We start from the raw sequence: 456,878 nt of genomic DNA, 5'->3' as shown, positions 1-456,878 counted from the left end.
ACCGTGTCGCGTGTGTGGCGGGCGTTCGGATTGGCTCCGCACAAACAGGATTCGTGGAAGCTGTCGAGAGATCCCTTGTTCACCGAGAAGGTCCGCGATGTCGTCGGGCTCTATATGAACCCACCCGAACGTGCCCTGGTGCTTTGCGTTGACGAGAAGACCCAGATCCAAGCTCTCGATCGCACCCAGCCGATCTTTCCCATGCTCCCGGGCACCCCGCAACGGGCCAGCCACGACTATGTGCGCAACGGCACCTCCAGTCTGTACGCGGCGTTGGACATCGCGTCGGGAAAAGTGATCGGTTCGCTTCACTCACGGCATCGGGCAACAGAATTCATCGGGTTTCTCCGCAAGATCGACGCCGAGGTGCCCGACGAGCTCGACGTCCACCTGGTCATGGACAACGCCTCTACCCACAAGACGCCCGCGGTCAAACGATGGCTGACCTCGCACCCACGATTCGTTGTCCACTTCACCCCGACGAGCTCATCCTGGATGAACCTCGTCGAACGCTGGTTCGCCGAACTGACCACCAAGAAGCTCCAACGCTCCCCCCACCGCACCGTGAGAGCGCTCAACGCCGACATCAGAGCATGGATCGAGACCTGGAACGACAACCCCCGCCCCTACGTGTGGGTCAAGACCGCTGACCAGATCCTCGACTCCATCGCCCACTACTGCACATGAATTAATGACTCAGAACACTAGCTGCCTACGCCGAGGCGGCTCGTATGTCGCAGCCCGAACTGGTGGCTGCGTTGCGAGATCTGCTCGGCGCGCGGCTGGTCGCCTACCTGGGTCGGGTGAGCGAGACCCGGGCGGTGCGGCAATGGGCTGACGGCACCCGCACCATCGCCAACCCCGAGGACGTCGAACGGCTCCGGATCGCCTACCGCGCCGCCCGCCTGATCACCGAACGCGACACCCCCGCCGTCGCACAAGCCTGGTTCCAGGGCCTCAACCCGGTCCTCGACGACCGGGCGCCGGCATTGCTGTTGCGCGACGGCGAGCTCGCCGACGTCGGACCGCAAGTACTCGCCGCCGCCCGCCAATTCGCCGCGGTGGGATGAACCAACCACAGCCTTCGACGATCAGCACCCCGCACGGCCCGATCACCACCAGCATCCGGACTGCCACGCCCATATATCGAGTCGGATACGCGCCCAGCCCGTGGGAGTGGACACCATGGGAGTACGCCACCGACGACCGCTTCGCCGGCCGCTGGGACGACCCCGACGGGGGTGTGGCGCACCTTGTACTGCGCCGACACTCCCCTGGCCTGCTACCTCGAAGTCCTCGCCTTCGCCCGACCCAGCCCACAACTGATCGCCGAGCTCGACGACATCGTCGTCGACGAGGAAGACGAGCAGGACTACCCCGCGCTGCCGCCCGGCCACGTTCCGCGATCGTGGTGCGATCTACGGATGATCGGTCACGGCACCCTGACCGGACGGTTCGCGGTGCCCGCCGACCCGGACAGCCTCGCCACCCTCCGGACGGTGTTTCGGCCGCTCGCGATCCGCTACGGGCTCGATGACCTCGACACCGCCGCGTTGCGGGACGGCCGGCCCCGCGGGCTCACCCAGGCCATCTCCCGCTGGATTTACGCCCTCACCGACCACGGCCATGCAGCGGTCGACGGGATCGAGTTCGACTCCCGACACGGCGACCAGCTGCGCATGTGGGCGCTCTATGAACGCGCCGCCGACCCCGACATCAGCCCCACTCCGGCGTTCTCGACCACTCCCCCATTGACGCCGCGGATCCACAACTGGCCCGCGCCCTGACCCTCTTCGGACTCGAGTGGACTCCACATAACCGGCCTGAAACAGGCTGTGCCGCATCGTCGAACGAGCATGAGGATAGCTCGACCAACCGTGGTGGTCCTACGATCGTCTTCAAGTTCGGGATAGCGAACCTGCACCGCTACGCCGCCCACACCGGTGGACGCCGATTCCCAACCTCGTCTCAGCCGGGATGCCGGCCCGGCAGTTGCGCCAGTTCACGATCGTCGGCTCCCTGGTCGACCAACCTTGTCCGGGTCCGCTCCAACCACGCACGGGCCCACTCCGGGTCGGCCGCGGTCAGCATCCGATACTGTTCTGCCCATATGCGGCGCAGATAGTCGGGCGCGCCGGGCGAGTGCAGCCGATACGACGCCGCTTCGGCGATCGCCACCGCAACCCAGCTCAGAAACTCCTCTGGATCGCTGGACTGCCGGTCGAACATCACCGTGCCGCGTTCGCGGATGATCAAGTGCCACACACCGTCCGAGTCACGCACGCACGAGGGCGTCGCGTCGTCGGGGATGTGACCCAGGCGAGGCACATCGGACGGCTCCGCCGACATCGTCGCCGCGAGATCGGCTATCCGGCTGCGCATCTCGGGGTCGAGCTGGTCGTCGGCGCCCGACGTCATCCGGGGAAGACGCTCTCGAGCACACCCGAACACAGCAACCACTGGGTGTTGACGAAACCGCTTGTCTCGTTGAAACATCCGCGATGGTCCTCGATCAACCCGGGATCGAGGAGCTGCTGGTCGATCTGATATTGAATGCCGCCGCCCGGCTGACCGAAGCCCTTGGCGATACGTCCGATCCACACCTTCACCGGGCGCATGACCACGTACACGTGATAGTTGCAGAACTGAGGGTTGTCTTTGTCGACGAGGTTCTCCGGCGGAAGCGCCCGCCTCTTGTAGTGCGTGCCCGCGGGGGCCAGGAAGCGACCATTGGCGGGACCATAGCGATCTATCCGCTTGTTCGGGTTGAGGGTGGTCACCGACTTCTTGGCGGACCCGTCGGGGTTCAGCGTGTATCCGTCGTGGTCCGGATAGTCCCACTTGTCCCCTTTCCGATACGTCTGCAGGAACTCGCTCGGACTCAGACCCGCGAGCCGGTCGTAACCCCTCAACTGCGGACCCACCGGGGCATCGGTCGCCAGAATCTTCGGACCGAACAGTTCGTCGTTGTACAACAACTGTGCGGAACATCCACCCGCCTCCGGCCCGCCCAGCGATCCGAAGTCCAACGATCTCAGGGGATTCGGTGCGGCCGCCGCGACCCCTCCCCCGGACACCGCCAGCGCAAGACTGAAGAAGATGGCGAGCAGAGCATGGCGACGTTTCATGGCCGCGCCTTTCGATGGGTACGTCCGGAGGTCACGCAGTGCGGAAACTAACCGATCGACGACACGATGGGGCCTGAACTGCAAAGGTCCGACTCAGATTCGACCGGACGTCCCAAAGGGCTACCGCCGACGGTGTTCCGACGGCGGGATGCCGTAGCGCTTCTTGTACGCGGCCGCCAGCCGACTGGGGCTCGAAAAGCCCCATCGCGCAGCAACTTCGGCCACCGTGTCGGTGTTGTCCGGTTCGGTGAGGTCGTGGTGAGCCCGGTCGAGTCGGATGTCCCGCAGCGTCTGGGTCGGACTCGCACCGACGTGTTCGGCGAAGCCCTCCTGCAGTCGTCGGAGGCTCGAGCCGCTCAGTTCGGCCATGTCCGCCAGACGCCAGTCGCGTCCCGGATCGTCGTGCAACGCGTCGAGCACGCGCTTGACCATCCGCGGGCGCAGACCGGTACCCGCCTCTTCCGGAGAGACAGCGAGGAGGAACGCGCTGCTGATCGCGCTCGCCAGCTGCGGTCCGACCAGCGGGTTCGACAGGAGGTCGGCGGGTTCGCGCACCTGAGCCGACAATGCACGCACGAGCCCGAACCATGCCTGTTGGTCGGGTCCGGCGAGATCCAGCTGATCCGGCAGCCGCAACTGTGAACGCAGCGCCGACGCCCGGACCCGGTCGGCCTCACGTTCGAGGTACTCGGCGTCGAACTTCACCCCGACCACGACGCAGTCCGCCGACCACCGGGTGATCGTCGACGGGCGGTCCGCGGTGAAGACCGTGGCCGTCCCCTCCTCGGACGTCGTCTGCACCGATCCGGCGCGCGAGTCCAGGACGCCGCGGACCGGGATGTTGATCTCGTAGGCGCCCGGATAGTCGCAGGAGATGGAGACATCGGTCCCCCAGTTGAGCTTGCCGATCGTGACCGGTCCCAGCTCGACGGTCTGCAGGTTCAGATTCAGCTGATCCGGCGACGACAGCGCGGTCAGCTCATGCGGGAAGTACACCTCTTCGACGGCACGATGCGCCGTCTCCCAGTCACTGGTGGATGTGGTGCTCCGCATGGATGTCTTCCTCGTACTCCGGTCACGCAAGGGTCCCGCGTCTCGATTCAACCCGGTGACCGGTCACACTCGCCACCCTCCTCAGAGACTGCGATCACATCGTCGCGCGATCGGTGCCGCCGGCGCGCGAACCGTATCGACCGCCGGTCCGGCGGTCCCTAGTGTCACCTCGCACCGGGTCGCCGACAGCCTGCCGGCGCAGACCCCCGGCCTCGAGACGAACACAGCGGAGGAACCCATGACCAGCACCATGTCGTGGATCGACGACATCACGATGACCGAGCTCGAACGCAACCCCTACCCCGTCTACGAGCGTCTCCGCGTCGAGGCACCGCTCGCGTACATCCCGATCCTGGGCTCCTATGTAGCCACGACCGCGGACATCTGCCGGACGATTGCCACCAGCCCCGACTTCGAGGCGGTCATCACCAAGGCGGGCGGGCGGACCTTCGGACACCCGGCGGTGATCGGGGTCAACGGGGCGATCCATGAGGACCTGCGGTCCATGGTCGACCCGGCCCTGCAGCCCCAGGAGGTCGACCGGTGGATCGACGACCTCGTCCGGCCCATCGCCCGCCGATACCTGAGCGACTTCGAGGATGTGGGGCGCGCCGAGCTCGTTGCCCAGTACTGCGAACCCGTCAGCGTCCGCGCGCTCGGCGACCTGCTCGGCCTCCAGTCGGTGAGTTCCGACAAGTTGCGTGAATGGTTCCACAAACTGTCGGTGTCGTTCACCAATGCGGGAGTCGACGAGAACGGCGAGTTCACCAACCCGGACGGCTTCGCCGAGGCCGACGCCGCGAAGCTGGAGATCCAGTCGATCGTCGATCCGCTGATCGACAACTGGATCGAGAATCCCGACGACAGCGCGATCTCGCACTGGCTGCACGACGGGATGCCCGACGGGCAGACCCGCGACCGCGACTACATCTATCCGACGCTGTACGTCTACCTCCTCGGAGCGATGCAGGAGCCGGGTCACGCCATGGCGTCGACACTCGTCGGTCTGTTCAGTCGCCCGGATCAGTTCGAGCAAGTCGTCGACGAGCCGGGTCTCATCCCGCGCGCGATCTCCGAGGGCATGCGGTGGACGTCGCCGATCTGGTCGGCGACCGCCCGGATCAGCACGACGGACACCGAGGTCGCCGGCGTCGACCTGCCGGCGGGCTCGGTGGTCCTGATGTCGTACGGATCGGCCAACCACGACCACTCGGTCTACGAGGCGCCGTCGGAGTACGACATCACGCGACCGCCCCTGCCTCACCTGGCATTCGGTGCCGGCAACCACGCGTGTGCCGGCATCTACTTCGCCAACCACGTGTGCCGAATCGGACTCGAGGAGCTGTTCGAGTCGATCCCGAACCTCGAGCGCGACGACAGCAGCGACGTCGAGTTCTGGGGTTGGGGTTTCCGTGGCCCGACGTCGTTGCATACGGTCTGGGAGGTGTGACGATGTCCGACCCGACGACCCGGTCCGACCCGACGACCTTCCGCATCGACACGCCTACGACCTCGGTGACCTGCGGATCCGGGCAGCGGGTTCTCGATGCCCTGCTACGTCAGGGTGTGTGGATTCCCAACTCCTGCAACCAGGGAACCTGCGGTACCTGCAAGGTACGCGTCACCGGCGGAATGGTGGACGCGCCGCCGACCCCCGACACCGTGCTGTCCGACGGCGAGCGGGACCAGGGATACGTGCTGTCGTGTCAGTCGACGCCCACCACCGACATCGTCGTCGAACCACCCGCGGACGAGTCCGGCGCGCACCACCACGCGTTGCGCGATCTCGCCGGAACCGTCAGCTCCCTCACCACGGTCGCCGACGACACGGTCTCCGTGACGGTGTCGCTCGACGACCCGTTCGAGTTCACCGCGGGCCAGTACGTCGAGTTGTCGATCCCGGGCACGGACCAGACACGTCCGTACTCGATGGCCAACCCGCCCAGCGAATCCCGCACCCTCGAGTTCCACATCCGCCGGCAACCCGACGGTCTGGCCACCGACGGGTGGATCTTCGATTCGCTGACCGTCGGATCGTCGGTGTCGATGACGGGGCCCTGGGGTGACTTCTGTCATCGAGAGGACGAGCCGGGAGTCGGACTCATCCTGCTCGCCGGGGGTACGGGCCTCGCGCCGCTGAAGGCGATCGCAAGAGCCGCGCTGGAAACCGACCCCGATCGCGAGATCCACGTCTACCACGGCGTCCGCACCGAGGCCGAACTGTACGACGTCGACTTCTGGCGCACACTCGCAACCGACCACCCGAACATCCGGTACACGCCCTGCCTCAGTCGCCAACAGTGGTGCGGCCGCACCGGTTACGTCGGCGACGCGATGATGACGGACTTCGACTCCTGCCGCAGTTACGCCGCGTATCTCTGCGGCCCGCCCGCGATGGTCGAGGCGGGGGTCCGGGCACTCAAGCGGCGACGGATGCCCCCGCGCCGGATCAGTCGGGAGAAGTACACGCCCGCAGCGAGTCTCGTGACGCTCTGAGGCGGCCCGGCAGTCGCGTCGGTCCCAGTGGCCGAGGACCGGCTCAGGCCACGTCCTGCACGTCGGCGGCCGACGCGCCGGTGATGATGTCGAGGACACGGGGGTACTCGGGCGCGTTCGAGGTGACCACCGAACCGTGGTTGCCGCCTGGGATCAGTACGGCCTCCGCGTCGCCGCCGGCCTTCACGACGGCGGCGGCGTACCGCTGTGAGTTCGCCGGGGAGACCATTCGGTCGGCGGTGCCGTGGACGGCGACCACCGGGGTGTCGGGATCGATGTTCTGGATGGGATCGACCATCGTGTACCGCTGCGGAACCTGCGCCGGGGTGCCGCCGAGGGCGGTCACGATGCGGTCGTCGCCGTGCGTTGCGGCGTAGGTCATGTCGAGCGGACCGGCGAGGGAGACGACGCGCGTCGGGCGGAACAATGGTCGGGCACCGACCTCGTCGTCCTCCAGCTTGTGCCGGGTGCCGCCCCAGACCGCGAGTTGCGCTCCGGCACTGTGCCCGACGACCAGCTCGTCGTCGGTGTCGATCTGCGGGAACTGCCGGTCCACCACGACGACGTGGTCCAGGGCGCTCGCGACGTCCCGGAACGTCGTCGGCCAACCACCGCCCGATCCGACGCGGCGGTATTCGATGTTGTACACGGCCATGCCCCGATCAGCGAGGTCTCGTGCCAGCGGCTCGAAGACGTCGGCGCCGAGGGCGCTCTGCCAGGCACCGCCGTGGATGAGGACCACGAGCGGGATCGTATCGACCCGTTGCTCACCCGCGGGCAGGTACAGTTCGGCCCAATTCTGTTCCGAGTCACCATCGTCCGGCGTCGGGTAGTCGAACCGGTGGACGGTCACCTCGTCGAGGTACTCGACCGGGGCGGCTGTGGCACTGCTGCTGGGGGTCGGGGTCGGCATGGTTCCCGTGGAGCACGCGGACAGTCCCAGCACGCCGGCGACGACGACCCCCAGTGTTGATGCGGACGCGACGCGACGAGGCCGTCACCGCACCCTCAGGGGTACGGGCGTGATCGACGCGCCGCTACGCAGGGTCGCCGGCAGCGGTCCGAACCCGGGCCACAGATCCACCGGCACCGTGACCGTCGCGCCCGCGGGCAGCGAGATCGACGTCGGGCTGACCGCGATGCGATCGGTGAAGGTGTCGCTGCGTTCGACCTCCAGTCGGAGCCGCTGTGCCCGTCCTTCGGATCGAACGGTCACTCCCGACGGAGAGGTGGCCCCCACCGTGACCGCCGAGCCCGGGCCGAACGCCAACTGCGTGGTCTCGGTCGACAGTGATCGCTGCGAATTCTCGGTCGCGACTTCGAACTCCGCGGTCGACGGTGCCGACGAGGTCACCCGCATCCCGTGCCGGGCCGGATCGGCGTCGATGACCGCGACCGCACCCGCGGGCACCTCGAGATCACCCATCGCGACCACGCCGCCCGCGCTGAGCACGGTGGCGTCGATGTCCGCGGTCCGACCCGCTTCCACCCCGTCCACGACGATCCGGAACTTCCGGTTCGCGGGCACCGTGAACGTGGCGGAGTTGTCGTTGTTGAACAAGATCTTCTTGTCGACACCCGGGATCGCACGACCGGCGGGATCGGTGACCGGCACGTCCCAGTCGACGTCGCCGACAGCGCGTGCACCGCCGTTGTTGTCCGACACCATCACGACCGTCTCGTCGTTACGCAGCTCCGGATCCTGATGACGTGCCAGGATCGGTGCCAGCGGAACAAGCATCATCTTGTTGGCCGGCGACCCCTGGAACAACAGTGTCGGCTCGGACGGGTTGGTGGCCGTCGAGTAGTACCAGCTGTTGGCAGCCGGGTCGGCGACGATCATCTTCTCCACGCCGGGGAAGTTGTTGTCGTAGACGACGATGCCGCGCTTGCCCTGGCCCAGATCGCGGATGGCGATCGGGTTGATGGCGTGCCCGGCGCTCTGCTCCTCATCGGTGTAGATCGCCAGGACGTAGTTGTCGTTGCGCGCCCACGCCGACCGGAGTTGCGACAGCGCCCGGGTGACCGACACCTGGGACTGGACGAGGTCGGTGGGCGGGAAGCCCTGGGTGATGAACATCCGCGCGATGAGTTCGTCCAGCGGCGCCGACCGGCCGATGCTGTAGACCGGTTGTCACGGCAGCGCCAGTGGGAACGGGTTCAGACGTTTGGTGGCATACAGTGCGGCGAGCGCGGCCATTCCGAAGCAGTGCCCGCCCGCCATCGACTCGTTGAATTCCTGCTGCAGCAGTTCGGCGACCGTGGTCGGCGAACACACACCGACCACGATGCGTGCGCAGACCTCGTCGCCGAAGACCGCCCGCATACCCTCGACGCTCAGGCCGCGGGTGTGCAGAGCGTCGTTCGGCCCCCAGTTCTCGAAGGAGGAACCGTCCCGTTTGACCTGGAAGTCGGCCTGCGCGACGAGCTTTCCGGCGTTGGGGTTCACCACGGGCGCCGCCTGCGACGGACCGGGGGCGACGATCGACAAACCTGCGGCCACCGCCAGCACAAGTGCTGTCACCGAGAGACGCATCAGCCATCGACTACCGCGCGTGCCTGTGAGCATCGCTAAACACTAGCGGACAATTCAGACACAACCCGAGTAGCCGGTGAATTCACCGGATCGATTTCTGAATAAGTCCCAAAATGTTTGTTGCGGCAGTTCGGCCCGCAATTCCGACCGAACTGCCGCAACGTGATTGCGGGTTGTTTCGGATTCGCCTACTTGACGCCCGAGAACACGTACTGCAGTACGGCCAGTGCCAGTTCGTTGTCCTGGATCGCCTGCCACAGGATGTTGTCCACCATGTTCGTCTCCGTTTCGATGTTCGCGTGAGGGGTCGGGTCCGGCACCGAGCAGGAAACCGTGGGTCGCCCCGCCCCGGCGCTGTCGATCCTACGTCGACTGCCGGGCGAGAGTTCGCCGGGCGATCCGCGCGACCGCCTCGTCGATCAGACGGCCCGCACTGTCCGTGGCCGCGGCGCCTCCCGCGGCGTCGAAGGCCGTCAGGACGTCGCGGGCGGAGGCGACCTCGGCGTCGGTCGGCGCCATCCCCGCGCGGGCAGGGGCGATCTGTCGCGGGTGGATGCAGGCGCGACCGCGGAAACCGAGGGCGGTCAGCCGCCGGGTCTCGTCGGCGAAGCCGTCCGGGTCGTCGATGACCGGCGACGCCGCGCCGAGCGGTGGACCGATCCGCGCGGCCGCCGACGCGGCGACCACCTGCGAGCGTCCCCACAGCAGTTCGTTGCCGACACCGAGGTGACCACGAGGTCGGCGGCGAGGTCGACTTCGCCGATCTGGACGAACTCGACCCGCGGTCCGGCCGCGATCGACGCCGCGTTGCAGAGTCCGGCCCCGGTCTCGATCAGCGGCGACACCGGTGTGCGGGGTCGTCCCCACTCGGCCTCGAGCTCGGCCAGCATGGTGTCCACCCGCTCGAGCGTCGCCGCGTCGTCGACCTTGGGCAGCCAGACGCCGTCGGCGCCGGCCCGCACCGCCATGGTGAGGTCGTCGAGGAGTTCGGCTCCGGGGTTGACCCGCACCCAGACGGGGACGCCGTCCCGGTCGCGGTTCTCCAGCCACGCGCCGACGGCGATGCGTGCGGTGTCCTTGCCCGACAACGGCACCGCGTCCTCCAGGTCGAGGACCACGGCATCGGTCCCCGACCAGACCGCCTTGTCGAAGCGCTCGGGCCGGTCGCCCGGGACGTACAGGAAGACCAGCGCCTGCGTCATCCGACCGTGACGGTGCCGTTGACTAGCGCCTTGGCGATGACCGTCCGCATGATGTCGTTGGGGCCCTCACCGATCGACATCAGCGGCGCGTCCCGGTAGTAGCGCTCGACGTTGAACTCGGTCGAGTAGCCGTATCCGCCGTGGATGCGCATCGCCTCGAGGCTCGCGGTGATCGCGGTCTCCGACGCGAAGTACTTCGCCATGCCGGCCTCGCCGTCGACGCGGGCACCCGAATCCGCCTTGGCCGCTGCCCAGTACGTCATCAGACGCGCCGCCTGCAGCTGGGTGGCGATGTCGGCGAGCTTGAGCTGGATGGCCTGGAAGTCCGAGATCGGCTTGCCGAATGCCGTCCGCTCACGTGAGTAGTTCAGCTCCGCGTCGTACGACGCCTGCGCCATGCCGACGCTACGGCCGGCGATGTTCAACCGACCGATCTCGAGGCCCGACAGCGCCTGCTGCATGCCCCGGCCCTCGACGCCGCCGAGCAGCGTCGACCGCGGGACGCGCACCTCGTCGAGGACGATCTCACACGACTCCGTGCCCTTGTAGGCCGAGCTTGCCCATGTCCCGCTGGACCTCGAAGCCGGGCGTGGTGGTGTCCACCAGCAGGATGCTCATGCCCTTGTGCGCCGGAGTGGCCGACGGGTCGGTCTTCACCAGTACCGGAAGCACATTCGCGTGGCGCGCGTTGGTGATCCAGGTCTTGGTGCCACGGATGACGTAGTCGTCGCCGTCCTTGGTGGCGGTCGTCTTGATGCCCTGTAGATCGGTTCCGGCCCCGGGCTCGGTGAGGCCGATTCCGGTGCGGCACTCACCACTTGCCAGGCGCGGGAGCCACTGTGCCTTCTGTTCGTCGGTGCCGTGGCGCGCGATCATCCAGCAGGACAGATTGTGACTGCCGAGGATTCCGGCGATGCCCATCCAACCGCGTGCGAGCTCCTCGTAGACGAGGGTGAAGGACACCATGTCGAGTTCGAGTCCGCCGAATTCCTCCGGCGTGGTGATCCCGAACAGACCCATCTCCCGCAGCCGGTCGACGATCTCGGTGGGATACCGGCCGGTGCGCTCCCACTCGTTGGCGACCGGGATGATCTCCTTGTCGACGAGCTGACGCAGGGCGGCGCGAAAGTCGCGCTGTTCGGAGTTGAAGCTGAAATCCATTGTGATCCTCGCTCTCAGGCGTGACCGGACGGGTTCGCTGCGTCAAACCCACGGCGAGATGGGCGTGGTGTGTGTCAGCCGGCGGCGACGATGGTCGTCGCGAGGGTGGTGATCGGTACGACCGACGACGCGTTCGGGAGACCGAACACCGCGTCGACGAGGTCATCGGAGGCATCTCCGCCACCGCTGTTCCCGCGGAACTTCGCGGCTACGGCGGCGTCGTCCATCGGTCGGCCCGAAGTGCCACGGCTGCACGGCACCTCGCCGACGACCCGGGAGCCGTTGGCGAAGGTGATGACCGCCCGGCCGGTGGCGTCGGCGGCCGGGCGGTCATCGGGCACGGTGGTGACCTCGACGAGTCCCGCGGTGGTCGCGACCTCGGGGCGCCCGATCGAGTCCACGGCGTAGGTGTCCACGGTCACGGCACCGTCGTGCACGAGGGCGGCGACGCTCCACGGCAAATCGAACTTGGCGTCGTAGACGCTGCGCGGGCTGCGCGTACCGGTGCCCGGGCCGCAGACGATCTCGACGCTGTCGGGGGTGGACGTCGACGGCGATGCTCGAGATGTTCCCCGGCGTGATCTCGCGACCCTGCTCACCGGCCCGTGACCAGTGCGGCGCCGACCGCGTCGAGCGCGGCATGCATCAGCTGGCAGCTCGGATACGGCTTGATGCCGGTACTGGCACTCTCCCAGCGGGTTCCGAGGTCGGCCACGATGATGTCGGGATCGATGTCACGATCGGCGAGCGCACGGTACAGACCGCGGCGGCCTTCGAGCACCGACTCGGGTCCGCTCGCCCCGGCCACCGCGAGCCGCGCGGCCAGGACACCGCTGAAGCCGGCGTTCCCGGGGTCCAGGGTCTTGGTGTTCGCGCCGGTGTCGAGGAACTCGAGGAGCCCGCCCGACGACGACGCGGCGATGCCGATCGCGTTGGTGAGCACATCGGCTCCGGCGCCGTACAGCAATCCGGCGGCGACGGCACCGGCGAGCGGACCGACGACGGCGGTGGCGTGCAGTCGCGCGCATGGAACCCGTGGGGCGCGGCCGCGCCGAGACGGCACGCGACCTCGAGCCCGGCCACCAGCGCGACGACGGTGTCGGCGCCGGCCGCGTCGACCTCCTCGGCGACCGCCAGCACCGCCGGGGCCACGACCGTCGTCGGGTGGACGAGCGCGCCGGCGTGCATGTCGTCGAAGTCGAGCGCATGCATCAGCACGCCGTTGGCGAACGCCGCCGCGGGGGCCGAGATCGCCTCGGCATCTCCGAGCGCGTGGGCCTGGGCGGGACCGCCGAGCGCGCGAGCCACCGTCAACCCCGGTCCGTCCTGGTCGAGGCGCCGGGCCCCGATCCCGTTGCCGATGCCGTCGAGCAGGTGTCGGAGTGCGGCGCGGCGGGTGGTCTCGGGGATGGCGTCGATGCTCAGGCCGGCGGCCCAGCTCGCGAGTCGGCGGGCGGTCACGACGGGGCCTGACCAGAGGGAGCCTGGGCGACCGCGCCGAAGGCGCCGCCGTCGACGAGACCACGGACGTCGTCCGCGCTGTAGACCAGCAGACCCATCACCTCGTCGAAGTTCTCGTTGCGATGCGGTGCCCGGCGATACTCCGTCTTGTCCGTGCCGAAACGCACCGGCGAGGTCACCTGCCGGACCTCACCCCACACCTCGTGTTCGGTGGTGGCGATGAGACCGCGTGCGAGCGTGTGCTCCTCGGTGAGCGCCTGCTCGACGTCGTTGATCGGCCCGGTGGGAACCCCGCCTTCGGTCAGCAGCGACACCCAGTGGTCGACGGTCGACTCGGCGAATCGGTTCTCCAGGATCGCAGCAGCTCGTCCTTGTGCTGCCCACGGGCGGCGAAGTCGGTGAACCGCGGATCGTCGAGCAGCTCGGCCAGACCGATGGCCTCGGCGAGGCGCACCCAGAACTTCTCCTTGGCGCAGCCGACGACGAACCAACCGTCGGTGGCCTCGAAGGCCTGGAACGGCACCAGCGACGGATGCGCCGAGTTCTTGGTGCGACCCGGACGGTAACCGGCATTGAGATGCCATGCGGCCGGGTAGGTGAGCATGGAGACCGCCGTGTCGTACAGCGAGACGTCGCAGTCGCCGCCGACACCGTCGCGGCGCGCGGCGTGCAGACCGGCCATCAGGCTCAGGGCTGCGACGAATCCGCCGGAGAAATCCACCAGGGACAGCCCGGATTTCGTGGGTGGTCCGTCCGGATCGCCGGTCAGGTTCATCCAGCCGGCCAGGCCCTGCAGGATGTAGTCGTAGCCGGGCTGTTTGGCGCGCGGACCGGTCATGCCGAAGCCGGTCAGGCTGCAGCAGACGATCGCCGGGTTGAGGTGTTTGAGATCGTCGTAGGTGATCTTGATCTTCGCCGGGACGTCGCCGCGCAGATTGGAGTAGACCGCGTCGCTGGTCCGGACGAGGTCCTCGAACACCTTGCGACCGCCGGGGGTCGCAAGATCCAGTGAGAGACTGCGCTTGTTGCGATTGAAGGCCTCGAAGAACAGGGAATCCTCGCCCGAGTTGTCCGGGGGGACATACCTTCCGACGTCGCCGCCGGACTGCGGCTCCTCGATCTTCAGCACGTCCGCGCCGAGGTCGGCGAGGTGGACGCTGCCGAACGGGCCGGCGCCGTACTGCTCGATGGCGATGATGCGGACGTCCTCGAGCGGCTTCATCCAACGCTCCCCTCGGTGGTTCCGGTCAGCTCGGTCAGGGACGGGGCCTTGACCTCGGGGAAGTAGTTCTGTCCGATGCCCCTCTCGCGGGTCGCGACCATCACCGAACGCTTCCAGGAGATGACGACCTCGCCGTCCTGGTTGATCCCGCGGGTCACCATCGACACGATCCCCGCGTAGGGACGGGACTGGGACAGGCGCAGGTCGGTGCAGATGCTCTCGGCGTAGATGGTGTCGCCGACGTAGACCGGGTGGGCCAGTTTGACGTCGGTGAACTGCAGGTTCGCGACCGCGTTCTGGCTCATGTCGATGACCGAGAGCCCGAGGACCAGGGCGATGGTCAGACCCGAGTTCACGATGACCTTGCCGTCGGTGATGGGATTCGTCGCGGCGAGGTGGGAGTTGAAGTGGTTCTGGTTGGTGTTTATCGACAGGCATGTGATCCACGCGTTGTCGGTGTCGGTGTCGGTGTCGGTGTCGGTGTCGGTGTCGGTGTCGGTGATGGTGCGGCCCATCGGGTGTTGGTAGACGTCGCCCACGACGTAGTCCTCGAAGAGGCGTCCGAGAGTGGCGGGATGGGTGGCCAATGGTCCTCCTCAGGGTGCGGCGTCGTGGAATGCACACAACGGGCCGTGACGCGGACCACCATAGACATCTGATCTTTAGAACGTCGAGGATCTCGTCATCCTGGCGATACCCTGAGTTTCGCCGCAGGTGTTGCCGAACCCCTCCGATGTATCGCATGATGCTGCGGTGTCGAGGCCATCGCGGTGGCCTTCCTGCACGCCTACCGCAATCCGGCCCACGAGCAGCGCGTCCGGGACATCATCGCCGAGGAGTATCCCGGCGTGTTCGTCTCGCTGTCCAGCGACGTCGCCTCGCAGTACCGCGAGTACGAGCGCTTCTCCACCACGGCTCTCAATGCCTTCGTCGGTCCGAAGACCTCCCGCTACATCGAGAACCTGGCCGGCAAGGCCAAGGCCGCTCAGGTCGGCGAGGACGTCCACCTGATGACCTCCGCCGGCGGTCTCGTCACGTCGCGCAGCGCCAGCGAGGTCCCGGTGTCGCTCTTGACCAGCGGTGTCGTCGCCGGGCTCCTCGGCGGCTGCTTCATCGGCGAGGCGTCGGGTTACCCGAGCGTCATCACCCTCGACGTGGGCGGCACCTCCGCCGACATCGGCGTCGCGCCCGACGGCAAGCTCCGCATGAAGCACCTGCTCGACACCCGCATCGGCGACTACCACGCGATGGTGCCGATGGCCGAGGTCGACACCATCGGTGCCGGCGGCGGCTCGATCGCCAGCATCGACGAGGGCGGCATGTTCCGCGTCGGACCGCGCAGCGCGGGCGCGATGCCCGGCCCGGCCTGCTACAACCGCGGCGGCACCGAACCCACCTCCACCGACGCGATGGTCGTGATGGGCTGGCTCCGCGAGGACAGCTTCCTGTCGGGAACCATGGAGGTCAAGACCGAACTCGCCACCGAGGCGGTCCAGACCCACATCGCCGACAAGCTCGGTGCCGACATCGAGCACGCCGCGATGGGCATCTTCCAGATCCTCGCGCACTCGATGACCGAGGCCATCTCGCTGCACTCGGTCCGCAAAGGCTATGACCCGCGCGAGTTCTCGCTTGTCGCCGAGGGTGGCGCCGGGCCGCTGTACGCCTGGCAGATCGCCGAGCACCTCGGCATTCCGCGTGTCATCGTGCCCGGGCACCCCGGGATCACCTCGGCGGTCGGCCTGCTGACCACCGATGTTCGCTACGAGGTCCCGACGACCGTGTGGACCTCGTCGGCCGAACCGGATCTGGAGCTGCTGCGTCGCGAGATGGACCGGCTGTCCGAGCAGGCCGTCGCCCAGCTTCGCGCCGACGGCATCGCCGACGACTCGATCACCCTCAAGCGCAGCGTCGACTGCCGTTACGTCGGACAGGGTTACGAGCTCCGGGTTCCCGCGCCCGCCGGCGACATCACCGCCGAGTGGGTCGAGCAGACCGCAGCCACCTTCCACGAGGTCCACGGGCGTACGTATTCGCAGCGCTTCGACGACAAGCCGGTACAGCTGGTCAACATCCGCGTGACCGGAGTGGGCGCGGTCGAGCACATCCGCATCGCCGAGATCGAGAAGGGCGGCGCGGACGCGTCGTCGGCGATCAAGGCAACCACCCGCGCGCTGTTCTGGAAGAACGACTCGGCCGATCCGGAATGGGTCGACACCCCCATCTACGACCGCGCACTCTTCAAGGCGAGCAACACCTTCGACGGCCCCGCGATCGTCCAGCAGTTCGACTCGACGACCATCGTCGGCATCGGACAGAAGGCCACGGTCGACGCCGTGGGCCACATCATCATCGAGAGGAGCGCCTGACATGGCGAAAGCTCTGATGCCCACGGACGGCGTTTCGCTTGCCGCCGAAGCCAACCGGACCTGGAACACCGTCGAGGTCGACCCGATCACCCTGCGCGTCATCGGTGGTGCGCTGAACTCGATGGCCAAGGAGATGGCCCAGGTCCTCTACCGGATGGCCTACTCGAGCCTGATCCGCGAGTCCGAGGACCTCGGCGCCGGCATCTTCGACGTCAACGGCCGCGAACTGTGCGAGTCGGATTCGACTCCGATGCACTGCGGTTCGATCCCCGCCTACATCCGCGGCGTCAACCGCAAGCTGGCCGGGACCTACAAGCCGGGCGACGTGATCCTGCACAACCACCCGTATCACGGTGCGGCCCACTCCCCCGACTACGGCGTGATCATCCCGATCTTCTGGGAGGGTGAGCACATCGGGTTCGCCGGCTGCACCGGTCACGTCTCCGACATCGGCGGCAACTTCCCCGGCCTGTGTATGGACGTCGTCGACGTCTGGGCCGAGGGCAAGCTGATGGACTCGATGAAGATCTACGACGGCGGCGTCCGCAACGACATGCTGATCCAGCACATCCTGGACAACGTGCGCACCCCGGAGCAGAACCGCGGTGACCTCGAGGCACTCATCGCCTGCTCGCGCATCGGTGAGAAGCGGTTCGTCGAACTGCTCGAGAAGCACGGGCTCGACATCGTCATGAGTGCCGCCGACCGCTGGATGGACTACTCGGAAGAGATGCTGCGCAGCCGGATCCGGCAGATCCCCAACGGCAGCTACGAGGCACCGATCGGCTACCTCGACGACGACGGCAAGAACCGCGGTGTGCCGCTGAAGGTCGCGGTGCGCGTGCAGGTCGAGGACGAGGACGTCCTCATCGACCTCACCGGTTCCAACGACCAGGTGCCGACGGCGTTCAACGTGCCGTTCGAGGGTTCGGTGCTGCCGGTGGCGGTGAGCGCGATCCGCACCATCCTGCTCGACGAGTACCTCACCGAGGAGTTCGTCCCGCAGAACGACGGGTGTTTCCGACCGGTGCGCGCCTACGCGCCGGAGGGCACGATCTTCAACCCGGACTTCCCGGCATCGTGTTTCGCACGCTTCTCGCAGGTCAACCGCATCTTCGACTCGATCAACCTGGCGCTGGCGCCGGTGCTGCCCGAGCGGGCGATCGCCGGCTCGTCGGCGGCGCTGTGCGCCATCGCGTACTCGGGTCTGGCCGAGGACGGTGAGTCGTACTGGGTCTACATCGAGATCAACGAGGGTTCCTACGGCGCCCGTAACGGCAAGGACGGCATGGACGCCGTCGACGCCCTGATGGCCAACACCCGCAACAACCCGATCGAGGAACTCGAGCTCAACCACGCGATGCGTGCCGAGCGCTACGAGCTCCGCGACGAGTCACCGGCACCCGGCCAGTGGCGCGGCGGCATCGGCAGCGTGCGGACCTGGTACATGCAGACCGACACGTTCCTCGGCTCCGAGGCCGACAACCGCACCGACCCGCCCGCGGGCGCCCTCGGCGGCGGCGACGGCGCGTCGGGTTCGTTCGTCCGCAACCCCGGCACGCCCGAGGAGGAGGTGCTGTTCTCGAAGGTGACCCAGGAGGTCATCCGCGAGGGCGAGCGTCTCGAGATCCGGATGCCGTCGGGAGGTGGCTTCGGCGATCCGTTCCTGCGCGATCCGTTCGCGGTGCTCTCCGACGTGTGGGACGAGTACCTGTCCGCGGACGAGGCGCGTCAGGACTACGGTGTCGTCGTGAACACCGACGACTGGACCGTCGACGCAGCGGCCACCGAGCAGCTCCGCGCGTCGCGGGTGGCGTCCTGACCAGTGACATCGGAGGGGCCGGCGATTCTGTCGTCGGCCCCTCCGGCGTGTCCGAGAGCGAAGCGGGCGAAGGTCGTTCTGCCGACGTCGTTTCCGTTGCCGAGCGGTTGAACACGGTCATCTCGTGGGTTCCCGCCGAGTTGCGGTCCGATCCTGCGGCGTCCGGCCCCCTGTCGGGTGTGCGGATCGGGGTGAAGGACAACATCGAGGTCGCTGGCGTGCGCTCCACCTGTGGGTCCGAGTACTTCGCCGACCGGGTGGCATCTGCCGACGCGGCGTGCGTGACCGCCTTGAAAAAGGCCGGTGGCGTCATCACCTCGACGCTGAATCTCGCCGAGTTCGCCGTCGGTGTGACGAGTCAGAACTCGGCATCGGGTGGGACGGTGAATCCCTGGGCCGCCGACCGGGTGCCCGGCGGTTCGAGTGGTGGGTCCGGTGTCGCGGTGGCGGCGGGGATCGTCGACGTGTCCCTCGGCACGGACACCGGCGGATCCATCCGGCTGCCTGCCGCGTGCTGCGGTGTGACCGGCCTGCGCCCGTCCGTCGGCGTGCTCGACATGACCGGGATCTTCCCGGTGAGTGCCGACTTCGACACCGTCGGTCCGCTCGCCCGATCGGCCGCTCTGGTGCGGGAGACGTTCGGGGTGCTCGCGGGCGCCGACTCGGCGCCGTTGCGGAGCGGGTCGTTGCGGATCGCGCTGCCCTGGCCGTTCGTCACCGAGGATGTGGACCCGGCAGTGCGCGACGCGGTGGTCGGTGCCGCAGACCTGCTTCGCGACCTGGGCCACAGTGTCGTCGACGTGCCGGTTCCGCATAGCGCATCGGCGCAGGACGTCGTGTACACCCTCATCTACTCGGACTTGGCGAAGACCCACGCCGAACGACTGCGGGACGAGCCGAGCCGATTCCAGTCGGCGACGCGCGAGCGGATCCTGCTCGGACTCAGCATCTCCGACGGTCAGGTGACCGCGGCGCGGCGACAACGTGATGTGTTCCGCGCTGCCACGGCCGAGCTCTTCGACGACGTGGACGTGGTCCTCACCCCGGCGATGCCGGCGGACGTCCCCCTGCTCGGTGGTGACGATGCAGTTGTCGCACAGGCACGTCGGATGGGCCAGCTGACCTACCCGTGGTCGTTGCACGACGGCCCGACGCTCGCGCTGCCGGTGGGAGTCCACCCGTCCGGGATGCCGATCGGGGCTCAGCTGACCGCGGTGAAGGGTGGCGAGGGAACGCTGTTCGCTCTCGCCGAGCAGTTCCAGGCGCAGACGGACTGGCATCGACGGCTCCCGCCGGTCCGGGTCGGTGTGGGCTGAACTCGGGCGGGGCGGGCCTGCTCAGCCCTGGCGTCTGAGCAGGTCCATCTGCTTGTAGACGTCACCCAGGTGGTCGAGGTGGCGTCGCATGAGGGTCATCGCCGTCATGGAGTCCCGCTTCTCTACCGCATCGAGGATGGCGCGGTGGTCCTCGTCGACGCACTTCCAGAAGTCCTCGGGCGCGGCGTCGCGGCTGAATCGGCTGCCGATGACGCGGAAGACCGGCACGGTGATCAGGTCGAGAAGCGGATTGTCCGCGGCCCGGAGCAGCACGCGGTGGAACTCCTGGTTGTTCGCATACACCTCCGGACCGATCTCGCCCGAGGCGTCGAAGATGGTGGCGCGCAACTCTTCCAGGTGTGCGTCGGTGTGGCGGTACGCGGCCACGCCGGCGGCCGGGACCTCGGTGAGCTGCCGGACCTCCATCAGTTGGTCAACAGTCACGCCCTCGGCCGCCGCGAGCAGCGTGACCCCGGCTTCGAGGTGAGCGCTCAGTTGGCTGATGTCGGGGGTGGCGACAAACGTTCCACCGGTGACCCCGCGCGTCGTGTGGACGAGATTCTCGCTGGCGAGCGACCGGATGGCCTCCCGGACGGTGCTCTGCCCCACGCCGAACTCGGCCCGCAAGTCTGTGTCGGGTGGCAGCCGGGTACCGGGGGTCAGTTCACCCGCCAGGATGCGTACGCGAAGCGCGTCGGCCACGACCTGGTACGCCGGGCGTCGGCCAGACTTATTCGCTTCCGTCACAACATCTTCCGATCGTGGATGGGGTGTGATCCAGCTTACCAGATCGGCGAGGCGGAGACGACGCTGCGCCAAGGGTTTTCGGATGCGGCCTGGCGGGGGTGGACCCCGGCGTGGTCAGCTCCGGTACGTCACGCCGGTCGTCGGCGCCCTGCTCGTCGAGTCGACGCCTCCACCTCGGCAATCGCGGAACGGAGCATCTCCGCGAAGTGGCTCCAGTACGCGGCCTCGTCGTCGTAGAACCGGATGGTCCGCGAATCGGCTGCTACCAACCGGGCGCCGTTTGCTCGGCTCTGCCAGTTCTCCCACTGGTCCTCACACACTTCGAGATAACCGGCGAGCGTCGCAGCGTCGTGGTTCTGAAATGCAGCGATCCTGCTCGGCATCGAAGTCCCCTCGTCCCGGTGTCAGTCGTGCACACGCTATGCCGTGGGTACGACAATTCTGAGGTGCGAGCGAAGCGAGCCAACTTCTGCTCCCTGAGGAGGCCGGAGCTTGCGGAGGCGCCACCCCCTGCTCCCTGAGGAGGCCGGAGCTTGCGGAGGCGCCACCCCCCTGCTCCCTGAGGAGGCCGGAGCTTGCGGAGGCGCCACCCCCCTGCTCCCTGAGGAGGCCGGAGCTTGCGGAGGCCGTCACGAAGGGTCCTGGTGAGGTGCGTCGCCAAACCCTTCGAGGCTCGTCGCTATCGCTCCTCGCACCTCAGGGAGCAGGGGGTGGGTCGCTTGCGCTCCTCGCACCTCAGGGATCAATGGTCATGTCGTTCTTCCGGATTGGGGAGGGATCAGCCAGCACCGATCAGCACGGCGGTACCAAGCCAGACGAGCGCGACGACCTTCAGGACCTCGAAGCCGACGTAGACGAGGTGGGCGTGACTTCGAGGTCCGTCGTGTCCGGCGAGCACTGCGTCGGACCGCTTGGTCAGTGCCGGTCGGACGGCCACCAACTGAACGGCGAGCGCGGCAATCGCCACACCGGCGGTGATCGGCACGGCAGCGCCGGACCACGAGCCCCACACAACCGCGATCAGAATGCCGACCGCCCAGACGATCTCAGCCGCATTCAGCGCCCGGAACACCAACCGGCCGATGCCGAGACCGATGGGCAGAGTCACCCCGGGGGCACGGAACTTGAGCGGCGCCTCGATGAACGAGATGGCGAACACCATTCCGAGCCACAAGAAGGTCAGCGCGGTCACCACCGCGCCCGCGGTGCTCATCGGGCGCCGGTCCGGAGCAGTTCCGGTCCGAATGTCTCGTAGTGAATCCGGCTCTCGTCGACGTCGCGACCGACGAAGGCCTCACGCATCGACGACAGGAATCCGGTGGGACCGCAGAGCATGATGTGAGCATCCCTCTCGACGTCGAGGTTGTCGAGGGTCATCTGTCCGATGCGGATCGCGTCCGAGACGACGTGCGGCGAGGCGCTCTCGTACCACTGGATCAGCCGGCCCGACGGGAGCGAGTCGACCAGCGCAGCCAGCATGCCGCGGTGCGGCTGACGATCCCGCGAACGGTCGGCGTGGAGGACGGTCACCGGCCGGGTGTCGCGCTTCTCCGACAGGGCGGTGAGCAGCCCGATCACAGGTGTGCAGCCGATCCCGGCCGAAGCGAGCAGGAGCGGAGCGTCGTCGTCGGGCAGCACCAGGTCACCGAAGGGCGTGCTGACATCGAGGAGGTCACCTTCGAAGACGTGCTCGTGCAAATGCGCCGACACCTCGCCGGCGAGTTTGACACTGAACCGCCATCGCGACTCCGCCGGCGAGCCCGTGAGGCTGTACTGGCGGATCTGCCGGGCGCCGTCGGCCAGGGGGACCTGCAGGGATATGTATTGTCCAGGTCGGAATCTCGGCAGATCACCGTCGACTGCATCGACGGTCAGCGCGATCGTGTCGGGAGAGACCTGCACGCGGTCGGTGACCCGGACCTCACGCCAGACCTGCCCGGGACCGACGTCGGCGGCGGCATACAGTTCGGCTTCCGATGCGATGAGCAGGTCGGCCATGTCCCAGTACAGCTGATCCCAGGCATCCGCGACGTCGGGAGTGACCGCAGCGCCGAGCACTTCGACGATCGCAGCGAAAAGATGCTCGTGCACAACGGCATACTGATCGGCTGTGACCCCGAGTGAGGCATGCTTGTGTGCGATGCGGTCGAGGATGAAACGCTGGCGACGGACGTCGGGCTCGAGCTGGAGACGAGCGAACGCGGCTATCGAACCGGCAAGGGCCTGCGGCTGATCACCCGACTTCTGGTGCGTGCGGTTGAAGAGATTGTCGAGCAGATCGGGATGCGCGGCGAACAGTCCGCGATAGAAGCGCGGGGTGATCTCCGCAAGCGACCCTTCGACGGCGGGAAGCGTGGCGGCGATCGTCGCGCGTTGGGTGTCAGACAGCATGAGAACTCCTTTGTTCATCTGCTCATCGGGTTGGTGCGCAGGAAGAATGTGTGACGGGTCGAGCGCCGCCCCCGCTGGTTGAGCGCCGCCCCCGCTGGTTGAGCTTGTCGAAACCACCACCGCAGCAGGCGGTTACAGCGTCAGGTCGCTGTGGGTGCGGCAGCTTCGGATACCGGTCCGTCCCGCGGCGGCCGGGACGACAGCGACAGCAACACCGCGGTCGTCGGCTCGCGGGCGAGATCGGCGACCGTCTCGGAGTCGAGACTCTCATAGAATGCGGCGACCGCTCGGGCGAGGGACCCCCGGAGCCGGCAGGCGTGGCGCAACGGGCAGGGTTGTGCGCCTTCGCATTCCACGACCTCGCCGTCACCTTCGAGCGAACGGGCGAGCCACCCGACGCGGGCATCGCGGCCGAGTTCGGTGATCGTCAGCCCGCCGGTTCGACCGCGCCGAGCGTGTACGACGCCGAGTTCCGACAGCCTTCCGACGACCTTGGCGACGTGTGTGTATGGGACGGCGAGTTCGCGGGCGAGATCCTTGGTGGTAAGAGCTGTTGCAACAGAGTCATGTTGACCCGAGACGGCCAGCCGCATCACGACCCGGAGGCCGATGTCGGTGAAGCGCGTCAGTTGCATGTCGTAAGTAGAACACAAATTGGCACCTGAGATGCCAATTAAATGAGGTGACGCCGGTCACGCGAGGTGAGCCGGCCGGCTACTAGTCTGCGCCGACGCGGGCCGCGTGTGAGCGGTCCAGGCGTGGCCGTCGTGGTACCGGTCCACGTCCGGATACTGCGGGTCCGGGTACCAGCCACCCATCCCATTCCGTCCGGCGTCGACAGCCGAGTTCTTCGACTTACGGGACACCAGTACGACGATGCCGACGATCCCGGCACCGAGAACCGCCAGCAGCACGAGCAGGACGGCGAGCATCAGGATGATCGACATGCACGTACCGTACCGAGACCGGCGGGCGGCGCCACCGGGCCGACGCTCCGATTCCGTCGAATGACGGACCGCCAATGGGGTCAGTCTCCGACGGTCTTCACCGTCGTGCCCATGCGTCGCGCGCGGCGGATCATGATGGCGGCGTTGTCGATCGCGGCGCATCCCGGGTCGTTGTTGAAGTAGACGTAGACGTCACACGAATCGTCGAAGGACTCCGACAGACGGCGTAACCAACTGTCGATCGCCCGGGTTCCCTAGCTCATCGGTCGTCGAGACGTCCCGTCGTGAAGGCGCAGGTATCCGAAATCGGCTGTGCGCCAAAGAGGGTTGAGGATTCGGTTCTTCCGGTCGGCCCAGCACAGCGCCGCGTTGTGCCGCTCGAGGACCGTCCTTGTCTCGTCGCACCACCAGGACTCGCGCCGGGGTTCGACGGCGACCTGCACCGACGTCGGAAACCTCGCGAGCGTCTCGTCGAGGGCGTCGGGGATGGCGCGGAGAGTGGGCGGCAACTCCGAGGAGCACCGGTCCCAGCCGGCCGTCGAGCCCGGCCGACCGATCGAGGAACCGCTGGACCGGTTCGGCCGGCTCGTTGAGCCGTTTGATGTGCCCCAGATAGCGACTCATCTTCGCGGCCATCCGGAAGTCGGCGGGGACCGTCTCGGCCCAGCGCTCGAACGCCTTCCGCTCGGGCAACCGGTAGAAGGTGTTGTTGACCTCGGCGGTCGGGAACCGCTGCGCGTAGTAGTCCAACCACAACCGTTGCGGGAGCTTCTCGGGATAGAAGGCACCGCGCCAGTCCCGGTACTGCCAGCCGGAGGTGCCGATGAACAGCATCGCGCAACTATCCGTTCGGGACGGGGCTACGAATCCCGTCCACGACGAGTACCCGGTATGCGCGTGGGTGTCGACTCACGGCTCGTGGGTACCCGTCGGTGGCACATGCCAATCACCGAGACGGGAGTACACATGACCAAGCTGGCGATCATCTACTACTCGGCCACCGGACACGGCACTGCGATGGCACAGGTGCTGTCGGATGCCGCTGAATCCGCCGGTGCCGAGGTCCGAGTCCGCCACATTGCCGAAACCCGGGACCCGCAGACGTTCGCCGAGAACCCGGCCTGGTCGGCCAACTACGAGGCCACCAAGGACCTACCCGCCGCGACCGGCGACGACATCGTCTGGGCAGACGGCGTCATCTTCGGGAGCCCGACGCGGTTCGGCAGCACGGCTTCGCCGTTCCAGACATACATCGACTCTCTCGGGGGACTGTGGGCCGAGGGCAAGCTCGCCGACAAGGCCTACGCCGCCTACACCTCCAGCAACACCGCCCACGGCGGGCAAGAGACTACCCTCACCGCTCTCTACACATCGCTGATGCACTTCGGCGGCATCCTCGTCCCGCCCGGGTACACGGACGGACTGAAGTTCGCCGACGGCAACCCGTACGGCGTCTCCCATGTCACGGGTCCGGAGAACAAGAACGAGCTCGACGACGCGACGAAGGCCGCGCTCGAACACATGGCGCAGCGGGTGGTGCGGATCGCGGGCCTCCTCGCTGCCTGATAGTCGTCGCTCACGAGATCCGTTCCCGCTCAGCCGTTTGGTTCGGGCGGGGACGGATCTTGTGAGCGCGCGGTCGCCGTAATCGAGTTGACAGCGAAGGTTCGGCGGTTCACCATCGGTCCTCGTGTCTGTCAGTGTGTCGCCCTCCGGGCGTGAGGAGGTCGTCGGCGTCGTGCGCGCCGACGGTTGATTAACCCGCTCCGATCGGCGCGCGTCCCCGCAGTTGTGGACCGCGCCGGTCGAATCGTGCACTCTTTTTCCTCCTCCGACACCTGAGGTGTATCCACTCATGCATTCCTTGACCGAAACCCAGATCCGTTCGTCGTTCGTCAACGCCTCGCTGCGCGAACGCAAGAGCGTGACCCTTCCACCCGACTTCGACGACTTCGACTGGGAGCGAATCGATTTCGTCGGCTGGCGCGACCCGAAACTACCGATGGTCGGATACGTGGTCATCCCGACCGACGACGACGTCGTGGGCATCATGCTCCGTCTCGGTGGCCGCCAGCCGCGAACCCGGCCCCTGTGCTCGTTCTGCGAGGACGTGCACCTGCCCAACGAGGTCGCCTTCTTCAGTGCGAAACTCGCCGGCGCCGCGGGACGCAAGGGCAACACGGTCGGGACGTTGATCTGCTCGAACTTCGAGTGTTCGGCGAACGTCCGCGCTAAGCCGTCGGCCATCTTCTCCACAGACGACCCCGAAACCGTTCGGCAACAACGCATTCAGGCATTGCGGAGCCACCTCTCCGGCTTCGCAGCGCGGGTGGCGAGCGGCGACAGCTGACGCGCGCCACTGCTCCCCGAGCTGAGAGCCGCCGAAGTTTACGGAGCCGTGTCATCCCGCCCCTGAGCAGCGAGCTTGCGAGCGGATCCCCCGCGCCCTGAGGAGCGAGCTTGCGAGCGGACCCCCGCACCCTGAGGAGCGAGCTTGCGAGCGGACCCCCGCACCCTGAGGAGCGAGCTTGCGAGCGTATCCCCTGCTCCCTGAGGAGCGAGCTTGCGAGCGTCACGAAGGGTCTTGGTGAGATGCGTGGCAGACCCTTCGTGACGCGCCCTCCGCAAGCTCCGGGCGCTCCTCAGGGAGCAGAGCGGGACAGTGGTTCCGCGGCTCTTTCGGATCAGGGAGCAGAACGGGCCAGCGGGCCTGCGTGTTTGTCGACTAGAGGGAGCGTGGGGGTGGGACCGGGTGTCCGCTGAGCTTTCGGCCGACGGTCAGAGCGGCGATAGTGGACCCATGACGTCGCTGTTCATCCGAGCGCTGCAGACCCACCAATGGCTCTACGAGCATTCCGGCGGACTCGTCGGCCACCGGCTGCTGATGGGCAATCCCACGCTGCTGCTGCGCACAATCGGCCGCCGCACCGGGGAGGCCAGGTGCAATGCGCTCACCTATGCGCGCGACGGCGAGGCCTACCTGGTGGTCGCGTCGAACGGCGGATCGCCGCGACCACCGGGGTGGCTCGCCAACCTCAAGGCGCACCCCAACGTCGAAGTCCAGGTGGGTCGTCGTCGGATTCAGGTCACCGCGCGGGCGACCTACCCCGATGACCCGGACTACGCCCGGCGCTTCGTTCTCGTCGATGAAGTCAACAAGGGTCGCTACGCCGGCTATCAGAAGAAGACGACGCGCCCACTCGCCATCGTCGAGCTGACGCCGCGCTAACAGCGTGCCGTTCCGATGACTATCGACCGGCCCGCCGGTCGGTATCTGGGAGACAACGTCAACGACCCCCGGGGAGAAGCATGCGCACGCTGGCGATCACCCAGAACATGACGCTCGACGGTTCGATCGAGATGTTGACCAACTGGTTCGACCCGACCGTCGAGGCGCCGGACCTCATGACCGAGTCCCACCGGCAGGACGCCGAGGCCGATGCGCTGCTCGTCGGCCGGCAGACCTTCGAGGACTTCCGCGGCTTCTGGCCGCACCAGACCGACGACGCCACCGGGATCACCGACTATCTCAACACCGTGGACAAGTACGTGGTGTCGAGCACGATGACCGACCCGGAGTGGCAGAACTCGACGGTGCTGTCCGGCGATGTCATCGACGAGGTGACCGCACTGAAGAACGCCGACGGCAAGGACATCGTCGTGACCGGCAGCATCAGTCTCTGCCACACGCTGATCGGAGCCGGTCTCGTCGACGAATACCGGTTGTTCGTCTACCCGACCGTCCAGGGGTCGGGAAGGCGTCTGTTCCCGGACGGCCTGGAGATCCCGACGCTGCGGCTCGTCGACACCAAGAGTTTCGAGCTGGGCGTCTCGCTGCTGCGTTACCGAACGGTGTGACCCTGTTCAGGCCGGCTCGGAGTTGATCTCCGCGAACGCACGGTCGCGGATCGCCGCGAGATCCATCCCGTACGTCAGTCCGTGAGACTGCTCGTACTCCTCCAGCCGCGCAGCCGCCCGGTCGTAAAGTCGGCGGGCGCCGACGGCATTGCCGCGACGATGGTGCGTCAGTCCGACGCAGAGCTGGGCCAACCCCTGCCACAGCGGACGCTCTTCCGGCGGACACGACTTCCAGCGGGTCTCGAACACCTCGTGCGCGGAGAACGGCCGCCCGTCGTCGAGCAGTTGGCACGCGAGCGCGATCGTCTCGTCGGGCGGCAACGGCTCCTCGGACACGGGTTCGACGCCCCGCTCGCCGTACGGCAGCGGCCGCCCCAGCTCGTCGCGCGGCCGGGCCTGACGGGCGCGACCGTCGGGGTCGCGGTCGCGGTTCTCGAACACTGCGCACCTCCTGACCGAATGGTTGCGAACCGTATCGTCCGTCGGAGTCTCTGCCCTCCGACCGGGGAGCGGTACGAGCGACAGCAGGACGGTACCCATCCGTCGGGTCCGGAAACGAAAAAGGTCAGGTTGCCGTCTGCAACCTGACCTTGTCTTCGCTCGTGGTGGGCGAAGGGGGACTTGAACCCCCACGTCCCGAAGGACACTGGCACCTGAAGCCAGCGCGTCTGCCATTCCGCCACTCGCCCGTGGCCACCGATGTTCCGGTGGGCATGTCGTCGAACTGGGTGCGTCCGGCGACTGGACGACGATAGCAGCACGCCGCCACCGAAACAAAACTCGATCTCCGACGTTGCATTTGAGCAGTACGTCGGGTTACGTCGGACGTCGAATACACACCACTGAGGCGGGTGTTGCAGACGGTGCACCAGTGGCCTTGGTGGCACAGTTGGCCGTTGATGTCGCTATCATCAAACAAGGCCAGATGCACGGCGACACGCTCTATTGCCGCGGAAGGAGGTCTCGGTGGGGATCCTGCAACGACTAGAACGCAAGCTCGAAGGTGCAGTTGACGACGGTTTTGCCCGTGTCTTCGGTGGTCAGGTGGCCCCGCAGGAGATCGAGAACGGGCTGCAACGGGAAGCCGAGGAGTCGCTCGAGAACCTCGGTGACGGTACGGTCCTTGCGGCCAACAGCTACACCTTGTTGTTCAGTCCCACCGATCATCAGCACATCGCTGCGGAATACGAGCTGAACCGCAAGACTTTCTCGAAGCATTTGGAAAACTTCATCAAGGACAACGGGTGGCAGACCTACGGCAAGGTCGTCGTAGAGTTCGAGCAATCGCCGTCCTTGCACACGGGGATCTTCCGCGCACGCGGCACGGTCAACCCGGACGCGCGGCCCCGCCCGGTGGCCGCTCGTTCGGAGCAGCCGGTCCCCGGCCCGCCGGCCGGACGCCCGGCCCCTGTACCTCCTATTCCCAACGCCCCCGACCAAGGAGCCCCCAAGATGACTCAGAACCCCGGATACGACCAGCGCAGGGGCGCCGAACCCGCGTACGACCAGTACGGCCAGGGATCGGGACAGCAGGGCGACCAGGGTTACGGCCAACAGGGCTACGACCAGTACGGTCAGCAGCCCGGCTACGACCAGGGATACGACCAGCAGGGCTACGGCCAGCAAGGGTACGACCAGGGTTACGGCCAACAGCCCGGCTACGGACAGCAGGGTTACAGCCAGCAGGGCTACGACCAGCAGGCGTATGGCCAGCAGCCCGGCTACGGACAGCAGGGATACGACCAGCAGGGCTACGGCCAACAACCCGGCTACGACCAGGGTTATGGCCAGCAGCCCGGCTACGGCCAGCAGGGATACGACCAGGGCTACGGACAACAGCCCGCCTACGACCAGGGTTACGGGCAGCAGGGCTATGAGCAGCAGGGCTACGGCCAGCAGGCGTACGGTCAGCAGCCCGCCGGGTACGACTACCAGGGCGGGTACGACCAGGGTTACGGCGCGGGCCGGCCGGCAGCGGGGTACGCCCCGTCGTCGATCACGCTGCTGCTCGAGGACGGCAGCAACCGCACCTTCCAGCTGCACGAGGGATCCAATGTGATCGGCCGCGGACAGGACGCACAGTTCCGTCTTCCCGACACCGGCGTTTCGCGCCGGCACGTGGAGATCCGCTGGGACGGCGCGACCGCCATGCTCACCGATCTCAACTCGACCAACGGCACCACCGTCAACGATCTCCAGGTGAACACCTGGGAACTCGCCGACGGCGACCGCATCCGCGTCGGACACTCCGACATCACCGTTCGGTTCCAGTAGACCCGCATACGCCGAGCGCACGCCCACCGCGGGCGCGCGGCAGTCGACACCGGCCAGAGACCACTCCGGCCGGTTGATACTGAACTGTCATATCCGAATGACCGGGTTCGGCGGATCTGCCCATAAGATGCAGTCGGGTCCGCTCCTTTCGATCGGCGGTCCGACGACTGCTGCCGCGGGTACGACCCGACCGAGACGGAACGCGCTGGAGGTGAACACGACATGCAGGGCTTGGTGCTGCAACTGACCCGCATCGGGTTCCTGTTGTTGCTCTGGTTGTTCGTCTTCGCCGTGATCCGCACCCTGCGCGCCGACATCGCGTCGGCCGGCGGTCTGCGTATGCCCCGGTACTCGGGCGGCTCGGAGAAACGACGCCGCGGTGGTGGCGTCCGCGGCGCGGCCCGCTACCTCGTGGTGACCCACGGTGCACTGGCGAACACTCGGATCAGCCTCGGCCAGCAGCCGGTCCTGCTCGGACGCGCGGACGACTCGACGCTCGTGCTCACCGACGACTACGCCTCCGAGCGGCACGCGCGGCTCTCGCGACGCGGCGACGACTGGTACGTCGAAGACCTCGGCTCCACCAACGGCACCTACCTCGACCGTTCCAAGGTGACAACCGCGGTCAAGGTGCCGCTGAACACGCCGATCCGCATCGGCAAGACCGTGATCGAGTTGCGCCCGTGACACTTGTGTTGCGCTACATCGCGCGCAGCGACCGCGGTCTCGTTCGGTCCAACAACGAGGACTCCTTCTACGCGGGTCCGCGCCTGCTCGCACTCGCCGACGGCATGGGCGGCCACGCGGCCGGCGAAGTCGCCAGCCAACTGGTCATCCGCGCGCTGAGCACGCTCGACGACGACGAGCCCGGCGGCGACCTGCTCACCCAGCTCGACAGCGCCACCCGCGCCGGCAACGAGGCGATCGCCGCGCAGGTGCAGGAGTCACCCGAACTCGACGGCATGGGCACCACGCTCACCGCGATCCTCTTCGCCGGTAGCCGAATCGGGTTGTGCCACATCGGCGATTCTCGCGGCTACATGTATCGCGACGGTGCCCTGACCCAGATCACCCGCGACGACACGTTCGTCCAGACCCTCGTCGACGAAGGTCGGATCACCGCCGAACAGGCACACACCCACCCGCAGCGTTCGCTGATCATGCGCGCGCTGACCGGCACCGAGGTCGAGCCGACCCTCACCATGCGGGAAGCGCGCGCGGGTGACCGGTACATGCTCTGCAGCGACGGCCTGTCGGACGTCGTGACCGAGGACACCATCGCCGAGACCCTCGGCTCCATCGCTGACCCCAAGGAGTGTGCGGACCGCCTCATCGAGCTCGCACTGCGCGGGGGCGGCCCCGACAACGTGACCGTCGTCCTCGCCGACGTCGTCGACACCCAGTACGGCGACTCGCGACCGATCGTCGGCGGGGCGGCCGGCGCCAACGAGGAGATCTACACCCCCGATCCCGCCACCGCCGCGGGACGCGCCGCGGCACTGCGCCCGCCGCCTGCCGAACCGCAGCGCCCGACGGTGCTGACCGAGGACGAGCCCCCCGCCAAGCATAAGAGCAAGTACCGCCGCTGGATCGTCGCCGGAGTCGCGCTGGCCGTGATCGTCGCGCTCGTCGTCGGAATCTTCGTCGTCCGCGCCATCGTGCGCAGCAACTACTACGTGGCCGCCGACGACACCGGCGATGTGCTCATCTACCAGGGTTCACCGGAGAAGGTCTTCTTCCTGTCGATGAGCAACCCGGTGCAGCGCGTCTGCGTCGAAGATCTCGACCAGGCGGAACCGAGCTACACGTTCATCTCCTACGACGCCTCATGCGAGTTCCCGCTCAACGTCGATGACCTGGTGTCGGGACCTGCCCAGTCGGTCAAGAACGTGATGATCCGGAACAAGAGCGAAGAACAGATCCAAGGCGTCGTCACCGACGAGCTCACCTTCCGCTGCGACAACGCACCCTCGTCGCCCTCCCCCGCGCCGACTCCCCCGGCACCGGCACCGTCGGAGTCGACGCCGAGCACCGATCCGTCCGCCCCGGCACCCCGCGCCACCGCGGCGCCGGCACCGGGCATCCCGCAGCAGGGCGCCACCGAATCGGTGGCACCGTCCACCGGCAACGCCGGGCCGGCCGACACGCCCGCACCTGACCAGGACGCCGTCACGAGCTGCCGGCAGCAGGTGAGATGACTCAAGCCGCGCCCGCCCCGCACGCCCCGCCACGCCAACCCGCCACGAGCACCGGCCGCAACGCCGAACTGCTGCTCCTGGGATTCGCCATCGGCCTGGTGACGGTGGCGCTGCTCATCGTCCAAGCCGCCCAGGGCCAGAACCTGACCTGGGACATCCTCAAGTACGTCGCCGCGTACACCGCACTGTTCGGGGTCGCCCATCTGGTGGTTCGCCGCTACGCACCCCACGCCGATCCGATCATGCTGCCCGTCGTGGCCGTCCTGAACGGTCTCGGCCTGGTCCTGATCCATCGTCTCGACCTCGGCACGGGCAACACCGGGGAGTCGGTGAATGCCACCGAGGCGACCCGCAACGCCGATCAGCAGTTGCTGTGGGCAGTGCTGGGCATCGTGGCGTTCTCCGCGGTGCTCATCCTGATCCGCGACCACCGGACACTCTCGCGGTACGCCTACACGCTCGGCCTCGGCGGACTGGTCTTCTTGATCATCCCGGCGATCCTGCCCAGCGCGTTCTCGGAGATCAACGGGTCGAAGAACTGGATCATCACGCCGTTCTTCTCGATCCAGCCCAGTGAGTTCTCCAAGATCCTGATCATCATCTTCGCGGCCGCGGTGCTGGTCTCCAAGCGTGATCTGTTCATCACCGCCGGTCCGCACGTGCTCGGTGTCGACCTCCCGCGCGCCCGTGACCTCGGTCCGCTGCTGGCTGCCTGGGCCATCGCCATCGCCGTCATGGTGGTCCAGAAAGACCTGGGTACGTCGCTGCTGATCTTCGCGACCATCCTGACGATGCTCTACGTGGCCACCTCGCGCGTCGAATGGCTGGTGCTGGGCATCGGGCTCTTCGCGATCGGCGCGGTCTTCGCGTGGTCGATCTTCTCGCACCTGCAGACCCGGGTCTCGGTGTGGCTGAACCCCTTCGAGGACTTCGACGGCTCGGGCTACCAGATCGGGCAGAGCCTGTTCGGTCTGGCCACGGGCGGACTGTTCGGCACCGGACTCGGTTCGGGCCGGCCCAACATCGTGCCGTTCGCCAACACCGACTTCATCATCTCGACCATCGGCGAGGAACTCGGCCTGGCCGGCCTCACCGCGATTCTGCTGCTGTACATGATCTTCATCCACCGCGGTCTGCGGACCGGCATCGCCGTCCGCGACAGCTTCGGCAAACTCCTGGCGACCGGTCTGGCGTTCACCATCGCGATGCAGATCTTCGTCGTCGTCGGCGGCGTCACCAAGTTGATCCCGCTGACGGGTCTCACGACGCCGTTCCTGTCCTACGGCGGATCGTCGCTGCTGGCCAACTACATCCTGGTCGCGTTGCTCATCCGGATCTCGAACGCCGCGCGGGAACCCGATCCCGGGAAGAAGCGTCCCGCGGCCAAGCCCGTCGAGGCACTGCCGACGCAGGTGGTGAAGCGTCGATGAACAAGCCGATCCGCAATGTGTCGATGGCGGTGATCGTGATGATCATCGCCCTGCTCGCCAACGCCACCTACGTGCAGGTGTTCAAGGCCGACGCCCTCAAGACCGACCCCCGCAACAATCGGGTGCTGCTCGACGAGTACTCCCGGCAGCGCGGCCTGATCACGACCGCCGACGGCACGGTGATCGCGTTGTCGGTGCCGATCGAGAGCCGCCTGAAGTTCCTGCGCCAGTACCCGCGGGAGGGCGCCGAGGCGTTCGCCCCGGTCACCGGTTTCTACTCGTTCCAGTACCTCGCGAGCCAGATCGAGCACTACGAGAACAGCATTCTCAACGGCTCCGACGACCGGCTCTTCGGTCAGCGGTTCATGGACATGTTCTCCGGGCGCGACCCGCGCGGCGGCAACGTCGTCACGACGATCAACCCCAAGGTGCAGCAGGCCGCGTACCAGGCCATGCTCAACGGGCCGTGCGACGGTCCGTGCCGCGGGGCCGTCGTGGCGCTGCAGCCGAACACCGGCAAGATCCTGGCGATGGTCTCGACGCCGAGCTATGACCCCAACCGGCTCGCGAGCCACGACCAGGAGGTCCGCGAGAGCAGCTGGGAGGCGTGGAACCGGCCCGGCGACACCGCGCAGCCGATGCTCAACCGCGCGATCAGCCAGCTCTACCCGCCCGGCTCGACCTTCAAGGTCGTCACCTCGGCCGCGGCCCTGCGCGACAACATCACCCCGGGCATCCGCCTCACCGCAGCTCCGACCTTCCCGTTGCCGGGCACCGACGTCTCCCTCCCGAACTACGGCGGCGAGACCTGCCCCGGGTCGTCGGGCGGAACCGTGTCGCTCGAGACGGCGTTCAAGTACTCGTGCAACACCGCCTTCGCCGAACTGGTGACCGAGAAGATGTCCGACGCGATCCCCAAGTTCACCGAGACCGCGAGCCTGTTCGGCCTCGACCAGCCCGGCCCGGACATCCCGATGCCCGTCGTCGACTCGACGGTCGGGCAGATCCCGTCCCTCGACGTCCTCGCACAGGCGTCCATCGGCCAGCGTGACGTCCGGCTCACCCCGCTACAGAACGCGATGATCGCCGCGACGGTGGCCAACGGAGGTGTGCGCATGCAGCCGTACCTGGTCGACAAGTTGCAGGCCGCGGACCTGCGGACCCTGCAGACCACACCGCCGACGACGGCCAACAAGCCGATCACGCCCGAGCAGGCCGCCGAGCTGACGTCGATGATGATCGAGTCGGAGCGGTCGACGGCCGGCGCAGGCGGCCCGGTGTCGATCGCGTCGAAGACCGGTACGGCGGAGAGCGGATCGAGCACGGACACCCCGTTCTCGTGGTACATCGCCTTCGGACCGTCGTCGAACGCACAGATCGCGGTGGCCGTCGTGGTGGAGAATGGACAATTCGGCGCGGACTCGGTCGGAGGGACCGTCGCGGCGCCGATCGGACGAGAAGTGATCAACTCACTGGTGGGAGGTGGCAGTCGATGAGCCTGCAGAACGGCACCACCATCGGCGACCGGTATCGACTCATCCGCCTGATCGCCACGGGCGGCATGGGCCAGGTGTGGGAGGCGCTCGACACGCGCCTGAATCGTCGCGTCGCGGTGAAGGTCCTCAAGGCCGAGTACACCAGCGATCCGGAGTTCATCGCGCGGTTCCGCGCGGAGGCCCAGACCACCGCGAAGCTGAACAACCCCGGGATCGCGAACGTCTTCGACTACGGCGAGACCCCGGATTACAACGGCGGCGACCCGCTCGCGTACCTGGTGATGGAACTCGTCGACGGTGAGCCCCTGAACTCGGTGATCTCCCGCCTCGGGCGGTTGTCGCTGACCAACACCCTCGACATGCTCGAGCAGACCGGCCGCGCCCTGCAGGCCGCGCACAGCCAGGGACTCGTCCACCGCGACGTCAAACCCGGCAACATCCTGATCACCCCGGTGGGCCAGGTGAAGATCACCGACTTCGGCATCGCCAAGGCCGTCGACTCCGCCCCGGTCACCAAGACCGGGATGGTCATGGGTACCGCGCAATACATCTCCCCGGAGCAGGCCACCGGCGACGAGGCGACCGCGGCGTCGGACGTCTACTCGCTCGGCGTCGTCGGCTACGAGGCCCTCACCGGGCGTCGTCCATTCCTCGGCGACGGTGCGATCACCGTCGCGATGAAGCACATCCGGGAGGCACCGCCACCCCTGCCGACGAACCTGCCGTCCGGGGTCCGCGAGCTCATCGAGATCACGATGGCCAAGGAGCCGCGGCAGCGTTACGCCAACGGTGGTGAGTTCGCCGACGCGGTCGCCGCCGTGCGTGCCGGGCGGCGTCCGCCGCGACCGGGCGCGATCGCCGGTGCCGCGGCAGGCGCAGCGGGAGCCGCCGCGCTCGGCGCCGCAGTCGCTCGTGGGGCCACCCCGACGGGTGCGGCCTCGCGGCCGGTGACCCCTCGGCCGACGTCGCGGACCGCGGTGGCGCCACCACCGCCGGACAACAGCTGGACCACCGGTCAGAAGGTCCTGGCCGGCATCGCGGCCGCCCTTCTCGTCGGTGCCATCGGGCTCATCGGGTTCTATCTGGTGAACAGCGGGAACGGGGACGCGGCGACACCACCGCCGCCGTCGACGACGGTCGTCGAGACCACGACCGCGGTGGAACCGACGGAGGAGCCCGACGAGCCGACCACGACTCGACGCACGACCCGTACGACCACCAGCGAAGAGACGTCCAGCGAAGAAACGACGACGGAGACGACCACGCCGCGTCAGCAGACCGACACCTCCGAGCCGCCGCCGGACCCCGGTGCCGCCACCGGCACCCCGTGTTTCCCCGGCGTACCGTTCTCACCGCTGTGCTGATGGTGCTGTGTGTACGAGCCATGCGTTTGAGCCGATAGTTTCCGAATGACCCGTTCTGACCACAGATCCTGAGGGGCGAACCACCGAGGCCGATGTCGACACCACACCACCTCTCCGACCGCTACGAACTCGGCGAAACGCTGGGTTTCGGTGGCATGTCCGAGGTGCACTATGCGCGCGACCTGTTGCTGCACCGCGACGTCGCGGTGAAGGTGCTGCGTGCCGACCTCGCCCGTGACCCGTCGTTCTATCTCCGGTTCCGCCGCGAGGCCCAGAACGCGGCGAAGCTGAACCACCCCACGATCGTGCAGGTCTTCGACACCGGCGAGGCCGAAACCGAGGACGGCCCGTTGCCGTTCATCGTGATGGAGTACGTCGACGGTGACACCCTGCGAGATGTGTTGCGCGCCAACGGCCCGATCTCGCCGCGACAGGCGATGACGTGGATGGCCGATGTCGCCGCGGCGATGGACTTCTCGCACCGCAACGGGATCGTCCACCGAGACATGAAGCCGGCGAACGTGATGATCGACAAGTCCGGCGCCGTCAAGGTCATGGACTTCGGCATCGCCCGCGCGATGAGCGACTCGACGTCGACGATGACCCAGACGTCCGCGGTCATGGGTACGGCGCAGTACCTGTCGCCCGAACAGGCCCGTGGCATCAAGGTCGACCCGCGCAGCGACATCTACTCGATGGGGTGCGTGCTCTTCGAGCTGCTCACCGGCGAGCCGCCGTTCACCGGGGACTCGCCGGTGGCGGTCGCACACCAGCACGTGCACGAGGATCCCCCGTGGCCGTCGCACGTCCGGCCGGAGATCCCGCGCGAACTCGATTCCGTCGTCCTCAAGGCGATGAGCAAGAACAAGGACAACCGGTATCAATCAGCGGCCGACCTGCGCGCCGATCTGATCCGGGTGCTCGCCGGTGGCAAACCGTCGGCACCGATGCTGCTCTCGGACGAGGAACGCACCGAGTTCATCGACACCGGACCGCGCCGGCCCACCCGGACGGAGACGACCGGTCCGCGTCGGCCGATCGCGGGCCGCACCTCGAACGGCAACGGCGGAAACCACCGGCGCGACGAGGACACCGAGGAGACACCCCGACGCCGCTCACGGCTCCTCATGGCCGGCGCGCTGCTCGCCGTCGTGGTGCTCGTCGGTGGTCTGCTCCTGTGGTCACCGTGGCGTTCGGGGTCGGCGCCGCAGGTGTCGGTGCCGGCGGTCTCCGGACTCAGCTCCGACGACGCGCAGGCCTCGCTGGAACGGGCCGGCTTCGAGGTCCGCGTGCTGGAGGAACCGAGCCTCGACGTCGGTGTCGGTCTCGCCACACGGTCGACCCCGGGTGAGGGCGTGATGGCGGCCGAGGGCTCCGAGGTCGCGCTCTATGTCTCGACGGGTCCTCAGCGTGTTCGATTGCCGTCGGATCTCGTGGGCAAGACGCCGGCCGAGGCGTTGGATCAGCTCAAGGTGCTCGGGTTCACCAACGTGCGAACCGACCGCGTGGACTCGACGACCGAGATGAAGGACAAGGTGGTCTCGACGGCACCGGCCGTCGGCGCCGAGGTCCCGGTCAACGGTGCGGTCGTCGTCAACGTCGGCAACGGCCCGCGCGAGGTGACGGTCCGCGATGTCGTCGGCATGTCCGAGAGTCAGGCACGAGCCGTGCTGGAAGAGCTCGGGATGATGGTCGTCGTGGTCGCGGCCGACTCCGAGCGTCCGGCCGGAGAGGTCATCAGCACCTCACCGGGTCCCGGGTCGACCACCGAGCAGGGCAGCACCGTGCAGATCAGCGTGTCGCGGGGCAACCTCTTCACCGTCCCGAATCTCCGGGGCAAGACGCCCGCCGAGGCCCAGGCCGATCTCGAGCGGGCCGGCTGGGAGCGGTCGACGCTGACGCGGCAGACCCGCAACGTGCCGCTCGGCAGCCCCGACGACGGTCGCGTCGTCGGCCAGGAGCCGAATCCCGGGTCCCAGGCCCGCAAGAGCGGTTCGATCACGATCATCGTCGGCCAGGCGAGCCTGCTGCCCAACTGATCGTCTCTGCTGGTTGAGCCGGCACCGAGCGGAGCGAGGAACCGAGTCGAAACCACTTCGGTGACCTCGCCACCGAAGTCAGCCGACCGCGGTCGCCATCTCGGCTTCGAGGGCGGCCACGCGGGTCTCGTCGATCTCGATCCCACATGTCTTGAGCCAGTTGGCGAGCATCCGGTGACCGCCCTGGGTCAGGACGCTCTCCGGGTGGAACTGCACGCCGTGGATGGGTAGTTCACGGTGGGCCATCGCCATCACGATGCCCGACTCGGTGCGTCCGGTGACGACGAGTTCATCAGGGATCGTCTCGGGGAGCACCGTCAGCGAGTGATAGCGCGTGGCGGTGAACGGATCCGGCAGTCCTTCGAGCACGCCCGCGTCGTCGTGGAAGACCAGTGAGGTCTTGCCGTGCAGGAGTTCCGGTGCGCGGTCGACGGTGCCGCCGAACGCCGCACCGATCGCCTGGTGTCCCAGGCACACACCCAGCAGCGGCAGTTCCCGTTCGGCGGCGACACGGACCATCGGCATCGTCGCGCCGGCCCGCTGCGGCGTGCCGGGACCGGGGCTGAGCAGGACGCCGTCGAATCCGGCAACGGCCTCGCGCAGATGGTCGGGATCGGCCGGGGAGAGTTGCGGGTCGTCGTTGCGCCACACGACGGCCTCGACGCCCAGCTGGCCCAAGTACTGGACCAGGTTGTAGACGAAGCTGTCGTAGTTGTCGACCACCAGAATGCGACTCACGCGAGAAAGGCTACCGCCGAAGCGGGTGGTCGGCGTCGGCGACCTGGTGAGATACCGTAGATCTCGAGTGTTTGCCAGTGGCGGGGACGAGCTCACCTTCTCCCGCCCGCGTACGACCGCCCCGGCGGTGCCGCACAACGGAGGAAGTCATGCCGAAGTCAAAAGTCCGGAAGAAGACCGATTACACCATCAACCCGGCCAGCCGGACGCCGGTCAAGGTCAAGGCCGGCCCTTCGAGCACCATCTATGTAGGCGTCATGCTCGGCCTGATGGTGCTGGGTCTCGCCTGGCTCGTCGTCTACTACCTGGCCGCCACGCCCACCGCGTACGGCGGCGAGGGCCAGGTCCTGCACTGGATGGCCGAGCTCAACTCGTGGAACTTCCTGATCGGTTTCTCGCTGATGGTGGCGGGCCTGTTGATGACGATGCGTTGGCGGTAGAAGCCGACGGTCGTTCGCGTGTCGAATGCGCTGAGCTGCTGAAACACACGCGTGTAAGTTATCCACACTGTGGAAATCACATGTGTGTAAGTCATCCCCATTGTGAGTAACTCCTGTGGATAACTCTGAGGTCTCTTACACACATGCGTGGGCAACCCCCGTCGGCGCCGGTCTGGCCGGCTGCCTCGGCGGCGTCGCGTTGGTGGTGGCGGCGGTCGTCGCCGCTGCCGATCCGGCCGGCATGGTCCTGATGGGCGTCGCCGGGATTCTTCTTCTCGTGCTCGGCGCCTACACCCTGCTGGTGCGTCCCCGACTGGCCATCACATCGGGGCTGACCCCCGCTCTGGTCCTCGGGACCTTGCGAGGCCAACGGACGTACCCCCCGGAACGCATCGAGAGGATTCGGACGCTGTCGATCCGTCGGGTCGGCCGGCGAATCGGACAGCTGGAGATCGACGTTCTCGACGACGACGCAGCCGGCACGACCGCGCACGACCGCGGCGTCGGCCCTCGCGACGACACCCGACTCGTGGTCTTCAGCCGCTGGGACCTCGGGACCGACCTGCCGACCGTGGTCGACGCGCTGCGCGACGCCGGCTTCGTCGTCGACGAGGGATAGGTCGCGCCGCAGCTCAGCGAATGTAGACGAGCCCGTCGTACGCGACGCCCGCGCCGATGCCGAGCCCCAGCGCCACGACGAACAGTGCGGCGAGCGCGATCCAGCCGACACGACTCGCGGCCTGGGGAGTCCGACGACCCGCGGGCAGCACAGCGTCGGGGAGGTACACGACGGCCGCGGTGGCGGCCGCTCCGAAGGCGAGCCCGCCGAGATGTCCGAGGACCGAGATGCCGGGCAGGGAGAACGACAGCACCACGTTGAAGCCGATGATGAGCAGAACCGGGACCGGGGACACGCGGGCCTTGAGGATGATCACGAGCATCGCGCCCATGAGTCCGTAGATGGCTCCGGAGGCTCCGGCGGTCAGGGCGCGGTCGTCCTCGAAGAGCATGACGGCAGCGCTGCCGCCGAGCAGTGCGATCAGGTAGACGGCCAGGTATCGGCCGATGCCGAGGGCGAGTTCGAGATCGCGGCCGAGGATGTAGAGCGACAGCATGTTGACGGCCACGTGCATGACGCTGAAATGCAGGAAGCCCGCGGTGAGGAGACGCCAGTACTCACCGGCTGCGACGTCGCTCTTGAGGAGGTCGCCGGCGGCGAAGATCGCCGCACCGCCTGGATCGCCCACTCCGGCCTGGAGAACGCACAGCGCGAAGATCAGCAGGTTGACCGCCATGAGCGCGTACGTGGCGTAGGGCTGCGTCGGGGCCGTGCGGGTGCGCGCCATCACGGGGACACCGCGGCGTGGGCCGCCGAGCGACGGCGACCGTTGCACTCCGTCGTTGCGGAGGCATTCGAGACAGTGCTGGCCGACCGATGCCGGACGCAGGCACTCGGGACACGCCGGCCGTCCGCACCGGCTGCAGGACAGGCCGGTGGGACGGTCGGGATGCCGGTAACACACCGCCCGCTGCGGGGCGGTGTGTTCCGGAGAGGTCAGTTGACCTCGATCTTCTCGATGACGACCTCGTCGAGCGGACGGTCGCTGCGGTCGGTCGACGTCGTGGCGATCGCGTCGACGACCTGCTGCGAAGCCGGATCGGTGACCTCACCGAAGATGGTGTGGCGACGGTTGAGGTGCGGGGTCGGGCCGACGGTGATGAAGAACTGCGAGCCGTTGGTACCCGGGCCGGCGTTGGCCATCGCGAGCAGGTACGGACGGTCGAACTGCAGCTCCGGGTGGAACTCGTCGCCGAACTGGTAGCCGGGGCCGCCCATGCCGGTTCCGGTCGGGTCGCCGCCCTGGATCATGAAGCCGGAAATGACGCGGTGGAAGACCGAGCCGTCGAAGAACGGGCCGGAGTTGCCGCCGGACGCGTTGGGCTTGCTGTACTCCTTGCTGCCGTCGGCCAGCCCGACGAAGTTCTCCACCGTCTTGGGTGCGTGGTTCGGGAACAGGTCGACCTTGATGTCGCCGCGATTGGTGTGGATGACTGCGGAGCTTTTCGGTGTAGTCATCCCTCCATCCAACCACTCACCCGGATCCGCTGGTCGGAACACGGCCCCGAGGTGCGCAGATGCACCGGGCGGGGTGGCAGCGGCGCACACCGGCTGGCACTCTTGAGCCCATGTCCAAGAACTACCTCTTGACCGCGCTGGGTGTGGTCGCCGCGTCCGTCACCGCCGCCGTCGTCGTCGGCTCGCTGCGTCGCGCCCGACGCGTGGTGGCCCCGGTGTCCCCGACCGTCCCGCGGATCGAGGAGGTCCGCGAGGCGCTCGCCGAGAGCACCGAGACGCAGGCTTCGTGACCCGCCGCGGCCGACGCGACACCGGGCCGCTCGCCACGCACGGGTAATTTGGTCTCGTGACCTCAGACGACGAGCGCTCCCCGAACCCGCCGCCGGGGTCCGGCGGCGCAGACGACCGGACCCGCGAGTCCTGGTCGGCGCCCGAGAGCTCCGCACCGACGAGCAACCCGGCGCCGTGGGAACGGTCCCCCGCACGACCTGCGGGCTCGCCGACCTCGTCGCAGGGAGCCGACGCTCCCGACCGTTCCGACGGCCGGCCGGCGCCCCGCGGTGGCTTCACGCCGCCGCCGGGGGGTCGACCACCCACCAGACCCGGGCCCCCGCCGGGCCGGCGACCGGCCCCGCCGCGCGGTGACTCGTTCGGGACGTCTGGTCCCTCCGGGGGACCGCACCCGCCCGGTGCGCCGCGTCCGCGGCCGAGCGGCCCCGGGCCCGTGCCGGCCGGGCCGGTGGCGGGCGCCAACCCCACCGTGCAGCGCCCAGGCGGCAATTCGTCCGGCCCGGGTCCGCGACCGCCGATGCCATCCGGTCCGCCCGGACGCCGACCCCCACCCGGTCAACGCCCGGGCCCGGGAGGAGTGCCGTTCGCGAAAGGCGCTCCGCCACAAGGCAATAGGCCCACAGATGGCTCCCGTCCACCCTTCGCCGGGCCCCGGCCGGGTGCAGCCCCGGGCGGACGACCCGACTCCGCCGGTCGGGATTCCGACCGGGACGATCACGCGACACAGGTGGTGGGTGCGGGCGGGCTGGCAGTCGGTCTGTCCGGCGATCCGTCTCCCGACACGCGCGTCGTGGACGGTCCCGCCGCGGCCGGCACACCCGCTGTCGCCGACCGCCCGGACACCGAGACCTCGGGCCCTGCCTCCCCGGCGACCCAGGCCTACTCAGCAGTCGAACCCGCCAAAAGTTCGGAGGACAGCGTGGCTCCCCAGTCCGGTGCCGGTCCGCGCGTCAATCGGATGGCGTTGTGGGCCCTGGCGTTGTCGATCCTCGGGATCACCTTCATCGTGGGACTGGTCCTCGGATACCGTGCGCGCACCCAGATCCGGCAGCGTCGCGAGGTGGGTCTCCCCTTCGCCACCGCCGCCATCTGGGTCGGCTGGGCCTACGCCGGGGTCTTCGTCTTCGGGCTGCTCGTCTACGGGTGGATTCTGTTCATCGCCTGAGCCGGACTCACAAGCGGCGAGCCGCCCATCCGGCCCCTGAGGAGCGAACACGTCACCCCTGCTCCCTGAGGAGCGAGCTTGCGAGCGTCTCGAAGGGTCCCCCGCGCCGGCATCACGAACACGGCCGCGAGGAGGGCACACACGAGGAGACCGGCCGTGAGGAGGTACGTGTCGGCGATCGCCGAGGCCAACTCGGGCGCAGCGTCGATGCGTTCGGCGGGACTCAGTGACATCGCACCCGCCACTCCCCGACCGTCGACCGCCGTACTGCGCGAATTCATCAGGGCCGCAATGATGGCCGTGATCGCGGCCGACGCCAGCGCGACGGCGAACTGGTTCGAGGTCGTGAGGATGGTCGTGCCGCCCGGGGTGTCTGCGCCCTCGAGGTCGCGGGTGGCGGCCGTCATGGTGGGCAGCATCGTCGCGCCGACACCGATCCCCATGAGAGCGAGGATCGCGACGACGGCCGGGTAAGGGGTCGACTCGTCGAGCAGCGTGGCCATCAGAATCATCGCCGTCGTCGACAGCACGATGCCGCACATCGCAACCCGTCGCGGGTCCACGGAATCGGCGACCCGCGTGGCGATCTGGAGAGTGATGCCGCTCAGGAGCGCGGGGAGGACGAACAGCATGCCGGCGGTCGTGGCCGAATCGGACCGGACCGACTGGACGTAGATGGGCAGGATCGTCATCGATCCGAAGTACGCTCCGGCGAAGAAGATCATCACCACGACGCCACCGCGCAGACGCGCGTGCGCCAGCAACCGGAGATCCAGGACGGGCGTGCGGCTGCGCAGCGATCGTCGGACGACGTATCCCAGCAAGACCAGTCCGATACCGACCGGGACAAGTATCGATGCCGCGAGCAGCGACCCGGTGTCCCCGGCGCGGGACAGGCCGAGAACCAGGAACGCCCCGCCCGGTGACAGCGCCGCCACGGCTCGCAGGTCGATTCGCGGCATGCCGCGCGTGGCGGTTCGGGGGAAGAACCGCCACGCCAGGGCCGCCGCGATCAGGCCGAGGGGCACGTTCACCGCGAAGACGACACGCCAGCTGCCGTGGTCGACGAGTACGCCGCCCAGCACCGGACCGAGCACGGGACCGACGAGGGTGGGCAGTCCCAGGATGGCCATCATCCGACCGCGCAGCGCCTCCGGCACGGCCTGCAGCGCAATGGCCATGCCGACGGGTTGCAGCATCCCACCACCGAGCCCCTGGAGTGCACGAAAGACGATGAGGCTGCCGATGTTCCAGGACAGGGCGGTGAGGAGCGAACCGAGAACGAAGACCAGGAGGGCGGCGCAGTAGACCCGTCGGCCGCCGAAGCGGTTGCTGGCGTAGGCCGACAGCGGCATGACCGCGACAAGGGCCAGTGCATACGCGGTGGTCACCCACTGCACGCTGGACAGCGGCGCGTCGAATTCGGCGGTCAGTTGCGGGAGCGCGACGGTCACGACCGTCACGTCGAGCATCACCATGAGGGTCGGGACGACGAGGATGAGGCCGATGCGCCGGCTCGCCGGGTCGAGTGTGGTCACGACGACGAGCACACAACCTCAAGTTCAGTTGAAGTCAAGGGCGGTGTGAAATCCCGCGTCTTGGGGCAAGGTGGAGAGATGCCGGACAACGAGAAGCCCACATGGACCACGACCGACGACGAAGTGAAGGCCGACCCCGACATGCGGAGCGACCCCGACGAGAATGGCGGGCCGGCCTCGGCACTGCCCACCGCAGGGGACACGGAGATCGGCGAAACCGACCGAATCCGGGAAGACAAGGCGTCTTACGACGGCGCGCAGCCACCGGCCGACCACACTGACGAGGGTCACGCGGTCGGCGGATCGGAGGGCACGACCGATGGCCAGTGACACCCCCTCCGGACAGAAACGCACCATCGTCCTCACCGGCGCCAGCGACGGGATCGGCGCGATCGCCGCGCGTTCCCTGGCCGGACCCGACACCGACCTCGTCCTCGTCGGACGCTCGGCGAAGAAGCTGGCGCCGATCGCCGCCGAGACCGGTGCGCGGCAGTTCACCGCCGACTTCTCCGCGCTCTCGGAGGTGCGGGATCTAGCCGCCGAGATCAATTCCGCCGTCGGGACCATCGACGTCCTGATGAACAACGCGGGCGGGACGTTCGACGCGTCGCAGCGGACTTCCGACGGACACGAACCGAACTTCCAGATCAACCACCTCGCGCCGTTCCTGCTGACCCACCTCCTGCGGGATCGACTGGCCGCGGCCCCGCAATCGCTCGTCCTGAACACGTCCAGCGTCGGCAACCTCTTCGGGAAGGTCGACCTCGACGACCTGGATTTCGAGAAGCGCCGGACCCTCGCGATGCGGCCCTACGGTACGGCCAAGCTGATGAACATCCTGTTCACACGCGGGATCGCGCAGCGCTGGACCGGTGACAAGATCTATTCCGCCGCAGTGCATCCCGGACCGGCGGCGACGAGCTTCGGCCGCGACTCGCGCTTCGTCGGGCTCGCCTACCGGTCTCCGCTGACGCGCCTGGTGACCATCACCCCCGAGCAGGGAGCCGCCCCGCTCATCGCCCTGGCCGAGCGCGGCGCCGACCCGACGGTCAACGGCGTGTACTTCGATCGCCACAAGGCCAATGGTCGGGAGAACCGTCAGGCCCATGACCAGAAGCTGATCGACGGGTTGTGGCAGCGATCGGCGGAACTCACCGGTTTGACGTGACCTGACCCGTCTCCCCCGCCCTGACCTGGGCCGTGGCCGAGACCGCGGTTGTTCTCTACGTTGGCGGTCGGAGACCGACACCGTCTACCTGGACACAGGAGGTTCAGATGACACGCAACATCCTCTTCATCATGACCGGCGCCGGCAGCTGGACGCTGAATGACGGCTCGAGCCACAAGACCGGGTTCTGGGCCGAGGAGGCCGTCGCGCCGCTGGAAGTGTTCCGCGCAGCCGGCTACAAGGTGACCGTAGCCACTCCGAACGGCGCGAAACCACCCGTCGACGAGACGAGCCTCTCGGTCGAGAGCATCGGCACACCTGAGCGCGCCGCGGAGATCCGCCACGTCGTGGAGACCGCTCCGGAGCTACAGAAGCCGATCGCGCTCACCGACGTTCGCATCGCCGACTACGACGCCGTGTTCGTCCCGGGCGGCCACGGACCCATGGAGGACCTGGCCGTCGACGCGGACGCGGGAGCTCTGCTGATAGCGGCCGACGAGGCGCAACTGCCGCTCGGAATCGTCTGTCACGGTCCGGCGATCCTGTTGGCGGCGAACAACTCCGACGGCGTCAACGCGTTCGCCGGCCGCACGGTGACCGGCTTCAGCAACGCCGAGGAGGAACAGGCCGGGCTCGCCGACAAGGCTCCCTGGCTCCTCCAGGATCGGCTCACCCAGGCGGGGTTCAAGGTCACCCTCGCCGAACCGTGGACGGTCCACATCGAGACCGACGGCAACCTGCTGACCGGCCAGAATCCCGCGTCGTCGGAATCCTTGGCACGCACCCTGTTGGATCGCCTCGAGAACGTGCCGCAGGGTTCCAAGTAGCACCTGCACCCCCGCTCCCCGAGGAGCGCCCGGAGCCTGCGGAGGGCACGGCCACCCCCTGCTCCCTGAGGAGCGCCCGGAGCCTGCGGAGGGCACGGCCACCCTCCGCTCCCTGAGGAGCGCCCGGAGCTTGCGGAGGGCACGGCCACCCTCCGCTCCCTGAGGAGCGCCCGGAGCTTGCGGAGGGCGCGTCACGAAGGGTCTGCCCCGCGTCTCACCAGGACCCTTCGTGACGCTCGCACGCTCGCTCCTCAGGGAGCGGAGGGGTGGGCTCGCAAGCTCGCTCCTCAGGGAGCGGAGGGGTGGGCTCGCACGCTCGCTCCTCAGAGCAGTACTCAGTGCCGAGAGTCGTACGGCAGCAACGCCATCTCACGCGCGTTACGGATCGCGGTGGCGACCTGGCGCTGCTCCTGCGGGCTCAGCCCCGTGAGGCGTCGGCTGCGGATTCGGCCCTTGTCGGACAAGAACTGCCGTAGCAACGCGACATCCTTGTAGTCCACGGGATTCCGCCCGTCGACCCGCACACCCTGTGCGATGAGCAGGTTCCGTTTGCGCTTCGCCGGCACTTCCTCGCGCTGACGTTGTCTTCTGTTGGCCATCACTGTTCCTCGTTCTCGTGGGTCCGGATCACCAGCTGGACTTCTGGATTCCGGGTAGTTCGCCGCGGTGCGCGAGTTCGCGGAACCGCACGCGCGACAGGCCCGCCTTGCCGATGTACCCGCGGGGCCGGCCGTCGACGGCGTCCCGGTTGCGCAGTCGAGTCGGACTGGCGTTGCGCGGCAGCCGTTGTAGGCGTCGTAGCGCTTCCGAACGCTCCTCGGGCGTCGAACTGGCTGCGACGCTCGCGCGCTTCAGTTCGGCGCGGAGGTCGGCATACCGCGCGACGACCTCGCGGCGCTGTTCGTTGCGGACGATCTTGGACTTCTTGGCCATCAGCGGTCCTCTCGGAAGTCGACGTGGGCGCGGGCGATGGGGTCGTACTTGCGCAGCACCATCCGGTCGGGATCGTTGCGGCGGTTCTTCCGAGTCACATAGGTGTATCCGGTCCCGGCGGTGGAACGCAGTTTGACGATGGGCCGGATCTCGTTGCGCGCCATCAGACCTTCTCCCCTCGGGCACGAATCTTGCGCAGCACCGACTCGATGCCGTGCTTGTCGATCGTCGAGATCCCCTTGGCGCTCACGCGCAGCGTCACGTACCGCCCCTCGCTGGGCACGTAGTAGCGGCGGCGCTGGATGTTCGGGTCCCACCGGCGCGACGTCCGTTTGTGCGAATGCGACACCTGCTTGCCGAAGCCGGGTACCCGACCCGTGACCTGGCACCTCTTGGACATGCTGCCTCCTGTTCTTATCGACAATGATTGGCATTAAGTGTGCGGCCACGGTACCGTCGTCGAAGCACAAATGGAAATCATTCTCAATAGAACGGAGTGGAGTCGTGCTCGACGATCAACCCGCGAACCACCCGCAGGACACCCCGGGCGAGCAACGGACCCCGATCGTGCTGGTCACCGGGCTCGACGCGTCGTCGATCCACCGGGTGGGCGACGCGTTGGAGTGCGGCGGCGTCGGCAGCGTCCAGGTCCACCACGACCTGACACAGGTCGAGGACGGCCGCGTCGTCCGGACCCTCAGCTGGCGGGGTCCCGACGGTCGCAGCCACCATGACGTCTGCATCGTGGAACTGGCCCACGGTTGCATCTCGTGCACCCTGCGCGAAGACCTGCTCCCTCTGCTGCGGCGGCTGCATCGTCGACCGTCGGTGAACCGGATCGTCCTCACCCTCGATCCCGTCCTCGAACCCGAGCAGGTCGCCTGGTCGATCGAGAACGTCATCGTCTCGGACATGCCGGGGTTCGACGACGCCCCGGCGGCCGCCGACGTCCGCATCGATCTCACCGTTGCCTGTGTGGCCGAGGATGATTGGCTGACGTCGGCGACCGGCGATCTGTCACTCGCCGAGGGTGGGCATGTCGCGTTCGACGACGACCGCACCCTTGCCCAGGTGGCGGTCGGTCAGGTCGCTTTTGCCGACGCACTGGTGGTCGCAGCATGCGACCCGACCGTCCGCGACGCCTGGGCGTCCGCGCGACTCGTCGCCGTCCTCAAACGGCTCGCGCCGAACGTCCCGATGATGTTCGAGTTGCCGCAGCGCCCGATCACACCCGTCCTGGCCGAGCAACTGCTCGCCGCGGTACCGCCCCGTTCACGTCGCGGACGCATCGACGGTCCGCACGACCCTCTCCTGGCGGGCGAGCCGCCACTGGAATCCGACTGCGGGGTCACGTGGGTCGAGTTCCACAGCGATCGACCGCTGCACCCGGGTCGCTTTCACGAGGCGATCGACGCCCTCCTCGACGGGGTCGTCTGTGCCCGCGGGCGACTCTGGATCGCCACCCAGCCCGACGAGGCGCTCTGGCTCGAGTCGGCCGGCGGCGGACTGCGCGTCGCGCACGGAGGTCCCTGGCTCGCCTCGATGACCGACGACGAACTCGCGCAGGTACCCGACGAGCGTCGGGCTCTCGGTGCACTGCGCTGGGACGAGACCTTCGGCGACCGGCACACCTCGCTCGTCGCGCTCGTCCATCAGGGCGACCCCGCGGAGATCGAGGAGGCCCTCCGCGGCGCCTGCCTGAACGAGGTCGAATTCGCTGCCGGACAACAGTTCTGGTCGACCTTCGACGATCCCTTCGGGCAGTTCCACGCCGACCCGTGCGATGACCTCGACGTCGGCGAGTTGACCGTGGACGCATTCCCCGGCGTCGACGCTGATCCCCGGGACAACTGACCCGCACCGACCCGCATCTCACCGGAAGGCACCCACATGAAGAAGGGCATCCACCCCGATTACCACCCCGTCGTCATCCGCGACGGTTCGACGGGCAAGGAGTTCCTCACCCGATCGACGGCGACATCGTCGACGACCGTCACCTGGTCCGACGGCAACGAGTACCCGCTCATCACCGTCGACGTCACCAGCGACTCGCACCCGTTCTACACCGGGGTCAACACGATCCCCGACGTCGCCGGCCGGGTCGAGAAGTTCCGCCGGCGCTATGCGCACCTGAACAAGGACGACTGAGGGACGTCGATGGGCGACGTCAGTTCTTGTCGTCCTTCGGTTTCCCGTTCCCCTTGTTCTCGCTCTTGCCACCACCGCCGTTGCCACCACCGCTGTTGCCCCGCCCGTTTCCGCCGCTTCCGGCCGGTCCCTCCTCGGTCTGGGGGGTGTCGATCTCCGTCGCGCCGGTCGGCAGAGGGATCGGCGCGGGCGCGTCGATCGTGCTCGGCGGTGGAGTCGGCCGTGATTCGGTGGTCGAGGACTCGGCGGCCGGCAGGGAGGTCGGGGTCGCCGGAACTGGGGTGTCGTCGTCGGATCCGGTGGCGATGACGACGACGGCGACGAGAAGGGCGGTCAGAAGAGCGGCGGCGCCGCCCAGCACCGCGATCGACGTTCGACGTCGGGAGCGGTTCGGCCCTTCCGGAAGCGAAGCCGTCCCCGAGGCGGTGCGAGTTGGCGGGGACGGTGGCGGCATCGGCGCCGTGAGCCGACTCGTCCCGTCCGGGCCCATGTGGTCGCCATGCCCGGCCAGCGCCGCGCTCATCGCCGCAGCACTCGGAAACGGCACGGTGTCACCCGGACGCATGGCCCGGTCGATCGTCTCGCGCAGTGCCGGCGCGACATCCGGACGGATGTCGGCCAGCAGTGGCGGCGGCGCGTGCAGGATCGCGTGCGCTACGGCGGCAGGGTTGTCGTGGTCGTACGCGCGGCGACCCGTCAGAGCCTCATATGCGACGACCGCAGCCGCGTAGAGATCGTCGGCCGGTGTCGCCGCCCGGCCCAACACGCGACCGGGACTGAGGTAACAGATGGTTCCGACCACTTCTCCCGTCGCCGTGTGCGCCATCCCGGCCGTCTTGGCGATGCCGAGATCGGCAACCTTCACCCGGTCGCCGGACATCAGCAAGTTCGCGGGTTTGATATCGCGGTGCAGCACCCCGGCGGAATGGGCGGCGTACAGGGCGGCCAGGACGTCCTCGAGGATCGCGGCGACGCGGTGGGGCGGCAACGGCCCGCCGGCCATGAGATCGCCGACCGTTGTGCCACTCAGCCGTTCCATCACGATGTACGGCGTTCCGTCGTGCTCGCCGAAATCGTGGACGGCGACGATGTTGGGGTGGTTGAGCGCGGCGGCCGCCCGCGCCTCTGCGATGAACCGGTCACGTGCGACCGTCGGGGTCTCCGGCTCTGAGCGCAGTAGCTTGATGGCGACCGACCGGTGGAGTCGCCGGTCCCACCCGTCGTGGACCACCGCCATGCCACCGCGTCCGAGAACTCCCCGGATCTCGTAGCGTCCGTCGAGCAGGTCTCGGTCCACCTGTTCACGGTAGCGGGTGCCATTCCCGGCCATCGTCGACCCGGAGCCGGAGTCGGACGGCGTGATCTCAGCCCGGCAGCAACCCGTCGACCAGCGCGTCGACGATGTCGTCGACAGGCACATCCGGGAGCAGCGGACCGGTCAGCTGGTCCAGCAGGAGGCCGTCGACGGCGTAGTGGAAGAGGGCGATCTCCCGTGCCGACCCCGGTAAGCCCGCTTGTTCGTTGAACGCCACGTCCCCGGCGAAACCGGTCCGACGCCATTCGCCGATGATCTCCGCGACCTCAGGGCGTCGAATTCCTTCCAACCGGAGTTCGATCAGTGCGATGGTGACAGTCCGGTTCGCCATCAGACGCTCGACGATGTTGCGGAGATACTCGGCGAAGAGCTCCCGCGTCGGTGTGCGTCCGGCCCGCTCAGCGATGAACTCGTCGCTCGGTGCCAGTCGCTCGTAGATGCGCTCCACCAATCCGGTGAGAAGTGCTGAGCGAGAACGGAAGTAATTCGTCGTCGTACCGAGGGGCACGCCGGCCGCCCGGTCCACCGCGCGGTGGGTGAGCCCCCGCGCGCCGGCGTCGGCGAGCACTTCGAGACCCGCATCGGCCAGGGCGCGTCGACGGTCGTCGTTACGGGCCATGAGAAGACGATAGCGCAACCACTACATGTGCTGTAGTTTCTCAACCACTACATCTGAAGTGATTGGGGATCAGCATGCGTGAACTCGTGTACTACGTGGCCGTGAGTCTCGACGGGTACATCGCCGGACCGGACGGCCAGTTCGACGCCTTTCTGATGGAGGGCGATCACATGGACGGCATCAACGAGCGGTTTGCCGACACCATCCCGACGGACTACGCCGCCGCACTCGGGATCGACCAGAGCACAGGGATTTTCGACACCGTCCTGATGGGAGCCGGTACCTATGCCGCCGGGTTGCCAGAGGTGACGAGTCCGTATCGCCACCTCGACCAGTACGTCTTCACCCATCGTCGACGCGACCCGGTGGACGGCGTGACGTTCACGGATCGCGACCCGGTCGAGGTGGTGCGTGAGCTCAAACAGCGCAAGGGAAAAGACATCTGGCTCTGCGGAGGCGGCGATCTCGCGACTCAGCTGGCCGACGAGATCGACCGGTTTGTCCTCAAGCGTCAGCCGGTGATGTTCGGGAGCGGCATTCCGCTGATGGCGCCCGGCCGGTACGCGCCCAGGAGGTTTCGACGCGTCAGCGCACACGACTTCGACACCGGCGTGTCGATCGTCGAATACGCCGCACCGTAGGAGCGGACCTACCTCAGCACCGAGAGCGCGTCGTCGAGTGAGACCAGGTCGGCCATCGTCACTATTCTCTTGGCGCCATGGAGTTCCGTCGCGGCGCGGATGGCGGCCAGCGCCGTCAGTCGGCCCGTGGCGTCGGACTGCCCCGTCCCGGAGGCCTCCCGACGCTCACCGGTGCGCCGATTCTCGGCGATGACGTGCCAGGCATCGGAACCAAGGGGAGGCGCCCACGTCAGCGTGCCGCGCAACGCCGGCACCCGCCCGATCAGGCCGAGCGCCGCGGTCATCGGGGCCGAGCTGAGAGTGAGATACGAGCGGATGTGACCCGGCCGGTTGTCGAGAAGGACATGGTCGGGGAAGTCCGCGCGCAGATATCGTCTGCCATGTCCGTCGGGTCCGGTGGCGCGCCGGGTCTCACCGAGGTTGCGGACTTTCCCGCCTTCGGGCGGGCGGTGGACATCGGTGCCGATCAGACCGACCGTCCAGGCGACCGCCGCCGGGCCATGTTTCTCCCCCGCCCCCAGCATCACGAGCACGTCGAGGTCGTCGCCGGGCCGAGAATCGAGTGCGGCGGTCAGGATCGTGCTGAGCCCGGGCGCGAGGCCTGCCCCCAGGACGATGGGTCCGGCCGCGGTCGCACGCAACGCATCGAGGTAGGCGCCAGACGCCGAGATGTCCACGAGCGGCGTTGGTCCGATCGCGGTGCCGAGTTCCGCGCGTTCGACGCCGGACGCATTGACGACGACGTCATGTCCAGCGGCGAGGTCGCGTAGTGCCGCGAGATCCTCGCGTAGATCGAGCCGAACATCGGCGCTCGCTGCTCGGCTCGTCGTGGTCACGAGATGGCCATCCACCTCGAGCTCGCGTCTTACGACGGCGCCCACCGCACCGCGCCCGCCGAGCAGGAGGACCCGCAGGTCCTCACGGTTGTTCGATTCGCTCATAGACACCACTTCCAGTTCGCGATTGCCTGACAATCATGCTCGACGCCGAGCACGTCCTAGGACCCGACGAGACGGCCCAGTTCGATCCGACGACTCCTTACTGGTACGGAGCGGCTGACGACAACCCGGTCGAGATCCTGCATCTGTTTGGTCGTACCGCGACCGGCCGGGGTCGCGCTTTGTCGATGGAAGTAGAGCTAACGGCACGGTGTCGTCCTTTCGGAAGGGCGGTCTGTACGGCGCGCCATAGCGTTTAAAAGTTATGACTCCAGTAGGTACAGGCTCTCCCATGTCATACTTATGCATAATCTTCTTATGGACACGCGCGCTCTCATAGCCGACGGCGAGAACTTCACCACTGAGTTCAAGCGTTCGGATATCAACGACAAGGAGCTCACGAAGGCTGTCGCCTGTCTCGCCAACGGCGACGGAGGCGTTCTGTTGGTTGGCGTAGACGACAACGGCATCGTGGTTGGTGCACAACCGCGTCACGGCCGGACTACCGACCCGGCGCGGGTTGGTGCATACATCCAAGCCAATACCGAGCCTGCGCTCGCGGTGGGCGTTCGGTTGGAGAGCGTCGACGGTCAAGAGATCATCCGGATTGATGTTCCCCGCGCCGACCCTGGCCCCGTCGGCACGAAGTTGGGAGTCTTCACCAAGCGCGTGATCAAGTCTACGGGCGAGCCAGAATGCGCCCCTATGACCGCGCATGAGATTGTCAGCATGGGCATGATCACCCGCGGTCAGGATTTCGCAGCCTCTGCAGCGTGGGACGCAACCCTGACTGACCTCGATCCGTTTGAGTTCAATCGTTTTCGTCGGATGTGCCTTGCGTCGGGAGACGATCTTGCAGACCTCTCCGACCCAGATATACTCCGGGCTCTCGGGCTCGTACCTTTGTCCGCCCCGGTCAGCATCGGGGCAGTCCTTCTCTTCGGAACTGGGTCCGCGGTGCAACGATGGGTCCCAAACGCTGAAGTGCTGTTCCAAGACGTACGCAGCGGGCACCCACCCACAAACATCCAAATGGTGGAACCACTACTAAAGACGGCTGAGAAGCTGCGCGACCTCGTAGATGCACAGAACACAGTCACGGAAGTCATGGCTGGGCTCCTGCGTGTTGAAGTTCCACTCATCCCATCGATCACTCGTCGGGAAGCTGTCGCGAATGCGTTGGTACACCGCGACTACACCGCTGTTGGTCCCATACGGTTGCAGCTGACGGACGGCAGTTTCGTGGTCTCCAGTCCGGGCGGATTTCCACCGGGCGTCACCACGCAGAACATTCTTGACCAGTCCAGACCTCGAAGCCTGATTCTCGCTGGAGCGTTCAAACGCGCCGGCTTGGTCGAGAGGAAGGGCAAGGGTGTCAATGACATGTTCGAACAGCAGCTAAGGGCCGGACGAGACGTCCCTGACTACTCACACAGCACCAGCGACTCGGTTGTGGTCACCGTCCCCCTCGGAAACGCAGACCTGGATCTGGTTCGTTTCTTACTCACATGGGAGAACGAACACCAGCAACCACTGAGCCTCGACGAGTTGCGGATTGTCCACGAGGTGAAGACTTCGGGCTCGGCGACGAGTAGCGAAGTCGCTGAGGAGTTGCATCTCATTCCTGCGAGCACCAGGACTAGCCTTGGGCAGCTCGTCGAGAGGGGCATCCTCGAGTCTCGCGGTGTCGGTCGCAGTCGGAAATACCACCTGACCGCGCGCTTCTACGATCTTGCGCAAGATCGCAACGCCTACGTGCGTGTGAAAGGCGTCGATCCGCTCCAGCAGGAACGAATGATCCTAGACTATGTGGCCGCGTACGGTTCGATAACCCGTAGTCAGGCCGCCGAGCTCTGCCAGACCATCCCGCCTCAAGCCCGCTCGGTACTGAAGCGGCTGGTGGAAGACGGCCGACTGATTCTGGTAGGGCAACGTCGCGGTTCACGCTATGTGCTACCAGACTGAATGAGCGATAACTCCGCGGGCCAGCATTTGTGGAGCCTAGGAGATTCGAACTCCTGACATCTGCCTTGCAAAGGCAGCGCTCTACCAACTGAGCTAAGGCCCCGTGCCGTACCGATCGGTTCGGCGGGATGCGAGATTCCGATGTCCGAAAACATCTGTCGCAGTGGGCCTAGGAGGACTTGAACCTCCGACCTCTTCGTTATCAGCGAAGCGCTCTAACCGCCTGAGCTATAGGCCCTTGAACCGAGGAGTGAGATTACCCGACCGATGCCCCAACAAACAAAACGGCTGGTCAGGGGCTCGCTCAATCGAGGTCGGCGAGAGTCACCTCGGCGCCGCCGACGAGGTCGGCACAGATGTTGTAGATGTAGCTGCCGATCGTCGCGAGCGCGGTCAGCAGGATCGCGTTTATGGCGCCCAGGAGCGCCGCGGCGCCGAAGACGGTGCCCGCCCCGATCACGTCGTTACTCGCGGCCGATTCCTCCGCCATGAGCGTTCCGAAGCTGTTGTTCACCTGATCCCACACGCCCATGCCGTCGAGGATGAGGTACAGCACGGCGACGGAAATCATCCAGATGAAGAACCCGACCACCGACAGCACGGCTGCGACCTTGAACGTCGCCCACGGGTCGATCCGACGCACCTGCACCGAGGCGCGCAGCGCGGTCCCGGCGGCGAGTACCTGGCGAGGCGCCGACCGCGGTGCGGAGGGCTTGGATCCCGGCGCCTGTGCCGTCTCGGGTCGCTTCAGGTCCGCCGTGTGGTGGATCTGATCGAGGTCGGGCAGATCGTTCTCCGGAAGGTGTCCGCGGTCGATCGTGCTGGTGGGTGACTCGACGAAGCCGGGTTCCTCGGTCGCCGTCGCCGTACCCGATCGGCGCGGACTCTCCAGCTTGGTCACCGGGGCCTGCTGGCCGCTCATGCTGGCGGCAGCGGTGCCGCTGTTCGTCACGACGCCACGCGGCGGCGGGCCGCCCGGGTTGTTCAGCGGCGGGCCGGCAGGGCCCTCACCGGTGTTCGGACGCTGGGCGGCGTCGCGGTTGAACGTCTCGGTCGGGGCGGCTGACGGATCGTCGGCCGGCCCCCGCTGCCACGGCGGCACCAGTCCCCCGGTCGGGGTTCCCGTTCCGGGTCCCGCCGGTCCCCCGGCGGGGCGCCCGTTCTGGTCCTGATGCGGCTCGTTCGGTGTGCTCACAGACATTCCCTCACTCAGGCGTTCCTGACGTTGCTCGCTCGGCGCCGGGTCCGAACCCACCGTTCCCGACCCGTCGACTCGCGACGGGTCGAGCAACAGTGGCCTTCACCCTAACGCCTAGGAAGAGACCTCTGTCTCGTCCGGCTCGTCGGCGTTGCGGGCGATGGCGATGACCGTGGTGCCCTCGTCGATGTTCATCAGACGGACACCCTTGGTCTGGCGTCCGGCCTTGCGCACCGATTTCGCCGTGGTGCGGATGACGCCGCCCCCCGAGGTGATGGCGTAGAGCTCGGAGTCGTCGTCGACGATGAGCGCGCCGATCAGCTCACCGCGTCGACGATCGTGGGCGATCGTCAGCACACCCTTGCCGCCGCGACCCTGCACCGGGTAGTCGTCCATACCGGTCCGCTTGGCGTACCCGCCGGAGGTGGCGACCAGCAGGTAGGTGCCCTCGCGGACGACGTTCAGTGACAACAGCGTGTCGTCGGTGTTGAACCGCATGCCCTGGACGCCGGAGGTCTGCCGGCCCATCGGCCGCAGGGCTTCGTCGTCGGCGTGGAACCGGATCGACTGTCCCTTCTGCGACACCAGGAGCAGATCATCGTCGGCGCTGCACAATTGGGCGCCGACCAATTCGTCCTCGCCACGCAGGTTGATCGCCGCGATGCCGCCGGAGCGGTTGGAGTCGAAGTCGACCAGTCGCGACTTCTTCACCAGGCCGTTGCGGGTGGCGAGCACCAGATACGGCGCATCCTCGTAGGTCTTCAGCTGGATGACCTGGGCGATCCGCTCCTCCGGCTGGAAGGCCAGGAGGTTGGCGACATGCTGACCACGGGCGGTGCGGTTCGCCTCGGGCAGCTCGTAGGCCTTGGCGCGGTAGACGCGACCCTTGGTGGTGAAGAACAGGATCCAGTCGTGGGTCGAGCACACGAAGAAGTGTTTGACGATGTCGTCCTGCTTGAGCCCGGCACCCTGCACACCCTTGCCGCCGCGACGCTGGCTGCGGTACAGGTCGGTCTTCGTGCGTTTGGCGTATCCGGTTTCGGTGATCGTGACGACGACGTCCTCGCGGGCGATCAGATCCTCGTCGCTCACATCGCCGTCGGCCGCGATGATCTTGGTCCGACGCTCGTCACCGTACTTCTCGACGACCTCCTTGAGCTCGTCGCGCACGATGGCGCGCTGACGCTCGGGCCGGTCGAGGATGTCTTTGTAATCGGCGATCTCGAGTTCGATCTCGGCGAGTTCATCGACGATCTTCTGACGTTCCAGGGCCGACAGACGGCGCAACTGCATCGCGAGGATGGCATCGGCCTGGATCTCGTCGATGTCGAGGAGGTCGATCAGGCCGGTACGCGCGGTCTCGGTGTTGGCCGAGCGGCGGATCAGCGCGATCACTTCGTCAAGCGCGTCAAGGGCTTTCACCAGACCGCGCAGGATGTGGGCGCGCTCCTCGGCCTTGCGCAACCGGTACCGCGTCCGTCGCACGATGACGTCGATCTGATGCGCCACGTAGTAGCGGATCATCTGGTCCAGACGCAGCGTGCGGGGCACGCCGTCGACGATGGACAGCATGTTCGCACCGAAGCTGGTCTGCAACTGGCTGTGCTTGTACAGGTTGTTCAGGACGACCTTGGCGACGGCGTCGCGACGCAGCGTCACCACGATCCGCATGCCGACGCGGTCCGAGGACTGATCCTCGATCCGGCTGATGCCCTTCAGCTTTCCCTCGTTGACCTGCTCGGCGATCGACTGGATCAGGTTGTCCGGGTTGACCTGGTAGGGCAACTCGGTGACCACCAGCGTGGTGGATCCCTTGTTCTCCTCGATGTCGACGACACTGCGCATCCGGATGCTGCCGCGCCCGGTGGTGTAGGCGTCCTTGATCCCCTGGTTGCCGACGATCAGTCCGGCCGTGGGGAAGTCGGGGCCCTTGATGCACTCCATGCACGCGGCGAGGGTGGTCTCGTCGTCGGCGTCGTGGTTCTCCAGCGCCCAGAACACCGCATCGGCAACCTCGTTGAGGTTGTGCGGGGGCATGTTCGTCGCCATACCGACGGCGATACCGCCGGAACCATTGATCAGCAGGTTCGGGATACGCGACGGCAGGACCGTCGGTTCATTCGTCTTGCCATCGTAGTTGGGGACGAAATCGACTGTCTCCTCGCCGATGTCGCGCAGCATCTCCATGGCCAGCGGGGTGAGCCGGGCCTCGGTGTAACGCATCGCCGCGGCGCCGTCGTTGCCCCGCGAGCCGAAGTTGCCCTGACCGTCGATGAGCGGGTACCGCATCGACCACGGCTGGGCGAGGCGCACCAGGGCGTCGTAGATCGCGGTGTCGCCGTGCGGATGGTAGTTACCCATCGTCTCCGCAACGGGTTTCGCCGATTTGACGTAGCTGCGGTCCGGGCGGAACCCCGCGTCGAAGGACGCGTAGAGGAGGCGGCGGTGCACCGGCTTGAGACCGTCGCGGACCTCGGGAAGAGCGCGACCCACGATGACGCTCATCGCGTAGTCGATGTAGCTCTTCTGCATCTCCTGCCCGAGATCGACGGGCTCGATGCGATCGCCTTCACCGCCGGCGGGCGGCAGGGTGGTGTCAGTCATGTGTGTACTTTCTCCGATCGGAGCGGAATCGCAGGAACCCGCGATCAGACATCGAGGAAGCGAACGTCTTTCGCGTTGCGGGCGATGAAGCTGCGTCGGGCGGCGACGTCCTCACCCATCAGGATGGAGAACAGTTCGTCGGCGGCCGCGGCGTCGTCGAGGGTGACCTGGCGCAGGACACGCACGGCCGGGTCCATCGTGGTCTCCCACAGTTCCTTGGCGTTCATCTCACCGAGACCCTTGTACCGCTGGATGCCGTCGTCCGGGTTGATCTTCTTGCCCGCCGCACGACCGGCCTCGAGCAGTCCGTCCCGCTCGCGGTCGGAATAGGCGAACTCCGGAGCCGACTTCTGCCACTTGAGCTTGTACAGCGGCGGCATCGCGAGGAACACGTGACCGTGCTCGATGAGCGGCCGCATGAAGCGGAACAGCAAGGTGAGCAGGAGGGTCGAGATGTGCTGACCGTCGACGTCGGCGTCGGCCATCAGCACGATCTTGTGATACCGGAGCTTGCTGATGTCGAACTCGTCGTGGATGCCCGTGCCGAAGGCGGTGATGATCGACTGGACCTCGGTGTTCTTGAGCACCCGGTCGATTCGCGCCTTCTCGACGTTGATGATCTTGCCGCGCAACGGCAGGATCGCCTGATACATCGAGTCACGGCCCGACTTGGCGCTGCCGCCGGCCGAGTCGCCCTCCACGATGTAGACCTCGCACTTGCCGGGATCGTTGCTGCGGCAGTCGGCGAGCTTGCCGGGGAGACCACCGATGTCGGTGGCGGTCTTGCGGCGCACCAGATCGCGGGCATTGCGCGCTGCCATCCGGGCCCGCTGCGACTCGACGATCTTCTTGATGATCGTCTTCGCCTCGGCCGGGTTGGCCTCCAGCCAGTGCCCGAGGTGTTCACTGCAGACCCGCTGGACGAATCCCTTGACCTCGGTGTTGCCCAGCTTGGTCTTGGTCTGGCCCTCGAACTGCGGGTCCCCGACCTTCACCGAGATCACCGCGGCGAGGCCCTCGCGGATGTCGTCACCCGAGAGGCGGTCTTCCTTCTTGTCCTTGATGAGCTTCTTGTCCACCGCGTACTTGTTCACGGTGAGGGTCAGCGCGGCGCGGAAACCCTCTTCGTGAGTACCGCCCTCGTGAGTGTTGATGGTGTTGGCGAAGGTGTGGACCGATTCGGAATAGCCTGCGTTCCACTGCATCGCGACCTCGACCTCGTGGCCGGTGCCCTGGCCGGTGAAGCCGACGACGGTGGTGTGGATCGACTGCTTGGTCCGGTTGAGGTGCTTGATGTAGTCGACGAGCCCGTCGGGGTAGTGATAGGTCCGAGTCTTCGGCTTGGCCGCGGCGGCGGCCTTCTCCTCCTGGGACTTCACCGCCTCGGCGGCCTCGGTGGTGCCGCTCTCCTCGTCACCGTCGGCGTCACCCGGCGGCTCGATGGCCTGTGGACGCTGATCGGTCAGCGTGATGGTGAGGCCCTTGTTCAGGAAGGCCATCTCCTGCAGACGACGCGCCACGGTCTCGGCGTTGAATCGTGTGGTCTCGGTGAATATCTCGGGGTCCGGCCAGAACCGCACCGTGGTGCCGGTCTTGCGCGTCGGGGTCCCCTTCTCGAGGGCGCCGGGTGTCGCGTAGGTGTAGGTCTGCTCCCAGTTGTATCCGTCGTTCTGGATCTCCAGCTCCACCTTGGTGGACAACGCGTTGACCACCGAGATGCCGACGCCGTGCAGACCACCGGACACCGCGTAGGCGTCGGAGTCGAACTTGCCGCCGGCGTGCAGCTGGGTCATGACGACCTCGACGGTCGGCACGCCCGTGCGGTGCATGCCGGTCGGGATGCCGCGGCCGTCGTCGACGACCTGGACACCGCCGTCGGCCAGGAGGGTCACGTCGACGCGCGAGGCGAAGCCGGCCATCGCCTCGTCGACCGAGTTGTCGACGACCTCCCAGATCAGGTGGTGCAGGCCTCGCTCACCGGTGGATCCGATGTACATGCCGGGCCGTTTGCGGACGGCCTCCAGACCTTCGAGGATGTTGATCGAATCGGCGCCATACTCTGACGGCTTCTTCTTGTTCTTCTTCGGTCCGGTGTCGTTGGTGTCGGCCACGAGGTGCGTCCGCTCCTGTTCTGCTCATCGACGGATCAGGTGGTCTCCGGATCCGTCGTCGATCCTTCTCGACGGGGCACACGGCGGTTGCGCGCACAGGAATACCCGGTGGGTACATCCGGGTAGCCTGGAGGCGCTGTCTGTCTGCTGCTGTGCACCCCTGTCGGGACAACTCTCCACAGTGTACTGCCTGACTCGCCCTGGAACGCGCATCCGGGGCCGCTAACAGGCCCTCAGAACGATTTTTTTGCCTCGATCCCGGTTCGATCGTGGCTTGGGGATGGAAAACGGCCCACGAGGCTCTGCAACTAGTAAAGTGCGGTCGAGTCTGCTAGCGGCGCGTCAGCCGTAGGTGTCGCGTGGGCCGCGCCCGCGCACGTGCCGTTCACCCTTACGCCACGACGGGCCCTTCGGACCACTGATCCGCAACGAGGTGACCTGGCCGTTGCCGATGGCGGCCGCGATCTTGGCGAGGATCTGGGACTGGATGTAGCGAAGTTGCGTCGCCCACGCCGTCGACTCGGCCTGCACGTGGAGGACGTTGTCGCGCAACGCAACCGGCTTCGCATGAGCGGCGATGTCCGAACCCACGATCTGCTCCCACATCCCGAACAGCGTGCCTTCGCCGATCTTCTCCTGCCACCCGCGATCCTTCGCCAGACCTCCGACGAGCCGGCCGAACGGCTGCGGATCCCGCGGATCCGGACCGGAGCCGGACCAGCGTCGACGCCCCTGGGATCCGCGCGGGACCCGACGGACGGGCGACGCCCGGCCCCGGCCGACCGACTTACCCGCGGCACGGGCCTGTGCCCGGGCCTCCTCGAGCGCCTTGCGGGCACGCTCGTACCCGCCGAGTTCGCCGGGCGGTGTCGGCCGTGGTGCGGGGTCGGCGGGATCCGGGGACCCGGACGGGCGATCGTCACTCATGGGTGTCCTCCCCCCGCTGCCGTCACATCGTCGAGCGCTTCGTCGACGATGTGCGACCGCCGGCCCGCGTCGTCGTCGACCACATCGACGCCGATCCGCCGGCCACCGATCCGCCCGGGGATGTCCTCGGCGACGGCGGCGGTGATGAGGAGTTGCTCGGCGTCGGCGGTGAAATCGACGAGTTGCGCGCGCCGCTTGGCGTCGAGTTCGGCGAACACGTCATCGAGCATGATCACCGGCTCGACACCTTCGGCGCGGGTGAGCTCGACGGAGCCGAGGCGCAGAGCCAGTGCCAACGACCAGGATTCCCCGTGTGAGGCAAAGCCTTTCGCGATATCGCTGCCGAGCACGATGTCGATGTCGTCGCGATGCGGACCGACGAGACACAGGCCCCGCTCGATCTCCTTGTCGCGCAACTCCGTCAGGCGTAGTGCCAGCACGTCGGCGATCGCCTCGGGTGTGTGCTCCTCGATCTCCACACCGCCGGCGGGACGATACCGGAGCACGGCCGGCCGTGAATGCGGCGCGATCGAGGCGTATGAGCCGGTGAAGTGCGGCTCGAGCTCGGCGAGCACCGACAACCGTGCGGCGATCACCTGACCGCCGAGATCCGCGAGCTGACCATCCCAGACATCAAGTGTGCTGACCACCGAATCTGCCTGTTGCCCACCACGTCTCAGCGCCGCGGCGGCAGTCTTGAGCAAGGCCGACCGCTGACGCAGGACCCGGTCGTAGTCCGCGCGGGCGGCGGCGTAACGGGGACCCCGCTGGGCGACCAGTTCGTCGACGAAGCGTCGGCGGTCGCTCGGGTCACCACGCACCAGGGACAGGTCCTCGGGCGCGAACAGCACCGTACGGAGGATGCCGAGCAGGTCGCGGGGCCGCCGCGCCGGGCTCCGGTTGATGGTCGCCTTGTTGGCGCCCTCGGCATTGATCCGCAGCTCGGCGGTCAGCTCACGGCCGTCGTTCTCAACCGTCGCGGTGACCGACGCCGACGCGGAGCCCGCGTGTACGAGCGGTGCATCGGAACTCACCCGGTGTGAGCGCAGCGTCGAGAGATAGAACAGCGCCTCGAGCAGATTGGTCTTGCCGAAGCCATTGCGGCCGGTGAAGACCGTCGGCCCGGGTGCCAGATCGAGGTCGACGGCCCGCCACGATCGGAAATCGCGCAGATGCAGCTCACGGACGAACACGAGTCGGCGTCGATCCTGAGGACGGTGGGGCCGTGGCGGCCGTCAGCCCGGGAGGCGGACGGGCATCAACAGGTAGCTGAATGCGCTCTCGGGAGCGACGAAGGCGCCGGACTCGTCCGCGACCGGATCCTCTCCGCTGGCCGGGCGGAGGACGGCAGGCCGGCTGGGGGTGGTGAATCCGAAGTCCACCGCGTCGGCGTTGATCGCCGACAATCCGTCCTGCAGGTACCCGGGGTTGAACGCGATCGTGAGGGGCTCACCCTGGAACGACACGGGCAGCTCTTCCTCGGCCTTGCCGGCCTCGTCGCCGCCCGCGGTGAGCAGCACGGATCCCTCGGAGAACTCCATCCGGACCTGCGCGCCGCGCTCGGCGACCAGGGCCACACGGCGGATCGCCTCGATCAGCGGGCCGCTGTCGATGGTGGCGACCGCGGTGTGGCTGGCCGGGAGCAGCTGACGGAACTTCGGGAACTCCGCGTCGAGCAGGCGGGTGGTGGTCTTCTTGGTCTCGCCGAGGATGCCGAGGATGCCGTCGGATCCGATGGCCGCGCCACCACCGAACGCCAGCGAGACGACGCCGGTGCCCTCGGCACCCGCGGTCTTGGCGCTCTCCGAGAGCGTCTTGGCGGGCACCAGGACGGCTCCCTTGGTGTCGGGATCGGAAGGCTCCCACTGCAATTCACGCACAGCGAGCCGGAAACGGTCGGTCGCGGCGAGGACGACGGAGTTGCCCTCGATCTCGACGCGGACACCGGTGAGCATGGGCAGGGTGTCGTCCTTGCCGGCCGCCACGGCCACCTGCGAGATCGCCTCGGCGAAGAGCTGCGACGGGATCGTTCCGGTGACGGAGGGAACGTCGGGCAACTGCGGGTAGTCCTCGACCGGCATCGTCGGGAGCGAGAACTTCGCGCTGCCACAGGTGATCGCGACGCGTGCACCGTCGAGGGTCACGTCGACCGGCTTGTTCGGCAGGGCCTTGGTGATGTCGGCGAGGAGCCTACCGGAGACCAGGACCTGTCCGGGCTCGGCGACCTCCGCGCCCAGATTCTCCTGGGCCGAGACCTCGTAGTCGAAACCCGAGACGGTCAGGCCGGTTTCGCCGACGTTGAGCACCACGCAGCCGAGAACCGGGACGGGCGGACGAGACGGGAGACTGCGGGCGACCCAGGCGACGGAATCAGCGAACTCGTCACGCGCGACACGAAACTTCATGCTGGGAGGTTGCCCTTCTCTCGTTCTCGTTCCCGCCTGGATCGCCGGGTCGGCGCCGCAGTGGGTCGGCCGGCCTGGAGTGGGATCCCGCATCCGGGAATCCCACTGTAGAACGCCGCCGCCCGAGCCGGAGTGGTTGGGGCCAAGTCAGACCGTCGTCGGAGCCGGGTGCGGGCGACCCGATCGGCGACAGTCTGTGCACAGACCTTCTTACAAAAGATCCTCTTTCTAGAGGGATCCATCTCAGTAATAGGAGTTGTGCACTCTGTGGACAACCACGACATCGGGCCAGTCCGGGCGGGTGTGGACGTGTGCATGACCGGTGGAGCAACGTCGAGCGGATCCGTCCGGGGATGTGGAGTTCTCATGTTGTTCGCGCGGCGTCCACCGGCGGTGCACATGCCGACCCCGGTTATCCCAAGGATTGTGCACAGCTGGTGATCGATCGTGAGCAGGGTCGATGTCGGCCGAATCCGGCTGCGGGAAGGCGGTCCACGGTGTCGCAGACTCTCGACCCGAGAACAAGACTTGGCATTCGGAGGGGCCATCGCAGTCGCCATCGGATGCCACTGCGGGCGGCGGAACACCCCCGGACGACCGCACCCCCGGGCCGTCGTGGCTTCGGGGGTGCGGAGAGCTGTAGGTGTGCGCGTGTCAGCCCACGGCGCGCTGCTTGATGCGGGCGGTGAGCTCCTGGACGTGGTCGTACACCCGGCGGCGCTCGGCCATCTCCTTGCGGATCTTCCGTTCGGCGTACATGACCGTCGTGTGATCGCGGTCGAAGGTCTCGCCGATCTTCGGCAGCGAGAGGTCGGTGAGCTCACGACACAGGTACATGGAGATCTGGCGGGCCTGGGCGATCGACCGTGTCTTACCGGGACCTCGTAGTTCCTCGACAGAGATGTCGAAGTACTCGGCGGTGATCGCGAGGATGCTCGCCGCGCTGACCTCCAGGGTCCCCGAGTTGGGCAGCAGGGCCTGCAGGACGACGTCGGCCAGAGACTTGTCGAGAGCAGCGTCGTTGAGCGACGCGAACGCCGTCACGCGGATGAGTGCACCCTCGAGCTCGCGGATGTTGCGCTCGATCTTCGACGCGATGAGTTCGAGGACATCGTCGGGAACCGCGATGTTGTCCATCTGCGCCTTCTTGCGCAGAATCGCGATCCGGGTCTCCAGATCGGGCGGCTGGACATCGGTGATCAAGCCCCACTCGAACCGCGTACGAAGCCGGTCTTCCAGTGTCGCAAGCTGTTTCGGCGGTCGATCAGAGGAGATGACGATCTGCTTGCTCGCGTTGTGCAGGGTGTTGAAGGTGTGGAAGAACTCTTCCTGGATACCTTCTTTGCCCACGAGGAACTGGATGTCGTCGACAAGCAGCACATCGACGTCGCGATACCGGCGCTTGAACGCCACCCGCCGGTCGTCGCGGAGCGAGTTGATGAAGTCGTTGGTGAATTCCTCGGTGGACACGTACTTGACCCGCATGCCCGGGAAGAGGCGCTGCGCGTAATGGCCCGCGGCGTGCAGCAGGTGCGTCTTGCCGAGGCCGGACTCTCCCCAGATGAACAGTGGGTTGTAGGCCCGGGCGGGGGCTTCCGAGACCGCCACCGCCGAGGCATGCGCGAATCGGTTCGACGCGCCGATGACGAAGGTGTCAAAGGTGTACTTGGGGTTGAGGTTTGCGCCGGTGGCCGGCGGCGTCGAGGTGGGCCGCTCGGCGAAGTACGACGCCCAGTCGCCGGACGGGCGCGTCGACTCCGGCATCGGGGACGGCGCGCGGCCCGCGCCCACGGGGGCGGCCGTGTAGTCGACCGCTGCGGCCGCTCCGGCGATGGGCCGTACGTCGGGAACCGGTGCTTCCGCCACCGGCTCGTCGTTACGCGGGGTGGCGATACGGACGCCGAGATCGACGGGTTCGTCGAGGTGGCGGCTGAGGACCGAGCGGATGGTCTCCCGGAGATTGCGCTCGATCTGTTCCTGGACCAGCGCCGTCGGCACGGTCAGCAGGGCGAAGCCTTCGGTGAGGGTCAGGGGTCGAACCAGTGACAGCCACGCCTTCTGCTGGCGTGTCAGTGGTTCATGGTCGCGTGCGGCTTCGTCGTCGTTGAGTTCGGCGACGACCTGTTGCCACACCTCGCCGAAAGTGTCTCGGTCTGAAGTCACGGGGCTGGCCTCCTGGTCCGGAAAACTACCAGCGTTCACGAGAGCGGTGGCATCTGCGCCGGAGTCCCCGTCTCTCCACAGGGTTATCCACACCTGTGTACAAAGGTGACGAACTGGGGACTTCGGTCGGAGCCAGGTCCTCGAGGATCTACCTCGACGGGAGGGGTGGCCGACGCTGTGAGTGAACGTAACAGAGGTCGGGGAGGGCCACAAAGCGATCGGGACGTTTGACTCGATTCTGCTGACAATCTTGCTTTCGTGGCCCAGAACACACTGGTCGCGAACGGTCCCGGAGAACGGACGTCGTCGTTTGATTTGGACGCCCGGTGTCAGTAGTCTCGACTGGTCATCCAGGTTGCGGATTTGCGCGGCGAACTTCCGTGTTCGCCGAGTCATCACCGACACCAGTTCGGCACCGTCCTGGATCAACAGACCAACGACAACATGTGGGTCATGCCCGGGTAACCGGCGTGCCCACAGGGAGCACAAGGAGTCACCGTGGCCAAGGGCAAGCGTACTTTCCAGCCGAACAATCGTCGTCGCGCGCGCGTGCACGGATTCCGTCTGCGCATGCGGACCCGCGCCGGACGTGCGATCGTCAGCGGCCGTCGTTCCAAGGGCCGCGCGAAGCTCACCGCCTGATCGTCGGCTCTCACCGGGTCCCGCACGGGGCCCGGTCAGCTGTTCGATGACTGCGCCCCTTCATCGGATCTCACGGGGATCCGACTTCTCTCGCACCCTCAAGTCCGGTGCGCGGGTGAACAGTCGTGACTTCGTCGTCCATCTCGCGGTGGTCGGTCGTGAATGGCCCGACCCCCGCGGCCTTCGACGGGACGTGGCGATGTCCGGTGGTCCCTGGTTCGGTCTCTTGGTCAGCAAATCCGTCGGCAATGCGGTGACGCGCCATCTCGTCGCCCGCCGACTTCGCGCGGCATTTGCCGGCGAATCGCATCTGCTCCCCGACGAGACCTATGTTGTCGTCCGTGCCCGCCGAAGCGCGGCCGAGCGATCCAGCGACGAGCTCGCCGACCAGCTCCGCGACGCGTTCACCAGTCGTCGTGTCCTCGCCCTGTCCGAGGCCGTCGCGGCGTCGGCCGACGGAGCGGGACCGCGGTGATGGGCAACACCGACACCACGCCGTCACCTGAGACCGAGGCGGATTCGACGACTCCGCACGCGGCCTCGAGCGGAACCGGCGCGCGCCTGTGGCGCGGACTCCGCCTCTTCCCCCGCCGCACCGTCATCTTCCTCATCGAGCTGTACCGCACCTGGGTGTCGCCGATGCGTCTGCCGTCCTGCCGGTTCGAACCCACCTGCTCGGGATATGCGGTCGAGGCACTGGACCGGCACGGCTTCCTCTACGGCTCGGTGCTGTCGGTCATCCGGCTCGCGAAGTGCGGGCCCTGGCACAAACCCGGTTACGACCCGGTTCCCGAACGCGGCTTCGGCGAACTGTGCCGCGACCTGTGGCGCTCAGCGACCGGCACACACCGACCTCGAAACCATCAGCACGCGTCCGGCGAGACGCGTGCTCTGTGAGTACAACAAGTGAGGGGTAACTGACCCGTGCTCGACTTCATCTATTACCCGGTCTCCGGGATCATGTGGGTCTGGCATTGGCTCTTCAGCCATGTCACACCGAACTCCCCCGGTGGCGACGGCATCGCCTGGGCCCTGTCGGTGGTGTTCCTCGTGTTCACCCTGCGTGCGATTCTCTACAAGCCCTTCGTGAAGCAGATCCGCACCACGAAGAAGATGCAGGAGATCAACCCGCAGCTCCAGGCGATCCGTAAGAAGTACGCCAAGGATCGGGTCAAGATGACCGAGGAGATGCAGAAGCTGCAGAAGGAGCACGGGTTCAACCCGATGCTCGGCTGCCTGCCGATGCTGCTCCAGATCCCGGTCTTCATCGGTCTGTTCCACGTGCTGCGCTCGTTCAACCGTATGGGCACCGGCATGGGTCAGCTCGGCATGAGTGCGGCAGAGACCCGGTCCCAGGGCAACTACGTGTTCAGCGCCGAACAGGTGCAGAACTTCCTCGACGCCCGCCTCTTCGGTGTCCCGCTGTCGTCCTACCTCGTCGAGCCGGCGACCGAGTTCCAGGCCTTCGTCGAGCCCGGCTCCCCCATCGACTTCACGCGCCCGCAGATCGCGTTCGTCGTCATCCCCATGATGATCGTCGCCTCCATCGCGACGCACCTGAACTCGCGTGCGTCGGTTGCCCGTCAGCCCGAAGCGGCGCTGGAGAATCCGCAGACCCGGATGATGAACAACCTCGCGCTGTACGTCTTCCCGATCGGCATCCTCGTGACCGGTCCGTTCTTCCCGGTCGCCATCCTCCTGTACTGGATGAGCAACAACATCTGGACCTACGGTCAGCAGCACATCGTCTTCGGGCACATCGCCAAGGAAGAGGAAGAGGCCAAGCTCCTCAAGCAGGAGAAGCTGAAGGCCAATGCGCCGAAGCCGGGCGCGCGACCCGACCGAAAGAAGAAGCCCGCCGCGACGAACACCAACGGCGCCGACTCGACGAACGTCTACCTCTCGAAGGACGGATCGTCGGACAAGGCCGGGACCGACGGTGTCGACGCAGATGCATCGCCCGACGAGTCGACGACCGCCGCAGCGGACACCGGGGCGGGAGCCAAACCCAAGCCGGGTCAGAAGCCCACACGTCCCGGCGCCGGCGCCGCACCGGGCAAGAAGCAGAACCACAACCGCGGAAGCCGTTCGACAGCCAAACGCGGAAACAAACGCGGTGGCAAACGATGACCGCCCCAGACTTGTTCGATGAAGCACAGAAGTTAGGTGAATGAGATGACAGCAGAGACTGCAACTCAAGCCGGTACGGACGCCGAGACCACGGCGGGACCCCAGACCGAGGACCAGGCCGATACGTCTTCGTCGGCTGTCGGCGACGACGGTGCGGTGGCGGACAACGCCGTCACGGAAGCGGCGGATGGCGACGCCGACGATGACGAGGCGGCCGCGACCGACGTCGACGACGAGACCGATGACGACGACTCGGATGAGGACGAAGACGACGAAGACCGTCTGGTCGAAGAAGGCGAGATCGCCGGCGACTACCTCGAGCAGTTGCTCGACGTCCTCGACTTCGATGGCGACATCGACCTGGATGTGGATGGCGACCGAGCAGTCGTCAGCATCGATGGCGGCGACGACCTGACGAAGCTCGTCGGGCGCAAGGGCGAGGTCCTCGACGCGCTCCAGGAGCTGACCCGCCTTGCGGTCCAGCAGGCGACAGGTGAACGCAGCCGCCTGATGCTCGACATCGCCCGCTGGCGGGCTGATCGCCGCGATCGGCTGGCACGCCTCGGTCGTGAGGTCGCCGAGCGGGTTCTGTCGTCCGGCGAGCGCGAAGCGCTGGATCCGATGACGCCGTTCGAGCGGAAGATCGTGCACGACGCGGTCGCGGTCGTCGACGGCGTCGTCAGCGAGAGCGAGGGTGCAGAGCCGAAACGTCGCGTGGTGGTCCTCCCCTCGTAGCAAGTACTCCCCTCCCCCACGGAGGTGAACAGGCCCCGACCGTCTCGGTCGGGGCCTGCTTCGTCTCCGGGTACTGCTTGGGTTGTGTGCCGCGATAGCGGGTGGCTCTTCGTCGGCGTTGCGCGCTGTGGGCTACTTACACGGTTGTTGTTTCACGTGAAACACGAGCCTTGTCCGTGGAGGCGGCCAGCGGAACGGATGCGCGCCGGGGTGCTGTCGAACGATCGAGTCGACGGCCGCCCCTTGCATCTCGGGTTGCGGTGGAACGTCCCGGGATGTCGCCGGCGGACTGCGTAACCGTCACCTTCGGATGCCTCGATCCCCCGCGCCCGCTGGCCGACTCAGTCGGCGACGTTGCTGCACATGGCGGTAGCGCCAACTCGCACCGTGGACGTCCTCGTAGCGCGGTGGATGGCCACGTGTCGGACGCGACGAGAGAGCCCAAAGCCGTTCATTGTCCGGCCCGGGTCGAGCGGCTGCCGAGTTGCAGTCTCGGCAGCCGCTGTGACGCTAGGGCAGTTCCGGGTGTTGGCAGCGCGGACCGCGGCAGTGACTCTCCGGCGGGTTGGGATACCCGCGCCACGCGTCGCCACTGGCCAACGACACCGCTCGCTGCTCGGTCCGGACGCAAACTGGTCGAATTGTCACGTGACGCTTCCTTCCGGGACCGGAGTGTCAATCGAAACGGTCGTCATCAGACCCTTCGAGGCTCGCTTCGCTCGCACCTCAGGGAGCTGGGTTGCGCAGGGCTCGCACGTCACTATCTTCAGCCTGGCGACTGTTGTGGACCATGGAAGAACACTCGTGAACATCCGAGTCCGTGCTCCCCTGGTCCGAATGAACGACCTGCTCCCTGAGGGCGTCCGGAGCTTGCGGAGGGCGCGTCTAGTTCCGCCCCTACGGAGTGTCCGGAGCTTGCGGAGGGCGCGGCAAACCTGCGCTCCTTGAGGAGGGCCCGGAGCTTGCGGAGGGCGCGTCGCCTCCCGTGCCCTGAGGAGCGTCCGGAGCTTGCGGAGGGCGCGTCACCCCCTGCTCCCTGAGGAGGCCGGAGCTTGCGGAGGCCGTCACGAAGGGTCTTCGCAACCCGGCCCACCAAGCCCCTTCGTGACGCTCGCAGGCTCGCTCCTCAGGGAGCGGGTGGTGCCGCTGGCCAGGTCGCTCCTCAGGGAGCGGGTGGTGCCGCTCGCCAGGTCGCTCCTCAGGGTGCAGGCGGTGCCGCTCGCGAGTCGTTCCTCAGGGAGCAGGATGACGCTCGCGAGGTCACTCCTCAGGGAGCAGGTGGTATCGCTCCCGAGCTCGCTCCTCGGTATCTGCGACCTGGCCGGCCGTCGTGGGCTACGAGGGAACCACCGCTCCCTGAGGAGGTCGGAGCTTGCGGAGGCCGTCACGAAGGGTCCTGGCGAGATGCGTCGCGAATCTACCGAGGCTCGTCGACCTCGACCACGTTTCTTCGTCGCTTGTTGGGCCTGGCGGCTTGTGCTTCTGGCCCCAGGGCCAGAGATCTAGCGGATCTCTCGGACTAGGAAGCGAGGGGCGTAAGCGACGCAGATGTCGATCGCGGGTTCGACGGGACGTTGCGCTCAGTTCCGCCGGTTTGTCGTCGAATCCCATCGATGTGTTTCACGTGAAACATCGCGTTAGGACCCGATGTGCACCGACCTGGCAGAGGGTTGGGTTTCACGTGAAACACTGTCTAGGTATCCCACTCGAACGGAGGCGAAGTGCCGTCTGACGCACAACCCGGGCACGAGCACGATCTTGATGCGTTGGCGGTTCCGCCAGACATCGCGACTGATGTCTTCGGTGAGCGGGTGGCGCTGGCGGTGGACTACTGGCGCATCCTCGCCACCGACGGGATCGACCACGGACTCATGGGGCCGCGAGAGGTCCCGCGACTGTGGGATCGTCACATCCTCAACTGCGGCGTACTCGGTGAGCTCATCTCCGACGGATCGCGCGTGATCGACATCGGCAGCGGTGCCGGCCTCCCCGGCATCCCCCTCGCCATTGCACGCCCGGATCTCTCGATCACGCTCATCGAACCGCTACTCCGGCGCAGTACCTTCCTGGACCGTGCTGCTGCCGCGCTCTCGTTGGACAACGTGATCGTGATCCGAGGGCGAGCTGAAGAGAAGGCGGTACGCGCCGTCGTGGAGCCCGCCGATGTGGTGACGTCGCGAGCAGTCGCGCCGCTCGAACGGTTGGCGAAATGGTCCGCTCCCCTGGTCCGCCCCGGAGGCCAGATGATCGCGATCAAGGGGTCGTCAGCCGCCGAAGAGATCGAACGCGATCGGGCGGTGGTCGGGCGCTCTGGGATCACAGAACTGACGGTTCACACGTGTGGCGATCGCGTTCTCGAGACGCCGACGACCGTGATCGTGGGAACGAAGACCGAGCGGTCGCGCGGTGGCCGTTCCGGACGGCGCTGAGGAGGCGATCGGATTGGTGTGGAGTCCGCGGAGGGCGCAGAATAGAAAGCGTTCTGTCGGCACCCCCGAAGGTGCTGCAATGGACGCTTCCGCGACCGTAGGGTCGGCAGCTACAGCCGCCGGCGGTACGGACGCGAGTCCGTACGAGGTCGGTCAAAGGAGTCCACGCGTGGTCGATCAAGACCCGAGTGTTTCACGTGAAACTGCGGCAGGGGGTCACCCTGGAGTTGACGGCCAGCCCTTCGCCGACACCCCAATCGCCATGGCCGCCGAGCGCGCGAGTCAGGTACTGACTCCCGGGGGTGCGGGGCAACTACCCAAACCGCCGCATACACGGATCATGACCGTCGCCAATCAGAAGGGCGGCGTCGGGAAGACCACGACGACCGTCAACCTTGCGGCGGGACTCGCGCTGCGCGGTCTTCGCGTTCTGGTCGTCGATCTCGACCCCCAGGGCAACGCCAGTACCGCGCTCGGCATCGATCATCGTGCGCAGGACATCGCATCGGTGTACGAGCTGTTGCTCGGTGAAGTGACCCTCGAGGAAGCGATCCAGGAATCGCCCAGCCAGCGCGGTCTGTTCTGCGTGCCTGCGACTCTCGATCTGGCCGGCGCCGAGATCGAACTCGTGTCGCTGGTGGCCCGCGAGAATCGGTTGCGCAATGCGCTCGCCGACGACGTGCTTGCCAAGTACCAGATCGACTACGTGTTCATCGACTGTCCCCCGTCACTGGGTCTGCTGACCGTCAACGCGATGGTGGCAGCCCGTGAGGTTCTCATCCCGATCCAGTGCGAGTATTACGCACTCGAGGGCGTCGGACAGTTGCTGCGCAATATCGAACTCGTACAGGCGCACCTCAACCGTGAGCTCCACGTCTCCACGATCGTGCTGACGATGTACGACGGCCGAACAAAATTGGCCGATCAGGTGGCCGAAGAAGTGCGGCGTCACTTCGGCGACAAGGTGCTGAGCACGATCATCCCGCGGAGCGTCAAGGTCTCCGAGGCCCCCGGATACGGGATGACGATCATCGAGTACGACCCCGGCTCTCGCGGCGCAATGAGTTACCTCGATGCTGCACGCGAACTGGCGTTGCGGGCTGCCGAGGGGGCGCCGGCGTGATCCGGTATCGCCTCGGTTCACGTGACACGCCGACTCACGACCATCATCGCGAAAGGGAGCACCAATGAGTCAACGAGACGCCGCTCAGCGCCGGGGTGGACTCGGACGAGGGCTCGCGGCGCTGATTCCGACGGGGCCTGCCGACGACCAATCGGGCGCCCCGCGCCTCGGCAACGCCGCGGCGGATGTCGTCATCGGCAAGGGTCCGACGACAGCTGATGATGGCGTCAAGACCTCGTCGACTGCCGCTACGCAGGCGACCGGGACGCAACCTCTCAGCCCGGAAGAGGCGGGCGCGGTGTACCGCGAGTTGCCCCCGAAGGAGATCCAGCCGAATCCCAGTCAGCCCAGAACCGTCTTCGATGACGAGGCGATGGCGGAGCTCGTGCACTCGATTCGAGAGTTCGGGCTGATGCAGCCCATCGTGGTGCGCCGACTCAAGCAGCCCACCGCGGATGGGATCGCCTATCAGATCGTCATGGGTGAGCGCCGGTGGCGGGCAAGCCAGGAGGCAGGGCTCGAGGCCATCCCCGCGATCGTGCGGGAGACGCCTGACGGTGACATGCTGCGCGATGCGTTGTTGGAGAACATCCACCGTGCGCAGCTCAACCCACTCGAAGAAGCGGCGGCCTATCAGCAGCTGCTCGAGGAGTTCGGTGTGACGCACGAGGAGCTCGCCTCTCGCCTCGGCCGTTCTCGCCCGCTGATCAGCAACATGATCCGGTTGCTCAAACTCCCGATTCCGGTGCAACGCCGGGTCGCGGCGGGGGTGCTGTCGGCCGGCCATGCCCGCGCTCTCCTGTCCCTCGAGACCGGAAGCGACGCTCAGGAAGCTCTCGCGGCGCGGATCGTCGCCGAAGGGTTGTCGGTGCGGGCGACTGAAGAAGCTGTCACGCTCGCCAATCGTGGCGACGGTCCGGAAGCGAAATCTCCGTCGGCACCGAAACGCCGTCCGATGCAGATGCCAGGCCTCCAGGATCTCGCGGAGAGACTGTCCGACAGTCTGGACACCAGGGTTACAGTCAGTCTAGGGAAAAGAAAAGGCAAGATCGTGGTGGAGTTCGGCTCGGTCGACGACCTGGAACGCATTGTCGAGTTCATCGATCCGAAGAAGTGAATTTCGACGCGGGATTTCCGGTACCACCTAGACGCGGAAGTAATGTCACAGTGACGATTGACGTAGCCAGCGGGCGCTTGTACAGCGAAAGCTGTTGTTTCGCTGCTACATTCGGCATCCGTGGAATTCTCGACCGGGGCGCACCGACATGAGTGTGTCCGTCACTCGGTTGGAACTGGGATCCTTCGCGTCGCTCCCCCGCCACACCCGCAATTGCGTCTTCTGGGAAGTCGAGCCCGTGGCGCAGACAAGCCGCGGCACGGTACCGGGCCCCGGCGATCTCGAACCCTACGAAAGCGAGTTCGACAAGGAGGCGTGGATCTCGGGTCTTCTCCTCGATTGGGGTGCGTGCGGGCAGGTCGCGATCGAGTCGAGCACGAACACTGTCATCGGTACAGCCTTCTACGCGCCGCCCAATCGTGTTCCGCGGTCGCAGCACTTCCCTACGTCGCCGGTCAGCCACGACGCCGTGCTGCTCACCAGCATCCGTACCGAGCCCGGCCACGACGAAGTCGCCACCATCCTGCTGGACGCGGTGCTGGGCGACCTGATCCGGCGAGGCGTCCGGGCGGTCGAATCGTTCGGTCTGGTACGGAACGGGTCCGGCGCGGATCCCTTTGTGCTCGCCGGGAGCGCGGGCGGGGTGGCCGACGATCTCGAGCTCTGGTCGGATGAGGCGATCGTCGAAGTCGCGCGTGAGATCCTCGACGACCCCCAGGCCGATCTCTGCACGAACTGTATGAATGACGCGTCGTTTCTGAAAGATTCCGGGTTCGACGTCGTGTCGTCGCACCAGAGGTTCCCGCGTTTCCGACTGGAGCTCGACGAAGGGCTCGGCTGGAAGGTCGAGGTGGAGAGTGCGCTGCAGAAACTGGTGGTGATGGCCGAGATGGATCTGGCCGGTCGGCAGCGGACGGCGGTCCCGGTGGGAACCGGGCCGCAGCGGATCAGCGGGAGCTGTTCTCCGCGGCCAGCAGATCCGCGAAAGTATAAGTGCCCGTAGGACGACCGTCCTGATCGAGCAGGTACAGTCGCTTCACCGCCACCACGATGGCGTCGGCGATGACGTTGCGCCAATCCGAATCAGCAAGCACTGCAGCGTCGTTCGGGTTCGTGATGTAACCGACGTCGATGAGGGCCACGGGCATCTTGGTGAGCCGGAGAACGTCCCATGTGCGCTCGTGGGTCCGGCAGTCCGACAATGGCGTGCGTGCCGCGATCTCCCGCTGGATGAAGCCGGCGAGGTTGCGCCCGATCGTCGAGTACGAGTCGTTGTTGCCGAAGTAGAACGACGCGACACCATTGGCGCGCGCGTTCCGGTAATGGCCGCAGCGGAGCGAGATCATGAGGTCGGCGTCCATCAGATTCGCGACGCGAGCGCGCTCGTCGTCCCCGGGACGTCCCCGACCGTCATGCGACAGGAACGTCTGCATTCCGGCGGCCGCCATCCGGCCTTCGAGACGAGCACCGAGGTCCCACAGCAGTTCCGACTCGCGATCGGCGACCTCACTCGTCGACAGGGCATGGAGTCCACCGGAGCCGGGGTCGATGAGGATCCGCTTTCCGGACAACTGCGGTCCGGAACGACGGACGTGCTCTTCTTCGCGGATCGCGTACGGCGAGCCGCCGGTCACTCTCGTGCCGAGGCGTTCCAGTGAACGCAGGGTGGCCGGACCGCAGATGCCGTCGGAAGCGAGACCGTATTCACTCTGGTAAAGGCACACTGCGTTATGAGTGGTGAGGCCGAAGACGCCGTCGACCAGCGACGTGAAGTAGCCGAGGTTCTGCAGCCGGCTCTGCAGGGTCGCGACATCGTCGCCGACCATGGGCGCCGACAGCTGATACGAGAGCACTCGAGCGCCGAGCCGGTAGGACGCCTCGCGCAGGACGCGGTAGGTAGCCGGACCGACGATGCCGTCGACGATCAGTCCGCGCTCCTGCTGAAACGCACGGACGGCCCGGTCACACGCCTCGTCGAAGACGGCTTCGGGTGGATTCCACCCGTTCGCCGGCCCACCGTGTGTGGCGCTGGAGGATCCATCGTCGGGCAACAGACCACGTCCGACGAGGATGGCGCGGATCTCGGCCACCGCCGAGCCGTGATCACCAAGTCGGAACAATGGCATCTGGTCACCCCTCGTACGAATCGCGGCAGGTGCGGCTCTGCGCGATGTCCGATGTAGCCAAGTGGTACACCGGTGAAACGTCAGCCTGCATTCTCGCAGCTGGACTTCACTACACCAAACTGCACGGAGCCGAATCGGTGTGATCCCGCGTGCAGGGGTCTCCGGTCGAGACCACGGCCGACACTACCAACGCAAACAGTCCGCGGGTGGAACGGCAACGTCGTTCACCCGTCGGACTGTCGCGTCGATGTGCGGAGAATCGCAGGTCGTCAGGCCGACTGGCCGACGACCGAGTCGAGCTCACGAAGCAGGGCGGCCTTGCCCTTGGCGCCGACGATCGTCTTCACCGGCTGACCCTTGTCGAACAGGATCATCGTCGGGATGGACATGATCTGGAAGTCACGCGCGGTCGACGGGCTCTCGTCGACATCGAGCTTGGCGACCGTCAGCTTGTCGCCGTGGTCGCGAGCGATCTCCTCGAGAACCGGAGCGACCATGCGGCAGGGACCGCACCAGGTGGCCCAGAAGTCCACCAGAACCGGCTTGTCGGCGCCGAGAACGGCGTCCTTGAACGTGGTGTCGGTGACGGCAACGGTGTGTGTACCCATGATCTGATCTCCTTGGTCGGACCGGGCCGGGTGGCCCAGGTGGTAAGTGGTTGACGGTTCAGGCGGGTGCCTGAACAGCGTCGATCTCGGAAACGGAGGCCGCCTCGGCATCGTCCACGCTGAGGTCGGCTGCCTCACCCTGCTCGGCCAGCCAGCGCTCGGCGTCGATGGCCGCCGAACAACCACTGCCCGCGGCGGTGATGGCCTGTCGGTAGGTGTGGTCCACGAGGTCCCCGGCGGCGAACACGCCGGGAAGAGAAGTGAGGGTCGTACGTCCCTGAACCAGGACGTAACCCTCGGGATCCAGGTCGACCTGCCCGCGGACCAGCTCGCTGCGCGGATCGTGGCCGATCGCGACGAACATGCCGGTCACATCGAGGGTGCTGACCTCGCCGGTGCGCGTGTCCTCGACCTTCAGGCCCGACACCGAACCGTCGCCGACCACGGACTGCACCGCGGCATTGGTGACGAAACGGATCTTGTCGTTGGCACGTGCGCGCTCGAGCATGATCTTCGACGCCCGGAACTCGTCACGACGGTGGACCAGCGTGACACTTCGCGCGAACTTGGTCAGGAACGTGGCCTCTTCCATCGCGGAGTCGCCGCCGCCGATGACGGCGATGTCCTGGTCCTTGAAGAAGAAACCGTCACAGGTGGCACAGGCCGACACACCGCGGCCGAGGAGCTGCTGCTCCCCCTCGATGCCGAGATAGCGCGCCGCCGCGCCCATGGCGAGGATGACGGCGCGGGCCCGGTAGATCTCCCCGCCGACCTCGACCTCCTTGATCCGGCCGGTCAGCCGAACGGTGTCCACGTCCTCCATGCGCAGGTCGGCGCCGAAGCGGATGGCCTGCTCGCGCATCTCGTCCATCAACGCCGGACCCTGGATACCGGTCTGGAAACCGGGGAAGTTCTCCACCTCGGTGGTCGTCATCAGGGCGCCACCGAACTGGGTGCCCTCGAAGACGATGGGAGATAGCTCGGCGCGCGCGGCGTAGATCGCTGCGGTGTACCCGGCAGGACCAGATCCGATGATGATCAACTCGTGGATCTGCTGGGTCTCTGGCTGGCTCACTTGTCCTCCGTGCTGTGGGTTTAGCGAGACCCGCCCAGTCCAGGCGGGTCACGGCTGCTTCAACACCAGGGTAGGCGGAGATGTTCCCGCGGACGCGACGCGTGCCCCGGCCGGTCGGCGCAGACCCGGGCATCGCGAGGTGCCGGTCACCCGCCGACGATGCCCCGTGAGATCAGCGCCGGATTTCCCAGGTCACAGTCGAGGCCGACGATCAGCGCGTCGAAACGTCCTGCCACGCCCGTCGACAAGAGAATGGCGGCGGCTCCGGTGCCGTCGACGAGGATTCGACCGGACCCGACGATCACCACCTCGACCGGTACCAGGTGCGCGGCGGTGCAGCGGCGGAGCGCCTCCACGGAACCGAAGGGTGCTCCGTCGGTACGCCCGAGGACCGAGAGTGCGGTCGCGATGCCCGCGGGACCCGCCGGGGTCGGGACCGACGACGACTGGGCGCGCGGTGTCTGCCCGGGATTGGTCGCGTCGGGCGTCGACACCAGCCGCAGTATTCCGACCGTTCCGACCGCGACGATGATGACCGCGGCGGCAGCCAGTAACAGACGGCCGGCCATTCGACGGTCGTCGCGCGATCGGGAGCGGGCGGGTCGACGCCCGCGGCGTGCGGCCGAGATGTCGACCGGTGCGGGATCCCGGCCGAGCGCGGCGAGGGTGGTCGCGACGTCGGCGCGGACCTGGTCGGGAACGGGCGCGGGCGCCGGACGGGCGGAGCGCAGATCGTCGGAGGTGTGATCCAGCGCGGCCAGGATCGATTGCGCGGCAACATCATCGACGATGCGGGAACGGATGTGTGCGGCTGTCCGGTCGGGCAGTGCACCGGCGTGCAGGTCGGCGAGGATCTCCGCCGAATACGGCGGGTCCGGTAGATCGCCGGTCTCGTGGTCGTCTGGTCCCCGAGGGGTCATGGTGTCAGTCTTCCATTCCGGGGGATGGCGGGCGTTCGTTGAGTTCGGCTCGGTTCGGCGTGGTTCACGAGCGGAGTCGGGTCAGAGGAGGTGGCCTCCTGGTCGCGATCCGTCGGATACTTGGACGCGGCCCGCCCCGGTTCGGTTCCCCCCGGCCGCGATCTGTCGGGAACGGGATGGACCAGTCGGGGTGATGACGGGTCAGCCGCTCCGCAGATGTCCGAGGACCTGGGCGAGTTTGAGGCGGCCGCGAGCGCATCGACTCTTGATCGTGCCCTCGGCGACACCGAGGATCTCGGCCGCTTCGGCGACCGTGTAACCCTCGATGTCGACGGCGACGATGGCCGCTCGTTGCCCTTCGGGGAGGACGTGCAATGCACGCCCGATCGACACCGACAGGTCGACGGCGGCGATGTCGTCGGTGGTGTCGGCGATGGAGACCACGTCCCATTCCGGCAGCGGCACGGTTCTGCGGACCTTGTTCCGTCGGATGCGATCGAGGCCGGCGTTCACGACGATCCGGTGCAGCCAACTCGTCACCTTGGCATCGGACCGGAAGTCGTGTGCGGTCCGATGCGCGGCGAAGAGGGCGTCCTGCAACGCGTCTGCGGCATCCTCGGGATTCTGGCTGGTCCGCAGCGCCACCGACCACAGGTAATCGAGATGGCGGCTGATGAGATCGGAGAAGGCGTGTGGGTCGCCGGCGAGGTGAGCGTGCAGAAGCTGCTCGTCGCTACGCGTGTCGATCGCGTCGTTCCCCCCGGGCATGGGCTGAGAGTAGTGGAGCCGACACCGCGTCATCCGTTGGAGCGACGGCTGTGCACAGCTGTCGCCGGATGACGGATCTGTCCTCAGGCCGGCCGGTCAGGACTCCAGGCGGGCGCGCACCGCAGCCATCCGCGTCCGCAACTCACTCTCGTCGATGACCCCGCGGTCGAGCAGTGTGTGTGCCAGGGCGACCAGTTGGTTCTCAGGGTAGGGCAGGTCGGCGTAGATGGTCGCCGACAGCCGGTCCTCCTCGTCGCGTCGTTCGACGACGCCGGGGGTACCCGCGTTCACCGCGGTGGCATCGGCGACCCGGTCGAGCGCATCGCAGAGACCGTCGAGGCTCGTCTTCCACGGTGGAACAGGGTTCTCCACACCGTATTTCGCGGCCATCCGGTGCCACACCTGGTTCCGGTCGACGATCTCCTCGAGTGGTCCGTGGGATGATCCGGTGCGTCCGTCCTCGGTCATCGGCTACTCCCCCGCCGGGTGGACGGCCGGACGGATGGTCGAGACGACGTTGGTGGTGACACCCGGTCTGGGGAGCGCGACTCCGATGAGGCAGTCGCGGGTGATGATCTCCGACAGCTGCTGCTCGGTCCATCCGTCGGTGCCTGCCGGGCGCTGCGGCATCACCATGAAGCGGTGCTTCTGATTGGAGTCCTGCACGCGTACGGAGACACCCTCCGGGAGCTGGAGTCCGAACTCGGACAGCACCTGTCGCGGCCACCGCACCATCCGGCGACGGTAGTTCGGCGTTCGGTACCACTCGGGCGAGTTCCCCAGGATCGGGCGCGGATAGCACGAGCACAGCGCACACACGATCACGTGATGGATCGTGGGGGTGTCGGCGAGGATCTCGAAAGCCGTGAAATCGCTGGGTGTTCCGAAACCGGTCGGTTCGAGCCAGTCGACGCCGACCTCTTTGCTGGCGGCCATCGGGTCGTCGAGTGCCAACCGCTCGAACTCGGGGTCGAGCCAGGCCCGGGCGACGAGCGTCGCCGCGGGCGTCGGCCCGATCTGTTCGGCGAACTCGGTGAAGCGGCGGTGCTCCTCGGCGGTGAAGAGTCCCTTTTCGATGCACAGCTCACGCAGCGCGATCTCGAGTACCTCGAAGTCGGTGATCTCGTCGACCATCGGCTTGACCGTCCGGTCGTGGTCGTGATCGTGGTCGTGGTGATCGTCGCTCATCGGCGGTCGTCCTCTCCGCCGGCGGATTCGAGCCAGCGTTCGGGGATCTCGGTCTGCAGGGTGTCGTCGGCGGGCCCGGTGTAGCCGTGCCAGAGGTCGCCCATGGTGAACCGGACCACGTAGAACCACTCCGGTTGGGCGTCGGAGAGACCCCAGGTCTCGTCCTCGGGCGCTGGGCTCTCGTAGGCGACGGCCGCGACCTCGCCGACCGCGCCCCGGACGTATTCCGGTGTCCGCGTGTACAACAGGACGGGCAGCTCGCGGACCCGGACCCGGTCCCCGATGCCGAATGCGGCGTCGCCCGCCCGCCCGGCGTAGATCTGCGGGTCGCCGATTCCGATCGCGTGCCGATGGTGTGTGTTCCGCGGGACATCGGATCCGTCTCCGACGCTGCGCGGGCGGGCCTCGAGACGCCGGCCGTCCAGGCCGCCCGCGTATCGCTCCCGGACCTCGAGCATGCGTTCACTGAGCTCGCCGAGCGCCATGTGGTGCTTCTCGACGAGAATTCTGGCGGCCGCCAGCAACCAGCGTCCGTAATACGGGATTCCGAGGTAGACCGCGCGACCGACGTCGACGTTGCCGATCCGACGCCGCTCTTCGGACAACCAGATTCCGCGCCAGGCGAGCACCTCACACATGACATAGGTCATGTGCTCCCATTCCTCGTACGCCTTGCCCTCGTAGGTGATCGGTGCGTCGGGCTCACCCCCGACGTCGTGCACCGGCTTCATGTAGGCGACGAAGCGATCGTGGTCGAGAAGATCGGGCGTCGGGGCATCCGGCAGCTCGGGATACGAGGAGTGCAGTCGCGCAACGAGTTCGAGTTGTCTCGCACGTTCTTCGGCAGTGCTCACCGGACACCTCCCGGACCTTTGTCCGACGGTTGCAGCGCAGTTGCAGAAGAACTTACACGCCGACCACGGGGTTCAGGAGCGTTTTCGGCACGCCCTTGCTCCCCGATCCGAACGAACGACAGCCGCGGGCGCATCAACCCTTCGTGGCTCGTCGCTTGCGCTCCTCGCACCTCAGGGAGCAGAGGGAGGGCATCGTCTTGACCCCACACAGCAGCGGTTCTGTAGTTCTTGCGGATATGGGAGCAGCCTCGAAGGGTCAGGTCAGAAGCCGGCCGTAGGCGGCGACGAAAAGCTCCACACAAACGTCGAGGATCTCGTCGAGCGCATAGCGCTCCGCGTCGGCCTCCCCCGCACCGGCGACGTACCAGTCGACGAGAAGCTGGGTGACTGCTCCGACCAGGCCCACCGACGCCAGCCGTTCGCGGTCCGACGTCGGTCGCGAGCCACGAGCGAGTGCCAGGATGAGCGCGGCCCAGTCGTGGATGGCGCGCATGCGGACCCGCTCGATCTCCGGGGACACCCCCACCACTTCGACGAGCATCACGCGTGCGCGCCGGGGATCGTCGGCGAGGCAGGACATGAACGCGCCGAGAGCCGCCCGGGTGACCTCCGGAACATGCTCGGCGGCAAAGCCTTCCGCCGAATCCGATGATCCGGGGACGGCGCCGGCGATCTCCGCCGCGGCATCGACGGTCGCCGCCCGGACGAAGTTGACGCAGTCGTCGTACACGGCGACGAGCAGGGCGGCGCGGTCGGTGAAGGACTCGTAGAAGTATCGCTGCGTCAGCCCGGCGAGGTCGCAGATCCCCTTCACCGACACGTTCGCGTATCCGTCGGTTCCGAAGGCATCGAGCCCGGCCGCGATCAGAGCGGCTCGACGGCGTTCTCTCCGCTGCGTCGGATCGGCCCCGCCATAGCGTCGCCCGGGCGGGGTTTCCGTCGACGGGGTCGGGTCCGGCACGGCTGTCACGCGAGCTCCCTCCCGGGTCTTTACATCAGATCTTCTGACACGTTACCTTGTCAGAAGTAAGTGACATGGCGTCGTGTCAGATATCGCTGTGAGGGGACAATCGTGCTGGAGTTCTTGCCGGAGCCGATGCGTGAGCCGACCGTGCTCGCGATCCCGTTCTTCGTCACCCTGCTGGCCATCGAGTGGTTCGCCGCGGCCAAACTCGAGCACGATGACACCGAGACGGCGCCGCCGGGCGCCTACGACTCGCGGGACGCGCGTTCGAGCGTCTCGATGGGACTGGTGTCGATCGCGACCAGCGCCTTCTGGAAATTCCTCGGACTCCTGCTGTACAGCGTGCTGTTCGCCTATGTCGCCCCGTGGCAGCTGCCCGCGGACGAGTGGTACACGTGGATGATCGCCTTCCTGGGCGTGGACTTCCTCTTCTACTGGAGTCATCGCGTCTCGCATCGGGTCCGCCTGGTGTGGGCGACCCATCAGGCCCATCACTCCAGCGAGTACTTCAACTTCGCGACGGCGCTGCGGCAGAAGTGGAACATCAGCGCCGCGGTGCTGATGTGGATCCCCCTACCGCTCCTCGGCATCCCGCCCGCCCTGGTGTTCGCCGCCTACTCGCTGAATCTCATCTACCAGTTTTGGATTCACACCGAACGGATCGGAAAACTGTGGGCACCCGTCGAATTCGTGCTCAACACACCGTCGCATCATCGGGTACACCATGGCTGCGACCCCGAGTACCTCGACCGCAACTACGGCGGGGTCTTCATCCTGTGGGACCGGATGTTCGGCACGTTCGCGCCGGAGATCCGCCGGCCCCGTTACGGCCTGACCAAACCGGTGGACACATACAACATCCTGCGACTGCAGACGCACGAATATGCGGCGATCGCGCGGGATGTGCGCGGTGCGTCGACGTGGCGCGCCCGCCTCGGCTATGTCTTCGGGCCGCCGGGATGGACGCCACGCGACCTGGTCGGAGAGCAGGTGGCGGGGACGACTGGCGCATCCTCGGAACGCATCTGACGGAGCGACCTCAAGGGCGAGGTCGGTCGGGCGCCATATGCGGTCACTGTGCCGATCGTCGTGACGAGTGAGATGAGCGCGGTCTGGATGCCGAGCACCGCCGGGCTGATCGCCAAGCTCATGAACCAGACCTCAACTCACGCAACCTGGTTCGTGCATCTGAGCTTGCCGCGAACAGGTATCCGAGCCCTGCTGCCACCACCGTCGCCCCGAGAACGGCGAAGCGCCCGAGGCCCCCGGGTCGGTCCTACCCTTCTCGCGTGTCAGGCTGTCGCGTGAGTACCGCGGGTCGGCCGAGGGAACCGTCACGGTCAGATACGAGCGCGCGGTATCAGGATGGCATATGCCAGTTTCTTCAATTGCCCGTCGATGCCCGGCCGCGAGCGGAGCTCGGGGGACGAGATCACGTGGCCGGCGAACCCGGCCAGAGCCTGCTCCAGCAGGAGCACGTCGAGCGTGTCACCGACGGCGGCTCGGTCGAGTGCCGCGATCGACGTCCCCAACAAGCCTTCGATGCCTCGACGGATGACCGTCCACAAGATCTCGGTCTTCCCTGCGTGCTCGTGATAGACGGTCGCCACCGAGACGCCCGCGTGGGCGGCGATCTCGTCGATACGAACGTTCCGGAAGCCGCGTACGAAGAACAACTCGGTCGCGACGTCGAGGATTCGTTCGCGTCGGGCGATCGGACTTCGGCGTGATCGTGCGTCATCTGTCCCCACCACAACGGGAGCCGTGGCCAGGTCACAGTCGAGAATCGAGTCCGTGAGCGCTCGCTGGACCTGCATGAGGCGCTTGGCCGACAGTGAGCCGCGCATCCGGGCCGTGCTCGAGTACACACTGAGGACAGCGGTCGCGAGTAGCTCCGCGCCCGCCGGGTCGACCGCGGGTCGGGCGGCGCTGATCTTCGCCGCCAGCGTGTCCACGAGTCTCCCGAAGGAGCGATTCAGCTCGGACAGGCCCGATCGCTCCAGGTGCAAGCGTTCGCGGTTCCAGAGGATGGAGACATCTCGATGAGCGGTCATGTCACCCAATGCGTCGAAGAACAACCCGATTTGCTCCTCGGGAGTGCCACCGCGCTCCTGCGCATCGGCCATGAACCGGCTGACGGTCCGCACCTGCGCGGTCAACGCCTGCGCGAGGATGTCCTGCTTGGACGGGAAATGTCGGTACAACGCAGGCCCGGTCAGTCCGACCGTCGCACCGATCTGTTCCATGCTCACGTTGCGATAGCCGAACTCCTGAAACAGGCGTGTCGCCTCTCGGACCAGGTGTTCGAGCCGGAGTTCGGGCAGTCGAGCGCTCTTCGCACTCGCGGTGTCTGCGGATTTCGACACTGGTGTCGAGGGCAGCGGTACAGGAGACCGCGCCGATGGTTCCGCGTCATGGCCCGCTCGTACCCGAGTGCCGTCGTCGTTCATACTCGTTGGTCGTAACTCGGACCTCGAGTTGCACGCGCCGATAATCGCGGGGCGCGGTCAGGTGCTCGACCGGTGCGTCAGCCGGCCATCGTGACGCGCGCGATCTCGGCCTGATAGCCGCTTCCCGAACTCGGCAGGCTCGTGAGCCAGACCATGACGTAGCGGGTGGTCGGCGGCTGGGCGATCGGAATCGTGGTGGACGCCTGGTCCACCTGACCCGACGCCACCGTCGTCGTCCGGGCGAACGCCGGACGCGCCGACGGCGACGTACGGATCTCGACGCTGATCCCGGGCGTCGGACTCTCGATGGTGACCGACCGCACCGGGCGTTCCGCTCCGAGGTCGAACATGAGGCCAAGCCCCGGCTTGAGCCCGCCGAAGTCCGGACGCCCGCGATAGTTGTCGGTCTGCCACGGCGGGGCGGCGCCGGTGATCACGTTGCGTACGTTCGCCGAGTTGTCCGGCGTTTGCGCGGAGAAGTCGACGACCGAGACCGACTGCAGCGCAATGGGTTGCGGGGCCGCCGGGGCCGCGGGCGTCGGCGGCGGCTGGGCGCCGGGCGGAGGCGAGGGCTCGGTCGTGGTGAGGATCGAGTCGATGTCGCTCGAGCCGCTGCTGCCGCCGAAGATGTTGGTGGCACCCACGATCAGCGCGATGACGATGAACAGCGCGAGGAGTCCGGCGCCGATGAGCAACGCCAGGTTGCGGCGCGGTGGCTTCTCGTCGCCGCCGGCACCCAGTCGGGGCGCCACGCTCACCGGCGGCGGGGCGTCGGCGTCGGTGATGGCGGGCAACATGTCGGTGTTCAGGTCGACGACCGTGGCCTGATCGAGGACGTGCTGGACCGTGGCCGCGGTACGGATCCCGCGGGAACCGTCGAGCGCGCGCGCCGCGACCGCCGAGATCTCGAACGGGATGTCGGGCTTGCTGAGCCGCGGCTCGACCGGTTGTCCGTCCTCACCGGGCGTGGCCACGGGGATCCCACCCACGGGCTCGGTGGAGTCGGCGGTGGTGATCAGCCGGGACCCGTCCGCGGGATCGAGCGCCCAGCGGTTGAGCAGGAGCGCGTACAGCACGGCACCGAGGCCGCGAACATCGGACGCCTTGTCGTCCCCGGCGAGGGTGCCGGGGAACGCCAGCACGGCATTGCCGTCGTGGCTGATGCGGATGCGGTCGGGATGGTCGATGGACAGCGCGCCACCGGAGCGGTGGGCGATCTCGGCGGCCGCGGCGAGTGAACGCACCGCCCGCGCGGCGCCGATCGGCGACGGTCCCGACCCGGCGACATCCGCCAGGGACGATCCGGGCACCCATTCGGCGACGACGATGCCGCCCGACGATCCGCGGACGACGTCGAGGACCCGTGCCACCCCGTCGGAGTTGATCTGGCCCAGGCGCAGGGTGCGCGACAGCACGGCCTGCGGTCCCTGATCGGACATCTTGGCGGCCTGACCACGCTCGGGCGGCGGTGCGAGCTGCTCGGCGTCGACGAAGGTCAGCGCGACCTCACGGTCGAGGTTGATGTCCTGGGCCCGCCAGAACTGCAGACCGCGGGTGCCGCCGTGCTGCTCGAGCAGTCGGTACCGGCCGCCGGCGACCGCAGCACCGGGGATGAGGCGTGGTCCGCGCCGGCGTGGGCTCGCCGCGCTGTCGGCCGCACCGGTCTCGGCGGCGGGAGTCGGGGTCGGTGGAGTGGGTGCGTCGCCGGCTCTGGGCGCGGCGGGCGGCCCGGTGGCAGCAGTGGTGTCGACCTCACTGTCACTCACGCGACGGACTCCTCTCCTGCGGTATCTGATGTCGCGCGGTACCGGCGCGCGTTCGGGGATGGGGCGCACATCCCGGGTCGCGCCGATCGCGCCACCGGAGTGTACGGAGTACGACTGCCACGTCGCGGTACCTCTGTCGAAGCGGCGCAGCACCTGTACCTGACCAGAGTACGGGAGCGATTCGTCGCCTGTGACGCGCGGAAACTGAACTGTGATCGCCGGTGACTGTTCACGTTCGGGTTGCGGCGGCGGGGCGAGCGCCGGGATGAACCGGCCGAGCAGACGGCGTACGGACAGCCCGATCGCGACGACATCCGGTACGCGGGCCGCGGCGAGACCGGCGTAGGTCACCGCGAGCACCACCGCGGCGGTCAGCCCGAGGTAGAGGGCCGACCCCACCTTGCCCAGCCAGCCGATCATGTCGTCGAGGCCGGTGAGTTTCGCGACCGCCCACACGGTGGCGGAGACCCCGATCGAGACAGCAAGGGTCACGACGGACGTGCGTGCCACATCCGAGAGCCGGGCCCCGCGAAGACGGCTGCGGAGCAGGAAGTGACCGACGACGGCACCGACCAGATAGCCCAACCCGTTGGACAGCGCGAGCCAGCGCACGACGAGTTCGGGATCGTCGAAGAGCACCGGCCCCAGGTACGACGACACCACCTTCACCACGGTGATGCCCAGGGCGATGAACGTCGGGGTCCACGCGTCCTCGCGGGCGTAGAACACGCGCAGCTGGACGAGGGTCATCGAGTACGGGATGAGGGTGAACGCACCCCACGACAGCACCGAACCCAGCTGCGACGCGGAGGCGGCGTCGAACTTGCCGAAGTTGAACACGGCGATGGCGATGGCCGGTCCGAAGAACGTCATGAACGACACGACCGGCACGAGGGCGACCATCGTCAGTCGCGTCGCCAGGGACAGATCGTCGACGACCGCCTTGGTGTCGTCGGCGGTGGCGTTGCGCGACAGTCGCGGCATGATCGCGGTCAGGATGGTCACGCCCAGCACGCCGTACGGAAGCTGCAACAACTGCCAGTGGGTGAAGTAGATGCTGACGCCCGACGCGTCGGCCGACGATGCGATCCGGTAGGTGACGATCAGGCCGACCTGGAGCAGCGCGACGTAGGCGACGATCGCGACGGCCATGTTCCCGAACTGGCGCAGGCGCGCGTCGATGCCCCACTGCAGGCGCAGCCGCACCCCCGACTTGCGGAGGAACGGCACCAGTATCAGCGCCTGGAGCACGACACCGGTCGTGCAACCGATGCCGAGCACCAGGAGCTGCGGATCGGACATCCGGACGGGGTTGAGGGTGATCTCGCCGGGCACCACCGCGTAGAGCACGAGAGTGGTGATCTGCACGACGTTGTTCAGGACGGGCGCCCACGCACCCGGCTTGAAGTAGCCGCGCAGGTTGAGGATCGCGATGAACAACGCGGACAGGCCGTAGAACAGGATCTCCGGCAGCAGCAGGTAGGCGAGCGCGGTCGACAGCTCGCGATTGACTTGCCCGTCCCCCAGGTTCAGATAGGTGAGCAGCGGCGCCGCGATCACCGCCACGACCGTCGCGGTCCCGAGGACGACGACGGTGATGGTGAAGATCCGGTTGATGAAACCCTCGCCGCCGTCGTCGTCCTCGGCCTCGGCCCGGGCGAGCAGCGGGATGACGATCGCGGTCAGCACGGCGCCGAGGACGACCTCGGCGATCATGTTCGGCAGCACGTCGGCCGCCTGGAACGCCGAGGCGATGGCAGGGCCGAGCATCGCGAGGATGAGCACGGTCCGCAGGAAGCCGGTGATGCGACTGAACAGGGTGGCGATCGCGATCGACCCGCTGGTGCGCAGGATGCTCGAGTCCGAGTCCCGCGCCAGACCGGTCGACGACGCTTTCCCGTCGGACGCCTTCCCCTCGGGCGCTTTCTCGTCGGGTGCCTTCTGGACGGACACCGCGCCGGCGGCCACCGGACCGTTCGACGGTCCGCGGGGGTCGGACGCGGTCATGACCCGCGTGTTGTTCTGGGCCGGTGACACGTCCGGCCGGGCCGGCGTGGGGGCCGGTGGAGTAGGTGCCGATGGCGCGGGCGGACGCGGGGCCGAGGGTGCCGGCCCGCCCGGCCGCGGCGGCGCGGGTCGTGGGGCCGCAGACCGCGCGTCGGGCGATCGTGGTGCGGCAGGCCGTGGCGCAGTGGGTCCCGGATCCGGGGACCCGGGCGGGATCCGCGTCGGAGGGACCCGGCCACCCGGAACCCGGTTCGGCGGAATCCGCCGGGGTGCGGCGCGCTCGGGACGCTGGGGCGGCACCGGGCCGGGTGTCCCCGACCGCGGTACACGCGGCTCATCGTTCCAGGTCACGTCGCTTCTGCCGCCGTCCTCGGGTCGTGGTGATGTCGGTCATGGAGGGTCATCGCCCGGTTCCTCGCCGTATGTCCGACCCTCGCTCTGCAGGGTACGGCGTCGCTCCTGATATCCGCTTCCGGCAAGCATTCGCTCGAGTTCGTCGGGTTCGGGACGGTCGGCGTCGGCGGGATCGGGCTGGCCGCGGAAACGATGCCAGAGGCGACGCGCGGTGAGCAGGACCAGCGCTGCCGCAGCGATGATCGTGATGTAGAACAGCGGCTTGCCGTACGCGTTGGTGTGCACCGACAGGCTGATCGGCTGGCCCAGTGGCACGCCGGTGACCGTCGACAACCGGATCTGCACACTGATCGCCTCGGAGGCGTCGCCCTGGGTGGGCAGTTGGATCTGCCGGGTTCCGCGCGCCGGGATCTCGATCACCCCGAGGTCGCCGATCTCGATGCCCGCCGGCTCGGACGTGGTGATCCGGGCACGCACCGGGAGCGCGAGGTCGTTGCTCACGACCAGCAGCAGCGGACTCCGCTCGGAAGCCAGCGTGTAACGACCGCCGGGATCGAGGATGGTGACCGACTGCGACATCCGGTACAGGGTCGACGCGACGGCGTCGATGCGTTCGGTCTGCGCGCGCCGCAGGTGGGTGTAGACGGCCGACCCCTGGGCATCCGGGGAGCGGATCGCCCGGAGCTGGTCCTCGCGCAGCGGCGACATGTACCGCTCGGGGGTGGCGGCGACATCCGCCGAGCGCACCAGGGCGCCCTCGAATTGCCAGCTGTCCTCGACATTGCGTCGTATCGATCCGGTCGCGTCGCTCGTCAGCACCGAGCCCACCTCGCCCACCGGACCGACCCCGGGCGGGTCGATCAGCCGCGCCTGCTCGGGCGCGGAACCGAGGTCGGCGGCCAGCGTCGACAGCGGAGCCGGTGTCGCGGCACCCGATTCGAGGAGCAGCCGTGCGGTGGTGAACAGGGCCTCGGCGTCGGCGGACGTGGGCGACCAGTACGTCGGGGGCATCAGGAACGCCGATCTGCCGACGACCGGGTCGGGCGACGGGCGTGCCCCGGGTGCGGTCGGACCGGGTTCCGGCGCGGCGATCGCGGGATAGGCGAGGGCACCGATCGCGCTCTGGCGCCTGCTTCCCTCGGACTCGTCGGACAGGTCGACGCGCTGACTCGGAGGCGTCAGAGCGGGGGTGGACGGCGCCGTACCGAGCGCGGCGAACGAGGCGGTCACAGGTGCGTCGTAGGTCTGGGCGGCGAGGTCACCGATCCGGTAGCGGCCGGCGGCGTCGCGGCGACCGACCGGCGCGACGGAGTTCGACGACACCGCGGTCGCGGTCATCTCGGCCTCGGTGAGGGCGGCGGCGCCGTCGGCGTCGATCGCCCCCAGGGCGGGGATCGAGAGACCGCGCACGCTCCGGACGCCGAGCACGGTGTCGATGATGTCGGCCGGTGACCGCAGCGCGGCCTCGGTGAGGCCGGTGTTGCCGATCCGGGTCAGGGAGGTCAGATCGGCCTGCGCGTACGGCAGGGCCACCACGCACATCCGCTGCGCGATCCATCGCAGGCCGGTGAGCCAGCGACCGGCGGCGTCCACGCCGCTACCGGGCCGGGTCGTCGACCTCGGATCGGCGGGATTGTCGGACACCTCGTACCCCAGCGACATCGCGCGCACCGTGACGACGAGGTCGGGGTCGATCGCCAGGCACATGCTGTCGGCGAGCTTCTCCGAACCGGGCAGTGCGCTCGGTTCCGGGTTCTCCGGTGTCTCGGATGGCGGCGTGTCCGATGTCACCGAATCCGATTGTGCGGGTGGGGGTTCCCCGACGACCCGCTGCAGCGCGGCGAGTAGCTCGGCGAGTCTGCCGCCGTCGGCGAGCGACCGCGCCATGTTCTCGTTGATCAACCGGACCGGTTCGGTGTTGCCGCCCAGCACACCCGGCGCGAGCTGCGGCGGGGCGGCCAACGGCCACACCATCGTCATGCGTGCCGGACTGGACAGGTTCGCCGACACCGACCCGTCCGGCCCGAGCCCGACGACCGGGTCGGCGTCGGAGTACTCGGTGGACGGGTCGACGTAACCGGCGGACCGGGTGTCGTCGGGTGGCAGGGACAACACCGGCAGCAGCATCCGCGATCCCGCGACCTGCGCGGTGTTGCCGTACTCCGGGGTGCCGTTGACGTTGACCTGCATCGGGTACACGCCGGGCTGGGAGATGGCCAGGCCCTGGCCGTCGGGACCGTTGTTGGCCGAGAGTGCCATCGACATGCGGAAGCCGACGCTCTCGCCAGGGGCGAGCGAGTCGGACAGCGCTTCGAAGGGGCCGGCCACGGCGACGGCCGGATCGTCGTCGGCGAGGTCGGTGCGCAGGCCCGCGGCCGACGCCACCGGATCGCCGCGCTCGAGCCGGATGGTCAGGTCGGTGATGGACCGGTCGCCGACGTTGTCGACGCGTCCGCTGACGGTGACCACCGGCCGGCTGGTCGTGGTCACGATGTTCGGGGTCATCGAATCGATGACGATGCGGGCGAAGCGGCTCGGTGACCGGTCCGACGCGCCGGATCCGGCGTCGGAATCGCTGGTGGCCGTCTCCGGCGCCGCCGACGCCGGTCCCACCGCGCCGGACAGGACCATCAGACCGAGAACGGCCAGGACCACGGCGGAGGCCAGCGTCGCGAGCGCGCCGGACCGCAGCGCATGCGAGAAGGCGAGAGAACGAGACGAACGGGGCTCGGCGGCGGACGGGCGCGGCTCAGCCATCGCCGGCCGCGGGCCGTCGTGGACGGCGCCGGCGCCGGCGCGGACGAACCGGGGGCGGTGGCTCGTTGCGGCGCTGGTTGCGCGCGGCGGCGGCTTTCTCATAGGCGTTGGGTTCGGTGCGGATGCTGTTGGCCTCGGACTGGGCCAGCCGGGTGGGGTCGGCGGCGAGTTCGGCGATCACACCCCGGGCCATCCGGGCGAGTCGCCGCTCGTCAGAGTACGTGAGCCGACGCGGGAGCTCGTGTAACGGCACCCAGGCCACCTCGGACACCTCGTAGTCGGCGTCGGACAGCTCGCCGCCCGTGCACCGCAGCAGGTAATGATGCACGGTCTTGTGGATCCGACGACCTTCGCTGACGAACCAGTAGTCGATCTTGCCGAGCGGGGCCACCACCGTGCCCTGGATCCCGGTCTCCTCCTCGACCTCGCGGATGGCGGTCTGCTCGGCGGTCTCGCCGGTTTCGATGTGTCCCTTGGGCAGCGACCACATGGTGCGGCCGCGACGGTCGACGCGACCGATGAGCGCGGCCGACAGCTGGTCGACGGGGAGGTCGAGGTCGGAGATGACGAGCCCCCCTGCCGAGGTCTCGCGCACGGTGCGGAGTTTCTCGTTGCCCGCGCGGTCGGGGTGGGCGCGCTCGGCAGCCGGGCGTTCGGACGCACGGTCGGCCCGAGCCGCGCGCCGTCGACCCTTCGACGCCTTGCCGCCGGCCTGGGTCAAACCGGTCTTGGTCAGCTTGGCGCTGACGGCGACCATGTCCGACGGCTTCGGCGGGGTGACGCGGGGTCGCGCACGATCGGGATCGACCGGGAGCTTGTCGACGGGCTCGGCCTCGACCGGATCCGGGCACGCGGGATCGGCGGCCCGGGCGCGGGCGAGGTCATTGGGAGTCGGGTGATGAGTGCTGGGTGCCGGTTCGGAGGCCGGGTTGGGCGAGCCGGGTTTGTGGCCCGGCCGCGAGCCCGCCTGGCCGGGAGTCGGCTGTTTGTTCTTGGGTTGGGCATGACCGCTCTGTTTGTGCCCGTGCGGACTGTGCGCCGTCGGGGTGTGCGCGGGCGCCGCACCTCGGTTCTCGGACTTGCGCCGGCCCCGGCGGCGTCGGCCGCGCCGGGCACGACGCCCCTGGCCGGAGGCATTCTGCTCGCCTTGTCCGCCACCCTCGCCGTGCGCACCCGACGAGACGCCGCTGACGTCTGAAGGGTTGGTCGAGGAATCGGTGGACACTCCACGATGCTAGCGGCTGGTCACCTGCAGTTTGTCCGGACGCCTCCGAGGGCGCGTAGGTTGTGGATTCGCAGTGTCGCGAGTGCGCCGGGCGTGTATGAGTCGTCGCCGACGAGCTGTGCGGCGTCGTCGTCGCGGGTCACGACGGTAGGGTGGCAAGCCGTGAACGACACTTCCTCGTCCGGTGCGGCGGCGTCTGGGCCATTCCGGAATGGGGCAGCCCAGCCGGACCAGATGCACTCGGCGGACCCGGAACGGCGCACCCGCCTGCTCGCCGCCGCGGCGATCGCACTGCGCGACCTCGACGACGTCCTCGTGCCCCTCGGCAAGCTGTTCGAGACCGCCGGCCACGAGCTGTACCTGGTGGGCGGCTCGGTGCGCGACGCGGTTCTCGGGCGCCTGGGCAACGACCTCGACTTCACGACCGATGCGCGCCCGGAGACGGTGTCGCAGCTCCTCCGCGGCTGGGCCGACGCGTTCTGGGACGTCGGCATCGAGTTCGGCACGGTCGGGGTCCGCAAGGGCGACCACCTGATCGAGATCACGACGTTCCGCGCGGACTCGTATGACCAGGTCAGCCGCAATCCCGAGGTCACCTTCGGCAAGACCCTCGACGACGACCTGATCCGACGCGACTTCACCGTCAACGCGATGGCGGTCCGGATCGGCTCGGCGGGCGCCCAGGACTTCCGGGACCCGCTCGACGGGATGACCGCCCTGCTGGCCGGGGTCATCGACACCCCCGCCACGCCTGCACAGTCCTTCGGCGACGACCCCCTGCGCATGCTGCGCGCCGTGCGGTTCGTCTCCCAGCTGGGATTCCGGCTCGCGCCGCGCGTGTGGCAGGCGATCACCGACATGAACGGCGAGATCGAACGCATCACCGTCGAACGCATCCGCACCGAGCTGGACAAACTGATCTGCGGCGAGTTCCCGATCGAGGCGATCGACGCCATGGTCGAGACCGGTCTGGCCGAGCGGGTGCTGCCCGAGGTGCCCGGCATGAAGCTCACCATCGACGAGCACCACCAGCACAAGGACGTCTACCAGCACTCCCTGACCGTGCTCCGCCAGGCCATCGATCTCGAGGACGGCGATCCGGACCTGGTGCTGCGCTGGGCGGCCCTGTTGCACGACATCGGCAAACCCGCGACGCGCCGGCACGAACCGGGAGGCGGCGTCAGCTTCCATCATCACGAGGTCGTGGGCGCGAAGATGGTGCGCAAACGGATGCGGGCGCTGAAGTATCCGAAGGCGGTGGTGTCCGACGTCGCGCAGCTGGTCTTCCTTCACCTGCGCTTCCACGGTTACGGAGACGGCGCGTGGACCGACTCGGCCGTCCGTCGGTACGTCACCGATGCCGGTCCCCTGCTCGACAAGCTGAACAACCTGGTGCGCGCCGACTGCACCACCCGTAACAAGCGGCGCGCCCGGCGGCTGCAGCAGAACTACGACAGTCTCGAGCAGCGGATCGCCGACCTACAGGCGGCCGAGGATCTCGAGAAGGTCCGGCCCGACCTCGACGGCAACGCCATCATGGAACTCCTCGGCGTACCGCCCGGTCCGATCGTCGGACAGGCGTGGCGTCATCTGAAGGAGCTACGCCTGGACCGTGGACCGCTCAGCCGCGACGAAGCCGAGGATGCCCTTCGCGAATGGTGGGCGGCGCGCAGCGGTCAGTGAGGACTGCGAGACGCCCCGAGCGTTCAGCTCGCGGGCGCGAACACCTCGATCGCGTGCGGTACCGCCTCGAAGACTGCCGGCAGCTCGCCGACGAGGTCACCGTCGACCGATACGAGGGCGGGCGGATCGCAGTACAGCTCGACCTCCGCACCGCGCATGGTCCGGACGTTCGGACTGTCGATGTGCTTGCCGGAGAACACCTTCGGGAAGACACGCGCAATCGTCCAACGTGCCAGCCGCGGTGGGTTGAGCGCGAGGGTCACGTCGAGCCGGCCGTCGGTGATCGACGCCTGCGGCGTGATCTTCATGCCACCGCCGTACGACGTGGTGTTGCCGATCGCGGCGAAGATGAGGTCGGATTCGACGGCCTGGTCGTCGACGCGGACCTGGTAGTGACGCGACCGCAGAGCGAGTAGTTCGAGGAGCGCCGCGATCGTGTACCGGGACTGTCCGCGCGGCCGGCGCATGTCGATGGCCCGCGCGGTGACCGCGGCGTCGAACCCGGTGGCGGCGACCGTGCTGAACAGCGCGGTCTGCCCGTCCGGGAAGCTGACCCGGCCGAGGTCGATGGGTCGCCGGTGGCCGGCCAGGATGACCTCGACGGCGTCGGCCGGATCCAGTGGGATGCCGAGGTTGCGGGCGAAGTCGTTCCCGCTCCCGGCCGGGACGACGGCCAGCGGCTTGCCCGACCCGATCGTGGCCTCCACCGTCAGACGCACCGTGCCGTCGCCCCCCACGACGACGAGGACGTCGGTGTCCCCCCGGGCAGCCTTGCCGGCGAGATCGGCGGCGTCGGCGATGTCCTCGCCGACGATGATCTCCACCTCCACGCCGCGGGCACGCAGCAGTTCTGCGGCGTCGTGGGCGACGCGCAGGCCCGTTCCGTGCCGTGCGTACGGACTGGCCACGAGTGTGGCGTGTTCGATAGTCATATGAGTCGGCCCCCCGCCGTTCAAGTGATCCGTTACAGTGTTACACATCATGGCAATCCGTAACGAGGAGATCGGGGATCTCGTTCTGGATGCGGCACGGAGCTGTCTGCTGCGTAGCGGCGGACGCAAGGTGACTGTCTCCGAGGTGGCCCGACAAGCAGGTGTCAGTCGACCGACGGTGTACCGCCGGTGGCCCGACATCAACGAGATCATCCGCGGGCTGTTGACCCGCGAGGTCCTGGGAGTCGTCGAGGACGCCATCGGCGGACGAGGCGAACCCGCCGATCTGGATGCGCTGGTCGATCGGGTGGTCGCGGTCGTCGGCGCGCTCCGCGACGACGAACTGATCGCCTCGCTGTGGCGCGAGCAGCGAGACTTCATGGCGCCGTACGTCTTCGAGCGTCTCGGTACGAGTCAGCAAGGGGCGCTCGCGATTCTCTCGGACATGCTGTCGCAGGCCCAGGAACGGCGCCACGTCCGGGCGGGTGACGCCAAACGGATGGCGGCGATGGTGCTGCTGATCGCGCAGTCGTTCCTCCAGTCCGGGGCGCTGGTCTCCGACATCATCGCCGAGGGCTGGAGCACCGAGTTGCACGAGATGCTGGCCGGGTATCTGCGTCCGGCCGGTGCGGGCGTCGACCGATGACGTCGTGAGCGCCGGTCCCGCGGTGCGACTCTGATGGCGACCCTGTCCGCCGACACCCGTCGTCGTGCGCTCGACCGTCTGACGTCCGGCGATCCCCTGGATCTGCTGGTCATCGGCGGCGGTGTGACCGGCGCCGGAGTGGCGCTCGACGCCGCGACCCGTGGCCTGCGCGTCGCGCTCGTCGAGAAGGACGACCTCGCGGCCGGAACCTCGCGCTGGAGCAGCAAACTCGTCCACGGTGGTCTCCGATACCTGGCCAGGGGTGATCTGCGGATCGCGCGCGAAAGTGCCGTCGAACGTCATCATCTGATGACCGCCATCGCTCCGCATCTGATCGCTCCCCTCCGCCAGATCATCCCCGACCGTGGCGGCAGGCAGACCTCGATCATCCGATTGGGCCTCCGCGCGGGAGATGTGCTCCGACGCAACGCCGGTACCCCCGACTCGCTGTTGCCGCCGCCGACCCGGGTGTCGGCGCTGGAGACCCTCGCCCGCTTCCCGGCGGTGTCGCCCCACGGTCTGCGCGGCGGTATCTCCACCGCCGACGGTCAGCTCGTCGACGACGCTCGGCTCGTCGTCGCCCTCGCGCGTACGGCGGCCGGTTACGGCGCATCCGTCTGCACCCGGGTGCGGGCCGAGCGCGTGGACGGCCGCGGGGCCACCCTCACCGATCAGTTGACCGGTGAGAGCTTCGACGTCGGCGCGCGGATGGTCGTCAACGCCACCGGCGTCTGGTCCGGCGGCATCGACGATGCGCTCGCCGTACATCCCAGTCGCGGAACGCATCTCGTCGTCGACGCGGCGCGGTTGGGATTCCCCGACGCCGCGCTGATGACGCCGCTGGGCACCTCGGTGTCGCGGTTCGTCTTCGTGATCCCGGCGCAGCTGGGGCGCGTCTACGTCGGCCTCACCGATGTCGCGGCGCCGGGGCCGATCCCCGACGTCCCGATGCCGGACGAGTCGGAGATCGACTTCCTGCTCGACGCCGTGAATCCCGCTCTCGCACGGCCGTTGGATCGCTCGGACATCATCGGCACGTTCGCGGGTCTGCGACCTCTGGTCGACACCCGCGGCGGCGGCCGCGACTCCGAGGCCCTCGCCGACGTCTCGCGGCAACACCACGTCGGCGTCCGCGGCGACGGTCTCGTCAGCGTCCTCGGCGGCAAGCTCACCACCTACCGGCGCATGGCCCAGGATGCCGTCGACGCCGCACTCGCGACCACCGACCTCACCGCCGGGGACTGTGTCACGACCACGACCCCGCTGGTCGGAGCCCTGCGAAATCCGCGCGAGCAGGGCCTGCCGGCTTCGCTCGTCCAGCGGTTCGGCGGGGAGGCGCCGGCGGTGGTGGACGCCGCCGTTCTCCCCGGTCCCCTGGATCCGATCGTTCCCGGCATCGACGTCACCCGCGCCGAAGTCGAGTTCGCGATCACGCACGAGGGTGCCCTCGACGCCGACGACATCCTGCACCGGCGCACGCGGATCGGCCTCGTGCAGGTCGACGCCGACGCGGCACGGCCGGAGATCGAGGCGATCGTCGGCGAACTCCTGGGGTGAGGCGGCCTGGTCAGTACCCCATGGTGCGCAGGGCGTCTGCGACGCGGTCGAGTTCGGACCGGCGTACGTCGAGGTGCGGGCTGATCCGGAGCACCGGATGCTCGGTCGCCAGCGGGGCGCGCCAGGTGTCCGCGGCGGTGACCAGGACACCGAGTGACAGCAATTTGTCGCGGGCCGCGGCGACGTCGTCGAACTGCCATCCGGGCGGTGGTGCGAGAGTGATGATCGCCGACGGCTCGTCGATCGGTTCGAGGACCTCCCAGCTCGCGATGCCGTGGAGTCGTTCGCGGGTGACCCGGCCGATCGTCGCGAGTTCGCGGAAGACACGCTGCTGGCCTATCTCGAGCAACTCGCGGACCGCGACACCGAGTCCGAGGCGACCGGCGATGAAGGCCTCGGAACCGTCGATTCGTACCGGCCGCAACGAGTCTCGCCGCACCGCGACGAACCCGACGCCACGCGGGCCGGTGAGCCACTTGCGGCTGGTGCCGTAGACGACGTCGGCGCCGGTGACGGTGGGGACGTGACCGACCGACTGCGCCATGTCCACCACGACGGGCACACCGGCGCGGTGCGCGAGTTCGACGATCCGCGTGACCGGCTGCACCACACCGGACATCGAGCCGATGTGACAGACGTGGATGAAATCGGGCTGCTCGAACTGCAGCATGTTCTCGAGCGCGTCGGTGTCGACGTGACCGTAGACGTCCCCGTCGGGCATGGTCCGTACCGCGTACCCGCGGCGCTCGAACTCCTCGAGGTTGGGGCCGAATTCGTTCTTCGCCACCCACACGGTCGATGTGACGGGCAGGCTCCAGTTGGTGAGGAGGGCGCGCAGAGCGGCGCGGGCGCTCTCACGGAAGACCACCTCGTCGCCGGTGTGTCCGATCAGGGCAGCGAGATTCCTTGTGTCGCGCGCGATCTCCTCGGCGCGGTCGTCGGCGGCGACATACGACCCGCGTTCGGTCTCCCGCCAGAGATGCGCGGTCATCGCGCCGATCAGTGCGTAGGACGAGCGGCCCGCCGAAGCAGAGTCGAGATGTGCCAGGGCTGGTTCGAGCCGGGCCGCATGCCACTGCTCGCCGAGATCGCTGACGTACATGGGCCACAACCTACCGGGTGGTCGAGGTGTCCACATCCATCGGGAACCGCACAGCGGGAACCCGGGCGCTGGGAACCGATCGATGGGAACCGGATTGGGCCCCGTTGCGTCCAAGACCTCATGGACCCGGCGATCGAGTACTTCTTCGGGACCGGCGACGGTCCGACGACGCGCTGGTCCGGGGCCGCCGACCTCGCGCTCGGGGATCCGCGGTCCGATGTCCTGGACGCGATCGGGCTCGACTTCGACGGCGACGGCCGTCGCGATGACGCGATGTGGGACACCGACGCCGACGGTGTCGCCGACGTCGCCGCGCTCGACACCGACGACGACGGCGAGCCCGACGCCTTCTACCGCGACTCCGGTGCCGGTCTGTGGGACCGGCCCGTCGCGCGAGCCGACCTCGTCGGCGAACAACTGCCGCGGCGCGACGTCCCCGAGCGGACTCCGCAACCCCCGCCGGCGCAGGTCACCCGGGTCGACCTCGACGACGACGGCGACCCCGACGTCGAGATCGTCGGCGCCGACCGGGGCGGCCGGATCGTCGGCGAACGACTCTACGTCGACTCCGACGGGGACGGCAGCCACGATCTGATGCTGGTGGACCTGGATGCGAACGGCGTGGCCGACGCCGCCTACGACAACCGGGACCCGCGGTTCACGCGGCGGGGTCGGTGACGGTGTGCCGCACCGTCGTGGGCTCGGCGGACCAGTGCCCACGCGGATGCAGAAGGCGCACCACGAGCATGCCGAGCAGGTACAGCACCACCCCGAGCACGACGAGCCCGACCGCCCGGCCGTCGTCGGGGATCGCGAGGGCCGCGACGGTCACCGCACCCACGTAGGCGATGTTGAACACCGCGTCCTGCACCGAGAACACCTGTCCGCGCACCGCGTCATCCACGTCGACCTGCATCGCCACGTCGCCACACAGCTTGGCGATCTGGCCGATGAGTCCGAGTACGAACGCCGACCCGCAGATCACCGCGAATTCGAAGCTGAGTACGGACAGCTCGGCGAACGCACCGACGGCCAGTGCGGCGAGCAGCGTCACGTACCGGCCCACCCGTGCCACCGCGATCGGTGTGATGACCGCGGCGAGAAGCGCCCCCGCGCCGGTGAAACCGATGACCACGCTGACGCGGTCGACCCCGTCGCCGGGGCCCATCTGGCGCGTCAGCACCAGGATCATCAGCGTGTTCATCCCGAAGACCAGCCGGTGGGCCCCGATCGCCGACAACGCGGCGGCCACGGTCTTGTGGTGGACGACGGCGCGGGCACCGTGCCAGAGGCCGACCGAGACCGCGTGCACGGCCGAACGACCCGGGTCGTCGGGCTCGTCGGGACCGAGTTGCAGCGGTCGGAACCGATGCGCCAGCCCGCCCGAGACGACGGCCAGCACGATCCCGGCGATCATCGTGAGTGCACTGCCCACGTTGTCGTCGCCGAAGATCGCGCGGAGTCCCAGGGTGATGCCGAGACCGACCGTGAGCATCGCGCCGCCCAACGTGGTGAACAACGCATTGGTGGCGACCAGCACCTCACGCCGCGCGACGTGCGGCAGTCCGGCCGACAGTCCGGCCGCCACGAACCGGCTCGCACCCGTCGCGGCGAGGGCGGAGATCAGCACCACGACATCGGGTGCGCCGGAGGCGACGGCCAGTGCGACGAGCCCGATGATCAGCCCGCGCAGCAGGTTCGCGTACAGGAGGACGTTGCGTCGATCCCAGTGGTCGAGCAACGCGCCCGCGAACGGGCCGATGAGCGAATACGGCAGCAGCAGCACCGCGAGGCCACCGGCCACCGCGAGCGGATCCGCATGGCGCTCGGGGTTGAACAGGATGCTGCCGACCAGCGCGGCCTGAAAGATCCCGTCGGTGATCTGACTGGACAACCGGACCGACAACAACCGGCCGAGTCCCGGCGACGAACGGAGGGAGTGGACGAACACCGACCACCCGCGTTGGTCACGGGTCGCCTGGGTGCTGCTCACCGATCCAGCCTACCGAGCTGACGATGGACGTCGTCGGCCACGGACGTGCGATGATGGTCGGGTGGCCGGAGGTGAAGACGCAGACGATCCCACACCGGAATCCCGCCCCGGAGAACACTCGGCGGACAGCGGTGGTGGTGCGCGTATGCCCGGCGTCCCCTGGGATGCCGACCCCACGCCGCGGGTGCGTCCGGGCACCGCGCTGATCGCCTCGACCGATCTCATCGAACCCACCTTTGCCCGGACCGTCATCTACGTCATCGAGCACAACGAGTCGGGCAGTCTCGGGGTCATCCTCAACCGGATGAGCCAGACCGCCGTGCACAACCTCCTGCCGCAGTGGACCGACATCGCGGCCTCGCCGCGCGCCCTCTATGTGGGCGGGCCGGTGAACCAGGAGGCGGCGCTGTGCCTGGGGGTGGTGAAACCCGGCACCGACATCGACGACGTGCCCGCCCTGCGTCCGGTCGACGGCCGGGTCGTCCTGGTCGATCTCGACGCCGACCCCGAGCCCCTCGCCGAGATCCTCGAGGGCGTCCGGATCTTCGCGGGCTACAGCGGATGGGGCATCGGGCAACTCGACGACGAGCTCGACCAGTTCAGCTGGATGGTCGCCTCGGCACTCCCCCGCGACCTGCTCGCGCCGCCGGCGTCGGACGTGTGGTTCGACGTCCTGCGCAGGCAGGCCTGGCCGAAGCCCCTCCTCGCGACTCACCCGATCGATCTCAGCGTGAACTGAGTCCGTCCGTCCGGACGGTGATGCTGAGCATTGCCTGAGACACCCGGTGATCCACGTCACCCGCGGGGTGTTAGGTTGTGGACGCTTGATCAATTTTCGCTGGACAAATCGTGGATTGCTCCAGCGCATGACATGCGGGGGTGTGCATGAGTGGGTCGAAGAGTGCGCGGGTTCTTGTCGGGGTGATCCTCGCGGTGGTCGCGCTGGTGGCGCCCATCGCGGTGGCGGGCGCTGCCCCGGTCGGACCCACCGGCGGCGCCGACGGGGCGCGATGGGCGGCGAGCCACGACGGCCCGCAACCCTATGCCGGCGTCAACGTCACCTGGGATGTGCCGATCCGGATGAGCGACGGCACGGTTCTCCGGGCCAACGTGTACCGCCCGGCCGACGCTCGCGAGCGTCCCACGTCGACGAAGACGCCGGTCATCGTCAACATGACGCCCTACACCAAGCTCATCACCACCGTCGGTTCCGCGGTGATGCAGAACCCGGTGCTCGAGCCCTACCTGCTGCAGATCGCGCGGTCGATCAACCTGTCCGGCACCCCCATCGACGGCATCAACGACATCGCGCACACCATCCGCGACGGCGGCGCGAAGACCTTCCTCGTCGACTTCGATCTCGTGCGCAGCGGCTACACGCAGGTCGTCGTGGATGTGCGCGGCACCGGTTTCTCGCAGGGAGTCTGGGACGTCTTCCAGTCGCGGGAACAGCGCGACACCATCGAGGTCATCGACTGGGCGTCGAAGCAGCGGTGGTCCAACGGCAAGGTCGGGATGTCGGGTGTGTCGTACTCGGCGATCAACCAGATCCAGGCCGCGAACAAGAACCCGAAGGCACTCAAGGCGATCTTCCCGGTCGAGCCGGGCGGCGACCTCATCCGCGACATCGTCGCGCCTGGCGGCGCTCTGGGTGTCGGCTTCCTCCCGCTGTGGCTGACGCTGGTCAACACCACCAAGATGATCCCGAACGTCGCGTCGATGCTGAACGGCACCTTCGACTGGAAGTGGTTGGCGGACCGGATCTCCGACCCGTTCACCTTCTACCCGCAGCTGTTCGCCGCACTGCTCACCCCCGACATCCCGTCGGTGCCGCCGAACCTGAAGGCGTTGCTGGACAACGATTCCGAGCCGAGGTCGTCGTGGCTCGACCACGCCGACCGCATCACCACGCCGACGTTCATCTACGGCGGGTGGTTCGACCTCTTCACCAACAGTGAAGTCCGGATGTACAACAAGATCCCGCTGCCGCCGGGCCAGAAGCAACTCATCATGGGCGACGGTTATCACCTGACGATCGGCGGCGGCCAGGAGGGCAGGCGCAACACCCCACCCCGGTTGGATGTCTTGCAGAAGGCGTGGTTCGACAAGTGGCTCAAGGGAATCGACAACGGTGTCGACGCCTACGGGCCCGTCAACCTCAAGCAGGTCGGCGACTCGTGGATCACCGCGCAGCAGTTCCCGCGCGCCGGGATGGAACGCCAGCGGCTCTACCTCAGCGACCGGCGCAGCGGTACCGCGGCACATGCGGTCCGTGACGGCAGCCTGACCCCGGCCGCTCCCGCATCTCGTGCCCGGATGACCATCGCGCCCGGTCTGGCGCCGATGTGTTCGCGCGACGCCGCGCAGCAACTGGCCGGTGCACTCGCGATCTTCCCCTTCTGCGCCGACGACGCCCGCATCTCCGAGCGCGCCGCGTTGTCCTTCACCACTCCCCCGATGACGACCACGCGCAGCGTGTCCGGGTACTCCAACGTGCGGTTGAACACCGTGCTCGACGCCACCGACGGGTACTGGACCGCCACCCTCAACGATGTCGCTCCCGACGGGACGTCGAAGGTCCTGACCTCCGGGCAGGTGATGGCGTCGCTGCGCGGATACGACGACGCGAGGTCGCAGTTCGCGCCCAACGGCGACGTCATCGATCCGTTCTACGAGCTCACGTTGGCGTCACGCCAACGCGTCACGCCTGGCCGCCCGGTGAGTGTCGACATCGGCCTGCTGCCGACTGAGGCACTCATCAAACCGGGCCACCGCCTGCGGATCGACGTGTTCGCGATGAACTTCCCGCGCGGTCTGCCGTTGCGTCCGCTGTTGAACGAGTCCGGACTCCGGCCGCAACACATCCAGCTCGACCCGAACCGGCCGAGCTTCGTGAACCTACCGTTGTCGACCCCGGTGGGTCGGCCTGTCGGCTGATCAGACAACCTCTGTCCCTCAACCCGAAACAACCGGATAACCGCCCTTCGCTCGGTGATCCGAAAGTCGGGACCCCCTTGCTCCTCAGGGAGCCGGAGTGGGCGCCCCGGCCGCTTCGGCGTCGTCCGCCTCGCGTCCGTACCGGGTCGCCAGCCACGAACAGATCATGAGTTGGATCTGGTGGAAGATCATCAGCGGCAGCACGATGAGGCCGACGGTGGTGCCGGTGAACAGGACGGTCGCCATGGGCAGGCCGGTGGCCAGGCTCTTCTTGGTGCCGCAGAACTGGATGGCGATCGTGTCGGCGCGGTCGAAGCCGAGCCGCTTCGGGAGCCAGCCGGTGATCGCGAGCATCACGATGACGAGCAGCAGCGAGATGACGGTCACGGCGATCACCTGACCCACCTCCACCGACGACCAGATGCCCTGGACGACCCCCTCGCTGAACGCCACGTAGACGACGAGCACGATGGCGCCGCGGTCGGCGAGCTTGGTGATCTTCGCGTGCCGGGTGAAGAACGGGCCGACCCACCGGCGGGCGAGCTGCCCCAGTAGGAACGGCACCAGGATCTGCGCGACGATCTTCAGGACCGACGTCGCGTCGATGCTGATGTCGCCGGCGTTCTGCATCAGCGCGACCACCAGCAGCGGGGTCAGGAAGACGCCGAGGATGTTCGACGTGGATGCGCTGACGATCGCCCCGGCGATGTTGCCCCTGGCCATCGAGGTGAAAGCGATCGAGGACTGCACCGTCGATGGGACCAGGCATAGAAAGAGCAGTCCGGCATAGAGGTCCTCGCCGATCAACGGCTCGACAACCGGTTTGAGCGCCAGTCCCACGATCGGGAAGACGATGAACGTGAACGCGAGGATCGTGACGTGCAGCCGCCAGTGCCGGAGACCTTCGAGCGCCTCGCGTGGATGAAGTCGAGTGCCGTAGAGGAAGAACAGTGCGGCGATCGCGACGATCACCACCCAGTCGAGTGCCTCCGCCGCCGCGCCGCGAGCCGGCAGGAATGCGGCCACCGCGACGGCGATGCAGATGGCCAGGATGAAGCCGTCGATCGGAGAACGATCGAGGAGATTCTTGAGAGTACGCATGGATGTGCCCCGAGATCAGTGGTGTGAGACGACGCCGGCCGGCTCAGGCCTGGGCCGAGTCGCCTGCGCAGACGCCGCGCAACGAGCAGGCACCGCAGCTGCTGGTGCCGCAGTCGGCCGCCGGGTCCGAGGCGTTCTCGTCGGCGGCATGGCTGTGGGCGTCGCCGCCGGAACAGCAGGAACAGCCCTCGTCGTCGGCGGGTACGGCGGCAGCGGCGCGTACCCCGATGCCGCTGACCAGTCCGACCACCACGAGCGCGGCTACCAGCGCGACCAGTCCGAAGGCCAGTGCCCACCCGCCCGGGACGGCAAGGGTCGCGAGGGCCCCCAGCGTGAGGATCACCGACGCGCCGAGGGTGCCCGGTCCGGCGATGCGGTTCGCGATGCGGAAAGCCTCGTCGGATCGCATGGTCTCCGCGGAGCGAACGCCGATCCAACGATTGCGCGGGAGGGTGCCGCGGAGTCCGCGGATCCCTACCACCGCCCAGAGTCCGGCCAGCACGAAGAGCAGTACGGCAACGGCGACGGACACGGCATTCACGACCCACAGCATACGACCGTGCGTCGTACCAAGGTGAATCGGCATCTGACGAGCCGGCGCCGCCCACGGCGGAGGCGACCGGATTGGGGGCGGCGACGGACAGGATTTACCCTGGTCGCGTGACTTCAGCCGAGAAGACGAGCGGCGACACCGCCGGCACGACCGCCCACCGCTACACGGCGGCGGTCGCCGGCGAGATCGAGCAGCGCTGGCAGCAGACCTGGTCCGACGAGCACGCCTACGAGGCGCCGAATCCCGTCGGGCCGCTCGCCGGTGACCTGTCCGCCTTCGGCGGCGGCGGCGCCGACGCTGCCAACAAGCTCTTCGTGCAGGACATGTTCCCCTATCCGTCCGGGGCGGGCCTGCACGTCGGCCACCCGCTCGGCTTCATCGCGAGCGATGTCTTCGCCCGCTACCAGCGGATGACCGGCAAGAACGTGCTGCACACGATGGGCTTCGACTCGTTCGGGCTGCCCGCCGAGCAGTACGCGGTGCAGACCGGCACCCATCCGCGCACCACCACCGAGCAGAACATCGAGCGCTACCTGGGCCAGATCCGACGGCTCGGGCTGGGCCACGACGAGCGCCGTCGGGTGGCCACCACCGATGTCGACTTCTACCGCTGGACCCAGTGGATCTTCCTGCAGATCTACAACGCGTGGTACGACACCGACCAGGGCAAGGCCCGGCGCATCTCCGAGCTGGTCGACGAATTCGCCTCGGGTGCACGAGCATTGGGTGGAAGACACGAGGGGCGCAGCTGGGCCGACCTCTCCCCCGCCGAGCGTACCGAGATCCTCGACGACCATCGCCTGGTGTACCTGAGTGATTCGCTGGTGAACTGGTGCCCGGGGCTGGGAACCGTGCTGGCCAACGAGGAGGTCACCGCCGACGGCCGCAGTGACCGCGGCAACTTCCCGGTGTTCCGGAAGCATCTGCGGCAGTGGATGATGCGGATCACCGCGTACTCCGACCGGTTGCTCGACGACCTGGATCTGCTGGACTGGCCGGACAAGGTCAAGACCATGCAGCGCAACTGGATCGGACGCTCGCGCGGGGCCCAGGTGCGCTTCGACGTGCCCGGCGTCGGCGGCATCGAGGTGTTCACCACCCGTCCCGACACCCTGTTCGGCGCCACCTACATGGTTCTCGCGCCCGAGCATCCGCTCGTCGGCGACCTCGTCACCGGAGCATGGCCCGAGGGCACCGATGATCGCTGGACCCGCGGCGGGGCCGACCCCGCAGCAGCGATCGCGGAGTACCGCGCGTCGATCGCGGCGAAGTCCGACCTCGAGCGCCAGGAGAACAAGGAGAAGACGGGCGTCTTCACCGGCAGCTTCGCCGTCAATCCCGTGAACGGCGAGCAGGTTCCGGTCTTCGTCGCCGACTACGTCCTCATGGGTTACGGCACCGGCGCGATCATGGCGGTCCCGGCCCACGACGCCCGCGACCATGAGTTCGCGACGGTGTTCGGACTGCCGATCCGCGAGGTGATCGGCTCCGACACCGACATCGCCACCGAGGCGTACGTGGGCGACGGTCCGCTGGTGAACTCCGGTTTCCTCGACGGTCGCAACGTCGAGGACGCGAAGGTGGCGATCGTCGAACGGCTCGAGGCCGACGGCGTGGGCACCGGGCGAATCCAATACAAGTTGCGGGACTGGCTGTTCGCGCGCCAGCGGTACTGGGGCGAGCCCTTCCCGATCATCTACGACGCCGCCGGTCAGCCGCATGCGCTGCCCGAATCCATGCTGCCGGTGCAGCTTCCGGAGGTCGACGACTACGCGCCGGTGTCGTTCGACCCCGACGACGCGGACAGCGAACCGTCGCCCCCGTTGGCCAAGGCCGCCGAGTGGATGACGGTGGAACTCGATCTGGGTGACGGCGTGCAGACCTACACCCGGGACGCGAACGTCATGCCGCAATGGGCCGGCAGTTCGTGGTACCAGCTGCGCTACATCGACCCGACCAACTCGGAGACCCTGTGCGCCAAGGAGAACGAGGCGTACTGGATGGGTCCGCGCCCGGCACTGCACGGCGCGAACGACCCGGGTGGCCTCGACCTCTACATCGGTGGTGTCGAGCACGCGGTGCTGCACCTGCTGTACTCGCGCTTCTGGCACAAGGTCCTGTTCGATCTCGGTCACGTCACCAGTCGCGAGCCGTACCGAAAGCTGTTCAACCAGGGCATGATCCAGGCCTACGCCTACACCGATTCGCGCGGGATCTACGTGCCTGCCGAGGAGGTCGTCGAGGAGAACGGCGAGTTCTTCTACAACGGCGAGAAGGTTCGCCAGGAGTACGGCAAGATGGGCAAGTCGCTGAAGAACTCGGTGGCGCCCGACGACATCTGCCGTGACTACGGTGCCGACACCCTGCGCGTCTACGAGATGTTCATGGGCCCGCTCGACCAGTCGCGGCCGTGGGCCACCAAGGACGTGGTCGGCTCGCAGCGGTTCCTGCAGCGCATCTGGCGACTCGTCGTCGACGAGGAGTCGGGCTCGCTGCGCGTCGCCGACACCGAACTCGACGACGAGACGAAGCGGTTGTTGCACAAGACGATCGCGGGTGTCCGTGAGGACTACGACGCGCTGCGAAACAACACCGCGGTCGCCAAGCTCACGGTGCTGACCAACCATCTCACCAAGAATTTCGAGAAGACGGGTGCGCCCCGGGAGGCCGTCGAGCCGCTGGTGACCATGCTCGCTCCCCTGGCCCCGCACATCGCCGAGGAGCTGTGGCATCGGTTGGGTCGTGGTGGTCTCGTTGTCCGCAGCCCCTTCCCCAACCCCGACCCGCAGTGGCTGGTCGAGGACACCGTCGAGATCCCGGTGCAGGTGAAGGGCAAGGTCCGTAGCCGGATCACCGTCCCCGCCGACGCCGACGAGGACACTCTGCGCGCCACCGCTCTCGCCGACGACAAGATCGTCGCCCTCCTGGACGGCGCCGAACCCCGCAAGGTCATCGTGGTGCCCGGCCGGATGGTGAACATCGTCCCCTAGGCAGAGCACCCACCACCTACTTCGGCGGCAGCTTCCGCGCGAAGTCGGAACCGATGGCGATCCAGCGGGAGAGCTGACGGTCGGTGGCTATGCCGGCGTCGTCGACGCGTAGCCATCCCCGGAGCTCGCGTTCCGACATCACCATCGGCCGGGTGTGCGGGTACTCGAGGAGGCTCTCGGTCTCCTCGGGTGCGACGCGCACCATGATCCCGCCCTTGCCGCTGGCGGCTACGGCCATGTTGCCGTTGATCAGAAAGGCCAGCCCGCCGAACATGCGCTTCTCGTCGAGGCCGCACTCGGTCGCCAGCAGAGCACGGATGCGGTAGGCCAGTTCCTCGTCGTACGCCACCGGTCCACATTATTCGGCTTCGGTCACGAACCGGGACTTGGCAACGAACTTACCGCGCAGTAAGGTACTGCCATGGCGATCAACCTGGAGCTCCCGAAGAAGTTCGATTCGACGGTCGAGCGCACCCACATGGCTGCCGAGCACCTCTTCCGGCCGATCTCGCGCAAGTACGACCAGGCCGAGCACGAGTACCCGGTCGAACTCGACGAGCTGGCGAAGCTCGCCAAGCAGAATCGATCGGCGGAGAAGTCCGCCGACTCCGAGAAGTCCGCCTCCGACGCTCCGTCGGTGAACGGCGCGAACATGCGCGGCCTCCTGTCGGCTCTGGAGATGAGCTGGGGCGACGTGGGCCTGCTGCTCTCCATTCCCGGTCAGGGCCTGGGCAATGCTGCGATCGCGGCCGTGGCGAACCCCGAGCAGCTCGAGCGCTTCGGAGACGTGTGGGCGGCGATGGCCATCACCGAGCCGAGCTTCGGATCCGATTCGGCGGCGGTCTCCACGACCGCGACCCTGGATGGCGACGAGTACATCCTGAACGGCGAGAAGATCTTCGTGACCGCGGGATCGCGCGCCGACCACGTCGTCGTGTGGGCGACGATCGACAAGAGCGTCGGACGCGCGGCCATCAAGAGCTTCGTCGTGCCGATGACCACCGAGGGCGTCACCGTGGCCCGCCTCGAGCACAAGCTGGGCATCAAGGCCTCCGACACGGCGGTCATCCGGTTCGAGAACGCGCGGGTCCCCGCCGAGAACCTGCTCGGCTCGCCGGAGATCGACACCAAGAAGGCCTTCGGCGGGGTCATGCAGACCTTCGACAACACCCGGCCGGTGGTCGCCGCGATGGCCATCGGGCTCGGTCGCGCCTCCCTGGAGGAGTTGCGTCGGATGCTGGAGGAGGCGGGTCACGAGGTCGATTACGACCGTCCGGCGTCGTCGCAGCACGCCACCGTCGCCGAGTTCATCCGCCTCGAATCCGACTGGGAGGCATCGTGGTTGCACACGGTCCGGGCGGCGTGGATGGCCGACAACAAGCAGCCCAACTCGACCGAGGCGTCGATGTCGAAGGCGAAGGCCGGTCGGACCGTCACCGACATCACCAACAAGACTGTCGAGATCGGTTCCACGGCAGGCTATTCCGAGACGTCACTGGTGGAGAAGTGGGCGCGTGATTCGAAGATCCTCGACATTTTCGAAGGTACGCAGCAGATCCAACAGCTCATCATCGCCCGGCGCGTACTCGGGAAGAGCTCGACCGATCTGACGTAGTCCGGGTGTCGTCGAACGTCCTCAGACCTGCGCGATGAGCCACGCCGCGATCGTCGCGGCGTTGGCGCGGTCGGTGGCCACGCCCGCATGCCCGGTGAACCGGTCGGAGTACGTGACGCGCACCCCGGCGCGCCGATAGGTCTGCACCAGACCGGACACCATCGGTTGCGGCGACACGGTGTCGACGGTGCCCGAGTCGATGCGGACCGGTAGCCCCCGAGCAAAACGCAGCCGGTCGACGTCGTTGTCGCGCAGCACTTTCAACAATGCGGCCTTCATCTCGTCGCCGCGCGCGCCCAGGAGCTGGGCCGGTGCGAGGCCGCCGAACGAGTCCGGTGAGGTCAGGTCGGCGTAGCAGCGGGTCTCGACCTGCGGACGGAGCCTGCTCGCCGCCGCGCTGAGCCCGCCGTTGGACATCAGCTCGTCGAACTCGGGATCGGCTGCGGCCGCGCCATATCCGATGAGGGCGGCCAATCCCATCAGTTCGTTGATCGCGGGACCGGACAACGGGACGTAGGACGCCCCGTCGAGGAGCGCGGCCACCTGTGTCGGCGGCGCGAGTGCCGACACCGCGCGTAGTCGGAGGTCACCCCATTCCGATGACGGCCGCGCCGCCGCGGCCAAGGCGGCGACGGCGCCCTCGGAATGCCCGGCCACGACGACGTCGCGGCCGATCCGTCGGTCGTGATCCGCGACGGCCAGCGCCATGTCGACCGTCGATCGCGCCAGCGAGTCGCTGATGAGGTACGGGTGCGGCCCGGGCCCGCCGATGCCCTCGAAGTCGGGCCGTGCCACGGCGAATCCGGCGTCGAGCAGCCGGCCGACGATGCCGTCACCTGACGTCATGCGGGGCAGTTCGGAATGACCGGCCCGGGCTCGCGACGGCGCGCACCGGTCCGCGGCGCCGACCGTCATGTGATTCCAGACAGCGAGCGGCCAGCCCCCGGCGGGCGGTGGCGTCGACGGTGTGAGCAGCGTGCCGGTCATCTCCGTCGGGAGACCGCGGACGGAGGTCGAGCTGTATCGCACGCGGATCGTCGAGCCCGCCTGGGGAAGTGCGACGATCGGATCCGTTACGGTTTCGGAGTCGACGATGCGCGGGACCACGTGAACACCGGCCGCCGAATCCGGCCCTGGACCTCCCGCCCTGGCGGGAGCCTGCACGGTCAGCACCGTGGTGAAGGTCAACGCGACTCCGACGACTGCGGCGAGAAGCCGTCGGCCGCCGATCGATCTCGTGTCCTTCGCAAGCAGGGTGGGCAACGTCACCCGTAGCAGAGTAACCGGGATTCGGGTGCGCCGCGCCGCCTCGGCGGGTCGCAGCACAGATCAGCGCAGGAGACGTTGGCGCAGTACGGCTTCGCGCGCGAGCCGTTCGGTGTCCCGGCGGCGACGCTCGGCCATGATCGCCGACAACACGTCTTCGAACGGGGCGCCGGGCGGGGGAGCGGGTGCGACGAACGGCGCGACGTCGAACACGATCCTCCGGGCGGCATGGGCTCTCGGCTCGGGCTTCATGCCGTGGCGGCCGTTGAGGAACTGGCGGATGATCACCGCGAGTGGGTCGGGGAGGGCGGCCATGTCGGCGGACACGGCCCACGAGTGCAGGCCGGGTGGCATCTCGATGGGTGCCTGCTCGACGAGCCGGTGGCGGTCGCGGATGACGTAGGTCCCGGCGAGCAGGTCGCCCAGGCGCTTGCTCTTGCGCGAGATCGCCGCCGAGATCAGCGCTGGGAGTCCCAGGCACGCATACAGTTCGACGAAGCCGACTAGTGCTCGGGTCAGGGAGTGGCGGAACCCGGTCGGGCCCGCGTCATCGCGGACTGTTCGGAGGCCCAGGACGAGGTGTCCCACGGTCTTCCCCGGGGTCACGGTCTCCAGCAGCGTCGGGAGTGCGACGACGGCGACGATCGGGATCAGGGTGTTGATGGTTCCCCGCCACGCCTCGCTCGCCTCGCCGGCGACCTTGAACGACATCCACCACAGGAACAACCACAGTCCGAACCCCAGCAGGACGTCGATGATGCCGGAGAGAATCCGGTAGCCGAGGTTCGCCGGCGGGAGTGCGAGAGCGACCGCCTCGCCGGAGACGAGGTCGTTGCGTCCAACTCCGACCGTCGTCGTGGCGCCCGCGCCCCATGCGACCGGACCGGGCCGGCCGGCGACGGGTGCGCCCGGGCCCGCGGGGGGCCGAGGCGGCAATGGACGAGACATCACGCCTCACCCTACGACGCAATTCGTCGACAGCGCATCGGGAACTCACAGCCCCGACGTCCGCTGAATGACACGTGCCGCGGAGGTGAGAATGCCCGATACGCTGGCCGAGTGGATCTCGACGCCTATGTGTCCGCGCACCGCGCGACGTGGGAGCGGCTCGATGCGCTCTCGCGGCGCCGCCGACTCACCGGCGCCGAGGCCGACGAGATGATCGACACCTACCAGCGGGTGGCCACCCACCTGTCGGTCATCCGCTCGACGGCGCCCGATGCCTCGCTGGTGGCATACCTGTCGGGCCTCCTGGCCCGCGCCCGCGGTCGCGCAACCGGAACCCGGGTCAGCACGCCGGCGACGGTGATCGAGTTCTTCACCCGATCGTTCCCCGCGGCCCTGTACCGGATGCGCTGGTGGTGGCTCTCGGTGATGGGCGGGTCCCTCGGTGCGGCCGTGATCATGACGTGGTGGGTGCTGGCCCACCCGCGGATCGAGAGTTCGTTCGCATCGCCCGCGGAGATTGAGCGTCTCGTCACCAACGACTTCGAGAACTACTACAGCGAATACGAGGCGACGTCGTTCGCCGCTCGCGTGTGGACCAACAACTTCTGGCTGGCCGCGCTGTGTATCGCGTTGGGGGTCTTCGGGTTCCCCGTGATCTGGATGCTCTACACGAATATCCTCAATCTGGTGGTCGTGGCGTCGATCATGATCCGGCACGGTCGTGGTGACCTGTTCTTCGGACTGATCCTGCCGCACGGCATGCTCGAGCTGACCTGCCTGTTCGTCGCCGCGGGCGTGGGCCTGCGGATCTTCTGGGCCTGGGTGTCCCCGGGGAATCGAACTCGTGCAACAGCTCTCGGCGAGGAGGGGCGGGCCGCAGTCGGCGTGGCGCTTGGCCTGGTGGTCGTGCTGCTGCTGTGCGGGGTGATCGAAGCGTTCGTCACCCCGTCCCCACTGCCGACCTGGGCCCGCATCGGGATCGGTGTGACGGCCTGGTCGCTGTTCATGGCGTACGTCTTCGTCGCCGGTCGCCGCGCGTACGAGTACGGCGACACCGGTGATCTCGACGAGGCAGAACGCGGGCTCACCGTCCCGACGGCGAGATAGCGGCCCGTCGACGTCGAACCGGAATGGAACGACGCCTACGATCACCGGGGAGAGTCGACGACGACGAAGGGGAACACTACGATGGCAACTCGCAAGGGATCACTCGACGCTGTTTCGCTGCTGGGCGGGGGACTGGCCGCCACCGGGGTTGCGCACTTCATCAAGCCCGAGATCTTCGCCCCGATCACCGAGCCGGTGTTCCCCGACGACACCACCACCTGGACCTACCGCAACGGTGCCTGCGAGACCGCCATCGGCCTCGCACTGGTGTCGCCGCGGACCCGCCGGCTGGGCCTGGCCGGGCTGGCCGGCTACGTCGGGTTCCTCGGTTACCGGGCGGCTCTCGCGAAGAAGTGATCCTTTGCTCCTCAATCCGAAAGATTGACCTGACCACTGCTCCCTGAGGAGCGCCCGGAGCTTGCGGAGGGCGCGTCACGAAGGGTCTCGCAAGGCGTTTCACCAGGCCCTTCGTGGCTCGTCGACCTCGACGCGCTCCTTCGTCGCTTGCTCGGCCGGGCGGCTTGCGCTCCTCGCACCTCAGGGAGCAGAGGGGACGGCACGGCACCTCTTGGGCTAGGAACCAGGGGGCAGGTCGTTCTTTCGGATCAGGGAGCAGGTCGGCCTCACGAGAACCGCTGCGCGAGCCACCCCCCGATCTCGGCGGCGGCCAGGCTCGCGCCGGTCGGAGCACCTCGGCGGATCGGACCGCCGAAGTGGGTTCCCTCGACGCGGACGTGCGTGACATCGTCCGCGCCGAGGGCGTTCACCATCGCCACCGCATCCTCGGGGAAGCACGCTTGGTCGCCGGTGAGCTCGACGAAGAGCGCGGGAACCCGGACACCGGGCGCGCATCGGAGGAATCCGGCGTTGGTCGACAGACCAGACCAGGTGGACAGCCACGCGTCGGGGGTCGCCAGCCGACCGAACCCGACCAGGCCGTAATCCGTGAGATCGGGACGCCGGCCGAACAGCGACCCGTAGGGCCGGTCGTTGGGGCTCAGGGACTGATCGAGGAACCGCAGGTCGGCGTCGGTCCGGTAGATAGTCATGATGCGCGGGGCGAGCGAGGCCCGACGGTCGTCCGGGTCGTCGCTTTCTGCGAAACGTGCTCGTGCGCGCGCGGTTTCGGCGACCAGATCCTGCGCGACGGTGTCGAGTCGTTCGACCCGGGCGCGTTGGGCGGCGCGGTACCGCTCGACGAAATCCGGTGCGTACGAGGAGCTCTCCGGAGGCTCCGCGTAACCGTTGGCGGGCTCGAACGGATTCAGCGAGGGGTCGGCAGCGAGCGGGTCGGCCTCGTCGGTGACCGACGGGTCGATGAGGCGCAGCAGCAGTTCGCCTTGACCGGGATGAGGCGCGAGGAAGACGGCGCCGTCGGGAACCGGCATGTCGGCACCGGCCAGGTCCACGGGTCGGCCGGCGGGAGTCGTGGTCAGCCGATCGCCGGGCGCCAGTCCGGCCTGCTCGTGGTAGAAGGCGAACAGGGCGCCGCCACCCGAGTGGCCCAGTGTGAGCACAGATCCGAAGTCGCGTTCGCGCAGGAAGACCTGTCCCGCCGCGGCGTCGAGGATGGCCTGCTCGTGGACGAGGGTGAGGTCGTTGTTGACCGAGCGCGTGCCCTGCGTCCACACCGCGAACCCGCGGGCGAGCAGTTCGGGGACGAGTACATGGTGTGTCAGGTCCTGCCGCGGATGCATGAGGGCGACGACGACGGTCGCGCCGGGGACGGTGCGCAGAACCCCGGTGACCTTGGCGCCGTCGGCGGTGGTCAGCTCGTGCACGGAGGTCGTGGTGTTCGCCGGTTGCTCGGCGGCGTCGATGTAACGACCCGCTCCCAGTCGGCTCGTGCCCGCGGCGGTGGGGGCGGTCATCGCGGTACGACCTTCAGTGCGTCCTTGTCCCACTGCACTATTCGCGAATCGAGGAGCCCGGCGACGCTGCTGTACCAGACGGCATGGCGACACCCGGTGGCCCGCCGGTCGATGACGATGGTGTCGTCGGCGGTGATCCGGAAATAGGGTCCGACATGATCAACCGAAACACCCGGCGCTTCGCCGGCGACCGCCGCGACGGCCTTGTTCTCCGGGACGTCGAGTACGAACAGGGTGGTCATCGGACGGTCGCCTCCTCGGCGGCGAGTACGTCACCGGCGGATTGCTCGTCCTGCCAGGCCGCAGCCCGTTCGACGATCCGCTCGGCCTTGCGCATGAGAAGCGCGTCGATGCTCGGATTCGGTTGCGACACCACGTCGATGAGAGCCTCGATGGTCAGATTGGCGTCGAGGTCCTCCTGCGGCGTGACGGCCCGCATCGCACGCGTGATCTCGATCATGTACCCGTTCGGGTCGTGGGTGTAGATCGACTCGATCGTCTCGTGTTGAATCTGCATCTCGACCGGCCACTCGCTGGCATCCAGGCGTCGCCGGTACTCCAGCAGATCGGCTTCGTCGTCGACGTGTATGGCCAGGTGACGCGAGCGGATGAACCAGATCGGTACGTCCTCGGCGAAGCGTGAGTACGAATCCCCCTGCGGGCCACCGTCGAACGGCTCCAGTCCGAAGTAGTAGAAGAACGCGAGCCGGTCGTCGTTGCCGATGTCGAAGAAGAAGTGGATGAAATCGGGATGCCTGTCGGGTCCCCAGCCGGCCGCGCAGATCGAGTGCACGACCGGGAAGCCGAGGACGTCGCGGTAGAAGTGAACCGTGGCCGCCGGGTCGAAGGTGGGATAGGCGACGTGATCGACGCCGCGGACCTTGTGGGGCAGTGAACTCATGAGGACTCCAGGAAGGGTCGGGATGGGTGATCAGGCGGGGACGGTGGCGATGTCGGCGCGCAGCAGGCTGCCCGCGCCCTCGATGGAGGCCGGAAGGCCGAGTCCGCGCAGAATGCTGTAGGCGCCGGCCGTGGCAGCCGACAGCACGGGCAGACCGAACTCACGCTCGGCGTCGTCGATCAGATCCAGCGACGGCATCTGGACACAGCAGGACAACACCAGCGCGTCGACACCGTCCAGTTCGAGGGACCGGGCGGCGGTCATCACGCGTTCGCCGGGGATACATCCCACCTCGGCGTTGTCCGCGACTTCGAGGGCCCGCCAGTCCATCACCTCGAAGCCCTCGGCGTCCAGGTACTCGACGACCTTCTCGGCGAGCGGCCGGAGGTAAGGGGTCACGAGGGCAATGCGTCGGGCGTCCAGTGCACGGAGCGCCTCGACCAGGGCACCTGCGCTCGACCGGATGATCGCGTCGGAGCCGCCGGTGGCCAGCTGTTCCGCGACGGCACCCTCGACGCGCTGGTGCTCGCCCGGCCCGCCGACCATCAGCGCCACCAGGCAGGCGTAGAGGATCACCTCCGGTGAGGCGTCAGCGATCTCGAGAACGCAGCGTTCGCGTTGTGCGTTCATCGCGGCGAGCTGTTCCGGGGACACCGTGTGCATCCTCATCCGGGTCGAGTGGAACGAGAACTGCGAGGTCGGGTGCCGGTTCAGGAGGGCAGGCATCTCGGTCTCGACCGTGACATTCGAACTCGGCACGACGAGGCCGATGCGATGGACACCCATGGGTCCGGTCCTTTCGATCGCGGCCCGCAGAGGGCCGTTCACGCCAAGTTGACGTTGACGATGATTATTCGACGCTGATGACGATTCGTCAAGGCGTTCGCCATGGTGGGTCTGACCTGCAGCGATAGGTGACTGGGGGACACTCGATGGTGATCCATCTCATAACAAATGCTTGACAGGTAGTCGATTGCGTCGAATACTCAACGCCAATGTAAACAGACCTCAAGGGCCTCGCAGCCCGGACAACGAAGGAGTACCTGGCCATGGCATACGTGATCGGTGTGGACGTCGGCGGGACGTTCACCGACGCAGTCCTCGACGACGGCAGCGGCTTGGTCGTCGCGGGGAAGGCGCCATCCACCCCGCCGGATTACTCGGCCGGGGTGATGGATGTCCTGACCGTTCTCGCCGAGCAGTTGGGCCGTCCACTCGACGAGATGCTCGCCGACACCCACCACATCGCGCACGGCACCACGTCGTCGCTGAACGCGCTGGTCATGGGCCGAGTGCCGGACGTCGGATTCATCACCACCAAGGGGCACCGCGACTCGATCTTCATCATGAACGTCGAGGGTCGCTACCTTGGTCGTTCGCCGGAGCAACTGCAGAATGTGCTCGCGCAGAGCAAGTCTCATGGGTTGATCCACAAACGGCATGCTCTCGAGGTCACCGAGCGAATCGACCGGGACGGCCGCGTCGTGGTCGCACTCGACGAGGACGAGGTCCGGACCACGGTCCGGCAACTGCTCGACGACGGAATCTCCGCGATCGCCGTGTCGCTGCTGTGGTCGTTCCGCAACCCCGTACACGAGCAGCGGATTCGCGAGATCGTCGCCGAAATCGATCCGAGCGTCTTCGTCTCGCTGTCGAGCGAGGTCAGCCCCCGCATCCGTGAGTTCGCCCGCAACGCGACCACGGTCATGAGCACCCAGATCGGTCCGGGCCTCCGGGACTATCTCGGCGAGCTCGAGGGCAGACTGCGGGAGCACAAGCTGGCCGGCCCCTTGCTCGTCATGCAGAGCAACGGCGGCGCGGTGGCCGCATCGGAGGCCCCGGGAAATGCCATCTCGACAGTGGGTTCGGTGCTCACCGGCGGCGTGGTCGGATCGGTGTCCCTCGGTCGGCAACTGGGCCACGACAACATCATCGCCACCGACGCGGGCGGCACGACGTTCCTCGTCGGGCTCGTCGTCGACGGGGAGCCGGTGCGATCATCGACGACGATCATCAATCACCATCCGATCAACGTGCCCACCCTCGAGGTCCACGCGATCGGCGCCGGCGGTGGCGCGATCGCCTGGCTCGATGCCGGCGGCAACCTGCAGATCGGCCCCCACAGCGCGCAAGCCGTTCCGGGCCCGGCCTGCTACGGACAGGGCGGTACCGAACCGACGAACACCGACGCCAACCTCGTGCTCGGAATCCTGCCTGAGCGCGGCCTTCTCGGCGGCCGCAAGGCTTTGGACCTGAATCTCGCCCGCGAAGCCATCCGTACGCGCATCGCCGAACCGCTCGGCCTCTCGGTCGAGGACGCCGCCGCGGCCATCTACGCGGTGCAGAACGCCCAGACCGGCGATCTCCTGCGCAAGACCGTCGTCGAGGCCGGCCACGACCCCCGCAACTTCATCATCTACGCCTTCGGCGGCTCGGGTCCCGCTCATTGCGGGCTGTACGCGCAGGAGATCGGGGTGTCCAGGGTCGTCGTCCCGCTGGGCCAGGTGGCCTCGGCGTTCTCGGCTTACGGCCTCGCGTCGTCGAACATCGTTCTCGCCAAGGAACTGTCGGACCCGGCGGCGATGCCACTCGACCCGGCCCGGGTGGAGGAGAACTTCAAGCTGCTAGAGGAGCAGGTGCGTGGTCAGCTCGACCGGCAGGGCCTGCAGTTCGCCTCCGTCGAGATCGAGCGCGAGATCGACATGCGCTACACCATGCAGCTGGCCGAGGTCGCGACCCCGCTGCCGGACGGTTCGCTGACCTCGACCGAGATCGTCGCCGCCGCAGAAGCGTTCGAGAAGAAGTATGCCGACCTGTACGGGAAGGACAGCGGGTTCCGCGAGGCGGGCATCCAGGCCATCACCTACCGGGTCCGCGGCACGGGAGTCCTGCCGTTCTCGCCGGAACTGCCCGAACTCGCTTCCGCCGACACCTCGGACCCGGCTTCGGCACACGTGGGCGTGCGCAAGGTCTGTCTCGACGGCCGGCGCGGCTTCGTCGACACCGACATCTACGACTACGCCGGCCTGCGCGCCGGGCACATCGTCCGCGGACCGGCGGTCATCGAGGTGCCCACCACGACCGTCGTCGTCCCCCACGACACCACCGGTGAGATCGACCGCCTCGGCAACCTGAACATCACCGTCGACCCCGCATGATCGATCACCAGCAGCAACCACAGGAGTCGCTCTCATGACCGCACCCATTCCCGGCTCGGAGGTCTTCTCCAGCCGACCCGCCGACATCGACGCGCTGGCCAGATCCCTGCCGCCGTCGTTGCCGGTGCACACCGTCTCCCAGGAACAGATCGACGCGCTCGACCCGCTCACCTACGAGGTGATCCGGCACCGCTTGTGGTCGGTCACCGACGAGATGGGCGAAGCCCTCAAGCGGATGTCGGGATCACCGATCGTGACCGATGCCAACGACTTCGACTTCGCGATCAGCGACGAACTCGGCCAAGAGGTCCAGGTCGGGCTGTACAACACGATGCTCGTCGGCGCCGTCGACCTCGCCATCTACTGGACCCTGCAGCATCGCTCGCTCAATCCGGGAATCGCCGAGGGCGACATGTTCCTCTGCAACGACCCGTGGGTCGGCGGTGGACTCCACCAGAGCGACGTGATCGTCTACCAGCCCGTCTTCCACGACGGGAAGCTGTTCGCCTGGACAAGCGCGATCTGTCACGAACCCGACCTCGGTGGGTCGGGACTGGGTTCGTTTGATCCGGCCGCCAAAGACGTGTTCTCCGAATCACTTCCGACGCCGCCGATCAAGGTGGTTCGCGACTACGAACTGCAGCGGGACGTCGCCGACGTCTGGGTGCGGCGCAGCCGGGTCCCGATGCTGGTCGGACTCGACCTGCGCGCCAAGATCGGGGCGAACAGCGTCGGACGTGACCGGTTGCTCGCGGTCATCGAGCAGTACGGCGCGGACACGGTCAAGGCCGTCATGAAGCGGATGATGTCCGACGCCGAGGGCCGGTTGCGAACGAAGCTCTCGGAACTCCCGGACGGAACGTGGCACGCCACCGGCTATCAGGACCAGTCCCAGACCGGCGACCGCGGTGTCCACAAGATCACGGTCGCGATGACGAAGACCGAGGACCACCTCGAATTCGACTTCACCGGAACCGACCCGCAGACGGGCGTCATCAACTGCACGTACGCGGGCATGCGCGGCGGCGTGATGCTGGCGCTGTTACCGATCCTCGCCGGTGACATTCCCTGGTCCGCAGGCGGTCTCATGCGGTGCTTCGACCTCGTGGCCGAAGAGGGGACGATCAACAACGCCACCTTCCCGGCGGCGGTGAGTCGCGGGCCGATCGGCCCGGCGTGGCTCACCGGCAACCTGATCGCCGAGTGTCTGGCCCAGATGCTGGATCGCCACCTCGAGTTCGGCAAGAACGTGCAGGCATCGTGCTGTGGTACGTGGGACACCGCGGTGGTCGCGGGTCTCGACGAGCGCGGCGAGCAACCGGTGCCCTTCCTCAACATCATGATGGAGCCGATGGCCGGCGGGTACGGTGCGCGACCTGTCGCCGACGGCATGGACACTGGCGGCCTCTTCTGCATCCCGATGGGGCGCATCCCCGACACCGAGATGACCGAGTTCCTCTACCCGCTGCTCACGCTGTGGCGCCGGGAGGAGCCCGACTCCGGCGGCCCGGGGCGCCATCGCGGCGGGGTGTCGGCGTCGTTGGCGGTCACCCCGTACGGGACGAGTCTGCCGATGGGTCTCGTCTTCGCCTCGGCGGGCAAGGCCGTCGCGCAGAACGCCGGACTCGCCGGCGGACTGCCCGGCAACACCGGCCTGGAGATCCTGGCACGCGACTCCGGCGTACAGGAACTGTTGGCGCAGGGCCGGATTCCGGGCACGCTCGACGAGCTGGCCGGTGCGAAGGAGATCGGCGCGTGCTACGACGAGAGTTACCTCGCCCCCGGTGAGGTGCTGTACATGCACTGGCAGGGTGGCGGCGGTTACGGCGATCCGCTTCGCCGGGAACCGGAGGCGGTGGCCGCCGATGTGCGCAACGGGAAGGTGACCCCCGCGGGTGCCGAAGACGCGTACGGCGTCGTGCTCACCGCCGGCGAGGTCGACGACTCGGGCACGGAGCGGAAGCGGGCGGAATTGCTGGAGATGCGGCGTACCCGCTCCGAGATCCCCCGCGGACAAGAGGCGACCCTCGATCTGAGTTCCGCTCGACGACTCGACGACAACCTGGTCGAGGTCACCATCGGCGATTCCCGCGTGGTGGGATGCGCCCACTGCGGAAGACTGCTGGGCGACAGCAAGTCCGGGCGGCTCGACCTGGCGCGCTACGACGGTCCGTCGAGCGACGCCGGTCCGCAGGTCACCTCCGATCCGGGCGAGTACGTCGACACCGAGGTCGTCTTCCGGCAGCAGTGCTGTCCCGGGTGCTTCACGGCCATCTACTCGGGCATCGTGCCGGTCGACCATCCCGACCGCGTCGCCGAACTCGCCCAGCTCATCCCGGCGGTGGCGGGTCGATGACGGTGACCTCCATCCCCGGACGACCCTCGGACAGCGCGGCCCCACCGGGTCGGGCCCGGTGGGGTGATCGCCTGGTCGGGTATCCCGCGGATCGCGCGGCGGCCTACCGGCGGGCGGGGGAGTGGACCGATCGCCCACTGGCCGACCGGTTGCAGGACACCGTCGACCGTTTCCCCGACCGCCCCGCAGTTGTCACCGATGTGGCGTCGATGACCTACGCCGAGTTGGGTCTTCGCACCGACCAGCTGGCGTCGGGCCTCCTCGACCTCGGGCTGCGACCCGGTGATCCCGTGCTGTTCCAGGCGGGGAATCGGATCGAGACCGTGCTCGTCTGGTACGCATGTCTCAAAGCGGGCCTGGTCCCGGTGGCGACACTCGCGGCATCGGGCGCACGAGATCGGTCACATCTCCCGTGTGGACGGGGCGGTCGGTCACGTCGTCGAGGCGGGGCTGGGTTTCGACCTCGTTGAGTTCGCCCGGCAGCAGGCAACGGGTCACCCGACCCTGCGGACGATCCTCACCATCGGGGCGCCCGACGGCCCCGGGGACGACGTGAACCCGGTGGAGGCGCTTGGTTCCGGAATCGCGCCTGCAGAGGCGCGAGCGCGGATCGCCGCGATCCAGGCCGACGTCGATCCGCTCGACGTGTGTGCGTTCCAGCTGTCGGGCGGCACCACCGGTGTGCCCAAGGTCATTCCGCGGCTGCACGTCGAGTACTGGGACAACGCCCTGCTGTACGCGCGGCGCCTGGGGTGGACCGAAGAGACACGCGTCGCCCATCTGATCCCGATCATCCACAACGCGGGCATCAGCTGCGGCCTGCACGCCGCACATTCGGTGGGTGGCTGCCTCGTCCTCGCGACCGCGGACGTGTCGAAGGCGTTCCCGCTCATGGCACGTGAACAGGCGACGGACGTCCTGATCGGGCACGGGCATTATCAGGCCGTCGCCGGTCCGGACTTCGACGCACCGAGCGCCTTCTTGCGCACCGTGATCCTGTCCGGGGCGAAGCCGAGTCGTGAACTGTTCGACCGAGCCGGCGGTGAGAACCGCTGGGTCGGACAGCTCTTCGGTATGTCCGAAGGCCTCTTCACGGTGTCCCCACGCGACTCGTCCGAGGAGGCCCGCCGGACCAGCGTGGGCACCCCGATCGCGGTCGGCGACGAGATCCGCATCCTCGAACCCGGCGCGGAGGCCGAGCTTCCCGACGGCGAGGTCGGCGAATTGTCGTGCCGAGGCCCGTACACCATCCCCGGCTACTTCGACGCGGCCGACCACAACCGGACCGCGTTCACGTCCGAGGGCTTCTATCGGACCGGGGATCTCGCGAAGGTCGTGGTGATCGACGGGGTGCGCCACCTGTCCATCGAGGGACGGATCAAGGACCTCATCAACCGCGGCGGCGAGAAGATCAACGCCGAAGAGGTCGAGCAGCTGCTCGTCACCCATCCGCAGGTGCGCAACGCCGCGGTCGTCGCGATGCCGGATCCGCGTCTGGGAGAGCGGACCTGCGCGTACCTCGTGACCGCCGACGACCGGCAGGTGTCGATGGAGAGCGTCCAGGCCCACCTGGAATCGCTTGGCGTGGCCAAGTTCAAGTGGCCCGAGCGACTCGAGCTCGTGCCGGAACTGCCCCAGACGAACGTCGGGAAGATCGACAAGAAACGACTCCGCGCCGATGTCGTGGCCAAGCTCGACGCCGACGCCGGGTCCGCCGCCGCGCCCTCGGGCGCAGACCAGTGAGGAACAACCCATGAAACTCAGTCGAATCGCCGTGCTCGGTGGCGGTCCGGGTGGGCTGTACGCCGCGCGACTTCTCAAACGAAGCCATCCCGACGCCGAGGTGACCGTCTACGAACAGGGCTCGCCCGACACCACTTTCGGGTTCGGTGTCGGACTCGCATCCCGTACCCAACGCAACCTGCGCGAGGCGGATCCCGCGTCTCTCGACGCCATCGTCGCGGTGTCGCATCCGCACGAGATGTCGATGCGGGTCGGTGACGACGTCGCCCGTCTGTCGCACGGGGAGCTGCTGGCAATCGCGCGTACGACACTTCTCGACGTTCTCCAGCAGCACGCCGTGGCCGCCGGTGTACGGCTCGAGTTCGGTGCGCGGCGGTCGGTCGCCGACCTCGACGCCGACCTGATCGTCGCCGCCGACGGTGTCAACAGTGCAACCCGAACGGACATGGCCGACGATTTCGGGCCGGCCATCTCCACCGGCGAGGGATTGTATCTGTGGTGCGGAGCCGACGTCGCCCTCCCGAGCGCGATCTTCACACCGGTCACCACGGCCGATGGCACCTTCGTCGCGCACGCCTACCCGTACGCGTCCGACCGGAGTACGTTCCTGATCGAGACGGACGAGACCACCTGGCGTCGTGCCGGTTTCGATCTCTCCACCGAGAACACCCCGATGACCGACAGCGACCAGACCGCGCTGGCATATCTTCAAGACGCCTTCGCCGACACGCTGGGCGGGCACCGGCTGATCGGCAACCGCACGCGGTGGCTGCGGTTCCGCACCGTCACCTGCGCCCGGTGGCACTCCGGGAACGTCGTGCTCCTGGGGGACGCCGCACACACCGCGCACTACTCGATCGGTTCGGGAACCAAACTCGCGATGGAGGATGCGATCGAACTCGATCACGCGGTCCGGAGTGCGACGACGCTCGACGAGGCGCTGTCGGCGTACGAGTCGGCGCGTCGGCCGAACGTCGAGTATCTGCAGTCGATCGCGGCGCGTAGCGAGCAGTGGTGGGAGTCGTTCCCCCGCCGCACCGGAATCCCGGTGGACCAGTTGATGATCGCGTACATGACCCGAGCCGGGAAGGTCGGACTCGACCGCTTCGCGTCCTCGGCGCCCGAGGTGGCCCGCCGCGGGCTCGCCGCGTATGCGGGCGTCGACGATGCTGCTGTCCCCGCCGGCGGATTGTCGACATGGGTTGTCGGACAACCATTGTCACACGGGTCCTGGACGTTCCCGACCCGGCAGGCCCCCGCCGAGCTGTTGCTCGACCCGGGGACCACCCGGCTCGAGGTCGACATCGACTCCGCCTGGGGAGAGGCCGCGGTACCTCTTCTCACTGCAGCTACGGGCGCGTCCGCAGTGTGGCTGACCGGCCGAGGCGACCGGGACGCGGTGCTGACGCGCCTGGACCTCGGCGAGCGCCTGCGTCAGGAGACGGACGCGCTGGTCGTCGTGGAGGCGCCCACCGGCTCCTACGACGATCTCGTCGCCGGGTTGGTGAGTCTGCGCACCGATCTCGTCGCCGTGACCGAGGGCGACGTCCCGGGCGACGTCCCGGAGGTCGGGCGCGGCGCGGGGGCCGGACGCACTATTCTTCGCCTATGACCAGCTCGACGCCCCAGGAGTCGCCGGCCGCCGGGCGCACCGGCCGCAGCAATTCACGGCGTGAGCTGGTCGAACGCGAGATCATGGAGCAGGCCACCAGGTTGTTCGCCGAGCGCGGGTTGGCGAGCACCACCCTTCAGGACATCGCCGACGCCACCGGTCTGACGCGTCCGGCGCTCTACCACTATGTGGCCAACAAGGACGAGCTGTTCGCCCGGCTGGTCAGCGAGATCGCCGAGGAACCGGCCATCCTGCTCCACGAGATCAACCAGCGAACCGACCTCGATCCGGTCGGGAAGATCCACGAGATGGCGATGTCCATCGCGCTCCACCAGACCCAGACCCTGGATCGGTTCCGGCTGCTGATCCGCTCGGAGGCCGAGCTGCCGCCCGCGCTCGCCGAGACCTACCGGCAGAGCCGCCGGCGGGTGCTCAAGGAGCTGGTCGCGGTCATGGAGGAAGGTATCGCCGGGGGCCGGTTCCGTGCCGCCGATCCTCGGATCTCCGCGCTCGGCATCGTCGGCATGCTGAACTGGCTGGCCTGGTGGCATCACCCGGGTGACAGCGAGACCGACCGGAAGGTCGCGCGCCAGCTGGCCGACATGGCGGTCAACTCGGTCGTCGACCCCGATGCGGACAACACCGTGTCGGGCGCGGAACGACTCATCGCGCAGATGCGGCAGAACCTCGATTACCTGGAGCGGGAGGTCCGGGAGCGCACGTCACCCCCTGCTCCCTGAGCTTGGGGAGGGCGCGACCAACCATGCGCCCGGAGCTTACGGAGGCGACGTCTACTTCTGCTCCCTGAGGAGGCCGGAGCTTGCGGAGGCCGTCACGAAGGGTCCTGGTGAGATGCGTCGCCAGCCCTTCGAGGCTCGTCGACCTCGACGCGCTCCTTCGTCGCTTGCTCGGCCCGGCGGCTAACGCTCCTCGCACCTCAGGGAGCAATGGTTCTGTCCTCCTTTCAGACTAGGGAATTGTTCTCGCGCCTGCCGCCGAGTGCGGGATCAGATCCGTCCGAATTCCGCCATCGCGTCGGCGAGGGTCATGCCGTTGCGGATGGCGGCACGGACGTCGATCTCCTTCTCCGTCATGGTCTCCGCTGCCTCGAGCACGACGTCGGCGATCCCGGCGGGGATGACGATGACACCGTCGTCGTCGCCGAGGACGAAGTCGCCGGGCTCGATGACGACCGGTTGCCCGGATGCGCCCGGCATGGTGACGGGTTGCTGCCACGTCTCGACGCGCCAACGGCCGCTGGTCTGCACCGAGGTCGGATAGCAGGAGAACGTCGTGAAACCGATCTCGTGGAGCCATCTCTTGTCGCGCACACCGCCGTCGACCACTGCGCCGACGGAGCCCCGCTGCATCATGCCGATCGCGACGAGTTCACCGAAGTAACAGACGCCCCGGCCGTTCCCCTGCCACACGGAGACCTCGTCCGGGCCGATCTGGCTGCACGCCTGCGCTTTCAGCGGGTCCCGTCCCGGGGCGGCGCTCATCGCGCCCGAGATGGTGAACGCCCACCCGGCCAGCCGTTCGCGTCCGGCCACACACCTGATGTCGGTGGCGAGCGCCTGATCACGGTGGCCGAGGTCGTCGAGGACGTCGGCGACGTTCGCGACGTCGACGGCGAGGAAGCGGGAGCGGATGAGTGCGCGGTCGGTGGTGGTGCGCATGGGTATCAGCGGCTGACTTTCGGTGAGGGCGGGCGAGGAGCGGGGGACGAACTGCTGTCGCATCAGGTGTCCTGACGCGTGCGCATCCGCAGGCGGCGGAACGCGGTGAACAGGACGACGACGGCCAGGACTCCGTAGAGGACCCAGGTGATCGCGCTGCCCACCAGCACACTCGGATCGCCGCCGCTCGACATCATCGCGTTGCGCAGGCTGGTCTCGGCAAGGGGGCCGAGGACGACGCCGATCATGACGGGGGCGAGCGGGAAACCATACCGCCGCAGCAGATATCCGACGAAGGCGATGGCGATGACCAGGATGAGGTCGGTGATCGCGGCCGAGGTCGCGTAGACACCGAGCACGCAGAACACCGCGATCCCCGCGTAGAGGTAGTGCCTGGGGATCAGCAGCAGCTTCGCCCAGATGGCGGCGAACGGCATGTTGAGGATCAGCAGCATGACCAGGCCGATGAACAGGCTGGCGATGAGCGTCCAGACGAGGTCGGCGTTCCGTTCGAAGAGCAGGGGGCCGGGTTGCAGGCCGTACTGCTGGAACGCGGCCAGCATGATCGCCGCGGTGGCGGAGGTGGGCAGGCCCATCGCGAGCAGCGCCCCCATCGCGGTGCCCGACGTCGCGTTGCCCGCCGCCTCCGGACCGGCGACACCGCGGATGGCGCCGTGGCCGAACTGGGGGTCGGGTCGTTTGCGGTCGAGACGACGCTCGGTTCCGTAGGCGAGGAACGTCGGCACCTCTGCGCCGCCGACCGGGATGACGCCGAAGGGGACGCCGAAGCCGGTGCCGCGCAACCACGCCGGAAGCGCCTCGCGGAATTCGGCGCGCTTGAGGAAGGGCCGCCCGATGACGGCGTCCGCGTCCGGCGCACGCGTGCGGTGGATGCGGGAGGCGATGTAGAGGACCTCGCCCAGGGCCAGTGTGCCGACGGTGATGACGATGATGCTGATGCCGTCGAACAACTCGGGCGCGCCCATCGTGAAGCGCTGGGTGCCCGAGATGCCGTCGATCCCGATGACCGCAAGGATCAGCCCGATGAGGAGTCCGGTCAGGCCCTTGATGACGGAGTCGGAGACCACCGAGGCAATCGCGATGAAGGCGAAGACGGCGAGGGCGAAGTACTCGGCGGGACCGAACTGGATGGCGAGATCGGCGAGCTTGGGTGCGAAGAACACGACGATGGTCGTCGCGATCATGCCGCCGATGAAGGCGCCGATCGCGGCGGTGGCGAGTGCCTGGGCGGCCCGCCCGCGTTTGGCCATCCGATGACCCTCGAATGATGTTGCGATGGCGGTGGACCCACCGGGTGTGTTCATCAGGATGCCCATGGTCGAGTCACCGAACAGGCCGCCGAAGTACACACCGGCGAACATGATGAACGCGGCGGTGGGGTCGAGGGTGAAGGTCACCGGCAGCAGCAGTGCGACGGCCATCGCCGAACCGAGGCCTGGGAGCACACCCACCGCGGTGCCGAGCAGCGCGCCGATGAAGACCCAGAGCAGGTTCATCGGCGTGAGCGCCTGGGAGAAACCTTCCAACAGGAGTGAGACGTTGTCCATCAGAACAGACCTCCCAGGATGCCGGCGGGGAGGTTCAGCCCGAGACCCGCCGAGAAGAACGCCTGCACCGCACAGGAGACGACGAGCGACACCGCGATGTCGAGGACCGGACGGGTGGAACCCATGGCATAGGCGACGATCCAGAACAGCAGCGCAGCGGACAGGATCCAACCCAGCGGGATCAGCAGCACGGTGAAGGCGATGAGTCCGGCCAGGACGAGACCCAGTGCACGCCAGTCACTCTGCGTTCGCCACTGGCCGGTCGCGGGCGGCACGATGTCGGGATCGGGCTCGTCGGGGTGACGCAGGGTCTGCACGGTCAGGAGTCCGGCGATCAGGTAGGCGCAGATCGTCAGGATGATCGGGAAGAACGCGGGTCCGGGAGTCGCTGCGCTACCCGGGATGTCCATCCCGATGATGCCGGCGGTCAGGTAGACGGCAAGTGCGAGCATGAGGCCCGCGACGACCAGACCGCTTCGTCCGGTGAGCGGTCGGCGCGCGGGGTCCGATCCGTGTCCGTCGTCGAGCGTCGTGCCGACGGGCTGCGCCGCCGCATTGTCAGTCGTCATGATGGGCTGCCTTCACTGCCAGTACCGGGACCTCGGCGTCGATGAGAATGCGCTGTGCGTTCGAGCCGAGCAGGAGTTTCCCGACGCGGGACCGGCGGCGCAGTCCGACGACGATGAGATCGGCGGCCAGTTCTTCTGAGACGTCGATGAGTTCGGCGGCCGGGTCGGAGTCCTCGCGACGATGACCGATCCAGCGAATGTCGTTGGTGTCGCCGGCATTATCGACAGGGGCGAAGTCGGGCTCGGGAATGCCACCGTCGTCGTCGACAGCGGGGGTCTCCATGTCGAAGACGATCAGTTGAGAGCTCTCGCTGCGCGCGAGGCGCCGGCCGTGTTCGAAGGCCGCTCGACCTTCGGGGGTGTGGGCGAAAGCGACGAGGATGGGCATGGGTTCTCCGTGATGTCGTGTGGGGCAGGGGTTGTGCAGTGCGGGTTCGGCGACCGGCGGTCGGTCAGTACCCGAGGTCGGCCCAGATGCCGCGGACGAACTCCGATTGCTGGTCGATGACCTGGTTGAATCCGGCGCCAGGCGTGAACGTGTCGGACCAGTTGTTGCGCTGCAGTGCATCTCGCCACTCGGGTGATTCGACGACCTCGGTGACGATCGCCTCGAGTTCGGTGCGCTGGTCATCGGTGATGCCCGGCGGTGCGACCACCCCGCGCCAGTTGGTGAGGGTGACGTCGTAACCCAGTTCGGACAGGGTCGGCAGATCGATGGCCGGGACCGGATCGGGAGCCGAGATCGCCAGCGCGCGTAGATTTCCGGCGGTGATCTGGTCGACGAAATCCTCGTAACCACTGACCGAGGCCTTGATCGTCCCGGACATGAGTGAGGTCGCCAGTTCGCCGCCACCGGAGTAGGCGATGTAGTTGACCGCGGCGGGGTCGATGCCGTTCTCCCGAGCCATCTGGCTGATGATCATCTGGTCGACGCTGCCCAGCGAACCGCCACCGAACGTGAAGTTCTTGGGGTCCTTCTTCCATTCGGCCATCAGCTCTTCGATGGTCGTGATCGGAGAATCAGCCGGTACGACGACGACGTCGTAGTCATCGGCGAGCCGCGCGATGGGGGTGACGTCTCCGAGATCCACGTCGGACCCGTTGATGTTGATCGCGCCCAGCATCGTGATGCCCATGACCATGATCGTGGTGGCGTCGCCGGTCATCCCCGCGAACTGGCTGAGTCCGATCGTGCCGCCGGCACCGGGGATGTTGACGACCTGCGAGTTGTTGACGATGTTCTGGGCTCGCAGCGCCTGCTGCATCTCGCGCGCCGCACCGTCCCAACCTCCACCGGCGGCCGCGGGCGCGATCAGGGTCAGTTGCGATCGCGCGTCGGCGCCGCCCTCGCTCCCGGCCGCGTCGACGACGCCGACGACGACGATCGCCGCGGCGACCAGTGCGCCGAGTGCTTTGACGAGCGTGGGAACACGTTTCGGCGGACGAGGCGCGCGGGACGTCTCTGCCAATTCGTCGGTGCCGGGGGATGGTGCGGTCATGCGGTCCTCGTTTTCGTTCGGGGTCGGGTCTCGAGGCCGAGGGCTACCAACATCGTCTGACTCGATTCTGCTGCGGATGTGAGGACAACCACATCGGTGGTCACATCGGAAGTGTTGGCGTAACCGTTCTCACAGTCACGCTTGGGCGCATAACTATCGTTGTGCGCTTTTCGCTCGCACTCGGCGTCGCACAGTTATAGATTATAACCTATGACAGTGACGCAGGCCACAGAGGTTGGAAAAGTGGCAGCGGCCAGGTCAGCCGGCGACGGGGTCCTCGGTGAGCGCATCGATGGCACGACGTCCGAGACTGTTGCCGATGTGCTCGCGCATCACCGCGTCGGCACGCTCGGCGTCACCGTCGGCGACGGCCTCCATGATCGCCCGGTGCTCGGCGGTGACCCGCGACCGGTCGTCGGGTGAATCGCCCCGGTGGGAGAGGCCGATGACGCGGTAACGATCTGCCTTGTCCCAGAGTCGTTCGAGGATGTCGATGAGAACGGGGTTGCCCGACGCGCGGTACACCGCGCGATGGAACTCCCGGTGTCGGACAAGGGCTTCGACATCGGACGCACTGGCGATGGGCGACAGGCGATCGAAGGCATTGTTGATGGCCGCGATGTCGGCCGCCGTTCGCGTCCGCGCGGCGAGCGCCGCCGCGAGCGGGTCCAGGTTCTCGCGTACCTGGTAGAGGTGGCGCGCCTCATCGGCCGATACGGGGGTCACCCGCGCGTCTCGGTGGGCCTCGAGTTCGACCATGCCCTCGGCGGACAGCCGACGGATCGCCTCGCGGAGAGGAGTCGTGCTGACGCCGATCTCGGCCGCCAGCTTGGCCTGGGGGATCACCGCGCCGGCCGGCAGGACCCCGGTCAGAATTCGCCGCTGGAGCTCGGCGTATGCGTAATCGTTCTTGGTGAACATCCCGCCCGGTGTGGTCATGGCGGGCCTCCCGGCAGTGGTCATGGGACATCGAGGTCCGGCAGTACCGGACGCCGTGATGATAACACCGCTGGTGCAATTTATAGGTTATAACCTATGGTGGGATGCATGAGTGGAGCTGAACGCCGCGCGCAACCCGATCTGCCGGTGGTCGATGTCGAGCGGCGGGTCGGGTCCGACGTGTACCGGCAGTGGCCCACGGTGGTCCGTCTACTCGCCGAGAACGTGACCCGCCGTGCCGACGCCGAGACGCGCGATCGAGCCCTGGACGACATGACCCGATGGCTTCGTGCCGGCACCAGCGAGGCCGAGATCCCGTACGTACCGGGTCGGTTGCTGATGCACGACACCACCAGCACGCCCGCCCTCGTCGACATCGCCGCGATGCGAGACGCGGTTGCCGCCCGAGGTGGGGATCCGACGACGTTGAGTCCGCGGCTGCCGGTGGAGGTCTCGGTGGACCATTCCCTCGCGGTGGAGTCGTTCGCGCGCCGCGATGCCGCCGTGGTCAACCTGGCCCACGACATGCGCCGCAACGCTGAGCGGTATCGGTTCCTGGCCTGGGCGTCGACGACGATGGACACCGTGCACATCAACCCGCCGGGTACCGGGATCATGCACACGATCAACCTCGAACAGCTCGCCACCGTGGTGACGGTGGAGAAGGTCGGTGGCGTCGACCACGCGGTTCCGGACATGATGCTCGGTACGGACAGCCACACGCCCATGATCAACGGGCTGGGTGTATTGGGCTGGGGCATAGGAGGTCTGGAAGCCGAGACGGTGATGTTCGGCATGCCGACCACACTGCGGATCCCCGACGTCGTGGGAGTCCGCCTCACCGGGACGCTCTCCGCGGGTGTGCTGGCCACAGACCTTGCGTTGGTGGTCACGCACCGTCTGCGCGAGCTCGGGGTCACGGGTGAGTTCGTCGAGTTCTACGGACCGGGCGTATCGGCACTGACGGTGGGCGCACGGGCGGTGATTGCCAACATGGCCCCGGAATACGGTGCCACCACCGGGTTCTTCCCCGTCGACGCACAGACCGTCCGATACCTGGCCGACACCGGACGTACTGCAGAACACTGCGAGCTCGTCGAGTCGGTGACACGACGGCTCGGGCTGTGGTTCGACCCCGATGCCGAGCCGCGTTTCACCCGCACGATCGACATCGACCTGGGCGCGGTGGTCCCGTCGGTGGCCGGTCCGCGTCGCCCGCAGGACCTGGTCCCGGTGACCGAGTTGCCGGCGACCTTCGACGCCGAGGGGCCTTCTCGACGTGACGACGACATCCCGATGCCCGCCTTCCCAGTCGCCATCGCGTCGATCACGAGCTGTACCAACACCTCTGACCCGCGCCTCCTCATCGCTGCGGGTCTGGTCGCCCGCCGCGCACGGGAGCGAGGGATGCGGGTGCCGGAGTATGTGAAGACCTCCCTCGCGCCGGGTTCGCCCTCTGCCGCCGGCGTGCTCGAGCGGGCCGGTCTCACCGACGACCTGTCCGCGGTCGGTTTCGACATCGTCGGATTCGGTTGTGCCACCTGCATCGGCAACTCGGGTCCGCTGCCGGCGGAGATCACCGCGGTGGCCGAGGCGCGCACCCGGAAGCCGGTGGCTGTTCTCAGTGGCAACCGCAACTTCCCCGGCCGCGTCCACCCGGACCTCGAACTGGGTCTGCTGATGTCGCCGCCGATGGTGATCGTCTTCGCCCTTGCCGGTGACGCGGCCATCGATCCCACCTCGGAGCCGATCGGCGTCGACGCCGACGGACACGACGTGCTGCTCGCTGATCTGTGGCCCGCCCCTGACGAAATCGATGCTCTGACGGATTCGTCGCGGCGGCCGCGCGATGTCGTCGACGACTTCGCGTCGGCATCCCGCAATCCCGCGTGGGACGCACTCGATGTACCGGATGGGCCGCTGTTTCCCTGGGACCCGTCGTCGACGGCCCTGCGGCGTCCTCCTTTTGCCGATGACGGCTACGCGCACACCATGCTCGGGGAGTACACCGCGCATCCCCTGCTCGTGCTCGGCGACGACATCACCACCGACCACATCTCCCCGGCCGGGGCGATCAAGCCCGACAGCCCGACCGGTCGATACCTCGTGGAGCGGGGTGCGGAACCGGGCGACCTGAACGTCTACGCCTCCCGGCGCGGCAATTGGGAAGCCATGCTGCGGGGCGGCTTTCAGAACAAGAACGTCCGCAACGCGCTCGCACCGGATGCGGCTCCCGCGCACACTGTCCACGCCCCCACGGGCGAGGTCGTGTTGCTCCCGGAAGCCGCCCGACGCTATGCCGACGCCGGCGACGCAGTGGTGATCGTCGCCGGGGAACGGTACGGCATGGGCAGCTCGCGCGACTGGGCGGCGAAGCTGGTGCGTCTTCTCGGAGTGCGGGCCGTGCTCGCGCGCAGTTTCGAGCGGATTCATCGGTCCAATCTGATCGGTGTCGGCGTCCTGCCGTTGCTCATCCCCGCTGACGTCGACGGCGGGTTGCAGGACCTGCAGCCCGGAGACCGACTGCACGTCAACGGGACTGCCGACGCCGTCGAGCGCGGGACGGTGACGGTCGTGGTCCGACGGGTCGACGGTTCCGAGATGCGTTTCGACGCGCAGGTGGCCGCCGAGACCGATCTGGATCGTCGGCTTCTCCGACGCGGCGGAGTCATCCCCAGCATTCTCGACGAGCAACTCGTGCGGTGACCTCGCGGGCCGGGGGGTGGCAACGCGTAGCTGCCAGCGAATTCACAGTGATCGGTCAACCCCCTCATAACCTGCGAGTTCACTCTCGATACATGAGAAAGAACAAGCACATCTCCTCGGTCCCGCTCGTCGTCCTCGACGACCCTGCTGCCATCGACCACGCGTACGACCTGTTCCGTCGCGACATCCCGCTGGCTGTCGTCAGCAGTGAGTACTCCGCGGTCCTGCCGTTCATGCTCGGCAACAACGGGCACACCGCGGCATTCGTCGCCGACGTCGACGACCCCGACCAGCTCGCGGAGGCGATCGTGATCATCGAACGTCGCTTCGGCCGGGTCGGTTCGGTCATCCGCTACGCGGCCGACATCCCGGCGGTGGCGGTGTGACTGTCGTGGAGGTGTGAGAGGAACGTCGGCGGTCCTCCAGTAGGTCATGACGTTCGGCTTCTTGCGTGGCTTCGCGCTGCCTCCGATCGCGGGCACGCTCGGCTCGCCGAGGGGCCAGTCGCGGCGAGTCGGGTGGTGGTGCGCCGCGGAATGTCCTCTGTCGCAGTGGTGTGAGGTGAGGTCGATGCCTGGCCGTCGCGATCCTGAATCAGCGCACGCCTCGTCGGCGACCGACGACGAAGTCAGATAAGTACTCCGGAGTATGAATCGGGGGTCAAGGCACGGCGGTGCGGGCCAAACGCTGGAATCGGTTGGCCCGTACGGGTGAATTCTCGCAGGTCGGGTGCCGACACCCTCAAATCGTTGCGATAGTGCATTTGCCGCCGTCGTCGAGGCAGCTGGCATTTCGTATTTCTGACCAAGACAAGGGGTACACCGCATGAGAATGAAGCATCGACTGGGAGTATCGGCCGCGGCTGCGGCAATGGTGTGTGGCGCCGGACTGCTCACCGCACCCACCGCCGACGCGGCGATGGTGACGATCTATCCCAACTATAGTGACGCCAATTGTCTGGGGCGGGGGTCTGTGAGCAGCCTGCAAGTCGCGGCCACACCAGGAAACTCCACGAACTGGCGTCCCGGACGTTGGACAGCCGTTACCGCGCCCGCCGGTGCAAGTGTTCAGCTCACCGCCAACTTGTTCTGCAAGACTTGGTACGGCGCAGGGGCGTACCGCACCGCGATCAAGCGAGTCACCGTCGTCGCGAACAAGAGCTACTACTTCTGAGCCACCCCACGCCTTCACTCCAGCCCCGCGCTCCTAAGTGCCTCCTCCAGAAAGTTGTCCGGCGTGGGGCGGGAGGGGGACGTCTCGATGTCAGGGGGCGACCGAGCGCCGACCTCGATGAATGACGCTGACAAAGAACAGTTTTCACGGTTGGGTGACATAGGGTCTGTCTGTCGATCCGATGAAACCGTCGGGCGTCGCGATGAGGCAAGTCCGGCAGCCGAGAGTGACGGCGGCTCGGCCTACTGTCAGCGTCCGCTCAGGAAACGGGGGCGAGTAGGCGCTGCCGGGTGCGGTCGACGATGTGAAGGAAGGTCGCGCTGTCGTCGTAGGCACGGGCCAAGATCAGCCCGCCTTGGATCGCCGCGACCGCGTCCAGGGCACGGTCTGAAGCCTCTTGGTTGGTGAGCCCGCCGCGCCGTAGCGCTTCCGCGAGAGCGTCGACCCAGTCGCTGAAGTAGCTGCGGACCGCGTCAGCGAATGTCTCCTTCTCCTGGCCCAACGTCATTGCCGCGAACAGGCACACGCTCTCGCGGGACATGAAGTAGTCGGCCACCTCTTGTGACATCGCCTCGACCGCTTGAGTTGCGCTCTCGGTCGTGCGAAGTGGCACGAAGACCCGTTCCTCGAACCACTCGCTCACCTCGTCGAGAACGGCACGCGCCATGTCCGTTTTCCCGTCAGGGAAAAAGTGGTAGAGGCTGCCGCGGCCGAGTCCGGTCTCTTGCTGGATGACCGACAGCGAGCCGGCTTCGAAGCCTCGCTTGCGGAAGACGCCGGCCAGCGCGCGGACCGCGTCGGATCGGTCGAGGACGGTTCGGGCCATTACAGTCCGAGGTCGCTCAAGCCGGGGTGGTCGGCCAGCCGGGGACCGGAGGCGTCCCAGAAGAACTTGCGGTCGGACTCCGTGATCGCGACGTCGTTGATGCTCGCGTGGCGGTGGGTCATCAGGCCGTCCTTGTCGAAGTGCCAGTTTTCGTTCCCGTATGCGCGGAACCAGTGGCCGGTGAGATCACGATACTCGTAGGCGAAGCGCACCGCGATGACGTCGCCGGTGAATGCCCACAGCTCTTTGATGAGTCGGTAGTCGAGCTCGCGGTCCCACTTGTCTGTGAGGAATTCGACGATCGCGGCACGGCCCTGGACGAAAGTCGATCGGTTCCGCCACCAGCTGTCCTCGCTATACGCGAGGGAGACGCGCTCGGGGTCACGCGTGTTCCACGCGTCTTCTGCGGCGCGGACCTTCTGGGTAGCGGTGGCCTCGGTGAACGGCGGCAGCGGAGGACGAGACATGACAAGCTCCTTTCAAGAGCACGGGTGTACCCATCGGTTCAGAGTGTACTGAATAGTATGCGATGTACCAAACGGTACAGACTGTCCCGCCGCCGGTCAACCCGACCCAGGCCCCTACGCTGCTCCCGGGGCGAGGGCTTCGGTGGGAGTGGCTGGGGCCGAACCTGTCCGGTCTCTCGCTAGGCATTCTGAACGTCCCCGACCTTCCATTGGTCCTAGCACATTGGGCACCATCGAATCAGAGTATTCGTTCTCGCACAGCGTATTTCGACAGGAGTCAGCAGGCCGGCCGTCGGGGCCACGCCTGTGCCGAACCCGCGATCTCGATTCAGTTGGCAGCGAACTACGCAATCCGGGTGCCGCAAACGCGGGTTAGTGACTCACCAATTAGCTGTCACAACTCCCAACTACGGTGTCATCGGACAGTGAGCCATCAACGCAGGACCAACGCAGCAAGCGGATATGCAGTGTTACCCGCAGCAATAGCCTGCATATCTCCCAGATGTGTCAGCCTGGCCACTCCTCCTGATCGTCGTAGCCAGTGGTTGTGAATCGCTGCTGGACAGGGTATTAGACACTCAGTGCCAGAGTCGTCCTGCGGAGATCAGTCGGAAGCCGGCCCCGAAACCGCTTTGCCAGAGGTGGTCCCGCCGCTGCTGGCAGAAAGGCCGTGGCCAGGATGGGCGCGCCCGGTCTGTCAGAGGCGTGGGACGTCGTCGTCGGGCGTATAGGGGTGTATGCGTTTCTGCACTGCTTCCATGACCAACGCGGCGACCGGCATGACAAGACCACCCAGGCTCACCATACGCGTCTGACCTTCCTTCTGATGTCCTGCTCAATGTGTTTCGAAAGTGCTCTAGCGCAGTGTGTTTCGGGATCTGCTAGGGACGATGCGACACCGATCTACGACCGGTCATCGGACGTTACGTGTGCGGCGTGACAGTGTCGCGGCGGGTACGCCGCTGCCGTCACCCGTTGTCGGGTTGCCCAGCCCGCCAGGAGATCGAGGTGTCACTGCAACGTGGTGAGGAATACAAGGATGGCGGCCAGGGTGATGAGGTAGGCCAGGGCCCACCGTAGGTCGTGATGTGGGGTGGGCGGGGTGTAACGGTGAAATGTGAGGCTGCGGGATGTCATGACTGCAAGTTCGATCAAGTTGGCGTTGTGGGACAGCAAGAGTCGTCGTAGGGCCAATGCCCGTCCCGCGCGTGAACAGAACGCACCCTGAGGTCGGGGGTCATGTCGCTGTGCGTTGGGAGGCGTGGCCCGGCCGTAGAGGTGTGTGACGCGGTCAGCGCCGTCGAGCGGAAGCCAGCTGCTGTCGAGGCATGCTGTGGCGGCCGCGGGCACCCATGCTGGCGGTCAATGCCGGGCCGGGCGTGCGTCGTTGCTGGTCATGGGTGCCGGGTGTGGCTGGTACCGGTGTTTCGGATTGATCCGGGTGGAGACGTGGCCGGCCCATGACGTGGGTCCACCAGTGCTGCAGCGGGCTGGGGTCGGGCCAGACGATCGGGTGAAGTTCAGGGGCGGGGGCCGACATCGGTTGGGTCCTTCCTGGGTCATGTCGTCGGAACGTGCCGGGGGTGAACGTCGTGTTCCTAGATAGCACTCGTCTGGGTGAATCGCCACCCGATGTCGAAAGCGGGCTACTGCTCTGCTCTTGGGTCGAGTGCTGTTGTGCCGGTGGAGGACTGAGTGCGTTGATCATCGAAAAGATGCTTGGCACTCACTGGCGTTGAGTGCTAATCTGATGGCGCGCAGTGATGGTTGATGTGGTGCCGTCAGCGTGGCGGCACCCGTGGATCAAGGAGGTGTTTGCGATGCTGGGTATCGATCCGTTCTCCATGGTTGATGACTGGGCTCGAGGACTTCTCACCGGCGAGTCCGGCGCTGGCCGACGTACACCGCGATTCATGCCGATCGATGTGTACAAGGTCGACGACCACTATTCGTTGATTGCCGACCTGCCTGGTGCTGATCCTGGTTCGATCGATCTCAACGTCGACAACGGGGTGTTGACCTTGTCGGCGCATCGCAGCGCACTCTCGGATGAGGGTGTGCAGTGGTTGGCCAACGAGCGTTTCGCCGGCACCTATCGTCGGCAGATCACTCTGGGTGAGGGTGTCGATCCGGCGAAGATCTCTGCTGCCTATGACAACGGTGTGCTCACGGTGACGATCCCGGTGGCCGAGAGAGCCAAGCCTCGCAAGGTGGCCATCGAGCATTCCGGCGACGGACGTCAGGAGATCACCGCCGGCTCCGAGGCGGCCTCGGGCTGACTGACCGGGGAGGTGGTTCGTCACTGTCACCCCAGTACCGGGAGGTCTGAGATGATGATGGGCTGCGTCACGGCTGCGTCGCCAGCCGGATGTGTCGACGTGATCGACGCCGAAGACACCTGGCTGGCCGCTGAAATCGATGCTGTCTTCGCGCAGGTCGGCGATCCGCAACAGTTGCTACCTACCCTCACGTGCGGGGTCGCCACCGTTCGGCGCCGGGTACCTGGTTCAAGCCGAACCGCCGCTCGCATCGCGCACCTGCGGCCGCGACACCGAGTGGTGAGGCGAGGTGGGCGGCAGCGTGGCCCGCCCACCTCGATCTGAGAGCTTCTGAAAGACGCCTGCGTCCGGGAGTCGAAAGGGTTGGCGGTGCCGGGCTCTGGGCGATGGCAGGCAGAGAAGTGGACAAGGATGACACCCGCCGTCCTCCCCGTCGGCCGAGTGCCATCCTTGTCCATATTCAGTTCGACTGATGGATCTGTGCGGATCGCTGGTACTGCCGTGATCGGTGTCACGCCTCGAACGTGGCGTGGCATGACCCGGAGTGAGGTGGGCGGCCCAGGTTCATTCGGGTGACTCATGACGAGCCCGACACTTTTGAACAGCCCGACAGTCGATGCTGCTCGCTAGTTGTCTTGGTTAGTGGCACAGTCGCATACGTTGTCACAGATTGAGTGCACTCTGAGCGTCCGCGTCGCGCCGAAGCTGTGATCGATCGGCTCCTCGAATGCCATGCCAGCAAGGTGTTCGTGATCATGGTCAGTGTCGGGAACATAGTGATGCATCGGACGCGAAAAGCAGCAACGAGTGACTGTGCAGTGGTAGCGGAGCGTGCCGGTTGCTCTCGACTGTCGGTGTCCGTCGTCTCGCCTCGAGAGCAGAGGATGAAGGCTGTCTGTCAAGACCAACTTCACAACGTCTCGGGCGACGCGCGACACAGCTGTGGGAATGCAACGACACCGGTGCCAGCGGAGACACCTCGCGTGGTCGGCGCCGCCGGCATACACAAGATTGAAAACGATTGTCGAGCAGTCACTGTCATGACGAAGACCATCAATCGCGCCGGTCAGAGCAACCCTCGCGACTTGAGTAACAGATAGTGATCGGCGAGCTTGGCGGCCAGCTTGTCCGGTGGGGCATCCACCACGTCGACGCCGAGCCGGCCCACCGCGGTGGCGGTTCGGTCCCGCAGGGTGAGTGTGCGTGCCGCGGCCGCCGCATCGTAGATTTGCGCGGCGTCGGCGCGCTTGGTGAGCATGTCGTCGAGGGCGGGGTCGGCGACCGAGCCGATGATGACTTTGTAGCGTTGCGCAAGCACCGACAGCGGGGGTAGCAGCGACTCCTCGACGGCCGCGGGCTCGAGGGGCGTGAGCAGGACCAGCAGCGCGCGCTGTCGCCCGATCTTGGCGACCTCGGCACCGAGAAGTGGCCAATCTGCCTCCAGGAGGGCGGGTTCGAGATCAGCCATCGCGGTGACGAGGCTGTTCAGCAGCATCGTGCGACCGACGCCGACCACCCGTCGGTGGACCCGCCGGTCGCCGGCGATGAGATCGACCCGGTCGCCGGCGTGCGACGCGAGCGCGGCCAGGAGTAGCGCGGCGTCCATGGCGGCGTCGAGTCGAGGGGTGTCGCCCACGCGCCCGGCCGACGTCCGAGAAGTGTCCAGAACGATGACGATGTGCCGATCCTTCTCCGGCTGCCAGGTCCGCACCACGGTCGAACGACGCCGGGCGGTGGCGCGCCAGTCGATGCTGCGGACATCGTCACCTTCGACATAGTCACGCAGGGAATCGAATTCGGTGCCCTGACCACGAACGCGCACCGCCGACCTGCCGTCGAGCTGACGCAGATGGGCCAATCGTGACGGCAGCAGCCGCCGCGAGTCGAAGGGCGGGAGTGCGCGGACGCGGCCCGGCAACGGCAGCGACCGTTGGCGTCCGGCGAGGCCGAGGGGACCCACCCGGCGGACGGCGACTCGGACCGCGAGTCGGTCACCGCGCCGGGTGGGGGTGAGAGTCGTTGTCACCGAGCGGGTCTCCGCACGTAGAACGGAAACCCGGTGGGTGTTGTCCGACGCACCCGCCGACGGCTGCCAGCTGTCGCGCAGCACTCCGCGGAACGTCTGAGAGCCGTGGTTGGTGACCGCGATCGAACACGTCGTGCTCTGGCCGAGCCGGATCGGGCCGGGTGCCGACCGCGACATGGTGATCGATTTCGTGGACCCTGCCAGCGCGATGTCGAGGCAGGCGAGCAGGATGCAGAACAGCGCCCACAGCACGGGGACGAAGTAGTTCGGCCATATCAGGATGGGCACCGCACCGAGCAGCACCAGGATCAGAAAGCGGCCGGTGAGGAACATCAGCGGGGGACGGGCACCGAGTTGATCGCGGCGTCGAGCACCGAACCCACCGACACCCCTTCGAGTTCGGCCTCCGGGCGCAACGACAGGCGGTGCGCGAGCGTCGATTGGGCGAGCGCTTGAACGTCGTCGGGGGTCACGAAGTCGCGGCCGTTCAGCCACGCCCATGCCCGGCTCGTGCCGAGCAGTGCGGTTGCGCCGCGCGGACTGACGCCGAGGGCCAGTGACGGCGAGAATCGGGTGGCCCGGGCGATGTCGACGATGTAGGCGGTGACCTGCGGGGCGACCGTGACCCGGCGGACCTGCTCGGCGCCGGCCTCGATGTCGGCGGCCGAGGCGACCGGACGGAGGCCGGCGGCGGACAGATTCCGCGGATCGAAACCGGAGGCGTGCCGCGTCAGCACGGTGATCTCGTCGTCGCGCGGCGGAAGCGGCAGGGTGACCTTCAGCAGGAAGCGGTCGAGCTGGGCTTCGGGCAACGGGTAGGTGCCCTCGTACTCGACAGGGTTCTGCGTCGCCGCGACGAGGAATGGGCTCGGCAGCGGGCGGGGATCCCCGTCGACGGTGACCTGCCGTTCCTCCATCGCCTCGAGCAACGACGCCTGTGTCTTCGGCGGGGTGCGGTTGATCTCGTCGGCCAGCAGGAGATTGGTGAACACCGGCCCCTCGCGGAACGTGAATTCGGATCTGGCGGAATCGAACACGAGTGAGCCGGTGACATCACCGGGCATGAGGTCGGGCGTGAACTGCACGCGCTTGGTCTCGACGTCGAGCGCGGCCGCCACGGACCGGACGAGCAGCGTCTTGGCCACGCCGGGAACGCCTTCGAGCAGGATGTGCCCGCGGCAGAGCAGCGCGATCAGGATGCCTGCCACCGCCGGGTCCTGGCCGACGACGGCCTTCCCGACCTCGCCGCGGACGGCCCCGAGCGCATCGCGGGCGCGGTTCGGCGCTCCGCCGGGTCGGTGGTGGGCGTGCTCAGGTGGTGGCCCGGCAGGTGTCTTGGTGAACGGGTCGGCGTGTGAGGATGCGTCCGGGGCGAACGGACCGGGGCCTGGGTTGCGGGACGGGTCGACGGTCATGGCGTGTGTCGGACTTCCTTCTCGAGGTTGGTCAGTTCGGCGGTGAAGTGCACGAGCTGGGTGTCGGCGGTGGGGAGCGGACCGGACAGCAGCGACCGGACCTCGCCCAGATCACGGTGCGTTGCCCCCACCACGGCGAGGACGATCGCCGACACCATCGGGTCCGAGTTCTCGGTCGGCGCGACGACGGTGTCCCAGTCGGGTCGAGACAGTGCGTCGGTGGCGCGGGCGGCGTCGAACGGAAGTCCCAGATACGACGCCAGCGAACCCAGCGTGTGGATGCGCAGCGCCGCCGCGGCGCGCGCGTCGGCTCCAGCGCGGTGATACATCCGGCCCCGCGCCCGGGTGGTCTCGACCGCCTTGACGACCGCCGGGAGCGGCTCGGTGACCAGCGAGCCGAATCGCCGGCCCCGCCACAACATCAGGGCCAGAACCGCGAAGACGGTCAACACGATCAGCGGCCCGACCGCGGCCGGGATGTCGGACTCCTCCTCCTCGGTCGCGACTTGATCGGTGAAGAAGGGCACGTACCAGAGGATCTCGTCGGACCTCGCGAATATCCGCACGGCGACGCCGGCGTTGTCCTGCTGTGCCAGGTGCTCGTTGGTGAGCATTGTGCCACTGATGACGACGAATTCGGGACGGTCGGCGGTGCGGGGGACCACGACCAGATTCGATGTCCCTTCGGACGTGAAGCAGGCCGTGGCCGCGGGCGAGGTCGGTGAGTATCCGAACGGACTGAAGTCGACGACGTCGGTCTCGTCGATGCCGGGCGTGCGGCAACCCGCGGGGACCGCTGCCGGGCCGGCGCCGTAGCCGGACGTGACGGGCAGGTCGAGCGCGGTGAGCACGGTGGTGTCCGGCGCGATCAGTATCACGCGGTCGGCGTCCTGCACGCGCTCTCGGAACTGTTGTGTCGTACCGGGATTGAGCGATGAGGTCGAGCTCACCACCACCGTGGTCCCGCGGCCGGGACGTGGGGCATCGGTAAACTCCGCGAGGCCACGCACCTGCCGGAGGTCGGCCCCGTGGTCGTCGAGGATCTGAGCGAGAGCGCGCGATCCGGTGGGCTGGGCGTTGTCGGGGTCGTAGCTGACGCCGGGACCGGGCGTGCCTTGCACCCCGGTGAGTGCCGTGACACCGAGGAGCCCGACGCCGGCGACCACGACGACCACCACCAGCACGATGGTCACCCAGATCCACGCCGGCGTCTTGTTCTTCGCGGGCGCCGGTCGCATCGGCGTCGACGCGACGGGTCCGGGTGGCGTCGCCTGCACGGTTCCGGTCACCGGGGCACCGCCAGTCGGCTCGACCGGACCGTGTCCTGGTCGACCGGCCGTGCGGACGAGACCCCGCGTTCGATGTCGAGGACCGCGCGCGCGGATTCGGCCGATGCGTGTCGGTCGCCGTAGGCGATGGCGTCGAACAGGTCTGTCGCCGTTCGTAACCCGGAGTCGTAGGTGGGGAAGCGGGGTCCGAGGTCGACAGCGACCTCGTGGGCGGTCAGAGACGGTTCATCGGCCAGCAGACCGCGCTCGATACCCCGACGAGCCATGGCACGCACGGCGGCGAGCACACACTCGTCGTACCGGCCTGCGGCGAAGGCGGCGTCGGCGTCGGACCGGAAGTCGGCCGCGGACCGAGCCGGACCTGTCAGTACCGACCCCGTTGGCGGGCCAGCGGTGGTGCGGGGAAGTCGTGGGTTGCGTCGGAGATGCCGGACGACCGCGACGACGAGCCCGAGGACGAGGGCGATCGCCACGACGATCACGATGCCCCGAAGGGTGTCGGAGCCGCCGAACCAGCCGAAGACGTTGTCGGCGATCCACTCCCAGAGCCGCTCACCGAAGCGGTCGAACCACGACGGTTCGGGTGGTTGATACTCGGAGTCGGACAGCTCCTCCTCGGCCCACCGGCGTGCTTCGTCGTTGCCGGGGTTCAGTGGCGCAGCGAGAACTCCGATCACCGGTCGCCCTGTCCGGAGAAGAACGGCTTCGGGTCCGCCTCGGCGCGTGCATCGTCATAGAGGACGGCCGGGACGACGGTCAGTACCGGTTGCACGACCATCGACGCCACGACGGTGCCGATCACCGCGACGACGGTCTCGGTGCCACGGGCGTCCCAGTTGTCGAACCACATGCCGGCGATCGATCCGAGGAGATCGAAGGGGTACATCATCGTCGGCATCGCGACCCGCGCCAGCACGACCATGACCGCCAGGATGCCGAAGGTCCGCCAGAACCGCTCCGCCGACAACGACCCCGAGCGGGCGATCGCGTCTCGCACGGAGAGGCCGTCGATCACGATCGCCGGTGCCGTGAACACCGTGCGTACCAGCAGCCACGTCACCGGGATGAGCGCGACGAGGAAGAGGAGGAGACTCCCGGCGATCAGCACGATCCCGTCGGAGCTGACTCCCAGACCGAGGAGTGCGATGCCCGGGGTGAACGCCGCCGCGACGGCGAGTCCCAGGAGGGCGGTCCACCCCGACAGTCGGGCGAGGGACCGGCGTCCCGCGCGCAGGGTGTCGTCGAGCGTCGGTACGGACCCGGCGCGCAGGCGGGCCAGGGGGCGGGCGGCGAGACCGCTGAGTGCGCCCGTCATGACGGTCCACTGCGCAAAGACGATGAGGACGAACGCGGTGACCGGTGCCAGGCTCGATGCCAAGTCGTCCGGGTCGTCGAGGGTCGGTTCGGCGCTCACCAGCCACCAGGTGATGAGCGCGACTGGTGCCGCCGCCGCGCCCCAACTCACGCCGACGAGGCCCAGGAAGACACGCGGTGCCGCGAACGTGGTGGAGAAGATCTGTTGCAGCAAGGAGTTGACGGACGTCGGTCGTCGTTGCGGCATCCACCCCGGCCACCCGTTGCCCGGAGGGGTCGCTCCCGGCTCGTGCGGCGGCGACAACGCCGGGCCCCATTGCGCGGAGCCCCATTGGGGCTGCGGTCCGGGCACGGTCGGAGGGCGCGGTGTGAGTGGACCCTGCGGCGGTCCGGCATCCGGCACCGGGCTCCACTCGTCGGAGACGACGGGCGGCTGCCATTGGGGCTCGCCGGACGGTGGTGGAGGTACGCGCGGCGGCTCGGTCATCGAGAGGTGCACCGGCCTTTCCGCACGCGGGGAAACTGTGCGGCGAACGTATCAAACAACTCCGACCGGGCACCGAAATCATCCACCGGTTGACGGACGCCGTGCTACCGTGCCGAATTAGAACACGTTCTACTTTTCTGGAGGATTCATGACCGTGGAACAAGCCGGGCTCGCGGAGAAGATCGACGCGGCCGTCGACTCTTACATCGAGCTGCTCAACTCGGGTACCGCAGAGCAGATCGCCGACCTCTACGCCGCCGACGCGACCGTCGAGGACCCCATCGGCGCGGACATCCGCGACACCCGCGAGCAGCTCGTGGAGTTCTACTCGGTGATCACCGGTATGGACGAGCGCACCGCGACGCTCAAGTGGAAGAAGATCGCCGGCGACACCGCTGTCTTCGAGTTCACCCTGGTCACCAAGACCGCCGGACTCGCCTTCGAGATCACCCCCGTCGACATCATGGTCTTCGACGCCGAGGGCAAGGTGTCGACGATGCGCGCGGTCTGGCAGCAGTCGGATCTCAAGCAGCTCTGACCGCGATCCCTCCGCTCCTGAGAGAGCCCGGAGCTTGCCGAGGGCGAGTCAGTCTTGCTCCCTGAGGTGCGAGGAGCGCAAGCGACGAGCCACGAAGGGCCTGGTGGACGGCGGTTTCTAGCGATCCCCCAGACGTCTTGCGGGCCCTTCGTGGCTCGCTTCGCTCGCACCTCAGGGAGCAGAGAATACGGACGCTCAGGAAGGGTCAGCCCCGCCCCGTCGGCCTCAGCACGATTTCTTCGGGGTGGGCGTCGGCCGGGGTGGAGATGGCGTGCACGACTGCTCGGGCGACGGTCGCGGGACGCAGGAACCGCGACCCGTCGTACTCGTCTCCTTCGATGGCGACGATGTCGCGCTGCATGTCGGTGTCGATGCGGCCGGGGAAGACGGACGTCACCCGGAGGGTCGGTTCCTCGACGCGCAATCCGTCTGCGAGAGCGCGCAGCCCGAACTTGCTCGCGGCGTACGGGGTCCATCCCGGGTTGACCCGGCGTCCCGCGCCCGAGTTGATGAATACGACGTGGCCCGCGGCCGCTCGCAGCGCGGGGAGAAGCAACCGTGTCAGCTCGGCGGCCGCGACGAGGTTCACCTCGAGCACGTGACGCCATTCCTCGACGGGGGTCTCGCCGACGGGCTCGAGGCTGCTGGACACCCCCGCATTGTGGACGAGGACGTCGAGTTCGGTGATCGCCTCCACGGCGGCCTCGACCTCGTCGTAGTCGGTCAGATCGGCAGCGAAGGTGCTCGCGCCGTCGAGTTCGGTCGCCAGCCGATCGAGTTCGGGGGAGGGGCGTCCGCCGAGCAGGAGGTCGTGGGTCGGCGCGAGCTGGCGGGCGATCTCGGCTCCGAGGCCGCGGCTCGCCCCGGTGATCAACGCGGTGGGCACCTCTCGACCCTACTGCGAATTCGTGCGGGGCAGCCCCGTCGGGCTCGATGAGCAGACGCCGACGTCGCGGGGCACAATCGTCGACGTGGCCAGGTACGGATTCACCCCAACGCAGCTGTCGGCACGTGCCGCGTACCTGCTCCGAGGCAATGACCTGGGCACGATGACAAGCGCTGCGCCCAAGTTGTATCCGCACATGTGGAGCTGGGATGCAGCGTTCGTCACGGTCGGTCTCGCGCCGTTGTCGGTCGAGCGGGCCGTCATCGAGATGGACACCCTGCTGTCGGCGCAGTGGCGCAACGGGATGATCCCGCACATCGTCTTCGCGAACGGCCGCGACGGCTACTTCCCGGGTCCGGCTCGTTGGGAGTGCGCCCGCCTCGCCGAGTGCGCGCCCGACTTTCCCGACACCTCCGGTATCACCCAGCCGCCGGTGCATGCGATCGCGGTGCAGCGGATCCTCGATCATTCCCGACGCCACGGTCGCACGACGCGCGCCGTCGCGAACGAGTTCATCGATCGGCGCTGGAGTTCGCTGGTCCGGTGGCACCGCTGGCTGGCACACGCGAGGGACCCCAACGGCCGGGGGCGGATCACCATCTTCCACGGCTGGGAGTCGGGGATGGACAACTCGCCACGCTGGGATTCCGCGTACGCCAACGTGATCCCCGGGGTCGACCTTCCGCCGTATCAGCGCGCCGACCTCGATCACGTCGACGACTTCTCGATGCGGCCCACCGACCTCGAGTACGACCGCTACATCTGGCTGGTCGAACAGATGAAGCGCGCCAACTACGACGACGCGCTGCTCCCGAAGGTGATGAGCTTCGCCGTCGAGGATGTGTTCGTCAGCGCGATCTTCGCCGTCGCCTGCGACGTGCTGGCGACGATCGGCGAGGACTACTCCAAGCCGCGTTCGGATGTGCGCGACCTCCGCGCCTGGGCTGACCGCTTCCGGGCTGGGGTGGTCTCCGCAGCCAACGACCGAAACGGCGCCGCAAGGGATTTCGACCTCCGCGCCAACGCGTGGATCAACACCGAGACGATCGCGGTGTTCGCACCGCTGTTGTGTGGCGGACTATCCCGCGAGCGCGAACGTGCTCTGCTGCGTCTCTTCGAGGGTCCGCGCTACTGCGGCCACCCGGATCTGCGGTACGCGGTCCCGCCGTCGACGTCACCGATCTCGGCCGACTTCCGCCCGCGCGAGTACTGGCGCGGACCCGTCTGGCCGGTGATGACATGGCTCTTCAGTTGGGCGTTCGCCCGCCGCGGCTGGACCGAGCGGTCGGCGCGCCTGCGCGAGGAAGGACTCCGCCAAGCCACCGACGGGACGTTCGCCGAGTACTACGAGCCGTTCACCGGGGAGCCGCTCGGCAGCATGCAGCAGAGCTGGACCGCGGCGTCGGTGCTGGACTGGCTCGACTGAGCTGGTGCGGATTCGCCACATGTTGCAGCGAATAGTGTCGTCCTGGTGCCGTTTCCGTCCCGCTGATGGCATCCCATCAGCAGGACGGAACCGGGCCCGAGGGAAGGCCCGGGCCGCCTGAGCTCTCTGCCGTGGCCGCGTTGCGGGCCGCGAGGACGCCGAAGGCCGCGGCGAGTTCGGCCGGGTATACGACTTCGACGGAACAGTCGAACCGGTTGAGCGACGCGGCCATCCCGATCCATGACCAGGAGCCGAGTTCCACACTGCAACAATCGAAGTCGAGTTCTTCGACGGTGCCGTCGCCGGCGAACGGGGCGACATCGCGGGCAGGCAGGTCGAGTATCACCTTGCCGCGGCACGGCCACGTGTCGGAATCGGTCGAGCCCTTGAACCGGGCGGCGACGAACGATGCGGGGTCTCCCGTCGGTAGGTCGCGCCGAGTGAACTGCGGACCGGTGGGTACTCGCGGGCTCATTCGATCGGCACGGAAGATGCGCCAGTCGTCTCGCTCGAGATCCCACGCCACCAGGTACCAGCGTCCCCGAGCGGTCAGGAGGTGGTGCGGTTCCACCCGGCGCGGTGGTGAGACGTCGGGAACCGATGCAGTGGAACGAGAATCAGCTGACTCGGGTGAGCCGACACGGCGTGCGTAGTCGAACCGGAGGACGTGGCGGTGGTGGACGGCCCGCGATATCGCGCTCAGCACATCCGGCCCAGCCAGATCGGTCTCGGGGCCACCGGCGGTGACGGGGAGCGCATCGAGACGATGGCGGAGACGGGAGGGCATGAGTTGCCGGACGGTCGCCAGCGCACGTGCGGCCGGCTCACCGACATCCACACCGGTGGCGCTCGCGGTCTGCAGGGCGAGCGCGAGGGCGACCACCTGGTCGTCGTCGAAGAGCAGCGGCGGCAACTCCGCGCCGGCCTCGAGTCTATAACCGCCCTCGGGTCCCATCGTCGCCTGGATGTTGTAGCCCATGTCGCGCAGACGGTCCACGTCCCGTCGGATGGTGCGGTGGCTGACCTCCAGACGGTCGGCCAGCAGCGCGCCGGGCCAGTCCCGCCGCGTCTGCAGCAGAGACAGCAGCCGTAGGTGCCGGGCGGTCGGTGTGCGCACCAGACAAATGTAGTTCGCAGTGGCGGACACAAGGTGACCTACTCACGGGCGATCGTCGTCTGTGCGACCGAGAATCGGTCGGCAACGCGACACACATCCAGGAGAATGATGATCACCACCACCACGCACCTCAACTTCCGTGGCGATGCACGCCCGGCCCTGGAGTTCTACCGGTCGGTCTTCGGCGGCCAGATGGTCATCCGGACCTACGGCGACTTCGGGATGCCCGCCGAGGCGCCCGGTGCTGACGACGTGGTCTTCGGATCGGTCGTATCAGACAACGGGTTCCGAGTGATGGCGTATGACGTTCCGGGTCCGGCGGGTGTTTCGGCAGACGTTGCCGGCACGACGAGACGCGAGAACGGGATGACGGTCACCGACGCGTCCTTCTTCGTCTCCGTCCGAGGGGAGACCCTCGACGAAGTGCAGCAGTTCTGGGACGGGCTGTCCGTCGGGGCGTCGACCGTCGAACCGCTCGCCGCGTCGCAGTGGAGTCCCGGTTTCGGCATGCTGACCGACAGATTCGGGGTCACCTGGGTCCTCGACGTCGCGTCCTGACGCGTGCCCCGGTCAGTGCGGTGCGGACGCTCGAAGTCCGTACCCCGGGCCGGGGCGACCCATCGTGGGCGGTCACACCGAGAAGAAGCTCGCGAAGCGCTCGCGGCGAGCGCTTGCTTTGCGTCGCCGATGAATCTCGGGGTTCTCGTCCTGGTCGGCGACGACGACGATCGACGCCGGGACCCATGTGGCCGCCAGCGAGATGATCATCGACCGCACCGCTGAGGAGGTGGAACGCGGGCCCGAGCGTCCGTGTCGGCGTCGCCGGAGTCGGCGGTCTGGGACCCCTCGCCGTGAAGTTCGCGGTGGCGCTCTGCGCCGAGGTCACGGCGTGCACCTCGACCGCCGCCAAGGTCCCCGATGGCCGGGCGCTCGGAGCGCACACGGTGGCGGTGGCCACGTCGCCCGACGACTTCGCCGCGGACGTCGAGGTGTTTCCGTCGAGCCAGGTCGACGTCGCGCTGGACCGCCTTCGCCGAGGGGAGGTGCGGCACCGCTTCGTCCTCGACATGAGTGACCTCTGATCACAGCTCCCGCATCCGACGGCACACGTCGTCGTAGACGTCCACGAGTGGCCGGGGCGTCCCCGACGACCCGGGACGCTCGTTGATCTCGACCCATTCCTCGAAGGCGCACTGCACCTCGAGATTGGCGATCTCCAGGATCATCCGTAGCTGACCGCGAGTTCGCGCCGAGCTGCGGTCGCCCAGGGCCTCGGGCCGTCGGCGTGACTTGTCGGCGTAGCGGCCGAGGGCGGCTCGGCTCAGGGTGGGTGTCGCGAGTACGAGTTTCTGCACGCGCATGAAATGGGCGGACACGTCGTCGCTGCGATCACCGAACCCCTCCAGCAGCTGCCGGTAGACGCCCTCGATGTCGGCGAGCGACAGGGCATCGGGGTCGGTGCCGGCCAGATGGTCGTCGAGTGCCTGGTCGAAACCGAAGCGGTCGAAGAGCACGCACTCTTCCTTGGTCGGGAAGTACCGGAAGAACGTGCGCGGGGAGACCCCGGCGGCAGCGGCGATCTCGTCGACCGTCGTCTCGTCGAATCCGTTGCGCTCGAACAGATCCACTGCGGCCTCGTGGATCTCCAGGCGCGTCGCATCTCGACGGCGGGCCCGCAACCCGCCGGTCTCGGAGGATTCCGGCATGGGTCGAGACTAGCGGTCGACCGGCGCAGGTGTCAGTCGGTGCCAGCCTGGCAGTCCCTGCCATTTTTCGGTAGCGTCGCCGTGTGATCGACCCGGACCACCACAGCGATGAGAGAACGACAGTGACCGAGAACGCCGCCCTCCCGGGCACCGACAACCGCACCGACACCGGCACGGATCGCAGCGCCGTGCTGCTCATCGGGGTCTTGCTGGTCGCGGCCTTCGTGGTGATCCTGAACGAGACGATCCTGAGCGTCGCACTGCCCACCCTGATGGCCGACCTCGAGATCACCGCCGCCACCGCGCAATGGCTCACCAGCGGGTTCCTGCTGACGATGGCGATCGTCATCCCGATCACCGGCTACCTGATGCAGCGCTTCACCCTGCGGTCGATCTACATCGCGGCGATGACGTTGTTCACGATCGGCACCCTCGCCGCCGCCCTCGCGCCGGGCTTCGAACTCCTGATCGTCGCCCGCGTGGTGCAGGCGTCCGGCACCGCGCTCATGGTCCCGCTGCTGATGACGACGATCCTGAACGTCGTCCCGGAGCAGAATCGGGGCCGCACGATGGGACTGGTCTCCATCGTCATCGCCGTCGCGCCGGCCGTCGGTCCGACGGTGTCCGGCCTGATCCTGCAGTCCCTCAGCTGGCGAGCCATGTTCTGGATCGTGCTGCCCATCGCGATCGGTGCGCTGATCCTCGGCGGGGTGTTCGTCCGCAACGTCACCGAACGGCGGCCCGCGCAGCTCGACCTCATCTCGGTCCCGTTGTCGGCTCTCGGCTTCGGCGGTGTCGTCTACGGTCTCAGCAGCATCGGGGAGTCGGCGGGTGGGCACGCCCCGATCCCACCGTGGGTGCCACTCGTCATCGGCGCCGTCGCGCTCGCGTTGTTCGTCGTGCGACAGCTCAAACTCGCCGACCGCGGCTTGGCACTGCTCGACCTGCGGACCTTCGCGATCGCACCGTTCCGCTTGGCCGTCGTGCTGATGGCCGGGTTCATGCTGACGCTCTTCGGCGCGCTCATCCTGCTTCCCCTTTTCCTACAGAACGTGATGGGCAAGGACGTCCTGACCACCGGCCTCGTGCTCCTGCCCGGTGGCCTGGTGATGGGTCTGCTGGCGCCCTTCGTCGGTGCATTGTTCGACAAGGTCGGTGCACGACCACTGGTGCTACCGGGCACCTTGGCCGTCAGTGCCGGCACGTGGCTGCTCACCACGCTCGACGCCGGGTCGTCGTTGGGCATGGTGATCGCGGCTCACGTGATCCTCAGTGCTGGTATCGCTTTCGGTCTGACGCCGCTCATGACCTCAGCGCTGGGATTGCTGAGTCCCGAGCTGTACTCGCACGGCAGCGCGACCGTCAGCACCATCCAGCAGGTCGCGGGAGCGGCAGGCACCGCGCTGTTCATCACGCTGATGTCCCGGGGTACACAGTCGGCCATCGACGACGGGGTGAACCCGCTGCAGGCGGGGGCCGACGGCATTTACCTGGCCTTCGTCGTCGCGGCCTGCCTGTCGCTTGTGCTCATCGCAGCGGCCGCGCTCGTCCGTGGCCGAACGGGTGCGCCGGCGGCCCGGGCCGCCGAGTCGGCCTAGCCGCTCGACCGTCGGCCCGGCCGGCTCACCGGGTCCGGTAATCCAGCAGACCGGACCAGAACTCGTCGGGGATCTCGTCGCCGGCGCGCAGCACCTGCGCCAAGCCGGCGGCCATGAAGACGCCGAGCAGACCAAGCCACAGCCCGGACATCGAGATCGTCACCCAGGCGATCACGACAGCGGCCGGCCACGGGTCGAGGATCAACAAGACCGGCGCGAAGAAGAAGCCCGCCCCGATGAACCACGAGGACAGGGCGCGGTCGCACCGCATGACCGCGGTCAGCCACCGCGGACACGAGCCCGTGGGCGCGCGGAGAGCAGCGGGTCTTCTGCCGACGGCGGTCGGTCGGTCGGTCATCGGACACCTCCTCTGCGGATCGTCGTGATCCCAGTGTCGGCGTCAGACGTCGTGAGAGCCACTACCTCTCAGGTAGTCGCCGCACCCGGGCCGATGTCGTGTGCGAGTGCCACCGCATCGTCGGGTCAGGCCGTCGTCCGGTGCTCTTCGTTCGGGTGCGCGTGCGGAAAGCCGATGGATTGCAGTCGATTCAGTGCATGGGTACGGGCCCGGTGCTGGTTGCCCGGCGGCGGCACGTAGACACCCGCCCAGATCCCGGTCAGGTGAGTCGGATCGTCCAGTGCGAGGCGGGCGCAGCGCGAGCGGATCGGACAGCGGACGCACCCGTCGACAGCGTGCCGGTTGGCCAGGCTCCGGGCACCGGCGGCCTGCTCCGGGAACCAGGCGTCCGGGTTCGAGGTACACGTGGGTTGCATGTCAGGCACTCCGCCGACATCGCGCGCACTTCGTGCACGACCTGTCGTGCTGGTTGCGCCGGCAACCGTCACCCACTGACGCCGATGGCCCATTGATCCCTCCGATCAAACTGAGAACGTATGTTGTCAGAGTCTGGTCGAAGGTGCAACACTGATCGCGAATCACGTTGCGGCGCGGTCGCAGTCGTGCCGAGCAGGCCCGCGGAGTCGAGTCATGAGACGGCGCCCGGCTGGGTTCTCAACCGGGCGCCTGGGCCGGGGCGCTCGCATGCGGCGGAACCGGCTTGCCGACCGCGGTACCCGACCGACCAGGGGCCGAAACGGTGCGCACCTGCGGGTCGATGTCTGCGTGCCCGACCGATCACCCTGTCCGGGACGGGCCGGTTCCGTAGCACGCCATTACAGTGCCGTCACACCTACGAAACACGACGCTTGTTTCATAACAGGGGACAAAGTCCACTACGGGGAGTCGCGCCGATGGGTCGCGGACCCCGGATGTCGTCGACGTACCGCCGCCCGCGAGTACGCCCAGATCGAACCTGTGAAGGAGCATCGTGACCATCGAGAGTGCCAAGGCCCTGGAGTTCCGCGTGACCAGCGGCGGATACGAGGATCTGCCGAAGATGCCCGAGGCGGAGTACCCGGGCACCGAGGGCTTCATCGGAGACGTCTACGAGAACCCGGACGGAAGCCCCATGTGCAGCGGGTACTTCGAGCTGCGCCACACCGACGAGCCGCTGTACTACGAGTACGAATACGACGAGATGAAGGTCGTGCTCGAAGGCGAGTTCCTCCTGGAGAACAGGGAGACCGGGCAGAAGACCGTGGCCAAGGCCAAGGACGCGATCTTCTTCCCGAAGGGGTCCAAGATCTACTTCAGCACCCCCGACTACGCGCTCGCCTTCTACACCGGGTTGCGCGACGCCACCCTCCTCTGAGTCGCTGCCATGTCGCAGATCGACTTCTCCAGCGTGCCGACGTGGGCACGTCCCGGCGTACCGATCGAGGCGACGACGCCCCCACCGACCGGCAACTCGTACGTGCTGGTCGGTGTCGGGGATGTCGCCGAGACCCTGGCTCGCTGGGAGTCATCACTACCTCCGCGTGCCACCACACGTATCCACGGGGATACCGACTCGGTCGCCGCCCAGCTCGGCAGCACCCTCGCCGAAGCCGTTGTCGGCGTGCGAGTCTGGATAGCAGCGGAGCCGGGATCGGCACTGACACTGCGCGCGGTCGCGCTCGGTGCCGGACTCGAGGACGACGAGATCGCCGTCGTCCCGGTGACTTCCGCGCCGCAGTCGGTCGTGCAGATCTTCTGCGCACACTGCCGATCGGTCACCCGCGCGGCCGCGGCCGTCGATGACATCGTCGGGTGCGTCGGTTGCCGTCGCGACCTGCTCGTGTACCACCACGTCTCGCGTCGAACCGGACAATATCTGGGTTTCATGGCCGACGCCGAGACCGCCCAGTCGGCCTGTCCGGGAACCGGACCAGGCGAGGTACCCACCCTCACGAAGGATCCCTCATGAACACCGGAGTGGCCGACATGAGCAGCCCCGAGTCCGTCGTGCGTCCCGGAGCCGGCGCGACGACGCTGGAACTCGTCGTCACGGCTGTCGACGCCCCCGCCCGAGACATCCGCGCGATCACCTTTTCCGACCCCGGCGGCAACGTGCTGCCCGGTTACATCCCGGGCAGTCACGTCGTCGTGCACGGGGGTGCCTTCACCAACGCCTACAGCCTGACCGGCGACGGCGCGCATCCGTTGCACTACTCGATCTCGGTGCTCCGACTCGATGACGGCAAGGGCGGATCGCGTTGGTTGCACGACGAACTCGAGGTCGGCGCAACGGTGTCGGTGGGGTTGCCGCGCAGCGCGTTCGCTCCGGTCGCCCGGGCGCGTAAACATCTCCTGATCGCCGGCGGGATCGGGATCACGCCGATGATGTCCCACCTTCGGTCGGCGGCTCGCTGGCGCCGGGATGTGCAACTGCTGTATGTCTTCCGTGATTCGGCGGCCGCCCACCTCGACGAGGTCACCGCACTCGCCGGACCCCGTGCCGAACTGTTCACCGACCGGCACTCTTTCGCCGATCGCCTCGCACAGACCCTGCGTACCCAGCCGATCGGTACCCACCTGTACGTATGCGGTCCGGCGGCGATGATCGACGCGGTCACTGCTGCGGCGGTGGACGCCGGTTGGCCGGAATCGCGGATTCATCTCGAGCGGTTCGGGATCGACGCTCTCGACGCCGGCGACCCCTTCCGTGTGGAGCTGACCGCTTCCGGGCGGACGGTCGATGTACCGGCGGGGACGAGCATGCTCGAGGCTCTCGAGAACGAGGGCATCGTCGTGCCGAATCTCTGCCGGCAAGGCGTGTGCGGTGAGTGCCGCATCCCGCTCGCCGGCGGTATCCCGGTCCACCGCGATCTCTACCTCACCCCCGAGGAGAAGGACGCGGGCAACGCCATCATGCCGTGCGTCTCGCGCGCTGCGGCCGCCAGCACCCTGGAGGTTCCCCTGTGACAGACACTCTCGGCCCGGGCGGAGCGACGACGACGGTCGCGCCAGATCTCCTCGCGGGCTTCCCGTTCCCGTTCCCCGAGGACCGCTATCGTTACAGCACGAATGTCGAGCCGGCCCGGACCCCGGTGACCACGGCGGCGGGCGAGTGGGGGACGTCGGTTGTCGACATCGATTCGGAGTACCGCACCGAGATCGATCAGCGCGCGGTGATCCTGGCCGCCGATCCCACCCGCCATGCTGTGTTGCCGCACATGGTCCCGGCCGCGTGGGACGCGATGTTGACCGTCATGGGTGAGCTCGCCGCGACCTGTCCCGAGTTCCGGCTCGCGTCGACCGGACCCGACACCTGGTTGTGGCACAACGAAATCCTCGGGATCGAGCAACACTTCCGATACGGTGACCCGGCGTCACTTCCCGAGGAACCGTTGCGCTACATCAGCTCTCAGGTCCAGGAGGACATCGCCCTTCTGGATCAGCGCAATGGGCAACTCCACGTCGATGCCGGGGTCGTCACCTTCGCCGCCGATTGGAGTTTCGGGTTCGACGTCGGGATGAGCTTCCTCGAGATCCACGGACCGGTGCCGCGCATCCACCCCGAAGGCGTCATCACCCGTGCGCACGAGTTCCTCAAGCGCCTCCAACCTCATCAGCCGTATCGACGAACCAACTGGACGTTGACGATCGACCGCAGGCTCGACGTCTCGACCGAGATCTATCACAAGTGGGGACCGGACCGGGAGGTCATCCAACAGGTCCCCGACGACGAGTTCGGCAGGCGGGTACACCTCCGCGTCGAAGTGCAACACCTCATCCGGCTGCCGGATTCGGGTGCGGTCATGTTCCTCATCCGGACGTACATGCTTCCGCTCGAGCAACTCGCCACCGTCGAGGTCTGGCGCCGACGCACCGCGGAGGTGTTGGCCGAATTGCCCGGTGACATGGCCGATTACAAGGGCATCATCAAGTTCCGGGATCGTGCGGCGCAGTGGCTGCGCGCGGCCGCACCGGCGACGCCGGAGACCACCGGGGCCGGCATGCCGCGGTGGCCCGCCTCGCCCCCGGCCGTCGACACCACCGGGGCGGCGTTCCTCGTGGTGGCGATCGGCGACGATCCGGCAGCCGCGCACGTGTCACGGAACTGGGTGGCGGCCGCCGAGGCAGCCGGAGGGACGCGGTTGGTGGTCCTGGACTCACTGGGCGACGCGGTCGACAGATCGGCGTTGCAGTCTGCTCTGGACGAGTGCCGCACCGGTACCCGAGTCCTGGTCACCGGCGGGCAGTACGACGTCATGACGGCACTCGCCATGGCGCGTAACGCGGGGGCGGTGGCGGCCGAACTGTCGTGCTATGTCACGCACACCCGCGACCTACCGCTCTACTGCGCGCATTGCCGCGAGACCTTTCGCGCCGAGGCCGTTGTCGGCGGCGTCGTCGCGTGCCCCGGTTGCGCTCGGGATCTCGAGGTGCACGAACACCATTCACCGGTGATGGGCAGCTTCCTGGCCTCTGCGGTCGGCGGCGACGAATGACCGCGGTCGCCGTAGGGCAGTACCCGGCCCACCTTCATCCGGCCTATGCCACCGGTCCGCGACCGATGCGTGTCATGTCCGTGCGACAACTCACCGACGAGGTCACGCATTTCCGGTTCGGCCCCGTCGACGACGCCCACGCGGTCCTGACCGCGTACCAGCCGGGCAGCCATCTCATCATCTCGGCCGGCGGACAGCGGAATGCCTACTCGCTCGTCGACGACGGGATGTACCCGACCAGCTACGGCATCTCGGTGTTGCGACGTGGTGCGGGCGGTGGTTCGGATTGGTTGCACGACAACCTCGTCGTCGATGCCGTCATCGAGATCGAGGGTCCGCGTTCGATGTTCCCGCCGGTGCTCGATCAGCGCGGCGCATTGCTGATCGCGGGCGGAATCGGGGTCACGCCGGTGCTGTCGCACGCCCGTGCCCTCGCTCGGGACGGGCGTCGGGCCGACATCGTCTACTCCTATCGGCGTGGATGCGGTGCGCACACCGAGGACCTGCGGGCGCTCGCCATGCAACCCTCCGTGACGCTGCACGAGGTGTCCGGGGCCGCGGCCACCATGCGGGTGATCGCTGAGCGATTGCGGGCGCAGCCGCTCGGAACGCACGCCTATGCCTGTGGTCCCACGTCACTCCTGGAGGCGTACACGCGGCTCGCGGAGGACGCCGGATGGCCCAGCGCGCGAGTACATCTCGAACGTTTCACCGCCCCCGAACAGGATCCCGGCGATCCCTTCACCGTGACGGTGGCGTCTTCGGGCCTCCGCATCGACGTGCCACCGGGTGTGTCGCTGCTGCAGCGGTTGCTCGACAACGGCGTCCCGGTGCCGAGTCTGTGCCGCCAAGGCGTGTGCGGCGAATGCCGAATCCCGGTGCGAAGCGGCCGAATCGAGCACCGCGACTTCGTACTGACCGACGACGAGAAGACCGTGGGCGACGCCATGCTGTGTTGTGTCTCGCGCGGTCAGGACATCGAGGTGGACCTGTGAGCATCGAATCGTTCCCGACCCGTCGGGTCGACCACCTGACGAACCTGCCGTGGCCGTTTCCGGACGAAATGGAGGAGTTCTCCTACAGCGTGAACGTCGAACCGGCACGCATCCCGCGTCCGACCCGGGCCGGCGAATGGGGCAGGCACCTCGTCGATCTCGGCGGCGCCGAGTATCCGGAGATCATGGCCGAGCGACGGCGGATCCTCGACGCCGATCCGACACGCGTCCGTGTGCGCCCGGGGATGGAACTGGCCTCCTGGGATCTGCTGTTGTACTACCTGCGCGATCTCGGTCACGCCTACCCCGCGGCGATGGAGCTCACCGAACACGGTGACGGTCGATTCCGTTGGTGCAACCGGCTTCTGGGTACGGATCAGGAGTTCGTCCTGGGTGATCCGGCCACCCTTCCCTACGGCCCCATGGAATTCCTGGCGCGTGAGGTACCCGACGACCTGCTGCTCGTCACCGAACGCGACGGGCACCTGTACTTCGACGCCGGCGTGGTCACCTTCGCCGCCGCGTGGTCGGTGTCCTTCGACGTCGGGATGGACATGTACGAGATCCACGCGCCCGTTCCCCGCATGCTCCGCGAAGGCATCGTCGCCCGCGCCGAACAGTTCCTGCGGAGGCTACCCGCAGACCAGGTGTACCGCAGGGTGAACTGGACGCTGTCGGCGTCGGACTCCCACAAACTCGACGTCAGCCTCGAGGAGCTGCCGGAGTGGGCGGCCGACGTCGCGGGCATGATCGCCGACGGCGATTTCGGTCGCGCGCGACTGCGCATCGAGCTGGAACACTTCGTCCGGTTGCCGATGTCGGGTGCGGTGACGTTCAATATCCGGACATTCATGGCCTCGCTCGAGGACGTGAAGCGCATACCCGAGTGGGCCGGTCAATTGGCGACCGTCATCGAGACGCTCGGCGAGGACATCGCCGCCTACAAGGGTTTTCTCGACTATCGCGACAACGTCGTCGCATACCTCCGCGGTCAAAGTCGCCCGTGAGCCCTGGTCCCGTAACACCCGACTTCTCGTAGAGTCCCAGAACCGAAAGATCGCTCATGGAACCCATACTCGCCGCCAATGCCGACCTGGCATGGATGCTGGCGGCCTTCGTCTTCGTCCTGCTGATGTTCCCGGGCCTGGCCTTCTTCTACGGAGGCATGGTCGGATCGAAGAACGTCCTCAACATCATGACGATGGTCATGTCCACCCTGGCGATCACGGCGGTCCTGTACGTCGTGATCGGGCACGGCCTGGTGTCCGGTCCGTCGGTGGGCGGGTGGGGCCTCATCGGCAACCCGACCGACTACATCGGCCTGACCAACTGGCTCACCGACGACGCTTCCGGCGCCACCCAGACGCTCTACTTCGCAGCCTGGTTCATCCTGTTCGCGGCCATCACGATCGCGATCGTCGCCAGCGGCGCGGCGGGCCGGATGAAGTTCTCGGCGTGGCTGGTCTTCGCGCCGATCTGGCTCATCGTGGTGTACTTCCCGGTCGCCCACTGGGTCTTCGCGGCCGACGTCGACGACAACTACAGCGGCGGGTTCCTGCTGAACGACCTCGAGATCGTCGACTACGCAGGCGGCACCGCCGTCCACATGAATGCCGGTGTCGCGGCCCTTGCCCTCGCGGTGGTGCTCGGTGCGCGCAAGCGGCGGATGGAGCGCCCGCACAACGTGCCGATGACGATCATGGGCGGCGGCATCCTGTTCTTCGGCTGGTTCGGGTTCAACGGCAGTTGCGCGCTCGGCGCCAACTTCCTCGCGCAGGCCGTCATCCTGAACACCCTGCTGGCCGGTTCGGCGGGCATGATCGGGTTCGCGATCATCGAGAAGTGGCGCGAGGGGCACGTCACCTCGCTCGGCATGATCACCGGCACCGTCGCGGGCCTCGTCGGGATCACCCCGGCGGCCAGCAGCATGGCACCGCTCGGTGCGCTGCTCGTGGGCATCTTCGCCGCGGCGGTCGTGGCGTTCCTGCTGAGCTTCAAGAGCAAGCTCAAGATCGACGAGACGCTGGATGCCTTCGCCGTGCACGGCATCGGCGGGATCGTCGGAACCATCTGCATCGTGCTCTTCGCCACCGAGGCCGCGCCGGCCGGTGTCCAGGGGATCTTGTTCGGCGGTCCGGTGGACATCGTCTGGCGTGAGCTCGCCGGCATCGTCATCACCTGCACGTACTCGTTCGTGATGACCTGGCTGATCGCCAAGGGACTCGACAAGCTCATCGGCATGCGCGTCGACGAGGAGACCGAGATGGTCGGCCTCGACACCGCGGTCCACGCGGAGACGGCGTACGAGATCCCCGCCGCCTCGGTCGGTCACGCCGGCGGACTCGCGACCATGTCGCCGGCCCGTGCCGCGGACAAGGTGGAGGAGGCGATGCCGCCGTCGACTCCGGCCTCGGCGCCACCGGCCGGGGTCTGATCCATACCGGTCATCGGTTGGCAACTGCTCGGGGGTTCACCGTTCGACGGTGGGCCCCCGAGCGCTGTGCGTCCGAGGACGTGGAAAACGTTGCCGGACAGATTGACACCCACCGCTCACGGAGTCGAAACAGGGACGAAACATCCACCGGGTCTACTAATAGTAGACAATGGTTCACGCTAGTAGACATGCGGAACGAAAGCCCATAGAGTCGACCCCGGAGCACATGATGACAACCACCGAGACAACGACCGGCGAACTCGCCGATCTCTGCGCGACGCACGGCACCAAGTTCATCCTCGCGATGTTCGTCGACCTCCGCGGCAAGCCCTGCGCCAAACTGGTGCCGGTGGAAGCGGTGGACGAATTGGCCACCGAGGGCGTAGGTTTCGCCGGATATGCGGTCGGCGCGATCGGCCAGGAGCCGAAGGATCCCGATCTCATCGCGATCCCCGATGTCCGGTCCTTCCTGCCCATCCCGTTCATCAAGGAGGGCCTCGCGGTCGTTCAGTGCGATCCCCATGTCGAGGGCAAGCCGTGGCCGTTCGCGCCCCGGAACATCCTCAAGGCGCTCATCGCGCAGACCGCGGACGCGGGTTTCGAGCCGTGGGTCGGGGCCGAGGTCGAGTACTTCCTCCTGAAACGGGCCGCCGACGGCTCGCTGGTGACCGCCGACGCCGCCGATGATTCCGACCAGCCGTGCTACGACGTCCGCGGTCTCACCCGGATGTACGACCACCTCACCACCGTGTCCACCGCGATGAACCAACTCGGCTGGAGCAACTACGCCAACGACCACGAGGACGGGAACGGCCAGTTCGAGCAGAACTTCGCCTACTCCGACGCGCTCACGACCGCCGACCGCGTCGTCACGCTCCGGTACCTGATCTCCGCCCTGGCTGCGGAGAAGGGCATGATCGCGACCTTCATGCCGAAACCCTTCGCAGAGCGCACCGGGTCGGGTCTGCACTTCCACCTGTCCCTCACGCAGGCGGGCGACCCGGTGTTCCCGCAGGTCACCGACGACGAGCGAGGACTGGGGTTGTCGGAGACGGCGTACGGGTTCATCGGCGGGATTCTGGAACACGCACCCGCGCTCCAAGCCGTGATCGCACCGACGGTCAACTCCTACAAGCGAACCGGTGCGACGGCGACGCGCTCGGGTGCGTCCTGGGCCCCGCGGCGGGCCACCTATGGCGGCAACGACCGCACCCACTACATCCGGGTGCCCGACGAGCAGCGCGTGGAGCTCCGTGGCGGTGACGGGTCGGCGAATCCGTACCTGGCCGTCGCCGCGCTGCTCGGTGCGGGACTCGACGGCATCAAGCGGAGTCTGGACCCGGGCGCCGTCGGCAACTGCCCCGGCCACATCGCCGAACTCCCGCTCACCCTCCTGCACGCGGTGGAGGCGCTGGAGGCCGACGGGGTCGTCGCCGGCACGCTCGACGCCGCGCTTCCCGAGGACTGGCCCGAGGACGAGCAGCGGGTCTCGGCATACTTCGCCGGACTCAAACGCGACGAGTTCTTCGACTGGCACGCGGCGGTCACGCCGTGGGAGGTCGACAAGTACCTGACGGCGTTCTGACCGTCCTTCCCCCAGAACACAAGACCTCTCAACGAGATTCATCGATCGACGTAAGGAACTGATCATGTGCGGAATCGTCGGGCTGCACCTGCGCAACCCTGACCTTCACCCCCGGTTGGGCGAGATGCTCGCCGGGATGCTCGGCGAGATGCAAGACCGTGGCGCGGATTCGGCGGGTATCGCCGTCTACGGCAACCCCACGTGGGCACCGTCCGGACACGGCTGCATCTCCCTCCTCGAACTCGACGTTCTCCCCGACGAGGTGTCCACGACGCTGAGCGCGGCCCTCGGGGTGCCGGTCGCGGCACAGACGATCGACGTGACGCTGGTGGCCTCCGCCCCGGCGCCGGCCGACGAGCTTCTGGCCGCCGCCCGGGCCGCATACCCGCAGGCCCTGGTGGCCGGTTTCGGGTCGGACCTGACCGTCCTCAAGGGCGTCGGCGCACCCCGTGACCTGACCGAATCCTGGGGCCTGGCCGCGGCGTCGGGATGGCAGGGCGTCGGGCACACCCGGATGGCGACCGAATCGGCGGTCACCTCCTCGGGCGCACATCCGTTTGCGGTCGGCCCCGAACAGTGCCTGGTCCACAACGGTTCGTTTGCGAATCACGCGACCATCCGGCGTGAACTGCGCGCTGCCGGAGTGGAATTCGACAGTGAGAACGACACGGAGGTCGGGGCGCGCTTCGTCGCACACCAGCTTGCGGCGGGCAAGGACGTGGAAACAGCACTGAAAGAGGTCTGCGCGAACTTCGACGGTTTCTACACGTTGCTGGTGTCGAATCGCGATTCGTTCGCGGTGGTGCGCGACGCCATCGCATGCAAACCGGCCGTGATCGCCGAGACCGACGACTGGGTGGCCATGGCGAGTGAGTACCGCGCACTGGCCAAACTGCCCGGCGTGGAGAACGCCCGCATCTGGGAGCCCGAGCCGGAGGTCGTCTACGCATGGACTCGATGACCGCCGAGTTTCCCTCCACCCCTACCGTTCCCGCCTCGAACGACACGGCGAAAGCTGAGACGATGAACCCCAATCACACCTTCGACCTCGCCGAAACCCCGTTGCGCGAGATCAACTCGATGCTGCACGGGGACATCTCCGGCGAGATCGTCATCGACAACCCGGCCGGAGCCCACAGCGTCGCCGCGGGAGTCAACCTGCCGGTGAAGATCACGATCAACGGCCACGTCGGCTACTACGCCGCGGGCATGAACCAGCAGGCCGAGGTCACGATCAACGGCAACGCCGGCACCGGCGTCGCCGAGAACATGATGAGCGGCAGCGTGATCGTGAAGGGCAACGCTTCCCAGTCGGCCGGCGCCACCGCCCACGGCGGGCTCCTCGTCGTCGAGGGTGACGCCGCGGCGCGCTGCGGTATCTCGATGAAGGGCGTCGACATCGTCGTTGGCGGGAACGTCGGCCACAACAGCGCTTTCATGGCGCAGGCGGGCCGCCTGGTCGTCCGCGGGGACGCCGGTGACGGTCTCGGGGACTCGATCTACGAGACCCGCATCTACGTGCGCGGCGAGGTCGCCTCGCTGGGTGCCGATTGCATCGCCAAACCGATGCGCGCCGAGCACCTCGAGGAACTGGCCGGGTTGCTCAAGGCCGCCGGTTTCGGCGACGACGACCCCCGCGACTACACCCGCTACGGCTCCGCCCGCGAGCTCTACCACTTCAAGGTCGACAACACCTCCGCGTACTGACCCTCCTCCGCTCCCTGAGGAGCGCCCGGAGCTTGCGGAGGCGCAACCCCTGCTCCCTGAGGTGCGAGGAGCGATAGCGCGGCCGACCACCTGCTCCCTGAGGTGCGAGGAGCGTTAGCGACGAGCCACGAAGGGCCGCAACGCCGCACGACCACACGACGAAAGAGAACTACCGATGACCAACAACCTGAGCATCGAACAGCGCGGCCTGCGCGAGTCGGCCACGTTCGACCGCACCACCATCGCCGCGATCCAGCGCGCGGCCGAGACCGGCATCTACGACATCCGTGGCTGGGGCGCCAAGCGCAAGCTGCCGCACTTCGACGATCTGCTGTTCCTCGGCGCATCGATGTCCCGGTACCCCCTCGAGGGTTATCGCGAGCGCTGCGACACCGACGTCGTCCTCGGCTCGCGAAATGCGAAGTACCCGTTGCATCTCTCCACCCCGGTGACGATCGCCGGGATGAGCTTCGGCGCGCTGTCGGCCGGGGCGAAGGAAGCGCTGGGGCGCGGCGCCTCGGAGGTCGGTACCTCCACCACCACCGGTGACGGCGGGATGACGCCCGAAGAGCGGGGTCAGTCCAAACACCTCGTCTACCAATATCTCCCGTCGCGATACGGGATGAACCCCGACGACCTGCGCAAGGCCGACGCGATCGAGATCGTGCTCGGCCAGGGTGCCAAACCGGGCGGCGGGGGAATGCTGCTGGGACAGAAGATCTCCGAGCGTGTGGCGGGCATGCGTACCCTGCCGCAGGGAATCGACCAGCGCAGCGCGTGCCGTCACCCCGACTGGACCGGACCGGACGACCTGGCGATCAAGATCAACGAGTTGCGCGAGATCACCGACTGGGAGAAGCCGATCTATGTGAAGGTCGGCGCCACCCGCACGTATTACGACGTGAAACTCGCGGTGCATTCCGGCGCCGACGTCGTCGTGGTCGACGGGATGCAGGGCGGAACTGCGGCGACCCAGGACGTCTTCATCGAGCACGTCGGCATCCCGACCCTCGCCGCCATCCCGCAGGCGGTGCAGGCCCTGCAGGAGTTGGGTGTTCACCGAGAGGTCCAACTCATCGTGTCGGGCGGAATCCGCAACGGCGCCGATGTCGCCAAGGCGATGGCCCTCGGTGCCGACGCCGTCGCCATCGGCACCGCAGCGCTGATCGCGTTGGGCGACAACGATCCCCGATACGCCGCGGAGTACGAGGCGCTGGGATCGGCCGCCGGTTTCTACGACGACTTCCAGGACGGGCGCGATCCCGCGGGCATCAGCACGCAGGACCCGGAACTCTCGGCGCGTTTCGACCCAGTCCTCGGCGGAAAGCGCCTGGCGAACTTCTTGCGCGTGATGACGATGGAGGCCCAGACGATCGCCCGTGCGTGCGGCAAAGCGCACCTGCAGCATCTGGAGCCCGAAGATCTCGTCGCCATCTCGATCGAGGCGTCGGCGATGGCCCGCGTTCCGCTCGCCGGGACGAGTTGGATTCCGGGGGCGGGCCTGTGAGCACCGAGACCGCCTCGGTCGTCATCGTCGGTGGCGGCCTCGAGGGCGTGGCGGCCGCCTGGGCCTTGGGACAACGCGGCATCACCGATGTGATCGTCTGCGAGCGGGACACCGTCGGCGGCGGGATGACGGGCAAGTCTTCGGGAATCGTGCGGTGCCACTACGGCGTCGGTTCGCTGGCGGCGATGGCCGCGGTCGGACTCGAGGTCTTCGAGAAGGCGGAGGAGATCTTCGGCTCCGACATCGGATTCCGTCAGACCGGATATGTCGTCGGCGTCGGCGAGCCGAATGTCGAGAACATGCGCAAGAGCCTCGCGGCGCAACGTGCGGTCGGCGTGCAGACCGAGGAGATCGACGCCGCCGATGTCGCCGCGATGTGGCCCACCGCCGACCTCGAACCCTTCGCGGCCTTCGGTTGGGAAGAGCGCGGCGGCTACGGGGACGCGTATCAGACCGCGCAGGCCTTCGCGGCCTCGGCGCGGGCAACAGGAATCCGAATTCGTCAGGGCACCAACGTCACCGGACTGATCGTCGACGCCGACCGGGTGACGGGAGTCCGACTCGCGGACGGTTCGACGATCTCCGCGGACACCGTGGTCGTCGCCACCGGTGTCTGGTCCAAACCGTTCCTCGCGCCCTACGGGGTCGACATCCCGATCGAGGTGCACCGCGAACAGATCGTGATGATTCACCCCGGTGAGGACCTCGGCGAGGTGCCGGTCTTCTCCGACCTGGTGTCGCTGCAGTACGTCCGACCGGACGTCCGCGGCGAGATTCTGTTCGGCAACAGCGATCTCGCGGCGCTCGACATAGCGAATCCCGACGACTACCGGAACCGCGCGGACTCGGACTTCATCGACCTCACCGTCGACAAGGTCGGCACCCGGTTCCCCGGGTTCACCGATCCGGCGATCACCACGAGCTACGCCGGGTGTTACGACGTCACACCCGACTGGAATCCGATCATCTCCAGCGGACCACTGGACGGGCTCGTCCTGGCGGCCGGGTTCAGCGGCCATGGGTTCAAGATCTCGCCGGCGGTCGGCCGGTTGATCGCCGACCTCGTCGTCGACGGACGCAGCGCGGACCCGCGTATTCCGGAGTCGGACTTCCGGTTCACGCGGTTCGCCGAAGGCGACCTGCTGACGACGCGCTTCCCGTATGTGGGAGCCGGCGAGATGCGCTGACCGGGACGCCGGATGATCCGAGGCCGTGGCCGTCGACAGGGGTGGAATCGTGTGTCAACTGTCAGGAAACGTTGTTTCTCACTATGCTGGCGGCGTGACGGACGACCCATTGATCCGGAATCAGTCCGGCACCGCGCGAGAGAGACCTGTCGACCAGTCGGTCGAGGAGCTGGAGCTCGAGACGGCGATCGCGCACAACGTGCGTCGCCTGCGACGTCAGCAGGGACTGTCGGTGGGAGACATGGCCACTCGCGTCGGCATCTCCAAGGCGATGCTGTCGAAGATCGAGAACGCCCAGACCTCGTGCAGTCTCAGCACGCTCGCCCGCCTGGCCAACGGCTTCGACGTGTCGGTCACCTCGCTGTTCCGCGGCGCCGAGATGGAGCGGTCGGCGGTGTTCGTCAAGGCGGGCGAGGGCTCGGAGATCGTGCGCGAGGGGTCCCGGGAGGGTCACGAGTACGAGCTGCTCGGGTCGCTGCGCGGTGAGCACAAACGCCTGGAATGTCTCCTCGTCACCTTGACGGAGAAGTCGGTGACCCAGCCGTTGTTCCAGCATGCGGGAACCGAGTTCCTGTACGTCCTCGAGGGCGTGATGGACTACGCCCACAGTCGCTCGGTGTACCGGATGCATCCAGGCGACTCGCTACAGATCGACGGCGAGGGCGCGCATGGACCCGTCGAACTCGTCGAGCTGCCGGTGCGCTTCCTGTCGGTGATCGCGTTCCCGGATTCGGCCGTGTGACAGCCCCATTCAGGTTCGCGACCGGCTGAGGTCGAAGTCGTAGCGCGAGGTCGGCACCACGTCGAGGTGGCGGTCCGCGCCGAAGCGGGACACGCTCTCGAGCATCAGGGTCATCCGGCGCTCGAGTTCCAGCTGATCACCGCCGCTTCCGTAGAACGCGTGGATGTCGCTGACCGCCGCCATCGGGAACAGTTCCTCGACGATGGCCGCGACCGGCGGGATGTCCTCGGTCAACGGTCGTTCGACGATGTTCTGGACGTAACCGAACGTGGCCTGGGTGTCGATGGCGACCTGGGTGTGATCGTCCAACCAGCGGCGCAACCACTCGGCGTGGTCGAGTTCGTCGGGTCGCCGCAGGAACGCGACGTTGGACAGGGCGTCGATCCGCGTCCCGTCCGCGGGCAGGTCCGGATTGAGCGGCGCCCGCGCGGTGACCGCCCAGGCAGCGATCGGACCGTCGAGTTCGTCATCGACGACGGCAAGGACCGGGTCGGGGTCGGGCGCCCAGAAGGACAGCACCGCGACGATGGGCGGGTCGAGTTCGTCGATGCGCATGGCCCCGGAGACCGCGTCGTCGCTGAGGTTGACCTGCACGCGCGTTGCCCCCGCTGCCATACAGCGCTCGACGAGATCGTCGGCGTCGGTGCGGCTCGGCCCGCCGCCCCGGATGGCGACGATCACCTTGGAACTCGTCATCCCGCGGACGGTACCGGTCGTTCCGCGCGCCGGTCGCCGATTCGCAGATCCATCCGCGCTTTTGCTCCCTGAGCTGTGGGGAGCGCAAGCGACAGCCCCCTGCTCCCTGAGCTGTGAGGAGCACAAGCGACAGCCCCCTGCTCCCTGAGCTGTGAGGAGCGCAAGCGACAGCCCCCTGCTCCCTGAGCTGTGAGGAGCGCAAGCGACAGCCCCCTGCTCCCTAATCCGAAGAGTTAGGTGAGGTGGCTGCTCAGGCCGCTCCGTGGGGTGTGATGGTGACGTCGTATCCGAGTTTGTGTAGGTCGTAGATGGCGCGGTTCTTGGTGCGTTCGGGGTGGCGTTGCTGGTGGTAGTCGGGGCCGGGTTCGTCGTAGACGACGTTGTCGGTGAGCATGATCCAGACCACGGTGAGCAGGGTGTGCTCGAGGGCGACGATCGCTTTGGGTTTGCCGCGAGAGCGGACCAGGCGCCGGTACTTGGCGTTGAGGAACGTGCCTTTGTGGCTGGCGATCGATAACGCTGTAGCCCCGAGAGCACCTTTGAGGTGACGGTTACCGGGGCGGGTTTTGACGTTTTTGACCCGTCCGGCGGATTGGTGCTGGCCGGGGCAGACTCCCGCCCACGAGGCCAAATGGCCTGGTGTGGGGAACTGGGCCATCTGGCCGCCGGTCTCGGCGATGATCACATCGGCGGTGGTGGTGGAGATACCCGGGATCGTGCAGATCAGGTCGCGTTTGGCTTGAAACGGCGCCATCACCTTCTCGATGCGCTCGGTCAACGCGTCGATCCGGGTGGTGTGTTCGGTGATGAAATCCAGATGCAACTCGACCAGGAACGCGTGGTGGTCGGTGAAGCGGCCCTGCAACGCCTGGGTCAACGCGGGGATTTTGCGGCGGAGTTGTTTCACCGACAACTCCGCCAACACGGCGGGATCGCGTTCACCCTTGACCAGCGACTGCAACATGAATCGCGACGAGACCCCGTTGATATCGGAGACCACCACCGACAGTTTGATGCCGGCGTCTTCGAGGACTTTCTCCAACCGTTGGATCTCGCGGCCGCGTTCGCGGGTGATCGCGGTGCGGGTGCGGGTCAGATCGCGTAACCGTCGGATCGGTTCGGGCGGCACGAATGAGGCACGCAACAGCCCGTGGGCGGCCAGCTGCGCCAGCCACGCCGCATCCGACACATCGGTTTTGCGGCCCGGGAGGTTCTTGGCGTCGTGGGCGTTGACCAGCATCACCTCGAACGGGGCGTCTTCGAGGAGGTAGTAGAACGGTTTCCAGTAGTCGCCGGTGGCTTCCATGACCACACACGTCACTTGCTCGGCGATCAGATGGTCCCGCAGCCGCAGAATGTCGCCGCTCATCGACGACCAGGTCGTGGTGTTCTGCACGGTCTTTCGGCCCGGACTAGCCAGGCGGACACAGACTTTCACATCCTTTTTGGAGACATCCATCCCGGCGCATCGGGGATGCAGCACTTCCATCTCGGTCTCCTTTCGAGTCCTCGGAAAGTGGGCTGCGGACGGGGCGAACAAAGTGCAGGAGTCTAATCCGCGTGCTCGTAGCAACAATCCACGATTCCCGTGGCAGGCCCCGCGCCTCACACTGAGGTACTGGCTCTTCGGCACAAGGGAGGAATTCAAGGTCACCGCATCCCACCCCTCCACTATCAACCCCCCACGCGCCGGTGACCAGCACGAACTCTTCGACCCCCACGACGGCCGCCAGGCCGCAGATACTGAGGTGCGAGGAGCGATAGCGACGAGCCACGAAGGGCCTGGTGAGACACGTTGCGTGGCCCTTCGTGGCTCGCTTCGCTCGCACCTCAGGGAGCATAGAATTCGGGCGCCCAGGAGTGTTCGCTCGGTGGTCCACGACGGCCGTCCGGCCGCTCCTCAGGGAGCGGAGGCGTCGCGCTCGTCGCACCTCGGGGAGCGGGAGGGGGCCGTGCTCCTTGCGCCTGTGCTCAGGGAGCGTGAAGCCGCGTGTGCGCGAACCTCAGAACTCCTCGGCGCCGATGAGAGCGGCATCGTCGGCGACCTTGTGGTCGTGGGCGACCTTGGCCAGCGATACCGCGCCGAGGGCGACGACGCAGTATCCGGTGGCGAACCACCACGGTGTCGCCTCCGAACCGGTCCACTTCGCGAGGTACGCGACGAGCACGGCCGCGATCGCGGCGCCCATCCAGCGGAGGAAGCTGAACCCGGCACTCGAGACCGAGCGCGGGGTGTCGCCGCCGACGGCCGACATCGCGACGTCGGTGAAGAGGGTGTTGAGCACGCCCGAGGGGAAGCCGGAGAGGATGACGGCCAGGCCGATCAGCCAGATCTGTCCGGTGAACGTGCCGATCCCGGCCAGCACCATGACAAGTCCGTATGTCGAGATGGCAACCATGACACCGGCCTTCTCACCGACGACCCGAGCGAGCAGCGGCGCGACGAAGACTCCGGCGACCGCGGTGAGTAGACCCCAGCCGAAGAAGACGAGTCCGGCGTAGATGGGTCGCAGGCCCATCGCGATCGGCGCCCAGGCGATCACGGTGAAGAGGGCGCCCGTGTAGAAGGCGGAACCGACGGACGTGACGAACAGGGTGCGGTTGCGCAGGACCTTGATCGGGTCGACGATCCGGACCCGCACTCGTTCGGACCGGGGGCCGTCGGCGGGAAGCATGAACGCGCACAGGATGGCTCCGGCCAGCATCAGCAGGGCGGTACCGGCAAACGGTGCGCGCCAAGTCCATTCACCGAGCGTCGCACCCAGGAGCGGTCCGACGGCCAGCCCGATGCCCAGGGCGGCCTCGTACATCATGATGGCGCTGTTGCGGTTGCCCACCGCCGATTGGACGATGAAAGCCAGTGCGGTGGCGAGGAACAGTGCGTTGCCGAGACCCCAGATCACCCGGTAGGCGATGAGCTGGTCGATGTTGTCGGCGAAGGCCGAGACGCCGGCTGCGACGACGATGAGTCCCAGCCCGACGGTGAGTGTGCGTCGCGGCCCGAAACGGTATGCGGCCCAACCGGTCAGCAGCATCGCGACGCACTGGACGCCGACGTAGACACCGAACAGGAGCGTGAGCTTCTCCGGTGGGGCGTTCAGCGCTTCGGCGATGCTGTGCAGGATCGGATCGACGAGGCCGATGCCCATGAAGGCGATGACGGCGGCGAAGGCGGTGATCCACACCGCGCGCGGTTGGGCGCGCAGAGAGGCGAGCATCGACGGTTCGGTTGCGGTGGTGTCGCGCGCCACCGCGGCGGTGTCGCCCGGGGTGTGTTCGGTGACGGTCATGAATTCCTCTGCCAGATCAGGCGGACGGCCGGCGGTGTCGAACCCCGACCGGGCCGCTCACGCACTCGCCGGGCGGGCGGGGTGCGATACCGGGTGATTGTCGAGATGGTCGCGCAGGGCCTGCAGGGCCGGTCCGGCCGCGGCGATGGCTTCGCGCTGCTGATCGTCGAGTGCGGCGAGCGCACCGGTCAGGATGACGTCCCGCTCCTCGCGGATCTGCCGCACGAGGGTGCGCCCGTGGTCGGTGAGGCCGACGAGCACGGCTCGGCGGTCGTCTGGATCAGGTCTGCGTTCGACCAGGTCGTGCTTGGTGAGTCCGTCGATCACCGACGTCGCTGTCGGCATGCGGATGGATTCGCGGGTGGCGAATACACCCATCCGCATCGGCCCGTGATCGGCGAGGACGCTCAGGGCAGACGTCTGCGCCGCGGTCAGCTCGACCGACGGTGCGCGACGACGAAGGGCCAGGTAGAGCCTGGTGATCGTCGGCCGCAGGGTCTGGGCGAGCTGGGCGGGGTCGGAAGCGGACACGTTTAGAGAGTCTAATACTTAGGGATTCGAAGTATTAGGGCGGAAGGCTGTGACGCTGCGCACGCATCTGCGACTCGACTCGTTCAGACGGTCAGTGGTGCCCCACGACTCCGAAGAAGGCGATCAGGTCCTCGCGGGCGGTCGCGACGCCGTCGGGCCGGCCGTCGATCTCGCTGAGCAGTCCGCGCTGGAAGATGCCGTCGAGCGCGATGTAGGCGACCGCCGGTGTCACCGCGGGCTGCGTCCCCGACAACTCGCAGAATCTCTCCACCACACGCCAGATCATCTCTTCGCGCCGGCGCTCGATCTCGATCACGTCCGCGCGGAAGGAGTCGTCGAACATGCTCTGGTTGCGCAGGTCGTACCAGAGCCGATGAATGGCTGCCTCGGAGTGCATGCCTGCGAAGAAGGTGTCGGCGAACTCGTCGCGCAACTGGTCCGCGGTCACCGCCTGGGCCACGACCTCGTCATAGCGGGTGACGCAGACGGCCTCGTACTGCCGGACCGCGTGGGCGATGAGGTCGAGCTTGTCGGTGAAGTAGTAGTGCAACACGCCGTGCGAGTACTCGGAGTTCTGCGCGATCTCGCGCAGGCTCGTCCGCGCGTACCCGAGTTCGGCCAGCGTCGTCAGAGTCGCCATGGCCAGCTCGTCGCGCTTGGCCTGGAACTTGTCTCGTGCGCGGGCCTCGATGCGGGCCTGTCGGTCGACGACCTGTGTCATCTCGCGGTCCTTGCCGGGGGATTCCCTTGCTCGGGGAGTGATGGAGTTCGAGACCCGAGTGTACCCACCCGGCCGAGTTCGACGCTTGTCGGCGCCGGCCGGGCGGGCACCGGGTGAGGCCTCGATCCGGTCAGCTGAATGCGCCCCGGACCTCGGTCTTCAGGATCTTGCCGATCTTGGACCGCGGCAGCTCGGTCCAGATCTCGATCTCCTTCGGCGCCTTGACGCTGCCGATCCGTTCCTTGACGAAGGCGATGAGCTCCTCGGTGTCGGCGTCGTGCCCCGCACGCAGTTCGACGGCGGCCGTCACGCGTTCGCCCCATTTGGGATCAGGCAGCCCGATGACGGCCGAGTCCTTCACCGCCGGATGGGCCAGCAACGCCTGTTCCACCTCGGCCGAGTACACGTTGAACCCGCCGGTGATGATCATGTCCTTGGCGCGGTCGACGACGAAGAGGTAGCCGTCGTCGTCGAGGTAGCCGATGTCGCCGGTGTGATGCCAGCCGTGCGCGCTCACTTCGGCGGTGGCCGTGGGGTTCTCGTGATACCCGTCCATCACGAGCGGTCCCCGGACGACGATCTCCCCGCGCTCGCCGCGACTCAGCAGCGACCCGTCCTCGGCCATGATCGCGACCGTGGTCAGCGGTGTCGGCCGCCCGGCCGATCCGAACCGCTCGGTGGCCATCGACCCGTCGTCATGGAAGTGCTCGGCGGGCGCGAGGGTGGCGATCATGTTCGGCGCCTCCGTCTGCCCGAACAACTGGCCGAGCACCGGTCCGATACGCGTCAGTGCTTCTTCCAGCCGCGTGGGCGACATCGGCGCCGCGCCGTACCACAGACATCGCAGCGAGCTCACATCCCGACTGTCGAGGTCGGGATGGTCGAGCACCCCGTAGATCACCGTCGGCGGGAGGAAGGCGTGGGTGATTCGATGCCGCTCGATCAGCGCCAGGAAGTCCCCGATGTCAGGTGCCGGCATGATCACGACCTCCCCGCCGAGGCTGAGGATGGGGAACGTCAGCACCCCCGCCGAGTGGGTCAGCGGGGCGAGCGCCAGGTACCGGGGGCGCTCACCGAACGGGTAGCTCATCAACGCCAGTGCCGTCGAGGTCATCATGTTGTCCTCGGTGAGTCGCACCCCCTTCGGTCGGCCGGTCGTCCCGCCGGTACCGGCGAGCATGCACAGACCGCCATCTGGTCGTCGGCGTTCGTCCGGCTCGGCCCGATGTTCGTCGAGCCAGCCGTCGAACGGCCTCGCCCAGTCGACGTCGCCGTCCAGACAGATCATCCGGTCCAATTGCGGGAGCTGATCTTTGATCTTCTCGATCAGGCCGGTGAACTTCGCCTGGAAGAACAGCAGCCGACACCCGAAGAGATCGAACAGCTGTCGGTTCTCCTCGGCCTCGTTGCGCGGATTGACCGGGCACCACACAGCACCCGCACGCGAGATGCCGAAGACGCATGTCAGGGCCAGCGGATCGTTGGCCGAGAGGACGGCGACCCGGTCACCGGCCTCGATCCCGTTGTGCTGCAATGCACCCGCGATGGCGGTGGACCGATCCTGGACCTCGCCGTAGGTCGAGGTGACCCCGCCGGCGGTGAGGCACGGCGCGTCGCGCCCCAGCGAGGCGCCCTTGTCGAGGTACTCCGAGAGTCGCATGTCGTCCTCAGCGGTGCACGGTGACGATCGGGTCCAGGACCAGACCGAAAGCGCGTAGGGTGCCGAGCAATTCGCGATGGCCGAACGCCTGGCAGCTCGAGACGAAGCCGACACGGCGGGGGCGGGCCTGGAGGAGTTCGTTCGCGGCGTGCGCGTTGAGCAGGGCGGTCTGCTTGTAGTTGGAGTTGCCGTGGATCACGCAGTGCGCGCGGCCGAGCGGACCGGAGGCGTACACCGAGTCCAGCGAGGTGTTCAGGCGCGGGTTCTCACGCGGGGGCATCTCGCTGCGGATGGCGGCCGACTGCTCGTCGATGATCCGGTACTTCTCCTCCTCGGACTTGCCCTCCATCTGTTCGAGCGCGGCGGCCACCAGAACCGGAACGCCCTGCATCAGTGGCCGGTTGAAGACGCCGCCGAGTGCCTTTGCGGTGGCCACGCGCGGGTCGTTCTTGAACCACACCGGGTGTGATGTACCGCCCCAGGGCAGAGCGAGACCGAGGTCGTGCTGGCCGGGCACGCTGACCGTGTACAGACCCGCGTCCGCCGGCCATTCGACGTACTCGTTCTCCTCGAGGTAGTACGCCTTCGCGAATGCCGCATTGGTGAGGATCGTGTTGGTCGACGCGACGGTCGGGTGGCCCTTCCAGAACACCTGGATGTCGAGGGTGTCCAGTCCGGGGTTCTCCAGGCAGATGTTCGCGGCGATCTCGCCGATCGAGTACATCTGCGCCAGGCCCGGCGTCAAGACCAGTTCGCGAGAAGCGAATTCGGCTCCGTACTGCGCCTCGGCATCGATCATCCAGTTCTGTTCACCGTTGGTGTCGGTGTAGTGGGCCCCGATCTCCAGGCACGCCTGGACGACCTCGTGACCGTAGCGGGCGAACGGCCCGACCGTGTTCAGTACGACGTCGGCGCCGCGGAAGGCCTCGGTCAGCGCCTCGACCGTGTGCTCGACCTCGACGATGTCGTACGCGACCGTGTCGATGCCCGGCACCGCCTCGACGGCGCTCTTCAGCCGGGCGTGGTCGCGGCCCGCGGCCAGGAACGGAATGTTGTACTCGCGCAGGTACTCACAGATCAGTCGGCCGGTGTATCCGGACGCTCCGTAGACGACGACGCGTTTGTCGGTGGGCATGGTGGGACTCCTCGTGTCTGGTTCGGGTGTTCGATGCGGGTGTTCGGGAAAAGCGTTGCGGCGGTGGACGTCGGCGGGATCACATCCCCATGCCGCCGTCGACCGGGAGGCCCGCGCCGGTGATGAACTTCGCGGCGTCGGAGACGAGGAAGACCACGGCGTCGGCCATGTCGTCGACCTGACCGAGCCGGCCCAGCGGCGTCAGTTCGGCGACCGCCTGGGCAGCCGCCTCCGGGGATTCGAACAGCCCCAGGGCCGCGGTCTCGACGGCGAGCTTGTTGCCCATCGCGGTCGGGGTGAGTGCGGGATAGATCGAGTTGACGCGCACTCCGTAGCCGAGCTTGCCGGATTCGGCGGCCGCCACCCGGGTGAGGCGGTCGATACCCGACTTCGTCGCGGAGTAGACGCTGATGCCGGGGAAAGCGATTGTCGCAGCGACGGATGCGATGTTCACGACGGCTCCGCCCCTGCCTGCGATGCCGCCGGGACGCATCGCGCGGAACGCGTGCTTGATGCCGAGGGCAGTACCGAGCACGTTGACGTCCAGCATCTTCGACGCCTCGCCGGCGTCGAGATCGACCAGGAGGTTCGTCACCTCGATGCCGGCGTTGTTCACGACGATGTCGAGCCCGCCCAGCGACTCGACGGTCGACGCCACGGCCGACTCCCAGGCTGCGTCGTCGGTCACGTCGAGCGCGACGAACTCGGCCTTCGCGCCTTGTGCCCGAAGCGTTTCGACCGTCTGCCGACCGCCGTCGGAGTTCACGTCGCCGATCGCGACGGACGCGCCCGCTGCGGCGAGCGCCTCGGCCATCCCGGCACCGAGACCCTGTGCGCCACCGGTGACCAGTGCCGTCCGCCCGGTCAGGTCATAACTCGTCATCGTTCCACCTCCGTGAGACCGCCTCGACCGAGGCGGAGAAGCAAGACACAGTCGAGACGACATGTGCTGCACGCCACACTAGGGGGTCTTGACAGTCGTCAAGAAAAACCTTGACGACTGTCACGATCGGGGTGTGGTCCACGAAAGATCCAGGTCAACGGCTCGGTGCCGCTGGACAGTCCTGGTGGGAGATGCAGAACACCCCCGAGCCGGGCGGCAGTGGCCGGGACTCGAGGGTGCTCGGATGACGAGGTGTGGTCAGACGCCGATCTCGCCTCCGTTGTCGCGCCACACGGCGACGACGGAGGGCCGGGGCTGCGATTGTCCGCCGTCGGGCCAGTGCGACGCCGGGTTGTCCGCGGAGTGGTCGTCGAGTTCGCCGGGATGCTGAACCGCGATCAGGACACGATTGGTGTCGATGATCGGGCCGCAGGTCTCGCCACCCTTGGGCACGGTCAGGAACTGCTTGGTCTCCCCGCGTCGATCGCCGTCCAGGGCGACCGCGAACAACCCGTCGTTGCTGTCGAGTGCGTTGCCGTCCGTGGAGATCCACAGATTGCCATGTGGATCGAACGCGACGTTGTCGGGGCAGGAGATCGGACTGACCTTGGTCTTGTCGAACCCGCCGTAGTAGGTGTCGGCAGCAGCCGGGTCGCCGCACACCAGCAGGAGTTCCCAGGTGAACTCGGTGCCGGTGTGGTCGTCGGTCATCTCGAGGACCTGACCGTTCTTGTTCTCGTTGCGGGGGTTCACCGCATCGGCAGGCGCTTCTCCATCGGTGCCGCGATCGTCGTTGTTCGTCAGCGCGCAGTAGACCTTGCCGGACTTCGGATTCGGTTCGATGTCCTCGGGCCGGTCCATCTTGGTCGCGCCGACGGTGTCGGCGGCCTGCCGGGTGAACACCGCGACCTCGGCGGGGGACATGCCGCGGATGTACGAGCGTGCCGAACCGTCGGCATTGACCGTCAGCAGCGGCTTCCAGGACCCCTTCCCGGCGAATTTCTCTGAGGCGGGCGGGGTTCCGGTGCCGTCCACCGGGTCGGGGGAGTCCCCGGTGAAGGTGGCGACGTAGAGCGTGCCTTCGTCGAGGATGCCCATGTTGTGGTCGCGGGCCGTCTTCGACAGGCCGGACTTCATCTTGCGGCTGGAGACGAACTTGTAGATGTACTCGAACCTTTCGTCGTCACCGCTGTAGGCGACGACGGTGTCCTTGTCCGGCCCGCTCCCGACCACGTAGATGTTCGCCGATTCGTGCTTGAACCGGCCCATCGAACTGTGCTTCACCGGAACGGAATTCGGGTCGTGCGGATCCACCTCGACGATGTAACCGAAGCGATTCCCCTCGTTCGGCTCGACGGCCAGGTCGAAGCGCTTGTCGAACCGTCCCCAGTAATGCTCGTCGCCGTCGTCCTCGAAGGAGTAGCGCTCGAGCCGCTCCTTGGCCTTGGCGTCGGTGACGGTGCTCGGGTTCGCGAAGTAGTTGTTGAAGTTCTCCTCCCCGGAGAGCATCGTGCCCCACGGGGTGAGACCTCCGGAACAGTTGGCGAAGGTGCCCAGGACAGTGGTGCCCGCCGGGTCTGCGGCCGTCTTGACGAACTCGCTGCCCGCGGCCGGGCCGGTGAGACGGAACGGACTCGAGGCAGCCAGACGTCGGTTGCGAGGGCCCACAACGGTTTTGAGAGCGCCGCTGCCGGATTGCGCGGTGACCTCGACGACTGCGATGCCGACCGACGCCATGGCGATGCGGGCCTGCTGCTCGGTGGGTTCGCCTTCCTTGTAGCCGGCGAACATGAAGGGCTCGGTCGGATACTCCAGGTTGGCGACCAGGTAGTGGTGATCGGCGACGCCGTCGACCGGGATCAGGCCGGCGAAGTCGTTGTTGAAGCCGAACTGCCCGGCCTGCGCCTCGGGTGTCTGATTGGCGAAGTCGAACTCGGGAGCGCCGGGCAGGATCGGGTCGCCCCACCTGATCACCACCTCCTGGCGGTACCCGTCCGGGATCACCACGGCGTCCTCCGTGTTCGGCGCGACGGCGGCGAAGTTCATGCCCGGCATCGCATCTCCGGATGTCGCACCGCTCGACGACGAGGCCGACTCCGACGACCCGGAGTCACCGCACGCCGCGAGGAGCGAGGTCGCACCGACGGCCACCGCTGCACCGGCCGAGGTCTTGAGAACGCTTCGACGCGAGACCGCGGTGCGGACGATGTCCCGGAAGTAGTTGTTGTCGCTGGTGTTCCCGGGATCGTGGCGGCACGCGTCGCCGCACTTGTAGCGGCATGTCACGTAGGCGCGGGACGAACGTCCGGCATCCTCGCCGGTGGACATGAACAGCTGCAACGGAATACGCACACGGGCTCCTCTGAAACATGGTCGCGCCACGGGGCCGGCGCACGACGAAGAGCACGTTAGGCGGATGAAACGAACCGGTGGCTACCCGAGCGTTAACGGCAGCCCAACACCCCTGTTGGTTCCACGTGGAACATCACGCGGCCGTGCTGATTCGGCCCGCTCGCTGCGCTTCCGGCGCCGGGGCCTAGAACCGCCCGCCGGTTCCGATCCGGCCCGACGACCCGGAGCCGCCGAAGGAACCGGGGCTGCGTCCGCCGCTCCCGAAGCCGCCCCCACCGAAACCGCCGCCGAAGCCGCCGCCACCGAAGCCGCCCCCGCGTCCCGCGACGGTGCCGCGCAGGAAACTGTCGACGAGGATTCCGCCGAGGACCGCACCGGCGGTGGACGAGCCGCCCGGATGTCGCTGTTGCGACTGCCAGTCGACGACGTCGGTCTGAGCGGCCATGAGCGCCTGGTCGGCCAGGGAACCGGCGCGACGTGCGGTCGCGGTCGCCACCGGTGCATCGGTGGCAGCGGCGTCCGTCGCGGACTGCAGAAGCCGCTGCGCTTCCGCCAGTCGGGTCCGTGCCGTGGACTGCACGGCCCCCCGCCGGGTGCCGATGAAGTCGGCGGCCGCTGTCACCTTGGCCTCCGCCGATTCGAGTGCCGCGGTGAGGACCTGTGCTCGACGGATGCGCTCGGCAGCGGCGTCCCGCGCCGCGGCGAGTGCGTCGTCGAGATCGGCATCGGCGTCGACGAGCGCCGTGAAGGTACCCAGCGGATCGGCGTCGAAGTTGCTGCGGGCATTCGCGACCGCGGCGCTCGCGACCTCGATCGCGGTCACCAGCGAGGTCCCGCCGGTCTGTGCCAGGGCGTTGGCCTCGGCCAGTTCGTCGTCCACCTCGGCGATGAGCGCCGGCATCCGCGAGCGGGCGATGGCGATGTTCGCGTCTGCATGATCGATGGCGTCGAGCAGCGTGGTCGCCTGCTCGATCGATCCCTCGGCCGAGCGGAGCGCAGCGACGGCCGGTCCCTGCTGACCCACCGGTGCGGCGATGGCGGCGCGCCCCTGATCCGCGGTCGCCTCGGCGAAGTCGATCTGGGCTCGGGCGAGATCGACGTTGTCGAGGATGGAGGTCAACGTGGCCTCGCCGTGCTTGCCGATGAGCTCGGTCAGCTGCTGCGACGCCGTCTCCAGACGGGCGCGAAGGCCGATGAGTTGCTGGGTGATGGCGTCGAATCGCGAGTCCGCATTGATGAGGAGGTTGCGCATCGCGTCGAAGTTCTCGACGTGGTCGTCCAGTGTGCTGTCGATCTCGGTGCAGGTGGTGATGATCTGGACGAGCATCGAGCGTCGTTCGTCGTCGGTCTCGGGAACGTTGTCATCGAGACGCTGGCGCAGCGCGAACGCCCGTCCGAGCGCCTGCTCGGCCGCTCGCACGGTGTCGGTGAACGGGGCTGTTTCGACCTCACCGAACTCACCGACCGCCAACTGCAGCTCTTCCTTGCTGGTACGGATGGCGTTGTCGAGGTCCGTGAGCACCTCACGCGACCACGGGTCGAGCACCTCGACGGGTTGCGCGGCCAACTGGTCGACCGTCAGTTCCTGCTCGCGCAGGGTCTCGACGCTGTCGTCGATACGACGCTGCCTGCGGCGTCGGGAGTAGAGGTACGCGCCGCCGCCGCCGAGGACGGCCACGCCGCCGACGACGCCGGCTGCGATCAGGCCGGTGTGGTTCGGATCGAGTGCGCCGGACAGCCCGTTGACCGCCGCCAGGCCCGCACCTGCCCAGTTCGCCTCACGCAATTGCGGGACGACGTCGTCGTTGGCCACCTCTTCGAGAGTCGATTGATCGAGACCGCCCACGCTGTCCGGTGCGAAGAGTCGATACCCCCGGTCCTCGGTGGCGACGGCGAGCAGGGCGTCATGGTCACCCAGCTCGCTGGCGGCAGCAGTCCGATTCGCCCATTCCTCGCTGGTCAGGCCGTCGAAATCGCGGACGTACACGATCCACATCTGGACCGCGTGGGCGTTGTAGAGCGAGTCGATCGCGGCCTCTAGCTCGGTGCGTTGCGCCGGGGAGATCGCGTCGGCGGAGTCGACGACGTAGTTCGGCAGCCGGGTGGGCGGCTCCGCCGACGCCGCGCCGGGGGATGCCAGGGCCATGAGGACGCCCAGCAGTCCCGTCAGCGCGACCGCCGAAGCCGCGCGTGTCAGCAGTTCCCGAAGTGCCGGCACTCGATGCATGATCACAAACCTAGCCGTGCGGGCGTGCGGTGTCGTCGACGCCTTCGGGGGAGTGTCGGCACCCGGGCGCGGGTGCGCCCGGGTGCTACGCGGTCAGTTCCGCGAGTCGCGCCACCGGCACAGCGCCTCGAGTGCGGTGAGGTCGTAGTCGGGGCCGGTGACGCCGACGGTCAGCAGTGTGACGCCCTCGTCGGCGAGTGCATCGGCATCGCGCAGCAGCGCGTCGGTGTCCCCGTCGAACTGCACGCCCGACGACCGCTCGATGGTCTCGGGGTCTCGACCCACGGCGGCGCAGTGCTCGGCCAGCACCTTGGACTTGTGCCGGTACTGCTCGACGTCGTTGAAGCCGTGCCAGACGTCGCCGTGCTCGGCGATGTAGCGCAGCGTCTTCTTCTCGCCGCTGCCGCCGATGAGGATCGGGATGTCGCGGGTGGGAGCCGGATTGAGCTTCGCCAGCCGCGACTTGATCCGCGGGAGGGCGGCACCGAAATCGTTCAACCGGGAACCGACGGTGCCGAAGTCGTAGCCGTACTCGTCGTAGTCCTTCTGGAACCAGCCGGCTCCGACGCCCAGGATCAGACGGCCGTTGCTGATGTGGTCGACGGTGCGGGCCATGTCGGCGAGCAACTCCGGATTCCGGTACGAGTTGCAGGTCACGAGCGCGCCGATCTCCACCCGAGAGGTCTGCTCGGCCCAGGCGCCGAGCATCGTCCAGCACTCGAAGTGCTCGCCCTCGGGAGCGCCGTAGAGCGGATAGAAGTGATCCCAGTTGAACGCGATGTCGACGCCCGTGTCCTCGGCGCGGCGGACCGCGTCACGGATCAGCGAGTACTCGGGTGCGTGCTGGGGCTGGATCTGGACACCGATGCGAATGGGGAAGGCCATGCCGACCAGTCTGCCCGCTGACGGCGGAATCGTCGACGGACGTGGTGGCCGCGCACTGGTGGTGCCGCGTCGACATCGGCGGTACGAAGTAGCGGTGAGCATCAGACCGGTCGCGCCGCCGCTCGACGAACTACGCCGTCGTACGAGCGCGAAGTGGAGCACGCACCCCGACGACGTACTACCGCTGTTCATCGCGGAGATGGACTATCCGCTCGCACCGGTGGTCGCCGACGCCATCATCGACCGGGTACGTGCGTCCGACATCGGTTACGCGGCGACCTCGGGTTCGGCAGGGGAGGCCTTCGCCGGGTTCGCCGACCGTCGGTGGGGTTGGCGGGTGGATCCGGCTGACGTCAGCTCGACGACCGACGTGAGCGTCGTCATCGTCGAGAGTCTGCGCGTCGCGATCAGTCCCGGCGACGGTGTCGTGCTGATGCCCCCGGTCTATCCGCCGTTCTTCGAACTCATCCCGGAGGCCGGTGGTCGCGTCGTCGAGGTGCCCCTCCTCGAGGAACGCGGGTCGTCGTCGACGGCCTGGCGGATGGATCTGGCGGGCATTGAACGCGCCCTCGCCGCCGGCGCCCGGGCGGTTTTACTGTGTCACCCGCACAATCCGCTCGGCCTCGTCCACGACGCCACCGACCTCGAGCGACTGGCCGACTTGGCCGCGGCACATGGCGCGACTGTCGTCAGTGACGAGATCCATGCGCCGCTGGTCCACCCCGGCGTGGAGTTCGTCCCGTTCCTCGCGGTGGGCGACACGGCGCGTGAGGTCGGCGTGGCCGCACATTCGGCGAGCAAGGCCTTCAATCTCGCCGGTGCCAAGTGCGCGCTCACGGTTGTCGCGTCGGATCGGGGCCGGGCTCTGATCGCGCGGCAACCCGACGAGGTGCGCTATCGCACGAGCATTCTGGGCCGCGCTGCGACCGAAGCGGCATTGGCGCACGGTGATGAGTGGCTCGACGCCATCCTCGAGGTCATCGGGGAGAGCTTCGATCTCCTCGAACTGCTTCTCGCGCAGTATCTTCCGTCGGTTCGGTACACGCGGCCGGAGGCGTCGTATCTCGCGTGGCTCGACTTCCGCGACACCGGGCTGGGCGACGACCCCGGGCTCGTCATTCTCGACAAAGCCCGCGTCGCCCTGCATTACGGACACGCCTTCGGGAATCCGGGTGCCGGTTTCGTTCGACTCAACATCGCTTGCTCCGCCGACGTGCTCACCGAGGCCATCCGGCGGATCGCGGGCGTGGTGCACTGACCCGGGGTCTCCCTCCACCATCACTTCTTGCCGGATCGGCAACCGTCCTTGCCGCTCACGACGGTGCGTGCCACAGTCGGAGGCATGACCACCGAGAACAGCCATCGCCCCGAGGCCGCGACCGAGTCCCGGGGGAGCAACGATCCGGGAACCGCCGAAGGGTGGGACGAGCGGTACCGCAGCGCGGACCGTCTGTGGACCTCCGACGTCAACCCCGCGCTCGTCGCCGAGGTGTCGGACATCGAACCGGGCACCGCGCTCGACGTCGGGTCGGGTGAGGGTGCCGACGCCCGATGGCTCGCCGATCGCGGATGGCAGGTCACGGCCCTCGACATCTCGCAGGTCGCGGTGGATCGGGCCCGTGAGATCGACCCGCGGCCGTCGATCACGTGGTTGCGTGCAGACGTGATCGCCGATGACGTCCCGGCGGCCGGCGTCGACCTCGTGACGCTGCACTACTTTCCGATCCCGAAGGAGGGTTTGGACGCCGCGCGGCGGCTGGTCGAAGCCGTCGGCCCCGGCGGGTCCCTGCTCGTCGTGGCACACGCCCCCGAGGGTGTGCGTGCACATGGCTTCGACCCTGATGCCTACGTCCAACCCGCTGATTTCGCGGGACTGCTCGGCGACGGTTGGGAAATCGTCACCGACGAGACGCGGGAGCGTGGACGGGCCGCGGGCGGCGGGCACCACACCCACGACGTGGTGTTCCGGGCGCGGAGACAGGCTGCCTGATATCCCGTTGCGTTTTGTCCCGGTAGCCGGGACCAAACGCAACAGGATCTGACGGGCGGCGGTCGCGACTTCCGCTCCGCCCACATTGAGTGCACATCTGTACACTCGGGGCATGACCGCCACGACCACGCGTGAGTCCGAGCTGCGGGCCCTCACCGATCTCGGGCTGTACGAGGCCGGCGCTGCGACGCGCGGCGTCGGAGCGATGCACCGCGTCATCGCCGGGGGCGTCTTCCGGATGCTCCGGCCTGTCCTGGGGAGTTCCGTCGACACCGCGCGGATGGTGCATGACGCCGTCAGCGAGGGGACGTACAACTCGATCACCGCTGCCCTCGACGCCGGCCGGTCGGCTGCGGACCATGTGCCCTGGTCGGAGGGCCGCGCGCCCTCGCACACCCCTCGAGGCGCGGTGCTCCTCGGCATCCTCAACGGTCTCATCGGCGATGAACTGGACACCGCGGACTCGCCCCTCACGGCCGACATGTCGATCCGCGTCGACGGCTGGCCGGTCTCCCTCGACGCCGAGTCGCTCCGCGATGGCTTCCCCGACGCGGGTGGACACGTCGTCGTGTTCCTGCACGGCCTGATGGAGTCGGAGTTCGCGTGGTCTCTAGGTGAGCAACCCACATACGGCGAGCGGCTGACCGACGACATCGGCGCCACCGAGGTCCAGGTCCGCTACAACACCGGTCGCCACATCAGCGAGAACGGCCGCGCCCTCGCCGACCTTCTCGACGCACTCGTCCTGCTCTGGCCGACGCCGGTGACACGACTGACCCTCATCGGCCATTCGATGGGTGGGCTGGTCGTCCGAAGTGCTTGCCACGCAGCCGATCAGCGCGGCGACTACTGGACGGGCCTGGTGTCGGAGACAGTGTGCCTCGGCACGCCGCACCTCGGGGCTCCACTCGCCCGCGGTGTCCACCTGGCCACGAATGCGCTGAACCGGACGCCGGTCACCCGCCCGATCGGCTCATTGTTGCGTCGTCGGAGTGCCGGGGTGCGGGACCTGTTCCACGGCAGCCTGACCGACGACGACTGGATAGGTCACGACCCGGACGCGTGGTCGCAGCCGCCCGGCGCCGACGTGCCGCTGCTGGCGGGCGCTCGCCATCTCTTCGTCACCGCGACGATCACCCGCGACCCCGACCACCCGGTCGGGCGTCTGCTGGGTGACGGCCTGGTGCTCGCGCCGAGTGGGCGCGGGCAGCACACGCGGCAGCGTCGCGGGCTGAAGTTCCAGGAGGGGTTCCACATCGGCAACGCACACCATTTCACCCTGCTGAACGACGACGCGATCTACGAGTGGCTGCTCGGCCACCTCATCCCGCGAAAGGAGCTGCCGCCCGGGCGATCGTCGTGAGACCGCGCGGGTTTCGCCGACGAAGCGGCGTCGAACTCAGTGCGGACGGCGCTGCCGGTAACGTCCGCGCGCGGCGAGTACGCCGACGACCCATCCGACGAGAAAGACCACGGCCAGGATGAACCACAGCGGGGACTCGACACTCACCCAGAACAGGTCGATGCGCACCGTGGTCCGGTTCTGCACGATGAAGACCACCGCGAGAACGGTCAGTCCAAGCGCAATCCATTGCGGCAGAGACACCTTCGACAGCGCGGACGATTTCCCAGTGGTGGGTTTCGGGGTGCCACGGTCTTTGGCCATGCCAGAGACTGTAGGCGCATTCGACGGCGGTCACCGGAGATCCGGTTGCGATTTGTCCCGCAATCCGGGACAAACCGCAACCTGACGCCGGCACCGGGGTTCAAGGGGTCCAGCGGGACCGGTACCGCGCTCAGCGGCAGACCGCCCCTTGCGACGCCGAGGTGACGAGCTTGGAGTACTTGGCCAGCACGCCGCGCGTGTACCGCGGGGGCAGGGGAGTGAAATCCTGTGCGCGCGAAGCGAGTTCGTCGTTGTCGACGAGGAGGTCGAGGAGACCGCGGCCGACGTCGAGCCGAATGCGGTCGCCGTCGCGGACCAGTGCGATCGGTCCGCCGTCGACGGCCTCCGGCGCGATGTGACCCACGCACAGACCGGTGGTGCCGCCGGAGAATCGGCCGTCGGTCATCAACAGCACGTCCTTGCCGAGACCCGCGCCCTTGATGGCGCCGGTGATCGCGAGCATCTCCCGCATGCCCGGTCCGCCCTTCGGGCCTTCGTACCGGATGACGACGACGTCCCCGGCGGTGATCGTGCCGTCCTCGAGCGCGTCCATCGCGGCGCGTTCGCGGTCGAAAACCCGTGCCGTGCCCTCGAACACATCGGAGTCGAAGCCTGCGGACTTCACCACCGCGCCCTCCGGGGCCAGCGATCCCTTGAGGATGGTGATGCCGCCGGTGTGATGGATGGGCGACTTCGTGGCCCGCAGGACCTGGCCGTCCGGGTCCGGCGGCGCGATGTGCGCCAGGTTCTCGGCGACCGTCGATCCGGTCACCGTCAGGCAGTCGCCGTGCAGGAGGCCCGCGTCGAGGAGTGCCTTCATCACCACCGGCACACCGCCGATGCGATCGACGTCGGTCATCACGTGCCGGCCGAACGGCTTGACGTCGGCCAGGTGCGGAACCCGGCTGCCGACGCTGATGAAGTCGTCGAGCGACAGTTCGACCTCGGCCTCGTTGGCGATGGCGAGGAGGTGGAGCACCGCATTGGTCGAGCCGCCGAACGCCATCACCACGGCGATCGCGTTCTCGAAGGCCTCGCGGGTCATGATGTCGCGCGCGGTGATCCCGCGGCGCAGCATCTCGACGACGGCGACCCCGCTCTGGCGGGCGAACTGGTCGCGGCGCTTGTCCGGGGCCGGGGGCGCGGCACTGCCCGGGATCGACATCCCGAGTGCCTCGGCCGCGCTGGCCATCGTGTTGGCGGTGTACATGCCGCCGCACGCACCCTCACCCGGGCAGATGGCGCGCTCGATGGTGTCGACGTCCTCCCGGCTCATCAGTCCGCGCGAGCAGGCTCCGACCGCCTCGAAGGCGTCGATGATGGTCACCTGACGCTCTTTGCCGTCCGACAGCGTCGCGTATCCGGGCAGCGTCGACCCGGCGTAGAGGAACACCGACGCGAGGTCGAGTCGGGCGGCGGCCATCAGCATGCCGGGCAGGGACTTGTCACAACCGGCCAGCAGGACCGAACCGTCGAGCCGCTCGGCGCTCATGACGGTTTCGACGCTGTCGGCGATCACCTCGCGGGACACCAGCGAGAAGTGCATGCCCTCGTGACCCATCGAGATGCCGTCGGAGACCGAGATGGTGCCGAACTCGAGCGGGTACCCGCCGCCCTCGTGCACGCCTTCTTTGACCGCCTTGGCCAGCCGGTCGAGCGACAGGTTGCAGGGCGTGATCTCGTTCCACGACGACCCGACGCCGATCTGCGGTTTCACCCAGTCGTCGTCGCCCATGCCCACCGCGCGGAGCATGCCGCGGGCCGCGGTCTTCTCCAAGCCGTCCGTGACGTCGCGACTACGCGGTTTGATGTCGATCTCGGCGTCCGGTTCGGTTCGCTTGGTCATGAGGGCAAGAGTAGTGGTCCTCGGCGTCGAGCGGTCGGAACACCCGATGCACCACGGGCGAGTTCGTCCAGGGGCTGCTGAACCCGATCACCTATCCCGGTAGCCGGCTCCTTCCGCCGGCCCTGCAGCTGACGGTGGTCGAGAACGACCCGACCGGCGTGGCCGGACGCAACGTCGACGGTTACATCGCGCGCCCGTACTTCCGGGAGATCTTCGCGCAGGACGTGTCGCCCGCGGTCGCCGCGGACATGTTCGCCCACCAGAAATCCGCCGCGCTCCGCGCCAACCTGGAACCGTCCGGACCGCCGTCGTGGGCACGGGTGCCCAGCTGGTACCAGGTCTCGCAGCAGGATCGGGTGATCCCGCCCGCTCTGCAGCGCTTCCTGGCCGGACGAGCCGCACCCGGGCGCACCGCCGAGGTCAACGCCTCGCACGCCTCACTGGTCTCTCGCCCCGACGCGGTCTCACGGACGGTGCTGCGAGCGGTCGACGCGACGCAACCGCGCTGACCCGGGGGTCCGACGTCGCATTGTGAGCGCGGTGATTCTAATCGGACCGAGGCGCACGAGGGTGGCGCAATGACCTGCGGCCGAGCACGGGCCGCAGGTCACGGCGTACCGCCGGTGGCGCATTCACCCCGGGCCGCGACCAGCGCCGCGCACAGGCGTTCCGGGGCCGGCGCGATCGCGTTATCGTGCCATTCATGCAGCTCAGGACCACAGCAGCCGGACGGCTCCGGGCGGACAACGCCCGTATGGTCGCCGACGTGCTCCGGCGACAGATCCACGACGGCGACCTCGCCGATTCGCTCGATGAACGCACCCTCATCGCCGACTTCAATGTCTCCCGCAACACCATCCGCGATGCACTCGCGATCCTCACCGAGGAACGACTGATCGAGCGAGCGCCACGGGTCGGCACCCATGTGGTGGCTCGCAAACTCGATCATGGGCTCGATGCCCTGCAGGGACTGAAAGAGACATTCCGCATGCACGGCGAGGTGCGCAACACGGTCAAGATCGCCACCCTCGTCGATGCCCCCCGCGCAGTCGCGAGGCGGCTGCAACTCGCCGACGCGCAGGCCGTCTACATCGAACGGCTGCGCTACCTCGACGACGAGCCGATCAGCCTGGACATCACGTATCTCGTGCCGGACCTCGGCATCCCGCTGCTCGAGCACGACCTCGAGAACAACGACGTGTTCACGCTTCTCGAGCAGATCGCCGGCGGACCCCTCGGACACGCGACGATGACGGTGGAGGCCGTCGACGCCGACCCGCATTCGGCGGCGCATCTCGAGACCGGTTCGGGTACCTCGCTGCTGCTGCTCGAACGACTGACCCATCTCGCGCACGAGAGCCGCCCCGTCGACCTCGAGTACATCCGGATGCGCAGTGACCGAGTCTGTCTGCGGAGCACCGCCCGACGCGAGGCGGCCGGCTCATGAGTCAGGTCAACAACCGCGTCGACGTGCCGGTCACAATCGACGAATCGCTGTGCATCGAGGGCTGCACCCTCTGCGTCGAGGTCTGTCCTCTCGACTCGTTGGCGATCAACCCGGAATCGGGCAAGGCCTTCATGCACGTCGACGAGTGTTGGTACTGCGGGCCGTGCGCGGTCCGATGCCCGACGGGTGCGGTCACCGTCAACATGCCCTATCTGCTCCGCTGAAATCTTCTGTCCCACAACGCCGGTACTGCAACGCAACCGGCGGCGATCACCCATGCCCATGGTCCCAGCCCAAAGGACGTCCGATGAGAACACGTCTCCGATCCCGACAACTGGCGGCGATCACCGTCACGCTCGCCGTCGCCCTCGGCAGTGCCGCTTGCTCGCTCGAGGACACCGGTGATACCGACGCCATCCGGGTCGTCGTCGGTTATCAGTCGAAGACGATCAACACGGTGACCGCCGGGACCCTGCTCCGCGTGGAAGGTCAGTTCGAGAAGCGGCTCGCCGAGGTCACCGAGCGGACCGGCCAGGAGTACACGGTCGAGTGGCAGGACTTCGACACCGGCGCGCCGATCACGACCGGGATGATCGCGGGCAAGATCGACATCGGGTCGATGGGTGACTATCCGTTGCTGATCAACGGATCCCGTGCCGGTGCCGAGGAGAAGACCCGCACCGAGATGCTGTCGGTCACGGGATCCAGCCCGCGGGGTTCGCTGAACATGGTTGTGGTCCCGCAGAATTCACCGGCCACGACGATCGCCGATCTACGCGGGAAGTCGATCTCGGCCAGCGTCGGATCGGCCGGTCACGGGACGCTCGTGCAGGCCCTCGACCGCGCCGGGATCGACCCCACCACCGGGGTGCAGGTGCAGAACCAACAGCCGCAGGTGGGCGCGTCGGCGCTGGAGTCGGGCAAGGTGGATGCCCTGGCCCAGTTCGTGGCCTGGCCCGGACTCCTGGTCTTCCAGGACAAGGCGCGGTTGCTCTATGACGGAGCCCAGCTCGGGGTTCCGACCCTGCACGGCGTCGTCGCGAGATCTGCCTATGCGCACGAGAACCCGGACGTGGTCCAGGCCTTCCTGCGCGCTCAGCTCGATGCGACCGAGTCCCTGACCCGCGACCCGCTCGCCGCCGCCGAACTCGTCGCGGAGAACAGCGGTCTCCCGGCCGAGGTCGTCTACCTCTACAACGGCCCGGGCGGAACGGACTTCAATCCGGCCATCAAGTCGGACCTCGTCGGGGCGCTGCGCAACGACGTCCCCTACCTGAAGTCCATCGGCAGCTTCCCCCACGAGATCGACCTGGACACCTTCGTCGATCCGGGGCCGCTGCAGGACACCTTCGCCGCGGCCGGCATCAACTACTCGGAAGCCCTGAGCCGCACCGGCAATGCCTCCGTCACCCGTGGCGACGATCCGATCTGCGGGGTCGAGGTCGACCCGGCGACCGCCGGTGAGCTCTGGTTGCGCGGACAGGAACGGACCCAACCCGCCGCGGATCCGACCTGCTTGCTGCGCGCGGTCGCACAGGCTCGACGACAGGGCCAGGAAGTCCGGGCCGCCTACATCTCGGACCCGCAGCTCGGGACCCGCTGGTTCGCCGACAAGGCGGTGTGGCTGCGGGAGGGCGACCGGTACGTCGCGTTCACCACGACCGACAGCGCGCGACAGTACCGCGCGACGCATCCCGGTGCCGTCGACGTGACGTACGAGCAGGCACTCGCCGGAGTCGTGTCATGACCACCGCGACGATCGGATCGGTCGCCGTCGACGACACGGCCACCGATTCGGTGCCGGTCCGGACCCCGGACGGGTCGAACCGGTACTGGCACTGGGGAGTCCGGATACTGGTCCTGGTGGTGGCCGGTGTCGTCTGGCAGCTGCTGACCACGCACGATGTGGTTCTGTGGGCCAGGTTCGACACCATTCCCTCGCTCACCGACGTCGGCCAGGCGTTCTGGGCAGCTCTCGGCTCCGAGCAGTATTACCTGGATCTCGGCCAGTCGCTGATCCGGATCGGTACGGGATTCGCGCTGGCGGTCTGCGTCGGCATCCCGGTGGGAATCGCCCTCGGCCGCTCCGGGACAGCGCGACTCACGGTCGGCACCCTCACCGAGGTGCTCCGTCCGATCCCGGCGATCGCACTGGTACCGGTCGCGATCCTGGTGTTGCCGACCGACGAGGCCGGCATGGTCTTCATCACCTTCGCGGCGGCGTTCTTCCCCATCCTCGTCGCGACCCGCCATGCCGTCCGGGCGCTGCCCACGATCTGGGAGGACTCGGTGCGGACGATGGGCGGCACCCGTCGAGACGTCGTCCTCCGGGTGATCCTGCCCGGTATCGCGCCGGGTGTGTTCAGCGGACTGTCGGTCGGGGTCGGCGTCGCCTGGATCTGCCTCATCTCCGCCGAGATGATCTCCGGCCGGCACGGGGTCGGATACCGCACGTGGCAGGCGTACACGGTGGTCGACTACCCGCAGGTGTTCGTAGGAATGCTGACCATCGGCGTCCTCGGCGCACTGACGTCGGGGCTGATCGAGGTGATCGGACGGCGGGTCACCCGCTGGCTGCCGCGAGGGCAGGAGCAACGATGACCCCGACGACGGCAGGAGCGACGATGGCCCCCGCGACGGCAGGAGCAACGATGGCATCCGCGACAACGGCACGGCCGGTGGACCCGGTCACCGGGATGCGGCTCGATCTCGAGGACATCCGGATCGGCTACGGGGACTCGACGGTGATCGACGGATTCGACCTCGTTGTCGGCGCCGGCGAGATCGTCGTCCTGACGGGACCGTCCGGGTGCGGGAAGTCCACGATCCTCCGCGCCGTCGCGGGTCTCCTCCCGGTCCGCGGCGGACGAATCCTCGCAGACGGCGACCCGGTTGTCACCACGTCCCGGGATCGGGCCATGGTGTTCCAGGACGATGCGCTGCACCCGTGGCGGACGGTACGCGGGAACATCCTGCTGGCGTTGACATTGCGCGGCGTCCCGCGGCGACACCGCCGGGATCAGGCCGAGCAGTGGATCACCGAGATCGGTCTGGACGGCTTCGCCGACCACCTGCCGAAGTCGTTGTCCGGCGGCATGCGTCAGCGCGTGCAGCTCGCCCGTGGCCTCGCCGGGTCGCCGAGAGCGGTTCTGATGGACGAACCCTTCGGGGCGCTCGACGCGCAGACACGGACCGCCATGCAGCGGTTGCTGCTGCAGACCCTGTCGGCGCACCCGTCGACCGTGGTCTTCGTGACCCACGACGTCGACGAGGCGCTGCTGTTGGGCGACCGGGTCGTCGTACTGGGCCGTGCGGGCGAGACCGTCCGCGCCACCGTCGACGTCCCGCACCCTCGCGACCCGGAACGCCGCGGGGACGACGCCACCCGGCGGCTTCGCCGCACCATCCTCGATGCATTGGAGAAGTGAACCGGCAGTGGATATCCCAGACATCGCCGACCGGAGTCGGCTCGACTGTGACGTGCTGGTCATCGGCGGCGGGACAGCCGGGACGATGGCCGCTCTCACCGCCGCCGAGAACGGCGCGTCGGTCTTGCTGCTCGACAAGGCGCATGTCCGCCACTCCGGGGCCCTCGCCATGGGGATGGACGGGGTGAACAACGCGGTCATCCCCGGCAAGGCCACCCCCGAGAGTTACGTCGCCGAGATCACTCGAGCCAATGACGGCATCGTGAACCAGAAGACGGTGTATCAGACAGCGACTCGCGGCTTTGCAATGATCGGTCGTCTGGAACGCTACGGCGTGAAGTTCGAGAAGGACGAGTACGGCGAGTACGCGGTCCGCCGGGTGCACCGGTCGGGGTCGTACGTCCTGCCGATGCCCGAGGGCAAAGACGTGAAGAAGGCGCTGTACCGCGTCCTGCGCAAGCGGGACATGCGCGAGAAGATCACGATCGAGAACCGGCTGATGCCCGTCCGGGTCCTGACCGCGGGCGGGCGCGCGGTGGGTGCGGCCGCGTTGCACACGCGCACCGGCGAGTTCGTCGAGATCGGAGCCAAGACGGTCATTCTCGCCACCGGCCCGTGCGGTCGCCTGGGCCTGCCCGCCTCCGGATACCTCTACGGCACCTACGAGAACCCGACGAACGCCGGCGACGGTTACTCGATGGCCTACCACGCGGGCGCGGAGCTCAGCGGCATCGAGTGCTTCCAGATCAACCCGCTGATCAAGGACTACAACGGCCCCGCGTGTGCGTATGTGGCGAACCCGTTCGGCGGGTATCAGGTGAACGCCGACGGAGAGCGATTCGTCGATTCCGACTACTGGTCCGGAGACATGATGGCGGAGGTGAAGTCGGAGATCGAGTCGGCTCGCGGCCCGATCTATCTCAAGGTCAGTCATCTTCCCGACGAGACGCTGGAATCGCTCGAGTCGATCCTGCACACCACCGAACGACCCACGCGGGGTACGTTCCACAGCAACCGCGGACACGACTATCGCACCCACGACATCGAGATGCACATCTCCGAGATCGGTTTGTGCAGCGGACATTCCGCGTCCGGAGTCTGGGTCGACGAGCATGGCCGCACCACCGTCGACGGCCTGTATGCCGCCGGCGACCTCGCCTGCGTGCCGCACAATTACATGATCGGCGCGTTCGTCTACGGGGAACTCACCGGTCAGCACGCCAGCGACACCGCCCGCGACCTGGCTGCGCCCACCGAATTGCCGATGGACCAGCTGCGCGCCGCCCACGAGCTGATCTACCGACCGCTGACCCACCCGGACGGTCCACCCCAGCCACAGGTGGAATACAAGCTGCGCCGATTCGTCAACGACTATGTGGCGCCGCCGAAGACGTCGAACAAGCTCGCCATCGCCATCGAGACCTTCGAACGCATGCGCTCGGAGATCGAGCAGATGGGCGGGCGGACCCCGCACGAACTGATGCGGTGTGCGGAGGTGTCGTTCATCCGCGACTGCGCCGAACTGGCGGCCCGTAGTTCGTTGACACGCACCGAGAGTCGGTGGGGTCTCTATCACGAGCGTGCCGATCTCCCCGAGCGCCGGGACGACGAGTGGGGCTACCACCTGAACGTCCGCAAGGCCGCCGACGGCACGATGGAGTTCCTCGGTCGGCCGGTCGAACCCTTCCTGGTCGATGTCGAGGGGCTGGACCACATCCCGCCGGCCGACCGCACGGTGATCGCGATCGAACAACCGGTCGTGTCGACGGGCCCGGGATACCGCGGTGTCGAGAGCCCGGTGCGTGAGACCACGAGGAAGGACGAGTCCACGGCAACGGCGTCACCGAGGATCGTCGAACTGCTCGGAACCTCGGTGACCCACGCCGCCGATCTCGCCGATTATCTGGCAGACCCGGATCCGACGGTCCGCCGAACCTCGATCGCGGTGCTGACCGAGAACGCCCCGGACGGGTTCGAGATGGCCGTGGTCGGAGCGCTGGCCGACGCTGTGGCACCGGTCCGCGGAGCGGCGACGCAGGGGCTGCGGGAACTCGTCGAGATCATCGACCCGACCGCGGAGTTCGTGTCGGCGCTCGCCAATCACGCCGAGTCCCCGGACCCGGTCGTGCGTGCGACCGTCGTCGACCTGTTGCGCGCCGTGCGCGCTGATCGGGTGGACCTGTTCGCTTCCGCCACACAGGATTCCGACCACCGCGTCCGGATCGAGGCCATCCGCGCGCTGGTGTCACGGGACGAGTCCGAGCTGATCGCCGGCCTGGCAACGGATCCCGACCGTGAGGTCCGGATCGCGGTGGCCGACGGGCTGTCGACGGTCGGGGGCGGTGGTGTGGAGGCCGTCCGGACACTCGGAGCCGACCGCGATCCCCTCGTCCGGGCCGCGGCGTTCTCCGCGATGGCGGTCGTGGGTGACGGCGCTGTCGACGGCCCGGTCCTCGTCCGCGCGTTACGTGAGACCGCATGGCAGGTGCGCGTCGGTGCGGCGCGGGGGCTCGCGGTCGCACGTGATGAGGCGACGGTCTCGGCGCTGGAGAAGGCGATCGCAGATGTCCACAACGACGTCCGGCGGGCTGCCGCCCTCACCCTCGCGGAGTGGAGCGACGATCCGGTGGTCCGGCGGATCCTCGAGGGCGCCGCCGACGACCCGGACGCCGACGTCCGGGCCGCGGTCCGGCGGAGTCTGCGGGGCTCGCTCGCCCCACACTGAGAGACGTTGCGCGGGCACACGGCGCCGAGCCATGACCGCCTTCACAACCGGTCCGCGTCACGGACAGCACAGAACCGTGCAGCCTCGACACGATCGGCGATCCGGTTTCCTCCTACGGTGATCCGAAGGTCGCCGACCGCGCGCTGCGGTGGGCAGGAGGAGCGCTCGGAGCTTGCGGAGGGCGCGGCAGTCCTGCTCCCTGCGGAGCGCTTGGAGCTTGCGGAGGGCGCGTCACGAAGGGTCCGGCGACCGGGGTTCGAAAAGCACCCGAACGGTGCCACTCACATTAGCGAGTCCGCATGTCCGACAACCGCACCCGCGGCCGCACCATGTGAGTCGCGGTGCGCCTGTAGCGTGGTGTCCTGTCACCACGTGTGCAGCACATCGGATAGCGAGGACCCCACATGGCACTTCATGCACTGCTCGCCAAGGCCGGCGCGGCGGTCGCCACCGGCTTCGTCGGAGCCGTCGCCTACGACGCCGTACGCACCGTCGCTCGACGCGCCCCGCTGCGTGAGGGAGCCGTCGTGGCGACCACGTGGGGTATCCGTGGAACCCGCAAGGCCGAGGAGGTCGCGGAGTCGGTGCGACTCAACACCGCCGACATCGTCGCCGAGGCGAAGGAACGGCTGGGCGAGGAGTCGACACCGCCGGGAACAGCGGTGGCTCACGACCACGACCACGATCACTGAATCGTGAGCACGTCCGCGCCGACGTACTCTCCCGAGCTGCCACCGACCGAGATCGTCGTCCGGTCGTCGGCGGCGGGCCGGGTGCGTATGACGGTTCCGTGGCTGCGGGTCACCGATCGCACTGTCGCCGACCGCCGTGCCGTGGCCATCGAGGAGAGCGTCGCCAGGGTGACGGGTGTGCGCGCCGTGCACGCCTATCCGCGCACCGCCTCGGTCGTCGTGTGGTTCCGGGCGGACACCGACCGGGATGCCATCGATCATGCGATCGCGGCGGCCACTCACGCCGACCCCGCGAATCTTCCTGACCGCGCACCGCATTCGGCCGACGTCACCAATGCCGACCTGTTGCGGATGGGCATCGGCGCGGGAGCCCTGGTCCTGCTGGGTTTCCGGCGCTACGGGTTCCGCCGTCCGCCGCTGCTCGGTCCGGCCTCGCGCACCGTCGCCACCGGTGTCACCATCTTCTCCGGCTACCCGTTCCTCCGCGGCGCGCTCCGCTCGCTGCGTGGCGGCCGGGCCGGCACCGACGCACTGGTCTCCGCTGCCACGATTGCGAGTTTGCTGCTGCGCGAGAACGTGGTCGCGCTGACCGTGTTGTGGTTGCTCAACATCGGTGAGTTCCTCCAGGACCTCACCCTGCGACGCACCCGCCGCGCCATCGCCGACCTCCTCCGCGGCACCCAGGACACGGCGTGGGTCCGCCTCGCCGACGGCACCGAGGTGCAGGTGGCCATCGACGCGCTCCACGTCGGGGACGCGGTGATCGTGCACGAGCAGGTCGCGGTGGCGGTCGACGGGGTGGTCGTCGACGGGGAGGCGGTGGTCGACCAGTCCGCGCTGACCGGCGAGAACCTCCCGGTGACCAAGCACGTCGGCGACCGCGTGCAGGCCGGCTCGGTGGTACTCACCGGCCGGATCGTCATCGAGGCCCACGCGGTCGGCGACGACACCTCGATCGGTCGGATCATCGGCCGGGTCGAGGAGGCCCAGCGCGACCGCGCTCCCATCCAGACGGTCGGGGAGAACTTCTCCCGGCGGTTCGTACCCGCGTCGTTCGCGTTGTCGGCGCTGACGCTGCTGGTGACGCGCGATCTCCGTCGTGCGATGACGATGCTGCTGATCGCGTGCCCGTGTGCGGTGGGGCTGTCCACCCCGACCGCGATCAGCGGCGCCATCGGGAACGGCGCGCGGCGCGGAATCCTCATCAAGGGCGGATCGCACCTCGAGGCTTCGGGACGGATCTCGGCGGTGGTGTTCGACAAGACCGGCACGCTGACCGTCGGGCGCCCGGTCGTGACCAACGTCGTGTCCTTCTCCGACGACTGGCAGCCCGAACAGATCCTCGCCTACGCGGCCAGCTCCGAGATCCATTCGCGTCATCCGCTCGCCGAAGCGGTCATCCGGTCCACGGAGGAACGTCGCATCGAGATCCCGACGCATGCGGAATGCGAGGTCATCGTCGGACTCGGCATGCGCACCCGCGCCGAAGACGGGCGCGTGCTCCTGCTGGGTAATCCGTCGCTCCTCGACCGGCACGGCGTCGCGATCTCCGACGACGCCATCGGCTGGGTGGACCGCTTGCGGCAGGCGAGCGAGACACCGCTGCTGCTGGCCGTCGACGGCACGCTCGTCGGTCTGGTGAGTCTGTCCGACGAGCTGCGTCCCGAGGCGCGTGAGGTGCTCGACGCGCTGCGTGCCGACGGGGTCACCGAGATCGCCATGCTCACCGGCGATCACCCGGTCACCGCGGCGACCATCGCCGCCGAACTCGGCATCGAGCGGTGGGCCGCCGAGGTCACCCCTGACGACAAGCTCGCGGTGGTTCGTGAGCTGCAGGCCCTCGGCCACGTGGTCGCGGTGGTGGGTGACGGTGTGAACGACGCCCCCGCGTTGGCCGCCGCGGACATCGGCATCGCGATGGGGTTGGCCGGAACGGATGTCGCGGTCGAGACCGCGGACGTCGCGCTAGCCGGGGACGACCTGCGCAAGCTGCTCGACATCCGCGATCTGGGTTCGCACACCGTCGAGGTGATACGACAGAACTACGGTATGTCGATCGCCGTCAACGCCCTGGGGCTGGTGATCGGCGCGGGCGGTGCGCTCTCGCCGGTCCTCGCCGCCGTGCTGCACAACGCATCATCGGTTGCCGTGGTGCTCAACAGTTCTCGGCTCATCCGGTATCAGGTCGAACCGGCTCCGTCGGCGTCGGCGGAGGAAGTCCGCGCATGACCGAGGTACCCACGACGACCGCGACCTTCGAGTGTCCGGCCGGGACGATCATCGCTCGCACCGACGGACAGGTCGTGCGCGCCACCGGGATCCGCTTCGCGCAGGCGGCGCGCTTCGAGGTTCCGTCCCCGCAACCGCCGGCCGACGAGCCGATCGATGCGACCTCGTGGTCGCCCGCCTGTCCTCAGCGCAACGGCGAGGGGATCGTCCACGACACCTTCGGCGATGCCGCGCTGGGCGAGATGGTCGGCGACGAGCACGCCCAGTACGTGTCGGTCACGGTGCCGGTCGACCGTCGACCCGACGAGGCTCTCCCGGTGATGGTCTGGATTCACGGCGGGTCGTACATCATCGGCGCCGCCGACGCGCCCTGCCACGATCCGGCGGCGCTGGTCGCCGAACAGCGGGTGGTCGTCGTGTCAGTGACCTACCGACTGGGATTGTTTGGGTTCCTCGGCGACGGCATCAACCGGCCGGCGAACCTGGGCCTGCTCGACATGATCGAAGCGCTGCGCTGGGTTCAGCGGAACATCGCGTCCTTCGGCGGCGATCCCAACGCCGTCACCGTCTTCGGCGAATCAGCCGGCGGCGACGCGGTTGCACAATTGATGGCGGCCGACGGCGTGACGGGCCTGTTCCGCCGCGCCATCATCCAGAGTGCGCCCCTCGGCATCACCCGACGTCGCGAGCGGTTGCATGCGGACATGTTCGCTGCGTCGCACCAGGTGTCGGCGTCGGCGACCGTCGACGAGGTCCTGGCCGTCCAGGAGTCGATGATGGGACTCAAAGCGATTCTGCAACATGGACTTCCGGCGTTCATGTCCTTCGGTCCCCAGTACGGCCACCATCCGCTGCCACCCGAGGACGAGGTGGACGCGGTCTGGGAGAGTCGAGCGCGGGACGTCGAGGTCCTCATCGGCTGGTGCAGCCGCGAGGCCGCGTTCTTCACCGCGGCGATCGACGGGGTGTCGTCGCTCCCCGCGGTTCCGTTGGTCGGCAACCGCCTGTACGAATGCCTTGTCCAGCAACTCACCCGTGCCATCTACACGTCGGCGGCCGACCGCTTCGCCCGACGCCACCGACGCGCCGGAGGAAAGGCCGCGCAGTACGTCATCGACTGGGGCGCAGCAGATCACCCGCTGCGCGCCGTGCACACCGTCGACATCCCGTTGCTGTTCGGAACCCCGGAGATCTGGGCCGGCGCCCCGATCCTGGCCGGCCACGACGCCGATCGGGCTGCCGAGGACGGCCGCACGTTGCGACGGATCTGGGCGGACTTCGCTCGCGACGGATGGACCGCGCCGGCTGATGTGCCGGGCCTGATCCGCTTCCGTTGACCGCGGCATCGCGTAGCGCGAATGCGACTGTACCCGCGGTCTCACCACGGATTGGGCGTCTGCAGCCGAATCGCGCGAAGCCGTCGACGCCCGGCGGTGGAAGCGCCGCGAGGTCAGTCGGCCGGTCGTTCACCCACGGCAATCAGTGTGTCGCAGTCGACTTCGGTGATCCCCTCTCGTCTGCCAGCCGCTGCAGGAACCCGACTCGCACGTCCTCGACGGCGTCGGCGTCCAGGTCGGCGAGTGCGCCGCGCAACCCGCTGCCGAGGACCATCGACCAGGAGAACTCGTCGGTCCGTGGTACGCGCAGGTCGAGAACTGACGCGGACACCTCTTCTGCGCCAAGCGATTCGAGCCACCTGACGATCTTCTCCTCGGTGTCGATCCGCGTGATGGGGTGAGGCGGTCCGTCGGACGGGGCACGCGGACCGGGTGGCGGCGGCGTGTTCGTCACGCGGGCGACCTCGGCGAAGTAGGCGCCGGTGAAGTCGTGGAGTGCGTCGTCATGTTATACCGCGACTGCGAGACGACCACGTGGGCGCAGGAGGGGCAGTAGTTTGCGCACCGAGTCGTCCATGTCCGGCAGAAAGAACACGCCGAAACCGCATGTGATCACGTCGTATTCGCCGCGCTCCCGGCCGGGCAGCGCGGTCACGTCGTCGACCCGGAAGTCGATGTTGCGCAGACCGGCCGCATAGGCGCTGGTTCGGCCACGCTCCACCAGATCGGCGGCGAAGTCGACTGCCGTGACGTGCCCGTCGGGTCCGACGACCCGCGCGGCGGCCAGCGCGCTGGCACCGGTGCCGGAACAGATGTCGAGAACCTCATCGCCCAGCGCGACCCGTGCCCGAGCAACGAGGGTCTCGCCCGCCGGACCCCAGACGAGGGGAGTCACCAGGTCGAAATCGGGACTGGTCGAGTTGAAGATCTCGGCGATGCTCGGGCCTGGCATGGGTTCAGCGTAGACGTGTTGACAACGGTTCCCGATAAAGTGGCGGACGTCTCACCCTTCGCCGACAGAACGGAGCCGTCCTGATGGAACGCCTCGTCGCCATCGCGATCTCCGTCGCAGGTGGGGTGCTGTTGCTGTGGGTGATCCTGGTGATCGCTCTCCTTGTCGCTCGCCCACCCGGTTTGCGGGCCAAAGACCTCCTTCGGCTACTGCCCGACACCGTCGTACTGCTGCGACGGCTGGCCGCTGACCGAGAACTCCCCCGTGGTGTCCGCGTCCGGCTAATGCTGCTCTTGATCTACTTGGTCCTTCCCATCGACCTGATTCCCGACTTCATCCCCGTTCTCGGCTACGCCGACGACGCGATCATCGTGGTGTTGGCGCTGCGCTCGGTCGTCCGCCGTGCCGGCCAAGATGCGCTCCGGCGCCATTGGCCCGGCAGCGACGACGGTCTGGTCGCGGTGCGCCGCCTGGCCGGCATCGGCGATCCCACAAAGCCGATGGACCCATAGCCCGAGTCGGCTGCCTCGGACGTGCTGGTACATGTCCGACCCTCATGCGAACATGTGTTCTATGCGCATCGAGCGGCGGGAACGGCGGGATCCGTCGATCCTGCATGCCGATCTCGACTCGTTCTACGCCTCGGTCGAGCAGCGGGACGACCCCTCGCTTCGCGGCCGTCCGGTTCTCGTCGGCGGCGGCGTCGTCCTCGCGGCGAGCTATGAGGCCAAGGCCCGCGGGGTGCGATCGCCGATGCCGGGCCACGAGGCGCGGGCACTCTGTCCCGACGCGATCGTCGTCCGGCCGCGGTTCGAGGCCTACATGGAGGCGAGTCGGGAGGTCTTCGACATCTTCCACGACACCACTCCGGTGGTCGAGGGGATCTCGGTCGACGAGGCCTTCCTCGACGTTGGGGGGCTCGGCCGGATCAGCGGTACGTCGCACGACGTCGCATCGACGATTCGACGCCGCGTCCGCGAGGAGGTCGGTCTCCCCATCACGGTCGGCGGAGCACGCAGCAAGTTCCTCGCCAAGGTCGCCAGCGCCGTCGGCAAGCCGGACGGCCTGCTCATCGTCGAGCCGGGAACCGAACTCGACTTCCTGCATCCGCTCCCGGTCCGTCGACTCTGGGGGGTCGGTCCGGTCACCGAGGCCAAGCTGCACGACGCAGGAGTCGAGACCGTCGGCCAGCTGGCGGCCCTCGGGGAGCGGTCGTTGCGCGGCATCGTCGGGTCGGGTGCCGGACGGCACCTCTTCGCGCTGTCACTCGCCCAGGACCCGCGTCGGGTGGAGACCGGCAAACGACGCAGCTCAATCGGTTCACAACGCGCGCTCGGCCGACGTCCGAAGTCCGAGGCCGACCTCGAGGCGACCATCACCGCGATCGTCGAACGATTGGGCAAACGGCTCCGAACGGCCGAACGGGTCTGTCGGACAATCGTTCTGCGGTTGCGCTTCGACGACTTCACCCGCGCCACCCGGTCCCGCACGCTGCTGGAGTCCACCGACCGCACCGACCTCATCATGGCGTCGGCGCGCGGCCTCCTCGCCGACGCGATGCCGATCATCCGCGAACGGGGATGCACCCTGGTCGGGTTGTCGCTGACCAACCTCGACGACCACGACAGCATCCAGCTGACGCTTCCCTTCGACACCGACCATGCCCACGAACTCGACGCGACGATGGATCTGCTGCGGGACCGGTTCGGCCGCGACTCGGTCACCCGCGCGGTCCTCATCGGACGCAACCACGGCGACGACGCACCGATGCTGCCCGACTAGCGCGAAAAGCGCGAAACGCTACTTATGCGCCCAAGCGTGACTGTGATGCCGGTGACCCCCAACACTTCTGATGTGACCACCCGATGTGGTCGCCCTCACATCCGCTGCAGAATCGAGTAAGACAATGTTGGTAGCCCTCGGCCTCGGGATGGTCGCCACCTTCATGGTGCTGATCATCACCAAGCGGGCGACGCCCGTGGTCGCGCTGATCCTCGTCCCCGTCGCCTTCGGCCTCTTCGCCGGTGCCGGCCTCGGCATCAGCGACATGATCACCGACGGCATCAAAGACCTCGCCCCCACCGCGGCGATGCTGTTCTTCGCGATCATCTTCTTCGGCATCATGATCGACGTCGGACTCTTCGACCCGGTGGTCCGGGCGGTCGTCCGCGCGGTGCACGACGACCCGGCCCGCCTGGTGGTCGGAACCGCGGTGCTCGCCGGTGTCGTCTCCCTCGACGGCGACGGTTCGACGACCTTCATCATCACGACGGCCGCACTGCTGCCGCTGTACCTGAAGCTCGGCGTCAGCCCGGTCGTCCTCACGGTCGTCGCCGGACTCACCAACGGCACGATGAACATTTTGCCGTGGGGTGGCCCCACCGCCCGCGCCGCAAGTGCGCTGAACATCGACACCAACGACGTCTTCGTCCCGATGGTCCCCGCACTGGTGGCGGCGCTGATCGTCGTACTGCTCTTCGCCTATCACCTCGGTGTGCTCGAACGCCGGCGCATCGGCAAGCTGGAGATCCGGGATTCGATCCTCGCCCCGAAGGAAGAGGTACTGGTCGGCGCCGGCGGCGGAACCGGGTTGCCGCCCAAGGGTCGTCGGGCGCGCGGTTCGGGTTCGACGGGAACAGGCTCGGGCGCCTACGACGACGCTCCCACCGGCGATCACGATCTCAGCCGCCCCGTGGCGGGCGCCGCCGACGACGACCGCGACGCATCTTTCTCGGGCGTCCTCGACCCCAATCGGGAAACCCTGCGGCCCAAGCTCTTCTGGGTGAACGCCGGACTCACCGTGGCCCTGCTGGCCATCCTCGGTGCCGACATCGTCGCCATCCCGGTGCTGTTCATGATCTTCGCCGGCATCGCCCTGGCCATCAACTTCCCGCACATCAAGCAGCAGCAGGAGGCCATCACCCGGCACAGCTCGAGCATCGTGTCGGTGGTCGCCATGGTCCTCGCCGCCGCCGTCCTCACCGGCGTGTTCAACGGCACCGGGATGGTCGACGCCATCGCGCACTGGCTGGCCGATGGCATCCCCGACTGGATGGGCCCCCACATGGCCATCGTGATCGGCGTGCTCTCGATCCCGCTCACCTTCCTGATGAGCAACGACGCCTTCTACTACGGGGTGCTACCGGTCCTGTCCGAGACCGCGACCCGCTACGGCATCGACCCCACCGAGATGGCGCGGGCATCGATCACCGGCCAGACCGTGCACATGCAGAGCCCACTCGTCCCGGCGATCCTGCTGCTGGTCGCACTGGCCGGGATCACCCTGGCCGACCACCACAAGAAGGTCCTGTGGCGCGCCACGGTCGTCTCGCTGGTGATGCTCGCCGTCGGGGTCCTGGTCGGGGCCATCCCGTTCTGATACGGCCCAACCGGTGCATGCCGATCCACACTCCACGCGGCGATCCGTTCCCCACGGATCGCCGCGTCGGCGTGCCTGCCCCACAGCGAGCATTAGGCTGACACCATGCGTTTGCGGACGCAGGTGCTGCTCCTGCAGCTGGCGGTGATAGCGGTCAGCCTCGCGGTCGGGTTCGGTCTGGTCATCGCCGGAGCCGACGACCGGGTGCGCGACGAGTACGCACAGCGCGCGCTCGCCATCGCGCAGTCGGTCGCCGCCGACGCCGAGGTCCGCAGCGAGGTCGCCGCCCATCCCGGTGACCGGGTGGACGCGGCGGACCTGGTCGACGGCCCGCTGCAACGTCAGGCGGCGGCAGTACGAGCCCGGACCGGAGCCCTGTTCGTCGTCATCGGCAACGACCGCGGCATCCGTCTGGCACATCCCGAGGTGACGGAGCTGGCCAGGACGGTCTCCACGGACCCGTCGAAGGTGCTGTCCGGATCGAACGAGGTGAACACCGACCGGGGCACCCTCGGCGAGTCGGTCCGCGCGAAGGTCCCGGTCCTGAACGCCGACGGCGCAGTCGTCGGGTTCGTGAGCGTCGGTGTCTCCACCGAACGCCTGGGCTCCGAGACCCGCACCGACATCGTCGCGATCGCGCTCCTCGCGCTTACGGCACTGGGTATCGGCGCGGTGGGTTCGGTGCTGCTGGCCCGTCGTTGGCGCCGACTCACCCTGGGTTTGGAGCCCGACGAACTGGCCGAGCTCGTCCGGGAACAGGGGGCCGTGCTGCACTCGATGGCCGACGGGGTGCTCGCCGTCGACGCCGACGGCATCGTGCGCGTCGTCAACGACCGGGCGCGTGCGCTGCTCGACATCGACGCCCCGGTCGGCACCCCCGCCGGCGACCTCGGCCTGACCCCGCGGGTGGCGACCGTCCTGGCGACGCCGACCGACGAACCCCTCGCCGCCGGTGTCGGCGAACGGGTGGTCCTGGTGAGTTCCCATCGGGTGCGGGCCGACGGTCGCGACCTCGGCATGGTCCTGTCGGTGATCGATCGCACCGACGTCGAAGCACTCAGCCGCGAGGTGGATTCGATCAGGTCGATGAGCACCGCCCTACGCGCACAGCGCCACGAAACCGCCAACCGGATGCACGTACTCGCCGGCCTACTCCGGCACGGGCACGCCGACGAGGCGCTCGCCTACCTGGACGAGGTCACCGGAACCGGACCGGGAGGGGCGCTCCTCGGTGGACTCGACAATGTGCGCGAACCACACCTCCACGCGTTTCTCGACGCGAAGGCGGCTCAGGCTCGCGAGCGCCGGGTGGTGCTGCGACTCGGCGACCAGACCTGGATTCAGGGCGTACTCACCGAACCCGTCGTCGTCACCACCGTGGTCGGCAACCTCGTCGACAACGGGATCGATGCCGCCGCGTCCGGACCGGACGGTGGACAGCCCGGTGAGGTCGAGGTCGAGGTCATCGCCGACGGCGACACGGTCCTGGTCACCGTCGGGGATTCTGGACCCGGCATCGCTTTCGACGACCCCGACGACGTCTTCGCCGAGGGCGCCACGACCAAATCCGGCGCGCACGTACCCGGCGGCCGCGGTATGGGACTCGCCCTGGCCCGGCAGATCGCGCGCCGGGGCGGCGGCGACGTGTGGGTCGCCGATGCGGGGGGTCGCGGCTCCGCGGATGATGACGAACCGGGCGGGGCCGTGTTCGTCGCCCGCCTGCCCGGTGTGCTGGCGCCGACGGACGAGGCCGAAGACGACTCGTACAGCCAGACCGACGAACCGGGAGTGACCCCATGACCGACGACCACGGCGTCCTGATCGTCGACGACGACTTCCGGGTCGCGGCGCTGCACTCCGCGATCGTCGACGCCGTCCGGGGCTTCACCGTGCGAGCCCGGGCGGGCAGCATCGGTGCGGCACGTCAAGCCATCGCCGAACATCCCGACATCGATCTCGCACTCCTCGACGTCTACCTGCCGGACGGTTCGGGCATCGAACTGGTCGCCGAACTCGACTGCGACTGCTTCATCGTCGGTGCCGAGACCGACGCCTCGGCGGTACGAAGCGCGATGCGTGCCGGTGCGCTCGCCTACCTGATCAAACCCTTCGACGACGCCGACCTCGCGCGTCGGTTGGCCGGCTACGCCCAGTACCGGCGGATGCTGGCGGGCGAGAACGTCGACCAGCACGCCGTCGACGCAGCCCTGTCGGCACTGCGGTTCGGCACCCGCGCCGCGGACCGGGCCGAGGGGGGGTCGCCGACCGAACAGCGGATCCTGGCGCTGTTCGCCGACGGCGCTCCGCTGTTCGCCGACGATGTGTCGCGGGAGATCGGCATCGCGGCACCGACCGCGCGGCGGCACCTCGCGAACCTCGTGGCGGCCGGACGGTTGACGATGTCGCTGCAGTACGGCGCCACCGGCCGGCCCCGGCAGGAGTACCGGCTGCCCGGGGCGTGACAGCGGGATCGGTCGGCACGGGACGCGGGGACCGGCCCGAGGATTAGAGTGGTGATCCATGACGATGCATGTCGAGACCGGGAATCCGGATCTGATCACAGTGGATGTCCCGACCCATTGGTACAACCTCGCCGCCGAGCTCGACTCGCCGATCCCGCCGCACCTGCATCCGGGCACCAAGGAACCGGTCGGGCCGGACGATCTCGCCGCGTTGTTCCCGAGCGGCCTCATCGCGCAAGAGGTGTCCACCGAGCCCTACATCGAGATCCCCGAACCGGTGCGCGAGATCTACCGGATGTGGCGGCCGTCGCCGCTGATCCGCGCGCGTCGTTTCGAGGAGGCGCTCAACACCAGGGCGCGGATCTACGTGAAGTACGAGGGTGTCAGCCCGGTCGGCAGCCACAAGACGAATTCGGCTGTCGCGCAGGCGTACTACAACAGCCTCGACGGTGTCACCAAGCTGACGACGGAGACCGGAGCCGGTCAGTGGGGAAGCGCACTGGCGTTCGCGGGTGCGCAGTTCGGCATCGACGTCGAAGTGTGGCAGGTCCGTGCGTCGTACAGCTCGAAGCCCTACCGGGGGTTCCTCATCCGCACCTACGGCGGGACCATCCACCCCAGTCCGTCCGAGCTGACCGAGTCGGGTCGCGCGATGCTCGCCAAGGACCCGAACACCACGGGTAGCCTCGGGATGGCCGTCAGCGAGGCCGTCGAGGTCGCCGCCTCCAACCCCGACACCCGGTACGCGCTGGGCAGCGTGCTCAATCACGTGGTGCTGCACCAGAGTGTCATCGGGCAGGAGGCCGTCGACCAGCTCAACGCGGTGGAGCCGGGCGGTGCCGACGTCGTGTTCGGCTGTGCCGGAGGCGGTTCTAACCTCGCGGGGTTGTCGTTCCCGTTCCTGCGGGAGAAGCTGCACGGCCGCTCGGATCCGCGCGTCATCGCCGCCGAGCCCGCCGCGTGCCCGTCGATCACGCAGGGGGAGTACCGCTACGACCACGGTGACGTCGCCGGACTCACCCCGTTGCTCAAGATGCATACGCTCGGTATGGATTTCGTGCCCGACCCGATCCACGCCGGTGGTCTGCGCTATCACGGCATGGCGCCGGCGCTGAGCCACACGGTGGAGCTCGGTCTGGTGCAGGGTGTCGCCATCTCCCAGCACGACGCGTTCTCCGCGGGCGTTCAGTTCGCCCGGACCCAGGGCATCGTCCCGGCTCCCGAGTCGACGCATGCGATTGCGGCCTGCGCCGCGCACGTCGCCGACAGCGACAAGGACGAGGTCGTCGTGATCGGACTGTCGGGCCACGGGCAGCTTGATCTGCCCGCGTATGCCGAGTTCCTCGAGGGCAACTTCTGACTCGACCCGGAACCGTGATCCCGGCGATGCGGACGGTCGGCGTCGACTTGTCCGCATCGCCGGCGAAAACTGCTGTCGCATGCGTCGATTGGGATGCCGACAAGGCCGTGCTCACCGATCTCGTCGTGGGCGCGGACGACACCGCCATTCGACGCCTCGTCGAGGGGTCGACCCGCATCGGGATCGATTCCCCCTTCGGCTGGCCCGACGAGTTCGTCGACTTCGTTGTCGCGCATCATCGCAACGAACTGTCGAAGGGGCGAGAACTCGACGACATCGCCCGTCGACGACCACTTGCATTACGTCGCACCGATCTGCGGATCGTCGACGCCGGCGTCGGTCGCCCGCTCAGCGTGTCGGCGGACCAGATCGCGCACGTCGCGTTCCGATGCGCCGGCCTGCTCTCGGACCTGGGAGTCGACGACCGCGTCGACGGGTGGGCGGTCGAGGCGTACCCCGCGGGGGCGCTCAAACGATGGGGACTGACCTCGCGCGGATACAAACGTGCCGCCAACGTTTCGGTGCTCGCCGGACTCGTCGGGGCTTTCGAAGAAGCTGCGCCATGGTTGGGTCTCAGCGATCATGCCGAGACCATGGCCCGTGACGACGACGCGTTCGACGCCGTGATCACCGCACTGATCGCGCGTGCCGCCGAGCTCGGCCGGACCATCTTGCCCGATGCCGCCGACCGGCCGATCGCCGCGCGGGAGGGTTGGATCCACGTACCCACCTCCGAACTGGCGGAACTGATCTGAGTCGTGGTCTCGATCAGTCCAGCGACAACCGCATGAGCACGCGCGGGAACCCGGCGAGGACCGACGAGGTGTCGGCCGCCTTGGTGAAACCGGCCTTCTCGAACAGGCCGCGGGTCCCGACATAGGCCATCGTCAGATCGACTCTGGCGCCCTGATTGTCGACGGGGTAGCCCTCGATCGCCGGCGCACCGTTCGACCGCGCATAGTCGACGGCCCCGGCCAGTAGTGCGTGCGAGATCCCCTGCTTGCGATGACCGGGGCGGACACGGATGCACCACACCGACCACACCGGCAGGTCGTCCACGTGCGGGATCTTCCGGTTCCGGGCAAAGCTCGTGTCCGCGCGCGGTGAGACGGCCGCCCAGCCGACGACCTCGTCCGCCTCGTCGTAGGCGAGCACACCAAGCGGAATACCGCTGTCGCACAACTCTTTCACGAACTCTCCGCGCTGCTCGCGGACCAGCTCCTGGTTCTGCTTGCTCGGGATGCGGTAGCTCAGGCACCAGCAGACGTTCGACGTCGGCTTCTTCGGACCGACCATCGTGGCGATGTCGTCGAAGATCGTCGCGGGCCGGACCTCGATGGGCATGCGTCCCATCGTCGTCGGCTCGGTCCGGGACGGCAAGCGGGCCGGTGTCAGCCCGGTGGCTGTCGCTCACGCCCCTGCTCCCTCATCCGAAAGAACGACATAACCATTGCTCCCTGAGGTGCGAGGAGCGCCAGCGACGAGCCACGAAGGGTCAGGGAGCCGACTGTGCCGGTCCGGCCCCGAAGACGGTCCGGTACCAGATCGCGGTGAGGATCTCGATGGCCGTGTCGTCGTCGGGTACGGGCCCGGCGGCGTCACCGCGGACCGCAAGCCAGGTCCAACAGGTGGATTCGAGGGTCGCGACCAGTGCGGACGCCAGCGGTTCGAGCGGCAGGCCGATGGAGTACCCCGCGCGCTCGGCACCGTGCAGACCCGACAGCACCTGCTCCACACCGGATACCCGGTTGGCCAGCCAGCGGTTGCGGAAATCGTCGTCGGTCATCGACATCTGGAACAGGCCGATGATCTCGGGCAGGTACTTCTTGTATGTCGTCCAGTACGCGGTCACGGCCGCGCGGACGCTCGCCTCCGGCTCGGTGTGCCGGGTCGCGAGCGACTGCTCCACCACTTCGTCCGAGAATTGATCCAGCAGGGCTTCGAGCAGTCGGTCCTTGCTGTCGTAGTAGTTATAGAACGAACCGGTCGACCGGCCGGCAGCGGCGGAGATGTCCGAGATCTTGGTGTTCAGGTAGCCCTTTTCGGCGAACGTCCGGCGCGCGGCGTCAAGAAACGCGGCCTCGGTCTGGCGACCTTTGTTCGTCGGCGGCACCGTGAGCTCCTTCCGCGGACCGATTCTCCATCGAACCATGTGGACGGTCGAAGACCGCACTCGAATCGACGAGCAGTGTGACCCTTGTCATCTTCTGAACCTGAATCTAGCATCAGAAAAACGCAGAGACAGGAGTTCGGCATGGAATCGTTCGTCCAGCATCGCAAGGGGCGCACGCCTCGGCAGGTGCACCGAGATGTCGCCGATCTGAAAGACGATGAGCTCGGACGATACGGTTTCACCGGCCGCACGGCACATCTGTATCGACGCAACGACCCGACGCAGTTCCGGGCGGTGGGCACCCACACCGGCGTCGATCGAATCGTCACCGACCTCGCGCCCACCGACCAGAACGACCCCGCGGGCGAGCCGCTGCTGATGTTCCATAACGAGGACTGCCGGATTTCTTTGAGTCGTCGGAAAGGGGCCGCTCCGTTCTGGTTTCGCCCGGTCGACGGCGACGAACTCGTCTTCGTCCACGAGGGCACCGGGTATTTCGAGACCGAGTTCGGTCGATTGCCCTACCGGCCCGGCGATTACGTATATCTCCCCAAGGGGTGCACCTATCGTCAGGTGCCCGACGGTGCGTCGTTGCTGCTCGTCATCGAGGCGGTCGACGAGTTCCGGGTGCCCGAACCGGGCGTACTGGGCAGGTTCTTCCCCTTCGACTCCTCGCTCGTCGTCGTTCCCGAGGCGGAGGCGTTCGACGGTGACGGCCGAGACGAGTACGAGGTGCGGTTCCGGCAGCGAGAGGGGCAGACATCGCTGTTCTACCCGTTCCACCCGCTCGACGTAGAGGGCTGGCGTGGAGACAATTTCCCGTTCACGTTCAACATCGAGGACTACGACGTCATCACCTCCGAGACGGTGCATCTGCCGCCCACGGTGCATCTGTTCATGCAGGCGACCGGGGTGTACGTGATGAACTTCCTGCCGCGCCCCGCCGAGGCGCGCAGAGGTGCCGAACGGCTGCCGTGGTACCACCGGAACACCGACTTCGACGAGATCGCGTTCTTCCACGGCGGCAGCATGTTCGGAGTCGGCATGCCGCCGGGCCTGATCTCCCACGCACCCCAGGGGATGCATCACGGCATCCCGGAGCGGGCGCGAGAGCGTTCCCGGCGCAAGTTCGACGAGTTCGACCGCGTGGAATGGCAGGTGATCTCGATCGACACCCGTCGACGGTTGATCGCCGCACCCGCACTTTTCGAATCCGGGGTCGCGGACTCCGCACAGGCCGACGCCGGGTCACGAGTATGAGCGACCGGGGGGACGTGCCTCGTCACGACTACGACCGCATTCCCTATCTCGTTGTCTTCGATGATCTCTCGGCGTACCAGGACACCTACGGCGGGGTGACCGAGAGTGTGGTGCTCGAGAGCTACCTGCTCCGCCCCCGTGGCGTGCCGTCGAAGAACGTCATCGTCTTCATGCACCCGATCGGGGGCGGCGCCTACTTGCCGATGACCAATGCCCTCGCCCGCGCCGGTCACCACGTCATCTACTGCAACAGCCGGTATCGCGGCGTCGACAGTGCGTTGATCATGGAGAAGGTGGTGCAGGATCTCGGTGCGTGCGTGAAGGATGCGCGCGAACGCCTCGGTTACGAGAAGGTCATCCTGGCCGGTTGGAGCGGTGGCGGCGCCCTGTCGCTGTACTACCAGCAGCAGGCACAGCACGCGACGGTCACCGCGACCCCCGCCGGTGAGCCGCCGGACCTGACCGCCCTCGACCTCCCCGCCGCGGACGGCATGATGCTGCTTGCGGCGCACGTCTCGCGGCACGGGACCCTGACCGAGTGGATGGACCCGTCGATTCTCGACGAGTCTGATCCCGACAACCGAGACCCGGAGCTGGACCTCTACAACCCCTCGAACCCGAACCAGCCGCCGTACTCGGCGGAGTTCCTCGACCGTTACCGCGCGGCGCAGATCGACCGCAACCGGCGGATCACCGCCTGGGTGAATGAGCGACTCGTCGATCTGCGCGGGCGTGGCGAACCGCTGATGGAGCGCGGTTTCATCGTGCACGGAACGATGGCCGATCCGCGCTGGCTCGACCTGACCGTCGACCCCAGCGATCGCAAGCTCGGTTGCTATCTGGGTGATCCGCGGATCGTGAACATGGGCCCGGTCGGGCTCGCCCGGTTCACCACCCTCCGAAGCTGGTTGTCGCAGTGGAGCTTCGACGACGCCAACGGCGACGGTCCCCGGTGTGCGGCCGATCTCGCGGTCCCGACACTGGTCATCGGCAACTCCGCCGACAACGCGTGCACGCCCAGTCATACGCACCGCCTCTTCGACGCGGTCGGTCATCCCGACAAGACCCTGCACACCGTCGTCGGTGCGACGCACTACTACTCGGGCCGGGACCAGATCCCACACCTGAGAGAAGCGGTCGGGACCATCACCGAGTGGCTGGCCGAGCGGGGGTGGGCCAACTGACGGCTTGGGTTCGCTGAAAACCGCCCGGTGGAAAGTGATCGGGGACGTAGCGTTCGGTGTCCATTTCTGGTGGGCGGTTATCGGCTGGGCTTTCTCCAGGCAGGCGACCGGCTGCGGTGGTACCCGTGAGCGATGATCTCGGCAATGTCCGCATAGGTGTTGGCCCAATCACCGAAAACCTGCGCATAGGTGACTCGCAACGGAAAGTAACCGCGTGAGATCAGCTTTCGGTCTCGAGTGCGATCCTCCTCGTACTTCTCGATCCCGGTGTGGTGTTCGACGCTGTCCAGCTCGAGCGCGAGCCGTTCTCCGACCAGCAGATCGACCCACCCGACACCGGATACGTGGTGCTGGACCGTGACTCGCAAGCCGGCGCTCCGGAGACGTAGGCGGGCTGCTGTCTCGGTTCCGGACGCGGCGAGTTGGTGAGTCTTCTCGATGGCGCGCTTGATGAACATCGGCGCGTCATCGAACTCGGTGCGGAGTCGTGCGGGGGTGATCTTGGCGGTGTTGAGTGCGAAGTCGCACAGGATGACGAAACCCTCGACGTCGAAGCATCGGGCGGCGTACTGCAATGCTGTCGCGACATCGTCGACGGCGCCGTCGGCCGGAGTCGGCCGACCGTACCGTCGGCACCTGTCGTGGGATCGGCGTCGCTCGTGGCGCGTCACACGCGAATGCACTTGTTCGGGATGTTCAGGTATCCAGAGTCCGTGGCGTCGTAGCGCGGTCGCACAGGAGACGACGCCATGATCGGCGACGGCCCCGACCACTTCTGGATCGGCGGCCTCGGTCCGGTACCACCCGTGGCGTATCGACGAGAGCGTGCCGGAACGGCACGCTTCCCGGATCGATGCGGCGGTCTCGCCGGCGGCCAGGAGTTGATGGGTGGCGACGACGCCGCCGAACCGCTCGGTGAGCTCCTCGAAGGTCATGCGGGACAGTGTCTATCGTGGCGGCGGGCAGAACCCGGCGTCCGAGACGTCTGTGGATTACTACGTCAGCAGTGTGAAAACCGCCCGTGGAAAACGGACAGCCGGCAGACCGTCGTCGGGTCAGCTCCACCGGGCGGTCTTCAGACGACGGTCATTCCAGCTGCTTCTTCTGCACCTTGCCCATGGCATTGCGCGGGAGGGACTCGACGAACCGGATCTCGCGCGGCCGCTTGTGATTCGACAGCTCGCCGGCGACGAATTCGATGAGCTCGGTGTCGGCGACCTGGTCGCCGACGACGTAGGCGACGATGCGTTGGCCCAGGTAGTCGTCGGGGACGCCGATCACCGCCACCTCGCGGACCGCCGGGTGGGCGAGCAGGACGGTCTCGATCTCGCCGGCCCCGATGCGGAACCCGCCGGACTTGATGAGGTCGGTGGCTCGTCGGCCGACGATGCGGTGCATCCCGTCTCCGTCGATGACTGCGACGTCACCGGTCGCGAAAAAGCCGTCCGGAAGCCAGGATTCGGCAGTGGCATCCGGACGATTGAGATACCCGGACGCCATCATCGGGCCGCGGACGTGGAGATCGCCCACGCTCTCGCCGTCGTGGGGTAGCGGCTCGCCGTTTTCCGCCAGCCTTGTCTCCACGTGGGCGAGCGGGAGACCCACCCACCCGGGCCGGCGCTGTCCGTCGACGCGCGTGCTGACGGTGATCAGTGTTTCGGTCATGCCGTAGCGCTCGACGATCTCGTGACCGGTGAGCTCGTGGATCCGCTCGAAGACCGGCACGGGAAGCGGGGCGCTGCCCGACACCAGGACTCGCGCCGACGACAGCGTCTGTGCCGCAGCCGGATCGCCGGCGACGCGGTTCCACACCGTCGGGACGCCGAAGAACATGCTGGCGCCGGCTCGCGCGGCGGAAGCGTATCCGTCCGCGGTCGGGGTGACGGTGTGGATCAGTCGCCCGCCCCGTCGCAGGGGACCCAGGACCCCCAGGATCAACCCGTGGACATGGAACAGCGGAAGGCCATGCGCCAGAGTGTCGTCGGCGGTCCACAACCACGCATCGGCGAGTGCGTCGAGGCCCTCGGCGATGCTCTGCCTGGTGATCGGAACACCTTTGGGGAGGCCGGTCGTGCCGGATGTGTAGAGGATCAGTGCGGTCGAATCGGCGTGCGGTTCGGGGTGGCGGTGCCACGATTTCGCGTAGCGGCGGACCGGGACGACGGGCAGGGTCGGCGCGGCCGGGGCCTGCCCCAGCCACGCCTGTGCCCGCGAGTCCGCGAGGATGTGCTCGAACTCGCGCGGCCCGGAGTCGGGCGGAACGGGGACGACCGGCACCCCGGCGATCAGCGCGCCCACCACCGCCAGCACCGTCTCCACCGTCGGCGTGGCCAGTACCGCGACGGTTCGGGCACCGGCGATCCGTTCGGCGACTGCCGTCGCGGCCCCGACGAGGTCCTCGCGCGACAGCTTGTCGTCGCCGACACGGATCACGGCGGGATCGTCCGGTGCGGTGGGGGTCAGGGTGGGCAGCAGCACGTGTTCACTGTGCCACGACGGGTCCATCCCGCCCGTCACCTGCGCAGATCGCCGAGGTCACACGGCGTGCGCCCCGCACGCCGACCGCCGTCGGCGGTGGGACACCCCGACCCGCACTCCTGAGCGCATGCCCTCGGCGCCGACGGCACGATCTCGTGACACGCAGCGACCGATCGGGGGCAACGATGTCTGAGCGCTTTCACCTGAGCACCATGCGCCTACGAGACCCGGCCGAACCGGGCCGGACGGCCAGCACGCTCGAGTTCTTCTTCGATCTGGTCTTCGTGGTCGCGGTCAGCATCGCAGCCGTCCAGCCCCATCACGCACTCACCGAGAACCACATCTTCGACGGGGTCGTGTCGTACGCCTTCATCTTCTTCGCCATCTGGTGGGCGTGGATGAACTTCACCTGGTTCGCGACATCGTTCGGCACCGACGACTGGCTCTACCGGGTGCTCACCTTCGTCCAGATGGCGGGTGTGCTGGTGCTGGCCGCCGGGATCGAGCCCGCCTTCGTCGACCACGAGTTCACCCTGGTCGTGTTCGGCTACGTGGTCATGCGCGTCGCGATGGTCGCCCAGTGGTTGCGCGCTTCCGGCTCTGCCGGAGACCGCCGCCGGACGACCCGGCTCTATGCCGCCGGGATCGCCGTCGTCCAGATCCTGTGGCTGCTATGGCTCCTCGTACCGTCGGGAGCAGCCGCAACCATCGGGTTCGTGGTGCTCGTCGGTGCCGAGCTCGCGGTGCCGGTGATCGCCGAGAAGCAGGGAAACACTCCGTGGCATCCACACCACATCACGGAACGGTACGGACTGTTCACGCTGATCCTGCTCGGCGAGAGCCTGTTGGCGTCGTCGAACGCCATCATCGAGGCGCTGCACAACGAACAGGAGCTCGCCCCGCTGATCTCGATCGCGATCCTCACGTTCATCGCGACCGCGGCGCTGTGGTGGATCTACTTCTGGCCGCCGCACCACCGGGCCATCGGATCGCTCGCCGACTCCCTCCGGTACGGATACGTCCACTACTTCGTCTTCGCCGCTGCCGGTGCCTTCTCGGCCGGTATCGAGGTCGAGATCGACGTCCTGCCCCACCACAGCGAGCTGACGGAAACCCAGGCGTCGTTCACGGTCACGATCCCCATCGCGGTCTTCATCCTGGGCATCTGGTGGATTGCTCTGCGCGTCAACGCCGATCGCGTGGTGAACACCGTGGTACCGGTTGGTGCCGTGCTGGTCCTGCTCGACCCGGTCATCCCGGTCCCGTTCGCCTTGACCGCCGTCTTCCTCGTCGCGATCGTCATCGTCCTGGTCTTTCGACCACCGCTCACCACAACCGGTGACCCGCAGGTGTGACTACCGCATCGCCGCCATGATGCCGGTGAGCAGCCAGCTGCGTAATCGCGGGGTGCTCCAGTTCCGTTCGACGGTGAAGTAGCGATGGGTCGCCGGGCCGGTGAGATAGCTCAGAATGTCGGCGAATTCGTCGACCCGGGTGTCGGATATCAGGCCCCGGTGGACGAACCAGTGGCAGCCGGTGTGCACGTCGTCGAGCCGGCGGAGCTCAGACCGCTCGAGCTGTTCGCCGATGGCCGGGTCGGTGTCGGCCGCCAGCGTCGCGGCATGCCATAGATCGGCGATCCGACTGTTGGCGGCGACGACGTGGTCGACGTACCGCCCGATGGCGCGATCGGTGTCGGTGTCGTTCATGATCGCGATGAACTCGGGTCGTTCGAGCAGCGAGACGAACTTCTCGTCACCGGTGAAGGCGCGTTCGAGGACGGCCGTCATGAGGGACGCTTTCGACCCCGCCTGATGCACGGTGCCGACGGACACCCCGGCCTGCTGCGCGATCTGCTGCACTGTGGTCCGCGAATATCCCTGCTGGACGAACAGCGCCTGGGCGGCGTCGAGGATGCGCGTCCGCGTCTGCGCCGCGCTGATCGCGCGCTTACGCGGTGTGTAGGGGCGTTTGCTCACGCCGGCCTCCGATCGGGTCGGACTCCAACGACAACGATAGTAGTGGCCTTGCTGGGCTTTGCCCAAAGATCGATCACAGTCCCCGGAACTCATTTAGCTCGCTGAAGTGCAAAGATGGGACCAATCGCGTGAGAGCGCTCATCCGTCGTCCGATTTGGTTAGAGTCGAGCTCTACTCAAATGGAGGAATGATGTCGACCATTCTGGTGTGCGCCACGCCGCTGGCCGGACACGTCGGTCCGCTCACCGCTGTCGGACGTGTGCTGGCGGATCGGGGTCACGAGGTGATCATGCTGACCGGCTCGCGCTTCGCCGACCGGGTTGGCGACGCAGGGTTGACCGTCGAATCGCTGACCGGAGTCGCCGATCTGGACGAACGTGACCCCGACAGCTTCACCCCCGACCGGCATCGGCATCGCGGATTGGCGTTGTCGCGCTATCAGGTCGAGCGGACGTTCATCGCGCCGCTGCCGGAGCAGGCGACGGCGGTGGCGTCGGTCGTCGGCCGCCGGGGCGTTGACGTGATCCTGTGCGACGGCACCTTCGCCGGGATCATCCCCCTGCTGTCCCGGCCCCCGGGCCGGCGGCCTCCGGTGATCGGTGTCGGCACCATGCCGCTCGCTCAGTCCAGTCCCGACGTCGCACCCTTCAACAGCGGTTTGCCGCCGATGACCGGCCGGCTGGGTCGGCTCCGTAACCGGTTGGCTCACATGGCAGTACGGCGGGTGTTGTTCGCGTCCACGCAGTCCTCGGCGCGGGACCTGGTCCGACGGGCCGGAGGCACGCTTGATCATTTCGTCCTCGACCTGTCCAGGGCGTTCGACCGTTTCGTCCAGCTGGGCCCGGCCGAATTCGAGTATCCCCGATCCGATCTCGCGCCGAACACGGTGTTCGCGGGGCCGGTGTTCGCCGGCGTTGCTGTTCCCCCGCCGTCGTGGTGGTCGGAGATGCTCGACGACGACCGCCCGATCGTCCACGTCACCCAGGGCACGCTCGACAACGACGACTTCTCCCAACTGATCGAACCCGCCGTCGCCGGGCTGGCCGAGATGGACGTCCAGGTCGTCGTGACAACCGGCGGTGCGGAACCGGATCCCGTGCCGCGGAACGACAACACGCGGGTCGCGCGGTTCCTCGACTACGGCGCACTGTTGCCGCGCACATCGGTGCTGATCACCAACGGCGGCTACGGCGGAGTGCTGCAGGCGCTGCGCCACGGCGTGCCCGTCGTCGTCGCACCAGGGGGTGAGGACAAGCCCGAAGTCGCGGCTCGGGTGGCGTACTTCGGGGTCGGCGCAGATCTGGGGACCCGGCGACCCGCTCCTGCGGACCTCGCCGCGACGGTACGCCGCATCCTGGCCGACGACGACGTTGCCGTTCGGTGCCGGCAGATGGCGCATGCGATCGCCGGTTACGACTCGACCCAGACGATCGTGACCGAAGTCGATCGGGCGGTTCGTCGATCGACCCGCTCATCCTGACCCGCCGCGCGGTCTGTGTCATCCGGATAGCCGAATGTCGGCGCACCTGCCGACGACAACCGAGAAAGAGAGCCCGACATGAGTGATGCACGAGCAGTCATCGACGCGCACATCGATGCCTTCAACGACCGCGCACCGGAGAACGAACCATGGTCCGCCGATGCGGAATTGGTCTCGCCGGGTGGGGTGTTCACGGGACGGGAGGGCGTACTGGGTTTCCTGTCCGTCTTCCAGGGCGCCTTCTCCGACGGTCGCCTCACCGTCGGTTCGTATGTCGTCGACGGCGACAACGCCTCGGTGGAGGGCACGTTCGACGGTGTCCACGACGGAGTGTTGCAGAGTCCGTCGGGTCCGGTCGAACCCACCGGACGGCCTGTCTCGTTCCGATGGAGTGCGACCTACCGGATCGACGGCTCGGAGCTGATGTCCGAGCACCTGTACTTCGATCAGCTCGACTTCCTCGGACAACTGGGCGTGCTACCCGGATGAGTCGTGCTCGGCGCCGGTTGACCAGGGTCTTCGCGGCCGCGCTCGTCGCCGGTCCGATCGTCTCGGGTACGCAGGGAATCGTCTTGGCGGCACCGGTATCCGCGTCGGCGTCGGTGATCAGCAGTGTGGCGGTCGGGCCGCAGCGGCACGATCTGGTGATCCGTTCGGCTGCGATGGGCCGGAACGTGCCGGTGAGCGTGTTGCACCGGCGCACTCCCGGTCGCGCGGGACGCTGTATCTCCTCGACGGGGGCGGCCACAAGACGGCGATCAGCGACTGGATACGGGAAGCCCGCGCGGACAGGTATTTCCGCGACAAGAACGTCAATGCGGTGCTGCCCGGCGGCCAGGGGGCGTTCTACACGAACTGGCAGCACGACGACGCGACGTTCGGGCGTCCGCAGTGGGAGACGTTCCTGACCGTCGAACTGCCGTCGCTGATCGACGGCCGGTTCCACGGCAACGGGCGGAACGCGATCGCGGGCCTGTCCATGGGGGGCCAGGCCGCGTTCACACTCGCGACGCGCCGGCCGGGCCTGTACACGGGCGTCGGTTCCATCAGCGGTTGCCCGTTCACGACCGGCCCGGTGCACGAAGGGCAGACCCGAGCCGCGATCATCCGGGACGGTGGGGATCCCACCAACATGTGGGGTCCGTGGAACGCGCCGGGATGGGCCGACCACGACCCGGGTCGCCGCCTGCCGGCCCTCGTCGGGAAGCGCGTCTTCATCGCGTCCGGGACCGGCGCGCCCGGCCCCCTCGATCAACGCACCCGGCTCGACCCGGGCCGGCACCGTGGGGAGAAGATCGCGACGGGAGCGGTACTTGAGAACTCGGTCAACGCGTGCTCGAACGAGTTCGCCCGCCGGATGAGGTCCGAGGGGCTGCAGCCGGTCGTCCATTTCCGTGCGATCGGAACGCACGCATGGCCCTACTGGGCCGACGATCTGCCCGTGATGTTCGCCGCACTCGCACCCGGTCTCTGACAGCCCACGAGTGACTTCGCGCCATTCCGGGTACACCGCCCGTATGGCTGACAATGACCCCGCCCGCAAACCGTTCAACCCGCAGAACCCCGACCCGTCCAGCACGGCGGGACTCGAGCCCGGCGGCGGAGTGGCGCCCGGTGACACACCGCCGGCGGAATCCGCGGTCGGGGGAGAGGAGCACGAACCGCCGCAACGCAGGCGTGCCGGCGGCGTGATCGTCATCGCCATCGCGGCGATCATCTTTCTCATCGTCGCGCTCGGTCTGATCGGCCGCGCCGTGGGGCTCTTCTAGGGTTCAGCGCCGTCACCCGGCGTCGACGGGCAGCGGACGCGCCGCCAGCGGATCGCCAGCGCGATCTCACCGATGCCGACGACGAAGAGCACGGGTTGTAGGAAGAAGAACACCTGCAGCAGCGCGATCTGGATGATGATCCAGACCATCAGCGACGACCCGGCGAGCAGGCCGCCGATTATGCCCAACCGCGCGGGCACGGACGGGACGGCGGCGACCACGGCAGCCACCAGGTGGGGTAACGCGACTACGGCGATCAGTGCGACACCGGGAGCGGTCCAGGTCTCGAACGGCGTGTGGGTGAGTCACTCCCGCGGCATCGACCACTGATCGGTCATGAGAGCCGAGCCGCCGGCGAGTGCCGACAACGACACGAACAGCTCCATCCCGGCGAGCGTCCACGCCGTGCCGGTCCGTCGGTTCCCGATCCCCCGTTCGTCGAGGGAGTCGGCAGGCGCGGTCATGGTCGGAAGTCTGCACTGTCGGAGAGCCTCTGTCGTGAGGCAAAGGACACCAACTGAGCCGCACGTCGGCCACGGCGGCGGTGTCAGGGGCGCACCCAGCCGTCGGCGATGAGCTCGACCAGCAACTGGGCCTTGTTCCCGATCGGCCGGCCGGCTTCCTCGTAGCGTCGGGCGACACGCCGATAGTGCTCGCGCACCGTGCTCTCGGCGATCTCGTGGACACGCGACGTCTGACGCAGCGTCGCACCCAATGTGTAGGTCTGGAGGATCTCCAGCTCCCGCTGGGTGATGCGTACCCGGTTCGCAAGTGTGGGTGCGGACGGCGGGGTCGGCGGCCCCACCGCAGTCTCGAGCGCCCGCTGCAGCTCGTCCTCGGCGGCCGGGGCCCGCGGTGAGACACGGATGTGATCGAAGCCCGCGACCCCGTTGCCCACGAAGATCACCTTGACGGTGCGCAGCGATGCCACCCGCCGGACGAACCCGAGCATCGCGGCCGACCGCACCAGAATCGCGCTCGGGTTCCGTAGGGCAGCGAGCTGGGCGGGTTCGACGACCGTCGCGTCGTAGCCGGCGCTCTCCACGAGAGCGGCCAGGGCGGCGTCGAAGATGTCGTGCTCGGCAACGACGGCCGTGATTCGCCGCTCCGGACTCGGCGCGGCAGTGGGCCCGGTGCCGGGGGCCGCCGACCGGGGGGCGTCGTTGAGGGGTACGGACACGTGCCGGGATCTCCTGTCGACTTCGATTCGGCCGGGAGCTGTGAGCCGAACAAACGGCGGGACTCTCTCGGATGATCGACATGGCTCGCGATCGGGCATCGAGAATTTATTTCACGAACGCCAACTTCTTCAGCCTTACGAACGTGAGACGATTTGTCAGCGGTATCTCGAACCCGATGTGGTGATTGCAGGGTAAATAACCACCCTCTAGTCCGATCGGATGCGTGATCGCGCACACCGCGTACATATCGGGCATGATCATGCCTGTGCCGACCGACATGCGGGTCCTTGTCGCCTCCCCGCTGGGACACGTGGTCGCGGTGCCGCTGACCAAGGCGCTCGATCAGGCCACGGTCACCGTTGCCACCGGCCGCGACGAGTTCGTCCAGTGCATCGCCGGCAACGTGCGATTCGACGTCGTGGTGGCGGATCTGATCTGGAACCGACCTGACCTGGAATGGACCTTCGACGGACTCGACGTCATCGACACCCTCGACCACCATGACCGGCACGCGCCGGTTGTCCTGGCGACCCAGGGACACGGGCTGGAACAGGACCATCTCGACGAGGCGCGGTTGCGCGACGAGGTCGCGGGGGTCATCGCCAAATCGGACGGTTTCGCGACGCTGGTCGGTGTTGTGCGCTCGGTGGCGCTCGGCCAGGCCCTGCCCAGGGCCGCGTCGGCGCGCCGTCCACCGCTCTACGAGTTGTTCGATGGTCGGCGCGGCCATACCGCGGGCCGTCTCGCGGGGGCGATTGCGTCGGGCAGCGCCTCGGACAACGCCTCATTGGCCCGCGCCGCCAAGGTGTCGCCGAACACCGCGAACAAGGTGACGAGCCACTACCTCGGGCCCATCATCGTCGAGCGCGGTGAGCACGACGCATCGCTGCCGGTGACCCAGGCCGCCGTCTACCGGTGGTGCGGTCTACACGCGCGATACCTGATCAGCTGGTGCCGACGCCACGGGCACTCCGACGTCCTCGGATCGATGCCCACGTGATCAGTTCGGTTGATCAGTTCGCGTGAACCCCGACGGTCCGGTCTCGCGGTGTCGGCGTCGCGGATTCCGGCACGGTGATCCCGCTCCGCTCGCCGAACCACCGCAGGATCTCGACACCGGCGAGGGCCCCGGTGTCGGCGGTGATCGTGAGCCCGGGCGCCGACCAGCCGAGCGATTCCAGCTCACCGTGCCGCGGGCGGATCGCGTGATCGGCGGCGAGCAACAGGTCGGTGTCGAGCCAGCCGTCGCCGGCCGCGCAGAGCGCTGCCGAGTCGTCGAGGGTGCCGTCAGCGACGAGCCGTCGCCGGACTTCGGCGATAGCTGCCGACTTCGTCACCGGCTGCGGGGTCGCATAGATCTTGCGACCCTGCTGGGAAGCCGTCCAGCCCCGTGCGTCGCACCACTGCTGCCATTGTTCGAGGAACTCCGGCGGTTGGACCGCGGGGTCGACGACCAGGTAACAGAAGAGGTCGTCGGCGGTCCGCAGAGCGGTGACCCAGGAGTCGTCGATGCGTGTTCGGAGTTCGTCGCGGACCTCGTCGAGGGTGGCGCCCGCGCGGGTCACCTCGCGGTCGATGTGCGCACGCCATTCCGGATCGTCGGCGCCGTCGACGAGGATCCGGCCACCGTTGCTGACCACGGCGTGGCGAAATGGGCTGCCCGGCAGCTCGATCCGGGCAAACTGAGCCGGGGTGCGAGTGGTCGTCGGTACGACGACGACCTCACGTGCCAGACGGGTCATCAGTTCGACGGCGGTCGTGGTCATGTACGACAGCGGCGCGTCGCGGTAGATCTCGACGCACACGGTCTCCAGGGTCGCGAACTGCTCGTCGCCCATGGCGGCGCGTGAGTAGATCATGGTCCGGTCGAGATCGGTGGCGACCAGCGCGTTCACGAGTCCTCCTTGATGAGCCCGACACACGAGTACGCGAGATCGGGCGAGACCTCCACGGGCACATCTCGTTCGGCGGCGAGCAACCGGATGTGGCGATGTTCGGGCAGATCGTCGGCGCGCACCAGGATGCGCCACGGTACGCGACGCAGCAGCACCCGCGTCGTCTCGCCGACGCCGGGCTTGACCAGGTTGATCGACGACAGGCCGTACTCGGTCTGGATCTGCTCCACGGAGCGCCAGCCGGACCAGTCGGGCCGGCGTGACTCCGGCGTCATCGCCGACACCGTCGCCCGAACTCGGTCGGCGACTGCATCGAACTCGGCGCTGACGGTGTCCAGGAACAGTCCCGAGACATCGAAGTCGGCGAGATGGCGGTAGAACTTCGCTCCGTGGAACTCGCCCGGACCGATGTGGTCGGCATTCAGGACGGTGCGCGAGACCAGGCCGGAGACAGTGGAATTCAGGCAGGCGGAGGCGATGAGGAAGTCGTCCCTGGTGCCGAACAGGGTCGTGCAGGAGCCGGAGTCGGCCAGCACCGCGAGTTCGTCGTGCAATTGCGGCCGCCCGGTGCGCGCGTACTCGTCGACAGCGGCGGTGAGTTCGCGCTGGATGGCGCCCTTGCCGGTCCAGCCGTCGACGAAGACGACCGACTCCGCCGGGTGCCGCGCCATGATGTGATCGAGTGCGACGGTGTCGATCCCGCGTGCGCGCACGATCGAGATCGTGTAGTGCTGGGGTTCGATGCCGTGGACGGCCGCCATCCACCGTCGGATCAGGATGCCGACCGGGGTGCCGGCCCGCGCCAGCGACACCAGCGTCGGCGTGGAATGCCGCTCGGCCAGAATGAGTTCGGACACCACTCCGACGGCTTCCGCGAGCCGCTGGGCGGAAGACCGTAGCGTCGCATGGAAGAGTTCCTGGTACTCGCGGCCGGGTTGGTACTCGATCGGCAGCGACTCCGCATAGTGGGCCTGACCGGACTGGATTCGACGTTCCCGTTCGCGCAGTTCACCTTCCAGCGCCACGTCGGACAGGTCTTTGAGCAGCCAGGTGACTTCGTCGGCCGCGTACGAACCGAACTCCGGTCCGCACAGCGGTGGTGTGGTGGTGGCGATGTCCATCAGCGCACCGCCTCTCGGGTTCGTGCCAGGGCAGCCTGGTCGGTGGCGGGCAAGACGGCCAGCACCACCGGGTGCCCGGCGGCGGTGAGGACGTCGACGAGTCCACCGGGCGCGCGCAACTCATCGGTGTCCGCCGGCGAGTCGACGATCAGGACGACCTGCGGGTCCGGATGGTCGACGGAGGACACGTTGTAGACATAGCGCGGCGTCTCCGGATCGGGTTCCGGTGCGGTGAACCGGAATCCGCGTCGGAGTGGATACCCCGGGACGTCGTGCACCTGGGCCGGCGACCTCGTGGTGGTCTGGTATCCGGTGGCGAAGCCACGACGCTCCAGCGACTCGGCGATGCACAAGGGTGCGTACATCAGTTCCTCGTGCCCGATCACGACAACCGCGCGCCGCGGATCGAGTTGTGCCGCCACGGTGTCGGCGGCCGCGGTCGCCGCTCGCCGGAAGCCCGTTGAGTCGGTGCGGAGAATTCCGTGCCTCCCGCCGTCGGGAACTGCCGCCGGCCAGTCGAGGGCCACCGCGACCAGGCCGCCGCGCCGGGCTGCCACCGGGTTGAGCTCGTCGGACCCGAGCTGCCACACCGCATCGAGGAGGTCCGGGGGAAGGGTGATCGAGCCGTGCGCGAGCGCCACATAGGCGACCTCGACGCCGAGTTTCGCTGCGAGATCATCGCATTCGGACTTCTGCGCGGGCGTACGCATGTCGACCAGGGACGCCACGACGAACCGCTTACGGGGACGGTCCGCGACGATGGTCTCGATGGCGCCGAGCGCGGTCTTGCCGGTGGAGATCTCGTCGTCGACCAGGATCAGCACCTCGTCCGGCGTCACGGGGTCGAGAAATGCGGGATCACTGGGCTGCAGCAGATGCGTCGTCGCGTGCGAGTGCCCCTCCTCGAAGGTTCCTGACACCGTCACGCCGGCTCGTCTGCGCCGCGTCGAGTGTAGATACCGGGATGCGGAAATGCGTTCGGCGACACAGTGTCCGAGACCGGTCGCGGTTTCGGCGAAGCCGAGGACGACGGCGTCGCGTGCCGCATTCGCACCGATCTCGGCGATGATCGCGGCGCCGAGGTCGTCGGCGGCGCCACGGACAATTGCGGGCGAGGTCGGGATGTGCTTGCCCAGCACGGTCGAGACCAGCAGATGAGCACGGCGTCGGTTGTGGCGCAAGCCGAGTGAGACGAGGTCGCGGACCGCGTGACCCGGAGTGTTGCCGAGGTCGGCGATCTCGACGCCGAAACGTTCGGTCACCCAGTCGATGCCGACGGTGTCCGGATCGTTCACGAGTTGGCCGACCCGGGCGAGGCGAGCGCGGTGAGCAGGTCGACGAACGAGACCCCCTGGCGGGTCACGCCGAAGGCGGCAGCGCGATCGATGACCCGCAAGGCCCAGTTGCGGTGGGGCTTCAGCTCGTTCATCTTGTTGCGGTACGACGACGCCCGTACCCCGCCGGACTCGCCGGCCAGGATGTCGAGTGCATCGTGATACTCCTCGTGGGTGACCGCCGACAACGCGTGTACCGCGGCGACGTGCGCGGGGTGGATGACGGTCTTGCCGTGCAGGCCGTTGGCGCGGTCGAGGGTGATCTCGCGGAGGAGACCGTCCATGTCGCGGCTGACGAGCTGCTGCCGGAAGTAGACGGCGTCGTTCTCGCGGAACGGCGTGTGACGCAACATGGGCTGGAACATGCGCTCGTGGTCGGCGAAGTACTCCCACACCGGCCCCGTCACGACGAAGCCGCTCTCGTCGCTGCGGCCGAGATGGTTGACGATGCCGGCGATCACATCGGCCGCGACCCGGACGTCGTAGATGGTCAGGTCACGATCCCGGCGGATGCCGAAGTGACTACAGATGTCGGTGGCACCGATGCGCACGGCGAGCACGTGGTCGCGGTGCGCGCTCAGGAGCGACGCGAGGGCGGTCAACTCGTCGTCGCGGGTCTCGCGGTGCACGACCGCGGCCGACTCGAGAACCGGCATGACCCAGAGGTGCTTGTCGAGGATCTGTCCGGCAGCGGCAACGGCGTCGAGCGCCTCGGGTGCATTCTCAGACGAGAACTTCGGGATGACGAACCCGGTCAGCACCGACGGGGTGTCGAGCGCGGTGGCGATCGGCACTATCCGGTCGGCCGACCGCGGACGGACGAACAGCAGTATCGGCCGGCACGGGTTCGCGGCGATAGCGCGCAACGCGGCCACGGCGTGCTCGATCGCCTCGGCCTCCTCGTCGTCGGCGACGGCGTCCTCGAGGTCGATGACCATCGAGATCACACCCTCGGCGCGGCGTCGGCGGATGACCTCGGCGAGATCGGGCCGGGTGGCCGGGACGTACAGGGTGGCGCCCAGCGCGACGGCGAGCCGCTGCGCCGGCCAGGTCGGCTCGATCGGCTCGGGCTGCCGGTGGAACAGGGAGTTCGAGACCGACGGCTCCAGGTGGTCGAAGTGCCGGATCGTCCCGGGCTCGAGAGCGGTGTCGTCGTGTCGTGCAGTGGTGGTCATCCTGCGGCCACCTGTCCTCTCATCCGCGAAACGATCTCGGTGATCCGGTCGTCCACCGCACGCAGCTGCGTCAGGTAGCTCCAGTAGTCGGGGTGGATGCGATCCAGGACCCCCTTGGCGCGCTCGATCCGGTCGGCCTGAGCATCGAGGACCGAGCCCCATTCGTCAACCAGACGGTGATTGACCGCAAAGAGCTGGGCGTCGCGCAGGCGAAAGCGCACGCGCTGCTCCGCGCCCCGCGGGTCGGCGCGCACCTCCCGCAGCAGGCGCAACCGGTCGAGCACGGCGTCGACGGCCTTCTCCGCGACGGCGAGGTCGTCGCGGGCGGCGTCGGCGCGGCCGATGGCCTGGTCGGGGGCAGCATCGACCATCGCGCGGGCGGCCGCGAGCTCGGCGTCGGCGTGTTCGAGCCGTTCGTCGACGACCGAGCCGTTGCGCTGTAGATCGAGGGAGCAATCGGCACTGAACTCCCGGCGCAGTGCCGAGAGTGTGTCGGGGAGTTGCGCGCTCCGGGTGGATACCGCGCTCCGGCGCGTTTCCACCGAACGGATGACCTGCTGTGCGCGGTCGGCGAAGGCGGGGGCCTCGGCGAGAAGTTGCTCGAGGCGGCGCGCCGAGCTCAGCACAGCTGCCGCGGCGGTCTGCCGGTCACGCAGGCCCGCGCCCTGGTCGAAAGCCGTGAGCGCACGCGCGAGGTCGTCGGTGGCATCCGACACCGACTGCAGTCGTGCCACCGCCGGTGCGGCGTTCTCCAGGGCGGTCATCGCCCGGTTGGCGGCCACTCGGGCCTCGTGGTCCTGGGCATCGGCGGCCCGCACCGTGGCCCGCGCCCGCTCGAGGGTCTCGGCGTTGGTCTGGGCGAAGTCGCGCATCGAGGCGGTGATCGACCGCAGCGCCTGCGTCGACCGGTCGAGATCCCGCGGGTCGACGCGTGTGCCGACCGGCGGGGACACCAGCCGGAGGTAGTCCGACGTCGCCTGGGCGTGCTGCTCGCGGATGTCCGACCACGAGGCGCGCAGGCGCGACCGCGGGTCGAGGGCGGCGGTCACCGCGACGGCCGGATCGATCTCGGCCAAGACGGATTCGGACTCCAGGAACGCCGCCGTCATTTGTTCCGATGATGCAGGTGGCGCGGAATTCGTGCGTGAATCGTTCCCGAACCAACGACGTACGAAGTTTCCGGGCACCACTCGATGCTATCGGCTATTTTCATCTCGGTATGAGGCCGGATTCCCCGGCTCACGGCGAGCTGGGATGCCGAGATGCCGGCAGGTGCCGCGGTGCGGGGCTGGCGTCGGGAGACGAACGAGGGATGGTCGATCGGCGGCCTCCCCACGGCGCGAGAGAGGCACGTCGAATGCAGTTGGTACAACGGTCCAAACGCGTGGTGGAAGCCAGGCTGAACAACTCCGCGGTCCGCGCGATCAGCGGGTCGATGGTCGCCTACGAGGGACAGGTCACCTTCAAATCGGCGGGCTTCGGCGGCGGCGACGGCGTGCTCGCGGGCCTGAAGCAGCGGGCCACCGGGGAGGCGCTGTCGCTCATGGAGGCCTCGGGCAACGGCATCGTGTACTTCGCGCACAACGCCGCCGAGACGACCGTCATCGAGCTCAACAACGAGACCCTGCAGGTGGAGTCCGAGCAGCTGATGGTGCTCAACGGCAACCTGCAGACCAACGTCACCTTCGCCGGTCTGCGCGGAGCGTCGTCGGGTCAGGGTCTGTTCACCACGACGGTGAGCGGCCACGGACAGATCGCACTGTTGTCCAACGGCGGCCCGCTCATCCACCTCGAGGTGTCACCGCAGTATCCGCTCGTGGTCGACCCGGACGCGTTTGTCTGCGCCCGCGGCCAGTTGAGTCAGTCCTTCGTCACCGATGTCTCCTGGCGGTCGGCGCTGGGACAGGGTGGCGGAGAGGCGTTCTCGTTGCGCTGGGATGGCAGCGGCGTCGTGTCGATCCAGCCGGCCGAGCGGTGAGGGTGAGGTAGCGAGAATGTTCACCAAGGTCAACAGCAAGGTCGTCTCCGTCGACATCGGCCGTACCGGGCCGGTCGTCGCACGACGCGGGGCGATGCTCTTCTACAAGGGCAACGTGCACTTCCAGCCCCACCAGATCGCGGGAGCCGGCGGTATGGGCGGCGGGATGCCGGGACTGGGCGGCATGGGCGGGATGGCCGGCCGGATGCTCGCCGGCGAGCACGAGTCGACGATGATCGCGCAGGGGCACGGCGAGGTGCACTACGGCTTCCTCGGCATCGAGGTGCACGTCGTGGATCTCGCGGCAGTCGGCGGCACGATCCGGGTCGAGGCGTCGCGGCTGCTCGCCTACGCGGCCAATCTGCAGGCCTCCGTCGTCTCGGTCGCCTCACAGGGCGGCGGTGGCGGCGGTGGCGGCCTGTTCGGTGCATTGCGGTCCGCTGCTGCCGGAGCCGTCACCGGTCAGGGCATGTTCACGACGCAGCTGTCGGGTCCGGGTTCGGCGGTGCTGCTCGGGCACGGCGGGGTCTTCGAACTCGAGGTGTCCCCGGCCAAGCCCCCGGTGACCGTCGACCCGCAGGCGTTCGTCGGGTCGGCCGGTCAGGTCAACGCCAGCCTGCGGTCGGCGATGAGCTGGCGCAACGTAGGCCGAACCGGCGGTGAGGCAATGCAATTGGAGTGCTCCGGACAGGGCATCGTGTACGTGCAGGCATCGGAGGAGAAACTATGAGCCAACTCAACACCGTGTGGAGTCCGATGAACTTGCCGTCGGACGACAACGTGCCGGACAACAACTACTCCTTCTGCATCGACCTCAACCAGCCGTGGTTCATGTCCAAGGGCGCGATGATCGCCTACTACGGGCAGATGCAGTTCACCGCGCTGACCCAGGGTCTGCAGGGGAACATGCTGCAGATGGTGGCGCAGCAGTTCTCCGCCCCGCTGTACCTCGGTGACTACGTCGTCGCCGAGGGCCACGGCAAGCTGATCATCGGCGACCGCGGATACGACATCAACGCTTACGACCTCGAAGACGGCAACCTCACCATCCGGGCGGCCAATCTTCTTGCCTTCCAGCCGAACCTGTCGCTCAACCAGTCGATCGTGCCGGGGTTCCTGACGCTCATCGGCACCGGTAAGTTCCTCGCGTCGTCGAACGGCCCGGTGATGTTCGTCGAACCGCCCGTGCGCGTCGATCCCGAAGCGCTTGTCGGATGGTCGGATTGCCCGTCGCCCAGTCACCACTACGACGAGGCGTGGGTCAACGGCTTCATCGCGGCCGCGGGCCGGCGGATGGGGTTGAACTCGGGCGAGGAGCGCCAGTTCGACTTCACCGGCGCCGGAACGGTTCTCGTGCAATCGAGCGAGAAGGTGCGCGACGACTCGTCGGTCCTGCGCACCATCCAGGGCCATCTCCCGGGCATGTCGGTGCCGAGCCTGCACCAGATCAACCAGCAGATCACCCAGCAACTCGGGCAGCAGCAGGGCTGAGTCCGGGTCGTCGAACCAACTGCGCCGCAGGACCTTCGGGGTCCTGCGGCGCAGCTGTTTCTCCGCTCCCTAATCCGAAGGGCGACATAGCCACTGCTCCTTGAGGTGCGAGGAGCGAAAGCCGCCGGGCCGAGCAAGCGACGAAGGAGCGCGTCGAGGTCGACGAGCCTCGAAGGGCCTGGCGACTCAAGTCACCAAACCCTTCGAGGCTCGCTTCGCTCGCACCTCAGGGGACAGGGGGAGGCGTTTCGCTCGTACCTAAAGGAGGGAGGCGTTTCGCTCGCACGTCCCAGGAGCGCGCTTCGCTCGCACCTCAGCTCAGCGAGCGAAGGGTCAGATGTTGACCTTCTCCTCTTCGCCCTTCGCCGCGAGGCGGTTGCGTCGGACGATGCTGGAGATCAGTGCGGCGATGATCAGCGCGACGCCGATCAGGCCGGTGATGATCTCGGGGACGTGGGTGCCGATGGAGTACAGCAGGATGAACGCCAGCGCGCCGATCGCCCAGTGCGCTCCGTGCTCGAGGTACACATACTCCGACAGCGTGCCCTTGCGCACCAGGTAGACGGTGAGCGAACGGACGAACATCGCACCGATGAGGCCGAGGCCGAGGGCGATGATGATCGGATCCGCCGTGATGGCGAACGCGCCGATGACGCCGTCGAACGAGAACGACGCATCGAGGACCTCGAGGTAGAGGAACAGGAAGAAACCGGCCTTGCCTGTCGCCTTGGCCAGGTCCGACGGGCCCGACTTTCCGTTGGTCTTCTCGATTGCCGCTTTCTCCGCGGCGTCGGTGCCGGGCTCGGCCGCTTCGTCATCTTCCGCGGTCTCGACGTTGAAGTACTCACCGAGGCCGTTGACCAGGATGTAGGTGATCATGCCGAGTGAGCCGGCGATCATGACCGTCGACCGCTCGTCGGGCGCGGCGATGTAGGTCGCAGTGAGGACGAGAAGCGTCATGGCGATGACGACCTCGAGCATCTCTAGCTTGCCGATCTTCTCGAGCGGCCGCTCGATCCAGGTCAGCCAGGTGAGCTCCTTCTGCTCGAAGACGAAGCCGAGGAACAGCATCAGCAGGAACATGCCGCCGAAGGCCGCGATCTGCGGGTGGGCGTCGGTGATGATCGTCTCGTAGCTGGGATCGCCGTTGGGGAAGTACGCCGCATCGTTGGGCGGCGGGTTCAGTGCGAGGTCGAGCGCCTCAACCGGGTTGAGACCCGACGCGAGCCACACGATGACCAGCGGGAACACCAGTCGCATACCGAAGACGGCAATCAGGATGCCGATGGTGAGGAAGATCTTCTGCCAGAACTCGCTCATCCGGCGGAGGATCGTGGCATTGATGACCGCGTTGTCGAAGGAGAGCGAGATCTCGAAGACGCCGAGGATGGCGGTCAGGATCAGCGCTTCGACGCCGCCATAGAGGAAAGCGATGATCAGCGACACGATCGTCACGACGACCGAGAGGCCGAAAACTCTTACTACCACTGGCTTGTGGCCTTTCTAGGGTGCGTGGAAACCAGCCGACCGCATTGTCGGAGAGGAGTGGTGACGCGCGGATGCCGCACCCGTTCGACAACGGGTGCGGCATCCACAAGCACGTTCAGGCGGACAGCCGGAGTCTACGAGAGACTCAGACGTTCACACCGAAGTCGCGGGCGATGCCCGCGAGACCCGAGGCGTAGCCCTGGCCGACCGCGCGGAACTTCCACTCCGACCCATGACGGTACAGCTCACCGAAAACCATCGCGGTCTCGGTGGAGGCATCCTCGCTGAGGTCGTAGCGGGCGATCTCGGCGCCGCCGGCCTGGTTGACGACGCGGATGAACGCGTTGCGGACCTGGCCGAACGACTGCGACCGTGCGTCCGCGTCGTAGATCGAGACGGGGAAGACGATGGAGTCGACGTTCGGCGGAACGCCCGCGAGGTCGACCTTGATGACCTCGTCGTCGCCCTCGCCCTCACCGGTCAGGTTGTCGCCGGTGTGCTCGATCGAGCCGTCGGGCGAACGCAGGTTGTTGAAGAAGATGAAGTGCTGGTCGGAGAGGACTTTCTTGTCCGCGCCGAGCGCGATGGCGCTGGCGTCGAGGTCGAAGTCGGTACCGGTGGTGCTTCGGATGTCCCAGCCGAGGCCGACGGAGACCGCAGTCAGGCCCGGAGCCTCCTTGCTCAGCGAAACGTTTCCGCCCTTGCTCAGGCTCACGCCCATGGTTTGCGCCTTTCTGTTGGTACGGGGTCTCGTGATGTCCGATGTGCCCGATCCCGGGCCACTCGGAGCAATCGACAACACTCTATGTGACGGGTCTGTCGGGGTCACTGATTTGGTTGGATGACCTGCGGTTTCCGTCGGTTGGCGCTTGCGGGGAGACTGCGTTCGGACGACACTACGGGTTCACTCAGCGCACAAAGCCGGTCAGGCGATATGTCTGTGGTGGGCTCGTCACCGACGTGTACAGCGACACCCGTGTGAACTCACCTCTGGCGGGAGCGAAAAGCCAGATTGCGACCGGGGTTGATTTGATCCCTCCGGTCGCACAGTCCGGCTTGCAGAGTTTGCGGTGCATCGTGCCGTAGCCGGCGGCCCACGCATCGGTCCATCCCAGCCACGTGATCTGGGTGACTATGACACCGGCGTCTCCGCAGTAGATCGACGACAGATCACGAGGTCGGACCTGCTTCGCTCCGTCACATCCTCCGACAACGGTGACCACGGGTGTCGCCGACGGCGCGGCGATCGCTTCGCCGGGCAAGACCAGACTCGCCAGGCCGATGGACCCCACGGCCAGGAGCGCCGCAATTCCTTTGACGATCGTCGAACCCAAGTCACACCTCCGAACTGGACCGGAAACCCTGATGGATCATGTCCGTCGCATTCTCCGGTACTGGATCGGACCGCGACTGCAGTTTGGGAATTGCGGCCCGCTTGTAACGAGTGGGAATCCCGAGCCCAGAACCGATCGACATCTGTCGTCAACCGAGTTCGGGTAATTGCGCGCGGCGGATAATCACATGGGGCAGAACACAACAGCGGCGCGTCCTGATCGGATCAGGACGCGCCGCTGTATGCGATACGACTACGAGGCTCAGGCCTCGATGATGAACTCCTCGAGCTGCTGACGCGCGACGTCGTCGGCGAGCTGCTTCGGCGGGGACTTCATCAGGTAGGCCGAGGCCGGGATGACCGGTCCGCCGATACCGCGGTCCTTGGCGATCTTGGCGGCGCGCACGGCGTCGATGATGATGCCGGCCGAGTTGGGAGAGTCCCAGACCTCGAGCTTGTACTCCAGGTTCAGCGGCACGTCGCCGAAGGCGCGACCCTCGAGGCGGACGTAGGCCCACTTGCGGTCGTCGAGCCACTCGACGTGGTCCGACGGGCCGATGTGGACGTTCTTGTCGGCGATCTTGCCGGCCAGCGGGCCGTTCAGGTTGGAGGTGACGGCCTGGGTCTTGGAGACCTTCTTGGACTCCAGACGCTCACGCTCGAGCATGTTCTTGAAGTCCATGTTGCCGCCGACGTTGAGCTGGTAGGTGCGGTCGAGGGTGACGCCGCGATCCTCGAACAGCTTCGCCATCACACGGTGGGTGATGGTGGCGCCGACCTGGCTCTTGATGTCGTCGCCGACGATCGGGACACCGGCGTCGGCGAACTTCTGGGCCCACTCGGGGTCCGAGGCGATGAACACCGGCAGGGCGTTGACGAACGCGACGCCCGCGTCGATGCAGCACTGCGCGTAGAACTTGTCGGCCTGCTCCGAGCCGACCGGGAGGTAGCTGACGAGGACGTCGACCTCGTTGTCCTTGAGGGCCTGGACGATGTCGACACCGGAGCCGTCGGCCTCGGTGATGGTCTCGAGGTAGTACTTGCCGAGGCCGTCGAGGGTGTGGCCGCGCTGGACGGTGACGCCGGTCGGCGGCACGTCGGCGATCTTGATGGTGTTGTTCTCGCTCGCGAAGATCGCGTCGGACAGGTCGAAGCCGACCTTCTTGGCGTCGACGTCGAACGCGGCGACGAACTCGACGTCGCGGACGTGGTACTGGCCGAACTTCACGTGCATGAGGCCGGGAACGGTGGAGCTCTCGTCGGCGTCCTTGTAGTACTGCACGCCCTGCACCAGGGATGAAGCGCAGTTTCCTACGCCCACAATGGCAACGCGCACCTTATTGGGCTCACCCATGGTCGGGTTCTCCTTCTTCTCGCGGCATCGCAGTCGTTCGCTGCGCAACCGGTGTTTTCCGTTGCTCGGGTTCGTCGAGCTGTTCGTCCCGGCTCGGCGTCGAGTCCGGGTCTTGATGTTCGTCATCGGCTCGTCCGGTGGAGGCCGCGGGCCGCCCCGGATCGAACGGTGACCGTTCGCCGTCGGCGAGATCGTCGTCGAACGGGTCCGGCGACCCGTCCTGCTGGGAGCTCTCGGCCGCGATCAGCTCGTTGAGCCAGCGGACCTCGCGTTCGCTCGATTCGAGGCTGAGCTGATGCAGCTGACGGGTGTACCGGTCGACGGCCCGGTTGGACCGCCCGACGATCTCCCGCAACCCTTCTCGACGCTCCTCGACCTGCCGCCGGCGACCCTCGAGGATGCGCATGCGCGCGACCGCGGGGGTCCGGCTGAAGAACGCCAGATGCACACCGAAACCGTCGTCGGTGTAGTTCTGGGGTCCGGTGTCGGCGACCAACTCCGCGAACCGTTCCCGGCCCGCGTCGGTGAGCTGGTAGACGCGCCGGCCACGCCGCACCTTCACGCCCAGGGGCGTCTCCGGTTCGTCGATGAGGCCGTCGGCCTGCATGCGACGCAGCGTCGGGTAGAGCGATCCGTACGAGAACGCACGGAAGGCGCCGAGCAGGCCGGTGAGCCGCTTGCGCAGCTCATAGCCGTGCATGGGGGATTCGAGAAGCAGTCCGAGAATGGCCAACTCGAGCACTTCGCCACCCCCCTTCGCGGTCCTGCCGATGACTGTCACTACTTCCTCGGATCGATGTGCCGGCACGCTCTGACGAGCCGACACCTCGTTCCGATGTGTTTGCCAATGTATCGCACCGATATAACTGTGTCCACGAGCGGTCGGTCGGCGGGAGGACGGACACGCGACGACGCCACCACGCGGCGATCGACCATCCCGGGTGTGGGTCCGTCGGACCCGCGTGCCGGACCCCGTCGGCCCGACGCCCCGGCAGAGACCACGTACCCTGAGAACCGTGCAACGCCAGATCGTCGACTACGCCCTGCAGCGGCGCGCTCGGCTGTCCTCGGTCCACGCGGGCCGGACCGCCGTTGCCGAGGTCTGCGATGCGAGCCCGTATCTCCTGCGCGCCGCGAAATTCCATGGTCGGCCCAGCACCACGATGTGCCCGATCTGCCGAAAAGAGCAGGTCACGCTGGTTTCCTGGGTGTTCGGCGACCGGCTCGGTCAGGTGAGCGGGTCGGCGCGCAGCAACGAGGAGATCGCCCGGCTCGCGACGACCGCCGAGGAGTTCTCGGTGCACGTGGTCGAGGTGTGCCGGACCTGCAGTTGGAACCATCTGGTCCAGTCGTACGTTGCCGGGCTGCCGCCGCAGACCACGCGTCGCTCCCGACGCGTGGCCAAGTAGCGCGCCGGCCTGCGGTTTTTTGCCCGGGGCGGTGGCCTGCTGTCACAGTGGAGCGGCACGAGGCCAGAGAAGTTGACCGTGCTCGCCGGATGACGAATGTCCGTGCGACCCGGCAGGAAGGTGGACGATGAGCGAGGCACGTGGTTCTTCGCCCACGCCGCGACGCACCGGAGTCCGACCCGGTCCGGGCGGCGGCGGTCAGAACAGAAGTCAGACAGCGACACGACACCGACGGTTCGCGTGGGCGCTGGGGATCGTGGGCGCCATCGTCCCGGCGATCGTGCTGGTGCTCATCATCGCGTTCGCGGCCACCTACTTCACTGCCGAGATCCCCGAACCGGAGGTGAGCCAGAAGGCCACCATCGTCGACACGTCCGGGCGGACCCTCGCAGACGTCACCTCGCCCGACGGCAACCGCACGGTCGTCCCGTTCGACGAGATCCCCGAGACGATGAAGCAGGCGATCGTCGCCGCCGAGGACCGTGAGTTCTGGACAAACAACGGCTTCTCGCCCCGCGGCCTGTCCCGCGCCGCCATCGGTCAGATCACCGGCAACCAGACCGCCGGCGGTGGCTCGACCATCACGCAGCAGTACGTCAAGAACGCGATCGTCGGTGACGAGGTCAGCTACTCCCGGAAGTTCAAAGAGCTCGCGATCGCCGCGAAGATGAACGACCGGCACGGCTGGTCGAAGGAAAAAATCCTCGAGGCATACCTCAACACGATCTACTTCGGCCGGGGCGCCTACGGCGTCGCGGTGGCCGCGCAGAAGTTCTTCAACAAGTCGATCACCGACAAGCGTCGCGCCGAGCGCAACCCGCTCACCTTCGAAGAGGCCGCGCTGCTGTCGGCGGTCATCCGCGCACCGTCCTACTACGACCCGGATACCAACCGTGAGGTCACCGAAGCGCGCTGGCGTTACGTCCTCGACGGCATGGTCGCGACCGGTGCGATCACCCGCGCGCAGGCCGACAACGCGATCTTCCCCAAGACCGTCAAGGCGCGTGTCAGCGACTCCGACGAGACCCCCGGGCCCAACGGTCTCATCAAGCGACAGGTCCTCGCCGAGCTCAACCGCATCGGCATCACCGACAAGCAACTGCGGACCGGCGGTCTCAAGATCAGCACCACGATCGACCCGCAGGTCCAGAACGGCGTCGTCCAGGCGGCCTGCCGCAAGAACCGGATCTACAAGTGCCCCGAAGGTGAGCTGAACGGCGAACCGGATGATCTGCTTGCGTCGGTGGTATCCATCGATCCGCAGACCGGCGGGGTGCGCGGTTACTACGGCGGCGACAACCCGGGCGGCTGGGACCTCGCCCAGGCGGGCCTGCAGACCGGGTCGTCGTTCAAGGTGTTCGCGCTCGTCGCGGCGCTCGAACAGGACATCCCGTTGTCGAAGACCTACAGCTCCGCGCCGTTCCAGGCCAGCGGCGGACTCACCGTCGAGAACTCCGACGGTGAGAGCTGCGGTACCTGCAACCTCGCGACGGCGATGAAGATGTCCCTCAACACGGTGTACTACCGCCTGATGATGGACCTCGACGGCGGTGCCCGGGCGGTCGCCGACGCCGCGCACCGCGCGGGTGTGGCCGAGTCCTTCGGCAACATCGAGCACACCCTGCAGGAGGCCAACGGCGAGCCCGAGGGCGGTGTGGTCCTGGGCCAGTATCAGTCCCGGGTCATCGACATGGCCTCGGCCTACGCCACGCTCGCGGCCTCGGGTGTCTACCACGAGCCGCACTTCGTCCAGAAGGTCGTCGACGCCAAGGGGCAGGTCCTCTACGAGCGCAAGACCGAGGGCAAGCGCGTCTTCCCCGCGAAGGTCGCCGACAACGTCAGCGCGGCGCTCGAACCGGTGGCGGCGTACTCCAACGGCAACTCGCTCTACGACTCCTCGCTCGGTTCGCGGCCGTCGGCGGCCAAGACCGGCACCGTCCAGCTCGGCGACACCGGGCAGAACAAGGACGCGTGGATGGTCGGGTACACCCCGCAGCTGTCGACCGCGGTCTGGGTCGGCACCAGCGACGGCACCGCCCTGACGAACTACAACGGCGCGTCGATCTACGGCAGCGGCCTGCCGTCGTCGATCTGGAAGTCGGCGATGGATGCCGCGCTCGAGGGCAAGGAGATCAAGCAGTTCCCCGAGCCGGAATCGGTCGGCGGCGTGGCCGGCGTGCCGTACGAGGCGCCGGCCACCACGTACGCGCCGTCGCAGCCCCGACGTGGGCCTTCCATACCGAACTTCGACATCCCCGACCAGGGCGGTGACGGCAACCTCACCCTCGCACCAGGCGTGACGATCCCGATCCCGGGCGCTCCGCGCAACGGCGGCGGTGGTGGCGCCGGCGGCGGGAACAGCCCCGGTGGTGGCGACGGTGGTGGCGACGCCGGCGGTGGCGACGGTGGCGACCTCGGCGGCATACCCGGCGGTGGAGACGGTGGCGGAGGAGTCCCTGAACCGCCCATCGGCTGACCCGGACCCGGCCGACTCCGCGGCGAGCGGCTCCGAACCCGTCTGGGACAGCCCTGCACCTCTGGCGATCGATCAGCGCGTCGATGACGCGCGCGTCCTCCCGACGCGCACGGACGGTCTGGTGCGAGAAGCGAGTTCGCTCGTCGGTGGGCCGGTCGGGGCGCACGCCGTCATCGGGCGCGGCCGGCATCTGACTCCGCTGCGGGTGCTCTTCGCGCTCGCGTTGTGCGGACTCGCGCTCGGCTGGTTCGGCAAGGCCGGGTGCCTGCAACAGGCGCCGGCCGACTCCGGGGCCGCCGGCGCGAGCGCCGAGATGCGGCTCGACTGGGACGATCAGCGTCAGTTCACCAACCTCTGCTACTCCGACGTGATCAGCCTGTTCGGGGCGGAACGCCTCAACCGGGGAGCGCTGCCCTACCGCGACTTCTGGTTCCAGGAGGGCTCCGAAGGCGAGACCATCAAGCGGTACATGGAATATCCGGTCGTCACCGGGATGTTCATGTACGGCGCGGCGCAGCTGACGCAGGGCTGGGTCTGGGCCGAGGCCAACTGGGGTGTCCCCGGCGCGCTCGACGTCGTGCTGTTCTTCACCATCGCCGCCCTGGCGTTGGCGGCGTTCTGGCTCGTGACCGTCTGGGCGACGGCCCTCACCGCGCGAACCCGCATGTGGACGGTATGGCTGGTGGCGCTGTCCCCCCTCGTCGTCGTCCACGCGTTCACCAACTTCGACGCCATCGCCACCGCGGCCGTCGCGGTGGCCCTGCTGGCCTGGTCGCGGGAGAAGTTCTGGGTGGCCGGCCTGTTCATCGGGATCGGCGCGGCCGCGAAGCTGTATCCCGCACTCCTGTTGGTGGTGCTGGGTGCGCTCTGTCTGCGCAGCGGGAGAGTCCGCGAGTTCGGGATCACGGCTGCGACGGCGATCGGCGCCTGGCTGGCGGTCAACCTGCCGATCCTGATCCCGTACCCGACGGGGTGGTGGGAGTTCTTCCGATTCAACGGCGATCGGTCGGCGGACCCCGACACCATCTACCGGATCGTGGCCGACTCGGCTGGTTTCACATGGAACATCGGTTATCTGAACGCGTTGTCGGTGGGTCTGACGGTCGCCGTGATCGCGGCGGTGGCCGCGATCGGAATCCTCGCGCCGCACCGACCCCGCGTGGCCCAACTGACCTTTCTCGCGGTGGCGGGCTTCCTGCTGGTGAACAAGGTGTGGAGTCCCCAGTACTCGCTGTGGCTGGTTCCGCTTGCCGTGCTTGCCATTCCACATACTCGACTGCTGCTGGCCTGGATGACGCTCGACGCCCTGATCTGGGTGCCGCGGATGAGTCTGTTCCTCGAGGCCGAACGTCGCTGGCTTCCCGACCAGTGGTTCACCGCAGCCGTCGTGCTCCGCGGACTGATGGTGCTGGTCCTCTGTGCCGTCGTCCTCTGGCAGATCTGGCATCCGCGCGACGACCTCGTCCGCCGCGGGAACGACGGCCGATGGTACGACGACCCGGCCGGTGGTGTCCTCGACGGTGCTCCCGACCGGATCGGCCGCCGGGCGAGGACGCTCGGCACCGCGGATGGTCCTCGGGAACCGGCCCCGGTGGGCGGATGACGGTCACCGAACGCGACGGAACCGAACCGGGCCCCGCTGCGTCCAAACGACCATGAAGCACACCACACTCGCTCTCCCCGACGATCTCACCGACTGGCTCTCGGCGGGCGACCGGGCCGCCGAACTGCACTCCGACACCGTCGCCGTCGACCGGCAGTGGTGGACGGACGCGCTCGCCGAACACGGACTCCCGGATTCGTTGCTCGGCAACAAGATCAGCAGAGCAGACCTGTTCGCGCTGGGGTCTCGGGCCACCGACTCGCCCGACGACGCGATTGCGTTGCTGTGGAACGTCGTCGCGTTCTGTCTCGGCCGCCGCACCTCCGACGGCAAGAAGCGGATCGCCGCGGTGTCCGCTGACCGGAAGTACCTCGGCGGGCTGCTGAGAGACGCGGCCGAGACGGGCCGCGAGGAGCCCGGCGCGGCGTATGCAATGCTTCGGCCCGACAAGGGCGGCAACATGATCGAGCGTCTGGGTCCGGCCGGTTTCACCTGGTTTCTCTACTTCGCGGGCGCCGGGGAGCCGAAACATCCGAGTCCGGTCCTCGAGAGCAAAGTGGCCAGGTCGCTGCGCCGTGCCGGCTGGCGGGACCTTCGCGAGTCGACGTGGACCGCGGCCGACTACGTCGCCTACTCGAAGGTCGTCGACGGGTGGCGTGCGGATGCGGGCATCGACCGCAACGACGTCATCGTGCGGGGCCTCTTCGCCATCTCGCCGCCGAGCGGCTGGGATCATCCGTGGCAGGCATGGGAACGACAGACGTGGGAACGCGAGAACTGGGTGAGGGGACCGTTGACGACGGACGACCTGCGCGCCGTACACCGCTGGCTGTCCACGCTCGCCGCGCTCACCTCCAGATCGGCTGCCGCACACGAGGAGTTCGAGCGGCTGGGGCACAAGATCAACACCGCACTAGGAGGCGAGGTCGGTGAGATCAGGGCGTCGCTCGAGGGCGATCGCTACCGGCACTCCTACCACGGGGAGTACTGACGGTTGGGTGACCGCTCCGGTGGGTAATGACGGATCATGTCGGATACCGCACCACACATCTCGGACGACACCGCGGAAGCGGTCGGCAAGGTGGGGGAGGCGCTCGAGTACATCGAGCGCGCCCGCGGCCACCTCTATTCGTTCCACCAACTCATCGGACGCGGCGATCTGCTGCTCGGCGAAGCAGTGGACGAATTACGAAAGGCCGGACACGGGGAGTTTGCCGACGAGTTGTCCACCGAGTTGGTGGGTCGCAACGTTCTCGAGGGGCGCTGGACATTCCAGGTCGTCGAGGAATTCGACGACACCTACTGGGGCCCGTTGCGTGAGTACGTCAACCGGGTTCGAGCCGACCTGACCGACGGCCAGCGACACGTGCACGAGGCGCGGATGAAGGAAGACCGGCGCACCCAGGGCCATCCCGAGCACACCGCGAATCCCTAGGCCTCAGACAGAGATTCGTTGTAACAGGCGATCTCTCGCCGACGGCCACTCGTCGTCGGTCATCGCGTACAAGGCTGTCGTGCGCCAGCCGTCGCCGAATCGGCGGTGCTTGCGCAGCAGACCCTCGAAGTTGGCACCCAGTTTGGTGATCGCGGCGCGGGACTGAGTGTTGTTCTCGTGGGTGTGCCAGGTGAGGCGGACGGCGCCGCGCTCCTCGAACGCATGGCGCATCAGCAGGAACTTGGCGGTGGGGTTCACCGCGGTTCCCTGGACGCGTTCGCTGTAGAAGGTGTACCCGATGCACGCGGCCCGGTTGGCCTCGTCGATGTCGTAGAAACTCGTCGACCCGACGACACTGCCGTCGGTGTTGTCGACCACGGCGAACGCCACCCGGGACCGGAGCGCCGAGTCGACGAACCGACGGGCGCTGTCCTCGTCCGTCGGCACTCCGGGGACCCACCGGAATCGGGTCGGGTCGTCGACCACGCGCGCCAACGGTCCGATGTCCTCGATGCTGATCGGTCGCAACGTGACTCGTCCGTGCACCAGGGGGCCGGTCGCCAACCAGGAACTCATGACGAGCCTCTCGCCATCGCGTCTCGCGGCGGGTGCCGGGGTGCGTCAGCGGACCCCTGATCGGTGGCATCGTGCACGTGTGCGGCCACCCTGGAGGCCAACGGTTCCCGGAGCGGGGTCCGCGGGAGGGTCACGATCAGGTAGGCCAGCAGGGCGGCGTGCACCCACACCGAACCGGCGACGCCGGTGACGATCCACCACGGCAGCGGCTCGCCGGCATCGCGGATCGGGAACAGCCGGAAAATCGTCAGGTCGAGGGCGAGGTCGGTGAGCAGATACGTCAGGATCACCGACCACCGGACCTTCATCAGAACGAAGAACGGCAGGATCCAGAGCGTGTACTGCGGGGAGTGGACCTTGTGGAACAGCATGAAACCCGCGAGCATCGCGCCGCTCACGCCGATCCAGGGGAAGGTGTCGACGCGGTCGAAGCGGCGCCACCCGAGGTACATCGCGACCCCGAACGTCGTGAGGATCAGCAGCGGCGACAGCACACTGACCAGCGAGTGGTAGGTGTCACCGGTCCCGGTGAGATAGCGCAGCCCCCAGTACCAGATGGAATTGGTGTCGACGTCGGCTCGTCGTCGACTCTGGAACGACAGCGCCGCCTTCCACCCGTCGAATCCGAGCACCATGAACGGCAACTGGATCGCGACCACGGTCACGACGGCAGCGCCCGCTACCCAACCGGCGCCCGTCCAGTCGAGACCGCCGCGGGCGTCTCGTCGTCGTTCGACCATGCGCGCTCCGCCGGCTCCGCGGGTGAGAACGTATGCCGCCAAAGGTAATACGAAGATCCCCGGGTAGAGCTTGAGGCAGAATCCGATCGCGAGCAGAACCGCCGCGATCACCGCGCTCGTACGAAGCGGCAGTCGTCGTCCACGGGTTACGGGGTGGACCGACGCGCCCCGTGCCATCACGGCGACGGCCCCGACGGCGGTGGCAACGACCGGGAGTTCCCAGTTGTGGAAGGAGTACAGCACCAGCGGAGGTGTTGCGGCCCAGAGCAACGCCCACCAGCGCACCATCGATGCGAGCAGCACGGTGATCGCGAAACCGAACGGCGCCAACAGGAGCGCGGACTGGGTGAAGAACTCGGTGTCGGTGTCGGCGCCGACCGCACCGGCGAACATGAGCACGCCGGAGAGGACCGGATATTCGACGACGCCACCGAACAGGGTGCCGTCCGATGTGATCCCACCGTGGATGTAGGGAAAGACGTGGGTGTTGATGTCGCGACCGAGCCAGAGATACATCAGGTCCGAGTAGCAGGGGATCACCGCGTCCGGATCGCCGGTCGGCCAGTTGTCGCTACGTCCGAGTGCATCGAACGGGGCGCCGCCGCACCGCAGCTTCGCCTGGAAACTCCAGAACATCGTCGCGGCTGTCGCCAACACCGAGACGAGGACGATCACGGCCGTCTCACCACGGCCGGAGAGCCGCGCCGACCACCGGCCCGGGGTTGTCCGCCGCTCCGACATGGGCAACAGCGTAGGTGGTCCCATGATGTGTCGCCGAGGCGGCCCGCGACCACGGATTTCTCTGCGAACGGGCAGGTCATGTATCTTGGACCGGTTGCCGACGCAGGCGACCCTCCTGCCACGGACAGTCCGTGGCCGACCTAGCCCATAGGAGGTGATGTGGTCTTATGCGTCACTACGAATTGATGGTCATCCTCGATCCGAATCTGGACGAGCGCACCGTCGCACCCTCACTCGATACTTTCCTCAACGTTGTCCGTAAGGACGGCGGTTCGGTGGACGGCGTCGACATCTGGGGCAAGCGCCGACTCGCCTACGAGATCCTCAAGCACAACGAGGGCATCTACGCCGTCATCGATCTCAATGCCGAGCCCGCCACGGTCTCCGAGCTCGATCGTCAGCTGAAGCTGAACGAGTCGGTTCTGCGCACCAAGGTCCTGCGGAAGTAATCCACAGGGTTTCTTGATCGTGTGAAGACGTCGGTACCGGGTTCTAGGGTTGAGCCCAGAATCCGGTGCATGTCGATCAGCGAGTGCCCACCAACGACCCGAGGGGAAACACACATGGCAGGCGACACGGTCATCACCGTCATCGGCAATCTGACCGCCGACCCGGAATTGCGGTTCACGCCGTCCGGCGCAGCGGTTGCCAACTTCACGGTGGCTTCCACCCCGCGAACCTTCGACCGCCAGACCAACGAGTGGAAGGACGGCGAAGCGCTGTTCCTCCGCTGCAACATCTGGCGCGACGCCGCGGAGAACGTGACCGAAAGCCTGACCAAGGGCTCCCGGGTGATCGTGCAGGGACGGCTCAAGCAGCGGTCCTACGAAACCAAAGAGGGTGAACGACGCACGGTCGTGGAACTCGAGGTCGACGAGATCGGCCCCTCGCTGCGCTACGCCACCGCCAAGGTCAATCGGGCCTCGCGCGGCGGTGGCGGTGGCGGCGGTGGATTCGGATCGGGCGGCGGCGGTGGCCGCGGCGGTGGTTCGAACCAGCAGGTTGCCGACGATCCCTGGGGCAGCGCGCCTGCCAGCAACAGCGGGGGATCGTTCGGCGGCGGGGACGACGAACCACCTTTCTGATATCGGTCGGGGCACGATGATCCGCCCCGAACAGCCCGGGAACGGCAGCGACCGTCCCCGACAGCATTGACTGGAGCAACACACACATGGCAAAGGCAAAGCCGAGCCGGAAGCCTCGCGTCGAGAAGGTCACCAAGACCAAGGCGTGCAGCTTCTGCAAGGACAAGAAGGCCGTCATCGACTACAAGGACACCGCGCTGCTGCGTCGTTTCCTGTCCGACCGGGGCAAGATCCGGTCGCGTCGCGTGACCGGTAACTGCGTGCAGCATCAGCGCGACGTCGCTGTGGCAGTGAAGAACTCGCGTGAGGTGGCCCTGCTGCCCTTCACCTCGACCAGCCGATAAGCGGAAGGATCAGTTGACATGAAGCTCATCCTCACCGCCGCCGTGGAGAACCTCGGCGAAGCCGGCGACATCGTCGTGGTCAAGGACGGCTACGGCCGCAACTACCTGCTGCCCCGCGGCCTGGCCATCAAGGCCACCCGCGGCGCCGAGAAGCAGGTCGAAGGCATCCGTCGGGCACAGGAGGCCCGCGAGGTCCGCGGTCTCGAGCACGCCAACGAGCTGAAGCAGGCCCTCGAGGGCCTCGCCGACGTCTCGCTGGACGTGAAGACCCACGACTCGGGCAAGCTCTTCGGTTCGGTCACCGCGGCAGACGTCGCCGGTGCCATCAAGACCGCGGGCGGTCCGACCCTCGACAAGCGCAGCGTCGAGCTGCCCAAGGGGCACATCAAGGCCACCGGTAGCTACCCGGTCGTCGTCAACCTGCACCCGCAGGTCTCGGCGACCGTCCAGCTCGCCGTCGTCGCCGCGAGCTGACCTCAGCGTTCTACATACACAAGGCCGGGTGGAGATCCTCCACCCGGCCTTGTCGTGTCTGTTGAGCGCCTCCGCTGAGCCCCTATTTCGGCGCAGGCGGACTGGCCGGCAGCTGGTTCCAGTACTGCAGTCGCGGCGGAAGGTACTGCGGTGCCGGGTTGGCGCTGTGGTCGACCGCGTTGTTGCCCGGACCGAGGGTGTCCCAGGACGGGAAGAAGAACTTGTGCCAGGCGGGCGTGAAGATGAGAGCGCGGTCGCCGGTGCGGCAGGCGACGGTGTCGCGACGGGGCACGGTGCACGTGACGCCTTCGATGGTGACCCGTTTGCCGACACCGAGGACCGGTGGCCGGAAGCCGCTCTCCGGGCCGAACCGGTAGGTCTGATCGGCACGCGCCCACCACGGGCCCTGCTGATCATCGGAGATCACCGCGCCGGTCGCGTTCGGCGGGGCGGTCGCGGGACGGCCCGCGCAGCCGACGTAACGGTAGCCGGGACCGATCTCGCACACCCACCTACCGGTGGTGAAGAAAGACCGTCCGTTGTCGACATAGGCCAGCGATCGGAAGGTCGTGGGGGCGACCGGCTGATAACGCGACAGATCGAACTCGAGGGGCATCGAGGGGCCTGGCGCGGCGGACGTCGGCGGGGCCACCGCCAGCCCGGCGGCAGCGGTCACGGCCGCCAGCACGGTGACCGCACGACGGACGACGACGGACCTCAACCCCAACCTCGACACGATCGACATTGCATCACACCCGAAGGGGCGTCGTTCGGCGATCGCCGCAGAATCGTGCGAAGCGGCGTCGCCCGCCCGTCTGGCCAGGTGTAACGCAGACCACACCGGATGTTCACCCGAATATTCGCCACGGGGAGTTGAACAGGTGTCCGCAACACGCCCGCAAGACGACGCGCCGAAGAAGTCCAAACGATTTCCAATTACTTGATTGTGGAAATTAGTGAGGGCGCTGACCTGCTAAAACTGTGTTGTTCACACCCTGATTCCTCAGGTTGTCCACAAAGGCTGCACAACTCGTCCCCGCGCAACTCACACACCGTCCACAAGTGTTCCCCAGATCCGTCAACAGGTCGGTTTGAGTAGCGGTCGCAGACGTCCTAGTGTCACGCCTCAGCGTCTCCGCCCGTCTCGGCGCACACGACACTTGGCTGTCGGTGCCACCCGATAGGAAGAGACTGACCAGAACACGACGTCGACACCGGGGACTCGCGACGTGGCCTACCGGGGCCGACACCAGACTCAGAGTCGTACTCATTCGATGTCGGGTGGGATCGAACGTTGCGAGAGGTTTGACACGCGTGGCTGTTGTGGATGACCGCGGGCGCGGCCCCGCCGCCGGAGGGCGAGGCCGGGAAGACGAGATCCCCGCCGAGGACTTCGGTAGGCAGCCCCCGCAGGACCTCGCCGCCGAGCAATCGGTGCTCGGTGGCATGTTGCTGTCCAAGGACGCGGTCGCCGACGTCGTCGAGAAGATCCGCACCGGCGACTTCTACCGTCCGGCCCATCAGGCGGTCTTCGAGGCGATCCTCACCCTGTACTCGAAAGGCGAGCCCGCCGACGCGGTGACGGTCGCCGCGGAACTCGAGCGGGCGGGCGAGCTCAAGCGCATCGGTGGTGCGCCGTACCTGCACACGCTGATCTCCACGGTGCCCACCGCCGCGAACGCCGGCTACTACGCCGAGATCGTCGCCGAGAAGGCATTGCTGCGTCGACTCGTGGAGGCCGGCACACGCATCGTCCAGTACGGCTATGCCGGCGCCGACGGGCAGGATGTCGCCGAGGTGGTCGACCGCGCCCAGGCCGAGGTGTACGAGGTCACCGAGAAGCGCACCGCCGAGGACTATGTCCCGCTCGAGGATCTCTTGCAGCCGACGATGGACGAGATCGACTCCATCGCGTCGCGAGGCGGCATCTCGCTCGGTGTCCCGACCGGCTTCGCCGATTTCGACAAGCTCACCAACGGGCTCCACCCCGGTCAGATGATCATCGTCGCCGCACGTCCTGGTGTCGGCAAGGCGCTCGCGCTCGACACCCCGCTGCCGACGCCCACCGGCTGGACCACGATGGGCAAGGTCGGGGTCGGCGATCTCCTGCTCGATGCCCACGGCCGGCCCACCCGGGTCGTCGCCGCCACCGAGGTGATGACCGAACGGCCCTGCTACGAAATCGAATTCAACGACGGCGCGACGATCGTCGCCGACGAGCAACACCAGTGGGCGGCCGAGATCGACGGCGAGCGGCGGGTCATCACGACCGCCGGCCTGCGGGCGCACGTCGGCTGCGCGGTCGTGCGCAACACCGCGCCGCTCGAGTTGCCGCGCAAGCGGTTCGCGTACGGCCCGTACACGGTGGCGGCGCTGGCCGGGATGGCCTTCGACGATCCCGAGATCAGCATGCGCATCGACGCGGAGGGCCCGGTCGACGTCATGACGCTGATGGCGGACCTCGGTGGCCGGATTCCGTACGAGTATCTCCGTGGTTCGATCGCGCAGCGTCGTGCCCTGCTCGCGGGGTTGCTGGATGCCCGTGCCTCGGTGGACGACGACGGCTGGATCACCGTGCCCGCCGCGACGCGGCACATGACGGCGGTCGTCGCCGACCTCGTGGCAGGGCTCGGTTTCAACTACAAGCGGTCGGCCACGGGGTGGTTGCGCGTCGACGCCGACGAAGACGTGTTCACCGTGCACCACAAGGCGATTCGGCACAAGGAGCTGCGTCGCCGGGCCGGTGTCCGACGCGTCGTCGCCGTTCGCCCCGTCGACCCGGTCCCGGTGCGCTGCGTCCAGGTCGACAACGCCGACCACCTGTATCTCGCGGGTGAAGCGATGGTCCCGACGCACAACTCGACCCTGGCGATGGACTTCCTGCGCTCCGCGGCCATCGGACACGGTCTGACCGCCGCCATGTTCTCGCTGGAGATGAGCAAGACCGAGATCGTCATGCGCCTACTGTCGGCGGAGGCGAAGATCAAGCTCGCCGACATGCGTGCCGGCACCATGAGCGACGACGACTGGACACGGCTCGCACGTCGAATGGGTGAGATCTCGGAGGCGCCGTTCTTCATCGACGACTCACCCAACCTCACGATGATGGAGATCCGCGCCAAGGCGCGCCGTCTCAAGCAGCGACACGACCTGAAAGTCGTTGCGGTGGACTACATGCAGCTGATGACGTCGGGTAAGAAGGTCGAGTCCCGGCAGCAGGAGGTGTCGGAGTTCTCCCGCCAGTTGAAGCTGCTGGCGAAGGAACTCGAGGTCCCGGTGATCGCGATCAGTCAGCTCAACCGTGGTCCGGAGCAACGTACCGACAAGAAGCCCCAGGTGTCGGACCTCCGTGAGTCCGGCTCGCTGGAGCAGGACGCCGACATGGTCATCCTGCTGCACCGCCCCGACTCCATCGAGCGTGACGACCCGCGCGCGGGCGAGGCCGACATCATCGTCGGCAAGCACCGTAATGGGCCCACTGCCACCATTACCGTTGCGCACCAGCTACATCTGAGTCGGTTCGTGGACATGGCGCGGGGGTAGTCGACCGCGCAGAGTGCGGGATTCGTCTCGGTTTCCGGTACAGATACCTCACTCTAGAGTCTTGATCGCGCTCAAAGCGGGGCCCGGACAAGGTCCCACACCCCGTACCGGACAATAGTTAGGTGATCGAAAGAGTTTTGTCGGTGGGACCGGACGGCGAGGCCCAACGATGACCTCGCCGGTCAGTTCGCGGCAGGCGATGACCATCTGGGTCGTCGGGGTCGCGGTCTACTTCGTTGCGGTGCTGCAGCGCTCCTCATTGGCCGTTGCCGGCCTGCTGGCTGCCGAGCGTTTCGAGATCAGCGCTTCGCAGTTGTCGACTTTCGTCGTGCTCCAGCTGCTGGTGTACGCGCTGATGCAGGTGCCGGTCGGGCTCGTCGTCGACCGGTTCGGTCCGCGTCGGGTACTCCTCAGCGGAACGCTGATTCTCACGCTTGCCCAGATCAGCTTCGCGTTCGCGGACAACTACACGTGGGCGCTGTCGTCGCGGTTCTTCGTCGGGGTGGGCGACGCCATGACCTTCGTGTGTGTCCTGCGACTGGTGACGAGCTGGTTCCCGGCGCGGCGGATCCCGCTGATCACGCAGCTCACCGGCGTGCTCGGCCAACTCGGCGCGGTCACGGCCGCCATACCGATGACCTGGGCACTGTCCACCTTCGGATGGAGTCGCGCGTACCTGGCCACCGCTGGGATCGGCGCCGTTCTGCTCGTGGTCGCACTGGTCGTCGTGCGCGATTCCGCGACGGTCCGGTCGGTGCCGGGACCGATGCTCGGGTTGGCCGGAATCCGGCGAAACCTTCGCGAGTCGTGGGATCACCCCGGCACCCGGCTGGGTTTCTGGATGCACTTCTCGACCCACTTCAGCGCCACCGTCCTGGGCCTGTTGTGGGGCTACCCCTTCTTCGTCGAGGGCGAGGGGATGAGCGCCGGTGCGGCGGGTCTGCTCCTGACGATCATGGTGTTCGCCATCATGGCGTTCGGCCCGATCTTCGCGTGGCTGATCACCCGGTGGCCGTGGCACAGGTCGACGCTGGTGTTGGCGGTGCTCGCCGGAATCGCGGCCACCTGGACGGTGGTACTGGCGTGGTCCGGCGGTGCGCCGTTCGCGCTCCTCGTGCTCCTGGTGGTGGTCTGTGGAATGGGCGGTCCGGCGTCGATGATCGGTTTCGATGTCGGCCGCACCTCCAATCCGGCATCGCGGGCGGGCACGGCCACCGGAATCATCAACCAGGCGGGGTTCATTGCCAGCTTGATCCTCGCAGGGCTCATCGGTCTCATCCTCGACTGGCGAACCCCGGACGGGGTCCAGGGATATCCGCCGGAGGCGTTCACCTGGGCGATGTCGGCGCAGTTCATGCTCTGGGGGCTGGGCGCGGTCCAGATCTACCGCTATCGCCGCAAGGGGCGTGCGCGTCTGTTGCGTGAGGAGCCGGAACGGTGGTCGCGCTAGTTCCGTCCGCCTCAGACCGCCCAGCGGTCCGCCAGCTCGTCCAACCATCCCGGCACCGCATCGGAATCCGCGGGCGGTGACTCCACCAGCACCAGTTCGTCGACGCCGAGAGCGTCGAGACCGGCGCGGTCAGCGGGAACCGGATTCCGCAGCGCGACCGCGATGTCGAGATCGGAACGGTCGCGTCCGCTCTCCTGGCGGAACCGGTCGATCGTGCGGATCCGATCAGCCACCGCGTCGACGTCGTCGAGGTTGAATCCGTACCAGCCATCACCCCAGCCGACGACCCGGCGCAACGCCTGATCACTGTTGCCGCCCACGACAAGCGGAATCCGGCCCGCCGCCGGTTTCGGATTGCCCCGGATGCTCTCGAAGGCAGCGAATTCCGAGCGATGTGTGACGATCTCGTCCCGCCAGAGCGCGCGCATCGCCTCGACGTAGGCATCGGTCCGGGCACCTCGTCGGGCGAACGGCACCCCCAGTGCGTCGAATTCCTCACGGGACCAACCGATCCCCACGCCAAGGGTCAGTCGTCCCCCGCTGAGAAGGTCGAGCGACGCGGCCTGTTTGGCCATGATGATCGGGTTGTGTTCGGGGAGCAGCAGCACCCCGGTGGCGAGCCGGATCGTGGTGGTGGCCGCGGCGGCGAAGGAGAGGGCGATCGTCGGGTCGAGCCAGTCCGCTTCGGCGGGAACCGCGATCTTCTCGTCGGGGGTGTACGGGTACGGCGACGCCGGGTCGTCGACCATCACAACATGCTCGCCGCACCACAGTGTGCGGAAACCACGTGCCTCGGCTTCGCGGGCCACGGCGTCGATGATGTCGCGGCGTGCCCCGGTCCCGATGCCCAGAGCGTGTAGTCCCAGTCGCATCATGACTCCGAATCCGTGGGTCGGGTACTGCTCGGCATCGTATGCCTCAGCAGAACAGAGTGAGGGATACGTAACGGTTTCCGACACGGATCCCGCATTTTGCGCTGCGTGGCCTACGTACTGGATCTCAACTCAGCAACAGCCACCCGAATCGCAGGCAGAGCGCGGTGACACCGAGGACCGCCGTCACGATCAGCCACCGCCGGGCGAGCCGTTCGGTGCGCACATGGTCGTCACCGGGCCGCAGGTAGACGTACGCCGCCGTCATCGCGCACCCGGCCGCCGCGGCCCCGACGACGAGCACGAGCGTCAGCATCAACACACCCACCATCATGCCGATCAGCAGGGAGTGGTTTCGACAAGCTCAACCAGCGGGGGCAGCTCAATTAGCGGGGGGCAGCTCAACCAGCGGGGGCAGCTCAACCAGCGGCGAGTGCACAGTCGACGGGTACAGACGAAGTCGGCGCTGCGGCTTCATTCGAAGTCGCAGCGCCGAGTCGAGATCATCGACGACGGGGGGATCAGTCGACTTCCTCGCCCACCCACTTCGCGAGCAGGTGGTGCATGTGGCGGATCTTGAGTTCCTGGTACGCCGCCATCGGCAGGTACTTCTGAGTGGTGGTCTTCAGGCCGCGGTGCACCTTCGGCATGTTGTACGCGTCCTGGTCGAACACGCGGGCCGAGCTGCCGAGGACCGTGGCGTCGATCCAGGTCTGTTCGGGCGTCAGCCACTGCACCTTCGCGGCCGGCGGACGCGGCCCGGTGAACGGCGCCAGCAGGTAGACGTCCATGATCGACGTGTTGTGGTCGTCGCCGTTCGGCCGGAACCGGTAGACGATGCGCTGGTAAGCACCCCACGGATGGAAGTTCGGGAACACCGTGTAGTAGATGCTGTCGAGTGACTCGGCGTCGGACATGTTGTCCGCCTTCACATCACCGATGACCTCGCGGAGCCCCTCGCGGGCGAGCAGGCCGGACATCTCGCGCGCGGTGACACCGTCGGGCAGGGTGACCATCGGGTCCTCGTCGATGCGCGCATCCACCATCGAGTCGAACATCTCCTGCTCGCTCGGGGTGAACTTGATGTGCGGGCTGGGCACGCCGTTGGCGGTGATCCCGCGGTTGAAGTTGCCCCACGAGTCGTACTGGCTGTTCGAATCCCCCGTTCCCACAACACGTTGCGGGTGGGTGGTGATGACGTGGAAGGCCTCCGAGAACGCCTCCTGGGCGATCTTCCAGTTCGCGTCGATGACCTTCGCGACGTGCGCCTGGATGTAGCGATCCTCCAGCGGCCAGGCCTCGAAGTGCTTGCCCAGGTCGCCGAGGAAGCTGGCAAGCGACTCCGACTGCGGGTCCATGTTGATGAAGACGAAGCCGCCCCAGGTGTCGACCTTGACCTGCGGAAGGTTCATTGCATCCTTGTCGACGTGGGGGAAATCCCATTCGCACGTCATGGATTTCAGCGATCCGTCCAGGTTCCAGCAGAAGCCGTGGAACGGACAACGCAGGTCGTTGCCCGCGGGACCGCTCTCCTCGCGGAGCATCCGGCCGCGGTGCAGGCACGAGTTGTAGAACGCGCGGATGGACATGTCCTTGCCGCGCACGACGAGGATCGACTTGTCGCAGATCTCATAGATGTGCGTGTCGCCGGGCTCGGGGATCTCCTCTTTACGACACGCCATCTGCCAGACCTTGTACCACATACGATCTCGCTCGAGCTCGTGATACTTGCGGCTGATGTACCGCGAGACCGGGATGAAGTTCTGATCCTCGTAGAGGTCGTGGGTCTCCTCCCGCAGGACCTGCGGGACCGGGTGGGTGTCGGTGTCGAGCAGTCGCTGGTAGCTGGCGACGTAGTCGGCCTGCTCGTCGTCGGATGCCGACGATCCGGGGGTGCGTGTGTCGATCTCGGTCACAATTTGCCTCCTTCGGCCAGGCGATTGCTGCGGGCTTCGTCGGCGAGTCGGTCCGCCTGCATCTTCTCCAGGAGCTTGGCAGCGCCCATGAAGCGACGGTTCTGGGTGATGGGGACGGGCTCGCGCGGACCGAGACCGACCCAGCGGGCCATCTCCGGGTCAACGGATTTCACTTCGCCGTGCAGATACCGGCCTTCGGGGTCGAAGGTGCCGGTCTTGCCGTCCTTGGTGGTCACGAGGACGTTGAAGTCCTCGTCGAATTCGTAGATGGCTCGACTCATCGGATGCTGGATCTGACGCATCGGGTTCTCCTCGGTGGGGCTGGCGCGCCTCTTACTTGGCAGCGTATTCACTAACTGTAGCACCGAGAGTGAGCGGCAACACATCGAACTGTATTCGCTGTAAAAAAAGTTCAGATGGAGCGGGCTGCCCACCGGAGCGAGTTGGCGATCAGGGACCGATAGTCCGGGTGGGCGAGAGTGGCCGCGGTATCGCCGGGCTGGAGGTAGACCAGGCGGGATGCACCGTTGGTGCGACACCAGCCGACCAGCGACGATCCCTCGGCGTGCTGCCACCCCTCCCGTTCATCCCGCCGCCCGGACATGGCCAGTGCGGTGGAGAAGTGCACGTCGTCGGTCATCGGTGCGTTCGTCCGCAGCAACGGCGTCACGGAGTCCTCGAACACCTCGCAGAGATAGGTCTCGTCGACGAGGTCGAGATGTGCCGGCAGGTCCGCGGTCACCGGGTGGGTGCTGTCCTCGATGGTGATCCGCTGCTCCACCGCATGCCGATAGCCGGAGTCGGGGCGCGGTGCCCCGCGCACGGTTCCGGGCTGGTACAGGTAGCGGCCGCCGACGAACTCCGACCACTCGTCCCAGTTGGCCCAGCTCGCGATCGCATGATGCAGGACGACGTATCCGTGCCCCGTCTCGCGGGCCGCGCGCAGACAGTCCCGCAACGACTCCGGCGGGTCGTACGGTTCGGGCAGGGTGCCCGGCATGTCGTAGTGAAGGGACACGTCGTGGTCGGCGAGGTCGTCGGGCCCGATCGCGGCGTCGGGATGTTCGCGCCAGGTGACCTCACCGGGAAGGGCGTCGAGGAGATCGGCGAAGGCGGCTCGGTCGAAGGAGTGGCCGCCGGTGATCGCGAGGATGCGCATGTTCGAGTCCAACCTGCATCGGAGTAACTGTTTCGGAATTAAAGTTACTCGACGGGCTCGGCTCGGGTCAGCGGCCTTCGATCATCTTGGTGCAGACGTCGGTCGTCGCGGTGCGCAGACTGGGTACCGGGATGTCCGACAGCGGCCCACCCTCGATACGCAGGGGTTGGATGGCGATGGTCATCGCGATCATCGTCCGGACCCGGAGGGTGCGCGCCGCGTGCTGTGCGGTGGCCGCACGCCGGTTGGGCGGGTCCTCACCGGCCGGGAAGTAGTCGAACGCACGTCGGATGTGCCGTTCCTCGTACTCCTTCGTCAGCAGCCGGGTCCCGGGGGTCGCGCCGCCGGCCATCTGCAGGAACAGCATGCGGGCGGAATTGGGGTGCTCGGCGGTCCAGTCCCAGACCGCGGCGACGACGTCCTTGAACGAGTCCGCGCTCGCGGACACATCGTCCGGTCGAGCCGACTGCGCCGCGGCCGAACTCGCGTCCATCGCATAGCCGAGTGCGCTCTCGAAGAGCTCCTCTTTGCTGGCGAAGTGATAGTAGACCGCGGTCGGGACCATTCCCGCCTCGGTGGCGATCTCCTGGATGGAGGCCTCCGCGAACCCCTTTCGCGAGAACACGCGAACCGCGGCCTTCACGATGAGATGCCGCCGCGACGGACGGTGCGCGGTCGTGCCGTTGCCTGCGCCCGATCCGTTCTGGACCGGTGAGTCCGGCGGTGCGCCCTCGGCGCCGGCCTCGTGTTCCATCGGCGAGATGTCGGGTGCGGCGTCAGGATCGACGTCCTCCTGTGGGCCGCTGCCCGCCCCCGGGTCCGCGGCCGCCAGTGCGATGTCGTCGGCAGCCGGGGTCGAATCCCAGCCGAGCCAGTCGGCGTCCGACTCCGACATGCCGTCGGCCGGCCGGGCGTTGTCTCGCCTCGATCTCGCCATACGTCCTCCTCGCCGTGCTCCCCGTTCCGATCCGCCGTGGCGCAGACCTCCCGGTTCCGTTCACGGCGTGCCATCAGGATGGCACAGCCCGTGGCAGCCCCCGATGCTGTCATGATCTATCGCATGGCGGGCAAGAATCCCTCAGGACGAAGCACTTCCGGCCGACGCAACGCCGGGCGCGCGTCGGCGAGCGCTCCGAGTGGCGGCAGCGGCGCGAAGCGGGCCGCGCACCGGCCGTCTCGACGCGACGTCGTCGTCGAGGCGGCGATGCACCTGTACTCGATGCGGTCGATCGAGGACGTCACCGTCGCCGACATCGCCGCTGAGGCGCAGATGACCTCGGCGGCAGTGTATTACCACTATCCCTCCAAGGAGGAGGTACTCCTCGGCGGACTGCGGATCTTCGCCGATCAGATGCTCACCCAACTGCGCACGGAGATCGACGCCGATCCCGACGCCTCGCTCGGCGACGTGATCATCTCGGTTCTCGAGTGGACCGACGCCCACCGGGCGGCGTCGCTGGTCTACTTCGTGCGGTCGCCCGGATGGAGTCTGTCGATCGAGGCGCTGCGCCGGGAGGTGCGTCTGGAGATGCTCGCGATCTTCTCCGCCGAGTTGCGGGCGCGGGACCGCATCACGTCCAAGGCCAAGCAGGCCGCTGCGGCAACGGCACTGTCCAGCCTCCTCGAGGTGTCCGCGTCGTCGTGGCTCACCGAGGACGTCGTCCTCGCGAACCTGGGGCGCCGGCGCTTCTCCGACGAAGTGCGTGAGCTCGCCGCCGACATCGCCAGCGTGTGATGTGACACCCTCGAACCTATAGCTTCGACGTCTGATCGTTCACCTGAGCAGGCGGTTCGCGATAGTATCTTTATAGAGAACCTAGTTTGTGGTTCACTGGAGCCGTGCCCAACCAGACTCGTGCGCGCTCGATCGATCTCGACAACCCGTTCGCGCCGCTGGCCGGACTGTGCGAACTCGTGCTCATCCGCCACGGCGAGCAGGCGCTGAGCAAGGAGCTCAGCGCAGCTGAGACCGTCGATCCGCCTCTGTCCGGCCTCGGGCAGCGACAGGTGCGCGCCGTGGCCGACCGGCTCGCCACCCACACCGTTGATGTCGTCTACAGTTCGCCGCTGCGCCGGGCCCTCGACACCGGCCGGGCCATCGCCGCCCATCACGGTCTGGAACCGATCGTCCGCGACACCCTGACCGAGTACGAGCCGTGGCAGTCCTTCCCGGCCGACGAATCGCCGTTCGAGACCCTTCCGCACGACGAGATATCCCGGATCTTCCGCGAACACATCAGGACCCGCAGCTACGAACCGTTCCCGTACGCCGAGGACCCGGTGGCCTTCCGTGCGCGAGTGCTCGGCGAGATCGGCCGGATCGTCGACGCGCACCTCGGCGAGCGCGTGGTGGTCACCTGCCACAGCGGGGTGATCAATGCCGTGCTCGCCGACGCGCTCGGAAGCGGTTTCGACATGCCGGTCCGCGTTCACCACACGTCGGTCAACGTGTTGCGCGGTGCGGACACCCGCCGTGCGGTGCAGTCCGTCAACGACTTCACACACGTGCTCGACTTCCAGACCTCCGTCGGCGCGATGAACCTCTAGTCCGACCCCGCCAGAACAACCAGCCCCGAACCGCCAGCACGACCGAAAGAAGAAGGACCCGACATGGATCTCGACCTCACCGGAAAGCGCGCCCTCATCAGCGGCGCGAGCAAGGGGATCGGCCTCGCCATCGCCAAGACGCTCCTCGCCGAGGGTGCATCGGTGGGCATCTGCGCCCGCGGCGAAGCCCAACTCAAGACCGTCGCCGACGAGCTGTCCGAGTCCGGCACGGTGTTCTGGAAGTCCGTCGATGTCGGCGACTCCGCGGCTGTGACGTCCTTCGTCGACGACGCGGCCGAGTCGCTCGGCGGGATCGACATCGTCATCGTGAACGCATCGGCCATGACCGGCAAGGGGCGCGAGGCGTGGGAGAACAGCTTCAACGTCGATCTGATGAGCCTGGTCGGCTTCATCGAGGCGGCCACACCGCACCTGGAGAAGAGCTCGGCCGCGTCGGTCGTCACGATCAGTACGACATCGGCCATCGAGGCCGGCCCGATCACCACCGCCAACAGCTATGGCGCGCTCAAAGCCGCCGTGTTGCAACACTCCTCGGCGCAGGCACGTGTCTTGGGAGCCAAGGGGATTCGCGTCAACGCGGTGTCGCCCGGTCCGGTCTACTTCGAAGGCGGACCCTGGGACACCATCAAGGAGCAGCGCCCGCAACTCTATGACGCGGCGCTGTCGTCCGCCGCGCTGGGCAAGCTGGCCGCCGCCCAGGATGTCGCCAACGCGGTGACCTTCCTGGCGTCGCCCGCCGCCGGTCACATCACGGGCACCAACCTGGTCGTCGACGGCGGCTTCACCAACCGATTCGACTTCTGAGATGAGCGCGGACTCCACCGAGACCGCCGACGTCGTCGTCCTCGGCGGCGGTTCGGGCGGATACTCGTGTGCTCTGCGCGCCGCGCAGCTCGGCATGTCGGTCGTCCTGGTGGAGTCCGGCAAGCTCGGCGGTACCTGCCTGCACAACGGTTGTATCCCCACCAAGGCGCTGCTGCATGCCGCGGAGATCGTCGACTCCGTGCGCTCTGCGGCCGATTTCGGAATCAAGGCCTCGCTCGACGGTGTCGACATCACCGCGGTGCACGCGTACAAGCAGAAGGTCGTCGACGGTCTGTACCGCGGCCTCGAGGGACTGATCGCCTCGCGGGCGATCCGCGTGGTGCGTGGTCACGGCCGCGTCGTCGGGGACCGAACGGTCGCAGTCGATCTCGCGGACGGGGGGACCTCGCGACACCGGGGTGAGGCCCTTGTCCTTGCCACCGGATCGCAGTCGCGGACCCTGCCGGGCATCGATAGCGGCGGTCCGATCATGACCAGCGACCGTGCGCTGGAGCTGGATTCGATCCCGAGGTCGGCGATCGTCCTGGGCGGCGGCGTGATCGGTTGCGAGTTCGCCAGTCTGTGGGCGTCGCTCGGCGTCGAGGTCACCACCGTGGAGGCGGCACCACGACTGGTCCCGACTGAGGACGAGTGGTCGTCGAAGCAGTTGACCCGAGCGTTCCGCAAGCGCGGCATCACCATTCGGACTGCGGCCATGCTGTCCGCCGCGCGCGTGACCGATGCCGGGGTCGCCGTCGATCTCGCCGGCGAGTCGGAACCGTTGCACGCCGACATCCTGCTGGTGGCGGTAGGGCGTGGTCCGCGGACGTCCGGTCTCGGGCTCGAGGAGGCGGGCATCCGACTCGACCGCGGGTTCGTCGAGGTCGACGATGCGCTGCAGACCACTGTGCCGGGGGTCTACGCGGTCGGTGACATCGTGCCGGGTCCGCAGCTCGCCCATCGCGGCTTCGCTAACGGTATCTTCGTGGCCGAGCAACTGGCCGGCCTCGATTGTGTGCCGGTCGCCGACAGCGGGATTCCACGTGTCACCTACTCCCACCCCGAGGTTGCGTCGATCGGGTTGACCGAGGCCGAAGCCGTCGACCGGTACGGGGACGTCACCACCGCCGTCTACGACCTGGGTGGCAACGGCAAGAGCCGCATCCTCCAGACGTCGGGTGGGGTGAAGCTCGTCCGCGCCGGGTCCGACGGACCCGTCGTGGGAATCCATCTCGTCGGTGATCGGGTCGGTGAGCTCATCGGTGAGGCACAGCTGATCTACAACTGGGAGGCGACCGCCGACGACGTCGCGAACCTGGTGCACGCGCATCCGACCCAGGCCGAGGCGCTCGGCGAAGCCCACCTCGCGCTGGCGGGCAAACCCCTGCACGCACACGCCTGAGATCTCGAGGAGCGACATGTCCGGACCCGCCGGCCGCCTCGACGCGGTCGTCATCTGCGGTGGGCAATGGCACGACTTCGACTACGCGAGACTGCAGATCCTCACGCTGCTGGCCGATCACGAAGTGGTGCGAACGCGAGTCTTCGACGACTACGCGGGTGCGATCCCGGCCATCGACGACGCGGATCTGCTGATCACCTACACGTGCAACCGGATTCCGGACGAGGCCGCGCAGCGGTCGCTCACCGAGTTCCTCGCACGCGGCGGTCGATGGCTGGCGTTGCACGCCACCAACTCCGCGATCGAGCCGACGCCACCGGGGTCGCCGAGCAAGTACGTCACCCCACGCACCATGGGCGTGCTGCCGCAGCTGGTAGGTAGCCAGTTCCTGGGTCATCCGCCGATCGCGCCGTACCGGGTCGAGATCACGGACCCCGACCATCCGCTTGTCGACGGTGTCGAGGCCTTCGACGCCGTCGACGAGCTCTACGTCAGCGAACTCTTCGAGCCGATAGAGGTTCTCGCGCACACCCGGTTTGTCGGCGAGTCAACGGGTTTCGCGGAGGGACACACCACCTCCGACGACCCGCTGCCGGTGCTCTATCTCAAGAGACACGACCCCGGAACCGTCTGCTACTTCACGCTCGGGCACTGCCGCGGCCGGTTCGACGTCCAAGACCTGGGTATCGACGACCTCGGACGTGTCGACCGGGGGAGCTGGGAGGTGCCGGAGTACCGGACCATCCTCGGCCGGTGCGTGGACTGGGCGGTTCGCGGGACGTTCTGAGGGTCAGAGCGTTCCCCGATGCCCCGTTTCGTGACCGGCAGACTTCAACTCGACTCCTGGACCTCGATCGGAGTCCATCGGTCGAGTTGAAGTCTGCCGGTCGCGGGCCCGACCTCCTGTGTTTCTATCGATTCAGCGAACAGAGGCCCCATGCGCCCTAATCCGAGAGAACGCCACAACCCTTGCTCCCTGAGGTGCGAGGAGCGGTGGCAGACGGGCTGTCGCCAGGTTGCAGAGGGGCGTAACTCAGTAGGACGCGGTCCCACCGTCGACGCTGAGGATGGCACCGGTGATGACGAACGAGGCCAGCGGCGAGGCGAGGAACGCGATCACCTCGGCGACCTCGTCGGCCGTGCCCCAGCGTTGCAGGGGAACCATCCGACGCAGGGACTCGTAGCGTTCGGGGGTGTTGACCGCGATGCGTCGTGTCATTCCGGTCTCGATGGGGCCGGGGCAGACCGAGTTGACCCGGATGCCGTCGACGGCGAGGTCGAGGGCCAGTGACCGGGCGAGGTTGACCGCGCCGGCCTTCGCCGCGGCGTACGGCCAGCGGTTGGGTTCGCCGCCCAGGGCCGTCGCCGACGCCGTCACCACCACCGCACCGCCCCCGGATCGCCGGAAGGCGGGGATCGCCTCGCGCACACCGAGAACCACCGACCGGAGGTTGACGTCGAGGGATCGGTCGAAGACGTCGAGGTCCAGGGTTTCGATGGACCCGGAGGCGGGGACCCCGGCATTGAGGATCAACGCGTCGAGCCGGCCGAAGCGCTGTTCCGCCGTCTCGACCGCGTGCCGGTTGTCGTCGGCCGACGTCACATCCCCCACGAGCGGGACGACCCGCGGCCGGTCCGCGAGCTCGTCCAGAACCGCAGGCGAGTTGTCGACCGCGACAACCGAACTCCCGCGACCGACCAAGAGCTCGGTCACCGCCCGGCCGATGCCCGAGCCGGCACCGGTCACGATGGCGACGGTGCCGGACACGGTCTCGGTCATTCGGAGTCCATCTCGATGATCGCCCGGCCGACGATCTCGCCGCGGGCGAGGGCCTGGTAGGCCTCGTCGACCTCGTCGAGGCGGTAGCGGCGGGTGATCACACGTTCCGGCTCCACGATCCCGCCGGCGACCATGCGCAGCAGCGCCGGCATGTCACGTCGTGCCTTCGCGCCATAGGAACCGCGGATCTGCAGGCTGCGGCGCACGAGACGAGCCAGATCGAGCTCACCGGGCGTCCCGGCCGGCGCGATCCCGACGACCACGGCGCGGCCCCCGTCGTCGAGGATGTCCAGCGCGGTCGCGAAGGTGCTCGGGTGCCCGAGGGCCTCGAAGGCGACGTCGACGCCGTGGCCGTCGGTCAGTGCCCGTACCTCGGCGACGACGTCGGTGTCGCGCGAGTTCACGGTGTGGGTCGCACCGAGCTCGGCCACCGCCTTGAGCTTGTCGTCGTTGACGTCGATCGCGATGATCTGGGCGACTCCGGCCGCCGCCGCGAACTGGACGATCGACGATCCCACGCCGCCGGCCGCCACGACGGCGATGCGGTCGGCCAGCCGCAGCTCGGCGTTGGTCACGGCACCGAGCGCGGTGAACGAACTGCAGCCGAGGATGGAGACCTCACCCAGTCCGACCCCGTCGGGGACGACGAAGGCGTCCGACGCGGGGACGACGCAGTACTCGGCGAGTCCGCCCATCGAGTACATCGCCAGCGGGGTGCCGTCGGCGCGGGCCAACCGGGTCTCGCCGTCGTAGAGCGTGCCCTTGAGCCGGTTGTGGGCGAAGAACTTCTCGCACAGGTCGTCCAGTCCGCGCGCGCAGTGGCGACACTCGCCGCACGGCATGATGAAGCTGCACACGACCCGATCGCCCACCGCGAGGGTGTCGACGCCGTCGCCGAGTTCCTCGACCACGCCGGAGACCTCGTGGCCGAGGACCGCGGGAGCGGGGAAGTTCACCTCGGACTTCAGTACGTGCAGGTCGGTGTGACAGACCCCGCACGCGGTGACCTTGAGCAGGATCTCGCCACGACGGGGCGTCGGGCGCGGGATCTCCTCGACGGTGAGTGTCGGTGTACTGCCCTCCCAGACAGCAGCTTTCATGATGCGTTCTCCTTCTGGGGCCGGGCGGCGCCCGACGAGTCGGGCACCGCGGAGCTGTCGTCGCGCACGAGTTGGATCAGCGGCGCCAGCCGCTCGGGCATGGTGGCCCAGTCCTCCGGCGACCGGACGTCGTCGGAGAAATTGCATTCGATGATGAAGTGTTCCGCACCGACCGCCTTCGCGGTGGCGATATCGGCGGCCACACCGTCGATGCCCTGTCCGCCGGATCCCACCGGGTCGGTGGGGCGCTGGAGGTAGGACCGCAGGAACAGCCGGACCGGGGCCCGTCCGGCGGGACGCTGCGCGGCCATCCCGTCGAGCTGGGCTTGCAGGGCCCCGGCTGTGCCGCTGCTGGGATTCCAGATGTCGAACAGTGCGGCGGTGCGGGCGAGACCGCGTTCCGACCGCAGCCCGGACAGCAGCGGCGGATGCGGTGTCTGGACCGGTTTCGGCCGCACGGTGGAGGTCGGAATGGTGAAGAACTCCCCGTCGAACTCGACGGGATCCGGTCCCCAGCACGCCTGGACGGCGCGGACGAGTTCGTCCATCCGGCGCCCGCGCGTCCGGGGGTCGACGTCCATGAGTCGATGTTCTTCGTCGGACCAGCCGACGCCCAGCCCGGCGACGAGACGTCCGCCGGAGAGCACGTCGAGAGTGGCCAGACGCTGTGCGAGCTCGACCGGACGGTGGTACCCGGCGACCAGGATGCTGCTCCCGATCAGCGCCCGCCGGGTGCACGACGCGACGAATGCCATGAGCTCGGTGGCCCCGAGCACCGAACGGTAGGCGGGGTGCACCGCCGTGGTGTGCCGGCCACCGTAGACCGACGCGTTCTGCTCGGAGTAGAAGAGGTGTTCCTGCGCCCACAGTCCGGTGAATCCGAGTTCCTCGGCGGCCACCGCGAAGTCGCGGACGGCCGCGGCATCGACGTGCTCGCCGAGCTGGGGGAGGGCGAGCCCGATCGTCGTGCCGCGGGCGCCGTCAGTCATCGCCATCAGAGGATCGTCACCGACCCGGTGTTGCCGTCGACCTCGATCATCGCGCCGTCCGGGATGCGGGCCGTCGCGTCCTGAACCGATACGGCGCATGGGATTCCGAGCTCACGACACACGATGGACGAGTGGGTGATCGTCGCGCCGACATTCACGACGACACCGCCCGCGAAGACGAACAACGGCGTCCAGGCGGGATCGGTCTGCGGTGCGACGAGGATGTCGCCTTCCTCCAGCTGCTCGGCCTCGTACGGGTCGTGCAGGATTCGCGCACGTCCCCGGGCGACGCCCGGGGCGCCGCCGACTCCGGAGAGGACGTCACCGGGCACCGCGGGGTCCACCCGCTGCCCGGTGCGCCGGGGCCACTGCGAGAGGGGGAGCGGTTCGAACAGGAAGAACGGCGGTTGCAGATCGAACAGGGCGAGATACTGCTCGCGTCGCTCCTTGATGGTGTCCGCGAACGACTCGGGTTCGGCGACAAAGCGATCGAGCTCGTCGTCGACGAGCATCGTGATGTCGTGATGGTCGTCCATGATCCCGCGTCCGACCATCCGGTGTCCGAGTTCGTAGAGGGCGGCCCGCATCTCGCCCATGATCTTCACGCACGCGGTCTTCGTGCGCTCCCGCCACGGCATGAACTTGGTGATCGACTTCGCCGCGTTGCGGAACGCGGTGGCCGACTCCACGTCGGGCATCTTCGCGGCGAGGTCCTCGGTGAGGGCGAGACGCTTGTCCTGATTGCGGCGCAGGATCGCTTCGGGATCGGCCTCCGGCGGGCTGTTGCGCATCCCGTTGATGGCCATCAGTGCCAGCACGGGTTTGGTCTCCCAGCTGTCCGATCGGATGTCCCATTCGTTCGGTGCGCGCGAGCCGTAGCGGTAGAGGAAGTCGTCGAACTCCTCTCGGAACCTCGCGGCGTCGGCGGAGTCACTCGCGGTGATCGCGTCGAGGGCGGAGGCGAGTCCGTCGTCGAAGATCCCGGTCAGTTCGGACGAACCGGCGACGAGGCGCCCGAGCTTCCACATCGCATACGACGGGGCGGCCGAGTCCACGCCGCCCAGTCCGCTGAGCAGATCGCCGAGTTTGTCTGCCTCGCCGATGGTTTCGAGGAGTTGACCGGCCACGGCCGGACCCATCGTCGACAGCGTCGTGGTGACCGGGTGATAGGCGTAGCAGTAGATGAGGTCGGGGAGCAGCGAGCGAGCGTGCTCGACGAGTTCGGCATCGCTCATCGCGGCGAGATCGGGACGCTGGTCGCGTGCCCGGTCGGCGCGGCGCTTGGCCTCCTCGGCTTCGGGGAACTCATCGGTCGTGAGAGCCCAGGCGGTCTTCTCGGCGAGACCGGCCGTCAGTTCGGCGTTCTCGTCGCCCGGCTTGGGTACGTACTCGGGGATGTCGGGATGGTCGCCCACCCACAGGCTGTTCCACACCGGCACGGTCAGCCCCGGGAGCCGGGCGCCGTTGAGCTCGGTCATCGAGAAGTTCGTGTAGTGGTAGCCGCCGAAGTTGCCGATGATCTCGGGCATCACCTCGTCGATCTCCTCGGCGAGGTGAGTGCCGAGGTTGTCGACGTAGCCCTGGCGCCAGCCGATGTTGAGGCCCTTGTTCCAGACCATCGTGACGTTCAGCGGACTCGACGGGTCGGGCAGCACTTCGCCGGCGTTGGCGCGTGTGTACACCGGGTATCGGCTGCTGAACTCCCAGTCGGTGATCCAGCGATCGATGTCGACCGCCCCCGCGGACTGCTCGTCACTCATGTGTTCCTCCTCATCGAGGTGACAGGCTGTATGTCAAGTCACACTATAGAAACCTGCGACAGATGGAAACATGTACAGAGATATTTCTCAGCAGTTTGAGGGTAAAGACTCCGCCAGTTGCGGCGCTAAGTAACTTTACTGCGAATAGAGTAACCTGACGTCAGGCCCAGGGATGTGGGTCACATCCTTCCCGCGCCGCCCGCTTCTCGCGTGGCTACTTCCGGCGCATCCGGTGACGAAAGGAAACCCATGTTCGAGAAGGTGCTGGTCGCGAACAGAGGCGAGATCGCGGTACGGGCTTTTCGTGCCGCGGTCGAGCTCGGCGCGAGCACGGTGGCCGTCTACCCCCACGAGGACCGCAACTCCGTTCATCGGGCCAAGGCGTTCGAAGCCTACGAGATCGGCGAACGCGGGCATCCGGTCCGCGCGTACCTCTCGGTCGACGAGATGGTCCGCGTCGCGGCGACGTCCGGAGCCGATGCGGTGTACCCCGGGTACGGCTTCCTCTCCGAGAACGCTGAGCTGGCCCGGGCGTGTGCGACCCGGCAGATCACCTTGATCGGCCCGTCCGCCGAGGTGCTCGAACTCGCCGGCGACAAGTCCCGGGCCGTGGCGGCCGCCGCCGAGGCCGGTCTCCCGGTGCTGACCTCGTCGACCCCGTCGAGTGATGTCGACGAGCTCGTGGCCGCGGCTGATGCGGTCGGTTTCCCCTTGTTCGTCAAGGCGGTCGCCGGTGGTGGCGGGCGCGGCATGCGTCGCGTCGATGAGCCGTCGCGGCTTCGCGGGGCGATCGAGGCGGCCTCGCGCGAGGCCACGACGGCCTTCGGCGACGGCACGGTCTTCCTGGAGCGGGCGGTGGTCGACGCCCGGCACATCGAGGTGCAGATCCTCGGGGACGCCACCGGCGAGGTCATCCATCTCTACGAACGCGACTGTTCGCTCCAGCGCCGCCACCAGAAGGTCGTCGAGGTGGCCCCCGCACCCGCGCTCGACCCGGCTGTCCGTGATCGGATCTGTTCGGATGCAGTGGCTTTCGCCAGGCACATCGGGTACACCTGCGCCGGGACCGTCGAGTTCCTGCTCGGTTCCGACGGTCGGCACGTGTTCATCGAGATGAACCCGCGCATCCAGGTGGAACACACGATCACCGAGGAGATCACCGACGTCGATCTCGTCGCCACCCAGATGCAGATCGCATCCGGTGCGACGCTGCGGGAGCTGGGACTGACCCAGGATTCGATCGAGATCCGCGGCGCGGCAGTGCAATGCCGCATCACGACCGAGGACGTGACCGACGGCTTCCGGCCCGACACCGGGCGGATCACCGCCTACCGCACGCCCGGTGGCTCGGGTGTCCGTCTGGACGGGAGCGTCGGACTGGGGTCCGAGATCGGCTCCCACTTCGACTCGATGCTCGTGAAGCTGACCTGTCGCGGCCGGGACCTGGAGACCGCGCGGGCGCGCGCACGTCGTGCGATCGCCGAGTTCCGGGTCCGGGGCGTCGCCACCAACATCCCGTTCCTGCAGGCGGTTCTCGCCGACGACGACTTCGGCGCGTGGCGGGTCACCACCTCGTTCATCGAATCCCGACCGGACCTGCTCGAGCAGCACGCCTCCGCCGACCGCGGTACCCGGATCCTGCGGTATCTCGCCGACGTCACCGTGAACCGACCGCACGGCGAGCGACCGTCCGCGGTGTACCCGGTCGACAAACTGCCGGCGATCGACCTCACGTCCCCACCGCCGCCGGGGTCCCGCGATCGACTCCGGGAGCTGGGGCCGGACGGTTTCGCCGCCGAACTCCGCGCGTCGACGGCACTCGCGCTGACCGACACCACCTTCCGCGACGCGCATCAGTCGCTGCTGGCCACCCGCGTGCGCAGCCGGGACCTGGTGACCATCGCACCGCACGTCGCGCGGATGACCCCGCAGCTGTGGTCGGTCGAGGCGTGGGGTGGGGCGACCTACGACGTCGCGCTGCGATTCCTCAAGGAGGATCCCTGGGAACGCCTGGCGGCCCTGCGCACGGCGATGCCCAACGTCTGCCTGCAGATGCTGTTGCGCGGCATGAACACCGTCGGGTACACGCCGTACCCGGTGGAGGTGAACGACGCATTCGTCCGCGAGGCGGCGGCCACGGGCGTCGACGTGTTCCGGATCTTCGACGCGTTGAACAACATCGACGCGATGCGGCCGGCCATCGACGCGGTGCGGGAGACGGGGACCGCGGTGGCGGAGGTGGCCATGTCCTACACCGGCGACCTCTCTGATCCCGGCGAGACCCTGTACACCCTGGACTACTACCTGAAGCTGGCCGAACGGATCGTCGACGCGGGCGCACACGTCCTGGCGATCAAGGACATGGCGGGCCTGTTGCGCCCGGCCGCGGCGTCGACCCTGGTGCGCGCCTTGCGGTCGCGGTTCGACCTGCCCGTCCATCTGCACAGCCACGACACCGCCGGCGGGCAGCTGGCCACCTACCTCGCCGCCTGGGAGGCCGGGGTGGACGCGGTGGACGGGGCGAGCGCACCGCTGGCCGGCACGACGAGTCAGCCACCGTTGTCGGCGATCGTCGCCGCGACGGCGAACACCGACCGCGACACCGGGATCGACCTCGCGGCCTGCTGCGCTCTCGAGCCCTATTGGGAGGCGGTCCGGGCGGCGTACTCGCCGTTCGACACGGGCTTGCCGGCACCCACCGGCCGGGTCTATGCCCACGAGATCCCCGGCGGCCAGCTGTCCAACCTGCGGCAGCAGGCCCTGGCATTGGGGCTGGCGGACCGGTTCGAGGACATCGAGGCGGCCTACGCGGGCGCCGACACCGTGCTCGGGCGACTGATCAAGGTGACACCGTCGTCGAAGGTCGTCGGCGATCTCGCGCTGGCACTCGTCGGCGCCGGCGCGAGCGCCGCCGAGTTCGCGGACGATCCGACGGCCTACGACATCCCGGACTCGGTGGTGGATTTCCTGCGGGGCGATCTGGGCGAGCCCGCGGGCGGGTGGCCGGAGCCGCTCCGCACGCGCGCCCTCGAGGGCCGCACCGACCCTCGCCCGGTGACCGCCCTGACCGAGAGCGACCTCGCGGCGCTCGCCGGTACGTCGGCGGAGCGTCGTGATGCGCTCAACCGGTTGCTGTTCCCCGGACCGAATCGTGAGTTCCGCGAGCACCGCGAGACCTATGGCGACACGTCTCGGCTGTCCACCAACCAGTTCTTCTACGGCCTGCGCCAGGACGAGGAACATCGCGTGGAGCTGGAGAAGGGCGTCGAACTGCTCATCGGGCTCGAGGCGATCTCCGACCCGGACGAGTCCGGGATGCGCAACGTGCTCTGCATCCTCAACGGGCAACTGCGGCCGGTTCGGGTGCGCGACCGCTCGGTCGAGTCGACGACACGCACCGCGGAGAAGGCCGACCCCGCCCTCCCGGGGCAACTCGCCGCACCCTTCGCCGGTGTGGTGACGCTGTCGGTGAAGGAGGGCGACGAACTCCGCCGGGGTGAACCGATCGGCACGATCGAGGCGATGAAGATGGAGGCCTCGATCTCCGCGCCGGTCACCGGGATCGTGCAGCGTGTCGCGGTGTCGGGATCGACCGAGGTCGACGGCGGGGATCTCCTGCTGACCATCGCGACGGACTGACGCGGTGCGTCGGGTCCGCGTCCCGATGGCGCGGACCCGACGTCGTCACTTGCGTGCGAGGTCGGCGACCTGGGCCTCCACCGCGGTCTTGGAGTCGGGGTGTTCGGACAGTCGCACGGTGAAGGACTGCTCGAGCTCGTAACCGCGACGGATGTCGAGATCTTCGCAGCCGTTCAGGGATTGTTTGGCGAGCACGATGGCGTGCCTGCTCTTCTCCGCGATGGAGCGCGCGCGGGCGGTCGCGATCTCCAGGAGATCGTCGTGGGCGACGACCTCGAGCGGTGCCCCCCACCGCTCCAGGGTCGACGCGTCGACCGGTTCGGCGGTGAGGAACATGCGGCGCATCGCCTGCTGGGGCAACATGCGGGCGGTGAAGCGACCACCGCCGAGGACCCCGACGTTCATCTCGGGCAGTCCGAAGGTGGCGCGTTCGGACGCGACCACGAGGTCGGAGAGCGCGACGAGTCCGAACCCGCTTCCCAGGGCCGGGCCGTTCACCGCGGACACCACGGGGAGGTGACACTCGCGCACGCTGAACAGCGCCCGCCGGGCCCGCCGCATCGCGATGTCGCCGCTGACAGTGGACATCGTCCGGAACTCGTTGATGTCGTTGCCCGCGCTGAAGATGCGGCCCTGACCGGTCAGCACGATCACGCGCACGTCCTGGTCGTCGGACAGCGCGTCGAACGTCGCCGCGATGTCCTCGTACATCTGCCCGTCGATGGCGTTGACCTTGCCCCGCGAGAGCTCGACGAGTGCGATACCGGGCTGGTGCACGGTGACGGAGAGGTTCCCGGAGGCCGGGGAGGTGGTCTGCATAGGTGCCTATCTGTCGTGGACTGCGCCGACGGGCGGTCGGGGCCCCGGCGCGAACGAACGGAACGGGACTCACGGTAATCGAGCGAGCAAAATATGTACACAGTTACGACGACGGGTCGTCTCGCCACCGCACCGATCGTTCGAGGGCGACCGTTGCCGCCCCGATCCGAACTAGAGAGCAGGTGCGGGCGGGTAAGGTGTCGGCACCGACCGATCAGCCGAGACACGGGAGCCGCATGACCGTCGCCGACGAGCCCGCCACCCGGCAGCCGCGCGGGCAGAAGATGTCCGCGCGGGTGGCCAACATGGTGGCCGATCAGATCCTCGGCGGTGGCATCGTCGAGGGTCAGCGCCTGCCGACCGAGAAGGAGATGGTCAGCGAGTTCGGCGTGGCACGCACGACGGTGCGTGAGGCACTGCGGCTCCTCGAGAGCCGAGACCTCGTGACGATCAAGGCGGGAATCGGCGGCGGGCCCATAGCCAAACGGCCCGAACTCGATTCGCTCGGCAACATCATGAAGCTGTTCCTCCAGATCAACGGCGCGAACATCAGTGATGTCATCGACGTCCGGTTGATGCTCGAACCGATGGTCGCGCGGGCCGCGGCGCAGAACGTCACCGACGAGCAGATCGAGTCGATGCAGCGGGCACTGGACCGGATGCGCGACCATCCCGAGGACCACGCCAACTTCCAGGAGAACAACGCCGCATTCCAGCGCGGGGTGTACGAGGCGGCGGGCAATCCCGCACTGCGGGTGGTCATGGAGACGCTGTGGCTGCTCGTTCGCGACGCCGAACCCGTCGAGCATCCCATCGCGACGCGGCTCGCGGCCTTCGAACTCCAGCAGGACATCCTCGACGCCATGCGCGCTCGCGATGTCGAGGCCACCGCGGCCGCGATGGACGTCTTCAACCAGGAGTCCGCCCGGTACTACCGCCGCCGGCTCCGCGACATCATCTCGCGACCTGTGCGCTGGCACATCTGAGCGTAGGCCGCACGACTACCGTTCGAGATGCTCCAGAGCCCACGCCCAGTCGATGCGTTCTTGCTCGAGCCGAACCCGCTCACCGAGCGAGTCGTCCGCGAGGTCGGCGTACAGGTCGTGTTCTGCGGGTGAGAGGTGGCGGAGTGCGGCTGTGGTGGGGCTCGGCTCGGTAACCCATCGATCGCGATGCGCGAACAATGTTTCGCGATCCATCAAGATCGATTCGGTCTGCGGAAGCCAGGCACGTAGCCGGTCGAGAATCGCGAAGCCGTGTGTGTCGAGGTCACCCCAGTACCGAACAGGCACGTCAGTCAGCCAGGGAAGGCGCCCGATTCTGTCGATCTCGAATCCCTTGCCCCAGAACACGGCTCCGTGGGCTGGAACATCGACGCTGAGATAGGTGATCTCGTTCTCGATGACCAGGACGCGCGAGGGACGCAAGTCGATCCGGGTGAGCTCGTCAGCTCGGAGGCTCACCTCCGAAACGTGCTCGAGAAGTCCCAGCGACGGTGACGGTCGCAGTCTCACGAACTCTGGTTTCGTCTGCAAACCCAGCCCGGTCACGAAACCGGACGCCGTCGACGACACTCCGAGTATCGACGCCAAGACTCCCCGGTGCCTTTCGGTGAACTTGGTGTCGACCCCAGGTGCGCTGATCTCACGCAGGAAGCGTCGGGAGTCCCGATGCGTGTCGAGCCATCGGTGCGCGTCGATCAGTCGAGGAAACTCCGATGCCAGATCTATTGCGCGAAACGGGTTCTGGAACAGCCACGCGTGGACCGCGGGATCGTCGGCGGCGAGCTCGAGCAACCTCTCGAACTGCTGTACCGCTGCCTTCACGTTCAGAAGTGCCCACGCCTGCTCATAGGTGGAGATGATCGCCCGTCGTGGAAGCGTGTTACGCCCGACGTGCCGGCCGCCGATTGTTTGCCAGACCAGGGAGTACCTGGTGTCGCCACGACGTCCGCCGTCCAACGCCGTGACCCAGTCGCGAGCGGCGCCGAGATCTGCTCCTATCTGCGACGCGGTGGGCCCGCGCAGCGGAATCTCGATGGGCTCGAATGGTTCTCGGTTCGCAAACGTCCGGAGCAGCGTCCCGTCGTCCCAGCGGCGTCTGGCTTTGATGGCGATGTCGGCCGGGGTGGTCCAACGATCGGTCACCGCAGACGCCCGTCACGGCGTGACCGGTATTCCTCAATCGTCATCGTCTGCAGGCGTGAAAAAGTGCCCGTCGGATTGTCGACGAATCCGATCGCCTTCACGTAGGGCTCGATGACGTGCACCTTCTGCAAAGGGGTGACGATCAGGAGCTGCAGACCCAATTTGGCGAACAGGTCCAGCGCATAACGGGTCGACAGGTCAGAGCCGCGCCCGAATGCCTCATCGATGACGGCGAACCGGAAGTCGCGCGACTTCTTCACACCCCACTCGAGTCCGAACTGGTAGGCAAGGGACGCGGCCAGGATCGTATAGGCGAGCTTTTCTTTTTGCCCACCTGACTTGCCGTCGGAATCGCTGTAGTGTTCCCACTCCACGTCCGTCTCGACATCGCGTTCGGATGCGGAGAACACGAACCAGTTGCGCACATCGGTGACACGCCGCGTCCAATTCTTGTCGAGGTCGGCGTGATTGTCCCGTCCGCGGAAACGCTCGATGATGCGTTTGACGTCGAGGAAACGCTGCTCCGAATACTGATCGCCGTCTACTGCGAGACTGTCGCTCGTCAGGTTCCGCAGGTCGGAGCGGAACTGTGCCACATCCTGATTCGTGGTTGACTCGCGCTCCAACCGGATATACCGACCGGGGTTGTAGGGCACGGCGCCCAGCGCTTCGTTGTCCGTCGCACGCGTTCGTCGATGGATGCGGCCTGCCGGTTGAGCCAGTTGTTGAAGCCGGCGAGTTCTTGAATGGCGTTCTTGTTCAGCTGTTCTTTGAACTCGAACTCGAAGCGCGGCAGATCGTCGGTCGCGACCCGTTCGCGGAGGGCGACGAAATCCGCCCTGGCATCGACGTCGGCATCCATGTCCGATCGCAGGTCCGGCCACCGGCAGAGAACCTCGGTCATGTGCTGCGTTAGGCGCTGTCCGAAGCCGCCGAGCTCGCGGGTGAGGCGCTCGATCCGTTGATGAAGCGTCGCGGTCAGTGTCGTTTGAGCTGTGGTGCAGTCTGCTGCCCTTGCCGGAACACCGCCGTCCAGCCGACGTTCCAGAGCGTCGTAGCATGCTCGTGCGGCGTCGAGTTCAGCCTCCGGGTGGTCCGCGACGAACTCGTCGTCGCTCTTCTTGTCCTGCTCGGCCCGATGACTCGCGGCGGCGGTGGTTGCGAGCTTGCCGGTGAGGTCGTCGATCGCGGCAGCCGTGGAATCCGCGAGCGCGGCGTTCTGCTCCAGCGCCGTGGTGATCTCGCGAAGGCGTGAGGACCCCGATTCGAGCCGGGCGCGCTCGGCCTCGTGGGTGGCGACGCGTCGTTGTGCCTCCTCGATGTCGAGCTCGGCCCAGGAATGGAATCCTTCCAGCCGCGCCAGGGACTCGCTGCGATTCTGGGTGGCGTCGCGTTCCTCCGACAGCGCCACCACCTCCGCCGAAGCAGCCACGCGCTCGCGGTCGGACTCGTCGAGATCCTCTCGTAGGACCGCGATCTTGCGCTCATTGGCCCATCCGAGCACCCATCGGCGTGGGTCGTCGACCCGGTGTCGGTCGTCCTTCTCGTGACGGCCACCGGACCGCACCTGACCTTCGCGGGTGACGGCGCGCTTGGCAGCGCGGAACTCCTCGATGGTGGCGGCCCGCTGATGTTCGGCGCGCCGGAGGAGTTCGTCGCGCAGATAGCCCTCGAACGGCCCGCTCTTGATCTCGAGGCAGTCAGCGAGAATCGGTAGATCAGAGCCATTTCTCTGCAGGGGAACTCGACGGATCGGCACTCGTTCGTACACGAGCCGGGCACCGACAGTCCGGCCGCCGTGATTGTGGAACGTGAGTCGGCGGGAGTTGACCCAGTTCGTCACGGCATCGTAGTGCTGCTGCGGTACCAGTAGCGACAGTGCGAAGCCACGCAAGACACGTTCGGCAGCGCCACGCCACTCGCTGTGTTCTTCGACGACGTCGATCAGTTCACCCGCGTAGGGCAGGTCGGCAGGTGTCAGGCCGGTGTCGGTGGCCAGCTGTTCGCGTATCTGGACCTGGTCGGGTGGCAGGTTGCTGGTGCGTTTCTGCAGATCGTCGAGCTCGGTCCGGATGGTCTCCTGACGTCGGGCCGCTTCTTTCTCTCGGCCGATGGCGTCGGCGCTCGCAGCATCGAGCGATCTCTTCGCCTCGACGAGTAGTGGTCTCGCGGGTGATGAAGCCGTGAAGATCAGTGAACTGCTCAACCGTTGTGACGGGGGCGAAGCCTGCAGCCGTGACGGTGGCGTCGAAGAGGGATCGTCCGTGACGGCGCTTCTCCACGTCGTCACGGGCAACGGCGGCGAGTCGCTCGAGTTCGCCGACTCGATCGCCGCCGGCTCTTGCCCGCTCCTCGATCAGAGACTCGCGTTCGCGGGCCAACTCGCGTAGCCGTCCTCTGGCCGCATCCTGGTTGCGGAGGAGCTGCTCGCCCTGGCTCGTATAGGTGGCGATGTCGTCTGCCAGCAGGCGCGAGCGATTCTCGGCTATGAACAGGCGTATGGCCGCACGCTGTACGTCGAGAGCCTCGCGCTCGGCAAGTGCGGCATCGTACTTCTCTGTGGCGACCACGATGGGATCCAGCGCCTCGAGCAGTTCGCGGGCGCGTTTGACCGCGTCGTACGACTTCGTGAGATTGTCGAAATGGTCGATGATGTCGCGGACACGTTCGCCGGCGTCGCTCGGCTCGAGCATGTGGTTGCGCACGAAATCGTTCAGATTGCCCACGGACTTCATCGACACGGTCTGATGTAGTAGCTCCAACGCCTGCTCTGATCGGATGCCTAGCAATCGGCGCAGCGAAGTGGAGTACTTCGGGAACTCGTCGACCACCTCGGCCCCGCCGGACCGTAGGCGTTTACGAAGGTCGCGCAAATCTGAACCGAAATCGGCGAAGTCCGTCGTGATGGCGAGTTGTTTGGTTGCGGTGACGTAGAACCGGTAGGGCTGTCCGGCGGTGTCGCGCTGCTGGAAAACCTGCGCCAGGGTGACCGTCTCGTCATATCCCCGATTGCTGAAGACGCCCAGGATGACCGAGTATGTATTGCGCTCCTGCCGAAGGCCTTTGGCGCGAGAGCGGCCGGTTGCTTCCTGTCGTTCGGACTTGTAGTGGCCTTCGACGTAGGAGCGAAGCGTGCGTTCCTTGGCCTCAGCTCCCGCGGCCCTGTTGTAAGCGATCTTGTGTGCGGGCATCAGCAGTGTGGTCACCGCATCCACCAGCGTCGACTTGCCCGACCCGATGTCGCCGGTGAGTAGTGCGGTGTCTGTGTCGGGGGTGAGCCGCCACACCTGTCGGTCGAAGGTGCCCCAGTTCAACACCTCGACGGCTGCAATCGGAACCCGGCGCCTCCGGCACCCCCGAGTTCGACCGCTGAGAACAGACCGTCAGTCATCGGGGCCCGCGGTTCCTGCGTATTGGCGCAGTTTGCCCGCGAAATCCGACAGTGTTTGCGCATCCACGTACGCCTTGATGATGCGACGCACCTCCCACTGGTCGGTCTGCCCACGTAACTGGCGCAGGAAGCCCAGTTCGACGGCCTTCTTGATGGTGTTATCGGCCTGTTCGACCAGGCGCGCCTCATTCGTCGATTCGGCTTGGAAGAGTTGTAGCATCTCCACGATCTGATCCGTTGACAGGACGAGTCGTCCTTCACCGCCGGTGATCTCGAACTCCAGCAGGCGTTTGCGTAGCAGCACGAGCAGCAGGCTCACGTTGTAGGTCAGCGCCCGCCTGCGGACCAACCGCGGAAGTGGCTCTTCGCCTTCCTCTTCCGGGTGCGAGCGCAGATAGGCGTAGCCCTCGGACTCGTCGACGATGACATCGACGCCGATCGTGGTGAAGTGATCGCGTACGCCGGCTCCCGAGCGTTCGAGTGTGGCCCAGATGTCCTCGTCCGATTCGCGGTACACCACGCCCCGCATCAATCGGATTATGGCACTCGAAATTGCGTGGTCGTCGGTCATCGTCGCCTCACAGTGACACTCGGCAGCCGGGCACGTTTGACCGTGCTCGGGTCACTCGGGTCGGCGTACTCGAGCAGGGTCTCGTCGGTGTCGTCGATGTCGACGCTGACATCGTCATCGTCGAGGGCGAGGTAACCGACGATCTCGGCCGCATTCTGTTCTATCGGATACATGGTGACCACATCGGATAGCAGTGCCGACGATCTCTCCGGGAGGATGCTGCGGATGTTGGCTGCCAGGCGGGCTTGGTCGACGAACGTCTGGGCGAACAACAGGTCTGCGTCCAGGTTCTCGGTCGCGTCCTCGACCCGACTCTCGACGGTCGCAGAGGCGGGTTGTTGATAGAGTGGCCTGTCGAACGGCAGCGCGATCTCGATACCGGTCTGATCCACAGTGAGCCCGAAATCTGGTGTCCTGCCACGAATCTCGAGGGCGCTGGCCTCTACGGACCGGACCAGGTCGAGTACGCGGCGATTCTCCAGCCAGACCTGATCGTCGAGGAATCGGCGTAGCTGTTCAGAGATCTGTCGGACCATGCGCTGGGTTCGGTCGGCAGCCTCGGACCAGTCGTGATGGATGCTGCGGATGCGCTCGTCGACGTCGATCATCTCCAGCGACGACACCTTCGCAAGCAAGTCTGCCAGTTCCGTCTGGCGCGAATCGGACAGCAAGAATTCGTAGAACGACCCGAAGCTACGACCCTGATCGGACGAGGCGATCTCGGATCGGCTGCCCACCAGGTCGGCGAGGAGTTCGCCCTTGGGCCCGGTCCAGGACGCGATCTTCTCGCGGGCCGAGCGATCAAGAAGGCGGAAGTTGTCTTCTACCTCTCGGAAGTCGGCGAGCAGTTCACGTGCGGTCGACGCCACCTGCTGATAGCGGTCTCGAACCCCGGTCTGATCCAGATACGTCAGTTCGCCGCACTCGGCCGCGGCGATTTCTGCATCGATCTCGGCGCGACGCCGCCGCAGCTCTGCCAGTCGAACCTCGGGGTCTACCTCGGTGCCGTCCACGATCTGCCGAAGAAGCTCGACGACGGTGTGCAGTCGCGACTCGGTACCGACGAACGCTCTGCCCTGTAGAGAGACGATCCAGGCGTACGCCTTCTCGAAAGCCGGCGTCACCTCGTAATAGATCTCGTCGTCGCCGGAGGGGCAGAAGCGTCGTAGGAACCCAGCCTCGGTGCCGGCCCAATCCTCGAGGTAGGCGCGGGGTTCTTTGGGAAATCGAACCGAACCGTCGTTGGTGGGTAGCGAGGTGTTCAGGTCGTAGAGCAGATCATCCAGAGCGGTGGCCAGTTCTCCAGCTGAACTCGCACCACGGTTGCCCTCGACGAAGAATGTCCCGAGAAACGTCAGGATGAGCGGGGAGTGGTGGGCGCGCAGGAGCCGCCACGCGGGATGGCGTTCCCACAGAGTGGTGAACGCATCAAAGTCCATGAGTTCCTCTCTAGGGGAGGGGACTGACACCGAGGACTCACCGGCGAGTGTCGATGACAGGTGTCAGCGTGCCGGTCTGGATGACCTGATCGCTCGTCGCGATGGTCAGACCTCGGCGGGTGGCCTGAGCGACGATCATGCGATCGAAGGGATCGCGATGTTCCCAGGCGAGCTGTCCTGCTGTCACCGCGTCGCTGGAATCGATGGCGAGGTCGGTCGCTGACATGGACGAGAGGGTTTCTTCCCACGCGGCGAGGAGCGGCGCTCCGTCGAGTCTGCCCAGCCGCGTCTTGATGGCGATTTCCCAGGCCGACGCAGCCGACACGTAGAGAGCGTTGCCGGGATTCGCGAGGATGTCCAAGGTGGTGGGTGACAGCCGGTCCGGTTCGCTGACCAGCCACAGGACCGCGTTGGTGTCCAGCAGGACATCGGTCACGAACCCGACTCCCAGCGCTCGAGGTCGTCGGCGGACAGCGGTGCGTCGAAGTCGTCGGGAACAACCATGGCCGGGAACTGCCCGAATCGACGCGGAGGTGGTGCCACGGGCCTGAGTACTGCGACGGGTCGGCCATGCGTGGTGATAGTGATCTCTTCCCCGGTTCTCTCGATCTCAGCCAGCACGGCGTTGAGGCGCGCCTTGGCTTCTGTGCTGCTCAGGGTTCTCATGAGCCGATTCTACTCGGTTCTGACCATTCGGACTGGTTCGAATGCACAGAACGTGGGCCACGAGTTCCCTCACACCACCCGTCGCAGAACCCCCGGCACGACGTCGTCATCGGCGGCGAGAGCCAGCACCTCACCGAAACCGGCGACGAGGCAGTCGGCGAACAACTCGAGGTCGGTGACCGCGGCGCCGTCGGAATTGATTCCGAGACAGGCCGTTCCGTTGTGGGTGATCATCGTCGCCATCATCGCGCAACCGGGCAGCGGGCCGAACGGGAACATCCGCTCGACCTTGGCGCCGGCCACGTAGGTGTCCCACGGGATGCCCGGCACGTTGCTGGCCTGCAGATCGTTCTGGCTGGTCGTGCCGCTGAACTGCATGAGCACCGATCCGGGCAACCAGGCCATCACCGAGCCCAGGGTGTTGAAGATGTCGACGGCCGGTTCGTGCCGGGCGACGCGGACCTGTTCGCGGATGGTGAGGACCCGCTCGAAGGGGTCGGCGATCCCGACCGGTCCGGCGAGCCGTCCCACCGCGATCCGGTTGCCACCCGCCGGATCCTCCGGACGCCGCACCGAGATCGGGATCGCGACCGGCATCGTCTCGATCGGGGTGCCCATCTTCTCGTGATAGAGGCGGAAGCCGCCGATGAGCCCGGCGAGGTAGACGTCGTTGATCGACGCACGAGTCGCCGTCGCGGTCGCCTTGAGGTCGGTGAACGGGACCTCGAACGCACTGAAACGCCACGACAGGCTCCGGTGCGCGAGCAACGGGGAACCCGGGGGACTGACCAGTCCCGCCACGCGTGGAACCGAGCGACCATAGCGGAGAACGGAACTCAGTGCCTGGCGGGGATGTGCCAGGGCGCGGACGCCGCGGAAGGTCGTGTCGACACGATGCGGGATCCGCCGGATCTCCTCGCCCACCTGCCGGCGGAGCAGGTCGACGGGCGTGATGTTCACCGGGTCGGGACTCGGCGGCTGGGGTTTGCCCGGATTGTGTTCGCGTGTGGGCGAATGCAGCTGGGCGAGTCCGATGATCGCGCCCAGGCCGTCGGTGAGCGCATGGTGGGCTTTGAGGAAGTATGCGGCCTTGCCGTCCGGCAGCCCTTCGATCAGCGTGCCCTCCCACGGCGGCCGTGCGGCATCGAGCGCGGTCATCGCGAGCTGCTCGCACGTGACGAGCAGCTCACGCATGCTGCCGTTGCCGCCCAGACGGATTCGGCGCAGATGGTAGTGCAGGTCGAAGTCCGGGTCGACTGCCCAGCTGGGCGTTCCCATGCCGAACGGGGAGTCGACGACGCGCTGCCGGAATCGCGGGGCCATTCGGCTTCCCCATTCGTGGGCAGCCACGAGCCGGTCCCAGTCCGGGGCGCAGTCGTACACCTCGAGCATGCAGATGGTCCCGCGCATCCGGCGATCGGTGTCGCCTCGCCACATGATGGTGTCCACCGAGCTCATGTGGGGCTCGTTGGCCCAGTCGAGCGGTCGGTCCACCCCGTCGGTCAGGTCCGGTTCCTCGCTCACACTTGCCTCTCTTCCGGTACCTCGACGGGTGGCCGGGCGTCGTCGTCGGCGAAGAAGTCCAGCGGCCAGTCGGCCAGGGCGCTGATGTACATCTGCCGGACCTCCTCGGCGCGGTCGCCGATCTCGTCGGGCGACCAGTCGCTGGTGTCCACCGGCGGCAGCACCATCACCTCGACGGTCCCCGGTCGGATGAGTTGCGCACCGCGCCACATCAACTCGCCGGTGTTACGCAGGACCACCGGTACGACGGGGACACCCGCCTGCATCGCGATGTGGAACGGACCCTTCTTGAACCTGCCCACACGTGGTGTGGGCGACCGGGTGCCCTCGGGCGCGACCACGAGCGACATTCCCTCGTCCCGCAGAGCTGTGACGGCCGGCGCCAGCTGTTCGATCGCGCGGCCCGGGTCGGCGCGATCGATGAACACCAACCCGGCCTGCTGCAGGATCGGCCCGACCACCGGAACCCGTTGCACCTCCTTCTTGGCCACCCCCGTGGCCTCGGACCGCACGAGGTTGATCATCACCGGCAGGTCGAGTTTCGACTGGTGGTTGAACAGGAACACGCACGGCCGCGCCGACGTGAGGTACTCGCCTCCGTCGAGGACCTGCACGTGGATCCCGGCGAGTGACAGCCCGACGTCGGTACCGGTCGGCAGGGCCTCGACGAGTGCGGCGGGATCGCGTCGAACGAGCCCGGTGGTGACGCCCACCGCGGCGGAGGCGAGAAACGAACCGTAGAAGGCGCCGGTTCGGGCCAGCATCCCGAGCCGGTTGTACGTGGGGTTCTTCAGGTCGATGATCGGCCAGCCGCGGGATTCGGCCTCCGCCCGCAGTATTCGGCGCGGGGAGACCGCCGCCGGGTTGCCCACCGACTCCAGGTACGGGATGTCCTCGTTGCCGTCGCTGTAGGCGAAGGAGGCGTCGAGGTCGATGCCGTGCTCACGGGCGAGGGTGCGTACCGCAGCGGCTTTTCCCGGACCCCAGAGCGGGCGTCCCCGGATGTTGCCGGTGACCACCCCGTCGACGACCTCGACATCGGTGGCGAGTGCGAAGTCGGCCTCGATCTCCCGCGCGATGGGTTCGATCTGGAATCGGGTCGCCGACGACGCGATGACGATGGTGTGTCCCATCTCCCGATGCGCGCGCAGGATCTGCCACATCTGCGGCCGCAGCTTGGCCGCCGTCTCGTATTTGAAGAGGTGTTCGCCGAACTCGATCAGCTCGGCGTAGGTCTTGCCGGCGAACGTGGGACGCGTGGCGTCGAGCACTTCTGCGTAGTCCTGTTCGGACACGACGCCGCGCAATCCGATGAGCAGGAAGTCGGCGAGTTCGCCGAAACCGAATTCCATGCTGCGCAAGCGTGCTCGCATGATGGCGGCGGCGGAGAAGCCCTCGATCAGGGTGCCGTCGTAGTCGAACAGCGCGGCGACCTTCTTACCGGTGGGTGCCGACCGGATGGCCCGCATCCGGTCGGTGAAGGCACTCACGGTGTCCCCTCCGACCAGACCGTGTCCATGGTGTCGGCTCCGCCCACGGCACGCTGGAGATCCTCGATCGACGCGATCCGGGCCAGCCGCTCGCGCATCGATTCGACCTCGTCGAGCCAGTCCCGGCGGGCGGTCGCGAGGTCCGCGACCTCCTCGCCGTGGATCAGGTGGCGGTTGTCGGCGAGCTGATAACAGCCGTCGTAGAGGTCCTTGGAAACCGAATCCTTGCTGCGCACAACACCTTGCAGGGACAGCTGGCGTCCCAGACCGAGGCATTCGACGATCAGGTCCTCCTTGTCGCGCGATGCGGTGCCGAGTTCCACGAGTTTGGTCGCGAAGACCAGTTGGGCGTCGAAGAACGGCTGCAGGGTGCGTCGGGCGAGGAGTCCGCCGGTATGGCCGTGCAGTATCTCGTAGGTCCACTCCTGCGTCGGCGTCACGGCACGCCAGCCCGGGGCCAGCAGATCGAGTTCGAGACCGAGTCGGTGCAGGAACTCGGTCTTGGCCGGGAAGAAGAACTCGAACTTGAGCAGATCGCGGATTCGCAGGGCCTCCCGTTGCGACGCCGCGAGCAGCCCCTCGTCGGCGAGCGGACCGTCGGCCGTCTCGTCGTATCCGACGGGGTGTTCGTCCGGCGGGATGTCGTCGGCCCGGACGTCACCGTCGGCCACGGCGAGCATGGCGACCTCGACGATCGCGCGGTCGACGAAGTGATGGAGCGCCCCGTTGCGGTAGTAGGCCGCGACCGCGTGGTTGTCCGGCACGATGGACCACACCGGTTCGGAACCGCCGTCGAAGCAGCTCACCACGCCGTTGCCGGCGAGGACCCGGAGAGTCTGGGTCAGCCCGACCCCGCGGCACAGGGCTGGGTCCGGGCCGGGTAGCTCGCGCCGGCGGATGTAGTCGAGCAGGGGAGCCAGGATGGCCTCGATCTCCGCGAGCGTATACGCCCTGTCGTGCGCGCCGAGGAGGGCGAAACCGGCCAGCGAGGTCGCCGAGATCGGGGTGGCGGAATTGATCTCGTCCATCACCCGGAACGCGACCTTCTCCAGTCGCGCGCGGCCCTCGCCGGCGTCGGCGAGAGCGGTCCGCAGCGAGATGGGGGTCCCGAATCGCACCCGGGCCTCGCCCAGGTAGGCGCGCTGCGCCTTCGCGTAGCGCAACAACCACCCGACGCCCTCGGGCTTCTTCGTGCCACCGGCGTCCTCGGCCGCCATCGCGCCGATCTCCTGGAGCTGGTCGTACACGATCGAGGTCGGCACGATCGTCACGTCGGCCTCGTCGAGCTGCCCCACCGCGTCGACGACGTAGGTGAGCAGTCCCAGTTTGGGCTTCCGGAGCTTGCCGGTCCGGCTGCGACCGCCCTCGATGTACCACTCCAGGTTGAAGCGCTTCTCGACGATGTAGGCGAGGTAGGAGCGCATCGCGAACTTGTAGACCGGGTCCGCGCCGAACTTGCGTCGGATGAAGATCATGCCGGCGCGGCGGGCCACCGGGCCCACCGGCCAGAACGAGAGATTGTTCCCGCCGAGCACGAGGTTGGGTGGGAAGTCGTTGTTGCGCAGCACTTTCGCCAGGACCAGCGGATCGACATAGGACCGGTGGGAGGGCAGGAAGATCAGGCCGGTGGACCTGTTGAGGGTGCGCAAGGTGTTGAGGTTCTCGACGTCGACGGTGACGTTCCAGGCCCGCTCGTGCAGTCGGTTGAAGGTCGCCGAGAACACGTCGTCCATGAGCCGGCTCTGGGTGGCGACGAAGGTCGAGAGTTTGTCGGTGGCCTCGGCGACCACCGCATCGGTGGGCCGACCCAGTTCGGCTGCGAGTTTGGCCGCGGACGTCTGGAATCGCGACGAACTGCTGATCTGCTCGGCGACCAGCCGGGGGACCTTGTAGCGATCACCGACGATCTGGCGTTCGGCTCGCTCGGCCGACACCGACGCCTGGAACAGGACGAACTGGGCGAACGGCGCACCCTGCGCCTGGTGATGGGCATACCGGGTGCGTAGTTCCTCGATCGTGGCGGGTGCACCGGCAACGACGCGGAGACTGTCCGGACGTCTCTTCCGGATCAGCGGCTGGACCGCTCCGAGCGGCCGCCGGGGATTGGACAGCACCAGGACGTCGCCCAGCGTGACCCGCCGCTCACCCTGCCGGACCGCCGGGAGCCAGACCGCCCGGACAGGCACGAGCAACGTCTCCGGCGCCATGCCGTCGAAGTCGATCTCCGCCGATCGGGAGATCGTCGCGTCCGGATAGTTCGCCGCCGTCCACTCGCGTACCGCCCGCATCTCGCACGACGTACGGGCTTTGGTCAGCACCACCACCGGATCGGTCACCTGCATCACCCTCACGTCTCCTGGGGTCCGGCCCCGCCTAATTGTGACGTGGACTACGCCGAGGGGGGGTGGTTTTCGTCAGGACGACCGACGCGCCGCGAGGACTTTCGTGTGTAACCGGTCCGGCCAGATGATGTTCGGTCCGGAGACGACGAAACGCCCCATCCGACCGAGTGGCCGTCCGGGGCGTTTCGCGCAAGTCAGGAGCTCAGAGCGCGCTGACGTTGGTAGCCTGGGGGCCCTTGGCGCCCTGCTCGACGTCGAATTCGACGCGCTGGTTCTCTTCGAGGTTGCGGAAGCCGCTACCTTGGATCGAGGAGTAGTGGACGAAGACATCTGCGCCCTGGTCGTCGGGAGCGATGAAGCCGAAGCCCTTTTCGCCGTTGAACCACTTGACGGTTCCCTGTGCCATACTGCTGTACTTCTTTCTTCAGTGTGCGCAACCACCAAGACCGATGGCCGCCCGTCAACTCTGTCACAGATGAGGACCGTTGGGAAACGCAGGGCGCAATCGTTGTGGGCGGTCCGCTGCGCGGGTACCCCGTTCGAGAACGAAACCCGGGTGTTCGGGGTCTGCGTGAGTAGACAGGACAGGGCACCACGCGATCGACCTGCGATCGAGGCACGTCATGGCCGAGAACGATCCGCTGACCACACAACGCGATGCCGTCCGCGACGTCGCCGGTGAACTGGTGGAAGCAGGTTTCGCCGATCCGGTCGAGATCGGTCGTGGTGGCTACGGTGCCGTATATCGCTGCCGCCAGCCCGCATTGGACCGCGATGTCGCGGTCAAGGTGCTGACCGACCACCTCGACGCGCAGAACCTCGAGCGGTTCGTGCGTGAGCAGCGTGCGATGGGACGACTCTCCGGGCACCCGAACATCGTCAACATCCTCGAGGTCGGATCCACGCCCGAGGGCTTTCCGTTCATCGTGATGCAATACCACCCCCACGCATCGTTGGATCTGCGCATCCGCAGGGACGGTCCGCTCGACTGGCGCGACGTGCTCCGGCTCGGCATCAAGGTGGCCGGTGCGCTCGAGACGGCCCACCGGGCGGGCACCCTGCACCGCGACATCAAGCCGGGGAACATCCTGCTCACCGAATACGGCGAACCCCAGTTGACCGACTTCGGCATCGCCCGTATCTCCGGCGGCTTCGAGACCGACGCCGATCTGGTCACCGGTTCGCCCGCCTCCACCGCGCCCGAACTCCTCGCCGGTGCGACGCCATCAGTGACCTCCGACGTCTATGGGCTGGGCGCGACCCTGTTCTGTGCGCTGACCGGCCACGCGGCGTTCGAGAGGCGCAGCGGGGAGCAAGTGGTCGCGCACTTCCTCCGCGTCGCGAGCGAAGGAGTCCCCGATCTCACGTCGGCCGGATTCCCCGCGGAGGTGTCCGGCTGCATCGAACATGCGATGGCGCGCGAACCCGCCGACCGCCCCGGGTCGGCGGCAGAGCTGGGCGAGGAACTGCGGAACGCGCAGCGGCGGCTCGGGGTGCCACTCGACGGGATGGCGCTGCCAGACGGGGCCACGGTACCTGCTACCTCGACGACGACGACGACGACGACGCCGCGGCGGCGGACGACGATGACGCTGCCCATGCCGTCGACGAAATTCCGCCCACCCGTCCGGCCTCGGGCACAGGTCACCAGGGCCCGACTCCTGAAGACACTGCGCGACGGGAAGCTGCGCCGTCTCACGCTCATCCACGCACCCACCGGCTACGGAAAGACCACGGTCGCGGCGCAGTGGGCCGAGGAACTCGCCGTCGACGGCGTGCCGGTGGCGTGGCTAACGGTCGACGACACCGACAACGACGTCGCACGGTTTCTCGCCGACCTCGTCGAGGCACTGCGCCGGGCGGCCCCGGACGCCGTCGGCGACCTCGCGGCGGCGGTCGAGGAACACGGCGATCGTGCCGAGGAGTACGTGCTGACATCGCTGATCAACGAGGTTCACGAGCACGGCCGGCGCATCGCGCTCATCGTCGACGACTGGCACCGGGTGACGGACCCGGCGGTCATCGGAGTGATGGACTATCTACTCGAACACGGTTGTCATCACCTGCAGGTGATCGTGACCAGCCGCACCCGGAGGGGCCTCCCGGTCAGTCGCCTGCACGTCCACGACGAGATCATCGAGATCGACATGGAAGCACTGTGTTTCGACGAGGCGGAAGCCGGGCGGTTCCTCCTTGATGTCGCCGGTCTGGACCTGCGGGGCGACGAGGTCGCCGATCTGTGGTCATCGACCGACGGTTGGGTCGCGGCGCTGCAACTGGCGTGTGTGTCGCTGCGCCGATCCGGGCGTCCCGGCGAGCTGATCGGTGACATCTCCGGCCGGCACCATGCCATCGGTGACTTCCTCGCCGAGAACGTCCTGGGCGTGCTGGAACCGGAGGTCCTGCACTTCCTGCTCACCGTCTCGCTGCCGGAACGGATCTGCGCCGATCTCGCGACCACGCTGAGCGGCGAGGAGCGAGGACAGGCCATGCTCGAGGAGATCGAGCTCCGTGACCTGTTCCTCACCCGGGTCGATCAGGCCGGACAGTGGTTCCGATTCCACTCCCTGTTCGCCGAGTTTCTCCAGCGCAGGCTGGAACGCGATGAACCGCAACTCATTCCGCAACTGCACCGCAGGGCGTCGGAGTGGTTCGCGGGGCACGGAATGCTGACCGAGGCGGTCGACCATGCGCTCGCCGCCGGTGATGCGGACCGTGCCATCGAACTCGTCGAGACCGACGGCCGGTCACTCATCGAACACTCGCGAATGACCACCCTGATCACATTGATGGAGAAGTTGCCGCCTGTGACGGTGGCGGCCAACCCGATCCTGCAGATGCAACTCGCGTGGGCGAACCTCCTCCTGCACCGCGCCGCGCTCGCCGAAGCCTCCCTCGAACGGGCGCGGGTCGCACTCGAGCGACTGGCGAGGTCAGATGCTGCCCTGGGAATTCGCCGTGAGGCCGACATCGCCGAGGCGTGCGTGCGCGCCATCTCCGACCGGCTCGACGGGCTCGACGAACTGGTGGCGCGCCTGGACGACGACCTCGACGGGTTGCCGCCGTTCCTCGTGTCGGCCATCCACAATGTCGGGACCCTCGGCGCCACCTTGCGATTCGACTTCGACGAGGCTCACCGCTGGCAACAACGCGCGATCCCGGCACACCGACGCAACACCGGTCCGTACGCGGTCATGTACGGCTACGGACTCGACGGGCTCGCCTACGTCGAACAGCTCGACCTCGATCGTGCCGAAGCATGCTTCCGTACGGGACTGCGGTTGTCGCGCGAACAGGGTTCGTCGACCCAGTCGCAGGGTGCGCAACTCGCCAGCGCCCTTCTCGCGGCGGTCCGGTACGAGCGCGGTGATCTGTACGAAGCCGAACGGCTGCTCGACGAGAGCTTCTTCATCGGGGCCGCCGAAGGCGTCGTCGACATGATCGAGGCTCGGCATCTCGTCGGGGCGCGCGTGGCGTTGTGCCACGGTGACCGGGCGGTCGCGGGGTCCTACCTCGACGAAGCCGTGGACATCGCCGAGCGGCTCGACACCCCGCGGCTGCGTGCCGTCGCCGAGAACGAGCAGGTGGTGAGGCACCTGCCGGCTCGTCGAGGGGTGTCTGCGCGTGTCGACGCCGACGCCGAGGTGCCGACACGCGGCATCGCGGCGATCGTCGCGCAACTCCATGCCGAGACCGCGATCCGGTTGATGCTCGACGCCGGCGAGTCCGCCGAAGCCCCTGACGTCGCCTGTCGATGGGCGCAGGAGTGGGTGAACAGGTTGGTCGGCAGCGGCCGCCACCGAGCGATTCTGCGGGCGCGACGACTCCTGGCGATGTGTCTCGACGCGGCCGGGCGGCCGGACGAGGCACGTGCACAGACCCTGGCTGTCCTGGCGCAGTGCGCAGCGTCGGGCATGGTTCGGTTCCCGCTGGATGGCGGCGACGACTTCACCCGGCTCGTCGACGACGTCGCCCGCGGTGTTCGTGCCGGTGACCGTCCCGCGCCGGCAGCGTTGTCGCCGGATTTCCTCGAGCGGTTGCTCGGCGCCGGCGGCACCCGTTCGTGACCGGCCGGGAATACCCGGATGGGCCGGTGGCCTTGAACCACAACGTGGCCCCAGACCGCCCGCCGCGCGGGTGCGGGGCAGAGGTAGACGACCCCTAGAGAGAGGACAAGTGCTCATGGCAGTCCCGAACATCACACTGAACAACGGAATCACCATCCCGCAGTTGGGTTTCGGAGTCTTCCAGGTTCCGCCGGAGGACACGCGTGAAGCAACTCTGACCGCATTCGAGGTCGGATACCGCCACATCGACACCGCAGAGATGTACGGCAACGAGAAGGGCGTCGGCGAAGCGGTCCGCGATTCGGGCATTCCGCGCGACGACATCTTCATCACCAGCAAGCTGAACAACGGCTTCCACGACTACGACGACGCCCTGAAGGCGCTCGACGGGACCCTTGCCGACCTCGGCGTCGAGCAGATCGACCTCTTCCTGATCCACTGGCCACTGCCGGAGGTGGGCGATTACGTCCAGCCCTGGAAGGCGCTCGAGAAGGCCTACGCCGACGGCAAGGCGCGAGCGATCGGCGTGTCGAACTTCCAGCAGGCGCATCTACAGCGTCTCTTCGACGAGACCGACGTCGTACCCGCGGTGAACCAAATCGAGGTGCACCCGTATCTGTCGCAGAACCCGTTGCGCGCGTTCAACTCCGAGCACGGCATCGCGACCGAGGCATGGTCCCCGATCGCCCAGGGCAAGGTGACCGACGACCCGGTGATCACCGAGATCGCCAAGTCCAAAGACCGCTCGCCCGCCCAGGTCACCCTGCGGTGGCACATCCAGCGCGGCGACATCGTCTTCCCGAAATCGGTGACCCGCTCGCGCGTCGAGGAGAACTTCGCACTGTTCGACTTCGAACTGTCCGACGACGAGGTCGCCCAGATCGACCGCCTCAACAGCGACGAACGCATCGGTCCCGATCCGGACACCTTCAACTACGTGCCGGAGTGATTAACCCCCTCTCGACTGTGCTCCCCTGAGGTGCGAGCGGTGACCCTTCTGCTCCCTGAGGTGCGAGCGAAGCGAGCCTCGAAGGGCCTCGCAAGGTGCCTCACCAGGCCCTTCGTGGCTCGTCGCTATCGCTCCTCGCACCTCAGCCTGAATCCGTGGAAGGAGTTCAGGTGGGGTGGGTTGGGGCGCGTGATCGCCTGATTATGTTGTGGGCGTGCGGCATTCGCTGACCTGTGTCAGCCTTTTCACTGGGGTTCCTTGGTGGTGGGTGGGCGGGTGTGGTTGGTAGGTCAGGTGGTGTTGACCGCGGCCCACAACGCGGTGAACGCGTGTTGGGTTGGCCAGTGTCGGGGTAGGTGCAGCACCGGTGTTCGTGCTGGTCGCGCTAGTCGGGCGGGTACCGCGATGAGTGTGCGGCGCAGCGTAGCGCCCCGCGCGGCTCGCAGTGTGGGGGTGTTGGTGAGTGCGGCGAGGGTGCGCATCAGGTTGTGGCTGATCGCGGTCAGGGCCAGCCAGGCGGCGTTGGCGCCGAACCGTCCGGAGGGCAGATGGGCCAGTGGTCCGTCGATGAGGTCGGCGAACACGGTTTCGATGATGGCGTGGCGGCGGTGGGTGAGGTCGGCGGTGACGGTGTCGTCGGTGGTGTTGGTGAAAAACGAGTGGTACCGCCAGGCGGGCATCAACGTGTCGGTGCCGGCGGGGTGGTGGGCTGTGACCCGACGCACGATCAGTCGGGCGGTGACCGGCTGGGTGGAGTCCGGTTGCACGGTGTAGGTGGTTTCGGCGACTTCGGCGTCAGAGATCAGTTCGCCGGTGTCGGGGTCGGTGACCGCCCCGGGATAGTGCACCGGGGTCCAGGCGTCGTCTCCGATCGCGGTGATGGCGCGGGTGATCGCGGTATTGGTGCGCAGGACCAGCGAGAACGTCGCTGCGAGGCGTTGGCAGGTGCGCATCACCGCGGCGGTGCCATAGGCGGCGTCGCCGCGGACGGTGATCTCCCCGCTCGCCCCACAGCGGCGTGCGGTGGTCAGGGTTTCAGCGATCATTCTCGCTGCCCCGTTACCGGAAGCGGTGCGGCCGGCGCGTAGCCAGGCGTTGGCGATCACCGGGGCATGCCCGGCTGCGGACAGGGTGGTGACCTGCGGGGACAACCCTTTGCGCAGGAGTTCACGCCCGGCGATTTTGGCGTGCCCGTAGGAGCCGCCTTCTTTCTGGTAGCCGTAGACCGGGCGTAGTAGTGAGTCAATGTCGACAAATACCTGGGACCCGTCGGTGGGCAGCAGACCCGCCGTGGCGCACATCGCCGGCAATGTGTGGGTCATCACCGCGTTGAGTTGCCGGGCGTGGCCGGGGGTGAACTCGCGCAGCGTTTGTCCGATCGTGGCTGGGGCGTACACGCGGTCGAACAGGCGGGTGTGCCCACCACTGCGGACCCTTCCGAGGTCGTCGATACTGTCAGCGCCGCAACACAATCCGGCGATCACGGTCAACAGTTTCGCCTCGAGGTTGGCCCCGGCGGAGGCGACCTGGGTGGTGCCGAGATCGACCCGTTCGCCCAGCAGGGACGCCAACCCGGTCGACTCAGCCACCGCCATGACCGGTACCAGCCCGGCGTGCGACACCAGGTTGTCGTCGTCGAAGACAGCGGACGTGGCGGAGAACGTGTGCGATACTTTCACTGAAAGTGCCTTCTGAGCTGGAATGTTTTGTGTCTCAACACCACCAATCATTCCAGCTCAGAGGGCATTTTCACGTTACCGACACCCCGCACCCGTCCACGGATCCAGGCTCAGGGAGCGGGGGGTGGCGGCGCTATCGCTCCTCGCACCTCAGGGAGCGGGGGGTGGCGGCGCTATCGCTCCTCGCACCTCAGGGAGCGGGGGGTGGCGGCGCTATCGCTCCTCGCACCTCAAGGACCATTGGGGCTGTCGTTCTCTCGGATCAGGGGACGGGGGTGCCCGGAAGGTCAGGAAAGGTTCGCGAGGCGAGCGCGTTTCGACAGCGAGGCGCGCAACTGGCTGAACCGGAACAGTGCGGGCTCGCCGACGACGTCGGTGTAGCGGTCGATGACCGTGTCGACGAAGTCGTCGACTGCACTGTCCGGTAGGCGGCTCGTCCAATCCGACGCCCCGACCGCGAACCAGGCTCGGAAGTCGTCGACCGAATCGAACTGCCAGTTCAGATCCTTCACCGTCAGGTCGTCCACGATGAACCCGGCGTCGGTGGCGAGTTCCCCGAACCGCGACGGTTCCATGTGGACGTAGGGCGCGTCGAAGCCGTCGAAGTAGCGCTTCCGCTCCGGTTGCGCCGCGACCTCCATCGCCACGTCCTCGATGCTCGGTCTCTCGGTGGCGCACACCATCTGTAGCACCGCCCGACCGCCGTCGACGAGACTGCGAGCGATTCCTTGCAGCGCTGCCCTCTGGTCGTGCACCCAGTGCAGCGCGTTGAACGACACCACGATGTCGAAGTCGTCGTCGAAGGGCAGGGCAAGCACGTCGTCGACGTGGAACTGGACGCGCAGCAGGTCCGCCGGGACCCGGAGCAGCGCGCGTTCGATCATCCGGCGCGAGGCGTCGACGCCGACGACCGAGCCCGACGGCAGCCGGTCGGCGAGCAGCATCGTGATGAAGCCGTCGCCGCACCCGATGTCCAGCAGGAGTTCGGTCCCGGTGAGTTCGAGGTCGCCGATCGACTCCTCGGCGACCATGCGCTGCAAGGCGCTCACGTCCGCGTACCGGTCACCGTCCCAATCGACCATCGCTCACTCCTCGGTTGTGTACCGACCCCGGGCCATTGTCCCGGCAAGTGCGCACGGCTGCCGGACGTTCGGCGTATCCGGGCCGCCGCAGTCCTACCGCCCCGCCTCGCGTTCCACCATGAGCGAGGCCTCCCGGTAGTGCGCGTACACCTCGGGCGTGGGCGTCCCGGTGAGTGTCTGGGTCGATGTCTCCCACGCGGGCAGTTCACCGGTCAGGGCCCACGCGGCCTGTCGCGCCGCACCGAGCGCCACGTGTTCGCCGTCGGCGGGGACGACGACCTCGCCGCCGAACAGACCCGGTGCGATGTGGCGCACCGCAGCCGACTTCGCGCCACCGCCGGTGAGCAGCACGCGCTCGACGTCGATGCCCTGCTGTTCGATTCGTTCGCGGCAGAACACCAGAGACGAGACCAGGCCCTCGACGGCCGCGCGGGCGATCGCGGCCGGGGTGAAGTTGGCCGCGGTCAGCCCCGTCAGCGTGCCGGTCGCGTCGGGGAGGTTCGGCGAGCGCTCGCCGGCGAAGTAGGGCACCATCGTGACGCCACCCGCGCCGGGCTCAGCCGACATGGCCAACCGCGCGAACTCGGCCAGGTCCACGCCGAGCATCGACGCGGTCGACGCCAGCACCGGGGCGCCGTTCAGGGTGCAGACCAGTGGCAGGTGACGCCCGGTCGCGTCCGCGAACCCGGCCACCAGACCCGACGGATCATTCGGCGCCACGTCGCCGACGGCGCTGACCACGCCCGACGTGCCCAGGGAGACAACGGCATCCCCCGGGCCGGCGTGCAGTCCCAGTGCGGCTGCGGCGTTGTCGCCCGCGCCGGCGCCCACGACGACGCCGGTCGGCGTGACGCCGGCCCGTTCCGCGGGGCCGAGGACCCGGGGCAGAAGTGGTCGACGGCCGCGGAACGCGGCTTCGAGCAGATCGGTTCGGTACTCGCCGGTCGCCGCGCTGAAATAGCCGGTGCCGGAGGCGTCGCTGCGGTCGGTCGTCAGCTCGGCGAGGTCGTGACTGTCGCGCAGTCGCCAGGTCAGCCAATCGTGCGGAAGGCAGATCGCAGCCGTGGCGTCGGCGTGCGCCGGTTCGTGGTCGGCCAGCCAGCGGAGTTTGGTCGCGGTGATGGAAGCCACCGGCACCACCCCGACAGAGCGTGCCCACTGCTCGGATCCGCCGAACTCGTCGACGAGAGCAGCAGCGCTCGGTGCGGATCGGGTGTCGTTCCACAGCAATGCTTCCCGGACCACCCGGCCGTTCCCGTCCAGACAGACCATGCCGTGCTGCTGGCCCGCCACGGACACCGCGGAGACGTCGTCGAAGCCGCCCGCGGCGGCGACCGCAGTGCACAGTGCGTCCCACCAGTGATCCGGGTGTACCTCGGTACCGGCGGGGTGCGCAGCGTGCCCGGTGCGCACCACCTGCCCGGTGTCGGCGTCACAGACGACCACCTTGCATGACTGGGTCGACGAATCGATCCCGGCGACCAGCGTCGTCATGCGAGCAGGTCGATCAGTGTCGCGCGGGTTCCCTTGCTGCGCAACGACTCCAGCGCCGACAGATACGGAGTGGTGAACAGCGGATCCTGGGCGAGGGTACCGAACAGCTCGGGGTCGGCGACGAAGGCCAGCGGGTCGGTGCGGGACCGTTGCGCTCGCGGAACGAGTTCGGCCGCAAGGGGGTCGACGACGTCGATCGGTTCCCCCGCCTCGTCGGTGCCCTCGGCGTAGCGGGTCCAGCTCGCCACGACCGCAGCGGCGAGGTCGCTTCGCCGGCCCTGTTCGAGGCGCTCGCGGATCACCGGGACCAGCCACTTCGGGATGCGGTCGGAGGAGTCCTGGCACAGTCGCGCGATGGTGTCACCGATCGCCGGGTTGGCGAAACGTTCGAGGAGGGTGTCGATGTACTCCTCGACGTCGACGCCGGGAAGCGGACGGAGGGTGGTTGCGCCTTCTTCGGTCATGTAGCGGTGCAGCAGGTTCCGGATGTCCGGGTCGGACGACGCGTCGTGGACGTAGCGGTACCCGAGCAGATATCCGAAGTAGCACAGCGCCTGGTGACCGGCGTTGAGCAGTCGCAACTTCATCAGCTCGTACGGGGTGACGTCGTCGACGACCTGGACTCCCACCTGCTCCAGTGCGGGGCGTCCCATCGAGAACTCGTCCTCGAGCACCCACTGCGTGAAGGGCTCGGCGACCACCGGCCAGTTGTCGTCGACACCGGTGCGATCGGCGACCTCGGCGGCCAACTCGGGCGGTGTGGCCGGGGTGATGCGGTCCACCATCGAGTTCGGGAACCGGGTGTTGGATTCGATCCACGCGGCCAGTTCCGGATCGCGCAGCTGCGCATAGGCGAGGAAGGTCGATCGTGCCATGTGCCCGTTGCCCTGGATGTTGTCGCACGACATGACCGTGAACGACGGGACACCGCGGTCCCGGCGCCGCGCGAGTGCCTCGGTCACCAGCCCGAAGACGGTGCGTGGCGGCGCACTGGCCTCGAGGTCGGCGACGATGTCCGGGTTCGTGGCGTCGAACTCACCGGTCGACGGTGAGAAGTTGTAGCCGCCCTCGGTCACCGTCAGCGAGACGATGCGTGTCGCCGGGTCGCTGAGCCGCTCGATGACCTTCTCGGGATCATCAGGAGCGTAGAGGTATTCGACGATCGATCCGATCACCGAGGTCTCGACGGCGCCGTCGGGGTGTTTGAGGGTGAGCGTGAACAGTCCGTCCTGCGGCCCCAGGGCGTCGCGCATCGCGGCGTCGGCCGTGCGGACGCCGACCCCGCAGATGCCCCACTCGCGCGCCGACGCATCGGTGGCGAGGAGACGGTCGAGGTACATCGCCTGGTGTGCACGGTGGAACGCACCCACACCGAAGTGCACGATCCCGGGGGTGACGCCCGAACGGTCGTAAGTGGGGACCGCCACGCCGGCGAGGCCCGACATCGTCTCGTTGTTCAGGGGTGTGCTCATCCACGAGTTCCTTCCGTCTCGTTCGGGGCGGTGTCGGCGCCGGGCCCGGGCTGGTAACTCGAAACAGACGGGTAGACCACGGCTTTGATGGTGCCGGGCGCGCGATCGGAGTCGAGCGCGTCGGCGAGTTGGTCGAGTCCGAACCTGGCGGTGACCATGGCGTCGAGGTCGACGGCGCCGGTCCGGACCAGCGCGAGGGCCGTCGGCCAGGTGTTGGCATAACGGAACACCCCGGTCAGCACCAGTTCGCGGTTCTGGATGAGCGACACCGGCAGTTCCATCGAGTCGGCGCCCATCCCGACGAGGACGACGCGCCCGCCCGGACGCACCCGGGCCAGTCCATCCCGGACCGCACCCGCGACACCGCTGGCATCGACGAAGGCGTCGACGGGTTCGGTCCCGGTTCCGGGTTCGATCACCGTGGTGGCACCGAATTCGAGTGCGCGAGAACGTCGCTGCGCATCGGGCTCACTGACGACGATGCGCGCGAGACCGGACGCCCGGGCGACCTGCGCCACCATCAGGCCGATCGGACCCGCGCCGGCGATCAGGACCGAGCCGCCCACCGACGCCTCGGCTTTGCGCATCGCGGCGATGCCCACGGAGAGCGGCTCGAACAAGGCGGCGGCCTCGTCGGAGACCTCGGGTGGTACGGGATGCGCGAAATCGGCTCCGATGGTCACGAATTCGGCGAAGGCGCCGTCCACCGGAGGCGTCGCGTAGAACCGCATGTGTGGGCACAGGTGGTAGTCACCGCGTCTGCTCTCCGCTGTGGTCGGGTCGGGACGCTGCGGTTCGATGGACACCCGCTCGCCGACCCGGCCCGGGTCAACCCCTTCCCCGACGGCGACGACGACCCCGGCCGCCTCGTGACCGAGGACGAGCGGTTCGCGGACCACGTACTCGCCGATCCGTCCGTGACGGAAGTAGTGGGTGTCGGACCCGCAGACCCCCACCGCGCGCACGGCCACCGTGACGTCACCGGGGTCCGGCTGCGGCGACCTGCGATTTTCGGTGGTCACCGAGAGATCGGGATGCAGGACGGCGGCGCGCATGGCGTCGGGAACGTCCGCTATGGGGTGATCGGCTGTTGCGTGGGTCACACCCGGATGCTAGCTTATTGAGCACATTGACCGCCAGTGAGCAGATGCTCACCGTCGTTGGCTCAACGGGCGACGGCGACGACAGGGACGGGGCACGCGACCATGGCACCTCGGAAGTCGACGAGCGACGACGGCGAGCCGTCCGGCTCGACAGTCCGCGCGGCCTCGCGCGGAACCCCCGACTCCGGCCAGGACCTGCGTCTTCTCGTCCGCGCCGCGACCATGTACCACCTCGAGGGGCTCACCCAGGCCGAGATCGCATCACGCCTGGGCGTCTCGCGGCCGACCGCCGGTCGGCTGGTGGCGCGAGCCCGGGCGCAGGGCCTCGTCCGCGTGTCCGTGGCTGCGCCGGCGCATCTCTCGGCCTCGATCCACACCGATCTCGAGCGCGCGGTGGAGGAGACCCTCGGTCTCGACGAGGTGCTCATCATCGACGAGGTGGCCGACGGCACCACCACCGGCAACGCGGCGCTCGGCCGCGCCGGGGCGTCGGTGCTCACCCGCCGCATCCAGGCGACCGACACCTTCGGATTCACCTGGGGGCCGGAGCAGGTGGCTGTCGCCGATGCCATGGCCGCGTCGGCGTCGTGTCAGCGGGTCGTGCAGATGGACGGCTCGATGACCTCGGTGGAGTACCACACCGGCGTCGACCATGCACTGTCCCGGTTCTCCGAACGTCTTCATGCCCGTCCGCTGCGGCTGGTCGCACCGCTCTATGTCGACCCGGAGACGGTCACCGCCGTGAACCGTGATTCGATTCTGTCGCAGGCGCTCTCGGCGGCGCGCGGTGCGCAGGTGATGCTCTTCGGCGTCGGGTCGGTGTCGACGTCGACCACTCTGTTCGAGGGATCGTTCATCGATGCCGTCGTCCTCGACGAGCTCCTGGAACTCGGCGCGGTCGGAGAGATCGGCGGACGCTTCTACGACGCGCACGGCGTCGCGGTGCCCTCCAGTCTCGTCGATCGGACCGTCTCGGTGTCGCTCGACGCGGTCCGGGCCTGCCCGACATCGATCCTCGTGTCCGGTGGCACACACCGTCGCGAGTCCATCCTCGGTGCACTGCGCGGTGGCTACGCCACCATTCTCGTCACCGACCTCGCCACCGCCGAATGGCTTGTGGTGCAAGAGAAAGGCGAACAATGATGTTCTCCCGACACCGAGTGCGATGGGCGCTGGGTGCGATCATCGCGACCGTGACGCTGGTGCTGACCGGCTGCTCCGGCGCCGGTTCACTCACCGGCGGCGGTGGTCGCGAGATCACCGTCGCGATGGTCTCCAACTCGCAGATGCAGGACGCGGTAAAGCTGTCCACGCAGTTCGAGGAGCAGAATCCCGGCGTCACGGTGCGATTCGTGACCCTCTCCGAGAACGAGGCGCGGGCCAAGATCACCGCATCGGTGGCCACCGGCGGCGGTGAGTTCGACGTCGTGATGATCAGCAACTACGAGACCCCGATGTGGGGCGAGTACGGCTGGCTCGTGAATCTGAGCCCGTACATGGATGCGGATCCCGAGTACGACGCCGACGACTTCATCCCGACGCTGAAAACGGCTCTGTCTCACGATGGTTCGATGTACTCGGCGCCCTTCTACGGCGAGTCGTCGTTCCTGATGTACAACAAGAAGCTCTTCGCCGAGGCGGGGGTGGCGTTGCCGGCCCAACCGACGTGGCCCCAGGTCGCGGAGGCGGCGGCCAAGCTCGACAACGAGCGCACCGCGGGCATCTGCCTGCGCGGCAAGCCCGGCTGGGGTGAGGTGCTCGCCCCGCTCAACACGGTGATCAACGCCTTCGGGGGCCGCTGGTACGACGAGGACTGGAACGCGCAGCTCGACAGTCCGGAGGTCGCCGCGGCGGTGAAGTTCTACGTCGACACCGTCCGGAACCACGGCGAGGCCGGCGCCGCGTCGTCGGGCTTCCAGGAGTGCGGAAACCTGTTGTCGCAGGGCCAGGTCGCGATGTGGTACGACGCGACCTCGGCGGTGTCGGTGCTCGAGAGCCCGGACACCTCGTCGATCGCCGGGGACGTCGGCTACCTGCCGGCGCCCAGTATGGCCAAGGGAGACAACGGCTGGCTCTACACCTGGTCGCTCGGCATCCCCACCAGCAGCGAACACCAGGACGAGGCGTGGAAGTTCATCCGGTGGATGACCAGCAAGAGCTACATCGAGTACGTCTCGGAGACCCTGGGGCCCAGTCACGTCCCACCGGGCAGCCGCCTGTCCACGTATGAACTGCCGGCCTACAAGGAACTCGCCGCGCCGTTCGCCGAGCAGACACTGAGCGCGATGCGCGCAGCGAACCAGTTGAAGCCGACCCTCGAACCGGTGCCCTACACCGGCGTCCAGTTCCTCGCGATCCCGGAGTTCCAGGACCTCGGAACCCGGGTGAGTCAACAGATCTCGGCAGCCATCGCCGGTCAGATCAGTGTCGACGACGCGCTCGCCCAGGCGCAGGAGTACGCCCAGGTCGTGGGCAAGTCCTACCAGAGGGAGCAGTGATCATGGCCACCGCAGTCTCGACTCCACCACCCGACACGACGCCGAAGGGACCGCTGACGTCCTCGCGTGATCACGTCACGCGCGCCGAGGGCTGGCGGCGTCGCGGCCCGCTCCTGCCGGCCCTGATCTTCTTGATCGTGGTCACGCAGATCCCGTTCGTGTTCACGCTGTACTACTCCACCCAGTCCTGGAACCTGGTGCGTCCGGATTCGCGTGCGTTCGTCGGTCTCGACAACTATGTCGCGGTCTTCGGCGACAGTCAGTTCTGGCGGGTGACGGTCAACACGATCCTGCTGATCGTCGGCACCGTGCTCATCTCCGTGCTCCTCGGTCTGATGTTCGCCCTTCTGCTCGACCGGAAGTTCCTGGGCCGTGGCGTGGTTCGGACACTGCTCATCACGCCGTTCCTCGTCACCCCGGTGGCGGCCGCGCTCCTGTGGAAGACGAGTCTGCTCTCGCCGACCAACGGACTCGTCAACTGGGCGCTGAGTCCGTTCGGTATCGAGACCGACTGGCTGTCGGAGTTCCCGCTGATCAGCGTGATGGCCGAATTGGTCTGGCAGTGGACGCCGTTCATGATGCTGCTGATCCTCGCCGGCCTGCAATCGATGCCCCGCGACATCCAGGAAGCGGCACGCGTCGACGGCGCCACGAGCTTCCGGCTATTCCGGGAACTCACCCTCCCGCATCTGCGCCGGTTCATCGAACTCGGTGCGGTGCTCGGGGCCATCTACCTGGTCAACACCTTCGACGCGGTGTACATGATGACCTCCGGTGGTCCGGGTGTCTCCAGTTCGAATCTGTCGTACTACATCTACCAGCGCGCGTTCCTCGGCTTCGACATCGGCCAGGCCGCCGCGATGGGTGTCGTGACCGTGATCGGCACGATCGTCGTCGCCACGCTCGCCCTGCGACTGATCTTCAAATCATTCTCCGGAACAGAGGAGCCGGCCTGATGAGCACCGACATTCGCTCCGACCATGCGTCGGCGGGCAATACAGAAGACAAGTCCGGCACCGAGATCCGCCGTCGGCGCCGTCCGCGGCAGGCGGCGCTGACCGCGGTGACCTGGATTCTCGCGATCGGGTTCTTCTTCCCCGTGCTCTGGATGGTGCTGACGTCGTTCAAGCAGGAGAGCGACGCCGCGACGAACCCGCCGACCTTCTTCTTCGAGCCCACGCTGCAGCAGTTCCGAGACGTCTTCGACGCGGGAATCGCGACACCCCTGTTGAATTCCTTGTTCGCGACGATCGTGTCGACGATCCTGGTGCTGCTCCTGGGCGTGCCCGCGGCGTTCGCGCTGTCGCTGCGCCCGGTACGCAAGACCAAGGACGCGCTGTTCTTCTTCATCAGCACCAAGATGCTGCCGATCGTCGCCGCGATCATCCCGCTGTACGTGATCGTCGGCGAGATCGGGATGCTCGACAACATCTGGACCCTGATCGTCCTCTACACCGCGATGAACCTACCGATCGCGGTGTGGATGATGCGGTCGTTCTTCCTCGAGGTCCCCGGCGAACTCCTCGAGGCCGCCAGCATCGACGGCGCTAGCCTGTGGACCTCGGTGCGTGAAGTGATCCTCCCGCTCATCTCGCCGGGAATCGCAGCGACAGCACTGATCTGCGTGATTTTCTCGTGGAACGAATTCTTCTTCGCCGTCAACATGACCGCGGTCAACGCGCAGACGATGCCGGTGTTCCTGACCGGTTTCATGTCCGGCCAGGGCCTGTATTGGGCGCAGCTGTCCGCCGCATCCGTGCTCGCCGCGCTGCCGGTCGTCATCTGCGGCTGGATCGCCCAGAACAAGCTCGTCCGCGGCCTGTCGTTCGGCGCGATCAAGTAGTCCGCATCCCCCCAACAACTTGTAGAAACCGGAGAACATCATGGCTTCCATCACCTACGACAAGGCCTGCTGCGTCTACCCCGGCGCGGACAAACTCGCCGTCGACTCACTGAACCTGGACATCGACGACGGTGAGTTCGTGGTCCTCGTCGGACCGTCGGGCTCGGGCAAGTCCACCGCCCTGCGCATGCTCGCCGGGCTCGAAGAGATCGACTCGGGTCAGATCCGGATCGGTGGCGACAACATGGTCGGCGTCGCGCCCAAGGACCGCGACATCGCGATGGTCTTCCAGAACTACGCGCTGTACCCCAACAAGACCGTCGGGGAGAACATGGGTTTCGCGTTGAAGATGCGCGGCGTGCCCGCCGACGAGCGCAAGCGCAAGGTCGCCGAGGCCGCGCGGTTGCTCGACCTGACCGACTTCCTCGACCGCAAGCCGGCGAAGCTGTCGGGTGGTCAGCGGCAGCGTGTCGCCATGGGGCGGGCCATCGTTCGCGAACCGCAGGTCTTCTGCATGGACGAGCCGCTGTCGAATCTCGACGCCAAACTCCGCGTCCAGACCCGTACCCAGATCGCGGCCCTGCAGCGGCGTCTGGGCACCACGACCGTCTACGTCACCCACGACCAGGTCGAGGCGATGACGATGGGGGATCGTGTCGCTGTCCTGAAGAACGGTGTGCTCCAGCAGTTCTCCACGCCGACGGAACTGTACGACCGCCCGGTCAACGCATTCGTCGCCGGGTTCATCGGCTCGCCGGGGATGAACCTCTTCGTGGCGCCGGTCGTCGACGGCGTGATCACCGTGTCGGGTGCCGCCGTGGACATCGACGCCGAAGCGCAGGCCGCGCTGCGTCGTTCCGGTCTGGAGTCCGTGGTCGTGGGCATCCGTCCGGAGCACCTCGCGTTGTCCGACAGTGGCACCGGACTCAACGCCGACGTCGCCCTCCTCGAGGAACTCGGCAGCGAGACCTACATCTACGCCAACCTCGCCGACGACTCGGTCCGCAACCTCGACGGCGATCCGATGGTGATGGTCGCGCGGTCTGCCGAACGCTCTCCGGCCAAGCGCGGTGAGGGTATCCGCCTGCGCCAGTCCGACAGTGCGGTGCACCTCTTCGACCCGTCCACCGGAGACCGCATCAACTGACCGACCCGTCGACTGGGCGTCGTCTCGCGACGCGAGATTCTCCGCTGGTCGAGCCCCGTTCTCGGCTGGCTGAGCCCCGTTCTCCGCTGGTCGAGCCCTGTTCTCCGCTGGTCGAGCCGTGTACTCCGCTGGTTGGGCCCTGTTCTCCGCTGGTTGAGCCCTGTCGAAACCACCCCGGTGCAGCCGCTGTAGATCTCGAAGGGCACCCTCGGAGACTGTGACCATCTGGGAACTAGTCGTCGTACTCGTCGCCGGCGTCGGGGCGGGCGCGATCAACGCCCTCGTGGGCAGCGGAACCCTCATCACGTTCCCGACGCTGGTCGCGTTCGGCGTCCCGCCCGTCACCGCGACGATGTCCAACGCGATCGGCCTCGTCGCCGGCGGGGTGTCCGGAACGTGGGGATACCGGCGTGAACTCGAGGGCCAGTGGCCGCGCCTCCGGTGGCAGATTCCGGCGTCGTTCACCGGTGCGATCGCCGGCTGCTGGCTTCTGCTCCATCTGCCGGAGACGGTGTTCGAGACCGTGGTCCCGATCTTGCTCGTCGCCGCGCTGATCCTCGTCGTCGCCCAGCCCTACATCCAGAGATGGGTGGGCACCCGCACTTCTCTCGGCGGAGACCTCACGCCATCGCATCTCGGTCCCCTGCGGGTCGCGGCGATGACCCTCGGCACATTCGCCGTCGGTGTCTACGGCGGCTACTTCACCGCCGCGCAGGGCATCCTCTTGATGGGCGTCCTGGGGGTGGTCGTCCCCGACCACCTGCAACGGCTGAACGCGGCCAAGAACCTGCTGTCCCTGGTGGTCAACGTCGTCGCCGCCGTCACGTACACGCTGGTCGCGTTCGACCGGATCGATTGGTGGGCCGCGGCGGCCATCGCCGTCGGCTCGCTCATCGGCGGTTTCCTCGGCGCCAGGTACGGGCGGCGCCTCTCCCCCCGCGCGCTTCGCGGGGTGATCGTCGTCGTCGGGCTCATCGGCCTCTGGCGACTGCTCGCGTGATCCCGGGGTGCACGGTCGACGTGAATCGACGCCCAGTCGACGGGCCTCGGGTCAGTGCGCGGCGGCGGTGTCCTTCTTGCGCCGCGGGATGACGTGCAGGATCGCCACGATGATGGCACCGACCACGAGGCCGACGACGGCGGAGAGCACGGTGCCGGCCGTCCAGGACAGCACGGCGCCGAAGCCGCCGTGGACCAGCTCTTCGAACCAGTGCTCGACGTCGTGGAGCCGATCGGCGGGCCAATGGAAGCCGGCCTCGCCGACGTTGACGATCAGGATGTGGCCGCCCACCCAGAGCATGGCCGCGATACCGACGACCGTCAGCGTCGACATGATCTTGGGCATGGCGCGGACCAGACCGCGGCCGATCTTCTGCACCGTCGGCGACTCGCGGTGCGCCAGTGCCAGCCCGACGTCGTCCATCTTCACGATGACGGCGACGACGCCGTAGACGAGCGCGGTGATCAGGAAGGCGACGACCACGAGGACCGCGAGACGGGTCCAGAACGGTTCGGACTCGACGGAGGACAACGAGATGACCATGATCTCGGCGGACAGGATCAGGTCGGTGCGGATCGCGCCGCTGACCATCGTCTTCTCGAACTCCGGACCGGCTTGGCCAGCGGTCTGCTCTTCGGCGTGGTGGCCGCCGCCGATCGCCTCCCAGACCTTCTCGGCGCCCTCGAAGCAGAGGAACAGGCCGCCGGCGATCAGCAGGTAGGGAAGCGCCTGTGGGAGGAACTGGCTGAGAATCATCGCCACCGGCAGGATGATCAGCAACTTGTTGCGGATCGAGCCCAGGGCGATCTTGCGCACGATCGGCAACTCGCGGTCGGGCGTGAACCCGTGGACATAGCGAGGTGTGACCGCGGTGTCGTCGACCACGACTCCCGCCGCCTTGACGCTGGCCTTACCGGCCGCCGCGCCGATGTCGTCGAGAGATGCGGCGGCCGCCCGGGTGAGGGTCACGATGTCATCGAGCAGGGCGACGAGACCACTGGCCACGTGAACCTCCGGGATTCGAGGAACTGAGTTCGCGAACAGTATGCCGAAACGGACGCGGACCACACCGTGCAGAGGCGGTCCGCGTCCGTTTCGTCGGATTCGGTTGTCGGGCGTCGGAAGACGCCGGGCCGGGTCAGGTACGCGCGGGAACGGCCGGGGTGTCGTCGGCAGCGCCGCCGGCGTCGCCGAGTCCGCCGCGCTTCCGCCGGATCGTCATCAGCGTGAGCAGACCGATCGCGCTCGAACCGATGAGGAAGTAGGCGGGGGAGAGCGAGTTGCCGGTGCGGTCGATGAGCCACGTGGCGATGTAGGCGGCGGTCCCGCCGGCCAAGACCGTCGAGAGGTTGAAGCCGAGCGCGACGCCGGTCAGACGAACCTTCGTGTCGAACAGCGACGGGAACAGCGGCGCGGTGGCGACCTGGATCAGCGGGGTGCACAATGCGAACACCGCGAAGGCGATGGCGGCCACCGCCAGGCCGTGACCGGTCATCAGAGCCATCGCGGGGTAGGCGAGGGTGGCGGCGGTGAGCAGTCCGGCGATGAGGACGGGGCGACTTCCGAAGCGGTCCACCAGGATTCCCGCCAATGGCATACACGATGCGATGAAGACGATCACGCCGGCGGCGGTCCAGGTGACCGCGGTCTGACTGCATCCACCCTCGCGGACGAGGTGGATGCCGATGTAGGTGAGCACCATGTACCCGGTCGCGTTCTGAGCGATACCCAACCCGAGGACCTGCAGGACCTGGGCGGGTTGGCTGCGCAACAGCTCTCGGAGCGGCGCCTTCGGCAGTTCGCGCCGCTCGGCGGTCTTGGTGAACTCGGGCGAGTCCTCGATGCGGGTTCGCAGCCACAGGCAGAGCACCAGCAGCGGCAGGCCGGCGACGAACGGGATGCGCCAGCCCCAACTGTCCATCTGGGCCTCGGAGGTCAGTGCCGAGGTGGTCGCGACGACGATCGCAGCCAGGGCGAAGCCACTGTTCGAGCCCAGTGCAACGATCGATCCGCCCAGACCGCGACGCTTCGGTCCGACGATCTCGTAGACGTAGGTCAGCGCGCCGCCGAGCTCACCGCCCGCCGAGAAGCCCTGGAGCAACCGGGCGATGACCAGCAGGATCGGCGCGAGGACCCCGACCGCGGCGTAAGTGGGCAGCAGGGCCATGAGCGTGGTGCCCACACCCATCAGGATCACCGACACCAGGAGCGCTCGTTTGCGGCCGAAGCGGTCGCCGAGACGTCCGAAGAAGATGCCGCCGATCGGCCGCATCAGATATGCCGACGCGAAGACGGCGAGGCTGGACAACAGCGAGGCGGTCGGGTCATCGCTGGGGAAGAACAGCGGGCTGACCACGACCGCGAGGTACGCGTACACCGTCAGGTCGTAGTACTCGACCACCGTTCCGATGCCGGCCGCGACGACCGCTCGCCGGCTCCGTCGATCCTGGGATGCCATGAGGTCTCTTTCTGGGAATGGACTCTGGGGGCACTAATATGTACATATTTAGTGAGACGTGGGTTACTGTAGAACGCGTCACGAGCAATCGGCAAGAGCATCCGGAGGAATCACCATGCGTCCCAAGCACTCTCCACGTCCTGATCTCGCCGTGCGCTACCGGGCGGCGGGGCATTGGCGCGACCAGACGGTCGACCACTTCCTCGAGCGGGCCGCCGCGCGGTATCCCGACACGGTCGCGGTCATCGACGGCGACCGGCGGCTGACCTTCGCCGATGTGGAACAGCAATCCCTGCGCTTGGCCGCGGCGCTCCACGACCGCGGTGTGCAGCCGGGCGACGTGGTGTCGTTCCAGCTCCCCAACTCGGCCGAGGCGGTCGTCGTCTTCCATGCGATCCATCGGGTCCGTGGTGTCGGCAACCCGATCGTGCCGATCTACCGGGAACGCGAGGTCGGGTTCATTCTCGGCCAGGCAGGCACCAAGGTCGCCTTCGTTCCCGGAACACACCGAGGATTCGATCACGTCGAGATGTATGCAACTCTCCGACAACGACTTCCGGAACTGGACCTGGTCGTCACGACCGGCGGTCCAGCAGCCGACGACCAGACCGTCGGACTCGCCGATCTGATCGCGTCCGCGACGCCGGAGATGATCGAGGCGGTGCGCGCGCTGCCGCCCGCCGATCCCGACGACGTATGCCTGCTGCTGTACACATCGGGGACCACCGCGGATCCGAAGGGCGCGTTGCACAGTCACAACACCCTCGTGTTCGAGAACATGTCGATGATCGACACGTTCGGACTCAACGAGCGCGACGTCGTGTTCAACCCGTCGCCGGTGACGCATGTGACGGGCGTGAACTGCGCCCTCACCCTGCCCTTCCTCCTCGGTGCGCCGGTGGTGCTCCAGGGCGCGTGGGACCCGGAGGTCGCACTGACGAGGGTGCTCGAGGAGCGCGCCAGCTTCATGATCTTCGCGACCCCGTTCCTACGTGGCCTCGTGGACGCGGCCGTCGCGCGTGGCGTACGCACACCGTCGGTGCGCTACATCATCTGCGGGGGTGCCGACATCCCGGACTCGCTGGTGACCAGATCCACCGAGGTGCTGGGCACCGTGACGCGGATGTACGGCGCCACCGAGGGGCCGTCGGTGACGTCCGCCAATCGCTCCGACGAACCCCGCCTGCGTACCGGGACCGATGGCCGCGTGCTCGCCCCGACCGAGGTCATCGTGTCCGACGGCGCCGGGGGTATCGCTGCGACCGGCGTCGTCGGTGAGGTGCTGTGGCGCGGGCCCGACACCTTCCTCGGGTACCTCGACGCATCGCTCAACGACGAGGCCTTCACCGCCGACGGGTTCTTCCGCAGCGGTGATCTCGCCTACTTCGATGCCGACGGTGGAATCCACATCGTCGGCCGGATCAAGGACATCATCAATCGGTCCGGCGAGAAGATCAGCACCCACGACGTGGAGAACGAACTGAGTGAGCATCCCGCGGTCGCCGAGATCGCGGTCGTCGCCGGGCCGGACGCCCGAACCGGGGAGCGGGGGTGCGCGTTCGTGGTCACCCGGGACGCCGTCGACCTCACCCTCGAAGAGGTTCGAGAGTTCCTCTCCGCGAGAGGAATCGCGATGCAGAAGGTCCCGGAGAGCGTGTTCGTCGTCGACTCCCTGCCGAAGACGGCCAGCGGGAAGATCCAGAAGTTCGCCCTCCGCGACTGGACCCGCGACCGCACGACCACACCGCCGCAGATGCAGGCCGTGACCATCTCGGCGGCGCACGAACGGTGAGAAATCCCGCAGGACAGCACGACCGAGCAGGACAGGAACGACGAGAATGACGACGACCGCACCGGGCGCGATCACGCTCGATGACTACGAAGAACAGGCGCGGGCCTGGCTCGACGCCGAACTCCCGGCGCGGGCTGCACAGGAGCACGACCCGACCTACGCCATCTTCCACAACCGGACACACGACGAGGAACGTGCGCTGATCGACGCGGCGCGAGCGTGGCAGGCCCGACGCGTGGACGCGGGCTTCGGCGCGATCACCTGGGGCCCGGACTGGGGCGGACCGGGTCTCACCGCGGGCCACGAACGCGTCTACGTGAACCTAGAGCGCGGATACCAGGCCCCCGAACGCCACGAGAACGTTTTGGTGACAGTCGAACTGGTGGCGCCGACCCTGCACGCACTCGGGACCGACGAGCAGCGGGAGCGGTTCGTCCGCCCCTTCCTGCGCGCGGACGAGCTGTGCTGCCAACTGTTCTCCGAGCCCGGGGCGGGTTCGGACCTGGCCGGCTTGTCGACGAAAGCCGTTCGGAGTGGGGACACCTGGCGGATCAACGGCCAGAAGGTGTGGAGTTCCGGCGCGCAGTTCTCCGAGTGGGGTCTGCTCATCGCCCGGTCCGACCGGTCGGCGCCGAAACACAAGGGCATGACCGCATTCATGGTCCCGATGGACACGCCCGGCGTGGAGGTGCGGCCGATCCGGCAGATGTCCGGTGGGTCGACGTTCAACGAGGTCTTCCTCTCCGACGTCGAACTACCGGACTCCCTGCGGGTCGGTGCCGAGGGCGACGGATGGAAGGTCGCGCTCACCACACTCGGTTTCGAGCGGAACTCCAGCGCCGGGATCGTCAGTGCCGGCGGTAACAGCGTCGACCTCGCCCGCCTGGCCGACCGTCTCGGACTGTCCGACGACCCGTTGGTCCGCCGGCGCCTCGGTGACGCCGCGATCTATGAACGGGCGGCGGCCCTCATGGTGGCGCGCTACGCCGAACGTGAACGGGCGGGTGCCGTGCCGGGTGTCGAGGGCTCCATCGGCAAACTCGTGTGGACGCAGAACCTGAAGCGCGTCGGCGACGCCGCGGCGTCGTTCCTCGGCGACCGGATCGTCGCCGACACCGGCGAGCCCGACACGTTCGCATGGTCGGAGCATCTGCTCGGCGCACCCGGGTACCGCATCGCGGGCGGCTCGGACGAGATCCAACGGAACATCATCGGCGAACGCGGCCTCGGACTGCCGCGCGAACCCCGCTAGGAGTACACATGCCCATCGAACTCACCGTGGAGCAGCGCGATCTGCAGGCCGCCCTCACCGATGCGTGGTCGGAACACGCTCCGGCGCAGGATGTCTGGCCGTCGATTCGGGAACTCGGACTGACCGAGATCCCGTTTCCGGAGGATCTGGGCGGGGCCGGGTACGGGGTGAAGGACGCGTCGGTCGTGATGACCGCCCACGGTCGCTGTCTCGGTTCCTCGCCGTACCTCTCGTCGGTGATCATGGCCGGCCTCACCCTGCTCCATGCCGCCGACGACGAGGGGCGACGGGCACACCTGCCGGCCATCGCGTCCGGGGAGCGGCGCGCCGCACTCGTCTGCGGCCGCGCCGTGGTCTCCTCGTCGATCGGTGCGGAGGTCACCGATGAGGGAACGCTCGTCCTGAACGGACGGCAGGACGTCGTCCTCGACGCGGCGTCGGCCGACGTGCTCGTGGTCGTCGCGCACACCGCGTCCGGTGTGGAACTCGCCGTCGTCGACGGTGGCTCTGCCGGTGTCGGCCGCCACCAGCGTGAAAGCCTGGATCTCACACGAGAGTTCGCGACTGTCGAGTTCACCGGTGTCGAGGCGACCCGGGTGTCGGGCCCGTATCTCGAGGAGCGGCTGCGCCGGGTTCGGTCGCTGCTGATGATCGCCCTGGCTGCCGAGCAGGTGGGTATCGCCCGCCGGTGCCTCGAGATGACGGTGGACTACGCGAAGACGCGTCAGCAGTTCGGTCGCACGATCGGATCGTTTCAGGCGCTCAAACACCGCCTCGTCGACATGCTCGTTGCCACCGAGCTCGCCGAGGCGACGGTCCTCGACGCCGCGGATGTCGACCGCTTCGACGACGCGGATCTGGCCGAGCGGGCCGCGTCGGCTCGCGTGCTGGCCTCGCGGGCCGCCATGTACGCCGCGGAGGAGGCCATCCAGATCCACGGCGGGATCGGGTTCACGTGGGAGCACCCGCTGCATCACCACTTCCGGCGGGCCAAGACCGACCAGCTGTTGTTCCAGGACGACGACGTGCACGTCGACACCGTCGCGCGCGCCATGCTCGGACGGGCCCGCGCGGCGTCGGTGTGAGCGCCGGCGGAGTGGTTCCGGATCGGCGCGTTCGACCTACTCGTCGTCGCTGACCTGCGGAGCGCTCGGCGCGCAGCCGCGAAATCCGTCGCTGGTCGAGCCGGCCCCGAGCGGAGCGAGGCGCCCCTCCCCGCGCTGGTTGAGCTGGCACACCTCCGCCGGTTGAGCCGGCAACGAGCCGCTAGGCGAGTCGCCCACCCCCGCTGGTTGAGCCGGCAACGAGCCGCTAGGCGAGTCGCCGTGTCGAAACCACCTGGCGACCCGACGATCTCAGCCATCGCCAACCCGGGCGGCACCATACCGCAACGCCCAGAATCTATTTCGTCGACAACGATGTCACTCCTGTGGAGACTCATCCGGAATTGTCGGTGGTCGGGTTTACATTGTTTTTCAACGGATCACCTGGTCGCAGCGGGTGAGTGGACAGGCGTCGGGGGGCGTGGTGAAGGCGTGGACCGATCTACCGGGCGAGTACATCGCCGGGGTCGATCCTGCCCACGCCGCCGAGACCGACATGGTCATGTTGATGGCCGGCCTCGACGCCACACGACGCGGCGAGTCCTACCTCGCCTGGCACCGCTATCAGACGATCGCGGCGATGACCGACCGCCTGATCACCACCAGCGCGTCCGGGTTCGTCATGGACGGCCACGCCGACTGCGCCGCCCGCATCGCCCGCCAAGCCGGGGTGTCGCGCCGGCACGCCGAAACCCTGATCGATGAGGCGATCGCGCTGCGGGATCGGCTCCCCGAGGTTGCCGACACCCTGCGTGACGGGGTCCTGTCGCAGTGGCAGATCCGGTTGGTCATCTCCCGCACCGAACTGATCCCCACCGATGACCCGATCACCCCCGCGTTGGATGCCGAGATCGCCGACACGGTGCGTCGCCGAACAGGTGTGTGGGATCGGGCGCGGCTGCGGGACATGGTCGACCGCCTCGTGTTCCGCCACGACCCCGACGCGGTACGGCAACGCCGCAAAGATGCTCTGGATCAGCGTGGGGTGTGGACCCACGAACTGCCCGACGGCACCGCCGAACTCACCGCCGTCATGTCAGCGGAAAACGTGCGGATCTCGGCCAAAGCCGTCGCCATCCTCGCCGACACGGTCTGTAAGCGAGACGCCCGCACCCAGGGGATACGCCGATCCGATGCGATGTTCGCGCTGTTGACCCGCACCAGCTTCGACTGCCAATGCGACGACGACGATCCCTGCACCGCCGACATCCCGGATCCACAGAGCGTCCTCGACGCGGTCCGCGCCGAGGTCGTGATCCATGTGGTGACCGATGCCGCGACCCTGGCCGGGGCACCCGGGGTCGGGTTTCTCGACGAGCACGGCATCATCAGCGACGAACATGTCCGTGACCTCGCCGCCCGCCCGGACGCCACGCTGTCCCCGGTCACCCCCGCCCGCACCCAACCCACCTACGTCGCCCCCAGCACCAATGACGATGACCAGCGGCGGACCGCCCAACGCCCGGCACCAGCCGAGGACACCCGAGCCGACAGCGAGAAGCATTCCACCGCAACCCACTTCGGCGACTCGACCGATGTCACCGCCGCGGGTGTGGCGGTGGTGTATCCGGCGACCCATCCCGGCAACGGGTATCGGCCCACCGCGTCGTGTGCTGATTTCGTGCGGGTGCGGGACGGGTATTGCACCGAACCCGGCTGTACCCGTTCGGCATTCGCGTGCGATCTCGACCATGTCACCGAGTACGACCACACCGACCCCGCCCGGGGTGGGGCGACGTCGAGTGAGAACCTCAACACCAAATGCCGCCCCAGTCACCTCTTCAAGACCCACGGGGACTGGGTTGATGTGCAGTACCGCGACGACGACGGTCGCCTGGTCACCGAATACGAAACGCCCGAAGGGGTCACTCTGCCCGGCGACGCCGAGACGCTGGAAGACACCTTCCCGAACCTTCGGCGGATCCGGTTCGAGCAAGCCGCCCAAGCCCCACCCACACCACGGGTCATCGCCTCCGACAACCCGGAGCGCACACACAGCCGACTGGACGCCAAACTGGCCCGCCGGCGACAAGAACGCGCCCGAAACAAACGAGCCCGCGAAGAACTCGACCGCATCGACCCACCGCCGTACTGACCCGAGAGCACGTGGGGCTCCAATCTGATGACGCGAGTTGTCAGACTTGGTAGCCTGTCGCCACGAGATCGCCGTTCGGTCGACCCCATCGGGACGGCGAACGGTGACCTGAGTGCGAAATGCGGTGAACTGATCAGTGTGACAACCGATTCGGGTGAAACGGACATCGGTCGGCATGGTCGGCATATCCTGCACCTGTGGCACGGCTGGTGACGACGGTGACCAGGGTGCGTCGGGCGCGCAGCGAACCGGAAGAGAGCGACGACGCGGCCCAGCCGCGGAAGGTGGGGTGGACATGGTCTCGGTGACCGGTGCGGTCGGCACGGTGGTGGAATCGGCGCAGGATGCCTTTGGGGCGTTCAAGGTCCTGCGGCGATCGGGTCTCGTGGATCCGACGAAACCCAAGGAGCTGCTGACCACGGTCAAGCGGGCCAAGATCATCGGTCCGTGTGCGGCGGCTGTGGCACACGGTGCCGACGAGTATCCCGAGGCCGGAGCCGTCGCCGACGAGCACGGCGAGCTCACCTTCGGTGAACTCAATGCGCACGCCAACGCACTCGCCAACCACCTGCTCGCGTCCGGCATCAAGCCGGGATCGGTCATCGGCGTCATCGCGCGGGACCACCGGGGTCTGCTCACCACCATGAGCGCCGCGGGCAAGGCCGGGTTCCGCCTGGCCATGATGAACACCGGCTTCGGCAAGACCCAGTTCGCCGAGGTCGCCGAACGCGAGAAGATCGTGGCGATGCTCTACGACGAGGAGTTCACCGACCTCGCCGACTCCCTCCCCGCCGACACCCTGCGCATCGTCACCTGGATCGACGGCAACCGCCCCGTCGGCGACGGCGTCCAGACCCTCGACGACATCGCAGCCACCGGCGATACGTCGACTCCGCCCGAACCAGCCGCGTGGGGTGGACTCGTCATCCTCACCAGCGGCACGACCGGACTGCCCAAGGGCGCCCAGCGATCCAAGATGTCACCGTTCGCCAGTGCGCTTCTGCTGGACCGGATCTCGTTGCCGCAGCGCAGCGCCATGGTGATCGTCTCGCCGATCTTCCACTCCACCGGTTTCGCATTGTGGGGGGTGGGGACGGCGCTGGGCAACAAGACCGTGGTGATGCGTCGGTTCGACGCGGAGAAGACCCTCGCCGCGATCGCCGAGCACAAGGCGGAGGTGCTGGTCGCCGTCCCGACCATGCTGCACCGCATGGTCGCCCTGGGTCCCGACGTCATCGGCAAGTACGACGTGTCGTCGCTGAAGATCGTCGTGCTCGCGGGTTCGGCTCTGTCGCCGACACTTTCGGAAGCCATTCAGGACACGTTCGGTGACGTGCTCTACAACCTCTACGGCTCCACCGAGGTCGCGATCGCCACGGTCGCGCAACCGAAGGAGCTGCGTCTGGCACCGGGGACGGTGGGCCGCGCACCGGTCACGAGCCGACTCGCGCTCTTCGACGACAAGGGCAACCGGATCTCCGGGACCAACGTGCGCGGCAGGCTGTTCGTGCGCAACGGCGCCCCGTTCGAGGGGTACACCGACGGCCGCAACAAGGAGATCATCGACGGTTACATGTCCACCGGCGACATGGCCCGGTTCGACGAGCACGGGCTCCTCCACATCGACGGCCGCGACGACGACATGATCGTCTCCGGCGGCGAGAACGTCTACCCGCTCGAGGTGGAGAACCTGCTCGGCGAGCATCCCGACATCGACGACGTGGCGGTCATCGGCGTCGACGACGACGAATACGGAAAACGTCTGCGCGCCTTCATCGTCGCCGCCGAACATGCGAACCCCACGCCTGAGGACATCAAGGCGCACGCCAAGAAGCACCTCGCCCGGTACAAGGTGCCCCGCGACGTCGTCTTCGTCGATGACCTGCCCCGCAACCCCACCGGCAAGCTCGTCCGCCGGCACCTCCCGACCGGCCCGCTCTGACCCTTCGAGGCTCGTCGTTTGCGCTCCTCGCACCTCAGGGAGCAGGGGGTTGGCTCGCGTCAGGAAGTGCCCGAGGTCAGCGCGCGTACGACGAGATGCAGTGCGGCAGTGGTGGTCAGCGACCGGACACGCTCGCGGTCACCGGGGAACTTGCGCGTGACGGTGACCGTGGGCCGGTCGCGTAGAGCCACACCGAAGCACACGGTGCCGACCGGTTTCGTCTCGGTGCCGCCACCGGGGCCGGCCACTCCGGTGGTCGACACCGCGACATCGGTTCCGAACCGTGCGAGCGCACCCTCGGCCATCGCGGCGGCGACCTCCTCGCTGACGGCTCCGTGCGTGGCGATGAGCTCGGCCGGGACGTCGAGCAGATCCGACTTGGCGTCGTTGGAGTACGACACCACGCCGCCCATCACATAGGCCGAGGAGCCGGGCCGGTCGGTGAGCCGGGCCGCGACGAGTCCGCCGGTGCACGATTCGGCAGTCGCGATCAGTCGCCCGTCCAAGGCGTCGACCAGGAGATCGTCGATCGTGGAGCCGTCGGTCGAGAAGATCTGCCGCCCATGATGTTCGACGAGGAGGTCGAGGAGGGAGTCGTAGACCGACGCATCAGCTGCGGCGAATCGGGTGACCATGTCGAGTTCGCCTCGCCGCAGGCAGGTGGTGATCTCGAGCTGCCCGAAGGCGGGGATCGCGGTCTCCGCCGATCGCAGCGTCTCGGCGAGTTCCGCTTCGAGGAGACCGTAGGCGCGGACGGTCGCCTGACGCAGATCGTCGGCGCGGGACAGGACGTCGGCGACAGCCGCCGTGGCGATCGCGGTCGGCCACATCGCCTGCAGCTCCGAGGGCGGGCCGGGCAGGACGACGATCGTCGGCACGCCGGCCGCCGCGGGGATGACGACACCCGGCGCGGTGCCGGTCGGTGGTACCGGAACCGCCCCCACCGGTACCAAGGCCTGCTTGCGGATACCCGCCCTCGTCGGGCCGGAATCGACGTCGAATCCGATCCCGCGCCAACGCTGGATGATCGCGGCGATGTGCTCCTCGAGTCCGGGATCGAGGAGTAGTTCGCGGCCGCAGAACTCGGCGACGGTGGCGACGGTGAGGTCGTCGGCGGTGGGGCCGAGCCCGCCGCTGGTGACGATCAGATCCACCTGCTGCTCGGCGAGGAAGCGCAGTTGCGCGGTGAGGTCGGCGGGACGGTCGCCGCAGATCGTGATGTGGGCGACGTCCACCCCGAGTTCGAGGAGTTCCTCGGACAGCCAGGGCCCGTTCTGGTCAGTGATCCGGCCGGTGAGGACTTCGGTTCCGGTGACCACGATGCCTGCGCGCACACTCACGCCATCGAGCCTAGTAGGCCACCGACGCAGAACGCGCCCCCGTCAGAGGGCGCGTTCCACGGTTCGGTGCGCACTGCGCGGAGAATGTCAGGCCTTCTCGGCCTTGGCCTTCTCCTGGGCGGACGACCGGGCGGGGTTGGCCTGGTCATCGGCCTTCGGATCGGATTCGTCCTGCTTCTCGGTCACACCGGACTTGATCCGCGCACCGATGTCGGGGTCGACGCGATGCCAGTATTCAAACGCACGCTGGAGGATCGGTTCGGAGACACCGTTGAGGAGGTGCCCGACGACGTTGTCCACGAAACGTTCGCGCTGCTCGTCGTCGAAGACCTCCCGGACCATCGTCCCCGCTTGGCCCCAGTCGTCGTCCTCGGGATGGTCCACGTAGGCGCTGCGCAGGATCTCCCCGTTCGCCGCCCACTGCGGTTCGCCCTGGCCGGGATACAGCGCCGACGGGCCGCCCTTGGAATTGGGTGCGTAGACCGGGTCGGGGACGTTGTGGATGCGCATCGCCCCGTCCTTGGAGTACGAATGCACTTCGTTCTTCGGCGCGTTCACCGGGATCTGCTTGTAGTTGCCGCCGATCCGGTGGCGATGGGCGTCGGCATAGGAGAACACGCGCGCGAGCAGCATGCGGTCGGGGCTGAAACCGATACCCGGCACGACGTTGTTCGGCTCGAACGCGGCCTGCTCGATCTGCGTGTGGTGATCGACCGGATTGGTGTGCAGGGTCATCTTGCCGACCTCGATGAGCGGGTAGTCGCCGTGCGGCCACACCTTCGTCAGGTCGAACGGGTTGAAGCGGTAGCTCACCGCGTCGTCGAAGGGCATCAGCTGCACCTTGAGAGTCCAGCTCGGATGGTTGCCCGCCGCGATGTTCTCGAACAGGTCCCGGGTGTGGAAATCGGTGTCCGCAGAAGCCATCTGGTCGGCCTCGTGCTGGGTGAGGTGCTCGACTCCCTGGTCGGACTTGAAATGGTATTTGACCCAGTGCTTGACACCTTCGGAATTGACCCACAGGTAGGTGTGCGAGCTGTATCCGTTCATGTGGCGCCAGGTCTTGGGAATCCCCCGATCGCCCATCAGCCAAGTCACCTGATGCGCCGACTCCGGCGAGAGCGTCCAGAAGTCCCACTGCATGTCGTGATCGCGAAGGTTGTTGTCCTGACGGCGTTTCTGCGAACGGATGAAGTGCTGGAACTTCATCGGGTCCTTGACGAAGAAGACCGGCGTGTTGTTGCCGACCATGTCGTAGATGCCTTCGTCGGTGTAGAACTTCAGTGCGAAACCACGCGGGTCACGCCAGGTGTCGGGGCTGCCGCGCTCGCCGGCAACGGTCGAGAACCGGGCCACCATCTCGGTTTTCACGCCAGGTTGGAACAGTGCGGCACAGGTGTAGGCCGAGACGTCCTGCGTCGTCTCGAAAGTGCCGAAAGCGCCGCTGCCCTTGGCATGCGGCTGGCGCTCGGGGATGCGCTCGCGATTGAACTGGGCCATCTGCTCGATCAGGTAGTGATCGTGCAGGACGATCGGGCCGCCGGCGCCAACCGTCAGGGAGTGTTCGTCACTCCCCGCGGGTGCTCCCGAATCCCGGGTGGTGAACAGAGAATCGTCGGACATATCGCCTCCGAGAGGTCGTCGTATCCGTGCATGACAAGCGGACCCGAGGGCTGCAGGTCCGTTCCGCCGATCCTACGCCGACGGCGTCGGCGGGACGCCGATCCCGAATTCCCGCAACACCGCCTCGGTGTGCTGTCCGAGAGCCGGTACCGGACCCATCGCGAGCTCGACGTCGTCGAAGGTCAGCGGCGGAAGCAGCGCCCGTACCGGGCCGACCTCGGTGTCCACCTCGCGCCAGCGGTCGCGCTCACTCAGCTGCGGATGCGCGACGACGCCTTCGAGGTCGCGGATCTCGGCCGCGGGAATGCCCGCGTCGGCGAGGCGACGGTCGAGCTCGTCGGTGGTGAAGCGTTTGGTCTCGGCGCCGATCGCGGCGTCGACCTCGGCTCGCCGGGCGACCCGCTCGATGTTGGTGCGATAGCGGGGGTCGTCGGCCAGATCCGGGCGCTCGAGGGCCACGCGGGTGAGCGTGTCCCAGCCGCGGTCGTTCTGGACGCCGATGAGGATGTCGCCGTCGGCGGTCGGGTACTTGTCGTAGGGCACGATCGCCGCATGGCCGAGCCCGGCACGGGCGATCTGCCGGCCACCGTACAGGCGCATGTACATCGGGTGGCCCATCCATTCGACCGTGGCGTCGAACATGGCCACCGAGACGCGCGCGCCGACTCCGGTGGTGGCGCGTCGGAACAGCGCCGACAGTACGGAGGTCAGTGCGTACATACCGGCTGCGATGTCGGAGGTCGGGATACCCGTCTTGGACATCTCGTCGGGCGTCCCGGTCACCGAGATCAGCCCGGCCTCGGCCTGCACCAGCATGTCGTAGGCCTTGCGGTCGCGATACGGTCCGGCGTCGCCGTATCCGGACATGTCGACGACGACGAGCTCGGGATGGTCGGCGCGCAGATCGTCGGCGGCGAGTCCGAGCCGGGCGGCCGCCCCGGGAGCGAGATTCTGGACGAAGACGTCCGCGCCGGCGATCAGGGTTCGGATCGCGTGGCGTCCGTCCTCGCTCTTGAGGTCGAGCGCGACCGACTCCTTGCCGCGGTTGAGCCACACGAAGTGCGAGGCGGCGCCGCCTCGCACCGCCGCGTCGTACTGCCTCGCGAAGTCCCCGTCACCGACCCGTTCCACCTTGATGACCCGGGCGCCGAGATCGGCGAGGTGCCGGGTGGCCAGCGGTGCGGCGACGGCCTGCTCGAGCGCCACCACGGTGATGCCCTCGAGGGGCAGAAGTCCTTCGTCCGGAGTCACCGGCCAAGGATCGCCGACGGTGCCATGCCCGGTCAACGAGACCCCTCGCCGGCCTCGGGATCGTTCGTGGCCTCGGTGAGGCGATGCAGCAGATACGTGAGCGTCCGGATGTCGTCGGGGTCCCATTGGGCCAACCGTGCCCGCCAATCGGTGACCGCCGAGGCGAGCACGGCGTCGACGCGTTCACGACCGTGTTCGGTGAGGGTGACCACGCGGGCGCGGGCATCGCGCGGGTCGGGGTGCCGCTCGGCGAGCCCGAGGCGCACGATCGCGTCGATCTGCCGCGTCACCGTCGACTTCTCCATGCCGACGGCGGTGACCAGATCCGACATCGGCATCGAATGGTGCCGGGCCAGCACGGTGATGAGCGGGTAGCACGACGGGTCCAGCCGCGGGTCGATGGCGCGGGCGCGCAACCGGGTGCGCACCCGGCCCCGTCGCCAGAAATCGGTGAGTTCGGCCTCGAGGCCGCTGATCGGATCCGGGCCGGTGGGGTCGTCGGCCGACGCGGTCATCTCCGAACCCATGCCGGTCAGGTTACCCAGCCGGGGTGGGGGAGGCGACGTCGGACGACTCCCGCACGTGGTGCACGATCGACAGGTGACCTCTGCACCGCGCACCAAGCCGAACGCCTGGGAGTACGTGAAGTACGCCTACTGGGCGCGTCTGCCGAAATCGATGCTCGGCTGGGTGACCAACGACCTGGCCGGCCCGGGTGCGTCGGTACGCATGGTGGTCCGCTGGGCGGTGCCGTGCATCATCGTGCTGACCCCGATGCTGTTCGTCCCGGCCGACTGGGGCGTCCGGATCACGATGACCATGCCGATCCTGCTGGCCTACCTCTTCTTCTCGATCGCGTTGAACCGGGTCTACCGCCGTCACCGGCTCGTCCAGCACGGACTCGATCCCGACCTGGTGAACAAGCTCGAACGAGAGAAGAACTCGGACCTCTACGACGAGTACCACCGCAAGTACCGCGGTGAACGACGCCGCCCGTCGAACTAGGCCGAGACGGCGCCGGCGTTCAGTACAGGTAGTCCTCGCCGCTGGCCCGGACCGTCACGTCGGACAGACTGATGCCCCACGGCTGGTCGATGACATGCACGACCGCCCGGGCGAGATCCTCCGGGGTGATCAGCCAGTACTTCACCGAGTCGACGTCGACGAGCTCGTCGGGCAGCGTGCCCTGCATCAGCTCCGTGATGTGCTCGCGGTACGACGCCGCACGTTGCCCGACGATCCCGCGGATCGCGCGGTCGTTGACGATCCAGCTCGCCAGGTTGGTGCCGGCCACGCCGGTCGGTTTGACCGTCGTCACCTTGATCTTGCCCTTGGCCTCGATGCGTAAGGAGTCCGACAGCATCGTCACGGCGGCCTTGGTCGCGCTGTAGACACCCGAGCCCTCGAAGCCGCCGTTGCCGTAGATCGACGCGATGTTGACCACCTGACCCCGGCCCTGCGCGATCATCTGGTCGTACACCGCCGAGATGCCGTTCACGACGCCTTTGATGTTGATGTCGATGGCCCGGTGCCACTTCTCCCAGGCCCGCTCGTGGTCGGCGAAGAACGCCAGCGGCATCACCCCGGCGTTGTTGACGATCACGTCGATCGCACCGAACCGGTCGACGGCCGCCGCCGCGGCGCCCTTCATCTGGTCCATGTCGGTGACGTCGGCGACGTGTGCGACAGCCGACCCGCCGGTGGCGGTGATGCCGTCGGCGACCGCGGTGAGCCCGTCGGCGTCGATGTCCACACCGACGATGTGAGCGCCCTGTGCCGCGCACATCTCCGCGATCACCTTGCCGAAACCGCCACCGGCGCCGGTGATGATGATGGTCTTGCCCTGCAGATGATCAGACATGCAACTCCCCGCCCGCGACAAATGGTCGCGTCATCCTAGCGTTCCGTTGCCGCCTGCTCGGCGAACTCCCCGTCCTCTCTGCGCTCTTCGGCACTCGGCCACGATCCCGACCAGGTCCACGCGAGCGCGGCGCGCCGCACTCACGCCCGCGCATCGGCCGTACACCGATGGCGGCCCTACCCACGCCCGCGACGATTCAGTCACATGACTGAAGGGCATGTCAAGGGTTGCGTCGGCGATGTCCCCGATCACCGCTGGTTACCGAAGTGGCCCTTGACACACAGGTCGTCCATGACAAATCCTGTGTCGCGACGGCCACGCCCCGGTCCGTCCCACGCGGCGTCCTCGACCCGCGACCACGGTCTCCACCGTCTCTCGAGCTGCCGAATCACCAAGCACCCGGCGCCATCTCGCGCCGAACGACAGGAGAACCATGACCGGGGTATCACCGACGAGACGTGCCTTCCTGCGAGCGGCGGCGATGACCGCGGCGGGTTCGGCGGCCGCGGCCGTCACCGGAGCCGGGCCGGCGTCAGGAGATCCATCGCGACGTATCCGGCGGACACGCGAAGAGCATCGGGTGGTGATCGTCGGCTCGGGATTCGGCGGTGGCGTCGCGGCGCTCCGGCTCGCGCAGGCCGGCGTGCCGGTCCTGTTGCTCGAGCGGGGCCGGCGGTGGCCGACGGGTCCGAACTCGGAGACCTTCCCGCGTGCGTCGAGTCCGGACAAGCGGATCCTGTGGCACGAGTCGACCCCGAACCTCTTCGGCAAGCCGCTGAGCGTCGAACCCTATGTGGGACTGTTCGAGTCGGTCGCGGGCGTCAACATGACCGCACTCTGCCCGGCCGGCCTCGGCGGTGGTTCCCTTGTCTACCAGGGCATGACACTGCAACCGAGCGAGGCGGTGTTCAACGAGCACTTCCCGAACGCGCTCGACTGGCAACTGATGAACCGTGTGCACTACCCGCGGGTCGCGCGGATGCTGAAGGTCGCGGTGGCGCCCGATTCGGTGGTGCGTTCCCCGCAATACCTGGCACCGCGACAGTTCGCGAAACGAGTTCGGGCCGAGGGCCTTCCGCTGCAGAAGATCCCGATGCCGATCGACTGGGGGTATGCCGCGGCCGAGCTGCGTGGCGAGATGAAGCCCGCCTACACCAACGGCGACGGCGCCATCGGCGTGAACAACGGTGGCAAGCACAGCGTCGACGTCACCTATATCCGCGAGGCCGAGGCGACCGGGCGGGTTCAGGTCCGAACCCTGCACACCGTGCGGCAGGTCGCCCGCCGACCCGACGGCCGATGGTCCCTCGAGGTCGAACGCACCGACGAGTCCGGAAAAGTGTTGGAGCACAACGAACTGATCGCAGGGACACTCATCCTGTCGGCGGGCAGCGTGAACACGACCAAGCTGTTGGTGAAGGCGCGCGCGACCGGAACCGTGCCGGGCCTGCCCGACGGGGTGGGGCACGGATGGGGCACCAACGCCGACCGGATCTACACCTGGACCAGCCCCAGTATCGACTTCGGGACGGTACAGGGCGGACCGGTGGTCTTCGGCAGCCCCAACTGGAGCGATCCGAAGAGCGCGTTCACCGTCATCCAGGCATCGCTGCCGCCACTACCCGTGTACGCCGGCACCACGATGATGGTCGGTTTCGGGGTGAGTTCGGGACGCGGCGTCATCTCCTACGACTCGGCGATCGGAGATTCGGTGATCCGCTGGCCACACGAGGGCGATTCGGAGATCCAGACCAAGCACATCGACCGGACCGTGCGCCGGATCGCCGGACCCGACGCCGTCCTGACGGACACCAATGCGGTGTTCCCCTCGACCTGGCACGCGCTCGGCGGGGCCAACATGGGTGCGGTGTGCGACCTCGAGGGACGCGTCCACGGCCAGCGCGGGCTCTACGTCATCGACGGCGCACTCATGCCGGGCAACACCGCGGCCTGCAATCCGTCGATGACCATCGCGGCGGTCGCCGAGCGCGCTCTCGACCGGATCGTCGCCCGGGATGTCGGCACGGTCATCTGATCACCGGGAGGCGGCCGGCGCGAGCCACATCCCGGTCAGCGCATCGACGACCAGGTCGCGCTCGTGCTCCCATGGGGCTGTTCGAATCCCGCCGTCCGCGGCGGCCCGTTCGATGTCGGCGAGCGCGTTGACGATCATGTGGCGCGTCAGGTTGTTGCGCACTTCGAGCACGTCGTCGGGAAAGGTCGGCAAGGTGGCGTAGAACCGGTCGAGGATCGTCATGAGGACCTCCGATCGCGCGGTCTCCTCGTAGAGCAGGGCGGTCGCGGACGGATCGCTCGACACCTGGGCGAAGAACCGGGCGAAGTAGCTCGGCGCACCGATCTGTGCGAGGTACTCGACCTCGGGCCCGACGAGGCAGCGGAGCCAGTCGCGGACCCCGGGGTCGGGTCCGACCTCCGACAGGCATTTCTGGCGAAGCCGCTCGATCGGGACGTTGTGCGACGTCAGGGTGGCGCGGAGGAGATCGTCCTTGGAACCGAAGTGATGGCCGACGGCATAGTTGTTGCCCTGACCGGCCGCCTTGCTGATCTGGCGACTGGACACGGCCGCGACCCCGTTCAGGGCGATCAATTTCTCGGCCGCCTCGATGAGCAGCGCACGGGTGCGGGCAGACTGCTCCGTCTTCCCTTCGCTCATGGACCGATGATGCCCTACCGTCGCCGATCGAGACGCCGGGATGGTGGCCGTGTCCGACTCGCCGAAACACCGCAAAGCGGTCAGTGCCGTACGGAGGTGCGTCGACGCGACACGCGAACCGACCCCGGCTGCGCGGGAAGTCGCAGCGCGAGTGGTCATCCGGGCCTAAGGTGGATCGACGAATGCCCGGATGATCCACCGTCCGACCGACCGCCGGTCGCAGGACCCGACTGTTGGGAGGGACCAGATGGCGACTGCGCCTCCGGCCACGGCGAACCTGCGAGAACTGACGCTCCGAGGTGCCGTCCTCGGTGGCATCATCACGCTGGTCTTCACGGCCGCCAACGTGTACCTCGGACTCAAGGTGGGCCTCACGTTCGCCACCGCGATCCCGGCCGCCGTCATCTCGATGAGCATTCTGCGGTACTTCGCCAACCACTCGGTGGTCGAGAACAACATCGTCCAGACGATCGCGTCGGCCGCCGGCACGCTGTCGGCGATCATCTTCGTCATACCCGGTCTGGTCATCATCGGATGGTGGACGGGCTTTCCGTACTGGATCACGGTGGCGGTGTGCGCGATCGGCGGAATCCTCGGCGTCATGTACTCGATCCCGCTACGGCGCGCGCTGGTCACCGGCTCCGACCTGCCCTACCCGGAAGGCGTTGCGGCAGCAGAGGTACTGAAGGTCGGCGATTCCGCGGGCGGCGCCGCGGAGAACAAGGCCGGCCTGCGCACGATCGTCATCGGTTCGCTCGCGTCGGCCGGTTTCGCCCTGCTCACCAAACTCCAGGTCCTCAGCGATTCGATCTCGACGACGATCAGGATCGGCACGGGCGGAACGTTGTTCAGTGCCGGGTTGTCGATGTCGCTGATCGGCATCGGCCATCTCGTCGGGATCACCGTGGGCATCGCCATGCTCGTCGGGGTGGTGATCTCCTACGTCGTACTGCTGCCCATCGAGACCCAGGGGCGCACGGCGGGGGAGGATTTCGGCGACGCCGTCAGCTCGATCTTCGCCAACGACGTGCGACTCATCGGGGCCGGGGCGATCGCCATCGCGGCCGTCTGGACGCTGATCAAGGTCATCGGTCCGATCGTGCGGGGAATCCGGGCGGCCATGGTCTCCTCGCGATCGCGTCGGGAGGGGGTCACGGTCGACATCACCGAGCGGGACATGCCGATCAACATCGTCGGCGGCAGCATCCTCGTGCTGCTCATCCCGATCGGAATCCTGTTGTGGGACTTCGTGCGCGACACGGTTCTGGAGGGCAGTGCCACCGGGATCATCGTGGTCAGCATCGTCTTCGTGTTCGTCATCGGACTGGCGGTCGCGTCGGTGTGCGGGTACATGGCGGGCCTGATCGGGTCGTCGAACAGCCCCATCTCCGGCGTGGGCATCCTGGTGGTTCTCATCGCCGCACTGCTCGTGAAGCTGACCTTCGGGCCGGCGGACGACTCGCAGACGGACGCGCTCATCGCCTACACGTTGTTCACGGCCGCGGTCGTCTTCGGCGTCGCGACCATCTCCAATGACAACCTGCAGGACCTCAAGACCGGTCAACTCGTCGGGGCGACACCGTGGAAACAGCAGGTGGCGCTGATCATCGGCGTGCTGTTCGGGTCGGCCGTGATCCCGCCGATCCTGCAGCTGATGTACGAGGCCTTCGGGTTCGTCGGCGCGCCGGGTGCCACCGAGGACGCGCTCGCGGCACCGCAGGCCGGGCTGCTGACGACCCTCGCGCAAGGTGTCCTCGGGGCGGACCTGAACTGGGGACTCGTCGGAATCGGCGCCCTGATCGGCGCGGTGGTGATCGTTATCGACGAACTCCTCGGTCGCGCAGGGCGTTTCCGGCTGCCGCCGCTGGCTGTCGGGATGGGCATGTACCTGCCGATGTCGGTGGTCCTGATCATCCCGATCGGCGCCTTCATCGGTCACTACTACAACCGCTGGGCCGAACGCAGCGGCGGCGCAGTGGAACACAAGAAGAGGATGGGTGTCCTGCTGGCCACCGGCCTGATCGTCGGCGAGGCGCTCTTCGGCGTGGTCTTCGCCGGCATCGTGGCGGCCACGGGCGACGACTCGGCGCTGGCGATCGTCGGCGACGGCTTCGGGACCTGGGCACAGATCCTCGGCGTCATCGTGTTCGCCGCGACCATCGCCCTCCTCTACGACCGTGTCCGCAAGATAGCGACCGCGAGCGGGACGTCGTCGACGACCGCCGGCACTCCGAAGGACTGAGATGGCAGAGGGAATACTGGCACGTGCGATCGACGACTTCACGGCCGGTGCCGAGCATCTGACGCGGTTGGTGGACCTGATCGCCGACGATCGCTGGGACGGACCCGGTCTCGGCGAATGGTCGTTGCGATCGCTCGTCGGACACGCGAGCAGATCGCTGACGACGGTCGTCACCTACCTGGCCGAGCCCGGTGGTGATGTCGAATTGACCTCGACCGCGGCCTATTTCGCATCGATCCGCGGTTACGGAGACCCCGCGTCGGTCCGACAGCGAGGAGTGGACGCCGGGCTGTCCCTGGGGAACGATCCGCGCGCCGGGGTCCGGGAGCGGCGCGCACAGGCCGTCGACGCCCTTGCGGGGACGGGGGATCGGCCCCTGACGACGCCGTTCGGCGGCATCATGCTGTCCGATTACCTGCCCACCCGGACCTTCGAACTCGCGGTGCACGGTCTCGACATCTCGCGGGCGATCGGTTCCGATCTCCCGCTGCCGGCCGAGGTGCTGGCGTCAGCGCTGTCGACGGCGGCCGCCACCGCACTGCTCACCGGTCAGGGCGAGCAGGCGTTGCTCACCCTGACCGGCAGGGAATCTGCACCGTTGTCCGTCGTCTGACGTCCCCGACGGGGCGGTCAGCTCGCGACATTCGTGCGCGCGAACTCGGCGACGATCGCGGCGTTGAAGGCGGCGAGGTCGTCGGGCTTGCGGCTGGTGATCAGCACGTTGTCCCCGTCGCGGCATGTCACGACCTCCTCGTCGACCCAGGTGCCGCCGGCGTTGATGACGTCGGTGCGCACACTCGGGAACGACGTGAGGGTGCGGCCGCGGACAACGTCGGCCTCGATCAGGGTCCAGGGCGCGTGGCAGATGGCCGCGACCGGCTTGCCGGCATCGAAGAAGCTGCGCACGAAGCGGACGGCGGGCTCCGAGGTTCGCAGGAAATCCGGGTTCGCGACACCGCCCGGCAGGACCAGCGCGTCGAAGTCCATCACGCGGGCGTCCTCGAGAGGGGTGTCGACGGGGAAGGTGTCGGCCTTGTCGAGGTGGTTGAACGCCTGCACCGTGCCGGAGTCGGTGGACACCAGGACGGGCTTGCCGCCGCACGCCTCGACCGACTTCCACGGTTCGGTGAGTTCGACCTGCTCGGCGCCCTCCTGGGCGACGAGGAAAGCGATGGTGGTGCCGTTCAGTTCTTCGGCCATGGCCGTGTACCTCCTTGTACGCACCGACTACGGCATCGGTGCCTCGTCGGATCCGGTACCCGCGGGTGTCGTGCACCAAACGGTCACACCCCGCCCGGGCATGACCCGGGCGGGGTGTGTTGAATGTTCCCGGACGAAGACTGGGAGGTAGGGGTGGGTGGTTTCGACGGCGTCGCGACGCTGGTCCATCTGGCACGTGGTGGACAGATCGGCGAGTCCCACGAGACGCCGCACACGGTGATCGCCGACGGACCGCACCGTACGCTGCGGCGGTACGGCACCGACGACGAGGTGATCGCAGCCGTCGGCACGGGACGGCGACCGGTGCTGCTGATCCCACCGCTCGCGGTGTCCACATCGTGCTACGACCTCGCCGACGGGCTGTCGGTGGTGCAGTTCCTCCTGTCGACCGGCCGGGTTCCGTACGTGCTCGACTTCGGCGACATGACCCGCGCCGACCGACACCTCGGGTTCGCCGACTTCTTCGACGACATCGTCCCCGGGGCCGTCGCCGCGACCGTCGCAGACTTCTACGGCAGCGCCGATGACCCGGCCGCCGGAACGTCGAGGGATTCCGCAGGAGTCGATCTGCTCGCGTGGAGTATCGGCGGGACGATCAGCCTGTTGACCGCTGCCGCGAACCCAGACCTGCCGGTGGCGTCGGTCGTCGCGGTCGGGACGCCTCTCGATTACTCCAAAGTCCCACCGTATCCGCTGGTCAAGACGCTGATGAAACCGGTCGGCACCGCGCCGGTGACGATGGCGCTGCGAGCGCTCGGCGGGATCCCCGCGCCGCTGGTCCGCCTCGCCTATCGAGGCACGGCCTGGCAGCGCGAACTCAAGAAGCCGGGCTACATCCTGCGCAACGCCGACGACACCGACGCGCTGACCCGGATGAAGGCCATCGACCGTTTCCAGGAGACGATGCCCGGCTATCCGGGCAAGGTGTCCGAGCAGATGTGGGAGAACTTCATCATGCGCGGCGAACTCGCCGACGGGGTGCTCGACTTCGGCGGTCGAGTCGTCGACCTCGCCGAGGTGGCGGTACCGGTCGCGCTGTTCGGCAGTCACCGCGACGCGATCGTCAGCTGGGCCGCCGCCCACCACGGGGTGGGGCTGCTCTCCGGGGCGCCGCGCGTCGAGTTCACCACGGTGGAGACCAGCCATCTGGGATTGATCGCCGGGTCCGCTGCGGTCGAGCAGACGTGGCCCCGCATCGACGAGTTCCTGACGTCGGTGCACGCAGTTCGTAGATGAAAAAACCTTCATCCTCGACTCATGGACGCCTCACCGGCGTCCGTCAGAGTCGTTGACATGAACTTCTCACGAGTACTCGCCACCATCGCCCTCGGTGCGCTCGCGGTTGCCGTCGTGACTGCCAGCTTCTTCCTCATCCGTTCGCCCGAGCCCAGCCTGGCCTCCGACGCCGTGTCCGTGGATGTGTCCCAGACGCCGGAGGCCGCGACTGCTCCCGCGCAGTCGCCGCAGGTGCAGACCCCGGCCGCGGCCCCGGTTCCCCAGGTCCCGGCCGGCGCGCCGGTGCAGCGGGCCGTCCCGCCGAACCTGGGTTCGGACGACGACGACTGGTGCGACGTCAACGCGGCCCATCGCGACGACGACTGTGATGACGACTGGGACGACAACGGCCGGGACGACGACGACTGGGACGACCAGAACGACGACTGGGACGATGACATCGATGACGGCCAGGACGACTGACGACGCGACAGCGAGACCAGCCGAGAGTGCGGGTGTGCGTCAGCGCCCCGCGCTCTCGGCGCGTTGGCGTATCACGGCCTGGATCATGCTCACCACGTTCCTGCTGCTGGTGGTGGTGTTCGTGGTGACGCGCAACCTGTTGCTCCGTGACGTCGACACCCGGGTGAACAACTACGTCGCGCAGGAGGCGAGCGAGTTCCGGACGTTCGCGTCCGAGGGGGTCGATCCGACGACGACGGAACCGTTCACCTCGGTGTCGCGACTGCTCGAGGTGTTCCTGTCGCGGCAGTCGGCCGGTGAGGGCGAGGTCATGGCCGGCGTCGTCGGCGACACCGAGATCCTCGAACTGCCGGGCAACGCCTGGCCGGCCCCGGGCGAGGGGCGTCGCGTCCTCGACGAACTGCGGGCCCAGAGCGGGGCGGCCGGGGTCTTGATGACCGCGCACGGTGAGATCCGCTGGGGCAAGGTGGATCTGACGCCGGTCGGTGGCGGCTCGGCCGACCCGGCGTCGGGCGCGGCGCAGCCGGGGACCTTCATCGTCGGCATCTACACCGAACCGGGCAGGGAACTGGTCGACCGCACGATGCGGGTGCTGGCGATCGTCGGCCTGGCCGGGATGATCGTCACCACCGGCGTGGCGTATCTGGTCGCGGGCCGGATACTGGCGCCGGTCCGCAGTGTGCGGATGGTCGCTGCCGAGATCAGCGAGAACGACCTCACTGCACGGGTCCCGGTCATCGGACGCGATGACGTGGCCGCGCTGGCCCAGACCTTCAACGCGATGCTGGACCGTATCGAGGATGCCTACACGACGCAGCGGCAGTTCGTCGACGACGCCGGACATGAACTGCGGACTCCGATCACGGTCGTGCGCGGCCATCTCGAGTTGTTGCCCGACGATCCGGAGGAGAGGCGCAAGACCCTCGATCTCGTGGACAGCGAGCTGGGGCGGATGGGCCGCATCGTCGGCGATCTGCTCATGCTGGCGAAGTCGGAGCAACCCGACTTCGTGGTGGCCAGGCCGACCGACGCGGCTCAGCTGATGCTCGACATCGAGTCCAAGGTGCAACCGCTCGGTGACCGGGAGTGGTTGCTCATGGAGGTCGCCGAGGGCCCGTGCGTGGTGGATCACGACCGGATCACCCAGGCGATGCTGCAGTACGCCTCCAACGCGGTTCGGCACACCCGTGCCGGCTCGGTCATCCAGCTGGGCTCACGCTTCGCCGGCGTCGGAGCGCAGCGACACCTGTCGATCTGGATCACCGACGACGGTCCGGGGGTCGAGCAGGAGGACGCGGCGCGGATCTTCGAGCGGTTCCAGCGCGGGCAGTCGGCCTCGGCGCCCCAGCACGCGTCCGGTGCCGGGCTGGGGCTGGCGATCGTGCGGGCCATCGCCGACGCCCATCACGGAATTGCCTATGTGCGTAGCATTCCCGGTCACGGTGCCACGTTCGGCATCGACGTCCCGGTTCCCGACACGACCCCCAACGCCGATGCAGCGCCGTCGGTGCCAGCAGAAGGAGAGCGGCGATGAGCCGGGTTCTGATCGCCGAGGACGACGCGCGGATCGCCTCGTTCATCGGCAACGGACTGCGTGCGGCCGGGTACAGCACCGAGCACGTGTCCGACGGCTTGTCGGCGCTCGAGGCCGTGCGCAGCGGTGGCTTCGACATGGTCGTCCTCGACATCGGTCTCCCGGCGATGGACGGCTTCGACGTCCTGTATTCCATGCGCGGCGAAGGGATCACGACGCCGGTCGTCGTACTCACCGCCCGAGACAGCGTGAGCGACACGGTGAACGGTCTCGAGGGCGGTGCCAACGACTACATGACCAAGCCCTTCCAGTTCGCCGAACTGCTGGCCCGCATCCGGCTACGACTCGTCGACGACTCGGCCGTCGCGTCGGAGAACCTGCTGTCCGCCGGGGATCTGCGGCTGGATCTGAAGTCCCGACGCGCCCGGGTGGGTACCGAGACGTTCGACCTCACCGCTCGCGAGTTCGCGCTGCTGGAGGTGTTCCTGCGGCATCCCGATCAGGTGCTGTCGCGCGAACAGATCCTCGGCCACGTCTGGGGTTACGACTTCGACCCGGCATCGAATGTGGTCGACGTCTACGTGCGCGCCCTGCGGAACAAGATCGGTTCTCACCGGCTGGAGACGGTGCGCGGCATGGGGTATCGGCTACGCGCGTCGAACTAGCCGCTTGTCACTCCGGTGCGACGCTGAGCCAGTCGGCGAACCCGGACGGATCGTGTCGGCCGAGCGCCCCGTGCTCGAAGAGTCCCCAGCCGGTGCGGGTGGTGCCGTCGGACTCCCGGCATTCGGCGCGTCCGACATGGTCGATCACGCCGAACGGCACACGGCCGACGATCTCGGCACTCGTCATGTCGTAGGTGCGTCGTTCGGTGAAGTCCGTTCCGCGCCAGACGCCGTGGGTCCAGTCGGGGTCACCGCCGTAACCGCCGCCCACGTGGATGGGCACGGGCAGCAGTGACTCCACCTCCAGCGTCACGGATGAACCCCCCGCACCGGTCGTGGAAATCGTTGCCCCGGTGGGCACCCGGGTGCCCGGTGCGTAATGGATCGAGACGTTCGGCCAACCCAGTTGCTCGACGCGTCCGTCCTTCCACACACGCGAGCAGTCGTTGAGCGTGCGGTATCCGTCGGGGTCCTCCTGGATGATGAGGACGAGCTGGAAATCGTCGAAGGCCATCGGGACGTACAGCCACCACATGCCCTCGAACGGTGGATCCGCCGGTCGCCCCGCCGGCTCGGGCTCCCCGACCGGCCGGATTCCCCACGAACGGTCGCGAGTGCCGATCCAGGTGGACGGATCGACGACGATGTCCTCGCCGTCGACGGTGATCGATCCACCCCAGCTGCCGACCTGCGCGAACCGCTGCGCGTCGAGGGTGACCTTCGCGCCCTGGCGCATCACGTGCGGTTGTTCGAGCAGCGCGTCGAACAGTCCCTCCCAGTGGAGATCCAGGGCGATGCCCTCGGTCTCGTCCAGCGTCAGGTGCAGCGCGCGCAGCGGGTTCTCGATGCTCAGCCGATAGTTGCCGACGCGCTGCTCGAGCCGGTTGTCGTCGATCGCGTCGCTGAGGTGCACCGCGGTCTGGGTGTCGGTGCCGTCCGGGTTCCGCCGCCGGATCAGCACGAACGCGTCCTTCACACCCAGGTTGGGGTAGTAACCGATGCCGGTGATGAGGAAGATGGTGCCGCTGCGGTCGTGGGCGTTGAGGTACGCACGGTCGTAGAAGTTGCGATCGCTGTTGCCCGGCCAGGCGATCGGCTGTGGCAGTTGGTGAATGGGATACTCGTCCATCGGCCCCAGGCCGCGTCGGCTCATGTGGTCAGTCCTCCTCGAGGAGTCGTTCGAGCAGTGGTCGGTGGTAGAACAGGGTGCCGTCGACGTCGTCGGGACGTTCGAGTTCGCCGAAGTGCACGCGGCGGGCGCCGGTCCGCATGAATACACAGCACCACTGGACCGCGGCATGGACGTAGAACCAGCGCAGGTCGCCCAACTCGAGTCCGGTGAGTTCGCGGTAGGTGTCGCGGACGTCGTTCTCGCGGAGCAGGTCCGGCAGTCCGGGAAGGCCGGCCATCGTCGCGAGCTCTTGGAAGACCCGGTGTGCGAATATCACCCAGGCGATGTCCAGTTCGCGGGGGCCGGTGCGCGCCATCTCCCAGTCGAGTACTGCCGTCGGGGTGAAGTCGACGAACATCATGTTCCCGATGCGCGAATCTCCCCAGGACAGCACCGGTTCGGCGTTCGCGGCATCGTCGGGGAAGTTGTCGGCGAGCCAGGCGAGCGCCCGCTCGACGAGAGGTGAGCGCCCGATCCCCTCGACCGAGAAGTCGTACCAGTCCCGCAACCAGGCGAGCAGACGAGCGAGGGGAGTGTCACCGGCGGGTAGGTCGTCGGAGAGGAAGTCGAACTGCCGGGCCGCGTCGGGGATCGAGTGCAGGGCGGCGATCACGCCGACCGCGGACTCCTGGGCCCGCCGGCGATCGTACTCGGCGGCGTCCCCGAACCAGTTGTCGCCGAACGTGTACGGCATGACATCGGGTGGGACTTCGCCCTCGCACCGGTCCATGAGAAAGAACGGGGCTCCCAGCAGCGAGCCGGTCGGCTCGAGGTGGTGCACTGCCGGGACCGGGACGTCGCTGAGCCGGGCGATCAGACGCATCGTCTCGTACTGGTGATCCATTCGGTAGGAACGGAACACGGGGACGTCGGTGGTCGACGGCGCCATCCGCATCACCCAGTGCCGGGTGGGCTCGCCGGGCCACGACACCGAGACGGGGATCGTCTCCGACGACATGCCGTTGCTGTCGCCGCCCGCCGCGACCGTGACGGCGGGGGTGTCGTCGGGAGTGTCGTCCTGCTCGGTGAGCCAGCGAGCGAGCGTGTCCGGGACAGACGTGTTGTCCCGGCTCGAACGTTGCAGATGGTCGACCTGCTCGACGGCGGGCTCGGCGGCCATGGCACCCCCAGTGTTCGACAGCGAGAGATTCGCTACGGTGAGTAGCGTTATGACAGCAGAACGGTCGGGCGGTCCGCAGCGACTTGACGAAAATCTTCGACGGGGAGTCGGCGAGCGATGAGCGCTGGGACGGGGGAGTCGGTCTCGGGACGTCCGCGCGACCTACGGATCGACTCCGCGGTGCTCGATGCCGCCGCCGAACTGCTCGTCGACGTCGGATACCGGAAGCTCACCATGGCCGCGATCGCCGAACGCGCGGGAACCACGAAGACCGCGCTCTACCGTCGCTGGACGGGAAAGGCGGAGCTGGTGCATGACGTCGCGTTCTCCCGGATGATGCGGCTGCCGCCGTCCAGCGGTGAGGTCGCCGCGGACATCCGCACCATGGTCGCGGCGGCGCGCGACCTGTTCGCCAGTCCCGTCACCCGCGCGGCATTGCCCGGCCTGATCTCGGACATGGCTGCCGAACCCGAGCTGGCGGCGCGTGTGCACGCCGGGTTCGCGGAGGTGTTCGGCGCGTTGCGCGACCGGTTGGTGATCGCCGTCGATCGCGGCGAGGTGCATCCCGATGTCGATCCGGATCGGCTCATCGAGGTCGTCGGCGGGGCCGCGATGCTGCATGCGCTGTTGCTCGACAATCGCGACTTCGAGACCGCGTGGGCCGATCAGATGAGCGCGATCGTCGTGCACGGAGTTCTCCGATGACTCGCCCGCACCCACCTACACTCGTGGGATGACCGCCCCCAGCAACACCGACGATGTCGTCGAGCAGATCCTGTCCACCTACGACGCGATCACCGTGGTCGGTGCCAGCGCCAATCCGTCGAAGGCCGCCAACGAGGTGCCGGCGTACATGAAGAACCGTGGCTGGCGGATCATTCCGGTGAATCCCGCGGCCGACGAGATCGTCGGGGAGAAGGTGTACCGCACCCTGGCCGACATCCCGGAACAGGTCGGCCTCGTCGACGTGTTCCGCCCGGGACCCGAGTGCGCCGACGTCGCCCGGGCGGCCGTCGCCGCCGGCGCGACCGCGCTCTGGCTGCAGCTCGGGATCATCTCGGCGGAGGCGCGGGCGATCGCCGAGGATGCGGGTCTGCTGTACGTCGAGGACCGCTGCCTGATCATCGAGCAGCGCCGCACCGGTATCGTCCCCGGCTGACGCCGAAGGTGACCCGGTGAACTTCCTCGACGAGCTCACGCATCAGCGACTGCCGCTGTTCCTGCTGTTCGCGTCGTTCGTCATCACGTTCATCGTCACGCGGGTGATCACCCGACTCATCCGGGCGGGCAAGGGCCCCTTCCGCAACAACGTCTCAGACGGCGTGCACGTGCACCACATGGTGCCCGGTCTGATCCTGACGATCGTCGGCGCCTTCCTCTCGGTGGGTGTCAACGGGGCGTCGCCCGGTGCGGAGATCAGTGCGGTGCTGATCGGTGTCGGCGCCTCACTGGTGCTCGACGAGTTCGCGCTGATCCTGCGCCTGCAAGACGTGTATTGGTCGCCGGAGGGCCAACTCTCGGTTCAGGTGGTGGCGCTGACAGTCGCCGCGCTGGGCATGGCGGTCCTCGGGTTCAACCCGCTCGACGACGCGGACGTGGAGATCGGTCCCGTCGCGCTGGTGGCCACCGTGCCGATCAATGTCGCCTGCGCGATCCTGTGCGTGCTCAAGGGCAAGTTCTCCACCGCCATCGTCGGCGTCTTCATCCCGGTGTTCGCCTGGGCCGGTGCCATCCGGCTGGCCCGGCCACACTCGGCGTGGGCGCGCCGGCGGTACGCACCGGCGAAGACGGAGAAAGCGCGGGCCCGCGCGAAGAGATTCGACGACCGTTGGGGCCGTTGGGGTCTGAGCATCGGCGACCTCATCGCGGGCAAACCCACCGACCCCGCGAGTCTGGTGGCCGGTGCGCCGGGAGACAAGACGACGGCCGCGACTCCGGGTACGCCGCCGCCTGCTCCCTGATCGAAAGAAGCGACCCATTGCTCCCTGAGGTGTGAGGAGCGATAGCGACGAGCCACGAAGGGTCTGGTGAGACACGTTGCGAAGCCCTTCGTGGCTCGCTTCGCTCGCACCTCAGGGAGCAGATGTCGGGCTCGCAAGCTCGCTCCTCAGGGAGCGGGGGACATGCTGAGCCACCGCTCCCCGAGCAACAAGGTCAATCATTCTTCTCGAACGCGTGTCGGGCAATCTCGACGAACCGTGCTGCGGCAGCGGAGGTTCTCGACCTCCAGAGCAATCCCAGATGTGCGGTGGCATCGACATCCCGGATCGGCACCGCGACCACGCGGTCGTCGGCCGCGGCGATCGACTCGCTGAGAATGCCGACTCCCATTCCGCTGCAGAACAACTCGATGATGGCGTCCGGCGACGAGGCCTCGATCGCGGGTCGGATGGCTCCTCCGGCGACCGAGGCCGCCGCGTCGAACACGCTTCGGATACCCGCGCCGCGGGGCAGGCAGATGAGCGATCGGTCGCGCAGCGAGGCGAGATCGACGGTGCGGCCCCGGGGCCGGCGCGGTGAGGTCGCGCGCGGACGGGCCGCGATCCGGGATCTCTGGGCATCGGTCTTGGCGCACCGGCCGACCTTCGCGCCGGAACCGCCGTTGCCCACCCTGGTATTCGGGGACGATCTTGCACTCACGTCGACTCCACCCCGTGATGGTGCAGGTGCCCGCGCGCAGGTGGTGGCGCGGCAGGCCGACGGATCGTGGGTGCGGATCATCGACCAACCGGAGTTCCAGGCACCGAAGTACTGAGACTCCGGGCCCGGATTTCTGAGGCCGGATTCAGATCCCGTGCTAGCTTCGCTGTGGTGGCGGTTACATCCGCCGGGCGACGGTGCGAAGGGACGGATCGGGCGTGGGAGTACCGGAAGCGGACGGTGTCGCCGCGAAGATCGCGTCCCGGCTCGGCGACAAGCGTGGTGGCACGCTCTCGGTCGAGGGCGCGAGACTCCTGCCGGCGGGCGCGAGCAGGGCGACGTACGCGGCCACCCTCGTCGACGGAACCGGGCAGGTCGAGCCGATCATCATCCGCGCGGTTCCCGCTGCAACCGACGACGGCGGACTGCGGGCCGAGGCGCAGGTCCTGCGTGCCGCCGCCGACGCCGGGGTGCCGGTGCCGGAGATCCTCGACGCCGGATTCGACGAGGACGACAACGCGCTGGGATTCCCCTATCTGGCAATGAATTTCATCGACGGAGAGTCCATCCCGCGGCGCATTCTGCGAGACGATGCCTACGAGGGTGCGCGCGCCGGATTCGTCGATCAGTGCGGCGAGATCCTCGCACGTATCCACCGGATAGACGTCACACAGACGCCCGGTCTCGGTGATCTCGGCGATCCGATCGACGGTTTGCGGGAGCTGTTCCCACGCGAGTTCGATGCGATGCCGGCCGGCCTGGTGCTGGCCACCCAGTGGCTCACCGGCAACCGACCCGAACCGTCACCACGGCACACGCTCGTGCATGGCGACTTCCGGCTGGGCAATCTGCTCGTCGACGCCGAAGGAGTTGCGGCGGTTCTGGATTGGGAACTGGTGCACCTCGGCGATCCCGTCGAGGACCTAAGTTGGCTATGTGCGAAGGCGTGGCGTTTCGGAGGGTCGACGCCCGTGGCCGGGATGGGTGACCGGACCTCGCTCCTCGACGCCTATGCGCGCGAAGCGGGTTGGCGTCCCACCGAACAAGCCCTCCGCTGGTGGGAGCTCTACGCCACCGTCAAGTGGGGACTGATCTGCGCGGTGCAGGCCGCCCGGCACCTCGATGGCGTCGAACGATCCGTCGAACTGGCCGCGATCGGACGCCGAAGTGCCGAGCAGGAGTTCGACGCACTGCTCGACCTCGGTCTCGTGACGCCGGGACCGGTACCCGATCCGCTGGCCGAGGCGCCGGCCGAGGAACCGGACAACGATCTCTACGGTTCACCGACCGCAGTCGAACTACTCGAGGCGCTCACCGAATTCCTGCGGTCCGACGCGGTCCAGGCAGACCTGTCGCCGCAGGTGCGTTTCCATACGAGAGTGGCCGGCAACGTCGTCGACGTCGTGCGGCGACAGATGCTCACCGGCGCACGGGATGCCGAAGCGAGCGCGCAACGGCTGAGTGCGCTCGGCGTCGCTGATCAGCACGCGCTGTGCGAGGCCCTGCGTTCCGGCGAACTCGACGGCACCGACCCGAAGGTCCGTGACGCCGTCGTCGCCGACGTGCGGGCGCGACTCCTGGTCGCCAACCCCAAGTACTTCGCGGTCCCTCACCCGTGACCGCCGGACATCCGATTCCAACCGAGAGGGGTTCATCGTGGACTTCGCACTGCCCGAGTCGCTGACCGACTATCTTGCCGAACTCGATGCTTTCATCGAGGCGGAGATCATTCCCCTCGAGCAGACCGACGACAACATCCGCTTCTTCGACCATCGGCGCGAGGACTCCCGAACAGACTGGGAGCGTGGTGGTTTGCCGAACAAGGAGTGGGAAGCTCTTCTGGGAGAGGCGAGACGACGCGCGGATGCGGCCGGCCACTTCCGCTACCCCTTCCCGTCCGAGTTCGGTGGTCGGGACGGATCGAACCTGGCGATGGCGATCATCCGCGAGCACCTGGCGTCGAAAGGTCTGGGGCTGCACTGCGATCTGCAGAACGAGCACGCCATCGTCGGCAACAACATCGGGCTGCTCCTCATGCTCGAGTACGGCACCCCCGAGCAGCGGGAGGAATGGGTGGAGGGCCTGGCCGCGGGTACGAAGTTCTTCGCCTTCGGCATCACCGAACCCGACCACGGCTCCGACGCCACGTGGATGGAGACGACCGCCGTCCGCGACGGCGACGACTGGATCATCAACGGCGAGAAGACGTGGAACACCGGTATCCACGCCGCCCATCGCGACATCATCTTCGCGCGCACCAGCGGCGAACCGGGCGAGGCCCGCGGCATCACGGCGTTCCTCGTCGACCCGCAGGATCCGGGTTTCGCCGTGGAGGAATATCTCTGGACGTTCAACATGCCCACCGACCACGCGCACATCACGCTGCGGGACGTCCGGGTGCCGAACTCCGCGGTGTTCGGGGCGGAGGGAGCCGGCCTGCAGGTCGTGCAGCACTTCTTCAACGAGAACCGCATCCGGCAGGCGGCCTCCAGTCTCGGTGCCGCCCAGTACTGCGTCGACCGTGCGGTGGCCTACGCCAACGAGCGCGCGCCGTTCGGCAAGAAGCTCTCGACGAATCAGGCGATCCAGTTCCCGCTCGTCGACCTGCACACCCGGTGCGCGATGATCCGGGCGCTGATCCGCGAAACCGCCTGGAAGATGGACACCTACGGGCCGTTCGCCGCGTCGGCCGAGGTCTCCATGTGCAACTACCAGGCGAACCGGCTGTGCTGCGATGCCGCCGACCAGGCGATGCAGGTGTTCGGCGGACGCGGATACTCGCGGCACGAGCCGTTCGAGCACATCTACCGGCACCATCGGCGCTACCGGATCACCGAAGGTGCCGACGAGATCCAGATGCGACGCGTCGCCGGATACCTGTTCGGTTTCATGTCGGGAAAGGCGCCCAAGGGAGTGCAGTCGTCCTGAGTAGGCTGACCACATGATCGCGGTCATCATCATCGTGGCCACTGTGGTGGTTGCCCTGTTCATCCTCGGCGGCGCCGCCTGGTTCGCGTACGACTCGGACAAACGGGTGCGCACCTTCGCCCGATCCACCGACCTGATTCCCGGCCGACCGGGTCGGGCGCCGGAGAGCTGGGCCACCGACAATACCCGGGAAGCACTGCTGCATCGGCGCATTCGATACGCGATCGCCGACGTGCATGCCAACCCGGCGATCCCGCACGACGACGAACTCGTCGCGGCACGCAACCGCCTCGACGACGCGGTCTTCGAACTCGACGACCGGCTGATCGCGTCGGTGGATCTGGGCGACGACGAGTCGACCGAGGCGCTCGATCACGCCGAGTCGGCGATCAAGGACCTCGAGAAGCTGCCGAAGAAGCTGTGGGAGGCACCTCGCGAGGAACAGCTCGCCGACCTCGACCGCGTCGCCCGAGTGCTGTCGCGCGGCTGACGGTCAGATCACCGTCGGCCGTGGCGGCGGGTCCGGCTGCGGGGGAGCAGGCTGTGGGTCGGGAGCCGGCGGCGGGGTGGGAACGGGAATCGGCGGCTCCGGCGGCGGCTCCGGGATGGGCTCGGGCGCAGGCACGGGCTCGGGCGGAGGTGGGGGCGGCGGGACCGGTTGACTCATGTGCGGACTCCTCTCGACGCGAATGTGTCGTTCGCGGTTCGCTTGGTTCGTCCTGATGACTTCTCCGACGCTACGCCCGTGCCGGGAGCCCGGCCACCGGGCGACACTCAGGGGCCGGCGAGTTCCAGCAGTGTGCGCACGGTCCGCAGGTTGCGGCCGGTGCCCTGTACACCCAGGCCGCGCGCGATGACCGGGGCGGTCAGGGTCGATCGTCCGGCCCCGTTGGCGTAGCGGATGTGCAGGTCGGACCCGAGGACGCGGACCACATCGTCGCCGAAGTCCTTGCGTTCGAACGCGGCCACCTTGTCGCGCGCCGGTTCGCTGGTCAGGAAGTAGACGTAGGAGTATTTGTCGTCGACGACGTCGAACGGATGCGCCTCGAGCGCGGCCCGGACCTGTTCGGGCGAGCGGCTGATGACCTCCCGGAACCAGCCGTAGCGATCCTGCAGCGCGGTCTCGAGCGCGCGGTCGAACCGCTCGGGGTCGGCGGGCGGCGAACAGATCAGGTTCCCCGACGCGATGTAGGTGGAGACCTCCGTGGCTCCGAGATCGGCTGCCAGATCACGTAGTTCGGCCATGGGGAGTTTCGCGCCGCCGACGTTCACCGCGCGGATGAGCACGATGCGCCGGCTCACGAACGTACCTTCGACAGGTCGGTCCGAATCAGCATCACGTTGTAGTCGTCCCACCGGGAGACGACGAAGTAGAGGTCCCTACCCGACGATCGAGGGTGGATGTAGGGCGTGTACAGACCGCTGGACTGCTTGTGCGAGACGAGCACCCGCTCGCCGCTCCACGGACCCACGGGTGACGGCGACGTGCGCATCACGATCGTCCCCGACCGCTCGGTCAGCATGATGAACCGGCCTAGGAATGCGTTGTATGCCACGGACATCTCGCCGACCGGGCCGGCGACGATCGGCGTGGCCTCGGCCGGATTCGACGACCAGCCCGTGCCGCCGCGAAAGTACTGGTACCGGTCGAGGTTCAGGATGTCGGCGGGCCGGAAACGGGCCACGTGAGCAGAGCCGAAACGCCCATTCGGGGTGCCGTACTGATAGATGTACTCGCCACTCCGGAGGAAGGCGCCCATCTGGAACCGGTTGTGGCCACGCGTCACCTGGGGAACGCCCGGGATCGTCAGATCGGCATTCCAGCGAAGGGTGTTGTTGTCGACGGTCCAGGTCTGACCGTTGTTGTACGACACGGCGATTCCCGAATAGTTGGTGTTCCAGCGGCCTGGGCCAAGCCACCGGTGGATCGACATGAAACTGACGAACTGCGTGCCGTTGATCGAGATCCCGCCGGTGGGAATCCGCCCGACCTCGATGTTGCGCACCCCGACCGCGTTGAACATGGGTTGCGCCCACGTCGGGTGGGCCGGTGTCACCGAGGCGCCCGACCGGACCGATCCGGGTACGGCGTTCGGGAATCGGATTCCCTTGGCGAGGTCGGAAGTCGCGTCGCTGCGCAGCATCGTGTTGTGCTTCCAGGCCATCTGCCCCGCGCATCGGCCCCAGGTGTCGCCGAAGGCCATCAGGATCTGACCGGAGCCGTTGTCCCACGGCACGCCGACGTCGGTCGCGGTGATGCCGAAACGGGTGTCGGTGCGGGCGGGACTTCGGGGACCGGTCACCCAGGAGATGGCCTTGCTGGCGCCGGTGAGCTTCGGGAGCGGGCCCTGCGGCTTCTTCCCATCCGCCCGATAGCTGCCGAAGTCGAGACTGCCCCAGCCGAGCTCGCTGGACCCCGAACTGCCGGTGCTGCCGACATCGCCCCCGGTGATGCCGGTGGCGTTGCAGACCGCGGCTTCGGCGGGTGTGGACAAAGCGGCGAGCAGGCCGCCCGTGAGGGCGGCGATCGCGACGGCTGCGAGCACGCGGCGGACCGGGCGCAGACGAATCCGGCTGCGTCGAGGCATGGATGTACCCCCTGGGAGATGACAGGTGGTGTCAGTGTTGCAGAAGTGTCAGCTGGGAGAAGCGTCGATGCCGAACCGAAGCCGGTGCGTGACCCGGGAGGAGCGAGCTTGCGAGCCATCCTCCGGCTCCACAAGCCTGACACTGAAGGGAGCAGTGGGGGAGTTGTTTCTCTGGGATCTGGATCGCGGCGCCCAGCGGATCAGCGGCGGGTGGCCACCGCGAACGTGCGGCGGAAGGGCAGGACCGTGCCCCATTCGCGTCGGGGATAGGCCTCGGCGAGGCGTTGCTTGAGATCGGCGACGAACTGCACCCGGAGTTCGTCGGACAGCGCTTGCATGTACGGGCGGGCGCCGGTGCCGGACATCCAGTCGAACACCGGGTCCTGGCCGTCGAGCACGTGGAAGTAGGTCGTCTCCCAGGCGTCGGCGTGGTAACCGCGGCCGGCGAAGAACTCGAGGTACATCTCGGCGTCGAGTCGGGGCAGTGCCCGCAGGTCGCCGAAAGCTCCCAGATACGGCTCGGTCGCGGCGAGATCGGCGAGGACAGAGTGGGTGGGGGAGTCCGTGTTGTTGGGCACCTGCAGCGCGAACGCGCCTCCGTCGGTGAGGTGGCCGAGCAGCCGGTCGATGACGTCGAGGTGGTCGGGTACCCACTGGAACATCGCGTTGGAGATCATCAGGTCGACCGGCCGGTGAGGCGTCCACTGCGAGACGTCGGCGGCGTCGTAGTTGGCATGCGGATCGGTGTTGTCGCGGATCGCGCGATCGACCATCTCCGCCGAATCGTCGATGCCCAGGATCTCCGCCGACGGCCAGCGTGCCCGAAGGTGCTTGGTGAGATGACCCGGTCCGCAACCCAGGTCGATCACCGACAGCGGGTTGGTCGGGATCTGTGCGATGAGGTCGAGAAACGGACGCGCACGGACGTCGGCGAACTGCAGATAGCGTGTCGGGTCCCACACAACCATGACTCCACCCTAACCGTGAGCCTGCGATCGGGGGTCGCGGCTGCCGTAGGCTTCCCTGCGTGACAGCTTCCGCGAACCAGGCAACCGATGGCACCTCTGCAGATCCGGCGGCCGGCTCGGCCGTCGTCGAGATCTCGACCGACGGTGCCTGCCTGGGCAACCCGGGCCCGGGTGGCTGGGGCGCGGTGCTCCGCTACAAGGGCACCGAGAAGCGGATCTCCGGGTCCGAGCCGGACACGACGAACAACAAGATGGAGCTCACGGCCGCCATCGAGGGTCTGGCGGCACTGACCAGGCCGTCGACCGTCATCATCTACACCGATTCGACCTACGTGCGCAACGGCATCATGAAGTGGGTCAACGGCTGGCAGGCCAACGGCTGGAAGACCAAGGATCGCAAGCCGGTCAAGAACGCCGATCTCTGGCGTCGTCTGGTCGAGGAGGAGAAGCGACACCAGGTGGAGTGGCGCTGGGTCAAAGGGCATGCCGGCGATCACTTCAACGAGATCGCTGACGAACTCGCGACCACCGCGGCCCGATCGGTGGCCCGATGACGCCGGTGGCGGTGGCCGTCGAACCCGTCCGCGACGAGCACCTGGTCGCCGCGATCGAAGGTGCGGGCGGCCGGATCGTCGGTCTCGACGACGCCCGGGTGCTGGTGTGGATCGGGCCGCCCGGGGAGTTCCCGGAGCTGCCGGACGCCGTCGAATGGGTGGCGCTCAAGACCGCGGGGATCGAGGATTTCGTGGCCGCCGACGTCCTCGACGACCGTCGGATCTGGACCAATGCGTCCGGCTTCTATGCGGAGAACGTCGCCGAACACGCACTGGCTCTGCTCCTCGCCGGGCTCCGGCAGATCAACACCGCCGTCCTGCGCCACTGGGACAAGGAGCGGATCGACACCGCGGTCCGGTCGCTGCACGGTTCCACGGTCGCCATCGTCGGAGCCGGCGGGATCGGCGCCTCCCTCGCTCCGCGTCTTCGGGCATGTGGCGCTCGCGTCGTCGCAGTGAACCGGTCCGGGCGCGAGGTGCCCGGCGCGCACGAGGTCCGACGGTCGGATGAGTTGGATCAGCTGTGGGGGACCTTCGACCACGTCGTGCTGGCCGCGCCGTCGACGCCGGAGACGCGGCACATGATCAACGCCGAGAGCCTCGCCGCGTTACCCACGCACGCGTGGGTGGTGAACGTCGCGCGCGGGCCCCTCGTCGACGAGGAGGCGCTGCACCGCGCGCTGGTCGACGGGCAGATCGCGGGGGCGGCGCTCGACGTGACCGATCCGGAACCGCCCGCCGACGACCATCCGCTCTGGTCCCTTCCGAACGTGATCATCACCCCGCACGTCGCCAACCCGGCGTCGGGGCTGACGCGTGAGCTCGCGCCGTGGGTCGCCGAGAACCTGCGCCGATTCGTCGCGGATGAGGAACTCCTGTCCGTGGTGACCACGAACCGCGACTACTGAGACGGTGTGACCTCGGGGTTCCCCCAGTTTCTAGAACACGTTCTCGTTTCGCGTCTCGCCGTGGCATGGTCGACGGGTGATTCTCGACAGATTCCGGATAGACGACCAGGTGGCCATCGTGACCGGCGCGAGCCGGGGACTCGGGGCGGCGATCGCGGTCGCCTTCGCCGAGGCAGGCGGCGACGTGGTGATCGCGGCCCGCAGTGAGTCCGACCTCGCCCAGGTCGCCGACCGGATCCGTGCGGCGGGCCGACGGGCGCACGCCGTGGCCGTGGATCTCGCCGACCCCGACGCCGCGGCGGCACTCGCCCAGACCGCGGTCGACGAGTTCGGTCGCCTCGACACCGTGGTCAACAACGTCGGCGGTGCGATGCCGCGGCCGCTGTTCGACACCAGTCCCAAGCACCTGCGGGACGCCTTCGACTTCAACGTCGGCAACGCGCACGCGCTGGTCGTCGCCGGCGCCAAGCAGATCCTCGCGACCACGGGCCAGGGGTCGATCATCAACATCACCTCCGCGGTCGGCCGCGTGCCCGGACGCGCCTATGCCGCCTACGGCACCGCGAAAGCCGCTCTCGCGCACTACACCCGCATCGCGGCGATGGATCTGAACCCGAAGATCAGGGTCAACGGCATCGCGCCGGGTGCCATCCTGACCTCGGCGTTGGAGATCGTCGCCGGCGACGAAGGGATGCGCACCGAGGTCGAGACCTCCACGCCGTTGCACCGCCTCGGTGATCCGGAGGACATCGCCGCGGCGGCGCTCTACCTGGCGTCGCCCGCCGGTGCGTACGTCACCGGCAAGATCCTCGAGGTCGACGGCGGGATCATCGCGCCCAACCTGGATCTCCCGATCCCGGACCTCTGATCGACCCGGAACGTTCAGTCCGAGCCGCGCTCCAGCGCGCCGGCGATCTGCTGTTCGAGATGTGCGGCCGCCACCCGGGGAACGTCGATGATGCCGTCGAGCTCGGCGCGGACCTTCTTGTAGGCGGACTGCCTCTCGGCCGGCGTGGCGCCGGTGTCGGCGGCGACGTTGATGAGTTTGCGCGCCCGGTCGAGCGCCTCGCGTTCGATGGGGGAGAACCCGGTCTGCTTGCGACGCCGCGCCTCTCGCTCGGCAGCGTCGAACGCGGCGGCATAGTCGCCGACCGCATCGCGGTACTCGGCGAAGTCGGCTGCGGACATGGAGGCCTCGGCCGTGCCGGCGGCGGAATCCGATTCGGGCCGTAGATCATCCGCGCGGACCCGGGCCCGGTGGAAGGCCAGCGTCAACGGTTCGCGCATGTCGGTCATCAGCGGGAACTCGATCAGAGTCGCGAGATCGAGTTCGTAGGCGAACCACTTCTCGTTGAGCGCGTCGTGCTGCTTGCGGACCCGGCGCAACTGGTCGGCCGAGGTCGTCGTGAGCTTCAGCTGCTCGGTCTGGGCGTTCGCCTTGATCCGGGCGAGCTCGATCTTGTCCTTGCGTCGCTTCTCGTTGTACTTGCCGATCGAACCGGCCCACCCGCCGACGACCGCGCCGACCGGGAAGATCAGCCACCAGTAGCTCTCGGCGAAGTCGACGATCTCGTTCACGGCTCAACTGTACCGAGAGAAGGCCGAGGTCATTAGGGTGAACACGTGGCCGACCCGGACGCGCCGAAGCTCAGCCTCGACACCGTCGAGGCCTGGCGAGAGTGGTTGCGCGACAACCATGAGACCTCGCCGGGGGTGTGGCTTGTGTTCTGGCGCAGGGGTTCGGGCCGGGAACCGCTCGACTACGACGAGTGCGTGCGCGAAGCGCTGTGCTGGGGGTGGATCGACGGTCACACCCGTGTGATCGACTCCGACCGCCGCGGCATGTGGTTCACCCGGCGCGGTCGCAACAGCGGATGGTCGGCGTCGAACAAGGCGCGGGTCGCCGACCTCGCGGCCGCCGGCCGCATCCAGCCCGCCGGCCAGGCCGTCATCGACGACGCTCAGGCCCGCGGCCTGTGGACGCTGTTCGACGACGCCGAGGCGCTCATCGAATCCCCCGAACTCGCCGCCGCCCTCGACTCCGATCCCGTCGCGCGGGCCAACTGGGACGCGTTCCCGCCCAGCGCGCGCAAGTTCGGGCTGTCGCAGCTCGCCCTGGCGAAGCGGCCGGAGACCAAGACCCGGCGTATTGCCATGCTCGTCGAACGGGCGGCACGCAACGAGCGGCCGGCGTGACCCTTCGTGACGCGCCTTCCGCAAGCTCCGGGCGCTCCTCAGGGAGCGGGGTGGGACGCGCTTTTCTTGCTCCCTGAGGTGCGAGCGAAGCGACCCTACTTGTGCTCCCTGAGGTGCGAGCGAAGCGAGCCACGAAGGGGCTCGCAAGGTGCCTTACCAGGCCCTTCGTGGCTCGTCGCTATCGATCCTCGCACCTCAGGGACCAATGGGTGTGTGGCGCTCTCGGATCAGGGAGCAGTGGTTTTGCAGTTCTTTCGGATCGGAGAGCAGCAGGGTCAGCCCGCCTCGATGGCCCCGGTGAACTGGCTTTCGTACAGCCGGCAGTAGGCGCCGCGGGCCGCGAGCAGTTCGTCGTGGTTGCCCTGCTCGACGATGTGCCCGTCTTCCATGACGACGATGACGTCGGCGTCGCGCACCGTGGAGAGCCGGTGGGCGATGACGAAACTCGTGCGATCCGACCGCAGATTGGCCATCGCCTTCTGGATGAGCAGCTCGGTGCGGGTGTCGACCGAGCTCGTCGCCTCGTCGAGGATGAGGATCGTGGGCCGGGCGAGGAAGGCCCGCGCGATCGTGATGAGCTGCCGCTCACCGGCACTCACGCCACCGCCCTCGTCGTCGAGCACGGTGTCGTAGCCGTCGGGGAGGGTGCGCACGAAGTGGTGGACGTGACTCATCCGGGCGGCGTCGAGCACCTCCTCTCGCGAGGCGGTGGGATCGCCGTAGGCGATGTTGTCGTAGATCGTGCCGCCGAACAGCCACGAGTCCTGCAGCACCATACCGGTGCGCTCGCGCAGGTCGTCGCGCGTCATGTCCGTCGAGTCGACGCCGTCGACCCGGATGACGCCGGAATCGACGTCGTAGAACCGCATGATCAGGTTGACCAGGGTGGTCTTGCCCGCGCCGGTCGGGCCGACGATCGCGACCATGTGCCCGGGGCGCGCCACCAGGCTGAGATTCTCGATCAGCGGCTTGTCCTCGACGTAGCGGAAGGAGACGTCGTCGAACTCGATGAGTCCCTTGTCCTCGGCGGGCGTCTTCGGATTCGCGGCGTCGGGCGACTGCTCGTCGGCGTCCAGGATGTCGAAGATCCGCTCGGCGGAGGCGACACCGCTCTGCATCAGGTTGATCATCGAACCGATCTGCGTCAGCGGCTGCGTGAACTGGCGCGAGTACTGGATGAACGCCTGCACCTCACCGAGACTCAGCGAGCCCGACGCCACGCGCAGACCACCGACGACCGCGACCGCCACGTAGTTCAGGTTCCCCAGGAACATGATTGTCGGCATGATGACGCCGGAGATGAACTGTGCGCGCCAACTCGACTCGTACAGTTTCTCGTTGCGCTCGTCGAAGGTCGCCTCGATCTCGCGCTGACGGCCGAAGGCGGTCACCAGCTCATGCCCGGTGAAGGCCTCCTCGACCTGAGCATTGAGCGCGCCCGTCGACGACCACTGGGCCGAGAAGTGCGGCTTCGAACGCTTCGCGATGATGCCGGTCGCGATGATCGCCAGCGGCACCGTGGCCACCGCGATGAGCGCCAGCAGCGGCGAGATCCAGATCATCATGATCAGCAGCGCGATCACCGTCAGCACCGAGTTCGCGAACTGGGAGATGGTCTGCTGCATGCTCTGCGACAGGTTGTCGAGATCGTTGGTCACCCGGCTCAACAGCTCGCCGCGCGGCATCGTGTCGTAGTAGCGCAGCGGCAGGCGATGCACCTTGGCCTCGACGTCGTCGCGGAGCCGGCGGATGGTGCCGACGACGACGATGTTCAGCAGGTACCCGGCGAGCCAGGCGAGCGCCGAGGACACCACATACAGCACGAGGGTGATCAACAGCACGCGACCGACGGCGCCGAAATCCACTCCGACGCCGGGGGTCACGTCCATCGACGAGACCATGTCGGCGAACGTGTCGTCTCCGCTCTCGCGGAGCCCGGCCACCGCCTGTTCCTTGGTGAGCCCCTCGGGCAGGGTGCGGCCGATCACGCCGTCGAAGACGAGGTCAGTGGCGTAACCCAGCACGCGGGGCGCGATCGCGATCAGCACGACCGAGCCGACCAGCGACGCGAGGGTGACCGTCATCAGCAGTCGGTACGACGCGAGCTGTGCGACAACGCGTTTGACCGACGGCCAGAACGAGCGAGGCTTGGATTCGGGTCCGGCCGCCATCGGCGGGCCTCCGGGCCGGGTCATGAGCGCTCCTCCATCGCCATCTGCGATTCGACGATCTCGGCGTAGGTCGGGCACGACTGCCGCAGGTCGTCGTGGGTACCGAGCCCGACGACCCGGCCGCGATCGAGCACGACGATCTGCTCGGCGTCGACGATGGTCGAGATGCGTTGCGCCACGACGATGACCGCGGCGTCGCGGGTGGCGGGGCGCAGTGCGGCGCGCAGCCGCGCATCGGTGGTCAGGTCGAGCGCGGAGAACGAGTCGTCGAAGAGGTAGATCGCGGGCCGCCGGATGAGGGCGCGTGCGATCGCCAGGCGCTGCCGCTGCCCGCCGGAGACGGTCGTCCCGCCCTGGGACACCTTGGTGTCCAGACCGTCGGGCATCGCGGACACGAAGTCCTCCGCCTGCGCGATGCGCAGCGCCTCCCAGATCTCGTCGTCAGTGGCGTCGGCCTTACCGTGCAGCAGGTTCGAGCGGATGGTTCCCGAGAACAGGTACGGCCGCTGGGGCACCAGACCGACGACCGACCGGAGCTCGTCGGGATCGAGCCGCTTGACGTCGGTACCGCCGACCCGGACCGTGCCGGAGGTCGTGTCGATCAGCCGCGGCACCAGCCCGACGAGGGTGGTCTTGCCCGACCCCGTCGAGCCGACGATCGCGGTCGTGGTGCCCGGCTCGACGCGGAAGTCGATGCCGCTCAACACCGGGTCGTCGGCGCCGGGATAGCGGAACTCGGCGGCATCGAACTCCACCGTACCGGGGTGGGTGGCGAAACCGACCGGTTCAGTCGGCGGATGGACCGAGGTGTCGGTGGCGAGGACCTCGGAGATGCGTTCAGCGCAGACCGCCGCGCGCGGGGCCATCATCGCCAGGAACGACGCCATCATCACCGACATCAGGATCTGCATCACGTAGCTCATCACCGCGGTCAGTGCGCCGATCTCCAGCGAACCGTCGGAGACCGCGTGCCCGCCGAACCAGATCACCGCGACGATGGTGACGTTGGTGATCACCATGACGACCGGGAACATCAGGGCCATCAACCGGCCGACGTGCAGGGTCGCGTCGGCGAGGTCGTCGTTGGCGACAGCGAAACGCTTGCGTTCGTAGTCTTCTCGCACGAACGCCCGCACAACCCGGATGCCGGTGATCTGCTCGCGCAGGACGCGGTTGACGTTGTCGATCCGTTCCTGCATCGCGCGGAAGCCGGGGATCATCTTCGCGATGATGGCCCCCATCGACACCCCGAGGATGGGCACCGCGATGGCGATGACCCAGGACAGGGCCGGCGCCTCCCGGACGCCCATGACGATCCCGCCGATACACATGATCGGCGCCATCACCAGGATCGCGCTGCTCATCACGATGAGCAGCTGCACCTGCTGGACGTCGTTGGTGGTGCGGGTGATCAGTGACGGCGCGCCGAACGTGCCGACCTCGCGTGCGGAGAAGGAGTTCACCCGATGCAGTAGGTCGCCCCGGATGTCGCGCCCGACCCCGAGCGCGGCGCGCGCGCCGAAGTACTGCGCGGTCACCGTCACGATGATCTGGGCGACGCTCACCAGCAGCATCCAGCCGCCGATGCGCAGGATGTAACCGGTGTCCCCGCGGGCGACGCCGTTGTCGATGATGTCGGCGTTGAGGCTCGGCAGGTACAGCATCGCGATGGTCGCCAGCAGTTGCAGCACGATGACGAGCGCGACGTTGATGCGGTACCGGGAGAGGTAGGTGCGGACGAGTCGGGTCAGCATCTAGGCGCCGGGAGCGAAGCGAGCGGGCCGGAGGCAACGGTAGGCGCCGGGAGCGAGAGCCGGCCGGAGTTCACTGCGATCACCTGCGCCAGACTAGTTGCCGCTCGCAACGGACGCCGCCGAGTATCTGCCCACCGGGAATCCGCGCAGGCGGGGACCGCGGGCAGCTGCTCAGACGGTCGGCGGCTCGGTCAGCGCGACGGCTGCCTCGGCGGTGTGGGTCAGGAAGGTGAACGACTCCTGGAAGTACAGGTTCACCACGTCGGCGTCGTGTGAGTCGTAGCCGATCGACACGTCCTGGCCGATGGTCAGTTCGAAGTCGCCGCCGCGGGTGCTCATCACGAACGCGCCGCTGATCGCGGGCGCCCACACGATGTCGCCGGTGAACAGGCGCTGGATGTGTTCGAGGATCGGGTAGCCGTGGTTCGACGTCTCGTTGACCTGGGTGTAGGCCTCGGCCGACAGGGCCACCGCGTACGGACCGTCGACCGACGCCAGACGCAGTGTGCTCAGCGCCTGGCTGACCGCCTCCGGGTAGTCGCGCACGTCGGCGGGCAGCGGGATCGGGGTGGCGGCGGCCTCGGCGCGGATACCGGTGATCGACGCTGCGGCGTAACCCTCGAAGATCGCCCGGTCCTCGGCGAGCGCGAGTTCGCGCGCGGCCTCCACGACCGGGTCCCAGTCGGAGTCCTTGGCGCCGCGGTCGACGTCGTCGATGGCCTCGCGGGACACCGTGAACGGGACCTTGAGTTCCACCAGCGACTGGGTGCGCCGTTGGAAGGCAGTGATCCCCTGCGACGGTGAGTCGATCTTGGTGCGATGTCCGAGCGTCACCGATGCGGTGTCGGAGCCGAGCGGCCCGGTCACGTCGACGAGGCGACGGCCCGCGACGTTGCGTTTGAAGGAGCGGGTCGCCTCCTCTTCGATCTCCGCCCAGGCCGCGTCGGAGATCGGTGCGAGTTCGCGATGCAGGTTGTTCATGGTGTCCTCCTGGTGCGGTGGTCGAAAGGGTGTCGTCAGTGCAGTGAACCGATGCCGAGCGAGCCGTCGGAACGTGTCGTCGGGGCGGGGGAAGCCGTGGGTGCGGCGTCGGGCGCGGGTGGCAGGTCTTCAAGGAAGTCGAGTGTTGGGGTGAAGAACTGGGCCCCGGTGACCGCGGTGGTGAAGTCGAGGAGGCGGTCGTAGGTGCCGGGTGGGTCGCCGATGAACATCTTGCGCAGCATCTCCTCGGTGACGTCGGGCGCTGCCGAGTAGGCGATGTAGAACGTGCCGTTGACACCGGCACCCGAGACGTCGCCGTACGGCATGTTGTCCCGCACGACGTCGATCTCCTCGCCGTTCTCGTCCTCGACGACGTTCAGCGCGATGTGGGAGTTCGGGGGCTTCACGTCGTCGGCCATCTCGACGTTGTCGAGCTTGGTCCGCCCGATTGCGGCTTCCTGCTCCTCGGTGCTCAGGTCCTTCCACGACGACAGGTCGTGTACGTAACGCTGGATGGCGACGTAGCTGCCGCCCTCGAAGTCCGGGTCCTCCCCGCCGACCGTGATCGCGTCGATCGCCGCCTGTCCGATCGGGTTCTCGGTGCCGTCGACGAAGCCGATGAGGTCGCGCAGGTCGAAGTAGCGGAACCCGTGCACTTCGTCGACGACGGTGACCGCGTCCCCGAATGCCTCGGTGATCTTGGCGCCGAGTTCATAGCACAGGCCCATGTCGTCGGACTTGATGTGCACGAGCAGATCGGCGGGCGTCGCCGGGGCGGTGTGGACCTCGCCCTCGTAGGGGACGAACGGCCGCAACGAGCGGGGTCGAGGGCCGGTGAACAGGCGGTCCCACGCCGCGGAGCCGATCGACACGATCCCGGCCAGTGCCGCCTCGGGAGCCCGCGAGGACACCGCGTTGTTCAGGCCGGGGATGTCTTCCAGCGCAGCGCGAACCGCGTCTTCACCGCCGTCGTTGATGGTGAAGACGAGGAAGATCGCCGACTTCGTCTTCCGCGTCAGGATCGTCTGGGGCACCGGCACGCTGAACACACTAGCCCATGCGTACCAACCGTGGGGCAGCAGATCGTGCCGCGAATGTATAGGGCAGGCAACCCTTTTCGACGCTGACCGGTGACGGGTCAGCGGCGCGTTGTGGCCCGCGCCACCGCCCGGCCGGCGGCGCGGCCGGAGAAGATGCATCCGCCGAGGAACGTCCCCTCGAGTGCGTTGTACCCGTGGACGCCACCGCCGCCGAAGCCCGCGACCTCGCCGGCGGCGAACAGGCCGTCGAAGGCGGTGCCGTCCGGCCGCAGGACCTGGGAGTCGAGATTGGTCTCGAGCCCGCCCAAGGTCTTGCGGGTCAGGATGTTGAGCCGGACCGCGATCAGCGGGCCGTGTTCGGGATCGAGCAGTCGATGCGGCTTGGCGACCCGAACGATCTTGTCGCCGACGAACTGTCGGGCATTGGTGATCGCCATCAGCTGCGCGTCCTTGGAGAACTTGTTGCCGATCTCGGCGTCGCGTGCGGAGATGATGCGTTCGAGGTGTGCGAGGTCGAGTTCGGGGCCGCGGGCGATCTTGTTCATCCCGGCGACCAGTTCCGGGAGGTTGTCGGCGACCACGAAGTCGACGCCGTTGCGCACGAAGGCGTCGACCGGTCCCGCGGCGCCCTTCGCCAGCCGGCTCTTCGCGGCCAGCTTGACGTCCTTCGCGGTGATGTCGGGGTTCTGCTCCGAACCCGACAGCATGAACTCCTTCTCCACGATCGTCTGGGTGAGGACGAACCACGAGTAGTCGTGACCGGCCGCCAGGATCGCCTTCATCGTCGAGATGGTGTCGAAGCCGGGGAAGTTCGGCGGTGCGAGGCGGTTGCCGTTGGCGTCGAGCCATAGCGAGGACGGGCCGGGGATGATGCGGATCGCGTGGTCGGGCCAGATCGGGTCCCAGTTGTGGATGCCCTCGGTGTAATGCCACATCCGGTCCCGGTTGACGATGTTCGCGCCGGCGGTCTCGCTGATCTCCAGCATCCGGCCGTCGACGTGCGCCGGGACGCCCGAGATCATCGTCTCCGGCGCGGGGCCGAGACGCTCGACGGGCCAGTTCTTGCGGATCAGGTCGTGATTGTGGCCGATGCCGCCCGAGGTGACGATGACCGACCCGGCACGGATCTCGAAGTCGCCCACCACATCCCGGTTCGACGCCTGGCCGCGTTCGGCGTCGGTCGGGGCGAGCGTGACACCCCGCACGCCGACGGCGGCGCCGTCGTCGTCGACGATGAGCTCGTCGACGCGGTGCCGGAACCGGAACTCGACGAGCCCGCGCTTCTCCGCCTCCAGGACCGGCTCGGCGAAGACCCGCACGACCTCGGGTCCGGTTCCCCAGGTGAGGTGGAAGCGGGGCACGGAGTTGCCGTGGCCGTCGGCGAACCCGCCGCCGCGTTCGGCCCACCCGACGATCGGGGTGATGCGCAACCCGAGGTCGTGGAGGTACTGCCGTTTCTCGGTGGCGGCGAAGTCCACGTAGGCGCGGGCCCACTGACGCGGCCAGTAGTCCTCGTCGTCACGGTCGAAACCGGCCGACCCCATCCAGTCCTGCAGGGCGAGATCCGCGGAGTCTTTGATGCCCAGCCGACGCTGCTCCGGCGTGTCCACCATGAACAACCCGCCCAGCGACCAGAATGCCTGCGCGCCAAGGTTGTTGCGATTCTCCTGGTCGACCACGACGACGCGGCGTCCGGCCTTGGTGAGTTCGTATGTCGCCACGAGACCCGCCAGTCCCGCGCCGACGACCACCGCGTCGGCCCCGTGCTCCGCCACCGCATCTCCTCACACCGCCAAAATGACCGGGCCGGTCCCGGGACATGTGCATTCGCAGACGAGATTAGCCCCGTACTACAGCGCGATGTCGGCGTACCGGTGGAACCACGGCGCGGCGGCTTCGAGGCCCGCAGCGAGGGCGAGGAGATCGCCGTCGGCGCCGAGTCGGCCGACGAACTGCACGCCGAGCGGGAGGCCGGCATCGGTCCAGTGCAGCGGCACGCTCATCGCCGGCCGGCCCGTGAGGTTGGCGAGCTGCGTGTACGGCACCCAGCCGAGGCTCTCGTAGATGAGCTTGTCGACGATCCCCAAGCGGGAGATCGCACGGCCGGACCGCGCGCGGGAGGCGAGCCGCGATGCCCGCTGCAGGACCGGCGGCGTGGTCATCGACCCGACCCGCGGCGGCGGTACCGCGAGGGTGGGCGTCAGCAGCAGGTCGTGGGTCTGATGGAAGCGGTCGAGGGCCAGGACGTGGTCGTTGATGTGGTCGAGCGCGGTGAACAGCGGGACGACGCCGGCGGCCCGGCCCAGTTCCGCCAGCGTCAGGGTGTCGGCCTCGAAGTGGGAGTCGGGAGCGCCGGTGAGGCGTCGGACCTCGTCGACCTGGGCGGCGCACTTGGCGAACCAGATGTCGAGGAAGTCGCGGGCGAGGGCGGCGTCGTCGTGCGGCGGATCGACCTCCTCGACCTGGTGGCCGAGTTCGGTCAGGATCGACGCCGCGTGCTCGACCGCGGCGACGGCCTCCGGGTGCGGATTCGCGTTGATCGCAGAGGTCGTGGTGTACCCGATCCGCAGCAACCGGGGCGGGGTCGCGATCCGGGCGCTGTAGGTCTCGGTGTGCAGCGGCGCCGGGTAGGTCGACGACGGCGTCGGTCCGATCAGGGCGTCGTACAGTGCGGCGGCATCGCGGACGGTCCGGGTCACCACACCTTCGACGCCCATCCCGAACAGCGGTTCACCGGTCTGCGGACCGAACGGCATCAGGCCACGCGAGCTCTTGAGCCCGAACAACCCGGTACACGCGGCCGGGATGCGGATGGAACCGCCGCCATCGCTCGCCCCGGCCGCCGGCACGATCCCGGCGGCCACCGCGGCCGCACTGCCGCCCGACGATCCGCCGGGGGTCACGTCGAGGTCCCACGGATTGCGTGCGGGACCCCACAGGGTGGGTTCGGTGATGGCCTTCGCGCCGAACTCGGGGGTGTTCGTCTTGCCGAAGACGACCAGGCCGGCGTCGAGGAACCGGCGCACGCCGAAGGAGTGTTCGCGGGCGATGTGGGTGGCGAGTGCGCGCGAGCCGCGGGTCGTCGGATACCCGCGGTAGTCCTGCGCGAGGTCCTTGATGAGGAACGGGACGCCGGCGAAAGGCCCGGTGAGGTCACTGCGGACGCGGGCGTCGGCTTCGGCGTCCATGCGGATCACGATGGCGTTGAGCGACGGATTGACAGCGTCTGCACGGGCTCGTGCGAGGTCGAGGAGTTCGGCGGCGGTCACCTCGCCGGAGGCCACGAGACCGGCCAGGGTGGTCGCGTCCGCGGACAGATACTCGCCCATGTGCACGTCCCGACCCTAGTTGTTCGGGGAGCGGGCCGAGCGGACTTGGCGCCGATGGCCCGGCCTGTCCGGCGTCCGGCCCGTCACCGGAGAACCGGACGTCACCGTTGCCCGCGCAAACCGGTAACGGGCCGATCGCGGATGTGTGGCCCGAACAGATGAACAATTCGCCACATGCGCCGCCTATGTACGAAATGAGCTGTTCAGCGGCGACCGCTGTGACGTGCACCACCGAAAGATGTCATCACAGGACTCGCTCTCGCCTTTGCCGACGCGTTATCGTGCCGTTACACTTCAGCACGACGGGTACCGCTGCCCGGGGGGACCAATACAATCCCCCTACGTACGACTCCGTATGCAAGCCCGCAGCAGTACCCGGTAGGCAAGACCCGCAAGCGGCCGGCTCCGGCCGTGGTGATCCAAAGGAAAACTGACGAATGCTGACACGCGCCCGTAAGCGCCTCGTCGCCGGACTCGTGGCTCTCGTGGCCGTGTCGGGTGCGACGCTGGTCGCAGCTCCGCCGGAGGCCTCCGCGGCCAACGGTTGCAATGTCGAGTACGTCCGCTCGAACGCCATGAACCGGACCGTGCCCGTGTGCATCGTCTCGGCCGGCGGCGGCGGACCCAAGCCGACGCTCTACCTGCTCGACGGACTCCGTGCCCCGAACAACAACAGCGGCTGGCTGATCAACACCGACGTCGCCCGCTACATGGCCGGCAAGGGCACCAACGTCGCCATCCCGTTCGGTGGCGCAGGCAGCTTCTACACCGACTGGCAGACCCCCGATCCCAAGCTGGGTGTCAACAAGTGGGAGACGTTCCTGACCCGCGAACTGCCGCGGTACATGGCTGCGCGTCACGGCAGCGACAGCCGTCGCAACGGCATCGCCGGACTCTCGATGTCGGGCACCTCGGCGCTGAACCTCGCATCGCGCCACCCGAACTTCTACAAGGCGGTCGCGTCCTACAGCGGCTACCCGACGGTCACCATGCCGGGCTTCACCCAGGGCATCATGGCCTCGGTCGCGGAGGTCGGCGGCAACCCGTTCAACATGTGGGGCTTCTACCCCGCGGGCACCTGGTTCCAGAACGACCCGTTCCTGAGCGCGGGCAACCTGGCGGGCAAGAACGTCTACGTCTCGTCGGGTAGCGGTGTCGGCAGCAAGTACGACTCGTCGGTCAACCCGGCCAGCGCCAACTTCGACCCCGTCAAATTCGCGCAGATGATCCCGCTCGAGGTCGCCGCGTCGACCTCCAGCCAGCTCTACATCGGCCGCCTCGCGCTCGTCCCGGGCGTCAAGCTCACCACCCGGATCACCCCGGACGGTGCGCACTGGTGGGACTACTGGCAGAGCACCTTCAAGGAGTCGTGGGCCAAGACCTTCCGCCCCGCCTTCTTCTGAGTCAGACCCTCTGACAAGGGCCGGTGACCTTCGGGTCACCGGCCCTTGTCGTGTCTGCTGGCCGACCAACTCGGACCCGCGCAACCCCTGCTGGCCGAGCAGCTCGTGCACGCGTAGCGTGCCCGCGCGTCCGTCGAGGTCACTAGGGTAGGACTGGTTGCGGAGGGGCTTCGACTCGGCGCCTCGCTGCGCTCGGTGCCGGCTCAACCCGCGGGGGTGGGCTCGCACCTCTGCTGGCCGAGCAGCTCGTGCACGCGTAGCGTGCCCGCGCAACCCCTGCTGGCCGAGCAGCTCGTGCACGCGAAGCGTGCCCGCGCGTCCGTCGAGGTCACTAGGGTGGGCCGGGCTGCGGAGGGGTGTGTCACCGCCCCTCAACCACAAACACAACACCGCGGGCGCATCCGGTGGTACCGGATGCGCCCGCGGTGGTCGTTGCGTCGCTGCTTATTCGGGCGGCGGCTGCTTGCGGAAGGTGCGCGTGGCCGAGTCGTCGGGCGGCGGCGTGTCACCGACCTTGGGGATCTGCTCGGTCGGCCGCTCCCACGGGTTGGCGCTCGCAGGTGCTGCGCCGGCCGGCGGTGCGTCGCGCTTGATCAGCGTGGTGTCGCGCTCGTCGGCGGGCGGTGTCGTCGGCGGCGGGGTGTCATCGACCCGGTTGTCGTCGCGGCGTCCGCGGAAGAGCAGCAGCGCGGCGGCGATCAGCAGGATCACCCCGACGATGCCGAGGATGATCGGCACCCAGAAGCCGCCGACCTTCAGCTGGTCGACGTAGCCGCTGGCCTTGCTCGCCTGGTTGGAGACGGTGTCGTCGGTCCACTTGAAGGTGCCCTTCAGGGCGTCCATCCGGAACTCGCGCACCGCTTCCGGGGTGGCGTCGCTCTGGTCGGGCGACTTGAAGTACTGGTGCTGGTCCTCACGACCGTCGACGATGGTCCCGGTCTCCGGCTCGACCCACACGTGGCGGGTCGCGGCGGCGTACCGGTGCATCGTGATCGGGTCGTTCGCCCGCACTCCGCGCCCGGTGATGCCCCACCAGCGGGCAGGCATCGTCAGCATCGTGCCCAGAGCTGCTTCACCCTGCGCGTTGGGGAGGTTGGAGAGATCGGTCTCCGGGACATCACACACGAAGTGATACGTGTTGATCCCGTCGATGGTCTCCTCGCCCTCGAACTTCGCCGCGCAGTCCTGGCGGGTGTTGAGGTCGTAGTACGGGTAGTCGCGCTGCTGCACGTCGAAACCGAACTTGTACTGGTATCCGGTGCGGTTGTCGATGGCGACCGACACGTCGTTGACGTTGCCGCCCTCGGGGACCGCCTCGAGCTGCAGCGAGCTGACCGCCCCGTTGGGTGCCGAGGTCTTGCGGTTCACCGACACGCGGTCGATGGTCGCGGTCAGCAGACCGTCCTCACAGGTGCGGGTCTCGCCCGCAGCCGCGAAGCTGGGTTCGGTCTCGGTTCCCTCGGCGTCGCGCAGGCGGTCGATGCGCACGGTCTGCGCCGACTGCAGGCTCGCCTGGCGGCTGTCCGACGGTTCGATGATGATCGAGCGTCGCTGCTGGGTGAGATGCGCCTCGAGAGTGCGGGCACGATCCTCGGACACCGAGCAACGGTCGAAGATCACCGCCGGGAAGCGCTCTCCGGTCGAACCGTCCGCCGCCACCGTGGTCGCGTCAGAGGTGATGTCCAGATCGAGCGGAACCACCTTCAACTGCGGCACGAGGTAGAGCGGTATGGCGATGGCCGCCGCGATACACGCAGCGCCGAAGAAGGCCAGCACTGCCGGCACAAAACGTCTCATGTATGACTCCTGGAATCAGCTGATCGCTCCCACCCTAACTGTCGCGTGTGCCACAGTTGGCCACAGTCGGTCCGACATGCCGGGATCCGCGGCGGGGAGTCAGCCCGGGGCGGCTCGACGATCGCGTTCGGCCTCCTTCAGGATGCCGGCCATGTATCCGTAGATCTCCTTGTCGGACATGGCCTTCCACCGCGGCGCCAGCAGCTTCGTGTACTTCTCGACGTACAGCAACTGCTTACCCACGAGGACGAGTTCACGCGGGAGCCGTGCGTCGTGGGCCTTGGCGACGGCGGCGAGTTGCCGCCCGAGGTCGGTGTATGACATCGAACCGAGGTCGGTGGTCGACAACGGAGTCGTCACCTTCTTGATGTCCTCCGCGCCCTGCGACGTCGAACCCGGCTTGTGGACGGCGCCGAGGAGGAAGATCGCCCGGCCGGCGGACTCGTAGTCCCCGCGGACCACGAGGTCGACGACGAGCTGGCGGAGTATGCGCCGGGTGCGCGGGGTGAACCGCCCGACGATGCCGAAATCGAGGAGGACCAGCTTGCCCGCGTCGTCGACGAGGACGTTCCCGGCGTGCAGGTCCCCATGGAACAACCCGCCGTGGAATGCCGAGTCCAGCAGGGACAGCAGGAGGTTGCGGCACAGCGCGACTCCGTCGTGGCCTGCGGCGCGTACGGCCGCGACGTCGTCGATGCGGATGGCGTTGATTCGTTCCATGGTCAGCACGCGCTGCGTCGTGAAGTCGTCGTAGACGTGCGGCACGCGGACTCGGTCGCCGTACGGGCCCGGCTGCAGGCAGGCGAACCACTCGCGCATGGTGTCGGCCTCGATGCGGAAGTCCAGTTCGGCGTCGAGGCCGGCCGCGAAGTCCTCGACCACGTGCCGCGCGCTGAGCATCCGCCCGTACTCGGAGATCTCGACGAGGCCGGCGAGGCGTTCGAGGATCGCGACGTCGGGCGCCAGGCGGTCGGCGATGCCCGGACGCTGGATCTTGACGACCACCTCCTCGCCGCCCTGCAGGGTCGCGGTGTGCACCTGGGCGATCGACGCGGACGCGATGGGCACCGGATCGAACGTGGCGAAGACTTCCTCGGGTGCCCGGCCCAGTTCGGCGATGAACTGTGCACGCATGAGCGCGGGGTCGGCGGGTTTCACGCGGTCCAGGAGCGATTCGAACTCGGTGGACATCGATTCGGAGAAAACGCCGGGACTCGAGGCGATGAGCTGGCCGAGCTTCACGTAGGTCGGACCCAGGTGTTCGAACGTGGTCCGGATCTCGTGCGCGACGCGGGCGGCGCCGGGTGGGCGACCCCGTAAAGCGTCGCCTGCCGTGTGGAGGACGAAGCGTCCGACGCCCGCAGCCGCGTGAGCGGTGGTCGTCCCGAATCGCGTGAGCTCGGCGATCGGGGACACCGGGTGCAACTGCGTGCGCTGACCGTCGTCGACTGAGCTGTTGATCGTCACCGTCGGTCATTGTAACGATCATCGGCGGCGGATCCAGTGCCCGCGACGCCGCGACGTGCCGTTATGGCAACGAGGGCCCGCGCGGGGCACACTGGCGGCGTCGGACACATGCATCAGCCCGCATCTGTTCGTGTGTCGTCGGTGCGTCGCGCACCACCCCACCTGCCACCCATCGAATGTGTACCGAGGAGTCTGCATGCCCACCACGGTCAACGCCTACATCGCGCCGGCAGCCGATCGCCCGCTCGAACCGACCACCATCGAGCGGCGTGATCTCGGTCCGAACGACGTGTCGATCGACATCGCGTTCGCCGGGATCTGTCATTCCGACATCCACACGGCGCGCGACGAGTGGGGCGGGACGAGGTTCCCGGTGGTCCCCGGCCACGAGATCGCCGGGACGGTCGCGGCCGTCGGCGAGTCCGTCACCCGGTATGCCGTGGGTGACCGGGTCGGCGTGGGTTGTTTCGTCGACTCGTGCCGTGAGTGCGAACCGTGCCGCCTCGGCGAGGAGCAGTACTGCGAGCGAGGCAACGTGGGGACCTACAACGCCGTCGGACGCGACGGGTCGCCGACGCACGGCGGCTACAGCACCTCGATCGTCGTCGACGAGAACTACGTCCTCCGGATTCCGGACGGCATCGCACTCGACGAGGCCGCACCGTTGTTGTGTGCGGGCATCACCCTCTACTCACCGCTGCGGCACTGGGGCGCGGGACCCGGCAAGAAGGTCGCGATCGTCGGACTCGGCGGGCTCGGCCACGTCGGCGTGAAGATCGCGCACGCACTGGGTGCGGAGGTGACCGTGGTGTCCCAGTCGCTGAAGAAGATGGAGGACGGTCTGCGGCTCGGCGCCGACCACTATCACGCGACCAGCGACCCGCAGACCTTCCGGGAACTCCGCAGCACCTTCGACCTGATCCTGAACACCGTGTCGGCGAATCTTCCGATCGGCAAGTACCTGGGCATGCTCGCCCTCGACGGCACACTCGTGGAACTCGGTCTCCCCGAACATCCGATCGAGGTCCCGGCGGGCGCGCTGATCGGCAAGCGGCGCAGTTTCGCGGGTTCGATGATCGGCGGCATCGCGCAGACCCAGGAGATGCTGGACTTCTGCGCCGAGCACGGCATCGGCGCCGAGATCGAGGTGATCTCCGCCGACCGGATCAACGAGGCCTACGACCGCGTCGTGGCGTCGGATGTGCGCTACCGCTTCGTGATCGACACCTCGACGCTGTAGGGGTGTGCGTCATGTTTGCGGCCTGAATCCGGTGGGCACCCGTCGAGGGAGTCGACGTGCCCCGACGACAGGCAAGGAGGCCGCGCATGAATTCGACCCGATTCCGCGAGCTGGCAACTGCAACCGGTCCGTTCGCCACCATCTACATCGACGACTCGCACAACACCGAGGACGCCGCCCACACGATGGAACTCCGGTGGCGAGCCCTGCGGGAGGAACTCGAGTCGGCGGGGGCCGACGCGGCGGTGGTGGAGTCGATCGGCAATGCCCTGCTCGACGGGGCGCCGGCCGTCGGGCCCAGTGGCCGTGCGGTGATCGCCGGTCCCGACGGTGTCCTCCTCGACCAACACCTCATCCGACCACCGGTCACATCCGTGGCACGGTATTCGCCGGTGCCCTACCTGGTTCCGCTGGTCGAACACGGCACGAGTGCCCCGAGACACGTGATCGCCGCGGTCGATCACGCCGGCGCCGACATCGAGCTCTTCGAAGCCGGCGGGTCCTCGTTGATGCGCGAAAGCGTTGAGGGAGAGGGCTATCCGATCCACCACGCCGCCGGTGCGGAATCGCCCGGGTATGGGGACCCGCAGCAGCGCAGCGACGAGCAGAACCGCAAGAACATTCGTCAGATCGCCGACCGGCTGACCGCGATCGTCGACTCGGACAACCCCGAGCTCGTGTTCGTGATCGGTGAGCTCTCGTCGATGTCGGATCTGCGTTCGGCGGCTCCGGAGCGGCTCGCCGAGCGACTGGTCGATCTCCAACTCGGCGCCCGGGACAGCGGCATCGCTGACGACGACGTCCGCAAGGCGGTGACCACCGAACTCGAACTGCGCCAGAATCGCACGATGGCCGACGCGGCGGAGAGTCTGCAGGCAGGACTCGGGCATCGCCCGGCCCTCGCGGTCGAAGGACTGACGGCCGTGTGCGGGGCGTTGCGTAACGGCGAGGTCGAGACGCTGATCATCGGCGACCTCGGCGATGCGACGGTCTTCGACGGCGGAGACGCCGCGGGGGGCCTCGACACGATCGCGCCGACGGCGGAGAACCTCTCTGAGCTGGGCCTGGCCCCGGAACGTACGCTGCGTGCCGACGAGGCCCTGCCGGTGGCGGCGGTTCTCACCGGCGCCGATCTGGTCCGGATCGACGAGCGCGTTGCCCCGCGCGACGGGATCGGAGCGGTCCTTCGCTATGCGCCGAGGACGTCCGCCGACGACTGAGACGGGGTGAGTGTTGGTGGCGGCGATCGTCGTCTTGTCGGTCGTTCTGTGTCAACGCGGTTCGGCCGAGTCCGAGCCGGTGGCCGATCCACATCTGGCGACCGGGGCGTGATCGCGTTTACGTCTTGCCGTCACCGGGAAAACGGACATGCGACAGAGGCTCCATCGCGAGACACCGACCGAAGGATCGATGAATCTGATGTCTGAGGAATTGCCCATGGAACCAGCCGAAACCGGCACGCCCGAGGCGACGCCGGATGATGCTCGACGCAAGGTCGACGAACTCGAGGAGCGGACCGTCGACGAACCCGACACGGACGAGCAGGTGGACCCTTCCGCCGCCACCGCCCGCGACGACGAGGACAACCCGGACTCCCCTGCGGCGGGGGAGTCCGAGCCGCCGGACTGAGGCCCCGCCTGATCATGACGGCAGAGACGCACATGACCACCGAGAACGACGATCCGCGGCGCGCCGGAGCGCTGCGGATCGTCGCCGAACACGGTCTTCCGGCCGCCCTGATCGAGCGCGGTGAGGACCGCTTCGAGCAGATCGCCGACGAGCTGTCACTGGAGTACCGCGGACACACCGTCACGAGGGACACCACACTGCAGATGACGCCGCGCGGTGACTTGGAGACCGTCTGGGGCACGGATGACTCGGCCGACGAGGTGATCGTGTTCGTCACCGAGATGCCGCGGCTGTACAAGCCGCGGGACGCCGACGGCAACGATCGCAGCCCACGAAATCTCGTGGTGCTGGCCGAACTCGACCGCGAACGCAACGCCGCCGTCGTCTCGCTCCCAGCTCTCGGATCTGCTCCCCGGCGAGCGCTGCGGACCTTGATCTCGACCATCGCCGAGACGGTGACCGGTGCGGGGTCCATGCGCGAGTTCGAGGAGCAGCGCGGCATCGTCGTCATCGGCGACGGCGACACCGAATACGTGTGCGCCGAAGGCTATTCGCGTCGTCTGAAGTTGATGGCCGGGATGGTTCGGGGAAATCGACCGTGGCGGTTGATCCCAACCCTCACCGGCATGACCGCCGCAGCAGCGGCCGCGGCGTCGTTCGGCATCTTCTTCTCCACGATCTGGTCGATGGCGAATGCGTTGAGTGCGTGGCGTCTCGCCGCCATCACCCTGCTGTCGTTGGTGCTCGCCTCGCTATGGCTCATCGTCAACAATCGCCTGTGGGAACGGGTGACCGTCACCGCGAAACCGCGTGCGCGCCTCTACAACATGACGACGGTGTGCACCGTCGTGTTCAGTGCGGTGGTGCTGTACGCCGGGCTGTTCCTGGCGACACTGACGGCGGCGCTCATCGTCATCGAGGAGAACTTCCTCGCCTCGCAGCTCGGATATCCGGTGGGGCTGCGCAATTACGTGTACCTGGCGTGGTTGGCGACGTCGATGGGGATCTTCGCCGGCGCCCTCGGTTCCAGTGCCGACAGCTACGACGACGTCCTGCGGGCCACCTACGGATACCGGGAGCGACTGCGCCGCCAGGCTGCCGAGGACGCCGGTCATCTCGCGGACGACGAGAAGGCCTGAGTCGCAGGGCATCAGGCAACGATCTGCAGACGATCAAGGTCGTCCGGTAGATCCGCTGCTCACTCGTACGGCGGGAAGCTGTTCTGCGACAGCAGTCGAGCGAGGTGTGCCGCGTTTCGGGCGGCGGCATGGGTGGCGGAGTCGACGGGGTCGGGAACCGAGTCGAGGTCCTTGTAGTCGCGGCCGCCCATGGCTTCGTCGTTCCAGTAGGTGTTGCCCTGTCCGGGGATCGTGAACCCGATGTCGTTGAGCGCGCCGAAGACGTCGGCGATGATTTTGTGGGCGCCGTCCTCGTTGCCGACGACACCGCACATCGCCACCTTGCCCAACATGCCGGGGCGGCCGGCGTCGTCGGTCTCGGAGATCTCGGCATCGAGACGTTCGAGAACACGCTGGGTGACGCTGGACATGTGGCCAAGCCACGTCGGGGTCGCGATCACCAGGATGTCGGCGGCGGCAACCCGTTCGAAGAGCGCGGGCCACTCGTCACCGTCGCCCATGTCTCGTTCGACTCCCGGCCGGATGTCGAAATCCACCGCCCGGACGATGTCCCCGGTCACGCCCTGCTCGGCGACCGCGTCCAGGATGTGTCGGGCGATGAGCTCGCTGCTCGATTCAGCAGGAGAGGGTTTGAGGGTGCAGTTGATGGCGAGTGCTGTGGTCATGCCGCAAGGCGTACCCGCACCGACCCGGTTGCAACCCTCTCAGCCCGCGTGGTTCTCGGCGAGCATCGCCAGCCGTTTCAGGCATTCGTTGAGGCGCGGTGACATGACGGTTTCCTGGATGGTCGGCGGAATCCATCTCAGCGGCGGGGTCTCCACGAACTCCTCCATGCCGATGAGGGAACCGTCACCGTCCTTCTCGATCGTCATGCGGATTCGTGCGCGACCGAAAGGCCACCCGGCGGCCGACATTTCGAGAAGCCCGGCCTTCGACTCGACGGATTCTGTCTCGTCGTTGAGCAGGGCCGGCCACACCCCCGCCGAGTGATAGATCTTCGATCCGGGTTGCGGCCATGTGTGGTCGACGTTGCGGATGCGGGAGGCCCCGACGACCCACGAGGCGTACAGCCAGCCGTTGGACAGCACCGACCAGACCTGCGCCGGTGTGGCACTCGTATGACGTTCGACTCGGTTCATGCTCCGCTGCTCCGTTCAGTGGTTGTTGTCGGTCTTGGTCAGTCGTCGGATGATGTTGCGGTCGAACACTCTTCGCGGGAATCCGCGGAACCCGTCCGAGGCGAGGGCAGCGCGCGCGGCATTGTTGCCACAGGCGCCGTGGACCCCGCCACCGGGGTGCGCTCCCGACCCAGCCAGGTAGAGGCGATCCACCGGCGTCGACGCACCGCCCAGGTTCGGCGTCGGGCGGAAGATCAACTGCTGGAACAGTTGTGCCGTACCGCCGTTGACCGTCCCGTGGACGAGATTGGCGTCGGCGGCCTGCAGGTCGTGTGGGGTCTGGACGTGCCGTCCCACGATGAGGTCGGAGACACCGGGCGCGTGGGCTTCGAGGACGGCGTCCATCCTGCGAGCCAGCAGCTGGGCCGCCTCGTCGTCGGTCACCCCGCGCGGGAGATGGCTGTAGGACCAGGCGCTTTCGGTGCCCGCGGGGGACCGGCCCGGGTCCGCGGTGGTCATCTGGCCAAAGAGCAGGAACGGATGCTCCGGGACACGGCCGGTTTCGATGTCGGCGGTCCCGTAGGCGATGTTGCGCGCGTCGGCGCCGAGGTGGATGGTGCCGGCTCCGCTGAGATTGGTACTGCGCCAAGGGATCTTCTCACGCAGGGCGTAGTTCACCTTGACCACCGGGGTGTCCCAGGTGAAGGTTCGCAGGTCGTCGAGGACGCGCGCGGGCACGTCGTCGGCCGACAGCAGCTCGGTGTAGAGCGTGGGCGCCGCCACGTCGGCGAGCACGGCGCGCTTCGCCGGCCATCGGCGGCCGGTACTGTCCACGACCCCGGTGGCCCGCCCGCCCTGGACGTCGATCCGGGTGACGCGGGTGTCGCAGACGACGGTCACCCCGGCGCTCTCGGCGCGGCGTCGAAGGGCCGCGGGCAGCGCGCTCGCCCCGCCCACGGGTACGGGATAACCGGTGTCCTGGCCGAGCATGGTCAGCAGGTACCCCATCAATCCGCTGCCGGGTGCGTGGAGCGGGATGTCGGCGTGCAGGGAGTTGCCGATGATGAGCAGACCGGATTTCTCGCTGTGGAAGAGTTCACGCACCATTTGATCGGCCGGCAGGATCAGGAACCGGGCCAGGCGCAGGGCGTCGGCCGTGCCGAGCGAGCGGAGGAGCGACAACAGCGCGCGGACCGGGGGGAACGGACCGAACAGGGTGTCGAGGATCGCGGGCCGGAGTTGCTGCCACTGCTCGACCAGGTCGAGCCAGGCGCGCCGGTCACGCTCGTCGAAGGTGGCCAGATGCGCGGCCGTGTCGGCGGCATCGGGGAAGACGACCGGCGCGTTGACGTCGTCGGGCCCAGCGGGGTGGCCGAAGGCCAGCGGTGCGCGGCTCCACTCCAGACCGTGATCGGCGAGGTCGAGGTCGGCGAAGACCGGCGACGCCACCGCGAGCGGATAGAAGGCGCTGAACAGGTCGGTGACGTACCCGGGGGTGATCTCGGCGCTCCGGACCGCGCCGCCGACCTCGGGCTGCGCTTCGAGGAGCGTGACATCCCAGCCCGCGTCGGCGAGCCGGATCGCGGCGATGAGCCCGTTGTGGCCGGCCCCGACGACCACTGCATCCGACACACTCAACGGTCGACTCCCCTCGTCCGTATCGATCTCACCCGGCCGATGTGCTCCGGGCCGGTACGCCACGCTGTCCGGTGCGCGGGTTACCCGCGGCCCCCGACCGTAAACGCCGACGATGCGCGGGCGGTGGACGCGCGGGTCGAGGTGCAGCCGTGCCCGGCGATTCTGTGCGATGTGTAGCGCCGGGGCAAGCGGGTAGTCCGCACGGGTGACGAACTGGTCTGAACTCCGGTCGCTGCGCCTGGACCCGGCGTTTCCGCCCGCGCGACTGTGGCATCCGCAGGTCTCCGATGGCCGGCTTCGTCGGCGCTGCGCCGGGCGGCCGGTGGTGATCACCGGTGCCGGGGCGGGGATGGGCCGGGCACTCGCGCGGCGGTTCGGTCGTGCGGGTGTCGAGGTGTTCCTGAGCGATGTCGACCTTCCGGCGGCGCGGGAGACGGTGCGGTTGTGCGACGCCGGTGCCCGGGTGCATCTCGACGAGGTCGATGTGTCCGACGCCGATGCGATGACCGCATATGCCGACGCCGTCGTCGGTCGGTCCGGCCCGCCGGCCATGGTGTTCAACAATGCCGGGATCACGATGGTGGCGGGCGTTCTCGAGGAGGACGACGAATACGCGCGGCGGATCATGGCCGTGAACCTCGGCGGCGTCGTGAACGGCACCGTGGCCTTCCTCCCTCATCTACAGGCGGCCGGCGGCGGGTCGATCGTGAACACCTCCAGCGCCTTCGGATTCCTCGGTTGCCCCACGCAGTCGGCGTACTCCGCCTCGAAGTTCGCCGCGCGCGGCTACTCCGAGACCATCCAGCTACAGCTTCGTGCCGAAGGGTCCGACGTTCGGGTGCACAGTGTCCATCCCGGCGTCGTGCACACCGAGATCGCGGCCCGCGCGTTGTACGTGACGCCCGGGGTGCAGGACTTCGTGACGCGGGGGTTCAACCGTCGCCTGCCCGGTACGCGGCCGGATGCCGCGGCAGCGGCGATCCTGCACGGGGTCCTGAGCGGCCGGGACCGCATTCCGGTCGGCCTCGACGCGCGAGCACTCGACGTCGGTGTCCGCGTCCTGGCCGGAGCGGTGCAGCGCCCGATCGCGACGCTGACCGGTCCGGTGTTCCGACGCATGCTGGGCGAGGCCGCGCTTGCCGGTTCGGCGCCGGCCGTCGTCCGGACCTGACAAGGCGAACCGTCGTCGGGCCCGACGACGGTCCGCTGTGTCCCGCTCAGTCGTTGTGCGAGGCCAGGTTCCGGGTGGCCGGACCTTCGAGGACCTCGCCGGTGTGGCTGAATCGCGAACCGTGCAGCGGGCAGTCCCAGGACTGCTCGGCGTCGTTCCACCGCAGCACGCCGTAGAGGTGTGTGCACAGCGGCGCGACGGACCGCGTCTGGCCCTGCACGGTGCACACGCCCTCGGGCTTCACGCCGGAACGCCCGACGCTGCCGTCGCCTTCCTTCGGTGCATCGTCGGTCGGCTTCAGCAGCGACAGGTAGCCGGCGGCCATGTATCCCGCGACCTGCGCGTTGGCCGACACCGCCGAGGCCAGCGAGCCGGGGCGGCTGATCTCGGTCGTGCGCCACGGGCGCAGGGTCGTGGACCACTGCGGTTCGGAACCGAGGATGCGTCCCGTCATCGCGAGCGCCGCGGCGACGCCGTTGGTCAGACCCCACTTGGCGAAGCCGGTCGCCACCTGCACCGAGTCGACGCCCGGCAGAATCGGTCCGACATAAGGCAATTCGTCGATCGTCGTGTAGTCCTGGGCCGACCAGCGCGCGACCATCTGCGCCGAGGGGAAGTGCTTCTGGGTCCAACTGATCAGGTCGAGGACATGCTGTCGCTCGGACTTCGTCCGGCCCACCTCGTGTCCGAAGCCGCCGACCATGAGCAGTTCGCGGTCGTAGCCGGGCCGGGACACCGTCCGCAGTGAGACCGACGGGTTGTCGGAGCCGAGGTACATCTCGCCGGGCATGCCCCCGTCGACGGTGAACGCCGCGGCGTAGGACCGCTGGGGATGGACCCGGGCGAAGTAGCCGCCACGGTCGAGGAAGGGCTGTCCGGTGGCGATGACCACCGAGTCGGCACGGACGTCACCGGCGTCGGTCGAGAGGACGTTCGGTGAGCCGTGGCGGAGGCCCTGCACACGGACGCCCTCGTAGAAATGGCCGCCGTGTGCGCGCAGGTCGTCGGTCAGGGCACGGAGCACAACCATCGGGTCGATCTGGGCCTGACCGTCGAGGCGAATCGCGGTGCGGACGTCGAAGGGCAGTTCGGGACAGTCGACGTGTTCGACGGGGAGGTCATGCGCGCGGCAGGCTTCGAACTCCTTCTCCACCGACTTCGCGCCGGACGCGGTGGCGGCGAAGGTGAGGGCCGCGCGTTCGTCGACCTGCAGGCCGCGGTGTTCGAGATAGTGACGCAACCAGGCCTGTCCCTCGCGGTTGGCGTCGACGTAGTCCTGTACGGCCGAGTGGCCGTGGCGGCTCGCGATCGACGACAGTCGAGTGCCCTGGAGCAGCGAGAGCTTGCCGGTGGTGTGGCCGGTCGCCGCGGCACCCATGTGCCGGGCTTCGAGGACCGCGACCGACTGGCCCGCGCGGGCCAGCAGCAGGCCGGTCGTCAGACCGGTGATGCCACCTCCGACGATGACCTGGTCGAATCTGTCGACGACGTCGATGGGCATCGTCTCCGGGCGAACATCGGGCAGGTACTCGGGGGCCGCCTCACCTGCGGGGTCGAACCAGAGGGTTTTCATGCTGACCGGGTTTGCCCTTGCCGGAGGCGCTCAAACATCGGGGCCGGAGACGATCAAACATCGGAGCCGGCGGGCCGCCGAGCATTTCGGGTGGCGCACTCGCAGGGTAGGGTTTTCGACTGGGAATCGAAAACACATCCGGGGTGTTGCCCGGAGGGCCGGCGGCACCCTGAGCCGCGGCGAGAGGCGGTTGACATGAGCGGGTTGACTCGCGGACTGACCGGGACCGAGGAGACGGTCCGCGCCGACCTCGTGGTGGTGGGTGCCGGAATCGCCGGACTGACGGCGGCGCTGTGGGCCGCCCACGAGGGGCTCCGGGTAGTCGTGCTCAACAAGGGGCCGGGCTGGGACGTCGCGAATGCGGAGCAACCCACGTCCACGTTCTACGCGCAGGGTGGTGTCGCGGTCGTGATGCCCGGCGCGGAGACGGGAAGCTCGGACAACGCCGATTCCGTGGACCGCCACCTCGCCGACACGGTCGCCGCCGGCGGCGGTCTCACCGATGCCGCGGCGTCGGGCCTCATCCTCGCCGACGGCTGGGACTCGGTGTCGGCCCTGATCGGCTGGGGTGCCGAATTCGACCGGGACACCGACGGTCGGCTCCTGCGCACCCGTGAGGGCGGCCACACCCGCCGGCGCATCATCCACGCCGGCGGCGACGCAACGGGGGCCGCGATCCAGCGCGCGTTGCACGAGGCCGTCCGGCAGACCGCCGGCGGAGACGTGCCGCCGATCCGGTTCCTCGACGACACGATCGCCACCGCGATCCACCTCGACGACGGCCGGGCAGTCGGTGTCGCGTGCCTGCGCGACGGCCGTCCCACGTCGGTCCTCGCCCCGACCGTGCTCCTCGCGACCGGCGGGGCGGGGCACCTCTACGCCGCCACCACGAATCCGGCGGGCGCCACCTGCGACGGCATCGCGCTGGCACTGCGCGCCGGGGCGCAGGTGGCCGATCTCGAGTTCATCCAGTTCCACCCGACGATGCTCTACACCGCGGGCGCGCGGGGTCGGCGGACCCTCATCAGCGAGGCGGTGCGCGGCGAGGGCGGACGGCTCGTCGACGTCGACGGCCGGTCGGTCACCGCGGGCGTCCACCCGATGGGCGATCTCGCTCCCCGCGACGTGGTGGCCGACGCGGTGCAGACCGCGATCGAGCTCACCGGGCACCCGTGCGTGTATCTCGACATCGCCGACGTCGGCGACTTCGAGACACGCTTCCCGACGGTGACCGCAGGTGTCCGCGCGGCCGGCCTCGACCCCGCGTCCGGACGGATCCCGGTCGTCCCCGGCGCGCACTATCTGTGCGGCGGGGTCGTGACCGACGAGTCGTCCCGCACCGCGGTCGACGGGTTGCTCGCGGCCGGCGAAGTCGCGCGGACCGGGCTGCACGGCGCCAATCGGCTGGCATCGAACAGCCTGCTGGAAGGCCTGGTGATGGGCCGTCGCGCGGCCGCCGTGGCAGTCGCGCGTCGCGAGATCCCGGTCCCCGAACGCGCCGAACGGAAGGTCGAGCGGCCGGTCCCCGTCCTGGACCGCGAGCAGCTCCAGAACATGATGACGCGACACGTCGCGCTACGACGGTCGGCCGCAGGTCTCACCGAAGTCGCCGCGACGCTCGCCGCCGCGCCGCGTCGGACGGCCGACTCGGTACGCGACATCGAGGACGCGGCACTCACGCTCACCGCGTCCGCGGTCGTCGCCGCCGCTGCCGCGCGTACCGAATCCCGCGGAGCGCATGTCCGCACGGATTTCCCGTTGACCGCCGATGTGGCGGAGTCGCGGGTGTTCCGGATCATCGACGGCGAACTGCGGGAGGCCCGTCCCGTAGGCCTGCCCGGCTGAGCGGACCGGTCAAGTCGACGCCTCCGGGGTGCTGTCGGAGATAGATTGACCCCGATGACCCAGATCTCCGCAGACGGTTCGGGGCCCGAGGGCGGCCCCGATCACGACGACCCGGATTCCCGCGCCCCTGTTCCCGGGGGCCCGGAACGAATCACCCTCGAGCTCGGACACATCACCCTGCATGCGCTCGCGTGGGGTCCCGCGGCCGGTCCGGTGGTCGTGTGCCTGCACGGATTTCCCGACTCGGCATGGACGTGGCGGCACCTCGGGCCCGAACTCGCCGGCGCCGGGTACCGCGTGGTCGCCCCGTTCACACGCGGTTACGCACCGTCGGAGATACCGGAGGACAACGACTTTCACGTTGCGGCGCTGGCCTACGATGCGCTGGCGGTTCATCGCGCGGTCGGAGCCGGCCCCGACGCCGTCCTGATCGGGCACGACTGGGGCGCGATGACGGCGAACGCGGTGGCGCACCGCGACGACAATCCGTACGCGCGGGTGATCTCGATGTCGGTCCCGCCGGTTCCGGCGGTCCGGCGCTCGATCGGCGGTGGGGTCGACGGCGTCAAGACGCTCGCGCGTCAGGCGGTGATGAGCTGGTACATCGCGTTCAATCAGCTGCCGTGGTTGCCCGAACGGACTCTCGACCGCCTCATCCCGCTCCTGTGGCGCCGCTGGCTGCTCGATTCGGCGGCGACTCCTGTCCGGTCCGACCACCGACTGGACGTCGACCACGCGCTCGCGGCGCTGCCCACACGTGCCCATCGGACAGCTGCGCTCGGGTACTACCGCGCACTCCGCAGGCTGCGGACCCATCCTCGGTACGCCGCGTTGCGGAACGACTGGCTGGGCGAACCACGTTCTCCCACATTGTATTTGCATGGTGCAGACGACGGGTGCATGCAGTCGCGTCTTGCGGACACGGTCCGCGAGGTGTTGCCGGCGGGCAGTGCGGCCGCGGTCGTCGCCGGGGCGGGCCATTTCCTGCACCTCGACCAGCCGGACGAGGTGAACGCGAGGATCCTCGCGTTCCTCGGTTCGGACGCGCGGGGCCAAGAGGGTGGCACCGGACCGGCCCGCTTCGTACACTGACCCGCGGGATCTTCACCACACCGTGGCCACCGGGGGAGGGCCACCGCAGAAGCGCATGCCGGGGGGGCTTGCCACCGGGCGGCAGGAAGCCGACGGGTACGAGAAGACGACCGTGCGCTCCACACGGGTGTGGTCGCGCGAAGATCTCGCGGCGATGCAAGGCATGAAGGGGAGTCCGTATGAACGGCGAAGGCTGTTGGTCGACGGTGGTGTGCCGGCCGACCGAACGCGCGGCGCTGGGGCTGTCGGGTGACTCCGATTGGTTGCTGCAATGCCGTCTGGCGATCGGCCATCGGGGTAATCACGCCACCGACGCGAGCACCCACCCGCGGCACGACCGCCGGTTGTGGCTCGAGTGGAACGACTTCGACGACCGCGCGCAGTCGCTCATCGAACGCAATCCGTGCCCGGTCCCGTCCCCGGAGGGCGCCGGGTGCGTGTTCTTCGCCGGGCACGGCGGCCCGCACTTCTATGCGCGCAGCAACGGCCACGCACCGTCGGTGATGACCGGCGCGAGCGCTTCCAACCCGCAGACCGTCGCGCCTGATCACGCCGTCGACCCGCTGCGTCAGCCGCCGCAGATGGGTTCGTCACGGATGGGTTCGCACCGCCTGCCCGACTCGCACCCGGCTGCCCTGCCGACGCAACACCCGGCGGCCGAGCCCGAACCGAACGAGTATCGCGGCGGACGCCGGTCGACCAATGCCGAGCCGCTGGCCGCCGAGGACTACCACGGCCGACGCCACCGGACCGACGGCTACGCCGTCGCCTACTCGCCGGCGCCGGACCCCGGCAGATCGTTCGGCGGACAGGCAGGCAGCGGCCCGGCCGGCCCGTCGGTCCGTGTCCCGGGTTCGGAGACGACGGGCATCGCGCCGGGGAACGTCCCGGCCGTGCCCGACGACCCCACCGCTCCGGGATTCGACGCGGCGCGTGTTGCCGCCATCGGGGACGCGCTCGACGAGGTCGCTGCCGCCCTGGCGAAATTGGCCGCAGCACTCCGCTCGTAGGGGCATCCGAAACACCACGACACCGCTGGTTCTCAGGGAGCAGTAGTTGGGCTCGCTCCGAGCGCAACGGGTTCTTTCCACATACGGTAGGGGGGTACCGTTTCGGGGTCGGCGGTGGTATACCTGGTCGGGCATACCCTTGAGGGGTATCCGGACGGGAGAGATCATGGACGAGCACCAGCACGGCTACATCGGCCGGAAGGACGACTATCTGCGCCGCCTGAAGCGCATCGAAGGTCAGGCGCGAGGTCTGCAGCGGATGGTGGAGGAAGACACCTACTGCATCGACATCCTGACGCAGGTGTCGGCGATGACCAAGGCGCTGCAAGCGGTCAGCCTCGGGCTCCTCGAAGAGCACATGGCTCACTGCGTCGTGCATGCCGCGCAGGAGAGCGACGAGGCCGGCAAGGCCAAGGTCGACGAGGCCATGGCCGCGATCACCCGCCTGGTCAAGTCCTGACCGTCCTTCCTGATCCATCCCCGTTGACTTCGACGATCCGAGGAGTATCCGCATGAGCACCACCAGCACCTACACCGTCACCGGCATGACCTGCGGCCACTGTGCCGCGTCCGTTCGCGAGGAGATCGAGGCGCTGCCGGGCGTGACCAGTGTCGAGGTCACCGTCGACGACGGCTCGGTGCGGGTCGCGGCCGACCGTGAACTCGGTCGAGACGAGGTCGCGGCCGCCGTCACCGAAGCCGGCTACGCACTGGTCTGACCATGAGATCCGTTGCCACCGGGCCCCTGGCCTACGTCGTCGCGCTGATCGCGGTCTTCGTGATCGCGTTCGGCGTCGGGCGTGCGTGGGGCCCCGACGTGGAGCCGGTGACTCACGACGCACCGTCACACGGCGTCGTCACCGGCGAACCGACATCCGACCCGCATGAAGGTGGTCACCCATGACCGCGAGTACCGGACAACTGGTCGACCTCGACATCACCGGCATGACCTGCGCGTCCTGCGCCAACCGCATCGAGCGCAAGCTCAACAAGATCGACGGTGTGACCGCGTCGGTGAACTACGCGACCGAACGTGCCCACGTCGAGGTACCTGCGGGTCTGGCGCCCGGCGACCTCGTCGAGGTGGTCCGCGCGGCCGGCTACGACGCATCGCCGATCGTGCCCGATTCGTCGGCCTACGCTCCGGAACACCCGGGAGCGGGGTCCGGCGATCCCGAATTGGACGGTCTCCGGCAGCGCCTGATCGTCTCCGCGATCCTCTCGGTGCCGGTGATCGCGCTCGCGATGATCCCGGCGCTCCAGTTCACGTACTGGCAGTGGTTGTCCCTGACGCTCGCCGCGCCGGTCGTCGTGTGGGGGGCCTACCCGTTCCACCGCGCAGCGTGGATCAACCTGCGCCACGGCGCCACGACGATGGACACCCTCGTGTCCGTCGGCACCCTCGCGGCGTTCGGATGGTCGCTGTACGCGCTGTTCCTCGGCACCGCGGGCACGCCCGGGCTCACCCACGGATTCGACCTGCTGCCCCAGCGGACCGACGGATCGTCGCACATCTACCTCGAGGCCGCGGCCGGCGTCACGACCTTCCTACTGGCCGGCCGCTATTTCGAGAAGCGCGCCAAGCGGCGGGCCGGTGACGCACTCGCCGCGCTGATGGACCTTGGGGCCAAGGACGTCGTCGTCCGACGGTCCGACGGTGCCGAGTCCCGAATCCCCATCGCGCAGTTGGCGGTCGGCGACGAGTTCGTGGTCCGGCCCGGTGAGAAGATCGCCACCGACGGAGTCGTCGTCGACGGTGCGTCGGCGGTCGACGCGTCGATGGTGTCCGGCGAATCCGTACCGGTCGAGGTCACCTCCGGCGACTCGGTGGTCGGCGCGACCGTCAACACCAGCGGTCTGCTCGTCGTGCGTGCGACCGCTGTCGGTTCCGACACCGCGCTCGCCCAGATGGCCCGCATGGTGACGGCGGCGCAAGAGGGCAAGGCCGACGTCCAGCGACTGGCCGACCGGATCTCGTCGGTGTTCGTCCCGATCGTGATCGCGATCTCGCTTGCGACCCTGGGCTTCTGGCTCGGCGTGGCGTCCACGACCGACTTCGCCGGTGGCGATGTGACCTTCGCGTTCACCGCCGCCGTCGCGGTCCTCATCATCGCGTGCCCGTGCGCGCTCGGACTCGCCACTCCGACGGCCCTGATGGTCGGTACCGGGCGAGGGGCACAGCTGGGCATCCTGCTGAAGGGCCCGGAGGTGTTGGAATCGACGCGACGCGTCGACACGATCGTGCTGGACAAGACCGGCACCGTGACGACGGGTGAGATGTCGCTGTCCGGGATCACCGTGGCCGACGGCTATGCGCGCGAACAGGTCCTGGGCTGGGCGGCATCGGTGGAGTCGGGATCGGAACACCCGATCGCGGCGGCCATCGTCGACGCGGGACGCGACCACATCGACTCCCGCGTCCGAGATTTCGTGTCCACGCAGGGCGCCGGTGTCGCCGGGATCGTCGGCGACCGGTTCGTGACAGTGGTGTCGCCGAACACGATCGACGCGCCCCTGCCACCGCCGCTCGACGATGCGGTGGTCGTCGCGGAATCCGACGGCGCAACCGCGGTCGTCGTCCTGATCGCCGAGGATTCCTCCGAAGAGCCTGCCGGACAACCTGTTCCCGTCGCGGTTCTCGTGGTGGCGGACCAGGTCAAACCCTCGTCGGCCGCGGCGATCTCCGAGTTCCGGCGACTGGGTCTGACTCCGATGTTGCTCACCGGCGACAACGAGGGCGCCGCCCGGGCCGTGGCCTCGAGTGTCGGAATCGACGACGTCACCGCCGGGGTCAGTCCGAAGCGGAAGCTCGAGGTGATCGCCGAACTGCAGGAGCAGGGCCACGTGGTGGCGATGGTCGGGGACGGGATCAACGACGCCGCGGCGCTTGCGCAGGCGGATCTCGGCCTCGCGATGGGTACCGGCACCGACGTCGCGATGGCCGCCAGCGATCTGACGATCGTGAGCGGTGACCTGCGCGCGGTGGCCGATGCCATCGCCCTGGCGCGTCGAACCCTCGGCACCATCAAAGGAAACCTGTTCTGGGCCTTCGGGTACAACGTCGCGGCCATTCCTCTCGCCGCCGCGGGGATGCTGAATCCCATGATCGCCGGCGCGGCCATGGCGCTCTCGTCGGTGTTCGTCGTCGGCAACAGCCTGCGACTCCGCGGGTTCACGCCGCGGCGCTGATCGGAAACCGCCCTCGCCGGCGACGCCGACGACTCTTCGTCGTCTATGGTTCGCCGGCGGGCGGTTTTCGATCGGGTGCCCGGCCGTCAGGCGCTGGTGGCGACCCGCGCCGCTGCGTGCCGCCCGGCGCGTCGGCCGAAGTACGAGCCCTCGCCCAATTGCGTTCCGCTGCAGTATCCCTTGCAGTCCTGTGCGATGTTCGTGGCGCTGGCCCCGGCGGCGTAGAGCCCGCGGATGACGGTGCCCGACTCGTCGAGCACCTCACCGTCGAGTGACGTCGCCATACCGCCCATGGTGAACCCGGCGTACATGGCCTTGCCGAGCGACAGGTCGTAGGCCGCCCACGGTCCGGTGTCCTGGGGCTCGAGGAACTCGGGTGCCTTGTGGAAGTCGGGGTCTTCCTTCTTCGCTGCGTTCTCGTTGTAGCGGGCCATGGTCGCCTGCAGCTTGCCCTCGGGGATGCCGAGGTCCCGCTCCATCTCCTCGATGGTCTCCCAGCCGTCGATCAACGGGACCAGGTAGTTCTGCTTCTCGTTCATGTGCGACTCGTTGACGATGAGATAAGCCACCGAATCAGGTTGCTCGAGAACGAATCCCGATGTCCGCGCATGGTAGGAGTCCTCGGTGACGAACCGCTCGCCGAATTTGTTCACGATGACGCCCATGACCATGCTGGCGGGCGGGTAGATCGGCGCGGTGATGAACGCCTTGTCCATGTATTTCAGTGCGGCGCCGACCGATCGGCCCATGCGCAGGCCGAGGCCGTCGTCGTAGGTGTTGCCGAGCACGAACGGCTTCTCGGCGAGATGCGGGGTGTGTTCGGCGACCATGTCGGGGTTCATCACGAAACCGCCGGCGGCGATGATCACCGAGTCCGCGCGGATGACGCCCTCGGCGTCGGGCGTCTTCCACGTCACGCCGACGACCGCACCCTGCTCGTCGACGACCAACTGGCGGGCGCCGGTCTCATACCGGACCTCGGCACCCAGCTCATCGAGGCGGGTGACGAGCAGATCGATGACCAGCTTCGCGCCCCCGGTCTCCCCGGGGACCGGGACCTTGTGGCCGCGCGGTGCGGGGACGGCCTGGTTCTTGAACGGCCAGACCTTCTCGTTGCCGGTGAACATCAGTCCCTCGGTGCCGGGCTGGATCACGGCCTTCTCCGGATAGAAGCTGCGCTCGAAGGTGAAGCCGAGCCCTTCGAGCCAGTTGAAGTGGTCCACACTGTCGACGCAGTAGGCGTGGATCTTGTCGGCCTCGGGTTCGATCGACACGGCGGTGAGATACTTCTCCATCTCTTCGACGGAGTCGTCCTGGCCCGTGGCCTGCTGTACCGCGGTCCCGCCGCCGAGGTAGAAGAACCCACCGGAGAGCGAGGTGGTGCCGCCGGGCGCGGCGGCGCGCTCGAGCAACAGCACACGCGCGCCGTTGGCAGCGGCCTCGGCGGCGGCGCATCCGCCGGCGATGCCGAATCCGATCACGACGACGTCGACCTCGTCGGAGAACTCGCTCACCGAATCGACTGCGACGGTCTCGGGGATCTCGGTGCTGGTAGCCATGCCGCTCAGATTAGCGGACAAACTAGAACCTGTTCTAGTCTTGGTAACGATTCGTCGACGGGGTGCCGTCGGTGGTCACCGCCCGGTCTCGGACCATCAGACGCACGGCATATTCACAGGGTTCTCCGGTACCAAGGGATATGGCCTCCATCACGACGCGTCACGCATCCTCGCCGGCTCCTGCGCTGGCGGGCGTGGTCGCAGTCGGCGCGGCTCTCGCCGCGGGCGAACTGGCCGCCGTCCCGATCTCGCCCGACTCCTCCCCGTACTTCGCGGTCGGATCGTCGGTCGTCGACCATTCGCCCGAGGCCGTACGCAAGTGGGCCATCGAGACGTTCGGCGTCAACGACAAGCTCGCACTGTTCATCGGGATGGGCATCATCATCGCGGTACTCGCGGCGGCATGCGGATACCTCGAACGACGACGACCTCCGCTCGGCTCGGTGATCATCGGAGCCTTCGGGGTGGTCGGGATGCTGGCCGCACTCAACCGTCCCGATGCCGGTTGGACGCACGCACTGCCGTCGATCATCGCCGGCGTCGTCGGGATCGTCGTGCTGCGCGTCCTCATCGCGCAGCTACGTCCCAAGGGGGCGGAGTCCCCCGAGGCGGATCCCGACGCCGCGGGCGACGAGCCCACATCGGCTGTGCGGTCGGGTTTCTCGCGCCGCTTCGTGCTCACCGCCGGCGGTATCGCGGCCGCCGCGGTGGTCGTCGGTGTCGTGGCCCGGCGAGTGCTCGCCGACACTGCGGGCGTCGTCGCCGACCGTGCCCGAGTGCTATTGCCGCGTGCGGCGAGCCAGGCGCCGCCGATCCCGGCCGGTGCGCAGCTCGAGCTCTCGGGTGCAACCCCGTTCATGACCAGCAACGCCGACTTCTACCGCATCGACACCGCGTTGCAGGTTCCGACGCTCACGACCGACGAGTGGCGACTGCGAATCCACGGTGACGTCGACCGTGAGGTGACCCTGTCCTGGGATGACCTGCTCGCCATGCCGATGACCGAGCGGATCATCACGCTCGCCTGCGTGTCGAACGAGGTCGGCGGCGATCTCGTCGGCAACGCCAAGTGGCTGGGGGTGCCGATGCGCGAGGTCCTCGACCTCGCCGGGGTGAGGCCCGGGGCGGACATGCTGCTGTCCACGAGCGTGGACGGATGGACTTGCGGCACTCCGATTTCGACGGTCACCGACGGGCGCGACGCGCTTCTCGCCGTCGGGATGAACGGCTCGCCGCTTCCCCTCGAGCACGGATACCCGGTCCGGCAGGTGGTGCCGGGACTGTACGGGTACGTCTCGGCGACCAAATGGGTCATCGACTGGGAGATCACGCGGTTCTCCGAGGCCAAGGCCTACTGGACGACCCGCGGGTGGTCAGCGCTCGGCCCGATCAAGATGGCGTCGCGCTTCGACCGTCCGGCCGATGGCACCGAGCATCCGGCCGGGGAGGTCGTCGTGGCCGGCACCGCATGGGCCCAGCACACGGGCGTCGAGCGCGTCGAGGTGCGCGTCGACCAGGGGCCATGGCAACCCGCGGAGTTGACGACGGAGTACAGCATCGACACGTGGCGGCAATGGCGGTTCGCCTGGCAGGCGACCAAGGGCAACCACACCCTCGAGTGCCGGGCGATCGACAAGCAGGGCAAGCCGCAGATCGAGCGCTATCAGGCACCGGCACCCGACGGCGCGAGCGGACTCGACGACCGCACCTACACCATCGTCTGAGGCGGTACGGAGCCCGAGGCCGGAAAGACTCAGCAGGCCGGCGGGACGACACCTGTACAGACATGTGTCCAGAAATGGCGAAAACCGCAGCGTCAAGGGTGGAGTGAGGTATCTGACTCACCTGAGCTGTCGCTGAGAGCGCATGTTATGTTCATCGCACCTTTATGTGAGCCGGGTGACAGCCATCCTGTCCCATCCGAGCACCTCGTGACCTGCGTCAGGTCGTCCGCTGCGCCCACACATGGCGGAGCTGCACGATCTGGAAGCGGGTCACCTCGTTGACAAGACGCGCCGAGTCCTGGCGCCGAACCGCGGCGCTGCTCGATGGCGCCGGACCAGACAGGTGAGATAGATGACAGTGGGTGTCGTGCGCGAGACGGCCGAGGGAGAGCGCCGGGTGGCGCTGGTCCCGAAGGTCGTCGCCGCGCTGGTGGGCAAGGGTGTGCCCGTCGTGGTGGAGTCGGGGGCCGGTCTCGGCGCCCTGATCCCCGACGAGGCGTACACCGAGGCCGGTGCGACGATCGGCGATCCATATGGGTCCGATGTGGTCCTGAGGGTGTCGCCGCCGTCGGATGCGGAGATCGCGAAGCTGCGGAGCGGGCAGAAGCTGATCGGCTTTCTCGCGCCGCGCAACGCCGACAATCAGATCGCCACGTTGCGGGAAGCAGGCGTGGAGGCGTACGCGGTGGAAGCCATTCCGCGTATCTCGCGCGCCCAGGTGATGGACGCGCTGAGTTCGCAGGCGAATGTCGCAGGTTACAAGTCGGTCGTGGTGGCCGCGGATGTGTCGACGCGGTTCTTCCCGATGCTGACCACGGCGGCCGGCACGGTGAAGCCGGCGACGGTGCTGGTCCTGGGTGTCGGTGTGGCCGGGCTGCAGGCCTTGGCCACGGCCAAGCGTCTGGGTGCGCGGACCACCGGTTACGACGTGCGTCCCGAGGTCGCCGAGCAGGTCCGTTCGGTCGGCGCGCAGTGGCTCGATCTGGGCATCGACGCCGCCGGTGAGGGCGGGTACGCCCGTGAGCTCACCGACGACGAGCGAGCACAGCAGCAGCAGGCCCTCGAAGACGCGATCAAGGGTTTCGACGTGGTGATCACCACTGCGCTGGTGCCGGGTCGTCCGGCTCCGCGCCTGGTGACCGCGGCTGCGGTCGAGGGTATGAAGCCGGGCAGTGTCGTCGTCGACCTCGCCGGTGAGACCGGCGGAAACTGCGAGCTGACCGAGCCGGGTCAGACCGTCGTCAAACACGACGTCACCATCGCCGCACCGCTGAACCTGCCTGCCACGATGCCCGAGCATGCCAGCGAGCTGTACTCGAAGAACCTGCTGGCGCTGATCGAGCTGATGCTCGACGACAACGGCTCCATCACACCGGATTTCGACGACGAGGTCGTCGCGGCCGCGTGTGTCACCCGTACCGAGCAGGAGGTGTCTGCCTGATGTATGCCGGTCTTCTCGCGAATCTCGCGATCCTGGTGCTCGCCGGGTTCGTCGGCTTCGCTGTCATCTCCAAGGTCCCCAACACCCTGCACACCCCGTTGATGTCGGGCACCAACGCCATTCACGGCATCGTCGTGTTGGGCGCACTGGTCGTGCTGGGCAAGTTGCCCGCCGACGCCGGCTGGGGTGTGCGCATCATCGCGTTCGTCGCGCTGGTGTTCGGCACGCTCAACGTCATCGGTGGCTTCGCGGTCACCGACCGGATGCTGGGCATGTTCAAGGGTAAGAAAGAGGTGGCCAAGTGAACGGCTCCCCAGAGACTTCTGTGTCACAGCTGGTGCTCGCGGCGGGCGCGCACACCCCGAGTGAGGGCGTCGGCTACCTGGTGACCGCGCTCTACATCGTCTCGTTCTCCCTGTTCATCTACGGTCTGATGGGTCTGACCGGACCGAAGACCGCGGTGCGTGGCAACTGGATCGCCGCCGTGGGCATGGGTCTGGCGGTTGCCGCGACGCTGCTCTACGTGTGGAACGAGGGGGCGGTCGGTTCCGACGGGCACTCCACCGAGGGCGTGCCCACGATCAACTGGGTGCTCATCGCCGTCGGTCTGATTCTCGGTGTGGCGCTGGGAATCCCGCCCGCACTCAAGACCAAGATGACGGCCATGCCGCAGCTGGTGGCGCTGTTCAACGGCGTCGGTGGTGGCACCGTTGCGCTGATCGCGTGGGCCGAGTTCATCGAGACCTCCGGGTTCTCGACGTTCCACAACGTCGAACCGGCGTCGCCGCTGGTGATCGGTTCGCTGATCGCCGCGATCATCGGGTCGGTCTCGTTCTGGGGATCGCTGGTGGCCTTCGCGAAGCTGCAGGAGATCATGCCCAAGGGGCTGGAGAAGACCTTCGTCTCCAACGCGAAGCTGTTCCAGGCCGCCAACATCGTGCTGCTGATCGTGGCGCTGGGGCTGGCGATCTACCTCGGTGTCGACGCCTCCAACGGTGGCGGCGCGAGTGTCTGGTGGATGGTCGGGGTCCTGGTCGCCGCGGGCGTGATGGGTCTGTTCGTGGTGTTCCCCATCGGTGGTGCGGACATGCCGGTGGTCATCTCACTGCTCAATGCGATGACCGGTCTGTCGGCTGCGGCCGCGGGTATCGCGCTGGACAACACGGCTCTGATCGTGGCCGGCATGATCGTCGGCGCCTCGGGTTCGATCCTGACCAACCTCATGGCCAAGGCGATGAACCGGTCGATCCCGGCGATCGTGTTCGGTTCGTTCGGTGGCGGCGATGCTGCTGCCGCGGGCGGCCCGGGTGCGGCCGGCGGCACGGTCAAGGCGACCTCGGCTGCCGACGCCGCGATCCAGATGGCGTACGCCAACCAGGTCATCGTCGTCCCGGGTTACGGTCTGGCCGTGGCGCAGGCCCAGCACGCGGTCAAGGAGATGGCGAAGCTGTTGGAGGCCAAGGGTGTCGAGGTCAAATACGCGATCCACCCGGTCGCCGGTCGCATGCCCGGTCACATGAACGTGCTGCTCGCCGAGGCCGACGTCGAGTACGACTCGATGAAGGAAATGGACGACATCAACGGTGAGTTCAGCCGGACCGACGTTGCCATCGTCATCGGCGCCAACGACGTCACCAACCCCGCGGCGCGCAACGACCCGAGCAGCCCGATCCACGGGATGCCGATCCTCAACGTCGACGAGGCGCGATCGACCATCGTGCTCAAGCGGTCGATGAGTTCGGGTTACGCCGGCATCGAGAACCCGCTGTTCTTCGCCGACGGCACCAGCATGCTCTTCGGCGACGCCAAGAAGAGCGTCGACAGCGTCATCGAGGAACTCAAGGCGCTCTAGCGTTTTCACGTTTCTCCCCGAGGCCCCGGCAACCGTTCTGGTTGCCGGGGCCTCGCCGTTTCCCACACGGCGCTGTTGCGCAGCCCGGGCACACCCATCGAGCAGGAATCGAGAAGCCGCCGGCTGCGCCATCGTCGTACTGTCGGTGCATCGCCTGATCTCAACGGAGGAAAACATGTCTCTGTCACTTCGGTCCCTGTCGCTCTGGTACCAGCGAAAGACCAACGAGCGCACCGTCGCCCGCATCCGCAAGAAGTCCGGATCGATGTGGGGGATGGAGATGCTCATTCTACGCACGACCGGTCGACGCTCAGGTCTCGTGCGCGAGACACCACTCAGCTGGTTCCCCGACGGCGACGACTGGCTGGTCGTCGCATCGGGCGGCGGCAAGCGGAATCCGGACTGGTTCGCCAACCTGACCGCCCATCCCGATGGCGTGTCGGTCGAGCGGCACGGGGAGGCCCCGGTGCCGGTGACGCCGGTCGTACTCGACGCTGCTGAGCGGGAGATCGCGTGGAACACGGTGGTCGAGGCGCAGCCGCGATACGCGAAGTATCAAAAGAAGTCGTCGCGTGAGTATCCGCTCGTGAGGCTCGTCGCGCGTTCGTGATCGATGGTCCGAAACGGGGGCGGTAGGAGCTGGGCGCGCCAGCAGGTCGGCGCGGTCAACGGGCAACTCGAGAGTGTTCCGCGGAACCCTGGTGACCTCGGATTGAGTCCCGAAAGATTGTCGGTGCCCGGCGATATCTTGTTGCTGTACTTCTCGTTCGGTTCTGGGGGTTGCTGTGGGGGTCAGTGCTTTTCGTTCCGGTGGAGATGTGTCGTCGATGTTCGATGGTGCGGATCCTGAGTCGTTGTCGGATGAGGTGCTCGAGGCTCGGGTGCTGGGGTATGCCGCGCAGATCACGGCGCTGACAGCGAACTTCCTTGAACTGATAGCGGAACTGGATGGGCGGGAGTCGTGGCGGGGGCCGGGGATTCATTCACTGGCGCACTGGTTGTCGTGGAAGGCCGGCATAGCACCGCGAACGGCGCATGAGCAGTTGAGGGTCGCCAAAGCGTTACGAGAATTGCCGGCGATCCGCACCGCGTTTCGCGAAGGCCGGCTGACGTATTCGAAGGTCCGCGCGTTGACGCGAGTCGCCACGCCTGAACGTGAGCAGGAGTTGGTGAATCTGGCGTTGTCGGCGACGGCGAGTCAGTTGGATCGGGCGGTGCGGGCGATGGGCCAGATCGACCGCAACCGGGGCGTCGAAGACGAAAGCCGGCCGCCGGTGGAGTCGAGGGGCCGGTGGAAGTGGAACGATGACGGGTCGTTGTCGGTGTCATTGACGTTGAGTCCGTTGGATGGTGCGCGGTTCCTTGCTGGGACGGTGCGGGCGGAGTATGAACGCACCCGGACCTGCGATGACCCGGATCTGCCCACTGTGGAGAGTGTTCCGCGGAACACTGAATCCGGTTCAGAAGCAGAGGATTCGGAGGTGGTTCCGTCGCGGCGTCGGGATCTGTGGCGGCAGGTGCCGTCGAATGTGGCGCCGGCGGTGGTGGCGATGGCTGACATGGTGCATGACGGGATCGCGATGCCCGGTCTTGCGCCGGGTGCGGAGATCCTGATTCATGCCGGTGACGGGGTGGAGTCGGCTCATCTCGATGACGGTCCGGCGTTGTCGGAGGCCGAGGTGGACGAAGCCCGGTGCGGGGCGTCGACTCGGGATGTGGCGAGTCGCCGGGTGCCCGGGCAACTCGGCAAGCTGGCGTTGTTGGGGGTGGGGCGTCGGAAGCGGGCGCCGAACAAGGCGTTGGTGCGGGCGTTGTTCGTGCGGGATCGGTGTTGTCAGGTGCCGGGGTGTGGGCGGACGCGTCATCTGCATGCCCATCATGTGGTGTTCTGGTCGGCGGGTGGGCGGACGGATCCGGACAATCTGATTTTGTTGTGTGGGTCGTGTCATCGGTCGTTGCATCGGGGCGAGTTTGCGATCACCGCGCATGGGAAGCAGCGGTTCACGTTTCATCGACCCGACGGCGCCGAGATCGAGGTGGCGCCGCCGACGTCGAAACCGTCGGGGTGGCAACCAAACCCTGCCATAGGTATCGACGCGACTGTGCCGATCGGTGGGGGCCGGATGGATTTGGGTTACACCACCGAGGTGCTCTACGCCGTCTGGGAGTGGAAGGAAAGCAGGTCTTCTCGCGTCGATCTCGCGATGTCGGCGGCGTAGTCGTCGATCGTTGTCGCGCTACTTCTGAAGCCAGAATGCGCGGCCCCGCGATGAGTTCTGACGAGCAGGCATGTCTATCCCTGCACAACACACTCGCACGAGCCGCCAGGAGAACATCATGAGCCGCAACAGCACCACCAAGGGCGCCGCCGCGCCGACGACCACGAGCCCCGCGTCCGACGAGGCGCAACCGACGCGTCGGAACTGGCGTCGCACAACAGGAATCGTCATCAGCGTACTCGTCGGCGCCTTCCTGGCGTTCGACGTCGCAGGCAAACTCGCGCGTCCGCAAGCGGTGATCGACGGCACGCGGGAGCTCGGCTTCCCCGCCGATCAGGCCATCGTGATGGGTGTCGTGTTGCTCGTGTGCCTGGTCGTCTACGCCATCCCGCGCACCGCAGTCCTCGGCGCCCTCGGGATCACGGCCTACCTCGGAGGCGCGGTCACCGCCAACATGAGGATCGAGGCACCGCTGTTCGACACGGTCCTGTTCGCGGTCTACCTCGGCGTGCTGATGTGGATCGGTCTGGCCCTGCGCCGCCCGGAGTTGCTGAAGGTGGCCGGCCTGAAGCGCTGAGCTTCGCCGCTGACCGGCCCCGCACCCGTTACCGATCTGGGATCGGACGGGTGCGGGGTCGTTGTGCATCTCTCGTACTCGTTACGCGAGTGACTGGTGTGACCAGAGTGAAGCGAATGAGACTGGCGGCTGCGGCGACGATCGCGGTGGCCGCTCTCGGCGGGGTGGCGGTCGGGACGTTGCCCGGACCGGACGCCTCCGTCGTGACTACGGCCTCCGCGATGGACCCGGCCGGCCTGTACAACAGCGCGCAGTCGAAGTTCGCCGGAGGTGACGTCGCGGGCGGACTCGATCTTCTCCAGCAGGTCCTCGCGGTGGCGCCGGCCGATACCGACGCGCTTGCACTGCAAGCGATCTGGTCGGACCAGGTCGACGACGTCGTCGCGGGACGCTCGGCCCTGAACCGGTTGTCGATGATGAATCCGTCCCTGGCGACAACGGCCCGCAACATCATCTCGGGCGTCTCGACCGCTGCACAGATCGTGCCCGACACCACGCCGAAGCCGGTATCCGGTCGGGTGGCTATCGTCGTGCTCGGATTCGGGCTCAATGCGAACGGGAAGATGGCGCCGGAGCTCGTCAACCGGGTGTCCGCCGGCAAGGCTCAGTCGGAGCTCACGACGTCCGCGCCGATCGTCGTCACCGGAGGGGTGCCGAAGAAGGGCATCACCGAAGCAGCCGCGATGCGGACCTGGCTCGTGGACAACGGTGTCGGTGCGGACCGGATCCTCGTCGAGGACAAGTCCGGGTCGACGGTGGCCAATGCGCAGAACACCGCCGAGATCCTGCGCGCACAGGGAATCCGGGACATCGTTCTCGTCACGTCGCCCAGCCACATCCGGCGCGGGGCGGCGGACTTCGGTGCCATGGGCTTGCGCGTCGTCGGGACTCTCACCACCGCGACGGACCTGGAGAAGTACCGGACCCCGCTGGCCAAGGCGCAGCAGACCGGCATACGTGTGGAGGCCACTCGGACCGCGCGTATCCCGGCGACCCATGAGCCCGGGCTGCTGCCGCAGAACCTACCCGAGACCGGCCCCGGATTGATCCCGGAGATCGGTGGCCGGATCCTCCAAGAGCTTCTGAAGGCGGGATCGTCGGCCTGACGGGCCGATCTCCCCGCACCGGGCGGCCGAGTCCGGTGAAGTGAATCACAGTGTTGCGCTGCTGCCCCGCGGTTTCACAGCTTCCTGACGGCAGAGTTCATCTGGAGTCAACAAACCGTCGGTAAGTTCGGACATATGCGAACAAAGGGGAGTCGGGGCCCCCGAATTCGCGAGGTGGTGCGGTACGACCTACCGGCATCTCTCGTCGTTTTCCTTGTGGCCCTGCCATTGTCATTGGGCATCGCGATCGCATCGGATGCCCCCGTGCTCGCCGGTCTCATCGCCGCGGTCGTCGGCGGGATCGTCGCCGGTCTGATAGGCGGTAGCGCACTCCAGGTTTCAGGACCGGCCGCGGGCCTGACCGTGGTGGTCGCCGACATGGTCGCCAATTTCGGTTGGCGCGTCACATGTTTCATCACCGTCGGTGCGGGTCTTTTGCAGATCCTGTTCGGCCTGAGCCGGGTCGCAGGTGCCGCGCTGGCCATCGCTCCCGTGGTCGTCCACGCGATGCTCGCCGGGATCGGCATCACGATCGCGTTGCAACAGATCCACGTGCTCCTCGGCGGCAGCTCGGCCAGCAGTGCATGGGAGAACGTGACGTCGCTGCCGGCCGGGATCGCCGACATCGAGACGTCGGACGCGCTCGTGGGAGGCACCGTGATCGCGCTTCTCCTCATCTGGCCGCTGATGCCCTCGGCGGTGCGCAAGGTGCCGGGACCGCTCGTCGCTATCGTCGGGGCGACGGCACTGACCATCGTCTTCGGCCTGGACGTCGAACGGATCAGTATCGACGGCAACTTCTTCGAAGCGATCACGCTTCCGGAGCTACCGGACAGCAGTTGGGGCGCAGTGCTTCTCGGAGTGTTGACGGTCGCCCTGATCGCGAGTGTCGAGTCCCTGCTGTCAGCGGTCGCGGTGGACAAGATGCACACCGGCCCACGCAGCGATCTCAACCGGGAGCTGCTCGGTCAGGGCAGTGCGAACATCACCTCCGGGATGCTCGGCGGGTTGCCCGTCACCGGAGTGATCGTGCGCAGCACCACCAACGTCAACTCCGGGGCGCGAACGTCGGCCTCGGCGGTAATGCACGGTGTGTGGGTGCTCGTCTTCGCGGCACTGCTCACCGGTCTCGTCGAACAGATCCCCATGGCCGCGCTGGCCGGCCTGCTGGTGGTCATCGGTATCCAGCTGGTCAAGCTGGCGCACATGAAGATCGCGCTGCGGACGGGCGACCTGTGGGTGTACATCATCACGGTGCTCGCGGTCGTCTTCCTCAACCTGCTCGAAGGTGTCGCGATCGGTCTGGCAGTGGCGATCGGACTCGTCGTCTGGCGGGTGGTTCGCGCCGAGATCACCTCGGAGGCAGGCAGTACCGACGACAAGCGTCAGTGGACCGTACGTGTTCGCGGTTCGCTGAGCTTCCTGTCGCTGCCGAAACTGAACAAGGCGTTGTCACAGGTGCCGGACGGGGCGCACCTGACACTGGAACTCGACACCGACTTCCTCGATCACGCGGCGATGGAGATGCTCGAGGACTTCCGTTGGGCGCACGAGGCCGGCGGCGGCACGGTCCTCCTGGTGGAGAAGGGTCGCGCTCGGCTCGTCGACGCCCCTCGACGGCCACCGCGGCGCCACACGTCCGGATTCGCCGGTCTGACGCCGTGGCGTAACCGAACCGGGTCGGACGCGTCCGCGTCCCCGGACCGTCCGGCCGCACTCAGATCCGTTCTCGGCGGCGTCGACGAGTACGAGAACGAGCACGCCGACGCCCTCCGCGCCATGCTCGCCGATGTCACCGAGTCTCAGGATCCCGACTCGTTCTTCGTGACGTGTGCCGATTCGCGATTGATGCCGAACATCATCACGGCGAGCGGCCCGGGGGACCTCTTCACGGTGCGCAACGTGGGCAATCTGATACCGACCGACAGCGACGACGACGTATCCGTGGAGGCCGCACTCGAATTCGCCATCGGCGAGTTGGGTGTGTCGTCGATCGTGGTCTGCGGCCACTCGTCGTGCGGGGCCATGCATGCGCTGCTCGACAGCGTACAGGTCGATGTATCCGACCTCCCGGCCGGATCCGAGAGCACGCCGATCCAGCGATGGCTCAAGCACGCGATCCCCAGCCGGGTGGCCTTTCGGCACGGACACCCCGCCGGGCGCGCCGCGGCCGAGCTGGGACTGGCCGAGGTCGACCAGCTGGCCGTCGTGAACGTGGCCAAGCAGATCGAGACCCTGGCGCGGCACCCGCTCGTCGGGCGCGCCGCAGCAGAAGCGCGGCTACGCATCGTCGGTCTGTACTTCGACATCGCCACCGCGCGGGTCTACGAGGTCACCCAGCAGAGCATCGCACCGGTCGTCGAGGCGGCAGCCGCGCGACCGTGAACGCCGGTCGGAAAGGCGCCGTCCATGGACGAGTGTGGGCTGAGGCGCCGGTGTCGACGGTCTGTTGCTACAAGCCGGCGGCCGCCTGCACGGCCGCCTGCACGCCGTGCCCGGCGACGACGATCGGTTCGATGGAGCGCAGGGTGCGGCACAACACGAACGCACCTTCCAGCGCGGTCAGGGTGATCAACGCCAGCCGTCGACGCTCCGGCTCGGTGATCTCGAGTTGTCCGAACCACGTTGCGAGGCCGGTCAACCAGCTCTCGAAAACCTCGGCGGATTCCAGCCTGAGACGCTCGTTGGTACTCGCCACCTCCAGTGCGATGGTCTCGATGGAGCAGGCCTCGCTGTAGTCCTGCGACTCCAACAGTTTTCCGGCGTTCTCGAACAGCGTCGGGATGCCGGTCAGGGGGTCGGTCGTCTCCAGCTGGGCGCCGACGAACGCGCCGTAGCGCAACCCTTCGCGTCGGATGACCTCGACGCTGATCGCTTCCTTGCCGCCGGGGAAGTGATGGTAGATCGAACCGTAGGGCGCTTCAGCCGCCGCCGAGATCTGTTTGATGCCGGTGGCCGGCATACCCTGCCGCCGGTACAGCTCTGCGGCTGCCTTCAAGATCCGGTCGCGGGTAGCGGAATCTGCCATGACGTCTCCATCCCTTGCGCATCGTGCCGATGTCAGCCTATCTTGCTCCTAAGTAGAACGATCTATCTAGGAGGCGACGTGCCCACAGTCGACGTGCCGGCCGGCTCCATCTCCTACGAAGACACCGGCGGTCCCGGGCCGATCCTGATACTCGGCCACGGGTTGCTGATGGACGGGCGGCAGTGGCGCAAGGTGATCCCGCTGCTTCCCGAATTCCGTTGCATCACACCGACGCTCCCGATGGGGGCGCACACGGAGCCGATGCACGCCGACGCGGACCTCACCGAGACGGGTGTGGCATCGATCCTTGCCGACTTTCTCGATGCCCTCGACCTCGATGACGTGACGCTCGTCCTGAACGACTGGGGCGGTGGTCAGTTCGTGATCTCCCAAGGCCGGGACAAGCGCGTTGGGAGGTTGGTGTTGGCATCTTGCACGGCTTTCGACAACTATCCTCCCGAGCCGGCGCGTCCCGCGGCGGTGTTGTGCCGAGTGCCCGGCGGCGGGTGGATTCTCACCCGCATGCTGGGCACTCGATTCTTCCGGCACAGCACACGGGCGTATGGCGCGCTGACGAAGTCGGGGATCCCGGACTCGCTGTTCGACGAGTGGTTCCGCCCCGCTGTCGAAAACGCATCGATCAGAAGGGATCTGGTCAAATTCGCCACGGGCGCGCCCTCCCGCCGCAGGCTGCTCGAACTGTCGGACATGATGCGGCGGTTCGATCGCCCGGTGCTCGTGGTCTGGGCAAGGGAAGACCGGATGATGCCCCTTGAGCATGCGGACCGCCTCGTCGAGCTCTTCCCGAACGCATCCAAGGTCGTCGTCGACGATTCGTGGACTCTCATCCCGGAAGACCAGCCGGAGGCGATGGCCGATCTGCTGCGCGGGTTCGTCAGATGACGTGTCGTCGTCGCCCCGCCGGGGGGCGGTACCGAGTGTGCCGTGTCGCCGACGATGTAGCTCGCCCGCCTCTCGATGCCGAGCGCCGAAGCGCGACGGCCGATTGCCGGCACCGTCCTGAATGTCAGAACATCACCGATCGGAAGTGGGTGACGAAACGCTCGTCGTCATAGAGATGGAACGCGATCCCCGGCGGCTGACCGCGGTTGACGACCTCCCGGCCTTCGAACGGCAGGTTCAGTGTCGACGACACACCCGGTGCGATGCACAGCGGGCGGTCGGCGAACGTGGTCACCGCCGGGGTGTGGGCGTGTCCACACAGGAACGCGACGATGTTCGGGTGCTGATCCACCAGGGCGGCGAGACGGCCCTCGTCACGCTGGCGGATCGAGTCCATGAACGGCATCAGCAGGTCGACCGGCGGATGGTGAAAGGCGATGAACACCGGTGTCGTCACGGACGTAGCGGTGAGCCGGTCCGACAGCCAGGAGATGGTCGCGTCGTCGAGACGACCGTCGTTGCGTCCGGGTATCGAGCTGTCGCACATCAGGAAGAGGACGTCGGAGCCGTCGCGCCCGCGCACCGTCCGCGCGTGATTGATCGGACCAGAGGTCTCGGTGCCGATCAGGGCCGCGCTGAACGGTTCCCGGACGTCGTGGTTGCCTGCGGTGATGAGCATCGGCAGTGGGCTCTCGAGCACCCCGTACGCCTCGCGGTACTCGCTCGCGGCACCTTCATCGGCGATGTCGCCGGTGACCAGCAGGACGTCGATCCCGGCGGCGCGGGCGTTGATATAGCTCAACGTCGACTGGATACGGGCCCGATTGAACCGCGTCCCGTTGAAATGCAGGTCGCTGATGTGGGCGACAACGAACACGAAGAGCTCCTGTCACGGTTCCTGACTCCCACGAGGCTAACCGCAGGCAGGGTCCGACGACGCATCGCCTCAGGGCCGCGAGGCGCAACGCACTCCCATGACGTCGGTGTGGTTCAGCCCGCTCGGGTGCCGGCTCCCCTGTAACGCACAGCGGCCGGCGAGCGACATCGATGATGAGTCGCCGACCTGCCAACCCCCGACCTGGCAGGTCGGCGACCGTCTTTTGTCTCCGTCGATGCAAGGCTTCGGCGCTGTTTGCATTCTCCCGAGTTCGCGCGCACACTGGCGAGCGGTGTTAGTTGCGCTCTGCAACTAATTGCAAAGAGCAAGTAAAACTTCTCGGGTAGGCGGTGAGGACAGTGCTCGATCAACACGCGATCGACGACCTCTTCGAGACCCTTCTGCGCTTCGTCCGCATCCGCGAACGGGCGGTCCACACGACGTTCCGTACGCGTGAGGGCGAGTTCGAGGCCGCGGCGTTCAAGGCACTCTTCCCGCTCGCGCGACGGTCGATGCGATCGCGCGACCTCGCCGAGACGATGAATGCCGACCCGTCGACGGTGAGTCGGCATGTGGCTCAGCTCGTGGAGCACGGCCTGATCCGCCGCGAGGCGGACCCGGACGACGGGCGCGCCACCATGCTCGTCATCACCGCCGCCGGACGGGATCGCGTCGTGGCCATGCGCGAGATGCGTCGCGCCGCCATGGCCGATGTCATGGCCGACTGGACCGACGACGAACTCCACACCCTCGTGACACTTCTCGGGCGGTTCGTCGATGCCGCCGACGCAGCCCTACATCCGGCGTGCCCGGACCGCAGCCCGGACACAGATGCGAATGACCCGAAAGGACGACAGTGACAGACTCTTCGGCCGCCGACACGGTGAACCACGACGAGGAGGTCGCCGGCGCCGGACTGACCCATCGCCAGATCCTGACCATCCTGGCCGGACTCATGCTGGGCATGTTCCTCGCCGCCCTCGACCAGACCATCGTGTCGACGGCGATCCGGACCATCGCCGACGATCTGCAAGGGTATGACCTGCAGGCCTGGGTGACCACGGCCTACCTCGTCACCGCGACGATCGTGACCCCCTTGTACGGCAAGCTGTCCGATCTCCACGGCCGGAAACCGTTCTTCCTGCTGGCGATCTCGATCTTCATCGTCGGTTCGCTGCTGTGCACGATCGCGTCGTCGATGTATCAACTCGCCGCGTTCCGCGCCTTCCAGGGGCTCGGCGCGGGCGGCTTGATGACGCTCGCACTGACGACCATCGGCGACATCGTCCCGCCGCGGGAACGCGCCAAATACCAGGGCTACTTCCTCGCCGTATTCGGCACCTCCAGCGTCCTCGGACCGGTCCTCGGCGGTCTGTTCGCCGGCCAGGAGACGATCCTCTGGGTGTCCGGTTGGCGTTGGGTGTTCCTGGTCAACGTGCCGATCGGACTCGTCGCGCTGTTCGTGGTCTACAAGGTGCTCAACTACGACCAGCAGAAGGGCGTCGGCGGGCGCACCGACTACTGGGGGGCGACGGCACTCGCCGTCGCCGTGGCTCCGCTGCTCATCGTCGCCGAACAGGGGCGCCAGTGGGGATGGACCTCCGGACTGTCGTTCCTCTGCTACGGGATCGGCGTCGCCGGCATCGCCGCGTTCATCTGGATCGAGCACCGCATGGGCGACGACGCTCTCATCCCGTTGCGCGTGTTCACCAACCGGGTGTTCAGCCAGGGCATCATCATCTCGGTCATCATCGGCGCCGTCATGTTCGGCGGGATCTCGATGCTGCCGCAGTATTTCCAGGTCCTCCGCGGATCGAGCCCCATGATCGCCGGCCTCCAGATGTTGCCGATGGTGCTCGGTCTGATGGCCGGTTCGATCCTGTCGGGCCAGCTGATCTCGCGCACCGGACGCTACAAGATCTTCACGATCATCGGCGCCGTGCTGATCACCGCGGGCACTTTCCTGCTGCACCTGGTGGGCACCGAGACACCGCTCTACCTGGTCATGCTGATGGCCGCGCTCCTCGGCTTCGGGCTCGGCAATCTGATGCAGCCGATCACCCTGGCGATGCAGAACATCCTGCCGCCCAAGGACATGGGACTTTCCACCGGCACCGCCACCTTCTTCCGTCAGATCGGTGGAACGCTCGGTGTCGCGGTCTTCTTCTCGCTGTTGTTCTCCGTCATGGGGCCGAACATCAAGGACGAGATGGTCGCGGCGGCAGCCCAACCCGAATACCGGGCCGCGGTCGTAGAGGCCTCGCAGAGCAGCGACCCGCAGGTCAGCGCATTCGGGCACTCGCTCATCGCGGCCGCTCAGAATCCCGGTGTTGCAACCGGATCGTCGGACAGTGTCATGAGTGACACCTCGGTCATCGAGAGGCTGCCGGCCGAACTGGCCCAACCCATCAAGGAGGGGTTCGCCGACTCGATGGACCGGGTGTTCTTGGCGGTGTCGATCGTCGCGCTGCTCGCGATCATCGGAACGGTCACCTGGAAGGAACTCCCGCTGCGTCAGGGACGGCCGATCGGCGCACCGGAGTCGTCACCCGCGTCGTGAGCGTCAGTCGGAGCGGACCCACCTCACCCCGACAACGTCCGCCGGAAGAGAGCCTTGAGCTCATCGAAGTGATGTTCGCAGGCCTCGTGGTGATACGCTGCCAGATCGGACATCGTATACCCGTGCGGCGCACCGGGATAGACGGTCGCCGAGTGCGCCACGCCCCCACCGGTCAGGGCGTGCTCGAACTGCGCGACCGCCGTCGCGGGCAGTGATGAATCCTTGTCGGCGTGGATGGCGAGGACGAACGCGTCGATGCCGACGAGATGCAGGTGCGGACTGTCGCGGTCGTCGGTCACCAGGCCGCCGGTGTGGAACATGCCGACCGCGGCGACGTCGTCGGGCCGGGCGGCGGCGATGTTCAGCGCGAGCCGGCCGCCCATGCAGTAGCCCGTGACACCGACACGTCCGGGTGTGACGCCCGGGAGCGATTGCAGCGCGTCGAGGTAGGCGACGAGATCGGGACGTACCGCCTCGGGCGTGAGGGTCCGTGCCCGCGGCATCGCGGATCGGAAGAATGCGGTCCGCGCCTCGGGCAGCAGCAGATCCTCGGTGGGCGCCCACTCGGCCGCGGACCCGTACCGGTGGAACAGGTGCGGCACCAGCACGACGTAACCCCAGGACGCAATGCGGTCGGCCATGGCCTCGATGCGAGGTCGTAGGCCGATCACATCGGTGAGGAACAGGACTCCCGGTGACGTCCCGGATGAATCGGGCCGCGCCACATAGGCTTCGGTCTCTCCGTCGGCCGCCGAGATGGTGATCGTCTCACCCGTCATGTCCACGCTCCTCTGCTCGGTTCACGCCCCGGGTCACAGATCACCGGGCAGTTTGTCCCTCCGGATCCCCCGCCAGCTGGGATGCCGCAGATGCCCGGCCGTCGTCCAGTCCATGAACCGGACCTCGCCGACGATCTTCGGCAGGACCCACACCGCGCTGGACTCGACGGGCCGGTCGAGTTTGTCCAGGAAGGGCGACCGCGAGATCTCCAACGGTCCGAGTTCCTCTGCAAGCGAACGCAACTGTGCGTCGGTGAAGCCGGTTCCCACGCGACCGACGTAGCGGAGTCCGGTCTCCTCGGGTAAACCGATGAGCAGGGAACCGATCGTGTGCGCGCGGTTGCCGCGGCCCGGCCGATATCCGCCGACCACGACCTCGATGTCGCTCCAGTTCTTGTGTTTCAGCCAGGTCGTCGACCGACGTCCCTGCTGGTACACCGAGTTGCGGCGTTTGGCGACGACGCCTTCCAGGTTGTGTTCCCGGCTGTACTCGACGGCGGCCGATCCCGGTCCCGGGAGCAGCGGCGGCACTTCGACGAAGGCGGAGTTGCGAAATGCGGGCGCCAGCTCCTCGAGGAGCTCGCGCCGAACCGACCACGGCTTGCGCAGCAACGACCAGCCGTTCAGGAACAGGATGTCGAACAGATGTAGCCGCAACGAATACGGCTCGTCGGTGTGCCGACGCGAGGTCAACAGCGTGAAGTTGGTGCGGCCCGACGAGTCGATCGCGACGACCTCGCCGTCGAGCACCACGTCCATGAGGCCGAGATCGTCTGCGAGGCCCGCGAGTTCGGGGAAATCGGCGGTCATGTCGATGCCCGAGCGGGAGGTGAGCCGGAACTCGCCGCCGACCGAACGGATGAGGAGCCGATAACCGTCCCATTTGCCCTCGAATGCCCAGTCCCGACCGTTGAGTCCGTCGATCGACTCGTCGGTCGCGAGCATCGGGCGCGGGTCGGTGAGGCTGTCGGGGACGATCGGACGCGGTTCGTCACTCATCAGGTGGGCGAGCCAGTTCTTCTCACCGGTCCGGATCAAGGCGTACCGTCCCTGCACGCGCTCGCCGTGGAGGCGGACGATGACCTCTTTGTCCCGCCACTTCTCGAGCTCGAATGTGCCCCTGTCCCAGATGGACACGTGACCGCCGCCGTATTCGCCCGCCGGGATGTCGCCCTCGAAGTCGGCGTAATCCATCGGGTGGTCCTCGGTCTGCACTGCGAGCCGGTTCTGGTCGGGGTCGGTGGGCAGGTTCTTCGGTACGGCCCACGACACCAGGACCCCGTCGTGTTCCAGCCGGAAGTCGTAGTGCAGCCGACGGGCGTGGTGCTCCTGGATCACGAAGATCGGCGCCCTCTCGGTCTGCGTGTCCGTGGAATCAGGTTCTGCAGCAGAGCTCTCGGCTTCGATGCGCTGTCGATGCGCTTCATCGCCGAAGGGTTCGGGTGTCTTCGACTGGTCGCGCTTGCGCCGGTACTCCTTCAGGTTGATGACCTGTCCCGCCGCGGGCTCGACGACGACCTCCGGCTCGTCGTCGTAGGGGTCGTCCAGGCCGTCGAGAAGATCGCCGAACTCCTCGACGCGGTCCAGCACCTCGGTGTAGAGCAGTTGGGAGAGTCCGGGGTCCTCCATCTCCTCCCAGGTGCGCGGCGCGGCCACCCACGGCTGCTCGCGGCCCCGCATCGAGTACGGCGCGAGAGTGGTCTTGGCGGCGGTGTTCTGGCTCCAGTCGATGAAGACCTTGTCGTCGCGCAGCGATTTGGACATCTTGGCGGTGATGAAATCGCTGTGCTGACGGGCGAACTCGTTGGCGACCTCCTGAGCCACCTTGCGCGCCGCATCCGACGTCACGGGCTTCGGGAGCCGCGCGTAGAGGTGGATGCCCTTGCCGCCGCTGGTCACCGGGTACGTCGTCGCCCCGCCGAGCCAGTTGCGGATCTCGCACGCCACCTCCGCGGTCCGGTGCAGCGGCACCCGTGGCCCGGGATCGAGGTCGAAGACGATGCGGTTGGCCATCGGCGCGCCGTCGGGCCCCATGGGAAGCCGCCACTGCGGCGTGTGGATCTCGAGCACGGCCATCTGCGCGAGCCAGACCAGCGTGGCGCGGTCGTCGGCCATCGCATAGTTGATGACCCGCTCGCTGTGCTGGATGCCGTGGCGTCGGATCCAGTCAGGTGTGCTCTCGGGAACGTTCTTCTCGAAGAACGGGGTCGACTCGACGCCGTTGGGCCACCGCTTGCGGGTGATGAGGCGATTGCGTACGTGGGGGAGGAGGACATCGGCGATCCGCGAGTAGTAGTCGATGACCTCGAACTTCCGCGTCCCCGTCGCCGGATAGAGCACCTTCGAGAGATTGGTGATCGAGATCCGCCGACCGTCGACCTCCAGTGTCTCGCCGCCTGCCATGCGTCCCATTGTCCACAACGCCGGTCAGAACGTCGCGCAGCTTGCCGCCATCCGGCCCGGATCCCTGGCAGAATGGCCCTCATGCGCTCGATCTGGAAGGGCGACCTCAGCTTTGGCCTGGTCAACGTACCGGTCAAGGTCTATTCCGCGACCGAGAGTCACGACCGGAAGTCGTATCAGGTCGACTCGTCGGACGGAACCCGCATCCGCTATCGCCGCGTGCGCGAGGGCACCGACACCGAAGTCGACTACGGCGACATCGCCAACGCCTACGAATCCGAGTCCGGCGAGACCGTGATCCTCACCAAAGAAGACCTCGCCACGCTGCCGGTGCAGAAGAGTCCAGAGATCTCGATCCTGGAGTTCGTACCCGCCGAGCAGGTCGATCCGATCTACTTCGACAAGCCCTATTACCTCGAACCGTCGTCGAAGTCGCCGAAGGCCTACGTCCTGCTGGCCAAGGCGCTGGAGGAGACGGACCGGCTCGCGATCGCCTCCTTCACCCTGCGCAACCGGACACGCGTGGCCGCGCTGCGCGTCGTCGACGGGGTGATGACGCTGCAGACGCTGCTGTGGCCCGACGAGGTCCGCAAACCCGACTTCGGCTTCCTCGACGACGACACCGAGATCCGCGATCAGGAACTGCAGATGGCGGCCTCGCTGATCGAGTCGATGGCATCGGACTACGACCCCTCCGAGTTCGAGGACACCTATCAGAACGAGCTGACGAAGCTCATCGAGGCGAAGTCCGAGGGTGGCGAGGCGTTCCCCGAATCCGACGACGAAGACAAGGACACCGAGGACTCCGACGTCGCCGATCTCCTCGCCGCGCTGCGCGCATCGGTGAAGGACCGCGGGGGATCGGATTCGAAGGATTCGGACTCGAAGGACACCGCGGCCAAGAAGGCACCGGCCAAGAAGGCTGCGGCGAAGACGGCCGCGAAGAAGGCGCCGGCCAAGAAGACCGCTTCCAGGTCGACGGCGAAGAAGACCTCCTCGGGCAGCTCGGGGTCCGGCGAGTCCGGGAGCAAGTCCACGGCCAAGAAGGCGCCCGCCAAGAAGTCCTCGCGCAAGGCGAGCTGACCCGCACCGCCGGACAACGGCGGTCCGAAAAGGGTTGGCACCACGCCCGCGGGTTCGGGCAAGCTCGAAGGGTGACCTCCGCCGCCGACTCCCGTCTGCCCCGCGCGCTGCTGCCGTTCGCGCGTCGGCAGTACCGGCTGCTCGCGTCCGGACTGATCCTCGCCATGTTCGCCGATGGCGTGTGGACGATCGCGGTGATCTGGCAGATCATCGCGCTCGGCGGCGGGCCGGGTCAGGTGTCGCTGGCAACTGGCGTGGCCGCGGTGGGAATGCTCGTCTCCACGCTGGCCGGTGGTGTGCTCGCCGACCGTATCTCGCAGCGCCACATCATGATCGGCCTCGAGGTCGCGAAGATGGTCGCGTTCGGCGCGATCGGTCTGGCCTCGATCGCGGGCGTGCTGCAACTCTGGCACGTGGTGGTGGCCTCCCTGCTGGGCGGCATCACCACCGGGATGTACTACCCGGCCTATTCGGCGCTGCTGCCCGGCGTCGTCGCACCGTCGGAGCTGCAGGCGGCCAACGGTATCGAGGGCTTCTTCCGCCCGGTCGTCTTCCAGGCAGTCGGCCCGATGGTCGCCGGCGCCGTCATCGGTGCCTGGGCCCCGGGACCCGCGGTGTTGATGGCGGCGGTCGCCGCGATCCTGTCGAGCGTCTGCTATCTCGGGATGGCCGCGGTCACCGCGCGCCGGTTCGGCGAGACGGGCGAGGACGCGCCGGAGGTCGTCGAGGGTGCGGGTGCCCGCCGGATCGTCGGCGACCTGGCCGAAGGTTTCGTCTACATGGCCCGGACCCCGTGGCTGTGGGGCACGCTGCTCTTCGCCTGCGTTTTGGTATTGGCGACGCTCGGCCCCATCGAGGTGCTCGTCCCGTTCGCATTACGTGAGCGCGTCGACGGCGGCGCGACCCAGCACGCCTGGGTGCTTGCCGGATTCGGACTCGGTGCGGCTGCGGCGTCACTGGTATTCGCCTCGATCCCGATGCCGCGCCGGTACCTCACCGTCATGTTCTCACTCTGGGCGTTCTCCAGCCTGCCGCTGGTACTGATGGGTCTCGCCGATTCGACGTGGATGTTCGTCGCCGCCGGTGTGATCATGGGCATCCTCTTCGACGGCCCGATGGTGCTGTGGGGAACGCTCTTACAGCGTCGGGTGCCGCCGGCACTGTTGGGTCGCATCGCCAGTCTCGACTTCTTCGTATCGGTCGCGCTGATGCCGGTGTCGATGGCGATCGCCGCCCCGGTCTCGTCGGCGATCGGCCTGACCGCCACGTTCGTGCTGGCCGGGTTGCTCCCGGTGCCGATCGCGTGGGCGTTCTACTTCGCGGCCGGCATGTGGCGCGACGAGATCGAGAACCCCCTTGTCGACGAGTCGAATCCGAAGTTGGTCGACTCCGCTGCGGTCCGTTGACGTGACCTGGAGCACATACTACGGTGACACATCATTCACAGGGCACGACGTGACGTAGCGGAGTGGGCTCGGCGGCTCGGCGCAGCCATTGCAGGAGGCGAAGACGATGGCGGTCTGCACGCCGGGTGACGTCCCGTCGATCATCACCGGCTACCTGGGGTTCGAGTGCGAGGGCGCGAATCCGATTGTCACGATCCGGAATCCGGCCGACCTCGAGCACTGGACGCAACCGGTCCTCGAGGTCACGATCATCCTCGGTGCCGTCCTCGCGCTGATCCACGCGATCCGCCGACTGCGTCGCGACGGCGACCCCACCAACCTGACGGTGTGGATCGGATCGTTGGTCTACCTGTTCGTGATCGAGCCGCCGCTGTACTTCCCGAACTGGTTCCACGCCGAAGAAGCGATGGGATTCATGTTCTCCCACAACGTGTTCACGGTCATGTTCATGTACGACCGGCTGCCGTTGTACATTGTCGCGTTCTATCCGGCCGTGAGCCAGGTCGCCTACGAGCTCGTGCGGGCGTGGGGCTTCTTCGACGGGTCGAAGCGCTCGGCGCTGCGCGGCTCGCTCGTTCTGGCCCTGGTGTTCCAGACCTTCTACGAGATCTTCGACCAGCTCGGCCCGCAGCTCAAGTGGTGGGCGTGGAACGTCGACGCGCCGTACTATCGCGACACCCTCGCCCAGCTCCGAGCCCAGGGCGTCGCCCCCGACGAGCTCGGCAATCCCGCCGCGGAGCCCACACTGGCCGCGGTGCCGTGGGGGAGCGTCTGGCTTTTCGCGACCGTCTCGTTCGCCGTGCTCGTCTACGTCGCGGTGCGCTTGGTCCAGATCCCCACCTCCCGAGGACGCGCCCCGCGCGGATGGTCGTTGTCATGGCGCGTCGTCGTGTCCGGTGTTGTGGCCGTTGTCAGCATGCCACTCCTGTCCATTCCGACGGCGCTGTTCGGCCGTGACGAGAACGCGAATCACGACGCGCAGACCGTCGTGTACTGGGTGGAGATGGCCCTGGTGTGGGGGATCGGACTGACACTTCTGTACGTGCAATGGCGACGCATGCGCAGCGACCCGACGCTGGGCGTCGACGACGCTCGCAGCGCTCGGCCCTTCCTCGTCGTGTTCCCGGTCCTGTTCCTCGGGGTGCACCTCGTACTGTGGTGCGCCGCGTTGCCCGCCTACCTTGACGCCGAGGACGGAATCACCGCCGACAACACACCGATCGGGAGTCTCCCCTACGTGATCGCCTGCCTCGTGGTCGCTGTGGGCGTGCTGGGCGTCGCTGTCGTTCGGGGCCGGCGCACGGTCGACGACAGCCCGGCGGTCGCGGGAACACCGTCGACCTCAGGCGTGTGACAACGTCCGATTCGTCCACAGCTGGGTCTGCCCGTCGTGGACGGCGACGAGTCGAGCGCGATCAGTGCTGGAGAACCCGCGCGGCGCCGTCGACGACGCTCGTCGTGAGTGTCTGCAGCAGAGGCGAACTCAGCTTCCAGTGCTGCCAGTACAGCGGGACGTCGATGTGGTGGTCGGCGATGAGGCGGACGCGACCGGTGTCGAGGGCGTCCGCGATCTGGACGACCGGGACGGCGCCCCAGCCGATGCCGAGCGCGACGGCGCGGTGGTATTCGGTCGACGCCGGGATGTAGACCGCGGGCGGGTCGACGGGCCGGCCGGCGAGGGCGGCCGAGATGTTCCGCTGGATGTGATCGTTGCGGTCGAACTGCACCATCGGAGCCCGGGCCAGTGCATCGGCATCGGGCCCGTCGGGTAGCCATGTGTCGATGAAATCCGGTGTGGCGACCGGCAGATAGCGCATCGTGCCGAGCGACTGCAGCGCACACCCGCGGATCGCCAGTGGTTCCGAGGTCACCGCGGCGAGCACGTCGCCGGTGCGGAGCAGGGTGCTGCTGCGGGTTTCGTCGTCTCGGAAGACCTCGACCGCAACCGCGTGCTCCCGGTGGAATCGCGCGAGCACGGGCAGTAACCAGGTCGCGAGCGAGTCGGCATTCGTCGCGACCGGGAGATGGACACGGGGACGTTCGACCAGCGGCAGATCGTCGTCGTCGGGCGCGCCCACGAACTCGGCGCGGGTCTCGGCGAGCAGTAGTTCCCACTGCTTGGCCAACCGCACCAGCACCTCGCCATCGGGTGTGGCCGTCGCCGGCTTGGTCCGCCGGAGGAGTACCCGCCCGGCAGCGGACTCCAGCGCCTTGATCCGCTGGCTCACCGCCGACGGGGTGATGTGCAGGGCGGTGGCCGCGGCGTCGAAGGTGCCCTCGCGCAGGACCGCGGCCAGCGTGCGCAGGCCTTCCTGACTGATGTCCACGAGCCGAGGTTAGTGGTGTGTCCCGCCGGACAGTCGAGACACACCACCGCCGGCCGGATCAGGCGGGGACGGTGTCGCCCGCGGAGTCGGCCCGCCGTCCGCGCACCATGCCGAGTGCGAGGAGCGCGGCGCCGACGGCAATCCACCCGAGGAGAACGGCGACCTGTCCGGTGATGCTCGCCGCCGGGAAATACGCGACCGAACGGAGCAGCGTGCCGCCGGCGCCGGGCGGCAACCACTGGCCGATCGTTCCCCACGGCGCGGGCAACAGGTACGGCGACGATGCCAGCCCCGACAGCGGGTTGGAGATCAGCACCATCACCAGCGCGGACACCCCGACCCCGGCGGGTCCGAGCAGGCTGCCCGCACCAACCGTGAACCAGGTGATCGCTCCGATCATCAGGGCTGCGGCGAGTCCGACGGGGCCGATACCGCCGTCGATGACGCCCAACCATGACCACGTCGCCGCGAAACCGAACCCGGCCACGAGCGGCCCCAGGACCGCCAGTGTCGCCTGCATGGCGACTGGGCCGCGCAGCCCGATCGCGGCGGCTCCGCCGAGTGCCATGCCGGCGATCAGCAACGGCAACAGTCCGGCGGCGAAACCCGTTCCGCGTGTATCAGTCTCGGGAGTGGGGACCACGGATTCGACGGCGACCGGTACACGCTGGGCGGTGGCGATGCCGTTCCCGACCCCGGCGACGACCTGCGCCAGCACCGGCGAACCCGCCTCCGCGGTCAGCACCGTGACCCCGCCGGGCCCGACCGCGATCGCGCCGACCAGGTCGCGCCGTTCGATGGCGGCACGCGCGTCCTCGGTGTCGGCGAATCGTTCGACGGCGAAGGCGTCTTCACCGGCCCGGTCGGCGAGCGCCGTCTCGATCGCCTGTGCCGCGGGCGGCGGTGCGACGAGACCCAGTGGGGCTTGATGCGGCTCGGGATCGACGGCCAGTGACACGAACGTCGCGGCGATCGCGATCACGAACGTCGGGATCAGCAGCGCCATCACCGCCACGAGGCGCCAACTGGGTGCCCGCCCGGTCGGGGGCGCACCGTCGGCCTCCGCGGTCGCAACGGGCGCCCGATCGCGCGAATCTGTCGAGTGCAGTTCAGTGCTCATGACCACTCCTAAAAAGAACGAATCTTCGTTTTTCTGAGTATGCGCGGAGGGCCGCGAGGAATCAAGAACGAATATTCGTTTTAGACTGTCGGCATGCCCAAGATCAGCGACGAACGCAAGCTCGAAAGAAGCCGGCAGATCCTCGCCGCCGCTCGCCGATGCTTCGTCGACAAGGGGTTCCACCGTGCGTCGATGTCTGACGTGATCCGGGAATCCGGGCTCAGTGCGGGTGCCGTCTACTCGTACTACTCGTCGAAAGAAGAACTGATCGCCGCCGTTGCGCGGTCGATCTTCGCCGCCTACGAGTCGGGGATCAGCAGCTTCGACGACCCGGTAGAGCAACCCCCGTCGCCTGAGGCGGTTGTACGCGCGCTGGCCGAACGGGTCCTGCTGGAGATCGCGCCGATGACCGACGGCTTCCGGATGGTCCTGACGGTATGGGGTGAGGCCGCCAACAACCCGGAGCTGCGCGAGACCGTGCGCGACATCATCCGTGGGCTGCGGGGCGTCTTCGAACGCGTGCTGACGGCCTGGCGGGCCGCGGGCCACGAATTGCCCGCGGAGCCTGCGGTGCTCGCGCAGGTGATGGTCTCGGCGATGCAGGGGGTGGTCGTTCAGCAGGGCCTGGTCGGCGACGTGGACGTCACCGACTACATCGAGGCCTTGTGCGCGGTTCTACGCGGCATCGGACTGGGCGACGATGCGTCCACAATCTGAAGTTCAACTGTTTATTCGTGAAAAAGTTTCGCTGTACTGACCGGGGCGTGTCGCCCTAGCGTCGTCCCGGTGACCGCCTACCTCGTACCGACACTTGCCGGGCTTCTCACCGGCGCCGGTCTGATCATCGCCATCGGACCCCAGAACGTTTTCGTGCTGCGTCAGGGCGTCGCCCGCAGGCACACCGGTCAGATCGTGGCGGTCTGCGCCCTCTCCGACGTCGTACTCATCGTGGCAGGGGTGGCCGGCCTCGGCGCGCTCGTCGCCGCGCACCCGGAGGTGGTGACGTTCGCGAAAGCGGCCGGCGGACTGTATGTCGGGGCGTTGGGCGTCATGGCCGCCAGACGCTGTGTGCGCAGTGACGAGGCCATCGCAGCCGCTGACGAGATCGGGGCCGAGTCCACCGGCCGCTGGGTGGCGGTGGGTACGGCCCTGGCTCTGACCTGGCTCAACCCGCACGTCTACCTCGACACGGTCATCACCATGGGTGCCATCGCCAACGGCCACGGAAACGGCAAGTGGGCGTTCGCCTTCGGTGCCTGCATCGCGAGTGTCCTCTGGTTCACCGCGCTCGGCGGCGGAGCTCGGAGACTGTCCGGATTCTTCGCGAGTCCGCGGGCGTGGAAGATGCTCGACGCGGTGGTCGCGGTCATCATGCTGGGGATGGCGATCGCGCTGTTCGCGTCGATCTGACACGCATTCCGAGCATGTGCGGGGCGCTCGTCGGTGACCGGTGTCGTCACCCGGGTTCCCCCGGCAGCCGGACGGGTGCAGGACAGCGGTGGAGGCGACAGTGTGATCACGCTGGAGTCACCGAGGACTCAGATCGGACACTGCTGCGGCGCGAGTGGGGTGTTTCGGGTATCCCGGAGGGGTGACACCGCGCCGATCGGCCCCGACGGTGACTCGCGACACCACGATCCGCGAGCAGACGACGACGTTCGACGTGCGTGCGTTGGTGACCGATGTGCGCCATGTACTGGGCCGCGGCGACCTCGCCGCGGCTGCTGCCACCCTCACCTACTTCGCGGCGATCGCCGTCGTGCCGTGGGCGCTGCTGGGGATCTGGTCGACGACCTGGCTCCGCGGCCCGTCCGCCGAGGAGTCCCTGGCGGAGCTGCGCGTCCTCATCCCACCGGCCATGGGCGGCCGTGGCGTGTTCGACGAGGCCGTCGCGGTCGGTACCGGACTGACGCTGATGGGCGCACTGGTGTTGCTGTTCCCGGCGTCGTTCTACGGCGAGGGTCTTCGCCGCGCGTGTATGACGTTGTATCCGCGCGAGGACCGGTTCACGGGATGGCGGTCTCGGATCTGGGTGCTGGGATTGGTGGTCGTCGTGCCGCCACTGGCGTATGTGGTCGTCGGCGTCGCGGGCACACTCACGACGTTTGCGCCCGAGGGAGGCGGAACGGGTGGTTTCGGCGACCTCGTGGTCCGGATCGTGGTCGAGTTCATCGTCGTGTGGATGCTGGTCACGGTGGCCCTGACCTGGGTGTACTGGAAGGTGACGCCCGGTGAGCCATCACTCGGGGTGGCGGCGGCCAGCGCTCTCGGCACCGCGTCGTTCATCGCCGGATTCACCCAGGGCTTCCTGCTGTTCCTGTCCCTGCCGATCGATGTCGGGATCCCGTACGGGGGTCTCCGGGTGATCGGCGGGGTGGTCGCGGTCGGTTTGTGGCTGTACGTCGCGCACGTCATCGTCATCATCGGATGGGCGTTCGGGCAGGCGATCGAGAAGCAGAGGAGGGGACGTGTCCGCGGAGCCTGAGCGAGCGGGCCGGAGCCTCACGGCGGCGTCGGGTGCGGAGCGGACGACGAGCGCCCGGGACGAGGCACTCGACTCGTGGTCGAAGCTCCACGGAGGGCTCGATCCGCGCGCGAGTTTCTGGGTCCGGAACTGGGTGCTCGTCAGCCACGCCTGCGCGCGACCGTTGGCCCGACTGGGCCTCACGCCGAACACCGTGACAGCTCTCGGAGTCATCGCCACCGCGATCGCGCTGTGCCTGACCATTCTCGGCGACTGGTGGCCGCTGCTCGCCGCACTCGTCATCGTCCTGGCGGCGCTCCTCGACGGGATCGATGGTGCCATCGCGGCCCAGACCGGAACGGCCTCGCGGTGGGGGCGTATCAACGACTCGGTGGCGGACCGGTTCTCGGACGTGATGCTCGTCGGCATCGTGGTGGTCGTGGGTGCACCGCCATGGCTCGGCGCGACGATCGCGGTGCTCACCCTCATCCTCGAGATCACCCGCGCCACGGCCCAGGCGGTGGGCATGAAGGGGCCAGGGACGGTCACCGTGTGGGAGCGGCCGTCGCGGGTGATACTGGCGGTCGTCGCCACTGTGAGTGCGGGTTCGTGGTGGTGCTCGGGACTGAGCTCAGCCGTCGCGTCCGGCCTGGCTCTATTCATCGCGGCAATCGGCGCGGCACTGGCGTTGATCGGGACGGTCCAGTTGGGGATCGCGGTGCGGAGGCAGACCCGACGGCTCGGATGAGTTCTCGTCGCGGGCGGCTCCCATCCGGTTCGCGCTCCGGTGACGAACAATGGTGCGAAGAGCAGCTCGCCCGATCTCGATGCGATGAGGAAATGTCGATGACGAACGACTCGGTGGTTCTCGCCGACGCCGACGGCCGCCCGTGCGGCACCGCCGACCGCGAGGGGGTGCACGGACCGGACACCCCGCTGCACTTCGCCTTTTCGTGCCATCTCGTCGTCGACGGCCGCATCCTCATGACACGCCGGGCGTTGTCCAAGCGCAGCTGGCCCGGGGTGTGGACCAACTCGTTCTGCGGTCATCCGCGCCCCGGCGAGGACGTCGTCGACGCCGTGCACCGGTATGCCCGGCGCGAGCTCGGTATCGAGGTGGCCGATGTCCGCTGCATCCTGCCGGACTTCCGGTACCGGGCGGTCGACGCGAGCGGCATCGTGGAGAACGAGATCTGCCCGGTGTTCGTCGCACGTCCGCTGGGAACACTTCGACCGGATCCCGATGAGGTCGCCGAGCACGCCTGGGCCGACGTCGCCGACGTGTGGTCGCTCGTCGCGAACACCCCGTGGGCGGTCAGTCCGTGGTTCGTCGAGCAGGTGCGGCAGCTGCCGACCGACGACCCCGGTTCGGTCTACGACACCCATCCGGTGATGTCCCGGGCGTCGAATTCATGACGTCAGGCAATTGGCGTTCAGTCACCAGGTCGAGGAGCGGTCGGATGATGCACATTCCCGGTCACACTCAGGTGATCCCACCGCACCGGCGATACGACGAGGTCGCGGAAGCCTGTGCGGCGATGGTGATCAGGTCGTACTCGAGTTCGTTCGGACTCGCTTCGCGTCTGCTCACGCCGCGGATTCGGCGCGACGTCCAGAACATCTACGCGCTCGTGCGGGTGGCCGACGAGATCGTCGACGCCCCGCGCCCGGAGCAGGGGCTCGTTGACCGCAGCAATGAACTCGACCAGCTCGAGGAGCAGACCAGCGTCGCGCTCGTCACCGGGTCGAGCAGCAACCTCGTCGTCCACGCCTTCGCGCAGACCGCCCGCCGGGTCGGCATCGATCTTGATCTGGTCGGCCCGTTCTTCGACTCGATGCGCAGCGATCTGACCCAGGTCCAGCACGACTTCGAGTCGCTGGCCACCTACATCTACGGCTCGGCCGAGGTGGTCGGTCTGATGTGCCTGCGGGCGTTCCTCGCCGACGAGCCGAAATCCGCCGCCCAGTACGACCACCTCGCACCCGGCGCCCAACGGCTGGGCGCGGCCTTCCAGAAGATCAACTTCCTCCGCGACTTCGGCGAGGACAGCGACGGGCTGGGGCGGCGCTACCTGGTCGGCCTCGATCCCGACGATCCGGCGGACTCCGCCTGGTCGCTCTGGCTGGACGACATCGACCTCGACCTGACCGCCGCTGCGGCCGCCATCCCGCACCTGCCGGCGAGCAGCCGCGTCGCGGTGTGCACCGCGCACGACCTGTTCGCCGAGCTGACGGCCCGCCTTCGCGAGTCGTCGGCCACCGAGGCCCGCCGTACCCGCGTCCGCGTCCCGAACGCCGGGAAGGCGAAGATCGCGGCGGCCGCCGTCGCCCGCCGCGGTATGCCGCGACCCGCACGTGCCGACGCCGCCGGTCTGAACAGAAGGAAGAGCAACGTATGAGCGAGTCCCGACGCGTCGTCGTCATCGGTGGCGGAGTCGCCGGCCTGGCCACCGCCGCCCTCCTCGCCCACGACGGGCACGACGTCGAACTCGTGGAGAAGAACGACGACCTCGGTGGTCGGGCCGGTACCTGGGATCGCGACGGGTTCCGCTTCGACACCGGTCCGTCGTGGTGGTTGATGCCGGAGGTGTTCGACCATTTCTTCGAGATGCTCGGGACGTCGACCGCCGAGCAGCTCGATCTCGTCCGCCTCGACCCCGGTTACCGAGTGTTCTTCGACGACAACGGGTCCGACGAGAAGCCGATCGACGTGTTCGGTGACCAGGACCGGAACCGTGCGCTCTTCGACGAGATCGAGCCCGGCGCGGGAGCCGCACTCGACGACTATCTGCGCACCGGCAGGCAAGCGTATGACCTTGCCGTGGAACGGTTCCTGTACACCAGCTTCGACTCGCCACGTGCCTTCCTCGGCCTGCCGGTGTTGCGGCACGCGAAAACGCTTGTCACGCTGCTGACGACCTCGCTGCAGTCCTACATCGCGGCCCGCTTCACCGACCGCCGGCTCCGCCAGGTCCTCGGGTATCCGGCGGTGTTCCTCGGTTCCTCGCCCGAGCGCACCCCTGCGATGTATCACCTGATGAGCTGGCTCGACCTCGCCGACGGTGTGCGGTACCCCAACGGCGGCTTCACCACCCTGGTCGACGCGCTGGAGCGGGTTGCGCGGGAACGGGGCGTACGCATCTCCACCGGCACGGCCGCGACCGCCATCCTCACGCGGGAACGCGCTGGGAAGCGGTCCACGCCGTCGCGTCGTCGCGCCGAGGTGGCCGGCGTCCGCGTCGAAGGAGCCGACGGCACACCGCGAGAACTGGTCGCGGACATCGTGATCGGTGCCACCGATCTGCACCATCTCGAGACTCGGTTGCTGCCCCGGGAACTCCAGACCTTCCCCGAACGGTACTGGGACCGCGCCACCTCCGGCCCGGGGGCGGTGCTCGCACTCCTCGGCGTACGCGGTGAGATTCCCGAGTTGGCGCATCACTCCCTGTTCTTCACCGAGGACTGGAAGACCAACTTCGACGCCATCTTCGAGAGTCCCACGCGCGTACCGGACCCGGCGTCGCTCTATGTGTGCAAGCCGTCGGCCACCGACCCGTCGGTCGCGCCGTCGGACTCGGAGAACCTCTTCATCCTGGTGCCCGTCCCGCCCGACCCGGGTCTCGGCCGCGGCGGCGTGGACGGCGGCGGCGACCCCGACATCGAGAAGGTGACCGACCGGGCCATTGCGATGATCGGACAGTGGGCAGGTGTTCCCGACCTCGCCGATCGTGTCGTCGTCCGCCGCACCATCGGCCCCGCGGACTTCGTCGACTCGGTCAACTCGTGGTGCGGCGGAGCCCTCGGCCCGGCGCACACGCTGCGGCAGAGCGCGTTTCTGCGCTCGACGAACCGGTCACGCAAGGTCGACGGCCTCTTCTACGCCGGGTCGAGCACGCGTCCCGGCATCGGCCTGCCGATGTGCCTGATCAGCGCCGAACTCATCCGGAAGAAGCTCCGCGGCGACCGGTCGGTGGGGCCGATGCCGGTCGCGACACGCTGACCTGCGCCGGAAGGTTTGGAACGCAGATCATCCGGGTACGGTCGCGTGACAGGGCTCACAGCGAGCGGCGCGAAAGGTACCGGTGACATGGAGAAGGCACGGACGAATGCGTGGTGGCGCGGCCCGCGATGGACGTGGTCTCGTCAGCACCTGACCCCCGAAGAGCGCCGGAACCTCCAGGCCTCCCGTGTTCCGGTGGCGGTCGTGACGGCGTCGCTGGGTGGACATGCGTACAGCTATCGCGACCGGGTCTGATCTGACGCTTCGAGGTCCCACGACTCGCTGATCGCATCGTGGCGATGGTTGAGGCAGGTGCTCGATCACCGTACGGGCGAGCGCTACCTGCTCGAGGGATTTCCCGGGGCGGACTGGGCACGCAACGTCCGTGCGGCCGAGGGACGTGCCCAGCTGTCGGTGGGAGGGGAGATGAGCGATGTCCGCCTCGTCGAACTCTCGGCCGATCAGGCCGTTCCGGTGCTACGCGCCTGGCCGGAGCTGGCGGGCACCGACGGCCCGAAGATGATGAAGGACGCGGGAGTCGTCGACGACGTGACCCCGGAAGCCTTTGCTGCCGCGGCGGGCCGATGCGCCGTGTTCCGTATCGATCCGCGCTAAAGGCTCCGATGAGCAAGGCCCATCGGTCAGTGACTCACGGCCGGACCGATCAGCTCCGCCACGATCTTCGCCGACATGACCACGAGCGGCAGACCGCCGCCGGGATGCGACGATCCGCCGACGAGGTAGAGGCCCGGCACCGGGGAGGTGTTCGACGGCCGGAGGAACGCCGAGCGGGGTCCATTCGACGACGACCCGTAGATGGAGCCGCCCGGTGTCCTGGTCCGACGTTCGAGGTCGGCGGGCGAGACGATCAGACGGTGGCGCACGTGGCCGGTCACGTCGAGTCCACGATCGGCCATCACCTCGAGAATCTGGTCGGCGTAAGAGTCCGCCAAGCCCTTGGCGTCCCAGTCGACGCCGTGCTCGGGGTCGTGGCGGGGTGCGTTCACCAGCACGAACCACGCGCCGGTTCTCGGGGCGGGCACGATCTCGGGATCGGCGGGAGCCGAGATGTACACGGTCGGTCGAGCGACCGGACGCGGTGAGCCGCGGAATCCGAAGACCGCGTCGAACTCCTCGTCGTAGTCCTCGGCGAACAGCACCTGGTGGTGCGGCGCAGCGGGCGGATGGTCGAGGGCGAGGAGGAGGACGAACCCGGACAGCGACGGCGTCGTCCGTCGCAGCAGCGCCGCGGGCCGACGCGCGGCGCGACGCGGTACGAGACGGTCGTAGACCTGCTGGGCGTCGGCGTTCGCGACGACCAGATCGGCTGGGCGCCGGCTTCCGTCGGACAGCACCACGCCATCGGCCCGACCGGTGTGGTCCACGGAGATCCGGTCGACCTCGACACCGAGCTCGACCCGCCCGCCGAGTTCGATGAGACGGTCGTGCATCGCGGTGGCGATGCGGCCCAATCCGCCTCGTACATACCATGATCCGAATGCCTGCTCGGACCACGGCACGGACGCGAGCGCCGCCGGCGCGCGGCGCGGGTCGGAACCGGTGTAGGTCGCGTAGCGGTCCAGCAGCATCCGCAGGCGCGGGTCGTCGAGGTAATCCTCGCCGAGTCCACGCAGCGTTCTCCATGGCGCGACGGTCCGCACATCCGTCGGCGTGGCGATCCCGCCGATCATCGTGCGGATGCTCATCGGCGATTCCAGGAAGGGTTCGTGCGTGACGTCCCAGACACGTTGTGCGCGTTCCAGAAACGATGACCACTGAGCGCCTCGCCCACGCCCCAGTGCGGCGTCGAGGGCAGCGGGGATGTCGTCGAGCGTTCCGGGCATGTCCAGTTCGGTGCCGTCCGGGAAGCGGTAGCGCGCGGCGACGGGGAGCCGTTCGAGGGTCAGGTGGTCGTGGATCGACGCGCCCGTGGCGTCGAAGAGTTCTTCGAAGACGTGCGGCATCGTGACGAGCGACGGCCCGGTGTCGAAGATGAACCCGTCGTGCTCGATGACCCCGAGTTTGCCGCCGACATCGTCGAATTGCTCGAGAACGGTGACATCGTGACCGGTCGCGGCGAGGCGCATCGCGACGGAGAGTCCGCCGACGCCCGCGCCGATCACCACGACCCGCGTCATCGACGGACCTCGATGGGGCGTCCCTTCCAGTGCAGGTCGCCGCGCTGTCGGGCCAGCGTCGAATCGACTGCGAGACCGGTGAAGACGAGGATGGAGAGCGGATGGGCGAAGGCGTCCGGCCATCCGCGTCCGCCGGTGCAGCGTGCGGACACCACCCGTGAGGCCACCCCGGCCAGGTATCCGACGAGACCCGTCCGGGAGCCGAACAGTGCTGCTGCCGCGGGGAGTACGTACATCAGGCACAGCAGACCGGTGACGCCCAGCGTCCCGCCCGGAGACCCGAAGGCCGACCACAGCGACTTGCGGTAACCCGCGCGGACCTCGTCCCAGCCGCGGTACATACGGCAGGTGGCGACGTCGCTTCCCTCGGCCACGACGCCGCGACCGCCGGCCGCCTTGACGGCGCGCAACAGGGCGATGTCCTCGAGGACCACGTCGTGCACCGCCTCGTGACCGCCGGCACGACGGTACATCGCGGCATCGACGACCAGGAACTGACCGTTTGCGGCGGTGAGAGATTCGCGCGGTGAGCGCTCGGCGAGACCGAGGGGCAGGGTGCTCAGCCAGGACCACTGCAGCAGCGGTTGCACCAGTCGCTCGCCCGCGCCGACCGCGACCTGCCGGGGGTACGGGCTCACCAGATCGAGTCCGGCGTTGCGGAGCAAGGCGAACGATGAGGTGAACGCGTGGGGCTCGACCACGACGTCGGCGTCGAGGAAGACGTGGACCCCGCCGGGGAACGCCTTCTCCGCGAGTTGGGCGCAGGCCCAGGTCTTTCCGAGCCACCCGGGAGGAGGCGCCGAGCCGGGGTGGACACGAACCCGGTCGTCCATCGAGGCCAGGCGGGCGAGCACGGCGTCGGTTCCATCCGCCGAGCCGTCGTCGAGCACGTGGATCCGGGCCGGTCCTGGCCAGCGATCCGCCGCCTCGAGGACGGCCAGTAGGCAGCGTTCGGCGTTGTGCGCCTCGTCGCGCATCGGGATGAGAACCGACAGTGGTTCCGGCGCCGGGATGTCGGCGAGACCGGGCCGACGGACCCGGCGGGCGTTGTCGAGGGTCAGGGCCAGCGACGCCAGCGACATAGCGGTTCCCGTCGCGACCAGCGGCCGCAGCAGGTCAGACACCCGCACGGCGACCCCTGATCTCGACGACGAGCAGCGGGATGGCGATGACACCCATGAGGAGACCCCCTGTGAGGGCGACGGACGGACGGCCGAAGAACACCGCGTGCGCCATCACCGAGGAGAAGTAGGTCCACAGGTACGCGGTGACGGGCACGGCGTCCATCCCGGAAGACCCGGTCGCGTCGGGATCGTCGCGGCGGATGAGGAGGTCGAGCATGCCGACGATGAGAAACGAGACCAGCAGCCAGCCCGCGAAATTCGTCAGCGGGATGTCGGCGACCCCGGGCAGCGACGGCGTCGGGTACCGCCACACCCAGTTGCCCTGGTCGACCATCTGCGGATCGAGGAACACATCCCACGCCGTGAGTGCATAAGCACCCACGACGGCGGTGGCGGGCCCAACCCACCGTCCGGCGATGCCCATCGCACGGACGAGTCGTCGGGTCACGACCAGCGCGGGCCACGACATCATGATCCAGGCCAGCGGGACCAGGACCGGGACGCCGAGGACCTTCAGTCCCAGCCCGTCGGTGTACTCGTATGTGCCGAACGGGAACCCGGTGCTCACACCGACGGATTCGGCGATCAGCCCGCCACCACCGGCCACCACCGCGAGGGCGACCGCGGCGGCGGCGCCGCGGGTTGCGGCAACGTGGACGAGCGAGGCCGACGCCAGGAGCAGCACGCTCGCGACGGTCAGCGGCAGGGTGCCGCCACCGGTCAGCGGAAACGCGATCTGGACGCCGATCGTCGCCGCCAGCAGGATCCACGCCAGGGTGACCAGGCCGCGGTTCCAGGGCGCGGTGCCGTCGGTACGCCGCGATCGCGACGATTGGTCCGATCGGTGCGAAGTGGAGCCGTCCAGGAGACTCACGCCGGTCTCCCCTCATATGTGCCGACGACCTCGGTGACGGCGAAACGGGCGAACAATTCCTCGGCATACCAGCGCGACGGTGCGGTCCGCCGAACCGCCGACAGATGTGCGGGGGAGCGGTAGGCGAAGCCGGTGAGGTCCTGCGCCGAATTCCAGATCGAGAACGTGCCCTGCACCCCGAGCGGGAGTTCGCCGACGCCGAGGGCCAATCGATTGCCCTGTGCCCCGGCGAGTTCGGTCGCCACCGGCGGGACGGCACGCCAGAACGATGCCATCTTCGTGGGCCGGAGGCGTGCCCGGGTCAACGCGGCGACCGGGCCCGCCCAATCCGGTCCGGACGCGTCGTGGTCGGTCGACGATCGCACCGTCTCGAACGGGTCGACGCGCGACCAACGGCCCTTCGACCGGAGTGGTCGCATGGTGATCCGGAGTTCCTCCGTGCTGGACTCTCGCCATCGGCGGAACACGACGGAATCGCTTGCGGCCGAAGCAGCGTCGGCGTCGTGCCATACCGTCAACGCGGCCCAGTGTCTCAGGTCGGCGCTCTCGAGGGTGAACGTGCGTGCGGTGCCGGTGCCCAGCAGTTTGGCGAAACGCAGACCGGGAGTACGGCGCAGCACCCGTCGACCCGACGACATCCGGCCGAGCGCCGGTAGCACGCGGTCGACACCCCAGACGCGGAGTTCGACCGTCGGCCCGGCGGGAGCGGTCATGCGCGCCGCCACACGCAACGTTCGATGAGGGCGGTCAGTGCGTGCCGGCTCGCCGGGTCCATCGGAGCGGCGTCGACGATGCCGAGCGCTTCCGCGTGCAGGTCGGCGATACGCTGTTCCACTCGTTCGACGGCGCCGGTGGAGTACAGGACCTCACGCATCCGCGCGGCACCGTCGGCGTCGAGGTCCGGATTGCCAAGACCGTCGGCGAGCACGCGGCGCTCCATCCGTCCCGCCGATTCCTCGGCCGCCGCGATGAGCATCGTGCGCTTGCCTTCCCGTAGGTCGTCGATGGCGGGTTTGCCGGTGACCTTCTCGTCGCCGAAGACGCCCAGGATGTCGTCGCGGAGCTGGAAGGCCTCGCCGGCGGTGATGCCGATCCGATCGTATGCCTCGAGAAGCGCCGACGGGGCACCCGCGAGCGTGCCGCCCAGACGCAGCGGCTGACCGATCGTGTACCGCGCACTCTTGTAGCGCAGGACCCGTGCCGTGCGATCGGCGTCGGTGGTGTCCTCGGTCTGACTCAGCATGTCCAGGTACTGGCCCGCGTAGGCCTCGTCGCGCATCACCGACCAGGTGTCGCGGACCGCGCGTCGGATGTCCGCGGACACGTCGTCCACCGCGGCAGCGGCGAGGTCGTCGGACCAGGACAGGCACATGTCGCCGACGAGGATCGCGACGGCGGTGCCATGGCGCTCGGCGTCCCCACGGCGTCGGCCGCACAGATGATCGTCGGCGAAGTGCCGATGCACGGTGGGCAGGCCGCGCCGGACGTCGCTGTCGTCCATCACGTCGTCGTGCACGAGGGCGGCGAGATGGAACAGTTCGATGGCGGCCGCCATCTCGACGATGCCCGCGACGCTCCGACCACCGGCGGCGCCTCGGGCGCCCCAGAGGCAGAACGACGCGCGCAGGCGTTTACCTCCGCCGATCCGCGCCGAGAGGACATCGATCGCCGGCGTCAATTCCCCGCCGACCTGCTGCAAGGTGGTGGCGTGGCGACGAAAGTGCGCCGCCAGCACCTCTTCGACGAGTTCGAGATCCGTCGTCGAGGCGGTGATCGGGTGCAGATCGGGAGCCGGGGATGCCGACTGTGCAGGCGGCGCCGACGAGTCGGTCATCTCGGCGGTCGGTGTCATGACGGAGCCCTTCGAAAGTCCGGGGGAGCGGTCGGTTACCCCGTCTTCGGAGCCGCGATTGCGAGCGGATGGGTGACGGCGACATGTGGGCGTCGGCCACGCCGCGGCGTCGCGCCTGGGGTTTGCCGCACAGGAAACGCCGAACCACCGTCGATCGGTTGCCCATGTGTCCTGCCCGCCCCCGAAGGTCGGGAACGGGCAGGACCGTGTCGAGACGTCAGAAGAGCTGGTAGACCGTCGTTCCTCCGATGGTTGTGGCCGTGTAGTTGGCGGCGACCCACTCGGCGATCTCCGAGTTGCCGCCCGGACCGCCGCCGTCGTTGCCGAGGTAATAGGCGATCTTGCCGTCCTTGACGTAGGCGATGAACTGCTCGAGCGTGGGGGCCGGGTCCCCGCTCCATCCACCGATCGCCATGACGGAGGTGCCAGTGGCGATCTCGATCTCGGCGGCGGATTGCGACCCGTTGGTCGCGGCCGCCCACGTTGTCGTGGTTGCCCTCAGCGCGGCAACGAGTTCGGCGTTCGACGCGGTGTCGCCACCCGGGCCGCCCGTCATTCCGCTGCCGCCCTGCATGGCGGAGGGCGGGTTTCCCTGTTGGCCCGGGCGGGCGCCGGCCGGCTGGGCACCGGGCTGTCCGCCGTCCGCCCGACCCCCGGGGCCACTGCCCATGCCACCGCCGGGGCCGCCCATTCCGCCGCCATCGATCGAGGTCGACACCGCGGTCGGGATCGAGCCGTTGTGGGGGGTCGCCGCGGTTGCGATCGAGAACGCTGCCGTCCCGCCGAATCCGGCGAGCGAACCCGCGATGAGTGCCGCGGCAACCGCACGTCGCCACCCGCGTGCAGCACCGATGAGGAGGGCCACCACCGAGATCGAGGCGACCACGCCGATCAGCCAACGACACCAGGTCGGGCCGAAGTCGTTGCGGTTCAACAGGACAATCGACCACGCCGCGGCTGCACCGACCATCGCCGCCAGGGCGATCCTGGCCGCCCAGCGGTTGCGTCGACGCCAAGCGAGCACGCCGCCGAGTCCGATGACTGCGCCGATCGCCGGCGCCAGTGCCACCGTGTAGTACGGGTGGATCGTCCCGCTCATGAAGGAGAAGATCATGCCGGTGACCAGCAGCCAGCCGCCCCACGAGAGCACGGCTGCGGATTCCGTGCGTGCCAGACGGTGTTCGAAGCGGAAGACCGGGAAGCTGCACACCACCAGGTAGCCGGCGAAGAACAGCGCGATGAGTGCGGTCGGAAGCAACCAGGAGATCTCGTTGCCCATCTCGGAACCGAAGAGTCGGTCCAGCCCGGTGGACCCGCCGAAGGACCCGCCGGCCTGACCGCCGCCTCCTCCGCCGCCGCCGGAGGCACCACTGATGCGGCCGACGCCGTTGTAGCCGAGGACGAGGTCCATGAACGTGTTGTCCGTCGAACCACCGATATAAGGACGTGCCGATTCCGGCACGAGCATCGTGACCATCGGGAACCACAACGCGGAGACGAGCAATGCGGCGGTCGCACCGATGAGGTGGGCGATTCGTTTGCGCCACCCGGTCTTCGCGAACAGCAGGTAGGCGAGCCCGAAGAACGGCAGGATCAGCAGGCCCTGCAGCATCTTGGTGAGAAAGGCGAATCCCAGGGCGACGCCGACCAGGGCGAGCCACCGACCCGAGTTGGTGGCGACAGCCCGGGTCAGCGCGTACGCCGCGGCGACCATCAGCAACACCAGCAGTGCGTCCGGGTTGTTGAAACGGAACATCAACGCGGCCGCCGGGGTGAAGGCCAGCACGGCGCCGGCGATCAGGCCGGCCGCGGCACCCAGTTGGGGGTCGCGGATCGTCCGACGCATCGTCGCGTACAGGAGCCCGACCGCGGCCACGCCCATCAGCGCCTGGGGCGCCAGAACGGCCCACGAGTTCATCCCGAAGATGCGGACGCTGAGTCCGCTCACCCACAGTGAGGCCGGCGGCTTGTCGACGGTGATGAAGTTCGATGCGTCGAGTGCACCGAAGAACCAGGCCTTCCAACTCTGTGATCCGGCCTGCGCCGCAGCGGCGTAGAAGGTGTTGGCGTACCCGCTTGCGGACAGGTTCCACAGGTAGAGCACCGCGGTGACGGCCAGGAGTCCGACGAGGCCGAGCCGTCCCCACCATGGCCGGGCGGCGACGCGTCGTCGGTGCGCCGGGGCGGCGGGATCGGACGGCGACGGCGCCGGTGGTTTGTCCAGTACTGCGGTCATGGGTCCTCCTCAGATGATTCCTGTCCAGAGTCGACGCCTCCGCCACCGTCAGCCTGGAGATCGGCTGGCAGGTGGCTGTGAACGGTTTCGGGAACCCAGACGTAGCCTGAGTCGCATGGCTGTGGATGCAACGGTGCCCGTGGTGGCAGTCGGTCTCGTCGGTGGTTTCGCGGTCGCGCGCTACAGCGGGCGACGCGAACTCGGTGGTGTGGTGCTCGGCGCAGCCGGCGCCTGGTGCACTCGCCGGTGGGCGTCGACGAAGGGCCCCGCGGTCGCGGGCGGTCTGCTGGCCGGTTACCTGGCGGCGTTCGGCGGCTCGCACCCGCTGGCGAAGAAGATCGGCGCGTGGCCGTCGGTCGCGGCCGTGACCGTCGCCGCGGCGGGCGCCACTGCCGTCGCCACACGCTGAGCGGCGCGCCCCGGCAATACCGGCCGGACGCCCCGATGGCGGCACTACCATCACCACCCATGACCGCGGGATATGGGCGTGCACGGCAGAACGACATCTACACCGCCGGGGTGCACCGGCGAAAGCCGCGTGTACCAACGGATTTCGCCGAGCTCGAGCGACGTGCGAGACGTGCGATGTCGGCGCGTGCGTGGGCGTACATCGGCGGTGGTGCCGGTGAGGGACGCACCATGGCCGCCAACCGCGCGGCACTCGACCGCTGGGCGATCGTGCCGCGCATCCTGCGGGATGTCTCGCAGCGCAACCTCGAGGTCGAATTGTTCGGTCGCCGCATCACGGCGCCGGTGCTGTTCGCGCCGGTCGGCGCCGGTTCGCTCGCCGCGCCCGACGCCGACGCCCTCATCGGGCGTGCGGCCGCGGAACTCGGTGTCCCCTACATCTTGTCGAATCAGGCGAGCGTCTCGATGGAGGACGTCGCGGCCGCGATGGACGACACGAGCGCCGGGGCGCCGCGCTGGTTCCAGCTGTACTGGTCCACCGACGACGACCTCGTCGACAGCCTCCTGGAGCGCGCGGCGGCCATCCGCGCCGAGGCCGTCGTCGTCACCCTGGACACGACGATGCTCGGGTGGCGGCCGCAGGACCTGAACCTGGGTTCGCTGCCGTTCGCGCAGGGTGAGGGCATCGCCCAGTACACGTCCGACCGCAGGTTCGTCGACATCGTCGCCGAACGGCTACGTGGCGCTGCTGACGAACGTCCGGAGATCTCCCTCGGCGCGATCGCCACCCTCTTCTCCATCACCCGCAACGCCCCGGGCCGGTTCCTGCAGAACCTGCGGTCGCCGCAACCGCGTGCCGCGGTGCAGACCTTCCTCGACATCTACTCGCGACCGTCGCTGAACTGGGACGATCTTGCCGGCCTGCGCGCCCGCACCGCTCTTCCGATCGTGCTGAAGGGCGTGCTGCACCCCGACGATGCGCGTCGTGCCGTGGACGCCGGGGTGGACGGCATCATCGTCTCCAACCACGGCGGTCGGCAGGTCGACGGCGCGATCAGCACGATCGACGCCCTCGACGCCATCGCGCCGGTCGTCGACGGTCGCATCAAGGTCCTCGTCGACTCCGGGATCTACACCGGTTCCGACGTGTTCAAGGCGCTCGCCCTCGGGGCCGACGCCGCCTGCATCGGACGACCGCACATGTACGGCCTGGCGCTCGCGGGAGCCGACGGTGCCCGCGACGCGGTCGCCGACATCATCGCCGAACTCGACCTCACCCTCGGACTGTCCGGGCACACCGACGTCGCCGACCTCGACCGCGAGGCGCTGCGCCGGATGTAGGCCGTCTGGCGTCTGTTCGAGAGAGAGACCCACTGCTCCCTGAGCAGCGCCCGAAGCTTGCGGAGGGTGCGTCGCGAAGGGTCAGACCAGCGGCCGCCCGGTGCGCATGCGCCACCGGACGTCGGCGAGCAGGACGTTGAACGGAAAGCCGCGCACCCACCGCGGGGCCCGCGTGATGATCGCGCGCAGGACCGCGTTGTGCTTGTCGAAGTACAGCTCCTGCCACGGCGAGAGCTGGACGCGCATCTTGCGGCGGAAGTTCTCCGGCAGGAAGCCGATGGCCATGATCTCGAAATGCCAGCCGAAGAGCCGCGAGATCACCGGGCCGAGGAACTCGGCGCGCGCGATCGACATCAGGTACTCGCGGATGGTGTCGTCGATCTCGAGCGTCTCGACCGTGTCGTTCCAGTAGGTCTCGAAGTCCTCGCGGGTGGCGGGCCACATCTCGCGGGGGACCTGCAGCGTCGTGCCCAGAACGGCGCCGGCCTGATAGCGCTCGTCGGTCACCTCGGTGACCCCGCCGAAGATGCGATGGACGTCCTCGGTGCCTCGGTACAGACACGCGGCGACCCACAACTGCAGCTTCGGATCAAAGGCGTTGTACTTCACCGGGCTGTTGGCGGTCGAACGGACCTGCGCATGGGCCTTGCCGATGGCCTTGCGGTAGGCCTTCCGGTCTTTGGCGCTACCGAGTCCGGCGACGGCGAGGTAGCTCAACGTGGTGCGGCCGCGCTTCATCGGATGCTTGAACAGGTTTCCCGAGTCGACGCGGCTCTCGTACACGCCGTAACCGACCGCGGGGAGGCTGAGCTGCATGATCACGTTCGCCGCGCCCGCGATCACACCGATGCCGAGCGGGTCGAGGTCGCTGGTGGGGAGTGCATCGAGCTCTGCGCGGGACATACGGGCGGAGGAGGGGAGGAACTCGGTGTCGGGGCGCTCCGCGGTGAGAAACTCCTGCACTTCGGCGGTCACATCCGTCACCGGTTGTGCTGACAGTGCCGAACTTCCACTGGTGATAGGCTCCGTTGCCATCGAACACCCCTCCTGCTCGAATTCTGGAAACGTCTGTTTCCCGTTTTATGACACACCTAACTTACCGGGGTGTCAAGATAGGAATCATGGGACGAGCACCATCGACCCCGGACAGCCGTTCCGGTGCGGACTCCGACGCGGCCGGCACGCTTCGGGCCTATGGCGGCGAGGGCGGCGACACCCGGGTCGCGCGGCGTCGATCCGCCCTCATCGATGCAGGACTGGATCTGCTCGGCGCCGATGACGTGGGCGCGGTGACCGTGCGCGGCGTGTGCCGGCAGGCCGGACTCACCGCCCGTTACTTCTACGAGAGCTTCGAATCCGTCGATCAGCTGGTCGGCGTCATGTACGACGAGGTCATCGAAGAGATCGCGCAAGCCAGTCTGGCAGCCTTCTCCGAGGGGGCCAGCATGCGTGCGAAGGTCGCCGGTGCGGTGTCGGCGATCGTCGACGTCATCGACGCGGACCGCCGCAAAGGCAGGCTGCTCTTCTCGCAGGCGCTTCTGAGTCCGGTCATCGCGGCCAAGCGCATGGAGTCGACGACGTTGTTCGCCGGCCTCACCCTGCAGAGCACGTCGGCCATTCTCGACGTCCACGTCGGGCCGGCGGCAGCGGTCGGCGTTGCGCACTATCAGGTCGGCGGTCTGAGCCGGTTGCTCGCGGCGTGGCTCGAGGGCGAGGTCGAACTCGGCAAGGCCGACGTGGTGGATCTGAGCATCGCGCTGCTCGTCTCACCCGCCGAGATGCTCGAGAAGAGTCTCTCGCGTCGCACCGGCGATGCGGAGTAGGTCCGCATGTCGGGATATGTTTGATGGCATGAGTGGCGGAACCGGCGAAGCAGACATCCGTCCGGCGACGCGGCCACTGGGCGGCTGGCGGGATTACGGCGAGCCCGAACTGCCGGTCCCGTTGGCGGCGGCGCTGGCGGCGTTCGCCGAACAGGGCTACCACGGGACCTCGGTCCGGGAGATCGCCGCGCGGGCCAATTTGTCGGTGCCAGGGCTCTATCACCACTACCCGTCGAAGCAGTCGTTGCTGCAGGGGCTCCTCGAACGCACGATGACCGACCTCCTGGCACGCTCGGAGGCCGCGATCGTCGAGGCGGGTCCCGAGCCGATCCGGCAGTTCGACGCCGTCGTCGAGTCGCTTCTGCGGTTCCACATGTATCGCCGCGAGCAGGCGTTCGTCGGTTCCACCGAGATCCGCAGCCTCGACGACAACTACCGGCCCACCTACATCGGACACCGGGACCGCCAGCAGCGGATGGTCGACGTGATCGTCTTCGCCGGCGTCGAAACGGGTGAGTTCACCACCGAGTATCCGAAAGATGCGGCGCGTGCCGTGGCCACCATGTGCGTCGGGGTGTCCACCTGGTTCAAGCTCGACGGTCTGCTGGGTCCGGACGAACTCATCGCGCGCAATCTCCAGATGGCCCGCGCGCTGGTCGGGTATCGCACACCCTGACGGCCGTCGCGCAGGGCGCCGTCTGCTGGGCCGCTTGACCCGGCGGGTATCGCCTGGCAAGGTATGCAACGCCGAGCGATCGATCGGTCGGTGTTCGGGGATCCCCACCCTGCTCATGCGTTAAGGAGTCACCATGCCCATAGACCTGCGGCACGACGACGACGTGCTCGACGTCGTCGCGAAGACCGAGGCCTTCGTCCGCGACTACGTCCTGCCCATCGAGGACGAGGCGGCCGGTGACATCACGGCGGCCGGTGGTGACGACATCCGTCGCGAGATGAACGCCAAGGCCAAGGAGGCAGGGGTCTTCGGCCCGCATGCCCCGGTCGAGTACGGCGGACTCGGTCTCAACATGTGTGACCGCGCGCCGGTGTTCGAGGCGGCCGGGTATTCGACGTTCGGTCCGATCGCGCTGCACATCGGTGCGCCGGACGAGGGCAACGTGCACATGCTCGCGCACATCGCGAGCGAGGATCAGCGGCAGAAGTACCTCGCCCCGCTGGCCGCTGGAGATGTCCGTTCGGCGTTCGCGATGACCGAACCGGCTCCGGGCGCCGGTTCGGATCCCAACGCGCTGCGCACGGAGGCCGTCCGTGTGGACGGCGGCTGGAAGATCAACGGCGACAAGCACTTCATCACCGGCGCCGACGGTGCGGGCTTCTTCATCATCATGGCGCGGACCTCGGGCGCGCCCGGTGACCGCGGCGGCGCAACCATGTTCCTCGCGCCCGCCGATGCGCCCGGGTTGACCGTCGGGCGCCACATCAACACTATCGACAAGGCGATGATCGGCGGTCACTGCGAGGTGACCTTCACCGACCTCTTCGTTCCCGACGAGGACATCCTCGGCGAGGTGAACGAGGGTTATCGCTACGCCCAGGTCCGGCTCGGGCCGGCTCGGATGACCCACGTGATGCGCTGGCTCGGCTCGGCGAAGCGCTGCCAGGACGTCGCCGTCGACTATGTCTCACGCCGTGAGGGATTCGGTGGCCGCCTCGGAGATCTGGGCATGATCCAACAACTCGTCGCCGACAACGAGATCGACCTCGCCGCGACTCGCGCGTTGCTGCTGAAGGCCTGCCACGAGCTCGATCTGGGCAACCACGCGTCGGACGAGACATCGATCGCGAAGACCTTTGCTGCCGAGGCGTATTCGCGGATCGCCGATCGCAGCATCCAGATGTGTGGCGGGCTCGGTGTGTCCGCCGACCTCCCGCTGGCCCGCCTGTCGCAGGAACTCCGGCCGTTCCGCATCTACGACGGCCCGTCCGAGGTCCACCGGTGGGCGATCGCCCGTCGCGCCGTCGGGCGTGCGAAGAAGGCCCAGCAGGCGCTCGAGGCGAAGGCATCGGCGGGTGCCCGATGACCGCCACGGACGCAGCACTCGACCAGGATCGCCTGCGCCGGTTGCTGATCGACAACGGAGTCGAGCCCGCAGGTGAGCTGACCATCGACCTCATCAGCGGCGGCAAGTCCAATCTCACCTACACGGTCACCGACGGCGTGACCACGTGGGTGGCGCGCCGACCGCCGACCGGCGGACTGACGCCGTCGGCTCACGACATGGGCCGTGAATGGGCGGTCACCAGTGCGCTGCAGTCGACGTCGGTCCCGGTTGCGCGGACCGTCGCTTTCGACGCCGACGGCTCGGTCATTGGTGCGCCGTGCACCGTGGTGGAGTTCGTGGACGGCCGCGTCGTCCGGACCGCGGAAGACCTCGACGCCTACTCAGACGACGAGGTCGCCCGCAATCTCGACGCCTTGGTGCAGACGTTGGCCGACCTGCACGCGGTGGACTATCGCGAGGTCGGGCTTGGCGAGTTCGGTCGGCCCGCGGGTTTCGCCGCCCGCCAGGTGAAACTGTGGGCGCGGCAGTGGGGGCACGTGAAGACGCGTGAACTCCCCGACGTCGAGCGTCTCGTCGACGCGCTCGCCGCGCGAGTTCCGAAGCAGGCGCGAGAGTCGGTGGTGCACGGTGACTTCCGGGTCGACAACACGATCATCGACGCCGACGACCCGGCCCGGATCGCGGCGGTCGTCGACTGGGAGATGTCGACCCTCGGAGATCCGCTCACCGATGTCGCGCTGATGTGCGTCTACCGCACCGGCGCCTTCGACCAGGTTCTCGGCTTCTCCGCGGCCTGGACCAGTGACCGTTATGCGTCGGTCGACGAGATCGCTCAGAAGTATTCGACCGCAACGGGTGTCGACCTGGGTGACTGGGACTTCTACCTGGGGTTGGCGAACCTGAAGCTCGGCGTGATCGCCGAGGGGATCACCTACCGCGCACTCTCGGGGGCGTCGTCGGGCGACGGCGCCGAAAAGGCTGCCGAGGCGACGGCGGCGTTCATCGCCGACGGCCTAGGCCACATCAGCTGATCGAGCAACGGCGTCAACAGAACACAGTCGCGCGGTGCGCGCACCGAAGGGGGTAGGCAATGAGTGAATCGGACAACAATCGTTCTGCGCTGGTGACCGGGGCGTCGAGGGGGATCGGTGCGGCCATCGCCGACCGGTTCGCCGCCGACGGCTGGGACCTGACCATCAGTGCCCGTGGTCGAGAAGCGTTGGAGAAGAAGGCGGCCGAGCTTCTCGAGCGTGGCGCCGGGCGGGTGGAGGTCGTCCCCGCCGACATGACCGACGCCGACGCCATCAGCGCGCTCGGTACGGCTCATGCGGAGGCATTCGGGCGGTTCGACGCGCTGATCGTCAACGCCGGGATGGGCTCGAAGGGGGCGATCGCCGACCTCCCGGTGAAGCGATTCGACCGGCTGTATGAAGTGAATGTCCGCGCTCCCTACATCCTCCTTCAGTCCGCGCTGCCCGCCCTGCGCGCCACCGCAGAGGCCCATGGGGCCGCGAAAGTCATTGCCGTGGCGTCGATCACCGGCGTCTATCCGGAGCCGGAGCTGTCCGCCTACGGTGCCACCAAGGCGGCGCTCATCTCGTTGTGCGAGACGTTCAATCTCGAGGAGTCACGCAGCGGGGTCAGCGCGACGACGATCGCACCGGGCTACGTCAACACCGACATGACCGACTGGCTCAAAGACCGCATTCCTGCCGACGAGATGATCACGGCCGACGACATCGCGGTGATCGCCCACTCGATCACCCAGCTGTCGCGGTACGCGGTGCTTCCGAACGTTGTCATCACCCGACCCGGCGAGAACCTGCACCGGGCGTAGGTTTTGAGCCGCACTGCTCCCTGAGGTGTGAGCGGAGCGAGCCTCGAAGGGTCACCGGAAGGTCGCGATCCCGCCGTCGCGGTCGGAGAGGTGACCGTGCTCGTTGAACGACACCACCGAGACGCCGCTGCGGCCGACGATCAGTTTGCTGATCGACGCGTTGACCATCGTGCGGGCCATCGCCGGCCAGGTCTCGTCGGGGATGCCCCACAACTGGGCGATCCACTGGGTGATGGTGCCGGCCGAGGACACCACGAGCACCGTCTGACCCGACCCGGCGAGCTCGGTGGCGCGGGCGGCCGCGTCGGAGACGCGCGCCTTGAACTGGGGGTAGCTCTCGGCGGGGCCGCCGTCGAGGCCGGGAGCTGCGTCGTGCTCGCCGGCCGCTATCCAGGCCGCGAGCCCCTTGTCGAGCTGTTCCTGGTAGCTGCGGCCGTCGCGATACATCTCCGGCGTGGCCTCGCCGACCAGTGCTGGCAGTGAGTACTCGTTCCACCCCGGGTCGATGTGCGGCTGAGGTCGACCGGTGTCGAAAGCCCCCAGCACGCCGCTCAGCGTCTGTTGCTGGCGCGGGAGGTCGCCACTGGCGGCTGCGGTGAAGGTGCCGATCTGCCCGGCGAGGAATCCACCGGACAGCGCGGCCTGCGTGGCCCCGGCCGTGGTGAGACCGCCGGGTCCGTTGCTCAGATCGTCGGTGGCGTCGGCGATGCCATACGCCAATGCGTTCGCCTGACCATGACGAACCAGATAGATCACACCCATTCCTGCACCCTATGTCGGCTTCGATGAGTTCGAGGCGTCGGGCCGGTCAGTATCAGCGACCCCGAGATGTCTGGAGTGCGCCCGTGACGCCGATGCTGTTCGTCAACCTGCCCGTCGTAGACGTCGCGCGGTCTCGTCGGTTCTTCGGATCGCTCGGCTTCCACTTCGACGAGATCTTCTGCGATGCCGGGAGCGCGTGCATGATGATCAACGACTCGGCGATGGTCGTGCTCATGCAGCGACGACGATTCGCCGGCTACGCGGCCACCGCAGTCGCCGACCCACTGCAGGGCCGCGAGTCGTTGCTGGCCATCTCCGCGGACAGCCGCGCACACGCCGACCGGCTCGCCGAAGCGGCACTCGGTTGCGGCGGCCGGGAACTCCGCGCAGCCGAGGACCTGGGCTTCATGTACTGCCGCAGTTTCTGTGACCCGGACGGTCATGCCTGGGAGATCGTGTGGATGGACCCCTCGCAGATCCCGCAGACCGCCGACGACTGATCGGCGCCGCGCGAACCGGACGGTCTCAGTGCCAGGGGCTCGGCGACGTGCGTGCCGGTGCGTCGTACGGGGTCGCCGGCAGACCGAAGCGTGCGAAATCGCTCTCCATGTCGTCGCTGAAGAAGGCGACGACATGGCTGACCTTGGCTGTCTGCGGGTCGATCTCGAGCACCTGGAGCTGGAACGGTCGGTGGACGCCGTCCGGTTCGCGCATGTACAGCCCGTAGGCCGGCTGCCCGTTGGCTGTCGTGGGCAGCATGATCTGATCTCCCGCCTTCTCGGCCGGACAGTTGCGACGGATGAGGGTTCCGATGTTCTCTGCGCCTTGGTACCAGCCGGTGAAGGGCGGCATCTCCCAGATCGCCTTGTCGGTGAAGAGTTCCACCATCGCGTCGACGTCGTAGCGTTCGAAGGCCGACATGTAGCGGGCCAGCAGCTCGCGTTTGGCGGCGTCGTCGAGTGTCGTCGCGGCGTCGACTCCGACGGAATCCTGCTGCGGGCGTGCGGTCTTGACCTGCTCGCGGGCCCGCTGCAGCAAACTGTTCACGGTGGCGGTGGTGACACCGATGGTGTCGGCGACCTCGGCGGCGCGCCACTGCAGCACGTCGCGGAGGATGAGGACTGCGCGCTGCCGTTCGGGTAGATGCTGCAGTGCCGCGATGAACGCCAGCCGTACCGACTCGCGGGCGCCGACGACGTACGCGGGGTCCGCGTCGTCACCGGGCGCGATGTCGTCGGCCGTGCCGGCATACGGCTCGAGCCAGGGCACCTCGTGGTTCTGCAGCAGGTCGTCGGTCGGGTCGAAGGCGTCGCCCCCGAGGCCGGAGGGAAGGGGTCGGCGTTGCAAGCTCTGCAGAGCGGTCAGGCACGTGTTGGTCGCGATCTTGTGCAACCACGTGCGCACGGACGCCCGATGGTCGAACTTCCCGTAGCCCTTCCATGCGCGGAAGAAGGTCTCCTGGGCGAGATCCTCGGCGTCGTGGTGGGACCCCGTCATCCGGTAGCAGTGCGCGATGATCTCGCGGCGGAACGGCTCGCTGACCTCGAGGAACTCGGCGTCGGTCGCGGCGCTGGACTCAGCCGCGGGGCTGGTTGTGGTCATGCTCACAATCTACCGGGGTGCACCGACAGGCTCGACCCGAGTGGCCAAGCCGACCACGGTCCGCTTCTCCATCGGTTCGCAGGTCGAGCGACCGGACGCCGGACGAGTTCGGATCAGGGTGAGTGCAACCCCTGTCCGCGTCGCGCCACGGGCCTATTCTCGCCGGTGGACGCGTCTGCGACCGGTCGTCGGTGCCCGTGACCAGGGGTGGGACGGGCTTGCCGGTACGGGGCCGCGTTGCTAGCTTGATCCGCATGACAAGTGCCGACCACAGGCTCACGGAGGTCACCTACGTGACCACCGCGCTGGGCTGTCGTCTGCCGCTTGCACGCGTTCTCTGTTGTTGTCGTCGAATGCGCTGACCGACCCCGCCGAGTCAATCTCCTCCCCGGGGCGTCGCTTCTCGAGTCTCTTCTCAGAGCACCAGCTTCCGGCTTCCGCCCCGCGATCCGCGGGGTCTTTCGACGAGGACGATCATGACCGCCACACTGCCCGAACTCTCCACCCGTACCCTGCGCAACGCCCCCGCCTCTCCTGTCCGGCGTCAGCCGGTCACCCGCGCGGTGCGTCGTGCTCCTCAGGGCACGCGCCAGCCCGTACCGTTGACTTCCGTACCGCCGACTCGGACCCCGGGTCCGGTCGCCGACCGACGCGGACCAGTGAAGGGGGACCAGCGGGTGCACGTCGCAACGCCGCGCCTGGAGTTGTCGACCAAACCCGCGGCGCTCGTCCTCCGGGCCGCCCGGTTGTCCGGCCCGCTGTTCCGCGACGATGCGGCCGAGCGCACCGGGCTCAGCATCTCCACGGTCAATCGCCAGGTCAGTGCGCTGTTGAAGGCGGGATTGATCCGCGAACGGGCCGACCTCGCGCCCTCGGGCGCCATCGGGCGGCCGCGGTTGCCCTTCGAGGTCAACATCTCCGAGTTCCTCACCCTCGGTATCCACATCGGATACAAGGTCACCGCGATCACCACCCATGACCTGCTGCATCGTGTCGTCGGGGCCATCCAGATCCCTACCCCGCATGCCGTTTCACCGGAAGAAGCACTCACCGCCATCGGTGTCAGCGCACGGCGTTTCGCCGAGCGCTGGACGGGCCGGCGGGTGCTGTGGGTCGGTGTCGCGCTCGGTGGGCGCGTGGCCGAGGGCGGCATCGTCGACCACCCCCGACTCGGCTGGGAGGGCGCGCCGGTCGGCCGGACGATCGCCGAGGCCGTCGGACTGCCGGTGTCGGTTGCGTCCCACGTCGAGGCCATGGCGGCCGCCGAGCTCGTGCTCAACCCCGACGACCAGCAGTCGAGCTTCCTGTACTTCTACGCGCGCGAGATGCTCGGCATCGCGTTCAGCGTCGGCGGGACCGTGCACACGCCGACCGCGGGACCGCCGGTGATCGGTCACTTCCCGACCGGATCGACCACGTTGCTCGACCCGAACCGGACGGGGCGCCTGGAGCCCGCGGTGAGCGACACCGGTGTCGTGGAAGCTGCACGCGCACTCGGCCTCTCGGCGACCGATGTGGAAGATGTCCACGCCCTGGCCCGCAGCGGTGACCTCACGGCACGTCGTCTGCTCGAAGAGCGGGCGGAGGTGCTCGGACGTACGGTCGGGCTGATCGCCGACATCTTCAATCCCGATCACATCATCCTCGGCGGACAGGCGTTCACCGATTACGCGGCCGGCCTGCCGACGGTCGCGAAGGCCGTGCGCGAGACCTCGATCGTGAGCAAACGGGATGTGCGCGTGTCACATTCGGGAGCGACCGTGCAGCAGCAGGCCGCCGGCGCGGTGTCTCTCGACGCGATATACAGCGACCCGCTGCAAGCAATCACGTTGACTGCCTGAGCGGGTCGCGTCGACGAACCTCGGTCGGGTGGTGGTCTAATCCGAGGTTCGCTTGTTGTAGGCGCGCAGCGCGAACGGCGCGAAGATCAGCGTCAGCGCGACCGTCCAGATCAGGGTGGCGAGGACCGGATATTGCAGCGGGAGAGCCGCATCCGGACCGAATGCCGGGCCGTTACCCCACAGCACACGCAATGCCTGGACCAGTGACGACATCGGGTTCCATTCGGCGATCGTCCGAAGCCAGGTGGGCATCGGCTCGGTCGGGACGAACGCGTTCGACAGGAACGTGATCGGGAACAGGACCGAGAACATGAAGCCGTTGACGGCCTCGACCGTCCGGAGCCACGAACCGATGAGGATGCCGAACCAGATCATCGCGAAGCCGAAGAGCAGGAGCAGCGCGAATGCGAGGACCGCCTCACCGAACGAGCCCCGGATCCGCCAGCCGATGGCCAGGCCGGTCACGGCCATGACGACGATGCCGATCGAACTGTGGAGCAGGCTGGCGATACTGCGTCCGATCAACACCGACGACCGTTGGATGGGCAGTGACCGGAACCGGTCGATGATGCCCTTCTCGAGGTCGGCGGTGATACCCGTGGACACGATGAACGCGGTGAACACGATCGTCTGACCCATGATGCCCGGGAGCAGGAACTCCTTGTACGACGCCGAGTCGGTCTGGATCGACGCGCCGAACACGTACGCGAACAGCAGCACGAACATGATCGGCTGAATGGTCACGTCGGAGAGCATCTCCGGCATTCGTTTGGTGTGGATCATGTTGCGCTTCACCATGATCCAGGCCTGTTGCCAGATCGTGGTGGGGTGGATCCGCGGCTTGTCCGCGACCACAGCGTGGGTCTGTGCCGTGGTGGTCATCAGGAACGCTCCTCGTCGGTGGTGTTGTCGGTGTCGTCGGTGTTGCTCGACTCCTCGGCGCGGTGGCCGGTGAGGGAGAGGAAGACGTCGTCGAGGCTCGGCCGGGAGAGTCCGAAGTCGTCGACGGAGATGCCACTCTCGTCGAACCAGGCGGCGACGCGGGGCAGGTCGCCCAGGCCGGCTGCGGCTGTCGTGAGCCGGCGGGCCGCCACGTCGACGAACACCTCCGCCCCGTTCTTGCGCAACAGCGACTCGGCGGCCGTCAGGTCGTCGGCGTGCGAGACGGTCAGCACCAGACTGGCCGAACCGGCCTGCTCCTTGAGCTGCAGTGACGTGCCGTGCGCGATGATGGTGCCCTTGTCGATGACGACGATGTCGTCGGCGAGTTGGTCGGCCTCCTCCAGATACTGCGTGGTGAGCAGCAACGTGGTTCCGTCGGCGACCAGATCGCGCAGGACGTCCCAGAGTTCGGAACGGCTGCGCGGGTCGAGGCCGGTGGTCGGCTCGTCGAGGAAGAGCACCGGTGGCGTGGCCAGCAGGCTGACCGCGAGGTCGAGTCGGCGGCGCATTCCGCCGGAGTAGGACTTGACCTGTTTGTCACCGGCCTCTGAGAGGGAGAACTGCTCGAGGAGTTCCTCCGATCGACGTGCGAGGGTCTTGCGTCCGATGCCGTACAGACCGCCGATCATGCGGAGGTTCTCGCGGCCGGTCAGGATCTCGTCGACCGTGGCCGCCTGGCCGGTGAGGCCCATGTTCTGGCGGACCATCCCGGGCTGTTCCCGCACGTCGTAGCCAGCGATGCGGGCTGTCCCGCTCGTGGGCGGCGACAGGGTGGTCATCATTCGGACGGTGGTGGTCTTGCCGGCGCCGTTGGGGCCCAGCAGGCCGAGCACGGAACCCCGCGGCACGGTGAAACTGACGCCGTCGACCGCCGTGAAATCGCCGAAGCGTTTCACCAGGTCGATGGCCTCGATGGCGACATCGGCCGTCGCGACTTCTCCCGGTGCGGTGGTGGGAACTGTGACTGAGCTCATGTTTCTCCACGGTATAGAGGGGGTGTGACAGCCGCGACCGAATTACGTGGCGCGCGGGTGACGTCAGGGAACAATTCAGGGCATGTTCGGGGTGGCGATCTCGTACTCGAAGTCAGACCGTCTGCCCGCACCGAATTCATCGGTTGCGGGGCTGCGAATCCGACGGTCGGACCGAAACCGAGCGTAAGACTTCAAGTTGAGTTGAAGTCAACCTTTTTGAGATCCGTGCCTGCGGATGCCGGAGACCGATATCTCCGCATATGCGGATAAGATGTCGTCGTGACCGCTATTCGGATCAAAGACGCAGCCACTCTGCTCGGCGTCAGTGACGACACGGTTCGACGGTGGGTGGCCACCGGCGTCTTGGAACAGTCCGATGGCGGACCGGTCGCCACCGTTGATGGCGCACGGCTCGCCGCGCTGGCCCGCGAGCGCGCGGTGGCACCGGACGACTGGGCATCGGTCGGACGCTCGGCGCGTAATCGGTTCACCGGTCTCGTCACCGATGTCCGCACGGACGCGGTGATGGCTCAGGTGACCCTGCAATGCGGTCCGTTCGAGGTGACGTCGTTGATGAGTGCGGACGCAGTTCACGAACTCGATCTACGGCCCGGCGTCGTGGCCACGGCCGTCGTCAAGGCGACGACGGTGATCGTCGAGACCAACAGGGAGGCCAGATGAGGAGGTCCATCGTCGCGGTCGCCGCGGCCGGACTGCTGATCGTGGCAGGGTCCTCGTCCGGTGGCTCAGATGCCGGCGGGTCTGCGGCCTCGACCCTCGACATCTCGGCGGCGGCGTCGCTGAAGACGACGTTCACGGCGATCGCCGATGAGTTCGAGGCACAGCACGACGGCGTCACGGTACGACTCTCGTTCGACGGATCGTCGACGCTGGCCAACCAGATCCAGCAGGGGGCGCCGGCCGATGTGTTCGCGAGCGCCGACGAGAAGAACATGCGCAAGCTGGGTGATCTCGCCGTCGACCCGGCGGTCTTCGCCACCAACACACTCGTGATCGTCACGGCGCCGGGCAATCCCCGCGGGATCCGGTCATTCTCCGATCTGAACAAGCCTGACGTCACGACGGTCATCTGCCAGTCGGCTCAACCGTGCGGCGCCGCGACCGAGACCGTCGAGCGCAACACCGGTGTCACCATCGACGCCGCCTCGGAGGAACAGTCGGTGAGCGCGGTGCTGACCAAGGTGACGACCGGCCAAGCGGATGCGGGCGTGGTGTATGTGACCGACGCGCGCGGAGCCGGCGACAGGGTGGCCACCGTGACCGATCCGGCATTCGCCGCCGTGGTCAACTCCTATCCGATCGCGGCGCTCGCCGGCGCCGGGGATGGCGAACTCGCCACGCAGTTCGTCGACCTCGTCCTGGGCGCGGACGGTCAGCGCTTCCTGCGCGACGCCGGGTTCGGGGCGCCTTGAGCACGGTCCTTCGTTCCCGACGGGACCCGGCGGGGTTGCCCGGTTGGACGTACGGCTTGGCACTGATCGGCGTCGTGTTGATCGTGCTACCTCCGCTGGCGCTGCTCTTCCGTTCGCCGTGGGGCACCTTCGTCGACCAGATCTCGTCGCCCTCGTCGCTCGACGCGCTGCGGTTGTCACTGATCACCGCCGCGTGCAGCACCGCCATCTGCCTGATGGTCGGGGTGCCGATGGCACTGGTGTTCGCGCGATACGACGGTCCGGTGATCCGGGTGCTCCGCGCACTCGTGTTGTTGCCCTTGGTCTTACCGCCCGTGGTCGGTGGTCTTGCCCTGCTGTACACCTTCGGCCGGCTCGGGGTCGTCGGTGAACATCTGCATGCGGCCGGCATCGACATCGCTTTCACGACAACGGCGGTGGTACTGGCGCAGAGTTTCGTCGCACTGCCCTTCCTCGTGATCAGCGTCGAGGGCGCGGTGCGCGTCGTCGGGACGCGATACGAGGAGGTCGCCGCGACCCTGGGTGCGGGGCCGACTCGGACGCTCTGGCGGGTCACGCTCCCGTTGGTCCTGCCGTCTCTGTTCGCGGGTCTCGTGCTCGCGTTCGCGCGGGCGCTGGGCGAGTTCGGTGCGACGATCACGTTCGCCGGCAACGCGCCCGGGGTGACCCAGACCGCGCCACTTGCGATCTATGTGTCGGCCATCGACGACCCACAGGCCGCGATCCCGTTGTCGCTCATCCTGGTTGTCGTATCCCTGATCGTGGTCGTCGGAGTGCACAGCCGCCGTTCGCGCGTCGGGGGTGGTTTGTGACCGGCGCGGATCTGGAGGTGATCATCGACCTCGAGGTGCCCGCGTTGCGGGTCGAGCACCGGTTCGCCGCGGGCGCGACCACCGCGGTCGTCGGGCCCAACGGCGCCGGCAAGTCGACGATGCTGCGCGCGATCGCCGGACTGGTGCGCGGCGACGATCGGTCCCGGATAGTGCTCGGCGACAGGGTGTTCTGTGACTCGACGACCTTCGTGCCGCCCAGCCGGCGCGGAATCGCATTACTGTCGCAGGACGCGCGCCTGTTCCCGCATCTGACGGTCGCCGACAACGTGGCGTTCGCGCCCTCGGCGCAGCGACTCGGGAGGTCCGAGATCAGGGCACGAGTGGAACGCTGGCTGACGGCAACGGAGGTCACCGACCTCGCCGACCGTAAACCGCACCAGCTCTCCGGCGGCCAGTCGCAGCGGGTTGCCATCGCCCGAGCGCTGGCGGCGCAGCCGCGAATCCTGCTGCTGGATGAACCGTTTCGGGCCCTGGACGTCGACGTCGCGAGCCGATTGCGAGCGCTGTTGCGCACACTTCTCGCCGATCGGGACCGCACGACGATCATGGTCACCCACGACCCGGTGGACGCCCTCGGGTTGGCCGACGACATCCTGGTCCTCGAGGACGGTCGCGTCGTCGAATCCGGTGCCGCACGTGATGTTCTGACTCGACCCACCAGTCGATTCGCGGCGTCGTTGTCCGGGCTCAACTTGTTCGTGGGGCGCCTGGAGGGAGGTGACGTCGTCGTCGACCCGTTCGGCAATCGCGTGGTCGGCGGCGTGGGGGACGACGGGCCGCCGGACGGTGCGGGCGCGGCGGCCACCTTCTCGCCGCGCGCGGTCGCGGTCTATCTTGAAGCGCCGCACGGTAGTCCGCGTACGACACTGGCGGCAACGGTGCGCGATGTTGCGCCTCGGGGTGACCACGCCGTGGTGACGGCGGAGGTGGGCGCGCAGATCGTCGCAGCGGAGGTCACCTGGCCGGCGGTCGCCGACCTGGGACTCGTCGCGGGCCTCGCCGTCTACCTGGTGGTCAAGGCGAGTGAGGTGCGGATCAGCGCCGTGGGCCCGGGTTCGCTGTGACCGCCAGACCTCAATTCGACCGGCAGACTTCGATCGAGGTCTGTCGGTCGAGTTGAGGTCTGGCGGGTTGGGGCTCGGCCCCTCAACCGGCTATCGCGTGGCCACAGAACATACGGGCAAAGATTACGATCCCCGACGGAAGGCAGATCGCAGCGTTGATGAGGTAGCTGGTCGCGTCCGACGCGGACTGTGAAAGGCGTGCTGAGAACGCCTCTGCCGGCTCTCGACCTTCTGCGTGCCTATGCCGTCGCTCGTAGCGACGACTCATCGGGCGGATGGTCCTTTCATCAGTTAGCTTTCGCTTGATCCGAGGCCGCTACCGATCGTCATGCCGCGCGGACGGTTCCGCCGCGGTTGACGACCGCCTATTCGGCCGCCTGTCACGTGAATATGCTGATGCCAGCGAACAGTCCGACACCGAACATCGAAGCAGATGGCAGGACCGCCAAGAAGTTGCGGGTGTAGGTCCTGACGCCGCCGAACCAGTAGTCGAGCCCACGCGGAAGCGACTTTGCGAGGTGACGGGGCCGTGGTCTTCCCTGCATGTGCGGGTGCCGATCTGTCGACTTGTTCGAGGGACCTCGGCTTCTGACGTAGTGGTTCGATCCCATACTGATCCTTGCGACTTGACGATGCGCGCCACGTCATCGTTGCGCCGAATATGAACTGCGACAACGGGCTCGGCCGCTGGAATTCGATCGAAGTCCACGAGTCGACATGAGGTTCACCGGTAGCTCTCGGCGCCGTGGTCAGGACGTGCTGGTGAAGTAGGCCAGGACCAATCCAAGTATGAAACACAGGATCGGGTAGGTGACGAACATAGAGAACCTCCCACTGAAGTAGGTCCTCAGTTCCCGCCACTTGTTGTCGTCGTCAGCCAACGGTCCTCCATCTCGGTGATCTCGCCACTTACCCGGTCCCAATCGGCGATCGGGACGGTACCCGTGAACAGGGACAGCATCGAGTTCCCCTCCGATCCGCGATAGGCCAACTGCGATCGGCGAAGACGCAACTCGCGACCCTCGGCTGTGTAGTTTCCGTCGTCTACACAGAGATAGCCGTCTCGGTGCGCACTGTGGTTCAGCACTGTAGCGTTCAGCAGTGCTGCGATGTCCAGCGTGGTATCGAGTGTGTCCAATCGAAGTACGTCAATGGGGCCCAGGTCGAGATATTGGACCACTACGTTCGAGACGAACTCTGGAACCGGACTCTCCGAACGTAGGAGGACTCGACTTGCGCTAGCTTCGTGAGCGGTCTCGGTGTCCATGTCATACCAGGCCGGTGCCGGCAAGAAGTCCAGCGTCGGCGTCGAAGCGCGGAGCGTCGCCGTGCTGCCGAGATTCACGATCGCGTACTCGATTGCAGCGATCACGTGCTTGCTCTTGTCACGACAGAGCTCCTCCGGTGAGCAGACCGAGAACAAATGCGAGGGATGCCGGCAGGCATACCAGCACGTTCTGGAGGCGGGAAGTGACATACGCGGTGTAGTAGTTGGTTGGAAGCCGCCTGGATCGATGACGAGGTCGCCCGACCCTGACCGCCTTTCTGCTGGCCATCATCAGTCGAAAATCCCTTTCACCCACTTGCCGGTTTTGGAACCGAGATTACTGCCGATCGCAGCGCCGATCCCTGCTCCAACTGCTGTGCCAATCGGACCAGCGAACGATCCTATAGCTGCCCCCGCGGCCATGCCGCCGAGCACGCCGCCGCCCACCGCACCAACGCCCGAGGCGACCGCGTCTCCGCCATCCTGTTCACCGCGTTCGTATTTGCTCCATTCGTCGAACGCCGTGACCACCACGCCTCCGACCAAGGAACCGCGATAGAGATTGGTGCCGATCTTGTTGAGACGAGAGAGGTCATCCGGGGTCAATCCCGCGCGTCCCGCTGAATGGCGTCCGCCGGGGCGATCGGTGTCGTAGGCGTAGCGGATATCCTGGCCGCGTTGTTCGAGGGCGCCAAGTGCGGTGGTGACTGCGGGCCCCGCAAGCGAGCTTCCTGCAGGGAGCCCCAACGCGTTCTTGAGGTACTCCAGTCTTGAAGGATCGACGTCTGTGGGCTGCCCGGTTTTCAACTTTTCCAATTGCTCCGGGGTCAGGTTCATTGCGCGAAGGAAGCGCCCCCGCTGCTCCAGAGTTGCCGTGCCATTGCGCACGGCGGCGGCGTCACTGGCCGCGAGACTCGCATCGACGATCCCGCGGTTGACCGCGTTCGCAGCGGGTGTCATGCCGCCGAGTTCACCGAGTGCGGAATTGATCGCGTCTCGGGTCGCGGTGACCGCGTTATCGGCCGCGGTGCCGAGACCGATCAGCGCGGCGTGGTGTTCGTAGGCTCGTCCCGCGTCGTACTCGGCACCCTCGGGTGCGCGACCGGCGTCGAAGTTGACGGTGTACTCGCGGCTTCCGCGGTCGAGGACGTAGCCGTCGGAGTCGGCAAGGCTGGTTCGGGTCTCGAGAGCCTTCATCGCGTCGCGGATGTTGCTCTGTCCGTTCGTGAGTACGGAAGCCAGATCACCGAACTCGTCGGCAACACCGCGAATCCATCGTGTGATCCCCTCCGCGCGATCGTCGGCGGGCCCACGCGCGACCCCCGTCCACTGTGCGCGGGTCAGGTTGACGACGGGATCTCCGGCCTTTGGTGCCTCGACCTCCAGATGTGCCTGCAGTCGAGTGATCCCATTCGCGATCGACGTCATGACCTCGGGGTTCCAGGACATGACGTCGTCATAGCTGGGCGGCACGACCTATTGGACCGACAGCAGAACGCTGAGCGGGACCACGTGGTCGGTCTGCTGTCCTTGCCGTGCGGGATACGCCGTGGCGTCCTTGATCGTGCTCGCACTCGCCTGATCGGTCTCGACGGTGGTGTCTTTGGCACCGAGCACCAGTTCGGAGAACGAGGAAACCGTGCCGGACACATTGGCCAGCGCGGATGCGATCCGTTCGTCCGCACCCGCCGCCACCGCGGACATATCGCTCGAAGCCCCGCGGAACTGTCCGGCCAACTGGCTGAAGGTAGCCGTCGTACCGTCCAGGCCGGCATGCGAGGTGAGTTCCAACGCCATCAGACGAGACGCGCATCTCGAGATCTCCGTCGCTGACGCCCCGACAGCCGCTGGATCGACGATCATGTCCGACAAAATTCCCCCTTTGACTTCGCGAACCACCATAAATGTTCGACGGAGACGATAGTCGGGCAGGGCGCACACAGCTCGCCACCATCCACAGCCATGAGTCGCTCTGACCGGCGAACCTCAACTCGACCGATGGACTTCGATCGAAGTCCATCGGTCGAAATGAGGTTCGCCAGTGGGTCAGTCGCTCAGCGGACCGTTGTGGTGTGCTTCGAGGACACGGGCCTTGAGGTGTTTGTACCCCCGAACGCGCAGTGTCGGTATCGATTTGAGGTAGAAGCGGTCATCACCGCCGAGCTGATCGGCGATCGCGTCGTCGATGAGTGTGGTTCCGGGACGGGCGGATCCGGCGAGGCGTGAGGCGATGTTCACCGGCTCGCCGAAGACGTCTCCGAGCCGGGCGAGGACGGAGCCGCGCGCCATGCCGACCCGCAACGGCGGAAGACTGTCGTCCGTGGAGAGCTGATGGATCTCGAGCGCGGCACTCGCGGCGGCGGGGGCGTCGTCGAAGGTGAACATCACCGCGTCGCCGAGGGTCTTGATAACGCGGCCACCATGATCCACTACCGCGTCGAACGTGTCGTCTTCGAACGAACCGAGCAGGGACTCCAGGTCATTCAGATCGATGCGCCGGGAAAGGCTTGTATAGCCGACGATGTCGGCGAAGCCGACGATCAGGTCGATCTCCTCGTCGTCGGAGTGATCGGTGTGACGCTCGATCGCCTGCGCCATGTGCCGACGCCAGATGAGTTGCTGGATCTGGCCGAGCGCGAGACTCATCTGGTCGAAGTCCCACGGCACCGCGGGGTCGTCGACGATGTCACGCAGCAGGTCGGCCTCCCACTCCGCGAGTCGGGACATCGTCTGTCCGATGGCCCGGGCCATCGCGATCTGGCTGGTCTCCGGCATCGCCGCCGAAGAGGATGCGAACATCCGGAGCGCGGCGAGGTCGCGATCGGAGAAAACCTTGTCCGAGGACGGTTGACGCACGAAACCGAATGCATTCCAAGCCTTCTCGGCGAAATCAGCGGACAGTCCGAGTTCGGCGACCAGTTCGTCGCGAGTGTAGCGGGGGCGGTCCCGCGCTTCCGAGGCGTCGTTCATCCGATCCGAGTCCCATCTCCGGCGTCGGCTCAGCATAGCGGGCAGGCCGGTCCGGCAGGGTCGGTCTAACGCGCGGAGAGCATCCGCATCGTCGCGTCCGATACCGTGCGGATCACGTCGTTGAGAGACAACGGGCCACCCGGGCGGTACCAGCGCCACACACTCCCCAGGACGCCCAGTACGAGACGCGCCTGGAGCATGGCGTCCCCGTCGACGAAATCGCCGGCGTCCATTCCACGCTTGATCAGATGTGCCCAGTTGCTCTCGATCTCGGCGACCAGTTCGCGCGACCGGACGCGTTCGGCCTCTTCTCCGTCCGACCGGCGAGGAGTGCCCAGGATGACAATCTGGTTCTGGACTATTCGTCGCTGCAGCACGTCGACGGTTTCCCCGCGCAGCGATGACGCAACTGCTGAGCCGAAGGCTTCAACCGGGTCAGGAATACCGGCGGTCCCCGCTCGGAATCGCTCGATCGAATCGGCGAGCTGGATGCGCATGATGGTCAGAAGACAGTGTGCCTTCGACTCGAAATAGTGGTAGAGCGCGGTCTGTCCGATGCCGACCTCGTCGGCGATCGATGCCCACTTCGTGTGTTCGTAACCGACTGTGCCGAAGTGTTCTGTCGCGACGGTCAAAATCTGCGCGCGCTTGGATCCGGAACCGTCATCCACAGCTACCGACATCGTGCCCCCTCTCTCGTGCCGGACGTTACAACGTGGACAGCGTCGGGTTCATCTGAGCCGCGGCACGAATCAGCGCACTCCGCGTCGGCGCGGATCAGAGCGCGAGCACGCCCTTCATGAGGTACGCCATCCGCGCGGCGAACTGCGGACTCTCCGAGCCGCGTCGCATGCGCACGGCGTCGTTGACGATCGAGAGCGCCGCGTGCACGGCGACCGCGCCTTGATCGCGCTTGATCTCCGGATCGACTTGCATGAGCAGATCCACCCAGCGCGCCACATAACGTCGCTGCACGTCGACGAGATCGGTGGCGCTCGCTTGTCCGGCGAGCGCGGGGGAGTTGTTGAAGCTCACCGACAGATCCGGGGTGCTGGTGATCACGTCGACATACGAATCGACGAGCGAGGCAAGCAATTTCGCGGGGTCCGAGGTGGCGCCGTAGGCCGCCATCACCCCCGCCTCCAGGCGCGCGCCGCTGCGCTGTCCGATGGCGACGAGGATGGCCAGCTTCGACGGGAAATGTTTGTAGACACTGGGACCCGCGATGCCGACGGCGCCGCCGATCTCGTCGACGCCGACGTCGGTGTAACCGCGGTCGGCGAACAACTCGGCGGCGGCGTCGAGGATCTCGTCACGCCGCGAACCGGGCACAGAGGTGACCGTCGGCGACGTCGCGAACGGCGGTGCCGCGGTGGGGCTCAGGGCGAGAATCCGGCGGATGAGCTTCTCGATCTCGTCTCGTGCCCGCGCCCCGGACATGCGGGTGTGGTGCACGGTGAGGCTGCCGCTGACGCTCAATACCGCCCACGCCAACTGCACGGCCTCACGGTCGGTCAGATCCGTGCGCCGGGCGGCGAGCGCCGACGCCCAGTGGCCGATCACCTCGCGGGTGCGGACTGCCACCAGTTTGTTCTGTTCGGTGGTGAGGTAGTTGCTGGTCCATCGCCACAGCGATGCCGCTTGGGGACGCTGGACGGCCAGGTCGCAGACCGTCGAGATCAGCGAGTTCGCGTCGACGCCGTCGGCGAGCGCCCGGTCGGTGCAGGACTCGAGATCGTCGACGCCGGCCAGGACCGCCGCGGCCAGCAGCGACTGCTTGTCGTCGAAATGCCGGTACACCGACGGCGCGGTGACCCCCGCCGAGCGCGCGATGTCGGCCAGCGAGACCTGCGCATACCCACGCTGGAGGAAGAGCGCGGCCGCGGAGTCGACGAGCTGTCGTTTGCGGTCGGCGCCCCTGGTGCGGGTGGCGGGTTTGCGGTCAGGCATGGTGAACAGACCATAGCGCACATTCGACAGAACGCCAGACCTCTTGACCACCGGGTATAGCCAAACTAGTTATTCCGCGTTAGCCTCGGTGGGTAACCAACCAGTGGTTCGTGTGAAAGGAACACTTTCGTGCCTGATCAAGCATTCATCTACGAGGCGATCCGTACGCCTCGTGGCAAGCAGCGCGGCGGTTCGCTGCACAGCGTGAAGCCGGTCGACCTGGTCTCCGGTCTCATCAACGAGGTCCTGTCGCGTCACGGCGGCCTCGATCCGGCCGACGTCAACGACGTCATCCTCGGTGTCGTCTCCCCGGTCGGCGAGCAGGGCGCGGTCATCTCGCGCACCGCCGCCCTCAACAGCGGTCTCCCCGAGACCGTCCCGGGAACCCAGATCAACCGCTTCTGCGCCTCGGGTCTGGAGGCCGTCAACCTGGCCTCGGCCAAGGTCGCCTCCGGCTTCGACGACCTGGTTCTGGCCGGTGGCGTCGAGTCGATGTCGCGCGTCCCGATGGGTAGCGACGGCGGTGCGCTGTTCACCGACCCGGCCACCGCATACGACCACTACATCGTCCCGCAGGGTATCGGTGCCGACCTGATCGCCACCATCGAGGGCTTCTCGCGCGAGGATGTCGACGCCTACGCGGCCGAGTCGCAGGCTCGTGCCGAAAAGGCATGGAACAGCGGCTACTTCACCAAGTCCGTGGTTCCGGTCAAGGACATCAACGGCGTCACCGTCCTCGATCACGACGAGCACCGTCGTCCCGGCAGCACCGTCGAGAGCCTCGGCAAGCTGAAGGCCGCCTTCGCCGCCCTGGCCGACATGGCCGGCTTCGACGACGTGGCACTGCAGAAGTACCCGAGCGTCGAGAAGATCAACCACGTCCACACCGGCGGCAACAGCTCCGGCATCGTCGACGGTTCGGGCCTCGTGCTCGTCGGCAGCGAGGAGGCGGGCAAGCGCAACGGCCTGACCCCGCGCGCCCGCGTCGTGTCCTTCGCCGAGATCGGCAGCGAGCCCACCATCATGCTCACCGGCCCGACTCCGGCCACCGAGCTGGCTCTGAAGAAGGCCGGCCTGACGGTTGACGATATCGACGTGTTCGAGCTGAACGAGGCCTTCGCCTCGGTCGTCATGAAGTGGATGAAGGATCTGAAGATCCCGCACGAGAAGGTCAACGTGAACGGTGGCGCGATCGCCATGGGTCACCCGCTCGGTGCAACCGGCGCGATGATCTACGGCACCTGCCTCGACGAGCTCGAGCGCACCGGCGGCCGCTACGGCCTGATCACCCTCTGCATCGGTGGCGGCATGGGCGTCGCGACCGTCATCGAGCGTCTCTGACCCTTCGAGGCTCGCTTCGCTCGCTCCTCAGGGGGCGGCGGGGCGCGTCGCTTCGCTCGCTCCTCAGGGGGCAGCGATGACCACTTCACGAGAAAGAACTCTGCGAATCACCATGAGTGACAACATGATCAACTGGGAGAAGGACGCCGATGGCGTCGTCATCCTGACCATGGACGACCCCAACCAGGGCGCCAACACGATGAACGCGCTGTACCAGGAGTCGATGGCCGCGACCGTCGATCGCCTGGAGGCCGAGAAGGACGACATCACCGGTGTCGTCCTCACCTCCGCGAAGAAGACCTTCTTCGCCGGCGGCGACCTCAAGGACATGACGAGCGATCGCAGCGGTGTCTCCAAGGAGGAGATCGCCACGCAGATCACCGAGACCACCAACGCCATGAAGAAGGTGCTGCGTCGTCTCGAGACCCTGGGCAAGCCGGTCGTCGCGGCCATCAACGGTGCCGCACTCGGCGGCGGCCTGGAGATCGCGCTGCACACCCACTACCGCATCGCCGCGGACGTCAAGGGTGTTCAGATCGGTCTGCCCGAGGCCACCCTCGGCCTGCTGCCCGGCGGCGGCGGCGTCGTCCGTACCGTCCGTCTGCTCGGTATCCAGAACGCCCTGATGGGCGTCCTGCTCCAGGGCCAGCGTTTCAACCCGACCAAGGCCAAGGAGACCGGTCTGGTCAACGAGGTCGTCGGGTCCATCGAAGAACTGGTCCCCGCCGCCAAGGCCTGGATCAAGGAGAATCCCGAGGCCCAGCAGCCGTTCGACGTCAAGGGCTACAAGATCCCGGGCGGTGCTCCCACCAACCCGGCGTTCGCCGCGAACCTCCCGGCTCTTCCGGCCCTGCTGCGCAAGCAGATCAAGGGCGCCAACATGCCGGCGCCGCGCGCCATCCTGGCCGCTGCCGTCGAAGGCGCCTACGTCGATGTCGACACCGCCGACATCATCGAGACCCGCTACTTCGTCTCGCTGGTCACCGGCCAGGTCGCGCAGAACATGATCAAGGCGTTCTTCTTCGACCTGCAGCACATCAACGGCGGCGGCTCGCGCCCCGAGGGCTATGACAAGTTCACCGCCAAGAAGGTCGGCGTCATCGGCGCCGGAATGATGGGCGCGGCAATCGCTTACGTGTCGGCGAAGGCCGGCATCGAGGTCGTCCTCAAGGACATCGACCTCGACGCTGCCAAGCGCGGCAAGGGGTACTCGGAGAAGCTCGAGGAGAAGGCTCTCGCCAAGGGCAAGACCACCCAGGAGAAGAGCGACGCACTCCTCGCCCGCATCCACCCGACCGTCGATCCCCAGGACTTCAAGGGCGTCGACCTCGTCATCGAGGCCGCCTTCGAGTCGGTCGAGGTCAAGCGCAAGGTGTTCCAGGAGATCGAGGACATCGTCGAGCCCGACGCCGTCCTGGGTTCCAACACCTCGACCCTGCCGATCACCATCCTCGCCGAGAGCGTGAAGCGGTCCGAGGACTTCATCGGTATCCACTTCTTCTCGCCGGTCGACAAGATGCCGCTGGTCGAGATCATCAAGGGTGAGAAGACCTCGGATGCCGTGCTGGCCAAGGTCATCGACTACACCCTACAGATCCGCAAGACCCCGATCGTCGTCAACGACAGCCGTGGCTTCTTCACCAGCCGCGTCATCGGCACCTTCATCAACGAGGCCATCGCGGCCGTCGGTGAGGGCGTCGAACCGGCGTTCATCGAGCATGCGGGCACCCAGGCCGGTTACCCGGCCGCGCCGCTCCAGCTCATGGACGAGCTGACCCTGACCCTGCCGCAGAAGATCCGCAAGGAGACCGAGGCGGCGCTCAAGGCAGAGGGCAAGGAAGTTCCGCAGCACGGCTCGAACGCCGTCGTCGACTGGATGGTCGAGAACGGCCGTACCGCCAAGAAGGACGGCAAGGGCTTCTACGACTACGACGAGAACGGCAAGCGCACCCAGCTCTGGCCGGGTCTGCGTGAGCAGTTCAAGTCGGGTACCACGGAGATCCCGCTCGAGGACATGAAGGAGCGCATGCTCTTTGCCGAAGCCCTCGAGACCGTCAAGTGCTTCGACGAGGGTGTGCTCACCTCCGTCGAGGACGCCAACATCGGTTCGATCTTCGGCATCGGCTTCCCGGCCTGGACCGGTGGTGTCATCCAGTACATCAACGGCTACGAGGGTGGCGTGCCCGGTTTCGTCGCGCGTGCCAAGGAACTTGCCGGCAAGTACGGCAAGCACTTCGAGCCGCCGGCCTCGCTCGTCGAGAAGGCCGAGCAGGGTGTCACCAAGCTGACCAACGAAAACCTCGCTGCGAAGTAGGGATTTCGCTGGGTGACCAGCAGACAACAAGGGCCCCGGCCGGATTCGTTCCGGCCGGGGCTTTTGTTGTGCCAGAACCGTTCCCGCGTCGCCATTTCCATGCCGCTGATCTGATCTGATCAGCGGGACGGAAACGGGACCGCGGGAAGGCTCAGTCCTCGGTCGCCGCCTCGGCACCGCCGACGCTGAGGACGACGCGGGCGCCGTAGGGCACCGCCTCGACGAGGCGCAGCTGGGCCAGTGCCGGGTGGGCATCGAGCAACCGGCCCGCGTTGGCCAGCGCGCGCAGCGCGGCGGTCTCCGCGCGTGCCGCCTCGAGCTTGGCCTGACCGCGGGTCTTCGCCGTGATCACCTCGAGGGCCGCGGTGCGGACCTCGGCCGGGACGATGACGTCGCGAATGACGACCTCGAGAACCTCCAGACCGACGGTGCCGGCTACCTCGGCAGCCGCGGCGCGGATCGGCGTGACGTCGACGGTGTCGCCGCGACGGATGAGGTCGTCCGAACCCACGCCGGCGCAGACCTCGCGCAGCGCGACCTGCGCGGCCAGGTAGACCGCGCCGATCGGGTCGGCAGACCGCTCGACGAAGGCGACCGCGTCGATCACGCAGGCGCGCAACGTCATCGAGACACGCACCGACATGGAGTCGGCGGTGAGTACCTCCTGCGGCGCGACGGGGATCAGTCGCTCGCGCAGGTCGACGTCGAACGTGGCGTCAGGCTTGCGCACACGGTGGCGGCCGGCGGGCAGTGCCTGGCCGGCGGTACCCCGGTAGGCCAGCACGGTGTGACCCGGCGAGACGGTGATTCGGTTGTGGAACAGCATGGCGATCCTCCTTCCGTTGCGTCGCAATGCTTGTCGGGTCGGGTATGGGTTCGGATGGCGACACCGCTCGCGGGTGGACCAGCCGGTGGGGTGCGCCGCGGAGTCGCGGACGACTCGGACGACGACCACGAGACCGGCCGGCCCGTGCTCCCGGGAGCGGTGCCGTGTCAGGACTCGAACCTGCTCGGGATGTATCCCTTGCCATCTGAAGGCGGACGAGGATTCCGACGCGCAGAAACACTTCGCGGTACCCCGCTCCGGTCTGCTGGTCCTCGTGCCGAACGGGAACTATGCCAGCGTCGGATGCTGGGGCGCAACGGAATTAACGAGCGTCGATCGCTGGTCCCTGAGGAGCGAGCGCCACCCTTGCTCCCCGAGGTGCGCGCGCAACCCCTGCTCCCTGAGGTGCGAGCGAAGCGAGCCACGAAGGGTCGTCGCGACTCGTCTCACCGAGCCCTTCGTGGCTCGTCGCTTGCGCTCCTCGCACCTCAGGGAGCAATAGTTCAGTCGCTCGTCGCTCGTCGCTCGTCGCTCGTCGCTGGAGCTCCTCGCACCTCAGGGAGCAATGGTTGTGTCGTTCTTCGGATCAGGGACCAGGATGAGTCGGTGATTCTTTCGGGCCAGGGGGCGGGGATGGAACCGTAGGGGGTCGTCGCACGTCTAAGTGCTCGTGATCCCGATACCCACTGATCGTTCCGGCCTGATCCTGCGCGAGCACGCGGTGCGCGCCGGACTCTCCGACGCCGACCTCGACGAGGCGGTGACCCGCGACCACCTGGTGTGCCTCGGACCCGGCGTGTTCGCGCTCGCGGTCGGGTATCTGCTGTGGGCGCGTGCGTGACAGCTGGGCCTGGCATCGGCCCAACGGTCAATGGATCACCGGGCGAGGAAGGCTCCCACCGTCGCCTCGAAGGCGGCCTTCGCCTCGATCATCACCCAGTGTCCGCATCTCGGGAAGATGTGCAGCTCGGCGTCGGGGATCAGGCGCATCGGGACCATCGCCATGTCGGGTGGGCTGACGCGGTCGTCGCGGCCCCAGGTCAGCAGCGTCGGGCAGGCGACTTTGTGCATCGACGCCCAGTACGGCGGGTTGTCGGACGCGGCCATGAACTGCTGCTGCATCTCGAATGCCGCTGAGCCGTACATCATCTGCGCGGTTTTCTGCGCGTCGGGATTGATCGCCGCCTCCCAGCGCTCGGCGATGAGCTCCTCGGTGACCAGGGAGCGATCGAAGACCATCGAGTTCAGCCAGCGGACCAATTTGTCCTTGTCCGGGGCGTCGGTGAACTCCTGCAGCAACCGCAGGCCCTCGCTGGGGCTGGGGCTGAACACATTCGGGCCGACGCCGCCGATGGTCACGAGCTTCTCGACACGCTCGGGCTTCTTGATAGCGAGGTTGACGCCGACGACGCCGCCCATCGAGTTGCCGATCATCGCGGCCTTGTCGATGCCGAGCGCGTCCATGAACCGGATGACCGAACCGCCGGCGGTGAGCACCGGGTGGCCCTCGACGGCGTCGCTCACCCCGAAGCCGGGGAACTCGAGAACGAAACAGTGGTGCGTCTGAGCGAAGTGTCCGAGGTTCCCGCGGTAGTTGCGCCAGCCGGTCACGCCGGGGCCGGACCCGTGCAACAGGATCAACGGCGGCGCGTCGGCGTCACCGGCCTCGTGATAGCGCAGCGTGCCCTGGTCGGTCGTCAGTTCCCGTTTGGTCGCATCGAAGGTGACATCCACGTCGACCAGACTAGAACGTGTTCTAATCCGTTGTCACCGGGTGGGCGTGATCCGGCCGATCCGCTGAGGTCAGATGCCCGACCCCGATGATGTCGTGCAGGATGCGGTGCACGATCGCGTCGCCGACGACCTCGTAGTGGACCGCCCGTCCGGATTTCTCCGAGCGGACCCACCCCTGGTCGCGCAGCTTGCGGATCGACTGCGACGCGGCGTTCTCGGTGACGCCGATGCGGGAGGCCAGTTCGGCGACCGTGGAACCCGGGCGCGCGTGCATCTCGGCGACGAGACGGAGCCGGTTCGGGTCGCTGAGCAGCATGAACCGCGCGGCCCAGGAATCCGCGTCGAAATCGGTCATCGGGCCTCCTGATGGTTCCGGCGACATAGCAATAGTTGTACGCCGATCGTTCACCGCCCTGTCGGGTGGCGGCAAACGTGTGTCTGGGAGAACATATGTCTGTGCACACAGGTGTTGGAAGAACGACGTCCACGATCCGCGGGATCGCCATCGCAGGCGCGGCCGCGCTGATCGCGACCGCCGCGCTCGCCGGCTGTTCCTCGTCGGATGGGACAACGGCGACAGATCAGATCGTCCTCGGCGAAGGTCAGGACCTCGGCGACTTCAACCCCATGCTCGGGTATGGACAACTCGGCGTCTCGCCGATCTACGACGGTTTGCTGAGCCCGGCGGCCGACGGTGACGACCGGGTGCCCGATCTCGTGGCATCGCTCGCCGAGTCGGAGCCCGAACGAGTCGGGCCGCGCACCTGGCGGGTACCGCTGCGATCGGGTGTGACGTTCTCCGATGGCACCGCGTTCGACTCCGCCGACGTCGTGGCGACGTACGGCGCGGTCGTCGATCCGCAGGTCGCGTCCGACATCTCGACCGATTTCGCCCCGATCGTCGCGATCGAAGCAGATGGGCCGCAGGCCGTCACGGTGCGGATGAACACCGAGGCCGACCCGTCGCCGTATCTGCTCCTCGGGATCGTGCCCTCGGAGAAGGTGGAAGCGAAGCCTGCCGCCGAGTGGGCGCTGAACACGGCACCGGTCGGTACGGGCGCCTACGTACTGGACTCGCTCGAACCCGATCAGGCCGTCCTTGTGGCGCGTGAGGGCTACTGGGGTGAGCAGCCGTCGGTGACACGCCTGGTGTATTCCCATGTGCCCGATGACAACACACGGGCACAGCGCATCACCACCGGCGAGATCGACGGCGCCAATCTGCCACCCCGAGCGGCCGAGAGCCTGGCCGGCCGCGACGGTATCGACGTCGTCGCGGTGAAATCCGCTGACTGGCGCGGTGTCTCGTTGCCCAGCGCCAACGCGTTCACCGCCGACCCCGCCGCACGACGGGCGATGAACCTGGGTGTGGACCGGCGCGCCGTCGTCGACGACGTCCTGATCGGCAAAGGAGAAGCGGCCAGCACGCCGATCGCGTCGGTCTACGGTGAGGAGGTCTACGACCAGGGCGCGCAGTTCCCGTTCGACACCGACGCGGCTGCGGCGGCCCTCGATGCCGCGGGATGGCGCATCGGCGACGACGGCGTCCGCGCTCGAGGCGCCGATCGTGCGTCGTTCCCGCTGCTCTACAACGCCGAGGACACGCTGCGGCGCGACCTCGCGGTGGCGTTCGCGGCGCAGATGAAGGCCATCGGGGTCGAAGTCCTGACCCGGGGGACGTCGTGGGACGAGATCGAGACGAAGATGACCTCCGCCGGTGTGTTGCTCGGTGGCGGGGCGACGCCGTACAGCATCGACTCCCAGGTGTACGACACCCTGCACACCCGCGTGCCCGATTCCTCGCCATACTCCAACCCGGGCAACTTCACCGCGCCTGGACTCGACGCGCTGCTCGACGAGGCACGCGAGAGTGCGCCCGGCCCCGAGAACGATGCCCGGTACAAGCGGATCCAGCAGATCTACGAGCAGCAGCCGTCGTATGTCTTCCTGGCCTTCCTGCACCACACGTATGCATCGCGAAGTGCGGGCTGGCAGCATGACGCCCCGATTCTCGAACCGCACTCGCACGGCGTCTCGTGGGGGCCGTGGTGGAACATGCCGTCGTGGCGTCAGCAGGGGTGACCCCGTCGGGTGGGCCCGATCCGAGCGGAACGTGATGACACGGTCAGGCACACGGGATACGGCCCTGCTGGGAACGGGTGTGACCGCAGCGGCCAGAGCCCGACGCCCGGATGTGGCGAAGACACCCGGGAAACCGCTGGGCGAGAGGCCATCGCGTCGCCGCTCGCGCCTGCGGGCTGTCGGCCGCCTGCTGGCGCGTCGTGTCGCCCTGATGGTTCCCACGGCAATCCTGGTGTCGCTGGGCATCTTCGCCATCGCCGCCGCGTCGCCCTTCGACCCCCTGACCGCCCATCTCGGTGACAACTACCAGTCCGCTACCCAGTCCCAGCGCGACGCGGTCACGGCCGCCTACCACCTCGACCAGCACTGGCTGCAGGCGTGGTGGAACTGGTGGGGCGCACTGCTGCACGGCGATCTGGGCTGGTCGTCGACAAGAGGTCAGCCCGTCGTCGACGTCATCGCCGAGCGCTGGCCGTTCACGCTCGGGATGTCACTCGCGGCGCTCGTGTCGGCGGCGGTGATCGCTGTCCTGGGCGGGGCCGTCATCGGGATGCGCCGGGGCGGAATCCTCGATCGCGCGTGCACGGCAACGGCCGCACTCCTCGCCGCGACCCCGCCGTTCGTGGTGTCGCTCGTCCTGGTCAGCGTGTTCGCGGTCGGTCTGGGGTGGTTGCCCACCTCGGGTGCCCGTCGTCCCGGCGACGACTATTCGCTCGACGGCCTGCTGACCCACGCGGTCCTGCCGTACGTCGCGCTGACGTTGTCGATGATCCCGTGGTTGCTGCTCACCATGAGATCCGCGGTCGTCGACGCGGCGGCATCCGACGCCGTGCACGGTGCTCGCGCGCGCGGTGTCAGTGGCTGGGCACTGTTGCGAGGCCACGTTGTCCCGGTGTCGGTGCTGCCGACGCTATCACTCCTCGGCACTCGCCTGCCGGAACTGATCGCCGGGGCGGCCATCGTCGAAACGGTCTTCGGCTGGCCGGGTCTGGCGCAGTCACTCGTGGATTCCGCTGTCGCGCTCGACTTCTCGCTACTCGCGGCGTTGGCGGTGGGATCAGCTCTGCTCGTACTGCTCGGCTCCGCGCTCTCCGATGCGGCCGCGGTGTGGGTGGACCCACGGATCGGCATGGTCGCATGACGGCATTGGCGTCGCAGCAGCATTCCGCATCGGGCCGCCGCGCCGAGTTCGCGTTCCGGCTACGGTTCCTCGCCCCCTGGGTCGTGATCGCGGTGATGGTCCTCGTCGCAGTCGGTTGGCCGCTGATAGCCGGTGAACAGACCGCCGATTTCGCGAGGTCCCTCCATGCTCCCGGTCGCGAGTCGCTGCTCGGCACCGACCACTCGGGGTACGACCTCGGGGTCAGAACAGCGGAGGGGCTGCGCATCTCGTTGCTGATCGCAGCTGCCTGCGCGGTTCTCGCGACTGCGCTCGGACTGATGATCGGCATCGGTTCGGTCACCGCGGGCGGTTGGGTCGACGCGATCGTGATGCGGGTCGTCGACGGCGTCAACGCACTTCCGCACCTCGTGGTGGGCGTGGTCATCGCGGCGATGTGGCGGGGTGAGCCGGTCGTGATCATCGCCTCCATCGCGTTGACGCATTGGCCTGCGGTGGCTCGCGTCGTGCGGGCCGAACTGCTCGAGGTCACCTCTGCCGGATGGGTGGAGGCGTCGCGGCTTGCCGGGGCGACGCGGACATTCGTGGCCACCCGGCACCTCCTCCCGGCCGTCAGCGGTCAGGTGCTGGTGGCGATGACCGTGCTGCTGCCGCACGCGGTGTGGCATGAGACGACCCTGTCGTTCCTGGGCGTCGGCCTCTCACCCGATGCCGCGAGTCTGGGCACCCTTCTCGGACAGGCACGCGGCGACGTCCTGACCGGTGCGTGGTGGACGCTGGTGGTGCCAGGAGTCGCACTGATGGTCACCGCGCTGGCGTGCGCGGCCGCGGCGTCGACTCTGCGCAGGGCCACCCTGCCGCCGGCCGGCGGGGTGTGGCGATGAGTATCGCGGTCGAGAACATCACCGTCGACATCGCCATCCGTGACCGCTGGCGCCGGTCGTTGGTGCGGGTCCTCGACGCGGTGACCCTCGAGGTACCCGCCGGATCGATGACCGTGCTCGTGGGCGAGTCCGGTTGCGGAAAGTCGATGATCGCCTCCGTGCTGACCGGACTCCTGCCTCCCGGGTCGACCGCGAGCGGAAGTCTGCGGATCGACGACGAGCAGTTCCGCGACGACGCGCTGGTCGACGACCCGCGCTGGCGCAGGTTGCGTGGGCACCGCATCGGGTTCGTCCCGCAGTCCGCCGCGACATCCTTCACTCCGGTGCGCACGATCGGCGCCCAGCTCGACGAGGTCATCGGCGTCCTGGGCGGCACGTCCGATGCCGTCGAGTTGTGCCGGCGCGTACACCTCGACCCCGATGCACTCCGGTCGTATCCCCACGAACTGTCCGGCGGTATGGCCCAGCGCGCCGCGATCGCCGCGGCGCTGGCCGGGAACCCCGACATGATCGTCGCGGACGAGCCGACCTCGGCGCTCGACTCGGAGCTCGCCGCCTCCGTCTGGGAACTCCTCGCCTCCGCCGCTCGGGAAGGCGCTGCGGTCCTGGTCATCACACACGACGTCGAGACGATGCGGCTCGGGTGCGATTCGGTGGCCGTCATGCGTGCGGGGCGGATCGTCGAGCAGCGCCGGCTCGATCAGATCGTGGACTCCGACGACGCCTATGTCGCCGGATTCTTCGAGGCTGCGTCGTGAACACCGGCGAGCTCCTCGTCGGTACGGGGTTGAGCGCTCACTTCGATGACACGGTCGTGTTCGACGGCCTCGACGTCGCCGTCGGACCCGGGGCGGTGACCGGGGTCGTCGGACGATCGGGGAGCGGCAAGACGACGCTGCTGCGCATCCTCGCGGGTCTCACCGCCCCCGCGGGCGGGACGGTCGAGTGGCGCGGGGACCGCCGGCGGCCCGGGGATGTCGGTCTGCTGGCCCAGCATCCGCGCCTGGTCACCAATCCGCGCTGGACACTGCGCCGGATCGTCGCCGAACCCGCGACAATTGCCGGACGTACCTGCGACATCGAGTCGGTGGCAACCCGGGTCGGTCTCGACAGTTCGCTGCTCGACCGTTACCCCGCGCAGGTGAGCGACGGCCAGTTGCAGCGGGCATGCATCGGGCGGCTCGTGGTGCAGGGGCCGCGGATCGTGCTGTGCGACGAACCGACCGCGATGCTCGATCCGCTCGCGTCGCGCGCCGTGGCCTCGCTGCTCGACGACCTCGTCGCCGCCGGGGCCGGTCTGCTGCTGGTGAGCCACGACCGGCGGCTGGTGGAGTCGCGCAGCCGGGATGTCGTCGACCTCGATCGGCGCTGATCACATCTGCAGGCGGATGGCGTCGTCCTCGCCGAACTGGTCCTCGAGGACCTCGGGGGAGTAGTCGAGGTCGATCTCGGCGACCGGGCGCCCCCGGGCGGACTCGATGGCGGAGAGTCGGCGCTGGGCGCGGTCGGCGGCATAGGCGAGGAACTCGTCGTTGTCGAGGCCGAAGGGTTGGACCTCGAACTGCTGGTTGACCCACTCGATCATGCCCAGGGCGAGCGGCAGCAGCTCGTTCATGCGTTCGCCCACGGCGTCCCAGAGCGAGTCATCGGCCGCCACGTGCCGGCGGCATGTGAAGGTTCCCCACGCCATGTGCCGGCGCTCGTCGTCGCCGATGAACCGGATCAGCTTCTGCATCCCGGGGAAGATCCCGTGCTGGGTACAGACCTTCTGCCATGCGTGGTAACCGGTGAGCGCCAGGCTGCCCTCGATCACGTGGTTGTAGGTGACGCTGGCGCGGATCTGGTTCCGCGGCGACGGGTCGTGGTCGAGGATGTGCAGGGACGCCGGCAGCTCCTCGTAGAACAGCTGGTGGTAGTACGGATTCGCGCTGACGAAGTTCTGGAGGTCGCCGGTGAGGCCGACGGCGTCCATCCATCGCCGGAACACCTGGGTGTGCTTGGCCTCCTCGAAGCAGAACTGCGACAGGTACATCTCGTCGCCGAAGCGGCCCTCGGTCGCCATCGCCTTCATGAACGGCTGGATGTCCTGGGTGACCGCTTCCTCGCCGGCGATGAACTGGCTCACCAGATAGGTGGCGCTCCGGCGCTGCTCGTCGGTGAGCTCGGCCCAGTCCTGAGCGTCCTGCGAGAAGTCGATGGCGACCGGGTCCCAGAACCGGGCATTACCTTTCACGAAGAGCCGCAACGGAAACGAGTCCCAGTTGAGACCGCCTTGTCGCAATGACGAGAAGTCCTGCCGGCCCTCCGCTTTGTGTTCGATGAGAGTCATGAGATCACCAGCCAGACACTTCGGAAGTGGAATACCCCGACGCTAACCCCTTCCTCGATCCGGAGATACGGGATCGGCCAACTCTGTTGTCGCCGAGATGGTTTGCGGTGTGATGCCGACCGGCCGGGGCCGTCGTCGCGTCGGACCCGTCGTCGTCGACTGTGCGGCCTCGTTCGTCGACTGTGCGTCTATCGCCGTCGACTGTGCAGCGGTTCCCGGCCGCCGGGACAGCGGTCGCCGCGCCACGGAATCCTCGGCTGGAACGTCACTCCCAATCCTGTGCCATGGATTGCGTGAAACGCCTGCGAAGGTGTCATCGGTGGACCACCATGTGATCTACGTCGCATAAGCAGACGGCGATATCTGACGCCCCGATTCGGGGTAGCACGAGCGAGGAGCACGAATGAAGACCAAAGGTGCAGTTCTGCGCAATCCGGGCGAAGAGTGGAAGATCGAGGAGTTCGAGCTCGGTGATCCGGTCGCGGGCGAAGTCCAGGTCAAACTCGTCAGCTCGGGTCTGTGCCACTCGGATCACCACCTGCGGACCGGCGACAGCCCGGCACCCATGCCGGTGCTCGGCGGTCACGAGGGCGCCGGCATCGTCACCAAGGTGGGCCCGGGTGTCACCCGCCTCAAGGAGGGTGACCACGTCGTCACCGCCTTCATCCCCGCGTGCGGCACGTGCGAGCCGTGCTCACGCGGTCAGCAGAACATCTGCGACGAGGGCGCGCGCCTTCTGACCGGCCTGTCCATCGCCGACGACACGAACCGCGCGTACACCCACGACGGGGTGCCCCTGGTGCAGATGTGCATGCTCGGCACCTTCGCCCCGTACATCACGGTCAATCAGGCGTCGCTGGTCAAGATCGAGGACGACATCCCCCTCCAGACGGCTGCGCTGCTCGGTTGCGGTGTGGCGACCGGCTGGGGTTCGGCCGTCGAGATCGGCGGCACGCATGCCGGTGACACCGTGGTGGTCGTGGGCATCGGTGGTGTCGGTATCAACTCGGTGCAGGGTGCCGCGGCGGCCGGTGCGCGCAACGTCATCGCCGTCGATCCGGTGCCGTTCAAGTTGCAGATGGCCGAAAAGCTGGGTGCGACACACACGTTCCCGTCGATGGAGGCGGCGCTCGAGGCGATCGGTGACATCACCTGGGGCAAGATGGCCAACACGACCATCCTCACGGTGGGTGAGATCGACGGGTCGATGATCGCCCCGGCACTTGCTCTCACCGGCAAGGCGGGACAGGTCGTCGTCGTGGGCATGGGCAACTTCGCCTCGATGGACGCCCAGATGAACCTCTTCGATCTCACCCTCATGCAGAAGCGTGTGCAGGGCGCCATCTTCGGCGGTGCGAGCCCCCGCACCCAGGTTCCGGCGCTCCTGAACGAGTACCGGGCCGGCAAGCTCAACCTCGACGACCTGGTGACCAACACCTACCGACTCGACCAGATCAACGAGGCCTACGACGACATGCTGGCGGGCAACAACATCCGCGGCATGATCGTCTACGGCGACGACGACTACTGAGCCTGACCGATCAGCGACGCCAGGTCACCGTCCGGTGGCCTGGCGTCGCTGGTTCACCAGCAGGTTGAGGAAGCGCACGCCCAGACCGAGGAGCAGCAGGGTGCTCGCCATCTGGATCGACACCGCGACGCGCGCACCCTGCGAATCCGGCGCGATGTCGCCGAAACCCGTCGTGGTGAACACGGTGAGGCAGAAGTACAGGGCGTCGATCCGGGTGAGCGACGCGTTGAAACTGCCGGGATCGTATTCGGAGAACAGGAAGTACGTCGTCGCGAACGCGACGATGTAGAACCCGGCCAGCGCCACCAGCATCTCCATCGCGGTCGCGACGGGCCGGTCGGAGCCGGCGAACTTGCGGACCTCCCAGACACAGAACGCGATCAGCAGCGCGGCCCCGACGACGAGGCCGAGATAGTTCAGGTCGCTCTCTTTGTCGATGGGCAGCAGGAAGTATCCGGCGAGCAGGACGACGGCGGCTCCGATCGGTCGCAGCAGGGCGACCGTGAGTTCGCGTCCCCGTACCAGACCCAGTGATGCGGCCGTACCCGGCGGACCCTCGTCGCGCGGACCGGGTCCGCCGGGCACGTCGTTCACCAGATCCGCACGCGTTCGGCCGGGTCCAGGTACAGCGAGTCCCCGGGCTTGACGTCGAAGGCCTCGTAGAACGCGTCCATGTTGCGGACGACGCCGTTGCACCGGAACTCCGGCGGCGAATGCGGGTCGATCGAGAGGCGTCGGATGGCTTCGGCATCCCGGGTCTTGGTCCGCCAGATCTGCGCCCAGCTGTAGAACACGCGCTGTGTTCCGGTCAGGCCGTCGATGATCGGCGGTTGGGCCCCGCTCGCCTCGTTCGCGATCTGATACGCGACGAGTCCGATCGACAACCCGCCGAGGTCACCGATGTTCTCACCGATGGTGAAGTCGCCGTTGACCTTGTGCTCGGGATCGAGTCCGGTCGGGGTGAACTCACCGTATTGGTCGATGAGTTTGCGTGTCCGCGAGGAGAACTCGGTCCGGTCGGTGTCGGTCCACCAGTCGACGAGGTTGCCGTCGCCGTCGTACTTCGCGCCCTGATCGTCGAATCCGTGCCCGATCTCGTGACCGATGACCGCGCCGATGCCGCCGTAGTTGACCGCGTCGTCGGCGTCGGGGTCGAAGAACGGCGGCTGCAGGATCGCGGCCGGGAACACGATCTCGTTCATGCCGGGGTTGTAGTAGGCGTTGACCGTCTGCGGCGTCATGAACCATTCGTCGTGGTCGACCGGTGAGCCGATCTTGGCGAACTCGCGGTCCTGCTCGAACGACGCGGACCGGGCGACGTTCCCGATGAGGTCGCCGCGGTCGACGCTCAACGAGCTGTAGTCGCGCCACTTGGCCGGGTAGCCGATCTTGGGGGTGAACTTGCCGAGCTTGACCAACGCCTTCTCCCGAGTCTCGGGAGTCATCCACGGTAGCTCGGAGATGTTGCGGCGGTAGGCCTCGACCAGGTTGGCGATCAGCTCGTCCATCCGTGCCTTGGCCTCGGGCGGGAAGTGCTTGGCCACATAGAGTTTGCCGACCGCGAATCCCATCGCGGCCTCGACGAACCCGACGCCCCGCTTCCACCGGTCGCGGTTGGCCTCCGCGCCGGTCAGGATGCGGCCGTAGAAGTCGAAGTTCTCGTCGACGAACGGTGCGGACAGGTACGACGCGGCCGAATGCACGAGACGCCAGGTCAGCCAGGTCTTCCACTCGTCGAGGGGGCGATCCGTGAGGAGGCCGGCGACGCCCGACAGGAACGACGGCTGCGCGACGACGACCTCGGCGAAGGTCGCGTCACCGCTGGTGCCGAGTCCGCCGAACCACTCCGAAAACGGGAAACCGTCTGCGGTGGTGCTCAACTCGTCGAGCGACATGAGGTTGTACGTGAGCTCGGCATCGCGGCGCCGGACCACATCCCAGTGCTGAGCGGCGATGGCCGTCTCGAGGTCGAGGACCGTCGCGGCCCGGGCGGCGGCGTCGTCGAATCCGGCGAGAGCGAACATGCGCTCGACGTGCGCGACGTACGCAGTCCTGGTCTCGGCGTGCTTGTCCTCCCGGTAGTAGGACTCGTCGGGCAGTCCGAGACCCGACTGCGTCAGGTGCACGAGGTATCGGTCGGACTGCTTCGCATCCGTGTCCACGTAGTAGCCGAACAGACCGCCGGTGCCATGGCGCTGCAGCCGTCCGATCCGGCGGGCGAGCGCCTCGAGCGAGTCGATGGCCGCGATCTTCTCCAGTTCGCCGGTGATCGGGCCGATCCCGAGGGCCTCGATGTGGTCGGTGTCCATGAACGACGCGTACAGGTCGCCGATCTTCTGCTCGTCGGAACCGCTCTCCGGGTTCGACGAGGCGCAGTCGGTGATGATGTCGCGCACGTTCTCCTCGGAGTTGTCGCGCAGCACGTGGAAGGCGCCGTCGACGGAACGGTCGTCGGGGATGACGTGCGACTCGAGCCACTTGCCGTTGACGTGAGCGAACAGGTCGTCCTGGACGCGGACGGAATCGTCGACCCACTCGAGGTCGAGTCCGGAGCTGAGGTCGGTATTCGATGCAGTCACGCGCTCCATCCTGTCACCGGATCGTCTATTCGTCAGCCGCCTCCGCCGTGGGCGAAATCGGAGAGTCCCTGGTCGTTGCCGGGCGCGAGCTTCGTGGCGGCCTCGAGCGTCTCATCCCGCCCCCTGAGGAGCGAGCTTGCGAGCGTCACGAAGGGTCCTGGCGAGATGCGTGGCAGACCCTTCGTGGCGCGCCCTCCGCAAGCTCCGGGCGCTCCTCAGGGAGCGGGGGCTGACGCGCCCTCCGCAAGCTCCGGGCGCTCCTCAGCCTGAATCTTTCATGGGTGGCTGGGTTTTCGTCGATCAACGGTCGGTGTGGGGTTGTGGGGTTGGTGTTGGTGTGTGGGCAGGGTGGGTCGCCAGCGTTCGGTTCGCTGGTTGTTCTCAGTTCCTGGTGGGGGTGGGGGCTGCGGTGACCGGGTGCGTGTGACAGGGGGCTGGTTAGGCGGTGAGGCGTTGCCAGCCGTGGTGTATGTGGTGGTTGTAGGGCCAGTCGGTGGGTAGTCGCAGGGTGGTGGTGCGGGCGTGGGTGATGATTTTGCCGGCGACGGTGAGTAGGCGGTGGCGTAGGCGTTTGGGTTCCCAGCGGCGGATGGGGTCGTGGCGGGTGTAGCCGAGGGTTTGAGTCCAGGCGAGTAGGTCGGAGGCTAGGGCGACGATGTCGAGCCACAGTTGGTTTTTGGCGAATTCCTCGAAGGGCAGGTTGGCCATGCCGGTGTCTTTGAGGCAGCGGATACGGTCCTCGGCGCGGGCGCGTTGACGGTGTCGTAGTTCCAGGGTCGGTAGGGTCCAGCCGCGGCCGCGGGTGTTGGTGGCGAACACGGTGTAGCGGCGGCCCTCGATATCGGTGATGAGGTGTTGGGCTCCGTTGTGGGGGTATTCACGGCGCACGATCAGCCGCATCCCCGATGGCCAGGACTTGTAGCCGGGTTCTGCGGCACGGGTGGCCGGCGGTAGGTAGCGGGTGATCTCGGCGACCTGGGCATCAGCTCGCGGATCGGCGTCGGCGTTGTTGACCGCGGTGACCCAGGCAGCCTCGGGCAGCACGTCTAGGGCTTCTTTGACCAGTTCGGTGATGGTGAACCCGACCGAGTACTGCAGATTCTGCTCGGCCAGGTAGGCCAGGAACTCTTTGGCACACCCGGCCGAATCGGTACGGATGAGCACGTGGGCGCGTTCGGCAGCGGGCAACTGCGCCACCGCCCTTTCGGTGGCGGCGATGTGCATGTCCGCACCCTTGGGGGAGGCGCCCCCACGCCGCAGGTCCAGGTTCAGTGTTTCCCCGGTGCCGTAGGTGAATCACCCCTGGTTTGATGCCGCTTCCTTCTGAGTCAGGAAGGATGAGCTCATGCCTAAAAAGATCGATCCAGAGGTCCGTTCGAGGGCTCTG

413 protein-coding genes, 3 tRNA genes and 10 pseudogenes are annotated in these 456,878 nt (G+C 67.6%); 218 read left to right on the top strand and 208 right to left on the bottom strand.

All coding sequences use genetic code 11. The features are described 5' to 3' along the window. The 3 genes from ACFUEJ_RS02130 to ACFUEJ_RS02120 form a co-directional block, all read left to right on the top strand. The coding region (locus tag ACFUEJ_RS02130; protein WP_388027273.1) for an IS630 family transposase at window positions 1–687 on the top strand (687 nt) is incomplete at its 5' end. Between the two features lie 44 nt (window positions 688–731). Further along, complete coding sequence (locus ACFUEJ_RS02125; RefSeq protein WP_033204248.1) at window positions 732–1,070, top strand: hypothetical protein; 339 nt, start codon at window positions 732–734, stop codon at window positions 1,068–1,070. Between the two features lie 171 nt (window positions 1,071–1,241). Next, complete coding sequence (locus tag ACFUEJ_RS02120) at window positions 1,242–1,787, top strand: RES domain-containing protein (RefSeq protein WP_223258854.1); 546 nt, start codon at window positions 1,242–1,244, stop codon at window positions 1,785–1,787. 181 nt (window positions 1,788–1,968) lie between these two features. On the opposite strand, the gene ACFUEJ_RS02115 is transcribed toward ACFUEJ_RS02120, so the two are convergent. The 3 genes from ACFUEJ_RS02115 to ACFUEJ_RS02105 form a co-directional block, all read right to left on the bottom strand. Further along, complete coding sequence (locus ACFUEJ_RS02115) at window positions 1,969–2,418, bottom strand: Imm63 family immunity protein (RefSeq protein ID WP_058253051.1); 450 nt, start codon at window positions 2,416–2,418, stop codon at window positions 1,969–1,971. Then, window positions 2,415–3,128: a TNT domain-containing protein gene (locus ACFUEJ_RS02110; RefSeq protein ID WP_058253050.1), complete on the bottom strand. Its 714-nt coding sequence runs from the start codon at window positions 3,126–3,128 to the stop codon at window positions 2,415–2,417. Before ACFUEJ_RS02110 ends, ACFUEJ_RS02115 begins: the two co-directional genes overlap by 4 nt. A 120-nt stretch (window positions 3,129–3,248) precedes the next feature. Beyond that, entirely contained in the window at window positions 3,249–4,181 is a 933-nt protein-coding gene (locus ACFUEJ_RS02105; RefSeq protein WP_058253049.1) for an AraC family transcriptional regulator, read from the bottom strand. A gap of 238 nt (window positions 4,182–4,419) precedes the next feature. Between ACFUEJ_RS02105 and ACFUEJ_RS02100 the strand changes: the two genes are divergently transcribed. Both ACFUEJ_RS02100 and ACFUEJ_RS02095 read left to right on the top strand, forming a co-directional pair. Next, window positions 4,420–5,631, top strand: a complete 1,212-nt coding sequence (locus ACFUEJ_RS02100; RefSeq protein WP_058253063.1) for a cytochrome P450 — start codon at window positions 4,420–4,422, stop codon at window positions 5,629–5,631. Between the two features lie 2 nt (window positions 5,632–5,633). Then, on the top strand, window positions 5,634–6,677 hold the full coding sequence (locus ACFUEJ_RS02095) for a 2Fe-2S iron-sulfur cluster-binding protein (protein ID WP_058253048.1): 1,044 nt from the start codon (window positions 5,634–5,636) through the stop codon (window positions 6,675–6,677). 43 nt (window positions 6,678–6,720) lie between these two features. Here the strand turns inward: ACFUEJ_RS02095 and ACFUEJ_RS02090 are convergent, their stop codons facing one another. The 9 genes and pseudogenes from ACFUEJ_RS02090 to ACFUEJ_RS02050 form a co-directional block, all read right to left on the bottom strand. After that, window positions 6,721–7,590 (bottom strand): alpha/beta hydrolase family protein, encoded by an 870-nt coding sequence (locus tag ACFUEJ_RS02090; RefSeq protein ID WP_388027266.1) that lies wholly within the window; start codon window positions 7,588–7,590, stop codon window positions 6,721–6,723. An 84-nt stretch (window positions 7,591–7,674) separates the two neighbouring features. Then, a pseudogene (locus ACFUEJ_RS02085) lies at window positions 7,675–9,246 on the bottom strand (hypothetical protein). Between the two features lie 155 nt (window positions 9,247–9,401). Beyond that, entirely contained in the window at window positions 9,402–9,533 is a 132-nt protein-coding gene (locus ACFUEJ_RS02080) for a hypothetical protein (RefSeq protein WP_255220179.1), read from the bottom strand. Between the two features lie 43 nt (window positions 9,534–9,576). Further along, window positions 9,577–9,732 carry a hypothetical protein gene (locus ACFUEJ_RS02075; protein WP_388027263.1) on the bottom strand — a complete coding sequence of 52 codons (156 nt, stop codon included), beginning with the start codon at window positions 9,730–9,732 and terminating at the stop codon, window positions 9,577–9,579. Window positions 9,733–9,797: 65 nt separating this feature from the next. Next, window positions 9,798–10,415, bottom strand: a complete 618-nt coding sequence (locus ACFUEJ_RS02070; protein ID WP_388027261.1) for an HpcH/HpaI aldolase/citrate lyase family protein — start codon at window positions 10,413–10,415, stop codon at window positions 9,798–9,800. Continuing rightward, window positions 10,412–11,576 (bottom strand): annotated as a pseudogene (locus tag ACFUEJ_RS02065) (acyl-CoA dehydrogenase family protein). Before ACFUEJ_RS02065 ends, ACFUEJ_RS02070 begins: the two are co-directional and overlap by 4 nt. A gap of 74 nt (window positions 11,577–11,650) precedes the next feature. Beyond that, window positions 11,651–13,037: pseudogene (locus ACFUEJ_RS02060) on the bottom strand (MmgE/PrpD family protein). Further along, window positions 13,034–14,259: pseudogene (locus tag ACFUEJ_RS02055) on the bottom strand (CaiB/BaiF CoA transferase family protein). Before ACFUEJ_RS02055 ends, ACFUEJ_RS02060 begins: the two co-directional pseudogenes overlap by 4 nt. Next, window positions 14,256–14,846, bottom strand: a complete 591-nt coding sequence (locus tag ACFUEJ_RS02050; RefSeq protein WP_388027259.1) for a MaoC family dehydratase — start codon at window positions 14,844–14,846, stop codon at window positions 14,256–14,258. Before ACFUEJ_RS02050 ends, ACFUEJ_RS02055 begins: the two are co-directional and overlap by 4 nt. Before the next feature lie 177 nt (window positions 14,847–15,023). Here ACFUEJ_RS02050 and ACFUEJ_RS02045 point away from each other — a divergent pair, with 177 nt between their 5' ends. Genes ACFUEJ_RS02045 through ACFUEJ_RS02035 form a run of 3 tightly spaced genes read left to right on the top strand, consistent with a single transcriptional unit; the run spans window position 15,024 to window position 19,766 of the window. Beyond that, entirely contained in the window at window positions 15,024–16,628 is a 1,605-nt protein-coding gene (locus tag ACFUEJ_RS02045; protein ID WP_388027301.1) for a hydantoinase/oxoprolinase family protein, read from the top strand. A gap of 1 nt (window position 16,629) precedes the next feature. After that, a complete protein-coding gene (locus ACFUEJ_RS02040) occupies window positions 16,630–18,450 on the top strand; it encodes a hydantoinase B/oxoprolinase family protein (protein WP_388027256.1) in 1,821 nt (606 codons plus the stop codon). Between the two features lie 47 nt (window positions 18,451–18,497). After that, complete coding sequence (locus ACFUEJ_RS02035; RefSeq protein ID WP_388027254.1) at window positions 18,498–19,766, top strand: amidase; 1,269 nt, start codon at window positions 18,498–18,500, stop codon at window positions 19,764–19,766. A 21-nt stretch (window positions 19,767–19,787) separates the two neighbouring features. Here ACFUEJ_RS02035 and ACFUEJ_RS02030 read toward each other — a convergent pair whose 3' ends face one another. From ACFUEJ_RS02030 to ACFUEJ_RS02000, 7 genes and pseudogenes are all read right to left on the bottom strand, one after another. After that, window positions 19,788–20,513, bottom strand: coding sequence for a FadR/GntR family transcriptional regulator (locus ACFUEJ_RS02030; RefSeq protein ID WP_065632057.1), 726 nt, complete (start codon window positions 20,511–20,513; stop codon window positions 19,788–19,790). 128 nt (window positions 20,514–20,641) lie between these two features. Then, window positions 20,642–20,896, bottom strand: a complete 255-nt coding sequence (locus ACFUEJ_RS02025; protein WP_058253038.1) for a hypothetical protein — start codon at window positions 20,894–20,896, stop codon at window positions 20,642–20,644. Between the two features lie 395 nt (window positions 20,897–21,291). Further along, window positions 21,292–21,726 (bottom strand): hypothetical protein, encoded by a 435-nt coding sequence (locus ACFUEJ_RS02020; protein ID WP_065630633.1) that lies wholly within the window; start codon window positions 21,724–21,726, stop codon window positions 21,292–21,294. Further along, window positions 21,723–22,904 carry a globin domain-containing protein gene (locus ACFUEJ_RS02015; RefSeq protein ID WP_058253036.1) on the bottom strand — a complete coding sequence of 394 codons (1,182 nt, stop codon included), beginning with the start codon at window positions 22,902–22,904 and terminating at the stop codon, window positions 21,723–21,725. Before ACFUEJ_RS02015 ends, ACFUEJ_RS02020 begins: the two co-directional genes overlap by 4 nt. A gap of 140 nt (window positions 22,905–23,044) precedes the next feature. Continuing rightward, complete coding sequence (locus ACFUEJ_RS02010) at window positions 23,045–23,539, bottom strand: Rrf2 family transcriptional regulator (RefSeq protein ID WP_058253035.1); 495 nt, start codon at window positions 23,537–23,539, stop codon at window positions 23,045–23,047. Window positions 23,540–23,596: 57 nt separating this feature from the next. Further along, complete coding sequence (locus tag ACFUEJ_RS02005) at window positions 23,597–23,851, bottom strand: DUF2510 domain-containing protein (protein ID WP_058253034.1); 255 nt, start codon at window positions 23,849–23,851, stop codon at window positions 23,597–23,599. An 80-nt stretch (window positions 23,852–23,931) separates the two neighbouring features. Next, a pseudogene (locus ACFUEJ_RS02000) lies at window positions 23,932–24,685 on the bottom strand (DUF72 domain-containing protein). Window positions 24,686–24,817: 132 nt separating this feature from the next. Between ACFUEJ_RS02000 and wrbA the strand changes: the two are divergent. The 4 genes from wrbA (at window position 24,818) to ACFUEJ_RS01980 (ending at window position 27,709) form a co-directional block, all read left to right on the top strand. Then, window positions 24,818–25,417: an NAD(P)H:quinone oxidoreductase gene (wrbA, locus tag ACFUEJ_RS01995; protein ID WP_058253059.1), complete on the top strand. Its 600-nt coding sequence runs from the start codon at window positions 24,818–24,820 to the stop codon at window positions 25,415–25,417. A gap of 289 nt (window positions 25,418–25,706) precedes the next feature. Continuing rightward, the gene (locus ACFUEJ_RS01990) at window positions 25,707–26,201 is read left to right on the top strand and encodes an FBP domain-containing protein (RefSeq protein WP_065630688.1); all 495 of its coding nucleotides are present in this window, start codon (window positions 25,707–25,709) and stop codon (window positions 26,199–26,201) included. Between the two features lie 450 nt (window positions 26,202–26,651). Beyond that, entirely contained in the window at window positions 26,652–27,080 is a 429-nt protein-coding gene (locus ACFUEJ_RS01985; protein WP_065630635.1) for a nitroreductase family deazaflavin-dependent oxidoreductase, read from the top strand. 80 nt (window positions 27,081–27,160) lie between these two features. Further along, window positions 27,161–27,709, top strand: coding sequence for a dihydrofolate reductase family protein (locus tag ACFUEJ_RS01980; RefSeq protein WP_388027248.1), 549 nt, complete (start codon window positions 27,161–27,163; stop codon window positions 27,707–27,709). A 6-nt stretch (window positions 27,710–27,715) separates the two neighbouring features. Here the strand turns inward: ACFUEJ_RS01980 and ACFUEJ_RS01975 are convergent, their stop codons facing one another. Further along, complete coding sequence (locus ACFUEJ_RS01975; RefSeq protein ID WP_078114069.1) at window positions 27,716–28,150, bottom strand: DUF309 domain-containing protein; 435 nt, start codon at window positions 28,148–28,150, stop codon at window positions 27,716–27,718. A 162-nt stretch (window positions 28,151–28,312) separates the two neighbouring features. Beyond that, window positions 28,313–28,398, bottom strand: a tRNA-Leu gene (locus ACFUEJ_RS01970). A 277-nt stretch (window positions 28,399–28,675) separates the two neighbouring features. Between ACFUEJ_RS01970 and ACFUEJ_RS01965 the strand changes: the two genes are divergently transcribed. The 7 genes from ACFUEJ_RS01965 (at window position 28,676) to pknB (ending at window position 38,510) form a co-directional block, all read left to right on the top strand. After that, a complete protein-coding gene (locus ACFUEJ_RS01965; protein ID WP_388027246.1) occupies window positions 28,676–29,983 on the top strand; it encodes a DUF3662 and FHA domain-containing protein in 1,308 nt (435 codons plus the stop codon). A gap of 222 nt (window positions 29,984–30,205) precedes the next feature. Beyond that, on the top strand, window positions 30,206–30,670 hold the full coding sequence (locus tag ACFUEJ_RS01960) for an FHA domain-containing protein (protein WP_058253019.1): 465 nt from the start codon (window positions 30,206–30,208) through the stop codon (window positions 30,668–30,670). After that, window positions 30,667–32,181, top strand: a complete 1,515-nt coding sequence (locus ACFUEJ_RS01955) for a PP2C family serine/threonine-protein phosphatase (protein ID WP_226512011.1) — start codon at window positions 30,667–30,669, stop codon at window positions 32,179–32,181. Before ACFUEJ_RS01960 ends, ACFUEJ_RS01955 begins: the two co-directional genes overlap by 4 nt. Continuing rightward, window positions 32,178–33,611 carry an FtsW/RodA/SpoVE family cell cycle protein gene (locus ACFUEJ_RS01950; RefSeq protein ID WP_065630650.1) on the top strand — a complete coding sequence of 478 codons (1,434 nt, stop codon included), beginning with the start codon at window positions 32,178–32,180 and terminating at the stop codon, window positions 33,609–33,611. The genes ACFUEJ_RS01955 and ACFUEJ_RS01950 overlap by 4 nt, the downstream gene beginning before the upstream one ends. Then, window positions 33,608–35,107, top strand: coding sequence for a penicillin-binding protein 2 (locus tag ACFUEJ_RS01945; protein WP_065630651.1), 1,500 nt, complete (start codon window positions 33,608–33,610; stop codon window positions 35,105–35,107). Before ACFUEJ_RS01950 ends, ACFUEJ_RS01945 begins: the two co-directional genes overlap by 4 nt. Beyond that, window positions 35,104–36,471: a protein kinase gene (locus ACFUEJ_RS01940; protein WP_226512010.1), complete on the top strand. Its 1,368-nt coding sequence runs from the start codon at window positions 35,104–35,106 to the stop codon at window positions 36,469–36,471. The genes ACFUEJ_RS01945 and ACFUEJ_RS01940 overlap by 4 nt, the downstream gene beginning before the upstream one ends. Window positions 36,472–36,563: 92 nt before the next feature. Beyond that, window positions 36,564–38,510, top strand: a complete 1,947-nt coding sequence (gene pknB / locus ACFUEJ_RS01935; RefSeq protein WP_211540289.1) for a Stk1 family PASTA domain-containing Ser/Thr kinase — start codon at window positions 36,564–36,566, stop codon at window positions 38,508–38,510. A 78-nt stretch (window positions 38,511–38,588) separates the two neighbouring features. Here the strand turns inward: pknB and ACFUEJ_RS01930 are convergent, their stop codons facing one another. After that, window positions 38,589–39,248, bottom strand: a complete 660-nt coding sequence (locus ACFUEJ_RS01930) for an aminodeoxychorismate/anthranilate synthase component II (RefSeq protein WP_078114064.1) — start codon at window positions 39,246–39,248, stop codon at window positions 38,589–38,591. A 149-nt stretch (window positions 39,249–39,397) separates the two neighbouring features. Between ACFUEJ_RS01930 and crgA the strand changes: the two genes are divergently transcribed. Together crgA and ACFUEJ_RS01920 are read left to right on the top strand one after the other, a co-directional pair. Then, window positions 39,398–39,688, top strand: coding sequence for a cell division protein CrgA (gene crgA / locus ACFUEJ_RS01925; protein ID WP_010843022.1), 291 nt, complete (start codon window positions 39,398–39,400; stop codon window positions 39,686–39,688). Between the two features lie 115 nt (window positions 39,689–39,803). Further along, window positions 39,804–40,307, top strand: a complete 504-nt coding sequence (locus ACFUEJ_RS01920; RefSeq protein ID WP_388027240.1) for a PH domain-containing protein — start codon at window positions 39,804–39,806, stop codon at window positions 40,305–40,307. 13 nt (window positions 40,308–40,320) lie between these two features. Here ACFUEJ_RS01920 and ACFUEJ_RS01915 read toward each other — a convergent pair whose 3' ends face one another. Beyond that, the gene (locus ACFUEJ_RS01915; protein WP_078114087.1) at window positions 40,321–41,034 is read right to left on the bottom strand and encodes a rhomboid family intramembrane serine protease; all 714 of its coding nucleotides are present in this window, start codon (window positions 41,032–41,034) and stop codon (window positions 40,321–40,323) included. 209 nt (window positions 41,035–41,243) lie between these two features. Beyond that, entirely contained in the window at window positions 41,244–41,765 is a 522-nt protein-coding gene (locus ACFUEJ_RS01910; protein WP_058253011.1) for a peptidylprolyl isomerase, read from the bottom strand. 110 nt (window positions 41,766–41,875) lie between these two features. Here ACFUEJ_RS01910 and ACFUEJ_RS01905 point away from each other — a divergent pair, with 110 nt between their 5' ends. Both ACFUEJ_RS01905 and ACFUEJ_RS01900 read left to right on the top strand, forming a co-directional pair. Beyond that, window positions 41,876–42,055, top strand: a complete 180-nt coding sequence (locus tag ACFUEJ_RS01905) for a hypothetical protein (protein WP_171011560.1) — start codon at window positions 41,876–41,878, stop codon at window positions 42,053–42,055. A gap of 731 nt (window positions 42,056–42,786) precedes the next feature. Then, entirely contained in the window at window positions 42,787–43,221 is a 435-nt protein-coding gene (locus ACFUEJ_RS01900) for a DUF4190 domain-containing protein (RefSeq protein WP_288815103.1), read from the top strand. On the opposite strand, the gene ACFUEJ_RS01895 is transcribed toward ACFUEJ_RS01900, so the two are convergent. After that, window positions 43,194–44,759 carry a DHA2 family efflux MFS transporter permease subunit gene (locus tag ACFUEJ_RS01895; protein ID WP_388027236.1) on the bottom strand — a complete coding sequence of 522 codons (1,566 nt, stop codon included), beginning with the start codon at window positions 44,757–44,759 and terminating at the stop codon, window positions 43,194–43,196. The genes ACFUEJ_RS01900 and ACFUEJ_RS01895 overlap by 28 nt on opposite strands. A 78-nt stretch (window positions 44,760–44,837) precedes the next feature. On the opposite strand from ACFUEJ_RS01895, the gene ACFUEJ_RS01890 reads away from it, so the two are divergent. The 3 genes from ACFUEJ_RS01890 (at window position 44,838) to ACFUEJ_RS01880 (ending at window position 46,754) form a co-directional block, all read left to right on the top strand. After that, entirely contained in the window at window positions 44,838–45,089 is a 252-nt protein-coding gene (locus ACFUEJ_RS01890; RefSeq protein ID WP_068970751.1) for a hypothetical protein, read from the top strand. Then, window positions 45,079–45,927, top strand: coding sequence for an SDR family NAD(P)-dependent oxidoreductase (locus ACFUEJ_RS01885; RefSeq protein WP_137809125.1), 849 nt, complete (start codon window positions 45,079–45,081; stop codon window positions 45,925–45,927). The genes ACFUEJ_RS01890 and ACFUEJ_RS01885 overlap by 11 nt, the downstream gene beginning before the upstream one ends. 107 nt (window positions 45,928–46,034) lie before the next feature. Then, entirely contained in the window at window positions 46,035–46,754 is a 720-nt protein-coding gene (locus tag ACFUEJ_RS01880) for a type 1 glutamine amidotransferase domain-containing protein (RefSeq protein WP_311278216.1), read from the top strand. Window positions 46,755–47,089: 335 nt separating this feature from the next. Here the strand turns inward: ACFUEJ_RS01880 and rpsR (ACFUEJ_RS01875) are convergent, their stop codons facing one another. The 4 genes from rpsR (ACFUEJ_RS01875) to rpmB are packed head-to-tail and all read right to left on the bottom strand — an operon-like array spanning window position 47,090 to window position 48,087. Then, window positions 47,090–47,353 (bottom strand): 30S ribosomal protein S18, encoded by a 264-nt coding sequence (gene rpsR, locus ACFUEJ_RS01875; RefSeq protein ID WP_058253006.1) that lies wholly within the window; start codon window positions 47,351–47,353, stop codon window positions 47,090–47,092. A 28-nt stretch (window positions 47,354–47,381) separates the two neighbouring features. Then, entirely contained in the window at window positions 47,382–47,687 is a 306-nt protein-coding gene (rpsN, locus tag ACFUEJ_RS01870; RefSeq protein WP_058253005.1) for a 30S ribosomal protein S14, read from the bottom strand. Beyond that, on the bottom strand, window positions 47,687–47,851 hold the full coding sequence (rpmG, locus tag ACFUEJ_RS01865) for a 50S ribosomal protein L33 (protein WP_058253004.1): 165 nt from the start codon (window positions 47,849–47,851) through the stop codon (window positions 47,687–47,689). The genes rpsN and rpmG overlap by 1 nt, the downstream gene beginning before the upstream one ends. Further along, window positions 47,851–48,087 carry a 50S ribosomal protein L28 gene (gene rpmB / locus ACFUEJ_RS01860; RefSeq protein WP_004020952.1) on the bottom strand — a complete coding sequence of 79 codons (237 nt, stop codon included), beginning with the start codon at window positions 48,085–48,087 and terminating at the stop codon, window positions 47,851–47,853. Before rpmB ends, rpmG begins: the two co-directional genes overlap by 1 nt. A gap of 104 nt (window positions 48,088–48,191) precedes the next feature. Between rpmB and mrf the strand changes: the two genes are divergently transcribed. Next, complete coding sequence (mrf, locus tag ACFUEJ_RS01855) at window positions 48,192–49,541, top strand: ribosome hibernation factor-recruiting GTPase MRF (RefSeq protein ID WP_388027230.1); 1,350 nt, start codon at window positions 48,192–48,194, stop codon at window positions 49,539–49,541. Window positions 49,542–49,577: 36 nt separating this feature from the next. Then, a complete protein-coding gene (locus tag ACFUEJ_RS01850; protein WP_165629297.1) occupies window positions 49,578–49,835 on the top strand; it encodes a type B 50S ribosomal protein L31 in 258 nt (85 codons plus the stop codon). A 19-nt stretch (window positions 49,836–49,854) separates the two neighbouring features. On the opposite strand, the gene ACFUEJ_RS01845 is transcribed toward ACFUEJ_RS01850, so the two are convergent. Together ACFUEJ_RS01845 and ACFUEJ_RS01840 are read right to left on the bottom strand one after the other, a co-directional pair. Beyond that, window positions 49,855–51,132, bottom strand: a complete 1,278-nt coding sequence (locus ACFUEJ_RS01845) for a serine/threonine-protein kinase (protein WP_078114060.1) — start codon at window positions 51,130–51,132, stop codon at window positions 49,855–49,857. Window positions 51,133–51,199: 67 nt separating this feature from the next. Next, window positions 51,200–51,769: a TetR/AcrR family transcriptional regulator gene (locus ACFUEJ_RS01840; protein WP_068970739.1), complete on the bottom strand. Its 570-nt coding sequence runs from the start codon at window positions 51,767–51,769 to the stop codon at window positions 51,200–51,202. Between the two features lie 74 nt (window positions 51,770–51,843). On the opposite strand from ACFUEJ_RS01840, the gene ACFUEJ_RS01835 reads away from it, so the two are divergent. After that, window positions 51,844–52,410 carry a dihydrofolate reductase family protein gene (locus ACFUEJ_RS01835; protein WP_165629299.1) on the top strand — a complete coding sequence of 189 codons (567 nt, stop codon included), beginning with the start codon at window positions 51,844–51,846 and terminating at the stop codon, window positions 52,408–52,410. 8 nt (window positions 52,411–52,418) lie between these two features. Here the strand turns inward: ACFUEJ_RS01835 and ACFUEJ_RS01830 are convergent, their stop codons facing one another. After that, the gene (locus tag ACFUEJ_RS01830; protein ID WP_078114057.1) at window positions 52,419–53,351 is read right to left on the bottom strand and encodes a saccharopine dehydrogenase; all 933 of its coding nucleotides are present in this window, start codon (window positions 53,349–53,351) and stop codon (window positions 52,419–52,421) included. Between the two features lie 315 nt (window positions 53,352–53,666). On the opposite strand from ACFUEJ_RS01830, the gene ACFUEJ_RS01825 reads away from it, so the two are divergent. Continuing rightward, window positions 53,667–55,313 (top strand): DNA glycosylase AlkZ-like family protein, encoded by a 1,647-nt coding sequence (locus ACFUEJ_RS01825; protein WP_165629301.1) that lies wholly within the window; start codon window positions 53,667–53,669, stop codon window positions 55,311–55,313. 30 nt (window positions 55,314–55,343) lie between these two features. On the opposite strand, the gene ACFUEJ_RS01820 is transcribed toward ACFUEJ_RS01825, so the two are convergent. The 9 genes from ACFUEJ_RS01820 to dnaA form a co-directional block, all read right to left on the bottom strand. Beyond that, window positions 55,344–55,416, bottom strand: a tRNA-Ala gene (locus tag ACFUEJ_RS01820). Between the two features lie 61 nt (window positions 55,417–55,477). After that, window positions 55,478–55,551, bottom strand: a tRNA-Ile gene (locus ACFUEJ_RS01815). 66 nt (window positions 55,552–55,617) lie between these two features. Further along, a complete protein-coding gene (locus tag ACFUEJ_RS01810; protein ID WP_165629302.1) occupies window positions 55,618–56,508 on the bottom strand; it encodes a DUF3566 domain-containing protein in 891 nt (296 codons plus the stop codon). 117 nt (window positions 56,509–56,625) lie between these two features. Next, window positions 56,626–59,115, bottom strand: coding sequence for a DNA gyrase subunit A (gene gyrA / locus ACFUEJ_RS01805; protein ID WP_165629303.1), 2,490 nt, complete (start codon window positions 59,113–59,115; stop codon window positions 56,626–56,628). A gap of 44 nt (window positions 59,116–59,159) precedes the next feature. Beyond that, complete coding sequence (gyrB, locus tag ACFUEJ_RS01800) at window positions 59,160–61,226, bottom strand: DNA topoisomerase (ATP-hydrolyzing) subunit B (RefSeq protein WP_388027225.1); 2,067 nt, start codon at window positions 61,224–61,226, stop codon at window positions 59,160–59,162. A 342-nt stretch (window positions 61,227–61,568) separates the two neighbouring features. Next, a complete protein-coding gene (locus ACFUEJ_RS01795) occupies window positions 61,569–62,153 on the bottom strand; it encodes a DUF721 family protein (RefSeq protein WP_065630837.1) in 585 nt (194 codons plus the stop codon). Continuing rightward, window positions 62,150–63,346 carry a DNA replication/repair protein RecF gene (gene recF, locus ACFUEJ_RS01790; RefSeq protein WP_065630838.1) on the bottom strand — a complete coding sequence of 399 codons (1,197 nt, stop codon included), beginning with the start codon at window positions 63,344–63,346 and terminating at the stop codon, window positions 62,150–62,152. Before recF ends, ACFUEJ_RS01795 begins: the two co-directional genes overlap by 4 nt. A gap of 42 nt (window positions 63,347–63,388) precedes the next feature. Further along, on the bottom strand, window positions 63,389–64,558 hold the full coding sequence (dnaN, locus tag ACFUEJ_RS01785; protein WP_058252995.1) for a DNA polymerase III subunit beta: 1,170 nt from the start codon (window positions 64,556–64,558) through the stop codon (window positions 63,389–63,391). A gap of 654 nt (window positions 64,559–65,212) precedes the next feature. Then, window positions 65,213–66,721, bottom strand: a complete 1,509-nt coding sequence (gene dnaA / locus ACFUEJ_RS01780) for a chromosomal replication initiator protein DnaA (protein ID WP_388027222.1) — start codon at window positions 66,719–66,721, stop codon at window positions 65,213–65,215. Window positions 66,722–67,219: 498 nt separating this feature from the next. On the opposite strand from dnaA, the gene rpmH reads away from it, so the two are divergent. From rpmH to ACFUEJ_RS01735, 9 genes are all read left to right on the top strand, one after another. After that, a complete protein-coding gene (rpmH, locus tag ACFUEJ_RS01775; RefSeq protein WP_004020968.1) occupies window positions 67,220–67,363 on the top strand; it encodes a 50S ribosomal protein L34 in 144 nt (47 codons plus the stop codon). Window positions 67,364–67,409: 46 nt separating this feature from the next. Continuing rightward, a complete protein-coding gene (gene rnpA, locus ACFUEJ_RS01770) occupies window positions 67,410–67,838 on the top strand; it encodes a ribonuclease P protein component (protein ID WP_388027217.1) in 429 nt (142 codons plus the stop codon). Beyond that, entirely contained in the window at window positions 67,838–68,260 is a 423-nt protein-coding gene (yidD, locus tag ACFUEJ_RS01765; RefSeq protein WP_388027298.1) for a membrane protein insertion efficiency factor YidD, read from the top strand. The genes rnpA and yidD overlap by 1 nt, the downstream gene beginning before the upstream one ends. A 27-nt stretch (window positions 68,261–68,287) precedes the next feature. Then, window positions 68,288–69,493, top strand: a complete 1,206-nt coding sequence (gene yidC / locus ACFUEJ_RS01760) for a membrane protein insertase YidC (protein WP_068970747.1) — start codon at window positions 68,288–68,290, stop codon at window positions 69,491–69,493. A 45-nt stretch (window positions 69,494–69,538) separates the two neighbouring features. Beyond that, the gene (locus ACFUEJ_RS01755) at window positions 69,539–70,228 is read left to right on the top strand and encodes a protein jag (protein ID WP_388027213.1); all 690 of its coding nucleotides are present in this window, start codon (window positions 69,539–69,541) and stop codon (window positions 70,226–70,228) included. A 1,721-nt stretch (window positions 70,229–71,949) separates the two neighbouring features. Then, window positions 71,950–72,657 (top strand): 16S rRNA (guanine(527)-N(7))-methyltransferase RsmG, encoded by a 708-nt coding sequence (gene rsmG, locus ACFUEJ_RS01750; protein ID WP_388027210.1) that lies wholly within the window; start codon window positions 71,950–71,952, stop codon window positions 72,655–72,657. Between the two features lie 169 nt (window positions 72,658–72,826). After that, complete coding sequence (locus ACFUEJ_RS01745) at window positions 72,827–73,780, top strand: AAA family ATPase (RefSeq protein ID WP_388027208.1); 954 nt, start codon at window positions 72,827–72,829, stop codon at window positions 73,778–73,780. Between the two features lie 64 nt (window positions 73,781–73,844). Continuing rightward, window positions 73,845–74,897, top strand: a complete 1,053-nt coding sequence (locus tag ACFUEJ_RS01740; RefSeq protein WP_068970786.1) for a ParB/RepB/Spo0J family partition protein — start codon at window positions 73,845–73,847, stop codon at window positions 74,895–74,897. Between the two features lie 148 nt (window positions 74,898–75,045). Next, window positions 75,046–75,900 (top strand): hypothetical protein, encoded by an 855-nt coding sequence (locus ACFUEJ_RS01735; RefSeq protein WP_205334177.1) that lies wholly within the window; start codon window positions 75,046–75,048, stop codon window positions 75,898–75,900. Here ACFUEJ_RS01735 and ACFUEJ_RS01730 read toward each other — a convergent pair. The 9 genes from ACFUEJ_RS01730 to ACFUEJ_RS01690 all read right to left on the bottom strand — a co-directional run bounded on the left by ACFUEJ_RS01730 (window position 75,845) and on the right by ACFUEJ_RS01690 (window position 83,406). Next, window positions 75,845–77,023 (bottom strand): N-acetylmuramoyl-L-alanine amidase, encoded by a 1,179-nt coding sequence (locus ACFUEJ_RS01730; protein ID WP_388027203.1) that lies wholly within the window; start codon window positions 77,021–77,023, stop codon window positions 75,845–75,847. The two genes, ACFUEJ_RS01735 and ACFUEJ_RS01730, sit on opposite strands and share 56 nt — an antisense overlap. Window positions 77,024–77,292: 269 nt before the next feature. Continuing rightward, the gene (trxA, locus tag ACFUEJ_RS01725) at window positions 77,293–77,631 is read right to left on the bottom strand and encodes a thioredoxin (RefSeq protein ID WP_065630849.1); all 339 of its coding nucleotides are present in this window, start codon (window positions 77,629–77,631) and stop codon (window positions 77,293–77,295) included. Window positions 77,632–77,689: 58 nt separating this feature from the next. After that, window positions 77,690–78,706, bottom strand: coding sequence for a thioredoxin-disulfide reductase (gene trxB, locus ACFUEJ_RS01720; RefSeq protein ID WP_065630850.1), 1,017 nt, complete (start codon window positions 78,704–78,706; stop codon window positions 77,690–77,692). A gap of 146 nt (window positions 78,707–78,852) precedes the next feature. Continuing rightward, entirely contained in the window at window positions 78,853–79,626 is a 774-nt protein-coding gene (locus ACFUEJ_RS01715) for a hypothetical protein (RefSeq protein ID WP_065630851.1), read from the bottom strand. A gap of 201 nt (window positions 79,627–79,827) precedes the next feature. Then, entirely contained in the window at window positions 79,828–80,394 is a 567-nt protein-coding gene (gene sigM / locus ACFUEJ_RS01710) for an RNA polymerase sigma factor SigM (RefSeq protein ID WP_058252981.1), read from the bottom strand. Window positions 80,395–80,490: 96 nt separating this feature from the next. After that, window positions 80,491–80,862 carry a thiocyanate hydrolase gene (locus ACFUEJ_RS01705; protein WP_065630852.1) on the bottom strand — a complete coding sequence of 124 codons (372 nt, stop codon included), beginning with the start codon at window positions 80,860–80,862 and terminating at the stop codon, window positions 80,491–80,493. Window positions 80,863–80,865: 3 nt separating this feature from the next. After that, entirely contained in the window at window positions 80,866–81,582 is a 717-nt protein-coding gene (scnC, locus tag ACFUEJ_RS01700; RefSeq protein ID WP_159371760.1) for a thiocyanate hydrolase subunit gamma, read from the bottom strand. Next, window positions 81,579–82,436, bottom strand: coding sequence for an SH3-like domain-containing protein (locus ACFUEJ_RS01695; protein ID WP_388027197.1), 858 nt, complete (start codon window positions 82,434–82,436; stop codon window positions 81,579–81,581). Before ACFUEJ_RS01695 ends, scnC begins: the two co-directional genes overlap by 4 nt. A gap of 256 nt (window positions 82,437–82,692) precedes the next feature. Further along, window positions 82,693–83,406: a TetR/AcrR family transcriptional regulator gene (locus ACFUEJ_RS01690; RefSeq protein ID WP_388027194.1), complete on the bottom strand. Its 714-nt coding sequence runs from the start codon at window positions 83,404–83,406 to the stop codon at window positions 82,693–82,695. Window positions 83,407–83,508: 102 nt separating this feature from the next. Here ACFUEJ_RS01690 and ACFUEJ_RS01685 point away from each other — a divergent pair, with 102 nt between their 5' ends. Continuing rightward, window positions 83,509–84,429, top strand: a complete 921-nt coding sequence (locus ACFUEJ_RS01685) for a sterol desaturase family protein (RefSeq protein ID WP_137809149.1) — start codon at window positions 83,509–83,511, stop codon at window positions 84,427–84,429. Window positions 84,430–84,740: 311 nt separating this feature from the next. Here the strand turns inward: ACFUEJ_RS01685 and ACFUEJ_RS01680 are convergent, their stop codons facing one another. From ACFUEJ_RS01680 to ACFUEJ_RS01660, 5 genes are all read right to left on the bottom strand, one after another. Next, window positions 84,741–85,766: a TetR/AcrR family transcriptional regulator gene (locus ACFUEJ_RS01680; protein WP_388027191.1), complete on the bottom strand. Its 1,026-nt coding sequence runs from the start codon at window positions 85,764–85,766 to the stop codon at window positions 84,741–84,743. Window positions 85,767–85,927: 161 nt separating this feature from the next. Continuing rightward, window positions 85,928–89,974, bottom strand: coding sequence for a lipid II flippase MurJ (locus ACFUEJ_RS01675; protein WP_388027188.1), 4,047 nt, complete (start codon window positions 89,972–89,974; stop codon window positions 85,928–85,930). Between the two features lie 39 nt (window positions 89,975–90,013). Next, window positions 90,014–92,608 (bottom strand): DUF6049 family protein, encoded by a 2,595-nt coding sequence (locus ACFUEJ_RS01670; protein WP_388027295.1) that lies wholly within the window; start codon window positions 92,606–92,608, stop codon window positions 90,014–90,016. A 118-nt stretch (window positions 92,609–92,726) separates the two neighbouring features. Then, window positions 92,727–93,959 (bottom strand): NUDIX domain-containing protein, encoded by a 1,233-nt coding sequence (locus ACFUEJ_RS01665; RefSeq protein WP_388027186.1) that lies wholly within the window; start codon window positions 93,957–93,959, stop codon window positions 92,727–92,729. 20 nt (window positions 93,960–93,979) lie between these two features. Next, window positions 93,980–94,102 carry a hypothetical protein gene (locus ACFUEJ_RS01660; RefSeq protein WP_264186656.1) on the bottom strand — a complete coding sequence of 41 codons (123 nt, stop codon included), beginning with the start codon at window positions 94,100–94,102 and terminating at the stop codon, window positions 93,980–93,982. A 91-nt stretch (window positions 94,103–94,193) separates the two neighbouring features. On the opposite strand from ACFUEJ_RS01660, the gene ACFUEJ_RS01655 reads away from it, so the two are divergent. Beyond that, complete coding sequence (locus ACFUEJ_RS01655) at window positions 94,194–95,642, top strand: CCA tRNA nucleotidyltransferase (protein ID WP_388027293.1); 1,449 nt, start codon at window positions 94,194–94,196, stop codon at window positions 95,640–95,642. Between the two features lie 23 nt (window positions 95,643–95,665). Here ACFUEJ_RS01655 and ACFUEJ_RS01650 read toward each other — a convergent pair whose 3' ends face one another. Beyond that, entirely contained in the window at window positions 95,666–96,574 is a 909-nt protein-coding gene (locus ACFUEJ_RS01650; RefSeq protein ID WP_068970754.1) for a diacylglycerol kinase family protein, read from the bottom strand. A 49-nt stretch (window positions 96,575–96,623) separates the two neighbouring features. Here ACFUEJ_RS01650 and ACFUEJ_RS01645 point away from each other — a divergent pair, with 49 nt between their 5' ends. Both ACFUEJ_RS01645 and ACFUEJ_RS01640 read left to right on the top strand, forming a co-directional pair. Further along, complete coding sequence (locus ACFUEJ_RS01645; protein WP_388027183.1) at window positions 96,624–97,220, top strand: TetR/AcrR family transcriptional regulator; 597 nt, start codon at window positions 96,624–96,626, stop codon at window positions 97,218–97,220. A gap of 33 nt (window positions 97,221–97,253) precedes the next feature. Further along, window positions 97,254–98,777, top strand: a complete 1,524-nt coding sequence (locus tag ACFUEJ_RS01640) for a glycerol-3-phosphate dehydrogenase/oxidase (protein WP_388027180.1) — start codon at window positions 97,254–97,256, stop codon at window positions 98,775–98,777. A 10-nt stretch (window positions 98,778–98,787) separates the two neighbouring features. Here the strand turns inward: ACFUEJ_RS01640 and ACFUEJ_RS01635 are convergent, their stop codons facing one another. Next, a complete protein-coding gene (locus ACFUEJ_RS01635; RefSeq protein ID WP_388027177.1) occupies window positions 98,788–99,879 on the bottom strand; it encodes an aminotransferase class V-fold PLP-dependent enzyme in 1,092 nt (363 codons plus the stop codon). A gap of 120 nt (window positions 99,880–99,999) precedes the next feature. Between ACFUEJ_RS01635 and ACFUEJ_RS01630 the strand changes: the two genes are divergently transcribed. Continuing rightward, window positions 100,000–100,557: a hypothetical protein gene (locus ACFUEJ_RS01630; RefSeq protein ID WP_388027175.1), complete on the top strand. Its 558-nt coding sequence runs from the start codon at window positions 100,000–100,002 to the stop codon at window positions 100,555–100,557. On the opposite strand, the gene ACFUEJ_RS01625 is transcribed toward ACFUEJ_RS01630, so the two are convergent. Next, window positions 100,538–101,872 carry an MFS transporter gene (locus tag ACFUEJ_RS01625; RefSeq protein ID WP_388027172.1) on the bottom strand — a complete coding sequence of 445 codons (1,335 nt, stop codon included), beginning with the start codon at window positions 101,870–101,872 and terminating at the stop codon, window positions 100,538–100,540. The genes ACFUEJ_RS01630 and ACFUEJ_RS01625 overlap by 20 nt on opposite strands. 145 nt (window positions 101,873–102,017) lie before the next feature. On the opposite strand from ACFUEJ_RS01625, the gene ACFUEJ_RS01620 reads away from it, so the two are divergent. Continuing rightward, window positions 102,018–102,611 (top strand): YqgE/AlgH family protein, encoded by a 594-nt coding sequence (locus ACFUEJ_RS01620; protein ID WP_058253761.1) that lies wholly within the window; start codon window positions 102,018–102,020, stop codon window positions 102,609–102,611. A 146-nt stretch (window positions 102,612–102,757) separates the two neighbouring features. After that, window positions 102,758–104,809 carry a CocE/NonD family hydrolase gene (locus ACFUEJ_RS01615; RefSeq protein WP_388027169.1) on the top strand — a complete coding sequence of 684 codons (2,052 nt, stop codon included), beginning with the start codon at window positions 102,758–102,760 and terminating at the stop codon, window positions 104,807–104,809. Window positions 104,810–104,893: 84 nt separating this feature from the next. On the opposite strand, the gene ACFUEJ_RS01610 is transcribed toward ACFUEJ_RS01615, so the two are convergent. Then, the gene (locus ACFUEJ_RS01610; RefSeq protein ID WP_388027166.1) at window positions 104,894–105,910 is read right to left on the bottom strand and encodes a bile acid:sodium symporter family protein; all 1,017 of its coding nucleotides are present in this window, start codon (window positions 105,908–105,910) and stop codon (window positions 104,894–104,896) included. Between the two features lie 43 nt (window positions 105,911–105,953). Next, the gene (locus tag ACFUEJ_RS01605) at window positions 105,954–106,463 is read right to left on the bottom strand and encodes an SdpI family protein (RefSeq protein WP_388027163.1); all 510 of its coding nucleotides are present in this window, start codon (window positions 106,461–106,463) and stop codon (window positions 105,954–105,956) included. A gap of 107 nt (window positions 106,464–106,570) precedes the next feature. On the opposite strand from ACFUEJ_RS01605, the gene leuS reads away from it, so the two are divergent. Next, the gene (gene leuS, locus ACFUEJ_RS01600) at window positions 106,571–109,453 is read left to right on the top strand and encodes a leucine--tRNA ligase (RefSeq protein WP_388027161.1); all 2,883 of its coding nucleotides are present in this window, start codon (window positions 106,571–106,573) and stop codon (window positions 109,451–109,453) included. Between the two features lie 16 nt (window positions 109,454–109,469). Here leuS and ACFUEJ_RS01595 read toward each other — a convergent pair whose 3' ends face one another. Then, complete coding sequence (locus ACFUEJ_RS01595; protein WP_388027158.1) at window positions 109,470–109,802, bottom strand: TfoX/Sxy family protein; 333 nt, start codon at window positions 109,800–109,802, stop codon at window positions 109,470–109,472. Window positions 109,803–109,874: 72 nt separating this feature from the next. On the opposite strand from ACFUEJ_RS01595, the gene ACFUEJ_RS01590 reads away from it, so the two are divergent. Continuing rightward, entirely contained in the window at window positions 109,875–111,068 is a 1,194-nt protein-coding gene (locus ACFUEJ_RS01590; RefSeq protein ID WP_265969271.1) for an acyl-CoA dehydrogenase family protein, read from the top strand. 21 nt (window positions 111,069–111,089) lie between these two features. Here ACFUEJ_RS01590 and ACFUEJ_RS01585 read toward each other — a convergent pair whose 3' ends face one another. Continuing rightward, window positions 111,090–112,337, bottom strand: a complete 1,248-nt coding sequence (locus ACFUEJ_RS01585; RefSeq protein WP_388027155.1) for a lipase family protein — start codon at window positions 112,335–112,337, stop codon at window positions 111,090–111,092. 60 nt (window positions 112,338–112,397) lie between these two features. Continuing rightward, a complete protein-coding gene (locus ACFUEJ_RS01580; RefSeq protein WP_159371747.1) occupies window positions 112,398–113,282 on the bottom strand; it encodes an RDD family protein in 885 nt (294 codons plus the stop codon). A gap of 111 nt (window positions 113,283–113,393) precedes the next feature. Here ACFUEJ_RS01580 and ACFUEJ_RS01575 point away from each other — a divergent pair, with 111 nt between their 5' ends. Both ACFUEJ_RS01575 and ACFUEJ_RS01570 read left to right on the top strand, forming a co-directional pair. Next, window positions 113,394–114,389: a stage II sporulation protein M gene (locus ACFUEJ_RS01575; protein WP_388027151.1), complete on the top strand. Its 996-nt coding sequence runs from the start codon at window positions 113,394–113,396 to the stop codon at window positions 114,387–114,389. 81 nt (window positions 114,390–114,470) lie between these two features. Continuing rightward, window positions 114,471–114,746: a hypothetical protein gene (locus tag ACFUEJ_RS01570; RefSeq protein ID WP_065630873.1), complete on the top strand. Its 276-nt coding sequence runs from the start codon at window positions 114,471–114,473 to the stop codon at window positions 114,744–114,746. A gap of 266 nt (window positions 114,747–115,012) precedes the next feature. On the opposite strand, the gene ACFUEJ_RS01565 is transcribed toward ACFUEJ_RS01570, so the two are convergent. From ACFUEJ_RS01565 to ACFUEJ_RS01550, 4 genes are read right to left on the bottom strand one after another with little or no spacing between them, the layout of a single operon-like run. Further along, window positions 115,013–116,260, bottom strand: coding sequence for an alpha/beta hydrolase (locus ACFUEJ_RS01565; RefSeq protein ID WP_388027148.1), 1,248 nt, complete (start codon window positions 116,258–116,260; stop codon window positions 115,013–115,015). Next, complete coding sequence (locus ACFUEJ_RS01560) at window positions 116,257–116,502, bottom strand: hypothetical protein (protein WP_165629325.1); 246 nt, start codon at window positions 116,500–116,502, stop codon at window positions 116,257–116,259. Before ACFUEJ_RS01560 ends, ACFUEJ_RS01565 begins: the two co-directional genes overlap by 4 nt. Beyond that, on the bottom strand, window positions 116,499–117,161 hold the full coding sequence (locus tag ACFUEJ_RS01555) for a VOC family protein (RefSeq protein ID WP_165629326.1): 663 nt from the start codon (window positions 117,159–117,161) through the stop codon (window positions 116,499–116,501). The genes ACFUEJ_RS01560 and ACFUEJ_RS01555 overlap by 4 nt, the downstream gene beginning before the upstream one ends. Before the next feature lie 30 nt (window positions 117,162–117,191). Continuing rightward, entirely contained in the window at window positions 117,192–117,947 is a 756-nt protein-coding gene (locus ACFUEJ_RS01550; protein WP_058253748.1) for a maleate cis-trans isomerase, read from the bottom strand. A 263-nt stretch (window positions 117,948–118,210) separates the two neighbouring features. On the opposite strand from ACFUEJ_RS01550, the gene ACFUEJ_RS01545 reads away from it, so the two are divergent. The 5 genes and pseudogenes from ACFUEJ_RS01545 to ACFUEJ_RS01525 all read left to right on the top strand — a co-directional run bounded on the left by ACFUEJ_RS01545 (window position 118,211) and on the right by ACFUEJ_RS01525 (window position 126,770). After that, window positions 118,211–120,319, top strand: coding sequence for a hydantoinase/oxoprolinase family protein (locus ACFUEJ_RS01545; protein ID WP_165629327.1), 2,109 nt, complete (start codon window positions 118,211–118,213; stop codon window positions 120,317–120,319). 34 nt (window positions 120,320–120,353) lie between these two features. Further along, window positions 120,354–122,675, top strand: a complete 2,322-nt coding sequence (locus ACFUEJ_RS01540; protein WP_388027145.1) for a hydantoinase B/oxoprolinase family protein — start codon at window positions 120,354–120,356, stop codon at window positions 122,673–122,675. Then, a pseudogene (locus ACFUEJ_RS01535) lies at window positions 122,672–124,418 on the top strand ((2,3-dihydroxybenzoyl)adenylate synthase). The gene ACFUEJ_RS01540 and the pseudogene ACFUEJ_RS01535 overlap by 4 nt, the downstream one beginning before the upstream one ends. Window positions 124,419–124,428: 10 nt before the next feature. Next, entirely contained in the window at window positions 124,429–126,030 is a 1,602-nt protein-coding gene (locus ACFUEJ_RS01530; protein WP_388027142.1) for an FAD-dependent monooxygenase, read from the top strand. Then, the gene (locus ACFUEJ_RS01525; protein ID WP_388027139.1) at window positions 126,027–126,770 is read left to right on the top strand and encodes a TetR/AcrR family transcriptional regulator; all 744 of its coding nucleotides are present in this window, start codon (window positions 126,027–126,029) and stop codon (window positions 126,768–126,770) included. The genes ACFUEJ_RS01530 and ACFUEJ_RS01525 overlap by 4 nt, the downstream gene beginning before the upstream one ends. Before the next feature lie 267 nt (window positions 126,771–127,037). Here the strand turns inward: ACFUEJ_RS01525 and ACFUEJ_RS01520 are convergent, their stop codons facing one another. The 6 genes from ACFUEJ_RS01520 to ACFUEJ_RS01495 form a co-directional block, all read right to left on the bottom strand. Beyond that, window positions 127,038–127,772 (bottom strand): RraA family protein, encoded by a 735-nt coding sequence (locus ACFUEJ_RS01520; protein WP_388027136.1) that lies wholly within the window; start codon window positions 127,770–127,772, stop codon window positions 127,038–127,040. Continuing rightward, a complete protein-coding gene (locus ACFUEJ_RS01515; RefSeq protein ID WP_388027134.1) occupies window positions 127,772–129,277 on the bottom strand; it encodes a tripartite tricarboxylate transporter permease in 1,506 nt (501 codons plus the stop codon). Before ACFUEJ_RS01515 ends, ACFUEJ_RS01520 begins: the two co-directional genes overlap by 1 nt. Continuing rightward, window positions 129,277–129,846 (bottom strand): tripartite tricarboxylate transporter TctB family protein, encoded by a 570-nt coding sequence (locus ACFUEJ_RS01510; RefSeq protein WP_388027132.1) that lies wholly within the window; start codon window positions 129,844–129,846, stop codon window positions 129,277–129,279. The genes ACFUEJ_RS01515 and ACFUEJ_RS01510 overlap by 1 nt, the downstream gene beginning before the upstream one ends. Then, complete coding sequence (locus ACFUEJ_RS01505; RefSeq protein ID WP_388027129.1) at window positions 129,836–130,234, bottom strand: universal stress protein; 399 nt, start codon at window positions 130,232–130,234, stop codon at window positions 129,836–129,838. Before ACFUEJ_RS01505 ends, ACFUEJ_RS01510 begins: the two co-directional genes overlap by 11 nt. Before the next feature lie 64 nt (window positions 130,235–130,298). After that, window positions 130,299–131,345, bottom strand: coding sequence for a Bug family tripartite tricarboxylate transporter substrate binding protein (locus ACFUEJ_RS01500; RefSeq protein WP_388027127.1), 1,047 nt, complete (start codon window positions 131,343–131,345; stop codon window positions 130,299–130,301). A 258-nt stretch (window positions 131,346–131,603) separates the two neighbouring features. Next, window positions 131,604–132,284, bottom strand: a complete 681-nt coding sequence (locus tag ACFUEJ_RS01495; RefSeq protein WP_388027124.1) for a GntR family transcriptional regulator — start codon at window positions 132,282–132,284, stop codon at window positions 131,604–131,606. A gap of 108 nt (window positions 132,285–132,392) precedes the next feature. On the opposite strand from ACFUEJ_RS01495, the gene acnA reads away from it, so the two are divergent. The 3 genes from acnA (at window position 132,393) to ACFUEJ_RS01480 (ending at window position 136,163) form a co-directional block, all read left to right on the top strand. Continuing rightward, entirely contained in the window at window positions 132,393–134,990 is a 2,598-nt protein-coding gene (gene acnA, locus ACFUEJ_RS01490) for an aconitate hydratase AcnA (protein ID WP_388027121.1), read from the top strand. Window positions 134,991–135,082: 92 nt separating this feature from the next. Then, entirely contained in the window at window positions 135,083–135,376 is a 294-nt protein-coding gene (locus ACFUEJ_RS01485) for a hypothetical protein (RefSeq protein ID WP_058253737.1), read from the top strand. A 445-nt stretch (window positions 135,377–135,821) separates the two neighbouring features. Continuing rightward, the gene (locus ACFUEJ_RS01480) at window positions 135,822–136,163 is read left to right on the top strand and encodes a hypothetical protein (RefSeq protein ID WP_247450687.1); all 342 of its coding nucleotides are present in this window, start codon (window positions 135,822–135,824) and stop codon (window positions 136,161–136,163) included. A gap of 259 nt (window positions 136,164–136,422) precedes the next feature. Here ACFUEJ_RS01480 and ACFUEJ_RS01475 read toward each other — a convergent pair whose 3' ends face one another. From ACFUEJ_RS01475 to ACFUEJ_RS01465, 3 genes are all read right to left on the bottom strand, one after another. Beyond that, complete coding sequence (locus ACFUEJ_RS01475) at window positions 136,423–136,989, bottom strand: TetR/AcrR family transcriptional regulator (protein ID WP_247450686.1); 567 nt, start codon at window positions 136,987–136,989, stop codon at window positions 136,423–136,425. Continuing rightward, entirely contained in the window at window positions 136,989–137,456 is a 468-nt protein-coding gene (locus ACFUEJ_RS01470) for a nuclear transport factor 2 family protein (RefSeq protein ID WP_247450684.1), read from the bottom strand. Before ACFUEJ_RS01470 ends, ACFUEJ_RS01475 begins: the two co-directional genes overlap by 1 nt. A gap of 1,011 nt (window positions 137,457–138,467) precedes the next feature. Continuing rightward, the gene (locus tag ACFUEJ_RS01465; protein WP_259935984.1) at window positions 138,468–138,593 is read right to left on the bottom strand and encodes a hypothetical protein; all 126 of its coding nucleotides are present in this window, start codon (window positions 138,591–138,593) and stop codon (window positions 138,468–138,470) included. Window positions 138,594–139,276: 683 nt separating this feature from the next. On the opposite strand from ACFUEJ_RS01465, the gene ACFUEJ_RS01460 reads away from it, so the two are divergent. Next, window positions 139,277–139,735, top strand: a complete 459-nt coding sequence (locus ACFUEJ_RS01460) for an Hsp20/alpha crystallin family protein (RefSeq protein ID WP_065631143.1) — start codon at window positions 139,277–139,279, stop codon at window positions 139,733–139,735. A 1,066-nt stretch (window positions 139,736–140,801) separates the two neighbouring features. Here ACFUEJ_RS01460 and ACFUEJ_RS01455 read toward each other — a convergent pair. Genes ACFUEJ_RS01455 through ACFUEJ_RS01435 form a run of 5 tightly spaced genes read right to left on the bottom strand, consistent with a single transcriptional unit; the run spans window position 140,802 to window position 146,026 of the window. Further along, window positions 140,802–142,094 carry a DUF58 domain-containing protein gene (locus ACFUEJ_RS01455; RefSeq protein WP_388027115.1) on the bottom strand — a complete coding sequence of 431 codons (1,293 nt, stop codon included), beginning with the start codon at window positions 142,092–142,094 and terminating at the stop codon, window positions 140,802–140,804. Further along, on the bottom strand, window positions 142,094–143,176 hold the full coding sequence (locus tag ACFUEJ_RS01450) for an AAA family ATPase (RefSeq protein WP_388027112.1): 1,083 nt from the start codon (window positions 143,174–143,176) through the stop codon (window positions 142,094–142,096). Before ACFUEJ_RS01450 ends, ACFUEJ_RS01455 begins: the two co-directional genes overlap by 1 nt. Beyond that, complete coding sequence (locus ACFUEJ_RS01445; protein WP_388027109.1) at window positions 143,173–144,465, bottom strand: DUF4350 domain-containing protein; 1,293 nt, start codon at window positions 144,463–144,465, stop codon at window positions 143,173–143,175. Before ACFUEJ_RS01445 ends, ACFUEJ_RS01450 begins: the two co-directional genes overlap by 4 nt. Further along, window positions 144,462–145,142, bottom strand: coding sequence for a DUF4129 domain-containing protein (locus ACFUEJ_RS01440; RefSeq protein WP_247450679.1), 681 nt, complete (start codon window positions 145,140–145,142; stop codon window positions 144,462–144,464). The genes ACFUEJ_RS01445 and ACFUEJ_RS01440 overlap by 4 nt, the downstream gene beginning before the upstream one ends. Next, a complete protein-coding gene (locus tag ACFUEJ_RS01435) occupies window positions 145,139–146,026 on the bottom strand; it encodes a glycerophosphoryl diester phosphodiesterase membrane domain-containing protein (RefSeq protein WP_388027105.1) in 888 nt (295 codons plus the stop codon). Before ACFUEJ_RS01435 ends, ACFUEJ_RS01440 begins: the two co-directional genes overlap by 4 nt. Window positions 146,027–146,414: 388 nt before the next feature. On the opposite strand from ACFUEJ_RS01435, the gene ACFUEJ_RS01430 reads away from it, so the two are divergent. Continuing rightward, entirely contained in the window at window positions 146,415–146,804 is a 390-nt protein-coding gene (locus ACFUEJ_RS01430) for a nuclear transport factor 2 family protein (protein ID WP_065631129.1), read from the top strand. 205 nt (window positions 146,805–147,009) lie between these two features. Here the strand turns inward: ACFUEJ_RS01430 and ACFUEJ_RS01425 are convergent, their stop codons facing one another. Continuing rightward, window positions 147,010–147,690, bottom strand: coding sequence for an SDR family oxidoreductase (locus tag ACFUEJ_RS01425; protein ID WP_388027103.1), 681 nt, complete (start codon window positions 147,688–147,690; stop codon window positions 147,010–147,012). Between the two features lie 85 nt (window positions 147,691–147,775). Here ACFUEJ_RS01425 and ACFUEJ_RS01420 point away from each other — a divergent pair, with 85 nt between their 5' ends. Beyond that, complete coding sequence (locus ACFUEJ_RS01420; RefSeq protein ID WP_388027100.1) at window positions 147,776–149,116, top strand: amylo-alpha-1,6-glucosidase; 1,341 nt, start codon at window positions 147,776–147,778, stop codon at window positions 149,114–149,116. Window positions 149,117–149,192: 76 nt separating this feature from the next. Here ACFUEJ_RS01420 and ACFUEJ_RS01415 read toward each other — a convergent pair whose 3' ends face one another. Continuing rightward, a complete protein-coding gene (locus tag ACFUEJ_RS01415; protein WP_159371732.1) occupies window positions 149,193–150,233 on the bottom strand; it encodes a YafY family protein in 1,041 nt (346 codons plus the stop codon). Between the two features lie 105 nt (window positions 150,234–150,338). Between ACFUEJ_RS01415 and ACFUEJ_RS01410 the strand changes: the two genes are divergently transcribed. Beyond that, the gene (locus ACFUEJ_RS01410) at window positions 150,339–150,791 is read left to right on the top strand and encodes a VOC family protein (protein WP_137809183.1); all 453 of its coding nucleotides are present in this window, start codon (window positions 150,339–150,341) and stop codon (window positions 150,789–150,791) included. A 72-nt stretch (window positions 150,792–150,863) separates the two neighbouring features. Here the strand turns inward: ACFUEJ_RS01410 and ACFUEJ_RS01405 are convergent, their stop codons facing one another. Next, window positions 150,864–151,001, bottom strand: a complete 138-nt coding sequence (locus ACFUEJ_RS01405) for a hypothetical protein (protein WP_159371731.1) — start codon at window positions 150,999–151,001, stop codon at window positions 150,864–150,866. 83 nt (window positions 151,002–151,084) lie between these two features. On the opposite strand from ACFUEJ_RS01405, the gene ACFUEJ_RS01400 reads away from it, so the two are divergent. Then, window positions 151,085–151,315, top strand: a complete 231-nt coding sequence (locus ACFUEJ_RS01400; RefSeq protein WP_137809184.1) for a hypothetical protein — start codon at window positions 151,085–151,087, stop codon at window positions 151,313–151,315. On the opposite strand, the gene ACFUEJ_RS01395 is transcribed toward ACFUEJ_RS01400, so the two are convergent. Next, entirely contained in the window at window positions 151,316–151,939 is a 624-nt protein-coding gene (locus ACFUEJ_RS01395) for a TetR family transcriptional regulator (protein ID WP_159371730.1), read from the bottom strand. Between the two features lie 122 nt (window positions 151,940–152,061). Between ACFUEJ_RS01395 and ACFUEJ_RS01390 the strand changes: the two genes are divergently transcribed. Beyond that, entirely contained in the window at window positions 152,062–153,537 is a 1,476-nt protein-coding gene (locus ACFUEJ_RS01390) for an MDR family MFS transporter (RefSeq protein ID WP_159371729.1), read from the top strand. Between the two features lie 25 nt (window positions 153,538–153,562). On the opposite strand, the gene ACFUEJ_RS01385 is transcribed toward ACFUEJ_RS01390, so the two are convergent. Both ACFUEJ_RS01385 and ACFUEJ_RS01380 read right to left on the bottom strand, forming a co-directional pair. Continuing rightward, complete coding sequence (locus tag ACFUEJ_RS01385; RefSeq protein WP_159371728.1) at window positions 153,563–153,895, bottom strand: hypothetical protein; 333 nt, start codon at window positions 153,893–153,895, stop codon at window positions 153,563–153,565. Between the two features lie 125 nt (window positions 153,896–154,020). Continuing rightward, entirely contained in the window at window positions 154,021–154,311 is a 291-nt protein-coding gene (locus tag ACFUEJ_RS01380; RefSeq protein WP_068972131.1) for a WhiB family transcriptional regulator, read from the bottom strand. 554 nt (window positions 154,312–154,865) lie between these two features. On the opposite strand from ACFUEJ_RS01380, the gene ACFUEJ_RS01375 reads away from it, so the two are divergent. From ACFUEJ_RS01375 to ACFUEJ_RS01315, 13 genes are all read left to right on the top strand, one after another. Then, window positions 154,866–155,249: an ethanolamine utilization protein gene (locus tag ACFUEJ_RS01375; protein ID WP_068972132.1), complete on the top strand. Its 384-nt coding sequence runs from the start codon at window positions 154,866–154,868 to the stop codon at window positions 155,247–155,249. A gap of 9 nt (window positions 155,250–155,258) precedes the next feature. After that, window positions 155,259–155,843, top strand: a complete 585-nt coding sequence (locus ACFUEJ_RS01370) for a dimethylamine monooxygenase subunit DmmA family protein (protein ID WP_159371727.1) — start codon at window positions 155,259–155,261, stop codon at window positions 155,841–155,843. Continuing rightward, complete coding sequence (locus ACFUEJ_RS01365) at window positions 155,840–156,841, top strand: PDR/VanB family oxidoreductase (protein ID WP_159371726.1); 1,002 nt, start codon at window positions 155,840–155,842, stop codon at window positions 156,839–156,841. The genes ACFUEJ_RS01370 and ACFUEJ_RS01365 overlap by 4 nt, the downstream gene beginning before the upstream one ends. Further along, a complete protein-coding gene (locus ACFUEJ_RS01360) occupies window positions 156,838–158,370 on the top strand; it encodes a DUF3445 domain-containing protein (RefSeq protein WP_159371725.1) in 1,533 nt (510 codons plus the stop codon). The genes ACFUEJ_RS01365 and ACFUEJ_RS01360 overlap by 4 nt, the downstream gene beginning before the upstream one ends. After that, window positions 158,367–159,365 carry a PDR/VanB family oxidoreductase gene (locus tag ACFUEJ_RS01355; protein WP_065631121.1) on the top strand — a complete coding sequence of 333 codons (999 nt, stop codon included), beginning with the start codon at window positions 158,367–158,369 and terminating at the stop codon, window positions 159,363–159,365. The genes ACFUEJ_RS01360 and ACFUEJ_RS01355 overlap by 4 nt, the downstream gene beginning before the upstream one ends. After that, the gene (locus ACFUEJ_RS01350) at window positions 159,362–160,372 is read left to right on the top strand and encodes a DUF3445 domain-containing protein (protein ID WP_159371724.1); all 1,011 of its coding nucleotides are present in this window, start codon (window positions 159,362–159,364) and stop codon (window positions 160,370–160,372) included. Before ACFUEJ_RS01355 ends, ACFUEJ_RS01350 begins: the two co-directional genes overlap by 4 nt. Before the next feature lie 56 nt (window positions 160,373–160,428). Continuing rightward, window positions 160,429–161,799 carry an ammonium transporter gene (locus ACFUEJ_RS01345; protein ID WP_065631120.1) on the top strand — a complete coding sequence of 457 codons (1,371 nt, stop codon included), beginning with the start codon at window positions 160,429–160,431 and terminating at the stop codon, window positions 161,797–161,799. 226 nt (window positions 161,800–162,025) lie between these two features. Further along, window positions 162,026–163,384, top strand: a complete 1,359-nt coding sequence (gene glnT, locus ACFUEJ_RS01340; RefSeq protein ID WP_388027091.1) for a type III glutamate--ammonia ligase — start codon at window positions 162,026–162,028, stop codon at window positions 163,382–163,384. 64 nt (window positions 163,385–163,448) lie between these two features. Continuing rightward, window positions 163,449–164,345, top strand: coding sequence for a glutamine amidotransferase (locus tag ACFUEJ_RS01335; RefSeq protein ID WP_159371723.1), 897 nt, complete (start codon window positions 163,449–163,451; stop codon window positions 164,343–164,345). After that, on the top strand, window positions 164,333–165,091 hold the full coding sequence (locus tag ACFUEJ_RS01330; RefSeq protein WP_159371722.1) for a protein glxC: 759 nt from the start codon (window positions 164,333–164,335) through the stop codon (window positions 165,089–165,091). The genes ACFUEJ_RS01335 and ACFUEJ_RS01330 overlap by 13 nt, the downstream gene beginning before the upstream one ends. A gap of 175 nt (window positions 165,092–165,266) precedes the next feature. Beyond that, a complete protein-coding gene (locus ACFUEJ_RS01325; RefSeq protein WP_159371721.1) occupies window positions 165,267–166,598 on the top strand; it encodes an FMN-binding glutamate synthase family protein in 1,332 nt (443 codons plus the stop codon). After that, window positions 166,595–167,785: an FAD-binding oxidoreductase gene (locus ACFUEJ_RS01320; RefSeq protein ID WP_159371720.1), complete on the top strand. Its 1,191-nt coding sequence runs from the start codon at window positions 166,595–166,597 to the stop codon at window positions 167,783–167,785. Before ACFUEJ_RS01325 ends, ACFUEJ_RS01320 begins: the two co-directional genes overlap by 4 nt. Window positions 167,786–167,879: 94 nt before the next feature. Beyond that, on the top strand, window positions 167,880–168,527 hold the full coding sequence (locus ACFUEJ_RS01315) for a helix-turn-helix domain-containing protein (protein WP_374193967.1): 648 nt from the start codon (window positions 167,880–167,882) through the stop codon (window positions 168,525–168,527). A 9-nt stretch (window positions 168,528–168,536) separates the two neighbouring features. On the opposite strand, the gene ACFUEJ_RS01310 is transcribed toward ACFUEJ_RS01315, so the two are convergent. The 11 genes from ACFUEJ_RS01310 to ACFUEJ_RS01260 all read right to left on the bottom strand — a co-directional run bounded on the left by ACFUEJ_RS01310 (window position 168,537) and on the right by ACFUEJ_RS01260 (window position 182,907). After that, complete coding sequence (locus tag ACFUEJ_RS01310) at window positions 168,537–169,223, bottom strand: EthD domain-containing protein (RefSeq protein WP_159371718.1); 687 nt, start codon at window positions 169,221–169,223, stop codon at window positions 168,537–168,539. Between the two features lie 250 nt (window positions 169,224–169,473). Next, window positions 169,474–170,712 (bottom strand): IS110 family transposase, encoded by a 1,239-nt coding sequence (locus ACFUEJ_RS01305; protein ID WP_388027086.1) that lies wholly within the window; start codon window positions 170,710–170,712, stop codon window positions 169,474–169,476. A 514-nt stretch (window positions 170,713–171,226) separates the two neighbouring features. Continuing rightward, a complete protein-coding gene (locus ACFUEJ_RS01300) occupies window positions 171,227–172,513 on the bottom strand; it encodes an MFS transporter (RefSeq protein ID WP_068972103.1) in 1,287 nt (428 codons plus the stop codon). Between the two features lie 57 nt (window positions 172,514–172,570). Then, window positions 172,571–173,044, bottom strand: coding sequence for a MarR family winged helix-turn-helix transcriptional regulator (locus ACFUEJ_RS01295; protein ID WP_247450673.1), 474 nt, complete (start codon window positions 173,042–173,044; stop codon window positions 172,571–172,573). A gap of 91 nt (window positions 173,045–173,135) precedes the next feature. Then, on the bottom strand, window positions 173,136–173,765 hold the full coding sequence (locus ACFUEJ_RS01290; RefSeq protein ID WP_247450672.1) for a TetR/AcrR family transcriptional regulator: 630 nt from the start codon (window positions 173,763–173,765) through the stop codon (window positions 173,136–173,138). Window positions 173,766–173,895: 130 nt separating this feature from the next. Beyond that, a complete protein-coding gene (locus ACFUEJ_RS01285; RefSeq protein ID WP_159371713.1) occupies window positions 173,896–175,425 on the bottom strand; it encodes a long-chain fatty acid--CoA ligase in 1,530 nt (509 codons plus the stop codon). A 7-nt stretch (window positions 175,426–175,432) separates the two neighbouring features. Beyond that, window positions 175,433–176,560, bottom strand: a complete 1,128-nt coding sequence (locus tag ACFUEJ_RS01280; protein WP_065631111.1) for a DUF5938 domain-containing protein — start codon at window positions 176,558–176,560, stop codon at window positions 175,433–175,435. A gap of 79 nt (window positions 176,561–176,639) precedes the next feature. Further along, the gene (locus ACFUEJ_RS01275) at window positions 176,640–177,443 is read right to left on the bottom strand and encodes an SDR family NAD(P)-dependent oxidoreductase (protein WP_205333794.1); all 804 of its coding nucleotides are present in this window, start codon (window positions 177,441–177,443) and stop codon (window positions 176,640–176,642) included. A gap of 258 nt (window positions 177,444–177,701) precedes the next feature. Beyond that, window positions 177,702–179,795 carry a PhoX family phosphatase gene (locus tag ACFUEJ_RS01270; protein ID WP_159371711.1) on the bottom strand — a complete coding sequence of 698 codons (2,094 nt, stop codon included), beginning with the start codon at window positions 179,793–179,795 and terminating at the stop codon, window positions 177,702–177,704. Between the two features lie 184 nt (window positions 179,796–179,979). Beyond that, entirely contained in the window at window positions 179,980–182,022 is a 2,043-nt protein-coding gene (locus tag ACFUEJ_RS01265) for a TPM domain-containing protein (RefSeq protein WP_311277596.1), read from the bottom strand. Between the two features lie 93 nt (window positions 182,023–182,115). Continuing rightward, window positions 182,116–182,907 (bottom strand): LLM class F420-dependent oxidoreductase, encoded by a 792-nt coding sequence (locus ACFUEJ_RS01260; RefSeq protein WP_068972109.1) that lies wholly within the window; start codon window positions 182,905–182,907, stop codon window positions 182,116–182,118. A 94-nt stretch (window positions 182,908–183,001) separates the two neighbouring features. On the opposite strand from ACFUEJ_RS01260, the gene ACFUEJ_RS01255 reads away from it, so the two are divergent. From ACFUEJ_RS01255 to ACFUEJ_RS01245, 3 genes are all read left to right on the top strand, one after another. After that, complete coding sequence (locus tag ACFUEJ_RS01255; protein ID WP_311277597.1) at window positions 183,002–184,165, top strand: aminotransferase class I/II-fold pyridoxal phosphate-dependent enzyme; 1,164 nt, start codon at window positions 183,002–183,004, stop codon at window positions 184,163–184,165. 84 nt (window positions 184,166–184,249) lie between these two features. Beyond that, window positions 184,250–184,897 carry a class I SAM-dependent methyltransferase gene (locus tag ACFUEJ_RS01250; protein ID WP_311277598.1) on the top strand — a complete coding sequence of 216 codons (648 nt, stop codon included), beginning with the start codon at window positions 184,250–184,252 and terminating at the stop codon, window positions 184,895–184,897. 112 nt (window positions 184,898–185,009) lie between these two features. Next, on the top strand, window positions 185,010–186,260 hold the full coding sequence (locus tag ACFUEJ_RS01245) for an alpha/beta hydrolase (RefSeq protein WP_311277599.1): 1,251 nt from the start codon (window positions 185,010–185,012) through the stop codon (window positions 186,258–186,260). A 36-nt stretch (window positions 186,261–186,296) separates the two neighbouring features. Here the strand turns inward: ACFUEJ_RS01245 and ACFUEJ_RS01240 are convergent, their stop codons facing one another. Next, window positions 186,297–186,563: a lipopolysaccharide assembly protein LapA domain-containing protein gene (locus ACFUEJ_RS01240; RefSeq protein WP_065631106.1), complete on the bottom strand. Its 267-nt coding sequence runs from the start codon at window positions 186,561–186,563 to the stop codon at window positions 186,297–186,299. 130 nt (window positions 186,564–186,693) lie between these two features. Beyond that, a complete protein-coding gene (gene ilvD / locus ACFUEJ_RS01235; RefSeq protein WP_388027078.1) occupies window positions 186,694–188,409 on the bottom strand; it encodes a dihydroxy-acid dehydratase in 1,716 nt (571 codons plus the stop codon). A 56-nt stretch (window positions 188,410–188,465) separates the two neighbouring features. Here ilvD and ACFUEJ_RS01230 point away from each other — a divergent pair. From ACFUEJ_RS01230 to ACFUEJ_RS01185, 10 genes and pseudogenes are all read left to right on the top strand, one after another. Next, a pseudogene (locus ACFUEJ_RS01230) lies at window positions 188,466–188,918 on the top strand (alpha/beta fold hydrolase); the annotation flags it as partial. 245 nt (window positions 188,919–189,163) lie between these two features. Next, complete coding sequence (locus ACFUEJ_RS01225) at window positions 189,164–189,856, top strand: GntR family transcriptional regulator (protein WP_159372000.1); 693 nt, start codon at window positions 189,164–189,166, stop codon at window positions 189,854–189,856. Then, complete coding sequence (locus tag ACFUEJ_RS01220; RefSeq protein WP_010843879.1) at window positions 189,853–190,080, top strand: ferredoxin family protein; 228 nt, start codon at window positions 189,853–189,855, stop codon at window positions 190,078–190,080. The genes ACFUEJ_RS01225 and ACFUEJ_RS01220 overlap by 4 nt, the downstream gene beginning before the upstream one ends. An 83-nt stretch (window positions 190,081–190,163) precedes the next feature. After that, on the top strand, window positions 190,164–191,603 hold the full coding sequence (locus ACFUEJ_RS01215) for an ABC transporter substrate-binding protein (RefSeq protein WP_311277600.1): 1,440 nt from the start codon (window positions 190,164–190,166) through the stop codon (window positions 191,601–191,603). Further along, window positions 191,600–192,457 (top strand): ABC transporter permease, encoded by an 858-nt coding sequence (locus tag ACFUEJ_RS01210; protein ID WP_311277601.1) that lies wholly within the window; start codon window positions 191,600–191,602, stop codon window positions 192,455–192,457. The genes ACFUEJ_RS01215 and ACFUEJ_RS01210 overlap by 4 nt, the downstream gene beginning before the upstream one ends. Window positions 192,458–192,507: 50 nt before the next feature. Beyond that, window positions 192,508–193,284 carry an ABC transporter ATP-binding protein gene (locus ACFUEJ_RS01205; protein ID WP_311277602.1) on the top strand — a complete coding sequence of 259 codons (777 nt, stop codon included), beginning with the start codon at window positions 192,508–192,510 and terminating at the stop codon, window positions 193,282–193,284. 7 nt (window positions 193,285–193,291) lie between these two features. Continuing rightward, entirely contained in the window at window positions 193,292–196,009 is a 2,718-nt protein-coding gene (locus ACFUEJ_RS01200; protein WP_311277603.1) for a fumarate reductase/succinate dehydrogenase flavoprotein subunit, read from the top strand. 404 nt (window positions 196,010–196,413) lie between these two features. Next, entirely contained in the window at window positions 196,414–196,701 is a 288-nt protein-coding gene (locus tag ACFUEJ_RS01195; protein WP_311277604.1) for a DUF1490 family protein, read from the top strand. 87 nt (window positions 196,702–196,788) lie between these two features. Continuing rightward, window positions 196,789–198,930 (top strand): cation-translocating P-type ATPase, encoded by a 2,142-nt coding sequence (locus ACFUEJ_RS01190; protein WP_159371999.1) that lies wholly within the window; start codon window positions 196,789–196,791, stop codon window positions 198,928–198,930. Next, window positions 198,927–200,267 (top strand): carboxylesterase family protein, encoded by a 1,341-nt coding sequence (locus tag ACFUEJ_RS01185; RefSeq protein WP_068972120.1) that lies wholly within the window; start codon window positions 198,927–198,929, stop codon window positions 200,265–200,267. Before ACFUEJ_RS01190 ends, ACFUEJ_RS01185 begins: the two co-directional genes overlap by 4 nt. Before the next feature lie 142 nt (window positions 200,268–200,409). Here the strand turns inward: ACFUEJ_RS01185 and ACFUEJ_RS01180 are convergent, their stop codons facing one another. Next, the gene (locus ACFUEJ_RS01180) at window positions 200,410–200,721 is read right to left on the bottom strand and encodes a hypothetical protein (protein WP_223259022.1); all 312 of its coding nucleotides are present in this window, start codon (window positions 200,719–200,721) and stop codon (window positions 200,410–200,412) included. 54 nt (window positions 200,722–200,775) lie between these two features. Further along, entirely contained in the window at window positions 200,776–201,219 is a 444-nt protein-coding gene (locus tag ACFUEJ_RS01175) for a class I SAM-dependent methyltransferase (RefSeq protein WP_223259023.1), read from the bottom strand. An 83-nt stretch (window positions 201,220–201,302) separates the two neighbouring features. On the opposite strand from ACFUEJ_RS01175, the gene ACFUEJ_RS01170 reads away from it, so the two are divergent. The 7 genes from ACFUEJ_RS01170 to ACFUEJ_RS01140 all read left to right on the top strand — a co-directional run bounded on the left by ACFUEJ_RS01170 (window position 201,303) and on the right by ACFUEJ_RS01140 (window position 209,175). Continuing rightward, window positions 201,303–201,731 (top strand): YkvA family protein, encoded by a 429-nt coding sequence (locus ACFUEJ_RS01170; RefSeq protein ID WP_159371706.1) that lies wholly within the window; start codon window positions 201,303–201,305, stop codon window positions 201,729–201,731. Window positions 201,732–201,792: 61 nt separating this feature from the next. Continuing rightward, window positions 201,793–203,001: a DNA polymerase IV gene (gene dinB / locus ACFUEJ_RS01165; protein WP_159371705.1), complete on the top strand. Its 1,209-nt coding sequence runs from the start codon at window positions 201,793–201,795 to the stop codon at window positions 202,999–203,001. An 85-nt stretch (window positions 203,002–203,086) separates the two neighbouring features. Beyond that, on the top strand, window positions 203,087–204,598 hold the full coding sequence (locus ACFUEJ_RS01160) for a CitMHS family transporter (protein ID WP_264186651.1): 1,512 nt from the start codon (window positions 203,087–203,089) through the stop codon (window positions 204,596–204,598). 105 nt (window positions 204,599–204,703) lie between these two features. Beyond that, window positions 204,704–206,398 (top strand): ATP-binding protein, encoded by a 1,695-nt coding sequence (locus tag ACFUEJ_RS01155; RefSeq protein ID WP_388027068.1) that lies wholly within the window; start codon window positions 204,704–204,706, stop codon window positions 206,396–206,398. Beyond that, window positions 206,395–207,060, top strand: coding sequence for a response regulator (locus ACFUEJ_RS01150; RefSeq protein WP_388027065.1), 666 nt, complete (start codon window positions 206,395–206,397; stop codon window positions 207,058–207,060). The genes ACFUEJ_RS01155 and ACFUEJ_RS01150 overlap by 4 nt, the downstream gene beginning before the upstream one ends. Window positions 207,061–207,118: 58 nt before the next feature. Further along, on the top strand, window positions 207,119–208,420 hold the full coding sequence (locus ACFUEJ_RS01145) for a TrpB-like pyridoxal phosphate-dependent enzyme (protein WP_226511935.1): 1,302 nt from the start codon (window positions 207,119–207,121) through the stop codon (window positions 208,418–208,420). A 26-nt stretch (window positions 208,421–208,446) separates the two neighbouring features. Continuing rightward, entirely contained in the window at window positions 208,447–209,175 is a 729-nt protein-coding gene (locus ACFUEJ_RS01140) for a DUF429 domain-containing protein (protein ID WP_388027062.1), read from the top strand. A 13-nt stretch (window positions 209,176–209,188) separates the two neighbouring features. Here ACFUEJ_RS01140 and ACFUEJ_RS01135 read toward each other — a convergent pair whose 3' ends face one another. After that, on the bottom strand, window positions 209,189–209,764 hold the full coding sequence (locus ACFUEJ_RS01135) for a GNAT family N-acetyltransferase (RefSeq protein WP_259935737.1): 576 nt from the start codon (window positions 209,762–209,764) through the stop codon (window positions 209,189–209,191). A 151-nt stretch (window positions 209,765–209,915) separates the two neighbouring features. Further along, window positions 209,916–210,533 (bottom strand): TetR/AcrR family transcriptional regulator, encoded by a 618-nt coding sequence (locus ACFUEJ_RS01130; protein ID WP_388027058.1) that lies wholly within the window; start codon window positions 210,531–210,533, stop codon window positions 209,916–209,918. 141 nt (window positions 210,534–210,674) lie between these two features. Here ACFUEJ_RS01130 and ACFUEJ_RS01125 point away from each other — a divergent pair, with 141 nt between their 5' ends. After that, on the top strand, window positions 210,675–211,793 hold the full coding sequence (locus tag ACFUEJ_RS01125; protein WP_265968638.1) for a homogentisate 1,2-dioxygenase: 1,119 nt from the start codon (window positions 210,675–210,677) through the stop codon (window positions 211,791–211,793). Then, on the top strand, window positions 211,790–212,977 hold the full coding sequence (locus ACFUEJ_RS01120; protein ID WP_388027055.1) for an alpha/beta fold hydrolase: 1,188 nt from the start codon (window positions 211,790–211,792) through the stop codon (window positions 212,975–212,977). Before ACFUEJ_RS01125 ends, ACFUEJ_RS01120 begins: the two co-directional genes overlap by 4 nt. Before the next feature lie 77 nt (window positions 212,978–213,054). Here the strand turns inward: ACFUEJ_RS01120 and ACFUEJ_RS01115 are convergent, their stop codons facing one another. Together ACFUEJ_RS01115 and ACFUEJ_RS01110 are read right to left on the bottom strand one after the other, a co-directional pair. Then, window positions 213,055–213,912 carry a hypothetical protein gene (locus ACFUEJ_RS01115; protein WP_265968635.1) on the bottom strand — a complete coding sequence of 286 codons (858 nt, stop codon included), beginning with the start codon at window positions 213,910–213,912 and terminating at the stop codon, window positions 213,055–213,057. Between the two features lie 151 nt (window positions 213,913–214,063). After that, window positions 214,064–215,455 (bottom strand): acyl-CoA synthetase, encoded by a 1,392-nt coding sequence (locus ACFUEJ_RS01110; protein WP_388027052.1) that lies wholly within the window; start codon window positions 215,453–215,455, stop codon window positions 214,064–214,066. Between the two features lie 185 nt (window positions 215,456–215,640). On the opposite strand from ACFUEJ_RS01110, the gene ACFUEJ_RS01105 reads away from it, so the two are divergent. Next, window positions 215,641–216,810: a low temperature requirement protein A gene (locus ACFUEJ_RS01105; protein WP_388027050.1), complete on the top strand. Its 1,170-nt coding sequence runs from the start codon at window positions 215,641–215,643 to the stop codon at window positions 216,808–216,810. Here the strand turns inward: ACFUEJ_RS01105 and ACFUEJ_RS01100 are convergent, their stop codons facing one another. Next, complete coding sequence (locus ACFUEJ_RS01100) at window positions 216,811–217,434, bottom strand: TetR/AcrR family transcriptional regulator (RefSeq protein ID WP_159371699.1); 624 nt, start codon at window positions 217,432–217,434, stop codon at window positions 216,811–216,813. Between the two features lie 187 nt (window positions 217,435–217,621). Here ACFUEJ_RS01100 and ACFUEJ_RS01095 point away from each other — a divergent pair, with 187 nt between their 5' ends. The 4 genes from ACFUEJ_RS01095 to ACFUEJ_RS01080 all read left to right on the top strand — a co-directional run bounded on the left by ACFUEJ_RS01095 (window position 217,622) and on the right by ACFUEJ_RS01080 (window position 220,683). After that, complete coding sequence (locus ACFUEJ_RS01095) at window positions 217,622–218,914, top strand: glycosyltransferase (protein ID WP_238994975.1); 1,293 nt, start codon at window positions 217,622–217,624, stop codon at window positions 218,912–218,914. Between the two features lie 78 nt (window positions 218,915–218,992). Further along, the gene (locus ACFUEJ_RS01090) at window positions 218,993–219,403 is read left to right on the top strand and encodes an ester cyclase (protein ID WP_058252902.1); all 411 of its coding nucleotides are present in this window, start codon (window positions 218,993–218,995) and stop codon (window positions 219,401–219,403) included. Beyond that, complete coding sequence (locus ACFUEJ_RS01085) at window positions 219,360–220,388, top strand: alpha/beta hydrolase family protein (RefSeq protein WP_343213067.1); 1,029 nt, start codon at window positions 219,360–219,362, stop codon at window positions 220,386–220,388. The genes ACFUEJ_RS01090 and ACFUEJ_RS01085 overlap by 44 nt, the downstream gene beginning before the upstream one ends. A gap of 43 nt (window positions 220,389–220,431) precedes the next feature. Further along, entirely contained in the window at window positions 220,432–220,683 is a 252-nt protein-coding gene (locus tag ACFUEJ_RS01080) for a DUF6480 family protein (protein ID WP_078112504.1), read from the top strand. Here ACFUEJ_RS01080 and ACFUEJ_RS01075 read toward each other — a convergent pair. The 3 genes from ACFUEJ_RS01075 to ACFUEJ_RS01065 form a co-directional block, all read right to left on the bottom strand. Next, window positions 220,680–220,913 (bottom strand): hypothetical protein, encoded by a 234-nt coding sequence (locus tag ACFUEJ_RS01075; protein ID WP_238994974.1) that lies wholly within the window; start codon window positions 220,911–220,913, stop codon window positions 220,680–220,682. The genes ACFUEJ_RS01080 and ACFUEJ_RS01075 overlap by 4 nt on opposite strands. A gap of 75 nt (window positions 220,914–220,988) precedes the next feature. Then, window positions 220,989–221,147, bottom strand: a complete 159-nt coding sequence (locus ACFUEJ_RS01070; RefSeq protein ID WP_238994973.1) for a hypothetical protein — start codon at window positions 221,145–221,147, stop codon at window positions 220,989–220,991. Between the two features lie 83 nt (window positions 221,148–221,230). Beyond that, entirely contained in the window at window positions 221,231–221,863 is a 633-nt protein-coding gene (locus ACFUEJ_RS01065) for a helix-turn-helix transcriptional regulator (RefSeq protein ID WP_238994972.1), read from the bottom strand. Between the two features lie 260 nt (window positions 221,864–222,123). Between ACFUEJ_RS01065 and ACFUEJ_RS01060 the strand changes: the two genes are divergently transcribed. Next, a complete protein-coding gene (locus ACFUEJ_RS01060; protein ID WP_078112619.1) occupies window positions 222,124–222,864 on the top strand; it encodes a response regulator in 741 nt (246 codons plus the stop codon). A 13-nt stretch (window positions 222,865–222,877) separates the two neighbouring features. On the opposite strand, the gene ACFUEJ_RS01055 is transcribed toward ACFUEJ_RS01060, so the two are convergent. From ACFUEJ_RS01055 to ACFUEJ_RS01035, 5 genes are read right to left on the bottom strand one after another with little or no spacing between them, the layout of a single operon-like run. Next, window positions 222,878–223,759: an HAD family hydrolase gene (locus ACFUEJ_RS01055; RefSeq protein WP_078112505.1), complete on the bottom strand. Its 882-nt coding sequence runs from the start codon at window positions 223,757–223,759 to the stop codon at window positions 222,878–222,880. Next, a complete protein-coding gene (locus ACFUEJ_RS01050) occupies window positions 223,756–224,880 on the bottom strand; it encodes a cysteine protease StiP family protein (RefSeq protein WP_078112506.1) in 1,125 nt (374 codons plus the stop codon). Before ACFUEJ_RS01050 ends, ACFUEJ_RS01055 begins: the two co-directional genes overlap by 4 nt. Then, on the bottom strand, window positions 224,880–226,175 hold the full coding sequence (locus ACFUEJ_RS01045) for a phosphoribosyltransferase family protein (RefSeq protein ID WP_388027043.1): 1,296 nt from the start codon (window positions 226,173–226,175) through the stop codon (window positions 224,880–224,882). Before ACFUEJ_RS01045 ends, ACFUEJ_RS01050 begins: the two co-directional genes overlap by 1 nt. Beyond that, window positions 226,172–227,389 carry an HpcH/HpaI aldolase/citrate lyase family protein gene (locus ACFUEJ_RS01040; RefSeq protein ID WP_388027041.1) on the bottom strand — a complete coding sequence of 406 codons (1,218 nt, stop codon included), beginning with the start codon at window positions 227,387–227,389 and terminating at the stop codon, window positions 226,172–226,174. Before ACFUEJ_RS01040 ends, ACFUEJ_RS01045 begins: the two co-directional genes overlap by 4 nt. Further along, entirely contained in the window at window positions 227,386–228,498 is a 1,113-nt protein-coding gene (locus tag ACFUEJ_RS01035; RefSeq protein ID WP_388027038.1) for a hypothetical protein, read from the bottom strand. Before ACFUEJ_RS01035 ends, ACFUEJ_RS01040 begins: the two co-directional genes overlap by 4 nt. 248 nt (window positions 228,499–228,746) lie before the next feature. Between ACFUEJ_RS01035 and ACFUEJ_RS01030 the strand changes: the two genes are divergently transcribed. Genes ACFUEJ_RS01030 through ACFUEJ_RS01020 form a run of 3 tightly spaced genes read left to right on the top strand, consistent with a single transcriptional unit; the run spans window position 228,747 to window position 230,858 of the window. Continuing rightward, window positions 228,747–229,367 (top strand): AIM24 family protein, encoded by a 621-nt coding sequence (locus tag ACFUEJ_RS01030; RefSeq protein ID WP_033204169.1) that lies wholly within the window; start codon window positions 228,747–228,749, stop codon window positions 229,365–229,367. 16 nt (window positions 229,368–229,383) lie between these two features. After that, window positions 229,384–230,097 carry an AIM24 family protein gene (locus tag ACFUEJ_RS01025; protein WP_388027035.1) on the top strand — a complete coding sequence of 238 codons (714 nt, stop codon included), beginning with the start codon at window positions 229,384–229,386 and terminating at the stop codon, window positions 230,095–230,097. Then, window positions 230,094–230,858, top strand: a complete 765-nt coding sequence (locus tag ACFUEJ_RS01020; RefSeq protein WP_058252893.1) for an AIM24 family protein — start codon at window positions 230,094–230,096, stop codon at window positions 230,856–230,858. Before ACFUEJ_RS01025 ends, ACFUEJ_RS01020 begins: the two co-directional genes overlap by 4 nt. Window positions 230,859–231,191: 333 nt before the next feature. Here the strand turns inward: ACFUEJ_RS01020 and ACFUEJ_RS01015 are convergent, their stop codons facing one another. The 5 genes from ACFUEJ_RS01015 to ACFUEJ_RS00995 all read right to left on the bottom strand — a co-directional run bounded on the left by ACFUEJ_RS01015 (window position 231,192) and on the right by ACFUEJ_RS00995 (window position 235,775). Further along, on the bottom strand, window positions 231,192–232,346 hold the full coding sequence (locus tag ACFUEJ_RS01015; RefSeq protein ID WP_388027032.1) for a DUF475 domain-containing protein: 1,155 nt from the start codon (window positions 232,344–232,346) through the stop codon (window positions 231,192–231,194). A 145-nt stretch (window positions 232,347–232,491) separates the two neighbouring features. Beyond that, window positions 232,492–233,067: a TerD family protein gene (locus ACFUEJ_RS01010; RefSeq protein WP_058252891.1), complete on the bottom strand. Its 576-nt coding sequence runs from the start codon at window positions 233,065–233,067 to the stop codon at window positions 232,492–232,494. Between the two features lie 187 nt (window positions 233,068–233,254). Continuing rightward, entirely contained in the window at window positions 233,255–233,680 is a 426-nt protein-coding gene (locus ACFUEJ_RS01005) for a hypothetical protein (RefSeq protein ID WP_265968618.1), read from the bottom strand. Window positions 233,681–233,941: 261 nt separating this feature from the next. Further along, window positions 233,942–235,033, bottom strand: coding sequence for an inositol-3-phosphate synthase (locus ACFUEJ_RS01000; protein WP_065629492.1), 1,092 nt, complete (start codon window positions 235,031–235,033; stop codon window positions 233,942–233,944). Further along, window positions 235,026–235,775 (bottom strand): PadR family transcriptional regulator, encoded by a 750-nt coding sequence (locus tag ACFUEJ_RS00995; RefSeq protein ID WP_068972324.1) that lies wholly within the window; start codon window positions 235,773–235,775, stop codon window positions 235,026–235,028. Before ACFUEJ_RS00995 ends, ACFUEJ_RS01000 begins: the two co-directional genes overlap by 8 nt. 274 nt (window positions 235,776–236,049) lie before the next feature. Between ACFUEJ_RS00995 and ACFUEJ_RS00990 the strand changes: the two genes are divergently transcribed. The 5 genes from ACFUEJ_RS00990 to ACFUEJ_RS00970 all read left to right on the top strand — a co-directional run bounded on the left by ACFUEJ_RS00990 (window position 236,050) and on the right by ACFUEJ_RS00970 (window position 241,956). Next, on the top strand, window positions 236,050–236,442 hold the full coding sequence (locus ACFUEJ_RS00990) for a DUF5318 family protein (RefSeq protein WP_065629491.1): 393 nt from the start codon (window positions 236,050–236,052) through the stop codon (window positions 236,440–236,442). A 127-nt stretch (window positions 236,443–236,569) separates the two neighbouring features. Beyond that, on the top strand, window positions 236,570–238,918 hold the full coding sequence (locus ACFUEJ_RS00985) for a transglycosylase domain-containing protein (protein WP_388027028.1): 2,349 nt from the start codon (window positions 236,570–236,572) through the stop codon (window positions 238,916–238,918). Then, on the top strand, window positions 238,875–240,521 hold the full coding sequence (locus ACFUEJ_RS00980; RefSeq protein WP_388027287.1) for a glycosyltransferase family 87 protein: 1,647 nt from the start codon (window positions 238,875–238,877) through the stop codon (window positions 240,519–240,521). Before ACFUEJ_RS00985 ends, ACFUEJ_RS00980 begins: the two co-directional genes overlap by 44 nt. Before the next feature lie 52 nt (window positions 240,522–240,573). Next, window positions 240,574–241,512 (top strand): hypothetical protein, encoded by a 939-nt coding sequence (locus ACFUEJ_RS00975; protein ID WP_058252886.1) that lies wholly within the window; start codon window positions 240,574–240,576, stop codon window positions 241,510–241,512. A 36-nt stretch (window positions 241,513–241,548) separates the two neighbouring features. Further along, the gene (locus ACFUEJ_RS00970; RefSeq protein WP_058252885.1) at window positions 241,549–241,956 is read left to right on the top strand and encodes a hypothetical protein; all 408 of its coding nucleotides are present in this window, start codon (window positions 241,549–241,551) and stop codon (window positions 241,954–241,956) included. Between the two features lie 3 nt (window positions 241,957–241,959). Here the strand turns inward: ACFUEJ_RS00970 and ACFUEJ_RS00965 are convergent, their stop codons facing one another. Both ACFUEJ_RS00965 and ACFUEJ_RS00960 read right to left on the bottom strand, forming a co-directional pair. Then, window positions 241,960–242,532, bottom strand: a complete 573-nt coding sequence (locus tag ACFUEJ_RS00965) for a GNAT family N-acetyltransferase (protein WP_254661172.1) — start codon at window positions 242,530–242,532, stop codon at window positions 241,960–241,962. Continuing rightward, the gene (locus ACFUEJ_RS00960; RefSeq protein ID WP_388027024.1) at window positions 242,529–244,013 is read right to left on the bottom strand and encodes a hypothetical protein; all 1,485 of its coding nucleotides are present in this window, start codon (window positions 244,011–244,013) and stop codon (window positions 242,529–242,531) included. The genes ACFUEJ_RS00965 and ACFUEJ_RS00960 overlap by 4 nt, the downstream gene beginning before the upstream one ends. Before the next feature lie 167 nt (window positions 244,014–244,180). Between ACFUEJ_RS00960 and rpsF the strand changes: the two genes are divergently transcribed. From rpsF to rplI, 4 genes are all read left to right on the top strand, one after another. Beyond that, window positions 244,181–244,462, top strand: a complete 282-nt coding sequence (gene rpsF / locus ACFUEJ_RS00955) for a 30S ribosomal protein S6 (protein ID WP_058252882.1) — start codon at window positions 244,181–244,183, stop codon at window positions 244,460–244,462. Window positions 244,463–244,576: 114 nt separating this feature from the next. After that, a complete protein-coding gene (locus ACFUEJ_RS00950; RefSeq protein WP_058252881.1) occupies window positions 244,577–245,098 on the top strand; it encodes a single-stranded DNA-binding protein in 522 nt (173 codons plus the stop codon). 86 nt (window positions 245,099–245,184) lie between these two features. Continuing rightward, window positions 245,185–245,442, top strand: coding sequence for a 30S ribosomal protein S18 (rpsR, locus tag ACFUEJ_RS00945; protein WP_004020662.1), 258 nt, complete (start codon window positions 245,185–245,187; stop codon window positions 245,440–245,442). An 18-nt stretch (window positions 245,443–245,460) separates the two neighbouring features. Continuing rightward, on the top strand, window positions 245,461–245,916 hold the full coding sequence (rplI, locus tag ACFUEJ_RS00940) for a 50S ribosomal protein L9 (RefSeq protein ID WP_058252880.1): 456 nt from the start codon (window positions 245,461–245,463) through the stop codon (window positions 245,914–245,916). Window positions 245,917–245,998: 82 nt separating this feature from the next. Here rplI and ACFUEJ_RS00935 read toward each other — a convergent pair whose 3' ends face one another. Continuing rightward, a complete protein-coding gene (locus ACFUEJ_RS00935; protein WP_065629487.1) occupies window positions 245,999–246,661 on the bottom strand; it encodes a hypothetical protein in 663 nt (220 codons plus the stop codon). A 569-nt stretch (window positions 246,662–247,230) separates the two neighbouring features. Here ACFUEJ_RS00935 and dnaB point away from each other — a divergent pair. Both dnaB and ACFUEJ_RS00925 read left to right on the top strand, forming a co-directional pair. Next, on the top strand, window positions 247,231–249,459 hold the full coding sequence (gene dnaB, locus ACFUEJ_RS00930) for a replicative DNA helicase (RefSeq protein ID WP_065629486.1): 2,229 nt from the start codon (window positions 247,231–247,233) through the stop codon (window positions 249,457–249,459). Between the two features lie 169 nt (window positions 249,460–249,628). Further along, the gene (locus tag ACFUEJ_RS00925) at window positions 249,629–250,909 is read left to right on the top strand and encodes a nitrate/nitrite transporter (protein WP_288813823.1); all 1,281 of its coding nucleotides are present in this window, start codon (window positions 249,629–249,631) and stop codon (window positions 250,907–250,909) included. Window positions 250,910–250,920: 11 nt separating this feature from the next. Here the strand turns inward: ACFUEJ_RS00925 and ACFUEJ_RS00920 are convergent, their stop codons facing one another. From ACFUEJ_RS00920 to ACFUEJ_RS00895, 6 genes are all read right to left on the bottom strand, one after another. Beyond that, window positions 250,921–251,781, bottom strand: coding sequence for an LLM class F420-dependent oxidoreductase (locus ACFUEJ_RS00920; RefSeq protein ID WP_288813844.1), 861 nt, complete (start codon window positions 251,779–251,781; stop codon window positions 250,921–250,923). Window positions 251,782–251,908: 127 nt separating this feature from the next. Continuing rightward, window positions 251,909–252,097: a hypothetical protein gene (locus tag ACFUEJ_RS00915; protein WP_288813825.1), complete on the bottom strand. Its 189-nt coding sequence runs from the start codon at window positions 252,095–252,097 to the stop codon at window positions 251,909–251,911. Window positions 252,098–252,302: 205 nt separating this feature from the next. Beyond that, window positions 252,303–253,697: an SRPBCC family protein gene (locus ACFUEJ_RS00910; RefSeq protein ID WP_058252859.1), complete on the bottom strand. Its 1,395-nt coding sequence runs from the start codon at window positions 253,695–253,697 to the stop codon at window positions 252,303–252,305. Beyond that, the gene (locus tag ACFUEJ_RS00905) at window positions 253,694–253,999 is read right to left on the bottom strand and encodes a hypothetical protein (RefSeq protein WP_058252858.1); all 306 of its coding nucleotides are present in this window, start codon (window positions 253,997–253,999) and stop codon (window positions 253,694–253,696) included. Before ACFUEJ_RS00905 ends, ACFUEJ_RS00910 begins: the two co-directional genes overlap by 4 nt. 110 nt (window positions 254,000–254,109) lie before the next feature. Beyond that, a complete protein-coding gene (locus ACFUEJ_RS00900; RefSeq protein ID WP_058252857.1) occupies window positions 254,110–254,856 on the bottom strand; it encodes a ThuA domain-containing protein in 747 nt (248 codons plus the stop codon). A 67-nt stretch (window positions 254,857–254,923) separates the two neighbouring features. Continuing rightward, window positions 254,924–255,793 (bottom strand): TetR/AcrR family transcriptional regulator, encoded by an 870-nt coding sequence (locus ACFUEJ_RS00895; protein WP_058252856.1) that lies wholly within the window; start codon window positions 255,791–255,793, stop codon window positions 254,924–254,926. A gap of 90 nt (window positions 255,794–255,883) precedes the next feature. On the opposite strand from ACFUEJ_RS00895, the gene ACFUEJ_RS00890 reads away from it, so the two are divergent. The 5 genes from ACFUEJ_RS00890 to ACFUEJ_RS00870 all read left to right on the top strand — a co-directional run bounded on the left by ACFUEJ_RS00890 (window position 255,884) and on the right by ACFUEJ_RS00870 (window position 260,417). Then, entirely contained in the window at window positions 255,884–256,591 is a 708-nt protein-coding gene (locus ACFUEJ_RS00890; protein ID WP_238994969.1) for a TetR/AcrR family transcriptional regulator, read from the top strand. 104 nt (window positions 256,592–256,695) lie between these two features. After that, complete coding sequence (locus ACFUEJ_RS00885) at window positions 256,696–257,403, top strand: histidine phosphatase family protein (RefSeq protein ID WP_058252854.1); 708 nt, start codon at window positions 256,696–256,698, stop codon at window positions 257,401–257,403. A gap of 63 nt (window positions 257,404–257,466) precedes the next feature. Further along, window positions 257,467–258,228, top strand: a complete 762-nt coding sequence (locus ACFUEJ_RS00880; RefSeq protein WP_058252853.1) for an SDR family NAD(P)-dependent oxidoreductase — start codon at window positions 257,467–257,469, stop codon at window positions 258,226–258,228. A 1-nt stretch (window position 258,229) separates the two neighbouring features. Then, a complete protein-coding gene (gene lpdA / locus ACFUEJ_RS00875) occupies window positions 258,230–259,630 on the top strand; it encodes a dihydrolipoyl dehydrogenase (protein WP_388027014.1) in 1,401 nt (466 codons plus the stop codon). Window positions 259,631–259,646: 16 nt separating this feature from the next. Beyond that, window positions 259,647–260,417, top strand: a complete 771-nt coding sequence (locus ACFUEJ_RS00870) for a ThuA domain-containing protein (RefSeq protein ID WP_388027011.1) — start codon at window positions 259,647–259,649, stop codon at window positions 260,415–260,417. A 246-nt stretch (window positions 260,418–260,663) separates the two neighbouring features. Here ACFUEJ_RS00870 and ACFUEJ_RS00865 read toward each other — a convergent pair whose 3' ends face one another. The 4 genes from ACFUEJ_RS00865 to ACFUEJ_RS00850 are packed head-to-tail and all read right to left on the bottom strand — an operon-like array spanning window position 260,664 to window position 265,259. Continuing rightward, a complete protein-coding gene (locus tag ACFUEJ_RS00865) occupies window positions 260,664–261,410 on the bottom strand; it encodes an SDR family NAD(P)-dependent oxidoreductase (RefSeq protein ID WP_280360282.1) in 747 nt (248 codons plus the stop codon). Then, window positions 261,407–262,510, bottom strand: coding sequence for a zinc-binding dehydrogenase (locus ACFUEJ_RS00860; RefSeq protein ID WP_068972148.1), 1,104 nt, complete (start codon window positions 262,508–262,510; stop codon window positions 261,407–261,409). The genes ACFUEJ_RS00865 and ACFUEJ_RS00860 overlap by 4 nt, the downstream gene beginning before the upstream one ends. Continuing rightward, window positions 262,507–263,505, bottom strand: coding sequence for a TIGR03619 family F420-dependent LLM class oxidoreductase (locus tag ACFUEJ_RS00855; protein WP_249146304.1), 999 nt, complete (start codon window positions 263,503–263,505; stop codon window positions 262,507–262,509). The genes ACFUEJ_RS00860 and ACFUEJ_RS00855 overlap by 4 nt, the downstream gene beginning before the upstream one ends. Further along, window positions 263,505–265,259: a PEP-utilizing enzyme gene (locus tag ACFUEJ_RS00850; protein WP_211540481.1), complete on the bottom strand. Its 1,755-nt coding sequence runs from the start codon at window positions 265,257–265,259 to the stop codon at window positions 263,505–263,507. Before ACFUEJ_RS00850 ends, ACFUEJ_RS00855 begins: the two co-directional genes overlap by 1 nt. A gap of 249 nt (window positions 265,260–265,508) precedes the next feature. Here ACFUEJ_RS00850 and ACFUEJ_RS00845 point away from each other — a divergent pair, with 249 nt between their 5' ends. After that, window positions 265,509–268,898 (top strand): pyruvate carboxylase, encoded by a 3,390-nt coding sequence (locus tag ACFUEJ_RS00845; protein WP_388027008.1) that lies wholly within the window; start codon window positions 265,509–265,511, stop codon window positions 268,896–268,898. A 45-nt stretch (window positions 268,899–268,943) separates the two neighbouring features. On the opposite strand, the gene ACFUEJ_RS00840 is transcribed toward ACFUEJ_RS00845, so the two are convergent. Continuing rightward, window positions 268,944–269,717, bottom strand: a complete 774-nt coding sequence (locus tag ACFUEJ_RS00840) for an enoyl-CoA hydratase-related protein (protein ID WP_154885525.1) — start codon at window positions 269,715–269,717, stop codon at window positions 268,944–268,946. A 236-nt stretch (window positions 269,718–269,953) separates the two neighbouring features. On the opposite strand from ACFUEJ_RS00840, the gene ACFUEJ_RS00835 reads away from it, so the two are divergent. Beyond that, a complete protein-coding gene (locus tag ACFUEJ_RS00835) occupies window positions 269,954–270,703 on the top strand; it encodes a FadR/GntR family transcriptional regulator (protein WP_269554726.1) in 750 nt (249 codons plus the stop codon). A 15-nt stretch (window positions 270,704–270,718) separates the two neighbouring features. Here the strand turns inward: ACFUEJ_RS00835 and ACFUEJ_RS00830 are convergent, their stop codons facing one another. From ACFUEJ_RS00830 to ACFUEJ_RS00785, 10 genes and pseudogenes are all read right to left on the bottom strand, one after another. Further along, window positions 270,719–271,864 (bottom strand): Wadjet anti-phage system protein JetD domain-containing protein, encoded by a 1,146-nt coding sequence (locus ACFUEJ_RS00830; protein WP_269554724.1) that lies wholly within the window; start codon window positions 271,862–271,864, stop codon window positions 270,719–270,721. Beyond that, window positions 271,861–275,255 (bottom strand): annotated as a pseudogene (locus tag ACFUEJ_RS00825) (ATP-binding protein). The gene ACFUEJ_RS00830 and the pseudogene ACFUEJ_RS00825 overlap by 4 nt, the downstream one beginning before the upstream one ends. After that, window positions 275,248–275,826, bottom strand: coding sequence for a DUF4194 domain-containing protein (locus ACFUEJ_RS00820; RefSeq protein WP_065629471.1), 579 nt, complete (start codon window positions 275,824–275,826; stop codon window positions 275,248–275,250). Before ACFUEJ_RS00820 ends, ACFUEJ_RS00825 begins: the two are co-directional and overlap by 8 nt. Further along, window positions 275,823–277,265: a DUF3375 domain-containing protein gene (locus ACFUEJ_RS00815; protein ID WP_388027004.1), complete on the bottom strand. Its 1,443-nt coding sequence runs from the start codon at window positions 277,263–277,265 to the stop codon at window positions 275,823–275,825. Before ACFUEJ_RS00815 ends, ACFUEJ_RS00820 begins: the two co-directional genes overlap by 4 nt. Window positions 277,266–277,302: 37 nt before the next feature. After that, window positions 277,303–277,701, bottom strand: coding sequence for a type II toxin-antitoxin system VapC family toxin (locus ACFUEJ_RS00810; protein WP_065629469.1), 399 nt, complete (start codon window positions 277,699–277,701; stop codon window positions 277,303–277,305). Then, complete coding sequence (locus tag ACFUEJ_RS00805) at window positions 277,698–277,931, bottom strand: type II toxin-antitoxin system Phd/YefM family antitoxin (RefSeq protein WP_065629468.1); 234 nt, start codon at window positions 277,929–277,931, stop codon at window positions 277,698–277,700. Before ACFUEJ_RS00805 ends, ACFUEJ_RS00810 begins: the two co-directional genes overlap by 4 nt. A 69-nt stretch (window positions 277,932–278,000) precedes the next feature. Then, the gene (locus ACFUEJ_RS00800; protein ID WP_065629467.1) at window positions 278,001–279,455 is read right to left on the bottom strand and encodes a wax ester/triacylglycerol synthase domain-containing protein; all 1,455 of its coding nucleotides are present in this window, start codon (window positions 279,453–279,455) and stop codon (window positions 278,001–278,003) included. Further along, window positions 279,452–280,945 carry an HAD-IB family hydrolase gene (locus ACFUEJ_RS00795; protein ID WP_058252824.1) on the bottom strand — a complete coding sequence of 498 codons (1,494 nt, stop codon included), beginning with the start codon at window positions 280,943–280,945 and terminating at the stop codon, window positions 279,452–279,454. Before ACFUEJ_RS00795 ends, ACFUEJ_RS00800 begins: the two co-directional genes overlap by 4 nt. Next, window positions 280,942–283,287, bottom strand: coding sequence for a glycerol-3-phosphate 1-O-acyltransferase (locus ACFUEJ_RS00790; protein WP_065629466.1), 2,346 nt, complete (start codon window positions 283,285–283,287; stop codon window positions 280,942–280,944). Before ACFUEJ_RS00790 ends, ACFUEJ_RS00795 begins: the two co-directional genes overlap by 4 nt. A gap of 202 nt (window positions 283,288–283,489) precedes the next feature. Beyond that, complete coding sequence (locus ACFUEJ_RS00785; protein WP_058252822.1) at window positions 283,490–283,693, bottom strand: cold-shock protein; 204 nt, start codon at window positions 283,691–283,693, stop codon at window positions 283,490–283,492. A gap of 217 nt (window positions 283,694–283,910) precedes the next feature. On the opposite strand from ACFUEJ_RS00785, the gene ACFUEJ_RS00780 reads away from it, so the two are divergent. After that, window positions 283,911–287,354, top strand: coding sequence for a protein kinase (locus tag ACFUEJ_RS00780; protein WP_388027001.1), 3,444 nt, complete (start codon window positions 283,911–283,913; stop codon window positions 287,352–287,354). A gap of 115 nt (window positions 287,355–287,469) precedes the next feature. Beyond that, the gene (locus ACFUEJ_RS00775) at window positions 287,470–288,303 is read left to right on the top strand and encodes an aldo/keto reductase (protein WP_388026998.1); all 834 of its coding nucleotides are present in this window, start codon (window positions 287,470–287,472) and stop codon (window positions 288,301–288,303) included. 290 nt (window positions 288,304–288,593) lie between these two features. Here ACFUEJ_RS00775 and ACFUEJ_RS00770 read toward each other — a convergent pair whose 3' ends face one another. The 5 genes from ACFUEJ_RS00770 to ACFUEJ_RS00750 all read right to left on the bottom strand — a co-directional run bounded on the left by ACFUEJ_RS00770 (window position 288,594) and on the right by ACFUEJ_RS00750 (window position 295,085). Continuing rightward, window positions 288,594–289,982, bottom strand: a complete 1,389-nt coding sequence (locus ACFUEJ_RS00770) for an IS1380 family transposase (RefSeq protein ID WP_388026996.1) — start codon at window positions 289,980–289,982, stop codon at window positions 288,594–288,596. A gap of 287 nt (window positions 289,983–290,269) precedes the next feature. Then, window positions 290,270–291,064, bottom strand: a complete 795-nt coding sequence (locus ACFUEJ_RS00765) for a class I SAM-dependent methyltransferase (protein WP_388026993.1) — start codon at window positions 291,062–291,064, stop codon at window positions 290,270–290,272. A gap of 93 nt (window positions 291,065–291,157) precedes the next feature. Next, window positions 291,158–292,558 carry a xylulokinase gene (gene xylB / locus ACFUEJ_RS00760; protein ID WP_288816052.1) on the bottom strand — a complete coding sequence of 467 codons (1,401 nt, stop codon included), beginning with the start codon at window positions 292,556–292,558 and terminating at the stop codon, window positions 291,158–291,160. Next, window positions 292,555–294,030 (bottom strand): mannitol dehydrogenase family protein, encoded by a 1,476-nt coding sequence (locus tag ACFUEJ_RS00755; protein WP_288816056.1) that lies wholly within the window; start codon window positions 294,028–294,030, stop codon window positions 292,555–292,557. The genes xylB and ACFUEJ_RS00755 overlap by 4 nt, the downstream gene beginning before the upstream one ends. Further along, complete coding sequence (locus ACFUEJ_RS00750) at window positions 294,027–295,085, bottom strand: NAD(P)-dependent alcohol dehydrogenase (RefSeq protein WP_288816069.1); 1,059 nt, start codon at window positions 295,083–295,085, stop codon at window positions 294,027–294,029. Before ACFUEJ_RS00750 ends, ACFUEJ_RS00755 begins: the two co-directional genes overlap by 4 nt. A gap of 150 nt (window positions 295,086–295,235) precedes the next feature. Between ACFUEJ_RS00750 and ACFUEJ_RS00745 the strand changes: the two genes are divergently transcribed. The 6 genes from ACFUEJ_RS00745 (at window position 295,236) to ACFUEJ_RS00720 (ending at window position 301,621) form a co-directional block, all read left to right on the top strand. Next, on the top strand, window positions 295,236–296,276 hold the full coding sequence (locus tag ACFUEJ_RS00745) for a sugar-binding transcriptional regulator (RefSeq protein ID WP_068970510.1): 1,041 nt from the start codon (window positions 295,236–295,238) through the stop codon (window positions 296,274–296,276). Next, entirely contained in the window at window positions 296,273–297,631 is a 1,359-nt protein-coding gene (locus tag ACFUEJ_RS00740) for a sugar ABC transporter substrate-binding protein (RefSeq protein WP_288816060.1), read from the top strand. Before ACFUEJ_RS00745 ends, ACFUEJ_RS00740 begins: the two co-directional genes overlap by 4 nt. 2 nt (window positions 297,632–297,633) lie before the next feature. Beyond that, complete coding sequence (locus ACFUEJ_RS00735) at window positions 297,634–298,587, top strand: carbohydrate ABC transporter permease (RefSeq protein ID WP_388026988.1); 954 nt, start codon at window positions 297,634–297,636, stop codon at window positions 298,585–298,587. Next, window positions 298,587–299,474: a carbohydrate ABC transporter permease gene (locus ACFUEJ_RS00730; protein WP_288816064.1), complete on the top strand. Its 888-nt coding sequence runs from the start codon at window positions 298,587–298,589 to the stop codon at window positions 299,472–299,474. The genes ACFUEJ_RS00735 and ACFUEJ_RS00730 overlap by 1 nt, the downstream gene beginning before the upstream one ends. A 40-nt stretch (window positions 299,475–299,514) precedes the next feature. Further along, a complete protein-coding gene (locus tag ACFUEJ_RS00725; RefSeq protein ID WP_388026985.1) occupies window positions 299,515–300,621 on the top strand; it encodes an ABC transporter ATP-binding protein in 1,107 nt (368 codons plus the stop codon). 217 nt (window positions 300,622–300,838) lie between these two features. Next, complete coding sequence (locus ACFUEJ_RS00720; protein WP_388026982.1) at window positions 300,839–301,621, top strand: sulfite exporter TauE/SafE family protein; 783 nt, start codon at window positions 300,839–300,841, stop codon at window positions 301,619–301,621. A gap of 51 nt (window positions 301,622–301,672) precedes the next feature. Here the strand turns inward: ACFUEJ_RS00720 and ACFUEJ_RS00715 are convergent, their stop codons facing one another. Then, window positions 301,673–302,626 (bottom strand): DUF808 domain-containing protein, encoded by a 954-nt coding sequence (locus ACFUEJ_RS00715; RefSeq protein ID WP_388026979.1) that lies wholly within the window; start codon window positions 302,624–302,626, stop codon window positions 301,673–301,675. 133 nt (window positions 302,627–302,759) lie between these two features. Continuing rightward, on the bottom strand, window positions 302,760–304,079 hold the full coding sequence (locus tag ACFUEJ_RS00710; RefSeq protein WP_249356272.1) for an MFS transporter: 1,320 nt from the start codon (window positions 304,077–304,079) through the stop codon (window positions 302,760–302,762). Window positions 304,080–304,194: 115 nt separating this feature from the next. On the opposite strand from ACFUEJ_RS00710, the gene ACFUEJ_RS00705 reads away from it, so the two are divergent. From ACFUEJ_RS00705 to ACFUEJ_RS00685, 5 genes are all read left to right on the top strand, one after another. Then, the gene (locus ACFUEJ_RS00705) at window positions 304,195–305,871 is read left to right on the top strand and encodes an AMP-binding protein (protein WP_259935713.1); all 1,677 of its coding nucleotides are present in this window, start codon (window positions 304,195–304,197) and stop codon (window positions 305,869–305,871) included. 46 nt (window positions 305,872–305,917) lie between these two features. Next, window positions 305,918–307,123 (top strand): acyl-CoA dehydrogenase family protein, encoded by a 1,206-nt coding sequence (locus tag ACFUEJ_RS00700; RefSeq protein WP_388026974.1) that lies wholly within the window; start codon window positions 305,918–305,920, stop codon window positions 307,121–307,123. Between the two features lie 8 nt (window positions 307,124–307,131). Then, on the top strand, window positions 307,132–308,208 hold the full coding sequence (locus ACFUEJ_RS00695) for an acyl-CoA dehydrogenase family protein (protein ID WP_388026971.1): 1,077 nt from the start codon (window positions 307,132–307,134) through the stop codon (window positions 308,206–308,208). 415 nt (window positions 308,209–308,623) lie between these two features. Next, the gene (locus tag ACFUEJ_RS00690; RefSeq protein ID WP_242697030.1) at window positions 308,624–310,321 is read left to right on the top strand and encodes an HNH endonuclease signature motif containing protein; all 1,698 of its coding nucleotides are present in this window, start codon (window positions 308,624–308,626) and stop codon (window positions 310,319–310,321) included. A gap of 295 nt (window positions 310,322–310,616) precedes the next feature. Continuing rightward, window positions 310,617–312,263 carry an acyl-CoA synthetase gene (locus tag ACFUEJ_RS00685; RefSeq protein ID WP_159371660.1) on the top strand — a complete coding sequence of 549 codons (1,647 nt, stop codon included), beginning with the start codon at window positions 310,617–310,619 and terminating at the stop codon, window positions 312,261–312,263. 59 nt (window positions 312,264–312,322) lie between these two features. On the opposite strand, the gene ACFUEJ_RS00680 is transcribed toward ACFUEJ_RS00685, so the two are convergent. The 4 genes from ACFUEJ_RS00680 to ACFUEJ_RS00665 all read right to left on the bottom strand — a co-directional run bounded on the left by ACFUEJ_RS00680 (window position 312,323) and on the right by ACFUEJ_RS00665 (window position 317,001). Continuing rightward, window positions 312,323–313,603: a competence/damage-inducible protein A gene (locus tag ACFUEJ_RS00680; RefSeq protein WP_388026966.1), complete on the bottom strand. Its 1,281-nt coding sequence runs from the start codon at window positions 313,601–313,603 to the stop codon at window positions 312,323–312,325. A gap of 87 nt (window positions 313,604–313,690) precedes the next feature. Continuing rightward, entirely contained in the window at window positions 313,691–315,223 is a 1,533-nt protein-coding gene (locus tag ACFUEJ_RS00675; protein ID WP_058252802.1) for a catalase, read from the bottom strand. Window positions 315,224–315,295: 72 nt separating this feature from the next. Further along, a complete protein-coding gene (locus ACFUEJ_RS00670; protein WP_058252801.1) occupies window positions 315,296–316,474 on the bottom strand; it encodes a CaiB/BaiF CoA-transferase family protein in 1,179 nt (392 codons plus the stop codon). A gap of 32 nt (window positions 316,475–316,506) precedes the next feature. Beyond that, a complete protein-coding gene (locus tag ACFUEJ_RS00665) occupies window positions 316,507–317,001 on the bottom strand; it encodes a MarR family winged helix-turn-helix transcriptional regulator (RefSeq protein ID WP_058252800.1) in 495 nt (164 codons plus the stop codon). 55 nt (window positions 317,002–317,056) lie between these two features. On the opposite strand from ACFUEJ_RS00665, the gene ACFUEJ_RS00660 reads away from it, so the two are divergent. Next, a complete protein-coding gene (locus ACFUEJ_RS00660; protein WP_058252867.1) occupies window positions 317,057–317,479 on the top strand; it encodes a DUF5313 domain-containing protein in 423 nt (140 codons plus the stop codon). A 19-nt stretch (window positions 317,480–317,498) separates the two neighbouring features. Here the strand turns inward: ACFUEJ_RS00660 and ACFUEJ_RS00655 are convergent, their stop codons facing one another. Then, window positions 317,499–318,335, bottom strand: a complete 837-nt coding sequence (locus ACFUEJ_RS00655) for an SDR family oxidoreductase (RefSeq protein ID WP_065629450.1) — start codon at window positions 318,333–318,335, stop codon at window positions 317,499–317,501. A 433-nt stretch (window positions 318,336–318,768) separates the two neighbouring features. Between ACFUEJ_RS00655 and ACFUEJ_RS00650 the strand changes: the two genes are divergently transcribed. After that, on the top strand, window positions 318,769–320,370 hold the full coding sequence (locus tag ACFUEJ_RS00650; RefSeq protein WP_388026961.1) for a GMC oxidoreductase: 1,602 nt from the start codon (window positions 318,769–318,771) through the stop codon (window positions 320,368–320,370). Here ACFUEJ_RS00650 and ACFUEJ_RS00645 read toward each other — a convergent pair whose 3' ends face one another. Continuing rightward, window positions 320,371–321,009, bottom strand: a complete 639-nt coding sequence (locus ACFUEJ_RS00645) for a TetR/AcrR family transcriptional regulator (RefSeq protein WP_388026958.1) — start codon at window positions 321,007–321,009, stop codon at window positions 320,371–320,373. Window positions 321,010–321,256: 247 nt separating this feature from the next. Between ACFUEJ_RS00645 and ACFUEJ_RS00640 the strand changes: the two genes are divergently transcribed. Together ACFUEJ_RS00640 and ACFUEJ_RS00635 are read left to right on the top strand one after the other, a co-directional pair. Further along, the gene (locus ACFUEJ_RS00640) at window positions 321,257–323,251 is read left to right on the top strand and encodes an OPT family oligopeptide transporter (protein ID WP_065629512.1); all 1,995 of its coding nucleotides are present in this window, start codon (window positions 321,257–321,259) and stop codon (window positions 323,249–323,251) included. Window position 323,252: 1 nt separating this feature from the next. After that, on the top strand, window positions 323,253–323,864 hold the full coding sequence (locus ACFUEJ_RS00635) for a maleylpyruvate isomerase family mycothiol-dependent enzyme (protein WP_065629448.1): 612 nt from the start codon (window positions 323,253–323,255) through the stop codon (window positions 323,862–323,864). A gap of 17 nt (window positions 323,865–323,881) precedes the next feature. On the opposite strand, the gene ACFUEJ_RS00630 is transcribed toward ACFUEJ_RS00635, so the two are convergent. Beyond that, window positions 323,882–324,451, bottom strand: a complete 570-nt coding sequence (locus ACFUEJ_RS00630) for a type 1 glutamine amidotransferase domain-containing protein (protein ID WP_058252794.1) — start codon at window positions 324,449–324,451, stop codon at window positions 323,882–323,884. 153 nt (window positions 324,452–324,604) lie between these two features. Between ACFUEJ_RS00630 and ACFUEJ_RS00625 the strand changes: the two genes are divergently transcribed. Genes ACFUEJ_RS00625 through ACFUEJ_RS00610 form a run of 4 tightly spaced genes read left to right on the top strand, consistent with a single transcriptional unit; the run spans window position 324,605 to window position 328,369 of the window. Next, the gene (locus ACFUEJ_RS00625; RefSeq protein ID WP_388027283.1) at window positions 324,605–325,708 is read left to right on the top strand and encodes an alpha/beta hydrolase; all 1,104 of its coding nucleotides are present in this window, start codon (window positions 324,605–324,607) and stop codon (window positions 325,706–325,708) included. Window positions 325,709–325,765: 57 nt separating this feature from the next. After that, window positions 325,766–326,170, top strand: coding sequence for a hypothetical protein (locus ACFUEJ_RS00620; protein WP_388026953.1), 405 nt, complete (start codon window positions 325,766–325,768; stop codon window positions 326,168–326,170). Then, entirely contained in the window at window positions 326,151–327,704 is a 1,554-nt protein-coding gene (locus ACFUEJ_RS00615; RefSeq protein ID WP_388026950.1) for an ATP-binding protein, read from the top strand. The genes ACFUEJ_RS00620 and ACFUEJ_RS00615 overlap by 20 nt, the downstream gene beginning before the upstream one ends. Beyond that, complete coding sequence (locus tag ACFUEJ_RS00610; protein WP_058252790.1) at window positions 327,701–328,369, top strand: response regulator transcription factor; 669 nt, start codon at window positions 327,701–327,703, stop codon at window positions 328,367–328,369. Before ACFUEJ_RS00615 ends, ACFUEJ_RS00610 begins: the two co-directional genes overlap by 4 nt. Window positions 328,370–328,376: 7 nt before the next feature. On the opposite strand, the gene ACFUEJ_RS00605 is transcribed toward ACFUEJ_RS00610, so the two are convergent. Together ACFUEJ_RS00605 and ACFUEJ_RS00600 are read right to left on the bottom strand one after the other, a co-directional pair. Further along, entirely contained in the window at window positions 328,377–329,522 is a 1,146-nt protein-coding gene (locus ACFUEJ_RS00605; RefSeq protein WP_388026947.1) for a hypothetical protein, read from the bottom strand. A gap of 4 nt (window positions 329,523–329,526) precedes the next feature. Continuing rightward, on the bottom strand, window positions 329,527–330,660 hold the full coding sequence (locus tag ACFUEJ_RS00600; protein ID WP_388026945.1) for a phosphotransferase family protein: 1,134 nt from the start codon (window positions 330,658–330,660) through the stop codon (window positions 329,527–329,529). A 117-nt stretch (window positions 330,661–330,777) separates the two neighbouring features. Here ACFUEJ_RS00600 and ACFUEJ_RS00595 point away from each other — a divergent pair, with 117 nt between their 5' ends. From ACFUEJ_RS00595 to ACFUEJ_RS00585, 3 genes are read left to right on the top strand one after another with little or no spacing between them, the layout of a single operon-like run. Next, window positions 330,778–331,365: a TetR/AcrR family transcriptional regulator gene (locus ACFUEJ_RS00595; protein ID WP_388026942.1), complete on the top strand. Its 588-nt coding sequence runs from the start codon at window positions 330,778–330,780 to the stop codon at window positions 331,363–331,365. 28 nt (window positions 331,366–331,393) lie between these two features. Next, a complete protein-coding gene (locus tag ACFUEJ_RS00590; RefSeq protein WP_058252786.1) occupies window positions 331,394–331,819 on the top strand; it encodes a CoA-binding protein in 426 nt (141 codons plus the stop codon). Window positions 331,820–331,835: 16 nt separating this feature from the next. After that, window positions 331,836–332,621, top strand: a complete 786-nt coding sequence (locus tag ACFUEJ_RS00585; protein ID WP_388026939.1) for a hypothetical protein — start codon at window positions 331,836–331,838, stop codon at window positions 332,619–332,621. 193 nt (window positions 332,622–332,814) lie between these two features. Here ACFUEJ_RS00585 and ACFUEJ_RS00580 read toward each other — a convergent pair whose 3' ends face one another. Further along, window positions 332,815–333,270, bottom strand: a complete 456-nt coding sequence (locus tag ACFUEJ_RS00580; RefSeq protein WP_388026937.1) for a LysR family transcriptional regulator substrate-binding protein — start codon at window positions 333,268–333,270, stop codon at window positions 332,815–332,817. On the opposite strand from ACFUEJ_RS00580, the pseudogene ACFUEJ_RS00575 reads away from it, so the two are divergent. The 4 genes and pseudogenes from ACFUEJ_RS00575 to ACFUEJ_RS00560 form a co-directional block, all read left to right on the top strand. Continuing rightward, window positions 333,176–333,415 (top strand): annotated as a pseudogene (locus ACFUEJ_RS00575) (DUF4440 domain-containing protein); the annotation flags it as partial. The gene ACFUEJ_RS00580 and the pseudogene ACFUEJ_RS00575 overlap by 95 nt on opposite strands. A gap of 103 nt (window positions 333,416–333,518) precedes the next feature. After that, window positions 333,519–334,919, top strand: a complete 1,401-nt coding sequence (locus ACFUEJ_RS00570; RefSeq protein ID WP_058252784.1) for a phosphotransferase family protein — start codon at window positions 333,519–333,521, stop codon at window positions 334,917–334,919. 37 nt (window positions 334,920–334,956) lie between these two features. Next, window positions 334,957–336,228, top strand: a complete 1,272-nt coding sequence (locus ACFUEJ_RS00565) for an acyl-CoA dehydrogenase family protein (RefSeq protein WP_058252783.1) — start codon at window positions 334,957–334,959, stop codon at window positions 336,226–336,228. A 13-nt stretch (window positions 336,229–336,241) separates the two neighbouring features. Continuing rightward, window positions 336,242–336,718, top strand: coding sequence for a hypothetical protein (locus tag ACFUEJ_RS00560; protein WP_058252782.1), 477 nt, complete (start codon window positions 336,242–336,244; stop codon window positions 336,716–336,718). Between the two features lie 284 nt (window positions 336,719–337,002). Here ACFUEJ_RS00560 and ACFUEJ_RS00555 read toward each other — a convergent pair whose 3' ends face one another. From ACFUEJ_RS00555 to ACFUEJ_RS00545, 3 genes are all read right to left on the bottom strand, one after another. Continuing rightward, a complete protein-coding gene (locus ACFUEJ_RS00555) occupies window positions 337,003–337,530 on the bottom strand; it encodes a DUF1697 domain-containing protein (protein ID WP_058252781.1) in 528 nt (175 codons plus the stop codon). Beyond that, on the bottom strand, window positions 337,527–338,816 hold the full coding sequence (locus tag ACFUEJ_RS00550) for a DUF4185 domain-containing protein (RefSeq protein ID WP_388026934.1): 1,290 nt from the start codon (window positions 338,814–338,816) through the stop codon (window positions 337,527–337,529). Before ACFUEJ_RS00550 ends, ACFUEJ_RS00555 begins: the two co-directional genes overlap by 4 nt. Before the next feature lie 200 nt (window positions 338,817–339,016). Beyond that, window positions 339,017–339,784, bottom strand: coding sequence for a methyltransferase domain-containing protein (locus ACFUEJ_RS00545; RefSeq protein ID WP_226511846.1), 768 nt, complete (start codon window positions 339,782–339,784; stop codon window positions 339,017–339,019). Window positions 339,785–339,843: 59 nt separating this feature from the next. Between ACFUEJ_RS00545 and rnhA the strand changes: the two genes are divergently transcribed. The 3 genes from rnhA (at window position 339,844) to ACFUEJ_RS00530 (ending at window position 342,114) form a co-directional block, all read left to right on the top strand. Beyond that, the gene (gene rnhA, locus ACFUEJ_RS00540; RefSeq protein WP_058252779.1) at window positions 339,844–340,338 is read left to right on the top strand and encodes a ribonuclease HI; all 495 of its coding nucleotides are present in this window, start codon (window positions 339,844–339,846) and stop codon (window positions 340,336–340,338) included. Then, window positions 340,335–341,246, top strand: a complete 912-nt coding sequence (locus tag ACFUEJ_RS00535; RefSeq protein WP_058252778.1) for a D-isomer specific 2-hydroxyacid dehydrogenase family protein — start codon at window positions 340,335–340,337, stop codon at window positions 341,244–341,246. The genes rnhA and ACFUEJ_RS00535 overlap by 4 nt, the downstream gene beginning before the upstream one ends. A 76-nt stretch (window positions 341,247–341,322) precedes the next feature. Next, the gene (locus ACFUEJ_RS00530) at window positions 341,323–342,114 is read left to right on the top strand and encodes an SDR family oxidoreductase (RefSeq protein WP_058252777.1); all 792 of its coding nucleotides are present in this window, start codon (window positions 341,323–341,325) and stop codon (window positions 342,112–342,114) included. A gap of 14 nt (window positions 342,115–342,128) precedes the next feature. On the opposite strand, the gene ACFUEJ_RS00525 is transcribed toward ACFUEJ_RS00530, so the two are convergent. Continuing rightward, on the bottom strand, window positions 342,129–342,824 hold the full coding sequence (locus ACFUEJ_RS00525; RefSeq protein ID WP_058252776.1) for a hypothetical protein: 696 nt from the start codon (window positions 342,822–342,824) through the stop codon (window positions 342,129–342,131). 45 nt (window positions 342,825–342,869) lie between these two features. Between ACFUEJ_RS00525 and ACFUEJ_RS00520 the strand changes: the two genes are divergently transcribed. Beyond that, complete coding sequence (locus ACFUEJ_RS00520) at window positions 342,870–343,442, top strand: YdeI family protein (protein ID WP_388026929.1); 573 nt, start codon at window positions 342,870–342,872, stop codon at window positions 343,440–343,442. 275 nt (window positions 343,443–343,717) lie between these two features. Here the strand turns inward: ACFUEJ_RS00520 and ACFUEJ_RS00515 are convergent, their stop codons facing one another. From ACFUEJ_RS00515 to ACFUEJ_RS00490, 6 genes are all read right to left on the bottom strand, one after another. Further along, window positions 343,718–345,637: an ABC transporter ATP-binding protein gene (locus tag ACFUEJ_RS00515; RefSeq protein ID WP_078112596.1), complete on the bottom strand. Its 1,920-nt coding sequence runs from the start codon at window positions 345,635–345,637 to the stop codon at window positions 343,718–343,720. Beyond that, the gene (locus ACFUEJ_RS00510) at window positions 345,634–347,367 is read right to left on the bottom strand and encodes an ABC transporter ATP-binding protein (protein WP_078112597.1); all 1,734 of its coding nucleotides are present in this window, start codon (window positions 347,365–347,367) and stop codon (window positions 345,634–345,636) included. The genes ACFUEJ_RS00515 and ACFUEJ_RS00510 overlap by 4 nt, the downstream gene beginning before the upstream one ends. Before the next feature lie 171 nt (window positions 347,368–347,538). After that, window positions 347,539–348,348, bottom strand: coding sequence for a family 1 encapsulin nanocompartment shell protein (locus ACFUEJ_RS00505; RefSeq protein ID WP_058253785.1), 810 nt, complete (start codon window positions 348,346–348,348; stop codon window positions 347,539–347,541). A gap of 35 nt (window positions 348,349–348,383) precedes the next feature. Beyond that, window positions 348,384–349,388 carry a Dyp-type peroxidase gene (locus ACFUEJ_RS00500; protein WP_058253812.1) on the bottom strand — a complete coding sequence of 335 codons (1,005 nt, stop codon included), beginning with the start codon at window positions 349,386–349,388 and terminating at the stop codon, window positions 348,384–348,386. Between the two features lie 98 nt (window positions 349,389–349,486). After that, window positions 349,487–351,163 (bottom strand): FAD-binding dehydrogenase, encoded by a 1,677-nt coding sequence (locus ACFUEJ_RS00495; protein WP_058253786.1) that lies wholly within the window; start codon window positions 351,161–351,163, stop codon window positions 349,487–349,489. 75 nt (window positions 351,164–351,238) lie between these two features. Next, window positions 351,239–352,717 carry an amidase gene (locus ACFUEJ_RS00490; protein WP_078112598.1) on the bottom strand — a complete coding sequence of 493 codons (1,479 nt, stop codon included), beginning with the start codon at window positions 352,715–352,717 and terminating at the stop codon, window positions 351,239–351,241. 437 nt (window positions 352,718–353,154) lie between these two features. On the opposite strand from ACFUEJ_RS00490, the gene ACFUEJ_RS00485 reads away from it, so the two are divergent. Continuing rightward, a complete protein-coding gene (locus tag ACFUEJ_RS00485; protein WP_065632259.1) occupies window positions 353,155–354,120 on the top strand; it encodes an alpha/beta hydrolase family protein in 966 nt (321 codons plus the stop codon). Between the two features lie 444 nt (window positions 354,121–354,564). Here ACFUEJ_RS00485 and ACFUEJ_RS00480 read toward each other — a convergent pair whose 3' ends face one another. Beyond that, the gene (locus tag ACFUEJ_RS00480; RefSeq protein ID WP_065630252.1) at window positions 354,565–355,917 is read right to left on the bottom strand and encodes a DUF3068 domain-containing protein; all 1,353 of its coding nucleotides are present in this window, start codon (window positions 355,915–355,917) and stop codon (window positions 354,565–354,567) included. A 99-nt stretch (window positions 355,918–356,016) separates the two neighbouring features. After that, entirely contained in the window at window positions 356,017–357,384 is a 1,368-nt protein-coding gene (locus ACFUEJ_RS00475; RefSeq protein ID WP_068971069.1) for an AarF/ABC1/UbiB kinase family protein, read from the bottom strand. 196 nt (window positions 357,385–357,580) lie between these two features. Here ACFUEJ_RS00475 and ACFUEJ_RS00470 point away from each other — a divergent pair, with 196 nt between their 5' ends. The 5 genes from ACFUEJ_RS00470 to ACFUEJ_RS00450 all read left to right on the top strand — a co-directional run bounded on the left by ACFUEJ_RS00470 (window position 357,581) and on the right by ACFUEJ_RS00450 (window position 361,392). Then, window positions 357,581–358,624 (top strand): NAD(P)-dependent alcohol dehydrogenase, encoded by a 1,044-nt coding sequence (locus ACFUEJ_RS00470; protein ID WP_065630254.1) that lies wholly within the window; start codon window positions 357,581–357,583, stop codon window positions 358,622–358,624. An 86-nt stretch (window positions 358,625–358,710) separates the two neighbouring features. Further along, window positions 358,711–359,844 (top strand): hypothetical protein, encoded by a 1,134-nt coding sequence (locus ACFUEJ_RS00465; RefSeq protein WP_388026921.1) that lies wholly within the window; start codon window positions 358,711–358,713, stop codon window positions 359,842–359,844. Between the two features lie 10 nt (window positions 359,845–359,854). Beyond that, window positions 359,855–359,956: a DUF6766 family protein gene (locus tag ACFUEJ_RS00460; RefSeq protein ID WP_307814814.1), complete on the top strand. Its 102-nt coding sequence runs from the start codon at window positions 359,855–359,857 to the stop codon at window positions 359,954–359,956. An 87-nt stretch (window positions 359,957–360,043) separates the two neighbouring features. Further along, complete coding sequence (locus ACFUEJ_RS00455; protein ID WP_058253814.1) at window positions 360,044–360,253, top strand: hypothetical protein; 210 nt, start codon at window positions 360,044–360,046, stop codon at window positions 360,251–360,253. 32 nt (window positions 360,254–360,285) lie between these two features. Then, window positions 360,286–361,392 (top strand): hypothetical protein, encoded by a 1,107-nt coding sequence (locus tag ACFUEJ_RS00450; protein WP_068971066.1) that lies wholly within the window; start codon window positions 360,286–360,288, stop codon window positions 361,390–361,392. A gap of 59 nt (window positions 361,393–361,451) precedes the next feature. Here ACFUEJ_RS00450 and ACFUEJ_RS00445 read toward each other — a convergent pair whose 3' ends face one another. Genes ACFUEJ_RS00445 through ACFUEJ_RS00435 form a run of 3 tightly spaced genes read right to left on the bottom strand, consistent with a single transcriptional unit; the run spans window position 361,452 to window position 364,148 of the window. Beyond that, window positions 361,452–362,057, bottom strand: coding sequence for a flavodoxin family protein (locus ACFUEJ_RS00445; RefSeq protein ID WP_388026918.1), 606 nt, complete (start codon window positions 362,055–362,057; stop codon window positions 361,452–361,454). Window positions 362,058–362,096: 39 nt separating this feature from the next. Beyond that, complete coding sequence (locus ACFUEJ_RS00440; RefSeq protein WP_388026916.1) at window positions 362,097–362,531, bottom strand: SRPBCC family protein; 435 nt, start codon at window positions 362,529–362,531, stop codon at window positions 362,097–362,099. 15 nt (window positions 362,532–362,546) lie between these two features. Beyond that, on the bottom strand, window positions 362,547–364,148 hold the full coding sequence (locus ACFUEJ_RS00435) for a phytoene desaturase family protein (protein WP_388026914.1): 1,602 nt from the start codon (window positions 364,146–364,148) through the stop codon (window positions 362,547–362,549). A gap of 322 nt (window positions 364,149–364,470) precedes the next feature. Between ACFUEJ_RS00435 and ACFUEJ_RS00430 the strand changes: the two genes are divergently transcribed. Further along, window positions 364,471–365,319, top strand: a complete 849-nt coding sequence (locus ACFUEJ_RS00430) for an SDR family NAD(P)-dependent oxidoreductase (RefSeq protein WP_388027281.1) — start codon at window positions 364,471–364,473, stop codon at window positions 365,317–365,319. Between the two features lie 46 nt (window positions 365,320–365,365). On the opposite strand, the gene ACFUEJ_RS00425 is transcribed toward ACFUEJ_RS00430, so the two are convergent. Further along, window positions 365,366–366,892 carry an FAD-dependent oxidoreductase gene (locus tag ACFUEJ_RS00425; RefSeq protein WP_388026912.1) on the bottom strand — a complete coding sequence of 509 codons (1,527 nt, stop codon included), beginning with the start codon at window positions 366,890–366,892 and terminating at the stop codon, window positions 365,366–365,368. A gap of 195 nt (window positions 366,893–367,087) precedes the next feature. Here ACFUEJ_RS00425 and nadB point away from each other — a divergent pair, with 195 nt between their 5' ends. From nadB to ACFUEJ_RS00390, 7 genes are all read left to right on the top strand, one after another. Next, on the top strand, window positions 367,088–368,737 hold the full coding sequence (gene nadB, locus ACFUEJ_RS00420) for an L-aspartate oxidase (RefSeq protein WP_388026909.1): 1,650 nt from the start codon (window positions 367,088–367,090) through the stop codon (window positions 368,735–368,737). A gap of 54 nt (window positions 368,738–368,791) precedes the next feature. Further along, window positions 368,792–369,829 carry an alpha/beta hydrolase gene (locus ACFUEJ_RS00415; RefSeq protein ID WP_388026907.1) on the top strand — a complete coding sequence of 346 codons (1,038 nt, stop codon included), beginning with the start codon at window positions 368,792–368,794 and terminating at the stop codon, window positions 369,827–369,829. 179 nt (window positions 369,830–370,008) lie between these two features. Beyond that, window positions 370,009–370,839 carry a hypothetical protein gene (locus tag ACFUEJ_RS00410; protein ID WP_068971061.1) on the top strand — a complete coding sequence of 277 codons (831 nt, stop codon included), beginning with the start codon at window positions 370,009–370,011 and terminating at the stop codon, window positions 370,837–370,839. A gap of 166 nt (window positions 370,840–371,005) precedes the next feature. Continuing rightward, window positions 371,006–371,299 (top strand): metal-sensitive transcriptional regulator, encoded by a 294-nt coding sequence (locus ACFUEJ_RS00405; RefSeq protein ID WP_004020389.1) that lies wholly within the window; start codon window positions 371,006–371,008, stop codon window positions 371,297–371,299. A gap of 52 nt (window positions 371,300–371,351) precedes the next feature. Beyond that, entirely contained in the window at window positions 371,352–371,558 is a 207-nt protein-coding gene (locus ACFUEJ_RS00400) for a heavy-metal-associated domain-containing protein (protein WP_010843166.1), read from the top strand. Window positions 371,559–371,560: 2 nt separating this feature from the next. Then, window positions 371,561–371,743, top strand: coding sequence for a hypothetical protein (locus ACFUEJ_RS00395; protein ID WP_068971060.1), 183 nt, complete (start codon window positions 371,561–371,563; stop codon window positions 371,741–371,743). Further along, entirely contained in the window at window positions 371,740–374,028 is a 2,289-nt protein-coding gene (locus ACFUEJ_RS00390; RefSeq protein WP_388026903.1) for a heavy metal translocating P-type ATPase, read from the top strand. The genes ACFUEJ_RS00395 and ACFUEJ_RS00390 overlap by 4 nt, the downstream gene beginning before the upstream one ends. Before the next feature lie 86 nt (window positions 374,029–374,114). Here the strand turns inward: ACFUEJ_RS00390 and ACFUEJ_RS00385 are convergent, their stop codons facing one another. Then, entirely contained in the window at window positions 374,115–375,587 is a 1,473-nt protein-coding gene (locus ACFUEJ_RS00385) for an FAD-binding protein (protein ID WP_226511829.1), read from the bottom strand. A gap of 140 nt (window positions 375,588–375,727) precedes the next feature. Between ACFUEJ_RS00385 and ACFUEJ_RS00380 the strand changes: the two genes are divergently transcribed. From ACFUEJ_RS00380 to ACFUEJ_RS00340, 9 genes are all read left to right on the top strand, one after another. Then, a complete protein-coding gene (locus ACFUEJ_RS00380) occupies window positions 375,728–377,311 on the top strand; it encodes a molybdopterin-dependent oxidoreductase (protein WP_068971057.1) in 1,584 nt (527 codons plus the stop codon). Between the two features lie 352 nt (window positions 377,312–377,663). Beyond that, complete coding sequence (locus tag ACFUEJ_RS00375; RefSeq protein WP_058253805.1) at window positions 377,664–378,752, top strand: Re/Si-specific NAD(P)(+) transhydrogenase subunit alpha; 1,089 nt, start codon at window positions 377,664–377,666, stop codon at window positions 378,750–378,752. Beyond that, complete coding sequence (locus ACFUEJ_RS00370) at window positions 378,752–379,057, top strand: NAD(P) transhydrogenase subunit alpha (protein ID WP_058253806.1); 306 nt, start codon at window positions 378,752–378,754, stop codon at window positions 379,055–379,057. Before ACFUEJ_RS00375 ends, ACFUEJ_RS00370 begins: the two co-directional genes overlap by 1 nt. A 20-nt stretch (window positions 379,058–379,077) precedes the next feature. Further along, window positions 379,078–380,604, top strand: a complete 1,527-nt coding sequence (locus tag ACFUEJ_RS00365) for an NAD(P)(+) transhydrogenase (Re/Si-specific) subunit beta (RefSeq protein WP_388027278.1) — start codon at window positions 379,078–379,080, stop codon at window positions 380,602–380,604. A gap of 175 nt (window positions 380,605–380,779) precedes the next feature. Further along, window positions 380,780–381,214 (top strand): nitroreductase family deazaflavin-dependent oxidoreductase, encoded by a 435-nt coding sequence (locus ACFUEJ_RS00360; RefSeq protein WP_068971055.1) that lies wholly within the window; start codon window positions 380,780–380,782, stop codon window positions 381,212–381,214. Between the two features lie 217 nt (window positions 381,215–381,431). Continuing rightward, window positions 381,432–382,823 (top strand): HNH endonuclease, encoded by a 1,392-nt coding sequence (locus ACFUEJ_RS00355; RefSeq protein ID WP_388026899.1) that lies wholly within the window; start codon window positions 381,432–381,434, stop codon window positions 382,821–382,823. Window positions 382,824–382,941: 118 nt separating this feature from the next. Then, window positions 382,942–383,400 (top strand): DoxX family protein, encoded by a 459-nt coding sequence (locus ACFUEJ_RS00350; RefSeq protein WP_068969811.1) that lies wholly within the window; start codon window positions 382,942–382,944, stop codon window positions 383,398–383,400. A 116-nt stretch (window positions 383,401–383,516) separates the two neighbouring features. Beyond that, on the top strand, window positions 383,517–384,506 hold the full coding sequence (locus ACFUEJ_RS00345) for a YdcF family protein (RefSeq protein ID WP_068969812.1): 990 nt from the start codon (window positions 383,517–383,519) through the stop codon (window positions 384,504–384,506). A gap of 135 nt (window positions 384,507–384,641) precedes the next feature. After that, a complete protein-coding gene (locus tag ACFUEJ_RS00340; RefSeq protein WP_388026895.1) occupies window positions 384,642–386,891 on the top strand; it encodes a SulP family inorganic anion transporter in 2,250 nt (749 codons plus the stop codon). Window positions 386,892–386,958: 67 nt separating this feature from the next. Here the strand turns inward: ACFUEJ_RS00340 and ACFUEJ_RS00335 are convergent, their stop codons facing one another. After that, a complete protein-coding gene (locus tag ACFUEJ_RS00335) occupies window positions 386,959–387,534 on the bottom strand; it encodes a TetR/AcrR family transcriptional regulator (protein ID WP_388026893.1) in 576 nt (191 codons plus the stop codon). Between the two features lie 78 nt (window positions 387,535–387,612). Between ACFUEJ_RS00335 and ACFUEJ_RS00330 the strand changes: the two genes are divergently transcribed. Continuing rightward, window positions 387,613–388,437: an alpha/beta fold hydrolase gene (locus ACFUEJ_RS00330; protein ID WP_226511821.1), complete on the top strand. Its 825-nt coding sequence runs from the start codon at window positions 387,613–387,615 to the stop codon at window positions 388,435–388,437. A gap of 124 nt (window positions 388,438–388,561) precedes the next feature. Here ACFUEJ_RS00330 and ACFUEJ_RS00325 read toward each other — a convergent pair whose 3' ends face one another. Next, a complete protein-coding gene (locus tag ACFUEJ_RS00325) occupies window positions 388,562–389,314 on the bottom strand; it encodes a metallophosphoesterase (RefSeq protein ID WP_068969814.1) in 753 nt (250 codons plus the stop codon). Between the two features lie 359 nt (window positions 389,315–389,673). On the opposite strand from ACFUEJ_RS00325, the gene ACFUEJ_RS00320 reads away from it, so the two are divergent. Together ACFUEJ_RS00320 and ACFUEJ_RS00315 are read left to right on the top strand one after the other, a co-directional pair. Further along, window positions 389,674–390,174: a MarR family winged helix-turn-helix transcriptional regulator gene (locus ACFUEJ_RS00320; RefSeq protein WP_058252302.1), complete on the top strand. Its 501-nt coding sequence runs from the start codon at window positions 389,674–389,676 to the stop codon at window positions 390,172–390,174. Beyond that, complete coding sequence (locus ACFUEJ_RS00315) at window positions 390,171–391,874, top strand: MDR family MFS transporter (RefSeq protein WP_058252301.1); 1,704 nt, start codon at window positions 390,171–390,173, stop codon at window positions 391,872–391,874. Before ACFUEJ_RS00320 ends, ACFUEJ_RS00315 begins: the two co-directional genes overlap by 4 nt. A gap of 23 nt (window positions 391,875–391,897) precedes the next feature. On the opposite strand, the gene ACFUEJ_RS00310 is transcribed toward ACFUEJ_RS00315, so the two are convergent. Continuing rightward, window positions 391,898–392,653 carry a dienelactone hydrolase family protein gene (locus ACFUEJ_RS00310; RefSeq protein ID WP_058252300.1) on the bottom strand — a complete coding sequence of 252 codons (756 nt, stop codon included), beginning with the start codon at window positions 392,651–392,653 and terminating at the stop codon, window positions 391,898–391,900. 33 nt (window positions 392,654–392,686) lie between these two features. Beyond that, window positions 392,687–395,056, bottom strand: coding sequence for an ATP-dependent DNA ligase (locus ACFUEJ_RS00305; RefSeq protein ID WP_388026888.1), 2,370 nt, complete (start codon window positions 395,054–395,056; stop codon window positions 392,687–392,689). Window positions 395,057–395,128: 72 nt separating this feature from the next. On the opposite strand from ACFUEJ_RS00305, the gene ACFUEJ_RS00300 reads away from it, so the two are divergent. The 3 genes from ACFUEJ_RS00300 to ACFUEJ_RS00290 all read left to right on the top strand — a co-directional run bounded on the left by ACFUEJ_RS00300 (window position 395,129) and on the right by ACFUEJ_RS00290 (window position 398,899). Then, complete coding sequence (locus ACFUEJ_RS00300) at window positions 395,129–396,139, top strand: Ku protein (RefSeq protein ID WP_068970288.1); 1,011 nt, start codon at window positions 395,129–395,131, stop codon at window positions 396,137–396,139. A gap of 71 nt (window positions 396,140–396,210) precedes the next feature. Then, a complete protein-coding gene (locus ACFUEJ_RS00295; RefSeq protein ID WP_388026886.1) occupies window positions 396,211–397,545 on the top strand; it encodes an MFS transporter in 1,335 nt (444 codons plus the stop codon). Window positions 397,546–397,651: 106 nt separating this feature from the next. After that, window positions 397,652–398,899 (top strand): hypothetical protein, encoded by a 1,248-nt coding sequence (locus tag ACFUEJ_RS00290; protein ID WP_078113287.1) that lies wholly within the window; start codon window positions 397,652–397,654, stop codon window positions 398,897–398,899. Between the two features lie 61 nt (window positions 398,900–398,960). Here the strand turns inward: ACFUEJ_RS00290 and ACFUEJ_RS00285 are convergent, their stop codons facing one another. Both ACFUEJ_RS00285 and ACFUEJ_RS00280 read right to left on the bottom strand, forming a co-directional pair. Next, window positions 398,961–399,872 carry a LysR family transcriptional regulator ArgP gene (locus ACFUEJ_RS00285; protein ID WP_388026882.1) on the bottom strand — a complete coding sequence of 304 codons (912 nt, stop codon included), beginning with the start codon at window positions 399,870–399,872 and terminating at the stop codon, window positions 398,961–398,963. A 58-nt stretch (window positions 399,873–399,930) separates the two neighbouring features. Then, window positions 399,931–400,992, bottom strand: a complete 1,062-nt coding sequence (locus tag ACFUEJ_RS00280) for an ABC transporter permease (protein WP_058252327.1) — start codon at window positions 400,990–400,992, stop codon at window positions 399,931–399,933. A gap of 93 nt (window positions 400,993–401,085) precedes the next feature. Here ACFUEJ_RS00280 and ACFUEJ_RS00275 point away from each other — a divergent pair, with 93 nt between their 5' ends. The 9 genes from ACFUEJ_RS00275 (at window position 401,086) to ACFUEJ_RS00235 (ending at window position 408,071) form a co-directional block, all read left to right on the top strand. After that, window positions 401,086–401,709 carry a TetR/AcrR family transcriptional regulator gene (locus ACFUEJ_RS00275; RefSeq protein WP_058252294.1) on the top strand — a complete coding sequence of 208 codons (624 nt, stop codon included), beginning with the start codon at window positions 401,086–401,088 and terminating at the stop codon, window positions 401,707–401,709. A 69-nt stretch (window positions 401,710–401,778) separates the two neighbouring features. After that, the gene (locus tag ACFUEJ_RS00270) at window positions 401,779–402,402 is read left to right on the top strand and encodes a LysE/ArgO family amino acid transporter (protein ID WP_058252293.1); all 624 of its coding nucleotides are present in this window, start codon (window positions 401,779–401,781) and stop codon (window positions 402,400–402,402) included. A 208-nt stretch (window positions 402,403–402,610) separates the two neighbouring features. Beyond that, a complete protein-coding gene (locus tag ACFUEJ_RS00265; protein ID WP_058252292.1) occupies window positions 402,611–403,477 on the top strand; it encodes a YhjD/YihY/BrkB family envelope integrity protein in 867 nt (288 codons plus the stop codon). Continuing rightward, on the top strand, window positions 403,461–404,204 hold the full coding sequence (locus ACFUEJ_RS00260) for a CDP-alcohol phosphatidyltransferase family protein (RefSeq protein ID WP_058252291.1): 744 nt from the start codon (window positions 403,461–403,463) through the stop codon (window positions 404,202–404,204). The genes ACFUEJ_RS00265 and ACFUEJ_RS00260 overlap by 17 nt, the downstream gene beginning before the upstream one ends. Before the next feature lie 98 nt (window positions 404,205–404,302). Beyond that, window positions 404,303–404,872 (top strand): isopentenyl-diphosphate Delta-isomerase, encoded by a 570-nt coding sequence (idi, locus tag ACFUEJ_RS00255; protein WP_058252326.1) that lies wholly within the window; start codon window positions 404,303–404,305, stop codon window positions 404,870–404,872. Between the two features lie 44 nt (window positions 404,873–404,916). Continuing rightward, the gene (locus tag ACFUEJ_RS00250; protein WP_058252290.1) at window positions 404,917–405,855 is read left to right on the top strand and encodes a squalene/phytoene synthase family protein; all 939 of its coding nucleotides are present in this window, start codon (window positions 404,917–404,919) and stop codon (window positions 405,853–405,855) included. Further along, window positions 405,852–407,456: a phytoene desaturase family protein gene (crtI, locus tag ACFUEJ_RS00245; protein WP_058252289.1), complete on the top strand. Its 1,605-nt coding sequence runs from the start codon at window positions 405,852–405,854 to the stop codon at window positions 407,454–407,456. Before ACFUEJ_RS00250 ends, crtI begins: the two co-directional genes overlap by 4 nt. An 87-nt stretch (window positions 407,457–407,543) precedes the next feature. Continuing rightward, complete coding sequence (locus ACFUEJ_RS00240; RefSeq protein ID WP_156422435.1) at window positions 407,544–407,711, top strand: hypothetical protein; 168 nt, start codon at window positions 407,544–407,546, stop codon at window positions 407,709–407,711. Window positions 407,712–407,768: 57 nt separating this feature from the next. Beyond that, window positions 407,769–408,071, top strand: coding sequence for a hypothetical protein (locus tag ACFUEJ_RS00235; RefSeq protein WP_231742446.1), 303 nt, complete (start codon window positions 407,769–407,771; stop codon window positions 408,069–408,071). Between the two features lie 26 nt (window positions 408,072–408,097). On the opposite strand, the gene ACFUEJ_RS00230 is transcribed toward ACFUEJ_RS00235, so the two are convergent. The 6 genes from ACFUEJ_RS00230 to ACFUEJ_RS00205 form a co-directional block, all read right to left on the bottom strand. After that, window positions 408,098–409,594: an NAD(P)/FAD-dependent oxidoreductase gene (locus ACFUEJ_RS00230; protein ID WP_058252288.1), complete on the bottom strand. Its 1,497-nt coding sequence runs from the start codon at window positions 409,592–409,594 to the stop codon at window positions 408,098–408,100. Next, window positions 409,591–410,724 carry a glycosyltransferase family 2 protein gene (locus tag ACFUEJ_RS00225; protein WP_058252287.1) on the bottom strand — a complete coding sequence of 378 codons (1,134 nt, stop codon included), beginning with the start codon at window positions 410,722–410,724 and terminating at the stop codon, window positions 409,591–409,593. The genes ACFUEJ_RS00230 and ACFUEJ_RS00225 overlap by 4 nt, the downstream gene beginning before the upstream one ends. Then, complete coding sequence (locus ACFUEJ_RS00220; protein ID WP_058252286.1) at window positions 410,711–411,592, bottom strand: carotenoid biosynthesis protein; 882 nt, start codon at window positions 411,590–411,592, stop codon at window positions 410,711–410,713. Before ACFUEJ_RS00220 ends, ACFUEJ_RS00225 begins: the two co-directional genes overlap by 14 nt. Then, window positions 411,589–412,305: a monooxygenase gene (locus ACFUEJ_RS00215; protein ID WP_078113307.1), complete on the bottom strand. Its 717-nt coding sequence runs from the start codon at window positions 412,303–412,305 to the stop codon at window positions 411,589–411,591. Before ACFUEJ_RS00215 ends, ACFUEJ_RS00220 begins: the two co-directional genes overlap by 4 nt. Beyond that, window positions 412,302–413,444 carry a polyprenyl synthetase family protein gene (locus tag ACFUEJ_RS00210; protein WP_058252285.1) on the bottom strand — a complete coding sequence of 381 codons (1,143 nt, stop codon included), beginning with the start codon at window positions 413,442–413,444 and terminating at the stop codon, window positions 412,302–412,304. Before ACFUEJ_RS00210 ends, ACFUEJ_RS00215 begins: the two co-directional genes overlap by 4 nt. A 217-nt stretch (window positions 413,445–413,661) precedes the next feature. Then, entirely contained in the window at window positions 413,662–415,680 is a 2,019-nt protein-coding gene (locus ACFUEJ_RS00205) for a glycosyltransferase family 39 protein (protein WP_058252284.1), read from the bottom strand. Window positions 415,681–415,795: 115 nt separating this feature from the next. On the opposite strand from ACFUEJ_RS00205, the gene ACFUEJ_RS00200 reads away from it, so the two are divergent. Both ACFUEJ_RS00200 and ACFUEJ_RS00195 read left to right on the top strand, forming a co-directional pair. After that, window positions 415,796–416,089 carry a hypothetical protein gene (locus tag ACFUEJ_RS00200; protein ID WP_171011687.1) on the top strand — a complete coding sequence of 98 codons (294 nt, stop codon included), beginning with the start codon at window positions 415,796–415,798 and terminating at the stop codon, window positions 416,087–416,089. 59 nt (window positions 416,090–416,148) lie between these two features. After that, on the top strand, window positions 416,149–417,429 hold the full coding sequence (locus ACFUEJ_RS00195; protein WP_058252283.1) for an alpha-hydroxy-acid oxidizing protein: 1,281 nt from the start codon (window positions 416,149–416,151) through the stop codon (window positions 417,427–417,429). 81 nt (window positions 417,430–417,510) lie between these two features. Here ACFUEJ_RS00195 and ACFUEJ_RS00190 read toward each other — a convergent pair whose 3' ends face one another. Beyond that, complete coding sequence (locus tag ACFUEJ_RS00190; protein ID WP_058252282.1) at window positions 417,511–418,464, bottom strand: oxygenase MpaB family protein; 954 nt, start codon at window positions 418,462–418,464, stop codon at window positions 417,511–417,513. Window positions 418,465–418,550: 86 nt separating this feature from the next. Here ACFUEJ_RS00190 and ACFUEJ_RS00185 point away from each other — a divergent pair, with 86 nt between their 5' ends. From ACFUEJ_RS00185 to ACFUEJ_RS00165, 5 genes are all read left to right on the top strand, one after another. Continuing rightward, on the top strand, window positions 418,551–419,252 hold the full coding sequence (locus tag ACFUEJ_RS00185; RefSeq protein WP_058252281.1) for a TetR/AcrR family transcriptional regulator: 702 nt from the start codon (window positions 418,551–418,553) through the stop codon (window positions 419,250–419,252). 28 nt (window positions 419,253–419,280) lie between these two features. Continuing rightward, window positions 419,281–419,928 (top strand): TetR/AcrR family transcriptional regulator, encoded by a 648-nt coding sequence (locus ACFUEJ_RS00180; RefSeq protein WP_171011686.1) that lies wholly within the window; start codon window positions 419,281–419,283, stop codon window positions 419,926–419,928. Between the two features lie 133 nt (window positions 419,929–420,061). After that, window positions 420,062–421,294 (top strand): acyl-CoA dehydrogenase family protein, encoded by a 1,233-nt coding sequence (locus ACFUEJ_RS00175; protein ID WP_058252279.1) that lies wholly within the window; start codon window positions 420,062–420,064, stop codon window positions 421,292–421,294. Beyond that, window positions 421,291–422,307, top strand: a complete 1,017-nt coding sequence (locus tag ACFUEJ_RS00170; RefSeq protein WP_058252278.1) for a phosphotransferase family protein — start codon at window positions 421,291–421,293, stop codon at window positions 422,305–422,307. The genes ACFUEJ_RS00175 and ACFUEJ_RS00170 overlap by 4 nt, the downstream gene beginning before the upstream one ends. 59 nt (window positions 422,308–422,366) lie before the next feature. Beyond that, complete coding sequence (locus tag ACFUEJ_RS00165; protein WP_058252277.1) at window positions 422,367–423,113, top strand: SDR family oxidoreductase; 747 nt, start codon at window positions 422,367–422,369, stop codon at window positions 423,111–423,113. 51 nt (window positions 423,114–423,164) lie between these two features. Here ACFUEJ_RS00165 and ACFUEJ_RS00160 read toward each other — a convergent pair whose 3' ends face one another. Then, a complete protein-coding gene (locus ACFUEJ_RS00160; RefSeq protein WP_388026869.1) occupies window positions 423,165–423,875 on the bottom strand; it encodes a histidine phosphatase family protein in 711 nt (236 codons plus the stop codon). 83 nt (window positions 423,876–423,958) lie between these two features. On the opposite strand from ACFUEJ_RS00160, the gene ACFUEJ_RS00155 reads away from it, so the two are divergent. Then, window positions 423,959–424,375, top strand: a complete 417-nt coding sequence (locus ACFUEJ_RS00155; protein WP_078113281.1) for a VOC family protein — start codon at window positions 423,959–423,961, stop codon at window positions 424,373–424,375. A gap of 25 nt (window positions 424,376–424,400) precedes the next feature. On the opposite strand, the gene ACFUEJ_RS00150 is transcribed toward ACFUEJ_RS00155, so the two are convergent. Beyond that, the gene (locus ACFUEJ_RS00150) at window positions 424,401–425,477 is read right to left on the bottom strand and encodes a sigma-70 family RNA polymerase sigma factor (RefSeq protein WP_388026865.1); all 1,077 of its coding nucleotides are present in this window, start codon (window positions 425,475–425,477) and stop codon (window positions 424,401–424,403) included. Window positions 425,478–426,154: 677 nt separating this feature from the next. On the opposite strand from ACFUEJ_RS00150, the gene ACFUEJ_RS00145 reads away from it, so the two are divergent. Further along, on the top strand, window positions 426,155–427,318 hold the full coding sequence (locus ACFUEJ_RS00145; protein ID WP_338857803.1) for an ROK family protein: 1,164 nt from the start codon (window positions 426,155–426,157) through the stop codon (window positions 427,316–427,318). 36 nt (window positions 427,319–427,354) lie between these two features. Here ACFUEJ_RS00145 and ACFUEJ_RS00140 read toward each other — a convergent pair whose 3' ends face one another. Together ACFUEJ_RS00140 and ACFUEJ_RS00135 are read right to left on the bottom strand one after the other, a co-directional pair. Further along, a complete protein-coding gene (locus tag ACFUEJ_RS00140; RefSeq protein WP_058252273.1) occupies window positions 427,355–428,200 on the bottom strand; it encodes an ABC transporter permease in 846 nt (281 codons plus the stop codon). Next, window positions 428,200–429,234 (bottom strand): ATP-binding cassette domain-containing protein, encoded by a 1,035-nt coding sequence (locus ACFUEJ_RS00135; RefSeq protein WP_065630304.1) that lies wholly within the window; start codon window positions 429,232–429,234, stop codon window positions 428,200–428,202. The genes ACFUEJ_RS00140 and ACFUEJ_RS00135 overlap by 1 nt, the downstream gene beginning before the upstream one ends. A gap of 279 nt (window positions 429,235–429,513) precedes the next feature. On the opposite strand from ACFUEJ_RS00135, the gene ACFUEJ_RS00130 reads away from it, so the two are divergent. Genes ACFUEJ_RS00130 through ACFUEJ_RS00115 form a run of 4 tightly spaced genes read left to right on the top strand, consistent with a single transcriptional unit; the run spans window position 429,514 to window position 432,564 of the window. Beyond that, window positions 429,514–429,915: a molybdopterin-binding protein gene (locus ACFUEJ_RS00130; protein WP_058252271.1), complete on the top strand. Its 402-nt coding sequence runs from the start codon at window positions 429,514–429,516 to the stop codon at window positions 429,913–429,915. After that, window positions 429,912–430,667, top strand: coding sequence for a molybdate ABC transporter substrate-binding protein (gene modA / locus ACFUEJ_RS00125; RefSeq protein ID WP_058252270.1), 756 nt, complete (start codon window positions 429,912–429,914; stop codon window positions 430,665–430,667). Before ACFUEJ_RS00130 ends, modA begins: the two co-directional genes overlap by 4 nt. Then, on the top strand, window positions 430,664–431,479 hold the full coding sequence (locus tag ACFUEJ_RS00120) for an ABC transporter permease (protein ID WP_082652945.1): 816 nt from the start codon (window positions 430,664–430,666) through the stop codon (window positions 431,477–431,479). Before modA ends, ACFUEJ_RS00120 begins: the two co-directional genes overlap by 4 nt. Continuing rightward, window positions 431,476–432,564, top strand: a complete 1,089-nt coding sequence (locus tag ACFUEJ_RS00115; RefSeq protein ID WP_388026860.1) for a sulfate/molybdate ABC transporter ATP-binding protein — start codon at window positions 431,476–431,478, stop codon at window positions 432,562–432,564. Before ACFUEJ_RS00120 ends, ACFUEJ_RS00115 begins: the two co-directional genes overlap by 4 nt. An 847-nt stretch (window positions 432,565–433,411) precedes the next feature. Here ACFUEJ_RS00115 and ACFUEJ_RS00110 read toward each other — a convergent pair. From ACFUEJ_RS00110 to ACFUEJ_RS00085, 6 genes are all read right to left on the bottom strand, one after another. After that, window positions 433,412–433,936, bottom strand: a complete 525-nt coding sequence (locus ACFUEJ_RS00110) for an acetyltransferase (RefSeq protein WP_388026857.1) — start codon at window positions 433,934–433,936, stop codon at window positions 433,412–433,414. 186 nt (window positions 433,937–434,122) lie between these two features. After that, complete coding sequence (locus ACFUEJ_RS00105; protein WP_388026855.1) at window positions 434,123–435,280, bottom strand: hypothetical protein; 1,158 nt, start codon at window positions 435,278–435,280, stop codon at window positions 434,123–434,125. A 27-nt stretch (window positions 435,281–435,307) separates the two neighbouring features. Continuing rightward, on the bottom strand, window positions 435,308–435,772 hold the full coding sequence (locus ACFUEJ_RS00100) for a hypothetical protein (protein ID WP_388026853.1): 465 nt from the start codon (window positions 435,770–435,772) through the stop codon (window positions 435,308–435,310). A 105-nt stretch (window positions 435,773–435,877) separates the two neighbouring features. After that, window positions 435,878–436,801, bottom strand: coding sequence for an adenylate/guanylate cyclase domain-containing protein (locus ACFUEJ_RS00095; RefSeq protein WP_388026850.1), 924 nt, complete (start codon window positions 436,799–436,801; stop codon window positions 435,878–435,880). Between the two features lie 65 nt (window positions 436,802–436,866). Continuing rightward, window positions 436,867–437,484, bottom strand: coding sequence for a TetR/AcrR family transcriptional regulator (locus ACFUEJ_RS00090; RefSeq protein ID WP_058252265.1), 618 nt, complete (start codon window positions 437,482–437,484; stop codon window positions 436,867–436,869). Window positions 437,485–437,578: 94 nt separating this feature from the next. Beyond that, window positions 437,579–438,751, bottom strand: a complete 1,173-nt coding sequence (locus tag ACFUEJ_RS00085) for a TetR/AcrR family transcriptional regulator (RefSeq protein WP_165629432.1) — start codon at window positions 438,749–438,751, stop codon at window positions 437,579–437,581. Window positions 438,752–438,880: 129 nt separating this feature from the next. Here ACFUEJ_RS00085 and ACFUEJ_RS00080 point away from each other — a divergent pair, with 129 nt between their 5' ends. Beyond that, window positions 438,881–440,092 carry an acetyl-CoA C-acetyltransferase gene (locus ACFUEJ_RS00080; RefSeq protein WP_058252264.1) on the top strand — a complete coding sequence of 404 codons (1,212 nt, stop codon included), beginning with the start codon at window positions 438,881–438,883 and terminating at the stop codon, window positions 440,090–440,092. A gap of 112 nt (window positions 440,093–440,204) precedes the next feature. Then, a complete protein-coding gene (locus ACFUEJ_RS00075; RefSeq protein ID WP_388026847.1) occupies window positions 440,205–442,406 on the top strand; it encodes a 3-hydroxyacyl-CoA dehydrogenase NAD-binding domain-containing protein in 2,202 nt (733 codons plus the stop codon). Between the two features lie 151 nt (window positions 442,407–442,557). Here the strand turns inward: ACFUEJ_RS00075 and ACFUEJ_RS00070 are convergent, their stop codons facing one another. Beyond that, entirely contained in the window at window positions 442,558–443,232 is a 675-nt protein-coding gene (locus ACFUEJ_RS00070; protein ID WP_388026845.1) for a slipin family protein, read from the bottom strand. A 670-nt stretch (window positions 443,233–443,902) separates the two neighbouring features. Between ACFUEJ_RS00070 and ACFUEJ_RS00065 the strand changes: the two genes are divergently transcribed. Then, a complete protein-coding gene (locus tag ACFUEJ_RS00065) occupies window positions 443,903–444,073 on the top strand; it encodes a hypothetical protein (RefSeq protein WP_388026843.1) in 171 nt (56 codons plus the stop codon). Between the two features lie 35 nt (window positions 444,074–444,108). Here the strand turns inward: ACFUEJ_RS00065 and ACFUEJ_RS00060 are convergent, their stop codons facing one another. After that, window positions 444,109–444,966 carry an alpha/beta fold hydrolase gene (locus tag ACFUEJ_RS00060; protein ID WP_058252261.1) on the bottom strand — a complete coding sequence of 286 codons (858 nt, stop codon included), beginning with the start codon at window positions 444,964–444,966 and terminating at the stop codon, window positions 444,109–444,111. 22 nt (window positions 444,967–444,988) lie between these two features. Continuing rightward, window positions 444,989–445,321, bottom strand: a complete 333-nt coding sequence (locus ACFUEJ_RS00055; protein ID WP_058252260.1) for a helix-turn-helix transcriptional regulator — start codon at window positions 445,319–445,321, stop codon at window positions 444,989–444,991. Window positions 445,322–445,416: 95 nt separating this feature from the next. On the opposite strand from ACFUEJ_RS00055, the gene ACFUEJ_RS00050 reads away from it, so the two are divergent. From ACFUEJ_RS00050 to ACFUEJ_RS00030, 5 genes are all read left to right on the top strand, one after another. Then, window positions 445,417–447,048 carry an ABC transporter substrate-binding protein gene (locus tag ACFUEJ_RS00050; RefSeq protein WP_211539461.1) on the top strand — a complete coding sequence of 544 codons (1,632 nt, stop codon included), beginning with the start codon at window positions 445,417–445,419 and terminating at the stop codon, window positions 447,046–447,048. Between the two features lie 67 nt (window positions 447,049–447,115). After that, the gene (locus ACFUEJ_RS00045; protein ID WP_388027275.1) at window positions 447,116–448,189 is read left to right on the top strand and encodes an ABC transporter permease; all 1,074 of its coding nucleotides are present in this window, start codon (window positions 447,116–447,118) and stop codon (window positions 448,187–448,189) included. Then, window positions 448,186–449,052 carry an ABC transporter permease gene (locus ACFUEJ_RS00040; RefSeq protein WP_388026839.1) on the top strand — a complete coding sequence of 289 codons (867 nt, stop codon included), beginning with the start codon at window positions 448,186–448,188 and terminating at the stop codon, window positions 449,050–449,052. Before ACFUEJ_RS00045 ends, ACFUEJ_RS00040 begins: the two co-directional genes overlap by 4 nt. Next, window positions 449,049–449,810 (top strand): ATP-binding cassette domain-containing protein, encoded by a 762-nt coding sequence (locus ACFUEJ_RS00035; protein ID WP_388026836.1) that lies wholly within the window; start codon window positions 449,049–449,051, stop codon window positions 449,808–449,810. Before ACFUEJ_RS00040 ends, ACFUEJ_RS00035 begins: the two co-directional genes overlap by 4 nt. Continuing rightward, window positions 449,807–450,424: an ABC transporter ATP-binding protein gene (locus tag ACFUEJ_RS00030; RefSeq protein ID WP_388026833.1), complete on the top strand. Its 618-nt coding sequence runs from the start codon at window positions 449,807–449,809 to the stop codon at window positions 450,422–450,424. Before ACFUEJ_RS00035 ends, ACFUEJ_RS00030 begins: the two co-directional genes overlap by 4 nt. On the opposite strand, the gene ACFUEJ_RS00025 is transcribed toward ACFUEJ_RS00030, so the two are convergent. After that, window positions 450,425–451,381 (bottom strand): R2-like ligand-binding oxidase, encoded by a 957-nt coding sequence (locus ACFUEJ_RS00025; protein WP_068971393.1) that lies wholly within the window; start codon window positions 451,379–451,381, stop codon window positions 450,425–450,427. It abuts the gene before it with no gap. A gap of 403 nt (window positions 451,382–451,784) precedes the next feature. On the opposite strand from ACFUEJ_RS00025, the gene ACFUEJ_RS00020 reads away from it, so the two are divergent. Then, the gene (locus ACFUEJ_RS00020) at window positions 451,785–452,912 is read left to right on the top strand and encodes an NDMA-dependent alcohol dehydrogenase (protein WP_065630320.1); all 1,128 of its coding nucleotides are present in this window, start codon (window positions 451,785–451,787) and stop codon (window positions 452,910–452,912) included. Window positions 452,913–452,936: 24 nt separating this feature from the next. On the opposite strand, the gene ACFUEJ_RS00015 is transcribed toward ACFUEJ_RS00020, so the two are convergent. From ACFUEJ_RS00015 to ACFUEJ_RS00005, 3 genes and pseudogenes are all read right to left on the bottom strand, one after another. Continuing rightward, on the bottom strand, window positions 452,937–453,506 hold the full coding sequence (locus ACFUEJ_RS00015; RefSeq protein WP_205333648.1) for a potassium channel family protein: 570 nt from the start codon (window positions 453,504–453,506) through the stop codon (window positions 452,937–452,939). Beyond that, window positions 453,503–455,500, bottom strand: coding sequence for a M13 family metallopeptidase (locus ACFUEJ_RS00010; protein WP_388026829.1), 1,998 nt, complete (start codon window positions 455,498–455,500; stop codon window positions 453,503–453,505). The genes ACFUEJ_RS00015 and ACFUEJ_RS00010 overlap by 4 nt, the downstream gene beginning before the upstream one ends. Window positions 455,501–455,929: 429 nt before the next feature. Beyond that, window positions 455,930–456,769, bottom strand: a pseudogene (locus ACFUEJ_RS00005) (IS1380 family transposase); the annotation flags it as partial. Between the last annotated feature and the right edge of the window lie 109 nt (window positions 456,770–456,878).

The sequence above is a fragment of the Gordonia sp. NPDC057258 genome (assembly GCF_042668985.1).
Taxonomy (GTDB): domain Bacteria; phylum Actinomycetota; class Actinomycetes; order Mycobacteriales; family Mycobacteriaceae; genus Gordonia; species Gordonia hongkongensis.
The sequence above is the reverse complement of the archived record's forward strand: the minus strand, read 5'-3'. Positions and strand labels throughout refer to the sequence as shown.

What these genes read in the sequence shown, in the direction of transcription:
- ACFUEJ_RS02125 (WP_033204248.1), top strand. Translation starts at nt 732, where the DNA reads ATGTCGCAGCCCGAACTGGTGGCTGCGTTGCGAGATCTGCTCGGCGCG.
- ACFUEJ_RS02115 (WP_058253051.1), bottom strand. Translation starts at nt 2,418, where the DNA reads ATGACGTCGGGCGCCGACGACCAGCTCGACCCCGAGATGCGCAGCCGG.
- ACFUEJ_RS02110 (WP_058253050.1), bottom strand. Translation starts at nt 3,128, where the DNA reads ATGAAACGTCGCCATGCTCTGCTCGCCATCTTCTTCAGTCTTGCGCTG.
- ACFUEJ_RS02105 (WP_058253049.1), bottom strand. Translation starts at nt 4,181, where the DNA reads ATGCGGAGCACCACATCCACCAGTGACTGGGAGACGGCGCATCGTGCC.
- ACFUEJ_RS02100 (WP_058253063.1), top strand. Translation starts at nt 4,420, where the DNA reads ATGACCAGCACCATGTCGTGGATCGACGACATCACGATGACCGAGCTC.
- ACFUEJ_RS02095 (WP_058253048.1), top strand. Translation starts at nt 5,634, where the DNA reads ATGTCCGACCCGACGACCCGGTCCGACCCGACGACCTTCCGCATCGAC.
- ACFUEJ_RS02090 (WP_388027266.1), bottom strand. Translation starts at nt 7,590, where the DNA reads ATGCCGACCCCGACCCCCAGCAGCAGTGCCACAGCCGCCCCGGTCGAG.
- ACFUEJ_RS02075 (WP_388027263.1), bottom strand. Translation starts at nt 9,732, where the DNA reads ATGGCGCCGACCGACGCCGAGGTCGCCTCCGCCCGCGACGTCCTGACG.
- ACFUEJ_RS02070 (WP_388027261.1), bottom strand. Translation starts at nt 10,415, where the DNA reads ATGACGCAGGCGCTGGTCTTCCTGTACGTCCCGGGCGACCGGCCCGAG.
- ACFUEJ_RS02040 (WP_388027256.1), top strand. Translation starts at nt 16,630, where the DNA reads ATGGCGAAAGCTCTGATGCCCACGGACGGCGTTTCGCTTGCCGCCGAA.
- ACFUEJ_RS02025 (WP_058253038.1), bottom strand. Translation starts at nt 20,896, where the DNA reads ATGCCGAGCAGGATCGCTGCATTTCAGAACCACGACGCTGCGACGCTC.
- ACFUEJ_RS02020 (WP_065630633.1), bottom strand. Translation starts at nt 21,726, where the DNA reads ATGAGCACCGCGGGCGCGGTGGTGACCGCGCTGACCTTCTTGTGGCTC.
- ACFUEJ_RS02015 (WP_058253036.1), bottom strand. Translation starts at nt 22,904, where the DNA reads ATGCTGTCTGACACCCAACGCGCGACGATCGCCGCCACGCTTCCCGCC.
- ACFUEJ_RS02010 (WP_058253035.1), bottom strand. Translation starts at nt 23,539, where the DNA reads ATGCAACTGACGCGCTTCACCGACATCGGCCTCCGGGTCGTGATGCGG.
- ACFUEJ_RS02005 (WP_058253034.1), bottom strand. Translation starts at nt 23,851, where the DNA reads ATGTCGATCATCCTGATGCTCGCCGTCCTGCTCGTGCTGCTGGCGGTT.
- wrbA (WP_058253059.1), top strand. Translation starts at nt 24,818, where the DNA reads ATGACCAAGCTGGCGATCATCTACTACTCGGCCACCGGACACGGCACT.
- ACFUEJ_RS01990 (WP_065630688.1), top strand. Translation starts at nt 25,707, where the DNA reads ATGCATTCCTTGACCGAAACCCAGATCCGTTCGTCGTTCGTCAACGCC.
- ACFUEJ_RS01985 (WP_065630635.1), top strand. Translation starts at nt 26,652, where the DNA reads ATGACGTCGCTGTTCATCCGAGCGCTGCAGACCCACCAATGGCTCTAC.
- ACFUEJ_RS01980 (WP_388027248.1), top strand. Translation starts at nt 27,161, where the DNA reads ATGCGCACGCTGGCGATCACCCAGAACATGACGCTCGACGGTTCGATC.
- ACFUEJ_RS01960 (WP_058253019.1), top strand. Translation starts at nt 30,206, where the DNA reads ATGCAGGGCTTGGTGCTGCAACTGACCCGCATCGGGTTCCTGTTGTTG.
- ACFUEJ_RS01950 (WP_065630650.1), top strand. Translation starts at nt 32,178, where the DNA reads ATGACTCAAGCCGCGCCCGCCCCGCACGCCCCGCCACGCCAACCCGCC.
- ACFUEJ_RS01945 (WP_065630651.1), top strand. Translation starts at nt 33,608, where the DNA reads ATGAACAAGCCGATCCGCAATGTGTCGATGGCGGTGATCGTGATGATC.
- ACFUEJ_RS01940 (WP_226512010.1), top strand. Translation starts at nt 35,104, where the DNA reads ATGAGCCTGCAGAACGGCACCACCATCGGCGACCGGTATCGACTCATC.
- pknB (WP_211540289.1), top strand. Translation starts at nt 36,564, where the DNA reads ATGTCGACACCACACCACCTCTCCGACCGCTACGAACTCGGCGAAACG.
- crgA (WP_010843022.1), top strand. Translation starts at nt 39,398, where the DNA reads ATGCCGAAGTCAAAAGTCCGGAAGAAGACCGATTACACCATCAACCCG.
- ACFUEJ_RS01915 (WP_078114087.1), bottom strand. Translation starts at nt 41,034, where the DNA reads ATGGCGCGCACCCGCACGGCCCCGACGCAGCCCTACGCCACGTACGCG.
- ACFUEJ_RS01910 (WP_058253011.1), bottom strand. Translation starts at nt 41,765, where the DNA reads ATGACTACACCGAAAAGCTCCGCAGTCATCCACACCAATCGCGGCGAC.
- ACFUEJ_RS01905 (WP_171011560.1), top strand. Translation starts at nt 41,876, where the DNA reads ATGTCCAAGAACTACCTCTTGACCGCGCTGGGTGTGGTCGCCGCGTCC.
- ACFUEJ_RS01890 (WP_068970751.1), top strand. Translation starts at nt 44,838, where the DNA reads ATGCCGGACAACGAGAAGCCCACATGGACCACGACCGACGACGAAGTG.
- ACFUEJ_RS01885 (WP_137809125.1), top strand. Translation starts at nt 45,079, where the DNA reads ATGGCCAGTGACACCCCCTCCGGACAGAAACGCACCATCGTCCTCACC.
- ACFUEJ_RS01880 (WP_311278216.1), top strand. Translation starts at nt 46,035, where the DNA reads ATGACACGCAACATCCTCTTCATCATGACCGGCGCCGGCAGCTGGACG.
- rpsR (WP_058253006.1), bottom strand. Translation starts at nt 47,353, where the DNA reads ATGGCCAACAGAAGACAACGTCAGCGCGAGGAAGTGCCGGCGAAGCGC.
- rpsN (WP_058253005.1), bottom strand. Translation starts at nt 47,687, where the DNA reads ATGGCCAAGAAGTCCAAGATCGTCCGCAACGAACAGCGCCGCGAGGTC.
- rpmG (WP_058253004.1), bottom strand. Translation starts at nt 47,851, where the DNA reads ATGGCGCGCAACGAGATCCGGCCCATCGTCAAACTGCGTTCCACCGCC.
- rpmB (WP_004020952.1), bottom strand. Translation starts at nt 48,087, where the DNA reads ATGTCCAAGAGGTGCCAGGTCACGGGTCGGGTACCCGGCTTCGGCAAG.
- ACFUEJ_RS01850 (WP_165629297.1), top strand. Translation starts at nt 49,578, where the DNA reads ATGAAGAAGGGCATCCACCCCGATTACCACCCCGTCGTCATCCGCGAC.
- ACFUEJ_RS01840 (WP_068970739.1), bottom strand. Translation starts at nt 51,769, where the DNA reads ATGGCCCGTAACGACGACCGTCGACGCGCCCTGGCCGATGCGGGTCTC.
- ACFUEJ_RS01835 (WP_165629299.1), top strand. Translation starts at nt 51,844, where the DNA reads ATGCGTGAACTCGTGTACTACGTGGCCGTGAGTCTCGACGGGTACATC.
- ACFUEJ_RS01830 (WP_078114057.1), bottom strand. Translation starts at nt 53,351, where the DNA reads ATGAGCGAATCGAACAACCGTGAGGACCTGCGGGTCCTCCTGCTCGGC.
- ACFUEJ_RS01825 (WP_165629301.1), top strand. Translation starts at nt 53,667, where the DNA reads ATGGACACGCGCGCTCTCATAGCCGACGGCGAGAACTTCACCACTGAG.
- gyrA (WP_165629303.1), bottom strand. Translation starts at nt 59,115, where the DNA reads ATGACTGACACCACCCTGCCGCCCGCCGGCGGTGAAGGCGATCGCATC.
- ACFUEJ_RS01795 (WP_065630837.1), bottom strand. Translation starts at nt 62,153, where the DNA reads ATGAGTGACGATCGCCCGTCCGGGTCCCCGGATCCCGCCGACCCCGCA.
- dnaN (WP_058252995.1), bottom strand. Translation starts at nt 64,558, where the DNA reads ATGAAGTTTCGTGTCGCGCGTGACGAGTTCGCTGATTCCGTCGCCTGG.
- rnpA (WP_388027217.1), top strand. Translation starts at nt 67,410, where the DNA reads ATGACTGCGCCCCTTCATCGGATCTCACGGGGATCCGACTTCTCTCGC.
- yidD (WP_388027298.1), top strand. Translation starts at nt 67,838, where the DNA reads ATGGGCAACACCGACACCACGCCGTCACCTGAGACCGAGGCGGATTCG.
- ACFUEJ_RS01755 (WP_388027213.1), top strand. Translation starts at nt 69,539, where the DNA reads ATGACAGCAGAGACTGCAACTCAAGCCGGTACGGACGCCGAGACCACG.
- ACFUEJ_RS01740 (WP_068970786.1), top strand. Translation starts at nt 73,845, where the DNA reads ATGAGTCAACGAGACGCCGCTCAGCGCCGGGGTGGACTCGGACGAGGG.
- ACFUEJ_RS01735 (WP_205334177.1), top strand. Translation starts at nt 75,046, where the DNA reads ATGAGTGTGTCCGTCACTCGGTTGGAACTGGGATCCTTCGCGTCGCTC.
- ACFUEJ_RS01730 (WP_388027203.1), bottom strand. Translation starts at nt 77,023, where the DNA reads ATGCCATTGTTCCGACTTGGTGATCACGGCTCGGCGGTGGCCGAGATC.
- trxA (WP_065630849.1), bottom strand. Translation starts at nt 77,631, where the DNA reads ATGGGTACACACACCGTTGCCGTCACCGACACCACGTTCAAGGACGCC.
- ACFUEJ_RS01715 (WP_065630851.1), bottom strand. Translation starts at nt 79,626, where the DNA reads ATGACCCCTCGGGGACCAGACGACCACGAGACCGGCGATCTACCGGAC.
- sigM (WP_058252981.1), bottom strand. Translation starts at nt 80,394, where the DNA reads ATGCCCGGGGGGAACGACGCGATCGACACGCGTAGCGACGAGCAGCTT.
- ACFUEJ_RS01705 (WP_065630852.1), bottom strand. Translation starts at nt 80,862, where the DNA reads ATGACCGAGGACGGACGCACCGGATCATCCCACGGACCACTCGAGGAG.
- scnC (WP_159371760.1), bottom strand. Translation starts at nt 81,582, where the DNA reads ATGAGCGACGATCACCACGACCACGATCACGACCACGACCGGACGGTC.
- ACFUEJ_RS01670 (WP_388027295.1), bottom strand. Translation starts at nt 92,608, where the DNA reads ATGGTCCTGTCCGGCGCGGTGGGACCGGCGTCGGCGGCGCCGGAGACG.
- ACFUEJ_RS01655 (WP_388027293.1), top strand. Translation starts at nt 94,194, where the DNA reads ATGCACTCGGCGGACCCGGAACGGCGCACCCGCCTGCTCGCCGCCGCG.
- ACFUEJ_RS01650 (WP_068970754.1), bottom strand. Translation starts at nt 96,574, where the DNA reads ATGACTATCGAACACGCCACACTCGTGGCCAGTCCGTACGCACGGCAC.
- ACFUEJ_RS01645 (WP_388027183.1), top strand. Translation starts at nt 96,624, where the DNA reads ATGGCAATCCGTAACGAGGAGATCGGGGATCTCGTTCTGGATGCGGCA.
- ACFUEJ_RS01640 (WP_388027180.1), top strand. Translation starts at nt 97,254, where the DNA reads ATGGCGACCCTGTCCGCCGACACCCGTCGTCGTGCGCTCGACCGTCTG.
- ACFUEJ_RS01635 (WP_388027177.1), bottom strand. Translation starts at nt 99,879, where the DNA reads ATGTACGTCAGCGATCTCGGCGAGCAGTGGCATGCGGCCCGGCTCGAA.
- ACFUEJ_RS01630 (WP_388027175.1), top strand. Translation starts at nt 100,000, where the DNA reads ATGGACCCGGCGATCGAGTACTTCTTCGGGACCGGCGACGGTCCGACG.
- ACFUEJ_RS01620 (WP_058253761.1), top strand. Translation starts at nt 102,018, where the DNA reads ATGCCCGGCGTCCCCTGGGATGCCGACCCCACGCCGCGGGTGCGTCCG.
- ACFUEJ_RS01615 (WP_388027169.1), top strand. Translation starts at nt 102,758, where the DNA reads ATGAGTGGGTCGAAGAGTGCGCGGGTTCTTGTCGGGGTGATCCTCGCG.
- ACFUEJ_RS01610 (WP_388027166.1), bottom strand. Translation starts at nt 105,910, where the DNA reads ATGCGTACTCTCAAGAATCTCCTCGATCGTTCTCCGATCGACGGCTTC.
- ACFUEJ_RS01605 (WP_388027163.1), bottom strand. Translation starts at nt 106,463, where the DNA reads ATGCTGTGGGTCGTGAATGCCGTGTCCGTCGCCGTTGCCGTACTGCTC.
- ACFUEJ_RS01590 (WP_265969271.1), top strand. Translation starts at nt 109,875, where the DNA reads ATGGCGATCAACCTGGAGCTCCCGAAGAAGTTCGATTCGACGGTCGAG.
- ACFUEJ_RS01580 (WP_159371747.1), bottom strand. Translation starts at nt 113,282, where the DNA reads ATGTCTCGTCCATTGCCGCCTCGGCCCCCCGCGGGCCCGGGCGCACCC.
- ACFUEJ_RS01570 (WP_065630873.1), top strand. Translation starts at nt 114,471, where the DNA reads ATGGCAACTCGCAAGGGATCACTCGACGCTGTTTCGCTGCTGGGCGGG.
- ACFUEJ_RS01565 (WP_388027148.1), bottom strand. Translation starts at nt 116,260, where the DNA reads ATGACCGCCCCCACCGCCGCGGGCACGAGCCGACTGGGAGCGGGTCGT.
- ACFUEJ_RS01560 (WP_165629325.1), bottom strand. Translation starts at nt 116,502, where the DNA reads ATGACCACCCTGTTCGTACTCGACGTCCCGGAGAACAAGGCCGTCGCG.
- ACFUEJ_RS01555 (WP_165629326.1), bottom strand. Translation starts at nt 117,161, where the DNA reads ATGAGTTCACTGCCCCACAAGGTCCGCGGCGTCGATCACGTCGCCTAT.
- ACFUEJ_RS01550 (WP_058253748.1), bottom strand. Translation starts at nt 117,947, where the DNA reads ATGGGTGTCCATCGCATCGGCCTCGTCGTGCCGAGTTCGAATGTCACG.
- ACFUEJ_RS01545 (WP_165629327.1), top strand. Translation starts at nt 118,211, where the DNA reads ATGGCATACGTGATCGGTGTGGACGTCGGCGGGACGTTCACCGACGCA.
- ACFUEJ_RS01540 (WP_388027145.1), top strand. Translation starts at nt 120,354, where the DNA reads ATGACCGCACCCATTCCCGGCTCGGAGGTCTTCTCCAGCCGACCCGCC.
- ACFUEJ_RS01530 (WP_388027142.1), top strand. Translation starts at nt 124,429, where the DNA reads ATGAAACTCAGTCGAATCGCCGTGCTCGGTGGCGGTCCGGGTGGGCTG.
- ACFUEJ_RS01525 (WP_388027139.1), top strand. Translation starts at nt 126,027, where the DNA reads ATGACCAGCTCGACGCCCCAGGAGTCGCCGGCCGCCGGGCGCACCGGC.
- ACFUEJ_RS01520 (WP_388027136.1), bottom strand. Translation starts at nt 127,772, where the DNA reads ATGCGACAGCAGTTCGTCCCCCGCTCCTCGCCCGCCCTCACCGAAAGT.
- ACFUEJ_RS01515 (WP_388027134.1), bottom strand. Translation starts at nt 129,277, where the DNA reads ATGGACAACGTCTCACTCCTGTTGGAAGGTTTCTCCCAGGCGCTCACG.
- ACFUEJ_RS01510 (WP_388027132.1), bottom strand. Translation starts at nt 129,846, where the DNA reads ATGACGACTGACAATGCGGCGGCGCAGCCCGTCGGCACGACGCTCGAC.
- ACFUEJ_RS01505 (WP_388027129.1), bottom strand. Translation starts at nt 130,234, where the DNA reads ATGCCCATCCTCGTCGCTTTCGCCCACACCCCCGAAGGTCGAGCGGCC.
- ACFUEJ_RS01500 (WP_388027127.1), bottom strand. Translation starts at nt 131,345, where the DNA reads ATGACCGCACCATCCCCCGGCACCGACGAATTGGCAGAGACGTCCCGC.
- ACFUEJ_RS01495 (WP_388027124.1), bottom strand. Translation starts at nt 132,284, where the DNA reads ATGACCACACCGGGCGGGATGTTCACCAAGAACGATTACGCATACGCC.
- acnA (WP_388027121.1), top strand. Translation starts at nt 132,393, where the DNA reads ATGAGTGGAGCTGAACGCCGCGCGCAACCCGATCTGCCGGTGGTCGAT.
- ACFUEJ_RS01485 (WP_058253737.1), top strand. Translation starts at nt 135,083, where the DNA reads ATGAGAAAGAACAAGCACATCTCCTCGGTCCCGCTCGTCGTCCTCGAC.
- ACFUEJ_RS01480 (WP_247450687.1), top strand. Translation starts at nt 135,822, where the DNA reads ATGAAGCATCGACTGGGAGTATCGGCCGCGGCTGCGGCAATGGTGTGT.
- ACFUEJ_RS01475 (WP_247450686.1), bottom strand. Translation starts at nt 136,989, where the DNA reads ATGGCCCGAACCGTCCTCGACCGATCCGACGCGGTCCGCGCGCTGGCC.
- ACFUEJ_RS01470 (WP_247450684.1), bottom strand. Translation starts at nt 137,456, where the DNA reads ATGTCTCGTCCTCCGCTGCCGCCGTTCACCGAGGCCACCGCTACCCAG.
- ACFUEJ_RS01465 (WP_259935984.1), bottom strand. Translation starts at nt 138,593, where the DNA reads ATGACATCCCGCAGCCTCACATTTCACCGTTACACCCCGCCCACCCCA.
- ACFUEJ_RS01460 (WP_065631143.1), top strand. Translation starts at nt 139,277, where the DNA reads ATGCTGGGTATCGATCCGTTCTCCATGGTTGATGACTGGGCTCGAGGA.
- ACFUEJ_RS01455 (WP_388027115.1), bottom strand. Translation starts at nt 142,094, where the DNA reads ATGTTCCTCACCGGCCGCTTTCTGATCCTGGTGCTGCTCGGTGCGGTG.
- ACFUEJ_RS01450 (WP_388027112.1), bottom strand. Translation starts at nt 143,176, where the DNA reads ATGACCGTCGACCCGTCCCGCAACCCAGGCCCCGGTCCGTTCGCCCCG.
- ACFUEJ_RS01435 (WP_388027105.1), bottom strand. Translation starts at nt 146,026, where the DNA reads ATGCCGCAACGACGACCGACGTCCGTCAACTCCTTGCTGCAACAGATC.
- ACFUEJ_RS01430 (WP_065631129.1), top strand. Translation starts at nt 146,415, where the DNA reads ATGACCGTGGAACAAGCCGGGCTCGCGGAGAAGATCGACGCGGCCGTC.
- ACFUEJ_RS01410 (WP_137809183.1), top strand. Translation starts at nt 150,339, where the DNA reads ATGATGATCACCACCACCACGCACCTCAACTTCCGTGGCGATGCACGC.
- ACFUEJ_RS01405 (WP_159371731.1), bottom strand. Translation starts at nt 151,001, where the DNA reads ATGATCATCTCGCTGGCGGCCACATGGGTCCCGGCGTCGATCGTCGTC.
- ACFUEJ_RS01395 (WP_159371730.1), bottom strand. Translation starts at nt 151,939, where the DNA reads ATGCCGGAATCCTCCGAGACCGGCGGGTTGCGGGCCCGCCGTCGAGAT.
- ACFUEJ_RS01385 (WP_159371728.1), bottom strand. Translation starts at nt 153,895, where the DNA reads ATGACCGACCGACCGACCGCCGTCGGCAGAAGACCCGCTGCTCTCCGC.
- ACFUEJ_RS01380 (WP_068972131.1), bottom strand. Translation starts at nt 154,311, where the DNA reads ATGCAACCCACGTGTACCTCGAACCCGGACGCCTGGTTCCCGGAGCAG.
- ACFUEJ_RS01370 (WP_159371727.1), top strand. Translation starts at nt 155,259, where the DNA reads ATGTCGCAGATCGACTTCTCCAGCGTGCCGACGTGGGCACGTCCCGGC.
- ACFUEJ_RS01365 (WP_159371726.1), top strand. Translation starts at nt 155,840, where the DNA reads ATGAACACCGGAGTGGCCGACATGAGCAGCCCCGAGTCCGTCGTGCGT.
- ACFUEJ_RS01355 (WP_065631121.1), top strand. Translation starts at nt 158,367, where the DNA reads ATGACCGCGGTCGCCGTAGGGCAGTACCCGGCCCACCTTCATCCGGCC.
- ACFUEJ_RS01345 (WP_065631120.1), top strand. Translation starts at nt 160,429, where the DNA reads ATGGAACCCATACTCGCCGCCAATGCCGACCTGGCATGGATGCTGGCG.
- glnT (WP_388027091.1), top strand. Translation starts at nt 162,026, where the DNA reads ATGATGACAACCACCGAGACAACGACCGGCGAACTCGCCGATCTCTGC.
- ACFUEJ_RS01335 (WP_159371723.1), top strand. Translation starts at nt 163,449, where the DNA reads ATGTGCGGAATCGTCGGGCTGCACCTGCGCAACCCTGACCTTCACCCC.
- ACFUEJ_RS01330 (WP_159371722.1), top strand. Translation starts at nt 164,333, where the DNA reads ATGGACTCGATGACCGCCGAGTTTCCCTCCACCCCTACCGTTCCCGCC.
- ACFUEJ_RS01325 (WP_159371721.1), top strand. Translation starts at nt 165,267, where the DNA reads ATGACCAACAACCTGAGCATCGAACAGCGCGGCCTGCGCGAGTCGGCC.
- ACFUEJ_RS01310 (WP_159371718.1), bottom strand. Translation starts at nt 169,223, where the DNA reads ATGACGAGTTCCAAGGTGATCGTCGCCATCCGGGGCGGCGGGCCGAGC.
- ACFUEJ_RS01305 (WP_388027086.1), bottom strand. Translation starts at nt 170,712, where the DNA reads ATGGAAGTGCTGCATCCCCGATGCGCCGGGATGGATGTCTCCAAAAAG.
- ACFUEJ_RS01300 (WP_068972103.1), bottom strand. Translation starts at nt 172,513, where the DNA reads ATGACCGTCACCGAACACACCCCGGGCGACACCGCCGCGGTGGCGCGC.
- ACFUEJ_RS01290 (WP_247450672.1), bottom strand. Translation starts at nt 173,765, where the DNA reads ATGACACAGGTCGTCGACCGACAGGCCCGCATCGAGGCCCGCGCACGA.
- ACFUEJ_RS01285 (WP_159371713.1), bottom strand. Translation starts at nt 175,425, where the DNA reads ATGCGACTCTCGGAGTACCTCGACAAGGGCGCCTCGCTGGGGCGCGAC.
- ACFUEJ_RS01280 (WP_065631111.1), bottom strand. Translation starts at nt 176,560, where the DNA reads ATGCCCACCGACAAACGCGTCGTCGTCTACGGAGCGTCCGGATACACC.
- ACFUEJ_RS01275 (WP_205333794.1), bottom strand. Translation starts at nt 177,443, where the DNA reads ATGACGAGTTATGACCTGACCGGGCGGACGGCACTGGTCACCGGTGGC.
- ACFUEJ_RS01265 (WP_311277596.1), bottom strand. Translation starts at nt 182,022, where the DNA reads ATGCATCGAGTGCCGGCACTTCGGGAACTGCTGACACGCGCGGCTTCG.
- ACFUEJ_RS01260 (WP_068972109.1), bottom strand. Translation starts at nt 182,907, where the DNA reads ATGGCCTTCCCCATTCGCATCGGTGTCCAGATCCAGCCCCAGCACGCA.
- ACFUEJ_RS01250 (WP_311277598.1), top strand. Translation starts at nt 184,250, where the DNA reads ATGACCACCGAGAACAGCCATCGCCCCGAGGCCGCGACCGAGTCCCGG.
- ACFUEJ_RS01245 (WP_311277599.1), top strand. Translation starts at nt 185,010, where the DNA reads ATGACCGCCACGACCACGCGTGAGTCCGAGCTGCGGGCCCTCACCGAT.
- ACFUEJ_RS01240 (WP_065631106.1), bottom strand. Translation starts at nt 186,563, where the DNA reads ATGGCCAAAGACCGTGGCACCCCGAAACCCACCACTGGGAAATCGTCC.
- ilvD (WP_388027078.1), bottom strand. Translation starts at nt 188,409, where the DNA reads ATGACCAAGCGAACCGAACCGGACGCCGAGATCGACATCAAACCGCGT.
- ACFUEJ_RS01225 (WP_159372000.1), top strand. Translation starts at nt 189,164, where the DNA reads ATGGTCGCCGACGTGCTCCGGCGACAGATCCACGACGGCGACCTCGCC.
- ACFUEJ_RS01220 (WP_010843879.1), top strand. Translation starts at nt 189,853, where the DNA reads ATGAGTCAGGTCAACAACCGCGTCGACGTGCCGGTCACAATCGACGAA.
- ACFUEJ_RS01215 (WP_311277600.1), top strand. Translation starts at nt 190,164, where the DNA reads ATGAGAACACGTCTCCGATCCCGACAACTGGCGGCGATCACCGTCACG.
- ACFUEJ_RS01210 (WP_311277601.1), top strand. Translation starts at nt 191,600, where the DNA reads ATGACCACCGCGACGATCGGATCGGTCGCCGTCGACGACACGGCCACC.
- ACFUEJ_RS01205 (WP_311277602.1), top strand. Translation starts at nt 192,508, where the DNA reads ATGGCATCCGCGACAACGGCACGGCCGGTGGACCCGGTCACCGGGATG.
- ACFUEJ_RS01195 (WP_311277604.1), top strand. Translation starts at nt 196,414, where the DNA reads ATGGCACTTCATGCACTGCTCGCCAAGGCCGGCGCGGCGGTCGCCACC.
- ACFUEJ_RS01190 (WP_159371999.1), top strand. Translation starts at nt 196,789, where the DNA reads ATGACGGTTCCGTGGCTGCGGGTCACCGATCGCACTGTCGCCGACCGC.
- ACFUEJ_RS01185 (WP_068972120.1), top strand. Translation starts at nt 198,927, where the DNA reads ATGACCGAGGTACCCACGACGACCGCGACCTTCGAGTGTCCGGCCGGG.
- ACFUEJ_RS01175 (WP_223259023.1), bottom strand. Translation starts at nt 201,219, where the DNA reads ATGCCAGGCCCGAGCATCGCCGAGATCTTCAACTCGACCAGTCCCGAT.
- ACFUEJ_RS01170 (WP_159371706.1), top strand. Translation starts at nt 201,303, where the DNA reads ATGGAACGCCTCGTCGCCATCGCGATCTCCGTCGCAGGTGGGGTGCTG.
- dinB (WP_159371705.1), top strand. Translation starts at nt 201,793, where the DNA reads ATGCGCATCGAGCGGCGGGAACGGCGGGATCCGTCGATCCTGCATGCC.
- ACFUEJ_RS01155 (WP_388027068.1), top strand. Translation starts at nt 204,704, where the DNA reads ATGCGTTTGCGGACGCAGGTGCTGCTCCTGCAGCTGGCGGTGATAGCG.
- ACFUEJ_RS01150 (WP_388027065.1), top strand. Translation starts at nt 206,395, where the DNA reads ATGACCGACGACCACGGCGTCCTGATCGTCGACGACGACTTCCGGGTC.
- ACFUEJ_RS01145 (WP_226511935.1), top strand. Translation starts at nt 207,119, where the DNA reads ATGACGATGCATGTCGAGACCGGGAATCCGGATCTGATCACAGTGGAT.
- ACFUEJ_RS01140 (WP_388027062.1), top strand. Translation starts at nt 208,447, where the DNA reads ATGCGGACGGTCGGCGTCGACTTGTCCGCATCGCCGGCGAAAACTGCT.
- ACFUEJ_RS01135 (WP_259935737.1), bottom strand. Translation starts at nt 209,764, where the DNA reads ATGCCCATCGAGGTCCGGCCCGCGACGATCTTCGACGACATCGCCACG.
- ACFUEJ_RS01125 (WP_265968638.1), top strand. Translation starts at nt 210,675, where the DNA reads ATGGAATCGTTCGTCCAGCATCGCAAGGGGCGCACGCCTCGGCAGGTG.
- ACFUEJ_RS01120 (WP_388027055.1), top strand. Translation starts at nt 211,790, where the DNA reads ATGAGCGACCGGGGGGACGTGCCTCGTCACGACTACGACCGCATTCCC.
- ACFUEJ_RS01115 (WP_265968635.1), bottom strand. Translation starts at nt 213,912, where the DNA reads ATGACCTTCGAGGAGCTCACCGAGCGGTTCGGCGGCGTCGTCGCCACC.
- ACFUEJ_RS01105 (WP_388027050.1), top strand. Translation starts at nt 215,641, where the DNA reads ATGTCTGAGCGCTTTCACCTGAGCACCATGCGCCTACGAGACCCGGCC.
- ACFUEJ_RS01095 (WP_238994975.1), top strand. Translation starts at nt 217,622, where the DNA reads ATGATGTCGACCATTCTGGTGTGCGCCACGCCGCTGGCCGGACACGTC.
- ACFUEJ_RS01090 (WP_058252902.1), top strand. Translation starts at nt 218,993, where the DNA reads ATGAGTGATGCACGAGCAGTCATCGACGCGCACATCGATGCCTTCAAC.
- ACFUEJ_RS01080 (WP_078112504.1), top strand. Translation starts at nt 220,432, where the DNA reads ATGGCTGACAATGACCCCGCCCGCAAACCGTTCAACCCGCAGAACCCC.
- ACFUEJ_RS01070 (WP_238994973.1), bottom strand. Translation starts at nt 221,147, where the DNA reads ATGACCGCGCCTGCCGACTCCCTCGACGAACGGGGGATCGGGAACCGA.
- ACFUEJ_RS01060 (WP_078112619.1), top strand. Translation starts at nt 222,124, where the DNA reads ATGCCTGTGCCGACCGACATGCGGGTCCTTGTCGCCTCCCCGCTGGGA.
- ACFUEJ_RS01050 (WP_078112506.1), bottom strand. Translation starts at nt 224,880, where the DNA reads ATGGACATCGCCACCACCACACCACCGCTGTGCGGACCGGAGTTCGGT.
- ACFUEJ_RS01040 (WP_388027041.1), bottom strand. Translation starts at nt 227,389, where the DNA reads ATGACCACCACTGCACGACACGACGACACCGCTCTCGAGCCCGGGACG.
- ACFUEJ_RS01035 (WP_388027038.1), bottom strand. Translation starts at nt 228,498, where the DNA reads ATGACGGCGGCGTTCCTGGAGTCCGAATCCGTCTTGGCCGAGATCGAT.
- ACFUEJ_RS01030 (WP_033204169.1), top strand. Translation starts at nt 228,747, where the DNA reads ATGCAGTTGGTACAACGGTCCAAACGCGTGGTGGAAGCCAGGCTGAAC.
- ACFUEJ_RS01025 (WP_388027035.1), top strand. Translation starts at nt 229,384, where the DNA reads ATGTTCACCAAGGTCAACAGCAAGGTCGTCTCCGTCGACATCGGCCGT.
- ACFUEJ_RS01020 (WP_058252893.1), top strand. Translation starts at nt 230,094, where the DNA reads ATGAGCCAACTCAACACCGTGTGGAGTCCGATGAACTTGCCGTCGGAC.
- ACFUEJ_RS01010 (WP_058252891.1), bottom strand. Translation starts at nt 233,067, where the DNA reads ATGGGCGTGAGCCTGAGCAAGGGCGGAAACGTTTCGCTGAGCAAGGAG.
- ACFUEJ_RS01000 (WP_065629492.1), bottom strand. Translation starts at nt 235,033, where the DNA reads ATGGGTGAGCCCAATAAGGTGCGCGTTGCCATTGTGGGCGTAGGAAAC.
- ACFUEJ_RS00985 (WP_388027028.1), top strand. Translation starts at nt 236,570, where the DNA reads ATGAGCGAGGCACGTGGTTCTTCGCCCACGCCGCGACGCACCGGAGTC.
- ACFUEJ_RS00975 (WP_058252886.1), top strand. Translation starts at nt 240,574, where the DNA reads ATGAAGCACACCACACTCGCTCTCCCCGACGATCTCACCGACTGGCTC.
- ACFUEJ_RS00970 (WP_058252885.1), top strand. Translation starts at nt 241,549, where the DNA reads ATGTCGGATACCGCACCACACATCTCGGACGACACCGCGGAAGCGGTC.
- ACFUEJ_RS00965 (WP_254661172.1), bottom strand. Translation starts at nt 242,532, where the DNA reads ATGAGTTCCTGGTTGGCGACCGGCCCCCTGGTGCACGGACGAGTCACG.
- ACFUEJ_RS00960 (WP_388027024.1), bottom strand. Translation starts at nt 244,013, where the DNA reads ATGTCGGAGCGGCGGACAACCCCGGGCCGGTGGTCGGCGCGGCTCTCC.
- rpsF (WP_058252882.1), top strand. Translation starts at nt 244,181, where the DNA reads ATGCGTCACTACGAATTGATGGTCATCCTCGATCCGAATCTGGACGAG.
- ACFUEJ_RS00950 (WP_058252881.1), top strand. Translation starts at nt 244,577, where the DNA reads ATGGCAGGCGACACGGTCATCACCGTCATCGGCAATCTGACCGCCGAC.
- rpsR (WP_004020662.1), top strand. Translation starts at nt 245,185, where the DNA reads ATGGCAAAGGCAAAGCCGAGCCGGAAGCCTCGCGTCGAGAAGGTCACC.
- rplI (WP_058252880.1), top strand. Translation starts at nt 245,461, where the DNA reads ATGAAGCTCATCCTCACCGCCGCCGTGGAGAACCTCGGCGAAGCCGGC.
- ACFUEJ_RS00935 (WP_065629487.1), bottom strand. Translation starts at nt 246,661, where the DNA reads ATGTCGATCGTGTCGAGGTTGGGGTTGAGGTCCGTCGTCGTCCGTCGT.
- ACFUEJ_RS00925 (WP_288813823.1), top strand. Translation starts at nt 249,629, where the DNA reads ATGACCTCGCCGGTCAGTTCGCGGCAGGCGATGACCATCTGGGTCGTC.
- ACFUEJ_RS00920 (WP_288813844.1), bottom strand. Translation starts at nt 251,781, where the DNA reads ATGCGACTGGGACTACACGCTCTGGGCATCGGGACCGGGGCACGCCGC.
- ACFUEJ_RS00915 (WP_288813825.1), bottom strand. Translation starts at nt 252,097, where the DNA reads ATGCTGACGCTCGTGCTCGTCGTCGGGGCCGCGGCGGCCGGGTGCGCG.
- ACFUEJ_RS00905 (WP_058252858.1), bottom strand. Translation starts at nt 253,999, where the DNA reads ATGCGTCAGATCCAGCATCCGATGAGTCGAGCCATCTACGAATTCGAC.
- ACFUEJ_RS00900 (WP_058252857.1), bottom strand. Translation starts at nt 254,856, where the DNA reads ATGCGCATCCTCGCGATCACCGGCGGCCACTCCTTCGACCGAGCCGCC.
- ACFUEJ_RS00895 (WP_058252856.1), bottom strand. Translation starts at nt 255,793, where the DNA reads ATGGCGAGATCGAGGCGAGACAACGCCCGGCCGGCCGACGGCATGTCG.
- ACFUEJ_RS00880 (WP_058252853.1), top strand. Translation starts at nt 257,467, where the DNA reads ATGGATCTCGACCTCACCGGAAAGCGCGCCCTCATCAGCGGCGCGAGC.
- lpdA (WP_388027014.1), top strand. Translation starts at nt 258,230, where the DNA reads ATGAGCGCGGACTCCACCGAGACCGCCGACGTCGTCGTCCTCGGCGGC.
- ACFUEJ_RS00870 (WP_388027011.1), top strand. Translation starts at nt 259,647, where the DNA reads ATGTCCGGACCCGCCGGCCGCCTCGACGCGGTCGTCATCTGCGGTGGG.
- ACFUEJ_RS00865 (WP_280360282.1), bottom strand. Translation starts at nt 261,410, where the DNA reads ATGACCGAGACCGTGTCCGGCACCGTCGCCATCGTGACCGGTGCCGGC.
- ACFUEJ_RS00860 (WP_068972148.1), bottom strand. Translation starts at nt 262,510, where the DNA reads ATGAAAGCTGCTGTCTGGGAGGGCAGTACACCGACACTCACCGTCGAG.
- ACFUEJ_RS00855 (WP_249146304.1), bottom strand. Translation starts at nt 263,505, where the DNA reads ATGGCGATGACTGACGGCGCCCGCGGCACGACGATCGGGCTCGCCCTC.
- ACFUEJ_RS00850 (WP_211540481.1), bottom strand. Translation starts at nt 265,259, where the DNA reads ATGAGTGACGAGCAGTCCGCGGGGGCGGTCGACATCGATCGCTGGATC.
- ACFUEJ_RS00845 (WP_388027008.1), top strand. Translation starts at nt 265,509, where the DNA reads ATGTTCGAGAAGGTGCTGGTCGCGAACAGAGGCGAGATCGCGGTACGG.
- ACFUEJ_RS00840 (WP_154885525.1), bottom strand. Translation starts at nt 269,717, where the DNA reads ATGCAGACCACCTCCCCGGCCTCCGGGAACCTCTCCGTCACCGTGCAC.
- ACFUEJ_RS00835 (WP_269554726.1), top strand. Translation starts at nt 269,954, where the DNA reads ATGACCGTCGCCGACGAGCCCGCCACCCGGCAGCCGCGCGGGCAGAAG.
- ACFUEJ_RS00820 (WP_065629471.1), bottom strand. Translation starts at nt 275,826, where the DNA reads ATGACCGACGACCACGCAATTTCGAGTGCCATAATCCGATTGATGCGG.
- ACFUEJ_RS00815 (WP_388027004.1), bottom strand. Translation starts at nt 277,265, where the DNA reads ATGGACTTTGATGCGTTCACCACTCTGTGGGAACGCCATCCCGCGTGG.
- ACFUEJ_RS00805 (WP_065629468.1), bottom strand. Translation starts at nt 277,931, where the DNA reads ATGAGAACCCTGAGCAGCACAGAAGCCAAGGCGCGCCTCAACGCCGTG.
- ACFUEJ_RS00790 (WP_065629466.1), bottom strand. Translation starts at nt 283,287, where the DNA reads ATGCAGGTGACCGATCCGGTGGTGGTGCTGACCAAAGCCCGTACGTCG.
- ACFUEJ_RS00785 (WP_058252822.1), bottom strand. Translation starts at nt 283,693, where the DNA reads ATGGCACAGGGAACCGTCAAGTGGTTCAACGGCGAAAAGGGCTTCGGC.
- ACFUEJ_RS00780 (WP_388027001.1), top strand. Translation starts at nt 283,911, where the DNA reads ATGGCCGAGAACGATCCGCTGACCACACAACGCGATGCCGTCCGCGAC.
- ACFUEJ_RS00775 (WP_388026998.1), top strand. Translation starts at nt 287,470, where the DNA reads ATGGCAGTCCCGAACATCACACTGAACAACGGAATCACCATCCCGCAG.
- ACFUEJ_RS00765 (WP_388026993.1), bottom strand. Translation starts at nt 291,064, where the DNA reads ATGGTCGATTGGGACGGTGACCGGTACGCGGACGTGAGCGCCTTGCAG.
- xylB (WP_288816052.1), bottom strand. Translation starts at nt 292,558, where the DNA reads ATGACGACGCTGGTCGCCGGGATCGATTCGTCGACCCAGTCATGCAAG.
- ACFUEJ_RS00755 (WP_288816056.1), bottom strand. Translation starts at nt 294,030, where the DNA reads ATGAGCACACCCCTGAACAACGAGACGATGTCGGGCCTCGCCGGCGTG.
- ACFUEJ_RS00750 (WP_288816069.1), bottom strand. Translation starts at nt 295,085, where the DNA reads ATGCGCGCCGCCGTCCTGCATCCCGATCTCTCGGTGACCACCGAAAAT.
- ACFUEJ_RS00745 (WP_068970510.1), top strand. Translation starts at nt 295,236, where the DNA reads ATGGCACCTCGGAAGTCGACGAGCGACGACGGCGAGCCGTCCGGCTCG.
- ACFUEJ_RS00740 (WP_288816060.1), top strand. Translation starts at nt 296,273, where the DNA reads ATGATGTTCTCCCGACACCGAGTGCGATGGGCGCTGGGTGCGATCATC.
- ACFUEJ_RS00735 (WP_388026988.1), top strand. Translation starts at nt 297,634, where the DNA reads ATGGCCACCGCAGTCTCGACTCCACCACCCGACACGACGCCGAAGGGA.
- ACFUEJ_RS00730 (WP_288816064.1), top strand. Translation starts at nt 298,587, where the DNA reads ATGAGCACCGACATTCGCTCCGACCATGCGTCGGCGGGCAATACAGAA.
- ACFUEJ_RS00725 (WP_388026985.1), top strand. Translation starts at nt 299,515, where the DNA reads ATGGCTTCCATCACCTACGACAAGGCCTGCTGCGTCTACCCCGGCGCG.
- ACFUEJ_RS00710 (WP_249356272.1), bottom strand. Translation starts at nt 304,079, where the DNA reads ATGGCATCCCAGGATCGACGGAGCCGGCGAGCGGTCGTCGCGGCCGGC.
- ACFUEJ_RS00705 (WP_259935713.1), top strand. Translation starts at nt 304,195, where the DNA reads ATGCGTCCCAAGCACTCTCCACGTCCTGATCTCGCCGTGCGCTACCGG.
- ACFUEJ_RS00700 (WP_388026974.1), top strand. Translation starts at nt 305,918, where the DNA reads ATGACGACGACCGCACCGGGCGCGATCACGCTCGATGACTACGAAGAA.
- ACFUEJ_RS00695 (WP_388026971.1), top strand. Translation starts at nt 307,132, where the DNA reads ATGCCCATCGAACTCACCGTGGAGCAGCGCGATCTGCAGGCCGCCCTC.
- ACFUEJ_RS00685 (WP_159371660.1), top strand. Translation starts at nt 310,617, where the DNA reads ATGGTCTCGGTGACCGGTGCGGTCGGCACGGTGGTGGAATCGGCGCAG.
- ACFUEJ_RS00675 (WP_058252802.1), bottom strand. Translation starts at nt 315,223, where the DNA reads ATGTCCGACGATTCTCTGTTCACCACCCGGGATTCGGGAGCACCCGCG.
- ACFUEJ_RS00665 (WP_058252800.1), bottom strand. Translation starts at nt 317,001, where the DNA reads ATGGGTTCGGAGATGACCGCGTCGGCCGACGACCCCACCGGCCCGGAT.
- ACFUEJ_RS00655 (WP_065629450.1), bottom strand. Translation starts at nt 318,335, where the DNA reads ATGTCTGATCATCTGCAGGGCAAGACCATCATCATCACCGGCGCCGGT.
- ACFUEJ_RS00650 (WP_388026961.1), top strand. Translation starts at nt 318,769, where the DNA reads ATGACCGGGGTATCACCGACGAGACGTGCCTTCCTGCGAGCGGCGGCG.
- ACFUEJ_RS00645 (WP_388026958.1), bottom strand. Translation starts at nt 321,009, where the DNA reads ATGAGCGAAGGGAAGACGGAGCAGTCTGCCCGCACCCGTGCGCTGCTC.
- ACFUEJ_RS00640 (WP_065629512.1), top strand. Translation starts at nt 321,257, where the DNA reads ATGGCGACTGCGCCTCCGGCCACGGCGAACCTGCGAGAACTGACGCTC.
- ACFUEJ_RS00635 (WP_065629448.1), top strand. Translation starts at nt 323,253, where the DNA reads ATGGCAGAGGGAATACTGGCACGTGCGATCGACGACTTCACGGCCGGT.
- ACFUEJ_RS00630 (WP_058252794.1), bottom strand. Translation starts at nt 324,451, where the DNA reads ATGGCCGAAGAACTGAACGGCACCACCATCGCTTTCCTCGTCGCCCAG.
- ACFUEJ_RS00620 (WP_388026953.1), top strand. Translation starts at nt 325,766, where the DNA reads ATGAACTTCTCACGAGTACTCGCCACCATCGCCCTCGGTGCGCTCGCG.
- ACFUEJ_RS00615 (WP_388026950.1), top strand. Translation starts at nt 326,151, where the DNA reads ATGACGGCCAGGACGACTGACGACGCGACAGCGAGACCAGCCGAGAGT.
- ACFUEJ_RS00610 (WP_058252790.1), top strand. Translation starts at nt 327,701, where the DNA reads ATGAGCCGGGTTCTGATCGCCGAGGACGACGCGCGGATCGCCTCGTTC.
- ACFUEJ_RS00605 (WP_388026947.1), bottom strand. Translation starts at nt 329,522, where the DNA reads ATGAGCCGACGCGGCCTGGGGCCGATGGACGAGTATCCCATTCACCAA.
- ACFUEJ_RS00600 (WP_388026945.1), bottom strand. Translation starts at nt 330,660, where the DNA reads ATGGCCGCCGAGCCCGCCGTCGAGCAGGTCGACCATCTGCAACGTTCG.
- ACFUEJ_RS00595 (WP_388026942.1), top strand. Translation starts at nt 330,778, where the DNA reads ATGAGCGCTGGGACGGGGGAGTCGGTCTCGGGACGTCCGCGCGACCTA.
- ACFUEJ_RS00590 (WP_058252786.1), top strand. Translation starts at nt 331,394, where the DNA reads ATGACCGCCCCCAGCAACACCGACGATGTCGTCGAGCAGATCCTGTCC.
- ACFUEJ_RS00560 (WP_058252782.1), top strand. Translation starts at nt 336,242, where the DNA reads ATGATCGCGGTCATCATCATCGTGGCCACTGTGGTGGTTGCCCTGTTC.
- ACFUEJ_RS00550 (WP_388026934.1), bottom strand. Translation starts at nt 338,816, where the DNA reads ATGCCTCGACGCAGCCGGATTCGTCTGCGCCCGGTCCGCCGCGTGCTC.
- ACFUEJ_RS00545 (WP_226511846.1), bottom strand. Translation starts at nt 339,784, where the DNA reads ATGGTTGTGTGGGACCCGACACGCTATCTGCAGTTCGCCGACGTCCGT.
- ACFUEJ_RS00535 (WP_058252778.1), top strand. Translation starts at nt 340,335, where the DNA reads ATGACGCCGGTGGCGGTGGCCGTCGAACCCGTCCGCGACGAGCACCTG.
- ACFUEJ_RS00515 (WP_078112596.1), bottom strand. Translation starts at nt 345,637, where the DNA reads ATGACCCGGCCCGGAGGCCCGCCGATGGCGGCCGGACCCGAATCCAAG.
- ACFUEJ_RS00510 (WP_078112597.1), bottom strand. Translation starts at nt 347,367, where the DNA reads ATGCTGACCCGACTCGTCCGCACCTACCTCTCCCGGTACCGCATCAAC.
- ACFUEJ_RS00505 (WP_058253785.1), bottom strand. Translation starts at nt 348,348, where the DNA reads ATGAACAACCTGCATCGCGAACTCGCACCGATCTCCGACGCGGCCTGG.
- ACFUEJ_RS00490 (WP_078112598.1), bottom strand. Translation starts at nt 352,717, where the DNA reads ATGGGCGAGTATCTGTCCGCGGACGCGACCACCCTGGCCGGTCTCGTG.
- ACFUEJ_RS00485 (WP_065632259.1), top strand. Translation starts at nt 353,155, where the DNA reads ATGCTGACACGCGCCCGTAAGCGCCTCGTCGCCGGACTCGTGGCTCTC.
- ACFUEJ_RS00480 (WP_065630252.1), bottom strand. Translation starts at nt 355,917, where the DNA reads ATGAGACGTTTTGTGCCGGCAGTGCTGGCCTTCTTCGGCGCTGCGTGT.
- ACFUEJ_RS00470 (WP_065630254.1), top strand. Translation starts at nt 357,581, where the DNA reads ATGCCCACCACGGTCAACGCCTACATCGCGCCGGCAGCCGATCGCCCG.
- ACFUEJ_RS00465 (WP_388026921.1), top strand. Translation starts at nt 358,711, where the DNA reads ATGAATTCGACCCGATTCCGCGAGCTGGCAACTGCAACCGGTCCGTTC.
- ACFUEJ_RS00455 (WP_058253814.1), top strand. Translation starts at nt 360,044, where the DNA reads ATGTCTGAGGAATTGCCCATGGAACCAGCCGAAACCGGCACGCCCGAG.
- ACFUEJ_RS00450 (WP_068971066.1), top strand. Translation starts at nt 360,286, where the DNA reads ATGACCACCGAGAACGACGATCCGCGGCGCGCCGGAGCGCTGCGGATC.
- ACFUEJ_RS00445 (WP_388026918.1), bottom strand. Translation starts at nt 362,057, where the DNA reads ATGACCACAGCACTCGCCATCAACTGCACCCTCAAACCCTCTCCTGCT.
- ACFUEJ_RS00440 (WP_388026916.1), bottom strand. Translation starts at nt 362,531, where the DNA reads ATGAACCGAGTCGAACGTCATACGAGTGCCACACCGGCGCAGGTCTGG.
- ACFUEJ_RS00425 (WP_388026912.1), bottom strand. Translation starts at nt 366,892, where the DNA reads ATGAAAACCCTCTGGTTCGACCCCGCAGGTGAGGCGGCCCCCGAGTAC.
- nadB (WP_388026909.1), top strand. Translation starts at nt 367,088, where the DNA reads ATGAGCGGGTTGACTCGCGGACTGACCGGGACCGAGGAGACGGTCCGC.
- ACFUEJ_RS00415 (WP_388026907.1), top strand. Translation starts at nt 368,792, where the DNA reads ATGACCCAGATCTCCGCAGACGGTTCGGGGCCCGAGGGCGGCCCCGAT.
- ACFUEJ_RS00410 (WP_068971061.1), top strand. Translation starts at nt 370,009, where the DNA reads ATGAACGGCGAAGGCTGTTGGTCGACGGTGGTGTGCCGGCCGACCGAA.
- ACFUEJ_RS00405 (WP_004020389.1), top strand. Translation starts at nt 371,006, where the DNA reads ATGGACGAGCACCAGCACGGCTACATCGGCCGGAAGGACGACTATCTG.
- ACFUEJ_RS00400 (WP_010843166.1), top strand. Translation starts at nt 371,352, where the DNA reads ATGAGCACCACCAGCACCTACACCGTCACCGGCATGACCTGCGGCCAC.
- ACFUEJ_RS00395 (WP_068971060.1), top strand. Translation starts at nt 371,561, where the DNA reads ATGAGATCCGTTGCCACCGGGCCCCTGGCCTACGTCGTCGCGCTGATC.
- ACFUEJ_RS00390 (WP_388026903.1), top strand. Translation starts at nt 371,740, where the DNA reads ATGACCGCGAGTACCGGACAACTGGTCGACCTCGACATCACCGGCATG.
- ACFUEJ_RS00385 (WP_226511829.1), bottom strand. Translation starts at nt 375,587, where the DNA reads ATGGCTACCAGCACCGAGATCCCCGAGACCGTCGCAGTCGATTCGGTG.
- ACFUEJ_RS00380 (WP_068971057.1), top strand. Translation starts at nt 375,728, where the DNA reads ATGGCCTCCATCACGACGCGTCACGCATCCTCGCCGGCTCCTGCGCTG.
- ACFUEJ_RS00375 (WP_058253805.1), top strand. Translation starts at nt 377,664, where the DNA reads ATGACAGTGGGTGTCGTGCGCGAGACGGCCGAGGGAGAGCGCCGGGTG.
- ACFUEJ_RS00370 (WP_058253806.1), top strand. Translation starts at nt 378,752, where the DNA reads ATGTATGCCGGTCTTCTCGCGAATCTCGCGATCCTGGTGCTCGCCGGG.
- ACFUEJ_RS00360 (WP_068971055.1), top strand. Translation starts at nt 380,780, where the DNA reads ATGTCTCTGTCACTTCGGTCCCTGTCGCTCTGGTACCAGCGAAAGACC.
- ACFUEJ_RS00355 (WP_388026899.1), top strand. Translation starts at nt 381,432, where the DNA reads ATGTTCGATGGTGCGGATCCTGAGTCGTTGTCGGATGAGGTGCTCGAG.
- ACFUEJ_RS00350 (WP_068969811.1), top strand. Translation starts at nt 382,942, where the DNA reads ATGAGCCGCAACAGCACCACCAAGGGCGCCGCCGCGCCGACGACCACG.
- ACFUEJ_RS00345 (WP_068969812.1), top strand. Translation starts at nt 383,517, where the DNA reads ATGAGACTGGCGGCTGCGGCGACGATCGCGGTGGCCGCTCTCGGCGGG.
- ACFUEJ_RS00340 (WP_388026895.1), top strand. Translation starts at nt 384,642, where the DNA reads ATGCGAACAAAGGGGAGTCGGGGCCCCCGAATTCGCGAGGTGGTGCGG.
- ACFUEJ_RS00335 (WP_388026893.1), bottom strand. Translation starts at nt 387,534, where the DNA reads ATGGCAGATTCCGCTACCCGCGACCGGATCTTGAAGGCAGCCGCAGAG.
- ACFUEJ_RS00310 (WP_058252300.1), bottom strand. Translation starts at nt 392,653, where the DNA reads ATGACGGGTGAGACGATCACCATCTCGGCGGCCGACGGAGAGACCGAA.
- ACFUEJ_RS00305 (WP_388026888.1), bottom strand. Translation starts at nt 395,056, where the DNA reads ATGGCAGGCGGCGAGACACTGGAGGTCGACGGTCGGCGGATCTCGATC.
- ACFUEJ_RS00300 (WP_068970288.1), top strand. Translation starts at nt 395,129, where the DNA reads ATGGCCCTCATGCGCTCGATCTGGAAGGGCGACCTCAGCTTTGGCCTG.
- ACFUEJ_RS00290 (WP_078113287.1), top strand. Translation starts at nt 397,652, where the DNA reads ATGGCGGTCTGCACGCCGGGTGACGTCCCGTCGATCATCACCGGCTAC.
- ACFUEJ_RS00280 (WP_058252327.1), bottom strand. Translation starts at nt 400,992, where the DNA reads ATGAGCACTGAACTGCACTCGACAGATTCGCGCGATCGGGCGCCCGTT.
- ACFUEJ_RS00275 (WP_058252294.1), top strand. Translation starts at nt 401,086, where the DNA reads ATGCCCAAGATCAGCGACGAACGCAAGCTCGAAAGAAGCCGGCAGATC.
- idi (WP_058252326.1), top strand. Translation starts at nt 404,303, where the DNA reads ATGACGAACGACTCGGTGGTTCTCGCCGACGCCGACGGCCGCCCGTGC.
- ACFUEJ_RS00250 (WP_058252290.1), top strand. Translation starts at nt 404,917, where the DNA reads ATGATGCACATTCCCGGTCACACTCAGGTGATCCCACCGCACCGGCGA.
- crtI (WP_058252289.1), top strand. Translation starts at nt 405,852, where the DNA reads ATGAGCGAGTCCCGACGCGTCGTCGTCATCGGTGGCGGAGTCGCCGGC.
- ACFUEJ_RS00240 (WP_156422435.1), top strand. Translation starts at nt 407,544, where the DNA reads ATGGAGAAGGCACGGACGAATGCGTGGTGGCGCGGCCCGCGATGGACG.
- ACFUEJ_RS00230 (WP_058252288.1), bottom strand. Translation starts at nt 409,594, where the DNA reads ATGACGCGGGTCGTGGTGATCGGCGCGGGCGTCGGCGGACTCTCCGTC.
- ACFUEJ_RS00215 (WP_078113307.1), bottom strand. Translation starts at nt 412,305, where the DNA reads ATGACCGCTCCCGCCGGGCCGACGGTCGAACTCCGCGTCTGGGGTGTC.
- ACFUEJ_RS00210 (WP_058252285.1), bottom strand. Translation starts at nt 413,444, where the DNA reads ATGACACCGACCGCCGAGATGACCGACTCGTCGGCGCCGCCTGCACAG.
- ACFUEJ_RS00205 (WP_058252284.1), bottom strand. Translation starts at nt 415,680, where the DNA reads ATGACCGCAGTACTGGACAAACCACCGGCGCCGTCGCCGTCCGATCCC.
- ACFUEJ_RS00200 (WP_171011687.1), top strand. Translation starts at nt 415,796, where the DNA reads ATGGCTGTGGATGCAACGGTGCCCGTGGTGGCAGTCGGTCTCGTCGGT.
- ACFUEJ_RS00195 (WP_058252283.1), top strand. Translation starts at nt 416,149, where the DNA reads ATGACCGCGGGATATGGGCGTGCACGGCAGAACGACATCTACACCGCC.
- ACFUEJ_RS00190 (WP_058252282.1), bottom strand. Translation starts at nt 418,464, where the DNA reads ATGGCAACGGAGCCTATCACCAGTGGAAGTTCGGCACTGTCAGCACAA.
- ACFUEJ_RS00185 (WP_058252281.1), top strand. Translation starts at nt 418,551, where the DNA reads ATGGGACGAGCACCATCGACCCCGGACAGCCGTTCCGGTGCGGACTCC.
- ACFUEJ_RS00180 (WP_171011686.1), top strand. Translation starts at nt 419,281, where the DNA reads ATGAGTGGCGGAACCGGCGAAGCAGACATCCGTCCGGCGACGCGGCCA.
- ACFUEJ_RS00175 (WP_058252279.1), top strand. Translation starts at nt 420,062, where the DNA reads ATGCCCATAGACCTGCGGCACGACGACGACGTGCTCGACGTCGTCGCG.
- ACFUEJ_RS00170 (WP_058252278.1), top strand. Translation starts at nt 421,291, where the DNA reads ATGACCGCCACGGACGCAGCACTCGACCAGGATCGCCTGCGCCGGTTG.
- ACFUEJ_RS00165 (WP_058252277.1), top strand. Translation starts at nt 422,367, where the DNA reads ATGAGTGAATCGGACAACAATCGTTCTGCGCTGGTGACCGGGGCGTCG.
- ACFUEJ_RS00160 (WP_388026869.1), bottom strand. Translation starts at nt 423,875, where the DNA reads ATGGGTGTGATCTATCTGGTTCGTCATGGTCAGGCGAACGCATTGGCG.
- ACFUEJ_RS00150 (WP_388026865.1), bottom strand. Translation starts at nt 425,477, where the DNA reads ATGACCACAACCAGCCCCGCGGCTGAGTCCAGCGCCGCGACCGACGCC.
- ACFUEJ_RS00140 (WP_058252273.1), bottom strand. Translation starts at nt 428,200, where the DNA reads ATGACCACCACGGCACAGACCCACGCTGTGGTCGCGGACAAGCCGCGG.
- ACFUEJ_RS00135 (WP_065630304.1), bottom strand. Translation starts at nt 429,234, where the DNA reads ATGAGCTCAGTCACAGTTCCCACCACCGCACCGGGAGAAGTCGCGACG.
- modA (WP_058252270.1), top strand. Translation starts at nt 429,912, where the DNA reads ATGAGGAGGTCCATCGTCGCGGTCGCCGCGGCCGGACTGCTGATCGTG.
- ACFUEJ_RS00105 (WP_388026855.1), bottom strand. Translation starts at nt 435,280, where the DNA reads ATGTCCTGGAACCCCGAGGTCATGACGTCGATCGCGAATGGGATCACT.
- ACFUEJ_RS00095 (WP_388026850.1), bottom strand. Translation starts at nt 436,801, where the DNA reads ATGAACGACGCCTCGGAAGCGCGGGACCGCCCCCGCTACACTCGCGAC.
- ACFUEJ_RS00090 (WP_058252265.1), bottom strand. Translation starts at nt 437,484, where the DNA reads ATGTCGGTAGCTGTGGATGACGGTTCCGGATCCAAGCGCGCGCAGATT.
- ACFUEJ_RS00085 (WP_165629432.1), bottom strand. Translation starts at nt 438,751, where the DNA reads ATGCCTGACCGCAAACCCGCCACCCGCACCAGGGGCGCCGACCGCAAA.
- ACFUEJ_RS00075 (WP_388026847.1), top strand. Translation starts at nt 440,205, where the DNA reads ATGAGTGACAACATGATCAACTGGGAGAAGGACGCCGATGGCGTCGTC.
- ACFUEJ_RS00070 (WP_388026845.1), bottom strand. Translation starts at nt 443,232, where the DNA reads ATGCTGTTCCACAACCGAATCACCGTCTCGCCGGGTCACACCGTGCTG.
- ACFUEJ_RS00055 (WP_058252260.1), bottom strand. Translation starts at nt 445,321, where the DNA reads ATGACCGATTTCGACGCGGATTCCTGGGCCGCGCGGTTCATGCTGCTC.
- ACFUEJ_RS00050 (WP_211539461.1), top strand. Translation starts at nt 445,417, where the DNA reads ATGTCTGTGCACACAGGTGTTGGAAGAACGACGTCCACGATCCGCGGG.
- ACFUEJ_RS00040 (WP_388026839.1), top strand. Translation starts at nt 448,186, where the DNA reads ATGACGGCATTGGCGTCGCAGCAGCATTCCGCATCGGGCCGCCGCGCC.
- ACFUEJ_RS00035 (WP_388026836.1), top strand. Translation starts at nt 449,049, where the DNA reads ATGAGTATCGCGGTCGAGAACATCACCGTCGACATCGCCATCCGTGAC.
- ACFUEJ_RS00025 (WP_068971393.1), bottom strand. Translation starts at nt 451,381, where the DNA reads ATGACTCTCATCGAACACAAAGCGGAGGGCCGGCAGGACTTCTCGTCA.
- ACFUEJ_RS00020 (WP_065630320.1), top strand. Translation starts at nt 451,785, where the DNA reads ATGAAGACCAAAGGTGCAGTTCTGCGCAATCCGGGCGAAGAGTGGAAG.
- ACFUEJ_RS00010 (WP_388026829.1), bottom strand. Translation starts at nt 455,500, where the DNA reads ATGGAGCGCGTGACTGCATCGAATACCGACCTCAGCTCCGGACTCGAC.